The following is a 461,373-nucleotide window of genomic DNA, read 5'->3' on the forward strand; positions in this document are numbered from 1 at the left end:
ATCCGCGATCGACGACTGCTCCTCCTCGGCGCGATTACCGCCCAGGGACAAACTGACGTCGCAAAGATCCAGATCAATGCAGCGATCCTCAACGAAGAACTCACCGAGCAGCAAGTCGAGGAAGCTGCCATCTTCCTGTGCCACTACACCGGGTGGCCATTGGCAACAGGACTCAACAATGCCTTGATCTCGGTCAAGGCCGATCGCCGTAAGGCTGCCCGAGCTGCTGAGAAGGCTGCAACCGAACCGACGCCTGCGAAGGACTGACATCGCGATGACCCCTCCGAAACCTGCCGGACCGGCGCATGACACTGCCGGACCGGCGCACTCCATCCGGCCCGTCCCGGCAGACGACATCGACACATGGCACCTCGAGGCCGACGTCGTGATCGCCGGATACGGAATTGCCGGCGTCAGCGCCGCCATCGAAGCAGCCAAAACCGGTGCGGACGTCCTCGTCCTCGAACGCACCAGCGGATGGGGCGGGGCGGCGGCACTGGCCGGTGGGTTCATCTATCTCGGCGGCGGCACACCACTGCAGAAGGCCCTTGGTTTCGAGGACACCCCCGAGAACATGAAGACGTTCATGATGGCCGCACTCGGGCCGGGTGCCGACGAGGAAAAGATCACCGACTACTGCAACGGCAGTGTCGAGCACTACAACTGGCTGGTCGACAACGGAGTGCCGTTCAAAGAAAGCTTCTACGGCCAGCCCGGCTGGGAAACTCCGTTCGACGACGGCCTCATGTACTCGGGCGGCGAGAACGCCGCACCGTTCAACGTCATTGCCGATCCCGCACCGCGCGGGCATGTGCCGCAAATGAGCGACAAACGCACCGGAGAAAAGGGCGGCGGGTACATGCTGATGAAACCGCTCGTCGAGACTGCCGAAAATCTCGGTGTGCGGGCCGAACACGACATGCGAGTGCAGCGCCTCGTCGTCGACGGTGATCGCGTGGTCGGCATCATCGCCAAGCGTTACGGCAAGGAAGTGGCGGTGCGCGCTCGGACCGGCGTTGTTCTCGCAATGGGCAGCTTTGCCTACAACGAGGCGATGGTCGCGTCGTTTGCGCCGCGCCTGATCGGGCGTCCCGGTGCGGCGATCGAGGAACACGACGGTACCGGCATCCGGATGGCGCAAGCTCTGGGCGCCGACCTTGCTCACATGGACGCCACCGAGGTCGCGTTCTTCGGAGATCCCCAACTGATGGTGCGCGGGATCCTGGTCAACGGCCGCGGCCAACGCTACGTCAACGAGGACACGTACCCTGGCCGAATCGGCCAGGAAACGTTGCTCCGCAACAACAATGAGGCCTATCTGATCATCGATGAAGCCGCGTACGACGAAGGTTCCGCAGCAGACAGTTCCACACCGTTCTTCCGTTTCCGCCCCAAGTGGGTGGCCGAGACCGCCGCGGAACTCGAATCGGACATGGGATTACCCGAGGGCACGCTGCAGTCCACGGTCGAGGTGTACAACCGCCACGCCGAACGGGGCGAGGATCCGGTGCTCGGTAAGAAATCCGAATGGGTCAAGCCGATCGGTTCCCCGATTGCCGCCCTCGATCTTCGGGGTTTCACGGCAGGCTTCACGCTCGGCGGCCTGCGCACGTCGATCAATGCCGAGGTACTCCACGTTTCCGGCGAACCCATCCCCGGTTTGTTTGCCGCGGGCCGCTGCACTGCCGGAGTCTGTGCCGGCGGGTATGCGTCGGGAACATCGCTTGGTGACGGCAGTTTTTACGGGCGCCGCGCCGGGATCAGCGCAGCCAAGGGATAGCGGGCACAGTCGGGCAGTGTGGTTCTCGTGCCGACCAGTGGGACTCGCACAACGGTCCGGCAGGTTCTCGCCGTTATCGTCGGAGAAAGAAACCATACGAGATGGAGTCGACGATGAACATCACTGTGCCCGAGGGCAAAGATCCCATCGAATACGTGTGGGGTGACATGGTTCCCGACATCGGGCGAGCAGCGTCGAGGCTCTCCCGCGCAGTCACCACGAAGTCGACTCTTGGCCTACGCGAGTTCGAGGCCGCACGGTTGCGGATCGCACAGATCAACGGCTGTATTGTCTGCATGGACTGGCGTACCGAACGCGACGGAGTCAAGGTTGAGGACACTTTTGCCGACGCCGTCGAAAACTGGGACACCACCGACGCTTTCGATGACCGCACGCGACTGGCCGCTGAGTACGCGCAGCGCTACGCGTTGGATCACCACGGACTCGACGACGCATTCTGGGAACGGATGAGTTCTCAGTACAGCCAAGCGGAGATTGTCGAACTCTCGATCAGCATCGGGTCGTGGATCACGTCCGGTCGGCTCAATCACGTCCTCGGACTCGACACGGTCTGCGTACTCCCAGGTCAGTGAGGCTGTGCGTGCCACACCGGCCGGGCGCGTCTGTCACAGTTATCGCTGGGTACCGATCGCGTCGGCGATCATGGGCCAGGAATTATGCAGATCGTCCTGCCAGTAACCCCACGAGTGAGTGCCGGTCGGCCGGAAGTCGTACGTCGCCGGGATTCCCAAGGAATTGAGACGATCCGCAAGACGCTGCGTGCACTGATTTGTCCCCGCCTCGATGACCCCGCCCACGATCACCTGGTTGGCGAGGACGCCGAGGTCTCCGTTGACCATCGGCCCGGCCAGAGTCTCGTGCGGGCCGGGTAGACCGCTTCCGTTGCTGATGTACAGATCGATGCCACGCAACTTATCCGCGTTGACAACCGGATCGTTTGCCACCCAGGCCGGGCTTCCGGGCGGGCCCCACATGTTGTTGACGTCGCCGCCACGGAAGCTGACCACGAAGGTGACGTAGTCCTGGCCGGGCTGGGTGCTCGTCTCAGCACATCCACTGAACGCTCCGACCGCGCGATATACCGACGGCGCTGCTTCGGCCAGACTCAGAACCGATGTGCCGGCCATCGACAGACCCGCGACGGCATTCTCCCCGGTTGTCCCGAGGGTCGCGTCGACGATCGGGGGAAGTTCCTCGGTCAGGAATGTCGTCCATTTGTTGAGTCCGAGAGCCGGATCGGGTTGCTGCCAGTCGGTGTAGTAGCTGTAGGCGCCGCCGATGGGATTGACGACATTGACATTCTTGTCGCCGAAGAAATTGACGACGTCTGTTCTAGTCTGCCAGGTCGCCGAATCTTCGCCGCCGCCGGCGCCGTTGAGCAGATAGAGCGTCGGTCGCGGCGCGCTGGCGTCCGCTGGGAGGATCACCTCGAGCGGTATCACTTTGTCCATCGCCGCCGAGCGCACGTACATCATCAGTTGACGGTCGTTGACCACTTCGATGCGATCGAGGGCGGAACCGTCCGCCGATGTCGGTGTGCCCGCGGGAAGGGACCGAGTCTGATCGGCAGACGCCAGCGCTACTTCACCGAACAATCCCGTCGACGCAATGAGGACGCCAACCAGTAGTGCCCGACTGTGTCTGATCCTTCTCATTGCCGCTCCTCGTGCTCGATTGCGGTGCCCGAAAACGGCATGGTCGCTCTTGTGTCATTCCCCCACAGTCCAATCCGAAAACATCACGCGATCGGCACTGTGCGCGAACGGGTTCAGGAATCCGCCGAGAGAGCACGCGCAAGCGCCGGCCCGATGATGGTCATGGCCTGCGGTTCGATCATCTCGTTATGCGCGCAGTCGACGGGTATCTCGTCAACTCGCCCGGTCACGAGCGGCTTCCATTCCTGTGGTGACCGCTCCCGAGTTTCGCTGTCACCCTCGCCTGTGGCCGGAAAGATGAGCAGGTTCCCGTCGTACACCTGGGGGACGAATTGGTGACCGATCCGCTGCGAGTTCTCGTATCCCGCGGCAATCCGTTCGAGGTCTTTTCCCCGTATCCCGGTCTCGGTCCCGAGCGAGTCGTCCAACAGTGCGGCGGCCTGTTCGAAGGTCATCTCACCTCCCGATTCGATCTCCAATCCGAGGCCGCGCAGCAGATCTCGAACATCGAGTCCGCCCTGCGGTGCCACGTCACCGTTGTCCGGGTAGCTGTCCATGACAGCCAATGTGGCAACGTCACGGCCCGACAATTGAAGTTCTACTGCCATGGCGTGTGCGATGACCCCTCCGAGCGACCAGCCGAGCAAGTCGTACGGACCGTGGGGCGCGATGGCCTCGATTTCCTCGACATAGCGGTTCGCGAGTTGTTCGATCGAACGGTAGTCGCCGTCGTCACTGATCGTCGGCAGCTGCAATCCGTACACCGGCCGATCAGGTGGTAGATACTGCACCAAACCCGCGTAACCCCAAGACAATCCGATTCCCGGATGCACACAGAACAGCGGCCGACCGCTCCCCTCGGCGCGTAGTGGAATCACCACGGCAAGTGCCTCGTCCAGATCCGCGCTCGCTGTGGGGATATCAAGGCGTCGTGCGATCCCCGCGGGCGTCGGGTCGAGGAACATCCATTGAAGCGGAATCCTGCGATCCAAGCGTGAATGCAGGGCAGTGACGATTCTGGTCGCGATGAGTGAATTGCCGCCCAGGTCGAAGAAACTGTCGGCGGTGCCGACTCGATCTACTCCGAGAACCTCGACAAAGGCGTCCACGACGGCATGTTCGGTCTTGGTGGTCGGTGCGTGATACTCCGCGCCGATCGACCCGAATTCCGGCGCAGGCAGGGCTTTTCGATCAAGTTTGCCCACCGGTGTCATCGGGATGCGATCGAGTACCACCACTGCGGCCGGCACCATGTGTGACGGCAATCGTTCCGCAGTGAAGGCGCGTAGGTCTGCAGGCTCCACCTCGTGTCCGTCCACTGCTCGCACGTACGACGCGAGAACCGTGTCACCCGATGGAGCGGTATGGCCGATGGTAGCGGCAAAGTCCACCGATGGATGACGCACGAGAACGGCGTCGATTTCGCCGAGTTCGATGCGGAAACCTCGAACCTTGACCTGGAAGTCGCTACGTCCGATGTACTCGAGCGTGTGGCCGTCTCCGTTGGGTGTCTCGTCAGTCTCCGGTGTCTCGTGAGTCTCCGGCGTTCCGTGTGCCGACTCGCGCCACCGGACCACATCTCCGGTGCGGTACATCCGGCGCCCTGGCTCTCCGTACGGGCACGCGACAAATCGCTCCGAGGTGAGGACAGTTCGATTGTGGTAACCGCGCGCCATGCCGGGGCCGATGATGTACAATTCGCCGTGAACACCGACCGGGACAGGCTGCAGTCGCTCGTCGAGGACAAGGAAGCCGAACCCTAGCGCGGGTGCCCCGATGTTCACTCCTTCTCCGGGTCGCATCGGCGCACTGACGCTGGCCTGCACCGTGGTTTCCGTCGGTCCGTACCCGTTGTGCAGACTACGACCCGGCGCCCATTGCGCGACCACATCCGGCGGGCAGGCCTCCCCCACCAGATCGAGGACGTGCAGCGATTCGAATCCGTTGTCGCCCAATGCCGCCAGCGCTGTGGGCGTGATAGTGGCATGGGTGACCTGCTCATCGCGAAGGAGGTCGGCCAATTCACTACCGCCGTAGACAGCGGCCGGAACGATCACAACACGCGCCGACGCACTGAACGCCATCATCAACTCGAACACCGACGCGTCGAAGCTTGGCGAAGCCAACTGCGATACGCGCGATTCATGAGTGACTTCGAATCGTTCTCGCGTTTCTGCGGTGAGGTTCGCCAACCCACGGTGAGTAACGTTGACACCCTTCGGCTTTCCGGTCGAACCCGAGGTGTAGATGAGATACGCCGGATGTTCGAGATGCAGCGGGCACGTCCGATCCTGGTCGGTGACCTCCGCCGACGACTCCGCCGCCACACGCTCCGCAAATTCCGCGTCGTCGAGTACCAACCAGGGAACCGTATCGGGGAGTTGACCTCGACTGCCCGTTACGGTGAGTCCTACGCAAGCACGGCAGTCTGCGAGCATGTAGTCGATCCGCTCGCGCGGGTAGGCCGGATCGACCGGCACAAATGCCGCTCCCACCTTCGTGACCGACCAGATCGACACGACGGACTCGATCGAACGGGGCATCCCCAATGCGACAAAGGTTTCCGGACCTACTCCGCGCCTTCGCAGGACCCGCGCCACTCTGTTCGACCACTCGTCGAGTTCGCGATAGCTGACGTGGCGGCCCTCGTAGGTCAATGCCACCGAGTCCGGGTCGAACGCCGCAGCGGTTGTCAGCAGCTCGGGCCACAACTGCGGCCGCACTGCCGGCTCGCCGAGCGCCGGCACCATCGTGCGGCGATCCACCTCTCCCAGCAGCGGAATGTCGCCGATCGGCCCGTCCGGGTTCTCGGTGACCGATTCGAGAACGCGCACGAACATATCGGCAAACCCGGCGACGGTCTCCCTGTCGAAAAGATCGGTGGCGAAGTCGACGGCACCGCTCATGCCCGTCGGCGCACCGTCGTCGTCGAATTCCTCCGCCAGGAGGAATTCGAGATCTACCTTGACGACGTCGAGTTCGGGGTCGATTCCCCGCACGTCCAACTCCGGCAGCGTCAGCACCGGCCGATCGTTGTTCTGGAACTCTAGCGACACCGACGCTATCGGCGCATACGCCGTCGACCGGTTCGGGCCGATCGTGTCGACCACTCGCTCGAAGGGGACGTCGGCATTGGCAAACGCACCGAGATCCACCTGGCGGCAATGCTCGGCCAGCGCGCGGAACGACTGTGCCGGTTCGACTTTCGTTCGAAGAGCAAGCGTGCCGACGAACATACCGATCAGATCGTCGAGAGCGCGGTCCCCTCGGCCGGCAATCGGCGTCCCGATCACCACGTCGTCAGTGCTGCCGAGACGCGCCAGCAGGATCGCGAGCGCGGCATGCACGGTCATGAACTCGGTGGAGTGATGCCGGCGCGACAGTTCTCGGATGCGGTGATGAAGTTCCCGCCCAACACCGAAGTGCACACGAGCGCCGTGGAAGGTCTGCTGCGCCGGCCGGTCCCGATCGAGGGGCAGTTCGAGGAGATCCGGAGTACCCGCCAGCGCGCTGCGCCAATAGGCAAGTTGCTCTCCGATCACCGACGCTGGATCGTCATCATCACCCAGTACCTCGCGTTGCCACAACGCGTAATCTGCGTACTGCACCGGCAACGGCGCCCAGTCCGGCGCGACGCCGCGGGTGCGTGCCTGATAGGCCGTCATCAGATCCCGAACAAGCGGGGACATCGAGAAGCCGTCAGCCGAAATATGATGGACCACAACGGCCAGAACGTGTTCGGTGTCGGTCAGCGCAAACAGTGCCACTCGCAACGGAATGCGCGCAGTGACGTCGAAACCCGCCGACACCAGCCGGGCGAGCTCGTCGTGCAATTCATGCTCGTCCGCAACACGATGAGGCAGCAGGGGTTCCACCGCATTCTCGGCCGGGAGTATCTGTTGGACGGGCGCAGCGCCGCGGACTGGGAACATGGTCCGCAGCGACTCGTGACGGTCGACAAGGTCGGACACGGCCGAACCCAGTGCCGGCGTATCGAGTTCGCCGCTCAAGCGGACCGCGATCGGAATGTTGTATGCGGGAGAACTGGTGTCGAGTTGATTGACAAACCACATTCGCTGCTGAGCGAACGACAGTGGAACATCTCCCGGCCTGGTACGGGCTTCGAGGCGCGGACGCCCGAACACTCCGGTACGCATTTGCTCGGATGTACGCAACTGCTCGATGCGCGTGGCCAGGCCGTCAACGGTCGACGCCTCGAAGAGATCCCGCACTCCGCTGTCGACACCGAGCACTGTCCGGAGCCTCGCTGTGACCCGAGTTGCACTGAGCGAATTGCCACCGAGGTCGAAGAAATCGTCGTCGGCACCCACCCGTTCGAGGCCGAGTACATCGGCAAAGACTTCCGCGACTGCCTGTGCAATCGGCCCAGTCGGCTCTCGGAAAGGCCGGGTCCGCGACACTGCGTCTGGGACAGGCAGAGCCGAGCGGTCGAGCTTGCCCACCGCCGTCAGTGGAATGCGCTCCAGCACTGTGATCGAGGAGGGAACCATGTGCGAGGGCAATTTGTTCGACAGTGCGCGCGCGAGAATGTCGGCATCGAGAGCGCCTCCAGCAGCTGGTACGACGTAGGACTCGAGCTGGGTGTCGCCGGCAGGACCACGGTGAGCGATTGTGGCCGCAAACCCGACGCGGGGCTGCGCCAGGAGAGCACTGTCGATCTCACCGGGTTCGATGCGGAAACCACGAACCTTGACCTGGAAATCACTGCGACCGACGTACTCGATGCACTTGTCCGGCGTCCAGCGCACGATGTCGCCGGTGCGGTACATGCGAGACCCCGGATCGGCGGGATTGGCAACAAACCGTTCGGCGGTCAGCCCTGGGCGCCGATGGTATCCCCGCGCCAATCCGGCCCCGGCCAGATACAGCTCGCCTGGCACCCCGACTGGGACCGGTTGCAGCCGAGCGTCGAGTACTACTTCGCTCACACCGCGAATAGGTCCACCGATGGTGATGGGATCCCCCGGCACCATCGGCGCGCTGATGTTGGACATAATCGTCGTTTCGGTCGGCCCGTAGGCGTTGTGCAACCGCCGGCCCGGTGCCCAGCGATCGACCAGATCGGGTGGACACGCCTCACCGCCCACCACGAGGTCCGTAAGATGTTCGAGGTCGGCCGGATCCAGAGAAGCCAGAGCTGCGGTGGTGATGAATGCGTGGCTGACGTCCTGATCGGCCAATAGCCGGGCGAGTTCCTCACCGCCGTACACGTCAGGTGGCGCAATCACCATCGTCGCGCCGGCGCCGAACGCCTGCAGGTATTCGAAGAGCGACCCGTCGAAACTCGGAGTGGAGAAGTGCAAGGTTCGAGATCGGGAATTCGCGGCGAATCGGTCGATCTGGTCGCGGGCGAAATTGTCGAGCCCCTGGTGCGTGACGACCACCCCTTTGGGCAGTCCCGTAGACCCCGACGTGTACACGATGTACGCAGCGCAATCCATCCTGATCGGACGGATTCGGTCGGAATTTGTCACGGGTGCCCCGGAGTGGTCCTCGCATTCGTCCACGAAGTCCGGGTGGTCGAGAACCAGCCAACGCGCTGTTCCCAGGAGGCGATCGTGGTGCTCGGTTGTGGTGACACCGACGCTTACTCCGGAGTCTGCGAGCATATGAGCGATACGCTCGTCCGGATAGTTCGGGTCGATCGGCACAAATGCGGCGCCTGTTTTTGCCACCGCCACCATCGACAGTACCGAATCGAGCGAGCGCGGAATCCCCACGGCGACCTGATTCTCCGGGCCAACGCCATGCGAGATCAGCACTCGGGCAATTCGATTCGAGCGTCGGTCCAACTCCTCGAAACTCATGTCGCCGTCCTCCGAGACGACGGCGATCGCATCTGGATTACGTGTGGCGGCGTCGCCGAAAATCTCCGGCAAGGTGCGGGCCGAACCGCCGCTGGGGCCGCTAACCGGCATCAGATCGCGGCGCTCGCTATCGGTCAACAGCGATACGGCGGCCAACGGTTGGTCGGGGCGAAGACAATTCTCGAGCATCTGCAGCAGACGACGTGCCATGGATTCGATTGCGTCCGAACCGAAAACGTCGGGAAGATACTCGAATTTCAGGTGCAACCTGGTGTCGACCGACGCCACCAGACTCAGCGGATAGTGGGCGGCATCCTTGGCGTCGACGCCGGTAACTCGCATTCCGGCGATGTCGGTGTCCGTCGACAATCCCTCGCGGTCAACCGGATACGACTCGAACACGGTCAACGTGTCGAATCCGATCTCCGGGCCACCGACCTCTTGAATCTCGGCAAGACCGAGATAGTGGTGATCCAGCAACGCTGCCTGCTCGACCTGAACCCGATCGACCAATTCACCCAGCGTCTCGTCGTTACGAAGACTGATCCGCACAGGAAGTGTGTTGATGAACAGTCCGATCATCGTTTCGATGCCGCCCAGTTCAGGTGGTCGTCCCGATACTGTGGCACCGAACAGGACGTCGTCTCGCCCGGTCATCGCGGCGAGCACGATCCCCCACGACACCTGCACCAGCGTGTTCATTGTCAGCCCACGCGAACGCGCAGCATCTCGCAGACGAGTAGTCGTGTCTTCACCGACGTCGAACACCCATTCCTCCGCCGTAGTGGACAATCGGCGCGCGCGATCCACGGGAGCGAGCAGGGTCGGGCCGTCCACCCCGGAGAGGGCCAGGGCCCACGCGTCTCGGGAGTCGCCGTGATCGCGGCGACTCATCCACTCGAGGTAGTCACGGTACCCGCGTGTGCGCGGCAATGCCGACACGTCACCGTCGACGGCGTACAACGTCAACAGTTCCTTGACCAGCAACGGCATCGACCACCCGTCGAGCAGGATGTGATGGTTGGTGACCACGAGCGTGTACGTGCTCGGCGTGATCCTGATCAGCGTGAACCGGATCAGCGGCGGTTGTGTCATGTCGAACGGCGTCGACCTGTCCTGCGCCAGAACGTGGTCGACGGTCCTCTCGCCGCCGGCCGTGAGATCAACCTCCAGCCACGGCGGGGACACCTTCCGACTGACCACTTGCACAGCCTGCCCGTCTACGTCGTGCAGGAACGCGGCGCGAAGGTTGGCATGCCGGTCGAGCACTGTGGCAGCAGCACGGTGCAACCGATCGGGATCCACATCACCGACAAGGTCGAGCGCGACCTGCACGAGATAGGCGTCAACAGACTCGTCGTCGTGGGCGGATTCGTCCGCCAGTTCCGCATGGAAGAGAAGCCCCGATTGCAGGGGCGAGAGCGGCCAGACGTCGGCCAGGTCCGCGCAACGACTTTCGAGGTTTTCGATCGCATCCTGCCGAAGGTCGACAAGATCGAAGTCGGACGGCGTGAACCCACCCCCTGATTCCGCGTACGCACCGAGCGCAGCAAGCGCTTCCATCCACAGCTGGGTAAGTTGTTGTGCGTCTTCGCCGGTGAGAACGCCAGGTGGGTACGTCCAGGTCGAGCTCAATACCGGACCGTCATCGGTCTCGATCGTCATCGCATTGATGTCGACCACAACAGCCAGTGGCAGGTCTGCCGTTGTAGCGTCGCGCAGTCCGCCATCGTCAATCGGCGCCCAGCCGACCGAATTGTCGGCGCCGGCACTGCCTAGCCGTCCGTGGTAATTGAAGCTGATCTGCGGAGCGGGTAACGGCGAAAGTTGCCGGGCCGTATCACGGTTCAGATATCGGAGAAGTCCAAAACCGATGCCGCGCTCGGGAACCGCGCGCAACTGCTCCTTCACCGCCTTGATCGCATCGCCCATCGAAGGACCACCGGCATAGGCGTCGTCGAGATCCACACCGTTCAGATCGAGGCGAACCGGGAAGATCGTCGTGAACCATCCGACGGTGCGAGCGAGATCTGCACCGGGAACGACCTGCTCTTCACGGCCGTGACCTTCGAGGTTCAGCAAAGCGTCCGCCTGAGTGATCCCACGATCACGACGCCACCGGACCAAAGCCAGGCTCAGCGCAGTCAACAATCCGTCGGCAACACTGCTGTGAAATGCCTGCGGCACTGCCAGGAGCAGTCTCTCGGTCAATTCAGCGGGAACTCGCACCTCGATGTCCGCGGCGGTGGCTCCGGTGTCCGCAGACGTCAGGGGCCGCATTCCCAGCGCAGGATCGGGGCCGGTGAGCGTCTGTCGCCAGAATTCGAGTTCAGCACCGCGGTGCACGTCATGGGCGGCGTCGACCAATGCATGGGACCACCGGCGCATCGACGTCCCCACCGGCGCCGGGACCGACTCGACACCAGCCTGAATCTGAGCACAAGCCAGGGCAAGATCGGGGATCAGTATTCGCCAGGACACGCCGTCCATCACCAGGTGATGGACAGCAAACAGCAAGCGGCCCTGTCGATCCGGGCCGTTGTCGAGCCAGACGATCTGCACCATGACACCGGATTCCGGGTCCAGCCGACCTACCGCAGCATCAAGTTCCCTCGCCGTAGCCGTGTCGGCAGGCTCGGTGACGGTTGACCCAGCGACGGTTGACCCGGCATCCGTCGGTACTCGCCGGACCACTGCGGACGCCGTGACCGAACCTTCGCCCATCACCTCCAGTTCCCACCCGTGATCGCCTTCCCTACTCCGATCTGTTGGGTGCAGTCGCGCTCGCAAGACATCATGTCGGTCCAGCACAACCTGCACGGCCGCCGTCAGGGTGTTTTCGTCGACGTTGCTTGGAACCGTGAACAGTGCAGACTGCGAGTAGCGGCGAAAATCACCGCCGCGTTCGAACATCCACACAGCGATCGGCGTCAATGCGACATCACCGACACCAGCGCCGGGCAACTCGTCCAGAACAACGTCTTCGCCACTCGTTCGAGCCGTCTGAGCCAGCGCCGCAACGGTTTTGCGCTCGAATACATCTCGTGGCGTTATCAGAACTCCGGCCGCCTTGGCGCGGGTCACCAACTGGATCGACATGATGCTGTCGCCGCCGAGGGTGAAGAACGAATCGTCGACGCCCACTGTGCCTAGTCCCAGAACCTCGGCAAACAGGTCGACAAGAATGCGTTCGTTCTCGGAAACCGGGGCTCGGCTCGCCGTGACCTGTTGCCCGAAGTCCGGTTCCGGCAGTGCTTGTCGGTCAAGTTTCCCGTTTCCGGTGAGGGGCAGTTCGCCGAGGACGACAACAACCGACGGCGTCATGTGAGATGCCAAACTCTCCGCAACCTCGTCGAGGAGTGCATCAGGGTCGATTGCCGCGCCGGCCTCCGGCACCACGTAGCCCACCAACCGATCACCGCGTGCCACCGCCGCCGACTGCGCCACTCCCGCGCCGGCGAGCAAGGCCGACTCGACTTCACCGAGTTCGATCCGGTAGCCCTTCACCTGCACCTGCTGGTCGTTGCGGCCGAGATACTCCAACTGGCCCTGCTCATTCCATCGCGCCAGGTCGCCGGACCGGTACATACGCATCCCGGGACTGAAGGGGTCCGGAACAAACCGTGCGGAGGTGAGCGCGAACCGGCCGAGGTACCCCCGTGAGATCTGCGCACCCGAGACGTACATCTCGCCGGCCACGCCCGGGGGCACCGGATGAAGCCGATCGTCGAGCACGTACACGCGCAGGCCAGGCAACGCCGGGCCGATCACCGATGCGGATACGCCGCGCACGAGGTCCTCATCCAGCGGCAGACAGCTGACATGCACCGTTGTTTCCGTGATGCCGTACATGTTGACCAGAGTCGGGGCGCTGTCGCCGCGTCGCGAGTACCAGCGTTCCAACTGCCCGAAGTCGAGGGCTTCCCCGCCGAAGATCACATACCGCAACAGCAGATCAGGCTCGCCGGCCAGGTGGTCGGCCTGCGCCAGTTGGTAGAAGGCCGTCGGCGTTTGATTGAGCACGGTGACGCGCTCGCGCTGCAGCAGTTCGAGGAATGCCTCGGGTGAGCGCGCGGTGAAGTAGTCGACCAATACCAATCGTCCACCGTGGGCGAGGGCACCCCACATTTCCCAGACGGAGAAATCGAACGCGGCGGAATGGAACATAGTCCACACATCGTCTTCACCGAATCCGTACAGCGACTGGGCGTTTGCCAGCAACGTGACCGCGTTGCGGTGTGTAACCGCCGCGCCCTTCGGCCGTCCGGTAGAACCGGAGGTATAGATCACGTACGCCACCGAATCCAGGTGCAGCGGACGCAGGCGATCGGCATCCGTTACCGGTGACGACGGAAACCCTTTCAGCGCAGTCACAGTTTCGTCGCTGTCCACCACGATTGTGGGGACACTCGAAGCGTCCAGGATGCCGCTGTCTTCGATTGTGGTGAGCGCACAGGCCGGCGCACTGTCGCTCAGCAGGAATTCCAGTCGCTGAGCCGGCGAGGCCACGTCCACGGGCAGGTAGCCCGCACCAGCCTTCACTACAGCAAGCAGCGCCACCACCAGATCGAGGGAACGCGTCATAGCAACGGCAACCAGAGTTTCCGCACCCACTCCCCGCGACACCAGCAGCCTCGCGAGGCGGTTCGCCCGTTCGTCGAGTTCGAGGTACGTCACCGTACCGCCGTCGCAGCTCACAGCAACCGCTTGGCCGGCTGACGCTACCGACAGATCGAATAGATCTACGAGCGACTGCGGTCCAGCATCAACGCCCGGCCGGTTCGAGCTCAGCAGCACACGCTCGCGTTCGGCCGGGAGCAGTATGTCGATATCGCCGACCGGCACCGACTGATCTGCGGCAACGGTTTCGACGACACGTACAAATCGCTCCGACAGACGTCGAACCGATGCGTGATCGAAAATATCGCCCGCATAGCGGAACCCGGCGCTGATACCGGCCGGCGAACCGTGCTCGTCCACCCGCTCGACGAGACTCAGTTGCAGGTCGAATTTTGCCACGTCCAGATCGATGTCGAGTTCGCGGACAGTCAACTCCGGCAGTTCAAGTCGCAGGTGGCTGGAGTTCTGGAATTCGATGACCACCTGAAACAGCGGTGTATGCGCCGTGGACCGTTCCGGTGCAAGCGCGTCCACCAACCGCTCGAAGGGGATGTCCGCATGCCCGAACGCACCGAGATCTACCGTGCGCACCGTTCTCAGCACCTCGGCAAATGATGCTCCGGGCGACACCGGCGTTCGAAGCACAAGCGTATTGACGAACATTCCCACCACATCGTCGAGTAACGCTTCGCCCCGGCCCGCGACCGGCGTCCCCACCGCAACGTCACTCGAGGCCGACAACCGTGCCAACACCACAGCCAGGGCGGCGTGCATCACCATGAACAGCGTCGAATTACTCTGGCGCGCAATCTCGGCCAGTTCACGGTGAACGCCGGCCGGAATGTCGAACGGCACCACGGATCCTTCCGTGGACCGCTGAACCGGCCTCGGTCGATCCAACGGCAATGGCAGGACCTCGGGGATGCCGGACAACGCCGCCGTCCAATAGTCGAGTTGATCGGCGATCACCGACTCCGATTGTTGCTCTGTGCCCAGAACCTCCCGCTGCCACAGGCTGTAGTCGGCGTACTGCACGGGCAACGCCGCCCACCCGGGACTCTGATGTTGCGTGCGCGCTGTATACGCACGCATGACATCTCGTGCCAACGGTGCCATCGAGAATCCGTCAGCCGAGATGTGGTGAGCGACAATGGCAAGAACGTGCCGCTCGGAAGCCAGTCGCAGCAACTGCACGCGGATCGGAAGGTCCGTGGTGACGTCAAATCCTGTTCCGGTGAGGTTTTCGATCACAGCGTGAAGTTCCTGATCGAACACCGGAATCGGACGAAGGTCCGGCGCAACAGCCGAGGATTCGAGAATCAGCTGTCGCGGCCCGTCCACCGAGCCCGGGAACACAGTTCGCAAGGACTCATGCCGGTCCAGCACATCACCGAGGGCCGCCTGGAGAGCATCCAGATCCACAGCTCCGTCCAACTGCAGGACAACGGGGATGTTGTAGGCCGACGAGGACGTGTCGAATTGGTTGACGAACCACATGCGTGCCTGAGCGAGGGACAGCGGGATTCGATCGGGGCGCGGCCTGGCCGCGAGTGCAGGTTGGGTGAGTTCGTTTCCTACAGTTGACTCGAGCCTGGCAGCAAGTGCGGAAACCACCGGCGTGTCGAACAACCCGGCAACGTTCAGTTCGGTGTTCAACGCGCTGTTGATCCGCCCCACTGCTCGGGTAGCACTGAGCGAATCTCCGCCGAGTGCAAAGAAACTGTCGTCGGCGCCGACGCGATCAACGCCGATCACGTCGGCAAATGCCTGCGCAATCGCTTCCTGCACCGGTGTGCTCGGAGCTTGATACACCGCTGTGGCAAACTCCGGTTCCGGCAGGGCTTTTCGGTCCAGTTTTCCGTTCGCGGTCACCGGCAGCACCGCGAGCACCGTCACCACCGACGGCACCATGTACGCGGGCAGATCCTGTGCGGCCGAGTCCAGCACTTCACGCTCGACCAGCGTTACACCCGCCGCGGCAACAACATACGCCGCAAGGAATTCCCCGGCAGCCCCGCTTCGGAGAACCACCGCTGCCTGCGCGACCCCCTCCTGGCGTGTCAATACTGCCTCGATCTCCCCCAATTCGATCCGCTGGCCCCGCAACTTCACCTGGAAATCGCTACGACCGACGTACTCCAACTCACCCGAGCTACTGCCCCTCGCCCCACCCCACCGCACCAGATCCCCAGTCCGATACAACCGCTCACCCCGCGCGCCGAACGGATCCGCCACAAACCGATCCGCCGTCAAATCAACCCGCCCCTGATACCCCCGAGCCAACTGCACACCACCGAGATACAACTCCCCCACCACACCCACCGGAACCGGATGCAAACGCCCATCCAGCACATACACACGCGTGTTCCACACCGGCACACCGATAGGCACTCCGGTTGCCCCTGACCCGAAAACGTCCGACCCGAAAACCTCCGACCCGACATCTTCCGGCCGGACCTCATGGAACGTCACATCCACCGACGCCTCCGTCGGACCGTACAGATTGTGCAGTTCCGCATCGCTGCGCCGCAGCAGACGCGCAGCTGTTGACGCTGCCAGCGCTTCGCCACTGGTAAACACCCGCCGCACTGAGTCATGGCCGCCGACGTCAACGCCGGCGAGAAACACCTCGAGCATCGACGGTACAAAATGCACCGTCGTGACGGACTCGTCGCGGATCACGCGGTCGAGATACACCGGATCACGATGCTCACCCGGCTCAGCGATGACCAGCCGGGCACCAACCTGCAACGGCCAGAACAACTCCCACACCGATACGTCGAATGTCGACGGCGTTTTCTGCAACACTACGTCGTCACCGGTGAGCGGATAGCGATCCTGCATCCACAACAGACGGTTGACTACACCCTCATGGGGAACCACCACGCCCTTCGGTCGACCGGTGGAACCTGACGTGAACATGACATACGCCGGATGCTCCGGCCGTAGCGGCGCAATCCGCTCGCTGCCCAGCACTGGGTCCGGTGAATACTCCGATACATCAACATGATCCAGCTCCAGTACCGTTACACCGGCGGGCAGCACACCCCGCTCGGCAGCTGTGGACAGCACCACCACCGGACTGGCCGCTCCCACCACATACCCAACGCGCTCCGCCGGCTGATCGGGGTCGATCGGAACATACGCCCCGCCGGCCTTCACCACCGCGTAGATTGCCACCAGCATCTCCAGCGACCGGGAAACCGCAACGCCCACCCGCGATTCCGGACCCACGCCCAGACCGATCAGCAGCCGCGCCAATCGGTTCACACGCCCATCGAATTCGAGATAGGACAACACCGCACCGTCGATCACCACCGCAGCGGATTCAGGAGTGCGCGCCACCTGTGCATCGAAGAGATCCACCAGGGTCGTAGCGGACACGCGGTGGCCCGTCATATTCCACGCACCCAGCACCAACTCACGCTCACCATCGGCAAAGATGTCGACGTCACCGACCGGTGTATCGGCGTCGAGAGCAATCGTCTCGAGAATCCGCACCAACCGATCGACGTACCGGCTCACCGTCTTGGCATCGAAGGTTGACGGTTGATAGCGCAGGCTCAGCCGCAATCGGGGTTCGAGGATCGTGAGCAGGGTCAGTGGGTAGTGCGTGGCGTCGCGAGCATCCACACCCGCTACGCGCATACCGGCAATGTCCACATCGTCGTCCAGCCCGGACGTGTCCACCGGGTACGACTCGAATACCGACAGCGTGTCGAACAGGTTGCCCACGCCGACACGGGCCTGAATCTCGCCGAGCCCTATCTGGTGATGATCGAGGAGAGCGGCGTGCTCCCCCTGCATCCGAACCAGCAACTGCACGCATGTCTCGTCCGGATTCATCTGCACTCGAACGGGCAGTGTATTGATGAACAACCCCAGCATGTTTTCCACCCCGGGCAGTTCCGGCGATCGTCCCGAGACAGTGGCGCCGAAGACGACGTCGTCACGAGAGAGCAAGCGAGACAGAAGAACACCCCATGCTGCCTGAATCACCGTGTTCATCGTGACCCCGCTGCGCTGCGCGGTGGCAGTGAGGGCATCGAACACCGGCGCGGGCACATCGATGTCAACCTCGGCCGGCACTGCAAGGTGCGCGCCAGGCGCGGAAGGTGCCAGTAGCGTCGGCTCGGCAACACCAACCAAGGCGCGTTCCCAGGCCCGCGCTGAGGCTTCGGAATCCCGGTGCGCCAACCAGCTCAGATAATTGCGGTACGAGGGAGATGCCGGCAGATCCACAGGGGTTCCGTCAGCGGCGTACCGCGTCAGCAGTTCCCGCACCAACAAGGGCATCGACCAACCGTCGAGAATGATGTGATGGTTGGTCACCGCCAACACATAACGCTCGGGTGCAGTGCGCAGCAGTGTCAGACGCAGCAACGGAGGTGCGTCGAGGGCGAACCGGGCGCTGCGATCCTCGTCGAGACAGCGTCGCAATTCCGCGTCGGCGGCCGATCCGTAACCCGCCAGATCCACCTCCCGCCACGGAATCTTCACGTCGTCGACAACCACCTGAGCCGGCACCCCGTCGCTGCCGTAGACAAACGCGGTACGCAGATTCGGGTGACGGGCGACCACACCTGCCGCAGCGCAACGCATGCGCCGTCCGTCGACGGAACCTTCCAACTCGATGCACAACTGCGCGGTATAAACGTCCACAGTTTCTGCTGCCACGGCGGCGTGAAAGAGCAGACCCTCCTGCAGCGGAGACAGCGACCACACGTCGCGCACTGCGGGGAATCGCTCCTCCCACAATTCGATCTGTTGCTGGCTCGCCGACACCAGCGGAATGTCGGACGGGGTGAGCCCACCCGCACCCGGCAGTGACGCGTAAGTCGCAAGTCCTTCGAGCCCACGACGCCACAGATTGCCTATCGCCGCGACATCGTCCTCTGTGACAACACCGGTGGGGTAGGTGAAAGTTGCAGTCAGATGCGGCCCGTCCGGACCGTCCTCGACGGCAGCGTTGATGTCGATCACGGACGCGACCGGCATGGTGTGGTTCTGCGTCCCACCGAGTTCTCCGCTGCCCCTAACCGGCAGCCAGTCTTGCGTTCCGCCCGTGGTGCTCACTCGTCCCAGATAGTTGAAACTGACTTGAGGAGAACCGAAATGGCGAAGCGACGCCCCTTCGTCGTCGAGGTATCGCAGAATGCCGTAGCCGATGCCGTGATCCGGAACAGCACGCAACTGCTCCTTCACGGCTTTGACCGACTGCCCCGCAGCACGACCACCGGCCAGCGCGTCGTCGACATCGATTCCGGTCAGATCCAGCCGTACCGGATACACGGTGGTGAACCACCCGACGGTGCGGGAAAGATCTGCGCCGGGAACTACGCTCTCCTCGCGGCCGTGCCCTTCGAGAGTGATCAGGGCATCCGCTGCAGTAGTGCCCTGTCGGCTCCGCCAACTGACGAGGGCCAACGTCAACGCGGCAAGCAAACCGTCGCCCACACTTCCGTGAACAGCCGTCGGCAAGGTGGTGAGCAGACCACTGGTCACGGCGGGCGGCACCTCGACGGTGACGGTACCGACGGTCGAGTGGACGTCGATTGCGGGATCGAGTGGCCGCGAACCGATCAACGGATCCGGGCCGTCCAGAATCCTCTTCCACAGGTCGAGTTCACTACTCTGAGCCAGTTCACTACTCCGTGCGAGTTCACTGCTCCGCTCACGCAAGCCGTGCGACCAGCGTCGCATCGACGTTCCGACGGGTGCGAGAGAAGGAACCTCGCCAGTCTGGAGTTGACCCACTACGGACGCAAGATCTGCGACGAGGATGCGCCACGACACGCCGTCCACCGCGAGGTGATGAATAACCACAAGCAGGCGGCCGCTGCTGTTCGGGACGTCGAACCAGATAATGCGCATCAACGCGCCAGTGGCCGGATCCAGAAGGTCGGCAGCAGCCTCGAGTTCCGCGGCTGCCACGGCGGCAAAGTCGTCACCGTCCACTATGTCGACCGAGATCCGTCTGATCAACGTGTCCGCCGTGATCGAACCCGGCGGCAGTACGTCGATGCCCGGTTGGGTGCTGTTGCCGAGGAGCAGACGCGCCCGAAGCATGTCGTGGTGATCGAGCACTTCCTGGACTGCTCGCTCGAGAATGTCCTGGGTGAGCCCGGCGGGTGCAGCCAGTAGCAGGGCTTGAGAGAACCGGTCGAGTTGACCACCGCTGCGTTCCAGCATCCACGACACAACCGGGGTCAAGGGAACGGAACCGACACCGCCACCTGGCAACTCGTCGAGAGTATCCGCGCCGTCACCCTCGAATCGCGCCGATTCAGCAAGTGCCGCAACGGTTCTGTGATCGAAAACGTCTCGGGGACTCAGGATCACACCGGCAGCTTTCGCGCGGGCGACCAATTGGATCGACATGATGCTGTCTCCGCCGAGCGCGAAGAACGAATCGTGGACGCCCACTGATTCCAGCCCGAGTACCTCGCAGAACAGTCCGGCAAGCAACGCCTCGGTCTCGGTTCGCGGTGGTCGATCCGGTGTCACCGCGGCGGAGAAGTCAGGCGCAGGCAGCGCCGCACGATCAAGCTTTCCGTGAACCGTGAGGGGAAGAGATTCGAGGATCACCAGCGCCGCCGGAACCATGTACGACGCCAGTCGCGCACCGGCGGCCTCGAGAACGTCTCTCGAATCGATCATCGCGCCAGTTTCGGGAACCACGTACCCGATCAACCTGTCGCCGCTACCGTCACCATTCCAGACGTGTGCAACGGCCTGGGCCACGCCGTCGTGTGCTCCGAGCGCCGATTCAACCTCTCCGAGTTCGATGCGGAAACCACGGATCTTGACCTGGGAATCGCTGCGCCCGAGGTACTCCAACTGCCCGCCGCTCGACCACCGCACCCGATCGCCGGTGCGGTACATCCGCCTTCCGTCAGGTCCGAAGGGATCGGCGACAAAACGTTCGGCGCTCAGGCCGAACCGCCCGTGATAACCACGCGCAAGAGCAGGGCCGGCAAGATACAGCTCGCCCGCAACACCGACCGGTACCGGCTGTAGCCGCGAATCGAGCACAAGTTCTGTGAACCCGCGGGTGGGGGCGCCGATGGTGACCGGCTCCGAGGGCACCAGGGGCGCACTGATACTCGACACGACTGTCGTTTCCGTCGGTCCGTAGGCATTGAACATTCGCCGGCCCGGCGCCCATCGTGCCACCAGTTCGGGCGGGCAAGCCTCACCTCCTGTCACCACACATTCGAGTGCTGTGAGGCCGGTGGGGTCAACCGACGCGAGTGCCGCCGGAGTAACAAAACAATGCGTGACCTGCTCGGATTCAAGGAGTTCCGCCAACGCTGGTCCGCCGTAGACGGACGGCGGAGCTATCACCATCGTCGCGCCCGCACCGGTCGCCAACAACAATTCGAGAATCGATGCGTCAAAGCTGGGCGATGCAAAGTGCAGTGTCCGCGATCCCGATGTGGTTCCGAATGTTTCATGCTCCTGCGCGGCAAAGCTGCGCAGACCACGGTGTGTTGTCACGACTCCCTTGGGTGTGCCGGTCGACCCGGAGGTATAGATCAGATACGCCGGATTGTCGATCCGGATCGTCGATGTGCGCTCGTCATCGCTGATCCTCGACGTCGAGTAAAACGCCAACCGCTCGTCGAAGCCCGGTTCATCGAGCACCAACCACGGCACGACGGTGGGAAGTGTGGCGTGGTGCGCCGCCGTTGTCACACCCCGCACTGCGCCGGAGTCGGTGAGCATGTATTCGATTCGCGCCGAGGGATGATGCGGATCAACCGGCAGGAAAGCGGCCCCCGTCTTGGCCACGGCCCACAGTGCCAGAATAGAGTCGACGGATCGCGGGACGCACAATGCGACCACGTTCTCGGGCCCGACACCGACCTCGATCAGCAGGCGGGCCAGTTGATTCGAGCGCTCGTCGAGTTCGCGGTACTGCACCTCACGCTTGTCGGAGATCAGCGCAATGGCATTCGGATCGTGAGAGGTTGTGGTTGCCAACAGATCCGGCAACGTACGCGGGTCCAATCCTTCCCCGCCTCGCACCGGGGTCAGGTCGCCGCGTTCATCAGCGATGAGGATATCGATGTCCCCGACGCTCACCTGTGGATCAGCGGTGACAGACTCGAGTATTCGCTGCAGCCGTCCCGCAATCGTAGCGACAGAAGAATCGTCGAAAAGATCTGTGGCATAACTGAATTCTGCCTCCAGACCGGCGGGGCCGCCGTCGGCACCCACGCGTTCCGACACAGTCAATTGCAGATCGAAATTGGTGGTGTCGATCTCGACGTCGACGCTGGTGACCTGCAGATCGGGAAGTTCCAGCGTCGGCCGCTCGATGTCCTGGAACTCCAGCATGACCTGGAAGAGAGGAGAATACGCCGTAGAGCGTGACGGATTCACTACTTCTACAACACGTTCGAAGGGAACCTCCGCATGCGTGAACGCACCCAGATCGGCTTCCCGGACGGTGCCGAGCAATTCGGCGAATGTCGCGCCCGCGTCGATCGTGGTGCGCAGGACAAGCGTGTTGACGAACATGCCGACCACGTCGTCGAGTTCCCTCTCGCCACGGCCCGCGATCGGTGTGCCGACGGCAATATCGCCGGAATCACTCAACCTCGCCAACATCGCTGCCAACACCGCGTGCACCACCATGAACACGGTGACGTTGTATTCCCGCGACATGGCCACCACTCCCGCATGAACGTCTGGCCCGATCGAGAACGGGACGTGCCCCCCGCGAAGCGAACGAACAGCGGGACGCGGACGGTCGGTGGGTATCTCCAACACCTCGGGCAGTCCTGACAGCGTGCTCGCCCAATACGCCAGCTGCGTCGACACCAGCGACTGTTCGTCGGATTCCGAACCCAGCCACTCGCGTTGCCACAATGTGTAGTCGGCGTACTGGACCTCAAGTGGAGCCCAGTCCGGTGCCGAACCGTGCGCACGTGAACGATACGCGCCCATGACATCCCGGGCCAACGGCGCCATCGAGAACCCGTCGGCAGCGATGTGATGCACCACCACTGCCAGGACATGAGAAGCCGTCTTTCCCCCGATCCGGAACAGACGGGCACGCAACGGGACCTGCTCCGTCACGTCGAAGCCTTCGGAGAGCACCTGCACACACTTCTCGCGCAGTTCTACATCACCCGACACCACGATGGGATCGAGATCAGGCACTGCGCTCGCCGTAGGCACGATTACCTGATGCGGGCCGTCATCGGTGAGCGGAAAGATGGTGCGCACCGCCTCATGTCGTTCGACAACGTCACCAAATGCTGCCTGCAGAGCACTGACATCGAGCGCGCCGTCCAACCGCAACGCAAACGCGACGTTGTACGCCGACGACGACGTGTCGAACTGATTGACAAACCACATCCGCTGCTGCGCCAGCGACAGCGGAACTTCCGCAGTGCCGCCCCGCGGCTTCAAGGGCGGTCTGGATTCCACGCCGTCATTCGACTGCGCCAGTACTGCCAAATCCGCGACGGTCGGGGCGTCGAATACGTCCCGCACACCTATTCTGTCCCCGACAACAGCATTGATCCTCGCGACCAGCCTCGTGGCGATCAGCGAGTTCCCGCCGAGGGCAAAGAAATTGTCGTGCGAACCTACTTTCGCGACTCCGAGGAGATCCGCAAAAACGGCAGCAACAATCTCTTCGATCGGGTTACGTGGCGCAAGGTACCCGGCCACGCCTGATTCGAAATCCGTTTCCGGCAGCGCTTTTCTATCCAGCTTTCCATTTGCCGTGACCGGAAACTCGTCCATCACCACCAGTACCGACGGCACCATGAACCCCGGAAGTTCAGCCGCGGCCCGTTCCGATATCACTCGCTCATCCACCGTCGCTCCGGGCTGGGGAACCACAAACCCGGCGAGATAATCGCCCGCAGCACCGCGCCGCAGCACCACTACTGCCTGAGCCACCCCGTCGCACCGGGCGAGCGTTCCCTCGACCTCGCCGAGTTCCACCCGCTGGCCACGCAACTTCACCTGGAAATCGCTACGACCGACGTACTCCAACTCACCCGAGCTACTGCCCCTCGCCCCACCCCACCGCACCAGATCCCCAGTCCGATACAACCGTCCACCCCGTGCGCCGAACGGATCCGCCACAAACCGATCCGCCGTCAAATCAACCCGCCCCTGATACCCCCGAGCCAACTGCACACCACCGAGATACAACTCCCCCACCACACCCACCGGAACCGGACGCAAACGCCCATCCAGCACATACACACGCGTGTTCCACACCGGCACACCGATAGGCACTACCGTTGCGCCTGACCCGAAAACGTCCGGCCCGACCTCATGGAACGTCACATCCACCGACGCCTCCGTCGGACCGTACAAGTTGTGTACCGCGGCAGCGGGAATCACTTCACGCATCCGCAGCGCAGTCCTCGACGGCAGCGCCTCACCTGATACGAATACCCGGCGCAACTGTGAACACCGGGCTGCCGATGCTTCGGCAACAAACACCTCGAGCATCGACGGCACAAAGTGCACCACCGTCACTGACTGGTCGACAATCACGTCCGCGAGATAAGCCGGATCACGATGCCCACCCGGTTCTGCAATCACCAACCGGGCACCAACCTGCAACGGCCACAGTAATTCCCACACCGAGACGTCGAACGTCACCGGAGTCTTCTGCAACACCACATCACTGTCGTCCAATGGGTAGTGATCCTGCATCCACAGCAACCGATTGACCACACCCGCGTGTGGAACCACGACGCCCTTCGGTCGACCCGTCGATCCCGACGTGAACATGACGTACGCCGGGTGTTCCGGCCGCAGTGGAGTGATCCGGTCGCCACTCTCAATGGATGAACTCGAAAACTCGTTCACATCAACGTGATCCAAGTCGACTACCGAGACGTCGGCGGGTAGGTTTAGACCTTCACTCGACAGTGTCAGCACCACTACGGGATCGGCGGTGTCGACCACAAACGCCACCCGGTCCGGCGGCTGATCCGGATCGATCGCGACGTACGCGCCACCCGCTTCGAGCACGGCATACACCGCCACCAACAACTCCACCGAACGGGGAATCGCAACGCCAACTCGAGATTCCGGACCAACGCCCACCGAGATCAGGAACCGTGCCAACCGGTTCACCTGCTCACCGAACTCCTGATAGGACAACGTCGTTCCGCCGGCTACCGTCCCGCCGAATACAACAGCCGGCGAATCCGGTGTCCGCGACACCTGTTCGTCGAACAGATCTACCAACGTCACCGGAGGAACCGGTCGATCTGTCTCGTTCCACAACCCCACAACCACGTCACGCTCACGCGAATCGACAACGTCCACGTCACCGACGGGGACGCTTGTATCCGCAACGACCGCGCTCAGAATTCGAACGAACTGCTCCCCGAGCCCGGCTACCGTGTCCCGATCGAAGATGTCGGACGCGTACGTGAACGACGCCGCAAAGCCTGCCGCCGCCCCCACGTCGTCACGGCGTTCCGCAAGCGTCAGCTGCAGATCGAACTTGGCGACACCGGCATCGACCGGTACAACGTCCACTGCGAGGCCGGGCAATTCCAGGTGCGGCGCGACGGTGTTCTGGAACTCAAACAGGATCTGGAAGAGCGGTGAATACGACGTCGAACGTTCCGGAGCCAACGCTTCGACGACGCTCTCGAACGGCACCTCGGTGTGGCCGAACGCCGCAAGATCCACCTCGCGTACCCCGCCCAGTACTTGCTCGAAACTCGCGGCGGGATGCACGGCAGTCCGCAGCACCAGTGTGTTGACAAACATCCCGACCAGGTCGTCGAGGGCCTCCTCGCCACGACCCCCGGTCGGTGTCCCGATCGTGATGTCTGCTGATCCGCTCATCCGTGCCGACATCACCGCAAGCACCGCGTGCATCACCATGAACACTGTGGCGTTGTGCCGACGAGCAAGTTCGAGGACTTTACTGTGCAATTCCGGGAGAACCGAGAACTCGACGGTCTCACCGCGCAGCGATCGCTGCGCCGGTCTCGGCCGATCCAGCGGTAAGTCGATAACAGCGGGGACACCGGACAGCGTCGCCTTCCAGTACCCCAGCTGCGCGGCCATGACGCTGCCCGGATCTTCGTCGGTGCCGAGAACGTCGCGTTGCCACAGGCTGTAGTCCGCGTACTGCACCGGCAACGGGAGCCAATTCGGATCCTGCTTGGCCACTCGCGCCCCATATGCTGCCGCTAGGTCGCGGGCGAGCGGCGCCAATGACGCTCCGTCCGCCGAAATGTGGTGCACCACAAGAACCAGGACGTGCTCATCAGGACTGATTCGGAACAACGCGCCGCGAACCGGCACACCGGCACTGACGTCGAAACCCCGACCCGCGAGTTCGGAAATCCGTTCATCCAACGCGTCGCGCGTGGCGTCGACCTGAGGGATCAAATCTGCGATCACCTCCCCCGGCGGAACAACAACTTGAAGGGGCCCGTCCACCGACGCCGAATACACGGTGCGGAGCGACTCGTGACGGTTGATCACATCTGCCATTGCAGCCCGGAGAGCACCTACGTCCAATGTTCCGGACAGCCGCACCACCATCGGAATGTTGTATGCGGGCGACGATACGTCGAACTGGTTGACAAACCACATACGTTGCTGTGCAAGCGAAACGGGAACGCTACTCGGGCGCTGCTGCGCAGTCAGATTCGGACGACCGGAGCGAGTGGCGGACCGCGCACTGCGAATTTCCACCGCCAATCCTTCAACTGTGGGAGCCTCGAACAGACTCCGGACGCCGAGGTCGACTCCCTCTGCTGCGTTGACCCGAGCGATCACCCTGGTTGCGACAAGGGAGTTTCCGCCAAGATCAAAGAAGCGCTCACCCAAGCCAATCCGTTCAACCCCCAGGACATCGGCGAATATCTGTGCAACCACCTGCTCCAGCGGGTCGAGCGGGGCACGGAATTCGCCGGCGCCCCGCAGAAATTGTGGCGCAGGCAATGCCGCACGATCAAGCTTTCCCACCGGTGTCATCGGCAATGCGTCGCGCAACACGATCGCCGCCGGCACCATGTATGTGGGTAAATGCTCCCCCACGTAGTCCGTCAGGTCCGCGGGTAAGAGCACTTGCCCTTCGGCCGGCACAACGTACGAGACGAGCACGGTATCGCCTGACGGAGCGGTTCGGGCCACGGTTACCGCCGTCCGCACCCGCGGATGAGCATGCAGGAGAGCGTCGATTTCACCCAGTTCGATGCGGAACCCACGGACCTTTACCTGAAAGTCGCTGCGACCGACGTATTCGAGTGTGCCGCCGTGGCGGCGCACCACGTCTCCCGTCCGGTACATCCGGTCAACAGGGTGGCCAAAGGGATTGGCCACAAACCGCTCTGCCGTCAATCCCGGCTTCCCGTGATATCCGCGAGCAAGAGCGTCACCCGAAATGTAAAGCTCCCCGGCAACACCGTCCGGGACGGGGTTCAACCTCGAGTCGAGGACAACTTCGACGTACCCGCGAAGTGGGCCACCCAGAGTAATCGGCCCCGCCGGCGACATCGGCGTACTGATGTTTGCCATGACGGTGGTCTCGGTCGGCCCGTAGGCGTTGCATAACCTGCGGCCAGGGGCCCACCGCTGTACCAGTTCCGGCGGGCAAGCCTCACCGCCGAACACCACGTCCTGAAAGTCGGGAAGGCCGTCGGCGGGTGTTGATCCGAGCGCGGCGGTGGTGATGAATCCGTGGGTAATCCGTTCGGCTTTCAGGAACCTGGACAACTCCTCGCCGCCGTAGATCGTGCGCGGAGCGATCACCATTGTCGCGGCGGCCCCGAACGCCTGCAGATACTCGAAGATCGACGCGTCGAAACTCGGGGTCGAGAAATGGAGCGTTCGCGAGTTCGGCGTCGCACCAAACCGCGAGAGTTGCTCAGCTGCAAAGCCGTCCAGTCCACTGTGGGTGACCGACACACCTTTCGGCCGCCCCGTGGAACCGGAGGTATAGACCACATATGCGGGGTTCTCCCAGCGCAAGGGTCTTACCCGATCCGCATCGGTGACCGCCGAAATCGGCATCGCCGCGCAGTGAACACGAAACATGTTGTCATCGAGAATGATCCACGGAATCGAATTCGGCAGTGAGGATTGCTCGACAGATACTGTCAACCCAGTCACAGCACCGGAGTCGCTCAGCATGTGTTGGATTCGTTCAGCGGGGTACGTCGGATCCACAGGCACAAATGCCGCGCCTGACTTCGCGACTGCCAGCATGGCCAGGACCGACTCGATCGAACGTGTCATACCCAGCGCCACACGATCTTCCGGTCCGATTCCGCCGGCCGCCAACACGTGCGCCAACTGATTCGAACGCTCGTCGAGTTCGCGATACGTTACCGAGTCTCCAAGATAGGACAACGCATCACCGTCGGGATGTGCCCGAACCGCCGCATCGAACAACTCCGGCAGTGTGCGCTGCGAGTGTCGAGGCAGGGTGTCGACGGGATGGAGCGCCCCCCGTTCGTCATCGGAAAGAATGTCAACGTCGCCGACCACTGTCTCGGGATCAGCGGTGACTGTCTCCAGAATTGCTCGATATCGAGTTCCGAGACGAGCCACGGTGCCGGCGTCGAACAGATCGGTGGCAAACCCCAGCGTCACCCTGATGCCGGACGGTGCGCCGTCGTCGCCGAAGGTTTCTGCCGCCGATACCCGAAGGTCGAATCGACCGATAGCGTTGCCAGCCTCGTCCATGGCAGTACCGCACTCGAACAACACCTGGACGATGGGCGAATACGCAGGCGAATCATTGATCGCTAACTCTTCTACCAACCGATCGAACGGTATATCTACGTGCTCGAACGCTTCCCTATCGGCGTTGGCGACGTGGCGCAGCAGCCGCGTGAAGGGCTGATCCGGTTCGACCTGATTGCGCAGCACCACGATGTTCGATCCCGCGATGTTCGATCCCACGATGTTCAATCCCGCCGGCACCGGCGTCCCGACCGCTACATCGACAACACCGCACATTCGGCTGGTCAAGATCGCAAACCCAGCGTGCAGTGCCTCAAAGGTGGTGGTGTTGTGTTCCCGAGCCAGCGAGATCAGGCGCTGATGTGTATCAGCGTTGACCTGAACTTCGACGCGCTCGGAATGCAATGACTGCGCCGCGGGTCGAATTCGGTCGGACGGAAAATTCAGTAATTCGGGCGTCCCCGCGAGCTGGGTCTTCCAGTACTGGAGTTGCCCGGCTTCACGTCGCAGTTTCACACCGGCGCGGAAAGATCGGTCGTGAATGGTGGCAAGCCGTGTGTCGGGCGCCGCCGTGATCAGTTCTTCCAACAGTTCGACAAACTGACCGTGGTGCGCACGCAGCACTGAATCGTCGTACCGGTTCGGATTAGCCCGGAAATCGACAAACAGTTGATCCGCGCTCGGATACACGTTGACCAGGAGATCTTCCACCGGCCCTGACGTCACAATGTGGTATTCACCCACCATCGGGCCGAGCTCAACTTCTTGTCGGAACAGCATGACATTGACCATCGGCCCGGCCAATGAATCGTCACTGCCGACACCGCTTGTACTGACACCGATGTCCCGGCGAATGTCTTCAAGACTGCAGCGCTGATGCCGAAGCGCTCCCATCAGCTCTCGCTGAACGCGTGAGCCGAGTTCGGCAACCGTCTCGTCTTCGTCGACCGAAATGGTCAGCGGTGCAACGTTGACCATCATGCCGCCGGACTCACGCAGCACCGCCGTTGTCCGGCCAGACATCGGAACTTGCACCAGTACAGTGTTTTTCGCGGTAAGCCGAGCCAGATAGCAGGCCAGTGCGCTGATGATGGTCGCCGCCTGACCATCGGATTCCAGGAGGCCTGCAACCGATTCCCGCGACATCACGGAACTCTGAAGTTTGCTGACTGCGTGTGCGGGTTCGAGCCCGATCGCCAAAGCTGAGCCAGTGCCTCCTGAGTTCCGCTCCGCCCAGTACTCGCGATCGGCGGCGAAACGGTGAGAGGACCGGTAGCGACTGTCGATGTCGTACAGCTTGCGCAGTGGCGCAGCGCGATTCGGATCCGGTTCACTCCCGGATACCGCTGCCGAATACCGGTGCGCGATACGATTCATCAGCGTCATCGCACCAAATCCGTCGAGTGCAACATGGTGAATTCGGCTGTACCACAGGTAGTGCAGCTCACCCACCCAGAGCACCGACGTTTCGACCAGGCGATCGGTTCCGAGATCGAGACAGGTCTGATAATCGCGCTGCATCCACTCGTGCGCAGCGACCATCGGGTCGTCGTAGTCACGGAAATCGATGAGCGCGACCGGGATATCTATCGAGGTGTCCACGTATTGCATCGGCTCGCCGTCGACCTCGAGCACCCTGAGCAAGGGCGACTGAAACTCCCGCGCGACCGTCCGGGTTTCCCGGCGCAACAGATCAACATCAAGAGCTCCCCGCAACTCGACGTAGTGCGCTATCGAAATCGGCACCTTCGGCTCGAGTTGCTGCGCAAACCATGTCGCACGCTGCGCGGCGGAGAGAGGAAACAGCTCTACGTCCGAAACTCGAGCGGGCTGTTGCCTGACATCGAAGCGTTTCACAATAGTGCCACCCTGTGGGGTCTCCGCAGCCGCCCAATGCGTAGCCACGTCCTTATCTGAGCTCGCAAATACAAGAGGCGGAACCCGCCCCGTACTCAGACGTACCCAAAATCTGAAATCGCATGCACCGACCAGTTGGTCTTCATTCCGATTTGCCTGAAATAGGCGAAACATGTGAATGCGTCTCGTGTACTCGGTAATGTCGCAATCCGGTATGTCACGTCCCCGAGGGGAGCACGACGCATGGACCTCACCACCATCAGTGACGTAGTTCGGCGACCACCGGAACGCCCCGGTGCGATCTGGCGGGTCGGCGACGCGTGGCTTGCCGGTGGGACATGGTTGTTTTCAGCAGAACAACCCGACCTGAATCGCCTTCTAGATCTGCCAACGCTGGGCTGGGCGCCGCTGGAACCTCACACGAGCGGTCTCACCATCGGTGCCACCTGCACGATCCATGACCTGTATACGTTTGTAGCGCCCAGTGATTGGCGAGCGGCCGAACTCTTTCGTACCAGCTGTGAGTACTTCCTGTCTTCGTTCAAGGTCTGGAACAGCGCAACGGTGGGCGGCAACATTTGCATGTCGTTGCCTGCCGGCCCGATGATCACCCTGTCCGTCGCACTCGAGGCGACATACACACTGTGGGCTACGAACGGGACTGAACGAGTTGTCGACGCAGCCGATTTTGTCATCGGAGATCACGAGAACATCCTCGAACCCGGAGAGGTGCTTCGCAGCATCGACATTCCACTTCGTACGCTTACCAAACGTCACGCCCACCGCCGATTCAGTCTCACCCATCTCGGCCGTTCGACGATCTTCATGATCGCCACTCAGACGCCGGGCACTACCGATCTCCTGCTCACCATCACCGCGGGAACAACCCGACCGATCCAACTGTCATTTGCCACTCTCCCGGACCGGGATTCTCTACAGCACGTCATCAATGCCATTCCTGAAACTGCCTGGTTCGACGACCCGAACGGCACGCCTGACCACCGCCTTCACCTTGCCCGGCATTACGCCGAAGAGCTGCGCCTGGAACTGAGTGAGGACCGGCTATGAGCTATGTGGTGAATGGCAGAAACTTCAGCGAGCAACCCTTTCCCGGGCAATGCCTACGCACATTCCTCCGAACCCTCGGACATCACGGGGTGAAGAAGGGATGCGACGGGGGCGATTGCGGCGCCTGCACAGTCTGGCTGGACGGCGCTCCGATCCACAGCTGCATCACCCCCGCCTTTCGCGCCGAAGGTCGGGATGTCACCACAATTGAAGGCCTCGGTACTCCGGAAAATCTGCATCCGATGCAGGCACAATTCCGCGACGCCCCGGGCTTTCAGTGCGGCTTCTGCACTGCCGGCATGATCATGACGTCGGCAGCGTTGACCGACACCCAGAAAGAGGACCTGCCGCGCGCTCTCAAAGGAAACCTGTGCCGCTGCACCGGTTATCGAGCTATCGAGGACGCCGTCAACGGAGTCAGCGCGATCGAGGTTGCACTACCCGGGCAAGCGGTGGGGACAAGCGTCGGCGCGCCTGCCGCTACCGATGTGGTAACCGGCCGCGCCGAGTACACCATGGATACAACGATCGACGGAATGCTGCATCTGAAGGTGCTGCACTCACCTCATGCCCACGCGCGCATCACCTCGATCGATACTGCCGCGGCCCTCACTGTCCCCGGAGTGCACCGTGTCTATACCTGGAAAGACGTGCCGCGCAAGCGTTTCACGACGGCTATCCATACGGACCACCTCGTGGACCCCGATGACACCTACATCCTCGACAACGTGGTGCGATTCGTCGGGCAACGCGTGGTGGCCGTGCTTGCCGACACCATTGCCGCAGCCGAAGAAGGCTGCCGCAAAGTGGTGGTCGAGTACGAGGTGCTCCCGGCTGTCTTCGATCCGGAGGAGGCGATGGCCGACGGCGCGCCAGCACTGCACGGTTCGGACGACCCGTTTGTCCGCGACCCCGAACACAACATCCTGCTCGAGATTCACGGGCACGTCGGCGATGTCGATGCCGGGTTCGCAGCAGCGGACGTGATCCACGAGGGCACCTACTTCTCACCCCGAGTCCAACATGCTCACCTCGAGACGCACGGTTCCATCGCGTGGATGGAAGACGAACGCCTGCACGTGCGCACCAGTTCGCAGTCCCCGTCGATTGCCAAGGTCAAACTCTCCCATCTCTTCGATCTGCGCCCGGATCAGCTTCGCGTGTTCTGCAAACGGGTGGGCGGTGGATTCGGCGGAAAACAAGAGGTGATCACAGAAGACCTCGTTGCACTGGCAACTCTGGACACGGGCCGACCGGTCAGCTTCGAGTTCACCCGAGAGGAAGAATTCACCACCGCGTCTCCGCGACATCCGATGAAATTGACAATCAAATTGGGCGCCACGGCAGACGGGACCCTGACCGCATTTCAGTACCGCAACATCTCCAACACCGGCGCCTACGGAAACCACGGCGGTGAAACGTTGTTCGCCGGCGGGGCTGCCGTCTCCCTGTATCGATGCGCCAACAAGAAGTTCGACGCGTATTCCGTCTACACCAACAACGTTCCGAGTGGAGCCCTGCGCGGTTACGGCATGACTCAGCCAGCATTTGCCGTGGAATCGGCGATGACCGAACTCGCTATCGCATTGAACCTGGACCCGCTGGAACTGCGTCGACGCAACATCGTCCGCCCAGGCGATTCGCTCGTCGCACTCGAGGACGGACCTGACGACGTCATCTTCACCGAAGACGGACTCGGCCAGTGCATCGATCTGGTTGACGCCGCACTGGGCCGGACACCGGTTCCGTTTCTCGGCGAGGAATGGCTCATCGGTACCGGCACCGCCAGTTCATTACACGAAACCGCTCCCCCCACTGAACACATCTCGGAAGCCTGGCTCACTCTCGGGGAGGACTGTGTGTACGAACTTGCCATCGGCACAGTCGAATTCGGCGAAGGCACGTCCACCGCCCACGTCCAGATCGCTGCGAATCAGTTGGGAACCACACCGTCACGGGTGCGAATAATCCAGTCGGACACAGACCGTACCGGTTTCGATACCGGCGCTTTTGCCAGTGCCGGCCTCTTTGTTGCGGGCAACGCCGTCTTGCGCGCATCAAATGCGTTGCGAGATCGTCTACTTGCTTTTGCCGCGCACCACACTGGCGTTGCCGTCGATCAATGCTCGATGGACGACGACAAGATCGTCTGCGCAAGTACACGATTGACTCTGCAGGAAGTCCTCGACGCAGCCAAGCAACGCGGGATCCGATTTACCGTGGCCCGCAAGGCGTACGGATCGCCGCGCAGCGTGGTCTCCAATACGCACGGCTTCCGAATCGCGGTGCACCGGATGACCGGCGAAATCCGGATACTGTCCAGTGTTCATGCCACCGACGCGGGTGTGATCATCAATCCTGCGCAAGTTCGAGGCCAGATCGAAGGTGGTGTCGCGCAAGGAATCGGCTTTGCACTCACCGAGAACTTCCATGTCGACGCCGCCGGCGCAATGATGAACCCGAATTTGCGAAACTATCGCATTCCCACGTACGCAGACATTCCTCGCACCGAGGTGATCCTCGTCGATTCGGCCGATTCCGTCGGCCCCCTTCGTTCGAAAGGCATGGCGGAGTGTTGCATCAACCCGGTGGCTCCCGCCCTCGCGAATGCTCTGCAGAACGCGACCGGCACCCGATTCCGTTCACTTCCCCTCACCCCTGAACGGATTTACACGGGGCTGAACCCATGACCGCGGAGACATCCGCCGACAACATCGCCACAGTCATCATCGGTCAGCGCGTCCACGCCGACATGGCGGAGGAGTTCGAAGTCTGGCAGAAGGACCTCAACCGTGCCGCCGCCGGCTACCCCGGATTTCTGGGCACCGAAGTGTCCGCGCCTACGGCCTTCCACCCGGAGTGGGTGATCGTCTATCGCTTCGACTCTATCGCCCATGTTCAGGCCTGGATCAACAGCGCGACACGTCAGGATTTCCTCGAACGCGGACGCCGGTTCTTCGACGGCCCCGGCACCCAACAAGTAGTGAGTGGCGGCATCAAACCGCCCGATCCACTCCTCACCGTCGTCGTGTCACATCGGGTCAGCGATGACAACGTCGAGGAATTTCTCGCGTGGCAAGACCGCCTTCGAGATGTGGAAAGCACATTCGAGGGATTCCGCGGCACGGAACTTTTCCGACCCGTCGACGGCGTCCAGGACGAATGGACCACCCTCTATCGTTTCGACAGCGCCGCCCACCTCGATACCTGGTTGACGTCCCCGCAGCGTCAGGAACTCCTCGCCGAGGGTCGCCGGTTCCACGACTTCGAATTGCGCACCGTCGACAATTCATTCGGCAGTTGGTTTGCATTCGACGAGAACGGCAACGAAGCCCCGCCACCGTCGGACACCAAGACGGCGATCGCGGTGTGGGTTGGCCTGTACCCGACTGTCGTTTTGCTGACCTTGGCATTGTCACCACTGAAAATGCCACTCTGGCTTGGTTTGTTGGTGGGAAACCTACTCTCGAGCTTCATCATGAGTTTCTTCACGATGCCCTATTACGTGAACCGTCTGTTGAGCCGCTGGTTGCGTCCGCCGGCGGGGGTGCCAGTCGCAAAGACTAACGCTCAGGGATTGGCGATTGTCGCAGCGGTGACAGTGTTCTGGGTTGTGGTGTTCTATCTGGTTACCACGCAGATCTGGTCGCTGCCCTGATTCGAGATTCCTTCTGCGAGTGTCGCCACGGGCTTCCGAACCCGCGCATGGGTGTGGGCTTCGCATCGTTTGGCTGGTGATGCGAAGCTTGCACGCAGTCTGTGGTTCCGGCGCAGCCGGGTTCAGTCTCGGTGGACGGGGCCTTGCCGGGTGGTGGAGCGTCGGCGTCGCTGTTTCGGGTCGATCGCGGACGGTGGGATGAACCAGGGTTTGTGATCGTCGCCCATTTTGATCGCCCAGATTCCGCGGAACCCACTGGTGCTGTGAATCAACGTGTGGTGGCTCCGACATAACAAAGCGAGGTTGTCCATCACCGTCAAACCGCCTGTTGACCACGGTTTTATATGGTGCGCGTCGCACCACGCCGGTACGGCGTCACAGTTCGGGAACGCGCAACCCTTGTCCCGAGCAATCAACGCGATACGTTGCTCAGCCGTGACGAGACGCTTGAGCGGAGTCACATCCAGCGGTGCGCCCTTGCCGTCCATCAACACCGTCGAGAGCATGCAATCGCACGCGAGCATCCGGGTGCGGCTCACACTCAGCGGCCCCATCCAGGGCATATATCCGACATCGAGATCCTCGAAATCGCGATCTTCATCTGCTGAGTCATCGTTGCCAGCTCGTGTGGTCGCACATTCCCGATGCTCCGCAAGGTCTTTCGCAGTGATGTGCACATTCACATGCGGACGCTGACCACCATCCACCCCGGTGACAGCATTATCCAGATACCGGCGAATCAACTCCGTGAAAGCATCGGCGGTACGTTTAGCTGCCGACCGCGCATCCGGCGTCCCGTCCGCCGCCGGTTTCGGCATCGACAACCCCGACAGCGCCGACAACAACATCTCACCGGTCAACGCATCGAAATCGCCCTTGATCACGACCCGACCATTCAATGTCGGCGCGATCCGTAGCGCATTCAGATCGTTATCCTCGCCGGGCGGGGGTTCGTCGGATTCGAAAATCCGCTCCAAAACCGCGATCGCATACCGCACCTTGACAGTCGTAGCCTCTACCCCGGATGCGGCGGCGAGAAGGGTTTTCATACTTGGCGTCAACGCGATGTCCGGCATCCCCTTTGGTGGAGATTCACAGAACGCGGCGATCAACGCCGCATGATCGAGCGAAAGGTCACCGGCCTCGAACTGCGCAGCAATATCCGGGAACACCCGCAGTGCGGCACCGAGAGCAGCAATCTTGTTGCCGGCCGCGTTCTGCAGCATCGTATTGGCCGCCAACCACCGTCCCACACCTCGGTAGCAGAGCACTTGTTCGTCGGGATTGAGTGCTAGCTCGTCGACCGCGGCAACCCGAATCGCTTCCAACCGAAGAATTTCCGCCGATGCACTGACGGCCACGTCCCGAACCTCGGACGGACGCAACCGCCACAACCTGCCGCGCACACCCACAGCCGAACCTGATACAACATCCCCCACCGCAATAGAATCGCTAACTATGGTCATCAAGGCCTCCCCACCCGTGACCTAATTATACTCGAACATCCATTCGATTCAAGGGATATTTCGGACAGGTTTCCGCCCACGAATGCTCGACACCTTGTGACATACAACAGCATTCGACGGTCAGACCAGAACTGCCCGGCCACACACTAGCGACCCCCGAGCGGTAGCGCTCCGATCCCGTTCGCATAGGTCGGCAATACTCCGGTCAGGCTCGGGGTAAGCGTCGTCGCAGACGGATCAGCACGTCCCAGGGAGAACTTCCGAACTTCAGCATTGATTCCGTTGTTGCCACTGATCAACACATCCGCCCCCGTTGTGGTGCTGGTAGTCGCAACGCTCACACCCGAGGCCCCCTCGAACGGGCTGAAGGACGCGATCTCCCGAAATGCAACATCGGTGGAGTGATGGTCGGGGCTTTCGAGATACATCTCAGGCGATCCGTCCAGCCGTGATCCGCTCGAGAAAATTCGCACTGTTCCATCTCCCCCGCTCATCCCGGTAACTATGGATTTTGCACCGCCCTCCGCACCGGCCACCCACCCTGTCGACAGTGATACCCCGCCTCGATAGCTCTGATCGAACGCCAGGAACTGCGAGGTAGTCACCGGCCCATCCGAGTGACCTACATGCTCGTCGGACGCGCCTGTAGATGCCGCTGTGGGCTCATACAGGTCGTACCGGAGTGTCTTCACCAACGGCTCGTCACCAGGTCCCGGAGCTGTCACGATACTGGCCCGGCCGGAGTGCGAGTCCACCATCCCGGTCGCGATGGTCACTCCACTACTCGAGCCGGGGTACGGGGTGAACGATCCGAATTCCGCAGGCGCCGACTTCTTGTCCGTCGGCAGCACAGTGGAGTAGATCTTGACCTGCGATTCCATTCCTGGGCCGGAGGCCACGATAATGTTGTCCGCCAATGCATTTCCGTCGATATCGACTCCGGCGACGTTGACGCCACCACGGAATCCGGCATCGAAGGGCGAAAAGCGTGCCAGTTCGTCGGTGAATGGTGGTCCGTCGACCGCGTTGTACACCACCACTTCCGGTGCCGCGCCTGCGCCGGTTCCAGCGATCAGGTCGAGCACCATGTCACCGTTGACGTCTGCCATTGCCACGCTCGGAGTCCCCTCGAACGACGAAAACGGTGTCACGGTCGTGAGCAACGTATCGCCATTCGCGTCGAAGATCTGCACGGTTGCGGGCACACCGGGCGAGCCGGGCACCGCAACCGCATAGGTCGACACTTCAGGAATCACGTTGACCGTCGCCATCAACCCGTTGTCCTCGTGATTGAGCCGATGGCAATGGATGACGAAGGTACCCGTGTATTCGGTGAACTTGGTTCGCAGCGTCACCGATGCCGGTACCAGTGCGTTCTCATTCTCGTCAGTCACAGGCGCCGGCACGTTGACGTTGTCAATCCCCCACGGCTGCACCCCAGTTGTAGTCCCGGCAACAGGATCCACTACCTCCATCACTTGAAAGTCGTTGACGTGAATGTGCATTGGATGCTCGTCGTTGTTGAGGTTCGTTATTATCCATTCCTCGACCGAGTTCAGGCGCGGCTGGATCAGGGGAATGTTCGGGAAGGTGTTGTCGGCGAACTCATACGTGAAGGCTTTTGGATCACTGTTGCTGGCCTTGTTGTTGCCGAATCCACCCGAGACGGTCAGGTTACGGGTGACATCGGGATTCACCACGGCGGTATCCACAAAAGACGTGTAGGCATCAAGTTTCTGCCCGAACTCGAAAGGTGTTGTCTTGCCTGTACCTTCGTCTGGCGTTGCTCGAATCAGCTGCTGAGTCGGGAACGTGAAGAATCCGTCGGCGTAACTGATCACCGACGGGTCGACGGTGACGGTTCCGAGTTCGGCCGGCGGATTGTCGGTGCCGTTGTTGGTGTAGAGAATCCCCGGATTGGTCACCGGTTTTGCACCGTCGAGTGGCGGCATTTCCAGCACCAGATCACCGGACTCCGGCATCGTGACTGCAATCGCATACCGGGATGCAGGCGGAATCACGAGCCGCGTCCCGTCGCCATCCACCGGTGGCCTGACCTCGGAGAACGGATTTCCGTCCTGACCCACTATCGCGAACCGTGGATGATTGCCCGTAGCGGTTTCCGTCAACGTCACCGGCATGTAGGCAAAGTCGCTGATATTGGCGAGCACCCAGATTTCGGTCTGACCCGGCTTCAGTTTCAGCGAAGGCTGGAACTGACCGTTCACGGTGTACTGCACGTCGCGTTGATTGTCGGGCAACGACGGATCGGCCGGAACGTTTATCGATTCGCCCACGAAACTCTGCAGATTGGCGGGGACAAATTGATTCTGGCCACGGTGGTTCGCCGGTGACAATGGCCCGCTGTACCAGTTGGTGAAATATTGTGAGCCTTCCGTGGTTTCCGGGAAGTTCACCGGCGCGAGACTCGGGCGGTAAGTGCCGTCGGCAAGTTCCGTACCCGTCGGCGGCTCCAAGGTGCTGACAAATTGTGGCCACATCGCGTCATTGAGCTTCCGCCCCTTGCCTTTACGGTCGAACACGAAGTTGTACTGCAGTGCCATATCGCGAATAGGTATGTCGTTGGCGGTCACTATGGGCAGATTGCCGTCGGGGCGGCCGATTTCCAGCAGTCCCGCGAGTCCCATGTATGTCTGTTGAGCAGTGAGCGTGTGGCGGTGACTGTGGTACCAGTACAAACCGTTGGGCATCGACCCGGGAATCGCGTAGTCGTACACATTCCCCTGCCCCGCCGGAATATTGAGCAACACGTTGTCGGCATTGCCGTCAGGACTGACATGCACGCCATGGGTGTGCAGATTGAGCGGCGCAGACGTCAGTACCGGAGGATAGATCGGGACGTCACCACCTGCCGGGGTGAACGCGGGATCGTAGAAATCCTCGATAGCGAGACCTTGCAGGTCGTTGTCATAGTGGACGATCAAGCGCTCGCCAGGATTGACCCGCAAAGTCGGGGCCGGATACATATCGGTTCCGGAACTCGACCCGTCGGACGCCACGCCACGAATGACGTCGTATCCGAAAAGCAGGAAGTCGGACACCGTCCCCGACGCAGTATCGAGCGGCACCGATCCCTGGTGCGCAGACAATCGCACCTCGAGAACCCCGTCAACGCTGCTGAGTTTGACCGGTTCCCGAAAGTCGACCGGCGCCCCGTCCGAACCGAAATTACCCCCTGCACCCGATACCGGATCATTCGTTGCACACGCAGCCAAGGCCACCGTCATAGACACCACTACCAGGGCGACTAGCGACCTTCTGCACCAAACGATCACTGGTTTCCCCATTCCATGGCGGCGTGAGATACGTCCGATCGACGATTCGTAGCGTACCGAGGAAACCCCTAGTGAACAGAATATTTAGAACAAAGCGGTCATGTTGTTGTATGCCTGTCGAGCGATGCGTGGGCGGGGTACGCGTGTACCAACGCGGACGACAGCTTCGGAACTGCGTGCGTCAAGGTGTGTTCGGCGCTGTGCGCAATCGCGTGGGCCTCCGCAAGACTCGTAGAAGGATCGATGTCGAGTTCTGCATCCGCATGCAACCGGTGACCGATCCACCGCATCTTCAAACCCCGAACCCCTAAAACACCAGGTTCCCCGCGCAAAGCGGTTTCAGCGTCATCCACCAACTCCGGTTCGACGCCGTCCATGAGACGCCGGAACACGTCACGGGCAGCACTGCGGAGCACGGCAACTATTGCTGCGGTGATGACCAGCCCGATGATCGGGTCGGCAAGCGGAAACCCCAACGCCACTCCCCCTGCGCCGAGCAGAACTGCCAATGACGTGAATCCGTCTGTCCGAGCATGTAATCCGTCAGCCACCAGTGCAGCCGAACCGATCTGCCGACCGACCCTGATCCGATACAACGCGACTAGTTCGTTACCGATGAAGCCCACCAGACCTGCGGCAGCGACCCATCCCAGATGATCGATCTCGATCGGATTGACGAGCCTCCGAATTGCCTCGACGCCCGCAATCACCGCCGACAGCGCGATCATTGCCAGGACGAACAGACCGGCCAAGTCTTCGGCTCGGCCAAATCCGTAGGTATAGCGGCGGGTTGCCGCTCGTCGTCCAAGTGCAAAAGCAATCCACAGCGGGATCGCGGTGAGCGCATCGGAGAAGTTGTGAATGGTGTCTGCCAGTAGTGCCACCGACCCGGAGATCGCGACGATCACCACTTGCGCCGCAGCAGTGATTCCCAGCGCCACCAAGCTGATCTTGACTGCTCGGATACCGATCTCGCTCGATTCGAGAGCGTCGTCGACACTGTCGGCTGCGTCATGGCTGTGTGGGGCAAACACATCGCGCACGGCAGACCGGAATCCACCGCGAGAATGGCTGTGGCTGTGCCCGTGCCCAACGCGGGGTTCGTGCGTCATGACGCCCCCTCTTCCTCACTAGCGAGCGATGCGCGCTCCGGATGTATCTCCCGAAGTTCTCCGGCGGTGCGGTGATGCCCCGGCAAGCCTGGACCCGCATGCTCGGCATTGAAGACCGCGTCGGTAACCAATTGGCGCACATGGTCGTTCTCGAGGCGATAGAACACGGTGGTGCCTTCACGACGGGTTCGCACCAATCGAGCCATCCGCAGTTTCGCCAGGTGCTGCGACACAGACGGTGCGGGCTTTCCGACACGCTCCGCCAGTTCGTTCACCGAGCATTCTCGATCGACCAACGCCCACAAAATCTGCACCCGCGTCGCGTCAGCGAGCATCCGGAACACCTCGACGACGAGATCCACCTGATCATCGGGAAGCTTCCGCCGACAAATCTGACTATCTGCGTTCATGCGTAGATAATAGATCAACCATCTCCGAACGTAACCCCGCACACGATGAGGTGTGCCAAGATTTTGGTGCCGGAATCCCACAGACTCAACCAGGAGACGACGATGAGTACTGACGACTGGAACGCAGACATCATTACCCAATTCCGAGAAAACGAAGGTCACGTGGGCGGCCCGTTCGAAGGCGCGCCGATGGTCCTGGTCCACCATCGAGGCCGAAAGTCCGGACGCGAATTCGTCAGCCCGATGATGTATCTGGCAGATGAGCAAGACCCAGACGCCATCTATGTCTTCGCCTCCAAGGCCGGCGCCCCCTCCAATCCGGATTGGTACTACAACCTCACAGCGACGGACCACGCCGAAGTAGAAGTCGGCACGGAAAAGTATTCGGTTTCCGTGAGCGAAGTGACCGGTGACAAACGCGACAAAATCTTCGACGAGCAGGCCAAGCGGTACCCCGGTTTTGCGGAATACGCAGAAAAGACGGCTGGAATCCGCACCATTCCCGTGATTGCTCTCCGACGCGCGTAACGAGCGACTCTGCCCGGTGCCAAACTCCTGACAGACGGAGCGAAGACCGGGCAGAGTGAGTACATGGACGCCTGTGACTTCGACTGGAATCGAACACTTCGCGAGCAGTGGGAATTCCATTGGAACCATCAGATCAAATCTCGACTCGACGGTCTCACCGACGACGAGTACTTCTGGTCCCCGGTGCCCAAACCCTGGAGTGTGCGTCCTCGCGGCCAATCGACGGCACCGATGCACGTCGGGGCTGGAGAGTTCACGATCGACTATGCATTTCCCGAACCGGTCCCGCCGCCTTTCACGACGATCGCGTGGCGACTCGGCCACGTCATTGTCGGTGTACTTGCTGCGCGCAATGCATCACACTTCGGTACTCCTGCCGCCTCGTACGAGACCTGGGAGTACGCGCGCACCGGGTCCGAGGCTCTAGAGCAACTCGAGGCGCAGCTCGATGTCTGGCTGACCGGAGTGCGGAACCTCGGCGAGAGCGAACTCCGGGAACCAGTCGGAGCGAAGGAGCCATACCCCGAATTGTCGATGGCCGATCTGGTGCTGCATATCCACCGCGAGCTGATCCATCATCTTTCCGAAGTCGCCCTGTTGCGCGACCTTTACCTACACACCAGATCTGTTGCTTTCCCGGCAAACTCGTAGAGCCCGGAGCACACTCAAAACCGATCAGGAATCGAGAAGCGTCGATTGCCGCACCGAAACTACCGTTACAGACATGAATTCACCACGTGATCCCCAGTCCGCTCGCACATCAACGAGGAGCGCCAAGATGACCACTGCAGAGTCCGTGATCCTCGAGGTCCCCGATCCCGCAGCCGCCCAATCCTTTTACGAAGCCTTCGGCGTCGGAGACCGCGTGCACGTACGAGCGTCGCAGACACCGACAACCGGGTTCCGCGGCTACACCCTTTCCTTGGTTGTGTCGCAGCCGAATATCGTCGACGCCTTTGTCGGTGCGGCTCTCGCTGGCGGCGCCACTGAGCTGAAGCCGGTCAAAAAGTCTTTCTGGGGATACGGCGGTGTTGTACAGGCTCCGGACGGCGCAATCTGGAAAATTGCGACGTCCTCGAAGAAGAACACCGGACCGGCCACCCGGGAGATCGACGACCTCGTGCTGTTACTCGGTGTCGACGACGTCAAGGCGAGCAAGCAGTTCTACGTAGATCACGGCCTCGAGGTGTCGAAAAGCTACGGACGCAAATACGTCCAGTTCACAGCGCCGCCGACCAAGCTCACAGTTGCCCTGTACGGACGGAAGGCCTTGGCAAAGGATGCGGGTGTCTCTCCTGACGGGAGCGGATCGCACCGGATCGTCATCACCGGCGACGGGGAGCCGTTCACCGATCCTGACGGCTTCGTCTGGGACACCAACCCCGCCTGAAAGAATCCAGCCTGAAAGAATCCATCAGTGGCGAGGCTGTGCCCGCGCCGACTCAGACCTCACGTGCCGTCCGAGCAGCACGTATCCCACCCAGGAACCCACGACCACCGCAGCGGCAACACCCTGGACAATCGCTTCGATACTGACGGGGTAGAAAACGCCGGCGATGTAATAGGAGATGAACCCGGTAGACGGTAATTCGGAGATTCCCGCCATCCGGCGGGCCCAGTTCTCGAGATTCGTCAGCGGACAGTCGTATCCGATCAGGACCGAACCTGCACCCCACGCAACGGCGACAAGGTGAAAAGCAATAGTACGACGCCACTTCCACGCCACGAACCCACCGAATACCACGTAGAGAATGAAGCTGAAGTGAACGAATACCGTCGCACTTTCGATGAGCCGGTACACCATCGTTGTCTCCGCTCGTGGCGCGGAAGTCCCGCAACAACCAGACTATTCCGATGCTAGTCCGCGCAGACGTTCTCTACCCGGCGTACGCAGCGGTTGTTCGTGCGGCGGCAGCATGCGCCTGCGCCGGGTCCTCGCCGGAAGCGATCGCGGCGTCAGCCCACAATTCGCTACTGACCGCCATGAATGCTCTACCTTCGTCGCTTGCCGACCACTCCGGCGTCTCCAGTGGTGTGTCGGATCCCTGTTCGACGTGTTGCGACAATGCCAGCAGGCCGATGTCCCAACCGACTCCGACAGCACCTGGCCCGTATTCACTCCACCGATCCGGGTCGACGTCGGCGACATGACTGAAAACGAACAGCGTTCCGCCACTGGAGGTTTCGGCCAATTCGATCGTCACGTAGCTGACGTCACCGCCGTACTCCCAGGTGAACTTCAGTGTGTGCGGCGCGGCGCACGTCAGAATCTCACCCCCAGCACTGCCGTCGAGTTGATAATGGCCGCCCAGTCGGGCGTCGCCTGAAACAGGCATGAACCACTGCGGAATGCGGCTGACTTCGGCTATCGCCGACCACACCGTCTCGATCGGCGCCGCCGGTTCGCGCGACATACGAAGCGTTCGCGTCTTGCCCTCTTGGTCGCCGACCCTGCTCAGGTGCCGGGTTACCGATGACAACGAACCAACTGCATCATCGACCATGACGCTCCTTCATCGGGAAAAGTCAGCTCAAACGCTGATGCAGGTGGACCGACACTTCTTCGCCTGCCGCGCTCTTACCGATCGCCTTGCACAACGCAACCCTCAGCGGCAGCCAATGCGATCCGTCACCTGAGGGCATCAATGTCGCTTCGAACGGGTGCTCGCCGTCCAGCGTTCCGACCACCTTGACTGCTCGCCGAGTCCCGAGCAGTTCCGCAGACCCCGGCACGGTCAGAAACGTCGCGAATGCGCCGTCCTTCTCGATGGGAGAGGTAAACGAATAGTCGAGCGGTTGCGGAGTCTTCGTCGCGGCCATACAGCTCCCCTTCGGTGGTGAAGTTTCCTACTCTGCAGCGAGTAAGACGTCGGTATCGAAGCAGGTGTGGGTACCGGTGTGGCACGCGGCGCCTTCCTGATCGACGATCAGAAGCACTGAATCGCCGTCACAGTCGAGGCGAACTTCGTGGACGTACTGGGTGTGGCCCGACGTCTCTCCCTTGACCCAATACTGCTGACGTGAACGCGAATAGTACGTTCCCTTACGGGTTTCCAGCGTGCGAGCAAGCGCCTCGTCATCCATCCACGCGACCATCAACACGTCGCCCGTGGACTTTTCCTGCGCAACTGCGCTGAACAGTCCGGCATCATTTCGCTTCAGTTTTGCTGCAATCGCGGGGTCAAGACTCATAGGACGTTTATACCGTCCCACACCCCCACCTGCGGAATCCGCCTGAAGAAATCCAACGACGATCGCCGTAAAATAGACGTCAAAGTTCTGAACTCGTAGTTTCGATCTCCCGCGAAGGATCGCGCACGATGAAGAAACACCACGACGGACCACACCCCGAACACACGTTTCACCTCGAAAGCCCGGCAGCCGGCACCGTCCATCCGCGCCATGTTGTGGTCGGCATCGGCAGCGAACCGTCGAGCGGCCATGTGCTCGACTTTGCACTCTCGCTGGCCCGCGCGGAAGATGCATCGCTTCACGTCGTTCACTGCATCACTGCCGAGGACCAACCCGTGGAAACCGATTCGCCCCAGTTCGAGAAACGCCTCAATTCCGCCCTGTCCTCCCAGCGTGAGCGCATACTCGCCGCACTAAAATCTCACACCGGCGATTGGACATACGACTGCAACCACGGAGATCCCGCAGCCGTCATCCTGTCGACGGCGGAAAAACACGACGCGTTCACCATTGTGATCGGGACACCTCGACGAGGTCCGATTTCCGCGATGGGCCAGTTGGTACACAGTTCTGTTGCCGCACGCCTGAACCGCCAAAATCGATACCCGATTGTCCTGGTTCCCGCCGGAGTGAAATCGACGACGTGGACGCGTAAGTCAGCATAACTATCAGCGCTGACCTCGAACTTTCAGGTTCACTACCCTCCCGAGCGAATGCTGCCGCCCGACGATTACGCGGATCTCACCTACTCGAATCAGACAGGCCACAACCGAATTGCCATTGATCAATCCGTCACCAGGAACTGCAATTGATTACTGGTGAATATGCGTGTGTAAATTCCGTCCAATAATGCCAAAGGCAGTCATGAAATCAATATCTGTGCATCGCAAAACATCAAGTTGTTCAACGTAATTCAGTTGATCCGACCCACGCCCCTCAGTGAGTCGACGTTTTGCTGTTCCTGCGCCGCGGCGTTGTCGATGCACTTCTGGAAGTACGCGCGCATGCCATCGACTACCGTGATGTGACTTTCCAATGCATTGACCAATGAGTCTGGACTACCAAATGCCTTTCCCTCAAATTTACCCTGCAGTGCACGCCCAGAATCCAGTGTGCCGAATCCTCCGAGTCCTTTGAGGTGTCGAGCTCTAACGATCAATCGACGATACTCATCGATGAGCACCTCGCACGCGGTGACTATGGGTTTCGCGACATCAGTGTCGATACTCAATTCCGATCCAGAATTGGACACTCATACCTCTCTCAAAATTGGTAATTCTCAGTTGATACAAAGCTTCGGACAACTACGGGAGTAGCCGAACTACCGTTTGCGCTACCCGTTCGACAAAGACACATGGCTTCTCGTCTTGCGGCATGCCAAATTTGGTATCGATTCGAATCATTGCGGTGGACTGCTCTGTTGCAAATACCAAATTGCATGCCGACATCCGCTACATCCGAGAAGATTAGAACTTCACGTCCCGCAACACTCGCACTCCTGAAATCGCGATACTCAGGGTTCATCTTCACGTCTTCAATCGTGTATGCCGTTGATGTGAGACCCAGATAGTATTCTGCTCCGAACCACGAGCAGACGTTAAATCCCTCAATATGCGCATTGAAAAGGTCGGCCTCCTGAGTGCCAGGATCGACGCCCAGTTTCAACAGGTCATCTTGACTGAGAACCGCGCACGGATCGAACATTCCGATCGAATCGACAGGGTAGGCCTCGCCCTCAACCGTCGAGGAACATCCCCCGAGTAGGGCGATCACTGAAACCGACAGACAAGCGCCCCACGCCCTCATAGCACTCCCCTATCGACAGGCTTCACACATTTGGACGCACCGGAGAAGCAGTCGGTTCCCGCCCGGCCGCATCCATTGCAATCCGTCACGCGCTCCAGTGTTACGAGGGGTGCTCCAGCTCGCGCGCGGCGAGTTGCGAGCGTGAGGTGAAACCGAGCTTTGTCAGAATGTGCTCGATGTGCCGTTGAGTTGTCCGAACCGAGATCGCGAGCTTATCCGCGACGGCTTTGTTGTCGAGGCCGACAGCGACAAGATCGGCAATCTGTTGTTCACGCGCACTCAATCCGGCCGCCTGGCCGGTAATCGACGGATTCTCTTGCAGCGCAAAGGCTACGGACTCGTGAAAGTCCAGTGAGTGCCCTTGCATTCGCGCATTGCGAAAAGCCCGGCCACCAAGCGCACGAAGGGTTTCCTGCTCGCATCGCTGTCGGTAGTTTCCCAAGCTCGGGAACAGAACCGGCGAACTGTTCACCATGTCGACGATCACTTCCGCGGCGCCCATCAGGACAACGGCGCGCCGTTCGTCGTGTTCGGCGCCGGCAATCCATGCGAGTGCGTCCAGGCACACCGTCGCGGTGAGAGGCTCGTCGACGCGTTCGGCAATACGCAATGCTTGTTTGACAAGGTCGGCTGCGTAGGCGAGATCTCCTTTACGCCAGACCGCAACGCCCATCGACCACAGTGAGTAGGACCGGTACACCGATTCGCCGGTGCGTTGCGTGATCGCCAGGACCTGCTCGTGGCAGGAGATGGAGCGGTCCGTCTCACCGTTGGCTTCGTACGCCATTCCGAGGGTGTTCAGAATCCACACCCGCAAGGCGAGGTCATCGCCGGTGCCGACCAGGTCCAACGCCTTCCTCAGGTAGTCGCACGCGCGCTCGGAGTCACCGCGAAACAGTTCGAGGCAACCTTGTGCTTGGATCACTCGCGCTTGCGAGGTCCACTCGTCGAGATGCTCGGACAAGTCGAGATGCTCGAAAACATCCAGGTTCTCGGACAGCTCGACGGCTTCGGCAACCCGCCCGGTCGCGACGTCGAGCGCACCCTGAATTTCGGCGAGCACGCTACTGGCGCACAGGGCTTTGATTCTGTCTGCGGTCGGATACCGGAGATCGATGGCCAGAAGGTGGTCGAGCCAGTAGCGCCCCTCGCTGAACAGTCCACGCGAGAGCCAGAACGGAAACAGCGCGCCCGCGATCTGCAGACCGAGTCCGTCGTCACTGTGCGTCGACTCCGCGTAATCCATCGCCTCGCGGAGATTTGATTGTTCTCTCCCTAATCGATCGATCCAGTCTTTCTGCCGGGCACTGATCCATTCGGTTTCCGCTTCCAACACCATCTTTCGGTACCAGTCACGATGTTGCCGCCGCAACGAACCGTAGTCGCCGGATTCTTCCGCTTTCTCTCGGCCGTAGTCGTGGAGCGTGTCGAGCATCCTGAAACGCACGACGGTTTCCGACTCTTCGCGAATCAGGATCGACTTGTCGACCAGCGAGGCCATCCCGTCGAGCAACTCGTCTGGGCTGTGATCGCCGCAGCAAATGCTTTCCACTGCATCGAGTTCGAAGCCGCCGGCAAAAACGGATAGCCGTGCCCACAGCTGTTGTTCCCACCTCGTGCAGAGATCGTAACTCCAGTCGATGCACAATCTCGACGTCTGTTGGCGGGACGGTGCATTGCGGCTACCGAGTGTGAGTAACTTGAACCGGTCGGTCAACCGATCGAGGATTTGTTCGACGGACATCGAACGCAATCGGGCCGCAGCCAGTTCAATGGGTAGGGGTAAGCCGTCGAGTCGCCGACAAATCCGCGCAACCGTAGCCTTGTTTCCCTCAGTCATCTCGAATCCAGGCAGTGCCGCGGCGGCCCGATCGGTGAACAGCGTGATCGCGTCGAATCGAGACAAACTGTGAAGTGACGTTTCGAGGTCGGGGGCGGGCACGGACAACGGCGGCACCCGAAGAACAGTCTCACCACCAATTCCGAGTGGTTCTCGGCTGGTTGCCAGAATGCGAAGGTCCGGACACACGCGCAGAAGAAACGTGACCAGGTCAGCTACTGCACTGACCAGGTGTTCGCAGTTGTCCAGCAACAGCAGCACGTTCCGGTTGGCCAGAAAGTCAGCCAATACGTCTTCAAGGGGGCCGGTACGATCTCTGATCCCCAGCGAGGACGCAACAAGATCGGCGAGCAACGACGCGTCTTGGAGTTCGCCCAGTTCGGCTACGGAGACTCCGTCGTCGAATTTCTGTCGCAGATCCGCGGCGACTCGGACAGCCAGCCGGGTCTTTCCGACTCCACCGACACCCGTCAATGTGACCAGCCGGGATTCGAGAATCTTCGCCTTCGTATCAGTCAATTCCCGCCGACGCCCTATGAAGCTGGTCAATTCCAACGGCAGGTTGCCGGGAGGGGGTGTGGAGGCGACAGACACCGACGACACCGCACTTCTGCTGCTCGCACTGTCGGAATCCCGTTGAGTCGGTTCCCCCGATTCGGTTGTCAGGAGCGCCATATCGGTGACGGGAAACCCTTTGGCGGACTGGATCTGTCGAAGTTCTTCGCCGAAGTCGCGGGCAGAAGCAGTCCGCCGAAGTGGGTCGGCATTCATCGCACGCTCGATGGCGACGGACATCCCTTCCGGGATTCCGAGTTCACGGAGGTCGGGAATCGGCTCGGTCGTGATACGCAAGAACTGTGCGATCAATTCCTCCCCGCTACGACGCTGGAATGCCGCATGCCCGGACACTGCGCAGAACAGCGTTGCACCAAGACCGTAGATATCGCCCGCAACACTGGGTGGTTCGCCGCTGAGAATCTCGGGTGCCGTGAACGCCGGTGATCCGGTTACGGTACCGGTGGACGTTTCGAATCCGCCCACAATGTGCGCGATCCCGAAGTCCGTGATCGCCGGCTCACCGTAATCGGTGAACAGGATGTTAGCCGGTTTGACGTCTCGGTGGAGAATCCCGAGTCGATGAGCGCTTTCGATGGCGCCGGCTATTTTCACTCCGAGTCTGAGAGTTTCGTTCAGCGACAGCGGACCTGTTGAACGAATTCTTGTTTCCAGCGATCCTCGCGGGTGATACGGCATCACGATGTAGGGGTGACCGCTTGCCGTAGTGCCGACGTGCAGAACGTTGACGATGTTCGGATGGCCGGTCAGCCTCCCCATCACGTGTTGTTCACGGACGAAGCGAGCATCGTTGTCCTGTTCAACGCTCGCGGTGAGGACCTTCACTGCCACAATGCGGTCCAAGCGCGGCTGCGAACAGCAGTAAACGACACCGAAGCCTCCGCGCCCGATTTCGCGGGCGTCCTCCAGCCCCGACATCTCCAACTCGGAGACGACGTTCGAAGTGTCGTGCGCCGTGCTGAACGGATCAGCACGCTGCGTACCAAACGGATCGAGTTCCGACATCAACCTTGCACCAACCAGCCCTCCCCGAAGATTCGCTGGCACTGATCTCGAGAAGTCCAAAATCAGGATATCCCTTTTTGGCGCGACGCACCGCCGCCGCCAGTCACAAGAGGCTCAGGAGATCGAATAGTCCTCGAGAGGAAAGCGCTTCGCCTCGACAAATGCGTTGCGCGTCGATGTGGGCCGCAAGATCGCCGCCTCACCGTGCTGGTTGAAGTAATAGCTTCGCGCGGTCTGGCAACTGCCGCCGTAGAACACGGAGTCGGCCAGGTTTTCGGTCATTCGGTCGAGAAACTCGGAGTTGGCTGCCTCGGTGACCTCGAAGGTGTCTGCGCCTCGCCGCTTCAGCTCACCGAACAGTCGCTCCATGTGCTGCATCTGCGATTCGATGGTCGTGAAGTACGACAGTCCGCTGTACGAATACGGGCTCGCGAGGGTGAGAAAGTTGGGGAAATGCGGGACGGACACTCCCTCGTATGCCTGGAAACGGTTGTCACGCCACCACTTTCCGAGATTTCGGCCCTCACGGCCGATAACCTCGATAGCCGGGAAGTTGACATCCCACAGGTTGAACCCGGTTGCCAACACCAGGGTGTCGATCTCGGTCTTACGCCCGTCGACCGTGACGATACCGTCGGCGGCAATGTGATCGATCGACGCCGTCTCGAGGTGAACGTTACGTTTGGTGAATGTACGGAAGTAGCTGTTGGAGAACGTAGGTCGCTTGCACCCGAAGTCGTAGTCCGGAGTGAGTTGCCTACGCAGTGCCGCGTCGCGGACCTGAGACCGTAGGAAGGCACGCGATGCTGCCGCGGCGCCCTTGTTGAGCAGCTTCACCTGCTTGTAATGCAGGACAGCGCTCACCATGATCATTTCCAGGATTCCAGAACTGACCGCGCGCGCGATCCTCTGTGTCAACGGAATTCGAGAGAAGAGTTTCTGAACGGCCGACGGAATGGGCACGTCCAGCTTGGGAACCACCCAGATCGGCGTGCGCTGATACACGGTCAGATCCGCGGCCTGTCGTGCAACCTCGGGAATGAGTTGCACTGCAGTAGCACCGGTTCCGATGATTGCGGTCTTCGTTCCGGCAAGATCGTACGAGTCATCCCAGGCCGTGGTGTGAATGATCTTGCCGGCAAATTCATCGATGCCGGAGATGTCCGGTCGGTGCGGCTGGGAGAGAAAACCCGTTGCCGTCAGTAGATAGGTCGCCGTGATCGCAGGCTGCCCGTCCACGGACACCACCCAGTGCGCCTCGTCCTCGTCCCACCGCGCGCCGTTCACCACGGCGCCGAACGTCATATGCCGTCGTAGATCGTATTTGTCTGCGACATGGTCGGCATACTTCTTGAGTTCCGCCCCCGGCGCGAAGAGCCTCGACCAATGGGGATTGGGCTCGAACGAATACGAGTAGGTGACAGACGCGATGTCGACCGCCAATCCGGGATAGCGATTGACGTGCCATGTTCCGCCCAGGTCATCCTCGCGCTCGAGAATCGCCAGGTTGTTCAGGCCCAGCCGCTTGAGCTGAATGGCTGCGCCCATTCCACCGAAGCCCGCCCCCACCACTACTGCGTCGTACTGCACTGCCATCAGATCGAATCCCCTCGTGAATCGCACATCAGAAACTGACACGTCATTCCGGTATGGAAAACGGTATCATCTTCAGCGTGACCAAGGCCATAACCCGAGCGGAGCGAAAAAAGGCGGAACTGCGCCGCGAGATCATCGACGCATCGTTCGAGTGCTTTGCCCAACGCGGCTATCACGCCACGGGGATCGCGGACATTGCAACAACTCTCGGCATCGGCCACGGCACGTTCTACCGATACTTCGAGAACAAACGCGACATCATCGATCACGTCATCGACGATCTGATTGCCAAGATCATCACCGCACTCGCCACCGACAATGCGCCGGACGCGGCAAGCACCTTGGACGAGTACCGCGCCCAGGTAGCGCGCATCGCAGACGCACTCCCCCGCATTTTCTTCGACGACCCCCGGATCCCGCGGGTACTGCTCTTCGAGACAACGGGTGTCGACGCCGACCTCACCGGCCGCATGCTCGACCTACTCGACCAGGCTGCCGCGCTGACCGCCGGATATCTCCGTCACGGCGTCGAATGCGGATATCTCCGCGCCGACCTCGACATCGCGAACACGGCACAGGCCGTCAACGGAATGATGCTGGCCAGCGGCATTCAAGGACTGCGAGCGGAGTCGTCCGTGGACTGCACCGCACTCAACCAGGCGATCACCCGGATGATGTTCGACGGAATCCGAGCAGATAACGCCTAACGGACGACAATTCCCTCGGCGCGCATAGCGTCCTTGACCTGCGGGATGCTCAGATCACCGAAGTGGAAGACACTGGCCGCGAGGACTGCGTCAGCGCCGGCTTCGACTGCGGGCGCAAAATGCTCGACCAGACCGGCACCGCCGCTGGCGATGACCGGGACGTGAACAGCGGCGCGGACAGCGCGGATCATCAGCAGATCAAAACCGGCTTTGGTGCCGTCGGCGTCCATCGAGTTGAGCAGGATCTCGCCGACGCCCAACTCCGCACCGCGCTCGGCCCACTCGACCGCGTCGATGCCGGTGCCGCGCTTACCGCCGTGCGTCGTGACCTCCCAGCCGGACGGAGTGTCCGGCTGGCCTTGCGGCACGGTTCGGGCGTCGACGGAGAGGACGATGCACTGAGAACCGAAACGCTCACTCAATTCCTTGAGCAGTTCCGGGCGCGCGATAGCTGCGGTATTGACGCTCACCTTGTCGGCTCCGGCCCGCAGCAGACGATCGACGTCCTCGACCGTACGCACGCCGCCACCGACCGTCAGCGGAATGAAAACCTGCTCGGCAGTTCGACTTACGACGTCGAGCATCGTGCCACGATCAGACGTCGACGCCGTCACGTCCAGGAAGGTCAGCTCGTCTGCGCCCTGGGCGTCGTACGCTGCGGCCAGCTCGACTGGATCACCCGCGTCGCGGAGGTTCTCGAAGTTGACACCCTTGACCACTCGCCCGGCATCGACGTCGAGGCACGGGATCACACGAACTGCGAGGGTCATGACGTTGGTCCTCCTGAGGACGAAGCGCGCGGATCACCGAGCGATGTAAGGATGTCGAGAATTTCACCGTGCACACCGGGAGCGGCAGCAAGTACCGAACCCGATTCTACGGTCCACGGATTGCCGGCCAGATCGGTGACCACCCCACCTGCTGCGCGCACTAGTGCGACCCCCGCCGCGTTGTCCCACGCATTGTGCCCGTAGACGATAGCGCCGCCCAAAATGCCTGCCGCAGTGAAGGCCAGATCCACGCCGGTGCTGCCGTGGATACGGATGCGAGACGACACCTTGCTGATTTCAGCGAGCACCTCGAGGCGATAACTGCCGGGAATTCGTCCACGACTCTTCGCGTTGAGCGCACCCAGAGCGACGATCGACGACGCCAGATCGGTGGACTCCAGCGGCGGAACCGCAGTGCCGTTCACCAACAACGGACCGCCGGCCTTTGCCGCGTAGGTATGGCCGATCAACGGCAACCAGGTCAATCCCAGGACCGGAACACCGTCGTCGAGTAGTGCGAGCAGCGTTCCGGCTTGCGGGAGCCCGGCCGAGTAGTTGAACGTGCCGTCGATGGGATCGAGGACCCAGACAAGCCCTGATTCGATGTCCGGCCCGCCGAATTCCTCGCCGTGTACCTCAATCCCGGTGCGGTCGAACAACTCCGACGACAACCGCTTCTCGAGTGCAAGATCTACCTCGGTGGCAAAATCGCTCCAGCCCTTGCGGACCGCACTGGGCGAGCCCACACCGGATACGAACTGATCGTGAACTCCGTCGAGCAGCCCACCGGCAATCGCGAGGAGTTCGTCGAGGTCACGCGGCGGGGTCATCAAGCGAATCTAACCGGAAACTGCAGCAAGTGCTTCGGGAAGGGTGAAGCGGCCGGCATACAGCGCCTTGCCGACAATCGCACCTTCGACGCCCTGATCCACCAGGCTGGAGATGGCCAACAAATCGTCGATGGTCGAGACACCACCGGACGCAACGACATGAGCGTCGGTGACAGCGCACACCTGGCTCAGAAGTTCGAGATTGGGACCGGTGAGGGTGCCGTCCTTCGATACGTCGGTGACGACGTAACGCGTGCAGCCGTCACGGTCCAGGCGAGCGAGGGTTTCCCAGAGGTCGCCGCCGTCGGTGACCCAGCCGCGACCGCGGGTGCGGTACTGACCGTCGACCAGACGCACATCGAGGCCGACGGCAATCTTGTCGCCGTACTTGGCCAATGCACGCGCGCACCACTCGGGATCTTCGATAGCAGCGGTACCGAGGTTGACGCGGGCACAGCCGGTGGCCAGTGCAGCTTCGAGGGAGGCGTCGTCACGGATTCCACCGGACAACTCGACTTTGACCGTCAGGTCGCCGATGACGCCTGCCAGCAGTTCGCTGTTGGATCCGCGGCCGAAGGCAGCATCGAGGTCGACAAGATGTACCCATTCGGCGCCGTCGTTCTGCCACGCAAGGGCGGCGTCGCGCGGCGACCCGTAACCGGTCTCACTTCCCGCCTCTCCTTGCACGAGGCGAACAGCTTCACCGTTGACAACATCCACAGCAGGCAAAAGGACCAGGCTCACGTGCGATAACCCTAGTCGGTCAGGACCCGGAACCGTGTGTCGGGTCTTGATCACCTTCACCGAAGGCTTTCCGGGTCATCCGCTTGGATACGACGCCCATCGCCGCGATAGCCGCGGCAACCCCGACTAGGCCGATGACGAGCCCCACGACAGGCGTCGGATCTGCCAGAACCACGACCGCCGTCGTGACTGCGAGAACAGCCACGGCGGCGCCGAGCGAGAACAGCGCAAGACGAGCCAACGAAAAGTTGTCTCCGCTGTATTTGCCCGAAGGCGGGGTCACAAACTCTGCACCCAGTTGCTCAGCAGTTCAGCACCCGCGTCGCCCGACTTCTCGGGGTGGAACTGCGTTGCGGACAACGCACCGTTCTCGACGGCAGCGAGGAACTTTCCGCCGTGATCAGCCCAGGTGAGTTTGGGTGCGGCGATGTGCTCGGACGGCGGCAGTTCCCAATTCTGCACACCGTACGAGTGCACGAAGTAGAAGCGCGTGTCGGCGTCGATGCCCTTGAACAGGGTGCTGGACTCGGGTGCTTCGACGGTGTTCCAGCCCATGTGCGGCAGAACATCGGCCTTCAACCGCTCGACAGTGCCGGGCCATTCACCGCAGCCCTCGGCTTCGACGCCGAATTCGACGCCGCGCTCGAACAGAATCTGCATGCCGACGCAGATGCCCAGAACCGGCCTGCCGCCGGCAAGGCGCTGACCGATGATCCGCTCCCCCCGAACCTCACGCAGGCCCTCCATGCACGCCGCGAATGCGCCGACGCCGGGAACGACCAAGCCGTCTGCGGCCAACGCCACCTTGGGATCGCTGGTTACCTCCACCTGTGCGCCGGTGCGCGCCAATGCGCGGGTGGCCGAATGCAGGTTGCCGGAGCCGTAGTCGAGGACGGCAATCGTGGAAGCGCTCATGCCCCAACTCTATCGGGCAACGTCGGCGCCGATTACTTCGCCGCCTGCACCCGAATCCGGGATCGGCTCCCAGCCCAGCGCTGGACCCAGCTTGGTCGCCATGTCGGTCAGTATCTGCACGTAGTCCGAATGATCGAAACTGAACGGCAGAGCAAACGCTACTTCGTCGACGGCACGGAACGCCGCGTTTTCATAGAGCATGTCGGCAATCTCGTCCGAACTTCCGACGAGATCGGGGGCGAACATCATGCGCGCTGGTCCCTGAGGTTCGCTCGTGCGGGCGAGCCTGCTGTCCGCATAGTCACGATACTTGCGGATCTGCTCGTTCGACGCGGTGTCCGTGGGGATGACAACGAGGCCTTGCGACACCCGAGCAGCCTCACCGGCGGGATGATGTTCACGGAACCGCTGAATGTGCGAGTACTGAATCTCGTCGAAATCCGTCGATTCCTCAGCCCTCACCACACTGCTCACCAGTAGATTCAGTCCGGTCATTCCAGCCCACTCGGCAGACCGTAAACTCGCTCCGCCGTACCACATTCGACTTCGCAGACCAGGCGAATGCGGTTGTACCCGATCGGAGAACTGCTCGATTCCCTCCGTGCCGCTCCACCCGGAGACAGGTTTTCCTTCGACCGCCCGAAGGAGCCGATGCACACGTTCGTAGCTGAAATCCTCGACATCGGCCGTATCCGGATAGAGCGCAGCCTTCACCCGTTCGTACTGCATCGGCGGACCGACACTCACGCCGGGATTGACGCGACCGCCGGAGAGGATGTCGACGGTTGCGAAATCCTCGGCGAGACGCAGTGGGTTCTCCCACCCCAGGGGCGTGACCGCTGTCCCCAACGAGATTCGTCGAGTGCGCTGCGACGCCGCGGCCATGACCGCTATCGGCGACGAGATTCCGAACTGCAGGTGCCGGTGCCGCAGCCACGCACTGTCGAATCCGAGCTTCTCTCCCAGCTCGATAATTTCGAGAGTCGACTCGTGACCGAGTTCGGGCCGATGCTCGTCGAAGAGACCGATCGTCAGAAAGCCCAACTTCTGCAGCGGTACCGAACGTGTGGGCATGAAATCTCCTCAGTGAACAAAACTCTGTGATCAAAACCAATGGTGCTCCGCATCGCTCGATAACTCAGCGCACCGGGCCCAGCCGTTGTTCGGCTGGGCCCGGTGCGGTCGTCGATGTCAGCGAGCAGACGCCTTCTCTCGTTCCGCCGGAATCGCAAGACCGAGATTGTCCCGCAATGTCGTTCCTTCGTAATCGGCGCGCAGGGCACCACGATCTTGCAAGAGCGGGACTACCTCGTCCACGAACTCGTCCAAACCTGTCGGTACCAAGTGCGATCCGATGATGAAGCCGTCCGAACCGTCGTTCTGGACAAACGAATCGATCTTCTCGGCCACTTGCTGCGCTGTCCCGACGATCGGGCCGCGTTCGAACTGATCGATCACCACTTCACGCAGTGTCAGCTTCTTGCTCTCCGCGACGGCGCGCAACCGCTCCACCGTCGCGAACCTGTCCTGGTGAATAAACGCTTTGCCTTGAATGATGGGCGGTGCTTCGGGATCCGGCGCGATGTCGGGCAGCGGACCTTCGGGGTCATAGGCCGAGAGATCGCGATTCCAGATCTGTTCGAGCAGGATCAGAGCCGTCTGGCCGGTCACCTGCTGGTTGCGAATGTCGCGATACTTCTCGATCGCATCCGCCTCGGACGTCCCGAGGACAAAACTCGCAGACGGCAGAATCTTGATCTCACCCGGCTCGCGTCCAGCTGCGACGGCGCGTGCCTTGATGTCGCGGTAGAACTCCACGGCGTCTGGTAGATCGCCGTAGGGCGAGAAGATCGCATCGGCGTTACCGGCAGCAAAATCGCGCCCCTGTGGAGATACACCGGCCTGCAGGATGACCGGTCGGCCCTGGGGGCTCCGCGGCACCGTAAATTTTCCACTGACATCGAAATGTGATCCGTGGAAGGCGAATTCACCGGCATCGGGTCGAGCGAGGAATCGGCCGGAGTCCTTGTCCGCCACAATGTCGTCACTGCGCCACGAATCCCACAGTTCGCGGACGAGCGCGAGCGTCTCTTCCGCACGCTCGTATCGCTGCGAACTATCCAGGTATCCGCCGCGGCGGAAGTTCTGCCCGGTGAACGCGTCGAAGGACGTGACAACATTCCACGCCGCGCGGCCACCGGACAGCTGATCGAGTGTCGCGAATTGACGAGCCAATTCGTACGGTTCGTTGAACGTGGCATTGATGGTGCCCGCCAGTCCCAGATGCTCCGTGACCGCGGCCAACGACGCTAGCACCGTGAACGTATCTGGCCTACCGATGATGTCCTGGTCGAATACCTGCCCCGCGCGTTCACGCAGTGCGAGGCCTTCTGCGAGAAAGAAGAAGTCGAACTTGCCCCGCTCCGCCGTCCGTGCTGTGTGTTCGAACGAATCGAATTCGATCTGGCTGCCCGCCTGCGGATCCCACCACGCCGTGTGGTGGTTCACCCCGCCCAGGTAGGCACCCAGAATGACCTGCTTACGCTGCTGAGAACTCATGATCGGTTTCCTCTCGTTCAGGCAGCCGGAGTACCGGCGGCGTAGCGGTTGGGGACATCGGTGGGCAGTCCGAGCACTCCGCGCAGGTTTTCCTGCGGATACTCGGTCCGGAACACGCCGCGGTTCTGCAACTCCGGGACCAGCCGGCCCGAGATTGCGTCGAGATCGTCCACCGCGACCCCGGGGCGCAAACGGAACCCGTCGATTCCCTTCTCCTGCCACGCGATCAGGAGATCCGCCAAGGCTGAGACCGATCCGGCAAAAATGTAGGCATCTGACCGGTATTCGTTGCCGGATAATGCATCCAGCCGATCAAGGCGATCCTGCCCCGATTCGCCGTCCGCGTCGAGGAATACGACGACGTCCGCGTACACACGCAGCGCCTCGCCCCGACGCCCGACGCGTTCCTGCGCCGCGTTCACCTCACCGATGATCGGTGCGACCTGCTCGGCGCCTGGTGGCGTCACGAAAACCAGATCAGCTGCCCGAGCGGCTAATTCGTAGGCAACGCGCTGGTGCGCCAACGCGGTGACGACAGGTTGCCCCTGCGGAGGCCGCGGCGTGATCGATGGTCCCCGAACGGACAGATACTTACCTTCGAAATCGATGGTGTGCACCTTGTCTCGATCGATGAAGCGCCGCTGCGCCACGTCACGGATCTCGGCGTCGTCCTCCCAACTGTCCCAGAGGCGCCGCACGATATCCGCGGCCTCCGCCGATTCGTCGAACAGATCCCGCACGAAATCCGGAAGCACACCCGCGACGATCGACTCCCGGTCCTGCTCGCTGAGCTCCGGAATCGATCGTCGCCCGAACTGTCCGGACTCGAGTGCCGACGCCGAGACCTTCACCTGCCATCCCGCTCGACCACGTGAGGTGTAGTCCAGTGTTGCAACAGCTTTGGAGACGTGGAACGGCTCGGTATGCGTCGTAGTGACGGTCGGAACCAAACCGATGTTGCGAGTGACCGGCGCCAGCCTCGCGGCCACAAGATGCGCGTCCAGCCGGGCACGAACCTGATCGACACTGTTGTCAACCGGCCCGAAGGGATGCGCAGTCGGCACGGAGAGGCTGTCTTCGATGGTCACGAAATCGAGCAACCCACGCTCGGCGGTGGTCACCAAGTCTGTCCAATACGACGCGCTGAACAACTCACTCGGGCGCGAGTGGGGTTCTCGCCACGCAGCGGGATGCCATCCGGCGCCGTCCAGCGCGACGGCTAGGTGGAGAGGGAAGGTTGACGTCATCAGGCGATACTCCTGTTCGAGGACTACTCGGGAGCGCGCAGTGTCGGCCGCGAAACCACCAGCACCTTCGCTGCTGGTTCGTGCCACGACTGCCGCTTGCGACACACACCGCGTGTGCCGCCAGGTGTGATTCCGGGGCACCCCATCGGCATGAAGGGTTGCCGTCCAGCTAGCCGGTCCTTGTTGCTGGAGCTCTGCACCTGTCGTCGAGGTTACGAAAGCCCGGACGCGCCGGCAATCCAACCGCATCACCACGCACTTCCCGAAAGCCGCCCTACCTCAGACGATCACAGGCTGAACAGTTTCATTCTCGACGATTCGAAGTAGTCCGCGGCAACGTCTGCGGGCGGATCATGCCCGCGATGCAGATCCTTGTCGACGTTCGATCGTCAGCAGTGTCTGCACGATTCTCTCTGCAGCCGCCGCCGGAGACAGCGCTGTCGTATCCAGGCGAAGTCGAGCGCCGGGCCACGGCTCGTAGACCCGCGTTCGGACAGCCTCCCACTGCGGGAGTTCGAATCCCGGAATGTCGATCACGCGCGTTTCCACGCGCCGCTGATGCGTAGCCGCATCGGCGCAGAACAGTTCGATTTCCAGGATGTCCGCGCCGGACGACGCAGCCACGCCCCGCCACGCCCGACGCGTGATCTCGATCGGGTTGACGCACTCGACAAGTACCCGATTACCCGCCCGTAGGAGGTCCCGCGCTACGGCATAGCCGACGCGATACCCGGATTCATTCGGGTCTCCCGATCGCAACTCCCCTGACTCGCGGAGTGCCTGCTCGATAGTGTCGATCCGAACGTAGGCAAAGCGCGCCCGCTGTTGGAGTTCTGCTGCAACGGTGGATTTTCCGGTTGCCGGGAGACCTCCGAGGACGACCAGGGTGCGATGGGACACTGGTCGATCCTACGGAAAACTCCACCGACCGTGGACCCTCCGGAGTCGAAGCGTCATGGTGCTAGCGGGAAACCCGCGCCCCGATGCCTTTGCCGCCCGCAGCAAGGGCTGGGATCAACGCGACAGCAGTTGCCGAGACGACGAATACCCACGTGTATCCCGCTGCCGATGCAACAAATCCCAGCGCAATCGCGCCTATTCCAGTGCCGGCGTCGTAGGCAATGTTCCAGATCGCGCTGGCCGATCCGATTCGTTTCGGCCCTGCCGCCGAGAAAGCCATGACCAGGGATTCATTCTGCACCGCACCGAATCCGAACCCGAAAAGCACTGCAGCGCCGATCAAGACCACCATCTGGCCGTTGTCGACACTCTGGGCGAACAGGAGGAGACCGCCTGCCGCCGACACCAATGCCGGCGCGAGCATCTTGCCGCTACCGAACCGATCGGAGATCAATCCCGCCGAGTATCGACCAACCAACATGGACGCACTGGCCGTCGCCAGCACCACGCCGGCAATCGCAGCGCGATCCGACATTGCGATGGGCAACAGTGAGGACAGACCGCCGAACGAAGCTGACACGCACGCGAGCGCGACCACGGGGACAAGAACCGTGAACACACTCACTCGCGCGGACGTGCCCGTGGGTTGAGCATGAAGTTTCGGCAAGCGGCTTACGGCAATCACCGCGAGCGCCGGGACCACGGCGCCCAGGATGAAGACCGGCGTCGCCGACCATCGTGACGCTATCGCCAAACCCAGTGGCAAACCTGCCATTTGAGAGGCCGCAATCGCAATGCCCTGCGCGCCGGTAGCTCGGCCCAGGACCCGCCGGGGCGCCAATTCCGCAACCAGGGCGCCGCCTGCCACCGTGAGCAACCCGAATCCGATGCCGCGCACTGCCGACACGGACAACGCCGCAATCGAATTGGAAGAAATCAGCAGCACCAGCGACGGCGGCCCGAGCAACATGCACCCCGCAGCGAGCACGGGGCGATAGCCACGGGTCCGCAACAACCGCGGCACCAGCAGCTGTGTCAGCACAGTGGTCGCCATGAAGACGCCCGTCACGGCTCCTGCCAAAGCATCGGAACCACCGGACTGGGCCACCACCAGCGGAACAACCGGAAGCAGTAGGGACCAGCCACCAAAAGCGGCAGCCGCCATGACCAGGACACTGATCATGCCCGGGGTTCGGAGCAACCCCGGGGATGATGTGCGTTCGACCATCAGATGCGCAGCGCGCCCGCAACCGCCGCCAGAATTGCCAGTGCCAGAAGAATTCCCGACGCCAATTTGTTCACCTTGAACATCGAATACGCTCCGCCCACAGCGATTCCCGCACCGATGAACAGCAGATAGGTAAAGAGGACGCTCACAGGGTGCCCTTCGTCGACGGCACGCCACTCACGCGCGGATCCGGCTCGACTGCCTCACGCAGAGCGCGAGCAACAGCCTTGTACTCGGCCTCCGTGATGTGGTGCTGATCTCGTCCGTACAGAACCCGAACATGCAGCGCGATACGCGCATTGAGCGCGATCGACTCGAAGACGTGGCGATTGATCACAGCGTGGTACGGAACTCCGGGGTACCCACCGATGACGGAATGCACCATGTAATCCGGTTCCCCGGTGTGCACGCAGTACGGACGGCCGGACACGTCGACGGACGCGTGCGCGAGGGTTTCGTCCATCGGAATGAAGGAATCACCGAACCGGCGAATACCCTTCTTGTCTCCCAAAGCCTGACCCAACGCCTGACCGAGAACGATGGCGGTGTCCTCGACGGTGTGGTGAGCGTCGATCTCGACGTCACCCTTGGCCTGAACACTCAGGTCGAAGCTGGCGTGAGTACCCAGAGCCGTGAGCATGTGATCGAAGAACGGAACGCCGGTGGAGACGTCCACGATGCCGGTCCCGTCGAGGTTCAATTCGACGACGATGCTGGATTCCCGCGTCGTCCGTTCGATCCGCGCAATGCGATCGCTCATACCGTTTCTCCTGCGTTGATGAGTGCTGTACCGGCGATCTCGTCACTGGCTTTGATGAACGCGTCGTTCTCGGCTTCGAGTCCGACAGTCGCCCGCAGATATCCGGGGATACCGATGTCGCGAATGAGGACGCCGCGATCGAGGTAGGCCTGCCAAGCAGCGGCACTGTCGGCGAACTGGCCGAACAAGATGAAGTTCGCGTCACTGGGAATCACTCGGAAACCGGAGTCCGCGAGCGCCTTCGACACCCGATCACGCTCAGCCGACAGTGCGTGCACGCTCGCGAGGGTCTCGTCTGCGTGACGCAGCGCGGCGCGCGCGGCAGCCTGGGTGACCACCGAGAGGTGATACGGCAAGCGCACCAACAACAGTGCGTCGATGAACGCGGGAGCGGCAGCAAGGTAGCCGAGTCGGCCACCGGCAAACGCAAACGCCTTACTCATCGTGCGCGTGACCACGATCTTGGCCGGGAACTCGTCGATGAGCGTCATCGCACTCGGCGCTGCGGAGAACTCCGCGTATGCCTCGTCGACGATCACGATGCCAGGCGCAACCTCGAGGATGCGTCGCAGTTCCGCGATGCCGACACTATGTCCGGTCGGATTGTTGGGACTCGTGACGAAGACGACGTCCGGTCGACGCTCCGCGATCACGGTGACGGCAGCATCCACGTCGAGCGCGAAGTCGCCGCGGCGGAATACCTCTACCCACTCGGTGTCGGTGCCGTCGGCGATGATCGGGTGCATCGAGTACGACGGCACAAATCCCATCGCGCTGCGTCCCGGACCGGCAAAGGCCTGAAGCAGTTGCTGCAGGATTTCGTTGGATCCGTTGGCGGCCCACAGATTGTCGACGGTGACCGGCACTCCCGTCTGCTTCGACAGGTAGGCAGCCAGATCCGTCCGCAGCGCCACGGCGTCACGGTCGGGATAGCGGTGCAGTTCCTTTGCGGCCTCACGAACGGATTCAGCGACGTCGTCGATGAGTGCCTGCGTCGGCGGGTGCGGGTTCTCGTTGGTGTTGAGCTGGACGGGAACCGTCAACTGCGGAGCGCCGTAAGCGGACTTACCGCGCAGGTTCTCGCGAATCGGGAGCGCGTCGACTGAAATAGATGCTCCGGGAACAGTACTCATCGCAGAGCCTCGAACCGCAGACGCACAGCCTCGCCGTGAGCCGGCAGGTCTTCGGCATTGGCAAGCGTGATGACATGTCCGGCAACGTCTTTCAACGCCGATTCGGAGTAGTCGATCACGTGGATGCCGCGCAGGAAGGTTTGCACACTCAGACCGGACGAGTGACGAGCACAGCCGGCCGTCGGCAGGACGTGGTTGGAACCGGCGCAGTAGTCACCGAGACTGACCGGTGCCCACGGCCCGACAAAAACCGCTCCGGCGCTGGTGACCTGTGCTGCGACACCGGTTGCATCTTCGGTCTGGATCTCGAGGTGCTCCGCCGCATAGGCGTTGACGACGCGCAGACCGGCTTCGACATCCGAGACCAGAACGGTTCCGGACTGACTTCCGGTGAGTGCGGTGTTGACGCGCTCGCGGTGCTTGGTGATCTCGAGCTGCGCGGCCAGCGCCTTGTCGACGGCGTCGGCCAATTCGACGCTGGTCGTGACGAGGACACTGGCGGCCATCACGTCGTGCTCGGCCTGACTGATGAGGTCGGCGGCAACGTGGACCGGGTCAGCGGTGTGGTCGGCGAGGATCGCGATCTCGGTCGGTCCGGCTTCGGCATCGATGCCGACCAGTCCGCGGCAGAGGCGCTTGGCGGCAGTGACATAGATGTTGCCGGGGCCGGTGATGAGGTCTACCGGTACGAGCTCGGTTCCGTCGGTGTCGGTTCCGCCGTAGGTCAGAAGCGCAACGCCCTGGCCGCCGCCGACGGCCCATACCTCGTCTACTCCGAGCATGGCCGCTGCGGCAAGAATCGTGGGGTGAGGCAATCCGCCGAAATCAGCTTGAGGAGGCGAAGCCACGACAAGCGATCCGACGCCGGCAGTCTGGGCCGGGACGACGTTCATGACAACGCTCGACGGGTACACGGCGTTGCCGCCGGGCACATAGAGGCCGACGCGCTCGACCGGAACCCAACGCTCGGTGACCGTACCGCCAGGAACTACTTCGGTGACGGTGTCCTTACGGCGCTGATCGGCGTGCACCTTGCGGGTGCGCTCGATCGCAACCTCGAGGGCTTCCTTGACGGCCGGGTCGAGTTCACGAAGTGCGCGCTCGAGCTCAGCTGCCGGTACCCGAACCGAATCGGGGCGAACGCCATCGAACTTCTCACCGAACTCGAGAGCAGCTTCTGCGCCGCGATCGCGAACAGCCTCGACCATAGGGCGAACCTGATGCAGCACCGCATCCACATCCACTCCACCTCGCGGAAGCGCGGCACGAAGTTCGGCCGTGGATGGGGTACGACCACGCAGGTCGGTGCGGGCAAGCATGAGAGTTCCTCTCGTACGCAAACGGGGGACCTGGTTCTCGCGGAGAGAACACAGAACTGACGTCAATTATTCAGGATAGTCGCACTCAGTTATCCACCGGTCCACCTGCGGCGCTCAGCGGCCGCACGCCGTCGCCGGCTGTGGCAGGGGTCACGGTCGACCTGCGCCGGCGGATCGAGCGATTTGCACATCCGGACATTTCGAAGGTCGCTGTGTTTATAACAAAGGCGTCACGCACCGCTAGGGTCGAAAGTCGTGACAGACAGCGACGTGGCCGTGGCCGCACCTCTCAACCCGCCGATTCCGCAGCGCGCCGCGGGACACACACGCGCACGGACGGTGGCAATTGTTGCCTCCATTCTCGGAATCCTCGCGTGTGTATCCGTCCCCTTCCTGCCCATCTCGCAGGACACGGCAAGTATCAACTGGCCGCAGGCCGGTTCCACGACCAGCGTCGAATCCCCACTCGTCTCGTACACACCCCAGCGGTTCGAGGCGTCAATTCCGTGTGCGTCGATCGACGAGTTGGCGGCATCAGGTGGAACGCTCGTATCCACCGCACCGGTAGGAGCCCCCGACGCGCGTCGCTACGGCTTCGTGGCGACAGTGTCCCCCGCATCCGCGGACGCCCCCGCTCGCGTCGATGCGATTCTGCGCGACGAAGTCGTGTTCTCCGGTTCAGTAGACGAACTCCCCAGCGGTTGCGCGTTCACTGTGCTCGCCGAGCCCACCCGAACAACGGTCTCTGCCACCGGGTCCGAACCACGGATTCTCGACGGTGACCACCGGCCGCAAGTTGTCGGCGTGTTCAGTGACCTGGACACCGCGGCAACCGGGTTGAACGTCTCGATGGTCTCCGATTCGCGATTCACGTCGAGCCCGTCCACGATCAAAATGCTCGCCATGATTCTCGGCGCGCTGACCACGATCATCTCGCTTGTCGCGTTGCACCGCCTCGATAATCTCGACGGCCGTGGCAGCCGCAAATTCCTGCCGACGAGGTGGTGGAAGTTCACCCGCGTCGACGGTGTTGTCATCGGAACATTGGTGCTGTGGCATTTCATCGGAGCCACCACGACCGACGACGGCTACCAGTTCACAATGGCCCGGGCAGCCGAGCAATCCGGGTACATGTCGAACTACTTCCGCTGGTTTGCGGTCCCGGAAACTCCGTTCGGAACTCCGTACTACAACATCCTCGGACTGCTGGCGCACGTCAGCCCGGCCAGTCCGTGGGTCCGGCTCCCAGCACTGATTGCGGGCATTGTCGCGTGGCTTGTCATCAGCCGTGAGGTCGCCCCGCGCCTCGGCGCGGCCATCCGCGGAAACCGTCTTGCGCTCTGGACCGGCGCGCTCGTTTTCCTCGCATTCTGGCTCCCGTTCAACAACGGATTGCGGCCCGAACCGATCGTTGCACTCGGCGTTCTCCTGACGTGGTGCTCGATCGAACGCGCCATCGCGACGCGTCGACTTCTGCCGGTTGCAGTCGCAATCCTCGTCGCTGGATTCACCCTGACCGCCGGACCGTCCGGCCTCATCTGCTTTGCCGCATTGATCGCCGGTATCCGTCCCATCATCGGCATCATCGTCGAACGTGCCCGCACCACGGGGTACATCGCTGCCGTCGGCCCATTGCTTGCGGCGGGACTCTCGATTCTCATCCCGGCGTTCGGCGATCAGTCTCTGGCTGCCGTCATCGAGATGCAGCGCGTTCACTCGATCTCGCCGAACGCTCCGTGGTTCGACGAATACCTGCGCTATCAGTACCTACTCAATATCTCCGTCGACGGTTCACTTACGCGCCGCTTCGGTGTTTTTGTCATGTTCCTGTGCCTCGGTGTCTGCACCGCGATGATGCTGCGCAAGGGTGGCCGGATCCCGGGCCTTGCCGCCGGCCCGTCGCGGCGGGTTGTCGGTCTCACCATCGGCGCCTTGCCGTTGCTGATGTTCTCGCCCACCAAGTGGACTCACCACTTCGGAATCTTCGCCGGTCTGACAGCAGTTCTCGCAATGATGACGGCTGTTGCGGTCGGCACCACGCTGCTGCGTTCCCCTCGCAATCGCGCACTGTTCGCTGCGGGCGTGCTGTTCCTGCTCGCGATGGCGTTCACCGGCAGCAACGGTTACTACTACGTCTCCAGTTACAGCGTTCCCTGGTGGGACAAGCCGGTATCGATCAGTGGGCTCGGTGCGAGCACCGTCCTACTCGGTCTGACTGTGCTGATGCTCGGACTCGCCGCGTGGTTCTTCTTCCGCGAGCCGTACACCGTCGGCAAGGAACTCTCGCCACGTCGTGCTCGCCTCCTGGCGATCTCACCGCTCACGGTGGCGGCCGGCGCCATGGTCCTCTTCGAAGTTCTCTCCATGTCCAAGGGAGTGATCAGCCAGTACCCGGCTTACTCGGTGGGTCGCTCGAACGTGGACGCGGTACTCGGACAACCATGTGGCCTTGCCAACGACGTCCTGCTCGAAACGGATCCGAACGCATCGATGCTGACGCCACTGTCCGGCGACGTCGCCACCGCGCTGGCGGCCGGCGGCGCCACCGGATTTGAACCCAACGGTGTTGCCGGTGACCTCAGTGCCGACAAGGAAGCGTCAGCGACCGGCGGCGCCAACACCGTCGACAGCGCCGAGACCACAGCCGGAAACTCCGCCGGAACGGGTGGCGGCGCCGGAGTGACCGGCGTCAACGGCAGTTCGGTCGCACTACCGTTCGGCCTCGATCCCGCAACGACGCCGGTGATGGGCAGCTACGGCCAAGCCGCACCCGGCACCCTGACAAGCGGTTGGTACCAACTTCCTGATCTCAGTGCCGGCGGCACCCGCGGAGACATCATTTCCATCGCCGCAGCCGGACGCGTCCGATCCGTCGACACCGACGGCATTGTCACCTACGGCCAGAACGTCGAGGTCGAATACGGCACCGCACGTGGTGTCGATGACGTGGAAGTCGGTGGCCGTATCGCACCGCTCGATATCGGTCCGTCGCCGTCGTGGCGTAACCTTCGCGTTCCTCTCGATCAAATTCCGGTGGAAGCCAATTCCATTCGACTTGTTGTCAGCGACTTCGACAGCAAGGACGATCAGTGGGTGGCCGTCACCCCGCCGCGTGTACCGCAGACCCAGAAACTGCAAGACGTTGTCGGTTCCGACACGCCGGTGATGTTGGATTGGGCCGTGGGTCTGGCCTTCCCGTGCCAGCGGCCGTTCGATCATCGCGTCGGCATCGCCGAGGTTCCCGAGTACCGCATCCTGCCCGATCACAGCGGAGCGCTCGTGACCACGGCGTGGCAGGACCACTTCGGCGGCGGCCCGCTCGGGTGGATCGATCTGCTCGTCAGCGCGCAGACGATACCGTCGTATCTGGACAACGACTGGGATAACGACTGGGGTTCGATCGAGAAATACACTCGACGGGATCCCTCGGCAGTACCTGCGGAACTCGACGAATCCCGCGTGCAGCGATCGGGTATGTGGACCCCCGGTCCGATGACAATTGAATTCTGATCCTGCAAAAGCCACCTTTCTGGACACCTGTATGACTTAACCTCCCCTCATGGGAGTCACGTCACGATCGATTGCCGCCGCCCTGCTCGCCCTCGTGATCGGGGCGGCGGCATCACCGGCGCAGGCAGCAGGCACCCCGCCCGAGGAGTTCCTGTGGGGTGTCGCCACCTCCGGTTTTCAGTCCGAAGGTTCCTCCCCTGACAGCAACTGGTCGCGATACTCCGCATCCGGTCGCACTCACGACGCCATCGGCGACTCAGTTGACTTCCGGCACCGCTACGCCGAAGACATCGACCGGGCTGCAGATCTCGGGGCGCGAGTGTTCCGCTTCGGGGTCGAATGGGCGCGGGTACAACCCTCCCCCGGAACGTGGAACGAGACCGAATTCGCCTACTACGACGCTGTTGTCGCGCATGTCCTTGCCCGCGGGATGACGCCTATGATCACACTCGATCACTGGGTGTATCCCGGTTGGGTCGCCGACCAAGGCGGGTGGACAAACCCGAAAACCGAAGCCGACTGGCTGGCCAACGCCGAAAAGGTAGTTACCCGATATTCGGATGTCGGCGCGTTGTGGATCACGATCAACGAACCGACGGTGTACGTGCAACGTGAATTGACGTACGGCGGAATCACGCTCCCCCAGGCCCCCGCAATGTTCGATGCCCTGGTTCGAGTTCACCGCTCGATCTACGACCGCATCCACGTCCTCGACCCGGACGCTCGCGTCAGCAGCAACTTCGCGTTCATTCCCGGCGTCTCCGAGGCAATCGACTCCGTATTCACCGATCGGATCCGCGACAAACTCGACTTCCTCGGCATCGACTACTACTACGGTGTGGCACTGGACAACCCGACCGCGGCCTATGCCGCGATCGACGAGTTCTACAACGTCACACCACAACCCGAAGGTTTGTACGACGCACTGATGCGCTACTCGCGTAAGTACCCGGAACTCCCCCTCTATATCGTCGAGAACGGAATGCCCACCGACAACGCGAATCCACGCCCCGACGGATACACACGCTCGAATCATCTGAGCGACCACGTCTATTGGATGGAACGAGCCCGCGAGGACGGCGCCGACGTTATCGGATACAACTACTGGTCCATTACCGACAACTACGAATGGGGTTCGTATCGGCCACGTTTCGGCCTGTACACCGTCGACGTACTGTCCGACCCCACCCTCACCCGCACCCCTACCGACGGCGTCGAAACGTACCGGAACATCATCCGCGACAACGGAGTCGGGCCGGACTACGTGCCTGTGAAGGCTCCGGCATTCTGCTCCCTTGTCGATCCCCCACTCAGTTGCACCAACACCACCCGATAGGAACGCTCATGTCCACGTTCGGAAAGACCATCGCCACTGCAACGATCTCTGCAGCAATGATTTTTGCCGGCGCATCACTTGCCCATGCTGCACCGGACTCGCCGCGAGAGGCACAGGCCCGGGCCTACATCGACGCCTTGGTCTCTCACGACGTCACCGATGTGCACTTCGCTCCGGATGCCACGCGCGTGGAAGCGGGCATCCAAACCGGGTTTTCGGGCCCTCAGTTGAGCGCCGACCTCGATCACGGTGTGCAGTACACCGTGATCCAGTCTGTGCGTGACCTTCGGATGACCGAAGCCGGGGACGTCGTAACGGCCGTCTACCTCCTCGACGCAGGCGTTGCCGACACGCGCCTGATGACGGTCGAGATCCGCGAGACCTTCGAGATCCGGGACGGCCTCATCCATGTCATCGTCGCAGACATCATGCCCGTCTCACTGTCCTGACCTCACCCCATACCGCAGGTAGATCACGCCACTACGAAATACCCTCTGCTCCAACAACTCGAGGTCGACCTGGACGTCGGCCGATAATGCGCGCAGTCCACTACCGATGATCACGGGGCAGAGGAACAAGTGAATCTCGTCAACCAGGCCTGCGGCTATCGCGTGCGTGGCCAGCGTAGGACCACTGATCGAAATATCCTGCGTCGCGCTAGCTTTCATCGCGCGCACAATCTCGGGGTCAAATGTTCGCTCGATTCGGGTTCGCGGAGTCGACGGCTCGGCCAGCGTCGTGGAGTACACAACTTTGTCCGCGCTTCGCCAGGTCCGACCGAACTCTTCGGCAATCGGGTCGGGATCTGCCATCGTTTCCCACACCGCCATGACCTCGTACATCCGGCGCCCGTACAGGTGCATTCCCACGTCCCGTTCGAGGTTGTTGGCAAAGCCGTGTACCTCGCCGTCCGGCATTGCCCAGTCGAAGTTCCCCTCGGCGTCGGCGACGTAGCCGTCGAGCGAGCACATCGCCGAATAGCTGAGGTTCACCATCGGTCGATGTGCAGAATGTTGTCGATCGGCTCGCGTGCCGCCGGTTTGAAAGTTTCCCCGGTGAAGTACGCGGTGGGTATCAGTGCACCTTGGTGGAAGCCCTCCGGTATTCCCAGCAGTTCGGCTACTTCGGCTTCACGCGAAAGGTGCAGTGTCGTCCACGCCGTTCCCAACCCACGAGCGCGCGCTGCCAGCGCGTAACTCCACACGGCGGGAAGCAGCGACCCCCACAGTCCCGCCTGATTACCGGCAGGCAGGGTCCGCTCCGCCTTGATGCACGGAATCATCAGAACCGGAACTTCACCCATGTGCTGTCCGAGCCACTCGGCGCTACTGCCCACTCGCGCCTGGACCGCAGCCCGATCCGGATCGTCACTGAACAACTGTGCGGCAGATCCTTGTGAGGCGAGATAGCTCTCGGTGACGTCTCGGTAGATGTCACCGATCTGTCGACGCAATTCCGGGTCGGTCACCACCATCCACTGCCATCCCTGGCGATTGGATCCCGACGGAGCTTGCAATGCGATCTCGAGGCATTCCTTGATCAAATCCAAGGGAACAGGCCTTGTCAGGTCCAGGCGTTTTCGCACGGTCCGCGTTGTCGTCAGCAATTCGTCGGGCGTCAGGTCCAGAACCGGAAATTCACTCATCGCTCGATCATTGCACCGACAGGCCGAGCAGCGCGACGACAACGTGCGTCCGATCCGGACTACTGCGCCGACCGATCAGCAACGACGCGGTTGCGACCATCCGACTTCGCCGCGTACATCGCTTTGTCCGCGCGAGACAAGGCTTCCTTGATCTGTTCCTGCCCTGTCAGTCGTTCGCGGGTGACCGGAGCCAGCTCTGCAACACCGATACTGACCGTGATCGGAACGTCGTCCGAATCGACGTCCACCTCACCCCGAATCGTTTCGGCAAGCCTGGTCAGCACGGCCAGATCTCCACGTACTGCGATGGCAAATTCGTCGCCACCTGTTCGAGCTACTGCTGCCTCCGGCCCGACCACCCGCTCGAGCCGACGGGAGAGCAACCGCAACACGATGTCGCCACTATCGTGACCAGTTCCGTCGTTCACCGCTTTGAAGTTGTCGATGTCGGGCAGCAAGACGCCCGATCGACCGGGCTCGTGTTCTTCCGCAATCTGCATCCACAATTCGAATCCACGTCGATTGAGTAATCCCGTCAACGGATCGCGGTTGGCGTTCGCAAACTGAGTGCGATACGACGTCAACATGCCCGCGGAAAACGACCTCAACAGGACAAGCGTCGCGTTGACAGCGATCATCGACGTTGCCGCCCTCGCAAGAATTCCCGCGATGTCGTGGTATCCCTGACGCCACGTGAGAACGCCGAAAACGGCGATCACACAACTCGTGAATGCCATGTGCGCCACGGTCGCAGGCCACCGGACGAAATGCGCCACGTACACGCTGATCACCGCAAACAGAGCTGTGCCGTACATCGCCAACTCGTGGTTGGCAAACGTCGCCAGGACTGCGGTCACGCCCAGATCCGCGTAGAGAACGAAGTATGTGCTCGCCCGCGGAACGGAGTGATGCCCGATATCCCGGTTCCACCAGATGCTGCCGAACCGAATGCGACTGACCAAATACGCCGCTGGAAGGGTACTGAACAGGACCATCAACGCGACAAATCTCCGAAGAGGCGTGTCCTGCCCTTCATCGGAAAAGACAGAACACACCCCGACAAGGGCAAAAATGGGTACCAGCACGGCGATCCCGTAACGCATACGGGTTTCGGACACCTCGATCTGATTTCGAATCAACGAACGCGGCCCCATGTCACCGCCAAGATCCTTCACGCCGATCCCCCACCTGGCAAATATTCAGACAACAAGTGCGAATGTACCGTGTCAGACCGGTCGTTACCACTCGGAACCGATCAAGCGAAGCCGTTACACTTTTTCAGTCCTGTTGCGCTCACGGGCCTGGCACATTTTCCGAGTCTGAGGAATGACGTATGAGTTGGCACGTATGGTTGGCGTTCTTCGGCGCAAGTTGGGTGATCAGCCTGTCGCCCGGCGCTGGGGCAATCGCTTCGATGTCCTCCGGTCTGGCCGTCGGTCTGCGCCGCGGCTACTGGAACATTCTCGGATTGCAACTGGGGCTACTCCTTCAGATCGGAATCGTCGCGGCCGGCGTGGGCGCGATCCTCGCCAACTCGACGGCGGCGTTCTCGATCATCAAATGGCTGGGCGTCGCCTACCTGGTCTACCTCGGCGTGCGGCAGTGGCGGTCCGCTCCCAGCGAGGTAACCACCGACTCCGAAGCAGCGCGCCGCTCCGGCCCGATGATGATGGTTCGTGGGTTCCTGGTAAATGCCAGCAATCCCAAAGCCGTCGTGTTCATGCTCGCGGTGCTTCCGCAGTTCCTCGATCCGAACGCACCGCTGGTACCGCAATACCTGATCATCGCGGCGACCATGTGCGCCGTCGATGTCGTCGTGATGACCGGATACACCGGCCTCGCTGCTCGGGTCCTGCGGCTCATGCGGTCACCGAAACAACAACGAACCACCAACCGTGTTTTTGCCGGACTCTTCTTCGGGGCGGCGGGTTTCCTGTCGAGCATCGGCCGTGCCGCAGCCTGATCTGCCGGCACGCACGTCAGCTCACAAACCGGCGATCAAATTGACAACCGAAGCGACGATGACAGAGCCGAACAGATAGGACAACAACGCGTGGCCGAGCGCCATTGCCCGCATGTCCGAGGACTGCAGATTGGTGTCCGAGATCGCGAAGCTCATGCCGACGGTATAGGCAACGTAGGCAAAGTCGCTGTACCGCGGCGGTTCCTCCTGATTGAAGTCGATTCCCCCGTCCGGCCCCGAGTAGTAGAGCCGGGCGTATCCCAGAGCGAACAACGTGTGCACCGCCATCCACGAAATGACAACGCTGACAACCGCAACCGATGCGGCGACAACTTGGTATCGACGGCCGTCAGGTGATGCAACAAGCAAAAGCGCGATACCGACCAAACTCGCCACAGCAGCACCGAGAACGAGAAGGTGCGCGACGTTTCGTGCCGGCTCCTCCCGAGTCGCGTGACCGGCCGTCATCACAGCGTCGAACGGCCACACCAGGATCCACGTCCACACCGTGAACACCAATGCCGCGATATCCCAGCCGATCAGAAAAGAGAACCGCGGAAAGCCCGCCACCCACATGACAATTCCAGCGACAACTCCGAGTAGCAGCCCCGCAGTGACTCTCAGCGCAGGACCGGCACCCAAACCGCTCTGGTCAGCCGGAACAGGCAAGTCTTGCGATGGCTCGTTCACCCGTTCAGTCAACCATCGACGCATCGAACGTGCCCATGATCCGGTTCAGCAATACCAGTCGCGTCGCGATCGCGGCATACCACTTGATCCTCGTTCACCGGGTTTCACCGCCAGCACCTGATGAATGGTCAGTCGATGCGCCACCTCGAAGCCGAGAGCGCTGGCCGCAAGGTACAACAACCACGTGCGGACTCGCGCGTCGCCGACCTCAGCAACAGCGGCGTCCCAGTTCTCGCGCAGATTCGCCACCCACGCACGCAGTGTCAGCGCATAGTGTTCGCGCAACGCATCACTATCCCGAGTCTCGAAGCCTGAACGCTCCAGAGCGTCAACCGTTTTACTCAACGGGAGAATCTCGCCGTCCGGGAAGATGTATCTGTCGATGAAACCAGGCGCGTCCACAACTTTGTCCGGCAACGATTTCACCGAAGCAATGGCGTGATTGAGAAAGCGTCCCTCCGGCTTCAGCAACTCGTACAGATGGGCCGTATAGATCGGCAAATTCGCCAAACCCACGTGCTCCGACATACCGATACTCGAAATAGCGTCGTACGGGCCGTCATCCACATCGCGGTAATCCTGCACGCGAACATCGATACGGTCCGTCAACCCGGCGTCTGCAACCCGGGCCTTGGCGTACTCCACCTGTTCGCGGCTGAGTGAAACACCGACAACGTCGACGCCGTAGTTCTGCGCCGCATGCAGTGCCATCGATCCCCACCCGCACCCGACATCGAGAAGGCGCATTCCCGGCTTCAACTCCAGCTTCCGACAGATCAGATCAAGTTTCTCGCGCTGCGCATCCTCGAGCGACACCGTTCCGTCCGGCCAGTACCCACACGAATACACCATGCTCGGACCGAGAAACAGTTCGTAGAAACGGTTTCCGACGTCGTAGTGATGAGAGACAGTCGCCGAATCGCGAGACTTGCTGTGCCGCTTGCCACGTTTGGCCCGCATCTCGATCTCCGGCGGCGCCGGCGGAAGCCCGAGCGCTCCCAGGCCGGCAAACGTCATCACCGACCGGGCAATCGTACGTGCCGACATCCCGGCCAGGCGATGCTCGCCAATCCGCGAAATCAGGTCCGGAACATCCAGCAGGGCAAAGATATCGCCGTCGACGTCCAAGTCTCCGGAGACATACGCCCGCGCCAAACCCAATTCATTCGGCGAGTAGAGAACTCTGCGCAGCGCTCGCCGGTTCCGGAAAAAGACCCGAGCCTGCGCGTCGGCGGGTCCGGCCTCCGACCCGTCCCAACAGCGCACATGAATCGGGAGTTCAATCCCTACCAGTTCCTCGAACACCGTCAGAATCTTGGTTGCGGCACCGCTCACCCATCCGTCCCTTCTACGAAACGACAGCCTCTGCTACTCGAAATCTACGCCCGCGTCGGCGAAATTTCGCGGCATATGTGAGGTTTGGTGCATCCCCCCTTCCGAGCGAACGTACCTTTCATCGCCTTCACAGCGATGGGCGTACCTTTCGCTCAAACGGGGGGCGATGCACAGCCCAGGTCAGGGTTCCACGAGCCCAGCCAGGAATTCCACCAGCAGACGCGTAGTGACCTCGCGGGGCAAGGACTCAACAGCGGCGAGAACCGCAGCCATGTCGAGGGGCGAGTCGCCTTCGCCCTTCGGATCCAGCCCCGCCGACACGAGCGCAGCCGCAACAGCCGCACTGGGCAATGCCCGAACATCGTCGACGCTCACATCGCCACGCTCGAATGCGCCGGCCAGCTCCGCCAGTGCGGGCGGCGGCCCGGCCGCGGGTAGGCCCCGAACATCATCGGCGCCCAATTCCAATGCACTGGTCAGCTCGCTCAGGACACTGTCCGTGACGGGCGTGATCGTGAGATGCGTGGTTCGAGGCAAGGCAGTGCCGTCGGGTTGCGTCGACGCAGGTTGCCCCTGGAGCACAAACCCTCGAACGCCGACGGCGGTGGCCCAGCGATGCGGATCGACCTGCCGATCCTGCGGCACTCCCGCATCCGCTGCTACCGCGAACAGTGGGCCGACTGGAGTTCCGACGACGCGTAACCCGTCGATGCCGGCAACGGTGTCCACGAGGGAGGCAGTCGCTCGGTGGGCGCGCGCTACCAGGTCTGCGTAGCCCGATTCGCCGAGCACTTGGGTGATGGACCAGGCTCCGGCCAGGGCTGCAACGGATTTCGAACCCATCAAGGTCGGGTTGACCACGGGATATCCGGGCCACCCGGTGAGACCGAAGTACTGCTTGCGGTGCAGATCGCGCCCCCGGTACAGAAGAACCGACGCTCCCTTTGGCGAGTAGCCGTACTTATGTACGTCGGCCGAGATGCTGGTGACACCGGGAACCTGGAAGTCCCAGGCCGGAAGCTCACCCCACCACGGCAGAGCAAACCCTCCGATGCAGGCATCGACGTGAAATGGAACAGACTGTGTGCGAGCAATTTCCGCTATCTCGGCGATCGGGTCGAGTGCAGCAAACGGATAGCTCGGTGCTGACGCCACGATCAGCACCGTGTCACCTCGCAACGCTGACGCTATGTCGGCGGCGCGCACCCGACCGGATTCGGGATCGACGGCCACCAAGACCAGTTCGAGACCGAGTAGGTGCGCCGCCTTGTGGAAGGCTGCATGAGCAGTCGTCGGTAGGACGATCGACCCCTGCCCCGGCGGAAGGCCACGCAGGTCGCGAGCAGCTTTGACTGCCAGCACACAACTTTCGGTCCCGCCGCTGGTGACGTTGCCGACCACGTCACCGTCTCCGTGCAGGAATCCGCGCACAAACCCGACAAGTTCGCGTTCCATCACCGCAGTGGACGGAAACACCGTGGGATCAAGCCCGTTGACGGGTTGCACTAATTGCGCTGCGTCCGTGGCCAACTGATCAAGTGTGGCCAGTCCGCTGTCGTACACGTAGGACAGAACTCGACCACCATGCGTCGGAGCGTCCTGTTCACGCAGGCTGCGGAGTCTCTCAAGCACCTCCGCGGACCGTTTCTCGATCGCAGTATTACCAAGAATCGCAGTATTACCAAGAAAAGAGTTGGTGTCACTGACGGTCATCATGCTCCTGTTCACTGCTGTATGCGCGTAAGACGAGAAGGCTGATCGCGACCAGGGCGGCCGGGGCCAGCGAGAATCCGAGGGCGATGCCGGTGATTGCGGAGCCCGGCTGGGAGGCGGTCTCCCCTGCCTGCGAGGACACGAAGCCCGTCGACGCCAGAAACAGCAGGAACACTGCCGGTCCGAGGGCCAGTCCCGCGGTCTCGGCCGCCGTCCAGATCCCGCTCAACGACCCGCCGCGTTGGCGTCCACCGATGCGAGCATCGTCCTCGATCACATCGGGAAGCATGGCTAACGGAAATACCTGCATTCCGGCGTAGCCGACGCCCGCAAGACCGACTGCGCCGTAGATCCACGCTCCGGCGTCTACTGCGGCGAACGCCAAAAGCAGTGTCGCGACAACAAAAACCGTCGACGCGACAACATACCCTCGGAGCTTGCCGTGGCGATGGGAATAGCGGTACCACAGCGGCATGATGATCAGCGCCGGACCGACCAACGCCGCGAACAGTCCGGTGATGGCGTCTTCGTTCCCCATGACGTACGTTGCGAGATACTGGGCACCGCCCAACATCACGGCCGTCGCGAGCGCCTGCAGGACAAACACGATCACGAGCAAACGGAACGACCGAGTACTGCGAACGGCGTCGAACCCGTCTCGGTACTGCGAGAGCAATGATCCCACCGGCGCATCAGCGCGCGTCACCGTTCGACGGGCGGCGCCGAACACCGCCCACAACATTGCGGCGCACATCAAAGCCGACACACCCACGGCCATCACGAGATAGCCGCCTGCGCCACCTCCAGCGGCGTTGCGCAGCGCCGGTCCACCTCCGCCGATCACCAGAATCGCCAAGGCCAGCACCGCTATTCGTACGGATACCAACCGAGTGCGCTCGTGATAGTCGCCGGTCAGCTCTGTTGGCAGGGCAATGTACGGCACTTGGAACAGGCTGTAAGCGCTCGCTGCAAGCAGGAAGAACACCAGTACCCACACCGCGCCGACGCCCGGGCCGGCTGAGACCGGTGCGGCAAAGGTCAGCACGAAGAGCAACGGAAGAGCCAGTGACCCCATCAGCATCAGAGGTACGCGCGTGCCCATTCGGTGCGAACTTCGGTCACTGACCGTTCCGATCAGCGGATCGACAAGCACGTCCGCGATCTTCGGAACGATTACCACCAGCGATGCGATACCGGCAGCTACGCCCAAGGTGTCGGTGAGGTAGTACGCCAGTACCAATCCAGGCAGGACGCCAAATCCACCGGTGCCGATGCTTCCCGCGGCGTAGGCGGCAACAACGCCCCGCGACAACCGTCCGGCCGCGCGGCGTCCGCTGCCCTGCATGGGTTTTTCTGTGGTCACGAACCACACACTAGGGGCGACCCGCACCGTCAGGAGGTGAAAGCGTGTGAGACACGTACAAGGTGGTCTGTCCTCGTCGAAAGTTGAAAGTCAGCGATCGGTGGAAGCACCGGAGTTGCTCGAAGTTCGGCGGTACCACTGCCAACCTGCGGTAATCAGGACGGCGCCCACCAACGAGCCGATGATTCCGCTGGGGCGCAGTGAAAGTCCGTCACCCGCAATCAGACTCACGAGGAGGCCACCGACCAGAGAACCACCTATTCCGGCGGCGAATGCAAAAGGCCAGTCCAATCGTCGGGTATTGCCACCGAGAATCAGCTGGGCAACCGCTCCGATGACGGTTCCGAACAAGATAATTCCGATAATGAGCATGAAATAAAGCCCTTCCAGCTAGGCACAATCCACGAACCGAACACAACCTTTCGCGCAATCTATCCTTTATGTCAGCATTTTTGTTGCTGAAATGAGCGCAGAGCCCACTGCCAGTCGGCATCACCCGGCGAGTACTTAATTTTTTCCCATCCGCGCAAAACCGACCCGGGACTGGTGGGTCCCGGGTCGGCTGTGTTGAGTTCGACGCACACTACCGCGCGTGTGCCGTTGCTTTCCCTCGAGTGAGTGCCAGCGCCGACAGGGCGATGAGCGCACTGACGACCATCGCGATCGCCATAGGCAGGGCCGTGTCTTCGCCGCCGATACCAACGAGTGGAGAAATCGCGGCAGCAAGGAGGAACTGCAGCGCGCCGAGCACTGCCGATCCCGTGCCGGCGGCCTGCCTCGCCTCACCGAGTGCCAGGGTCGTGGCATTGGCGATAACAAGTCCGAGACTGCCCATCGTGCACCACAACGCAATCAGTGTCACCCACAGCACCGGCCCTGCCAATGCGTTGATCAGCATCACTATCGAGAACACCGAAAGCAGCGTCAAGCCGATCCGAAGTGTGACCCGGTCGCCGAGCTTGGCGACAATCGCGCCGTTGGCGACGCTGAAGATCACGAGTCCCAGAGCATTTGCCGTGAAAACGGCTGTGTACCAGGACGTCGACAGTCCGTGGACATTCTGCAGCACGAAGGGCGAAGCCGAGATGTACGCGAACATGACGCCGAAGGCAAACGCGTACGCCAGAAGGAAGCCGACGTATCGGCGGTTCCGCAGTACGTTGCCCGCTTCGCGGAGCATCGCGGAAGTTCCCCCTGTTGTGCGGCGTTCCTTCGGGTGGGTTTCGGCGACAAGAACCACCACACACACGAACATCAGCGCCGAGAGAACGGTCAGAACCCAGAACACCCCGCGCCAACCGAAGCCGGTCACTACAACGCCGCCGAGCAACGGCGCCACCACGGGCGCTATGGCATTGATGACGACCAGCAAGCCGAACAGTTTTGCAGCGGCAGCACCCTGCGCGCGGTCGGAGATGACGGCGCGGCCGAGGACGATACCGGCGCCTCCGGCAAAGCCCTGTACAAAGCGTGCGCCGGCCAGAAGTTCGATGCTCGGGGCGAGCGCAGCGCCGGCGCTGAACACGGCACACGCAGCTGTGCCGATGAGGAGAAGTGGTCGGCGACCGTACCGGTCCGAGAGCGGTCCGAACACTAGTTGCCCGAGTGCAAGACCCACGAGGAAGGTCGTGAGCGTCAACTGCACAGCGGAGGCACTGGTGCCGAACTCCACTGCCATCTCGGGGAAGGCCGGCAGATACATATCGATAGCCAGCGGAGCGACAGCCGCCAGCAGCGCAAGCGTCGCAATAATCTTGGTGGGTAGATGAGTCGCCTGCTCCGCCTTCGCCGTGGGCACCTGGTCGGACGGCGCCGCGGTGTCGACTTCCTGCACGAGATGTTTCACATCAATCCTTTATCACTTGCAACACGGCTATATCTAAAAGTAGATATAGATTTATATATATCTTAACCGCTAGACTCCAATCGTGTCCAACGAACCAGCCGAAGTAGCCGAAGTAGCCGATGACGACGTCCAACGCCTCGCACAGACGGCACGCTCCGCGGTGTGGGCACTGCGTCGATTCGGCGAGAAAGAAGCAGGCTTGTCGCGGCTTCCCCACTCCGAAATCGAAGTCCTGCGCGCCATCGAGGAACAGCCGGGATGCACGGTGTCCGACATTGCTCGCGTATTGAATCTGCAGAGCAGCAACGTCAGCACCACGGTTCGCCACCTGGTAGACCGAGGTCTGCTCGAGAAGCGATCCGACCCCAGTGACGGGCGCTCGTTCCGCCTTCATCAGACACCTGTCGCGGAACGCAACAACCAGAAAATCGACGAAATGTGGGCCGACGGCATCCGTAGCCTTCTCATGGGTATGGATCCCGAGGACGCGGCCAAACTTGTCGAGGCAGCGCCACTGCTCGCCCGCCTGGGATCCATGCCGACCAACTGAAAGCGCGTTCGAGGTCGATTTCCGGCACCGGAACTTTCAATAGACTTGAAAGTTTGAGGAAGGCTAGCCTATGCTTCCCATTGCGCCAGTAAGCCTTGTTCGCGGATCAACGACGAGCATGCAGAGCATCCTGACGCCTCGACAGTGAAAGGCCTTACATGCGATACGCATCCACGCGATCCCTCCGCCGGACTGCTCTTCTGAGTGGACTTGTCATTGCCGCCCTGACGATCAGCGGCTGCACCAGTTCCAGCAGCGACGCCGCCGATACCGGTAACAGTGACTTCGAGACCGTTTCCATCGAGTCCGCCCTCGGCACCGCGGTCATCACCGAGAAGCCGGAGCGAATCGTCACTCTTGGTATGGGCTCAGCCGAAACAGTCATCGCACTGGGCACGATTCCCGTCGGCGTCGAGAAATATGCGTGGGGCAGTGATGAATCCGGCTACCTCCCGTGGGTTCACGAAGCAGTTACCGAACAGGGCGGCGAGCTCCCCGAGCAGTTCACCGGCGGAGCCGATCTCAACATCGAAGCGATCATCGCACTCGATCCCGACCTGATCCTCGCGCCGTGGTCCGGCATCACCCAGCCACAATTCGACGCACTCAATGCCTTTGCACCCACCGTTGCGTACGAGGAAAGCCCGTGGACCATCACGTGGGAAGAGCAGATCAACGTGATCGGCAAGGCCATGGGCGAACCTGAGAAGGCCACCGCCGAGATCGACAAGATCAAGGACCAGTTCGCGAAATCGTCTGCAGCACATCCAGATTACGCAAACGTGAGCTTCTCGTTCATCTACAACACCGGCCCGGGAACACTCGGTGTGTTCTTTGCCGAAGAGCAGCGCGTAGCCATGGTTCGCGGACTGGGCTTGCAGGTTGATCCCGTCGTGTACACGCTGACCGAGTCCGAGGGCACCGATTCCGCAGTCATCGGTCTCGAGAATGCTCACCTGCTCAACAATTCGGATCTGTTGTTCACCTTCTACTCCGATCCCGCGAACCGAGCGGAGATCGAAGCACAGCCCGCCTATCAGCAGATTCCGGCCGTCGCACGAGGAACAACCATCGCGCCGACAGACCAGCCTTTTGTGACGGGATCGTCGATGATCAATCCGTTGACAGTCCCGTGGTCACTCGAGCGCTACGCGCCGATGATCGACGAAGCAGTCGCCAAACTGAACAAATAAAGCCGGCGAGACCCACAGGGCCCGTACCTTATTCAGGTGCGGGCCCTACCTCGCCCTGATCTGCCCCGTCCCGCTCTGCCCCGTCCCGCTCTTCCTTGAATCGTGCCCATTCGCTACCGAGCATGCGATTGTCGATGATCCAGCCCATGTAGTCGCGCATGTTCAGGACACGAATGTAGGCAGGGCCGTTGGGGTTTGCATACTGGAGCGCCTCGGTCGCGAGCGCACGTTGATTCTCGAGGTACCGGTGCTCGTTCTCGAGGAAGCCGCCCCACACGTCGGAATCCATGACGTAGTAATGAGTTCGATCACGCGGCTTACGAACGAGCTTCACAAAACCTCGATCGATGAGCCGCCGGATGTAGTTGGAGACAGATCCACGACTGGTGTCGAGAGCACCCGCCAACTCTTCGGCACTGACCCCCGGGGATTCGCTGATGAGCAGATAGCCGGCGATCCGACCCTCGATGCGGGCACCCCCGCCCGACTGCCAATACGTCGCGAACTGTTCGATGAACCACGCGGAAAAGTCCCCACCCCGCGCCGGGCTGACGTCGCCCATCTCTTGTGGCCTCCAGCTAGTCGAAGCGGCAAATATCCTCTGATTCTGCCAGTTCCATCACCTGGGCCCTAGCTCGGTACGATTTCGAGACCGGGCGACCGAGCAATCAACTCGAGTTGCTCGATCACCAGCGGCGACGTCGTTCGCGTCACCGTTCGCACAACAACCGTCTCGCCGGACGGGCGAGCGACGGTCACCGAACTTGTTCCGCTGCCCTCGGTACGGCTGATCAACGTGCCGTCCGGGAAGATTCTGCCACTGCCTGTCATACGGAATTCGTTCTGGGTGACCACGATCTGGAGGTTGGCAACCGCCCCCGGTCCGGTTACCACAACGTCCCCGCACAACCCGTGACCCGAACCGTCGGCCGACAGCGAACCCAACGGCCGATCAAGCCGCACGCCCGACGTTCCGAGCGACTGCCAACTGTCGTCGAGCACAGCGTTCAGTCTCGACACCACATCCCAATCCACACCGTCCTCTTCCATCACAGTCAGGATGCCGCACAACGTCATAGACCGAACATCTTCTGTCACAGCAAAACCTGGCGCGAGCGCGACGTCAACCAACTCGTCCGTGGACAGGACCTGTGTGGATGTGCCGTCAAATCGCGTTACGGAGGCGAAGACGCGACTGACACCGGGGACGTAAGCGACGACAAAGTCCTGTGCATAGGGACTGGCAGCATCTTTCGTCTCGTAGATGTCGAGAACTGTTCCGTCGGCACGCACTTCACGCCGATCGATCGAACCTTCGACACAGGGCGGGATCGCTCCAATCCATTCGCGAACATCTACCGAGATCGTTGCGCGCGTATCACCGCGGGCGATGTCTCCGTGGGCAGTGGTCGAACCACCGAGGGTCAGTTCCTCCCCGGTGTCAGTCGACCCAGCCTCACCGAAGTTGCGCACTGCCGGAAATACGAAGTCGAAGCCCGGATCTTCACGTCTGGCGTCCACCGGTAGTGCCTCGATCACCGCCTCACGCATCGCGACTGCTTTCGACTTCGAAAACCACGGATAGTCAGGATCGTTGTACCCGGGGTCCTCACCCCCGATCGTGGTGATCGAAACCATTTCGGACTCCCTGGCAGCCTGGACGGACTCGCAACCGGGAATCGCGGCCGGGCCCTCGTCCTGCGTCAGACGCGCCGCACCTGCGCCCAGTAACACGACCACCGCGATAAACGCGGTGTCTCGCCACGTCCAACGTTGACGCCGATCGTTCGGCGGGCGCTCCTCGGTGCCAGGCATTGTTCGATCATGACCGACTGTGTTCAGCAGCCGGTCACCTGCCCCGGGCTAGGCGGTGTAACCGCTCAGGTCGTAGACCGTTGCGTTCCCGACGGTCACGCCTTCGAAATTGGCTTCCACCCAGGCCCCGATCGCGCTCGACGTACTGTCCCCACCGCCGCGTCCGCCGCCCTGACCGCCTGCGATGTAGTAGTGGACATCGCCGTTCACGACATAGGAGATGAACTGGTCCAACGTGGGCGCGGGGTCCGAACTCCAACCACCGATTGCCATCACGGCCGTATTACTCGCCAACTCGTATGTCGCCGCACTCTGCGAACCGTTGGTTGCCGCGGACCACCGGGTTCCTGCACCAACCAGCATGGCTGTCAGCTCGGAACTACTGGCGCTGCCGTCCGTACCGGCCGACGGGGTCGACGCAGTTGGTGCGGCGGCCGTAGCCTCGGACGCATCCGTACCGTCGCCAGGTACCTGACCTGGAGCCATGCTCCCGTCGGGTGCCTGGCCTCGAGTCATCCCGCCACCCATCCCTGAATCGGAGACGGCGCCGGCCGGGCCGGCAGTGGGGATCGATCCACCGTGAGGTGTTGCAGCGGTAGCGATCGCGTACGACGCGGAACCTCCGATGCCGGCCAACGACCCGACGAGCAGACCCACAATCGCCAGCTTCCGAAGTTGATTCCCGCCGCCGAGGAGAATCAGTGCCGCTCCGACGACAGTCCCCGCCAGTAAGATCCATTTGAGGGCCGGAAGCCACTCGGAATTGCGATGCAGGAGAACCCAACTCCAGATCCCCGCTGCAAGCATCATTGACGCCAGGCCGAGTCGCCCGATCCACCGCGACCGTTCCAGCCACAATGCGTAGCCGCCGGTTCCGATCATTCCGGCAATCGCGGGCGCCAATGCCACGGTGTAGTAGGGATGGATCGTGCCGGACATGTAGCTGAAGATCAGCCCCGTCACCAGGAACCAACCACCCCAGACGATCATTGACGCCCGCAGCAGATCGGTTCGCGGGGCACGGCCACGCGCGATCAGTCCGAGAACCAGTGCAATCAGCGCAGCGGGGATCAGCCATGAAATCTGAATTCCCATTTCACTGCCGAACAGCCGATCCAGGCCTGTGCTGCCACCGAAGCTCGAACCTGCAGCGCCGCCGGTCATTCCGCCGCCGCCACCGGTGCTGCCGAAGATTCGGCCAAGTCCGTTGTACCCGAGGACCAGATCCATGACGCTGTTGTTGGTCGAGCCACCGATGTACGGCCGCGAATCTGCGGGCCACAGCCACACGGCCAGTACCCACCACCCCGCCGACACGATCACCGCACCGACACCGAGTGCAAGGTGGAGGACTCGGGCGCGCAACCTGACCTGTCCGGCAACCAGATACGCCAGACCGAACGCGGGCAGCACCATCAGGCCCTGCAGCATCTTGGTGAGGAAGGCAAAGCCCAGAGCAATGCCGGTGAGAGCGATCCACATCGCGGCGCGTCGACCCACCGACGTCTCTACTGCTCGAATGACACAGTAACCGGCGAGAGTCATGAGAAGCACGAGCAAGGCATCAGGATTGTCGAACTTGAACATGAGCGCAGCAGCGGGTGTTGCCGCGAGAACGCCACCGGCAATGAGGCCCGCCGTCGGCGTCGCGACACGCTTCACTGCCGCATAGACGAGGGCGACCGAACCAACTCCCATCAGTGCTTGCGGCACAAGGAGACTCAGGCTCGAGAACCCGAAAATCCGCCCGGACAAGCCCATCACCCACAGCGATGCGGGCGGCTTGTCGACGGTAATGAAGTTGGACGTATCCAGCGAACCGAAAAACCAGGCTTTCCAGTCCTGCGAACCTGCCTGCGCCGCGGCCGCATAGAAGGTGTTGGCGTAGCCACTCGCGCTCAGGTTCCACAAGTACAGAACCGCGGTGCCTACGAGAAGCGCAGTCAAAGCTACTGCGGTGCCGCGGGTACGAATCCACGACGGTGACGGGTCGCCGTGATGGACAGGCGGTGCCGGCGGCCGCGTCGGCGCCGGATTCAGAACTGCGGTCATCATGAGTCCCTTCACAGGTGGTGGTACTCACTACCATCGCGCGCGGACCCGCGACACCACTGCGAACTGGCTGCAAGATTCCTGTGAGTACCGATCGCCTAGGGTGGAGCCGTGGACACACAAGGCGACACCACCATGAAGATTCGGCCATATCAGCCCTCTGACGAGGATGCCGTCATCGAATTGTGGTCTCAGGCATCAAAACTCGCACACCCCTTCTTGGCCGGCGAGGGCGAAGGTGATCGTGAGGCGAAAATGCGCGACGTCTACCTCGTGAACGCAGACAATTGGGTTGCCGAGACCGACGATCAGGTCGTCGGCCTACTCGGCCTGCTCGGGGCAGAGATCGGCGGCCTGTTCGTCTCACCGCGGGCCCAACGACTCGGAATCGGGCGGCTACTCGTCGAACACGCGACCACTCTTCACCCCGCGGTGACCCTCGAGGTCTACGCACTCAACGGATCGGCACGACGCTTCTACGAGATCATGGGTTTCGAAGAAACGGGACGCTATACCGATGCCGAGACCGACCACGTGTTGATTCAGCTTCGCCTGACGACCTGACCACAGCTGCCCACCCCGAGGGGTGGGCAGCTGTGGGGAGTCACATATCCAGACCGAGATCCAGAACGGTCACGGAGTGCGTGAGAGCACCGACCGCGAGGAAATCGACTCCGGTACCGGCGTAGTCAGCTGCAACGTCGAGACTCAGCCCACCGGACGACTCGAGCTTGGTAGCAGGCGACGCGGTGTTGCGTCGCTGCACCGCGATCTGGGTCTGCCACAGCGGGAAGTTGTCCAGCAGAACTAGTTCGGCGTTTTCGGCGAGTACCAGATCAAGCTGCTCGAGGGTGTCTACTTCGACCTCGCACTCGATGTCGGGAGCAAGTTCGCGCACAGCCCGCAGTGCTGCGACAACGGACCCGGCGGCAGCAACGTGGTTGTCCTTGATCAGAGCCGCGTCACCGAGGCCCATGCGGTGATTCACTCCGCCACCGACATGGACGGCGTACTTCTGCAGCGAACGCAGACCGGGAAGGGTCTTCCGGCTGTCGCGGATCTTGGCATCGGTGCCGGCAACTGCATCCACCCAGGCAGCTGTGGCAGTAGCGATTCCGGACAGGTGACACACGAGATTGAGCATCGTTCGTTCCGCAGTGAGCAAGCCGCGGGTAGGCGCCGTCACCGTGAGCACCGATTGCCCCGGAACCACACGGGTACCGTCGGCAACACGATCGACTACGTCGTAATTGCCCGCGCCGATCACTTCGTCGAGGACAAGCAGTCCGACATCGATTCCCGCAACGGTTCCTTCGGCGCGCGAGACCACCGCGGCCTTGGCGGTCGCGTCGGCGGGAACCGTCGCAACGGAGGTAATGTCCGGTCCGTAGCGAAGATCCTCGTCCAAGGCGAGTCGAACCAGCGTCAGGACTTCATCAAGCTCGAGGGGGGCCGGCAAGCTCTTCTGCGCGGTCATCGGTGTGCTCCTGTCAGCAACATGTCGTGTATTTCCATCTCGCCATCGGCACCGCGCTTGATACGGATGCTGCGGCGCTGCTCGGGATCGGTTTCCGGATAATCGGTGCGAGTGTGGCATCCACGACTCTCGGTACGGGCAGCGGCGAGCGCAACCAGTGCTTTCGCTGTCACCGTCAATGCCGCGTCCTCGAGTTCCGCAGCAGTCACTGCAAGGGTGAGTTCCGCATTCGCAAGGCCGATGCGCGCTGCTTCAAGTCCGGCGCCGTCGCGCACGACCGATGCGTGCGAGGTCATGATCGCCTGGACTCTCTCGCGCGGCAGTATCGGCAACGGCGCGCTCGCGACGTTGACAACCTCCGCGTGAACTTCACGTCGCTCCGCGGCGGCGATACCGGCCCGCTCCCCTATGACCAATCCTTCGAGAAGGCTGTTGGACGCAAGACGATTGGCTCCGTGCAGACCGGTACGGGCAACTTCTCCCGCCGCATACAGTCCGGGAACTCCGGTACGTCCGTGCACGTCCGTCGCCACCCCACCGCACGAATAGTGCGCGGCCGGAGCAACCGGAATCAGTTGCGTCCGAGGATCTATACCCGCTTCGAGGCACGAGGCGGTGATGTTCGGGAATCGAGTCGAGAACCCGTCGAGTTTTCGGGCGTCGAGGTAGACGTGATCGGTGCCGAGGTCACGCAGACGAGCGGCAATTGCCCGCGAGACAACGTCGCGGGGAGCCAGATCACCCAGAGGATGTACTCCGGCAGTAACCGAATCACCGTTGGTGTCAACAAGAATCGCACCCTCACCACGTACGGCCTCACTGATCAGCGGCCGCCGACCAAGGCCTCCGGGAGTGAACAGAACCGTCGGGTGAAACTGCACGAATTCGAGGTCGGCCACGGAGGCACCGGCAGTCAACGCCAACGCGATACCGTCGGCGGTGGCACCGGGCGGATTGGTGCTGCACGAATACAACTGGCCGAGACCACCCGTCGCGAGCAGAACCGCTGGAGCGTGGATAACGCCCAGGCCGTCCGGGGAAGACACGACAAGCCCGCAGACACCACGGCGATTGGTGACAACCTGCATGGCAGCGGCACCGAACAGAACCGGCAGCCCAGCGGCATTGAGCGCCCGCTGCACTTCCGCGCCGGTGGCATCTCCACCCGCATGGATGATGCGCCTGGTGCTGTGGCCACCCTCGCGAGTCCGGGACACTTCGCCGTCACGCCCACGATCGAACACCGCACCGAGCGCGGCCAGCGCAGCGACTGCCTCGTGTCCGGCCTCCACAACGGAGTACACCGCCGCTTCGTCGCACAGTCCGACACCCGCTTCGCACGTGTCGGCGACATGCGACTCCACCGAATCGGTGCTCAAGTCGCCTACGACGGCGATGCCGCCCTGCGCGTACTGCGTCGACGTGTCGGTCGGACCGCCCTTGCTGACAGTGAGTACCTTCAACCCGCGCATCGACGCGACGCGCGCGGCCGTGAGCCCCGCAACGCCGCCGCCGATCACAACCAGATCGGCGTGCGCCTCCCAGGCGTAACGCCCGGCAGGACTCGTCACTCGCCGCCGCCCGGATTTCCGATCTCGATCATGCGCTGCACCGATTTCTGCGCTCGCTTGGCCATCTCGAGGTCGACGTGAACCTCGTCCTTGCCTTCGAGAAGGCAACGCAGCAATGCGGCCGGAGTGATCATCTTCATGTACGGGCACGACGCGCGGTCGTTCACCGCCTGGAAGTCGACATCCGGTGCGGCCTTACGCAACTGATGGAGCATGCCGATTTCCGTGGCGACCAGAACCTGCTTGCTCTTCGTGACACGGGCAGCGTCGAGCATGCCGCCGGTGGACAGGATCTTGACCTTGTCCGCCGGTACAGCACCTTCGCCCGCCAGGTACAGAGCAGAAGTGGCACAACCACATTCGGGGTGCACAAAAAGCTCGGCATCGGGGTGAGCCTTGGACTTCGCCGTCAATTCGTCGCCGTTGATGCCCGCATGAACGTGGCATTCACCGGCCCAGATCTGCATGTTGGTGCGGCCGGTGACGCGCTTGACGTGCGCTCCGAGGAACTGGTCCGGAAGGAAGAGAACTTCTCGGTCCGGATCGATGGAGTTGACCACGTCGACGGCATTGGACGACGTGCAGCAGATGTCCGTCAGGCCCTTGACCTCAGCCGTGGTGTTGACGTACGACACCACCAGGGCATTGGGGTTGTCGGCTTTCCACTCGCGAAGCTGCTCCGCGTTGATGGAATCAGCCAACGAGCAACCGGCGCGCTCGTCCGGAATCAGCACCGTCTTGGACGGCGAGAGGATCTTGGCGGTTTCGGCCATGAAGTGGACGCCGCAGAACACGATGGTGTCTTCGGGGGCCTCTGCCGCGATGCGCGAGAGGGCAAGAGAGTCGCCGACATGATCGGCGACATCCTGAATAGCAGGAAGCTGGTAGTTGTGCGCCAGAATCGTGGCACCGCGTGCGCGAGCCAGACGCTTGACCTCGGCAGCCCACTCGGGCGTCGCTTCGACACCTGCGTATCCGCCGGGGCCGTCGTGAATCTGCGAGGTCGATCCCTCCCACAACGTCGTGGTCGTCATGGCGTTCTCCTTCACCGTGAACCCAGGCTCATCACCCAGTTCAAATCCGAACGGGCTGGCCCGGATTTCCGTATTCGAGGTTTTCGACTTAGGATCGAAAACGTGCCCAATAGTAACACCACCCACGAAGTGCTCACAGCGGTGTTCCAGGTTCGCGCCTTCCCGACCGACATCACCGCAGGTGACGGCGCTCACAGGGCCGATGGTCATGAAGAACTGGCCGTCCTGCTGTGGCAGCGCGCGCTCAATCCCCAGAAGGGCACATGGTCTCTGCCCGGCGGCACCCTGCGTGATGACGAAGACCTCACCACGTCGGCGCGCAGACTCCTCGCGGAGAAGGTCGATCTGCGCAAGATCGCACACCTCGAACAACTATCCGTCTTCAGCGATCCGCATCGCGTTCCAGGTTCGCGCCGAATCGCGTCGACCTTCCTCGGGCTTGTCCCCCTCAGTGCAGATCCGCAACTTCCACCGGACACCGCCTGGCACCCGGTTTCGAATCTGCCGGAGATGTCCTTCGACCACGGCACCGTCGTTCGGCACGCCCGCAATCGACTGGCCGCCAAGCTCTCGTACACGAACATCGGCTTCGGCCTGGCACCTGACGAGTTCGCTATGTCAACCTTGCGCGAAATCTATTGCGCCGCACTCGGTTACCAGGTAGATGCAACCAACCTCCATCGAGTCCTGTGCCGTCGCGGCGTGCTCACGGCGACCGGCAACACAGCACCGTCCGGGAAGTCGGGCGGGCGCCCACCCGCTCTCTACCGCTTCACCGACTCCACACTGCGCGTGACAGACGAGTTTGCGGCGCTACGACCACCCAGTTGACTGCGAATGTTGCTGTCAGGCAACGGCATCGATGCTCTCCCGCCCGTGCCAGACCGACGCGACCACTCCCGTCGGATCGACGATCCTGTTGATCGTGCCGAAACGCGCCGTCACCCGATCGAGGATTCGATCCGCCTGCCACCGATCCGTCGGATCCGCGACAACCGCGAAGAACCGATGAGCCGGCTTGCCCGCCATGATCCGAACCAGCTCGGTGACGCTCCGAGCTGTCACAGCCACATTCCATCCCGCAGCGAGAAACTCCGCAGCAACGCGTGTCCCGTGATCGCGGCCGATATCGGTCACCAGCACCACTCCCCGATCGGGATCAATTGTGTGAGCACTCATTGCGGTATCTCCTTCGAGGAATCAATCACTGTGACTCCTATGTAAGTCCGCAATCTTGTGCTGCCGTTGTGCTCATTCTGTGAGAACTCTGGGGATTCGGCCTAGCTACGAGATCCACGGTTCACCGTCACCAACCGGGAGCAGCCTGCACCGTTCCACCGGCAATCGCCGCAACCAACTGTGCGTGATCGCGTTCGTTCTGATCGGCGTACCGGCGCGCGAACTTCGCCAACGCCAGCACGGCTTTGTCCGACTGACCGAGATAGTCGGAAATCGCGCTCGCGTCGCCGCTCCGCGCGTGCGCGCGGGCCAGCACTTCCCCACACGCACTTGCGAATTCGGCGAGGTACGGCCCGATGGTGGCGCCGTCCGGAATGACCTTCATGTCGCGGAATTGTCGGACGTAGAAATCCATGCCGTCAACAGTGGTCCAACCGACGAACATGTCAGTCGCACTCTGAAGCATGCGTTGTCCCTGGACAACTCGCTCACCGTAGTTGGAGTACCTACTCGGTTCGGCGTATGTCTCGTACACCGACGGCCCGGCCTGTTTGATCTGAAGGAAAAACGGATCGCCGGTCCGACGCTCTTCGAGAAGCGCAAGATAGACACGCATCCCGACGCTCCCGACCCCCACCACTTGCCGCACCACGTCCGATGCCCGGTAACGCGAGAGCAAGCTCCAAATATGGTCCGGCACCGATGTGCTGTAACCGGCCACGACTTCGGTGACAAGTTCGACCTGATTGTCACCGACGTGCGTGCGGAACGGTGGCTCCTCACGGATGCGTCTGCGCCCGTCGACCATCTCCGTGAGCTTGCGCGATGCGCCCCTGCTGGTTCGGCGCTGGGCTTTGGTCTCGATCATCTTCCCGGCGCGCATGGCAGTGTCCGGCGTGAAGTAGCCCAGCAGACGGTCGACGTCGATGCAGTCGTACCAGATGTCGATTTCGGGGGTTGCAGCATAGGACTCGATCTTGTCCCGGTAGGCCCGCATCGCTGCCACCGTCGCCGCAGCTGCGCGGTCCTCGGTCACTCCGTTCTCACGGGCGAGGACAAAAATACTTGCCGCAAGCCTTTTGACATCCCACTCGAACGGCCCTGGAAGAGTTTCGTCGAAATCACGAAGATCGAAGGACAAGTTGCGTTCCGGGGTCGCCCAGAGCCCGAAGTTCAGCACGTGGGCATCTCCGCACAACTGCACCCCGATGCCGGTGTTCGGCGCCGATCCGAGATCCGCTGCCATGACCGCGGCCGCGCCCCGGAAGTACGTCCACGGCGATGCCGCCATCCGGCCATGCCGAATCGGTAGCAAATCCTGAGCCCGAATCGTGTTCTGCGCCAGTATTGTTGCCAGCGAATCGTGGCCCCGCTCAGCGTGGTTCCACTCTGCTAATTGTGAACGGGTCACAACCTTGCGGGCAGACTTACCACGCAGCAGCACCTCGGGGGTGGTTACCGTGGCGCGCGGGCGGGCGATATCAGCTTCGAATACATGCACGCGCTGAGTATGAACGAAAACGGACAATTAGGCGTCCGCTAGAACAATCCTCAGGATAATTCCTGTGTCGTGGGTTCCGACAGAGCATCCGCCTCGGCCTCTGCGTCATCCGCATGATCAGCCACCCCGAGGTCGTCGTACGGACTCAGTGCCACGAGGATCAAGGTCATGATGCACGCCGCCAACGGCTGAACGATCAACACCAGCAACGTGCCGATCCCGGGCGCCCGGGCGATGATCTCCCCCACTGCCGGATTGTCGACGGCCGGAAAACGCAGCTTCGCGACGCCGGTACCCACCGCTGCCATCAGTGCAGTACCGAGCGCCGAACCTACGATCAACCCGCCGAGCGCATACGGGCCTCGACTGAGTCTCGCGAGCCACGCCGCGACGCCCGTGAGAACACCGAGAATCACGGCAAGAAGAACAAAGATCGCAACCGCATCGAACTGATGAAGACTCTCCCCGGTCAGCGCAATTCCGCGGCCCTCGGAGACAACCAACAGGTGCTCGGCCGGTGCCAGGAATGCCCACAGCACTCCGACCAGTGCGCTGACCGCCGCGCTCGAGCAACCGATGAGAAGTGCAGTGCGTAGTCGAGTCCGCCGAAGAGAAATCACACTGTGTGACGCTACCTTCCCTCATCCCGGAGCCGAGAATCTCTCCGGAACCATGGCGTTCACCGCTACGCTGACCTGACGGACCAGGGTCCGCCGTTATTTGCGTCGCGAGCGAGGAGCAATCGTGGTTGCAGCGCACCAGCCGTGGTTGCTCTCGTCTCTGCAATCGCCTGGACAGATTCTCGGCAATCTCGGGCCCAATTGGTTCGCGTCCGTCATGGGCACCGGAATTGTAGCGATCGCAGCCACAACACTCCCTGTTCAAGTTCGGGGCCAACACGTGTTTGCACTGGCGATGTGGGCGCTCGCCTCGATCTTGCTCGTGGTACTCGTGGTCGCTGTGCTGGCGCACTGGGTACGCCATCCGACGGTGGCTCGCAGCCACGCCCACAACCCGCAGATGGCACATTTCTACGGCGCTGCGCCGATGGCATTCCTTACGGTGGGAGCCGGAGCGCTGCTCATCGGACACACGCTCATCGGGGAACGCGCCGCAGTGGTGCTCGACGCATCGCTGTGGACGGTGGGAACGGTCGGTGGACTGTTCACCGCCATGACCATCCCGTACCTCATGTTCACCCAATACAAGGTCGAAGCGGATGCGGCCTTCGGCGGGTGGCTGATGCCAGTCGTACCGCCCATGGTCTCCGCGGCCACCGGCGCGCTGCTCATCCCTCACATGCCGCCAGGCATCGGACGCACAACAATGCTCTACGGCTGTTATGCCATGTTCGGCCTCTCGTTGTTCGCGTCGTTCATCATCATCACGATGGTCTGGAGTCGCCTCGCGCACTTCGGTACGTCCGGAACCGCCCGCGTGCCGACTCTGTGGATCGTCCTGGGTCCGCTGGGCCAGTCCATCACCGCAGTCGGCGTCCTCGGAACAAATGCGCATCTTGCCGTTTCACCTCAATTGGCTTCCGGCATGGGAATCTTCGCGATCTTGTTCGGAGTTCCCGTCTGGGGATTCGCGGTGTTGTGGATCGGATTGGCCACAGCGCTCACAGTCCGGACCGCACGGCAGGGAATGCCGTTTGCCCTGACGTGGTGGAGTTTGACTTTTCCTGTCGGAACTTTTGTCACCGGCACAACACAATTGGCCATTCATACTGAATTGCCGGCCTTCCGATACGCCGCTGCTATCGCGTACATCGGACTGTTGGCCACGTGGTGCCTGGTGGCAGTCCGAACTGCCCGCGGCAGCCTTCGCGGAAATCTGTTCCTGCCGCCTCCGACCACCGGGGCGATCAAAGCACACAAATTCCCGCCGGTGACAACGCCTCCGATGTGAGTGCGACGATAACCGCTACCGAAGCTTTGCGTCGATCGAGTCGACCACCCCGTGACGTGAGCATTGTGCCCACCAACCGTCAGGACTGATCTGCACGATCATTCGTCGACCGCAATGCTCGCAGAACCGGGGTGGTTCGAGTCCCAACGACGCAGCGGCCGGCGTCAGATCTTCGACACCCCCGACAAGTCGACGCCCGGTGTACGGGTTGTACCGCTCGTTCGTGGCGGACTCGGTCACAGCGTGTCGTTGAGGGCTTTGATCGGCATCTGCAGATCGATGAGCAAATCAAGATCACTTTCGGCCGGACGGCCGAGCGTCGTGAGGTAGTTGCCGACAATCACGGCATTGATGCCGCCGAGAATGCCCTGCTTGGCGCCAAGATCTCCAAGGGTGATCTCACGCCCACCGGCAAACCGCAGGATAGTGCGCGGCAACGCGAGGCGGAATGCCGCCACCGACTTCAGAGCCTCGCTCGCGGGCAGCACCTCGAGGTCGCCGAAGGGCGTACCTGGACGAGGATTGAGGAAGTTGAGCGGAACCTCGTCCGGTTCGAGTTCAGCAAGGTTCGCGGCAAATTCCGCTCGCTGCTCCAGCGTCTCGCCCATTCCCAGAATTCCGCCGCAGCACACTTCCATGCCGGCTTCGCGAACCATGCGCAGCGTGTTCCACCGCTCGTCCCACGTGTGTGTGGTGACCACGTTCGGGAAATGCGACTTCGACGTTTCCAGGTTGTGGTTGTAGCGGTGGACGCCCATCGCGGCGAGTTGATCAACCTGCTCTTGCGTCAGCATGCCGAGCGAGCAGGCGATCTGGATGTCGACCTCATTGCGGATCGCTTCGATTCCGGCCGCGACCTGGGCCAACAACTTCGCGTCTGGGCCACGGACGGCGGCAACGATGCAGAACTCCGTCGCGCCCGATTTTGCGGTCTGCTTCGCAGCTTCGACGAGGCTGGGGATATCGAGCCACGCCGCCCGTACGGGAGATTGGAAAAGCCCCGACTGCGAGCAGAAATGGCAGTCCTCGGGGCACCCGCCGGTCTTGAGGCTGATGATGCCTTCGACCTCGACTTCCGGTCCACACCATTTCATACGCACATCGTGGGCGAGAGCCAGCAGGTCCTCTAGGCGTTCGTCGCCCAGTCGAAGCACGTCGAGCACCTGGCTTTCGCTCAGGCCTTCGCCGCGTTCGAGAACCTGCTCGCGGGCGTGGTCGAGGATGTCGATCGTAGCGGGGGCCGTGCTTACCGAGGTCGGAGTCACCGGGACGTCTCCTTCAAGACTGGAAAATTGAACACCGTACAAGTTGAACGGTGTTCACGTTAGAGACGAGGTGGAATACTGTCAAAGGCAAGCTCTGATGAGGCCGACAGTTACATCCACAGAAAACTAGGGGCAAACACGTGCAGTTGAGACGCGGAGACGTTCTGGACGGCGCTATGGCGATCCTTGACGAATTCGGCTTGGCCGACCTCACGATGCGCAGACTTGCCACGTCCCTCGGCGTTCAACCTGGCGCCCTGTACTGGCATTTCCCGAACAAGCAGACTTTGCTCGGCGCAGTGGTCGACAAAATCCTCGAGGGTGTCGACGCCCCGATCGATGCCGACAGCTGGGAAGAATCCTATTCCGAACTGGCACACAGACTTCGGGCCGCGCTGCTCGCACACCGCGATGGCGCGGAGTTGGTGAGTGCCACCTTCGCATCACGGATGACGACAAGTGCGGTGCGTGAGAACTTCGTGACGGCCGGTCTCACCTCAGGACTGTCGCGCGAACACGCCGAACTCGCAGCCTACGCAGTTCTGTACTACGTCCTCGGGCATACCGTCGACGAACAGTCTCGCGCCCAAATGGAAGAATTCGGCGCCCTGACCAGGGCGCCCATCTCCCCCGATGCCCCGGAGATCATCGGCGGCGGATCCGACGACGATCTCCTCGCGGGCGATCCCACCGTCCGTTTCCAGTTCGGCCTCGACCTGTTCATCGACGGAATACGCGCACGATTGGCGAACCCGCACGCTGCGCTACGCAATTCCTGACAGTCGCAACAGTGCGGTTACGCCCGCCGCTACGAGAACCACGGCAACCAGTGGCGCTTTGAACCACGCCGCAATAGCGCCGACGCTCACGCCGATGACGCGTGCGAGCCCACCAAAATCGTTGCCGTCGAATAGCGTCGACGTGAGCGCAACGGCAACCAGGAGACATACGACGGCGCGGTCGAGAGATGCGAGCGCAACCGCAGACAGCGCAACCCGAGCCCGTAGCAGGACTCCACTGACCCGTAACGCGTAAGTGCCACAGGCAAATACAACGATCGCAACACTCACGCCCAGCGTGCTCACCTAGCCTTCTCCCGAAACGGGAGGACAGCAACCATGCCCAGTAAGGCCACCAGTGGGGCTGTCCCCGGCGGCAAGAAGGTCGAAGTGCCCACCGCCACACCGGCGCCGACGCACGCTGCAATCAACGTGATCTTCTCCTTCAACGCCGGCAGCACCAAAGCGACGATCACGACCGGAAACGCCGCGTCCAGTCCGAGCGTCGCCGGATCCTGGATCACCGAGCCGAGGATTCCGCCCGCCAAGGCGCCGAGTGGCCAGCAGATCGCGATACCGATTCCGCACAGCCAGAAAGCGGCTCGCTTTCCCACGAGAGTTGACGGAGCAGTGGCAATCGCCACGGATTCGTCATTGACCAGATGCGCACCCAGCATTCGTCGCCAGCCCTGACCAAGGATTGAGCCGACCGATAATCCGTACGCAAAATTCCGTGAATTGATCAGCAACCCGGCAAGAATCGCCGTGAGAGGACTCCCACCGGCAGCGATAATCCCGATAAAGAGAAACTCCGACGACGCCCCGAGCACCAGGATCGCCAGCGCAAGTAGCTGCCAGAGCGAGAACCCGGCGGATCCAGCGCTCACGCCATAGGACACTCCCACTACTGCCACAGACGCGCAGATCAACACGGACACCCGGACGGTGTCCCGATCAAGTGTTCGCCATATAGAACGCATGTATTCTATGTTGAACGAATTGACACCGTTCGTCAAGGCGAACGAACGATCGGAGTATCGAACGATGGTGAATGGCGACAGCACACCACAGCAACTGGTTGCGAAAGCGCTCAAGCGGGAGCGCAACCGGGCGGGACTGAGCATCTCCGAAGTCGCACGACGAGCCGACATCGCCAAATCGACACTCTCCCAACTCGAATCCGGTCTGGGAAACCCCAGCCTGGAAACGTTGTGGGCTCTCGGAAACGCGCTGGGCGTTCCGTTCTCGCAACTCGTCGACGCCCCGTCACAACCCGTCCAGCTGATTCGCGCCGGTGACGGGCCGGCAATTGCGTCGGCAACCGCGTCGTACATTGCAACACTTCTGGCTCCCAGCCCTCCGAATGCCCGCCGCGACCTCTACCGGATAGTCGCCGAGCCGGGTGAACCGCGCATCTCCACGCCGCACGCACGCGGAACGACCGAACACGTTGTCATCGGACATGGTCGAGCCGAAGTCGGACCGACTGCTGACCCTGTCGAACTGGGCTCTGGTGACTACCTCTCGTACCCCGGCGACGAAGAACATATATTCCGCGCGCTCGAACCGGGCACAACCGCAATCCTGGTGTCCGAACATATCTGAGTGTCGTGCGATGACTTTTGCGGAAGTGGGAAGTCTATAAATCTAGGCAGTCCTTCTCGACTCGCCCGTACGGCTACCAGCAGGAGGAAGCATGTCCGGATCCAGCATCGGGAGCATTTTGCTCTCCAGTACCAACCCAGATCGCCTGCGCGACTTGGTACGCGCAAGCATTCGCACCGAAAGTCGACCGCACACCCGGAGAACCCGGCTACGACGTCCTCGACTTCAACGGCTTCTACATGATGATCGACAAACGCGACGACATCGGCGACACCAACACAGAACCCGGCCGGATGTTCCTCAATATCGAAACAGACGATGCACGCGCAATTGCGGAGCGGATCGATGCACTCGGAGGAGCCTGGTTCGCCCCGCTCGAAGACCGTGACGGAAGTTGGTTTGCCACCGCGATCGACCCCGATGGCAACTACATTCAGATCATCGAGTTCAGTGAGGTGGCCCGCGCGGAGATGGAGTCGACTATGAGCGAGGACAAGAAATGAGCGCACTAGGAAGCACCAAAGCAATCAGCGGATTTTCTGTCGACGACATCGAAGCAGCGAAAAAATTCTACGGTGAAACCCTTGGACTGAAGGTCACCGACGAGGAAATGGGAATTATCCGCCTACACCTGGCAGGTGGGACCGAAATACTCGTCTACCCCAAGCCGACTCATGAGCCTGCGTCGTACACGATCCTGAATTTCCTCGTGGACGATATCGACAGTGCGGTCGACGAACTGACCGGCCGCGGTGTGGAGTTCGTCAAATACGACGGATTCCCTCAGGAGGAGAACGGCATCATGCGAGGCAACGGACCCGACATCGCCTGGTTCACCGACCCGGCCGGCAACGTGATCTCCGTCCTGAAAGAATCCTGACGCGTCTTCACATCGAACAACTACCCGCTGAACAGTTGCGACTGGCGCTGTTCAGCGGTGTCGGCATTGGAACGTTCCGCCACCGAAGCGGTGCGTTCGGACGCCAATTCCTCTGCCGTTTTTTCGATCTCGGCCGACTCCGTCGCGCTGGAGTCGGAAAACAAATTCGATTCGTACATGTGCCACCCTTGTGATTTTCACCCGCCGCGATTTTCACCCTATTGCCGTAGTAAACAACACCTATCCGGAACGGATGACTCAGCGGTTCGTACACCAGTCTTGCACGCCATCCAACTACCGGAAAAAACGGTATCCACGGGTTGTCATCGAGCCCTCTCCGGAGGAGCGTGGAAAGTGATCGCACAGCGGGAGAAACAAACACGGATCGCGGCCCCACGATTCGCGAAATCCCATGTCGATCGGACTATGTCGATCGGATCATGTCGATCGGATCGGCAAAGGAAGCCAGGGAGGAATCATGTTGGGAATTGCACTCGGTCTCGGCGGAGCCGCGATCGGGATCGGGATCGCCGTACTCGGAGCGGGGATCGGAATCCTGCTCAGCGACGCAACGATCAAGACAGACAGACGTGATCTCACCACGTGACACCACGGTCGCCGACGCTCGCGCACGAACCCGTGCTCGGGCCAGCATCCGCCACCCCGTGCGATGGGTTGGCTCACACCTCGGGCACAGACGCGGCGTCACTGCCGCGGCACCCGAACCTACAAGCACACAAGAGGTACTGGACCGACTCTGCCGGCTTCAGATCAGCACCTGGACTTACGGTTTCGATCACGAATCCGTCCGTCACCTCGGGCCGATGGCGCAAGACTTCGCAGCGGCATTCGGACTGGGCGCGAATGACCGGCACATCGACGCCGTCGACGCCAACGGAGTGTGCATGGCAAGCATCCAAGCGCTGCAGAAACGCATAGCTGCGCTGGAAGCCGAACTAGCCCGCGCCACGGCCGGCGCCGCAGCGGTCTCAGCGCCGCCAACAGAGAAGAAGGGTTCGAATAACAATCAATAACGAAATCGCCGTCTCCTCCTGAGGAAATGCTATTCTCCATTTAGAGAGTTTCATACTCTTGATAGTGACCGCAGGCCGAGAGGGCGAACATGCTGTTGGAGACAACTCCCGACCAAGACTTCTTCCGCGACACCACAGCCCGATTCCTGAGCAGCCAGGTGCCAAGTTCAACTCTGCGACTCCTGCGCGACAACCCAGCGGGATACGACGCCGAGTACTGGCGTCGCGGCGCAGAACTCGGTTGGACCAGTCTGCTCGTGGACGAAGCACACGGCGGCGGAACGATCAGCGAACGCGGACTCGTCGACCTCACCCTTGTCGCGTATGAGTTCGGCCGCACCGCTGCACCTGGCCCACTCACCCCGACCAACGTCGTCGCCGCACTTCTGAGCAACTACTCCAGCGAGGGCACAGACCAAGTACTTGCTCAGCTCCTGTCCGGAACTTCCACCGCAGCATGGTGTTTCACGGAGCCGCAAGCGAACAGCCTCGTGAGCAGCCCACCACTGGAGATTCGCGTCGAGGGCAACGACGTAGTGGTATCCGGCGTCAAACGCCCGGTCGAAGCTGCCCAGACCGCAGATATCCTCCTGGTAACCGGCCAGAGCGGCGATTCCGGCGCGCAAGTCCTGATGCCCGTCAACACAGCGGGCGTGCACGTAAAACCTTTGCGATCAATCGATCTGACACGGCGCTACGCCGAGGTGACGTTCGACAACGTGCGGCTCCCCCGGAGTTCCATGATCGGCGACGCAGCGGATGCAGCACGTGACATCGAGCGTTCACGACAACTCGCGATCGTGCTCAGTTGCGCCGAGTCCGTCGGCGCCATGCACGCCGCCTTCGACCTCACCGTCGCGTGGGCCTTCGACCGATACTCGTTCGGACGCCCACTGGCCTCGTACCAAGAACTCAAACACCGCTTCGCCGATATGAAGACCTGGCTCGAAGCCAGCCACGGTCTTGCCGACGCCGCGGCCGCCGCAGTTGCGGCCGACAGCCCGGACTCCGCTGAACTCACCAGCGCCGCACACGCATACATCGGTGATCGGGGCGGCGAGCTACTTCAGGATTGTGTACAGATCCACGGCGGAATCGGTGTGACATTCGAACACGACCTGCACCTGTTCATGCGGCGAGCCGCGGCGAACCGGTCCAGCTACGGCACTCCCGCCGAGCACCGTCAATTGATCGCCGCCATCGCCATACGTCAGGAGAGCATCCGATGAGCACCCAGACTGTCGTGGACATGGAATCGGTAGAGCACTTCCGCACTCGTGCCCGCGACTGGATCCGCGACAATCTCGGCCCCACCGACCCGAAGGCGAACATCGGCGTCATGCGTGCCGAGGGACCCGACGAAGACGAACTCGCCTACGTCGCGGAGCAACGTGCACTTCAGCGACGACTGTTCGACGCAGGCCTTGCCGGGATCTGCTTTCCCCGGGAGTACGGCGGGCAGGGCCTCACTCGCGCTCACCAGCGGGCATTGAACGAGGAACTCGCCGGTTACGCATACGCCGAACGATTGCAATCTCCGACATTTGTGCCGTGCGCCGCAGTGCTTCTCGAATTCGGCACCGAAGAACAGAAGCAGCGCCACATCCCCGCCATCTTGAAGGGCGAGGAGATCTGGATGCAAATGCTCTCCGAGCCGAGTGGCGGCTCCGACGTTGCCGGTGCGGTCACTTCCGCTGTTCGAGACGGCGACGACTGGGTTCTGAACGGATCGAAGATCTGGACTACCGGTGCATGGTGGTCCGATTGGGCTCTGTGCCTGGCCAGAACAAACTGGGACGTACCCAAGCATCGCGGCCTGACCGTGTTCATGGTGCCGCTCGATTGCGTCGGCATGGAAGTGAACCGCATCGAGTTGCTCAGTGGCTCGCGCGAATTCTGTCAAGAGTTCATGACCGACGTCAGGGTTCCGGACAGTGACCGAATCGGCGAAATCAACGACGGCTGGACCGTCGGCACACGCTGGATGTTCCACGAACGAATGCTGTCGAATTCCCCGTACGCGACCATGGCCGCGGGCAGCACACAACGAGGAACCAAGATGCCGGAACTGCTTGCCGTCGCGCGCGATGCGGGACGATTGAACGACCCCGTCAGCCGTGATCTCATCGGTGAGGCACGGATGCTGGAGCTGGCCAACAACGCGTTACAGCATCGAGTTGTCCAGGGCATCACCACCGGCGTCATGTCAGATCAGGCCGCGAGTATCGCCCGATTAATGGCCGGTCTGATGTCTACCCGGTTGGTGACGATCATCTACGAGTTCACCGGACCTGCCGGGGCCGCATGGGACGACGACGACGGTACAGTCGGCGACTGCGCCACGGACTATCTCGGTCAACAGGTATGGTGCATCGCCGGCGGGACCACCGAAATGGCTCGCAACGCCATCAGCGAGCGAGTCCTCGGTATGCCGCGTGAACGCACGCACGAGCAGAACATCGCCTTCCGGGACATCCCGAAGAGCCGATCAACTTCTGGCAGTTAGAGACACGGTGCAGTTGCGGTCGAACTTCTTTGCCAGATACAGCGCTTCGTCGGCGCAATCGATCATGCCGGCCACGTCGGCGTCACCGTTTGGCGAACACGCCACACCGATACTGACAGTCGGACCGAGTTCTCCGAGCGTTGTCATCGATTGCTCCTGCTGCGCCTCGCGAATTATTTCTGCTGTTCGCGTTGCCTCGTCGAGATCCGTGTCGATCAACAGCACGACGAACTCCTCACCGCCCAGGCGTGCAAACAGTGCAGTGTGATCAAGATGGCGCCGCACTTGATCTGCAAAGGCAACAAGGACGGTGTCCCCGGTCCGATGGCCCAAAGTGTCGTTGACCTTCTTGAAGTGGTCAAGGTCCATCATCAGGACGCTCACCGGCAGGCCAGACTGGAGGGATTCGATGGCATCGGTACTTTTGCGCATGAATTCGTCGCGGCGAAGCGCTCCAGTCAGATCGTCGAGCATCACAGCTTCGGTCAGAGCATCGAGAGCGCGTCGACGTTCATAGATCACGCAGGCAACCGCGATCGGTGCGGTTGCCAACAGCGCCAAGCCGATCCGCACGGAAGCACTGACAGCGGACAACCCTTCGACAGCGGTTCCCAGATGCCCGTCGGCGGTCAAGACCAACGTACATACGGTCGAAATGGCTGTCATCAGTGACGTGACGAAGACATTGGTCAGTAGTGCCGCCGTGACAAGTGCAGGCATAGCAAACGCAATTGCCCCGGCACCACCAATGACCCATTCGAGCAGAATGCAGACTCCTAACAACACTGCCGGAATCACGGACAGGCCAAGGATCCTGGCCGAGGCCTCAGGGTCTCGGTCCTCCTGTCGAAGTGACGGGAAGGTCAGTACCAGCGGAACAATTGTCATGTAGTTGACGAGGTTGCCCGAGAACCAGAGAATCCAACCTGCCGACCACGTGCCGCCGAACAGGACCACGTTCGCGGCGCCGCCGACGCATCCTGTAATCGCCGCAGCAACCATGGTCATGGATACGAGGTAAACCACCGACCGGATACTCGAAAGCTGCCGGTCTTCCATTCCGACCCATCGAAAGGCGTAGAACCCTCCCACAACGCCGATCATGTTGCTGGCGCCGAGCCACAGAGCTGACTCGAACGAAGCGCCGGTGACAAGATCGGCGGCAAGATAACCGCCTACCGCACACACCCACATGGGAACAGTTGCCAAACGTGGGGCACGAACAAGCAGGCCGAGTAGCAACGCATTTGTCGGCCAGAACACGGCGAGGGTCCCGGGAAGCCTACTGAGAATCCCGACCAGGCACGCCACAAAAACAATGACACCGATCAGCAGGCTGTGTCGCAGCGCCGCAGTTGACGTCGACTTTTCTACCGCAAACAACTACACACCTGGTCTCCTTGGATCAGTCGTGACAGGCGATCGAACCTCCTACACAAAATCCCCGCCTAGAGAACAGGCGAATTGCGCTAATTATCCCTTTCGTAGCGATCTAATCAATGACATTCGTCGTTACATTGATTGCGCGATCCAGTAGCGACACCGTAGTCGGTCTGGTCCCGAGAGATGAACTGGTCGATCTGCGCATCAAGACCCTTCTTTGCCAGGCGCAAGAATTCCTCGGGAGTTACCCCGCCACTGCCGGCAGGCATCGATCCAAGCAACGGAACTCCGGTCACTGATTCCAGATCCTCTTGGTTGCATCGCTCGGCCAGGCCAGGTTCATCCGGCCACGACCCGATCACCAGTCCGGAGCACCGAACACCTCGGTGCTTCAGTGCTTCCACACTGAGCGCGCAGTGGTTGAGCGTTCCCAACCCAGCAGCAGCAACCAGAACGGCAGGAACCTCGAGTTTCGCTGCGACATCGCGCACGGTGAAATTGTCGACGCCGAGGCGAACCAGCACTCCGCCGGCACCTTCGATCAGTGTCAGGTCGTGAGTGGCATCCAATTCTCGGGCACGGGCCACCACAGCGTCCATGGTCAACATCGGAAGGCCGCTACGGCGCGCGGCGGTGTCGGGCGCCAAGGGATCGGGGTAGCGCGCCAATTCGGCCAACGTGACGCCGCCGCCAGTCAGACGATCGATGTCGGCCAGGTCGCCGGGTTCACCGAGTTCGACGCCGGTCTGCGCCGGCTTGAGGACGGCAACCGAGCGACCGGACTGCAGCGCCAGCGACGCCAATGCTGCCGTCACCACGGTCTTTCCGACGTCCGTTGACGTCCCCGTCACTACAAGAATGCTCATACTCGGGCCTCCGCCAGGACATGTCCGAGAATCTGGCCGATCCGGCCCATATCGGCCTGCGACAGGGACGCGCGAGCGGTGAGCCGCAGACGCGACGTTCCCTCGGGAACCGACGGCGGCCGGAAACAACCGACAGCCAACCCCTGCCGACGACACTCCGCGGCCGCGTCGTACGCCCGCTGCGGATCACCGAGAACAACTGATACGACTGCAGATTCGGGTGTTCCGACGCCGGTGATCGCGGCCAGTTCGGACGCACGATCCAATACGTCCATCGCGCGGGACGGCTCGCGGCGAAGAACCGTCAGCGCTGCCCTTGCCGCACCCACCGCTGCAGGCGCCAGCCCGGTGTCGAAGATGAAGGTTCGTGCAGAATCGATCAAATGTGCGCGGATCTTGCTGTGCCCCAAGACAACCCCACCCTGACTGGCGAGAGACTTGGACAACGTTGCTGTCACCACGACATCCGGCTGCCCCGCAAGGCCGACTTCGTGCACGAGTCCGCGCCCACCACTCCCCCGGACACCGATACCGTGGGCCTCGTCGACCAGTAGTAATGCGCTGTTGTCGCGGCAGACGCCGTGCAGCTCGCGAAGCGGTGCGAGATCGCCGTCTGCACTGAACACCGAATCCGTGACCACCAGGGCTCGCTCCTCGGTTCGTGACGCGAGCTGCTCCGCGACGAAGTCGACGTCCGAATGCGGAGCAACCACGACTCTCGCCCGCGAGAGGCGGCACGCGTCGACCAACGACGCATGGGAACCCGCGTCGGAAATGATCAACGATTCAGGTCCGGACAAGGCCGTCACCGCGCCGAGATTGGCGGTGTAGCCGGACGAGAAGACCAAGGCGGAATCCGACCCGACAAACTCTGCGAGTTCGAGCTCGAGTAATTCGTGATCGGTGGTTGTTCCCGTCACGAGTCGCGAACCCGTGGAACCCGCGCCCCACTTCTCCAACGCGGTCATGGCGCCGGCAATCACTTCGGGATGACGAACCAATCCGAGGTAGTCATTGGACGCGAGGTCGATCAGCGGCGAGTCGGCAGTTCGCGGGCGCACGTCGCGGCGCAATCCGGCGGCGCGGCGTTCCGTTTCGACGGCAGTGAGCCAGTTCAACGAGGTAGTCACATTTCCGACCATACTTGAACGCCGTTCAAGCATGTCGCTATGGTGCATGTGTGCACACACTCGGACTGGAATCAGACACCGTCTCCGCAATCGACGCCGCGCATCTCTGGCATCCGTACGGAGCCTTTCCGGCAACAACCGAACCACTGGTCGTCGACAGCGCACAGGGCGCCACCTTGACCTTGTCCGACGGCACCCAACTCGTCGACGGTATGAGTTCGTGGTGGGCCGCGATCCACGGCTACCGCAATCCTGTTCTCGATGCCGCCGCAGTAGCCCAACTCGGCAAGATGAGTCACGTCATGTTCGGCGGACTCACTCATGAACCTGCGGCAAAGCTCGCCAAACTCCTCGTAGATATAACCCCAGTGGGGCTCGACAAGGTTTTTCTCTCGGACTCCGGTTCCGTTGCCGTCGAGGTTGCCGTCAAGATGTGCCTGCAGTACTGGCGCAGTCTCGGAAAACCGTCGAAGAACCGCCTGATGACGTGGCGCGGCGGGTACCACGGCGACACGTTCACCCCGATGAGTGTCTGTGATCCCGACGGCGGCATGCACTCCCTGTGGACCGACGTACTCCGCGCTCAGGTGTTTGCGGACGCACCGCCAACCGAGTATCAAGCCGAGTACGTTCGGCACCTCGACGGACTGCTCGCGGCACATCACCACGAACTGGCGGCGGTCATCGTCGAGCCGGTCGTGCAGGGCGCCGGCGGTATGCGATTCCACGACCCCGCCTATCTTGTCGACCTTCGAGTGCTCTGCGACAAATACAACGTCCTTCTGGTCTTCGACGAAATCGCGACCGGATTCGGCCGAACCGGCAAACTGTTCGCCGCCGATCACGCCGACGTCAGCCCGGATGTCCTGTGCGTCGGTAAAGCACTGACCGGTGGATATGTGAGCTTGGCGGCCACTCTGTGCACCACCGACATAGCCGAGGCCATCACCGCCGGCGAGGGCGGCGGCCTGATGCACGGACCGACGTTCATGGGCAATCCACTGGCCTGCGCAATCGCCGTCGCGTCCACCGAACTACTGCTGGCGATGGACTGGCGACGCGACGTGCGGAGACTGACCGAGGGACTCGATCGAGGACTCGCCGACGCACGGTCGATCCGAGGCGTGAAAGACGCCCGAGTCCTCGGCGGCATCGGAGTCCTCGAACTCGACCACCCGGTCGACATGCGCAGCGCCACCGACGCTGCAGTCCGATCCGGTGTGTGGCTGCGCCCGTTCCGCAATCTCATTTACACGATGCCGCCCTATCTCTGCTCCACCGACGAAGTGGAACAGATCACGGCCGCAATGCTCGAAGTCGCCCGCAGCCAGGCCCGACGAGGTTGACGGCAAAGCGGTTCGACAGGAGGGTGTCCGACGTGGGCGATAGGGTTCGTTCATGGAGCAGTCGCCGACAGACAAACCTGCCAGCACACCGATCGCCGTGTGGCCGGGCAGCGCATACCCTCTTGGCGCGACGTACGACGGCGCAGGCACCAACTTCTCACTGTTCTCCGAAGTGGCCGACGCCGTCGAGCTATGCCTGATCGCCAAGGACGGAACCGAAACCCGAATCCGGATGGACGAGGTGGACGGATACGTCTGGCACGCCTATCTGCCCTCGGTATCTCCCGGCCAGCGCTACGGCTACCGGGTGCACGGTCCGTACGATCCATCGGCCGGATTGCGCTGTGATCCCAGCAAGTTGTTGCTCGACCCGTACGGCAAGGCCTTTGCCGGCGACTTCGACGGTGATCGTTCGCTGTTCTCTTACGACATCGAAGCGCCTGCCATCGAAGCGGCCGACATGGCTGAACCCAACACCGAAGACACGACTCCCGACATCAGCGAAGAATCCACTCCCGACACGACAGTGGTCGAAGAAGCCGAGGCCGAAGAAACAGCGATTTCGGAAACAGCGATCCTGGAGACAGCGATCCTGAAAACCGGGGCGGAGGAAACACCCGACGACGACACCGACGACACTGCAATCGAAGTCACTGCGATCGACGACGACGAGTTGGTCGACGAACCCGCGACACTGTCTTTCCCACAGCATGATTCACTCGGCCACACGATGTCCACGGTCGTGATAAATCCGTTCTTCGACTGGGCGTCGGATCGATCACCTGGGCGTCCGTACCACGAAACCGTGATCTACGAGGCACACGTCAAGGGCATGACAGCGGCACACCCCGGAATTCCGGAGGAGCTGCGCGGAACCTATGCCGGACTGGCGCATCCGGTCATCATCGACCACCTGACCAACCTCGGAGTCACGGCCATCGAACTGATGCCGGTACACCAATTCATGCACGATCAGGTTCTCCTCGACCAGGGACTGCGAAACTACTGGGGATACAACACCTTCGGATTCCTTGCCCCGCACACCGACTACTCGTCGGCCACCAAACCCGATGCTGCGGTGGCGGAGTTCAAGGCGATGGTGCGCAGTTTCCATCAGGCCGGCATCGAGGTAATCCTCGACGTCGTCTACAACCACACCGCAGAAGGTAACCATCTGGGGCCCACCATCTGTTTCCGCGGCATCGACAACGCTGCATACTATCGCCTGGTCGACGGCGACGGCGCTCACTACATGGACTACACCGGCACCGGTAACAGCCTCAATGCGCGCCATCCGCACACGTTGCAACTCATCATGGACTCGCTGCGTTACTGGGTCACCGAAATGCACGTCGACGGATTCCGCTTCGACCTCGCGTCCACACTGGCCCGCGAACTGCACGACGTCGACCGGCTGTCCGCATTCTTCGATCTGGTGCAACAAGATCCGGTTGTCAGTCAGGTCAAACTGATTGCCGAGCCGTGGGACATCGGGGAAGGCGGCTACCAGGTCGGAAACTTCCCCGGACTGTGGACCGAATGGAACGGCAAGTACCGCGACACGGTTCGTGACTACTGGCGCGGTGAGCCGGCGACACTCGGTGAATTCGCATCCAGGCTCACCGGATCGTCCGATCTCTACGAAGCGACCGGTCGACGCCCCGGCGCCAGCATCAATTTTGTCATCGCCCACGACGGTTTCACTCTTCACGACCTCGTCTCGTACAACGAGAAGCACAACGAAGCCAATGGCGAGGACAACAACGACGGTGAATCGCACAATCGATCCTGGAACTGCGGGGTCGAAGGCCCCACCGACGATCCTGAGATCCTCGAACTCCGGGCGCGCCAAAGTCGCAACATTCTTGCCACCTTGATGCTGAGCCAGGGCACCCCGATGCTCGCCCACGGCGACGAGATGGGCCGAACTCAGCTGGGCAACAACAACGTCTACTGTCAGGACTCCGAACTGTCCTGGATGGACTGGTCACTGGCGGAGACCAACGCCGACCTTGTCGAGTTCACCAAACGGGCTATCGCATTGCGCGCCAAGAACCCCGTGTTCCGGCGTCGACGATTCTTCGAGGGACGGCCCATCCGCAGTGGTGATCAGAGCCGCGACATCGCGTGGCTCACTCCCGCCGGCGAGGAAATGACACCGGCGGACTGGGACAGCGGCTTCGGAAAATCGTTGGCTGTGTTCCTCAACGGCGAAGCTATCCCCGAGCCCAACTATCGCGGCGAGCGTGTTGTCGGCGATTCGTTCCTGCTGTGTTTCAACGCCCACTACGAAGATATGGAATTCTCGACACCTAATTCCGACTACGCGGCGGAGTGGACGGTGGTGCTCGATACCTCGGTGCCCACCGGCGAAAGTGATGTCGTCATCAAAGCCGGAACAGTGCTCGACGTCCGGGCTCGTGCATTGATGGTCCTTCGCAGAACGGCCTGAGGAGAAGAACGATGGCGCCGATCACCAGCACGTACCGCCTGCAACTGCGGCCAGACGCTTTCACGCTGCACGACGCTGCCGGCATCGTCGACTACCTTGACGCTCTGGGAGTTTCGCATCTCTATCTCTCCCCCATCCTGACCGCAACGTCCGGATCGATACACGGATACGACGTCACCGACCCCACCACCGTCGCCGAGGGTCTCGGTGGGCGAGACGCACTGGTCACGCTGTCGGGGGTGTGCCGAGAACACGGCATGGGATTGATCGTCGATCTGGTGCCCAATCACGTCGGAGTGGCCAAACCCCACGAAAATGCCTGGTGGTGGGATGTTCTCACCTACGGACAGGAATCTGCGTACGCAGACTTCTTCGACATCGATTGGGAAAGCGACAACGGCGCGGACGGAAAGTTGGCTCTCCCGGTGTTGGGGAAGGCCGCTGATCTCGACACACTGACCGTCGACAACACCACCGGGACACCACTTCTCGCTTTCTACGAACACCGGTTCCCCATCGCCCCGGGAACCGGCACCGGATCTGCTCGGGAAATCCATGCCCGTCAGGCGTACCGGCTTGTTCCGTGGAACGCGGGAATCATCACCTACCGCAGATTTTTTGCCGTCAACGAACTGGCGGCGTTGCGCCAAGAAGATCCCCGAGTTTTCGAACTCTGCCACCGTGAGCTGAAATCGTGGGTCGACGAGGGTTTGATCGACGGGGTTCGGATCGATCATCCCGATGGACTTGCCGATCCGGCGGACTACCTCGAACGCCTTCGTTCGTTGCTGGGACCGGATCAGTGGATCGTGATCGAGAAAATTCTCGGGCACAACGAGCCGCTCGATCCGCTGCTGCCCGTCGACGGCACTACCGGGTACGACGCTTTGAACCAGCTGGGCGGAGTATTTGTCGATCCCAGTGGCGAGGACGAGCTTTCCGAACTGTCCGGCGCCTTGACCGGTAACGACGGCGACAGCACTTGGCTACATCACACGGAACGTCAGTTCAAACGCGAGACGGCCCGCGGTGAACTCGCGTCCGAAATCCGACGCCTGGTGCGGGCTATTCGTGCCGAAACGACTACCCGCTGCAGCGACAAGGCGCTCAACGACGCGGTTGTGGTCGCCATCGCACGGATGCCGGTGTACCGCTCCGACTACAGCCCTCTTGCCGGGTTGACTGCTCGGATTGTCGGTGGAATCCACGAACTGGCTCCTGGCCACGAAGAAGCCTTCAACGCCGTGGCACAGGCACTGTCCGGTGGCGGCGAGGCGGCAGTGCGCTTCCAACAGGTGTGCGGCGCAGTCATGGCAAAATCCGTCGAGGACCGATTGTTCTATCGGACTGCACGATTGATCTCACGGCAAGAAGTCGGGGGCAATCCCGCCGCGTTCTCCGTCTCGGTCGCCGAGTTCCACCTTGCCAATTCCGATCGAGCTCGTCTGTGGCCCGCAGCCATGACCTCGCTGTCCACACACGACACCAAACGCGGCGAAGACGTCCGCGCTCGGATCAACGTCCTTTCTCAGACGCCGGCCCTGTGGTCGAGGCTGGTGCAGGACTGGGAAAACGTGGAGCCCAGCCCCGAACCGATGACGGGATTGTTCCTGTGGCAGAACATCGTCGGTGTCTGGCCGGTGGTTGAGCCTGCGCCCGACTTCCGCTCGCGCCTTCACGCGTACGCCGAGAAGGCAATTCGCGAGGCCGCGCTTGTGACCACGTGGAATTCTCCGGATTCGGAGTTCGAGACCGCTGTGCACACGTGGATCGACAACGTCATCGACGGCCCGGTCGCCGCGTCGATCAGACAACTGGTCTCGCGGATCGCCCACCACGCTTGGTCGGACTCGTTGGGACAGAAACTGCTTCAGATCTGCGGCCCTGGAATTCCGGACGTCTACCAAGGCACCGAACTCTGGGAAGATTCGCTCGTCGACCCGGACAACCGCCGATTGGTCGACTTCGATATCCGGCGCGCGCTGCTCGACAATGACGCTACGTCCGTCGACGCCACCGGGGCGGCAAAACTCCATCTGGTTCGCACCGCCCTGGCACTGCGACGAGAGAACCCCGACTGGTTTGTCGGCGGCACCTACCTCCCGGTTCTGGCGTCGGGTGAGAGTTCCGGGCACGTCGTCGGGTTTTCTCGCGGACCCGAAGACGGGCAACCCGCAGTTGTCGCGCTGGCCACCCGACATTCGATGGTCCTGGCTGATCACGGCTGGGGTGAGACGGTGATCGAGCTACCGGAGGGCCGCTGGACCGATATCTCGACCGGCACAGCAGTCGTGTCACAGCGGGCACGGGATATCTTCCGCGCCGGTCCTACTGCTCTGCTGATTCGCTCATTCCGGTGAGCGGGCTACGTGTCCTACAACACACTTTCCCACGCTAACTTTCTTGGTACCAGCTCAACAGGATCATCGAGAGGTTGCACACTATGTCCACAGGTCGCTACACCGGCAAGGTCGCATTCATCACGGGAGCCGCTCGCGGCCAGGGCCGCGCCGAAGCAGTTCGGCTCGCCGAGGAAGGTGCCGACATCATCGCCGTCGACGCGTGCGTCCAATTCGATTCCACGTCGTACACCGGAGCAACCGAAGACGACCTCGCCGAAACCGTCGAGCTGGTCAAGGCCCTCGACCGTCGAATTGTCGCCACCAAGACCGATGTCCGCGACTTCGACGCTCTGTCGGCGGCACTCGACGCCGGTATCGCCGAACTCGGCCGCCTCGACGTCGTAGTTGCCAATGCGGGAATCTGTTCCGCCAACATGTCCTGGGAGATCACACCCGAGCAGTGGAAGGAAACCTTGGACGTCAACCTCACCGGCGTCTTCTACACTGCGAAGGCAGCAATTCCGCATCTGATCAAGCAGGGCACCGGCGGCTCGATCATCTTCACGAGTTCCGTGGCCGGTCTGCGCGGACTTCCGTTCCTCGGCCACTACGTCGCCAGCAAGCACGGCATCACCGGCCTCGCGAAGACCATGGCATCCGAGTTGGGGCAGTACAACATTCGGGTCAACACCATCCACCCGCATGGTGTCGCCACCGGAATGCAGATGACGGATATGCAGCCCCTCATCGCGGAACACGCGCACACACTCGGACCGATCTTCATGCAGACATTGCCCGATCCGGTCAGCCAGCCCGAAGACATCGCCGCTGCGGTCGCTTTCCTCGGATCGGACGAGGCCCACCACATCACCGGTATCGCCATGCCACTCGATCTGGGCACGTTGCTCCGCTGATCGATTCCGTCCACGGATGCGACGGGTCTCGGGGAATACCGCTCCCCCGAGACTCGTTGCGCCACACATGACCAAAACAGTGGTAGCGCAGAAATACGGAAGCCCCGACGTTCTGAAGCTGATCGACGTGGAGGTTCCGTCGCCGGCGCGCGGAGAAGTACGCGTCGACGTCAAAGCAATTGGTGTCAATCCCTTCGACTACAAGCTCTACAGCGGCGCCTTCGGCACCGATTCGAGCAAGCTGCCGATACATCTCGGCGGTGAGGCCGCTGGGGTCGTGTCCGCGATCGGCCCCGACGCTACGGGTGTTGCCGTCGGCGACGAGGTGATCGTCAGTCCGGGAAGCGGCTTGTACTCCGAGCAGGTCGTGGTCCCGGTCTCGTCCGTTACGGCAAAACCGGCCTCCCTGAGCTGGGAGCAAGCAGCCGGACTTCTGCTTGTCGGCGGCACTGCCGTCGATGCCCTCGATACAATCCGCGTCAGCGCGGGTGACACCGTGTTGATTCACGGCGCATCCGGCGGTGTCGGATCACTTGCCGTGCAACTGGCCGTCGCTCGCGGTGCAACGGTGATCGGAACCGCCGGCGCATCCAATCAGGAGTATGTCCGTTCCTTGGGAGCAACGCCGGTGCTCTACGGCGACGGGCTCGAATCCCGCGTTCGGGAACTGGGTTCGGTGGACGCCGCCTTCGACACTGCGGGCACCGACGAAGCCGTCGACGTGTCCCTGGCCCTGGTTGCCGACAAGAGCCGAATCGTCACAATCGTGGCGTTCGGACGAGCAGAATCCGACGGATTCAATGCCGTCGGTGGCGGAAATCCGCAGAGTGCCCAGGCCAGGCTGAAAGCTCGTGCCGAACTCGTCGAACTCGCCGGGGCCGGACGCTTGAACGTGAACGTCGCCAAGACTTTTCCCTTGGCCGAGGCCGCCCAGGCTCACGCCGAACTTCAGAGTTCGCACCCGGCCGGTAAGTTCATTCTGATCCCGTAAGAACCGGTCAGACTCCGCCGACAGTGCCGTCACCGCGCTGCTGCTTCGCGATCCGTCGCTGCTCCTCCGCACGCGCACGGCACTGTCTCAGGAATTCTTCGTCGGCGGCCGGATCGGCGGCAACGGCCCGGCCCGGTCGTTCGTATTCGCCGTACCCGGTCGGTCCGACATACCCCGCCGAAGCGTTGTGTCCACGTCCGACGATCAGCCACAGCACCGACCCGAGCGTCGGCAGGAAGATGATCACAAGAATCCAGACCACCTTGGGTAGGTGCTGGATGTATGCATCGTCGCGGGTGATGGCGTCCACGATGCAGAAGATCCACAACAGCATCGTGATGAGTCCGAACAATGCGTAAGGCACGCTGGATTTCCCTCCCAGGTTCGAAAAACTCTCGCAATGCTAGCTAAAACAGACCAATTAGTACATTAGATTTGTGCGAATCGCGAATTCGAGCCACTCCCGATAGTCGCCGACATTCCATCCGCCGATCGACCGCAATTGCTGATGCACGTGCGGCGAAACCAGGGCCGCCAGAACGCCGGACGCCTTGTCCACCGAAATGTCGGTGCGCAGCAATCCATGCTCGGCCAGACCTTCCGCAATCGACGTGGCGTTCGCAAAGGACTGTTCCGAGGATTCCGCGGCCAGTCGCCGCATGTCAGCGTCCGCGCCCGATGACTGGATCGCCGTCATCATGAGCGGACCGGCGCGTTCGAGAAGTCCGATGCTCTGCTCGACGATCTGCGCAACCAGCCTGCGAACGTCGTCGGGATCGGAGTGATCACGGTGCACGGACGCAGTGCTGTCGACAGACTCCGCCTCGAGCGCATGGCTGAATGCGGCCTCGAAGATCTCGAGTTTGCCGCCGGGGAAAGCCGTGAAAACAGTGCGGGGTGCAACACCAGCTGCGAGGGCGATGTCCTTGGCAGTCGCGCTCACATAGCCTTTGTCGACAAAAAGCGCGGCCCCGGCATCTCGGATCAATTCACGAGTGCGACGGGCCGCGTCACCTCGAACCTTCGATTGATAGTGCCGCTTCTCGATCACAGCAGAACTCTAGCGGCACCTTCTGTCAGCTGCATTCAATGCACTACGGATGCAAAGAAAGTAGTTGCAGGTCAGAGACTACTTTTTCGGATGATCAATCCATCCGTCACTGCCAGGGAACACCAGAACTTCGTGACCGTCGTCATAGCGCACAAGATATGGCGGAGCGCCGTTCTCGCCGTGCACTTCGATCACTTCTGCCGACGTCTCGGGCTGACCCACTACTCGACCCTGCACATGTAGACGATCACCTACCTGGGCATGCATGTGAATTCCTCCCTCCGACGAATACTCACAATTCGTGTTCCCCACCTCGTCGCCGAATAACCCATCCACGCCCCTGTGACAAAATCCACAGGGGATTGCGTAGCGTCGGCGAGGAGTGATTCACTCACTGGTGAACACCTATTCACCTCGTCGAGGAAGGCCCCACCTTGGCTCTGCACTCGGCCCCTGAAGCCCGCCGTTCCAGCGGACTCATCACCGGAGTCCTCTGCCTCTCCGGAACTGTCATCGCTCTACAGCAGACGATGTTCATCCCGCTTCTGCCTGATTTTCCGAAGATTCTCGGAGTCAGTTCCGACAACGCGTCGTGGCTCGTCACGATCACGCTGCTCACGAGTGCGATATCAACACCCATCGTGTCGCGTCTGGCGGACATGTTCGGAAAACGCCGAATGATGCTGATCTCGATGACGATGATCGTCCTCGGATCTGTGATCGCGGCTGCCGGTGGCACGTTTGTGACACTGCTCATCGGACGCGGATTGCAGGGATTTGCCATCTCGATGATTCCAATCGGAATCAGCATCATGCGAGACGAGTTACCTAAGGACAAGGTCGCATCCGCTACGGCATTGATGAGCGCCACCCTCGGAATCGGCGCCGCGTTAGGGCTCCCGCTAGCAGGATTGATCTACGAGCAGTTCGGGTGGGAAGCGATATTTTGGCTCTCCGCTGCTGTCGGCGCGATGCTGATAGTCACTGTTGCGCTTGTCATTCCCGAATCCAGCGTGCGCACCCGCGGAAAATTCGATTTCCTGGGCGCGGTCATGCTGTCCGTTGCTCTGGCAGCACTCCTCCTAGCCGTCTCCAAGGGAGCGAGGTGGGGTTGGACCAGCGAGCCGACGATCCTGATGTTCGTTCTCGGCTTCGCGGTATTGGCACTGTGGTTCCCCTACGAGCTTCGCGTCACACAACCTATGGTCGACCTGCGAACCTCGGCCAAACGTCCGGTCCTGCTGACCAACCTCGCGTCGGTCATGGTCGGTTTCTCCATGTACGCCAATAACCTGTCGACGACGCAGCAACTGCAGATGCCGAAAATCTCCGGCTACGGCTTCGAACTCGGCGTGATGGCAGCCGGAATCTGCATGATCCCAGCGGGTCTCGCAATGGTGGTCTTCGCGCCGGTGTCCGCGAAAATCACCAAACGATTCGGAGCAAAGACAACGCTGATGGTCGGCGCAGTCGTACTCGCGGGAGCGTACGTAGCCCGCGTATTCCTGACTGGTTCGATTGCGCTGATCGTAATCAGTGCCGCCGTCGTCAGCATCGGCACAGCCATCGCCTACTCCGCGATGCCGATGCTGATCATGAGGTCAGTGCCCATCACGGAAACCGCGTCGGCGAACGGACTCAACTCGCTCCTGCGGTCCGTGGGTACCTCGATGTCGAGTGCCGTGGTTGCCGCGATGCTCACCGCGCTGGTGATCCCGGCCGGCCCCGGCGCAGGACTACCGTCGCTCGACGCATTCAAGAACATATTCTGGCTCGCGGCTCTTGCTGCTGTTGCCGCACTTGTCGCAGCAGCATTCATTCCGCGCTACGGCGCCAAGCCCGAATCGGCAGTACGTCCTGTCACACCCGAGGGCTTCGAGATTACGTCCACCGACACTGACATCGTCGTGGCGGGAAATGTCATCCGCGCTGACGGCCGTTCGGTGAAGCAGGCCGTCGTGACCGTCATGGACATGACGGGGGCACCCGTGGACTGGAGCCGCGCCGACAACGAAGGTGTTTTCTCGCTGGCGTTGCCCGAGCCCGGCCGCTACCTCGTGGTGACCAGTGCCGACGGATGGTCTCCGACGTCGCAGGTCGTGCGGTTCGATGGTGCGGAATCAACACATACCGTGACGCTGGGCGAACGGCTCACCATCTCCGGACAGGTCACCATTGCCGGCGTCCCAACTTCGGGAACTATTGTCACGTTGACCAAACCGACCGGCGAATTCGTGGCGTCCACCGTCACCGACCACACCGGACGCTACGGAATTGCGCTTCCCTCGTCGGGGCGATACATCCTTACGGCACTCGCCGACGACGGCGCGGGTTCGCAAGCGAGACAGATTGCCGTGATCGCGCAATCGACGTCCGTGGACTTCGATGTACCGCTGGACCCGGCCTTCGCGCTGACCCGGTCCTGAATGCACACAAGTCACCTCGCCCGGTCGCATCCCACCATCTGCGACCGGGTTGGGTGCACTCAGGCACGGCGCAGCAGCGCAAAACCAGGCATGCTGATGCCGTGCACACTTTCGAGGTCTGGGCGCCCACTCCGGAATCAGTACAGGTCGACGTCGACGGCGTAGTTCACGCGATGACGCGCGATACCGAGGGTTGGTGGCGCACGACCGTCGACTGCGCTGAAGATGCTCGGTACGGCTTTGTTGTCGACGGCGACACGCTTCCCGATCCGCGATCCCCGCGCCAGCCCGACGGGGTTCACGAACGCTCACAACTGCACACCCTCGACGACGCGGCGTGGTCCGATGCCAGCTGGACCGGACGTCAACTCGCGGGCTCGACGTTGTACGAACTCCACATCGGAACCTTCACTCCCGAGGGAACATTCGACGCCGCAATCGAACGCCTCGATCACCTGGTCAATCTAGGAATCGGGTTCGTGGAAATCATGCCGGTGAACGACTTCAACGGAACCCACAACTGGGGCTACGACGGCGTTCTCTGGTACACGGTCCACGAGGCTTATGGCGGCCCGGACGGATTGCAGCGCTTGGTGAATGCGGCACATCAGCGCGGCTTGGGAGTTCTGCTGGACGTTGTCTACAACCACCTCGGTCCGTCCGGAAACTATCTCGAACGGTTTGGCCCCTACCTCACCGACGGCGCAAACACGTGGGGACGCACCATCAACATCGGTGGTCCACAGTCCGGTGAAGTACGCGAGTACATCATCGAGAACGCTCTGCGATGGATGCGTGACTTCCACATCGACGGCCTCCGCCTCGACGCCGTTCACGCGCTGGTCGATCACACCGGCACCCACATCCTCGAGGAACTTGCCGTCGGTACCGAAACACTGTCCGCCCATCTCGGCCGGCCACTGACGCTGATCGCCGAGAGCGATCTCAACGACGCCACCCTGATCACGGCGCGCTCGGCGGGAGGTTTCGGCCTGAACGCACAGTGGGACGACGACATCCACCACGCAATCCACACTGCAGTCTCCGGTGAACGTCAGGGCTACTACGCAGACTTCGGTTCACTGGAAGCGCTCGCGGCCACGTTGCGCCTCGGCTTCTTTCACGCGGGAACCTACTCGTCGTTCCGCGGACGGGTCCACGGCCGACCCATCGACATCGCACATCAACCGGCGAGCTCACTGCTGGCCTACACGTGCACTCACGACCAAATCGGCAATCGTGCGCTCGGCGACCGTCCGAGTGCCTACCTGACACCAGGACAATTGGCGGTCAAAGCCGCACTCGTGTTGCTCTCCCCCTACACTCCGATGCTCTTCATGGGCGAAGAATGGGGTGCGTCAACACCTTTCCAGTTCTTCACCTCACATCCGGAGCCCGAACTGGGCGAGGCAACCGCCAAAGGACGCAAAGCGGAGTTCGCGGCTCACGGTTGGGACACCGACGACATCCCGGATCCGCAAGACCCCCAGACATTCCTGAGATCAAAACTGAACTGGGACGAACTCACCGCGCTGCCGCACAATCGAATCCTGGAGTGCTACCGCGATCTGATTGCATTACGCAAGAGCCGAAGCGACTTCACCGACCCGTGGCTCGGGCATCTGCATGTCGACTACGACGAGGACAAGCGGTGGATAACGCTGCGCCGCAGCACAATACAGGTGGTCTGCAATCTGGGACCGGACGCGGCCCACGTCCCGGCCGGCGGAACCCCCATACTCTGGTGGGATCAACCGACACAGGACGAGACCGCGTCCGCAACAGTGGTACCCGGCTATTCATTTGTCGTATTGGAAAACTGACTAACGCTTCGCATTCTCTGGTGTACTGCGCAACATCCTCAGAACCAGCGCCGCACAGATGAACAACACGAGCGCAGTCGCACCGGTGGCTACATGCATGCCGTCGACAAACGCCGCCTTCGCGGAATCGACAAGCACCGAACTCGCTTCGCCCGGAAGATGAGCAGCTTCCGCAATGGCGCCGCCAAGAGTTCCCTGCGCCGCATGCGCCTGATCCGCGTCGAGCATCGACGTGTCGATTCCCTTGCGGAAGATCGCCATGACCACACTGCCGAGGATCGCCACGCCGAGCGCGATACCCAGTTCGTATGCGGTCTCCGATACCGCCGAGGCGGCGCCGGCACGCTCCGGTTCCACTGAGCTGACCACCAGGTCAGAGGTGAGCGTCAGCGCAATACCCACACCGGCGCCGACCAGACCGAAGCCGATCACGAACATCACCGGACCACTGTCGACACCGAGGGCCAGCAGCATGGCCGCACCGACGCCGGCGATGATCAGGCCCGCACTGAGCACCTGCATGACCGTCCAACGCCGAACCAGCCAGGCTGCGGCGACGGCGGTGAATGCGCTGAGCAACATGCCGGGCAGCATCAGCAGACCAGCGTCGAAGGCGCCGTTACCGAGAACCAACTGCAGGTACTGCGAACCGAAGAACAGCACACCGGCAAGCGCGAAGATCGACAGCAGGTTTGTCAGAACCGCCGTGGTGAAGGCCGCATTGGCGAACAGCTTCAGATCCAGCATCGGATCCTTCAAGCTCCGCTGGCGCCGGACGAACGCGACACCCGCAGCCAAACCGAATGCAGCGACTCCGAGCATCGTGAGGTCGATACCGTGCACCACCGATTCCTTGACGGCGTAGACCAGTGGCAGCATGGTTGCCATCGACAATGCGGCACTGATCAGGTCGAATCGGCCGGGGTTGGGATCCTTGGACTCGGGAATCAGAATCGGGCCGAGCGCGACCAGTGCGATCATGACCGGAATGTTGATGAGGAACACCGAACCCCACCAGAAATGCTCGAGCATCCAGCCACCGATCAGCGGACCGGCTGCCGTACCACCGCCGGCCATCGCGCCCCAGATGCCGATGGCTTCGGTGCGCTGGCGAGGGTTGACGAAGATGGTGCGGATCAGACCCAGCGTGGCGGGCATGAGCGTTGCACCTGAAATGCCTTGCAGCACTCGGGCACCGATGAGCATTTCCGGGCTGGTCGAGACGGCCGCGATTATCGATGCCAGGCCGAAGCCGACAGCACCGATCAGCAACAACTTTCGGCGCCCGATCCGGTCGCCGAGCGTACCCATCGTGATCAGGAGACCGGCAAGGATGAACGAGTAGACGTCGATGATCCACAGCAACTGGGTGCTACTCGGTTCGAGGTCCGCGCTGATGAACGGCAGCGCAAGATCGAGCACCGTGCCGTCGACCGCGATGAGCAACACGGCAAAGGCCAGGACCACCAGTCCTGCCCAGTCACGTTTTGTTGCCCGAACATCCTCGGGATTGAGTGCAGACGTGTGATCTGCTGACACTGACATGGCTCTTCTCGCAACTTTCCGTGAGTCGACTACGAATTTCACTGAACCGTCCAGCCGGTACAGTGGTGTTGACACTAACAGTGAACCGTCTGGGCGGTAAAGTTATTTCCCGGTACAGTTTCATCACATGGCTGAAGGCACACGCGATCGCATTCTCGACGCACTGGAGAAGTTACTGCTGGTCAACGGGGTCGCACAGGTAACCCTCGAGGCAGTCGCCGCTCAGGCAGGAGTATCCAAGGGCGGACTTCTGTACCACTTCCCCAGTAAGGAAGCTCTCCTCGCGGCCATGGTTCGCAGACTCGGCGAACGCTCCGATCAGCAGCTTGCGGACGCCATTGCCGGGGGAACGTCGGTGACAGAGTTCTATCTACACATTCCGGACGCGAACGAAGACGAAGACTTAGGCCTGTTCCGTTCGATCATCGCCGCACTTCGCACCGTCGACGGGCAGCACGACGAAATCCAGAAGGCTGTCACCGAGGTGATGCGTAGCTGGGATCAAGGTCTACAGACGGAGATCTCCGACCCCGTTCAAGCCGAGATCGTCCGCCTTGTCGGCGACGGCCTCTACCTCGCGGCGATGCTCGGACTCCCCCAGCCCGATCCCGAACTCCATCGCCAGGTGGTCGAGCGTCTACTGCCGTGACCACCCGGCGCACGAGGAATTACGTCAGATAGCGATAGGCCGGGCTTCCCGGCTCCAGTCGCTCGGACTGCATCGGGGCACGCTCCATCCGCTCGAGCAACGACGCCAACCCGTCAGCAGAACCCAATTCGATACCCACGAGCGCGGCGCCGGTCTCCCGGTTGTTGCGCTTGACGTACTCGAACAACGCGATGTCGTCGTCGGGACCCAGAACCTCGGACAGGAAACGGCGCAACGCGCCCGGCTCCTGCGGGAAGTCCACCAAGAAGTAGTGCTTGAGACCCAGATGCACCAGTGATCGCTCGAGAATTTCGCCGTAGCGGGAGACGTCGTTGTTACCGCCCGAGATCAGGCACACCACGGTGGAACCGGGTTCGAGCGTCAAATTCTGAAGGGCCGCAACGGAAAGCGCTCCCGCAGGTTCGGCGATGATGCCCTCGTTCTGATAGATCTCGAGCATCGCCGTGCAGATGGCGCCTTCGTCGATCTGGTTCACGACAAACGATCCGGTACCCGGAATCGCGGCCAACTGCTTGGCAACCAACGGCAACGACGCGTGCGAAACCACGGCAGCCCCGAGCCTCGACACCACCTCGAACGGAACGTCACCGATTCGCTTGACCGCAGCGCCGTCCACAAACGGATCGACGACGGGCAGCGTCACCGGAGCGCCGGCAACCAGTGCAGCTGTCATGGACGCCGCACCCGAAGGTTCGATGCCAACGATCGACGTCTTCGGCGAACGCTCGTGCAGGTACGTGGCAATGCCGGCGATGCACCCACCGCCGCCGACCGGAACAACAATCGCGTCGAGGGGGCCGTCCAATTGATTCAGGATTTCCGCGGCAATGGTCCCCTGCCCCGCGGCGGTACGCACATCGTCGAACGGCGGAACCATCGTGGCGCCGGTCCGGGCGACATCCTCGGCCGCAGCGGCAGCCGCCGCGTCGTACGTTTCCCCCACCATGAACAGTTCGACGAAATCGCCGCCGTGAGCGCGGATACGGTCACGCTTCTGCTTCGGGGTGTTAGCCGGAACGTAGATCCGTCCGTGAATCTCCATGGTGCGGCACGCGTACGCAACACCCTGGGCATGATTTCCGGCACTGGCAGTGACGGCGCCGGCCGCACGTTCCGCCTCGGTCAGCTGGGACATGAGGTTGTAGGCACCGCGGATCTTGTACGAACGCACACCTTGCAGGTCTTCACGCTTGAGGTAGACCTTGGCGCCGGTCAGCTCAGACAGACGCTCGCTGTACTGCAACGGTGTAGCCGCAATAACGTCCTGAATTCGCTCGATGGCCGCGTCGATTTCCCGCGCATCGAGCGCGGGCAGAGTGGACTTGGTAGCTACGACATCGGGCGAGTTAGACACTCCGCCATTTTTGCACGTCCGGGCGCAAGGTTCCCACCGCGGTCACCTATCCTCTCGGATTGAACTGCGATGGACGCGGCACATTCCGTAGATTCGACTTCGCCATCTGAACGGCTTCACCGACGCCACCGTTCATCACCATCTTTGACATCGCAAGGGCAAAGCCCTTGACTTGACCACCGGTGATGGTGGGCGGCAACGACAATGCCAGTGGATCCGTCACAAGATCAACCAATGCCGGGCCGTCGTGATCGAGTGCCGCACGTAAACCGGACTCGATGTCGGCGGGATTCTCGATCCGCCGGGAGAAGATCCCCAGCGCCGCCGCGACACCCGCGTAGTCGACGGCGGGAACGTCGACTCCGAAATCAGGCAGACCGTCCACCAGCATCTCGAGCTTGACCATTCCGAGCGTGGAGTTGTTAAACACGACGATTTTGATCGGCAACTTGTACATCGCCACTGTCACCAACTCGCCCAACAGCATCGACAGACCGCCGTCACCGGATACCGAAATGACCTGGCGACCCGGACTTGCCCACTGCGCACCCATCGCGTGTGGCAAGGCATTAGCCATCGACCCATGCAGCGCCGACGACAGGAATCGCCGCGATCCGTTGGGATTGAGATAGCGCGCCGTCCAGACGTTGCACATTCCCGTATCCGCGGTGAAGATCGCATCCTCGGCGGCGAGGTCGTCGAGGATCGACGCCGCATACTCGGGGTGAATCGGAGTGCGCTGTTTCACGGGATCGGTATACGCCCCGACAACTTTGGTCATCAACGTGCTGTGCACCTCGAGCATGTCATCGAGGAACGCTCGATCCGACTTCCGGTCCACCTGGGGAATCAATGCCGCCAGTGTGGCGGCAGCATCTCCGTGGACCGCCAGATCAAGGCTGGTTCGACGCCCCAATTTCTCTGCGGCAGAATCGATCTGTGCGGTCCGGACGGTGTGCGGCAAGAACTGGTCGTACGGAAAGTCCGTACCGATCAGCAGCAACAAGTCGGCACCGTGCATACCGTCGTGGGCCGCGCCGTAACCGAGCAGACCGGTCATGCCCACGTCATAGGGATTGTCGTACTGAATCCACTCCTTACCGCGGAGCGTGTGCCCGATCGGAGCGCCGACCGCCTCTGCCAGTGCGAGCACTTCGTCGCGGGCACCTCGCACTCCCGCTCCGGCAAAGATCGCCACCTTCCGCGACGCATTGATCACATCTGCCAGTGCGCGCACGTCACCGGCATCCGGCACCAATGTCGGACGACGCGTCGCGACCAGCGTCGGCGGCTCTCCCTCGACCGGGCAGTCTGCAATGTCGCCGGGAAGGACGATCACGGACACCCCCCTCCGGGCAACCGCGTGCGTGATCGCCGACTGGACCACACGCGGCGCCTGAGCCGCCGTGCTGATCAGTTCGGTATAGCTCGAACACTCGATGAAAATCCGCTCGGGATGGGTTTCCTGGAAATAGCCCATACCAATTTGAGCACTCGGAATGTGCGACGCAATCGCCAGGACCGGCGCGCCCGAGCGATGTGCGTCGTAGAGTCCGTTGATCAAATGCAGATTCCCCGGTCCGCACGAGCCCGCACACACGGCCAACTCGCCGGTGATCTGGGCGTCGGCCGCAGCCGCGAATGCGGCCGCTTCTTCGTGACGAACATGAATCCAGTCGATACCACCCTTGGCAGAACCACCGGTGCGCCGCACGGCGTCCACCACAGGATTGAGACTGTCTCCCACGATGCCGTAGATCCGGGAAACCCCGGCATCCACGAGCTGTTGAACCAATTGATCTGCAACAGATTTCGGACTCATCAGGCCTCCGTGACGCTACGTCGGTTCTGAACTACCTACATTTCTGAACTGCCTGTATTCGAGCAACTACTTGGGTTCGAGCACGAACACCGGAATCTCTCGGTCTGTCTTCTTCTGATAGTTCGCGTAATCGGGGAACGCCTCAACCGCGCGCTCCCACCAGATCGCCTTTTCGTCTCCCGTTACCTCACGCGCAACCATGTCGAAGACCTGCGTCGCGTCACGCAATGTGACATTGGGGTTCGCCTTGACGTTGTAGTACCAGACGGGGTTCTTGGGCGCGCCACCCAAGGACGCAACGACGGCATATTTCCCGTCGTGCTCGACGCGCATCAATGGCGTCTTGCGCACCTTGCCGGACTTTGCGCCGACGGTCGTGAGGATGACAACGGCCATCCCGTTGAGTTCGTTCCCCTCGGTGCCGCCGGAGTTCTCGATCTGTGCGACCTGATCTGCTGCCCACGTAGCGGGACTGGGTTCGTATTCACCTGTAATTGGCATGGGTACCAGTGAACACCGACTGCCTGACCTTGGCCACCGCAACACGCACACTGCACGTTGATCGATACAGTGAGGCACCCATCAATAAAGTTCGCTTGCCCGAAACCAGCTATCTGGATACCCTTAAAGTCCAGCACGGACCCCAGAATTAACCACAGAGACGGCAGGTGACCTCATGACAACCGCAGGTTTCGATACTCGCGTGTCACGCCGCACCACCGACAACAGCGTCGACATTGCCGGCACCCTGTGGCCGCTGTACAAACTCGAGGCGCTGGCAATCGGTCTGATCGTCTTTGTTGCCATCCTCGCGATCACCACATCGATGCAGCCGGCCGTTCTCACCGCCGCAGCCGCCGCAGTGGTTACGTGGTGGGTTCGCAGAAACTACTACTCCCGTAGCTGAATCTCTCACTCCGCACGATCCGATCTCCAACAAAAACAAAAGCGTCTCGCTTACCTGCTTCCCAAGTAAGCGAGACGATTTTTGTCTATGGCCCTAGACCGCTAGGCAGCCGGGCCCCAGCAGAGCCTTCAGATCGCCCATCAGCGCCGACGACGGCTCTACCCGAAGGACGTCGTCGACCTTCCACATCGTGATCTCGTTACTTCCGATCAATCGGACATGCACATCCGACGTTCCGGGGTGGCGAGTCAGAATCTGCTTGAGCGCACCCAGCTTGTCCTTGGTGCATTGACGCAGTGGCAACGACACCGAGAGCGGTCGTGCCACGCCGATAGCCGAAAGATCCGGCACCGCAAGATCGTTGCCGATCAACGACATTCGGTCATCTCGGATGGATACCCGCGCCTTGACCAGCACGATCGCATCCTCCGCGATGTCCATTCCGTACACGGCGTACGCCTGCGGGAAGAACAGCACCTCGATGCCGCCGACCAGATCCTCGAGTTGCACGATGCACCACGTGAGGCCGTTCTTGTTTACTCGGCGATCGACCGACGCGATGATGCCGCCCAGCGTGACCTGCGCCCCGTCCTGAACACCACCGTCGAGGATCGAGGCGATCGAAGTGTCGGACTGCTGCTTGAGAATGTGTTCGACGCCGTTGAGTGGGTGCCCGGAAACGTACAGCCCCAACATTTCTCGTTCGAGCGCAAGACGATGCTTGGTTTCCCACTCCTCTTCGGGAATCCGAACGTCGAACACCGACGCGATGGACTCGTCCACTTCGGACCCGCCGAACAGATCGAACTGCCCGATGGCCTCGGCCTTCTTGGTGCTCATGACGGCATCGATGGCGTCCGCGTGTACCAACATCAGGCCCTTGCGCGGATGTTCGAGAGAGTCGAATCCGCCTGCCTTGATGAGAGATTCGGTGACCTTCTTGTTGCACGCCATCGCGTCGATCTTGCCGAGATAGTCGGAGAAGTCGGTGAACTTTCCCTTCTCCGTGCGCGCCTTGATGATGGATGCCACCACGTTGGCGCCGACGTTGCGCACCGACCCCATTCCGAAGCGGATGTCCTCCCCCACCGTCGCGAAGTCGACCCGCGACTCGTTGACGTCCGGCGGCAGCACGGTGATGCCCATCTTGCGGCAGTCGGCGAGATAGACGGCGGACTTGTCCTTGTCGTCGCCGACGGAGGTGAGCAGACCGGCCATGTACTCGGCCGGATAGTTCGCCTTGAGGTACGCGGTCCAGAACGAGACGAGCCCGTAGCCGGCGGAGTGCGATTTGTTGAACGCGTAGCCGGCGAACGGGAGAACGGTGTCCCACAGTGCCTTGATGGCGGCTTCGCTGAAGTTGTTGTCCAACATGCCCTGACGGAAACCGGCGTACGCCTTCTCCAGTTCGGACAGCTTCTTCTTACCCATGGCGCGGCGCAGCAGGTCGGCCTGGCCCAGGGTGTACCCGGCGACCTTCTGTGCCAGTTGCATGATCTGCTCCTGGTAGATGATCAGGCCGTACGTCTCCGACAGGATCTCCGCGAGCGGCTCTTCCAGTTCGGGGTGAATCGGGCTGACTTCTTCGAGTGCATTCTTGCGTTTGGCGTACGAGATGTGGGCGTCCACACCCATCGGACCCGGCCGGTACAGCGCCAATGCGGCCACGATGTCGCCGAAACCGGTGGGCTGCATCAGTTTCAGAAGCTCACGCATGCCGCCGCCGTCGAGCTGGAACACGCCAAGGGTGTCGCCGCGGGCCAGCAGTTCGTACGTGGCTGGGTCGTCCATCGGCAACGTGTCGAGATCGATGTCGATGCCGCGGTTGGCCTTGATGTTCTCGAGGGTGTCGCCGATGACGGTGAGGTTTCGCAGACCCAGGAAGTCCATCTTGAGCAGGCCGATGGCCTCACACGACGGGTAATCCCAGCCCGTGATGATGGCGCCGTCCTGCGCGCGCTTCCACACCGGAATCGCGTCCATCAACGGTTCGGACGACATGATCACGGCACAGGCGTGCACACCCGCGTTGCGGATCAGACCTTCCAGACCCACCGCGGTCTTGTAGATTTTCGCGACATCCGGGCTGGAGTCGATGAGTGAGCGAACCTCGGCTGCTTCCTTGTACCGCTCGTGCTTGGGATCGGTGATACCGGACACCGAGATGTCCTTGGCCATGATCGGCGGCGGCAATGCCTTGGTGATCTGGTCGGCAATGGCAAAACCGGGCTTGCCGAACTGCACGCGAGCGGAGTCCTTGATGGCTGCCTTGGTCTTGATGGTGCCGAAGGTGATGACCTGAGCGACGCGGTCCTCTCCCCACTTCTCCGTGGCGTAACGCACCATCTCGCCGCGACGGCGATCGTCGAAGTCGATATCGATATCAGGCATCGACACACGCTCGGGATTGAGGAATCGCTCGAACAGCAGGCCGTACGGAAGCGGGTCGATGTTGGTGATACCCATCGCGTACGCCACCAATGAACCGGCCGCGGATCCACGGCCGGGTCCGACGTGGATGCCCACTGCCTTGGCGTGGTTGATGAGGTCACCGACCACGAGGAAGTAGGCCGGGAAGCCCATCTCGTTGATGACGCCGATCTCGTAGTCGGCACGCGCGAGGTACTCCTCGGGCGGGCCGCTGGGGAAACGCCGATCCAATCCGCGCATGACCTCGGCGCGCAGGAACGTCTGCTGTGTGTGGCCCTCGGGAACGGGGAAGATCGGCATCCGGTCGTGGAACTTCCACACGTCCTCGTAGGACTGGACGCGCTCGCCGATCGTTACGGTGTTGTCGCAGGCTCCCGGAACTTCGCTGTCCCAGATCGCGCGCATCTCGGCGGCTGACTTGAGGTAGTAGCCGTCGCCGTCGAACTTGAAACGCGTGGGATCCGAGAGCGTTTTACCGGTTTGGATGCAGAGCAGCGCCTCGTGGTTCTCGGCCGCATCCTTGGTCACGTAATGGCAGTCGTTGGTCGCGAGCGGCGGAATGCCGAGCTGCTGACCGATATTGAGCAAACCCTCGCGCACCCGACGCTCGATCGACAGACCGTGGTCCATCACCTCGAGGAAGAAATTGTCCGGGCCCCAGATCTCCTGCCACTTCGCGGCAGCTTCGAGAGCCTCGCGCTCGTGACCGAGCCGCAGGCGCGTCTGGATCTCACCGGACGGGCAACCCGTGGTGGCGATGATGCCCTCGGCATGCGAGGCGATGAGCTCCTCGTCCATACGCGGCCATTTACCCAACTGCCCCTCGATGGACGCGAGCGAAGACAGTTTGAAGAGATTGCGCAGACCCGTCGCGTTCTCCGCGACCATCGTCATGTGCGTGTACGCGCCACTACCGGAGACGTCGTCGGATTTCTGGCTACGATCGCCCCACAACACACGCTTGGTGTTGAACCGGGATTCCGGCGCGATGTACGCCTCGATCCCGATAATCGGCTTGATTCCGGCCTTGACCGCCTCGTTGTAGAACTGGCTGGCGCCGTACATGTTTCCGTGGTCGGTCATGCCGACAGCGGTCATGCCGAGCCGGTTAGCCTCCTCGAACATGGCGCCGACCTTGGCCGCGCCGTCGAGCATCGAGTACTCGGTGTGATTGTGAAGATGAACGAACGAGTCAGCCACGTGCGCCTCTCTGAAAGTCTGGGAGCTTGGACGAGTCTATGCCCCGCTACCGACAGAGTCGGCGACCGATCGATTGACCGGAGCACGGCGCGAGGTGAATTACGGGAGCGGCTCCTGCTTGGACGCCATCGACCCCTGTGAACGCCGATTCGCGCGGATGATGTCTGTCGTGAAGATCACCAGCGCCAGCCAGATCAACGCAAACCCGATCCAACGCGACGCCGGCATGTCCTCGTGCATCACCGCGACGCCCCACATCATCTGCAGTGCCGGTGTCAGGTACTGCAACATGCCCATCGTGGAGAGTTTCACTCGCTGCGCGGCAACACCGAACAGCAACAGCGGCAAAGCCGTCACAGGACCAGCTGCCAAGAGGAGCAGGCTTTGCCCCGTGCCACCGGATACAAACGAGCCGGCGCCGGTGAGACCGAGGAAGAGGAGGTACCCCACCGCGAACGGAGCAGCTACGACGCCCTCTGCCGTCAGGCTGGTTCGTGGGTCGAGCGGAACCACCTTCTTGATCAGTCCGTAGGTCGCAAACGACCCGGCCAGAACAAGCGCAACAATCGGCGGTTTGCCGTAGTCGACGGTGATCACCACTACCGCCGTCGCTGCGAGCACCAGAGCCGCGATCTGTGCACGCCGCAGTCGCTCCCGGAAGATCACGACACCGAGCAATACGGTCACCAACGGATTGATGAAGTATCCGAGCGCGGCTTCCACCACTCGCCCCGACACCACCGCGTAGATGTACATGCCCCAGTTGACTGCGATCGCCGCCGACGCTGCCGCGACCAGCAACCACGTTCGCCCACTGATTCCCCGAAGAGACGCGAGTCGGCCGAGAACCGCCAACACGATCAGCATCAGAACAAGGGTCCACACCACCCGGTGGGCGAGAACCTCGAGCGGGTCGGCAAAATCGAGCAATCCGAAGAACGCCGGAAACGTTCCCCACACCAAGAAGGCCCCGACGCCGAACGCGATACCCGAACTCGAGCCGGATTTCGTCGAAACAGCGGACTCCACTACTTCATCGGCACTCATGGCACCGGTCCGTCATCCGGTCCAACCCGAACAACATCCACGTACTCCGGCAACAGCGGCCGAAGGGCTGCGCGCCACGGAGTGCCGTCTGCGGGGAGTGCTTCGAGCGCTCGGATCGGCGGCGTGCCCGCCAGCGCTGCGAGATCCTTCGCGCTGCCGTGCACGACGGCGCCGATCGCGCACGCACACCCCTGAGACAACTGAAGACTCGAGACTTCCGCGACCCGTTTCTGCCGTTCGTCGACCCCCGACATGGCAGCAAGTCGAGTCGCCGCGGCTCCGGGAGATCGCCGAATCGCTTCGTTGTTGTCCGGTACCGCGATCACGACCAGTGGAGTCTGAACTCGGTCGAGCGAGACTCGGAACAGCACCTCGGACACGCGTACTCCGGGAGTGGCCGCTATCACATCGTCCGCAGTCATCGGCGCGGCAAACGATGCGAGGGCCCACGCGGACTCCTCGACCGTGTCCAGTGTTTCACGCGCCCGTTCGAGGTAATCGGATACCAGTTCGCCACCGTCGGGGCCCAGTGAATCGGTTCCCACCGGTGGGGTGCGAACCGGATTCAGCAGGCCGACCCCGACTACGAGCGCAACAATTGCCATTCCCGCCAGCGCGGAACCGACTGCTCGCGCGCTCATGCGGATCGAAGTACCTCTAGCGCATGTTCGAGGTCCTTCGGGTACTTGCTCTTGATCTCGACCCAGCGCCCGTCCGCCGGGTGCGCAAACCCGAGAGACACAGCATGAAGCCACTGCCGCTCGAGTCCCAACCGCTCGGCAAGGCGGGGGTCCGCTCCGTACGTCAGGTCGCCACAGCACGGGTGCCGCAGCGCGGAGAAGTGCACGCGAATCTGGTGTGTCCGGCCCGTTTCGAGATGCACGTCCAGCAGACTTGCCGCCTGAAATGCCTCGATGGTGTCGTAATGCGTCACGCTCGCCTTGCCGTCGGCGGTGACGGCAAAACGCCAGTCGTTCCCGTGGTGCCGCCCGATCGGAGCGTCGATTGTTCCGCTACTCGGATCGGGGTGCCCCTGGACCAATGCGTGGTAACGCTTGTCGATGGTGCGCTGCTTGAAAGCCCGCTTGAGCACCGTGTATGCCCGCTCGGACGTGGCAACAACCATGACACCGGACGTGCCGACATCCAGCCTGTGAACAATGCCCTGACGCTCGTGTGCGCCCGACGTCGAAATCCGAAAACCTGCGGCGGCAAGCCCGCCGATGACCGTCGGACCGGTCCACCCCACACTCGCATGCGCGGCGACGCCGACCGGCTTGTCCACGGCAACAACATCATCGTCCGCGTAGAGAATTTCCATGCCCTCGACCGGTGTTGCTTCCACGGTCAGCGGACGCGGCGGCTCGGGCAGGACAACTTCGAGCCACGAACCTGCGGTCAACCGATCGGACTTACCGACGGCAACACCGTCGAGCAGTACCGAACCTTCTTCCGCAAGGTTGGCCGAGACCGTTCGAGAGAGACCGAGCAAGCGCGCCAAACCGGCGTCGACGCGCATCGCGTCGAGTCCGTCGGGCACCGGCATCGAACGCGATTCCCTCATTTGCTCTCCCCCTGGTCCTCGCTGGAAGCGTTGGACTTGTCACTGCGGAGGCGCTCGCCGTTGGGTTCGAACCCGAACAGAGTCAAGGCGACCAACAGAATGGCTCCGCAGACGATCGCGGAATCTGCGATGTTGAACACTGGCCACCAGCCGATGGACATGAAGTCGACGACGTGTCCGCGCATGAAGCCCGGGGCGCGGAACAATCTGTCGATGAGGTTGCCGAGTGCGCCACCGAGCACCAAACCCAGACCCAGCGCCCACCACGGTGACCGCAGGGTGCGACCGATCTTGATCACTCCGATGACAACGCCGATCGCAACCAACGTGAGGATCCACGTCATGGACGTTGCCATGGAGAACGCCGCACCGGGGTTACGGACCAGCGTGAAAGTGACGACGTCGCCGATGATTTCGATTGGTTTGCCCGGCGTGATCGCAGCCACAGCCCAGACCTTCGTCAGAACGTCCGCGATCAGGATGACTGCCGCGATGGCGATCAGCATCGCCAACCGTCGTGGTCTTGTCGGTGATGCGGACTTCGACAAATCGGTAATCGGCTGATCCTCCGCGCTGAGATCTCGGTCTGGGTGGTCTGTACTCACGCCCACCATCATCCCCTATGTCCGCTGCTCTGCACGCACGCGCTCCCCGACCCGACCGGGCACTCCGGCGAAGCGGTTAGCCTGGAGCGCGTGCCACAGTTGTCTATCTCCGGCCGGCGCGTTCCGTATGTGTTCGCCGCCGCCCTTGCTCTCGTCACCGTTCTCACCTCATGCGGCGACCCCGAGCAGTCGCCCGATACGCCTTCGGCGACTCCGACCGAGTTCACCGTCCCCGTGACTGTGGCTACCGTCGAGGTACTCGACGCGGGCAGTGAGCCCAGGCAGAGCCTGCGGATGAACCTGCTCGCCGGAACCACTCAGGCAACAACTCTGGTTACGTCAACGGATGTGCGCCAGCAGATCGATCAGCAGCCGGTTCAGGACATCTCCTCGCCTGAAGTCACCATTCCGCTCAATGCCGTCGTGACGACGGCCGCCTCTCCCGAGAATTCGACAGCCGTGGTTGATCTCACCCTCTCCGGCATGACGACGCCGGACGAGACGCTCCAGGCAGCGCTCGGAGGCGCCGAAGGTTCCGGGGCCGGTTTGACCGTCACCGAATCCGGGGCCATCACAGCACTTCGGTTACGCCCGTCAGCCGGGTCGGCCAATTCTGCCCGGGCGGCAATCGAACAGGCCTTCGGCCAAGCGGTGTATCGCGCAGTTGCACTGCCGACGGAGCCCGTCGGCGTCGGCGCACGGTGGGTGGTGAAACAAGACGTCAGTAGTGAGATACAGCTTGATCAGACAACAACCGTCACCGTGACTGCGCGTGACGGCGACCGCCTCACCCTGGCTGTGGAACTGTCACAGTCCCCGCAGAGCAACGTCTGGAATCTCGCCGGCAACGCCGGAACACTCGACATCGATCAGTACGTGATGGCCGGGTCCGGAACCATGACCATCGATTTGAACCTGCCACTTCCCGTCAGCGGCGAACTGTCCGTCGGCGGCGACCAGGCTTACAGCGACCCGGACGGCACCTCTGTCATCCGGCAGAGCATTACCAACAACATTCGGTGGACATCGTGATGTCGCGTCGCGTCGTCGCTGGACTCGGCGCGGTGGCTGTTCTCTTCGTGGGTGGGTGCGGATCCGAAACATCCTCTCCGACAGCCCCGGATTCGACGCCTGTTTCGACGCCGGTACCCGGCGTTGCCCTCGCCCCGTTCAGCGCGGCACCTGTCCCGACCGCGCTCACCGGCACTCCCCTGGACAAGGTCGCGTTGGCGCAGACCGTGCTCACGCTGAGCGAACTTCCGGCGGATTTCGACATCGTGCCGGATCCGGTCGAGGATCTGGGTCTCGCGCCGGCGCCCGCCACGTCGGAATCCGACAAGTCCAGTACCGATCCCGCCGCGTGTGCCGCTGTGCTCGCACCGATCGCCACGCAAGTTCCCGGGTCCGTGTCCTCGATCTCGAAGATGTTCACGGGCCCCGATTTCACGAGCATCGATCAGGACAGCGCATCGTTCGCCGACGGCGCCGCGGCCGCCGCAGCATTCGAAACCATGCAGCAGACTGTGACGTCGTGCAGCCAATTCACCGGTACGGATGCCGACGGCATCAACATCACATATCAGGTGGGGGCGGGGTATCAGCCGACCGTCGGTGACGCGTCGTTCTCCTACCGAATCATGACGGCGAGTGAAGGATTCACACTTGTCGCCGACGTAGTCGTCGCCGCCGCGGGATCCAACCTGACCCAAATTTCGGCGACAGCGCCGACGCCCATCGCACCCGAGGTTCTGGGATCGATGGCCGGCACCGCCGTGGAGCGCCTGCGAACTCCGGCCGCGTAATCAGTACGGCCGGAGACACTCTCGCGAACCTTTCGGATTCTGTCCTACTGAACGGGAGTGCCAGGCTGAAGTAACTGTGATCCTCGTTACCTTCCGGACGACAACGTAGTCGGACAGAAGGAGCAGAATGCCCGGACGGCTAGCAGGGAAAGTCGCCTTCATCACCGGCGCAGCACGTGGCCAGGGCCGCAGTCACGCACTCCGACTTGCCGAAGAGGGCGCCGACATCATCGCCCTCGATCTCGCCGACGGCATCGATACAGTCACTCGGTTCTATCCTCCCGCCACGGCGGACGACCTCGCCGAGACCGTTCGGCTCGTCGAGAAAACCGGGCGTCGCATCCACGCCGGAATTGCCGATGTCCGCGACTTCGACTCGGTGCGCACGCTGCTCGACCGCGGAGTCGCGGAACTCGGCCGCGTCGACATCGTGGTGGCAAACGCCGGAGTCTTCATCAGTGGCGAACCGGCACACCGGATTACCGAAGACGAGTGGGACGACGTACTCGACGTCAATCTCAAGGGCGTGTGGCACACCTGCAAAGCTGCCGCTCCGCACTTGATCGAGCAGGGCGACGGCGGATCGATAGTTATCACCAGTTCGACTGCCGGAATCAAGGGCACGCGCAACGCCGGTGCTTACGCCGCCAGCAAGCATGCTGTGGTCGGATTGATGCGGACACTCGTCAGCGAACTCGGCGAATACGGAATTCGGGCGAACACCGTGCACCCGGGCGCAACCGATACCGACATGATCATGAATGAACGCTGCTTCAACCTCTTCTTGCCCGGCGTCCGGAATCCGACCAAGGAACAGGTGGCGCCGCTGTTCACCGGTACCAATGCGTTGCCCGTCCCCTGGGCTGAGTCGATCGACGTCTCCAATGCGGTCCTCTTTCTGGCTTCGGACGAGGCCCGCTACGTCACCGGCACCGAACTCAAGGTCGACGCCGGATTCACTACCCGCTGATTTCAAGGAAAGTGCGGTTATGACAACACAATTGGATTCTCCCGAGCTAGACACGGTCGCAGTCGAAGCGACGGCACGACAATGGCTCTCCCATTTTGCCGATCTCCTCCGCACCGGCGCCGGCGCCGCGACGGTTCTGCACTCCGACGTGTGGTGGCGCGACCTGCTTGCCTTATCCGGCGACTTGCGAAGCCTGAACGGCAGCACGAGGATCGAGTCGCTGGTCGCATCGGCCGTAGAACAGCACGTGCGCGGCGAGCACCTCGATCCGGCTGCCGCACCAGCGCTGGTTCCCACACTGTCCGGATCTACGGTCCAACTACTGTTCCGTTTCGACACCGATCTCGGTCATGTTCGTGGTGTTGCCCGTCTGATCTTCGACGACGGCGCCTGGCGGGCCCGGAACCTGCTCACCGCTCTGGACACCCTGACGGGGCACGAACCGACTACCGGCGAGCATCGACCGGACGGCGCAGGCGATCATCCGGAGTACTGGTCGGCACGGCGCACCCGTGAACTCGAGTGCCACGACGGCGATCCGGATGTCCTCGTCATCGGCGCCGGTCACTCGGGCCTGGCACTCGCCGCTCAACTCGGTGTACTCGGAGTCAGAACACTGCTGGTCGACCGCGCCGATCGAGTCGGCGACAACTGGCGCGGGCGCTACGACTCGCTGGTGTTGCACGACGCTGTCTGGTCGAATCATCTTCCGCTGATGCCGTTCCCATCGTCCTGGCCGGTTTTCACGCCAAAGGACAAGATGGGCGACTGGCTCGAAATATACTCCCGCGCGCTGGATTTGAATGTGTGGACGCGGTCGGAGATCGTAGAGTCAACCTTCGACCCCGTCGAGCGACGCTGGAGCGTTGTCGTCGATCGCGACGGCACGCGGCGCACGCTGAATCCGCAGCACGTGGTTCTCGCCACCGGTCTCAGCGGTACCGAACCTGTCCTTCCAGAATTTGCAGGCGCCGAGAACTTTGCCGGCGAACTGCTGCATTCGAGCCGATATCGCACCGAACCCGCACGCCGCGGAACCCACACCGTGGTGATCGGAACGGGCAACAGCGGCCACGACATCGCGCAGGATCTCTACGAGTCGGGTGCACACGTGACGCTGATCCAGCGCGGACCCACACACGTGGTCAGTGGGCACACCCTGTCCGATCGTGGCCGGATGCGCTACGGCGAACACACGTCCACGGACGTGGCCGATCTGCTCGATGCGTCGGCCGCGAGGCTCGATCCCCAATTTCTCGCAGCTTTGCGGTATGGCTCCGCCGCAATGGCCGAGGACGACCGCGAACTGCTCGATGCCCTCGCAGCCAAGGGTTTCGCGCTCTCCGACGGCGTGGACGGCACCGGAGTCATGATGCTGTTCCTGACCCGCAACGGCGGTTACTACATCGACGTCGGCGCCTCCCCGCTCATCGCCGACGGCAGCATCGGGTTGGTATCGGGGGCGACGGTCGAGCGGTTGGTCTCGGACGGGCTGATCCTGTCCGACGGCACCCACGTCCGCGCCGACACCATCGTGTGCGCGACCGGATACCGCGGCATTCTCGACACCGCACGACGTGTCCTCGGCGACGCCGTAGCCGACGCCTGCGGACCGGTCTGGGATCTGGACGACGAGGGTGAACTGCAATCAGTCTGGCGCGCGTCCGGGCACGACCGATTCTGGATCCACGGCGGCAACTTCATGCTCGTGCGCAACTACAGCAAGTACCTCGCGCTGCAGATCACAGCGGACCTGGCAGGTATAGCCCTGCCCACGCTCGACTGACAACCAGCGTCGCCGGCCGCAGTTCGACGACGAGCACGCAGACCGGCCGAGAAACTCATCAGTTCGTTTTGCTTCGAACCCCCTGGAACGTGTTCTAGATTCAGGTTCATTCGCCTCGACATCGTGGCGCTGCCCTTGAAAGGCTTGAAAGGAATGACGATGCAGTTCAACCTCGCAGACGTTTTCGAGACGGTCGCCAGCGCAGTACCTGACCGTATTGCATTGAGCTATGAGGGCGAGAACCTCTCCTACGCCCAGCTGGACGCAGAGGCCAACCGGACCGCACACCTACTCGCGCGGGCAGGTATCTCCCCCGGCGAGCATGTGGCCCTGTTCCTGAAGAACAGCGTCGACCATGTCACGTCGATCCTCGGACTGATCAAGATCCGCGCGGTCCCGATCAACGTGAACTACCGATACACACCCGCCGAACTCGAATACATTTTCACCAACTCCGACTCGGTTGCGGTGGTCGTCGAACTTCCCGAGCATCAGCGTGTGCTTGCTTCACTCTTCGATGCGTGCCCGATGGTGCGGACAGTGATCGTGATCGGCGACATCGCCGCCGAACTGACCGCCGCCGCGAAAGCACACGAAATTTCCGTGCTTTCCTTCGCCGAGAGTCGCGACATGTCACCCGAAGGAGAGTTCGATTCCCGTTCGGGCGACGACCTGTACCTGCTGTACACAGGAGGGACGACCGGATACCCGAAAGGTGTCATGTGGCGGCACGACGACTTCTTCCGTAAACCCCTCTCCGGCGGAAACCCGTACGGCGAGGGTACCCGTCAGGATCTTGCCGAGATTGCCAGTGCTGCAAAGGAATTTCCCGAACTTTCGTTCCTCATCGCCGCCCCTCTCATGCATGGCGCCGCGTTGTACTCGCTTTTCACTTTCTTCACCCTCGGTGCTCGCGTGGTTCTTCGGCGCGACTTCGATCCGAAGAAGGTCGTCGAAGCCATCGAAAAAGACGCAGTACAGGTGATCCTGATCGTCGGCGACGGTATGGGGTTACCGTTGGTAGACGAGATGGAACGACGCCAGGGCGAGGTCGATCTCAGCTCCCTGTTCTCGATCACGTCGGGTGGCGCAATCTGGTCCGTCAGTGTTCGGGAGCGCATGCTGGCAGTGAAGCCGGACCTGCTCTTGCGAGATAACTTCGGCGCTTCGGAAACCGGTAACGACGGCGCCTTCTCCGTCGACGAGGCCGGCAATCTGCGAATGCCGCCGTCCCCGAACATGATCCTGGTCGACGAACGCCTCGACGAGATTCCTGCCGGATCCGAGGACGTGGGCTACATCGCGCGAATCGGCAACGTCCCGCTCGGTTACTACAAGGATGCGGAGAAGACTGCACGGACGTTCCCGACCCGTCCCGACGGCACCCGCCTGTCGGTGCTCGGCGACATGGGCAAGGTGGAAGCAGACGGCACCATCGTCTTCCTCGGCCGTGGCTCGCAGTGCATCAACACCGGCGGTGAGAAGGTCTTTGCCGAAGAAGTCGAGGCAACCCTTCACGCACACCCGTCGATTGTCGATGCGCTTGTCGTCCCCGCACCGGACGAGCGTATGGGGCAGCAAGTTGCAGCGGTGATCGCGACCTATCCCGACTCGCCAGAACTAACCCTCGAGGCCGTTCAGGAACACTGCCGTAAGACGTTGGCCGGATACAAGATCCCGCGCACAATTGTGCTGGTCGAGGAAGTCAAGCGCACTCCGGCCGGCAAAGCGGACTACCGCTGGGCGACGACACTGGCATCCACTTAACATCTAGTCGCACCTAGAGCGATCCAGTGCCGAAAGGTAAGGACGCGTCCTCGGTTCCACCGCATCAACCCGCTCCACCGCATCAACCCTGTGAAACCGAGTTCGCGTCATTACCCACACCCGCGCAGAGGCCGGCTCAACTCCATGACCCCAACCTCTGCTGCCGCACCCGCGGCGATGAAAGTCAGGCTGGGTTGTACGCGGCAGCGACGTCGAGCACCCACACAACACCGAAAGCGTCCCTGAGCATTCCGTACGCCGGGGAGAAGAACGACGGCGCCAGGTCCTCGACGATCGTGGAGCCTTCCATCAGCCTGCCCCACAGCTCCTCGATCTGCTCGACCGAGTCGCCGCGAACGGAAACGAAAAGTGACTTCTCGCCCTGGTCGTAGGCGAGACTCGCCGGGACATCGTAGGCCATGATCTGAAAACCGTTCTCGCCCAATACCTGGCCGAACTTGACGTGCTGCGCCTCCGCAGGCGCCTCCACGCTGTGAGCGTCTTCATTGGTGAGGACGACGAGCTGACCTCCGAACACAGAGTGATAAAACTCCAATGCTGCACGGGCGTCGCCGCGGAAGTTGAGATGCGGGGTGGTGGTGACAGTCATGCTTGCTCCTGGATACTCGCGTGATTGCCGAGGCTGATCCCCCGGTGACAGACAGCTTCTCAGCAGTAGAGGTCAGATCCTGTCCTCTACTGAAACTAGAGTTGCAATATGAGCTCACCGACATCGCGTCTGCTGCTGTTGCTGTCACTTCTGCAAACGCGACGCGATTGGCCGGGCCAGATCCTCGCCGACCGACTGGACATCAGCCATCGCACGGTGAGACGAGATATAGACCGGTTGCGCGAGATGGGTTACCGAATCCAGGCAGCGAAGGGACCCGATGGCGGTTACCGCCTCGATGCCGGTACCGAACTTCCTCCGCTTCTTTTCGACGACGATCAAGCCATTGCTCTCACGCTCGCACTTCAGGCAGCCACCGTCTCGGGCGCAGGAATCGAAGAAAGCGCGGTACGCGCCCTCACCACGGTAAGGCAGGTGATGCCACCCCGACTTCGACACCGCCTCGACGCCATCGAATTCACCGCCATCCCCAGGACTTCCGGATCCGCCTCAGAATCGGTCTCCCCCGATGTGCTCGTTGCACTGTCCACGGCAATTCGCGCACACACAATGTTGCGCTTCGACTATGCGAGCCGTCGAGCGCACGAACACTCCAGCGCACCGCAGCCACCGCGACAGGTTGAACCGCACCATCTGGTCGCCTCGAACAGCCGATGGTATCTGGTCGCTTGGGATCTCGATCGAGGCGACTGGCGCATCTTCCGGGCTGATCGCATTACCCCGCGCATACCTGCCGGCCCGCGTTTCACGCCCCGGCAGATCCCGGGCGGCACCGTCCACGACTACGTAGCGGCCAGGTTCAAAGGATCAGAACAAGCCAATACATGGCAGTGCATCGGCCGAGTCATCCTCAACCTGCCGGCCCGCGGCGTCCTCCGTTCGCCGGCGACGGAACTGTCGAAGAACTCGACTCCGGCCGGTGCAGCCTCGAGATGGGGTCGTGGTCCTGGATTGCACTCGCGTCTTCCATCGGGCAGTTCGACACCGACATCGAAGTGGTGAGCCCACCCGAACTCGCAGAAGCGTTCACGGCACTCGCATCACGCTACGCCGCAGCCGGTAAGAGCAGTGAGAGCTGACCTCGACGCGCCAATCGCCTCGATACAGCTTGCCCTGGATCCCGAAAATCGTTGCGCCCCTGCGCCGGAACGATCAATATCGCGCTTCGAAGCGTGTGCGTAGGCGGCAACAGAGAAGACCTAGAGCGTGTTCATCGACCCGAGGGGCTCCGTCCCAGGAATCTACGTCGTTCCACACCACCGAATCCGGAGTCCCGAACGGGCGGACGAAAACGTGCTGATGAAAATGGGAGACACTGCGGCCTGCGATGGCGGAAAATACGTACTCCGGAACCAACTCCGCTTCGAGCACCCCCGAAATGCACCAGACTGCACGGGAAACAGCTAACGCTTCACGTTCGGTCATCGAAGACAGTCCGCGCACATGACGTTTGGTCTCGACAAAGACGTACCCTGGAACCGCTATACCCTGCGATAGTGGGCGGTGGGAGACCGCGACGAGATCGTCCTCGAAAATCAACGGACTTACCAACGGTCCGCTTCCTCGGTGTTTCGCACAAATTGTGCAGTCGCCAGCGATGAGAATCTTCAGACCCAGTCAGCTCAGTGAACGCCCTCGCCAGTTACTCAGGATGCTTCTGCAGCAAGCACTTTTCGGTACCTGCGCGGGCCCGTGCCGTAGTCGTCGATGGCGTAGTGCCAAGTGGCCAGATTGTTCCACAGCACGAAATCTCCTGCACTCCAACCGAACCTGATTGTGTATTGCGGGGATGACGCGTGCGACAAGAGGAAGGCAAGTACCGATCGTCCTTCGGACTCCGGCAATCCCGTCAACCCCAAAGCGCTACTGCTGATGAACAGACCTTTGCGACCATTACGGTCGAGACGCACGAGCGGGTGTTCGATCGTTGTCTCGATCTTTCCCTTCTCTGCGCCCTGCGCATAGTGCCGAGAATCGGAATCGTAGACCGCCGATACTCCCTCGAGAAGCTCCTTGTACGGCTCCGACAAATCGTCGTACGCTGCTTGCAGATCTGCCCACAATGTATTGCCGCCGAGTTCCGAAACCTCCTCGAATACCAAGGATTCAATCGAGAAGGGCGGATTTCGCCACAGTCCCCCGATATGCCAGGTACTGGCTTTGCCCGTGGTCTTCACATCGTAGGGATAGACCAGCGGGTTCTCACTGTGACGCACAGCTGTGGGGTGATCGAACGGTTCGTCGAAGATCCTTACCGCATCGACTTGCTGATCAGGACTCAGATGCTGCCCGCGAAAGACAAGCACTTTGTGTTCACGAAAGTCTCGAACCAACGACTCTCGAATACCCTCGGATACAGGGACTCTCAGATCAATTCCGTTGATCTCCGCTCCGAACCGAGTTCCCGTACGGCGCAGCTGATACTCATTCAAAGTGGTTGTCATACTCCACGACTCTAAGTGCTCGAGGTTCGTCGAACGAGAGTTTGAATCAGCGCTTTTCGAAGTCGACGCAATCTGCGTGGTTACCAGTACCTTGACAATCGTTGAACGACAGTCAGATACGAAACAGAATGGGATACTCATGAAACGAGGATTGTCGATCCTCGCGGTCGTAGTCACCACTGCCGCCATCGCAAGTTGCAGCGCCACCTCCGACGCAACGGGAACCGTCGCGGCGGAACCTCGTTCCGGCGGCCATCTCACAGTCGGGATCATCGCACCGTGCGGATTGGACAAGGCACAGACATCCGGCTGCAATTTCACCAACGTCGAAGTAGTCGACAATCTCACCGAGCAACTTCCGGGCACCGGCGAGGTCGTGCCCTGGCTTGCAGAATCTTGGGACGTCTCCGCGGACGGCACCTCGTACATTTTCCACCTCAAGGACGGAGTGACCTTCAGCAACGGCGAAAAGTTCGATGCCGAAGCCGTCAAGTTGAACTTCGACAACGTCATCGAACTCGGTAAACAAGGCAGAGCGTTCCAGTCCTCGGCCTATCTACTGGGATATCAGGGATCGACCGTCGTCGACCCGCGCACGATCGAGGTAAAGTTCAACCAACCCAAGGCCGGTTTCCTGCAGGCACTTTCAGAGAAGCCTCTGGGAATCATCGCCCCGGAGACCATCACCACAAAGACACCGGAAGAGAGGCTTGCCGGCGGAGTCATCGGCAGTGGCCCCTTCGTGATCAGCGATGTTGTCCAGGACCAGAAGATCGAGGTGAAACGACGCGACGACTACCAGTGGTCCTCGCCGAAGAACGCCCATACCGGCCCGGCCTACCTCGACGGAATCACCTTCCAGATCTTGCCTGAGAACGCAGTCCGCACCGGAGCTCTTCTCAGCGATCAAATTCAAGTCGCGACCACTGTGCCGGCGAACGACTCCGCGAACATCTCGGCCCAGGGATTCGACATCGCCTCACGCTCATCCGCCGGTATCGTCTACAGCTATTTCGCAAACGTGAAAGATCCGGTTCTCTCTGACGAATCGGCGCGCAGGGCGATCCAACTGGGTCTTGATCGAAACGAAATCCACGACACCATCTTCGACGAGTATCAGAAAGTACCCACCAGCATCCTTTCCTCAACTCACCCCAATTACACCGACTTGGGTGCAGATCTCGACTACAACCCCGAAAAAGCGAAGGAAATTCTCGACGCAGCCGGATGGAAACCGAGCGCGGACGGAACACGAGAGAAGGACGGCCGGAAACTTTCCGTCAGTATCCAATTCAGCGCCTCGAGCGACAAGCCACTTCACGAGCTCGCCCAGCAAGAACTGAAAAAGATCGGTGTCGAGCTTCGCATCGACCAGGTAACCGCCGCCGAACTGATCGCCAACCGAACATCCGGAAACTGGCAACTGCAGTACGGCAACCTGACAAGACCTGACCCTGACGTCCTGGTGTCATCCTTCAGCCCCGGATTCAGCCTGTATTTCACCAAGGACTACGACCCCGAACTACAAGGCCTGTTGACGGCGCAGAGCACCGAACTCGACCCAGCCAAGCGAAACGCGCAAACCGCCGAAATTCAGCAGATCATCGTCGAAAAAGGATACGCGTTCCCTGCCACCGAAGGCAGCCAGACACAGGCGGCAGGCCCGAAGATACACGGCCTTTCCTTCCAGGCACCGTGGTGGCCGTCGTATGTCGACGCGTGGATCGAAAACTAGACACCAACGATGACCGAAAACCCATCTACAGTCGACGCACCCGCACCCACTCGTGCACCGAAGGTACGTCCGCAACGGACCGGGAAATACGCGACGCGGTCGCACTTCGCAGGTCGGTCGTCCGCTTGTCCACTGGGGGGGCATAGGACCGAGTGCTCACAGTGCTCTGGTTCAGATCGAAAGATACGACAACCACTTTCACCGATACGGGTCTTCGAGACGCTGTGTCACATCGAGAACGGGTCAGGAAATTCTCATGGTCACAACTGACAACCGGAAATCCGACGCCCTCGCGCTCGGTGTGTACGAATCGGTCGCAGATGCAATCGGAAACACCCCGCTCGTCAGGCTCAACAGCGTGACCGAGGGAGTAGCCGCGACGGTCTACGTGAAGCTCGAATACCTCAATCCCGGTGGGAGCGTGAAGGATCGTGCCGCGTTGTCGATGATCCGTGCCGCCGAGGCCTCGGGTGATCTTCGTCCCGGCGGAACCGTGGTCGAAGGGACATCAGGAAACACCGGCGTCGGCTTGGCCATGATCGCAGCTTCACGTGGATATCGAACCGTTGTCGTGGTGCCAGACAAGACAAGCGTGGAGAAGATTGCTCTGTTGCGTGCACATGGCGCAGAAGTGCGGGTGACGCCGGGTGGGCGCCCTTCGCATCATCCCGAATTCGTCCGAAATGTCGCGGCCCGCCTTGCTCAGGAAATTCCGGGTGGCTGGCTGGCCGGGCAGTACGACAATCCCGCCAACCCGGCAGCTCATCGCACCACCACTGGGCCGGAGATCTGGAACCAGACCTCGGGCCGGATAAGTCATCTCGTCGCCGGAATAGGAACAGGTGGAACACTTTCCGGGGCCGGCGGGTACCTGAAGGAAGTGTCCGGTGGGACGGTATCCGTCATCGGAGCCGACCCGAAACACTCCGTCTACGGCGGCGGCGACGGGCGCGCCTGGTATGTGGAAGCGGTTGGTCACTTCCTGCATCCACAGACAGAGGAGGACGACTGGCCGGACTCCTATCACCCCGAGATCGTGGACCAGATCGAACAGATCACCGATGTCGAAGCAATTTCCACCCTGCATCGACTGGCCCGCGAGGAAGGACTGCTGCTGGGAGGCTCGAGCGGCGTAGCGGTGGCAGCGGCCTTGAGAGCGGCGCGCAACCTCGGCAAGGACGACATAGTCGTCGTGATTGCACCGGATTCCGGGAGGGCGTACCTCTCCAAGTACTTCGATGACGACTGGCTCGGTCCACTCGGATTTCCCTTGTACCACAAAACTTCCGGCGCAACCGTCCGCGACACATTGCAGAACCGCTACCGCCCTTTCGACTACGTCCCGTCATCCGCCTCGCTCGCCGCGGCACGAGAACTGATCGGCAATCGCGATTCACTACCTGTCGCCTTGGAGCGATCTGCCAGCGGCTCCGTTCCGATCGCCGAAATCCTGGGGATCGTGAGTGCCGCAGGGTTGAGCGGGTCGCGCGATACCGAACCGGTGACCGCACATGTGGAACCCCCTCTGCCCACGATCGGGCTGACGGAACCGACATCAGCAGCTGCACGTCGGCTCTCCGGGCACACCGGCTACGTCGTCGTTGCCGACGCAGGCACAGCCGTCGGACTCGCAGATGTCAGCGACTTCACCGGGCCGGTCACACTCACGACCCCTGGCCGTCTTTTCATTAATCCCTGAGTCGATCGAGGATCCATACGCTCAGGGCCGCAGTAGCGTACGCACCACCCAGAATGCTCGCAGCACTCCAACCAGCAGCCTGAAAAACAATAGTGGTCGAGGTCGCTCCGATTGCGCTGCCCAACGAATAGAACACCATGTAACTGCCGATGATCCGGCCGGCCAATTCCGGTGCTTCGGCGACAATCAGGTTCTGACTTGTCACATGCACAGCTTGGACAGCAAAATCCAGTGCGATCACTCCGACCGCGAGCAGAACAAGGGAGTGCATCGCCTGCCCGCTCAATACCCATGAGAGTACGAGAACGACCAGGGAGAGACCTGTGACTTGTTGCCCTTTCCCCTGATCGGACCACCGGCCGGCGCCGACCGCACCCAGTGCACCTACCAGTCCGGCGACACCGAACAGCCCGATTTGTGTTGTCGACAACCGCCACGATTCCTCGCTCAGCGGCAACGCCATGCCGCTCCAGAGTGCGCCGAAGGATGCGAACAGGAACAGAGCGATGAGTGCACGGGTGCGAAATACTCGGTTCGTGGCCGTCAGTGTCACGACAGACCCTATTGCGCGCACATACGTGCCTTGTTTCGGCTGCTGGCGTACATCTTTCGGCAACATCGCCAAGGCAACTGCGGCGATCACGATGGAAATCACAGCAGACCCCAAGTAGACCACGCGCCAACCGGCCAGATCGGCAACCACCCCGGCCACAGTGCGGGCGAGGATGATGCCCACCACGACGCTGCTTGTGATGACACCGATATTTGCGCCTCGCTCGTCGGGGTCGCTGATCGCCGCGGCATAAGCGACGATAACTTGAACGACTACCGAGAACACTCCTACGACAGTGATGCCGATCAGGAGTTGCACGTTCGTGGCAGAGAACGCGACAAGCAGTGTTCCTGTTGCAGCAGCGGCAATCTGGAGTCCGATCAATTTCCTGCGGTCCACCAGGTCTCCCAGCGGTACCAGCGCAATCAACCCCACCAGGTAGCCGAGTTGTGCAAGTGCGACGATCAGTCCGAGACTTGCCGTAGGAAGAGAAAGGTCCGATCCGATCTGTTCGAGAAGCGGCTGGGCGTAATACATGTTCGCCACAGCGACACCGCAAAGCACGGCCAGCACGATGCGCAATCTGCGAGACATACTCGGCCCGGCCGGCGCGACTTGGCGTGCGGCACAATCGACCATTTCCACCTCATTTGGTTGCATTTTGATACCATTTGGACACTACGTCAATACGGTTTCAGAACGCAACCAATCGAGGATATTTGACTGATCGCGCGCAGTGGACGGACCCGCATTGCCCCGTCGCCAGGACTACCGACATCGTCGGCGACCGATGGTCACTGCTGATCGTGCGAGATGCCTTCGACGGCACACGCAGATTCAGTCAGTTTCAGCGCAATCTGGGTATCGCGAAGAACATCCTGACCGACAGGCTGCGAGGACTTGTCGAACAGGGAATTCTGGAAGCTCGATCAAACGAACAGGGAACCAGGAATGAGTACGTGCTGACCGACCGTGGCATGGATCTGTTCACGGTGATCGTGAGCTTGCGACAGTGGGGCGAGCGGCACGCGTTCAGTGACGGCGAACCGCACTCGACGCTCGTCGACGACAGCACAGGAGATCCCGTGCCCATGCTTCGGTTGGTCAACGCGCAGAACATCGAACTGGATACAGCGAACACACACGTACACAAAATCGGACAGGATTGACACCAACCGCGAATGGCGGACGTTCCAGCGCCGGAAAGTCGGGTGGCCCATCGCCGCCCCTGGCGGGACCTCACCGCACACAGCCTCGGCCCGATCGGCGATGCACTGACGACCCTCCTCGCCGCCGGCAAAACTGACGGAACAATCCGATCCGACGTCGACGCCCGCGACGCCATCCTCCTCATCGGCTACCTCACCAGACTCGACGAAAAGGAATGGGACACGCTGGCCCGTCACCTACTCACCATCGTCCTCGACGGACTACGCCAACCCGACGCGGCAGCAAAACCGATGACCGGAATGCACTAAGATCTTTCTCCCAAGTAGAGCCTCCTCTTGAAAGTCACGAATGCGGATCAAGGCCAACGATCCACGTGGTTCGAGCGAGCGGAGTCGGTCGACCACGGGGTCACCAGGCGACCCACGAGTAGGGTCCACGTATGAATCGCACCGACCGGCTATACGCACTGGTCGAGGAGCTTCGCGCCGTTGCCCCGCGGCCGCGCAGCGCCCGACGACTCGCCGAACAGTTCGAGGTGAGCACCCGCACGATCGAACGGGACCTGTCGGCGTTGCAACAAGCCGGCGTGCCCATCTGGGCGGAGCCCGGCCGGACCGGGGGCTACTGCATCGACACCTCGCACACACTCGCCCCACTCGCGCTCACCGTCGACGAAGCCCTCACCGTCACCATCGCACTGGGCATGCTCTCCACCAGCCCCTTCCACACCGCAGCAACCTCCGCACGACGCAAAGTCGTCGCGGTGATGGACCAGAGCACACTCCACGAGACAGCCGAACTCGCATCACGCATCCACCTGCTCGACGACGGCCCCGTCCCGGACGCCCCGCCCGAACTCGCGGGCGCTCTCCGCTCGGGGAACGTGCTACGAATCGCGTACCGGGATCGAGGCGGCGCCGACACACGTCGCGACGTCGAGCCCCTCGGCTACGTCGGGAAAGGACGCGACTGGTACCTGATCGGCTGGTGCCGACTCCGCGACGGCATTCGCGCGTTCCGAGGTGACCGCGTGATATCGGCGGACGCCACCGGCGAGCGGGCGCCTCGCCGATCACTGCGAGCAGAAGACCTCGACATCGCCTACGGCACCCTCCGCTCCGTCAGCACCGGTTAGAAAGTCTTCAAAACACCGACATGACGTTGTCGCTGAGGCGGTGCACCATAAAGGCATCGGGTCGAACGACCCGCCCGAAAGGATCACCGTGGACTTCGCATCTATCCGCATCATCACCGACGACATCGAACGCCTCGTCCAATTCTACGAGCTCGTGACAGCAACGCCCGCGACCCGTCCCGCTCCCGTGTTCGCCGAGTTCCGCACCGCCGCAGGGACGCTCGCGATTGGCAGCACGGCAACCGTCGCAATGCTCGGCGAACACGCCCCACAGCCCGGCCGCAAAGACTCCGTCATTATCGAGTTCCTCGTCGCAGACGTCGACGCGGAGTTCGCTCGCCTGCAAGCAGCGTTGGACGTCATCGTCCTCGCGCCGACCACAATGCCCTGGGGCAACCGGTCCGCGATGTTCCGCGACCCTGACGGGAACCTGGTCAACCTGTTCACCCGACCCACGCCCGAACCCCGCTAGCGAGAATCGCGCTGGCCCTGCCGAACAAGAAACAATAGCGAAAGACCAGATCAATGCGGCGGGGCGGCGGGAAATCAGGCCTGCCCGACGCGCGCTTGACCCGCTTTCCGAGAATTGGCCACGAGCGGGAAGGCATAGTCCGCCATGCGGACTTGATAGCCGGAGATTGCTTCTACCAGAGGCATATCGGTGGCAACTGCATCCGTGAGCGCTCGGGTCAGCTCGGAAGCATCCCGAATGGCGGTATTGGCTCCCATCGCCAATACCGGGCTCATCGCGTGGATGGCATCGCCGATCAGTGTTACCCGACTGGGCTCCCAGGATGACACCGGTGCCGCGGTGGAGATTCGAAGAGGCAGAAGCGATTCGGTTTCCCAGAACGCCAGAAGCCGGTGTATTTCCGGGTGCCAGTTCTCGTCGATAAGTTGTTCGGCCACCTCACGTAGGGATTGGGGGTCAAGTTGACGTAGCGTAGCGACCGGCGGCATGGCCGGGTGATCGGCCGGAGTGCCGATCATGAATGCGAGGTAGTCGTCGACGGCAGTCACGATGACCGGCGGGTTGGTGGCCAACCCCGCCAGATCAGGTCGCTGTTCGAATTGCACCGGCCCCATCCCGATGTGGGGTTGACCTGGCCCTGCGGTAACGACGCTGAAGATGCTCTCGAATACCCAGGCGGGCAACAACTCCAACGTCTCGGCATTGAGCGGTATCTTGCCGTAGATCAGGCGCAGTCCGGTGTCTTCGACCTCGGCTTCCGGGAGAAGAAACTTGCGCACGGTCGATCCGACACCGTCGGCACCTACCAGCAGGTCGGCAGTCTCGACCCGTCCGTCGGCAAACTGTGCAGTGACGGTGTCGTCCGCTTCCTGGGTGTAGCCCCGCAACTGGGCCCCGTAATGCACGTACTCCCCGAGGCCTGACAACAGTATTTCTCTCAGAGTGGACCGATTGAACGAACGAGCAACAGTTGCGCCTGCGGAGTGGCTTTGCTCTGCCGCGGCGGGATCGGACAGCATCTCGAGGTGACGGTTTCGGACGGTTACTCGCGGAGGAGGCGATCCTGCAGTCGCCACCGACAAGTCGAACAGGTGCGGTGGCAGGCAGTGCCGCAAGCCGCTGAGTCCAGGTTCGTCGAGTTGGATCCGGTATCCCTGCGGACGCGCAGTTGGGTGCGAATCCCGTTCGTACACTGCAACATCAAAGCCGTTGTTACCGAGGCCGTGAGCAAGCACGAGGCCACCCAGTCCAGCACCGATGATCATGACACGATTTTTTTGCATAGCTCAGCCTTCGTTTCAAATACGAAGGAAGCACTGGATTCCACTGAGGGAATGACGCCGCAAGGGCGCAGCTCTGAAAGACCATTCGGGAGCTATTTTTTGTACGTTCCATTTGACGTGGACAGACTAGCACCCGCCGTGCCTGGCACGTCAACACAATCAGCGTCCATGTGCGCTCCGAGCAGGACTGCATGACAACCACCATTGACGATCTCGAAGAGGCACGCCGACGGCTCAATCGCTTGATCGAACTCACTGAATACCCGGACGCGGCGCACTGCGAGTACATATTCGTGCGTCGCCGTTGTCGACTTCGGCGAGGCGTCCCACGCGAAATGCGTCGACTCACCCCGACTGTCCGGAATAGAGATTCCGGTTAGAGTGCTAGTGTCATCGAAGCGGAATTACGGCTCCGCTTCACTGAGGAGTTACTTCATGACCGAGACGGCACCCCCCACGAGTGTGACTGCTGCCTACCGACTCACCTATCTGATACTCGCACTCGCAATCACGGCCTATTCGTTGCTGCAGTCACTGGTCGCGCCGGTACTGCCACTGCTGCAGCACGATCTGAACACCGATCGAAATACCGTCACCTGGATCCTCACGGCTTACCTACTCGCAGCGGCAGTCGCTACCCCGATAGTCGGTCGCATCGGCGACATGATCGGTAAGAAAAAAGTACTGACGGCGGTATTGATCATCGGTTGCGCCGGTTCGGTTCTCGGGGCCCTGGCATCGTCGATCACCGTCATGATCGCAGCCCGGGCGATTCAAGGAATCGCCAGCGGCATCATCCCCTTGACTTTCGGAATTGTTCGCGACGAATTCCCCCGCAACAAGGTCACCGGAGCGGTGGGCCTCATATCTGCCTTGCTCGGCGTTGGCGGCGGTCTGGGTCTCGTGCTGGGAGGACCGATCGTCGATGCACTCAACCCGCACTGGCTGTTCTGGATTCCTGCTATCACCTTCGGCATCACTGCCATCGCAGCACACCTGATCGTTCCCGAGTCCCCGACCCGAACTCCCGGTAACGTGAGTTGGATTGCAGCCCTACTACTTTCGTCCTGGCTGATTGCGTTGCTCGTCGCAATCAGTGAGGCCCCGAAGTGGGGGTGGGCGTCGAGTTCGGTCCTCGGCCTGCTCGTGGTGGCGCTCGTTCTGGCAGTGCTCTGGATGAAATGCGAACTACGAAGTAAGAGTCCATTGATAGACATGGCGATGATGCGTATTCCCGCGATATGGACCACCAACCTGGCAGCATTGTTGATCGGAATCGCAATGTACTCGATTTTCGCATTTGTACCGGCCTTCCTCCAAGGAACACCGGAAGCCGGCTACGGATTCAATTCGACTATCACCGAATCCGGCTTGATCGTGTTGCCACTGTCGGCAGCGTTCCTTCTTGCAGGAATCGGTTCCGGCCCCCTGTCGCATCGTTTCGGAGCGAAGTCAGTGTTGGTGGGCGGTTCCGTAGTCGCCACTGCGTCCCTCCTGATCCTGGCGTTCGCACATTCAGCGATCTGGCAGATCATGGCATCGATGCTGCTGATGGGAATCGGCTTCGGCCTCGCCTTCTCCTCGATGTCGGGCATCATCGTGCACGCAGCTCCTTCGCACCAGACAGGTTCCGCCAGTGGCACCAATGCAAACATCCGCACAATCGGTGGCGCGCTGGGCTCGGCAATGATGGCCAGCGTAGTAACGGCGCACGTACTACCCGGCGGGCTTCCCGCCGAATCCGGTTACACCACAGGGTTTGCCATACTGGCCGTCGCCAGCGCACTCGGCGGCACCGCAGCACTACTCATCCCGAACAAGCACACACCCATCGCCGTTCCGGACGATGTGTCACTCAAGGATGAGTCAAGCACAGCTACTATGTCGAACTGACATGGCAACACACAAGACAACGAGTGACAAACCGCTCCGCAAGGACGCGGCGGAGAACCGTCGACGGATCCTCGACGCCGCAGCTCAGGTGTTTTTCGCCTCCGGCCTCGAAGCCGGCGTCGAAGAAATAGCCCGCGTCGCCGGCGTCGGCATCGGCACCTTGTATCGACGATTTCCCAGCAAACAAGCACTGATCGACGAAATGGTCGGCGAGATGAGGCTGGGGCTGGCCGCGGCAGCTCGCGAGGCGACAGGCCGAGAAGACGGGTCGGGCCTCGAAGCGCTGGTGCTCGAAACTGGCAAACTCCAAGTAGTGCAGTGGGCGTGCCTACCCCAGTTGTGGGATCACTCGAACGCAGAACCTGAGGCCCTCGCAGAATTTCGCACTCGCACCGCCGAACTTCTCGAGACCGCTCAGCAGTGTGGTCGCATTCGTAGCGACATCACTCCCACCGACATCACCATGCTGTTCTGGGCATTGCGAGGCATAAGCGAGACATCACATTCCGCTGCGCCCGATGCGTGGCAGCGTCACCTGGAAATCGTGTTCGCCGGAATGCGGCCGGTAACCGACGGACCCTTCGCTGGGCCACTGCACACGAAGGCACTCTCGGCCACGCAGGTGCGCAAGATCAACAGGTAACGCTACCGCCGACACCAATGCCGACTGATACTCGAGCCCAACAGTGTTGGTAACCTACGAAAGTGACACTCTCAGCTCCGTCGAGCACGCGGCTGACACCGCGACGCGCTACAGAATCTGATAAAGAGGTTTGCGCCGCCGAATCGGTGTGGCACCGTCACAAGCCCGGATCGCCTTCCCGCGGCATCGTCAGCTGCCTGCGTTCACGAGAATCGCGCTCGAAACAACATCGAAGAGGCGATCCGCGCGTGGCGCGAGCGAGGCTTGATCTCCTAGCCAGGCGAGCGCCACCACCGGCGCAAAGAGATCTGTGCCGTCAAGGTCGGATCGCGCCATGCCCGCGTCTTGGGCACGAATGAGGAGCCGCGCACCTGCAGCCCGCATGGTCACGCACGAACCATGGAGTGCCATCAGGGTCGTCACACCTCGAAACCACCGTCCGGTACCACTCGACGCCAACGTGACGGTACTGATCAATGGCGCGGCAGGCGGGGTGGGGCACTTCGCGTTGCAGTTGGCGAAGTGGAAAGGAGCAAGGGTCATCGCAGTGGCATCGGGCGGGTATGAAGCCGGTCACCCCCGCCAGCAGATAGCCGCGAAACCGCTCCGCATAATCTTCTTAGTACGTCGCCATTTGACTCCGCCGTTTCTCGGTTGGTCAGCGCAGCAATCGGGGCGTAGTCCGCAAGATTCCGCGGCGTATCAGCACTCCCCGCAGACTGAATCCGGACATCGTGACAATCATATTTACGTCCGATTTCGTTGGCCCGGAACGAATCCGTGCACACGCGCTGCGACCACCACAATAATAACCACGACGATCATCACCAGCGCGGCGAACGGGAAGAAGCCCGGACCGGACGCACCCAGTGCGATTCCGCCAAGCGCCCCACCTCCGAAGATCGCCAAATTGGCCACGGTGGTGAGCATCGAGTTCGCTACGTCGGCATCCGGCCCCGACGCATCCGCTAGCGCAGTTTGCAGTAGGGGTGCAGCTCCACCGAAAGACATGCCCCACAACACAACTGATACGACAAATATGATGGGGTTGCTGCCAAGGGTCGCCAAAATGGCGGTACTGACCGCGAAAATAGTCAAGCTCGACAAAACAAGTGGTCGCAACATGCGATCAACCAGAACACCAGTCACACCAAGCCCTGCAAGAGAAGCAACTCCGAAGATCGCCAACGCGACGTCCACCCTGATTCCCACGTCCAGATGTTCGATGATTGGGGAAATGTATGTATAGAGCACGTTGTGCGCGAGGAACCAGCCAAGGACCACCGCGAGGATCGACCCCACGCCCGGAATGAGTACAACCCGGCGCAGCGGGGTTTGGGCCGTTCGGTTCTGCCCCGAGGCGTCCGGGACCGCCGAGATGATCCACACAATGAGCGCGACTGCGGCAACCGACATGACCACAAATGTTGCGCGCCAACCGGTCACTGTGCCGAGGAACGTTGCCAGCGGGGTCCCGAGGGCAAAGGCAACGGGAGTCCCTGCCATCGCAACGGTGAGTGCGGTTCCGGCAACAGCCGGGGGCGATATCTTTCGGGCGTACCCCGCGAGCATCCCCCAGACCATTCCCGAAAATGCACCGGCCACAAATCTCGCTCCGAGTGCGATAGCAAAGTCAGGTGCCACGGCAGTCAACGTGTTAGCCACGACGAATCCACTGACCGCGACGATCAAGATCGGCTTACGTCGATATCCACGAGTGAGAGCGATCGCCGGTATCGCGCACAAGACCGCTCCAAGTGCGTACGCGCTGATCAACTGACCGGCCGCGGCCTCACTGATCACAAGCCCGTCCGAGATTTCGAGAAGTAAACCGGCGGGCAGCGTCTCGGTCATGATGACGATGAATGCTGTTGCAGCCATTGCCAACAGCGCCGACCACGGTAGCTGGTGACCGGACGAATGCCGGCCGAGCGAAGTATCATTTTCAGCGATACGAGGAGTTGTTGTCGTCTCAGATACCAATTTCGGATCATTCACTCCATAACTCAAACATTCGCAATCACTCTGCCGCAAGCCATTATGGATCAAACAGTCTGTAATTCGCGACACACCAAACCCTTAGGGAGCGTTGCCAATGCGCGAAACAAAACCTGCGCAGGAGGGGCGTGGCCGCAACGTAGATCTGGATATGCCACTGACACTGCTGCTCTTTCACATTCGATCGCCAATAGATCGGCTACCGCCACCGGGGTGGCGGTTTGAGCCATAGACGAGAACACGAGCAAACAACGCGGTTCGTCGAGCGTCACATCTGCTCGATCTCGGCAAAGACGGTCGCAGCCTCCACATTCGGAGACTTTGCATGGGGCAGTTGGGAATCCGGTCAGGCCACCTTGGCTGACGTAGGCCAAATTGCGAGCACGGCGTCCGCCGCGGCGTGGAGGTCTCGGGCGGGCACGTCGTCGCACACTTGCGTGGAAACCCCGAGCAGGAAGCTATGGATCATCGATGTGAAACCATCCACATCGGTGTCTTCCGGCAGCTCCCCCACCTCGATGCCACGAACGACGCATCGCCTGATCCCTGCCCGGTCCGCGGCGCGGCGTGCCGACATCATCTGGCGCACCGCGGCTTCGCCGTCGCCCGGCGCGCGGACGGTGCCTGACAGGGCGACGAGGCAGCCTCGGGGGTGGGAGGTGTCGGTCTGCATGTCGATCGATGCATGTAGCAGCCCGGCGACCGCCTCACGCGGACTCAGGGTCTCGTCGGCGAGGACTTCGCTCACGCTGCCCGGCCCGGCAATGTAGTACTCGGCCACTCGTTCGAATAATCCGTGCTTGGAACCGAAAGCCCCGTACAGGCTTGCCGAGGACAGGCCGGTAGCCTCACGCAGCTGCGTCACCGAGGTCGCGTCGTAGCCTTGTTCCCAGAACAGCCGCATCGCAGCTTGGAGAACCTTCGGCATGTCGAAGGCCCGGGGACGGCCGAGGGTGGACACAGCGACCTCCTTATTGGAACGAGTAATCCATTATAGCAGCGCGGCCCGCCGGGGCGTGTAACCTGCCCCCGGCGGACCGTCCCGAAAATTGCGATACCCGGTTACACAGCCTCGGAAAGAGCCGCGAACTCGTTGTCGGACAGTTCAATTCCGGCAGCGTTGATGTTGTCCTCGAGATGTGCCACGGATGATGTTCCCGGAATAGGCAGGATCGCCGGGGAACGTTTGAGGAGCCATGCCAGGGCGAGTTGCGACGGCGTCGCACCACGTTGTTCGGCCAGCGCCGCCAGCGGGGTGCCTTCCTGCGCGAGCTTTCCAGTGGCTAGCGGGAACCACGGAATGAAACCGATGCCGTGTTCCGTGGCGTAGTCCAGCAGTGGCTCGGCCGTACGATCAGCCAGATTGAACAAGTTCTGGACCGAGACGATCTCGACTATCGCCGACGCGGCCTCGACATCGTCGACGGACACCTCCGAGAGACCGATGTGGCGAATCTTCCCTTCCTCTTGTAGCTCTTTCAACACCCCGACCTGCTCCTCGAGGGGGACTTTGGGGTCGATGCGGTGCAACTGGAACAAGTCGATGCGGTCCAGACAGAGGTGCCGCAGGCTCATTTCGGCCTGTTGGCGAAGATACTCAGGTCTGCCCACCGGACGCCACTGGTCGGGGCCCTGACGGGTGAGCCCGGCCTTGGTGGCGATGACCAGACCCTTCGGGTAGGGATACAACGCCTTCTTGATGAGCGGTTCGGCGACGGCCGGACCGTACGAGTCGGCCGTATCGATGAAGTCGACGCCGAGCTCCACCGCCCGGCGTAGTACCCGTACAGCTTCGTCCGGATTCTTCGGATCTCCCCAGACTCCCGGGCCGGTCAGCTGCATCGATCCGAAGCCGAGGCGGGTGACCGTCAGGTCGTTTCCGAGGGTGTGGCTCCCCGCTGCCGAGGCGGGCCGCTGGTCTGTGCTCATAACAAATCTCCTTGGTGTGTTGCCAGTTGGACGCGCCTGTCACTTTGCGCGCGTACATGTCTGTGATTGCGGTGGCGGAGTGGGCGTCAGCGAGCGTCTATCGCGTCGGTCCAGGGGCGCCAACGCCCGGATTCCACGGTCCCCATTTGCTGATCCGCGAAGTGAACACCGAAGCCGTATACCCCTTCTCTCGTGAGGTAGTCGATGAGCCGGAGCCGTGAGCGTTCGGCCTCGTTTCTGTCGGCGTCGAGGAGCACCTCCCAATCGGGGTGCATCACCTGGACTGGTGAGTGCAGGGCGTCACCGAATGCCACGACCTCCCGGCCGTCACCGGTGTCGAGGATCCAGGCGGTGTGTCCCGGGGTATGTCCGGGGAGGGACCACGCTCGGATACCGTCCGCGATTTCGGTCCCGTCAGTCACGACGACTGTTCGTTCGTTCTGACCGGCTAGTACCGGCGCCGCTCCGTCCGCGACGCTCTCCAATTCTCCCTCGCCGACCATCCACCGCGCCGTGCTGAACAGGCTCCGGGAGTCCCCGGTGGCGTCGGGTCGGGCCCACCCGGTGTGGTCGCCGTGGAAGTGGGTGAAGGCAACCATCTCCAACCCGGCCGGGTCCACGCCCAGCGCCGCGAGTGATGCAGGAAGGTCCCGGACATGACCGAAGGCGTGCTGGAAATGCTCCACTTCGTCACCGGAGATGTGGCCGTGGCCGGCGTCGATGAGCAACCGGGTGTCGCCCCTCTCTACTAGTAGGGCTCCACATCCCATGGACAGGTGGCCGGCGCCGGTCATATGCGGGCCGTGCTCGCCCCATTCCTCTTCCGTGGAGGACGGGTACAGCCGGTCCGGGATCATCGTCACTCCTGCATCCGGGAGGTAGCTCAGGGTCAGTTCACCCAGCGTGCGTGTCCAGAGTCCGGGCACCCGGAATCCTGAGTCGTCGCAACTCGGGCCGTCATGCCGCACACGATCGTCCCTCTCGGCACTGTCCGTCGCGTTCAGTCGATCGTGCGTTTCTTGCGTGGTCACGGAATCGTGCCTTTCGTCATCGTGTGCATGAGAATTCGAGAGGTGCGGTCTACTCACTGGTCGACCACGCGGATCGGCGTACCGGCGCCGTAGGCGAGGATGTTCTTGAGCGCGTCGGCGTAGAAGATCTTGTAGGCCCCCTCGGTGACGTATCCGAGATGCGGGGTGAGCACCGTGCGCGGGGAGGTTCGCCACGGCGAGTCTGCTGGGAGCGGCTCGATGGAGTGGACGTCAAGGCCGGCCCCGCCGATCACCCCGGCGTGGAGGGCCGCGAGTAGCGCCTCCTCGTCGACGACAGCACTACGAGAGGTGTTGACCAGGAACGCATCCGGTCGCATGAGTGCCAGCTCTTCTCGACCCAGAAGCCCGGCAGTGCGGGCGGAAAGTTTGAGGTGAACCGTCACCACATCGGAGGTCGTCAGCAATTCCTCCTTGCCGACCGGAGTGACACCTAAAGCTCGAGCGTGCACGTCGTCGAGGTTGCTGCTCCACGCAACGACGTCCATCCCGAAAGCGAGCCCTACCCGCGCCACGCGGGTGCCGACGCCGCCGAGCCCGATAACACCGAGACGGGCGCCGTGCAGGTCGCGCCCGACGGTCCGCTGCCAAGCTCCCTCACGTACACTGCGGTCCTCGGCGGGGACGGAGCGGGCAAGTGCGTGGATCAGCCCCCAGGTCAGCTCGGCTGTCGAGGTCAGTCCTGCCCCGCGCGTGCCCGACACCACGATCCCTCGCTGCCTGGCCGCCGCCACGTCGATAGCCGCATTGGCAGGACCGGTCGTCACCAGCAGTTGCAGATCCGGCAGCCGGCTGATGATCGCGGCAGGAAACGCGGTGCGCTCACGCATGGCAACAATGACGTCGAACGGCCGCAGTGCAGCTATCACGTCGTCGGGATCGCCCAGGGGTTCAGTGAACACAGCGACGTGAGCACCGTCCGGCAAAGCGTTCCAGTCGGCGTACTGGCGTGCGACTCCCTGGTAGTCGTCGAGGATCGCCACTCGGCGGATTTCAGACACGGTCGACCCCTTGACGGTTGACGGAGATCGGGCTCTGTCGAGTTCCGGTGGTGCCTGCTGTGGCCGACGGCACGGCAAGCGGTCCGGAAGGGCTGGGGTGGAGAATCTCCAATACCCACGTCCCGACACCGATTAGCGCAATCACCATGCCGAGCACGCACATCCCCAGCCACCCTACGACCGGGTACAGCGCCGCCGTCAACGCTGAGGCGACGGTGCTGCCGGCGAATGCGGAAACCATAAGGGCTGTCGTCACCCTGCTCCGAGCATGCGGGGCTCGGTGGTAAATCGCGCTCTGGTGGCTGATCAACAAGGACTGCTGAGCTAAGTTGAGCACCACGATTCCAGCAACCAGCGCGATCAAGCCACCCAGTCCGCCCATGTCGGCGATGGCGAGCACAGGCCAGCTGACGGTCAGCAGGATCAATCCGCCCGTAGTCACCTGACGGCCGCGCCCGCGGTCGGCGAGCCTACCGGCACCCATCGCGGCGAAAGCTCCGACGACCCCGGCCAGTCCGAACAATCCGATGGCCGCGGGCCCATACGCATACGGCTCGTCGGCCAGCAGGAACGACGACGCGGTCCAGAGAACGGTGAAGCAGCCCATACCGGCCGCTGCCAAGACCATGCGCCTGCGAAGCAGAGATTCGGAACGCACCAACGTCAGCACGGAGCGCAGAAGTTGAGGATAAGTAGTGTGCTCCGAGGGTGGTACGGGGTCCAGGACCAGCCGCAACACAACTGCCAGGACTGCCATCAGGACCGCGGCGAAGACGTACACCAGATGCCAATCGCCGATTTCGGCAAGCAGCCCGGCGATTGTCCGCGCAATCATGATTCCGATGAGCAGACCGCTCGTCACTGTGCCTACCACTGCCCCACGCTGGTGGCTCGGCGCCAGCGACGCGGCCAGCGGCACAACGATTTGCGCCACCGCAGAAGTAACCCCGACCACCGCGATCGCGGCGAGCAGCGATGCGAGTGCCGGGGACGCGGCCGCACCGAGGAGAGCGGCGGCACTCGCGCCGAGCAGCACAGTCACCAGGCGACGCCGTTCGAGCACATCACCCAGAGGCACCAAGAGCGCCAATGACAGCGCATAGCCGACCTGCGAGACAGTAACCACCAGTCCACTGGCCCCCTGGGACACCCCGAGCGACTGCGCAATCACCGGGAGCAACGGCTGGGCGTAGTAGATGTTCGCCACTGCCGCGCCACAGACCACCGCCAGCAACAATACGGTCGCCTGACTCAAAGCCTTTGGGCCACTGGATAATTCCTCCATATCCAAGGTCGCTGAGCGAGTTCGGACCGTTTCACTCTCACCTATATCTGGATCAGTCATTCCGTAATAGTTGCCGTCACAAGTCCGACGGTCAAGCCTTTTGCGGATCAATCAATCCATAAGTGAGTAGAGTCACTGTCCAGACCGCTTCGAACGAGACGCGGCCACATCGACTACTTCTCGACTCGTTCGATCCGGCAACTGCCCAGTACGGCTCGGATCAGACGACGCCTGGCCGGGGTTCGGATACCAGCCACACCGTTCCACGAAGGCGTCATGTTCATGGAAGTTCAGATCAGCGACGCGAACGCTTACCCCGAGATTTGCGAACCGCCGGCCTCGGATCCTTGTTCGCAACTTCCGACAACAAGAACTCGTCACTCAACGCACACCACAATATTCGCGTACACGTCATCATCCGCTGCGGGTTGGCAGGCCGTCCGCGACGAACATCGCGTGGGCATCCCCCGAGGACGCGCAGCGACCTGGAAAACTCAAACTCCTGCTATGCGGGATTCTGCACACCCCAAGAGTTTTGAGCCGTGACCGCAACCCAAAACAACGTCCACAACGCGGCCTAGGGCTGGTCTTCGCCTCCTGGGCTATAGGCCGAGGCCACGCTCATTTGCCTCCGCCTTGAGCAGGCGGACAGTGAGTGCGAGCCAGCGTGCCCGCTCCGGCCCGGTCAAGGCCGCGAAGGTATTTTCCACGTCGCTCTCGAACCGGGAGCTCGCAGCGTCGATCAAGGCTCGACCGGCAGGCTCCAGACGCACACGAACCGCCCGCCCGTCCTGCTCATGCTGCGTGCGGGTTACGAAACCGCTGCGCTCGGCGCGGATCACCAGACCGCTCACGCTGGATTTATCTACACCCAGATGCACTGTGAGTTCGTTGATGGTCGGTTCGCGGTCACGCAGGATGCCCAGTAGACGCATCTGCTGAATCGACAGCCCCGCCTCCGAAGCGCGCGCTTCCATACGCGCGTTCGTCACGAACGAGAGCCGCCCCAGAACCTCGGCCTCGGACAGTTCGCTCTCTTCACTCACGTCACCAGTCTAGCAATAGTACGTCGCACGCACTATATTAGTGCGTGTCACGTACTAACTAGGAGATTTCATGGAACACATCAATGCCGCCCTCATCGAGTCACTCGGAGAACCGCCGCGCTATCGGTCCGTCCCTGCGCCACAGGCTGATCCACACCATGAGGTGGCGGAGGTGCTCGCCGTCGGGATCCACCCGGTCACTCGGGCAATCGCCTCGGGTAGTCACTACGCCAGTTCGGGGACGCTCCCCTTCATCCCCGGCATCGACGGCGTCGTTCGCAGGGCAGATGGGTCACTCGCCTACGTCGGCGGCCCAGGCAGCGGCACGATGGCCGAGAGAATACTCATCAACCCTCGCTCCGCCGTCCCCCTGCCCGCGGACGCAGACCCCGCGACCGTGGCAGCCTCGATGAATCCGGCGATGTCGTCCTGGATTGCGCTTCACGCCCGTGTTCCGTTCAGGCCTGGCCAGTCAGTACTGGTGATCGGTGCCACCGGCGCCGCCGGATCAATCGCGATCAAGGTCGCGCGCCATCTCGGAGCCGGACAAGTGATCGCGGCCGGCCGCAACCAAGAGCGCCTCCACCAACTCCTTTCCGAAGGGGCAGACAAGGTTGTTTCGCTTTCCCCGGACGATGACGTGACCACCGCGGCACTCGCCGGCGCCGCGGCCGACGTCGACATCGTCCTCGACTACGTATGGGGAGCGCCGACGGAACTCGCCATGCGCGCCATCCTCGACGCGCGTACGGATCACACCCAACTGCTCGACTGGGTGCACATCGGTGGCACCGGAGGACCTACGATCACGCTTGACGGTTCCGATCTCCGGTCAAATGCCCTTCGGCTCAGCGGAAGCGGATTCGGCTCCATCGACATGCAGCACGCCGGTCTGCCCGAGCTCGCCTCGGCCGTCGCTTCGGGCGCATTGACGATCCGCCCGCGCCCCGCCGCCCTCGTAGACATCGAAGAAGCATGGACGTATCAGAACTCGCCAGGCGAGAGGACCGTCATCATTCCCTGACCTGCATTGTCTGCCGCTTCAGATGTCTACGATGACAATTGGTCGCGATGACGTTCAACGGCGCCTTGACGCCTCTGCTGACGCGCAGGCCGACCCGGCACACATGTGAAATCGAAACTGGGCGTAGGCTCCGAAATCGCAACCTCGCATGGAAGATGTTACTGCGGAGCATCTTTCATCGAGCGGTCCACCGGGTGGTCGTCAGAGTGTTACAACGATCTTGCCAACCTGCTGCCCCTGATCGAGGTAGTGGTGCGCGTCAACAATGTCGTCGAGACGGAATACTTTGTCAACGGTCGGTTTGAGCGCACCAGTTCGGATACCGGCAGACAGGAATGTCGCGATACGATGCACCACCTCGCTGTCGAGGACATGCTCGAAGCTCATGTAGCCGAAGATGGTCAGGGGCCAGTTCATGGGAAACTCCGCGGGACGGGGGTCCAACCAGCCCACCGCTACCAGGGTGCCACCGAACTTCGCAACCTTGGCCAGATCGACCAGCCCGGGTCCCATGACCGAGTCCAGAATGATGTCCGCTCCAGCCCCGTGGGTGTATTCGCGAACCACGTCAACCACGTCGTCGCGGTCGGTAGCGACGGCCACAGCGGCACCGGCCGCCAACAGGATGTCTTTCTTCGCAGCGTGCCGGGTGATCGCGATGGGGATCGCGCCGATCAGGTTGGCGATCTGAATGGCAGCCAAGCCGACCGCGCTGGAGGCGGCTGTGATCACGACATGGTCGCCGGGTTGCATCTTGGCTTTCTCGACGAGCGCACCGTAAGCGGTGGAATACGCCACCCACAGCGCGGCAGCGCTGGTGGCGTCCAACCCCTCGGGCCGCGCGATGACCGCGTTGGCCGGCATCAACACATACTCGGCGTACGTCCCGTTGACGTCCATATCGGGTACTGCTGTGACGATGACCGCATCGCCAACGCTGAACCCCTCCACTGCCGAACCCACAGCATCGACTAGTCCTGTGCCTTCACAGCCAAGTCGGCTCCGCGGTAAATGAACAGGACCGGGATAGGAACCTGAACGCATCATCTGGTCCAAACGGTTGATACCGATAGCCTCGATCTTTATCCTCAGCTCGCCCGCAGCGGGGACTGCGACCGGCTCTTCGACGATCTGCAGGACTTCTGGACCACCGAACTCGTTGAACACGACAACTCGGGACATGGGAAGGACTCCAATTCTCTTTGCGCGGTGTGTCAGTGGCGAAGGATCAGCTTCCGTTCGGCTGACCCGACTGCACGCCGACAACGCTACTGAGCCGACGGTTACCTCCTGGTACCTTCATGGACATGGATCCGATGACTGGAGATGTTCTATTCGTCGACTGCCCCGCCCGTCTGGCAATCGAGATCATCGCCGACAAATGGTCCGTCGTCGTGGTGTTCGCACTCAGTCAACAACCGTGCCGCCACAGTGAACTCGTCGATCGCATCGGTGGCATCTCGCGAAAGGTGCTCACCCAGACGCTGCGCAAACTCCAGGGATATGGGCTCGTCGAACACCAGTCCAGCACCACTACGCCGACACTCAGTAAGTACCAGCTCACCGAACTAGGCCGGACGTTGATCGAGCCCATCGAGGTCCTCACGGAATGGGCCCGAATGCACGGCGAAGCCGTCGCCGACTTCCAAGAGTCCGAACAGGCTCGACCCCTTGGTGAACAGCGTTGAATTCCGTTACCCGAAAACGATATTGAACAATCTCATTTCTGCTCGAACGCCCTCGACTCCCCTACCCCGGCGCCGGTTCTCTGCAGATAGCTTGTCCCGCTACTGTTTCCGGACGGCAGCAGGCGCCCCGGGTGGCGCAGGGCACAGTCGAACTCTAGTGGAAGGCCACCGCCTGCGATCATTCGCTGCCTCACGCTGTCACGATCCGTTCTCCAAGCGTTCCCGGTAAACGAGGAGCTGGTGCCCGGGCGCACTCGACACACCAAAAGCGTGGAAATCGATTGTCAGAAGACCTCGTTCGTGATGAAACAGTTCCTTTGTTTCGTACGTCTTCGGCTGAACGTCGTGCATGGCCCAGAACGCCGGAAATTCCGGACTGTTCCGACGCAATTTCTCGATGAGTTCACGAAACCTCGCCGGAGTAGCTCCGAAATCAGCGCTAGCCCGTAAATTCGCCACAGTAGAACGCGCCGACGCTTCCCAATCAACGAAGAACGAGCGCCCAAATGGGTCGAGAAGCACCATCTCCAGAAGATTCCTTCTTGCATCGAATCCACTGAACAAGTCCTCAGCGTGCGCGTTGAGCGCGATGACATCGAGGACGGGATCAAGGACAATTGCTCCTGCCTCCTGCCATGTCTGAAGCAGCATGAGAAGTTCCTGGGGCACAGGAGGGTTCACAGCCTCGCCATCGAGTTTCCATGCGACACCGGCGAGGGTGTAGAGATGTCGTTGCTCATCGAGCGTGAGCCTCAGCGTGCGCGCCAAGGACGCGAGGATCTGTTCGGAAGGGTGACGTTCCCGCCCCTGCTCCATACGCCGGTAGTAGTCCACGCTGATGTCGGCATCCATCGCTACCTCGTCGCGCCGAAGGCCCGGAACGCGTCGATGCCCGACAAGTGGAATGCCGAGCAATTCGGGCTGAACCCTTGCGCGTCGGGTCTGGAGGAATTGTCCCAAGTCTGCATGCGGCATGGTCGAAGCTTACGGCCGGACGACAATCCGACCTCCCTTGTGAGGGTGGCCCTGTCGCGGCCTCCCTCACTGACCGTCGGACACGCAGGCTGGTGATGTGAACACAACACAGCAGACCACCAGCACCGCCCAGATCATCGCCGGGACACCCCTCGCCGGCCGAGTCGCCGTCGTCACCGGAGCCTCCAGCGGCATCGGTGCCGCCACCGCGCAGCGCTTCGCCGAACTCGGCGCCACAGTCGCTCTCATCGCCCGCCGCGGCGACCGCATCGATGCACTGGAAGATCACATTCGCGCCAATGGCGGCACAGCTCTTGCACTTCCGACCGACATCACCGACCGCGACGCCGTCCTTGCGACCGCGAATCGGATCGCCAACGAACTCGGCACAGTTGACCTTCTCTTCGCCAACGCAGGTGTGCAGCTCATCTCCGGAATCAGCGACCTCGCCGTCGCGGACTGGGAGGCTCAAATCGATCTCAACATCAAAGGCACAATGAACACCATCGCGGCGTTCGTCGGCCCATTGCAAGCGGCCGCCGCATCAGGAGGACCGGCAGACCTCATCGTCACATCCTCAACCGCCGCCGTCCGATATCTCGAAGGATTCCAGGTGTACTCGGCCACCAAGGCGTACCTCACGCAGCTCACCCGACTGCTCCGAATGGAACTCGGCAGAAAGAAGATCCGCGTTTCCGCCATCGAACCAGGCATGGTCGACACCGAACTCCCCGACCATGTAACCGACACCTCTGCAAGCAAGCTCATGGCTGACCTCATCGAACAGATCGACGTGCTGCAGTCCGAGGACATCGCCGAAGCTGTTGCATTCATCGCTTCCGTGCCCAAGCACGTGAACCTCACCGAAATCCACATCCTCCCTACGGAACAGGCCATCTGACCCGGAATTGAGCATGTCGGGTGGGGCGACACCTCACGCGTCTCCTCACCCGACACGTCCCGAAACTTCGGTTGTCCCGAGTACTGATCAGACTGCCTGCACTTTCGCCGCATCAACGCCTGCGGCGGCTCGCGAACCCTCAACGAGCGGTGAGCTATCAACCGTTAAACAGCGTCGAGAACACTCACGTAGTTTGCAACCGCCGGCCCACCCATGTTGTGCACCACACTGCGGCGAGCAGAGCCCAGCTGCATGGCCCCGACGGTGCAGCTGAGTTGCATTGCCGCCAGAACATGTTGGGAAACTCCCGTTGCGCCCACCGGATGCCCCTTGGATTTGAGACCACCGGATAGGCTGACGGATAGCCGACCACCCGGCAGCACTGTGCCGTCGTGCTGGTGGCGCCGGAATTCCCGCTTTCTACAGGCCACCGGGGTCGCAACCGAAGTCGTCGATGGGAAACCCCACGCCGATTTCGACGGCCGAACCTACGCGCACTCGAACGCGGAATCGTCGCGGACGTCGCACTTGTGCGTACACACATCTCGGACGCTGACGGCAACCCCACGAACTTCGGAGTGCGCCGTTCAGCGTCGGCGGTCATTCCCCGACGTCCCAGAACCGCCCGAAAGTCGTTCGACGATTCAAGGTTTGCGTCTCATGTCCATACATTTCGTTCACTGATAGTAGACATTTGGGTTAGAATCATCCGATGACTGCTTCGGACTCGATCGACACGCACCGCAACACCGGCGATCCCGCGACAGGGTCGCGAGCGATACGCCCACTGGTCTGGATCTCGAATGAGTCATCGCCAAACAAGTTCGCGCACTGTGGCGTTCGACAGGTCTGTCAGCAGGCAACATGGCGGCGAAGGTCGGTGTTCCGAAGGCAATGTCGACAAAAATCTGTTCCGCAGAGCTGACCCGACGCGTGAAGCCGTCTATGTCGAGGCCGGCCGCGACGCAGGGATCGCGGGGCGTGGAACCCGGGTGGGCCACCGTGATCGACACCAGCAAAGTGCCTCCTCCATTCCGGCATCCGGGTACCGAAATCCTCTATATGTTCGAAGGCGTCACGGTGTGTGGCCACGGAGAATCCGAATACACACTGCGCCGCAATGATTCACTGCTTCTCGACGGTGAGGGCCTGCACGGTCCACCCGATTTGGTCCGACTGCCGATCAAATTCCTGGCAGTAACCGCCTACCCGATCATCACGAGGACTGAACCGGCTTCAACATCGAAGCGCCCTCGGCTGCAAGGAGCCTTACAGTGCCACTCCCCACCGAACTGATCCGGCGCGGAGACCGCCGACGAGTACCGTGGAAAAACGGCGCGGGCGTGACCGACGAGATCGCAGTCGACGCCACGGTGGCACCTCGGTGGCGCGTGAGCGTCGCTGATCTCGGCGACGCCGCAACAGAGTTCTCCGCATTCGAGGGCCGCAGCCGCGTGTTCACCGTCATCGGCGCATACGGTGTCACGTTCGAATGGAGGGGCGGAACAACCGCGATCGAACCGCTGCAGCCGTTCGGCTTCGACGGCGAGAGAACCCCCAGGTGCATCCCGGATGGCACGACAAGTGCATTCAACGTCATGGTGGACCGACGTACGACGACAGCATCCGTGTCCGTGCACGACCTCGTCGACTCTACTGTGGACACGGATATACACGCTGTCACCGTCTTCTACGTGCACAGCGGCCGTGTCGAAGCCGGATCTCGGTCGGCCGACGCAGGAGACTGCATCGTCATTCGCCTCGACTCGGTCGAAATCCGCGGGACCGGAAAGGTTCTCATCGCCGAAATTCGCGATCGGCCAATCCCAGGGTGACACCTACAGCGATACGCCTCCGTTCGTGCACTACCATCGCATGCCCGAATTCCCCCCAGTTACCCGCAAGAGTGGCCCTCGACACGCAGGGCATCATCGACGACGTCGGTTTTGGCATTTCCTCGAATCCGCGCGATACCCCTGGCATTCCGGCGGATGCCAATCGAAGCAGTCGCGTGAATCGGCCGGATGACGGTCGAAAACCTCACGCAGGCATTGCTATCCAAAAATCTCTGTCACGTCGAGCTGACAAAGACGTAACACGAATGACATAACCGATGTGTTTCATAGTGGATAACAACGATTCATCCGCTGAAACAGTTTCGAACTACTTGGTCCGGCTTACCGGCCCACACCACAGAACTCTCCGCACCGAAAAGGATCGACACGTGAGCGACACGACCAAGTTCTTGATCATCGGCGGCGGCCTGGAAGGACTGGCCATCGCGTATTCCCTTGCAGAACGAGGGGAAACCGACGTTCTGGTTCTCGAGCGGGATACTCTGTGCTCGGGCATGACCGGCAAGTCCAGCGGCGTCGTTCGCTGCCACTACGGCACACCGTCATTGGCCGCAATGTCCTGGTACGGCATCGATACCTTTACTCGCGCCACCGAAATCTTCGACGACGACATGGCATTTCGACAGTGTGGATACGTCGTCGGAGTTGCCGAGAACAATGTCAAACCGCTCGAAGCCAACATCGCCATGATGCAGCGCCTGGGCATTGCCACCGAATTCATCGCTCACGACAAGATGGCCGAGCTGTGGCCGGGTCTGCACCTCGACGACTTCGCGCTGTTCGCCTACGAACCACTCGGCGGTCGCGGCGAGGCATACATGGCGGGCATGGCATTTGCCGCAACCGCCCGTAAGATGGGCGTCAAGATCCGACAAAGCACCCCCGTCGTGTCACTGTTGCAGAACTCGGCAGGTACGGTCTACGGCGCTACCTTGACCGACGGTTCCGAGGTACATGCCGAGCACGTCATCCTCGCCACCGGCCCATGGGCACCCACCCTCGCCGCGGGCGTCGGTGTCGACATCGACGTCAAAGCTCAACGTGCACAACTGGTTCTGGTCGATCAAGGTGCTCCCACACCGGAAGTTCCGGTACTCTCGGATCTGGCTGGGCTACAGTACATCTGCCGAGAGCCCAACGGCGAACTCCTTGTCGGAAACTCCGATCATCAGGCGCCGGAGTACATCGACCCGGACAAGTACGTCAATCGCGCCGACGACGCTGCGATCGAGAAGAACATCATGAAGCTCGGACACCGGTTGCCCGACATGCCGGACCCACGGATCACCAGCTCGTACGTCGGCGCCTATGACGTGACGCCGGACTACAACCCGATCATCGGGCCCTCTCCTGCCGACGGGCTGTTCCTCGCGACCGGATTCTCCGGCCATGGATTCAAGATCTCTCCCGCAGTCGGCAAGCTTGTCGCCGATCTGCTGATCGACGGCCACACCACACTCCCCAACGTCAACGCGGCGGACTTCCGCTACTCGCGGTTCGCCGAGGACGACTTCCTCTTCAGCCTTCATCCCTATGAAGGTGCAGGCGAAATGCGTTGACACCGAACTGCATCGGTTCCCACACCCTACTTCCCAGAAGGACCTTCCATCATGGCTGTAGACACTTCTGAAGCCGCACCCTCCACCGCGACGGCACTGGATCCCTTACCGACGCTGTCGGAGGTCGCCCACGCGAGCAACACCACCTTCATCCTCGCCCTGTTCGTGACGATGTCCGGCAAACCCTGCGCCAAACTCGTCCCCATCCAAGCCGTCAGGCAACTCGAAGAGGACGGCGTCGGATTCGCCGGTTACGCAGCGGGTCACATGGGTCAGGAACCCAAGGACTCCGATCTTGTCGCGATCCCGGACGTCAGTTCCTTCACCCCGATTCCTTTCGTCAAACCCGGACTCGCCCTGGTCCACTGCGATCCATACGTCGAAGGCAAGCCGTGGCCGTACGCACCACGCATCATCCTCAAGGAACAACTCCGAAAAGCCGCCGAACTCGGTATGACCGTCAATGTGGGCGCCGAGATCGAGTACTTTCTCGTCAACCGCGTGGACGGGGAACTCGTTACCGCCGACCGCTCGGACACGAGCAACAATCCGTGCTACGACGCCCGCGACGTGACCCGGATGTACGACCACCTCACCGAGGTGTCCGAAGCGATGAACACCCTCGGCTGGGGCAACTACGCAAACGACCACGAAGACGGAAACGGTCAATTCGAGCAGAATTTCGACTATGCCGACGCTATGACCACAGCCGACCGTGTGATCACCCTGCGCTACCTTCTCTCCGTCATCGCCGAGAAGCGCGGAATGCAAGCGACATTCATGCCGAAGCCGTTTACCACCCGCACCGGAAGCGGGCTGCACATGCACCTGTCGCTGTGGAACGACGCCGGCGCGGTCTTCCCAGACCCCCGCGACGAACTGGGACTCGGACTCTCCCCCACCGCGTACTCCTTTGTCGCCGGCATTCTCGAGCACGCCTGCGCGCTCCAGGGCCTCATCGCTCCAACCGTGAACTCGTACAAGCGAACCGGCGCTACTGCGACCACCAGTGGCGCAACGTGGTCACCTCGCTACGCCACCTACGGCGGCAATGATCGAACTCACTACCTCCGGGTGCCGGACAAGAACCGCGTCGAACTGCGCGGCGGGGACGGATCGGCAAATCCGTACCTCGCGGCTGCGGGTGCGATCGCCGCCGGCCTCGACGGTGTACGGCGAAATCTCCACCCCGGGAAGCCCGGCAGCGGGGATTCCCCGAGCGAGATGCTCCCCATGACACTGCTCCACGCGATGGACGCCTTGGAAACCGACTCGGTCCTGACCGACGCGCTCGACGTCGCGGGCACCGGCGTCGCCGAGTATTTCGCGAAGACCAAGCGTGAGGAGTTCTTCGCCTGGCACAACACCGTGTCTTCGTGGGAAGTCGACCACTACCTGACAGCGTTCTAGCTCATTTTCCGATACTTTCGAGGAGGCATTCCATGTGTGGAATCGTCGGGCTTCACCTACGTGACGCCACGCTCTACCCCCAACTCGGTGCATTGCTGACCGACATGCTCGACGCGATGTGTGATCGCGGACCCGACTCGGCCGGAATGGCGATCTACGGCAACCCAACCTGGTCACCGGCCGGCGAGGCAACCGTCTCAGTTCTCGATTCTCCGGTCAGCGCAATTGAACTCGCAGAACAGCTGACTCATCGGCTCGCTGTCGCGGTGACCGGGCACGACCTCGACCCCACCGTAGTGGTGCATGCCCCGGTAGCCGCAGACACCCTGGCAGATGCGGTCCGTGCTATCGCCCCCACAGCCCGGATCATCGGATTCGGCGACGAGCTGACTGTGCTCAAGGGCATGGGCAACCCCACCGACCTTGCACACCGGTTCGGTCTCCCCCAGGCCGGCGGATGGCAAGGCGTCGCACATACCCGGATGGCCACCGAATCCGCTGTCACGGCGGAAGGTTCTCATCCTTTTGCCGTCGGACCGGATCAGTGCCTGGTACACAACGGTTCGTTCTCGAATCACATGAGCATCAAGCACGACCTCGAACGCGCCGGCGTGCACTTCGACAGCGAAAACGACACCGAGGTGGGCGCCCGCTTCGTCGCCAAACAGCTCGCCGAGGGGGTCGACCTCGAGAAGGCACTGCTGATGCTCAACGAGACATTCGACGGCTTCTACACACTGTTGGTGTCGAACAGCGATTCGTTTGCCGTCGTTCGCGACCCGATCGCCTGCAAGCCGGCGATCATTGCCGAGACCGATCGTTGGGTGGCCATGGCATCCGAATACCGCGCCCTGGCACATCTGCCAGGCATCGAGAACGCCCGAATCTTCGAACCAGAACCGGAAGAGGTGTACGTATGGCACCGTCAGTGACGACCACACACGAAATCGCAACCAGCGTCATCGATCTGCAGACGTCGAGCACCCGCGCAGTCAACGAACTGCTGAGTTCTCCGGACGCCCCGACAAGTCTGACCATTACCCAACCGCAAGGCGCACACGCCCTTGCATGCGGGCTGGACAAGGATATCGACGTCACCATCGACGGTCATGTCGGCTACTACTGCGCCGGAATGAACCAACATGCCAGCGTCACGGTTACCGGAAATGCCGGTGTCGGAGTGGCCGAGAACATGATGTCGGGCACCGTCCATGTCAAAGGGGACGCGTCGCAATCCGCCGGCGCCACCGCACACGGCGGACTACTGATCATCGACGGCAACGCTGCCGCACGATGCGGAATCTCGATGAAGGGTGTCGACATCGTCGTCGGCGGCGACATCGGTCACATGAGCGCTTTCATGGGACAAGCGGGTAGGCTCGTTGTTTGCGGCAATGCCGGTGAAGCACTAGGTGATTCACTGTACGAGGCCAGAATCTACGTGCGTGGCACGGTGGCGTCGCTGGGTGCTGACTGCATCAAGAAGGACATGCGTCCCGAGCACCTGAAGGAACTCGGCGAACTACTCACCGCCGCAGGTCTGCACCACGATCCCACCGAATTCAGCCGTTACGGCTCTGCCCGTCAGCTGTACAACTTCCACGTCGACAACGCCAGCGCGTATTAGGAGAGGTTCGCCATGACAACAGAAGTACCCGGCACCGTATTGCGCGAATCCGCAACCTACGACCGCAGCGTCATCGCCGAGATCCAGCGCGCCGCCGAGACCGGAATCTACGATATTCGTGGTTGGGGTGCCAAGCGTAAGCTCCCCCACTTCGACGACCTACTGTTCCTCGGCGCCTCGATGTCGCGCTACCCGCTCGAGGGTTACCGCGAGAAATGCGATACCGACGTCGTTCTCGGCGACACACACGCGAAGTTCCCGCTACACCTGGACATCCCGATCACCATCGCCGGTATGAGCTTCGGCGCGCTGTCCGGTCAAGCCAAGGAGGCACTCGGACGCGGAGCCAGTGCGGTCGGAACCTCGACCACCACCGGCGACGGCGGAATGACACCGGAGGAACGCGGTCAATCCAAGAACCTCGTCTACCAGTACCTCCCGTCGCGCTACGGCATGAACCCCGACGACCTGCGCAAAGCCGACGCCATCGAGATCGTTCTCGGACAGGGCGCCAAGCCCGGTGGCGGCGGGATGCTCCTGGGCCAGAAGATCACCGAGCGAGTCGCCGGCATGCGAACCCTGCCGATGGGCGTCGACCAGCGCAGCGCCTGCCGCCACCCCGACTGGACCGGGCCAGACGACCTCGCGATCAAGATCATCGAACTCCGCGAGATCACCAACTGGGAGAAGCCGATCTACGTCAAGGTCGGCGCAACACGCACCTACTACGACGTCAAGCTTGCCGTGAAAGCCGGCGCCGACGTAGTCGTCGTCGACGGCATGCAGGGTGGAACCGCCGCAACCCAGGACGTGTTCATCGAACATGTCGGCATCCCGACTCTGGCCGCGATTCCCCAAGCGGTGCAGGCTTTGCAGGAAATGGGCGTGCATCGCAAGGTCCAGCTCATCATCTCCGGCGGAATCCGCAGCGGAGCCGATGTCGCCAAAGCGATGGCACTCGGTGCCGACGCCGTAGCCATCGGTACCGCAGCCCTGATAGCTCTGGGAGACAACAGCCCTCGCTACGCAAAAGAGTACGAAGCACTCGGTAGCGCGGCAGGTTTCTACGACGACTTCCAGGCCGGGCGCGACCCAGCGGGTATCACCACTCAAGACCCGGAACTGTCGAAGAACCTCGACCCCGTCGAAGGTGGCCGACGCCTCGCCAACTACCTCCGAGTCCTCACCATGGAAGCCCAGACCTTGGCACGGGCCTGCGGAAAATCGCACCTGCGCAATCTCGAGCCCGAGGACCTTGTCGCACTCACCGTCGAAGCATCCGCGATGGCGCGCGTTCCCCTCGCCGGTACCACCTGGATTCCCGGTCGGTACTGAAAACCCACGTTCCACGCCAGGAAAGAGGGGTACGCCATGACGTCAACCGAGACACCGGGAATCGTGCACGACACCGAACCACGCGAGGTCACACCAGACTCCGCGTCCGACGGCTCGCTCGAAGCCGTGATCGGGGCCCAGGTTCGCAATCTTCGGATCAGCGCCGGACTCTCGCTCAGTGACATGGCTACCCGGGTCGGTATCTCCAAAGCCATGCTCTCCAAAATCGAGAATGCGCAGGCATCGTGCAGCCTCGCGACGCTGTCAAGACTCTCGACCGGCCTTGACGTTCCGGTGACCACGCTGTTTCGCGGGGCCGGAACGCAGCGTGAATCGGTGTACACGCGGGCCGGAAGCGGCGCGCACATTGTCGGCAGAGGGACGCGCTCAGGCCATCACTACGAGATGCTCGGTGCGCTACGTGGACAACACCGTCGACTCGAAGCAGTGGTAGTGACACTCGAACAGGAGTCGACGATCTCGCCGCGTTTCCAGCATCCCGGTACCGAACTGTTGTTCATGCTGCAAGGAGACATGGTCTACACCCACGACGGATCCGACTATCGGCTTCGCGCCGGCGATTCACTACTCCTCGACGGAGAAGGGTTGCACGGTCCGAAAGATCTGTTCGAACTCCCCATCACGTTTCTCGCAGTCACTGCGTACCCCGACAACCACGTCGCGTGAGAATTCCGAACACGCTTCTCCCGAGAGGACCCCTACTTCCGTGACTTCCTTCGACACTCTGTGGTCGACAATCCTCGATGTCGGCCAGCACCGAAATACCCGAGGATATCGCCGATTCGCCTGGGGTGACGCTGATCTGACTCTGCGCGAGTGGTTTCGCGACAACGCATCGAAGCGTGGAATGGACGTCGAAGAGGACCGCAACGGCAATCTGTGGGCATGGTGGATGCCGACGGGGTGGGTTGGCGAGCCCACCGGAGCGTTCGTCACCGGCTCGCACCTCGATTCCGTTCCCGACGGTGGTGCGTACGACGGTCCACTCGGGGTCGTGTCCGCCTTCGCCGCCATCGACATCGTCCGCGAACGCGGTATCGAACCGACGATCCCCATCGCGATCACCGCGTTCTCCGACGAAGAAGGCGCTCGGTTCGGAGTTGCCTGCGTCGGAAGCCAATTGACGACGGGCGCACTCAAACCCGAACGCGCATTGGCCCTCCGGGACGTTGACGGCATCACGCTGGCAGAAGCCATGTCCAAAGCAGGCCGGTCAACCACGCACATCGGGACCGACGACACCCTCGAGAGCAAGGTCGGTGTCTACGTAGAACTACACGTGGAGCAGGGGCGCGCACTCGACTTGGTCGACAAGCCCATTGCCGTCGCCTCGTCCATCTGGCCTCACGGCCGGTGGGAATTCACGTTCAGCGGCGAGGCAAACCACGCCGGAGCAACCCGACTCGTGGACCGGCGTGATCCGATGCTCGCCTTCGCGTCCTCCGTGCACAGCGCACGTACAGCAGCAACCGCACACGGCGCCGTCGCGACATTCGGCAAAGTACACGTGCTTCCCAACGGCGCAAACGCAATACCGTCGGAGATCAAAGCGTGGCTCGATGCCCGCGCCGCCGATGAAGAGACTCTGACCAAACTCGTCGAACAGATCGAAGCCGACGCACGAACTCACTCGACATCCGACCGCATCGCACTCGAGGTGTTCGCCGAATCCATCACACCCATCGTCGAATTCCCTTCGGAACCACGCGAGAAGCTCAAACGCGCACTTGCTCACCTCGGAGACGTACCGGTACTTCCCACTGCAGCGGGCCACGACGCCGGAATCCTCTCCGCGAAGGTTCCAACCGCAATGTTGTTCGTGCGCAACCCGACCGGAGTCTCCCATTCCCCGGACGAGTTCGCCGAAGCTACCGATTGCAACATCGGTGCCGAAGCACTGGCAGACGTCATGGCAGATTGGGTCACCGACTGAATGACGCACCGGTACATTCGGCGACCACCCGACGTTATCGGATATCTACTATTGGCGATAGACCTGCACGTGAGCATCGGTGATCACGCCGACATTCAACGAGGGAGCACCCCAATTCGTGCTGCATCCCCCCCATACCGTTACCTGTCGGCACAAATGAGGGACTGGACTGGCGATACGGACCGATCGCATAGAGCGGAAAGGCATTGGGGATGCCGTGAATGCCCCAGCAGTCGACGATCAGCGCATACTCTCTGCCGGCGGCGCGTCGGTGTCATGGCAGGTTGCCATCGCACTGAAGACATTTCGCTCGATGACGCAATCCTGGGTATCCGCCTGGGCGGTGCCGGAACCGATTGTCGCAGCGAAGGCCAGCCCCGATACAACCGTCGCCGTAACGCGTGCTGCACCGACAATTCCGCTCCTCATTGAGTTCCTTCCCGTAGCGAATATCAATACTGTCGGCCCCGAGCAACAAGGTGGTACCACTGTCTGACTTCCTTGCCGGCCTCACACTCTCATGCCCATGGAATGGCGACTGCGCGCATCAGGACGTACCGAAAGTCCAGTACATCGAAGCGTGGAACGAGCCCGACGCCCCCGGATCGACAATCCAGCCCGCGCAGGTCTACCAGTCCTATATCCCGCTCTACCAAGCGGTCAACAGCATCAACCACTCGCTGAGCACCGATCGCGGCTACACCCCGCTCGAAGTCGGCGGGCCAGCCTTGTACTACTTCAACACTCCATTACTCACCACGTTCCTCGACGCCTACGTAGCCGACTCAGATCCCGACAAACGCCTGGACTTCGTGTCCTACCATGCCTACGTCAACGTCCTCCCCGACGGGAGCAGGCAGTTCTACAAGTCCGATCCCAGTTTGGTGAAGGGATACCGTGATCAGTTGGACAGCGTGCTCGCCGAACGCGGCCTGCCAGAGAACCTTCCGGTCTATATCACTGAGACCGGTATCCCGGCCCGATGTGTGACAACTGCGACAGCACCGACTACGCACGTCAAGCTGCCGGCATGCCATCACTTGCCTACTGGTTCTCGCAACAGCACGACACCTACCCGCTGAACTGGGTCGCGCGACGAACCGGACTCAAGGACCAATTCGTCACCCAAAACGCAGTCGGCCCGTACATGGACCTGCGAACGCAACAGATCCTGTGGAAGCCATACAACCCCCTACCGGTGAACGCGCTCACCCCCTACGGGAACGTAATGCTCATGCAGTCAAAGATGAAAGACGCCAAAGTTTCTGCGACGTCAGACCAACTCGACAACGGACTCGGCATCTACGCACTCGCAGCCAAGGATGCCCACAAACCCGAAGCGTCCGTCATGGTGTGGAACTACCAAGGCTGCTCCGGAATTCCGCCAAAAACCAATTGCCCCACCACCGCCCACGACGTCACCATCGACATGACTGCACTACCGAAGAACCTCGCTCACGGAAACCTCACTGTGACGGCCTACCGAGTCGATCAGAACACGAGCAACTTCTACTCCGACCCGACGAACACCGACGTGAGCAAGGCGAACCTTCATAAGGTCGACGAACGCACGGTCCAACCCGACAACGCAACGTTCACCTACAACGCGAACCTCGAACCCAACGCCGTCTACCTCATCCTGTTAGGAAAAGGCCCAGCCGAATACACCGGATCTCTGCAACACACAGGATCTCTGCAACATCGGTAACCAAGTGACCCGCAAGTAGTTTCACGCAGACGCTCGGCCGGAATACCACCAGCCGGGCGTCTTACGGACAACGACAACCGCAACACACGCCTATGTTGCAGCCATGTCGAATACCGGCACCTTGACTGACAGTCCCCCCGAGGGCGGCCAAAGCGTATGTAGTGCCAGACCCGAGCCGGCGCTACAAACACCTACATGCGATTCAGTTCGCTACGAGCCGGAAGAGTTGGGGAGGCTGTTTTTGCGCTGGAGCACCCAGGTTGCGATCCTGGTGCGCGAGCCGTATCCGAGTTTGTTCCGTATGTGATCGACGTGGCCGTCGACGGTTCGCTGGGAAATGACCAGTTTCTCTGCAATTGCCTTGTTGGTCAGTCCTTGCGCTACGAGTTCGGCCACCTGAAGTTCCCGCGGAGTCAGTATGGAGTCATCGGTCGTCGTTTTCGGTGATCGACTGAGCGGCTGTTCCCTCAGTGCGTGGGCTATCGCGTCGTCAAGGGTGAGAACTTTTCCGTGATCGAAGGCTTGTTGGAAATCCTTGTCTCCGATCTTGTTACGGGCGTCGAGCGCGCCTGCTTCGTGGTAGGCGACCATGCTCCCGAAGGTGGCCATGGGACTGCCCGTGGCGGCGAACAGTGTGTCGGCCGCGCCCATCAGTGTGGCTGCTAGCTTCGCGTCCCCGTCGACAAGCGTCCACGCGAGTTCCTCGAGGCACCATGCGCATCCGAACTGGTTTCCTAACCCCTGCATCAATCGTAGGGAGTCTTCCAGTAGCTCGATACCGCGAGTGTGGTCGCCGTGACGCCACAGCGCGGACCCGTAGTCCGACATCGTCATCGACCGCCACACGATTTCGCCCTGCGATTCGGAGATCGTCAGTTCCTGCTCGTAGATGCCTGCTGCCCGATCCGTTTCGCCGAGTGCGTCGACGACGAATGCGAACCAGTAGAGCGCGGGTACCAGACGGGTGATGTTGTCGTTTGCCTGGAATGCCTCGATAGCCTGGTCGAGGTACTCGGCGCCGCGCGCGAGATCGCCGTCGGCGACCGCGACGAATCCGAGCGCGTACGTCGCTAGTACGCGTCCGTCGTCGTTGCGCTGGATCTCGGCCTGGAGCCGAGCTTTTTCGGTGAGGTTTGTCGCTGAGGCGATATCGCGTTGGAGGGCTGCCAGCAGGGCGCCGGTCACGGTGGCTTCGACTACCGCGTCACCGAGGGTGCCCTCGATTCGAGCGGGTACCGCGGTCAGAGCACGGTCCAACCAGTAGCGACCTTCGTTGAATCGACCACGCGTGAGCCAGTAATCGTGCAGAGCACTTGCGGCATGCAGTGTGTCTTCGATCGAGTCAAGATCGGTCAGGCTGAACTCCAATGCGCTGCGCACGTTGGGCAGATCGCAGTCGATCCGCGCCATCCAATCGATTTGGTGCGGTCCGATCCAATCCTTCTCGGCGCAGAAGATGAGCTGCCTGAACCAGTTACAGTGTCGGTGCTGCAGTGAGTCCCACTCGTCGTCCGGCACCAGGCCGCGTCCGTACTCGCGAAGAGTCTCGAGTATGCGGTATCGGACGTACGGGCCGTCTTGTTCGCGAATGAGGATTGATTTGTCGACCAGGGACATCACCAGATCGTCCAGATCTTCGTTCTCGAATTCCTCGGAGAAAATTCCCTCGACCGATTCTAGATCGAAGCTGCCCGCAAAAACGCTCAAGTGTGCCCACAAAAACTGCTCCGGCGGAGTACACAGATCGAAGCTCCAGTCGATGCTCTGTGCAAGGGTCTGTTGCCGTTCCGGTGCGTTCCGGCTGCCCTGCGTCAGTAGCTGGAAACGGTCGTTGAGTCGTTGCAGGATCTGATCGACCGACATTGCCTTCAGGCGAGCAGCTGCCAGCTCGATTGGCAGAGGCAGCCCCTCCAACTGGCGAACGATCTTTTCGACGACCGCACTGTTCTCGTTGGTGATCCGGAAGTCTGTGACCGTGGACTGTGCCCGCTGCTCGAAGAGCGCCATCGCGTCACCATTACTGTCATCGGTGGGCAATGAGGCGTTGGTGGGTAGCTTCATCGGCGGTACTCGCAATACCGCCTCGCCTTGGATGTCCAGCGGTTCTCGACTGGTTGCCAGCAGTGCCAGTCGGGCACAGTGGCGAAGTAGTTCGGCGACGGTATCGGCCACCCACTCGATGAGGTGTTCGCAGTTGTCCAGAACTAGCAGGATCCGGTCGTTGACGAGTCGGTCGATCAGTACCGATCGTGGTGACCGTGTGGATCGGTCTTGTACTCCGAGCGCAGTCAGAATTGTCTGGTCGAGGAGCGCCGGCTCCTGCAGTTCGCTGAAGTCGACGAACCATACGCCCCCGGGGAACGCTCGGGTGGACTCACTGGCGACACGGAGAGCCAACCGGGTCTTGCCGACCCCGCCGAGGCCTGTCAGAGTCACGAGGCGTTGCTCCGACAGTAGACGGTGGACTTCTTTGGTTTCGGATCGTCGACCGACGAAACTGCTTAGTTCGATCGGTAGTTTTCCTCGCGTAGCCGCCATGTGGACCGTGCCGAATTATAATGTGTCGGGGAAGATTTACCCCCCACAGTGTACGCGGAATGATATATGCGCAATGTGCGGTCTCACCTCCCACAATTGCTGAGTCGGCTGGACGTGATCCGCCGAGTTAGTGCCCCGAGTTTGAAGTTGTTTTACAGTCAGCTTTCGCCAGGATCCGCTCGGCGGTTTTCGTCCACACGAACGGCTGCGCCCGCGGATTCCACCCGTTGATGAAGTCCCGAATCTTGCTCGTCAGTTCTCGGACACTGCGGAAAGTGCCGCGGTGGATCGCTTGGCGTTCGATGATCCCGAACCACACCTCGACCAGGTTCATCCACGACGCCGATGTCGGGGTGAAATGGACGTGAATCCGCGGGTTCGCCGCCAACCACTGACGGACCTCGGCCTTCTTGTGGGTGGCATAGTTGTCCATCACCAGATGCAGTTCCTGCTTCGGATACGCCCGCGCCACATGCTTGAGGAACACCAGAAACTCCTGGTGACGGTGCCGGGGCCGGCAGATCCCGGTCACCTCTCCGGTTACGATCTCCAACGCAGCGAACAAGGTGGTGGTGCCATGGCGAACGTAGTCGTGTGTCTGCTTCTCGGGGATTCCGATCTGCGTCGGCAACGTCGGCGCAGTCCGATCCAACGCTTGAATTTGCGATTTCTCGTCCACGCACAGGACGATCGCGTTCTCCGGCGGATCGAGATACAACCCGACGATGTCGGTGACTTTCGCGACGAGTTCCGGATCGGTGGAGAACTTGAATGTCTCACTGCGCCACGGCTGCACCCCGTACTCACGCCAAATCCGTGCGACCGTCCCGTACCCGATCCCCAAATGTTTCGCAAGCAGACGCGAACTCCATTGTGTGACACCGTATTTCTTCGGTGGCGGCATCAAGGTCGCCGAGACGATCTCCCGATGATCGAGACTACGCGGTCGGCCCGAACGCGCATCATCCTCGAGGCCGGCCAACCCGTCCGCGTCGTAGCGAGCGCGCCAGGAAATCACCGTCGGCCTCGACACCCCGACCAACTCCGCAATCGACGAATTCGACTCACCTTGAGACGCGAGCAATACAATCCGTGCCCGCGCCGCACCCGAAGGAATCGACCTCGACCGTACCCGTCTGGCCAACTCGAGATCGTCGCCGTCTCGCAAGATCAGGGGCTTAATCCGCATGCCTGAAGTATCTCAAACCGCACTGTCAAAGAACTTTAGGCGCGCGACATTAGCTGTCCCGATTCCGATTGTTGTACTGATCTGTCGGATGCGTTCGAGGGCATCGGGCGGTGATACGACCAGCACGACACCGCCTGCCACGCACGATCACGCGCGTGAGGGTCGGCTTCAGTCATGATCCTGTGCCGCCCCATCCCCGCGTGACCGACAAGTTTCGGGTACGACCTGCGGGGCCGCAGCCCCAGCCGTACCGAGTGGGCCGGGGTTGTCGAGGCCTAGCAGTCGCAATCGCCGGGAGATCATCTCCGAGTCGCCAATGTCGGCACCGAAGGAATACGTTGTCACACGATGGAGTTCGTGGATATTCGCGACCCGCCGGTGTATCTGGTGCCGCACCTCGTTGCCTACAGCACGGTCAAGCCGGGCGGACGCTTTCACATCCATCGGGCTTAACTCGCGACACCAACTGAATCAGCAGGCGAGATTGATCCATGGGAGTTGTGTGGCTCCGGTACGAGCCGGATCTTCCATCGAAGGATCCCACCGAATGCCCTCCCTGCCGAATTCTTCAATGACACCCTCAAGATACTTGCTGAAACAGATTTGGCTCGACGTCAGTTTGGACTGCTGGAGCGACCACAATGCGGCGTTTCCGATTGCGTGTTCGTACTGTGGACCAAGGTTGAGTGCGTCCATCCCCGCGGCCTTGAGCATCCCGAGCCCGACTGCATTAAAGCCATTTTGAATGTCTCCGCTGAAAACCTTTTCCCAGCCGTCCGCGAATATGTCTACACCTTCCGCTGTGGACAAAGCGCCGTGTTCGACCACATTCGTTGCGAAATTCCATGCCGTTTCGGCGGCACCGGACACCGCGTCGTACGCCGTCTCTGCAGCGCCGGCCACTGCATGATATGCCGACTTGAATGCATCGGATATTGAACTCCAAATGGACATGATTACTTAGTGCAATCGATCCACGGGAAAGTCAAAGCGGCAGTCGCTGCCTCCGTCTTGAGTTCAGCAGTCCAGGGGAGTCCATTTGACACCCAATTCTTTTCTGTTTCCTTTAGATAATCCGTCAGCGAACCTCTAACGTTGTCCGTTTTCGCCTTGGTTGCGATTGCTTTATTCAGTCCATACATGATGCCGAACGCGATTCCGGCGCCGACGACGCCCTTGGTTACAAACCATGAAGCCTCCTTGACAGCCTTCCAAAACGGACTGGTGCCACTTTCGGCGAGACGCCTTATAGCGGCGCCGGCGTCGGGCGCATCGTTATTGGCGAGGGCGTTGTCCAGCGGTCCGTCCCCGGCGGCCATTTCCTCGACTACCGGTAGCGCTTCGACTTGGAGGGCCTCCCCAGCTGCAACTTCCGCGGCACCAGCCACCCCGTCCTCTATACCTGCCATGATGTCCTCGATATCAAATTCCATTTTTCGTGTCCGATCTTGAAACTTCTGCGGCTCCGACTACCAACTCGGCAAGGGAAGTTTGCCAAAAAAATCGACCAATTGCACCAATTCAGACAAGCTGGCCAGATATGGCCAATTTAAGCGTCACTGGGTCACAAAAGGACGGATCTGTCCAATTTGACTTGCGACGGCAGTTTGGCGATCAGACCAGAGCAACTGCCGAACCCCCGCCCCTCTGCAAGGGGTCGGAGCTGGAGGCACTCAATCCCGCTCTTACTTGCTGGCGCGCTAATTGGCGATACCTGCCTTGCGGGCGCACTTGGCACACAGCATGCCAATGCCCGCAGGCATTTGCATGGACGGTCGAGCCAACAAACAGGAGTTGGAGGCCACGTGGCGGCAGAGGTCGCACAGGTTGTCGAAGGCGGGCCTCATCCTTAGTGCAGGCACCGCGATTTGCCATTGCGGTTCCAGTCGTCGGCGGCGAGGGCGCCGATAGTTGCGCTGTTGATGTTCGGGTTCCCGGTCGCGGCCAGGCGTTCGAAGATAAGGGTTCCGTCGCCGGATTCGAGGACCGGGCCCGCCGCCTCAGGGTGGGATTGCTCCCAGCCTACGATCTCCCCGCCCGTCAGCTCCATCTCCGCGACCGAGTGCGATCGACCGCCGCGAGCGAAATATCGCCGGGGATAACCTAACCGGTTAGATACCAAAGCAATACGTATCGTGGCGCTCATCCCAGTTCGGGGTGAGCCGCCAGTCTGTCATAACTGATCCTCCGAGTCTTCACTGTCAGCATCACCCTATGCGAGCACTTCATCAAGAACGACGTCCGCAACATTCTCTTCAGGGTCGACCTGATCCGCACTCGCTGGACTGCTACCAACCGGGCTCGACCTCCCCTCTGCCGCAACAACAATGCTCACCGACACAGCAACCAGAACCGATGTCTCTCTCTTGGGTACGGAAGCCACAGCATCGGCCTCGAAGATCACCAACCAAACCCAGAAGGTGGACCTGAGCGGGCTGACCGGCCCCTGACTGCGATAGCCACATCCTCCCAGTTTGCCGACTGCAACAACGTGACAGTGCCCAATGACCGACCTACCCCTTGACAGATACATGTATATACAGGACTATACATTCATAAATAGTGAGATGGAGCACACTGCGAGGGACCTGCGTGCACGTTCCCAACAGGCGTTCCACGCCGATCGACGGAGTTCTGATGACTGAACCACTTCTGGTGGATGATCCGGAAGTAGCGCTGGATGGCTCGACACTGACCGTGGGACGGGTAGCGGGACTCGCAGGGGCGCCCATCGTCGTGTTGCCTACCGTTCGGGCGCTCGAACTGACGCTACAGTCCTGGGAGACAGCTGTCGGAATAGCGGCCCGTCAGCCCGTGTATGGGAGAACCACCGGAGTTGGTGGGAATCGCGATACCTCGGTGGCAGACGGTGCCGAGCAGGACCTTCGTTTGTTGCGAAGCCATGCGACAGGGTCAGGACCGGCGCTACCCGATCACATTGTGCGCGCGGCCATGATTATCAGGATCAACCAGATTCTCAATGGCGGATCCGGAATGCACCCCGATATCGTCGGTGCGCTGGTGGATTCCGTCGCGTCCAGTCAACTACCGATCGTCCATGCGCGTGGAGCGATCGGGACAGGCGACCTCAGCGCATTTTCCGAGATTGCGCTCGGATTGATGGGAGAAAGTGTGCGAAGTGACGGGTCAGTTCACACCGCGTGGGCCCCACATCAAGGTGATGCCTTGCCACTTATCTCGACAAATGCCATGACAGTCGCGATCGCCAGTAACACGGCCGTCGACGTCGCGGACTGGCTGCGGCACTGTCTTGTTGTTAGCGTCCTGTCGACCATCGCTACCCGAAGCTCATCGGAACCCTTTGCTGCACAGGTGCAATCGGCAAGAAAGCACCCTGGACAAGAAGAAGTTGCTGCTCGGATTCGTGAACTTCTTGCGCCGCACATTGTCGTAGCCGCGAGAGTGCAGGACTCGTTCGGGTTTCGCGCATTGCCACAAATTCTGGGAGCGACGTGGCAGGCACTCCAACGATTGAATGTGACGTTAAGCGTCGAGATGAACTCGTCGTCGGAGAATCCCCTGGTATCGGTCGAGGACGACAAAGTCTTTCACAACGGTAACTTTCACGGAATGCCCATCGCATTGGCTATCGACGAAGCGAAGTTGGCGTTGGCCAGTGCCGCACTGCTGTCGCAGTGCCGACTCGCGAACCTCTCGGATCCGAGCGTCACCGGCCTGCGTGCGTTTCTGGCCGACGGGCCCGCGGGTAGTAGCGGGACGATGCTGCTCGAGTACACGACCTCGGCAGCCATCGCGGAAATTCGGTCGTCCGCTGCACCGGGTTCGCTGGGGCATACGGTTATTTCTCGAGGGACCGAGGACCATGCCAGCTTCGCCTCTCAGGCCGCAACACAACTCACTGACATCCTTGTTCAATCAAGGCTCGTGCTTGCGTGCGAATTGATTTCGGCAATCCGAGCGCTGAGGCAGCAGAACCGTGTGCTCGATCCGGTCACCGAGTTGGGTGCCTACGTGCTGCGTGCCCAAAGCGTTCTCGACGCGCGCACCGAGGATCGGCCGCTCAGTGCAGACCTCGCTGCCGCGGTGACATTTCTTGCGCGAACTCCATGACTTCAGCGAATCACCAGAGCTTCACTCCCCTCCCGAGTGGGTCAGCACTCGGTTCGACACGAAAGTAGTACGCCGATGATCAAATTCGACAAGGTAAGCAAAGCGTATCCAGACGGTACGGTCGCCGTCGACAAGCTCGATCTCGAATGTCCGACAGGAAGGATCACTGCTCTTGTCGGCCCCTCCGGCTGTGGTAAGACCACCTCGCTGCGAATGATCAACAGACTGATCGAGCCGACTTCGGGAACTATCTCTCTGGACGGGGAATCGACGTCGGGTATGGATCCTGCATTACTGCGTCGCCGCATCGGCTACGTGATCCAGCATGCAGGTCTGTTTCCCCATCGGACCATCGTGGACAACATCGCCACTATGCCGCGACTTCTTGGCAAATCGAAGAAGGAATCACGCTCGCGTGCAATGGAGTTGCTGGAGACGGTTGGACTCGCGGTCAATTTCGCAGACCGGTATCCTTGGCAGCTGTCCGGTGGGCAACAGCAGCGAGTCGGGGTGGCTCGAGCTTTGGCGGCCGACCCGTCCTTCATGTTGATGGACGAACCCTTCAGTGCGGTGGATCCGGTGGTTCGTGGTCAGTTGCAGGACGAATTCCTACGTTTGCAGAAGGAGCTAGGAAAGACGATTATCATCGTCACCCACGACATCGACGAGGCTCTCAAGCTGGGCGACCAGGTGGTTGTTCTCCGGACCGGAGGCATCCTGGCTCAAGCGGCGACCCCACTCGAATTGTTGACGCAACCCGCAGACGAATTCGTGGCTGATTTCGTGGGGCGAGACCGTGGCTATCGATCATTGGGATTTGCAACATTGGATGGAAGTTTGCCCACCTCCCCCGAACCCATTGCGCACCTGGGAGATACGGCGGAGTCTGCGCGCGGTGCAACATCGGATAACTGGCTACTAATCGTCGACTCCGGAGGGAAGCCGCTCGGCTGGGTGGAGCCTGCTCGGCTCACCGGCATCATCCGGCCTGATGATCTGAATCTCAGTGGCACGGTTGCGAACTCCAGCGGAACGATGCGCGCTCTGCTGGACGCAGCGCTGTCGGCACCAAGCAAGCGAGGCGTAGTAGTGGACGACCACGGCGAACTCATCGGCGCGGTTACCGCTCATGCGGCAATTGACGCCATCGAGGCGGCAGACTTGGTCTCTGCAGGGGTCGGTGCCCAATGAACTTCGAATGGCTCGGACGACAATCCGACCGCATCGTCGATCTTGTGGGGTGGCACATCCTGTTGTCGCTGATTCCGTTGGTGATCGGACTGGTCGTGGCACTGCCGATCGGTTGGGTGGCGCATCGCAGTCGACGCCTGCACCCCTATGTAGTGGGGACCGCCGGATTGCTCTATACGATTCCGTCGTTGGCGCTGTTCGTATTGTTGCCACCGCTACTGGGAACCAAGATATTGGATCCGATGAACATCATCGTGGCGCTCACCGTTTACACGGTGGCACTCTTGGTGCGGGTTGTTGCGGACGCGCTGGACGCGGTTCCGCCGGAAACGGTCTTGGCGGCAACCGCGATGGGTTATCGCCCGTATCAAACCTTGCTGAAAGTACAGTTGCCGGTTGGTGTTCCGGTGATCTGTGCCGGACTTCGAGTGGCTGTCGTCTCCAATGTCAGCCTGGTCTCGCTCGGGGCGCTCTTGGGAATCCCGCAGATAGGCTCACTGTTCACGCAGGGGTTCCAACTCCGGTTCTACACCCCCATCATCGCGGGTATCGCGCTGTGTCTGGTGCTGGCCCTCATTCTCGACCTCCTCATCATGTTGGCGAATCGGCTGTTGACGCCGTGGACCCCGAAAGTGACGACATCATGATCGACTTCCTGCTCGATTCCGCTCATTGGAGTGGCTCTGACGGTATCCCGACTCTGGTTCTGCAGCACCTCATGTACACCTTCTTGGCGCTCGTCGTCGCCGCAGCCATCGCGATTCCTCTCGGCCTGTACATCGGCCATACCGGCAGGGGTTCGGTAGTGGTTGCGGGGCTGGCGAATTCACTGCGCGCGTTGCCCACGATCGGCCTGCTGATCCTGTTGGTCCTGATCATTGCCCCCTCGTTCTCGAATCGACTCGCCTATTTGATTCCCAGCTTGATCGTTCTGGTATTGCTGGCGATCCCACCGATTCTTACGAACACGTACGCCGGCGTACGTGCCGTCGATCAAGCGGCTGTCGACGCGGCGCGTGGAATGGGTTTTCGATCCATGCGCATTCTTACCGAGGTGGAAATTCCTTGTGCATTGCCATTGATGCTCTCCGGTGTCCGCAGCGCAGTGCTCCAGATCGTTTCCACTGCAACGGTTGCCGCATACATCTCGCTGGGAGGTCTCGGACGGTTGCTCATCGACGGCAAGGCCCAGAGCGACTACGGGCAAATGGCCGCCGGCGCTGTTCTGGTTTCACTCATTGCACTCGTATTCGATGTGGGAATCGGCGCGTTGACGACTCGAATCGTCTCGCCTGGACTGACCAGGCGAGACCGCTCGAAGGTCAAGCAGTCGATCATAGCGCCGACGCCCACCGCCGTACCGGCACCTACACCCATCTAAGGACATTCGACATGAAGAAGTTGTTGACGGCCGCTCTGGTCGGCGCCACTGTAGTAGCGCTCTCCGCGTGCGGAATCGGCAAGGATCCCCTGGCTGCGGGCGGTGGTGGTAGCAGTGAGGGCGCGATCGTCATCGGTTCCGCGGACTTTCCCGAGAGTCAATTGATTGCGACCATATACGCAGAAGCATTGAAGGCCAATGGCATAGATGTGTCCGAGAAGTTCAATATCGGTAGCCGGGAGCTGTACATTCCGGCGCTGCGCGACGGTTCCATTGATCTGATCCCCGAATATTCGGGGGCTCTGTTGCAGTATCTCGACAGCAAGACCACGGCCACTGCGTCGGACGAGGTGGCCACCGAACTAGAAGCCAAGCTTCCCGCCGGCTTGGTGGCTTTGGAATCTTCACCCGCGGAAGACAAGGACGTCCTCGCCGTCAAACAGGAAACCGCCGACAAGTATTCGCTCGAGACCGTCGAAGACCTCGTGGAGCATGCCGACAAATTGACTCTCGGTGGGCCACCTGAGTGGAAGACGAGGGAAAACGGTGTGGCCGGTTTGAAGAGTCGATACGGTTTGACGTTTCGGGAGTTCCTGGCGCTCGATGCGGGTGGGCCGTTAACGCTCAATGCACTGCTGAGCGGTCAGATCCAGGTTGCGGATATCTTCAGCACCGACCCGTCGATGCGGTCCGAGAATCTGGTGGCGCTCGAGGATACGAAGCACCTGTTTCTTGCTGAGAACATCACGCCCGTTATCAACGAGTTGAAGGCGCGTGAGGATGTCCGTCAGGTGCTTGCCGGCGTCTCGGCAGCGTTGACCACGGAAGATCTGATCGAGATGAATCAGCGTGTTGCAGACCTGGACGACATGACGGATATCGCTCAGGAATGGTTGCAGGAGAACAGTTTGATGCCTTGACCGGGCTTGGTCCGGATGCACAAACGGCCGCCGCGCCAGGAAGTCTTCCTGGTGCGGCGGCCGTTGCGATCGAGGAGATGGTCAGAGCGGACGTGCTACGGGGACGTGCTTGGTGACTACCCTGTGGATCAGTCTCGCCGCAGCGCGTGCAGTTCGATTGTCGATATCCAGGGACGGATTCAGTTCGGCCACGTCGAGAACGGCGAGTTTTCCACTTTTCGTTACCCGGTCGCACACGTACTGAATTGTTTCCATCGGAACGCCGTACGACGCCGGGGCGCTGACACCGGGGGCGACTGAGGCCGGAAGAACGTCGAGATCGATGGTGAGATAGACGATGTCAACGCTGCCGAGGAAGCCGTCCAGAAAGTGCTCCACGTGGTGGCGGTCGCCGACACCGCACTGATCGTCCAGGAGGTACGTCACTCCGAGATCGTGTGCTGTGTCGAACAGAGCCGTGGTGTTGCTCGGTTGGCTGATGCCGACGACGGCATACCGATGCGAGGTGTCCGCAGCGGCTTCGTCCTCGGCGATCTGACAAAAGGGTGTGCCGGAACTCGGGATCAGATCTGCGCGGAGGTCGAAATGCGCATCGAGGTTCAAGATGCCGAGAACCGTGTCAGGTGTGCGAAGCGCCGCATCGGCCACCCCGAGGTATGTCCCGTATGCAATCTCATGCCCGCCCCCGAGCACTACGGGGAAGTGTCCGTCATCGAGCGCCGTACATACAGCAGTGCCAAGGGTTGTTTGACCCGCTTCGAGATTTTCACCGGACACCACGACGGTGCCTGCGTCCTGCAGAATCAATGGTTCTGCCAGAGCCATCGACGACAACGCCGACCGCAGTGCCGCCGGGCCGTGGGCGGCACCGCGACGGCCTTTGTTTCGGCGCACGCCTTCGTCGCTCGAGAAGCCGATCAGCAGACAATCTCCGGGAGGGAGGTTCGCACTGTGGGGTTGCATCGCTTGGTGCCACCGCAGGTGTTCTGGACTGAGCCCGTCTGACCGGCCAGTCCACGGTTTGGGCGCGATGTCGACGGTGATGGCATGTGCCACAGGGACCTCCCGATAATTGATGTCAATAAGTGGTGGTGAGTTGCCCGTTCTTCCACACGTCCCGCACCAGCGGAACTCCCGGCCGGTAGGCCAGATGGAGATAGGACGGGGCGTCTAGGGATATCGCGTCGGCGCGGGTTCCGATGCTCAGAGTCCCGATGTCGGTGCGTTGCAGGGCCTGAGCGCCGCCGGCGGTGGCCGACCAGACGGCTTCGGCCGGGGTCATGTGCATGTCGCGCACCGCTACGGCGATGCAGAACGGAAGACTGGTGGTGTAGCAGGTGCCGGGATTGCAGTCGGCGCCTAAGGCAACTGTGACGCCGGCATCGAGCAGTGCGCGAGCATCAGGGTATTTGTTGCGGGTCGAAAAGTCCGCGCCAGGCAGCAGAGTTGCGACAGTGGAACTCTGAGCCAGGGCGTCGATGTCGTCTGCGGTGACGTAGGTGACGTGATCGACCGATGCAGCACCCATCTCGACAGCAAGTTGCACTCCGGGGCCTTCGCCGAGTTGGTTTCCGTGCACACGCGGGATCAGCCCAGCGGCGACGCCGGCACTCAGAACAGCGTGTGCCTGTTCACGATTGAATGCTCCGCGCTCACAGAAGACATCGATCCACTTCGCGTGCGGTGCGCAGGTTGGGATCATCTCGTCGCACGCCATCGCGACGTAATCATCAGCGCGGCCGGCGAATTCGGGTGGAGGAACGTGAGCAGCCAACAGCGTTACCTCGTCGGTGAACTGCCCGGCAATCAGCGTGCTGCGCAGTTCGCTCTCCGTGTTCTGTCCGTATCCGGTCTTGCATTCGACGGTGGTACTGCCCGAGCGCAAGGACTCATCTAGTAGGCGTCGGACGTTGGCCCTCAACTCGTCTTCGGTGGAGCGGCGGGTGGCCTCGATGGTGTTGCGAATGCCGCCAGCCGCATACTTCTCGCCGGCCATGCGGGCGGCGAACTCCTCAGCTCGTTCACCGCCGAACACCAAGTGCGAGTGGCTCTCCACAAAGCCGGGAATGACTGCCCGGCCGCCGATATCCTGACCGATATCGGCAGCCGGGGCGTCAGTGGAATTGCCGACCCATACAACGACGCCTGCGTCGAAAACGACTGCGGCATCGCGGAGTACGCCCAATTTTCCCTCACCGAGAGACGGGTCGTTGGTGACGAGCGTTCCGATGTTGGTCAGAACTGTGGTTCGAAAACCGTTCGTGGTCACTTTATTCCTTGTCTCGGGAGTGGGCGTCGGAGATGGTTCAGTTTTCGTTCATCGGGATACGTACGCCCCGTGTGGCAGCTGTGTCGAGAGCGTGGTCGTAGCCCGCGTCCGCATGGCGGATGACGCCCATTCCCGGATCGTTGGTGAGAACGGCTTCGAGCTTGCGCGCCGCCAGATCGGTACCGTCTGCGATGCACACCTGACCTGCGTGCATCGACCGCCCCATGCCCACGCCGCCACCCTGGTGCAGTGATACCCAGGATGCGCCGGAAGCTGTGTTGACCAGCGCGTTGAGGAGTGGCCAGTCCGCGATTGCGTCGGACCCGTCGATCATGGACTCCGTCTCGCGATAAGGGGAGGCAACGGAACCCGAGTCCAGGTGGTCTCGGCCGATGGCGATCGGTGCCGATAGTTCTCCGGACGCGACCATCTCGTTGAACTTGAGTCCGGCAAGATGCCGTTCGCCGTATCCGAGCCAGCAGATGCGGGCCGGGAGGCCTTCGTAGGCAACCTTTTCACCTGCCATGGTGATCCAGCGACGCAGGTGCTCGTTGTCCGGGAAGAGTTCGAGAATGGCCTTGTCGGTTGCCTCGATATCCTTCGGGTCGCCCGACAGGGCCGCCCAGCGGAAGGGGCCGAGGCCTTCCTCGAAGAGCGGACGGATGTACGCCGGAACAAATCCGGGAAAGTCGAAGGCACGGTCGTACCCGGCTTTGCGGGCTTCGTCGCGGATGGAGTTTCCGTAGTCGAAGACCTCGGCGCCGGCGTCCATGAAACCGACCATGGCTCGGACGTGTGCGGCCATCGCGTCACGCGAGTCCTCGGTGAACTTCTGCGGATCCTTCTTCGACATGGTCTTCATGTCGCCGAAGTCGATGCCGATCGGCAGGTAGGCGAGGGGATCGTGCGCCGAGGTCTGGTCGGTCACGATGTCGATGGGGGCCTTCATCTCCAGCAGCGCCGGGAAGATCTCTGCCGCATTGCCTTCGAGGCCGATGGAGAGCGGCTTCTTCGCATCGCGTGCCGCGGTCGCCAGTTCGAGCGCGTGCTCGATACTCTCGGCCTTGGTGTCGAGATACCGGTGAGCGATGCGACGGTCGATGCGCGTGACGTCACAGTCGACGCAGATCGCTACACCGTCGTTCATCGTGACGGCGAGCGGCTGAGCACCACCCATACCGCCGAGTCCGGCTGTGAGCGTGATGGTTCCGGCGAGCGAACCGTTGTAGCGTTTCTTGGCGATGGCGCCGAAGGTCTCGTAGGTACCCTGCAAGATTCCCTGAGTTCCGATGTAGATCCACGAGCCTGCCGTCATCTGGCCGTACATAGTCAAGCCGAGGTCTTCAAGCCGTCGGAACTCCTCCCAGTTCGCCCAGTCGCCCACCAGATTCGAGTTGGCGATCAGTACACGGGGCGCCCACTCGTTGGTGCGAAAGACACCGACCGGCTTACCCGACTGGACCAGCATGGTCTCGTCGTTCTTCAGCGTCTTCAGCGTGGCGACCATGGCATCGAAGGCTGCCCAACTACGTGCTGCGCGACCGGTTCCGCCGTACACGACAAGGCTGTCGGGATGCTCGGCAACATCGGGGTCGAGGTTGTTCATGAGCATCCGGAGGGCGCCCTCCTGCTGCCATCCGAGTGTGGTGAGTTCAGGGCCGCGGGGAGCGCGCACGAGGCGGGCCTCGTGGCCGGGGGTACTGATTTCCATGTTGATCTCCTTGCTGTGCCGAAGTGTGGTGCGGTCGGTGCGTCGGTCCAAGTGCTCGTTTCGACGCAGGGAGTCAGTTCGACACGAGTCGCTCCAACGGAGGTGCTGATGCGGACCGTTTGTGTGCTGAGTCACTGCCACCGAAATTTAAATGTATAGGCCTGTATATACAATGTCAATGAACATGCTTGAATGCGTCCCGTGTGACGGTTGTGCCTAGGCTCACATTCTGAAATGATCATCTTGTCTAGTCCTGTATAGACAACACCACATCAAGATTCCAACAAGTCGAGAGCAGCGTGGCTCCCGACGGAAGGTGCTGACATGAAGCCGGTTTCAGCCGACGCGAAGCCCATGGCCGCTCGAGTGCGCACGTTGTGCGGCCCGTATTTCGAGGGGTTGTCGGCGAAACAATACGCTGCGCTGAGCGATCAGCGGAAGCAAGCAGTGGTCGCCTCGCACGCCGAAGTCGCGAGAAGTCGCGGATCAGCCTCGTCCGTGGTTCGCGACTTCCCGGCTGGTGTATTGGGTACCGGCCCGGCACTTCAGGTCGTCAGTGCGGATATGCCGCACCTCGTCGACGCCGTCCTCGAAACGCTCTCTCGTTCGCGAGTAGAAGCGGAATTGACCCTGCACCCCGTCCTTGGCGTTGTATACGACGCTGACGGCGTTCCGGCTCTTGCCTCTGAGAACGTAGACAGGGAGGCCGTACGGGTCGAGTCCTGGATCCACCTCGGGCTCCACGAGAGTTGCACGGATGATCAAGCGACCCGAGTGGTATCGGACATCCGCGCCGTGCTTGACCGAATCGCTCGAGTTCATGAAGATAGTGAAGCTCTGGGCCGCGCAGCGGACCAGGCCAGGGAGCAGTTGCTGTCGGCGGGCTGCGGTGAAGAATCGGAATTCTTAAGGTGGTGCATCGCCGGCAACTTCGCCTTCGCCGGTTGTGTTCAGCAGACGGCGACCGAGTCGATGTCGCTCGGTGTGCTTCCCTCTCAGAGTTTCACGACGATCCCACGAAGCGACGATTCGCCGATGACGGTCGGCATCGTTCACCTCGGTCGGCAGTACGGGAGATCCGAGTACGTCACCGCAATCGACATCCGTCTCCAGGAGAGCCGTCACCGATTCGTCGGATCCTTCACGGCTACCGGTGAGGGTGTCGACGTGCGTGACGTGCCGTTGGTTCGAGACCGAGTCGGACAGGTGCTGAGTTCGGTTGGGTATGACGGCGACTCATATACCGGGCAGGCAATGTTGGCAGTGGTGCAATCCATTCCGCTGGCCGAGATACTGATCACCAGCCCTTCCGACCTCGCAGACGTGCTGGACGAGTTGACGTCAGTCGAGGGGCGACGTTCGATGCACGCCTTCATACGTTCGGTGGGTGACGGTCGTGAGATCGCAGTGCTGCTGTTCGTGCCACGAGAGAAGTTCAGCACCACGATCAGGATCACAGCGGAATCCGTGCTCGCGAGCGCTTTGAGAGCCGAGAACATCGAATTTTCCAGCCGCGTATCGGAATCCCCTTTGGCGGTAGTGCATTTCACGGCAACTGTGGATCACGACGCGGAGTTCGTTTCGGTGCGTCGCGCGCGTGAGCTCCGTGATCGAATAGTCGAAGCCTGCTTGACGTGGGACGACCGTTTTCTTGTCGGCGTCACGCAGTTCGAAGAGCGGAACCGCCGCAGATGTTTTGCCGACCGACTCCCACCGGCCTACAAGCAGGATTTCGACGCCGCGCGAGCACTTACGGACATGTCGGTCATCGAGGATCTTGAAGCCGGCTCCGTAGATCTGAGGTTGTCGGCTGTCACAAATGAGCGTGGTAGTCATCGGCTTTCGTTGTTCGTCGCGGGGGCGCCTCTCTCGCTGGGCGAGGTATTGCCCGCGCTGCAGAGCTTTGGTATCGAGGTGCTCGACGAGCGCCCGTACCTTCTCTCTGGGGACGCTGACGACGCGTACTGGATCTACGATTTCACTCTGAAATTTGCCAATGCCCCGACCGACGGATTCGACGAATTCGCACAGCGGCTCGCCGCCGCCTTTGTCGCCGTCCAGACAGGACGCGCCGAGGCGGATCCGTTCAACGAGTTGATTGCTCTGTCCGGTCTGAACTGGCGTCAGGTTGTTGTCCTGAGGGCGTACTCGGAGTTTCTCCAGCAAGCACGATTCCCCTACAGCGCATCCCGCATCGCGGAAGTGCTGTGCGCGCATTCCGGCATTGCCGCGCAATTGATCGAGTTCTTCGTACAGCGGTTCGACCCCTTAGCGGAGAACGGCGACGGTGGCGTGGCAAGTGCCGTCGCTGCAGAAACGGCTGTGGCGCACGTGAGTGGACTCGACGCGGACCGAATACTGCGGGGTCTTCTCGGTCTGATCCGACATACATTGCGAACCAACTACTTTGTCCGTGACGAGCTCGAGTTCGACCACTTGTCTCTCAAGTTCGACTCGGAGAGGATTAGTGAATTACCCGCTCCGCGACCCAAGTTCGAGATTCTTGTCTATTCGCCGTCGGTGGCGGGTGTACACCTACGTTTCGGTTCGGTGGCCAGGGGTGGACTTCGATGGTCCGATCGCAAAGAGGATTATCGAACCGAAGTACTCGGGCTGGTCAAGGCGCAAGCTGTCAAGAATGCTGTGATCGTGCCGGTCGGAGCCAAGGGCGGGTTCGTGGTGAAGCGTCCTCCGCTCCCCACGGGCGTGGCTGCCATCGATCGAGAAGCGTTACTGGCGTCGGGGATCAGCAACTATCGAACGTTCATCGGTGGACTCTTGGATGTGACCGACAACGTCGATTCGCAGTCGGGAACGGTATTACCTGCGCCGAAGGTGGTTCGGCATGACGCCGACGACACGTATCTTGTCGTAGCTGCGGACAAAGGGACGGCAAAGTTCTCCGATATCGCGAACGATGTTGCAGCGCAATACGACTTCTGGCTCGGTGATGCCTTCGCGTCTGGTGGATCGGTGGGATACGACCACAAGGCAATGGGAATCACCGCGCGGGGAGCATGGGAAAGCGTGCGACGTCACTTTCGGGAACTTGGCGTCGATACCCAGACCGAGGATTTCACCGTGGTCGGTATCGGCGACATGAGTGGCGACGTGTTCGGCAACGGAATGCTGTGCAGCAGGAAGATTCGACTGATTGCCGCGTTCGATCACCGTCACATCTTTGTCGATCCTGATCCGTCCGCGGGTGATTCCTTCGAGGAACGATCGCGTCTGTTCGCTTTACCTCGGTCCTCCTGGGCGGACTACGACTCGACGATGATCAGCTCCGGCGGCGGAGTGTGGGATCGCTCCGCGAAATCCGTGCCGATCAGCGCAGAAATGAGGGCTGCGCTTGGCCTCGATTCGGATGTCACCGCGATGACTCCGCCGGAACTGGTTCGTGTGATCCTGAGGGCGCCGGTAGATCTGCTGTGGAACGGCGGAATCGGAACGTATGTCAAATGCGTGGCGGAGTCCGACCTCGACGTCGGTGACAAGAGCAACGATTCCGTTCGGGTGAACGGGAACGAATTGCGCGTTCGAGTGGTCGGTGAAGGCGGCAACCTCGGTCTGACTCAGGCGGGGCGCATCGAGTTCGCACGTACCGGTGGCCGCATCAACACCGATGCGCTGGACAACTCGGCGGGAGTCGACTGCTCGGACCACGAAGTCAACATCAAGGTGCTAGTCGATGGATTGATTGCGTTAGGTTCGCGAACGCGAGAGGAGCGTTCGGAACTTCTTGCCTCCATGACGGGCGAAGTATCCGCTCTTGTCCTGGCGGACAACCATTCTCAGAACGAACTGATGGGAACAACCCGCGCTGACTGCGCCCAGATGCTCGGAGTGCACAGTCGCCTGATCAGCAGCCTGGAGGCTAAGGGATCGCTGGACCGCCGTCTCGAAGTACTGCCGACAAAAAAGGAGGTGGCGGCACTGCGAAAATCCGGGCTCGGCTTGTCCTCTCCGGAACTCGCGACGTTGACGGCTCACATCAAACTCGACCTGAAAGCGGAACTTCTGCAGGGCGACTTGATCGACAATCCCGTATTTCTTCCGGTTCTCGTGCAGTACTTCCCGGAGCAATTGCGTGATCACTGCGAAGGCATCGTCCGGCATCCACTTCGCCGCGAGATCATTGCCACCGTACTCACCAACGAGGTTGTCGACCGTGGCGGAATCACCTACGTTTTCCGGCTCGGAGAGGAAATCGGGGCGAGGCCCGAAGACGCTGTGCGTGCTTTCACGATCGTCACCGCGGTTTTCGGATTACGTGAACTGTGGGCCGAGATTCGAGATGCTCGGACCACAACAGATGTGTCCGACGAGCTGATTCTCCTCACCAGGAGACTGCTCGATCGTGCGTCACGGTGGATGCTGACGCGACGGCCACAACCCTTGGCCGTCGGTGCTGAAATCCTGTCGTTCCGTAAACCGTTCGTTTCAGCTTCGGAGTTGTTGCGTGAATGGATGGTGGGTTCCGACCTGCAGAACCTTGCCGCGCGATCGAGCGCGATCACGGAGAAAGGCGCTCCCGAGACAGTTGTGCACCGAGTTGAGTTGCTTCTCGATCAATTCGGCCTTCTCGATGTTGTCGAAATCTCCGATCGTGCAGGCCGCGATCTTGACGAGACCGGATCACTATACTTCCGCTTGAGTGAATACGTCGGTCTTGTTCCGATGCTCAACCGTGTGTCCCGTCTGAGCAAGGACGGACGGTGGAATGCGTTGGCGAGACTGTCGCTGCGGGACGAGTTGTACGCCACGATACGGGCCCTCACACTCGACGTCCTGAACACGGGGGCAGCGGGTGAGTCCACCGAGTCGAAGCTTGCAGGCTGGGAGGTGAGAAATGCTCCCAGGATCGAACGGTCCCGACTGACGTTGGCAGAGATCGAAGATTCAGGTGAACGTGACCTGGCCGCGCTTTCCGTCGCGACCAGCCAATTGCGGCGGATGGTCAACCAGTGATGCGGAGGCCAGCGGTGCAGACTGGCAGAATGCCCGAAACGGATAGACTTCGATCACCGGGTGGGAGAACCGACTTGGTGGTTTCCTACGAACAGGTGCAGACGATGGCGATTGCCGAGGTAGACGCAGAACTCGCGCTGCTGTTCAACGAGGCAGGCGGCGAATCCGCTCCGGCGTACGAGCGTGTCAAGAACTTGGTGATCTCCCAAATCAATTCCGGACGATGGACCGAGGGTGATCAACTACCGTCGGAGAACCAGTTGGTCAGTGCGCTGGGACTTTCGCGTATGACGATCAACCGTGCGCTTCGTGAACTAACCAATGACGGCCTCATCGTGCGGATGATCGGCGTCGGAACATTTGTAGCGGCGACCAAGGCTGCGTCGCCGTTGTTCGAGGTCAAGAACATCGCCGACGAAATTCAACGACGGGGTCACCGACATCGCACGGAGGTTGCCTTCGTCCGAGAAGAGGAAACCGACCACACACAGACGTTCCTTCGGGAATCTGTCGGGAAGACGATCTTCCATTCGCTGATGGTGCATTTCGAGGACGAGACGCCAATCCAGGTCGAGGACCGATACGTGAATCCGCGTGAGGCCCCGGAGTACTTGTCTCAGGATTTTGCGACCGTGACTCCCAATAATTATCTCAGCGAGGTGGCACCCCTGGTACGTGGTGAGCACATCGTGGAAGCAGTATTGGGCAGCGCCGACGAATGCAAACTCCTGCACATCGATCGCGCCGAACCCTGCTTGTTGATCCGCCGGCGCACATGGTCAGCCCACGGGTTGGTCAGCGCAGCCCGGTTGATTCATCCCGGCTCACGCAACCGACTGGAAGGCACATTCGAGCGGTGACCCCACGGCTGCACTGGCACTCGTTGTGTGGCCGGGCGGGATAACCTGCCGCGCGGCTTGGCTCCGGGGGGGTCAGCTAAGACCCTCACTACAACGACCCATTTCTCTTGCACGAGAACCTGCAAGTTGGTAGATCCTGGAGCTGCGGTGTACGTCAACGCCTCACAATTTGGAACCTGAGACATTGACTCTCAGGTGGGGCAACCGAGATCGCATTGTTATCGATGATGTTTCTCTCCGAAAACCATACGAACTCCGCTGAGACCTGCACACACGTAGGTCTCTGTGACTCGGTCCGATTGAGTCAGGTGTTTGCTCCGAAGCACGGCCTTGAGCGTTTCTGCCTTCTCGATCGCGTTCCATCGACGCGCACGGCGCAGCGCATTGCGGATCTCCGGTGATCGACAATCTCGCAGCCGTCGATGGTGTCGGTGCCTGGGGCGGCCTGCACCGTCGACCGTTTGAAGCGCGACGAAGGACCGAAGGGGTGGCCAGGGCAGACAGCACCGAACCACAATTCCAGGAGACAAGGACAGTCGGGGGACACCGGACGTGCTCGATCGCGATTTCACCGCCCAAGCTCCGAACCGCGCATGGGTTATACCGATTTCACCTATTGCCGAACGTGGGCAGGGTTCGTCTACGTCACATTCGTGATCGACTGCTTCTCCCAGGCAATCGTCGGCTGGCACGCCTCCACAGTGAAGGACACGGCCATAGTCACCACGGTGTTGAAGATGGCGTTGTGACGACGCGATCACTGCGGACATCGGGTCGGCAATGGGTTGATCCATCACAGCGATGCCGATAGCCAACATACATCTATTTCCTTCGCGGAAACGCTTGTGTTGGAAGGGATTGCAGCTGCAATTGGAAGTGTCGGCGACGCCTACGACAATGCCCTCACGGAGTCGACGATCGGACTGCTGAAAGACAGAAGCGATTTCCAAGAGCAGTCCGTTTCGGCAAGGGCCCGATCAAGACAATCGACGACCTCGAATTCTTGGGCAATGGAGTGGGTGGATTGGTCCAATGCCCGTTGCCTGCACAGCACCTTGGACTACGTCCCTCCGGACTAGTTCGAAGCCGTCTGAATACTCTCAACTACCGATTCTCCAGCCGGAGATATCGCCCGTATAGAGCGGCAAGAAACCCGGCACGGTTCAAAGTAGATCAGAACCAAAACTCAGATGCCGCTGACACCATTCACGGTGCAAGTCGGACTACTCTGAACTTAAGCAGTTGATGTGGGCGTGCTGCTCACTGGATTGATTGGCCTCAATTGCGGGGCGTATGAGGGTGACGTGGATGAGTGATTTCGATCCACACTCAACACAGCGGGACACCGCCCGCGTTATCGCCGAGGAACTCATCGCGACAGGGTTCGCTGATGTCCGTGCGATCGGTCGTGGCGGGTTCGGTGTTGTGTTCCGCTGCCGGCAACCGGCCTTGGACCGCGTGGTCGCGGTGAAGGTACTCACCGCTGATGTCGACTCGGAGAGTAAGGCGCGTTTCTTGCGCGAACAACGTGCGATGGGCCGGGTCTCTGGTCATCCTCATATCGTGACCGTGCACGATGTCGGCACAACCGGTAGCGGTCGCCCGTTCATCGTTATGCAATATCATCCACGTGGTTCGCTAGAGGCCGAGATCCGCCAGAACGGTACGCTTCCGTGGACCGAAGTCCTTCGGGTTGGTGCCAAGCTTGCGGGTGCGCTCGAGACCCTGCATCGGATGGGCGTACTTCACCGGGATGTCAAGCCCGGAAACATCCTCATCACTGATTACGGGCAACCCCAATTGACCGACTTCGGTATCGCGCGCATCGCCGGGGAGTTCGAGACTGTCGCGGGAACAGTTATGGGTTCGCCTGCCTTCACCGCGCCGGAAGTACTTCGAGGAGAAGCTCCTTCGGTGGCCTCCGATATCTACGGTTTGGGAGCAACACTGTTCTGTGCTCTCACAGGGCATGCCGCCTTCGAGCGGCACAGCGGTGAACATGTAGTGGCGCAATTCCTGCGCATCACATCTGAACCGACTCCCGAACTGACTGGTGCAGATATCCCTGAGGATCTCCGCGTGATAATCGAACGGTCGATGGCTCGCACAGTCGGCGACCGGCCGGTGTCTGCGGAAGAAGTGGGAAACCTCCTTGTCGATGCTGCACGCCACAACAACCGGAACGTGGACGAGATGGAACTTCAGGCCGGGTCGCGCGATTACCGAGCAGATGAGGTGGGCGCAGATCGCGGCGCTGTGTCGACGGGACGTGAGCAATGCTCTGTAGGAGAGATCTCGTCATCACCGGGCCTGCCACGACGTACCAAAGACGGAAGCCTGCCGTGCGAGTTGACCAGCTTCATCGGTCGTCGCCACGAGTTGACCGAGGCCAAACGTCTTCTGTCGGGCTCTCGGTTGGTGACGTTTACAGGGACAGGTGGCGTCGGTAAGACGCGGTTGGCGTTGAAAGTCGGCTCGGATGTGCGTCGCACTTTTGCCGATGGGGTGTGGTTGGTGGAACTGGGACAGCTTCGCGATCCGGCACTGCTGGCACATACTTTCGCCGACACGGTCGGCTTGCAGCAACGTTCCGCGCAGCCACCATTGACAATGCTGGTCGAATACCTCACGGAAAAGCAGTTACTGCTGATCGTCGACAACTGTGAGCACATGATCCTCCCGGTCGCAGAACTAGTCGAAGCGCTGCTCCATGTGTGTCCTGACCTGAAGGTCCTCGCTACCAGCCGTGAACCTCTGGGCATTGGCGGTGAGACAGTAATGAGGGTGCCTCCACTTACGGTTCCGGGGACCACCCTCCCTCGCCAACCCCGGCATGGAGCAGCGATTTCCGACGCGGTCGCACTTTTCGTCGAGCGGGCGAAAGCGGCGGTACCGAACTTCGACCTCACCGATGCCGATCAAGCAGCGATCATGCAGATCTGCCGACAGCTCGACGGGTTGCCATTGTCGATCGAGCTGGCGGCGGTGCGGTTGCGATCGATGTCAGCGACACAGATCCTCGACAGAATGACCGACAGGTACGCCCTGCTGACCCGGGGCCACCGCGGCGCACCGAGTCGACAGCAGTCGCTACGCTTGTCGATCGACTGGAGCTACTGGCTGTGCTCCCCGGACGAGCAGCGACTGTGGGCGCAGGTCTCCATATTTGCAGGTTCCTTCGACCTCGACGATGTCGGAGGGGTAAGCGGTCGACTGTTCGGCGCGGTGCCACTAGTGGACGTTGTCGACTCACTGGTAGGTAAGTCGGTTCTCACTCGTGAAGAAACTGCCGCCAGGGTGCGATTTAGCCTGTTGGAGACTCTCCGCGCGTACGGTCGTGGAAGACTTCGGGAAGCCGGTGAGTATGCAACTCTGCAGCGCAGGCATCGGGATTACTACCTCCAGATGGTGAAACAATCGGAGTCCGAGTGGATTTCGCCAAAACAGGCAGAATGGATCACCCGGTTGCGGCAAGAACAACCGAACATCCGCGATGCTCTCGAGTACTCTGCCTCGGAGATCGGTGAGGCCGTTACCGGCCTGGAAATGGCAAGCGGCTTGTACCCATTCTGGTACACCCGCGGTTTGTTCAGTGAGGGCCGGCGTTGGATGGGCAGACTTCTCGCCGTCGACAAGGAATCCGCGACGGCGCAACGAATAAAAACCATGTGCTGGAGCGCCGAGATGGCAGGCATGCAAGGGGATTTCGTCGCGGCGACACCCCTTTTGGTGAAGGCCCGAGAACTGGCCCAACATCTGGGCGAGGACGAAATCAGCGCGGTGGTGTCCTATGTGGAAGGGAACTTGGCGTTGTACAGCGGTGACACGAGCCGAGCGGTCACTCTATTCGAGCGCGCTCTCGACGGTTTGCACCCTGAGACGAATCTCGTTCGACGGATCGAAGCCCTGGTATCTCTCGGAGTCGCCGGATGGGTGCTCGGAGATGCCCCGCTCGCCGTCGCATCACATCACGAAGTGTTGACAGTCACCCGAGAACATGGTGAATCCGTGTACCGCGCATATTCACTGTGGTCACTCGGCCTCGTGTCGTGGACTCAGGGACAATTACGCGAGGGAAGTGAGTTCTTGTCGGAAGGAATACGATCCGCTCATCACGTCGACGATCCAGTTACCGGTGCACTGTGTGTCGAAGCGTTGAGTTGGATTGCTGCAGAAGAAGGTCGAGACGAAAGAGCGGCGGTGCTCATGGGTGCTGCCCGAGCGCTCCGAAAGATCGTGAGCGGTCCGACAGTGCACATTCCGGGGATCGTCGACAACCATACTCAGTGCGTACGCCGAACACGAAAGGCGCTCGGTGTCGACGCGTATGCGGCGGCTTATCGGAGCGGGAAGGCCCTCAGTTTCGACGAAATCACTGCGATAGCTCTCAACGAGACACCTCCCGTTCCCTCAACCCGGCCAAGCGAGGCAGGTAGTAGTTTGACCAAACGCGAGCGCCAAGTAGCAGAATTGGTCAGTGAGGGTCTGACCAACAAAGAGATTGCGACGAGGCTGTTCATTTCACCCCGTACCGCTCAGGGGCACGTAGAGAACATTCTGATCAAGCTAGGGTTTACGTCACGAACCCAGATCGCGGCGTGGCATATCGAACGTGCCCACTAGGCCATAGCGCAGATTCATCGTCGCTGGGCAGCGTCGTGTTTACCGAAACACCATATCGAGTCGGCTGGGCCGGCGCTCCGACGAACTGAACGACGCGATTGGTTTGTACGCGTGTGCCGAGTTCGACGACCCACGCGTACAAACCGTCTCAGTCAGATTCGCGGCGCGGTCACGGTCTCGAGACCCGCTAATTGACCAGTGGGGCGTGTGGCTCCCACACCGGCGACCGAAGACACTTCTTCCAACGATCGACCCTTTGTTTCCGGAGACATGAGGAGACAGATCACAAAGGCGACCGCCGTCAGAATCGCTCCGAAGAACATCGTCGTTCCCGTTCCCAACGTGGAAATGCTCATCGGCAGCAGGTAGGTGCCGGTGGCCGCACCGAAACGGCTGACCGCCGTGGCGATACCGACCGCCGTCGCTCGAAATTCTGTCGGAAAGAGTTCGTTGGGGTAGATCCACACCAGGATGCTCGGCCCGCCGGAGATGAACGCGTATGCACAAAAAGCTGCGACAACGAACCAGAGCGGCCCGTCCGCCCATAGCCATAACCCGGTCAACGGTAGAACCATCAGCGCCAATGGGATGACGGCGATGGGGCGTCTACCCCACTTTTCCACGAGAAACAGTGCAGGAATCGATCCGGCCACGATAAGTCCGATAATGACGGTCTCTACGATGAGACCCACGGATCCGTCGCCGGAAATGGCGAACCCGGACAAGATGGTGGGCAGGAAGGTCAGCAATGCGTACAGCGGTGTAACCACTGCCAAATAGAGAGCGCTGCACATGATCAGCCGGGCAAGATACTGACCGCGGAAGTAGATCCGGAGGTCCACCTTCGGTTTGTCGGCCACGGCGTCGATCGCGACTGTGCTCAAGTCCAATCTGGTCCCGTATATCTTTTCGACCACGGCCTCGGCATCCGCCACGCGGCCGTTCTTGAGGAGCCACCGCGGCGACTCTGGAATCCCACGTCGCACGAGGATCACAATCACACCCAGAATCGCGCTGGAGGCGAGAAGTAACCGCCAATGGTCGTTACCGCCGGAGATACCTACCACGAGCGCCCCGACTATGTATGCGGCGACTGCACCCGCTGACCACGCGACGGCGGACATCCCGACCATTGCTCCACGCTTCTTGGTTGGGGTGAATTCAGTGAGAAGCGAGGTGGCTATCGGATAGTCCGCACCGATCGCAGCGCCGATGACAAAGCGCAAGATGATGAGCTGCCAGGGCATTTGGACGAACACCGACAAGGCGCAGGCGAGGACCAATACGACAAGATCGAGCGCATACATCTTCTCGCGGCCTATCCGATCGGTGAGAAATCCGAATATGCTGGCGCCGAAGAAGATCCCGATGAGTGAGGCGGCGCCGATGAGACCTGATTCGGCGGTTGTCGGGTGAAGCTGTTCGGATACCCCGAGCAGTGCCACGCCGATGATACTCATAACGTAGCCGTCCAGGAAAGGACCACCACAGCATGCGACCAAAAGTTTGGTGTGAAACCCGCGTTTTGCGGGCCTGTCCATCACGTCGAAAGAACTCATTTCGTCTCCACGTAGATTTGTGCCCGCACCGACGAGGCGGCGGGCGGGTCAGCCGGGCTCAGCGGGGTGCCATCGGGCGATGTCTTGTTGAGCGTCGAGTAGGCGAGCTGCTCGAGCAGTAGTGCGGCATGGTGCGGTGTGTCGGCGCTGACGTCCAGAACTTGCTTGGTCACGCTCAACGCCAGGGATGAATGTGCCGCGAACTCATGAGCGATTCGCAGCGCATGCGCAAAATGATCTGCAGGATAGGCGATCTCACTGACGATCCCCCACCTCTCGGCTTCGGTTGTGTCAAATCGACGTCCGCGTAGGACGAGGTCGCGAGCACGCCCTGCCCCCGCGATTCGCGAGATGCGAGCCACCCCACCCGAGGACGGCAGGATTCCGATTCCGATCTCGGGGAATCCGAACACTGCTGCCGGATCTGCAACTCGGATGTCGGTAGCGAGTGCGAGCTCGAGTCCACCACCGAGGCAATAGCCCGTGATTGCGGACACGGTCGGTTGTGGCAGCCCGGCAAGCACCTCGTACACCGAACCGGAAGTCCGGTAATACTCTGCGATCGCCTCAGGTGTCATGGATCGGAGTTCAGTGACGTCTGCGCCGGCCGAGAACACCGAGTCACCACCGGTGAGAACTACTGCCCGACTGGACTTCACCTCCGGCGATCGCAATGCTTCGAGCATCTCGGCCTCCAGATGGGTGGACAGGGCGTTGCGTTTGCGTACTCGCCGCAGCGTGATGGTCGCGACGCCGTTGTCGCGAGCCACCTCGACGGTGCCGGCGCTTTCATTGGACACGGACTACTCCCCGTTCGTGGCATAGCGGAACGACAGCAGATCGTCCAGGCCCCGCTTGTTGGCCTCGTTCGCGATGACCAGACGCTGGATTTCCGACGTTCCTTCCCAGATGCGATCGACGCGCAGTTCTCGCCACAACCGCTCGACGGGGTAGTCGCGAATGTAACCGCGGCCGCCGAAAATCTGGACGGCCCGGTCAACCACTCGATTCGACGCCTCGGAGGCTGCTAACTTCACCGTGGCAGCTTTGGCATGCAGTGTCTTTCGGAGTTCCGCGTCGTCCGGATCGGCCTGATCGAATTCCCATGCGATCTGGTGGGTGAGAGCGCGGTTGGTCGTGATGTCGACAACGGAATCGGCGATCATCCCTTGGATCAGTTGACGATTGATCAGCGGCTCGCCGCCTTGAATACGCTCGCGCGCCCAGTCGACGGCCAGGGTCAGTGCACGCTCGGCGGCACCTATCGTGCGCGCTCCGATCATCAGCCGTTCTTCGGTGAACCAGTCACGGGTCAGGTCGTGGCCCTGTCCGATTCTCCCGAGGACGGCGTCCGCTCCCACGCGTACGTTCTCGAAGCGGAATTCGGGATGCTCGTACACGAACGTGTGTGTGTATCGCGGGGTGTGCGTGATCTTCACACCCGGGGTGTCGACGTCGACAAGAAATATAGTTGCCGCGTTCTCTGGCTCGACGTTAGCCAGCACGATGAGAAAGTCGGCGACGTCACCTACTGTGACAAACCATTTCTCACCGTTGATGAGGTACCCGCCGCTGCCGTCGGGAGTGGCGGTGGTGCTCGCAGCGGAGAAGTCCGAACCTGCGTTGGCTTCCGAGATCGCTACTGCGTCCCGGCGGTCTCCGCGGGCGCCGGGGATCAGATAGCGTTCCCGCTGTTCCGGTGTGGCATGGGTGAGCGGGTTGGCCGGACGCCATACGGTGTCCCACAACGCATTTGTGAGCTTGCCGAGTTCGTCCTGCACTACAGCCTGCTCGAGTACTGTCAGTCCGGCACCGCCGTATTCGACAGGGGTGTTGATTGCTTGCAGTCCCGAGGCGAGAACCGCCGCCTTGATGGTGGCGTGCGCATCGTCGGAGAGTCCGTTGTTCTTCTCGCACTCGTTCTCGAACTGCATAATCGTGTCGGTGAGGGCGCGTGCTCTCTTCTTGAGGTCGGCAAGGCGCGGGCTGTATGCAAATTCCATAATGTCGGTGCTCCTGTGTCAGTGGGTAGTAGGTGAGGCGAGTACGATTCGTGCGTCGAGCCCGAGAGCATGCTTCGGAGTGACGAACAGAGGGTTGATCTCGAGTTCCGCGATTTCCGGGTGTGCCGTGGCCACAGCCGTGACAACCGCGATTGCATCTGCGGCGGCGTTGATAGCGACGGGGAGATGCCCCCGGACGCCTCGGAGCAGCGCAGAGGCCCGCAAGCTTTCGAGCAACCGGCGCGCAGTCTCCGCGTCCACCGGAGCGAGCGCAAAGGCAACATCTGCAAGGACTTCGGTGTAGATGCCACCGAAACCCACCATGGCAACGGGCCCGAACCTGGCGTCGGTCTGCACTCCTACGATGAGTTCGACACCGTCGTTCAGGTCGGCCATCGCTTCGACGCAGTATCCAGATGCACTGAGTGCGTCATCCATCAACCGGAAGGCGTCGGAAAGTCGCTGCTCCGTTTCCAATCCGAGTGCCACGCCGCCGGAGTCGGATTTGTGGAGCAATCCCATTGCTTTAAGGACCACCGGATATCCGATACTGTTCGCCGCCGCGATTGCCTCGTCACAGGTGGAAACCATTCTGGCTGAGGGAAACTCGACGCCCGCGCTCCGAAACAGTTCACGGGCATCCCAGTAACCGTCGCCGGTTACCGGGTCGCCGCCGCCACATGGTAGTTGCGAACAGACCGTCGGCGCGCATCTGGCGGCAAGAGCACCGAGAGTGCCCGCTGCGTCCTCAACAGCGCCGAAGACCGGCACGCCGCTCGCGGCCAAGACCTTGGCTGCCACGCTCTCAGGATGCATCGTATGCACGACAACAGGTTTGCCGTGTAGTCGAGTCGCCATGACCATCGCCCGTGCGGTCTCGATCTCGGCATGTGCGAGACTCTCACCATAGCTGCCGTAACCACCGAAATAGCCGGTGAGCAGAACCGAATCGACTGTCGGATCGGCAAGAACGATGCCGAGGACCGATGCGAACGATGTGATGTCCTGCTCCCCTGCACCGGCAAGGTCGATCGGGTTGCTCACTCCCGCAGACGGCGGCAAGAGCGCACGCAGTGCGGCAGTAACGTCGGACGGAAACTCCGGCACCGAGAGACCAACCGCCTCCAGCACGTCCGCAGCGACGCCGGCATGGCCACCACCGTCGGCGATGACGCCGACTCGGTGGACATCCGCAGGCCCGTAACTGAGTAGCGTCGCGGCGACATCGGCAAGCTGCCGCGGGCTTGCGACCCTGTAAACACCGGCCGCGCGGCAGGCTGCATCAATCACGGCACTGTCCGAGGTCAGCGACCCTGTGTGTGACTGCGCCCCGCGGATCGACGCTTCGCTGCCACCGACGGTGAGGAGAAGGACGGGCTTGCCCGCCTCAGCGGCATAGGCAGCGGCGGCCACGAAGGCGCGCCCGTCTCCGAAATCCTCGCAGTACACCGCAATGAGATCGGTGTCCTTGTGGTCCACACAAGATCGGATGAGATCAGCTATACCGAGATCCGCCTGGTTACCCAATGATACGAACCTGGAGAAGCCGTGCCCACGAGCGGCGAAGAACTGGCTGAGCTCGAGTGCCATGTTGCCGCTCTGCGAGAGCAGCGCAACACGACCTGCAGGTAGCGAATTCGAAGCCAGTGTCAACGACGTGCTCGAATCGAGCACCCCCAAGCAGTTCGGCCCGAGCAAGACAGCCCCTGCGTCTCGTACCCGTGCGACGACCCTCTCCTGCAGAGCCCGGCCGGCAGCACCGAGTTCGGCAAAGCCGGCGGTGACCCCGACAATCGCAGAGGCTCCAGCAGCGAGGGCATCATCCACGGCCTCCTCGAAACCCTCCGCTGGAACGGTGATTACAACGAGATCGACCCGTTCGTCCAGTTCCGAGAGACTTCGAATTGAAGGATGATCCAGGATCCGCTCGCCGCGCCGGTTGACAAGGTGAACGGACCGGCGCCCCTTCATACGCAGAGCCTGAACGCTAAGCCAATTGCCGTACTTGGACTCATCGTTGCTCGCCCCGAGAATGGCCACTGAGTCTGGGTTGAACAGTGCTGTCAGGTCGCGGCCGACAATGGCGTTCATCGAGTTTTCCCGACCATCGGCGCAGGGTGGCCTGCACCCCAGGCATCCGCCCCGCCGTCAATGACGACAGTGGTACCGGTGACGTAACTTCCTGCGGGCGAGGCGAGAAAGGTGACGACTCCCGACACGTCCTCGGCACTACCCAGACGTCCGAGCGGCACCGCAGAAGCCCACCGCGCACGTGCCTCGTCGCTGTAGTTTTCTTTCATCCCGTCGGTGGCGATGGTTCCTGGAGCGATACAAATCGACCTGATTCCGTACCGACTCCACTCCAATGAGAGTCCCGACGCGAGGTTTTCCAGAGCAGCCCGTGCGGAAGTGGCATGAACCATCGATGATATCCCCCGCCGAGGGGAGAACGCCATGAAGAAGATGGAACCGGACCCCTGCGGAATCATTGCGCGAACGGCCACCTCCCGGGTCACTGCCCATGTGGCGTCGACGGCAAGGCGGTGTACAGCGCGCCAGCCTCTATTCGTGATGTCTTCCGCAGCCGCGGCGAATTGTCCGCCCGCATTGTTGACCAATGTGTCGATGCGACCGAACCGTTCGAGGGCTTGACCCACCAGGGCGGTCACTTCGGTTTCTTCTCGAACGTCTGCTGACACGGCGAGAGCCCGAACTCCGAGCGCCTCGATCTCGGATGCGGTGTTCTCGAGGGGCTCTGGCCTACGGCCGCTGATAACGACATCCGCTCCACATCTGGCCATGTCGAGGGCAATCGCGCGCCCTATTCCGGTGCCTCCACCGGTAACCAGTGCCACCCGGCCGCGATGGACGTCAGGTTGCAACAGCTGCCCGACTCCACCGCCTGAGTTGTCCCATTCCATCGAGCGTCTGCCTCTCATAATGATTTCATCCGTCGACTGACTGATGAATCAGTTATACAGTGACGCAGTGCACACCTGTCAAGGGTTTTCCGAAAAACTTCTCACCGGCCCCGTGGAGGCAAGCTCAAAAACACCGGCGCTGAACTGGTAATTTCTGAAATAGCCCAGCGATGTGAGACTCATTAGACTTTCCGAAATTTGACTGACTAGTGCGTCAGTTTCCGACGTATGATTTGATGGATCAGTCAGTGACAAAGAAGGGCGAACAAGGAGACACTGTGACCACTCAACTCACCGAGGATGCGCGACGATCTGCGATTCTCGACGCAGCCGCCACACTGATCGCCGAACGTGGCTACCACTCAGTCCGGATCTCCGACATCGCCAAAGTCGTCGGCACCAGTACAGGCGCGGTGCATTACTACTTCCCCGGTAAGAGCGACGTGTTGACAGCGGCCCTCCGACACGCGATCGACAACGCGTTCGACCGGCAAAGCCGAGAACTCCAGGCCATCGACGATGCCCACCAGCGCCTGCTGCGCCTGATCGACATGCAACTGCCCCGCCTCGGACCAGTGCGGGACGAGTGGTCTATCTGGCTCCAATTCTGGACGGAAGCGACACTGCGGCCTGAACTCCGCCCGTTCCACAACACCTACTACGCCCGGTGGCACGACACCGTGGTCCGGATCGTCCTCCGCGGACAACGCCAGGGAGTTTTCCGCTCCGACGTCGACCCGGAAACCATCGCCCAACGACTCACCGCGCTCACCGACGGCGTCGCGATCCAGGTGTTGACTGGCGCACCAAATATGACGGTCGCTGCTATGAAGGAACTTCTCGTGCAGTTCGTCCACGACTCACTCGTCAAACCGCGGACGTGGTGACACACGCTCGACGACAACCGCCCTGGTCCTGATTCCAAAGTCGACGAAAGGTGAACTCTCACAGAATATTCGAGAAGCGACCCTCACATCGCGAGCACAAGCCCTCACCCGAAAGCTGCGCCACCCCAGCTCACGAGATAGCGACGATTGGGCGAAGGCTACGTCAATGGCAAGGAGCGGTGCCCCATTCGATTGGCAGATCAACAGTCATCCCCATGATGTGATCCTGGTAAGTCGAGATTTTTTCATAGCCGAGGAATTTTCTCGCCTTAACTGATTCAGAGTTACTTCGTCTCACCGCGACAGCCTTCTACGGGCGATCCGGAACCAGAGCGGCACTTGGGCGGTTTCTACACGACCTCGCGACAGGCCGAATCACCTCCCGCGGTATCGGACCCCACCATGCCACCGTTGACGAAGTCTGCGACTTTGCGCGCAATCTTGCGACCTACTCTCCGCTCATCCCCGCAACAGACAAACCACTTCCGGGCCGCTGCCACGGTAGGAGGTAGCGAGTCGATGAATCGGTTCGAGAAAAAAGTGGCATTAGTGACAGGTGCTGCGAGTGGTATCGGCCGTGCAGTCGCGGAACAGATCGCTACAGAGGGAGGGGCAGTTATCGTCGCGGACATCCAAGATGACCTCGGTTCCGCTGTGGTGCAGTCGATCGTGTCCGCCGGCGGTCGAGCTGTTTACCGTCATCTAGATGTCTCGTCCGAAGCCGATTGGGATAGGGCGGTGACCGAAGCTGTGGACACCTTCGGCGCCTTGGGAATTCTGGTCAACAACGCTGGTATCGCTCATCCGCAGCTCATCGAGGACACCAGCAAAGATCTCTACGATCGAGTCATCGCGGTAACTCAGACCAGTGTCTTCCTCGGACAGCGGTCGGCGAGTTCCGCATTGAAGGCCTCAGGGTACGGTTCTGTCGTCAATGTAAGTTCGATGTTCGGCGTTGTCGGGGGATTTGGATCGGCGCCGGCATACGCGGCTGCGAAGGGCGCAGTGCGGACGTTGTCCAAGAACACCGCGATCGCGTGGGCCAAGGAAGGCGTCCGCGTGAACTCCGTGCATCCAGGATTCATCGACACTCCCACCCTCGGAGACGAGGGTCGAGCACAGATGATCGCCGTGACCCCAATGGGAAGACTCGGTACCGCAAGCGAAGTGGCCGGACTCGTTGCCTTTCTGGCGAGCGACGAGGCATCGTTCATTACGGGTGGAGAGTTCCTCGTGGATGGCGGATACACAGCGCAGTAGCATTGCGCGTGTGGCTGGCACTAGTTTCATGCCAGCCACACGTCCTAGTGTGGCGGGGAATCCCGCAGTGTGGGTGACTCTCCGGCACCGGGGATGCTCTGGTACCACTGCGATCTCAGCTGACCCCGTCGCGCACGACCAGACTCGGCAGTGATGGATCGCACCAACTACAGCAAATACGATCCGTCAGCGCCGCAACATTTCATTCCTACTCGCCGACATTCCCGGATCGTCGATCGCAGTGGGGGTCAGAAATTCCTTGTCCGGCTCGGTCCCGTCGGACGGCCAGCCCACAACATCGGGATATCCGTAGCGGCAGGCCAACATTCCGATGACGTCCTCCCCCACCTGGTCGTACTTCAACCACGACGGCGGCAGCACCGGAGGCGTCGAGCACCCAACACGGAAGTGCCACTTACAGCTGGTGAGTGGCACTTCCGGCCGTCGATTTACCTGCGTTTCAAACCCTCTACGACGAACAAATCGCCACACTCCCCGCAGTGCAGCGCGTCAGCTCCACCCTCGTCATGAAAAGCGTTGCACACGACAGACCACTACCCCTATGACGACGCCGGGAAGCCTTGGGCTGGAATCGATATCGAATGATCAGTCACTGGGCGAGGAAACAGAATCAGCTAGTACATTCCTATAAATGCTTCTCTTCACGACCGGGGCCGGTGATAACCTGCGGTTCAGTGAACCCGTAATACCCCCAGATGCCGTTCTCGACGCCTATCCCAATCCACTTCCTGCCGCTGAACGGTAGGTCCATTCTCAAACCGCCGCTATGTGTATGCACCGAAACCTGACCGCAATCGAGACGAGCTGCGAGTCTGTATGCACTCTCCTGATCAGCACTCCACACCGACGCAGTGAGACCATATGGTGAATTGTTCGCGCGCAGTATCGCCTCGTCCTCGTCGCGGAATGTCAGTACCGGAATGACCGGCCCAAACTGTTCTTCCGCTACGACTGGCATGTCGTCTGTCACGCAATCGACAATAGTCGGCGGATAGAAGTATCCGGCGCGGTCGAGCGGAGTTCCACCCGCCACGACGGACTGCGTCGTCCACGAGCCCCTTCACGCGATCGAACTGGGCCAGGTTGTTTGTGCTTCGGCGGAGTTGATCGCGTCGAAGCTCTCATCGGGTCCGGATCCTCAACTCAACGTGCGGCGCAGCCAGTGGGTACTGCGCAAGATGCTCTTCGGCCGGGCCGCCGACCAGGTCGCACTGCCAGGATGGATGCCATGGTGGGTTACCGGAGCCAGATTGCGGCTCGGCGCCGTAGCCTCAGGCAGCCTCACCCGCTACGGCCTGCCCCGGCCATCGCACAAGCCGAGCCAGTCGCACCCGGTGCAATCCGAGCAACTGCGCGCACGACTCAATGCCGGCGCGATCATCCCACGCCCGGGCATCGATCGATTCGACAGCGACACAGTGGTTTTCACCGACGGGCGCAGCACGCGAGCCGACCTGATCGTCTGGGCCATCGGCTACCGGGTCAGTTTTCCGTTCCTGGACACGGATCTGATTCGCGCCCGCGACAACGATCTTCCGCTGTGGAAGCGGACCGTGCACCCGGACCTTCCACTGGGCCGAACAACTCCACGTTCAGAGATATAAACACAAACCTAGCGCTCTTTGAACCGGTCGGACTGACAGATAATCACAACACGCAGGTAGACCGGAACGCGCCGAGACCGCATACCGGAGCGTTCTGTGGGTATACGTCAGGCATGACGGTTCCTGTGAATGCACAATCACAATTACAGGTGCTCGTGGTGAGCACTCTTGTTCTCAGTGCTGTATTTCTCGCCGTCGCCGGAATTCTCGAAGGTGATTTCGGTACGGCCGTCTGGGTCGCGGTGGTTCTGCCACTCCTCTTCGATTGGCGGATCACCGTGCGAGGCAAGCCTTCTGCGATCCGCCCCGACTCACCGCGGTGGCAGGCAGCAAAACTCACGTACGTCCTCGCTCTCGGGGTGGCGGGCACGGCGCTTCTGGTTTTCGACGACCGCGCCTTCGCCCGCATCTCGGGCCTACTCCTGATTGTCACCACCGTGTGCTATCTCGCGGCTTTCTACGATGCACGCAGGCTCAGACCTCAGACGGCGTAATCGACTGATCGCGGTCCCCTTTGACAACTTCCCTTGCACAATGGACGGTAAGGGTAGCTGGATGCGAACAAACAGGACACCGACCACCGTGAAATACCGTTGTGAGGAGCAGAAGTTCATGCCAGAGCCGAGAAGAGCCGAACACACCGACTTCGTCGCCGCAAATCCCATCTTCTCCAGACCCGGGGAAGATTCGGTCGCCTCGAAATACACCCTCGAACCTGACGGCATGCTTCCCGAGACCGCGTATCAAATCGTCCACGACGAAACGATGTTGGACGGAAATGCGCGGCTGAATCTCGCGACCTTTGTCGGCACGTGGATGGATGACCATGCCACACGCCTGTATTCGGAGTCGTTCGACAAGAACATGATCGACAAGGATGAATACCCACAGACGGCCGCGATCGAAACATACTGCTGGCGAATGCTCGCCGACCTGTGGAACGCACCGTCCCCGAAGGACGCGATCGGCACGTCGACCATCGGCTCGTCGGAAGCCTGCATGCTTGGCGGGCTCGCTCTCAAGCGCCGCTGGCAGCATGCGAGGCGAGCGGCAGGCAAGCCGGCTGATCGGCCGAACATGATCATGAGTTCGGCCGTACAAGTCTGTTGGGAAAAGTTCTGCAACTACTGGGACGTCGAAGCACGATACGTCCCCATCAGCGAGGAACATCGCACGCTCGACGGACACGATCTGGAGAAGTACGTCGACGAGAACACCATCGGTGTTGTCGCGATCATGGGTGTCACCTACACCGGGATGTACGAACCCGTCCTCGAGATTTCCAACGCACTCGACGCGATCCAGAAGAAGACCGGACTCGACATCCCGATCCACGTCGACGGGGCGTCAGGCGCAATGATCGCACCGTTCCTCCAACCGGAAATCGAATGGGACTTCCGGCTCCCCCGAGTTCATTCCATCAACACGTCGGCGCACAAATACGGCCTCGTGTATCCGGGCCTCGGTTGGGTGGTGTGGCGCTCGGAGGATCTGCTCCCCGAGGATCTGGTGTTCAAAGTCAGCTATCTCGGCGGCAGTATGCCGACCTTTGCACTCAACTTCTCGCGCCCCGGCGCCCAGGTGATCTTGCAGTTCTACATGTTCCTGCGGCTCGGCCACGACGGTTATCGTTCGATCCAGCAGTCGTCGCAGGACGTCGCAAAATTCCTCGCCGAAGGAATCGGCAAGCTCGACGCCTTCGAACTCTGGAACGACGGCAGCGACATTCCGGTGTTCGCGTGGCGACTGAAGGCCGGGCACACCGAGAATTGGACGCTCTACGACCTGTCGGATCGGTTGCGCGCCAAAGGCTGGCTCGTACCGGCGTATCCCATGCCAGACAACCTCACCGACCTCACCGTGCAGCGCATTGTCGTGCGCAACGGCCTGAGCATGGACTTGGCTGCCAACTTGCTGGGTGTCATCGAGGAAGAAACCGCATTCCTCGACGAACTGTCCAGCCCGATGCCCAAGCCCCGCGTCACCGAGGGATTCCACCACTGAACGCGCCTTACAGAACAAATGCGGCCGTCAGACCCGTGAGGGTCTGACGGCCGCATTTGTTCAGCCAGGTAAAGATCAAGCAGCGCAAGCCGGGGTGGTCAGCTGAGCAAAGCTGACGATCTGGCACGCGGTGGTCTTGGACAGAGCCCAGTCACCATCGAGGTTCACGAAAACAGCGTTCATGCCACCGGCGAGGGGCTGGCCATTGAGAATGATGCTCAACGGTGCGGTAGCCGTGCCGCTGCCCGAATCGGTGACGGGGTCGACAACCTCGACCTGTGCGCCGGCAGCCTTGGCGGCAGCGGCGACCTGGTTGATCAGCTCGGGATCGGCGTCTGCGCCCTCCACGAACTTGACCTTCTCAGAAGACGGAACGCTCTCGTCGAGTGCCGTCACGATCTTGGCATTGAGCTCGGCTGCGGTGGGCAGCGCGATATCGACCTCGACCGTGGTGGTCGTGGCCTTTGCCGAGGTGGTGGTCTTGGGGGCGGGCTCGGCCTCTTCGGAACTGCAGGCAGTCATCGTCAGGGCCGCTGCAATCGCGACGGCTGCGACGGTCATGTTACGAAGCTTCAACTTCTCAGTCCTATCCATTCCGGTTTTCACATACGAACGTTCTCAGCACTGACGTGCATCGCTCGCGGTCCGCTACAACATTACCCAACGGTAAGCCGAAAAAGTCTAAGGGTGTCCTTAGAGAAGGCTGTCGAGCGCATCCGCCACCTGAAGCGACGCGTCGTCCTCGGTAAAGGTTTTGGCGATTCCTGTTCCGGTGGAACGGGTTTCGAATCGAATAGTCACCACTCCATGACCGGCGCCCTGCACCCATCCGTGCCCGAATTCGGGATGGCTCACATCCAGACCGGGGTGCCAGTACCGCTCCGGAACTCGCGCCGGAACGGGACTCTCGTCGAGATCCTCGGCGAGAGTATCGATCGGATACCCGGGAACATCCTGATCCAACTCCGGGAACAGGGAGCCCTGACGAACAGTCGACAGCCCGGCAAATCCCACCCCCACCAGTCGGATCGGCCCCAATTCCACCGGATCGATCACTTGCTTCTGCGCCGTGGCAATCAGGATGGCTCGATCGAGTGTGGCGTATGGCAAGGTCACCGACCTGGTCAGCACACTCATGTCGGATTTTTTCAGCTTGAGCACTACCGTCCGCGCCGCCCGGCCGTCCTTTTCGAGACGGGAGAATGCCGACGCGCCGCTGCTCTCCACCGCCACGCGCAACTGCCCCAACGTCACGATGTCACTTGCGAATGTCGATTCCGCACTGATCTGCTTGGAGTCGGCACGCTCGGCCACGGGGCGATCGTCGATGCCCTGTGCCAGGCGATGTAGGCCAGGGCCCACCGTCGTACCCAGGATGGACGCGACCTCCGATATCGGGGTGCGCGCAAAACCACCAATCGTCACGATCCCCAACTTTTTGAGCTTCTCCTCCGCCACCGGGCCGATTCCCCACAGTTTCCGAACCGGCAGCGAATCGAGGAGTTCATGCTGCTGCCCCGGCGGCACGACGGCCACCCCGTTCGGCTTGGCGAGCCCAGACGCGATCTTCGCGACCTGCTTGCCCGCACCCGCCCCGATGGAGGCAACCATCCCGGTCTCCGCCAGCACCAAGGCCCGCAGTTCCTCACAAAACGCCCGTACCTCATCGGCACCGGCTCCGGCCAACTCGACCGGTTCGCCAAAGGCCTCGTCCACCGACAACTGCTCGAGCACCGGCATGCGCAGCCGCAACGCGTCGAACGCCCCTTTACTGAGCACCGAATACAGCGACATACGCGGCGGGAGAACCACTGCACCGCCGCCCACCAGACGCCGCGCCTGATGCATCGGCATGGCCGACCGAGCCCCGAATGCACGGGCTTCGTAGCTGGCACCGGCAACCACACCCCGGCCACCCAGCCCACCCACCATGACGGGCCGTCCGCGCAATGTCGGACGGGTCAATTGCTCAGCAGAGGCAAAAAACGCATCCATGTCGAGATGAAGCACCCACCGGCGGCTTCGTGTGGGATCACCCTGGTTCATCGGCGGTCACAGTTCTCGATCTCGGCGCGTGGAGGATTACTTCTGGACCTTCGGCTTGGCCTTCTTGGGAGATTTCTTCTTGGGCAGCGCAAGCGCGTCAGCTGTTCGCTGGATGAACGCGTGTAGCCGATCCACATCGTGAAACCGCTCCTCCGGAACCCGGTAATACGGCTTTGCACCTGGGTACGGCGGAGCAAGGTCGGCGTCCGATCCGAACTCCGCACCGACCTCGGTTGGCTTGACGAACAGAACGTCACCGCAGATCAAACCCACAACCTTTTCGTCGCAGTACAGGCCGTACTCACCGAACATGGCCCGCGCCCGGACGTCGAGCGGCTCCAGCTGCTCGAGAATGCGTGCGACGGTTTCCTGGCTCGTGCCCATGACAGCAAACTACTCCGGTGCTCCGACATATTTCGGGGCACCGGAGTAGGCATGCCTGCTAGACCTTCGTGATCGCCGCGCGGATACCGTCGCCGAGATCGACGGCGCTGTCCCCCGCCTCGCCGATCGTGAACGACGTGGCCAGAACCTCACCGGCGATCAAGTCGCGATGGCGGTCAGCCCAGTCCTTGCGATCCTCGGGCACCTCGAGAACGACGTTGATGCGATCCGAGACATCGAGTCCCGCAGCGCGACGCGCATCCTGGAGTTGACGGATCCTGTCCTTGGCCCAACCTTCGGCCTCGAGCTCTTCCGTCACGACGGAGTCGAGCACGACAAGTCCCGCACCATTGGGCAGTGCTGCCGTCGAATCAGGCTCGGCTGCAACCAGTTTCTGCGTGTACTCCTCGGGCAGGAGCTCGATGCCGGCGGCAACGACCACTCCGTCGGCGTTTTCGGTCCAGTCGCCGGCCTTGACGGCCTTGATGACGGTCTGCACGGACTTGCCCAGACGCGGACCCGCAGCACGTGCGTTGACCGCAATCTCGAACCGACCGTGAACGTCCACATCGTCGGTCAGGTCGACCTTCTTGACGTTGACCTCGTCAGCGATCAGTCCGAGGAACGGACGCAAGCGCTCGGCATCCGGTGCCGCAACCGTGACCTCGGGCAGCGGCAGACGAACACGCAGATTCTGCGCCTTACGCAGGCTCAAAACCGTCGAGCACACCGTGCGCACGTCGTCCATAGCCGAAACGAGTTCCGGATCGGCGGGCAACTCGGACTCCGTCGGCCAATCGGCAAGATGCACCGAGCGTTCCCCGGTCAATCCACGCCAGATCACCTCGGACACCAACGGCAGCAAGGGCGCAGCCAGACGCGTCACAACCTCGAGCACAGTGTGCAGCGTGTCGATGGCTTCACGATCCTCGTCCCAGAAACGTGAACGTGACCGTCGCACATACCAATTGGTGAGCGCATCACAGAACAACCGAAGCTCGTCACAGGCTCCCGCGATGTCGTTGGCCTCGAGAGCGTCGGTGATGACGTCACGTGTGCCCGCAAGCTTCGCGAGGATGTACTTGTCGAGGATGTTCTCCGAATCCGTGCGCCACACACCACATTCCGGTGCGTACAGCTGCAGGAAGCTCCAGGCATTCCACAACGGAAGCAAGGCCTGACGCACACCTTCACGGATGCCCTGCTCCGTCACGACCAGGTTGCCACCACGCAAGATGGGCGAGGACATGAGGAACCAGCGCATGGCATCACTGCCGTCGCGGTCGAACACCTCTTTGACATCCGGGTAGTTACCCTTGGACTTGCTCATCTTGAGTCCGTCGTCACCGAGGACGATGCCGTGGGCTGCAACAGTTTTGAACGCCGGCCGATCGAACAGAGCCGTCGCCAGAACATGCAGGGTGTAGAACCAGCCACGAGTCTGACCGTTGTACTCGACGATGAAGTCACCCGGGTAGTGGCTCTCGAACCAGTCACGGTTCTCGAAGGGGTAGTGAACCTGGGCATACGGCATCGAGCCGGATTCGAACCAGCAGTCCAGAACCTCGGGAACTCGACGCATCATCGACTTGCCGGTCGGGTCGTCCGGGTTCGGGCGCACGAGATCGTCGATCATCGGACGGTGCAGGTCGGTCGGACGCACACCGAAGTCTGCCTCCAACTGATCCAACGAACCGTAGACGTCGGTACGTGGGTACTGCGGGTCGTCCGAGACCCACACCGGGATGGGGCTGCCCCAGTAGCGGTTTCGGCTGATGTTCCAGTCGCGGGCACCTTCGAGCCACTTGCCGAACTGACCGTCGCGGATGTGCTCGGGAACCCAGGTGATGTCCTGGTTGAGTTCGACCATCCGGTCACGGAACTTGGTGACAGCCACGAACCATGACGGAACCGCCATGTAGATGAGCGGCTGACCACTACGCCAACTGTGCGGGTACGAGTGCTCGATCGTCTCGTGCCGCAACAGCTTTCCGGCCGCCTTGAGATCCTTGATGATGACGGGGTTGGCGTCGAACACCATCAGGCCCTCGTACGGCGGCACCATCGACGTGAACTTTCCACCGGGGTCGAGAGGCTGAACGACCTCGATGCCGTTGGCAGTGGCAACATCCATGTCCTCTTCACCGAAAGCCGGTGCAAGGTGGACGATTCCGGTACCCGAATCGGTGGTGACGTAGTCAGCCGACAGTACGACGTGAGAGTTCGGGTGCCCGACAAAGAAGTCGAACGGCGGCGTGTACGACAGGCCGACCAGTTCGCTGCCCTTGTGCCGGGACACGACCTCGGGCTCGTCCCCCAGTTCACGGGCGTAGTGGGCAACCCGAGCTTCGGCGAGCACGTAACGCTTGCCGTCCTGGCCGAGAACCTGGACATAGTCGATGTCGGGGTGAACAGCCAAAGCAAGGTTGGACGGCAGTGTCCACGGCGTCGTGGTCCAGATGATCGCATTCGCGCCGTCGAGCGGGGAGCCGGCCGCGACCAACGGCATCTCGACCGTGACCGCCGGATCCTGACGCATCTTGTACGCGTCGTCGAGACGGGTCTCCTGGTTGGACAGCGGCGTCTGCTCGTACCAGCTGTACGGGAGAACCCGGAAACCCTGGTAGATCAGGCCCTTGTCGAAGAGTTCCTTGAACGCCCACATGACCGACTCCATGAAGTCGAGGTCCAGGGTCTTGTAGTCGTTGTCGAAGTCGACCCAACGAGCCTGCCGGGTGACGTACTCACGCCACTCGTCGGTGTACTTGAGAACCGACGCCTTGCAGTACTCGTTGAATTTGGCGAGGCCCATCACATCGATCTCGGACTTGTCCTTGATGCCGAGCTGCTTTTCCGCCTCGAGCTCCGCGGGCAGACCGTGGCAATCCCAGCCGAATCGGCGCTCCACCTTGCGTCCACGCATGGTCTGGAAGCGCGGCACCAAATCCTTGACGTACCCCGTCAGAAGGTGGCCGTAGTGGGGCAAGCCATTGGCAAACGGAGGTCCGTCGTAGAAGACGAACTCCTCGTTGCCGTCACGATTGCTGACCGATGCCCGGAACGTATCGTCATCGGCCCACTCTTTCAGGACCTTCTGCTCCAGAGCCGGAAATTTGACTCCGGTGTCGGCGGGGACGTCGTAATCGACTTTGGGATACCGGTTATTCGCCACTGCGATCTCCTCGTGCCAGTTCTACTCGGCACGGGGACGATATGTGCGCCTCTGCGCACGTACCGCGGTACCACCCCGCTTGCAACCCGTGAATCCGGCGATGAGTACCGGGCTTTCCGAGTTGCCTCTCTTCGCGAGCTGTGACGGGCTCACCCGTTCGGTTCTACTGAGCGTCTGACAGGCCATTACCTGTCTGAACACCGTTCTTCCGAAGGCTCCCCGGTGATTGCCGGTTCATCGCCTGTAGTTGCTGACGAACAGTCTAATGCTCGCCGTTTTCGTTTGCCGACCCGCCGTGGTTTTTCGGCAAATCCGTATTGCCCGGCGTATCGGCGTCGGCGGCTGTATCTGGCTCGTCCAACGGCAGAACCGCCCTCTTACCGGTCAATGCACTGACCAGCAGGAGGACGGCACCCGCCAAACAAATTGCAATACATGCCCACGCCCAGATAATCGACCCGGTGGTCAGGGCGATGATCAGGAAGGCAAACCCTGCCGCCGCGAGTCCTATCGTCACGACCAGCACGTGTCAACCTCTACCCGATGTCGGCACTGACCTGTCGAGTATCCCTCGGTCAGCTGTTTCCCTTTGCGAACGACGGACTGCTGAAGGACTCCTGGCCACCGTCGACCGGCACCGCGGAACCACGCTGTTCGAGTTCCTCGAGCTGCGACTCCAGGTAGGACTTGAGACGTACCCGGTATTCACGCTCGAACGTCTTGAGCTGCTCGATTCGGCCTTCGAGGACCGATCGCTGCTGGTTGATGGTCGCCATGATCTCGGTGTGCTTCTTCTCGGCGTCTGCCTTGAGAGCATCGGCCTTCTCCTGAGCCTGGCGAAGCTGGGTCTCGGAGCGAGTCTGCGCGTCGGTGAGCATTGCTTCCGACTTGTTGCGAGCGTCCGCGATCATGCCGTCAGCCTTGCTGCGAGCCTCGCTCATCAGCTGCTCGGAGTTGGTGCGGGCACTGCCGAGCAGCTGCTCGGACTCTGCCTTGGCATCGCCGGTGAGGCGATCTGCCATCTCCTGAGCCAGGCCGAGAACCTTGGCCGCCTGCATGTGGGTGTCGCCGCTCTGCGGAGCAGGGGCAGCAGCAGCCACGGGAACCGGCGCCACAACGGGAGCGGGCTTGGGAGCCTCGACCACGCGAGCCGGTTCGGGCTTGGGCTGCGCTACCGGGGCACCTGCATTGGCAGCCGGGGCCGGCGCCTTCTTTGCAGCAGCAAGTTCCTGATCCAGCTCGCTAACTCGCTGTTGCAGATCTGCATTTTCCTCGATGAGCTGCGAGAGCGCCTGCTCGACGAGATCAAGAAATGCGTCGACCTCGTCTTCGTTGTAGCCACGCTTGCCGATAGGCGGCTTGCTGAACGCAACGTTGTGCACGTCAGCTGGAGTCAGTTGCGGCATGGAAGGATCCCTTCACGCGTCATTTGGCGGTCAAGCAAGCATTCAGTTACAGCACGGTGTGCGTAGCAGCTAACCACTACGCGAGTTATGGGTTCCATTCTGGCACACCCCACTCAATTACCGGGCCGAGCCGACAACCGACATCAGGATGATGACGATGAAAAGCAAGACCATGATGGATAGATCCAAGCGAACCCCACCCAGGTTGATCGGGGGGATCAACCTACGGAGAAGTTTCACCGGCGGATCGGTGATCGTAAAAACGGTTTCGAGAATGATGGCGACCACTCCCGACGGACGCCAGTCTCTGGCGAACGAACGAACGAACTCGACAATCACTCTGCCGATCAGCAAAAGCCAAAACACAACCAGCACGAGGTAGATCACATCGAAAAGCGCGTTCACACCCTCACTCTGCCTGACTTCTGCGTCGCGTCCAAAACAGACACTCGCTATCCGAGGCCGGATAACGAGGCTGAGAACTCACCAAGCCGCGACCGTGAACACCCCTGGCATGCGACCCCTGCACAGGTCCCAGCGCAACAAAATGTCCGGCATTTCGGCTGTTCAACGAACTATCTACGATCGAGAGCATCATTTCTGACTGTAGAAGCCCGTCTCCGCGATACGACGACGCTCCTCGGCCGAAACGTCGATGTCAGCCGGTGAGAGAAGAAACACTTTGGTGGCTACCTTGTCGAACGAGCCGCGCAGAGCAAATGCGAGACCCGCAGCGAAGTCGACCAGGCGCTTCGCGTCGGCGTTGCTCATGTCGACCAAATCCATGATGACCGGTGTGCCGTCGCGGAAGCGCTCACCGATCGTGCGGGCTTCGGCGTAGCTCTGCGGACGCAAAGTCGTGATCTTGGCCAGCGGGCCGCCGTCGTCGACTGCGGGCGCACGGCGAGCCTCGGGGCGCTCTGCGCGGGCGTCAACTGCAAGATTGCCCCGACTGGTGGGACGAGGCGCCATCGACGGACGGGGTGCGCGGGAGGCGACCGTGTCCATTCTCGGACGCGACTCGTAGCGATCGAACTCGGCTTCTTCCTCATCCCGACGGCTGGGCGCATACCCTGCCTTCGAGAAAGCCGGCTCGGCAAACTCGCGGTCATCGCGTTCGGCATAGCCGTCGTGGCTACGACGAGGAGCGCGACGAGCCTGATCGGGTTCTTCTACGTACTCGTCCTCGTAGTCGTCGAGGGGAACCATGCCGAAATAAGCCTTGAACTTGTGCAGGTTGCTCATTGATCGACCTTCCTTGGCGCGGCGGATTGTCTCCGACTGCGACCGGTCGCGGTGTGGACGGGTTGGGCGATCACCAGAGCGATCATTTCGAGATTACTGGTCGTGAGCCGAGCAGTGCGGTTCCGACACGCACGCAAGTCGATCCGTGGCGAACCGCAGCCTCGAGATCGCCGGTCATTCCTGCCGACAACTCGACTGCCCGCGGATGTGACTCGAGGACTCTCTGATGGACCTCGTGTAGGCGAGCAAACTGCTCGTCGGCGTCCGAACCCAGCGGCGGAACGGCCATCAATCCGGCCAATTCCAGACCGTCGGCGGTTTCGATCCGTTCTGCGAGAGCGGGCAACTCGTCGAGCGCGATACCACCACGCGTCGGATCGGCGTCGAGGCTCACCTGAATGAGAACTCGCAACGGTGCAGTGCGATCACCACTGGACAGGGCGCCCTGCGCGGCGCGATCAAGAGCGTCGGCGAGCCGGGCACTGTCGACCGAGTGGATGGCATATGCCCATTTCGCAACCGAACGTGCCTTGTTTCGCTGCAACTGACCGATCATGTGCCACCGAACCGGATCGGCTCCGTCGATGCCGCCACCGACAGCCGCGGCTGTGAACTCCGCAACCTTGCCTATCGCTTCCTGCTCGCGCGACTCACCGAACTCACGGCAACCCAGGTCGTACAGAATCCGCGCATCCGACGCGGGGAAGAACTTGGTTACCGGGAGAAGTGTCACCTCGGACACCGGCCGCCCGGCCGCAACACACGCCGCGGCCAGGCGGGACCGAACCGAATCCAGCGCCGCCGAGATCTCGGCCACGCGTGCAGAATTGTCGCCGTTCATGCGAGTGGCCTAGTTGTCTTCCGCATTGTCTTCCGCAGCGACGATCGGATCCATCCAGATCACTGCCGCCTGACGCCCGGTGAGGGAATCCCGGCGGTGACTGAACAGCGCACGGTCCTCGATCGTGCAACGAGGATCCTCGGCGACACCCGAAACACCGGCATCGAGAAGTTGCTTGCGGATTCCGGCTCGCAGATCCAGACCGGGCGTGCCCTTGGCAGTGCGAGTTGCACTGCCAGGCAGATGCCTCTCGACATCGGCGCGCATGTCGGCAGGAACCTCGTACTGCCGGCCACTCGCTGCCGGACCGAGGAAAGCTCCGATCCGAGACACGTCGGCGCCCTGGCGAACCATCTCGGCCAGCACCCGCGGCACGATACCGATACGCGCACCGATCCGGCCGGCATGCACGGCCGCAATGACGCCGGCCTGCTCGTCGGACAGGAGAACCGGCACACAGTCTGCGCTGAGCGTCGCGAGCGCCAAACCGGGGACGGTGGTGACCAATGCGTCGGTCACCTCGATGACCTCGTCGGTCGGCTCGGTGACCACGGTGACGTTTCTGGAGTGGATTTGTTCCATCCAGACAAGGTGATTCGGCTCGACGCCGATCTCACGGGCGAGGCGTCGACGGTTTGCGTCGACGGCTTCGGCGTTGTCGCCGACGTGATCACCGAGATTGAACGAGTCGTACGGCGCTTCCGAAACACCGCCGGCGCGACTGGTCACGACACGGCGGACTCGGAAATTGGCGGTCGAGTTCTCGGTACTCAAAATTTTGTGCTCACAAACGTCGAATGTTCACTGCTGCACGGGACATGATCCCGCGGCAGCTTCCGGACAGAGATAAGGGATCAATCAAGAACAGGGTACCCAGAAAAACTGGATACCCTGCTCTCGAAAGCCTGCGCGACGCTCTACTCAGCGGCGCATGAAGACGGGAACGTCGACGTCGTCATCGCCGTCGTCTTCCTGTGGTGCAACGTGACGCGGCGGAGCAATCGGCGGCAGCGATGCCGACCCGATGGGCTCGCGCGCAACCGGAACCTGCTGCTCCACAGGCGGTTCCGCAGCTACCGGTGAACGTCCGACCTCGCCGGCGCGCCCTGCTCCGATAGCTCCACGGCCGGGTGCCGTGGACTCGACGGGGCGACGCGCGGGCGCTCCCCCGTCGAAACCGGCAGCGATGACCGTCACACGAACTTCGTCGCCGAGTGAATCGTCGATCACCGTTCCGAAGATGATGTTGGCGTCGATGTGCGCGGCTTCCTGCACGAGCGATGCCGCTTCGTTGATCTCGAAGAGACCAAGATCGCTGCCACCGGCGATCGACAGCAGAACGCCGCGGGCGCCTTCCATCGATGCTTCGAGAAGCGGTGAGTTGATAGCGGACTCAGCGGCTTTGATCGCGCGACCTTCGCCTCGCGAGGAACCGATGCCCATCAGTGCGCTACCGGCACCGGACATGACACCCTTCACGTCCGCGAAGTCGACGTTGATCAGTCCGGGAGTGGTGATCAGGTCGGTGATGCCCTGAACACCGTTGAGGAGAACCTCGTCAGCGCTGCGGAATGCGTCCATCAAACTGACAGCCGCGTCCCCGAGTTGAAGGAGTCGATCATTGGGGATGACGATGAGCGTGTCACACGACTCGCGCAGCGCCTGGATGCCCGTATCGGCCTGGCCGCCACGACGCTTGCCTTCGAAGGAGAACGGTCGGGTCACGACGCCGACGGTGAGGGCACCCAACTTCCGGGCGATGCTTGCGACGACCGGGGCGCCACCGGTTCCGGTGCCACCACCTTCGCCTGCGGTCACGAACACCATGTCGGCGCCCTTGATGACCTCTTCGATTTCGTCCTTGTGATCCTCGGCAGCCTTGCGGCCGACCTCGGGATCTGCACCGGCGCCGAGGCCTCGGGTCAGTTCACGACCGACGTCAAGCTTGACGTCGGCGTCGCTCATCAGGAGGGCTTGCGCGTCCGTGTTGACCGCGATGAACTCGACTCCCTTGAGTCCTTGTTCGATCATGCGGTTGACTGCGTTCACGCCGCCGCCGCCGATGCCGACGACCTTGATTACGGCGAGGTAGTTGTGCGGGGGCGTCATCGGCTCTCGCCTTCCGTGTCGTATTACGCGCTGTTGTCTATTGCTGGGTAAAGCGGGTGAATCTCAACTCTCAACCTCAACCACAGGGTTAGAGTTATGTCAAGTATTCGATCTGAAACCAAACGCTATGCATCGTCGTCACGATCCGCCATTAGGCGCGCCGAAACTTCGGGAAGTATTTGACGTGAGTTCGCACATTCTGCTTCTGAACTAACGCACCGCCTGAACTAACGCACCGTCGGAAGGTCGGGACTCGACACGTCGTACGTCTGGCCCGGCTGCGTCAACAACGGCAATGTCACGACCGCTTTGCGATCCGACTTCTCGACACCGCCCCAGTTGACGACGCGTCCGTCTACCAACGTCATCGAGACATCCGAAATGGACCGGGCAGCAACCTCTCCCACCTGCATCCGCAACTCCGGCGGCAACGTCCCCAATACCTCGAGTGCGGCCAATGTCGGCGGGTCGTTCCATCCGGGTGTCGCCGTCACCAGTCGGGGTACGCCGGGCGGCGGAACGCCGATCTCGAAATCGACGCCCTTCTCGTCCAGCAGATGGGTACCTTCCGGCGAATCCACGAACACCATGGGAACACGCTCGGTCACCGTCACCCGAATTGTCGACGGATACATCCGCTGCACCCGCGCAGACGCGACCTTCGGAATTGCGGCGACACGTGCCGCCGCCGAACCGGCGTCGACGCGCATCAACGGGGTGCCGGCAGGGATCGCCAACAATTCCAGGATCTGCTCCTCGGAGACCGTGGTCGCACCCCTGACTTCGGTGCCGCGGACCGAGAGAACAGGTGACAACCACGCCGTCAGAAAGAGCCCCACCACAACGACCGCCGTCAACGGCACCATCACTACCGGCCGTTTGTACCACGGCGATTTTGGTGTCGGCGGCGGCTTCGGCGTCGTGGTGCGGGTCGAGTAGCGCGATTCCGTGCGGGTACCCCGCCGCCGAGTGCTGCCAGCACGCCGGGCCGCCGGATCACGACGACCGCGGCGGCTCCGTGCATCCGAACTCATCGCGACTGCGTGCGCGAAGCCTGATGAGGAACTGCGCGCAACGCGTCGAGGATCTGCTTGCCCAGCATGGTCACATCGCCGGCGCCCATCGTGATGACGATGTCACCGGGACCTGCGAGACCAGCTACCTGACGCGGTGCGAGCGACAGATCAGGCTGGTAGTGAACGGGTTTGGTGACAGCCTGCGCAACCAATGCCCCACTGACACCAGGCAACGGTTCTTCGCGCGCACCGTAGACGTCGAGAACAACAACCTCGTCTGCAAGGTCCAACGCGGCCGCGAACTCGTCGGCGAACGTCGCCGTGCGCGAGTACAGGTGCGGCTGGAAAACCACGATCACGCGGCCGGCAGCGGAGTTCGCCACCGATGAATCATCTTGTGGTCGAACAAGATCCGCGGCTGCGCCGAGAACCGCTCGCACCTCGGTGGGATGGTGGGCATAGTCGTCGAACACACGCACACCACGCTCACGACCGGTGAACTGGAACCGCCGATGGACTCCCCCGAATCCGGCGAGCCCTTCGACGATCTCGTCGATCTCCGCACCGGCATCACGCGCAGCGAGCAGCGCGGCCAGCGCGTTCAACGCCATGTGGCGGCCGGGAACAGCCATCCGAACCGTTCGCGCGGCCTTTTCGCCGGCCAGTTGGAACTGCAGGACGCCGCCGACGTCGTGTGCCCGGAAATCGAGTAGTCGCACACCCACCTCGACCCCGTCCACCGGTTCGAACGCCGTATCCGCGGCATCGGCACTGCCGTAGCCGATGACCCGAATATCGTCGCGGCCGGCGGCAACGATCCGCTTGGCCAGATCTGCCGAGCCCGCATCGTCGAGGCACGCGATCAGCAGGCCACCGGGAGCCAGTTTGTCGACAAAATCGTCGAATACCTGCACGTACTTCTCGACGCTTCCGAAGTAGTCCAGGTGATCGGCTTCGATGTTGGTGACAACAATGACGTCGGGGTCGTATTGCAGCAGCGATCCGTCACTCTCGTCGGCTTCCGCCACGAAGACGTCGCCGCTGCCGTGATGCGCATTGGTTCCCGCCTCGTTGAGTTCGCCTCCCACCGCAAACGACGGATCGAATCCACAATGCTGCAGGGCAACGACCAACATCGACGTGGTCGACGTCTTACCGTGGGTACCCGACACCAGGAACGTGCGGTTTCCCTCCATCAACGACGCGAGAACCGCCGGCCGGAGAATCACAGGGATCCCACGACGCGCTGCTTCGACCAGTTCCGGGTTGTCCTTGGGGATGGCGGCATGCGTGGTGACGACAACTGTGGGACCGCCGGGAAGGAGATCAAGAGCGTCGGCGTCGTGGCCGATCCTGACCTGCGCTCCGCGCGCCCGCAAAGCCAACACACCGCGACTTTCCTTGGCGTCGGAACCTGATACGAGTCCGCCGCGGGACAACAGAATTCGTGCGATGCCGGACATGCCGGCACCACCTATACCCACCATGTGTACTCGCTCGAGGTGGGCGGGCAGCGCGGTCATCGGTTTCCCCTATTTGTGTTGCGTACTGCGGTGTTGTTGCGTGCTTCCGTGTTGCTGATCCGGGCTGTGTCCAGAACGATCCGCGCGATCTCGGTCGCCGCGGTCCGGTGTCCGACACCGGCGGCCGCCTCGCTCATCGCCTGCAACCGCGGCGCATCGGTGAGCAGGGGCACTACGGTGTCGGCGACAAATGCCGGAGTCAGGTCGGCGTCACTGACGATCACCGCGCCGCCCGCTGCGACGACGGGCTTGGCGTTCAACTCCTGCTCACCGTTTCCGTGTGGCAACGGAACGTAGACGGCCGGCAGTCCGACGGAGGACACCTCCGCCACCGTCATCGCGCCGGAGCGGCAGATCGCGGCATCGGCTGCGGCATACGCAAGATCCATGCGCGAGAGATACGGCACGGCAACGTACGGCGCAGCCTCCGAGAACTGCGGGGCGTCGAGCGTGTTCTTGGGTCCGTGCGCGTGCAGCACCGAAATCCCCGCGTCTGCCAATTCTCGGGCAGCGCCGGACACCGCGTCGTTGAGCGACTTCGCCCCCTGCGAACCGCCGAAAACGAGAAGGACCGGACCATCGAGCGGAAGGCCGAAATACTCACGTGCCTGCGCCCGCAAACCGGCGCGGTCGAAATTCGCGATCGATGCCCGCACCGGAATACCGACGATGTCCGCATCACTCGCGCCGCGATTCTTCACTCCGGACCCGGGAACTGCAGCCAGGACACGTGTCGCCAGGCGCGCACCGATCTTGTTCGCGATACCGGCACTGGCGTTGGCCTCGTGGATGACGATGGGAATGGTGCGACGGCGGCGCAACACCCCACCGCGAGCGGCGAGATACGCGGGAAGTGCCACATACCCACCAAAACCTACGATGACGTCGGCGTCGACCGCGTCGAGCACCTCGCGTGTCTTACGCACCGATGCTCGAATGCGCAGGGGAAGTTTCACCAGGTCCATCGTCGGCTTACGCGGCAACGGGACCGGTGGAATCAGTTCGAGCGTGTATCCCCGGGCGGGAACCAGCGTTGTCTCGAGCCCACGGGCGGTTCCCAACGCGGTGATCGTGGTGTCGGGTGCAAGCGCCTTCACGGCGTCCGCAACTGCCAGAGCAGGCTCGATATGACCAGCGGTTCCTCCACCTGCCACCACTACCGACAGAGCTGAATTATTGCCGCTCACCTACGAATTCCTCGCTCTCGAACTTCATGTGCATTGTGTGTCTTGCGCGTCGGCGCCTGCCGACGTCGTCCATTCTGCCCTGCTGGGGCCCTGCGCTTCGATTCCGCACTGCCGCGAGAGCGGTTCGATTCCGCACTGCCGCGAGGGCGGTTCGATTCCGCACTGCCGCGAGGCCGGCTCGGCCTGACCGAATGAAACGGCACCGGCATCGGTAGCCGCAGCAGCTTCGAAATCCTACCGTCCTGACCGGAGTGCAGGGCAGCGATCGCTTCCGGTTCGTGACGTGCAGCATTGGCGACGACGCCGAACATGAACAACGTGGTCGCCGTCGACGTTCCGCCGGCAGACACCAACGGCAATTGCAGACCCGTGACGGGCAGAAGCCCCACGACGTAACCGATATTGATGAACGCCTGCCCGGTGATCCATGTCGTCACCGTCGCGGTCAGGATTCGCAGGAACGGATCCGAGGACCGCGCCGCAATCCGCAGACCGGTGTAGACGAACAGAGCAAACAGGCCGATGACGGCAGCGCCACCGACAAATCCGAGTTCCTCACCGATGATCGCGAAGATGAAATCGTTGTGCGAGTTGGGCAGGTAATTCCACTTGGCCACACTCTGGCCGAGTCCACGTCCGAATATCCCGCCGTCGGCCAGCGAGTACATCGCCTGACGGGCTTGGTACCCGGAGCCTTGCGGATCTGCATCCGAATCGAAGAACGCGCGTACTCGGTCGGAGCGGTAACCCGCGGTCAGCGCCAGAATTGCCACCGACACCACGCCGGTTCCGAGAATCGCGAGGAACAGTTTGACGGGCAATCCGCCGTACCAGAGCAGCGCAAAAAGAATGATGATGAGCGACACGGTTGTACCGAGGTCGGGCTGCAGGATGATCAACACGAAAACCACCAGCGCTGCCGGAACCAGCGGTACGAGGAGTTCCTTGATGGTGGTGATCTCACCGCGACGCGACGCCAACACATGTGCGCCCCAGATCGCGAACGCGATTTTTGCCAACTCCGACGGCTGCACCGACAGTGGACCGACGACAAACCACCCGCGGGTGCCCTGCGACTCGGTCCCGATTCCCGGAACGAGAACAAGGACAAGGAGCACGACGGTGGTCACGAACACCGGGAACGACATCGCCCGCATGGAACGAATCGGCAATCGCAACGCGACGTAGAACAACACAAAACCCAAGGCGGCGAACATCGCCTGCTTCAAGAACATCGAGTACGCCGACTTGTTCGCGGCATAAGCCTCGACGCTCGACGCCGAGAGAACCATGACCAGTCCCAAGACCGTCAGCATCACTGCGACGGTTACCACCAGGTGAAATGACGCCAACGGCCGCGCCAGCCAGGCACCGATTCGGGTCTTGGGACCCTTGGTCATTCCGCGATCCCAGCCTTGTTCGCGCTTCCCGGCGGATCCGACAACGCACCGACCGCGGCGGCAAAACTGTCCCCGCGATGCCCGTAACTGTCGAACATGTCCAACGACGCCGCCGCGGGAGCAAGAACCACCGCACTACCCGGCGATGCCATGATGGCGGCTTCTCTCACCACCGCGGTCATCACGGCATCGGCATCCGTTCCGGACGGCAGCCGAATCACCTGCGTCGACGAGCTGTGATTTTCACTCACCTCTGCATCGTCCCCCGTCACCACACGGACGACGGGGACCTCGGGCGCGTGTCGCGTCAGTGCCTGCTCGATGTCGCCGGCATCTCGTCCGAGGAGCACCACACCGGCAAGTCGGCTGCGGACCTCGGTCACCAACCCGTCGACACTGGCCCCTTTGAGCAGACCACCCGCAACCCACACGACTCGATCGTGGGCCAGGATCGACGGGCGGGCAGCATGCGGATTGGTTGCCTTCGAATCGTCGACGTAGCGCACCGACCCGACATCGCCGACGACTGCGCCGCGGTGCGGTCCAACCTTGTGGGCCGTCAATCCGGCCCGCACAGCGTCGGCGTCGATTCCCACAGCCCGTGCGAGTGCCGCTGCGGCAAGCGCATCCATGACGCCGGCAGGACCAGGCGGATCGATGTCTGCGGCCTCGGCCAACTGCACGCCGTCGCCAAAGGCGTTGTCGACCAGATGTCCTGCCGCCACCCCCAGCTCACCGCGGGCCGGAGCGCCTAACCGAAATCCCACCACGATGTCGGCCACGGCACCATTACCGAGTTTCGCGGCAATCGCGTCGTCGAGTCCGACGACAGCGACCTTGCCACTCAGAGCCCGGGCCTTGGCTTCTGCGTACGCAGCCATCCCGCCGTGCCAGTCGAGGTGATCTTCGGCCACATTGAGGACAACCCCGGCGTCCGGGCGAACCGACGGCGCCCAGTGCAACTGGAAGGACGACAACTCGACAGCCAGGTACTCGACCCGCGGGGAGGTGTCCGCCAGAGCCGCCAGCACTGGAAGCCCGATATTGCCGCACGCCCGCCCGGCGAGACCCGCAGCCTCCAGGATGGACGCAAGCATCGATGTGGTGGTCGTCTTGCCGTTGGTACCGGTGACCACCAGCCACTTTCGCGGCGGGCCGAAAAGACCACTGTGATCGACACGCCACGAGAGTTCGACGTCACCCCAGATAGGAATGCCATGTCCGGCGGCAGCAGCCAGAATCGGGGCGTCCGGCCGGAACCCGGGGCTCGTGACTACCAGCGCGAACCGGGTGATCGATTCACGATCTTCCTCGATCGAACTGGTCGTGACCGTGGTGTCTGCACCGAGCTCGGCGCAACGATCGGCAAAATCCAGGGTGGAGTCTGCGACCGTCACCGAAGCACCCAGCGCAACCAGCGGTTCGATGGTGGCCTGGCCGGATACTCGGCCACCAGCGACCAGAACACGTTGTCCGCGTAGCCAACTCAGGTCGTTTGCTCCAGCTGCGGTCACGGTCAGCCTCCGATAGCTGCGAGGAATTCGCTGTAGAAGAGTGCAAGACCGATCGCCGACGCAATCGCGGCGAGCAGCCAGAACCTGATGATGACCGTGGTTTCCGCCCACCCGGCAAGTTCGAAGTGATGGTGGAACGGTGCCATCCGGAATACCCGTCGACGGCTGGACTTGAACACTGCTACCTGGATCACCACCGACGCAGCCTCAGCGACGAACAGAGCGCCGATGACAACCATCAGAAGTTCGGTGTTGGTGGTGATCGAGAGTCCGGCAAGCATGCCGCCGAGGGCAAGCGAACCGGTATCACCCATGAAGATCTTTGCCGGAGCGGCGTTCCACCACAGGAATCCGATACACGCACCGGCACCGGCCGCGCAGATCAAAGCCAGATCGAGCGGGTCACGGACGTCGTAGCAGCCCTTGACCGGACTGGTCTCGCACGAGTTCCGGAACTGCCAGAACGTGATGATGACGTAGGCCCCGAGAACGAAGCTCATGGCGCCGGCGGCAAGTCCGTCGAGGCCGTCGGTGAGGTTGACGGCGTTCGACCACGCACTGACCAGCAAGTAGCAGAACGCGATGAAGACAACCGAGCCGAGCGAGACCGTGGCGATGTCACGCACGTAGGACAGGTGGACGCTGCCCGGAGTGAGTCCGTCGGCGCCGCGGAACTGCAGCGCGAGGATTCCGAAGATCACGGCCGCGACAAACTGTCCGACCAGCTTGGCCGTCTTGTTCAGCCCGAGGTTGCGCTGCTTGCGGATCTTGATGAAGTCGTCGAGGAAGCCGACGCCGCCGAGTGCTGTCGTCAGCCCGAGAACCAGCAACCCGGATGCAGTCGGACCCTCCGCCCCGTCGATACCCATTCCGATGAGGTGAGTTCCGAAGTAACCCGCCCAGATTCCCGCAAGAATAGCGACGCCACCCATCGTGGGTGTGCCGCGCTTCGCCTGATGACTGGCCGGGCCCTCGGTCCGAATCTCCTGGCCGAATCCTTGTTTTGCAAACGCCTTGATCAAGATCGGGGTGAGCATGATCGAGACCGCAAGCGCGATGCCGGCGGCCAGCAGAATCTGGATCACTCCGACACCTGCTTCTGCGCCAGGACCGCCTCGGCGACCGTCCAGAGGCCGATCGACTGCGAAGCCTTGACCAGCACCAGATCACCTGGCTCGAGTTCAGCCTCGAGAACCTCCAGAGCCGCGGCGGCATCCGGGACAACCATCGACTCGTCTCCCCACGAGCCCTCCATCACTGCGCCTTGGTGCATCGCGCGGGCCGGGCGACCGGTGCCGACGACAATGAGCTTCGTGACGTCGAGTCGCACGGCCAGTCGGCCGATCGCGTCGTGCTCGACTACCGATTCGGGGCCGAGTTCCGCCATCTCACCGAGCACAGCCCAACTGCGCCGGCCGAAATGACGGTCCGATCTGGCCATCGACACCAATGCCTTGAGCGCTGCGCGCATCGAATCCGGATTGGCGTTGTAACTGTCGTTGATCACGGTGACGCCGTCGCTTCGTTCGCTCACGTCCATACGCCGAGCCGACGCGGCCCTCGTGTCTTCGAGGATGCGGGCGATCTCGGCGACGCTCACCCCGTTCTCGAGCGCAACTGCCGCAGCGGCAAGCGCGTTGCCGACCTGATGTTCACCGTGAACCGCGAGACGGATTCGCGCAGAACCCTTCTCCGAGTTCAGTGTGAAACTCGCCCGGGCCTGATCGTCGACAGTCACATCCGTGGCGCGCACGTGTGCACCTTCGGACTGTCCGACCAGAACCACCCGCGCTGCCGTCCGCGACGCCATGGCCGCGACCATGCGATCATCGGCGTTGAGGATGGCGACGCCGCCCTCTGCCGCCGACGGAAGTGCTTCGACCAGTTCACCTTTGGTGGCCGCAATCGCCTCACGGGAACCGAACTCACCGAGGTGCGCCGTGCCCACATTCAAGACGACACCGATCTTGGGCGGAGCGATCTTCGCCAACTCCGCAATGTGACCGAGGCCGCGGGCCGACATTTCCAGCACCAGGAATTTGGTGTGCTCGTCAGCGCGAAGCGCGGTCCACGGGTGACCAAGTTCGTTGTTGAACGAACCGGGCGGAGCGACAACCTCGCCGGAACCACGCAGAACAGCAGCAACAAGATCCTTGGTGGACGTCTTGCCAGCCGATCCGGTGATCCCCACAACGGTGAGACCGTTCTTCGCCGACAACGTGTCGACCACCGCACGGGCCAACAAGCCCAACGCGTTCAATACCGCCGCACCGGAACCGTCCGAGTCGTGCTCGAGTGCCATGACCGAACTCGGGCCGGACGTCTGCGTCGGCGTCACCACGATGGCGGGTACTCCCACCGGCCGCGCGGCGAGCACAGCTACCGCGCCGGCTGCCACCGCAGCTTCAGCGTGCTCGTGACCGTCGACGCGGGCGCCTGGCAGTGCCAGGAAAAGTCCACCCGGACCTATTCTGCGAGAATCGAATTCGACGGTCCCTGTCACTGTTACCGACGGATCGTCGACGTCGTGCAGAGTTCCTCCGACGATCTCGGCAATCCGAGAGAGCGTCATCGGGATCATTTCGTGCCTCCATGCGCTGTGTCGATCGCGATCCGGTCGATCGCGTCTCCCAGCACCTCGCGGTCGTCGAACGGGTGCTTGACCCCGTCGATTTCCTGACCTGTTTCGTGACCCTTGCCGGCCACCAGTACTACGTCGCCGGGCTGTGCCCAACGAACGGCTTGTTCGATAGCTTCCGCTCGGTCCCCCACCTCGAGCACAACCCCACGCTCCGATTCCGGCACCGCCAGAGCCCCGGCCATCACCGCGGCGCGAATCGTGGCAGGCACTTCGGTCCGGGGGTTGTCGTCGGTGACGATCAGAAGATCACTGCCTCGTGCGCCGGCCTCACCCATCAGGGCACGTTTACCCGCATCACGGTCGCCGCCTGCACCGACAACGACCCCGACGCGTCCGGAAACCTGATTGCGCAGCGTCGCGATGACAGCCTCGAGCGCGGCGGGCTTGTGCGCGTAGTCGACCACGGCGAGGAATCCTTGACCACGGTCGATGCGCTGCACGCGACCTGGAACGTCGACCGTTCCCACCGCCACCACCGCCGACGCCACATCGATACCAGCCTGCGCACTCACCGTCAGGGCCAGCGCCGCGTTTGCCACGTTGTACCGCCCCGGCAGACGCAAGGACACCGGCCACGACTGCCCATTCGGTGCCGAAAGATCGAACAACTGGGAACCGTCGGCCGCGACATCGACCGAACCGACCTTCCAGTCGCACTCGGCTTCTGTCGTCGCCACCGTTGTCACGTCTGCGGCCGACGCCAGTTCTGCCATCCGGCGTCCCCACACGTCGTCGACGCAGATGACGGAGCTTTCGGCGTGAACCGTCGACTCCGGATCGAACAGACGGGCCTTCGCCGCGAAGTACTCTTCGAAATTCCGGTGAAAGTCCAGGTGATCCTGCGAAAGATTGGTAAACGCTCCAATATCGAATCGGATGCCGTCGACGCGGCCGAGAGAGAGCGCGTGACTCGACACTTCCATCACAACGGTATCGATACCCTGCTCTGCCATCACGGCAAACAAGGCATGGAGCTGTGGAGCCTCCGGCGTGGTGAGGGCGCTCGGAACCCGCCGTCCATGGATCCTGGTCTCGATGGTGCCAACGAGACCGGGGTTGCGTCCCGCACCCGTCAGTGCCGCTTCCAGCAGATAGGACGTGGTGGTCTTACCCGACGTACCGGTGATGCCGATGACCTGCATCTTCTCCGAGGGTCGGCCGTAAATCTCAGCCGAGATCTCACCGAGGACGTCCCGAGGCTTCGGGTGAACGAGAACCATGACCGGGCGGTCGACGCTCGGGTGCGACTCACGCAACAGCGCCAATCCGTCGTCGTCGGTCAAGATCGCGGCAGCTCCGCTGGCCAGGGCGTCGCCGGCGAACTGCGCGCCGTGCGCACGGGCACCCGGTAGTGCGGCGAACAAATCGCCGGAGACAATGTCTTGCGCACGCAGGTCGACTCCGGATACGACGGTGGCGGCCTTCCCGGCCCCCGACCACTCGACAGCCAGCCAGTCGAGTCGCGCTCCTGACAACTCCGCCAAGGCCGTGATCGCCGTCTCAATCGGGTTCGCCGGTCGTGCGTTCACCACTACACCCGGCTCTGACGATTGCGAACGATTCGGCACTGTCACTCGACTCCTGGCGATTGTCGTTGGTCATGGCAGTCGCAGATTCGAACAACCGAAAACTGCGACGTATGAGATTACCGCGTACAGGAACACCCCGAAGACCGCGTGGATCGTGATCCGTGACAAAACTGTGAATCGTGATCCGCTCGATCAGTCCGCCTGCAGCACCAACTTACGACCCGGATCCGGCGACATCGGCACGCTGTCACGCTGCAGCATCCACGACGCAATGTTGTGGAACAACGGAGCAGCCGATTGTCCGCCGCCACCGTCGACACCGCGGACGGGTGCATCCAGCATGATTCCGATCACGAACCGAGGATTGTCGGCCGGTGCGATGCCCGCAAACGTGATCCAGTAATTGGAGTTGGAATAGCACTTGCACGCCGGATCGATCTGCTGCGCCGTGCCGGTCTTGCCGCTGACCTGATAGCCCTCGACCCCCGCAGCCACACCGGTGCCGCGCTGATTTCCGGTGTCGTCCTGCGTGACCGATCGGAACATGTCCCGCACCGTCGCCGCGGTTTCCGGGCTCACCACCTCGATGCCCTCAGGCTGCGGGGCTTCCGTCTGCTCCCCCGACGAGTTCACGGTGGATTTGACGATTCGCGGCGGAATGCGCACACCGTCGTTCGCAATCGCCTGGTACATACCCGTCATCTGCAGCAATGTCATGGACAAGCCCTGACCGATCGGCAAGTTGGCGAACGTGCCGCCAGACCACTGGTCACGGCTGGGCACGATGCCCGCACTCTCGTCGGGAAGCCCGACCTCGGTGCGCTGGCCCAAACCGAACTTGTCGAGCATCTCCGCATAGCGATCCTCGCCGACCCGCTCCGCGAGCATCAGCGTTCCGACATTGGACGACTTACCGAACACGCCGGTAGACGTGTACGGAACGACGCCGTGATCCCACGCGTCCTTGACCGTCGCCCCCGACATCGTGATGCTTCCCGGGACCTGCAGAACCTCGTCCGCTGTGGTCAGCCCGTCCTCGATGGCGGCCGCCGCAGTGATGATCTTGTTCACGGAGCCGGGCTCGAACGGGCTCGTGACCGACAGGTTGCCGGTCTCGACCGATCGCAGATTGTTCTCGAGGCCGATACCGGGGTTGAACGTGTTGTCGTTGGCCATGGCCAGAATCTGACCGGTCGCAACGTCCTGGACGACAACCGATGCGTTCTTCGCACCCGACTTGTCCTTGGCGATCTGAACCTGCTGCTGCACGAAGAACTGGAGATCGGAATCAATGGTGAGCTGAACTCCCGAGCCGTTGACGGCAGGCTGCTTGTCGCGCCAACTACCCGGAATCACCGCGCCGTCGCTGCCGCGGTCGTAGGTCTGGGAACCGTCGATACCGGCAAGGGTCGAGTCCATCGAATCCTCGAGGCCGAGGAGTCCGTGCCCGTCCCACCCGGTTGCACCGACCATATTGGCCGCGAGAGACCCACCCGGATACTCGCGAATATCCTGCCGTTCGAGGCCGACCTCACGGAAGCTGTCCGAAATCTCAGCTGCCACGGCCGGATCGACGCTCCGCGCCAGGTAGACAAACGTCTCCTCGCTGTTCAACTTCGCAAGAATGTCTTTTTCCGGGGCTGCATCACCCAGCTTGGCGTGGACGCCGGCCGCGATCTCGGCGAGGCGCGTCGACACCTCGGGTGGCTGCTGATCTGGTTCCACCCCCGCTTCGATGCTCTTGGTCCGGGCTTCTTCCAGTTCTTTGCGAACGGCTTTCGGCTGGAATGTCAGCGCCTTCGCTTCCATCGTGAATGCGAGCGTGGTGCCGTTCCGGTCCGTGATCGATCCTCGAACCGCCGGATCGATCTGAGTAGTCGTGCGCTGATTAGCCGACTCCGCAGCCAGGCTCGGAGCATCAACGCCTTGAATCCACAACAACTGCAGCGCCGCGACAGCAAGCGCCCCACACATCGTCCACCGACCTACACGCTGTCGAAACGGGAAGGTCGCGGACTTCGATCCGCGAGGACTCTTCTTTCCTGTCGGCGCGGCAGGTTTACGACGCGGATCTCGCCGAGGCGCGTCGTACTGGGGATCTCGGCGCCGCGCGTCGTAGTGCGGATCGCGATTCACCGACGGTCCTCAGTCGGGGACGGCACCACCGTCGTGGTCGGGGACGGCGGAGCGGACGTGACGGGGATCAATTGCTCACTCCGAGCGAGGTTTTGCGGGTTGAGCGGGGCCGGCGTTGTAGTCCCGGCAACCGGGGGCGCCGTAGGCGTGGTAGTTGCCACCCTGGGCGGCGACACCACGACCGGTGCGTCGAGCGGCGGCAGCGGTTCGGCACTCGCAGGCGCGGGTGTACCGACGACCTCGACACTGCCGTCCGGGTGCACTACAAGGCGAGCCGGATCCTTCGCCGGCACCATGCCGAGCGCACTCGCCTGATTGGCAAGCTCGGGTGCGGAATTACGCGACTGGAAATCTCGCTCCAGGGCAGCCTTCTGCTCCACCAGGGACTGATTGAAAGCGCGGGCATCGCTGAGTTGATAGGAGTCCTCGGCAGACCGGGTCGTAAGGAGCAACGTCACGGCCAAACCGATCGAGAACAACCCGATGATGGAGACTACAAACGGAATTCGTGCCTTGAACTCGCCGCTACGGGAGAGAGCTGTGGCACCGGAAACCGTCGAACCGTGCCCGAGCGCCCTGGCAGTGCGCTTTTCGTAGGCACGCTGCGCTGCACCGGAACGGCGCTTGGCCGAGGATTCGTCCACCGTGGTGCTCTGCTTCGTCATGCCCGCCTCCTGGCAATGCGTTCAGCGGCACGCAAGCGCACCGGAGCTGCTCGTGGGTTCTCCTCGATTTCCTGCTCCGAAGCTCGCTCCGCGCCACGGGTGAGGATCTTGAACTCCGGCCCCATGCCGGGTAGCTCGACCGGAAGCCCCTCGGGACTGGTCGACTTGGAGCGAGGGACCAACTCCGCCTTGACAACTCGATCCTCGAGCGATTGGTACGACATGAAGACGACGCGGCCGCCAACTGCGAGGGCGTCCAATCCAGCGGGCACCGCGGCACGCAAGGAATCCAATTCGGCGTTGACCTCGATCCGCAGAGCCTGGAACGTGCGCTTGGCCGGATGCCCACCAGTGCGACGGGTGGCCGCGGGAATGGTCCGATACAACAGTTCGACCAGAGCGGCGCTGGTGGTGAACGGCTCCTTCTCACGCTGCCGAAGTATCTCGGACGCAATCTTTCCCGCAAAACGCTCTTCGCCGTACGTGCTCAGGATTCGAGCGAGATCGCCGTGACTGTAGGTATTGAGAACCTCGGCGGCGGTAAGCCCGACGGTCTGATCCATCCGCATGTCCAACGGCGCATCGATCGAATACGCAAAACCACGATCGGCTTCGTCCAACTGCATGGACGAAACCCCGAGGTCGAAGAGAATGGCGTGAACCGACTCCGTCGTCGGCAGGCCCGCCTGCTCGAGGGCATCTTCGATGCCGTCATAGGTGGTGTGCACGAACGTGGTTCGATCAGCGAACGGAGCAAGACGCTCCGACGCGATCTCGAGCGCATTGGTGTCGCGGTCGAGACCGATGAGGTGCAGTCCCGGGTACTTCCCGAGGAAGAACTCGGAATGCCCACCAAGCCCGAGTGTCGCGTCGATCATGACAGCGCCGGCGCCGCCGTCGCCGACCGCGGTGATAGCGGGACCGAGGAGATCATCTGCGCGATGCAGAAGAACAGGAACGTGCGCGAAGCCGTCGGTGTCCGAGGGTTCGTTCACCTCGCGATCAACCATGTGTGCTCCGGCTCCTACTTTCATGATTCCGATGAAGAATGACTGTTCGAACGGGCGAATGCTCCGAGGTCCCTGCCCGAAGGAGAACCTGGCGCTGGGGAAGTGCGTCAGGGTCTTTCCGGGCAGAGGCCTCGTGGCATTCGCCACAAACTATCCGCCTAGACGATCTCGCTGAGAGATTCGCCAATTGCTTGGGAATAGTCCTCTTCGTTGTCTCCGAGATACCTCTCCCAGGCTTCGAGATCCCAGATTTCGAGGTAGTCGACAGACCCGGTCACTACGCATTCCTTGGAAAGGTTTGCGTAACGCCGATGATCAGCCGAGAGGGTGATACGCCCCTGGGCATCGGCGTGCTGTTCATCCGTGCCGGCTGCCAGAGCGCGAACATACGCTCGTGCGGCCGGATCATTACGTGGAGCTGCCGCTGCTTTACGAGCCAGCTTGACGAACTCGTCCCGTGGGTAGACAGCAAGGCTGTGATCCTGACTCTTGGTGATCATCAACCCTCCTGACAACTCTTCTCGGAACTTGGCCGGCAAGGTGAGCCGGCCTTTATCGTCGAGCTTCGGCGTGAAGGTTCCGAGAAACACTCGACACCTCCTGCGAGCTTTTGCCGAAACCCTCCCAATTGGGCGAAATACGGCTTCAAGCTCTCCGCCCGCACCCACAGTACCCCACTTTCCCCCACACACAAGGAGCTATCGGGCACTAACCGGGCTGATTTGCTGAGTATTAGCAGCTCAAAGCAGGTGGGGAAAGATGGGGAATTTTCATCAGGGGTGTCCCCACACACATGGCCGACAAGGTCCGTTCCGCGCCACACACACCCACATTCGACCTATAAGTCCAGTTCAACGAAAGGATTCAACTGCCTCGGCCCTACCGCGCCCATCGCGATGCCAGAACGGCCTATAGCAGGGGAGGAAAGTGGGGAGGACCATCGTCCCCCTCTTACGCGACAGACGGCCGGCAACCTGTGGTTGCCGACCGTCATGTTTTTCTAAATTGTGTGGCTTGCGAGGGCGCACGACCTATCCCCCGCAGGCGGAATCACATCAGGTGAAATTGACCACCATGACTCACTCGCCGGCCTAGGCAGACGAGGTCATCGACTTGCGACAGAGCTAGTCCTGCTCGAACCGGCGACGGAAACGATCTTCCATACGGGAAGAGAATCCTCCACCTGACCGCCGACCGCGTGAATGCCCTCGGCCGCTCGACCCACCCGCGCCCGGAGGCCCGGACTGGTGTTCACCGCCCTGGGCACCATCCGCAGTTGGTGTCCCTGTCCGTCGACCGCCGCCCCACAAGAGCATGACGCCGGCGCCGAACATACACAGGAACCCGACCAAGCTGAGAATCGGAAACGAGCCCAGTTTCAGGACTTGAAGGCCTGCAATCAACAGGATCAAGCCCACAACAAAGAGCGCCGCAGCTTGAAAACGCCGTCTACTCGACGGCGCCCTCATACGGCCGCCCCTCACATTGGAGGCGAACTTGGGGTCTTCGGCATAGAGAGCGCTCTCGATCTGATCGAGCATGCGCTGCTCGTGCTCGGAGAGTGGCACGGTACCTCCCCCGGCACTGGAAGTTAGGCAACCACCCCACGGTGTGAGGCGGCGGGTAGTCAACCTGAACGACTACCTGCTTTTTATACTACGAGGAGTTTAGGTCGCGGACCACCACTCTGGGTACGAGTTCTGCCACAAGCGTACGTATTTGCCCGGTCGAACCGTAAATCAGCTCCCATCAGGCTGTAAGGACCTGCAATTTCAGTGAAATCGGTCATCCGCGACACCAAAAAATTCAGGAAGCTCTCAGATCGATTCGACGAGCCTGGCCGACAAAATCTTCGACCGCGGTCAGAAATCTGCCCACCTCGACGGAAAATCCATCGGCATCAGCATCGCTGATATCCACCTGCATGCCGGTTTCGACCGCTGCCCGGGTATTCGACCAGCCGGCAAAGTAACTCGACCAGGCTCCGAATGTGGGTGCGTCCGCATCCAAACGGATCCAAGCGTTCCCGCTCTTCTTACGGCGGCTACTTCCCGTCGCTCCCACTGCCAGAACTGCGCCGGCCCCGCGCAACGCTGCCAGATAAGCGCACCGAAAGCGTTCCGACGCATCGCCGGCTCCGACCGACTCCGCCAACAAGGAATCGGCTTTCCCCAACAGATTCCAGGCGAGTCCGCCCGCTGACCCAGATCCGGCACACGCAGCGGTAGACGATCGCACTACTCGCTCCGGCATTTTCGCTGATTCCGGGAGCCGCGACAGCGCCGACCGCGAGGGGCACGCCAGTTCCGCCGGCAGCATCCTGTCGGACTTCGGTGTTCTTTCGGACTTCGCTCGATCGGACATCCGGGGCACCTCCCGCGCCAAAGGGGATTGCATTCACAAGGATCGAAATCTGGTGCGGTGGGGATGCCCGCTTCCCTTCGGGCATCCCCACCTCGGGTGTCATTTCCAGATCACCCTTATCGAACATCCGTTCGACCTATTCAATATAACTGCACCCACCGACAAGTAGTCAAGAGAAGAGGTGAGACCGGTCGACCCGCAGATCGCCTGGACTCCGCACACGGTCGACCTCGACCGCGAGGAATTCGCGAAACGACTACACGAGGCGCTGTCCGTGTATGTCACCGCGATGGACTATCCACGTGGCACCGAGTTCCACCGCGCGCCCATGTGGACGGAGCATTCGACCAGGCCGGGATGGAAAGCCGTCGGCGCATACGCCGGACAGGCGGACGCCGCTTCGCCCCTGATCGGAATCGCCTACGGCTATCGCGGAAGTTCGGATCAGTGGTGGCACCAGCAGGTACTGCACGGGCTACGCCGCAGCGGCAGACCGCACTCCGAGATCTCCGCCATTCTCGACGACTACTTCGAACTGACCGAGTTGCACGTCCATCCCAACGGCCAGGGGCATCGACTGGGCGAATCCCTGCTTCGACACCTCTTGCGTGACCGGACGGAGCGCTCCGTCCTCCTGTCCACACCCGAGGTGTACGACGAGGACAACCGCGCGTGGCGGCTGTACCGACGACTGGGGTTCCAGGACGTACTCAGGCGATTCCGCTTCGCGGGAGACAACAGACCATTTGCGGTACTCGGCCGGGGATTGCCGTTATGACACCCGTTCTCGACGCAGTGGTAGTCGGCGCAGGACACAACGCATTGGTTTCAGCGGCCTACCTCGCCCGCGAAGGCTGGTCGGTGCAGGTCCTCGAGAAGGACACCGTCCCCGGCGGTGCCGTCTCGACCGTCGAGCGATTCCCTGGACACAAAGTCGACCGTGGTTCGTCGGCGCACATCATGATTCGACATACCGGAATCATCGAAGAGCTCGGGCTCGCGGCCCACGGACTTCGGTACATCGATTGCGATCCCTGGGCGTACGCGCCACCGCCGGCCGGTTCCGATCGCCCGGGAATCGTTTTTCACCGCGACCTCGACGCCACCTGCCGATCGATCGAACACGCCTGTGGCGCACGTGATGCCGACGCCTACCGCAGGTTCGTGAACATCTGGTCGGAACGCAGCGCTCGGGTGATGCGCGCGTTCTCCGCCCCGCCCACCGGACCCAATCTGCTGTCGTCGTTCTGGGGCCTCGACACCGGGAGCGGCGGTAACGATCTCGCGCGACAGTTCCTCGCAACCGGCGACGCGCTCCTGGACGAATACTTCGACAGCGAACCGCTCAAAGCCGCGCTGGCATGGTTCGGAGCGCAATCGGGACCGCCGATGTCGGAGCCGGGTACCGCGCCGATGGTCGGATTTGCCGCGCTCATGCACATTCTTCCGCCGGGACGCGCCGTCGGTGGCAGTGGCGCACTCAGCGCCGCGCTCATCTCGAGGCTGACAACGGACGGAGCGAGGGTCAGCCTCGGCGACGCGGTGACGTCGCTGACTCGCGACGGCGATCACTGGACGGTGAGAACGGCCGGTGGACAACGGGTTCAGGCTCGCACCGTCATCGCCGGCTGTCACATCCTGACAACGCTGGATTTACTCGGCAACGGAGGCTTCGACGCAGCCGTCCTGGATCGGTGGCGCCGGAGAATCCGCGTCGGTCCGGGTATCGGCATGGTCCTGCGATTGGCTACGTCGTCGCTTCCGCGATACCCGTCGGCGTCGATGGCCGAGAGCACATCAGGCCTGCAACTACTGGTGTCCGATCGCGCGCACCTACGAACAGCTCACGGCGCAGCGCTCGGCGGCGAACTTCCCCCGCGCCCCGCGGTTCTCGGTATGAGTTTCAGTGGGATCGATCCGAGCATCGCTCCCCCGAACGAGCATCAAGTGACGTTGTGGTCGCAGTGGCAGCCGTATCGGTTGAGTGCAGATCGAGACTGGGCGTCGCTCGCGGAGTCCGAAGCCGATCGCGTTGTCGCCGAAATGGAGGCGTCGGCCCCCGGATTCACGGACAGCATCCGTCACCGGCACATCCAGACTCCGCGCGACATCGAGTCCGAGATGGGATTGATCGGCGGCAACGTCATGCACGTCGAGATGTCCCTGGATCAGATGATGATGTGGCGCCCTCTGCCCGAGTTGTCGGTGCACCGCGTGCCCGGCGCGGAGAGCCTGTACCTCACTGGCGCGTCGACGCACCCCGGCGGTGGCGTGTCCGGAGCGAGCGGTCGGAGCGCGGCGCGTATCGCGCTCTCCGACCGCCGCGGAAATTCGATCATCAGTCGGATACGTCGAAAGAAGTGAGACCTCAACGTGTTCCGCTGATTCTTGCGTTGGCGGCGCTCGGCGCTCAGATTGTGTATCCGTTGGTGGACGGCAGCGCTCGCGATGCCGTCACCGTCGCTGTGGTGGGGTTACTTGCCGCCGCGTCGATCAGCCACGCGGCGATCAACCGTGGCGCGGCCTGGACCGTCACCCTGATCGCGGTCACCGCGGGAGTCGGGCTGGCGTCGGAGATTGTGGGCACGGCCACCGGAATGCCGTACGGCTGTTACGAGTACAGCGTCGATCGGCTCGGGCCGGCATTGTCCGGTGTCCCGCTGATCGTGCCGTTCGCGTGGACTGCCGGCTTCTATCCGATCTGGTGTGTGGCCACTCGCCTGGTTCGACGATTCACACCGGCCTCGCGACGAGTCGGCCGCGTCGTGCTCACGGTCACGGGGTTGCTCGGCTGGGATCTGTATCTCGATCCGCAGATGGTGGCCGATCATCAGTGGACGTGGTGCGTCGACGACGCCGGACTTGCCGGCATCGCTCACATTCCCCTGACCAACTACGCGGGGTGGATCGTGGTCGGTCTGATCATGGCAACGATCATGGAAGTGATCGCGAGTCGATACGAAGAGCCGACGCACTCCGACGCCGTTCCCTACGGGCTGTTTCTGTGGACGTGGCTCGGTTCTGCCCTCGCACATGCGGTGTTCCTCAGTGCACCCGAGCTGCGCTACTCGGCAATGTACGGGTTTGTCGTGATGGGAATTCTCGGGGTCTGGCTACTGGCCACCTTCGCCGTCACTTTCGCCCGGTATCGGACTTCCTACGCCGACACACCCCCTCGTAGCTGACTACCGATGCAGCGGCTGGCACGATGACGACTGTGCAACAGTCCACGGATGACAACACGCGGCCGCGTCGTCGGAAGCAACTCCTTGCCACGGCAGCGCTCGCGCTGATGCTGGTGCCGCTACTCGCGGGCTGCCTACGGGTCCAGGTCTCGATGGGTGTCTCGGCCGATGATCGTGTGTCAGGACAGATCGTCGCGGCCGTGATTCCGGAGAACGAGGCCGATCCCGGGCCACAACTGGTAGCGCCCACATCGCTCGCGGAGAACATCCGAGTTCAGGAATACAAGAAAGACGGCTACGTCGGTTCACAGGTTTTCTTCTGGGATCTCAGCTTCGGCGACGTCTCGCAACTGGCTGCGATGACGGACGAAGGCGCCGGCTCCTTCCAACTCACCCTTCAGCGGAGCGGTGACACCGTCGCGCTGGACGGAAAGGCCGACCTCAAATCCCTGCCTGCCCAGGGATCCGACATCCAATTCAGTATTGCCTTCCCGGCACGCATCTCCACGACAAACGGCAACCGCGACGGCGACTCACGGGTCTCGTGGACGCTGCCGGCCGGCGAAGTATCCACCGTTCGCGCAGAAGTGAACTACGCCGATCCGAGCACCCGCAGTTTCGCGGGCTGGGCAGGCATCATGGCCGGCCTCACGCTCGGGGTCGCGATTATCGTCGGCGCGATGGCCTGGATGGTGCGCAATCGCGCACCCGTCTCGCCGGCACCGAAGAGTCCACAACCGACAAAGGCCGATACCCACTCACCGTAAGTTCCGCACTTGCGGTCGGGCGCTAGACGCTTGCCTGCGTATCGGTCGACACATCCGATGTCAGTCCCAGACGTTCCAGAACCTCGCTGGTGGCTCGGGCGAAGTTCAGCGTGATGAAGTGCAGGCACGGAGCGCCTTCGGCGATCAGGCGCTCGCCCATTTCGGTAGCGAGGTCGATCCCCAGCTCACGCACTGCTGCTCGGTTCTCCTGCGAGCCCGAACCGGCAGCGGCGTCGAACCGGCGCTCGAGGGCTGGCGGCAACGAAGACCCGGACAGTTCGAGCATGCGCCGCACCGATCGCAGTGAGGTGACCGGCATGATCTCCGGGATGATCGGCTTGGCGCCCTGCTCGGGGTCGAACGCGCTCACGCGATCACGCAGACGCAGGTAGTCGTCGACGTCGAAGAACATCTGCGTAATGGAGTATTCGGCTCCGGCGCGCAGCTTCGAGACGAGGTACTTCGTGTCGTGGGCCAGGTCAGGCGCTCGGTAGTGCCCTTCCGGGAACGATGCGACGCCGACATGGAAATCACCGAGGTCGCGGACCATCCGCACAAGCTCTTCGGCGTACTCGACGCCGTCCGGATGTTTCTTCCATTCGCCGAGAGGGTCACCCGGAGGATCGCCGCGCAGAACGAGGATGTTGCTGATCCCACGATCGGCATAGGCGCCGACCATGGATCGGAGCTCGTCGATGCTGTGCGACACCGCGGTGAGGTGTGCAACGGGTAGCAACGTGGTCTCTTCGGCCAGTTCTCCGGTTACCCGCACCGTGCGGTCGCGGGTAGAGCCGCCGGCGCCGTAGGTCATCGACACAAATGCCGGACCGAGCCTCTCGAATGTGCGCACGGCGCGCCACAGACGCGCCTCGGCTTCAGCGTCGCGCGGCGGTGAGAACTCGACCGAGAACGGAATCCGACTTCCTGTGGAAGATGTGATCCGATCGACGATCGATGGTGTTCGGCTGGCCCAGCCATCGCTGGAGCGTCCCCTGACTGCATCGAATGTCACGAGGTAAGCATATGTTTTGTCGCAGCAGAACGGGGCATCGCGTCCGTGAACACGTCCCGGATACCAGGATCGTGCAGTTCACGGCCCACACCGGACATCGGCAGGCACCCCACTAAGCTGGACTCTACGCTCACTGCCTGGCCCTGTTCGCCGGTATGAGAAGTTACCGACCTTGGAGGCCATCCTGTCCACTCGAACCGACGCCGCCTATCCGTCCTCGCTCGAGTTGCCGGCCTTGTTCGAACAGAACTTGCGTGACTTCTTTGCCTCGAGGCGCGAAGCAGTCGAGACCATCGGCGGCGGATACGAAAGCGCCGTCGACACTCTCGAGAGCTTTGTTCTGCGCGGCGGCAAGCGGGTGCGACCGGCGTTTGCGTGGACGGGATGGCTGGGCGCCGGCGGCGACCCCCACGGCGACGACGCCGCCGGTATCATGCGCGCCTGCACGGCGCTGGAACTGGTCCAGGCGTGCGCGCTGGTTCATGACGACATCATCGACGCTTCCACGACGCGCCGCGGATTCCCCACCGTGCACGTCGAGTTCGAGAACCTGCACCGCACTGGCAAGTGGAACGGCGACGGCGCCCACTTCGGGGAGGCGGTCGCAATTCTGCTCGGCGATCTGGCGCTCGCGTGGGCCGACGACATGATTCGCGAATCCGGCATCGACCCCGACGCCGCTCTCCGGATCAGCCCCGTGTGGTCGGCGATGCGCACCGAAGTGCTCGGTGGTCAGTTCCTCGACATCAGCAACGAAGCTCGCGGCGACGAGAGCGTCGAGGCAGCCATGCGCGTGAACCGCTTCAAGACTGCGGCATACACGATCGAGCGCCCCCTGCACCTGGGTGCGGCCCTCTTCGGAGCCGACGCGACGCTGATCGACGCGTACCGGAAATTCGGCACCGACATCGGCGTCGCATTCCAACTCCGCGACGACCTGCTCGGAGTGTTCGGCGATCCGTCGGTGACCGGCAAGCCGTCCGGCGACGACCTCCGCACCGGTAAGCGGACAACACTGTTCGCCGCCGCCCTGGCTCGCGCCGACGAGACCGATCCTGCTGCGGCGCAACAACTCCGAGCCGGAATCGGCGCGGAATTGACCGACACCGACGTCGATACACTGCGCACCCTGATCACCGATCTCGGCGCGGTGGACGATGCCGAAGCGCGCATCGCCGCGCTGGTCGAATCTGCGGCGGCCGCACTGGAATCGAGCAGCGCCACCCCGGAGGCCAAGACCCGGCTCAGCGAGATGGCCCTCGCAGCCACGTCGCGAACCTACTGACAGCAACGACGATTGATGAGTGATCCGTCACTGTTGGACGCCGAACGGGTCGTCGCCAACCCCGAATGTCGGAGTTCCGACCGCCTTTCCATCGAGACGACCAACCTCCGGATGCGTCACCGGCGCGCGCAAACGAGTCGACGGCAGGGTTCGGCCTCCGGAGCAACTAAACTATCCCCTCGTAACCGACTATTCGCCAGCAATTCACCACGTACGCGCTACCGCATCCGAACACCTCGGGGGAGGAAACTGCACTCATGACGCCCTCTGCCGCAGCCACCACACCAACGTGGCATCGCAGGGCCGCTGATTTCCTTCGCACACCCGAAGGACACAGCGCTCTACTCGGATTCCTCGGTGCCGCCATGATCATGTTCGGCGGCTTCGGCGCAGGTAGCGTCCGGCGTGAAGACCCGTTGCTCGAGTCGATGCATCTGTCCTGGCTCCGGTTCGGGCACGGTTCGATACTGTCGGCGGCGATCGTCTGGATCGGCGTGTTGTGCATGATCGGCGCCTGGGCACGACTGGGTCGCTCGACACTACGAGGCGACGTCGGACTGCGCGGGTTGCGATTCATCGTTCCACTGTGGACGTTCCCCCTGCTCTTCGCCGTTCCGATGTTCAGTCGTGACGCGTTCTCGTACCTCGCCCAGGGCGCCCTGCTGCGTGACGGATTCGACCCGTACGAAGTGGGTCCGGTAGTCAATCCCGGCATCCTGCTCGACAACGTCTCCAATGTCTGGACCACCACCACAACGCCGTACGGTCCGGTTCATCTGCTGCTGACCGATGCCATTGTCAGTCTGACCGGTGACAACGTCATCGCCGGCACGATGTTGCTGCGGATCACCATGCTGCCCGGCCTCGCATTGATGATGTGGGGTGTCCCCCATCTCGCGCGCAAACTCGGCGGAAACCCGGCGATTGCCCTGTGGCTCGCAGTCCTCAATCCCCTCGTCCTGATCCATCTGATCGGTGGCGTGCACAACGAGATGCTGATGGTCGGCCTGATGGTCGCCGGCATCGCGCTTGCCCTCGAACGCAAACACATGTTCGGCATCGGCCTGATCGCCTTTGCCGTAGCCATCAAGGCAACGGCCGGGTTGGCTCTGCCGTTCATCGTCTGGATCTGGATGATTCACGAGCGCGAGGACGCCGCAGCGCAGGGAACGGAAGCACCGAATCCGATCCGATCCTTCATCCGGACAGCCGGTAGCGGATTTGCGATGTTTGTTGTCGTGCTCGGTTCCACGTCGTTGATCGCCGGCGTCGGACTCGGCTGGACGACGGCACTCTCCGGCTCCAACAAGATCATCAACTGGCTGTCGTTGCCGACCCTCGTCGCCCACCTGTCCACCGTCGCGACATCATGGTTCGCCGGCAATCACTTCAACGACATACTCCAAGTCACCCGAGCCGTCAGCGCTGTCGTTCTCATCGGCATCATCGCCTTTGTCTGGTGGCGATTCCGTACCACCGAACGCGACGCCGTGATGGGCATCGTGATCGTCATGGTTGCCATCGTGATTCTCTCCCCGGCGGCACTCCCCTGGTACTACTCGTGGCCGTTGGCCATCGCTGCCGGCTTTGCGCTCTCCCCGACAACCCTGGCAATTCTGGTGGGCCTGTCCAGTTGGCTCATGCTGATCTTCCAGCCGGACGGATCGATCGGCATGTACTCGTTTCCGCACGTCGCATTGGCAACCTTCGCCTCCGTCATTGCGGCGATGTCGCTCCGAACGGAAGACCCACTACGCCTGCGCGGACACAGCCCGGAGAAAGTGCCGGCAGAAGCGACCTCGACGGCGCCATGAGTTCGGTTGCCGGCACGAGCCTGCGGGTCGCCGTACCGGCACCGGTCCGGTCGGCGACCTACGCCAGGGCCTGAATCAGACTCAGAAAGCCATTGCCTGCGCTCGGCGAATAACCTCACGGGCGAGGTGGCCGTGCAGAGCGTCGACGGGGCGTCCGGGGAGGGAATCGTCGGCCTGGAAAAGCCAGCGCAGCGACGCTACGTCGGAATATCCACCGTCGTGCAGAACTGCCAGCAAACCGGGAAGCCACTTCACGATCTGGCCGTCTTCGTCGAAGAATTCCTCGGGAACCCCGAGAACGCCGTTGCGCTTGACTGCAATGATCTTGCGATCGCGGAGCAACTGGTGCACTTTCGCGACCGGCAATCTGACGCTCTTCGCTACATCGGCCAACTGAAAAAGGGATACCGAGGAATCCAGGACATCATCACAATAAGGAATCGCGCTCACCACGGAAGTTTATCGGGTCGGCTTGTCGCCCAGCACGTGGGTGGAACTTTCCGTCGGCAGCGCTGGCTACGATGGACGAGGCGGATGCGACCACAGATTTTTACTGCACCACAGATTTTCACAACGGAGGTCAAGGGTTGATCGGCGAAATGCTCGAACGCCGCTATCGCGTGGATGCGCCCATCGCACGCGGCGGAATGTCGACTGTGTATCGAGGTCTCGATACCCGGTTGGATCGGCCTGTCGCTATCAAGGTCATGGATCCGCAGTTTGCCGCCGATCCCGCTTTTCTCACACGTTTCGAGTTCGAGGCGCGCGCCGTCGCACGCCTCAAGCACCCGGCCCTGGTTGCCGTGTACGACCAGGGCAGCGATCGCGGCCATGCCTTCCTCGTCATGGAGTTGGTCGACGGCGGCACCTTGCGTGAGTTGCTGCGTGAGCGTGGTCCGATGCCGCCGCACGCGGTTGCCGCCGTCGTCGGGCCGGTCCTCGACGCGTTGGCAGTTGCACACCGGGCCGGATTGGTGCACCGCGACGTCAAACCGGAGAACATCCTGATCTCCGATTCAGGCGAAGTGAAGATCGCCGATTTCGGCTTGGTGCGCGCTGCCGCTGCCGCGACGACAACGTCCAACAGCGTCATTCTCGGCACCGCCGCCTACCTCTCCCCCGAGCAAGTCACCTCCGGGGTGGCCGATCCTCGCAGCGACGTGTATTCCACCGGCGTCCTCATGTTCGAACTCCTCACCGGTACAACACCTTTCACCGGAGACACTTCACTCTCGATCGCGTACCAGAGAATTCACGACGACGTTCCGCCACCGGGTTCGCGAATCGCCGGCGTACCGGCGCAGTTCGACCGCCTTGTCACGCAGGCCACCAATCGTGAACCTGCACATCGGTTTACCGATGCAGGCGAAATGGCAGCCGCCCTGCGCATCGTGTGCGAACAACTCGAACTGCCTGCGTATCGCGTGCCTGCGCCGCGGCGATCCGCACAGCATCACAGTGCCGCCGCAGCACCGGCACCCCAGTCCCGCCCCGCAACACCCCGTCCCGCGGCCCCTGGTTCGCCGGCTACCACCGTTATCGGCGGCGCCGGTGCACCAATCGGCGGCGCCACCACAGCTTTTGCGGCCGGTGCACAAGCTCCGCCGACCACGGCTCTGGCTCCCCCGACAACAGCGCTGGCGCCGCATGCACCGCCGGACGGAATTCAGCACACCCGCGCAGTCACCGCGCAAACCGTCCGTCCGCCCGTCGCTGACACGGACGACGACTCGGCCGAGGTCGACGACGATGACCCACACGACCACTTTTCGCAGGCACGACGACGCTCTCGCCGAACCACCCTCATCTGGCTTCTTGTCATCGCATTGCTTGCGCTTACCCTGGGGTTCGGCGGTTGGTGGATGGGCTCGGGCAGATTCACCGCGGTCCCGCAGATCGGTGGCCTGAACAAGGATGCGGCAGTCACGGCGCTCGAGAATGCCGGACTGTCGTCGGAAGTGCGGGGAACATACTCGGACACCGAAGTTCTCGACACCGTGACCGGCACCGATCCCGAAGCCGGCTCGCGGATCTCGCGCGGTTCGAGTGTTGTGCTCTTCACTTCTCTCGGGCGTCCGACTGTGCCGCCGATACCAGCGGGCGGCGCCGTCGACGCCACCCGAGATCAGCTCACCGCGCGCACCCTCGTTGCCGTCGACGGCGGTGAGACGTTCAGTTCCAAGATCCCCATCGGTGGTGTCGCGGCTCTCGACCCGGCCCCGGGAACTACAGTGCCGGTTGGTTCTTCGGTCAAAGTTGTCACCTCCAAGGGATCACCGCCCGTTGACGTTCCCGACGTGAAAGGCATGTCGGAGAACGCCGCCCGCGCTGCCCTCGACAAGCTGGGCATCACCGTCAGCGAAACCCGATCTTCCTTCGACGACGGCGTCGACGGCGGAAAGGTCATCGGCACCGACCCTGCTGCGGGTTCGTCGGTCAACGCCGGAACGTCCGTTGCCCTTCTCGTGTCCAACTCCGTGAAGGTTCCCAACCTGCTGGGGCGTAGCGTCGCGTCGGCCCGCGAGGAACTGACCCGCCTCGGTCTCACGCTCACCGTTCGCCAGCTGACTCAGAACGACAGCTCGCTGATTGTCAGTCAGAGCGACAAGAACGATCGTGTGGAGAAGGGCTCCAACGTCACCGTTGTCGCGATTCCGTAAAACGCCCCCACCCGCGCGCGGCGAGTGAGGGCGTTCGATACAACTGGTAAGCGTCAGCCACGGAGCATTTCGGCGACGAGGAACGCAAGCTCCAGCGACTGCTGGGTATTCAGGCGGGGATCGCAGGCCGTCTCGTAACGACCCGACAGGTCGCCATCCGAAATATCCTGCGCACCACCGAGGCACTCGGTGACGTTCTCGCCGGTCAACTCGACGTGTATTCCACCCGGGTGGGTGCCCAGACCGTTGTGGACCTCGAAGAAGCCCTGTACCTCGTCGACGATGCGATCGAAGTGACGCGTCTTGTAACCGGTGGAGGCCTCGTGGGTGTTGCCGTGCATGGGATCGCACTGCCAGATGACCTGATGGCCGGTGGCCTGGACCTTCTCGATGATCGCGGGAAGGAGGTCACGGACCTTGCCGTTGCCCATCCGCGAGATCAACGTCAGGCGGCCGGGCTTGTTGGTCGGGTCGAGACGCTCGACGTATTCGACGGCCATCTCGGGAGTGGTCGTGGGCCCGATCTTGAGACCGATCGGGTTGGACACCAACTCTGCAAAGGCGATGTGGGCGCCGTCGAGCTGACGAGTGCGGTCGCCGATCCACAGGAAGTGAGCGGAGAGGTCGTAGAGCTTGGGGTGATCGCTGTCGTTGTCGAGACGCAGCATCGCACGCTCGTAGTCGAGGACCAATGCTTCGTGGCTCGCGAAGATCTGCGCCTGGTGCAGGCTCGGATCGGTGACACCGCAGGCGTTCATGAACTGCAGACCACGATCGATTTCCGACGCGAGCTGCTCGTAGCGGGCTCCTGCGGGAGAAGCTGCGACGAACTCGCGGTTCCAGTCGTGGACCTTGTGGAGATCGGCCATGCCTGCGCCGGTGAGCGCACGAACCAGGTTCATCGCGGCACTGGCATTTGCGTACGCCCGTACCAAACGTGACGGATCGTGTGCACGAACGGCCTCGTCCGCGACAATCGAGTTGACCATGTCGCCGCGGTAGGACTTGAGGCCCAGCGAGTCGATGTCGGCAGACCGAGGCTTGGCGTACTGACCTGCAATACGTGCGACCTTGACCACCGGCATGGACGACCCGTACGTCAAGACGACAGCCATCTGCAGCAGAGTGCGGATGTTGCCCTTGATGTGCGGCTCGGTGTTATCGGCAAACGTCTCGGCGCAGTCACCGCCCTGCAGCAGGAAGGCTTCGCCGCGTGCTACCTGAGCAAGGCGATCCGACAGTGCCTCGACTTCGCTTGCCACGGTGATCGGCGGCACGCTTTCGAGGACAGTGCGCATCGCGGCCGCCTGATCAGCGGGCCACGAAGGCTGCTGCGCGGCAGGTTTCGCAAGGGCCTCGTCGAGCTGCTGACGCAGTCCGGCGGGCAGCGGCGGAAGTTCGGGCAAGCGGTCGATCGGCACGTCGACAGTCCAGTTCACTAGTACAGGATATTCGCTTACCTACCCGCGCGTCACACAGGCTCTCGTTAGCGCCCGGCCTCGTCTCACCGAGTTCAGCGTCACAGCAGGTCAACGAAGTGATCGGACACGGGCAATCGCGTCGAACTTCACGAGGTTGTGCCGAGCATCGGCAAGTGCGTCGTGCGCGTCAGCAGGTGCCGGCGGCAACGCCGGACTGCCGTTGTCCTCCCAGAACTGGCGCAGCTCCCGTGTGTATCGCGGCAACGACTGCGGCAGCTCGGTCATGTCTCCCCACAGCTGACACAGCGCGACGTGGTCGTACGCCGCGACCCACGCCCACAGCTCGGGAACCACCATCGGCCGCGGAACGAAAAACTTCAGAAGGTCGTCACGAATCTTCTCGCGTGACTTCCAGAGCGGAGACGACGGCGCGGGAAGTTTCGGCAGAACGTTCTTGCGCACCCAACTTCCGGCCCGCGCCGGATCGAATTCCGTCGAGACGGCGTAGTACTCACGGCCGTCCTCGCAGACGACGCCGATGGACACGAGGTCGATGGTTCGGCCGTCCTCGATGAATTCACAGTCGTAGAAGTAGCGCACGGATCAAAACTATGCCGCACAGCCCGTCCCGAGAGCTAATGAGAGTACGGCGGTTGTGGGAAATCTCTAACTGGCGCGCGTGTCCGGGACGTGCGGCCCATCTGTCTGCTCGGTATCGGGGTCGGCAACAGCAGCAAGTGGGGCGGCAGGCTCGTCGGACTCGCCGGTCTGGGGCTCCTCGGCCTTGGCCGGCGTCGGGTTCTTGAGGCTGGCCGCATAGATGTCGACGTATTCCTGGCCTGACAGCTTCATCAGCTTGTACATGACCTCGTCGGTGACAGCCCGCTCCACGAAGCGGTTGCCGCCCATACCCTCGAAACGCGAGAAGTCGATCGGTTCCCCGACGATGACGGTGACCTTGGCCGGACGCCACATCCTCGAACCGATGGGGTTCATCTTGTCGGTGCCGACCATCGCCACGGGAATCACCTTGACACCGGATTCGAGTGCAAGACGAGCCATTCCGGTCTTGCCCTTGTACAGACGACCATCCGGCGAGCGGGTGCCCTCGGGATAGATACCGAGCAACTTGCCGGCGTCGAGGACTCGCAGACCGGCATTGAGTGCGTCCTGGGCTGCGTCCGCACCGGTGCGATCGATCGGAACCTGACCGACAGCGGTGAAGAACCACCGTTGGAACGCACCCTTGAGTCCGGTCCCGGTGAAGTACTCACTCTTCGCGAGGAACGTGATTCGACGGTTCGAGCGCAGCGGAAGATAGAACGAGTCCAGAACCGCTTGATGGTTGCTGGCGAGAATCGCCGCACCGTCAGTGGGAATGTTCTCGTGCCCCTTGATCGTCGGACGCCCGAGCAGCAGGAGAATCGGCCCCAACAACACATACTTGAAGAGCCAATACCACACGGCGTCCCTCCCATTCACAACCCGAATTGCCTTGTGCACGACCTTACTGCGCGCCGGTTAGCCTCGCTACACATGCCCCGACCGGGCCACGGTGATCACACGTGTGGCTCAGCGCCTGGCAGGCGAAATGATGCCTGGGACCACCGAACGTGCCAACGCTGCCGCCCCCACCATCCCCGCGGCCTCCCCCAACTGAGCTGTGCGAATTCGAGCGAGGGGTCGATACTTCGCACCCGTCAACAACGTTGCGTACTGCTCGCGGGCGTCATCGAGAAACAGCGGCGCCGAACTCGCGACGCCGCCGGCGATCACCACGACATCGGGGTCATACGCGTCCGCGACCATCGCCAGACCGACCGCCAGCCAATGCGTGAACTCCGCCATCGTCGCCAGCGCGAGCGGGTCACCGTCGTACGCGGCGTTGGCGATTCGACGCCCGGTCAACCCGCCTGGGTCAACGGCAACTTCTCTCGCCAGGACGGTGGACGCGGCCGGGTCTTCGGCCAGCAGTTCAATTGCTGTGTCTACCAACGCAGTTCCGCTGCAATATCGCTCCCAGCAACCGCGTTTGCCACACGCACACGGTCGGCCGTCCGGCACGACCTGGACGTGACCGAATTCCGGTGCAACCCCGTAACTCCCCCGGTACAGTTCACCGCCGATCAGCAACGCCCCACCGATACCTGTTCCGATCGCCACCGTGACGACGTTCCGGCCACCGGCCGCGGCACCGAATCGATACTCCGCGTATGCCGCCGCATTGGCATCGTGTTCCAGGACCACCGGTAACCCCAGCCGTGCGCTCAGGTCCTTGCCGACCGGCGCATTCACCCACGGCAGGTGCGGAGCAAAAAGCACGACCCCGTGATCCGAGGTGACAAATCCGGCGACAGCTAAACCCACCGCGGCGACGTCGTGCCTGCTGACCAGTTCACGCACCACTCGATCCAGCGCATCCTCGAGCGACCGCGCGGACTGGGGCGTCGGAGCCTGCGTCGTATCAAGTACCTGGCCGTCGACGTCGACCACCGAAGCCCGGATACTGGTGCCGCCCACATCTATTCCGACGGTCAGGACGTCGGCATGTACGTTGCGCTTGGTGATCATCCGGTCCACACTCCAGAGTCGGTACGCGTTCTTGACGATTGTGCCCACGAACGGCACCGAAGTACCAGCTTTACCGCTTGACGGTCACGGTGATCGGAACGAAGGACGACGGGCGAGACTTCGCCGGTGCGGTACCGTCCGGCGTCGGCACGCCACCGTCAGGACCACTGCCCGGTTTACCCTGTCCGCCGAAAAACTCGTCCAACAGCTCACGCAGCAACGCCAGGATAACGGCCACATGCCCGGCGAGCACTGCAAGTAACTCGTGATGCTCGCCCCGCATCAAGGCAGCAAGAGCGCACACCGGGCACCAACTGCAGCCGCTGAATGCCGGCAATTCTTCCGAGGATTCGACATCAGCCGATACGTTCGTGCGTCCCTCCGCCATCTGTGCCACGATCGGCTCGATTCGGGACAGGACGGTTTCGGCCAACACCCGAAACTCGGCGAGGAGCTTGGTGTGATCGTCGTTCATGCAGGCCACACCGCAGGATCCGGTGCAAAACGAACGATCAGATAGGCGCCGTCGAGTTCGGCACCGGTCACGACGCATCGCCGCAACACCGACGCAAGTCTCACTCTCCGTCGCACCCCGTCCGCTCCCACCAGCACATCGTCCTCCACCCGGCCCAACGTCAACGACGATGGATCGACGAGCGGCAAATACATCCGCATCGCGTAGACCGACTCCAACCCCGTCCCCGATTCCAGCGACACCGCTATCGGGTCGAGATGGCGGTGCGACTGCGCGGCGGCCCCGTCGCCCCGTGCAACGGCAGGATCGCCCAGTGCAACGGCAGGATCGCCCAGCGCAACTGCAATGTCGCCCAGGGCCGCCAACCCTACCGGTTCGGTGCCGACATGTTCGACAACCGTGACGGCAATCCCATCCGCTGCGTCGCGAACCGCTTCCAGCACCGACAGTTGCGCCACGCGCAGATTCGACAGCCAGCGCGAGCCCTCATCGGAGGTTTCCTGCGAAACAAACTGCGGAACAACACTATTGACGATTATCCGCACAACCGGAAGGGCCGAGAGTGCAAGACCGGACAATGTGCGCCGCATCGCCAGCGCCGCGGATTCCTGCGCCGACGTCACGAGATGTACCTCGGTGTGCGCAGAGTCGGCGAGAAACGCCGAGATCTCGTCGACCGATGAGACGATGCGCTCGATCACGGACACCAGCAGCATCAACCGCACGTCGGTCGCCGCCACCGCGGCAAGCCGTCGGTGGCGCGGCCACAGCCGCTCGAGGTACTCGGACACCATCGCGGGAGCGCCGAGAATCCGCAACGCCTCCGGCGACGACGGGCAATCCACGACCACGACGTCGTAGTCGCCGCTCGATGCCATCCGAACCACCTCGGCAAGCGCCAGAATGTCCGCGATGCCGAGCGAACCCGTCAGTTCCTCAGGCTCCAAAGTCTGGAGCGACGCACCGTGCTCGTGGGAGCCTGCGGCATCGAGTAGCGCTGACACACCACGGAACTTGTCTTCGACAAGCGTCAGCGTGTCGAGCTGCCAGACATCCACCTGTTCGAACAGTGGAGTCACTACGAGCGGAACCGGAATCGCCAGCACATCCGCGAGCGAATGAAGCCGATCGATCGACATCAGCAGAACCTTGGAACCGGCGCTCGCCGCCGACAGCGCCGCGGCGGACGCCAGCGTCGTCGTTCCACTGCCGCCCTTGCCGATGAAGAGTTGAAGACGGGCCCGCGCGGCGTTCAGCCCTCGACTCGTTTCTTCAGTTCCTTCAATGCCGTGTCCGTGATGATCTTCTCGGCCTTGCGTTTGAACAACCCGATCATCGGGATGGTCAGGTCGACCGTCAGCTCGTAGGTAACCGACGTGCTACCGCCCGGCTCGGAACGCAAAGTGTACGAACCGGATTGGGACTTCTGAATTTCCCCGCTCACCAGTTTCCAGCTCACCGACATGCCGTCGGGCGCCCACGTGTACGCCAGCTCGTACTTGTCTTTCACAACCCCGGCATCGAGGACGAACCGCACTCGATTCGCGCGACCGTTGCTGCCCACGTCCAGAACCTCGACGGACTTGGCCGCCGCAACCCACGCGGGGTACTCCTCGAAATCGGCGATCACGGCCATGACAGCGTCAGGCTGAGCGTCGATGCTGATCAACCCCTTGGTTTTCTCGGCCATCCGACTACTCTTCCTTCCCTCGAGACTTCGTGGTCCCCGCAATTCTCCCCGAACGCGGGCGTAAAACTGTTACCGCGTCACACAGATCCCGGAGCCACACCCGCCGGGCGACCCGCTTCCAGCTCACGCTTGAGTTCGAAAGACATGACCTTGCCGTCGACGCGCCGTGCACGGTTCATCGCGGCCAGGTCGAGATCGGCCAGGCCGGACGGCGACACACCCACTGGTTCCGCGTGCAGGAAATAGTGAACGATGGCGCCGTCCATGACTGGTTCCAGCCACACCTCCATGGTGCCGACAAGGCTGCCGGACACACCCCACCGAAAGCCTGCGGGACCGCGGTCCTCACGCACCTCGAGCTGGAGATCTCGCCACCATCGGCGCCACTGCGCGCGCGAAGACAACAGTTCGGCGACACGCTCGGGCGGTGCCGCGATGAAAGTCTGGTCTGCGACCTGAATGCTGCTCACGACAGTTAGCTTCACATATCGCGTCGACGAGTGAGCGCACGGTGTCACACCACTGCAAAACGGACAGACTGTAAGCCGGGCCACAACTATGCCGGACGTGCGACTACAGTGAATAGAGTCAAACCCTACTCGTCAGTATTTCGCAGTGTCGGAGGTATTTCGTGCCTGAATACAGCGCACCCCAGACGTTCACGATTCCCGAGGATGCCTCTGCGGTCGACTCGGTGTTCGCATTTGCGAAGACGAAGCCTGCGGCCGTCGTCTACAAGCGCAAAGTCGGCTCTGCGTGGGTCGACGTCACTGCCGGCGAGTTCGCCGCCCAGGTAACCGCAGTTGCCAAAGGCTTGATCGCGATCGGCGTCAAGCAGGGCGATCGCGTCGCGCTGATGTCCGCGACCCGCTACGAGTGGCCGCTGATCGACTACGCGATCTGGGCTGCAGGCGGCGTGACGGTTCCGATCTACGAAACATCCGCCGCCGAGCAGGTGCGCTGGATCCTCGAAGATTCCGACGCCATCGACCTCGTTGTCGAGAACGACATCCACGCAGCCACGGTCAAGGACGTCGCAGAAGCCTCGCCGGCGCTGCGCACCGTGTACCGGATCGAGGCTCCCGCCGGCGGACGCGGCGCAGTCGAAGAGCTGTCTGCCCTGGGCGCCGACATCTCCGACGACGAGGTTCAGACGCGCATCAACGCTCTGAAGGCCTCCGATCCCGCAACTCTGATCTACACCTCCGGCACCACCGGCCGCCCCAAGGGTTGCCAACTGACGCACTCCAACCTCATTGCTGAGTCGAAGGGAATCCTGGACTCCAACCTCGGTGATCTGCTCAAGACGCCGGGGGTGCGCACGCTGATGTTCCTGCCCCTGGCCCATGTCTTGGCGCGCGCGGTCAGCATCGCCTCGTTCGACGCCGGCGCCACACTCGGACACACCAGCGACATCCCGAACCTCGTCCCCACCTTCGGCGAGTTCAAGCCCGACTTCATCCTGTCGGTACCGCGCGTGTTCGAGAAGGTCTACAACAGCGCCCGCGCAAAGGCCCACGGCGAGGGCAAGGGCAAGATCTTCGACGCGGCCGCGGAAACGGCGATCGCATGGAGCGAGGCCCAGGACAAGGGCGGCGCCGGCATCGTCCTCAAGGCCAAGCACGCGTTGTTCGACAAACTCGTCTACTCCAAGCTGCGGGCAGCCCTCGGCGGACAGTGCCAACTCGCCATTTCCGGCGGCGCCCCGCTCGGTGCCCGCCTCGGTCACTTCTTCCGCGGCATCGGTGTCACGATCTACGAGGGCTACGGTCTCACGGAAACCACCGCTGCATTTGCCGTCAACACCATCGGCTCCCAGAAGGTCGGAACCGTCGGAAAACCGTTGGCCGGCAACTCTGTTCGCATCGCCGACGACGGTGAGATCCTCCTCTCCGGACCCGTGGTCTTCACCGGATACTGGCGAAACGAGAAGGCAACCGCAGAGTCGATCGAGAACGGCTGGTTCCACACCGGCGACCTGGGAACCGTCGACGCGGACGGGTTCATCACGATCACCGGACGCAAGAAGGAAATCATCGTCACGGCAGGCGGAAAGAACGTCTCCCCCGCCCAACTCGAAGACTCACTGCGCGCGCATCCGCTCATCAGCCAGGCAATCGTGGTGGGCGATCAGAAGCCGTTCATCGGCGCACTGATCACCATCGACGCCGAAGCTCTACCGGCCTGGAACGAGCGCAACAACAAGGCAGCCGGCACCACAGCAGCCGATCTGGTCAGCGACGGCGAACTGGTCGGCGAGATCCAGGACGCGATCGACGAGGCCAACAAGCTGGTTTCGCATGCCGAGGCAATCAAGAAATTCAAGATCCTGCCGGTCGACTTCTCCGAGGACACAGGCGAACTCACCCCGACGATGAAGCTCAAGCGCAATGTCGTGCACACCAGCTTCGCCGCGGAGATCGAGATGATCTACGCGAAGTAGCACCCTCGCACTAGTCGCTGTGGCCGCCACACTTTTCCAAGGTGTGGCGGCCACAGCGGTTCGAGAGTCTCAGCCGAGCAGTGCCTGCAACTTCGACGCGAGCGTGTCCCACTTCCAGTCGCTTGCCACCCAGTCCCGACCGGCAGCGCCCATTGCGGCAGCCCGATCACGGTCTGACAGGATCTCGATCACCGACGCAGCAACGTCGGCAACCGACGTACCGTCGACGACCAGCCCGGTCTTGTTCTGCTGCACCGTTTCCGGGGCGCCGCCACTGCGACCGGCGATGACGGGAACACCCGTCGCCGACGCTTCCAGATACACGATCCCGAGACCTTCGACGTCGAGTCCCGCTCCGCGGGTGCGACAGGGCATCGCAAAAACATCCGCGATGGTGTGGTGGGCAGCCAATTCCGCTGCAGGCACTGTGCCGGTGAATACGACGTGATCGTCCATCCCAGTCTTGTGGGCGAGTTCACGTAGCTTCTCGTCGTACGGCCCACCCCCGACTATGACAAGTACAGCGCCGTCGATGCTCGCGCGAATAGTCGGCATCGCTTTGATCAACATGTCCTGGCCCTTGCGCGGCACCAGCCGCGAGAGGCAGAGAATTGTCGGGCGCTCCCCCAGACCGTACCGCGTCCGCAGTTCTGCGCGAGCGGCCGAATCAGGGTGGAAGACAGACGTATCCACTCCTGACGGCAGATGCTCCAGCGCGGCCTGCGGCCCGAAGGCCGCCGCGAAACGTCCTCGCGTGTACTTGCTGACAAAAGTAACCGTGTCGGTGTTTTCACCGATTGTCCGCAACGACTGCCGTGCACCCGGAATCATCGACCAACCCACTTCGTGACCGTGAGTGCTCGCGATCACCCGCGACGCGCCAGCCCGGCGGACCACAGGCGCCAACAGCGCAAGGGGCGCCGCCGCCCCGAACCACACGGACTCGCAATCATGTTTCTTGACCAGTTTCGCGGCACGTCTGGCGACAAACGGAGTCGGAAGCATCAATGTCGTGGGATGCCTGACTACCTCGAAAGGTTGAGCGGCATCGAACTTCTTGTGCGAATCACCGCGCCACCGCGGCGCGTAGACAACCAACTTGTCAGCCGGAAGGTGCTTCGCGAACGTGTGTAGATACGACTGGATCCCGCCCGGTCGGGGCGGAAAATCATTGGTCACCAAAAGGGTCCGGCGCATTGGTCCACCGTAAGGCACGGGCGAGTGAGCTCACGCTGCGGTGCAGCCTTTCGGTGCAGCCTTTCAACCCAGTGTGCGGTGCAGCCAATCGACCCAGCCGTCGCGCAGGTCGTCGATGCTCACGCCGAGTACGTCGACGATGTGCTGGTTGATCTCCTCCGGTGTCGACGGACCTACGGACAGCGAGCGGAACAGTTCCGTCAGTTTGGTTTCGCCGAATCGATCAGCCACATAGGCGTTGATCGACCACGCCGATTCGTACGCAAGGGAACTCACGACCGGCACACCCCCGAACTGTGAATCCTCGGGAAACCCGGAGGGCACGTCACCGGAACGGACCGCGGCTGCAAGGGTCGGCGCAATTTCCCGCGCAGCCCGACCGGAATTACGGTTGCCGGCATACTCCGCATACCCTTCGAGCACCCACATGGGTGATCCGTCCCGGGTCTGGGATCGCGCCGCGATATGCATCATCTCGTGGCGAAGCACCGCCTGCCGCGTCGTCGGAGTCAGGCGCGACGCAGCGGCGGGTGAGAATATGATGCGCTGCCCACTTACGTCACGGGAACCGTCGCGCACCGTATCCGCCACCGACACAGCTGCAATGGACGATCCGTCGTGCTGCGAACCGACCATCGCCGTGAATTCCTCGGGTGAACCGGCGACCATCACGACGGCACGCTCGGACCAGCCATCGCCCCACAATTGCGTCGTATTCTTCACAGCCCCGTCGAGATCCGCGGCCAACGCATCGACAAATGCCTGCTGGCCGGGATGTCCGACGACTATCGAATCTTCCGCCGCGTTGGTCGCGACCGCGAGTGGGCCGAAATCCCATGGACCGTGCCACGAGTCGACGCTCAATTCCGAACCGGTCGAGGCAGAACCCAGCACGTCGACAATCGAACCATCCGCGAACACGAACCACGCGCCGTCACGCTCTGCAAACGTCATCAACACGGACTTGCGCGTCGGCGCGGTGTCCACGCCGTCGAGTGCATAGCGCAAAATCACCTGAGCGCCCCACAACGTGACGCCGTCGGGCGATCCGGTGCGGGAAGCCTCGACAAGAGTTCCCGGCGAAACCTCGTACGCCCAGTCCGAAAAACTCAGTGCACCAGCGGCTGTGGAGCGCCGTATCTCTGCGTCGAGCAATCCCGGAGTGGCAGCAGCGTCCACGAACTGTGCCAACGACGTCGGATCGTCGGACATCTGGGCGCGTGCCCACGAATCGAGAAGAGCCTGGACCTCGCTGACGCGCGCGACATCGGCTTCTGCAGCAGAGCGCTCGGACGAGCCTTGGGAGTCGGTCAGAACAACGGTCAATCCGAGAATCACCACGACGGCACACCCCAGCGCGATGAGAGCTGGATACTCCCAACGGCGTTTGCGGTTCGTCCCGGCTTCGGGGGACGTCATGGGGTCACTCGACACGATGCCGAGTGTAGGAGACGGCGTGGACCCCCAGTCGCAGCGGCCGAGCCACTTGCGAGGATGCGCTGGTCAGTAACGGCGAGCAGTCGAGAACGGCATGCCTGCCATCGACTCCACCTTCACCGGCACGCCGAACGTCGACGCGTGAAGGATGTTGCCGTCGCCGGCGTAGATACCGACGTGCGAATTGTCGCTGTAGAAAGTGACGATGTCGCCGGGCTGCAATTGGTCACGCGATATCGGTGTGCCCCCGGCTGCCTGCGCTTGGCTGGACCGCGGCAGAGTCTTACCGATCTGCTTGTACGACCACACGACAAGACCGGAACAATCGAACTCGTTCGGTCCGGTAGCTCCCCAGACGTACGGATCACCGATGCGGGTCAAACCGGCCTGCAATGCCGCGGTGCCCGACCCGGGAGTCAAGTTAGCCAGGATTTTGCTGGCGTCGACGCCATCGGGAAAGGTCGACCCACTCAACTGCACACGTTCGGCATCGGTCAGATCGTCGAACGCCTTGGTCACCTCGGCAACCTGAGCCTGAAGTTCACTCTGCTTGCGCTGCAGATCATCACTGAGCGCCTTCGCCTGATCGGCCGCAACTCGAGCCGCGTCCGCGGACTGCTGCGACGAGTCCGCCGCCTGGCGAGCGTCGAGCGTCGCTTCGTTGAACTGGCGGACCTGCACCGCCGCGTCGTTGGAGATGACATCGAGTGCCGACATCTGATCGAGCAACTGCTGCGGTGAATCGCTGACCATCAAGGCAAAGAGCCGATTGGTCCGCGCGCCCTGATAATTTGCCGTCGCAATACGGTTCACAGCGGGCGCTACCTCGGCAACCTTCGCCTTTGCGGCGTCGTACCGTCCCCGATCCTCGGCAAGTCGAGCTTCGGCGTCGAGCTGCACGGACGTCTTGGCGTCTAGGTCGATCTGCGCGTTGTGCAAAGCCTCGTTGGTCTGCTCGGACACTCGGGCGAGTTCACCGAGCTTCTCGAGCGCCTCGGTGGGATTCGTGATCGCCGGGTCTGCAGTGGCGGGCATCGAGGGCAATGCAACAAGCCCGATGGCCAGCGCACCGACCGTCAGTGCGATGCGAACTCGGCTGTACTTACTCGATGAAACCACGGAACGCGACTCTCCGTCTCATGTCTTGTGATGCCTGCTGGTGATACCTGCCGGAGCGGGTCGGAATCTGTTAGCCAGATGTCAACTACACACACTACCTGTCCGCGGCGCCTAATGTCTCGATCAGGTTACGGAATGGCATACGTTTGTGTCTACTCGCCAGTAGCGATAACAGTGCGAAGCCTCCGGAAAAACAAAAGTGGGCCTCGAATCAGCTGATTCGAGGCCCACATCTGCTCAGAATGGAACTGCCACTTTTCCAGTGGATCAGGTCGACCTTCACAGGGACCCGATCGGTGACACCGGATCAGAAGCGGCGAGCACCGTCGTACGGCATGGACGACACGGGTGCCAGCTTCACGGGCTGACCGGCGGTCGAAGCGTGGATGACATTTCCGTTGCCCGCGTAGATGCCCGAGTGCGATCCACCGTAGAAGGAGATGACGTCACCGACACGGAGATCGGACTGCGCGACTGCGACACCGGCAGCGGCCTGGTCGTAGCTCGTGCGGGGGATGTTGAGGCCGGCCTGCTTGTAGGCCCACTGGATCAGACCGGAGCAGTCGAACGCGTCCGGGCCTGCCGCGCCGTACACGTACGGGGCGCCCAGCTTGCTCTCTGCGGCGCGAACAGCCTGCTCACCAAGGGTGGAGATGGGAGCGACGGGGGCGGCCTGCGCAATCGGCGCAAACGCGGGGTTGTCCGTGACACCGGGGATCACGGGAAGTTCGGGGATCGAGACGCCCGGGATGTCGAACGTACCGACACCGGGGATGGTGATGGGGTCTGCCGAGGCAGGTGCAGCGGTGGTAGCAAAGGCTCCGGCTGCAAGTGCGCCGGCGACAACCAGTGTTGCCGAACGCTTCAAACTTTGTGACGCCACTTAAATGGTGCTCCATTTCTTCCATCGTCCGCCGACCGAGTTAGCTGACGGGTTCGGGCTGGGAAGATCAGCCCTACCCGCGTGGTCCGTAGCGATGACGCTTTGCTACACCCCAGGCGGGATTCACCCCAGTGAAACTTGGGTTCCCGGTTCGGGTTCCTCGCGGAGATCCCGATTAGGCGGTTCCTGACGAAGCCGGTCCTGTGTGGCCCGGCAAGACTTCGTTAGGTCTCAGGAAGATTACGAAATGATCGCGGCGATGTCGACCGCATCGCCGAATTCCCGCGCGATTCATCCGAATTTGCGCGCAGTCGCGCTCGATACGTCAAAACGGTCACAACGGGATAACGATACGTCCGGTTTCCGTGGCGCCATGGTCCGCTTCTCACAAATCAAACCAATTCGACCCGGGTCGGCAATCCAGGACTTATCCCAGATCAGCACTACTTACGTACCGGTAGGCCCCTTTTCGGCCGAGGCGGATTACAAGTCGGCACACGCCAGGCAACACGCGCGGATCCACCCCGTCCGAAAGCAACGCCGAGGGTGCCGACGCACGTCGAAAATCCCCCAACTGTGACGCTCGTCTCTTTTGTGTCAGGGGCGGCCAAATACCGGAGTGCACCCAATGCCCGTTAGTCCCGAATTCAACTTTCGAAGGTCCTCGAGCCCAAGATGGCCGATTCGTGTCGGACCATCCCTCTACTGTCTTGCGCTGTGAGTCATGCCGACGCTGTCACCGCCGCCGTTGACGCCGATCCGGATATCGGCCGTCAACTGTCGTTCGACGAGCTGGACACTCCGCTCAGCGAGACGACGTTTGTGGTCGTCGACCTCGAGACCACCGGTGGAAGCGCGGACACCGATTCGATCACCGAAATCGGTGCCGTCAAGATTCGCGGCGGCCAGGTACTCGGCGAGATGGCAACCCTGGTCGATCCCGGGCGGTCGATCCCGCCGTACATCGTCGAACTGACCGGCATCACCGACGCAATGCTGATCAACGCTCCGCGCATCGATCGCGTCCTTCCGGCCTTCCTCGAGTTCGCGAAGGGTTCTGTTCTTGTTGCCCACAACGCTCCCTTCGATATCGGGTTCCTCAAGGCGGCGGCCTCTCGCACAGCCCGGCCGTGGCCGCCGTTCCAAGTCCTCTGCACCGTCAAACTCGCCAGACGTGTCCTGACCCGCGACGAAGCACCCTCCGTGAAGCTCTCGGCGCTCGCGCATCTGTTCCGCGTATCCACCCAGCCCACGCACCGAGCCCTCGACGACGCCAGAGCCACTGTCGACGTGCTCCACGGCTTGATAGATCGAGTCGGCAATCAAGGCGTACACAGTTACAGCGAGCTGATCGACTATCTCCCCAACATCTCGGCTCACCAACGCGCCAAACGCTCCTTCGCCGCAGACCTCCCACGAAGGCCCGGCGTCTACCTCTTTCGTGGCCCGTCCGACGAAGCGCTGTATATAGGGACGGCAGTGGACCTGCGCCGCCGCGTCCGGGGCTATTTCACCGGTTCGGAGACGCGTGGCCGGATGAAGGAGATGGTGGCCTTGGCCACCCGGGTCGACCATGTGGAGTGTGCTCACGCTCTCGAAGCCGGGGTACGGGAACTCCGGCTCCTCGTTGCACACACCCCGCCGTACAACCGACGCTCGAAGTTCCCCAAACGCGGATGGTGGATCGTCCTCACGGACGAGGCCTTTCCCCGACTGTCCGTGGTGCGTACCCCCGCCCCACACTCGATCGGACCGTTCACCTCGCGCGCGAGCGCACAGGAGATAGCCGAGACCGTGTGCGAGTTCAGCGGCCTGCGCACCTGCACCAAGCGAATCCCCCAAGGCGCGGTTCACGGGCCTGCCTGCCCCGCACGCGAACTCAGCTCGTGCCCGGCAGCCCACGATGACACCGCGGAACGATACGCGGTCACAGTCGCCGAAGTTCGAGAGTTCTTCAGCGGCGTCCACGACACACCACTTCAGCGTATGAGGGAACGCATCGAGCAACTCTCTGCCACCGCACTGTTCGAGAACGCGGCCAGACTGCGCGACCGGACGGCCGCAGTTGCCGTAGCAGTCCGACGCACTCAAAAGCTTGCCGCCGTCGCCGCAATCGATCAGTTGGTAGTGGCGCGACCCGCGGCGGAAGGCGGCTGGGAATTGGCCGTCATCCGTGCAGGCAGGCTCGCCTCCGCCGGCCTCGCCCGGGCCGGCACCCATCCCATGCCAGTTGTCGACGCGCTCGTCGCCTCGGCCGAAACCGCACTGCCCGACAACTCACCACTTCGCGGAGCGCCCCCGGAGGAACTAGCGCTGGTGGTGCGCTGGCTCGGATCGGACGGCGTCAGAATCGTCTCCGCCTCGTCCGGCTACACCGAGCCCGCATTCGGCGCGGGGAGTTGGGAGGACTGGTGCCGACTCGCCAAGGCCGGAACCGAATCCGAGCCGGCAGCGAACCATCGTGATGCCTGGCACGGACGCACCGACACAAGGACATAAGCTCGACCGCAGCACTGCCCAGCGCGACTAGAGGAGCGACATGATCAACGCGATCGTCATGATCCACGCCGAATCGGCCCGGATCCCGGAGACGGCTCAGGCCGTCGCCGACATCCCCGGCGTCAGCGAGGTGTACTCCTGCGCAGGCGACGTCGACCTCATCGCAGTGGTCAGGGTCCGCGACCACGCCCAGATCGCAGAGGTCATCACCGGCCGCATCAACAAGGTTCCCGGAGTGACGCGAACCGCAACCCACATTGCGTTCCAGTCCTTCTCCAGCGCCGACGTCGAGGCTGGGTTCTCGCTCGGCGAGTGACGGCTCAGGCGCCTTCTGTCAGCGCCGTGGTGAGCGATGCCCACCTACGCAACAGTTCCGCGGCCGCGCCGCTGTCGATAGCGAGCGCGGCCGAGGCCATGCCAGCGGCAATCGCAGCTTCCAGATCGTCACCGACGCCGTTGAAGGCCGCAATGGCCGCACCCGCGTTGAGTAGTACCGCATCCCGGACCGGGCCGGGCTGACCGGACAGGAGCGTGCGCGCGACCTGAGCATTGACTTCGGCGTCGCCGCCTCGCAATTCGTCCAACGGCACCCGCGCGATGCCGAGGTCTCGCGGATCCAACGTGACGGTGCGAACGGCTCCGTCGGCAACGACGTACACCGTCGACGTCGTGGACGTCGTCAGTTCGTCGAGACCGTCGTCGCCGCGAACCACCAATGCCGAGTTACCGCGCTGCGCAAGAACTCCAGCGACAACGGAGATCAACTTCGGGAAAGCGCAACCGATCAATCCGGCACGCGGCCGGGCGGGATTCGTCAGGGGTCCGAGCACGTTGAAGGCCGTCGGGATACCGATTTCCTTGCGTGGCACGGCCGCAAATCGAAGTGCCGGGTGGAAAACCGGCGCAAAACAGAAACCGATCCCGACCTCGTCGACACATCGCGCCACGTCTTCCGGACCCAGGTTGATCCGAACGCCGAGAGCTTCGAGCACGTCGGCGCCGCCACTCTTCGAGGACGCTGCTCGGTTGCCGTGTTTGACCACTCGAATTCCGGAGGCGGCCACCACGATCGAGGCCATAGTCGAGATGTTCACGGTGTTGGAGCGGTCGCCGCCGGTTCCGACGATGTCGACCACATCGGAATCGACGGGCACCGCTTTGGCATGTTCGAGCATCGCGTCGGCGAGACCCTGCAACTCGGCCGGTGTCTCGCCCTTCATCTTCAACCCGACACCAAATGCGGCTATCTGCGCCGAACTTGCGTTGTCGGACATGATCTCGCCCATCGCCCAACGGGAATCGTCGCTCGACAGATCGCGCCCATCGGTGAGCTGACCGAGAATCATCGGCCAGGACCGCACTACACCGCTCGAATCGGAGTTCACAGCGTTGGTTGCGTCGGTGCCGGCCATCTACTTCGGTCCCCTAGGTTCAGTCGAATCGTGTCGTCGTGTATCTGACCTGTGCAGCCTAGTCAGTCACCGTGCAGCGGTCGCGAATTGGTCCACTCACACTGTGCGTCGGCCCTTCCCGGAACCTGACTGCGCCGCAGCACTCGGCTGCAGCGCATCCCAACCCGCGACGGACCCACCCAGCCGCTGAGCCAGACCGGCCATCCGCGATCGCTCCTGCGAGCAGTGCAATGCGTCCAGAACCTGGACACGTTCGAAGACCACGCGAACCACACCCTCGTCATCGCTCGACGCGCCGTCCGAGGCTGTCACCGCGCGCCGATATCCGTCTTGAGCAACGATCGACTCGGCATCGTCGAGCGCGACCTCCGGAAGATCGAGATGGTGACGCAGCACCGCTTCCGAATCCGGTTGCCAACGCGGCTCGACGGAAGCACCTCGCTCCAACGCCGCCGAGCACGATTCGACGTCGTCGAAACCTTCGACGACGATCTCGAGATCATCCCTCGACGGATCGAGCGGGGGCGAAACTTTTCTGTTGAAAATTCTCAGGTACCAACGTCTACTCTGGTGTGTAGCTGCCATCGCGTCAGCATATTCACAGTGCCGCCACCTGCGCGTACGCCGACCGAAATCGCGATCTCGAGCCTCACGACGCGCCGATGGCAGACCCGAGTGGCCGTCTCTTACGACGAAGCGTCATACTTCTGTCTGTGACGAGCGCAGTAGGGACTTCAGGATCGGCAATCACCCAACGCGTGCACTCGCTGAACCGGCCGAATATGGTCAGCGTTGGCACCATCGTGTGGTTGTCCAGTGAGCTCATGTTTTTCGCAGGGCTCTTCGCCATGTACTTCGTGGCACGGGCGCAGGCACCGGAAGGCCAGTGGCCGCCGGAGCCGACCGAATTGAACCTGTATTTGGCTGTACCGGTGACGTTGGTGCTGATCGCATCGTCGTTCACCTGCCAGATGGGTGTATTCGCGGCCGAGCGTGGCGACGTCTTCGGACTTCGTCGTTGGTACACGATCACCTTGGCTATGGGAGCGTTCTTCGTCGCCGGACAGGCGTACGAGTACATCCACCTCGTCGATCACGGCACCACCATCTCCAGCAGTGTGTACGGCTCGGTGTTCTACATGACCACCGGTTTCCACGGCATGCACGTCATCGGCGGTCTTATCGCCTTCGTTTTCTTGATCGCACGCACCCGAGTCAGCAAGTTCACGCCGGCTCAGGCAACCGCAGCGATCGTCGTTTCGTATTACTGGCACTTCGTTGACATCGTGTGGATCGCGCTGTTCGCAACGATTTATTTCATCCGTTAATCAGCTGAACGCCACAGGCAGCCCCTGACGTCCAGTCCGTCCCGACATACCAAAGGGATACAGATGAGTTCATCCCCCCCTCCCACATCCGATACAACAGCGACCGCCGCGAAGACGCGTCGCCAGCGGAAGATCCGCCGGCGTGTCACCGGAGCGCTCGTACTGATGATGGGATTGATCAGCGCAGGTTTCCTCGCCTCGGCACTGACACCCGCTCCGCAGGTCGCTACTGCTAGCGACGATTCAGCCGCGCTTATCCGCGAAGGCAAGCAGTTGTACGACACGTCGTGCATCACGTGCCACGGCGCCAACCTTCAGGGCGTCGCGGACCGCGGTCCCAGCCTTATCGGTGTCGGCGAGGCAGCGGTGTACTTCCAGGTTTCGACCGGTCGTATGCCTGCAGCACGCAACGAGGCCCAGGCTCAACGCAAGGACCCCAAGTTCGACGCTGCACAGACCGATGCCCTGGGTGCATTCATCCAGGCCAACGGCGGCGGCCCGACGCTCATTCGTGACGAGAACGGCGAAATCGCTCAGTCCTCGCTTCGCGGTGGCGACATCGGCCGAGGCAGCGAACTGTTCCGCCTCAACTGCGCGTCCTGCCACAACTTCACCGGTCGCGGTGGCGCACTGTCCTCGGGCAAGTACGCACCGGTCCTGGATCCGGCGAACGAGCAGCAGATCTACGCCGCTATGGTCACCGGCCCCCAGAACATGCCGAAGTTCTCCGATCGTCAGCTGACGCTCGAGGAAAAGAAAGACATCATCGCCTACGTGAAGTCGTCCGGAGAGGCCAAGAACCCCGGTGGTTACGGTCTCGGCGGCATCGGTCCGGCCTCTGAAGGTCTCTTCATGTGGGCCGCCGGAATCGTCGCTGTCGTTGGTGCAGCATTGTGGATCGGAGCAAGGTCATGAGCGACGCTGGCCAGCAGGGCGGCGATACGCCAAAGAAGTACACGGATGAAGAACTCGAGGCGATGACTCGCGACGAGTTGGTCACCCTTGGCACCAATCTCGACGGCGTCGACGTTGTCTACCGTCGTGACCGTTGGGCCGTCGAAGGCACCAAGGCCGAGAAGCGTGCCGAGCGGAATGTTGCATTCTGGTTCGGCCTCGCCGGTGTCTCCGCGATCGCATTCATCGCGATCTACTTGTTCTGGCCCTGGCAGTACGCCGGCGCCGGCGACGAGAACTACGGCAAGTACAGCCTGTACACACCGTTGATCGGTCTGACCATGGGTCTCGCGATCCTCGGTGTCGGAATCGGCGCGGTGCAGTTCACCAAGAAGTTCATCCCCGAAGAGGTGTCCATTCAGGACCGCCACGACGGTGGATCTGCTGAGGTGGATCGCCGCACGATCGTCGCCGAACTCAGTGACACGTTGGAGACGTCCACCTTCCCCCGCCGCAAGGCCATCAAGCGCAGCTTGATGTTCGGTGGTGGCGCACTCGGCGTCATGATGATCATGCCTCTCGGCGGCCTCATCAAGAACCCGTGGGCCAAGGGCGACGATTCCCCGCTCTGGGTGTCCGGCTGGACCCCGAACTACCCCGGCGAGACCATCTACCTCCGTCGTGACACCGGACGCCCCGAGGACATCGTTCTCGTGCGCCCGGAGGACCTCGACGCCGGTTCCATGGAAACGGTCTTCCCCTTCCGTGAATCCGATCGTGGCGACGAGCACGCATTGCTCGCAGCTCTGCGCGGTATCCGTAACTCGGTCATGCTCATCCGTCTCCGCACGGAAGACACCCAGCGGGTCACGAAGCGCAAGGGCCAGGAGAGCTTCAACTACGGCGATTACTTCGCGTACTCGAAGATCTGCACGCACCTGGGTTGCCCCACCTCGCTCTACGAACAGCAGAGCAACCGTATTCTCTGCCCCTGCCACCAGTCGCAGTTCGATGCACTGCAGTACGGCAAGCCGATTTTCGGTCCCGCTGCTCGCGCACTTCCGCAGTTGCCTATTACAGTGAACGAAGAGGGCTTCCTGGTCGCCGATGGTGACTTCATCGAAGCACTCGGCCCGGCATTTTGGGAGCGTCGACCGTGACCACAACCACTACAAAACCGACAAAGATCGCCGCTGCTGCAGCAGGTCAAGCGGAGGCAATGGACTCGCGCTACCACCTCGCTGCAGGTATGCGCCGTCAGATCAACAAGGTCTTCCCGACCCACTGGTCTTTCATGCTCGGCGAGATCGCGCTGTACAGCTTCCTGATCCTGCTCATCTCGGGTGTGTTCCTGACGCTGTTCTTCGATCCGTCGATGGCACACGTCACCTACCAGGGCGCATACCAGCCGCTCCGTGGTGTGACCATGTCACGCGCGTACGAGACCACCCTGAACATCTCGTTCGAGGTTCGCGGCGGTCTGTTCGTTCGCCAGATTCACCACTGGGCTGCACTGATGTTCGCCGCGTCGATCATCGTGCACCTCGCACGCATCTTCTTCACCGGTGCGTTCCGACGCCCGCGTGAGGCCAACTGGGTCATCGGCTGCTTGCTGCTGGTCCTGGCGATGTTCGAAGGCTTCTTCGGCTACACCATCCCTGACGACCTGCTTTCCGGCACCGGCCTCCGCGCCGCGTTCGGTGGTATCACGATGAGTATCCCGATCGTGGGCACCTGGCTGCACTGGATGATCTTCGACGGCGACTTCCCCGGCGACCTCATCATCCCGCGTCTCTACGTTGCTCACGTGCTGCTCTTCCCCGGCATCATCCTCGCGCTGATCGCCGGCCACCTCGCACTGGTCTGGTACCAGAAGCACACGCAGTTCCCCGGCCCCGGTCGTACCGAAGAGAACGTCGTCGGCGTTCGCATTCTTCCGGTCTTCGCCATGAAGGGTGGCGCATTCTTCGCCATCACGTTCGGCGTGCTTGCACTGCTCGGTGGTCTGTTCCAGATCAACCCGGTGTGGAATATCGGTCCGTACAACCCATCTCAGGTCTCCGCTGGTTCCCAGCCTGACATTTACATGATGTGGACAGACGGACTCGCGCGACTGTGGCCCGCCTGGGAGATCTACCTGTTCGACCGGTACACGATCCCCGCAGTGTTCGCCGTCGCCTTGATCATGGGCCTCGTCTTCGGCCTGCTGTTCGCGTACCCGTGGATCGAGAAGCGTCTCACCGGAGACGACGCTCACCACAACATCCTGCAGCGTCCCCGCGACGTTCCGGTTCGTACCGCAATCGGCGCAATGGCTATCGCGTTCTACGCAGTGCTGACGATCTCCTGCATCAACGACATCATCGCGTACCACTTGCATATCTCGTTGAACGCGATGACGTGGATCGGCCGCATCGGCATGATCGTGCTTCCGCCGCTCGCGTACTTCATTACGTACCGCTTCTGCATCGGTCTGCAGCGCAGTGACCGTGCAGTGCTCGAGCACGGCATCGAAACCGGCATCATCAAGCGGATGCCGAACGGCCAGTACATCGAAATCCACCAGCCGCTCGGACCCGTCGACGATCACGGTCACCCGATCCCCCTCGAGTACCAGGGTGCAGCTGTTCCGAAGAAGATGAACAAGCTCGGCCTCGCCGGCAAGCCCGGCTCGGGCAGCCTCACCAAGGCAGACCCGGTGGAGGAGAGCGCAGCTCTCGAAGCCGCGCAGCATGCCGGTGAGCATGAGCAGCTTCAGATTCTGCTCGACTACCAGAACCGTATTCACGGCAACGGCAAGTCGGACGATTCCACTGGAGAACTCCACTAGATCGTCGCAAGAAATCGAATAACGACAAGGTCGCCGCAACACTCTCACTGAGAGGTTGCGGCGACCTTGTCGTTTCCCCAGATACCTTATCCCCAGATACCTAGTGGTCGCGTGCGGCGTTCCAGGCGGCACCGAGCGAGAATTGGCTGGACACACCGTAATGGCGCATTGCGTCGGCGACCCGACGCCTCCCCGTCCTCGGAGTCAATCCCAGGGAGATCGAGGCGGATTCCATGGTCAAACCGGCGTTCATCAGTTTCAGTATCGGATCCCACGGGTTTTCCCACGAGTGGCCGTGCCCGAGGACGGGAACTGATTCCTCCCACACACGATGGTAGATCCAGGTCATGATGGATGCGAATGTCGGGGACTGAACGGCCATCACACTGCTGGGCCACGCCTCTCCCCAGGTAAAAGGGATTCCCACAGTCTTGTGATCGAGAATCCAGAAGAAGCTCGGTGGATTCGGGTGCATCCGAACCTGGGAGCCGGCCTCGATCTCATCCGTGAGTTGATTACGGCACAGATCGGTGTTCGCGTCGGCAGTGCTGACGATGAGGCGGATGTCGTGGTTGGGCCCGCCGTTCTCCTTCCAGTACGACACCGGCTTCTTCTCGGCCAGCACCGTATACAGAGGCACCGTGTCAGGCATACACGCGTACGAGGCGACGGGCTTCGAGCGTGAGGCCTGTATTTTGTACATGTCCGGAGCGGCAAACGGTCCGTGCATCACGTCGACGGGCAACCCGTGGACATCGGCGTCACCGTGCTCCCAGGCCTGTATCAGTTTGGGAAGCAATTCGAGTACCCCTTGGGTCCTCGCAATACCGGACTCGAGGTCGTGCGTCACGCCGGCCAGAATGCGCTGTGTGACATCGGCGATGGTGGCGTCGGGGCGCCGGTAGGTGATGACTCCGTCTGCTAGAGAGAGGAATCCGAACTCTTCGAGTCGCGCTACTTTCTTTTCCGTAGAATCCATCGAGCCGCCCGTCACTTCGGCAAGATCGGGGACGCTCTCGATCCGACCGCGTAGCGCGATATCGAGGAATTCTGCGAGTTCGGTAGTCCGGTTCATGTCCAGGACCCTTCCTCGAACACCGTCTCGTAGTGCTCGACGGTCGGGAAGGGGTCGTAGAAGCGATGGAGAAGCTCGCGCCACCGCTGGTAGCCCTCGGACTGCCGGAAGTCCACCGTGTGCGCCTCGAGGCTCTCCCACTCCACGAGCAGTAGGTACTGCTGTGGCGTCTCCATACAGTGCGACAGGCGCAGACGGATGAAGCCAGGCACCGCAGAGATGATGGTTTTTGCTGTAGCGAACGCGGTCTCGAATTCTTCGGAGAGAGCCGGATCAACTTGGAGCAGTGCATGTTCGAGGATCATGTGTCGAGTGTCGCAGAGATCAGCGGTACCTCTTGTACTCCCCCGCCGAAACACAAGAGGCGCCGAACCCCGCGAGGGATTCGGCGCCTCTAGTAGAGAGCGTTTGTACTAGTGCTTCTCAGGTCCGACGTGGTACTCGAACACGAGACCGGCTGCGGTCGCGATGATGAGGACAACTCCAACCACGATCATCCAGGGCTGGAAGTATGCCAGTGACACCGCGGCGATGGCAGCAGAAGCAGCCAGCAGCATGGGCCAGAAGCTACCGGGGCTGAAGAAGCCCAACTCGCCTGAACCATCCGAGATTTCAGCGTCGTCGTAGTCCTCGGGACGAGTGTCCAGACGACGGGCGACGAAACGGAAGTAGGTTCCGACGATGAGGGTCAGGCCCGCAGACAGAACGATGGCCGTGAGTCCGGCCCACTCGATTCCCGTACGGGACAGAGCAGTGAACACACCGTAGATGATCGCGACGAGGATGAAAAACAGCGTCAGGATCTCGAAGAGCTTGGCTTCGATCTTCATATCAGCACTTGTCCTTGTTCAGTGAGGAGGCTGGCCGGCTCAGTTGCCTGCGGTGGCGACTGTTGCCTGACGGTACTCGCGGTCGGTGTTGAACGGCGTGGTCGACGTAGCCACCGGCGACTGACCGATTGCCGACAATGCCTCAGCGGTGCTCAGACCGCCGTTGCCCTGAGCGTCACCCTTGCGCAGTTCGATGTACTTGGCGAAGTCCTCGGGCGAAACCGCACGAACCTCGAAGTTCATCATCGCGTGGAACGTGCCACACATTTCTGCACAGCGCCCGACAAATGCGCCTTCCTTCTCGATCTCACTGATCTGGAAGATGTTGTCGGAGTGGTTTTCCTTGGGGTTCGGCATGACGTCGCGCTTGAACAGGAACTCGGGAACCCAGAACGCGTGAATCACGTCGGAGGAAGCCAGTTCGAACTGGATGCGCTTGCCGGTCGGGAGAACGAGAATCGGGATTTCGGAGCTGGTTCCGACGGTCTCGATCTTGTCGTAGTGCAGGTAGCTCAGGTCCTGGACGCTGTTGCCGTGAATCGGTCCGGGGACCTCTTCGCCGTGCGCGTCGACCGTCGTGCTCTCGGCCTTGGCGGCCTCTTCGGCTTCGAGATCGATGCCGTTGTACTTGGCGGTTCCGTCACCGAACTCGATGGAGCGGTAACCGAACTTCCAGTTCCACTGGAATGCGGTGACGTCGACGACGACGTCGGGGTTCTCCGTGCGCTCGAGAACATGGTTCTGGACGACAACGGTGAAGTAGAACAGAACCGCGATGATCACGAACGGAACTGCCGTGTAACCGAGCTCGAGCGGCACGTTGTATGCCGTCTGACGCGGGAACTCCGGCGAGTCCTTCTTCTTACGGTGGAAGATAACTGCCCAGAAGACAAGTCCCCACACCAGCACACCCATGAAGAGGGCGGCGACAACCGACCACGTCCACAGTTCTCGCATGCGCGTCGCTTCAGGAGTGATGCCCGAGGGCCACCCGAAACGAAGCACTTCATTGTCGATGGAGCAACCCGACAGCAGCAAGGCAGCAATGCCCAAAGATACTGCCAGCCCAGCTCGCCGAAGGATCCGACCTTGCGCCACGTTCACGCCTTCCTGATCGCCGCAAAATTCAACTAGGGCACCTCGAATGGAAGGCCCAATTACTACGCAGCGTAGACCAAAGGTGGCCGGTATCCATCTCCGGGTCCTACACCGTGTCGCGTCGGACGTCACACAAATCTCTCAGGCGCAGCTCAGGAACAGGTCAGGCATCGTCAGCGACCTACATCACTGCGATTCGCTCGCCGCTGATCGGCGCAGAGACGGATCTGCGGCATACTTTCCAGGAAGAGTTCGTTGACCTCTCCCCGATGCTTACGTCCGGGAGCCTTCTGCAATAAAAAATTCTGAATCGAGGAACCGGACGCTGTGTGTGGACTGCTCGGGCTACTGACATCTGGCGGAACCAGCGACGACGCCGTCGCGCAGGTCGACCAGGCACTGCACTGCCTGCGTCACCGCGGACCCGACGAACAGGGGACGTGGCATGACGACCACCTTGTGTTCGGATTCAATCGATTGTCGATCATCGACATCGCGCACTCGCATCAGCCGTTGCGCTGGGGACCGCCGGAGAATCCGGAGCGTTATGCGCTGACGTTCAACGGTGAGATCTACAACTACCTCGAGATTCGCGCGGAACTCGCGAAGGATCACGACGCGAAGTTCTTCACCGAAGGCGACTCCGAAGCCATCGTCGCCGCGTTTCACTACTGGGGCGAGGACGCGGTACGACGCCTCCGCGGAATGTTTGCGTTCGCGATCTGGGACACCGATACGCGCGAGCTGTTCATCGCGCGCGACCCCTTCGGCATCAAGCCACTCTTCATCGCGACGGGCACCGGCGGCACCGCATTCGGCAGTGAGAAGAAGAGCCTGCTCGAGTTGACGGATCTGATCGGCATCGGCACCGAGTTGGATCCGCGGGCGATCGAGCACTACACGGTCCTGCAGTACGTTCCGGAGCCGGAAACTCTGCACAAGGAGATTCGCCGGCTCGAATCGGGCAGTTTCGCGCGGGTGCGTCCGGGTGAGCAGCCGCAGATCACGCGATACTTCACGCCCAAGTTCCCGGCCAAGCCGTTCGCGCCTGGCACGGAGAAGGCGCGGTACCAGGAAATCGCGGAAGCGCTCGAGGATTCCGTCGCAAAGCACATGCGTGCCGATGTGACGGTCGGTTCGTTCCTGTCCGGCGGTATCGACTCGACCGCGATCGCCGCGCTGGCCATGCGTCACAACCCGAACCTCATCACCTTCACGACCGGTTTCGAGCGCGAGGGTTACTCCGAGGTCGACGTGGCTGCCGAGTCGGCTGCCGCGATCGGCGCAAAGCACATCGTCAAGGTGGTCTCCCCCGCCGAGTTCGCTGCCGCGATCCCCGAGATCGTCTGGTACCTCGACGACCCCGTCGCGGACCCCGCGTTGATCCCCCTGTGGTTCATCGCAAAGGAAGCGCGCAAGCACGTCAAGGTTGTTCTGTCCGGCGAAGGTGCGGACGAGCTGTTCGGCGGCTACACGATCTACCGTGAACCGCTGTCCCTGAAGCCGTTCGAGTATCTCCCCAAGGGACTGCGCCGAGCGGCCGGCAAGTTGTCGGAGCGAATCCCAGACGGTACACGCGGCAAGAGCCTGCTCAATCGCGGTTCACTGACGCTAGAAGAGCGGTACTACGGCAACGCGCGCAGCTTCAACGACGCCCAGTTGCGGGCCGTTCTGCGCGACTTCCGTCCGGAGTGGACGCATCAGGACGTCACGGCGCCGATCTACGCGCAGTCTCGCGATTGGGATCCGGTCGCGCGCATGCAGCACCTGGACCTGTTCACCTGGCTTCGCGGCGACATCCTCGTCAAGGCAGACAAGGTCACGATGGCGAACTCACTCGAACTACGAGTGCCTTTCCTCGACAACGAGGTGTTCGACGTCGCGTCTCGCGTGCCGCTGGATCAGAAGATCACCAAGGACACTACGAAGTATGCCTTGCGTCAGGCCCTCGAAGGCATTGTGCCGCACCATGTTCTGCATCGTGCCAAGCTCGGATTCCCCGTGCCGCTGCGTCACTGGCTGCGCGGAACAGAACTCTTCGATTGGGCACATCTGCAGATCGAGGAGTCGGGAACCGACCACATCTTCGACAAGCAGGCCGTTGTGAAGATGCTCAACGATCACCGCGAGGGAGTGTCCGACCACAGCCGACGCCTGTGGACTGTGCTGACCTTCATGGTGTGGCACGGAATCTTCGTGGAGAAGCGCATCGTGCCGCAGATCCAGGAACCGGTGTACCCGGTCAATCTCTAGGTCGTTCGGCAACAGGGGTGCCTTTTCCGGTAGTTCGCACCACCGGAAAAGGCACCCCTGTTGCTTGCCCCTAGGGCAGGATCGTCGCGATCTCGTCGGCCGCGGCGCTTCCGTAGGCGTCGGTGAGACGCTTGAGCGCCTCGTCGCGATTGAAGACCCACTCCTGCGTTCCGACGGTCTCGAGGACCAGCACGGCCACGAGTGAGCCCAACTGTGCGGCGCGCTCGAAGCTCAGTCCGGCGCCGTGGGCAAGCAGGAAACCGGCACGGAAAGCGTCGCCGACACCCGTCGGATCAACCTTGCCGGTTTCGGGCACAACGTCGACGCGCACCCAATTACCCTCGCCGTCAACGATTTCGACGCCCTTCGAGCCGAGCGTCGTGACGCGGATGCCGACCTGTGCGCGAATCTCTTCCTCGCTCAGGCCCGTCTTCTGCTGGAGCAGTCCCCACTCGTATTCGTTGGTGAAGAGGTACTTGGCGCCGTGGATCAGTGCCTTGGCTTCCTCTCCCGACAGGCGTGCGAGTTGCTGGGACGGATCGGCGGCAAACGGAATTCCGAGTTCGCGGCATTCGTCGGTGTGGCGGACCATGGCCTCGGGATCGTTGGCACCGATCAGAACCAGATCGAGTGCACCGGCCGTCTTGGCTACGGACGCGAGTTCGATGTCGCGCGCCTCGCTCATCGCTCCGGGGTAGAACGACGCGATCTGCGCCATGTCCTCGTCCGTGGTGCACACAAAACGCGCCGTATGCGCTGTGTCGGAGATCCGGACTGCACTGCAATCAACGCCGTTGTCCTCGAGCCACGTGCGGTATTCCGCGAAGTCGGCGCCGACCGCACCGACCAGCAGCGGCGATCCACCGAGAACGCCCATCGCGTACGCGATGTTTCCACCGACTCCGCCGCGACGAATGACGAGGTCGTCCACCAGGAAGCTCAGCGAGATGTGCGCAAGCTGGTCGGCAAGCAGCTGATCTGCGAAGCGGCCGGGGAATCGCATCAGATGGTCGGTGGCAATGGAACCGGTTACCGCAATAGTCACGGATCGAGGCCTTTCAGCGAAAGTGAGTGGAATGTGTTTTCGAAGAATTCATACAACTGACGCGGAACCGATTTCCGGTTCCGCGTCAGTTGTTGTGTCTGAAATTGTGATCGACTCGACTCAGTTGAACGAGTCGCCGCAGGCGCAAGAGCCCGTGGCGTTGGGGTTGTCGATCGAGAAGCCCTGCTGCTCGATGGTGTCGAGGAAATCGATGGATGCACCTTCGACGTACGGTGCACTCATCCGGTCGACAACCAGGTTGACGCCGTTGAAGTTGACGGTGAGGTCGCCGTCGAGGGCTCGGTCGTCGAAGAACAGCTGGTACTTCAGTCCGGCACAGCCGCCCGGCTGCACTGCAATACGCAGTGCGAGGTCGTCGCGACCTTCCTGATCGAAGAGTGCCTTCGCCTTGGCGGACGCGGACTCGGTCATCGTGACGCCGTGGGTGGCGGTCTCGTTCTGCACAGTCATGGGCTCTCCCTAATGTTCATACCAACCCGTGAACGCTTCAACGGTACGCCTCTGCCGACTTATTCCCGCCAGTTCCTACCGTGTGCGATTCGTCTTCATCCTAACCTTTCCACGCTCGTCGGCAACGACGCCTTCGCGACCTTCACCGGTCTCGCCAGATGCTCCACTCGCGAGCGGTGACTTCGGCCAGTCCGCGCAGGTGGGCCGACGCATCGCGCATGGCGTCCTCGATCGATCCGGCGAAGTCGGTGACGGACCCCGCGCCGACTATCCCGAAGCCCTCGTAGTCGGACGCCGAGAGTTCGACCTGACCGGCCAGAACAAGCGTCGGCACCCCGTACGACGCACTTGCGGCTGCGAGGGCCGTGACCAGTTTTCCGCGCAGCGATTGGCTGTCGAATTTCCCTTCGCCGGTGATGACCAGGTCGGCCGTCTGCAGAAGTTCCACCTGGTCGGTCCGCTCCGCCACCACTTCCGCACCGGAACGGCGGTCGGCGCCCATGGCAAAGAGCGCGGCGCCGATTCCCCCCGCCGCACCCGCACCCGGCAACTCGGCGACGGAGCGGCCGACTCCGTTTTCGAGAGTCGATGCCCAGTCCCGGTTTCGTTGTTCCAAGATCTCGACAGCGCTGCCGTCCGCTCCCTTTTGCGGCCCGAACACCGCGGCCGCGCCGATCTCGCCCAATAGTGGGTTCTCGACGTCGGTGGCGGCGACCAGGTCGATGCCTCGCAGTGCATCGCGGGCAGACTGCACCCCACCCAATGCGTCGACAAGCCCGCGCCCACCGTCGGTGCAACAACTTCCACCGAGTCCGATGACGATCTTCGTTGCGCCGGCACCCAGAGCGGCGACGATCAAGTCCCCGACACCGCGACTGTGCGCCGCGAGTGCACTTTCGCGGGTTGGCGGGCCGCCGAGTAGCGCAAGTCCACAGGCCTGGGCGGATTCGATGTATGCAGTCTCCGAATCGAGAAGCCACCGAGCGTCGACCGAGGTCGTCAGCGGGCCTGAGACGTGCGCTGTCTGCATCTCTCCGCCCGAAACGGCCAGTGCATCGACAAATCCGGGGCCGCCGTCCGACTGTGGTGCGCAGATGATCTCGTCGCCGGATCGCGCCTGTCCCCAACCGTCGGAAATGGCCTGTGCCGCGGCGCCCGCTGTCAAGGTGTCACCGAAGGAGTCAGGAGCAACTATTACCCGCATGGGCGAAGTGTATGGGCGGTCGATGTCGCAGATGTTTCACAATCAGCAGAAATACCGAGGTCGGTTTCCCAGAGGACGCACTTATCCAATAGCCTGGAGGGGTGAAATTGCTACGCCGCGGTGACTCAGACAACTCCGACAAAAATGACGTCGAGGTCACTGAGGCGTCCTCAGCCTCTGACGAGGCGTCCACCGAGCAGGTGGGCAAGGGTCGCCCCACACCCAAGCGTCGCGACGCCGAAGCCAAGAAGCGTGGACCGGTCGCGCCCGCTCCGCTGACGTCCAAGGAAGCCCGCGCGCGCCGAAAAGCGACACGCGGCTCCAAGGAAGAGCGCAAGGTCGAAGCTGCCGAGCGCCGCGCCTCGTCGGCAGACCGTCGCGCGCGCATGCTCGCCGGTGAGGACAAGTACCTCCTCCCCCGCGACAAGGGACCCGTCCGCGCATACGTTCGCGACTTCATCGACGCCCGCCGCAACCTCGTCGGCCTGTTCATGCCACTTGCACTCATCCTGATCATGACGATGTTCGTGACGCCGCAGCTGCAGGCAATCGTCACACTCGCCATGCTCGTGATGATGGTCTTCATGGTCATCGAAGGAATCTGGCTCGGACGCACGATCAACAACCGCGTCGCGGAGCGCTTCCCCGAGAGCACCGACGGTGGATTCAAGCTCGGTTGGTACGCGTTCGTTCGCGCATCGCAGATCCGCAAGCTTCGCGCGCCGAAGCCTCGCGTGGGACCCGGCGACGCAATCTGAGCGTGTCGAACCCTGTCAGAACTCTGGTCCTCGGCGGCGCGCGGTCAGGTAAGTCCGCGCACGCCGAGGCTTTGTTTTCTCCCGGATCACCGGTTCGCTACGTCGCCACGGCTCGGCGCGACCGTACCGACACCGACTGGGAAAGCCGTATCGACCAGCACCGCGTCCGGCGGCCGGCGCACTGGTCGACCGTCGAGACGGCGGCTGACGGTGATCTCGACCGCACGCTCCGTGAGGAAGATTCGACGGACACCCTGGTCGATGATCTTGGTACCTGGCTGACCGGCGAGTTCGATCGACGCGATGCCTGGGATGCACCGCGCGGCACCATCACACCCGCGGTAGACGCACTGATCGAGAGCGTCCGCGATTACCGCGGATCACTGGTCCTGGTCAGCCCGGAAGTCGGCTTGGCCGTCATTCCGGAAACCCGATCGGGTCGGTTGTTCCGCGACGAGATCGGCTCGTTGAATGCCCGCGTCGCAGCGGTATGCGATCGTGTTGTGCTGGTTGTCGCAGGACTGCCACTCGTCTTGAAAGAGCCCTCAGCGTGAAAATTACTGTTGCACAACCGGAAGGCACGAAGTGAGCACCGAAGCGAACTCCACCAGTAGCGCGGCTGTCAGTAGCGCGCCTGTCAGTAGTGCGGAGTTCGAGCCGGTTACTCCGCCGGATCGCGACGTTCGGGCCCTCGCGGATGCCCGCCAACTCGACCTCACCAAGCCCGCCGGATCGCTGGGCCGGTTGGAGGCACTCGCGGGCTGGGCGTCCGCATGCCAAGGCGTATGTCCCCCACATGCTTTCGTCCGACCCCGCGTGGTTGTGTTCGCGGGCGACCACGGCATTGCCCGCAACGGCGTCTCCGCATACCCGCCTGAGGTGACTGCGCAGATGGTCGCCAACTTCCTCGGTGGCGGCGCAGCGGTGAACGTACTCGCCGAGGTTGCCGGCGCGAGTGTCCGCGTTGTCGACATCGCGGTGGAAGTGGATACCGATCCCGCGGTCTCGAACTACAAGGTGCGCCGCTCCTCCGGTTCCATCGATCGCGAAGACGCCATGACCCACGAGGAAACTCTGCAGGCCATCGCAGCGGGCCGGGCTATCGCGGACGAGGAAATCGACGGCGGCGCAGACCTTCTCATTGCCGGCGACATGGGCATCGGCAACACCACGCCGGCCACGGTACTGATCGCAGCTCTGACAGACACCGAGCCTGTCGCAGCAGTGGGCCGCGGCACGGGCATCGACGATGCAGGCTGGATCCGCAAGACCGCAGCCATCCGTGACGCACTCCGCCGCGCCCGTCCGCACGTCCGCGATACCGTCGCCCTGCTGCGCACGGTTTCCGGTGCAGATCTTGCAGCGATGGCCGGCTTCCTCGCCCAGGCTGCGTCGCGTCGCACCCCCGTCATCCTCGACGGCGTTGTGGTGACCGCTGCCGCTATGGCTGCCGACGAGTTGGCGTTCGGCGCCCGGGAATGGTGGGTGGCCGGACACCGCTCCACCGAACCCGCCCACACCATTGCGTTGACCCGCATGGGACTGACACCGATCGTCGAATTCGACATGCGACTCGGCGAAGGCTCAGGCGCAGTGACAGCCCTGCCGATCCTGCAGGGTGCGGTGGCTATTCTCGCGAAGATGGCCACGTTCAGCGAAGCCGGCGTCAGCACCGAGGGCAGCAAGCCGGCCGCTGAAGCCGAGTCGATCGATCTCACCAAGACAGACACGGTGGACTGACCATGGCCGGCGCGCTTTCCGGTGTGCCACTGGCGTTTTCCTGGCTGACCGTACTGCCGGTTCGCGGTCCGTCCGACATCGACCGCACAGCTGGTCGGCGCGCCATCGCAGCGGCACCTCTGACCGGGATTGCACTTGGGGCCTTTGCCCTCGCAATCTTGTGGGGCGCGACCAGCATCGGCCTCAACCCCTACCTTGCGGGCTTACTGACCGTGGGCGGGCTCGCGCTGGGAACCCGCGGTATGCATGTCGACGGTCTCGCGGATACCGTCGACGGTTTGGGATGCTACGGCCCACCGGAGCGAGCACGCGAAGTCATGCACAGCGGCGGCGCCGGGCCGTTCGGAGTTGCCGCGCTGTTCATAATCCTTGGGCTGCAAGCAGTATCGTTCGGGGTTTTGGCCGGCGCAGACTCCCCGCCGAACTGGGGCGGCGTAATTGTCGCCGTTGCTGCGGGACGCGTAGCCGTCGTCTTCGCCTGTCGCCGAGGGATTCCCGCGTCGAGCACCACCGGATTCGGTGCGCTGGTTGCAGATTCGCAGCCGTGGTGGGCCGCTGCCGTCTGGACCGCTCCCCTGCTCGCCGCGTCGATCCTGGTGACGGACCGATGGTGGCTCGGACCGCTCGTGACTGCCGTGGCGCTGCTGATCAGTATTGCGTGCGTGCGTCACTGCGTCCGCAGGTTCGGTGGCCTCAACGGCGATGTCCTCGGATTTGCACTGGAGTTGACCGTCACGATCACTGCCGTCGGCCTCACTCTCGGACTGTGATCCAGCGTCGTGCGAATCGGATTCCTTGCATACGAGGGTTGCCTGGCGGCCGAGATCTTCGTTTTCACCGACATACTCCTGATCGCAAATCGCGTCGCTGATGAAGCGTCCACCGACCCCTTCGAGGTATCGGTCATCGCAGCGTCCGGCACACCCGTCGTTGCGGCAGGTGGATTTTCGATCGACGCACAAGAGTCGCATCACGACATCGATCACCTGGTGGTGCCGGGGTTCGAACTCGTACCGTCCGAAGACCCGGCATCACGCTTGTCGCTGTGTGCCAGAGAAATCGAGTTCATCCGTGCCTGCGAGGCGCGCGGCGTTCGCGTGTCGTCAGTCTGCGTCGGCGCGTACCTGCTGGGCGAAGCCGGACTTCTCGACGGACGCCGCGCTACGACGTCGTGACTGTACGGTGCGGACCTCGCGAGTCGCTACCCCGGTGCGACGGTTCGAGCCGACTCACTGATCGTCCATGACGACGGCGTTACCACCACTGCGGCATTCACGGCAGCGCTCGACCTCGCAACAGCACTCGTGCGCGAGCATCTCGGCGACAAGGTTGCGCGAACGACGGCAAGAATTGCTCTGGCGCCGGAGAATCGCACCAGTCAATCTCCCTACGTTGTCGACTCGATGCTGCCGGTGAAACACACCCAGTTTGCCGAGGACGTCGGCAGTTGGTTGGTCGAACGGATAGCGGAGCCCTACGACTTAGATCTGCTGTCCGATGCTTTTCGTGTCAGCACACGAACAATGCTTCGGAAGTTCAAAGACGAGGCCGGGAATCGCCGCGCGCCTACCTGCAGCGTGCACGGGTGCGAAAGGCAAAACGCCTGCTGGAATCAACCGACTGGCCGCTCGGAAAGATCCTGGGGCACATCGGTTATCAGGATCCTGGAACTTTCCGTCGACTGTTCGTCGACCGTGTCGGAATCAGCCCGGCTGACTATCGAAAGCAATTCCGCAACGGCGGATAAGTCGCACGCGTGGCGAGCCCGCCCGGAAACGTGGCGAACCACCCTCTTCTGTAGTTGATCCCGCACCGAAAGACTGTGCAGAGGAATTACTTCGACTACTTGGGAGGGCCCACCGTGCCGAACCGCAGCATGACAAAAGACGATCCGCTCGAAGACTTCGACCGTCGAACGATCACGATCGGCGGAGTCTCGAAGTGCGTGTACGTGGCGGGCAGCGGTCCCGCAGTAATCGTCATGCCGGAAATGCCGGGTATCAGCCCGCATGTTGCGCGATTCGCCCGCTGGGTACGCGACGCCGGTTTCACGGTCTATGTTCCGTCGCTGTTCGGCCGCGACGGCGCGGTCCCCACCGTGGACGAGGGACTCGTCGTTTTCAAGCGAGCCTGTGTCAGCGCAGAGTTCCGCGCGCTCGCTGCCGACGAACCGAGTCCGACGGTCCGTTGGCTGCGTTCGCTCGCCGCTTCGGCACACGAGGAGTGCGGTGGCCCAGGAGTTGGTGTGATCGGGATGTGCTTCACCGGCAACTTCGCGCTGTCGATGATGCTCGAACCGTCGGTGATTGCGCCGGTTCTCGCGCAGCCGTCGTTACCTCTCGATCGACTAGGCAAAACCGACAGTGGGCCCGAAGAACTCGAAACCGTGCGCACGAGGCTCGAGGCCGAAAACCTCACGGTGCTTGCCTACCGCTTTCACGGCGACCCGTTCTGCCGCGCACAGCGATTCGCGGCCTACTCGAAGGCCTTGGGCGAGCGCTTCGTCGGAAAGGTACTCCCCGACGAAGCGGCCAACGCGGCAACGTCACCGTTCTTCGAACACGTCATTGCTCATCCGCACAGTGTGGTGACAGCTCATCTCGTGGACGAGGCCGGATCACCCACCACCGTCGCACGAGACGAGATTCTGCAGTTCTTCCGCGAGCGATTGCTCGCCGAGGAAACCAGCGATCAGTGAAGCTTGGTCATCCAGCCGTGGGTGTCGGCGAAGGTGCCACGCTGAATGCCGGTGAGGGTGTCACGCAGCGCCATGGTGACCTCGCCAGGTTCGCCGTCGGCGATGGTGAATTCGCCCTCAGCGGACTTGACGCGCCCGACCGGGGTGATGACTGCCGCTGTGCCGCAAGCAAATACCTCGGTGATTTCACCGCTCTTGCACTTGGTACGCCACTCGTCGGTGCTGATCTTGCGCTCTTCGACGGCAAAGCCCGAGTCGGCAGCCAGTGTCAGCAGCGAATTGCGGGTGATACCGGGCAACAACGAACCCGAGAGCGACGGCGTGACAAGGCGAGCGTCGGGGCCGGAACCGAAGACGAAGAACAAGTTCATGCCTCCCATTTCCTCGACGTAGGTGCGCTCGATCGCGTCGAGCCACACCACCTGGTCGCAGCCTTCGTCAGCAGCCTGAGCCTGGGCAAGCAGTGATGCCGCGTAGTTACCCGCGAACTTGGCTGCGCCCGTTCCACCCGGAGCGGCGCGCACGTACTCGGTGGACAGCCACACACTGACCGGCTTCACGCCACGTGGGAAGTACGCGCCGGCCGGTGATGCGATCAGCAGGTAGCGGTATTCCTTGGCGGGACGCACGCCGAGACCGGCCTCGGTCGAGAACATGAACGGACGCAGGTAGAGAGCATCTTCGCCGCCCGCCGCCGGAACCCACTCGATGTCGACGTCGACCAACTCGGTGATGGAGTCCACGAACATCTCCGTCGGCAACTCGGGCATCGCGAGGCGACGAGCCGAAGCCGCGAACCGCTCGGCGTTGGCCTCGACGCGGAACGAGCTGATGTCGCCGCTCGGCTGGCGGTAAGCCTTGAGTCCTTCGAAGATGGCCTGACCGTAGTGAAGGACCATAGCCGCTGGGTCGAGCTCGATGTTTCCGTACGGCAACACCTGAGCGTTATGCCAGCCCTTGCCCTCGGCGTAATCGATGGAGACCATGTGATCGGTGAAATACTTCCCGAAACCGGGCGCCGCCAAGATGTCACGGCGCTCGGCGTCGGACTTCGGGGTCGAGCTCTGGACACGAACGAAATTGGCGGCACCAGTCATGGCCGCAATCCTATCGAACGCGCACAATCCCCTTACTTGGTGCTGGTCTCCACAAACGGCGGCGACACGACAACACACCGAAGCGCACGCCCACGGACGTCGACCTCGATCTCGTCACCGGCCGCGATTCCCACACCGGAATCAAGAAGCGCCAACGCAATTCCGACCTTGAGCGTCGGCGAGAACGTTCCGGACGTGGTCTCCCCGACCGGTTCGCCGTCACGCAGAACACTCAGTCCCGCACGCAGCACACCACGGTCGAGTGCCTTGATTCCCCACAACTTGCGTGCCGGGCCGGCAGCCTTTTCGTCGACCAGGGTTTCCTTGCCCCAGAATGTGGGCTTCTTCCAGCCGACAGCCCAACCGCAGCGAGCTTCGAGGGGTGAAATCTCGAGCGAAAGCTCGTGTCCGTGCAGCGGATAGCCCATCTCGGTACGCAGCGTGTCGCGCGCACCGAGCCCGGCCGCCTGTCCGCCCTGAGCCTCGACAACCTCGAGGAGCGCCCGGAAGAGCGGCTCACTGTCTGCCCATCGCGGCAGAAGTTCGTAGCCGATCTCTCCCGTGTAGCCACTGCGACACACGCGGACCGGTACGCCGTTCCACTCGGCATCCTCGAATGCCATGTACTCGATGTCGGTAGGCAAACCCAGCGCTGTCAGAACGTCAACCGACTTCGGTCCCTGCACGGCCAACACGCCGTACTCACGATGCTGATCTTCGATGGTGATTCCGTCCGGCGCGACCGCCACCATCGCTGCGACAACATCTGCCGTGTTTGCCGCATTCGGCACGAGGAAGATTTCCTCGTCGTTGACGTAGTAGACGATCAGATCGTCGATGACGCCACCGGACTCGTTGCAGCACAACGTGTATTGCGCCTTACCTGGACCGATCTTGCCCAAATCGTTGGTCAGCGCCGCGTTCACGAACTCCGCAGCACCGGTGCCGCGCACCACAGCCTTGCCGAGGTGACTGACGTCGAACAAGCCGACATTCTCACGGACAGAGGTGTGTTCGGCCACGACGCCGGCGTACGACACCGGCATCTGCCAGCCACCGAACGGGGCAAACGTCGCACCCAATTCGACGTGCACAGCGTGGATCGGACCCTGCAAGAGTTGTTCGTCGGTCATGGCCCACAACCTATCGGACTTCCGTCGACGAAACATGTTCGCCGCAGACACGCACCGAGGACGTCGGGGCCTACCATCAACTCAGGCGTCCGCCCGAACCGGACGCATCGCACACTCACCACGCAGGAGACATCTTGAGCACTCGTACAGCCCGATCATTGGGACCCGACCTGGTTCTCGCCGGAAAGCTCGGCAAGCGCGCCGACGTATTGGTGGTCGGTCTCACATCGGGTCCCGACGGCCCCGAACTCGCCCTCAGCGAAGGCATCGTCGACGAGAACATTTTGGCCGAGGTACTCGACAGCCTCATCGCCGTCGGCGCCACGGGCAAGCCGGAGCAGCTCACCCGAATCCCCGCGCCGAGCGATCTCCCGGTGGTCAGTGTTCTCGCCGTCGGCCTCGGTTCGGCCGAGAAGCTGGGCAGCGAGCAGATCCGTAAGTCGGCCGGCGCCGCTGCACGCTCACTGTCGGGCATCGACACCGCAGCGACGACACTGTCCGTCCTCGACCTCGCCGCCGCAGTCGAAGGATTTGCGCTCGGCGCGTACACCTTCACCGAATTCAAGTCGTCGAAGTCCGCTCCGGGCCCCGACGCTCAGCCCCTCGCTCGCGTCGAACTTCTTGTGCCGTCGCCGCGCGCCAAGGAAACCAAAGCGACGTTGACGCGTTCGGCCGCTATTGCCGAGGCAGTCGCAACCGCACGCGAATTCGTCAACACTCCCCCCAGCCACCTCTACCCGGCAGAGTTCGCGGACCGCGCCAAGGCTCTGGGCATCGAAGCGGGCCTGACCGTTCAGATTCTGGACGAGAAGGCACTCGCGAAGGGCGGGTATGGCGGAATCCTCGGCGTCGGCAAGGGATCGTCACGCCAGCCTCGACTCGTCCGGATGGAATACGCGTCGAAGAAGCGCGGCGCATCCAAGGTCGCACTCGTCGGCAAGGGCATCACGTTCGACACCGGCGGAATCTCCATCAAGCCGGCCGCCGGCATGGAGAACATGACCTCCGACATGGGCGGCGCAGCAGCCGTCATCGCCACCGTGGTGCTTGCTGCGAAGCTCGGCCTGCCGGTCAACGTCGTCGCCTACATCCCGATGGCGGAGAACATGCCGTCGGCCACCGCGCAGCGTCCCGGCGACGTACTGACGCAGTACGGCGGAATCACCGTCGAGGTCATCAACACCGACGCCGAGGGCCGCTTGGTCCTCGCCGACGCCATGGTCCGCGCCGGCGAAGACAACCCCGATTACATGATCGACACCGCAACCTTGACCGGTGCGCAGATGGTCGCCCTCGGCAACCGCACTCCCGGAGTCATGGGAACCGACGAATTCCGCGACCGCGTTGCATCCATCTCCCAGAGCATCGGCGAGAACGCCTGGGCGATGCCACTGCCGGAAGAACTGCGCGGCGACCTCGATTCCAAGGTTGCCGACATGGCAAACGTCACTCCCCACCGTTGGGGCGGCATGCTTGCGGCAGCTCACTACCTGAAGGAATTTGTTCCCGAGGGCGTGCAGTGGGCGCACATCGACGTTGCCGGCCCGGCCTACAACACCGCCGGTCCGTGGGGTTACACGGGCAAGGGCGGCACTGGCGTTCCGGTTCGCACGATGATTTCGGTCCTCGAGGACATTTCGGTCAACGGTTAACCCTTTTGCTGTGCGCCTTTGTTAACCGCCCCGGTTAACAAAGGCGCACAGCACATCAGCTCCCGTCCCGCAGTTCTTCCGTGCGAGCGCGCTTGCGTTCGATGCGCTGACGCTCGTCGTGATCGCGCATACGCTGCGGATATCCCGTCTTGCGTACGTCGTACACGGGAATCTTCAGGTCCTGACCTAGTTTGCGGGCACCGCGCTCACCACCGACCCGGCGACGCGTCCATTCCCCGTACTTGTCGACGAGCACGACTGTGACCTCGGTGACGGTTGTTTCCGGCTCCACGAAAGCCTCGACGCCTTCGTGCGCCTGAGCCCAGTTGGCCAGGTGCTCTGCGTCGCCCTGAGCTGCCAGATGCGCTGCACTGGGTCGGCGTTTGAATCGATCGAACAATCCCACGCGTGGATCCCTCCTCGGTGCCGGGACCGCGGTAGAACCCCGGCCGTATGTCAAGTTTGCCAGCGTTCAACCGCAGCGACCGGCAAGAGACATACCGTTTGGTCCCATTCGCGCGTTACACCTGCTACCTACTGACGGGTAGCGACACACCGAACACCGGTGGCATCCCCCTCAGCGGACGCGCCCGGCGTATCAATGGAAAGATGAACGACGGTGACGCCGCGCCTGCGCGTCGACATCGGCAAAATAGCTACAAGTAGCCGCACGTCGCGCGCAACTCGAGCACAACGCATTAACGACCACAAGTCGACAAATTAAACAACCCGAACACAACTGTCGAGGAGTCAAAAGACATGGCCTTCTCCGTCCAGATGCCAGCCCTAGGTGAGAGCGTCACCGAGGGAACTGTCACACGGTGGCTCAAGCAGGAAGGAGACACGGTCGAAGTCGACGAACCCTTGCTCGAAGTCTCCACGGACAAGGTCGACACCGAGATCCCGTCTCCAGTCGCCGGCGTCCTGACAAAGATTGTCGCGCAGGAAGACGACACCGTGGATATCGGTGGCGAACTCGCTGTCATCGGCGAAGCCGGTGAAGCGCCCGCCGCAGCGGCACCCGCGCCCGCCGCCGAAGCACCGGCAGCAGAAGCACCCGCAGCAGAAGCTCCGGTAGAAGCAGCAGCTCCCGCACCGGCAGCAGAAGCGCCGGCAGCCGCTCCCAGCAGCGGAGCCGAAGGCACCCCGGTGACGATGCCCGCCCTCGGCGAGTCCGTCACCGAAGGAACCGTCACCCGTTGGCTCAAGGCCGTGGGCGATGAAGTTGCCGTCGACGAACCGCTTCTCGAGGTTTCCACCGACAAGGTCGACACGGAGATCCCGTCGCCTGTTGCCGGAATTCTGCTCGAGATCAGTGCGCAGGAAGACGACACCGTAGACATCGGCGGCCAGTTGGCTGTCATCGGCTCCGGCACCCCCGCGGCTGCAGCACCGGCGGCACCCGCACCGGCAGCACCGGCAGCGGCTCCCGCACCCAAGGCGCAAGCCCCCGCACCTACACCGGCTCCCGCAGCCCCGGCTCCGGCAACCCCGGCTCCCGCGCCTGCTGCTCCGGCAGCGCCGGCAGCACCGGCAGCCCCCGCGGCATCGGGTGACAGCAGCCCGTACGTCACCCCGTTGGTGCGCAAGCTCGCCAACGACAATGGCGTCGACCTCGCCACTGTCACCGGCACCGGCGTCGGTGGACGCATCCGTAAGCAGGATGTCCTTGCCGCCGCGGAAGCCAAGAAGGCTCCGGCCGCCGCTGCCCCGGCAGCACCCGCCGCTGCTGCAGCCGCTCCGGCAGCGAAGGCAGCCGCAGGCGTCCGCCCCGAGCTGGCTCATCTGCGCGGAACAACGCAGAAGGCCAACCGGATCCGCCAGATCACGGCCACCAAGACCCGTGAATCGCTGCAGACCACGGCGCAGCTCACGCAGACCTTCGAGGTGGATGTCACCAAGATCGTCGCGCTGCGTGCCCGTGCCAAGGCCGGCTTCATCGAGCGAGAAGGCGTCAACCTGACGTTCCTCCCGTTCTTCGCCAAGGCAGTTGTCGAGGCGTTGAAGTCACACCCCAACATCAATGCCAGCTACGACGAGACGGCAAAGCAGATCACGTACTACGACTCCGAGCACCTCGGAATCGCAGTCGACACCGATCAGGGCCTGCTCTCTCCCGTCATCCACAATGCCGGTGACCTCGGCTTGGCCGGCATCGCTCGCGCTATCGCGGACATCGCGAAGCGTGCGCGTTCAGGTGGACTGAAGCCGGACGAGTTGTCCGGTGGAACGTTCACGATCACCAACATCGGCAGCCAGGGCGCGCTGTTCGACACCCCGATCCTGGTCCCGCCGCAGGCAGCCATGCTCGGAACCGGCGCGATCGTGAAGCGTCCGATGGTGGTCACCGACGAAAACGGCAACGAGTCCATCGGTGTTCGTTCGATGATCTACTTGCCGCTGACCTACGATCACCGTCTGGTGGACGGCGCCGACGCCGGCCGATTCCTCACCACTGTCAAGCAGCGGTTGGAAGAAGCCTCGTTCGAAGCTGATCTGGGCCTGTAAGCACGCTGTGTTTCGGCCGGGGCGCCATCTCCATCAGGAGGTGGCGCCCCGGCTTTTTCAGTACGGTCGTAGAGAGAAGCCCACTGGATCGAAGGAGGCATTTTCCGAATGCGAGTAGTCGTAGCCGGTTCGTCCGGTCTGATCGGAACGGCCTTGGTGTCGTCGTTGCGCTCGGACAACCACGATGTGGTGCGCTTGGTGCGTCGCCCGACCACCGGTCCCGACGAGTCCCGGTGGGACCCCAATCGTGACCGCCTGGACACATCGGTGCTGCACGGAGTTGATGCCGTGGTCAATCTTTGTGGCGTCGGCATCGGCGACAAACGGTGGTCCGGTTCCTACAAGCAAGAGATTCGTGACAGTCGCATCAGTGCGACGGACGTGCTCGCGGACGCCGTCGTCAGCGCAAAAATTCCGGTTCTCGCCAATGCCAGCGCGGTTGGCTACTACGGCGATACCGGCGACCGCATCGTCGACGAGGACTCGCCCGCCGGCACCGATTTCCTGGCGACGACATGTCGTGACTGGGAACTGGCCACCGAACCGGCCCGCAAAGGCGGCGCTCGGGTGGTCAATCTGCGCTCGGGCGTTGTGCTCTCGCCGCATGGCGGAATGCTCGGACGTCTGCGTCGCATCTATTCACTCGGCCTCGGCGGTCGGTTGGGCAACGGTCGTCAGTACTTTCCGTGGATATCACTCGAAGACGAGTGCAACGCAATCAAATTCGCCATCACCAATCCCGCACTCTCAGGTCCGGTAAATCTGACCGGACCCGCACCGGTCACCAATGCACAGTTCAACGACGCGATGTCGCGGATCATGCATCGCCCGGCGCCGTGGATCGTTCCAGGTTTCGCCCTCGAAGCACTGATCGGCGAGTTCGCGAAAAGTGGCATCCTCGGTGGCCAACGGGCTATACCGTCGGCGCTCGAAAATGCTGGATTCACGTTCCGCCACAACACCATCGGTGAAGCGCTGGCGGCCGCACTGAATTGACTTCGCATTCGGGCGTAATCTCTAGTGCCATGAGTAGCGCTGCCGGATCCGCACGATTGTCGCAACTGCCGATCACCGTCGACAACCTCGGGTTGATCGACTACACAGCGGCGTGGGATCGCCAGCGTGAACTGGCCGCGGAGCGCGCGGACAACGTCGGACAAGACAGGCTGCTCTTGCTCGAGCATCCTCCGGTGTACACGGCGGGACGACGAACGGAACCCGCGGATCGCCCCGTCGACGGCACTCCCGTCATCGATGTCGATCGCGGCGGAAAAATCACGTGGCACGGGCCGGGTCAGTTGGTCGGGTACCCGATCGTGAAGCTCGCCGAACCGGTCGACGTTGTGCGCTATGTCCGACTCATCGAAGAAGCACTGATCACGGTCTGCACCGACATGGGTTTGACGTGCGGCAGAATCGACGGCCGCTCCGGTGTCTGGCTGCCCGCTGAACTGTCCGGCGGCCAGTGGAAGCCCGAACGCAAGGTTTCCGCCATCGGCGTTCGCGTCCAACGTGGCGTCGCGCTGCACGGTTTTGCACTGAACTGCAACTCGGTCCTGACCGGATTCGACAACATCATTCCCTGTGGCATCCGCGACGCCGGAGTGACGACGCTGTCGCAGGAACTCGGTCGAGACGTCACCGTTTCCGAGGTCACCCCGGCGGTCACCGAAGCGATCATCGCTGCGCTGGACGGCAACCTGCCCGTCACGGTGCGGGACATCGAACGCGTCACCTTCGAGAAAGCCTCACCTACGCCGACTTTTACTACCGTTCAGTACAGCTGACGCGCTCGCCCGAACCCCGTTGCAGTAATCACCGGGCGTAGGATCACCCTCGTGACTATCGCCCCAGAAGGACGTAAGCTGCTCCGTCTCGAGATCCGAAACGCGGAGACGCCCATCGAACGCAAACCCAACTGGATCAAGACCCGCGCAAAGATGGGCCCCGAGTACTCGGAGCTCAAGGGCCTGGTCAAGCGCGAAGGGTTGCACACCGTCTGCGAGGAAGCAGGCTGCCCCAACATCTACGAATGCTGGGAAGACCGCGAAGCTACCTTCCTCATCGGCGGCGAACAGTGCACACGGCGCTGCGACTTCTGCCAGATCGACACCGGCAAACCCGAGGCCCTCGACCGCGACGAACCGCGTCGCGTCGCCGAAAGCGTTCAGGCCATGGGACTTCGGTACTCCACCATCACGGGTGTCGCCCGCGACGACCTCCCCGACGGCGGCGCCTGGCTCTACGCCGAAACCGTCCGCAAGATCCACGAACTCAACCCGGGCACCGGCGTAGAGAACCTGGTACCGGACTTCAACGGCAAGCCCGAACTGCTCGACGAGGTCTTCGCCTCCCGTCCCGAGGTACTCGCACACAACCTCGAGACCGTCCCCCGCATCTTCAAGCGAATCCGTCCCGCGTTCCGGTACCAGCGCAGCCTCGACGTCATCACCGCTGCCCGCGAGTACGGACTGGTCACCAAGTCCAACCTCATCCTCGGCATGGGCGAAACCCCCGAAGAGGTCACCGAGGCGATGGCCGACCTGCATGCCGCCGGTTGCGACATCCTCACCATCACCCAGTACCTGCGTCCCTCGCCGCGGCACCACCCGGTCGAGCGGTGGGTCAAGCCCGAAGAGTTCGTCGAGCACTCCAAGGCAGCCGAAGAAATGGGATTCGCCGGCGTCATGGCCGGGCCGCTCGTGCGCTCGTCGTACCGCGCCGGACGCCTGTATGCGCAGGCCATGGCCCATCACGGCCGCGAACTCCCCGAAGCACAGCGCCATCTCACCGAGGGCGGAGACGCTTCCCAGGAAGCCAGCTCACTCATGGCGCGCCTCGCTCGCTGATCCACTTTTTGCTGTGCGCCTTTATTAACCGCGGGCGGTTAGTAAAGGCGCACAGCAATGGACGTATCCTGGTCACATGGCGAACGGCAGCAAATCCGGTAAGGGCAAACCCACCAAAGAGGCAAAGGCTGCAGCGAAGGCTGCCCGCAAGCAGGCTTCCAAGGAACGCAGAACTCAGCTCTGGCAGGCATTCCAGATGCAGCGCAAGGACGACAAGCTCCTTCTGCCGCTGATGATCGGCACCCTGGTGGGCGCCGCTCTGGTCTTCTTCCTGGTGGGCCTCATCTGGGGCATCGAGTGGTTCCTGCTGCCGATCGGCCTCGTTCTCGGCATTCTCGGTGCCTTCATCATCTTCGGTCGCCGTGTGCAGAAATCGGTGTACAAGAAGGCTGAAGGCCAGGCCGGGGCCGCTGCCTGGGCACTCGACAACATGCAGGGCGCGTGGCGCGTCACGAATGCCGTCGCCGGCACCACCCAGCTCGATGCCGTTCACCGCGTCGTTGGACGGCCGGGCGTCATTCTCGTCGCCGAGGGTTCGCCGCAACGCGTCAAGGGCCTCCTCGCGCAGGAGAAGAAGAAGACTGCTCGCCTCATCGGCGACACCCCGATCTACGACATCATCATCGGCAACGACGAGGGCCAGGTTCCTCTCTCGCAGCTCCAGCGTTACCTGAACAAGCTGCCGCGCAACATCGACACCAAGCGCATGGACAACATCGAGGGTCGCCTCGCTGCATTGAGCGCGCGCGGCGGCGGAGCAGCTTTGCCGAAGGGCCCGATGCCCGGCGGCGCAAAGATGAAGGGTATGCAGCGCACGATTCGTCGCCGCTGATTCCGCTCACACAAGAATGACCCGAGTCCGTCGAGGACTCGGGTCATTTTTTGTTCTATCGAGTGTTCAGCGTGAGCGAACGAGGAGCGTGCCCGTCGCTCGGTCCTGCATTCCGCGACCGTCGATGTCGGTGATTGTTGCCGGGATGACAAACACGAGCAGCGCCTGGCGAGCGAGAGCGCGAACGAACCCGACCCGGATGGGTCCTTCGATTCGCGCCACCTGCAGACCCATCACGAATTGCCCGGGTGTGAAGTTGAAGAGGGTGAGCGTGAGCACTCCCACGATGAACCACACGATCAAGGTGATGGTCGACGTCTGGCCGTCGAAAAAGTCACCAGTGATCAGTGAGGCAACGCCGACCGCCATGACCCAGTCGATCATGAGCGCGCCCAGGCGTCGGCCGGAGCCGACAAGCGATCCCGGTCCGTCCTGCGGGAAGCCAAGATTCTCACCGCGGTACGCCTGCTCACGTCCATCGGCGTTCTTCGGCAAAGCTGCTTGCGGCCCCGAGAGCCAAGTTCCGGTGATACGTGCCATGCTGTCCAGGATAGGCGTCGTAGCACCGTAGTCCAGATTGCCGTGTTTTAACTGTGGAGCTGATCACACAGATTTCGGAAATCCCCAGGACAATTCGACGTGTAACACTGGCGAAACAAAGGGTTGACGAGCGGGCAACACCAGATACCTACCGTCTGGCTCGACGGATTCAACCTTTCATACAGTTGGCTGAAGCGACTTAAGGAGCACCAGCGTGGCATTCACCACGGCCGAAGAGGTCATAAAGTACATCGCGGACGAGAACATCGAGTACGTCGACATTCGCTTCAGCGACTTGCCTGGCGTACAGCAGCACTTCTCGATCCCCGCGTCTGCTTTCAACCAGGACGTGTTCGAAGACGGCCTTGCGTTCGACGGTTCGTCCGTCCGCGGGTTCCAGTCGATTCACGAATCCGACATGATGTTGCTTCCTGACGTCACCACGGCCCAGATCGACCCTTTCCGCAAGGCGAAGACCCTCAACATCAACTTCTTCGTCCACGATCCGTTCACTCGTGAGTCCTACAGCCGCGACCCGCGCAACGTTGCCCGCAAGGCCGAGGAGTACTTGGTCAGCACCGGCATCGCGGACACCGCATTCTTCGGCGCCGAGGCCGAGTTCTACATCTTCGACTCGGTTCGTTACGACTCCGGCATGAACTCCGCTTTCTACGAGCTGGATTCCATCTCCGGATCCTGGAACACCGGCGCTGAGACCAACGCCGACGGCTCCCCCAACCTCGGCTACAAGGTTCGCGCCAAGGGTGGCTACTTCCCCGTCGCTCCGTACGACCACTACGTGGACCTGCGCGATGAAATCTCCACCAACCTGACCAATGCGGGCTTCGAGCTCGAGCGCGGCCACCACGAGGTCGGCACCGGCGGACAGCAGGAGATCAACTACAAGTTCAACACGCTGCTCGCAGCTGCTGACGACCTGCAGCTCTTCAAGTACATCGTCAAGAACACCTGCTGGCAGCACGGCAAGTCCGCCACCTTCATGCCGAAGCCGCTCTTCGGTGACAACGGCTCGGGCATGCACGTCCACCAGTCCCTGTGGAAGGACGGCAAGCCCCTCTTCCACGACGAGTCCGGCTACGCAGGCCTCTCGGACATGGCTCGCCACTACATCGGCGGCATCCTGCACCACGCTCCGTCGCTGTTGGCCTTCACCAACCCGACCATCAACTCGTACCACCGTCTGGTGCCGGGCTACGAAGCTCCCATCAACCTCGTGTACAGCCAGCGCAACCGCTCGGCAGCCGTCCGTATCCCGATCACGGGCAACAACCCGAAGGCAAAGCGTCTCGAGTTCCGCGCACCCGACTCCTCGGGTAACCCGTACCTCAACTTCGCTGCACAGATGATGGCCGGCCTGGACGGCATCAAGAACAAGATCGAGCCGATGGCTCCGGTCGACAAGGACCTCTACGAGCTTCCCCCGGAGGAGGCTCGCAACATCCCGCAGGCTCCGACCAGCCTCGAAACGGTTATCAACCGCCTCGAAGCCGATCACGAGTACCTGACAGAGGGTGGCGTCTTCACCACCGACCTGATCGAGACCTGGATCTCGCTCAAGCGTGAGCAGGAAATCGCTCCCGTCAACCTGCGTCCGCACCCGTACGAGTTCGAGCTCTACTACGACGTGTGATCTGTATCGGTCGCTGACCTGCGCTGGAACCGGCTGACTTAGCCTTCCGTCCGCAGAGCGTCCGCAGCAGTTTTAGCCGAGTCCATCCGCTTAGTGATCACAGCATCGATCGCAGAGCGGGTGGACTCGTCTGCGTCCGGCCACAGATGGCCGTAGACGTCGAGAGTTGTCTTAGCACTCGCGTGCCGCATCCGTGCTTGAACCGTCTTGATATCTGCACCCGACGCGATGAGCAGCGATGCCAAGTAGTGACGCAAATCGTGGTAGCTGAACTCCTCAGGCAGATCGATCTCCCCCGCGTCCTTCACATCCCGCAATGCTCGCTCGACCAACCATGGCGCCGCGGCTTTGCCCGCGCCATTCGTGACCATCTGCTCGTGCGGCCACTGCTTCACGGATGCCGACAGCATGAGAGCCAGCGTCTGAGGCACCGGAATCGACGCGTCACTCCCTCGGGTCTTCAGCGGTCTGTCCGGCCATTGCCGTTTCGGGTGGACAGCTCCTCTGATGAAATCCACATCATTCACTCGAAGTGCCGACGCTTCGGCGATACGAAGGCCGGCGAATGCACCAAGCAGAATCGCAACCCGATAGTGCTCGGGCATTGCATCGTGCAGCGCCCACAACTGTTCTGTAGTGATGACGTAGACCTTCGCGTGCCCCATAGGCGGCGATGTCCGACGGGAGCATGGGTTGCGACCGAGCAGTCCATCATGAACCGCGTCGCCGAGTATTTGTGACAGCCGCGAATGTAACGCGTACACGTACGAATCCGCGAACCCGTCTGCCTTCAGCTTCGACGTCCAGGTCTTCACTGCCGACGGGCGCACCGCCGCGAGTCGCATCTTCCCGAACTCTGTCGCGATCTGGGCAATGTGAGTACGTGCTTGTCTCACGGTCGAGTCTCGATGGACTTCGTATCCAAGAATCCACTGATCGCACCATTGCTGCACCGTTATCTGGGCGTCACGTGGGGCGACGTGAGTGCCTTGACCGAGTGCGGTCGTGGCCGCATTTAGCCAGATTTGAGCATCGACCTTCTTGTCGAAGCCTTTGGCATGCTCTGTGCCGAGGTCATCGACGTACCGCGCCCGCCAGCGCTTGCCCTTGCCATCATTCGCTGATGGAACCTTCTTTTCGACCTCACCCTCGCGGACGGTTTTAGTCCATCGATCCTCAACGCCAGCGCGCCGATTACGCACCATGTCCGGAACCTTCGGACTGATGGTTCTTTCTAGTCTCTTCGTCGCCACTCTCGAGAATGTTGGTGCGCGCAGCCTCGACTTGATTTCGGTATCGACTGAATCGCGAAGGCGGCAGCGTCATTACGAATCCGTCGTTCGATGGCAAGCCAGACTCTGCACGTGCAACAACGTCTTGAATGACCGATTCCACCGAGTCAGCGACGGTGGCCAGCATGCCTTCGAAAGCATCAATCGAGAGCTGATCTCGAAGGTTTCGTCGTTCATCATCGTCGATTCCGACGGTCAGGGCATTCAACTCTGAACTTAGTTGCCTACCCTTGGCTATCAGTAATTCCATCTCATTGATGTAGGCACCGGTCTGGTTTCCGAGCGTACGAATGCGATTCCCGGCCGACTGATACATCGAGTCAACCGAGAGCCCGAAGGCCTTCGCTATCGCTTCCGCTTCATCCAAACGGATCGCACGAGGGCGTGCCACGTTGCGCAACTCGATTTTCGCAATTGCTGACGGGTGCAGATTTAGCCCAACCCTTTGCAGTTCCCGAGCAAGGTCCGCCTGAGTCCACCCACGAGCCTCACGCTCCTGGCGCACTCGCTTTCCGAACCGATCTTCCGGACCTGCATCCTCAGCACTGCCAACCCAGTCGTTTCCCATACGAGCAAACTATCACCACGAGGAGGTTGCAAGCTACCTTGAACTGGTGTACTTCTTATTTGGCAAGAACAAACCTAATGGAGGAAGCAATGCACCTTTCGAGCCCCGCCCGAACGGAACAAATCGAACCCATGATCGAGAAGCATCTGACCACCACAGAAGTAAGCAAATTGACAGGAATTGCCCCTGGCACCTTGAGATTCTGGCGAAGCGTCGATCGCGGCCCGGCAAGCTTTGCGTTGACCCCAAAGCGGGTCGTGTATCGCCTCAGCGAACTGGAGAAATGGATTGCCGCGAGAGAGGCCGCAACGACTCGCGGCGGCATTCTCTAGATGCCCGCCAACACAAGAAACGACACCAGCCACGCGGCGGCAACCGCATATGTGACTAGCGCCGTTCCGAACTTCAATCTCCTTCAAAGAAAGAGTTCAAAGTGAACAATACAACCGTCCCGAGTGCGAGTGAGGTCGTGGACCTGACTATTCCGGCAGCGCGCACCCAGCGTGACACCCTCGCTGCACGCACCGAAGTGCTCGACAAGGTGAAGGTATTGTCCTTGCTCCCCGACGACATGCATGCAACCACCGAGCAGGTAGCAACCTTCTTTGAGGTTGATGTCGAAGCGATTCGCTGGCACGTGAAGATGAACCGCGAAGAGCTCGAATCAGATGGCTACCGAATCGTCACTCGGTCGATTTTTGAGACGGAGTTCGGCTCCCTCTCAAATTTGAGCCCTCAAGCTCGTCAGATCGCGCTTTTTAATCGGCGCGCAATGACTCGGCTGGCGATGCTGTTCCGCGATTCCCCCGTGGCCCGGCAGGTGCGATCCCACCTTCTCGATATCGAGGAACGTGCCGCCACGCCAAAGCCCAAGAGTGAGTTCGACATCCTGCGCGGAATGATCGACCAGCTCGAAGAATCTCGGCGCGAAGCGTCCGAGGCCAAGGCTCTCGCAATTAAGAGTGAAGCCCAGTCAGCCAAGACAGAGGCACGTCTCGACGCGATCGAGGGGCGTCACGATTGGTTTGCCGGACTTGGCTACGCCCGACTTCATGACCTGAACACCAGTGCCGCCCACCTTCGGAAGGTCGGCCTGAAGGCGACCACGATTGCCAAGCAAAGCGGCATTGAAGCAGTGAAGGTATCGCACCAGATCTACGGAAAGGTGAATTCGTATCCCGCATGGGTCTGGGAACTTGCCTTCGCAGAAGTATCCTGACCCGACGAATTCAACCACGCCAAGCGGCGATTGGGGCTATTCAGTCGCCGCTTCCATCACGCTTCTTCAGCATCTGATCAAGTTCGCTGTCGAGCCGCCTTGCAAGCTCCAATGCCAGTTGAGCATCTGTCGCCGTTGACAGGGTCGTGCCGTCACTGTCCATGAAAGTGAAAACCTCGTCGTGAGTGAGGATTCCAAGTTCCACAAGAGCATCAGCAGGGTTCAAGTTGAGGGCCCGACTAAGGGCAATTAAATCGCCAGCCTCCAGCCCTTCAGTAATCCTGGTCTGAGCAGTCTTCCGTGATACGCCGAGATGGTCGGCTATCTCGGTCACGGTGATTCGCCTTTTGGCCATTTCACTAAACCACTGTCTTGGATCAGGCATGTCCACACTGTAGTGGGTAACTTTTTACCCGTCAAATGTAACCCAACCTGCACGTATGAGTAGTTAACTTCCCGAAAAGTGAGTTACATGGTTGCCATTCACTCGCAACAGGGTTAGTTTTTACCCATATCGAACAGATTGGAGGTGAAAAAGAGAATGTTTTTACTCAGTCTGGACGAGATCGAGAGAGTGAAGCGAGTTAACGGCATCTGCACCTTGCTCGAACTCGAGCGCCGAACGGGGATGACTCGAAAGTCCTGGTCGACCGCAATCCGGACCCGCCGACCGACCCCTCAAATACTCGACGCCCTAGCCGTTCTGGGCGCCAAGCCGTCCAAAGTCCTTATCTCCGAGGAACTTACTTCAGTCCCTTGAGCTGGGCCGAATGGCCGTACATCTGAAGCGTTTACACCAACCACCACGAAAGAAGCACCTACATGTCATCATTCACCAGCCTCGACGCCCTCAAGTATCTCACTGCATTCGTTCAGACACAGACTGATTGGGCCGTGGATGCGATTGGCTGCAACGCGTACTCCGATCTATCCCGCGAAGATGCAGACCGGATCGAGAACGCGATCAGCGATCCGATCGACACCATCGAGCACCTCGCGAAGCACATGCTCGAAGTGGTCCAGGTACTTGAGCCCGGTTTCGATCCTTCAACTGGCAAGTATTCGGACGGCCGCCGGGTCCGCTCACATGTCGAGATCGAATACGGTCGTAGCTTCTCGAATCTGTGGCACTGCGACCCGAATCAGGATTCCGCTCAAACGCTCACGGGGACACTGTCGGCCGACCCCGGCCAGTATCGGGGAACCTACGAGATCTCGATCATTCCGCCGCAGTCAATCGAGGTAACGCTCAAGCCCGCGACATTCGCGTTCTATGCCGAGCCTGTCGAGCCGATCGAGAACGGGGTCGCGTTCGTGGGCTTGGGCGACTTCGACGGCGAGAACGAAAGCATCGCCCTGGATATTGGCGACAGTGTTGAACGTCGGACGGTGTACCTCACCGCCGCGGAGGCCGGCCAGTTGGGCCGGACGTTGGTTGAGTTCGAAGAGCAGCATCCAACCGACACAGACAGCGACCACTAACGCAAGTGTCCCCGGATCTGTTCGAGCAGATCCGGGGACGTGACAAGCAATCCCAACCACCAGAAGGAATTGAATCACCATGATGCTACCAAGTATTCCCACTAGCGCCGAAGTTCTCGCAGAATCCGAGCCGGGCTGGGGCAAAACCACCGTGGCTCTCGCTCAGGCGGTCGGGCAGCTTAATCACAACGCCACGCGGGTTGAGCTAGGCAGGTTCGACGTGCATGACGAAGACGGCACGATCCCGGAACCGGCATGGAGTATCGAGTTTCGCAAGTGTGGGGGTTGCGATGCGTCGATCCACCCCTCCGAAGTACCCCAGTTGATCGATGTACTGACCAAGTTTCATCGAGCATGGCTGGAGTTCGACCCGGAGGCCCCTCGTGACCATCACTGAGTGCATTCTCAGCACCCTCCTCATCATGCAATCTGCGCTGTGGATTTCAGTCGACTTCCGGCGCTTCTGCAGGAAATTCGACGAGTGGGCTGACCGATGACCGAGGTTGATGACTCACTGCCGTGGCCGCCGCCTGACAAGCGGGCGAACGTAATTCGAGAGCTGCGGCGCGAGAACGGGAAACTGCTAGAGATTGTCGTCGGCACCCTGGGGGTCGGTTCTGATACCGACCCCCGCAAGGGGCAAGCCGGCACCAACCGGAAGCGCCACGCGATCGAGATCCTGCAGGCAATCGGCCAGGCCCGCAACGATCGCCACACCGCGCACTACATCCGGCTTGGCCGGCAATACGGACTGACATTCCCGACGATTGCAAACCTCCTCGACATCACCGAGGGCGACGTGCACGAGATTCTGGACAGAACAGGGGTGAAGTAGTGGCTTGGGGACTGACCGACGACAAGCTCCACAGTCATCGGAAAACGCTGCGCATTCCGCGATCAAAGCGGTGTGAATCGATGGGCCTGTGGACGCTCGTAAACAGTTGGTGCAACGACCATGGGACTGACGGTGCTGTCCCGCGGGACATTTGGGACGAGTTCGGGACAACTGTCGAATCGGCCGAACTATTGGTCGCCGCGGGCTTCTGGGAGGACACCGCCGAGGGCTATCAGGTCGTGAATTGGGCCGAGTACAACAAGACTTCGGCCGAGTTGGACGAGAAGCGAACAGCCGAAGCGGAGCGAAAACGCAAGTGGCGTGAAGAGAAGGCCCGCAAGGCCGCCGAGGAAAAGGCCAGATCAGAGGGCAGTCCCCCGAATGTCCCAGCGGGACAAGCGGGACCGTCCGACGATGTCCCATCTGAGTCCGCTCTTACCCATACCCATACCCATACCCAATTAAAAGATATGTCCGAACCTCCGGCATCGAACACGCCGACGAACTCCTACCCTGCCGAGTTCGAGAAGTTCTGGGCTGCGTATCCACGGAAGGAACAAAAGCGGGACGCGTCCAAGGCATGGCAGGCAGCGCTCAAGCGGGCATCGAACGAGGAACTCATCGAAGGCGCGACCAGGTACGGCGCCGATCCCAATCGTGAAAGCCAGTACACCAAGCTTCCGGCTGGCTGGCTCAGAGCTGACATGTGGCTCGACGGCCCGATTCAAGGCAAGAACGGCAACCAGGTTCGGGACGGGAAGTCCGGACTGCTGGTGGAGCGATGAACGGCCATTCCGGGCGCCTGCTCGTCGACTGCCCCGAATGCGCCAAGGCTCAAGGCTGGCAGAACGTAACCGGGATGCGCTTCGCAGCGCAGAACATCCGTCACGAAGCCGAAACCGAGCAAGATCTCGACCTCGCCGAACTGTGCCAGTGGATGGTCGATACGCACTATCCCGATCCGCAGAACGGCAACCACTGCGTTGCCTGCGGCGAGCGCTGGTTCCAGGACGTCAACGCCGGGCCGCTTCAATGCCAGGCGTTCCTTGAGGTCCGAATTCAAAACAACCTGTGGGTAATGCGGAAGGTCTGGAAGATCCGCGAGAAATGGAAGGCGACACGATGAGCGAGCTCAACGATCTGGGCGCCGAGGCCACCGTCCTCGCTGCCGGCCTCGCACAGCGGGGGTTGATCAAAACGATGGTCGAACTCGACCCTGGTGTGTTCACGACACCGATCCACCAGATCATCCACACGGCTCTCGTTGACTGCTTCCGAGCCAACGACCCTCGGGACCACTCAACAGTGTCCAGGCGAGCGATGCAGATGGCAGCAAGCGTGCACCAGTCCAAGGCGGTGGCCGAGTCGATCATGAACATGCTCGGCAAAGGCGAGGACTACGCGATCGGTTTCTACCTCGACCGCCTCAACCACCTGCACACCTTGCGGTCAGTCCGTGACACGGCGCTACGCCTCGTGCACGCCACGGAGGAAGTCGCCGAGACGGAAGATGCGGAAATGCTCGAACTGGGCATCGATCGGGCGCAGGAAGAGCTCGCTGCCGTCAACCGCACCGCAAGCCCCACCGAGGCGGATCTACCGATGAGTCTCGACGAGCTGCTCGGGAAGAAGTTCACGCACGACTGGTTGATCCCAGACTTACTCGAGCGCACTGACCGTCTGATCCTGACCGGCTTCGAGGGCACCGGGAAGAGTTACCTTGTCGCGCAGATGGTCATGACGATCGCCGCGGGCATGCACCCATTCCTGGGCACCCGGGTATCCGATCACAATCAGGTATTGGTGATCGACGCGGAGAACTCGGAACGTCAGACCGGGCGCCGGTATCGGATGCTGCGAGAGAGGATTACAAGGCTCGCCGACAAGTATTCGGTCCCGGTGCCGGACTGGTCGAAGATGGTTCGCTTCGTGATCCGGCCGGAAGGTATCGCGCTCAACGATCCGGCACAGATGAAACGGATCGAACGTGCCATCGCGGCAACGCAACCGAAGTTCGTCGCACTCGGCCCGCTCTACCGTCTGCACAAGCTCGACACCCGCGACGAGCAGGCCGCGAAGGAACTCACCGACGCCATCGACAGGCTTCGCGTGAAGTACAAATTCGCGGTCGTATGCGAGGCGCACGTCGCACACGGTCAGGCCGGATCACAGCGACTCCTCCGGCCGACCGGATCCTCACTGTTCCTGCGGTGGCCCGAGTTTGGTTTCGGGCTTCGACCGGCGCAGGGCACCGAGTCTGAACAGCACCCGTCACGCGTTGACCTCGCAACCTGGCGCGGTGGCCGCGAGGAACGAATGTGGCCGAGCACCCTGCAGCACGGCAAGGAGGACTACCAACTCCCCTGGCAGAACGGCGATCCCGACTACTACGACAAAATGCGAGCGAAGGGGTACCTGTGAGGTTACTGTCGCTCTGGCGTGCCGCCAAATTTCATCTGAGCCAACGGACGCTAGAAAGGCAATCGTGGTGCCATCTCCAGGAACTCGCCATCGTGAAGAGACCGAAAATTCATTGCGATCTTCCAGTCCTGCTCCGGGCAGTTTTCGGTTTTGAAATAGTCCCAGAACCTAGTAATGCTGGTTGTGCCATCCGCGTTCCTGCCGAGCTTATCAATCGCAGTGAATACCACGCTTATTCGCGTCGATGACCGCGTTGCCGAGTGGAGATACTCGTTGTAGTGCTCCTCGAGTAAAGGGCCAACCCACGGCATCGGTATGCGCATGAACACGAAACCTGTTTGCCCTTTCGGGAGTTGGCTACCCGCCCTCTTGATCGTTTGCTTGATGGTTTGCTCGCTAAACTCGGTGTTGTCTTCCTTCGTTTTGGCTTCGATCGCGATCGGCGTCTCGCGAACCCAAAACAGAAGGTCGAAGTCCTCCCCCTTAATGCCGGTCTCACTGACACGATCGACACGCAGCGGAAGTGCCATGAGATAGGTAGCGACGTCCAACTCGAAGGCGGCGCCAGATAACTGGGTCGTGCGCACATGTTCGATCGTTGATGGAAACCAGTCGAAGGTCTGGAGTTGATGAAGTCGACGCGCTAACTCGTGCTTGCGGTGGGAAGTGTACGTACGCAGATATTGGTCAACGTTGGGGAGTTCGTGAGTTGGGTATAAGTAGCCCCGGGTCTGGTCATTGACTTTGCCCATTGTGAAATTCTGTTCGTACCAATGCTGCCCCAAATGGGATGACACGATCGTCGCTGTGAGGATGTCAGCGACCATAGATCGAATCTCTGCTGATGTCCTGTCGGGGTATTGGCGTTTGCAAACCTCAGCCAATGCGTAAACCTCAGAATCAACATGGTTGGTGTAGCGCGCGAGGCACGCTTCGAAAGGCTCCAACTGCTGGGCAGCTGGCAGCTTCGCTACGAAATCTGCATACGTCGGGATCAGAGGCTTCATCGAAAGAAGGTAGCGCATGCCAAAGAACACCCGGCCACAAAGCCCTCAGTGCACCCAATTCCAGAGCTCTCAGTGTATTCAATCCCGTTGTGGCGCAATGTAACTGGGTATGGTATGTGGTAGAATCGGTAGCATGAGCGACTACTTCATCTCACGCGCTGCCCAGCATTTGCTCGTGAAGTTGCTCCGCGAGATCCCCGGCCTGGTCGAGGATCTCGCGGTCACGATTTGCCGCCTTGATCGGACAGGTAAGGGTGGGATCAAGGTCAGCTCGGGATCGGACGAGCAGCCGTTGCCCATTAACCTCGCCGCATCGGACGCCAAAGATGAGTTGCACAACGAGCTGGCATCGTGGGCACGGCATGTGTGCGAGTCGCGTGGGTTGAAGTACAGGCCAATCGGATTCACGCACGATGGCGACTTCATCGGACCGTTGCGAGTGGATGACAAGCGGGTGCCGTACGGATACCAAGAGTCACTGCTCGGCTTGGCGCACTGGCTGGACACGTACATCATTGCGTTGGCGATGACCGAGGGCAGCGAAGAGGCTTACAGCAGCATCGAGAAGGCGATGGGCAAGTGCCGGCGGGCGATGGATATTGCGCCTGAGGATGACGTGCCTGTGCGCGAGAAGGATGATGTGCTCGATCAGGTTGGCAGTCGGATGCTTCACCGTGCTGGCATCGTTCAGGTGGCTGCACTGTTGGCGCGGCACTATCCCGAGTATCGAGGGCTGACGGAGAATCGGGTGGACTCGCTTCGAAAGGGTGGGCACATCGTGGCTGACAGATGTGGCGTGGTGACGCAGGCTGAAATCTTCTGCATGGGGCAGGTATTGGAGAAGCACTTGACGGTGCCGACGAGAGCGAAGAAGGTTGCGGCATGACGATTGTGGAGTTTCTCGAGGCGCGGCTGGCCGAGGACGAAGCCGTTGCGCTGGCCTGCATTGATGGCCCGCCAGATGGAGGTTCGTGGCCCGACTCGAGATATGAGGCGCGAACGGCCGAGTTGATTCATTCGCGCCGTCATGATCCTGCCCGCGCCCTTCGTGAGGTGGCAGCAAAGCGAGCGATCCTCACTGAGTACGTCAATGAGAATTGGGTCCAGGAGCAGGGGCATCGCACAGCCTGGACCGAGGGCGGGCAAGCTGCACGGGAGACCGCCCTACGCCTGTTTGCGTCCATCTATTCGGATCACCCTGACTATCAATCGGAGTGGTCGATTCCTTAGCCGCACCCTTGGTGGTACGCTAGCCGCGAAGCGCGAGTTCCTTGTCAATGAGGTCTCGCGCTTTTGCTATGTCTGGGCATCTCGCCCCACCTACTTGCCGCACGCGCCCACTTCCCAGCGGCGCACCCTTATGAGGGAACATGCGGCAACCACCCCAGTGCAGCAGCTTGCCAGCGCGCCTGGGGTTCAACTTGCAGGAGGTCATGATGTTTGAAACCTGTCGAATCATCTGGGCCATCATCCGCATGTGGATTCTCTGAATCCTTTCGCCGACCAATAGATCCCAACAAATAGAAACCCCGGTAAGCGCTCTAACGCTTCCGGGGTCATAGCCAGCTGTAAAGGAGCTGACATGCACAACGGTATCGCAGAACAGTGGAAGTCCATTCAGGGGTACGAGGGCGTCTACGAGGTGAGTGATCGCGGTCGGGTGCGAAGCCTGGCCCGCACAGTCACCTTCAAGGATGGACGATCTCGGATGTGGCCCAGTCAGACTCTGGCGCAGACCTCCGACAACAGTGGGCATTTGAGAGTTAGCCTCAACAAGGCTGGCATCGGGGCAATGACCCTGGTGCATCAAGTCGTTGCTGCCGCGTTCATTGGACCCGCAGTGGACGGCATGGAGATTCGTCATCTCAATGACCAGAAGGGTGACAACCGGCTAGCGAACCTCGCTTACGGAACCAGGTCGGAGAACATTCTGGACCGCGTTCGGAACGGTATTCATCATCATTCGATCAAGACGCATTGCCGGCGCGGACACCGACTGGCCGAGCCGAACCTGGTGGAGAGTTCGCTCCGCCGTGGCAAGCGGGATTGCAAGGCGTGTCGATACGCACACAATGACCTGCACCGAAAAGGGCAGCCGACCGAGAGTCAGCTAAAGACGCTGGCAGACATTAAGTACCTCAACTGTGGACTGGGTAGCCCAGTGACCACATAGGAGGCAACAGTGGCTCTGACGGTAGTCATCGGCCCGCCATGCGCTGGCAAGTCAACTTGGTGCCGTGAGCATGCGGGGCCCGAGGATGTTGTGATTGATTACGATCTCCTCGCCAACGCCCTGTCTGCACCGCGTGAGGGTGACTCGAAGCATGAGCACGCCAAGGGCGTGAAGGCTGTGACCAAGGCTGCGAGACAAGCGGCCATCGACAAGGCCATCACGCTCCGAGACATTGACGTCTACCTCATCCACTCCACACCCTCGACTCAGCTCCTCGCCAAGTACCGCAGCTACGGCGCCCGCATCGTCACCGTGGACCCCGGCATGGACGTCGTCATGGAGCGAGCCAAGAGACTCCGGCCGTACTGGATGCAACCCGTCATCAAGAAGTGGTACGCCGAACGAGGCGCCAAGACGATCGGTGCGCCGGCCAAGCCACTGACTCGGACACAGCGCGGACTCGGCACAGCACACGACCATCAGCGCACACGGTTGCTCGTGGCTCACGTCGACGGGACGCTGTGCTGGTGGTGCAACGAGCCCATGTACCGGGACGATGCTCGCAACTTCGATCAGGCCGGCCTTGAGGCTGACCACAGCATCGCTCGATCTCAGGGCGGCACTGTGGCCGACCGACTGTTGCATCGACGCTGTAACCGCTCGCGACAGGGTGGCAACAGGGACCACTTGCGCCCTGCCCTTGAAGGTGCTAGTGCTCCGCTGACGACCCGCCAATGGCTCTGAGGGGCAATGGATCTGGGCTCGTACTGGCTCGCTGACGTGAGGGGCTGAGCGGCCCTGTGACGGCCTGGATCGCCTGGGTGTGACCCGGTATGCCTGCCCTGGGGAGGGGCCCTCAGATCGCTGTACATCGCCATCTTCGGACTCCTCCGGTCGCCGACAGTCCCGCATATCCCCCCGACGTGCAGAGCTACGTGCAGAGGAGGCCTCAGGTGCCCTCAGGTGACCCAGCAGCCACGCTGCGACCACGCGACATGGGCGAGGCGGGAGAGACGGTCTGGGAGGCGCTGACAGCAGGTCATCGGACGGTGGCCGAGCTGGCCCTCATCGCCGAGGCTGCACGCGTCACTGACCGCCTCCGCAAGCTCGACGACGCCATTGCCGGCAACGACGACCGGTGGGCAACGCTCGTCGCCGCACGAGACAACGGCGATGAATTGATCATCCGCATCGACGGAGCCCTTCAGGAGGCACGTCAACAGGCGGTGGTCCTCAAGCAGATCCTCGCTCAGATCGAGATCGAGCCGGCCAAGAAGGAGGCGTCGCCAGATGACATCGACTTTGGAAGCCTCACCGTTGTTCGGGGCACAGGTACCGAGAGTTGAGCATGGCCCGCAAGGTGTCGGCTCACAGGGTGCTGGCGCTGTTGAGCTTGCTCGGCGGGCTGGCATTGACCTGTTCCCTTGGCAGGAGCGCGTTCTGGACCGCTCGATGCGGGTCGATGACGACGGTAAGTGGGCAGCCCCCGAGGTTGCGCTGATCGTCTCCCGTCAGAACGGCAAGGGTGAGGTGCTGACGGCGCGCTGCCTGTACGGGCTGTTCGTGCTGGGTGAGAACATCTTCCACTCGGCGCACGAGTTCAAGACTGCAGCGGACGCGTACCGGCGAATCAAGGCTGTGATCGTGGCGACGCCGGCGCTTCATCGCCGGGTGGTTCGGTACAATAACTCTCACGGCCAGGAGGGTATTGAGCTGGACACGGGCAATCGCCTGATGTTCATTGCTCGCACTGCCGGTTCCGGTCGAGGCTTCTCGTCGATCGACCTGTTGATCTTGGATGAGGCGTACAACCTGCCGGATCACGCGATGTCGGCGCTGTTGCCGACGCAGATGGTGTCGAAGAACTCGCAGACGCTGTACACGTCGTCGGCGGTCGATATTGACGAGCATCCGCAGGGGTATGTCCTGTCGGCGATCCGTGAACGTGGCCTCGCTGATGAGCCTGGCGTTTATCTTGCGGAGTTCTCTGCGGCGCCCGAGTTGGAGCGTGACGATCCTGCTGCGGCTGCGCAGGCGAATCCTTCGATGGGCCGGTTGTTTCCGGTCGAGAAGATCATGTCGAAGATGCGGTCGATGGCGACGCCGGCGATGCAGCGGGCGTATGACGTCGAGTTCCTCTCTCGCGGCAAGTGGCCGACCGCTGGTGAGCAGGAGATCGTCTATGTCATCGACCCGGGCACCTGGTCTGACCTGACCGATACGGCGCCGGCGCTGACTGATGATTTCGCGATTGCTGTTGACATGCCGCCCGATCGGTCGGTGTGCACGATCGGCGCGGCGACTCGTCGTGTCGACGATGGTGTGCACTTCGAGATCATCTTTCACGGCTCGCCCCGTGATGCGGCACAGTTGGTGCGGACGATCGTGGCGAATCAGCCTCCGCGCGCGGTGGTGATTGCGCGTACGTCTCCGGCTGCGGCACTGGTGCCCGAGCTTGTGGGCATCGACGTGATGCTGACGAATGACACTCAGATGGCGCAGGCGTGCGGCTCGATCGTGGATGAGATCCCCGAGGGCCTGATCTCCACTACTGGCGATCCACTGTTGGCGGAGGCGAATGCTTCGGCTTCCAAGCGTGATGTCGGCTCGGGTGGCGCGTGGGCGTGGGATCGCCGCGGCGAGTTCGTGATCACTCCGATGGTTGCGATCACCCTGGCCCGCTTCGGACTGTGGGCGGAAGTGGAAGAACCTCAACCCGATTCGGTCTACGAGACCGAAGACCTCTTTGTCGTCTAGGAGCCCCATGCAATACAAGCACCTGCAGGCGAAACCTCGGGTGGTCGTCAACCTTCTGTCCGGAACTTCGGTCAGCGGTGTTGTCGTATCCACCCGCGGGCCACTGCTCACTCTCAAGTCGGCGTACGTCCACGAGGACGGCGCAGAAGCCATGCCCGCTGACGGTGAGATTGCGATCGACAAATCGAATATCGACTTCATTCAAGCCTTGTAGGAGGTGCCGCATGGCGTTCGTGACCTCCGAAGGCAAGCTGAAAAGTCTGTCTCGACTGGAACTTCCGTCGAGCTCGATGCTCAGGCTGACCGATTCCGTGTCGATGGATTACTACGAGCTATGGAAGAAGCAGTCGGCGGTGCGGACTGCTGTTACTTTCCTCGCCCGCAACATCGCCCACCTCGGATTGCATGTCTTCGAGCGCAAGGGTGACGACGATCGCCAGCGCTTGACTGATCATCCGTTGGCGGCGCTGTTCAGTCGACCGAACCCGGCGACGACACGCTATCGGCTAATGGACGCCCTGGTCCACGATCTTGCGATCTACGACATGGCGTACTGGCAGAAGGTGAAGACATCGGCCGGCACCCCTGGCCTAGTCCGCCTCCCTCCTGCGTTCGTGACACCGAAGGGTGAGAATTGGTTCTCGCCTGAATATTTCGAGGTCAAGGGCTCAAGAGGCAAGATCGAGGTCAAGGCCGACGAGATCGTGTTCTTTCACGGCTACTCGAACACCGGCATTGCTGGCGAGTCGCCGATCGAGTCCCTGCGCAGCACACTGTCCGAAGAGTACGAGGCTTCGGCGATGCGCGAGCAGATGCTCAAGAACGGCGCCCGTGCGAGCGGCTATCTCGAGCGCCCGGTCGGCGCGGTGTCCTGGTCGCCTGAGGCGAAAGCGAAGTTCGCGAAGGGCTGGCGCTCGCAGTACTCGGGCGGCGGCACAAACGTGGGCGGTACGCCAATCCTCGAAGACGGCATGAAGTTCGTGCCGGCGTCTCAGTCGGCGAAGGATCTGCAGTACATCGAGGCGCGCAAGCTGACTCGCGAGGAAGTGGCTTCGGCGTACTTCATTCCGCCGACGATGCTCGGACTGATGGGTGGGGCTACCTACTCGAATATCACTGAGCAGCACAAGATGCTGTATCAGGACACGCTCGGGCCGTGGCTGCAGATGATCAAGGAAGAGATCGAACTGCAGCTCGTTCCCGATCTTGCTGACGGCGATGTCTACGTCGAGTTCAATCTTCGCGAGAAGTTGACCGGCTCGTTCGAGGAGCGACAGGCAGCGATCACCGGCGCCGTGGGCGGTCCGACGATGACCATCAACGAAGCTCGGGCGCTCGATAATCGCACCCCGCTTGATGGCGGCGACGTTCTCATTCGTCCACTCAACGTCACGCAAGACGGCGATCCCAAACCTATTCCTGCCGAGCCTGCCGGCACCAATCCCGAGGAGGTCGTGCAGTGAAGACCAAAAGCACTGCGGCATATTTCAAGGCGGAACCCGAGGGCGCTGACGGCAGCTTCACGGCTTACGCGAGCGTGTTCGGGAACATCGACAGCTATGGCGAGATTGTGATGCCCGGCGCGTTCAAAGCGGATCTCGAGCGCTGGGAAGCAAAGGGCGATCCGATCCCGCTCCTCTTCGGCCACAACATGAGTGATCCCGACTTCAACATCGGACACATCGTCAAGGCCGAAGAGGACGATGTCGGGCTGAAGGTTCACGCGCAGATTGACATGGAGTCGCCGAAGGGTCCGCAGGTGTACCGGCTCTTGAAGTCGCGGCGCGTCTCTCAGATGTCGTTCGCGTTCGATGTCCTCTCTGGCGCCCCATCGAAGCGTGCCAAGTCGGACGGCGACGGCGAGGACAACGTATACGAGCTGCACAAGCTCAAGTTGCATGAAGTCTCCGTGGTGCCGCTCGGCGCCAATCAGGAGACGGACGTGCTGTCTGTGAAGTCGGTGACCGACCTGCTCGCAGAAGTCAAGGCGGGCCGTGCGCTGTCCTCAAAGAACGAGGAGTCGCTGCGCGGTGCGTACGAGTCCATCGGTCAAGTCCTCGAATCTCTCACTCCTGGCGAGGTTGTCGAAAAATCGGCACCCACTCCGCGCAGGAACTCCGCGATGGCAGACGTCATCGACGCGGAACTTTCATTCCTCTAGCCCTCGAAAGGGGTACGCCATCATGGCATCTACCGCACGCATTGCCCGGCTCAAGGGCCAGTCCGATCTCGTTCTCAAGGCCATGCGAGACATTGCATCCAAGGCTGACGAAGAGGCTCGCGACCTCACTGACGCAGAGCAGGGAGAGTTCGACGCATTCAAGGCACAGGCCACTGAACTCGTCGCGAACCTGCAGGCTGCTCGCGAGGATGTGGAGATCATGTCCGCAGCGGAGACCCTGTCCAAGCAAGTTGGCGTTGAGCCTGTAGAGAGCGACGAGGAGCCGAAGGGTTACCGCGCTCGCGCCAAGTCGCTCGGCTTGCAGGTCGTGGACTCGCTGCAGTTCAAGAACGCGATGGCGCCATACAAAGAAGGCACCGTCCCGGAACGTGCTCGTTTCCAGACTGATCCCGTATCGGTCAAGGGCCTGTTCACCGGTTCGGCCGACACTTCGGGTGGCGCGTTCGTTGTTGCCGAGCAGACCGGCATCGTGGAGATGCTGGGCCGCAAGGAACTGACGATCCGCGATCTGGTCTCGGTGCGTCGCACCGGCTCCGACACGGTTGAGTACGTGGCGCAGACCTCGCACACCAACGCTGCTGCGACGGTCCCGGAAGCGACGTCGTCCGCCTCTCCGACCGCCCCCGGCACTGCCGGCGCATTGGTTCCCGCGGCCGGTGGCGGTTACAAGCCCGAAGGCTCATGGGCCTTCGAGCGCAAGACGGCGGTCGTCAAGACCATCGCAGAATGGGTGCCTGCCACCAAGCGCGCACTCGCCGACGTCGCATCCCTCGAAGGGCTGATCAACGACGAGTTGGCAGCCGATATCAAGGAAGCCGAAGAGGGTCAGATCCTCAATGGTGACGGCACAGGCGAGAACCTGACCGGCATCAACTCCTGGTCGGGAGTGCAGACGCAGACCTACGCCACCGACTTGCTGACCACGGTCCGCAAGGCAGTAACCAAGGCTCGAATCGTGGGCCGTGTCGCCCCGAATGCCATCGTGGTCAACCCGGCTGTGGCCGAGGCAATCGACCTTCTGCAGGATCTCAACGGCATCTACCGCTTCGGTGGACCGCAGGCGATCGGGCAGCGCACCATCTGGGGCCTGCCTGTCATCGAGTCCGAATCGCAGCCGGTCGCAACCGCACTCCTGGGCGACTTCCAGAAGGCGGTCCTGTGGGATCGCGAGCAGACCACGGTCACCGTGACCGACTCGCATGCGGACTTCTTCATTCGCAACATGGTTGCGATCTTGGCTGAAGAGCGCATCGGGTTCGCGGTCACGCGCCCGACCGCATTCGTCAAGGTCGGCACCGGCGTCAGCTAATCGACGATCACACGGAAGGAGGTTCCGATGGGACTCTCTGAATACAACGTGGTGATCGACGGATTTGCAACGACGCTGCAGCTCTCCGACGAGGATGCCAAGGCTCGCGGGTTGGTGGCGGCGAAAGCTGTCACTGCTCCGCCGAACAAGGCGCGCACTCGCACTCGTACGAAGAAGGTGTGACGTGGAGCCGCTGATCAGTGTCCAGGAAATTGAGGCTCGACTCGGCGGCAGTGGCGTCACTCAGGCGTACGTGGACGGGGTGTCTGCAGCGATCCGTAGTTATTGCGGTTGGCATGTGGCCCCCGTCCTCGAGCAAACGTTCGTCGTCGACGGCACCGGTGGTTCGGTGTTGAATCTGCCGACGCTGCGTCTGGTCTCGGTGGTCGAGGTCAAGGTGCAGGGTGCTGCGATTGCGGAGCCTGAGTGGTCGCATGACGGGACGATGCGCGGGTCATGGCCGGATGTTTATCGCGCTGTCGAGGCGAAGGTGACACATGGTTTCGATGATGCTCACGATGTCATGTCGGTGGCGATGGATGCTCTTGCTCGGGCGGTGAATTCGGAGTTGGGCGGCGGCGAGGAAACTATCGGGCCGTTCAGCTTCGGGGCATCGCAGGGTGGTGTGAGTTTCTACGCTCATGAGCTGGATGTGTTGAACCGCTACAGATTGCCGAACATGCCATGAGCGAAGAAGTGATTCGCATCCGCCGCAATCCTGGCGGACTGGATGACAACAACGATCCGATCCCGTCGTCCGTTTCGCGTGACCCGCTCAAAGCTAAGGCTGTCGCTCCTGGTGCGTCGAAGCGCAATGCGTCGCTGGCGCGCCAGGGCGAGACCATCGAGCACACCGTGTACTTCATGCCAGCCCCGGATCTGACTAACGATGACGAACTCGAGATAAGAGGCCTCGTCTGCAAGGTCCGGATTTTGGATTGGCGGTCCGCGTTCGGCACTGGCCGGCGCGGGCTCGAAGTCCTGGCCGTCACAGGGAGGGGGTAGTCGTGGCGAGCAAGTTCAAACTCGACAAGGCTGGCGTAGGTCAGATCCTCAATTCCCCTGAGGCGCAGGCGGCGTGCATGGAGTTGGCCGAGCAGATTGCGGGCAACGTTTCCGTCAAGGATGGCGTCGACGTGATCGTGCGGCCGTACAACTCGGACCGAGCTGGCGCGTCGGTGTTCATCGCCCACCCTGGCGGGTTGGGGATGCAAGCGAAGCATGGCGCTCTCTCTCGGGCTGCGGCGTCGGTGGGTCTCACGGTGAAGCCGCGGTGAAGGCGCTTCGTCAGCCGGGTGAGGCCGCTGTCCCGGTAAAAGATTTTCTTGTCTCCCGGCTGGCAGTAGCGCAGCCGGGCGTGAAGGCGGCACTCAATCTGGACTCGAAGTGGACGCCTGCGAATGGTTCTGGCGTTGCGTCGAATCCGGCTGTCGTCGTCTTTGATGACTCGGGCTCGCTGGATTGGCCGGTGTCGACGACGCATCAGATTCGCGTGACGGTCTGGTCGGACTCGCGCACCAAGTCCCGGAAGATCGCGGGCATGTGTCTCGGTTGGCTGCTGTGCTCGAAAGTCCCTGGCATCACTCACATAGGGCCTGGCTCCCATCTCATCGAAACCCTGGACCCCGACAACGGTGGTCGCATGGTGTCTTTCACGGTCAACGCGAAGGTGCGGACCGTCTCACTCTGATTGCCACCTCGGTGGCCCAATCCCCTGGAAGGGGTGCTTTTCTATGTCCGGACTTATCAATCCCGACCTGTCTCGGATTTGGGACGAGGCCGAGGTGTACGTCATCTTGAATGCGGACGTCCCGAGTGGCGGCATTTCGACGCTGATCCCGGCAACGGTTGACGCTGCGATTGCTGCCGACTGGGAGTTCGTCGGCCTGCTCGATGCAGCCAAGGGAATCCCTGTGACGCCCGCGATCGAGATCACGCACTACGACGGCTACGGTCACCCGCGGTACCGGTCGAAGGCGAAGAAGGGCACGCTCACGACGGGCTTCACTGCGCTGGAAGACAATGCGGTCACTCGCAAGCTGGTGCTGCCCGGTTCGGCGGCGAACAAGATCGGTGCGCCGAAGAACATTCGCGGCTACACGCTGTACGTCCTGCGCGATGAGGACATTGCGACCGATATTCGCGTGTCGACTCGGCCGGCGCTCTTCGAATTGGCCAGCCACACCGGCGCCATCGAGGGCGGGGCGGAAGCATACGAGATCACGTGCCATCACGCGAATGACGCTAACGGTGACGTGTTCACTCGTATCGAGACTGACACAACCCCTTAGGGGCCGCGTCGGTACCTGATCCCGAACCCGACGCGGCGTTCGCCCCCGAGGACGACGAACCTCCCGAGGACGTCATCTGATACCCCGGCCGCCAGCGGTGTGCAGCCCGCTGGCGGCCGGTTCTCAATGCTGCACAGGGAGAGTCATGCGACAGAGAATCCCGAGCATCGCGGAACGTACGGAAGTCGCCATCGAGCTCGGCATCATCAAGCCGGGCGAGGAACTGACGCCGCGCCTGCAGAAGAAGCTCGCGCAGACAATCCAGATCGCCGAAGGAGAAGAGGCCGAAGCTGTGGAAGCGGCTGCCTCTGATCCTGTCGTGCTGATCGCCAAAGTCCATGCCGACCTACTTAAGGCCGGCCTCACATCTTTCGCCGCCGACCGTATTGCGGCGGCCATCGCGCCACAAATTTGGCGCGACAACTAAGGAGCTGCACATGCCCTCAAATACTGATTTTGACGCCTTTGACGACGGCAATAAGAGCGTCGAGGAATTGGCTGTCGAGGTCGCTGAAGCGCGACTGGCAGCCGCACGAGCCCGCGCCGACGAGTCCGAAGACTACGACGATGTCGAGGAAGTGGAGGCTGCAGTTCCTGCGCCCGCCCCTAGCCCGAATCGTGCGACTCGACGAGCTGCGGCACGAGCGCCGAAGCCGAAAGCCGAACCGAAGCAGGAGCAGTCGACGGGCCGCGAGGATGAGGCAGTCGAGGACACCCTCGAATTCAACTTCAACGGAGTCGCGTACACCGCGCCGGTCGCAGGCCGCACTCGAGGTCTCGTCGCCGCCATGGAGGATCAGAGCGTTCGGCGCATCCTCATCTCAATTCTCGGACATGAGCAGTATGAGGATTTCCTCGAGACGGACCCGTACGACTCCGAATACATGGAACTGTTCCGCACCTGGGCAAAGGCGGCAGGTTTCCGGATGCCGGGAAACTAGTCAGCCTCCTGGTCGCGATCCGCGACCGGGGGGACGCTATCGAGGCGGACCTGATGCGCTACTACCGAGTTGAATTGCGGGATCTTTTTCGGCCTAGTGGTGGCGCATCCAAACTCACCCTGCGGTTGCTGTGGGTGTACATCCGGCACTTGCCGGCAGATTCAGCGCTCGCGATATCTGAGAACGGCGGCACTCAGCCGTGGACGCTTGCCGATCATCTCGCAGCCGATACATGGCTGGCGATCGTGCAGTCGAACTCACCCAAGGGCAAGGCCCCGAAGGATCACCCGGCACGTGAACGTGTCAAGAAGAAGTTGACCTCCAGCAAGGCGACCAAGAGTCGCAGTGCTCACGATCGAGCAAAAGCGCGCAACGCCGAAAGGCTCAGGCTCGCAGGACGATAGGAGGCGACAGCCGTGGCATCAATCGGGTGGGCAGGCCTGCAGATCATCCCGACCATCAATGGTGTGGCGGGGCAGATCAGCAGTCAACTCGTTACGCCGCTTCAGCAGGGTGGACAGCAGGCCGGCCAGGCTGCGGGACAGGGTGTGGCGAGTGGCCTCACCTCGCAGCGTACGACTGTCGAGAAGGCTTCGGCGCAGCTCGCGGCGGCTCGCGGTAAGGAAGCTGACGCCGCGGGCAAGGTCCGTGTCGCAGAGCTGAAGCTGCAAGAACTCCGGGACAAGGGCACCGCGTCGGCGTCACAGATCGCCGCCGCCGAGGAGCGTCTCGCCACCGCCAACCGTGGACATGACAACGCGATGGCGGGCCGAGTCCGGGCGGTCAACAACCTGACCGAGGCTCGTGCTCGTGCCGCGAACGGCGCCGACGAAGAAGCCGATGCCGTCGATGACGCCACCGACGCACAGGAACGCAACGGTGACAGTGCTGTCGATCTGGCAAAGAAGCTCGGCGGCCTTGCCATCGCAGCCGCAGGTATCGGGTCGGCAATGGACCTCGCCACACAGAGTATGGAGAAGTCTCAGCTCGGCTCGAAGCTCGCCGCATCGCTGGGCGAGTCACCGGAAGAGGCAAAGCGGTACGGCGAGGTTGCAGGCAATCTGTACGCCTCCGGCATTGGCGAGTCCATGGAAGACGTTGCCGCATCCGTTGCCGCAGTAAGCGGAACCTTCGGATCACTCGACAGCATGGGCGCCGGTCGCCTGGAGGAACTCTCGGGCAAGGCGTCGAATTTCGCGGCGGTATTCGATCAGGATGTCGCAGGGTCGATCGAGACTGCCGGCCTGATGATGCAGAACGGTCTCGCGGACAATGCCGATCAGGCATTCGACCTGATGACTCGCGGCATGCAAGAGGTTTCGGTTGGGATGCGGGAAGAGATTCCGGCGATCCTGAACGAGTACGGCACAAACTTCCGCGCTCTTGGCTTCAATGGCCAGGACGCTTTCAACATGCTGATCTCAGCATCGCAGGGCGGTGCGATCGCCCTCGATAAAACGGGTGACGCGCTTAAGGAATTCACGATCCGTGGCGCTGACATGTCCACATCATCGGTCGATACGTTCAAGCTGATTGGACTGTCGGGCGAGGAGATGGCGAATGCTATCGCGACTGGTGGCGCGGGCGCGCAGGAGGCCTTGCAGAAGACTGCTGCCGGACTGCTCAAGATCGAGAATCCTGCAGAACGAGCAAATGCTGCGATCGCACTCTTCGGTGCACCGCTCGAGGATATGTCCGTCGACAAGATCCCAGGATTCCTCGAGTCTCTCGCCGGGACTGAAGATGTCATGGGCGACGTCACGGGCGCCACCGATGAGATGACGGCGACTCTAAACGACAATGCGGGGTCGGCATTCGAGAACATGAAGCGGGCCATCACCGGCGAGCTTCTGGGTGGTCTCGAGTCGATGGCGGACTGGGTTGGTCGAAATACCGAGCTACTGAAAACTATTGGCACAGTCATTGCGCCACTCGTTATCGGGCTCGTGGCGTACAAGGCCATCACACTCGGCATGGCCGCCGCGACTGCGACATGGAATGCGATCCAGATGGTTCTCAACGGGACCATGATGCTCAACCCGGTCGGGTTGATCGTCGCGGCAATTGCTGGACTCGTGGCGATCGTCATCCTGATTGCCACGAAAACGACATGGTTTCAAACGATTTGGGAAGTCGTTTGGAATGCCGTGTCGGCGGCGTGGGACTGGGTATGGGGAAAACTCAAGGAAGGCTTCGAACTTCTCAAGGGTGCGTTCCAGGCTATCGGCGACAAGGCCGGTGAGGTCAAGGATTGGGTCGTCCGCAAGTGGGACGAGATGGTCGGATTCGTCACTGGGCTCCCGGGCCGGATCTCATCTGCAGTTTCTGGTATGTGGGACGGCGTCAAGGATGCTTTCAAGGGCGCCTTGAATTGGATCATCGACAAGTGGAATAACTTCCGCATCCCGGCGATACGTGTGGCTGGCGTTCAGGTCAGTCCGGAGATCAACTTTCCGGACATCGCACGTTTCGCTGCGGGTGGTGATGTGACCGGTGGCGTTCGAGGCAAGGACTCGGTCCTGGCGATGCTCATGCCAGACGAGCACGTGTGGACGACTAAGGAAGTCGCTGCAGTCGGCGGTCACGGTGCCATGTTCCGGATGCGTGAGGCTGCCCTGATGGGTGACCTTCCAGCCTTCGCAACGGGCGGCGCGGTCCAGGGTCCAGGCATCAACCGGGACAAGCCGAAGTCCGCTTTCGCGGGCGTGCAAACTACCGCAACGGCATCGGTTCCAACGTCAGCTTTCGCGGGCGTGACAACCGGGGCAACGGCTACCGCATCCGGGCCGCCATCAACGTTCTACAAGGATATGTACGGCAACGGAACATCAGCTCCGGCTCCGACGATTGCCGTCACGGGCAATGGTGGTGGTGGTGGTGGCGCGTCTGGAAACTCTGGAACCTCGGGCGCATCGGGCGCATCGGGCGGTGGCGGCGGCACATCCAGTGGTGGAGCAAGTACGGCCACCGCGGCGATCTCGGGAACGGCGACTGTCGACGGCCTGGTGGAGTTCGCCAAGGGTGTTGAGGGTGCGCCGTACGTGTGGGGTGGCGTCAACTGGGGCGACTGCTCTGGCGCAATCTCAGCCATCGCCAACTATGTCACCGGCAGAGCACCTTTCGGTTCTCGTTTCGCGACGATGACCGAAGGTGCGGAGCTGGCGGCACGCGGTTTCCAGTCCGGCCTCGGCCCTGCCGGGTCGCTGAACATCGGCTGGTATAACGGCGGCGAATGGGGCGGTCACACGGCCGCGACACTTCCCAATGGCGTCAACTTCGAGATGGGTGGAGCGGGCGGCGACGGCCAGTATGGCGGATCTGCTGCAGGCGCTCGTGATTCGATGTTCACCGACCACAAATTCCTGCCTGCAAGTTTCTTTGCATCCACGGCGGGCGGCGCCAGTGGAAGTGATTCGGCATCGAACGGCGGAACGTCAGATAGCTCGTCGGGTTCGGATAGCTCGGGCAGTGGAACATCAGCGTCGAGCGAGCCGAAGCAAGTGTTCTCGGGTCGCGACCGTGTCAAGACGATGTTCACGGATATCGCGGGCATCTGGTCCGACTCCCTGATTGAGATGACGGGCGTCGGCGAGTATCTCGATCTCGCTGACCGGTACACGATCGAGGACAGCAATGCCAGCACGGCGGAGATCAGCACCCCGTCGACCGGGCAGGAAGGCAAGGTCGGCAACGAGAACATCGCACCGTGGATCGAGCAGGCGCAAAACTTCCTCAGTGGCGTTGGACTCTTTGACACGGGCGGTGTTTGGGAACCGGGAACTTTCGGGTTCAACGGACTCAATGAGCGCGAGTACGTCCTGAAAGACGCTCACTGGAACACAGCCCAGGCCAACATCGCCAAGGTCGACGAACTTGTCGGCGCCGGCGTGGGTGGCGGCCCTCGGGTGCAGATCACCAACAACAACAACCAGATCATCGCCGACCAGGCCTCCTGGCAGCGCGATCAGGCGAGCCGTGACCGGTTCGCGCTCATGAGATACGGGGGGAACTAGTGCTCGATATCGCCATCATCGGCGCGAACGGCCACCGTCTCGACATTGCCGGACGTAACGCCGGTACCCAGGGTGTCGTCGCTGCAGCCGGTCAGCTCCAGGGCATCCTTGGCGCCCCAATCAGCAGCGAGTGGAAGCGTGCAGCACGGGAAAGGGGCGGGCGATTCAAGTCCCGCACCTTCCCGTGGCGCGATATGGCCATCGGGCTGCATCTTTTCGGAGATGACGGCCCGATGGACATCGAGCAACTCGACGGTCTGCTGGATCAGATGATCACCGACGCCCCGGACGAGTGGGATGACGACGAGGAACTCGCTCGGGTCGTCGTCAAGTCCAAGCGTGACATTCGGCGTCTGTTCATTCAGCGGTACGACAACACGGATCTTGATCCTGAGTACGATCCGACGCTCGAAGATGAGCAGTACCTGAATCCGATCTACAAAGTTCGTTCGGCTCAACCGTTCTGGGAGGGCCGACCGGACGTCACGCACTTCGAGGCGGGTGCGACGTCGGCTTCTGGATTCATTGAGGTCTGGAATCCGACGCCGATCACCATGATTCAGACATGGGTGCTCACTCGGGCGCAGTGGAATGTCCCGGACACGTCGTGGGTCGGCAAGAAGGGGCGGCGCGTTCCGGGCGGCAGGTTCGTCAACCGCATTGTGCCGCTCCTGCCGATCGACTCCGTTCATGCCGGGGCTCGTATCAACTATGACCCGATGCGTCTGATGCTCGAATCCTGGTCCGGTACGAACCTTCTCGGCGCGAGCGGTGGCCAGAACTTCTTCATGCACAAGATTCCGCCGTACACCCCGCGGACTCTGCTGCCAATCAGTTACACGGGCGCCCCCGCGGGGGGTGCTCGGGCGGAACTACATCAGCCGCGGCTATGGCCGAAGCCATTTGGAGGTGAGCTGATGTGACAGCAGTCGATTTCGACCTGACCCTCGCCGAACAATGCGCCGCGATCATGGAGGAAACCGATCGGATTCATCGTGAACTCGAGCGGATGCGCAATACTCCACCGCTGCTCCGCCTCTGGACGGGCGCGAACTGCGACCTAGTCCACATTGTCGAGTGCGAAGACGATGCGAGATGGGAAGATCCGGAGCTTGATACCGGTGTCGGCACCCTGAAAATCGATTTTTCGATGCCGCAAGCACAGTGGCTCAACGACATGCACGGCCGTATGGAGCGCGGCGAGAAGATCAACGTCATTGTTTCGGTCGATTACATGGGCATTCGCTGGTCGGGGCTCATGAAAGAGGTCGGTGTCGAGACGGATGACCTCGGATATTCGGTACTGACGGCCACGTTCCTGTCCGATTTTCAGCAGCTCAAGACGAAGCTGCTGTGGTCGACGCCGGTTATGCCTGCGATTTTCCAGCCGATCAAGGTGTTCGGGCTTGCGGGCCCGATCCCGTGGGTGGTTCTCGGCGCACTGCATATCAATTTGCGGCGCGAGAACTCGCCGATCCTCACCCTTCCCGATGATCCGCTGAAGTTTTCGTCGTGGTGGGAGGGCTACGACATGTCCACATGGACTGTCGTCACCAAGCCTGGCAGCTTCATGGACGGGGTTGCCTCGGGTGTTCCGTGGGGCAAGCTGACGTCCCGCTTCAAGTACTGGCATGAGGCTGCAACGGCGATGCTCGCGGACGGCGAGCAGTCGCTGCAGTGGCGGCGCTGGTTCACCGGTGACCCGCTTCCGTGGCCCAACGCGAAATTGCGTCACGGCGCGCTCGTTGTGTGGGTCGAGGACAAGTCCGGAATCTTCGCAGGAACGTCCAATGGCGGCACCTGGTTCGACGGACTCAAGCGAAACATTCGCTCGTACACCGATGACTTCTACGAGGACATTGACGAGGCGATTACGGGGATGCCGACTGTCGCGGACTACCGCGTTCCGGGCAAACGCCTGACGGACGCCCGAGTTCCGTACGTCTACTACCCGCCTGACAGCCCTGGTGTCATTCGCTCGAGCTTCCGGCAGAAGTTGCCGGGCCCGGTGCAGCTCGTCACCGGTGGTTCGTCGATGCCGGGCGTCAATGAAACTATGGGTGCCCTCGTGCAGGGCGTCTTCGATGTCGTCGGCAACGCTCTGCAGTTCGGATCGGTCGGCGGGTCCATTGACCGAATCCTGGCCCCGTTCTACGAGGACACTGTGGCCGCGTGGATTGCGGTCAAACTGCTACGGCGGGCGCAACAGGTGGGTGACTTCCGGGAGTTCGAGTACTTCATTGCCTCCGGCGGCAAGGCGTACACGCTGGACTCACTGGCGGCGATCCGTGCCGGCGCTTACGAGACGCGCACGATCTTCTCAGGCTCGATGGAAATCGCCAATGCCGCACCGTATGTCATCGGCGCACCGGGTATCGGTCACTTCGACCGCGGTGATCGTGTCGCAACCCGTATCCCTGGTGATCTGACGCAGCGGATTCATGTCGAGCGTGTCTCGAATCGAATCATCGCGTGGGGTGTGGACCGGGTTGTGGATGTCGAGATCGTTCTCGGCGGCGAGAAGCTGCAGCAAGACCCGATCCTGCGACTGATGTCCGAGATCGCCACCACGAAATCCGAACTGAAGGACATGGGGGTCATGGGGTGAAGAAAGAAGAGATCCCGCAGCGGGCATCGTGCGACCTCGATGATCCGGAGGAGATGTTCTGGTGGATGTTCGTCTCGATGCCTGGACTCAAGGGCGCGTTGGCGATGGTCCCGCTCATCTATTACCGGCTGATGTCGAAGCGTCTGCATGATCTGGGCGCCCGGCTCAAGTGCGATGCGTGCGGTCACATGGCCGAGCCGACACTGAAGCTGAGATTGCCGCAGACGGAAGAGCATTGGATGACCGGACTCGGCAAATGGGTGCCGGTTGACGAGCCTGATCCGCCGCAACCACAGGCAATCGACATTGTTCGGAAGATGCCGCAAGCGGCCCGAGATGACTTAGACCAAGCCCTCGCCATTTTGAAGGCTGAGGGCACCATGCAACCCCTGAACGAGGAGGAATCGTGACCTGGACAGGAGATCCCGTCTGGCTTGCAGATGTATTGCGGGCCGAGGGAGTGAAGGTTGTCGAGTATCCCGGCTGGAAAGACCGCGGGCACGGCGACATGGGCACGATCTGGGGCGTCATTGCGCACCACACCGGCAACAATCCACCCGGCAACAACCCCGGCTACATCGCGAATCACCCCTCACTAGGACTGTGTTCGCAGATTCACCTCTCCCGAGATGGTGTCGCAACCGTCGTGGGTGTCGGTGTCGCATGGCATGCAGGAAGTGGCGCATACCCGGGCCTGCCGACGAACGGTGCGAACGAACGCACCATCGGCATCGAAGCCGAAAACAATGGCACCGAAGGCTGGACGCCCGCGCAATATGACGCCTACGTGCGTTGCTGCGCTGCGATCCTCCGCAAGGTGGGCCAACCCGCATCCCATGCCATCGGCCACAAAGAGTGGGCCGGTGCCGCACAGGGCAAGTGGGACCCGGGCGGAATGGATATGAGCAAGTTCCGCGCAGACATTCAGGCTCGCATCGACAACAGCCCCAAGGAGGGTGAGATGGATTTCGCAACATTCAAGAAGTACATGGACGCAGTGGTGTCCGACGTGAAGGACATTCGCGAACAGTTGTGCGGTTCGGGGCAGCGTGACGCCGGCCAGTTCAAGGGTTGGTCTCAGCTTGGTGGCAAGACGGTGGTCGATGCGCTCGCCGACATTCAGGCACGGCTCACGAAGCTGGAGGGCAAGTGATGTCTGAGAATTCAACCGTTGCAACACAGACCGCGTACCCGTGGCGTGCAGTCGCTCGTACTGTCGTCGCGTTCCTGATTGCGATCCTGCCGTATGTCGCAGCGGCGCTGGCAGATGCTTCGACGGCAACACAGTCCACCGCCCTGATTGCGGGCGCCGGCGTCGCGGGCGCGGTCACGAAGGCGCTGGCGAACCCGGCGGTCGACGCGATCCTGAAGAAGTACATTCCCGCGCTCGCAACTGCACCCAAGCAAGGGTGATCCCCATGTCAGGGGTACGCATCGTCTCCCTGATCATGGGATTGATGTCAGTTCTCGTCGGCGTCACCTACTGGGGACCTACCCATTGGGTGCGCCGACCCCTACCGCCCGGCCAGGAAACGCTCGTCGTGATCATCGAGTCCATTGGCCCGGTGTGGCCGGTCATCTTCACGGTGACCGGCGTCCTACTGGTGATGTCGGCGCTGTTCAACCGCTATCCGGTCGCAGCACATGTCGTCGGAATCTTCGCGTGGATGTTTTACGGCAGCGCGATCCTGGCAGGCTCCATCCTCGCTGAACCTCCCGCGCCGATCGTGACGGGTCTGATCTCTATCAGCATTGCTGGCATCCATTTTGGGATGACCAGGGCACATCAGGAGGTCGGTGAGTGAGCGCAGAATCCTTGGGCGTCCTACTTGCGCTGATCGTTGCGTTCAGTACCGCTTTGGCCGGTGCCGTGACGGCGTGGAAGCGCGCACCCCAAGACAACATCACGACCCTTGCTGCACGGCTGGATAATTCGGAGGCTCGCGCAGACAAGGCAGACCGACGAACGGACGAACTCGAAGCGAAGGTTTCAGCTCGAGACAAAGTGATTGACCACATGGACCGCTGGCAGCTCGCGGCGCGCATTCACATCGCTCGACTTCAGAACACTTTGGCGGATAACGGAATTGTTGTGCCCGCCCCGCCCGCTGATCTGGAAATTACACCAAAGGGGGTTGTCCGTGACCTCCCCTGACCCCACTACCGGCGACGGCTTTTTCGACGGCCTCGGTGGTCTCGCGGCGTTCTCGCAGAAGACGCAAGCCCAGTGGGAGGCCGAGCGCGAGGCCGAGATGTTCAGCCTGGTCAATCCGATCGAGGGTTTCGGCACCTGGGTTCAGTCGCTGATCTCATGGGCTGGCGGCATCATCCACGACGGCATTGTGGTCCTGCAGGATCTCGCAACCCGGGTGCTGGTGTGGATCAAGAATGCGATCGCGAATGTGCTCGAGCTGTTCTCGGGCGTGCCGTTCATCGGTGACGCGATCGGCGGTCTCGCGGACCTGTTGCGTGGCACTGACGACAAGGCGACTGAGGCTGTCGAGGTCGCGATGACGTCGGCGGAAGATGCTGCAGAGGCAGCAACGAAGGCGTCGGCGAACGAGGCCGGCAACATCGCGAACTCCTTCGCCATCGCCGAAGCGAACCTTGCGCTCGGCACGAAGGCTGACATCTCCGCGATTCCGACGAACGTGCCCGGTTACGTCACGCTCAATCCCGTTGAAGATGCAGTGTTCCCGCGTACAGGACTTGCCCCGATCCCCATTGGCGTCACCGGAAAGACATCCCTCGAATTCGGTGGAGAGAATTACCAGCACGACCACACCTTGAGTTCAGTCTCCATTGCATGGGCGCAGCCGATCTACACGACCGCACTGAACCGCTACGACATCGGCTACATCAATGCGACCAGAGACCGGATCTACAACACCGTGGGCTTTGTGATCGCAGCGCAAACCGTCACAACCAAGGCGTACATGTTCGTGACGATCTACAAGATGGACCGCGACCCGACGAGTCACTTCCCGAACGGAAACCTCACCCGAGTCTGGACCAGCGGAGTCGGCAACGTGAACACGATTCCCTCGACATTCGGCAACGCTGCCCAAGACGTACGCATTGACCTCGGCATGGACATTGTCGCAGACCAAGGGGACTGGTACGCGGTTCTGATCAGCCAGTACGGGGCGGGTCGAACTCCACGCAACCTCCTCGGCATGAGAACCGCGACGATCAGCGCCATGTCTGGGGTTCACCCGACGCGACTCGCCATGAATAAGTCCACGACCACCGTGGAACCACCGGCCACCCTGACCGCTGCTGAACTCGACAACACATCTGAGTGGATTCCGTGGGTGTGCATGGGCCAGACATTGGGCCTGATCAAGGTGAGTCTGGCTGACCTGTTTGATCGTGCCAATGCTGCGACTCTTGGCCCGAACTGGGCTGTGTACGGCGTCGGCATGGACATCGTTTCCGGTATCGCCCGGTGTAAGCGTATCGACCATGGCCGCTTCACGTCCCGCAAAGTGGATTACGCGCAGGCCGTGTACGTCTCCCAGTTGGCGACGGACGCACAAGCGGCGTCGGTGAAGATCGACGCCTTCGACCGAACGAACGCGGACCTCGAGGACAATCCGGCCGCGATGGTTGCAGTGCGAGCGAACTCCGACATGAGTCATTGCGTCCGCATCGGCATCCGGTGGGGCCTGATCGAGATCCGTCTCTACAACGCGGCGAATCCGAATGGTGTCACCAAGAATTCGACGACGCGTACATGGGCGGCGGGTGACGTTGTGGAGCTTCGGGCGACTGACGATGTGGTTACCGGCAAGACGGACTTCACGGCGTACGTCAATGGCGATTCAGTCCTGACGTGGCCCGACCTCGCCAGTGAAGCATCCAAGGGCGCCGCGTTCCGACGCGCAGCCTTCGAGACAGCGTCCACACACCGCGGCGCAATCTTCGGTTACCTGTCGATCCCTTCTGTGGGAGCAAATGAATGGAAGGCGAGAGACCTTTGAGCGCAACATTTTCGGTCCCCGGACTTGGCGGGATCACGTTCACGGCAGAGTTCGATCCAGACCTGAACTGGCTGACGATCGCTGGCCGCAATGCCGACGACAAACTGGTCTCGAAGACCGGCATCTCGGTAACGCCCGACGTTGTCGAGGATGTCCCGATCTTGCCCGAGCCGATCATCCCCGAGGGCGGCACGGAAGCCACTGCCGCGCACATCGAAAGCTTCGCCCCACCTGAGGAGGTGTCCGAATGACCATTGTCAGAGCCTCTTTCGTGGATGGTGTCCGTGTCCCGTTGGGTAGCGGCACGATCACGTACACGCCGACGCGCCCTCTTCCGTCGACGGAGGATGCGAGCAAGACGGTTATGCCGGTTCATGCTCAGGCTTCGGTGACGGCTGGCGTGGTGCAGGAGAAGGATCTCAACCCTGGACCGTACGACGCGAAGATCGACATCAACGGCAACGCGTGGTTCACGGAGACGTACAAGATCATCGTCCCCGAGACCGGTCCTGTGAATCTGATGGATCTGGTCGAGGAGACGACGGAGTATCAGCCACCGGTGGTTGGTGCTGTCACGGCACTGCGGAATGAGGTCGTTGCCGCTGTTGCTGCGGTCGAGGGTTTGTCGACGGCGCAGGATGCTGCGGTGGCTGATCTGGTCGCTCCGGGTACCGCGACGAAGGCGGCACTGGACGGCACCTACGCCCCGAGTTCACTGTCCACAACAAAGGCGGATGCGTCGTCACTGACTGCGATCGCGCCCGCTGGCGGCGTGCGTGCAGTCGGCAAAGGCGAGTTGATCTTCAACGTCAGGGATTACGGTGCAGTCGGTAACGGCATCACCGACGACGGTCCTGCAATCGAAGCGGCAATCGCCGCGATCAATGCCGTACCAAACGCCTACAGTGCCGCAGGAGTTCTACTCTTCCCGCCTGGCAAATTTATGGACTCCAAGAATCATGTGATCCCGTCCAACAAGCGGATCCATATTCGAGGATCGCAGATTTACACGAGCATCGTTACCCGGACAGGCGCAGCGTCTGGGGACTGGTGGACTCTAAACAGCAACTCGGGAGGGATGGAGACCATCACCCTGGAAGGTGGTCGCTACCAAGGGGCGACGGGTGACGCTGTAGTTCTGAACGGCGCTTACGGGTATCTGACCGACGTTCAGATAGTGAAGTCTGGTGGCAGTGGCCTAGTTGTCGGCAAAGCTGCGCCCGCTATCGCTCCCAGGATCACGCACGTATCGATCAGTGAGTGCGCTCAATACGGTGCTCAGATAGTTGCAGGGTCCGGGTCCACTGATGGCATGTGGGTAAATGTCGTCATCTCTGCCACTGGGTGGACGGGGTTCAAGATCGAGGAATCCGCGCAGAACATTCTCAACCTTCACGTGTGGGGTTGTGGTGTCGAATCCACCACCGACTATCACGGAGTGTGGATCACCGCTACCGGTTGCCTGTTCGCCACGTGGCAGTCGGAGAAGAACCTCGGTTCAGGGATATACATCCAAGGCAACAACAACCAATTTGTCGGCGGGCGCGCATGGGGCAACGGGCTGTCAGGAATTAGATCCTTGGCATCCAACCGAAACAACTACGTCGGTAATGAGATTTATTGGAACGGCGTCAAGAACACAACCCTGACCTCGACCATCAGTTTCTCGGGTATCCACATGGACAACTCGCAAGAGAACGTCCTCACGGGAAATAATGTGTGGGATTCCGCCGTCGAAATCCCAGCGGGTAACTACGTCACCGTTCCGACACACCCTTATCCGGGACGAACTGCGACACAAACGCAGCCGTACAACTACGCGGAGGCCGGGACTTCCGACTTCAACGTACTGGTAGGAAATTCGATGCGGAAAGAACGTGCACGCTCGGGTGCGTACAACACAACAGATGGCGCAACGTTCGGCAATAGCAACATATGGTCCGGGAACGACCTTGGGTCTGCGCCCGTGCCGACCAAGTCGGTTGCCGGCGGTGCGGTACGTATCGCGGCGGAATCGGACACTGCCATAGTGTCGGCGTCGCAAGAGATTACAAGTATCCTTGGTCATCGAGCAGGCAGGGTGGTGCGCCTGATCTTCACAAACGCCAGCCCACAGCCTGTCCGCGACAACGGCACCACTTTGAATCTCAATGGCGACTTCGCCCCTACACAGAACGATGTTCTGTCACTTGTCAGTGACGGAACCAACTGGTATGAGGTCAGCCGCTCCGCTAACTGACAGGCGGCATTCAGGGCGGTTTCGAGCGTGCGCATGTAGGACTGTGCGATGTCCGACTTATCCCGATGCGCATCATATTGCCAACAACGGCCGCAACTCCTATCGCTGCCTGATCGGCCTAGCCTTGCGCGAGAGAAGCCCTTCAGTGATTCGAAAGTTACTGATGAGATGGATGGCGCAATCGCCGACATTCACGCCTGGTGGACTGGACGCTAATCGCGGCAACGATTCGGCTGCTTCTCACGCTTTTCCGCACGTCGCAGTTCGGCGGCTGATTCTTCGAGGTCAGTGTGGCTGATTGCACGACCGATCCAGAAGGCAGCTAACGTGCCCACGACGATCCAGACGGCGACAATTCCGACAATCCACCACATAGCTGGAAGTGTGCCACAGGTTGTCTCGTATTACTGGACCTTGGTCCAGTTTGAGTGGAAGGTTCACCCCCGAATTCACCCGCCCAGGATCCTCTTCGCGCGAAACTTCGGACCTGGAGTTAGCGACGATGGCATCATCGGCAGATGATCAATCCAGAACTGACCGTGCAGGAGATCGCGGACGACATCGCTCGACAGATCCCCATGATTACGAGCGCGTATGAAAACACCCCGTCAGAGTTGGAGAAGTATCGACTGCGTGGCCGCGTGGGGGTTCTTCTTGAGATGATGCTTGCGATCGATCCCGAGTTGGGTGAGATGCTAAAGGCTGAATGGGACACGCGCACTACGAGCGCAAGTTGGACTGATGAGTTGAATCCGTAACCCGCCCAGAATTGCTCATTATGCCCCGCCCCGAGATCCGGGTGCGGGGCGTTTTGTGCGTTCGGGGTGGACCCGCCGGCGCCAAACCTGTGAGTGAGCGCCAGCGGGTGCACATCGCCTTCCGATGCGATGCACTTTCCCCTTCGTCCATCTTCTGGCTGTGACCGCATGAGAAGGTGGACCTCCTGCGGCGTACCACTTTCCCGTGATCTCAGCGCCGCACCACCGGCATACCCAAACGGCGAACCTCAAACACGGATTCTGTCCCGCCCCGGCACGTCAGGTGGCTTACCGGGTTGGGGGTTTGTGTATCCAACCCGGTAAGCCGATGGCCCGCCGGAAAGGTCGGGGGGACATTCCGGTGAGCCAACCCGTATATCGCCCGAACCTGTTGAACCGTAAACTGTTCGTGGCACAGTTCACAGACCCGCGCCTGAGATACTCGACGGCATGGCATTCGAACCTGCTCCCGACGAGGGTCAACCCGGCACCGTCCTACTCCCGGACGGCTCCTGGGCGTACCGATGGAAAGACGCACCCGACGCCGAACTGATCATCATGAAGAAACCCGAGTCGATCTACACGCCGCCGCCGGCGAAAAGCTGACAGCAAAATACCCCGCACCTGACGGATCAGGTGCGGGGTATTTTTGTGCGTTCAGGAATTAGCTAGGCCCTGTGGCTTGCCTGGATATCCGCAAGGGTATTGATTCGGCGCTGCAGGTATCGAGTTTGCGACCCGAACCATGCTGGCGCCCATAGCCATGCCATGACCGGCGAAACCGTTACGGGCGAATTCGCGATCCCGTGGGCTTGGTTCAACCGCTTCGCAGTGCGCGACAATCCTACGAGGCCGTAAAACGGGATGATCTGCGACCACCATCGCGTCCAGCCCTCACGCTCGCTGCCCGTGAATGCTGCCAACTCGCCGTTGATACGGTCGTACCAGACGAGGTAGTAGATCCCGAAGGTGATCACGGTCAGCCACCACAGCCCCCACGGCCCCTGCTTCCGGATTGCCGATTGCTGAACCGGCGACTGAATCCCCTGTTGCGTCATTGCGCTGCCCTTCGAGTCTTTGCCCACGCGTTACTCGGTGGGCGCTAGATACTCATACCAGACGGAACGGTCGTAACGGGGCCTATTGCTTCTGTGAATGCCAGGAGGTGAGACGTGATGCGGGGCCGGCTGGTCTTCCCTTACCCTCCGGACCCCGCGCGACAGACGATAGCAGAATTTCGAACGTGTGTGCGAAACTATGAATATGTCCATTGAAGCAGCGCCCCCGTTCTGTCCCAATGGGCACACGCTCGCGGCGAACACCTGCCTCGTCGGCTGGGAAGTCTGCGGCTGCGAGTTGGCCGAGAACGGCGGGCATCGGACGCACTACTGCAAGACCTGCGGCGAAACCGTTCGCACTCCCCCATGTGCCGGCGCCATGCCGCAGGCGGATCGGTGGGCGAGTCGAACGTGAAAATGCCCCAACCTCTTGAGGTTGGGGCATTCGGCGTGGCGCACTCTAACTGGCCAGCGAGATTCTGAATCCGTTTCTTGCCCTGTTGCCGAAAACCGGCGCGTCAACCTCAGTATCGCCGGTTGTGGCTTCCGCGAGAAGCCGCTGATTGAGTACCTCATAAACACCAGATGCGGCCATCAGGTCGCGGATCGTTGACCCCAGCGTTAGGCCAGCATCCGACAAGGTTTCCATTGACCTGTCGGGCTCGACTGCTTTATGACCGGACAGGCCACTGACGGCTGAGATCGTCCAATTATTGTCTGGGTCATGCAATGCAGTCGTTACCACAACACTGTCATTCTCGGTCATCTGCTCAAGGACCGAGTCGATGGTGTCAGTCTCCAGGCAGGCAATAACAAGTGCTGTGCCATCCTCGGCTGTCCCCCAGCGACGAATCTTCTCAGCACCGACTTTTTCATGCCGAGTCGTTGCAAGGAATTTGAGCGCGACATGCTTTCTCCACTCCTCGTCCGGACCAAGCGCGTATCGAAGCCAGAAACCATCTGGGGTGCGCGTCTGCAGATGAGAAATGACGGTCGAGAGATCGTTGGGTACGTCAATCGGCACAGGAGGTGAAGCCTTGAAGAGTCGCTTCCATACCTCAGCCATCACCTCGGGAGCGCCGTACTTTTCTCGGGGGATCGTCTCCCAACTCTGAGGATTGTCGCCGTCAACCTTCACGATGAGATGAGTCGCGGCGTTCGCGCCTTCGTCGAGGGCGAGGTATATCTCACCGGTCTCGGCATTTTCTTCAGCGACGATTGCCGAGAATCGTAGGTCTTCCATGTCATCGAGTGCTGTCACTCGGTCGCCAACGCTGACTGGACCGTCTGCCCAACTCCTGAGAGCGACGACCTTGCCACCGCGTGCGAGGTCGTTGAAATCGACCAAAACTGTCGTTGTCACTTCATCCCCTTCGCAGGATTCGGTTCGGGCTCTCCGAAGCATCCAATCAGTCGCTCAACTGCTTCATCCGACACGTCAGACCCAAATTCCACATGGTGGTGGTTCGGATTCGCGCCGTCAGACAGTTCCAGAGTAAGCGAAAAACCAGCTGTATACAGCGAATTTACCATGGCAACCATCACTTGACCGTTCTTCAGCCCAACAGAAGCTCGCAACACAACGTCATCACGAGAATCGCCCGGAAGCCACAGTTCAGCTTGCACCGAAATGACGTTGCCCTTATTTCGCTCGTTTGCGTTCGAGAGCTTTCTTCGGATTGCTTCTGGAGTGCAACGCATCCCACCTAGAACTGCAACTCCACGTGCGTCTTTCGCAAAGGCAGTCATGCACTCTGGCTCGGCCGTCTAAAGCGGACACTAGGACCTGCCCATGCCAACTCAGGCACAAGCCTATAATTCGTCATGTCGACACTTCACCTGTCGGCCGGGCCTCGGAGATGTTTGCCGCATCTGCCGAGGCTGATCTTCACAATCCGAAAATCATCGCATGCCACAAACTGCAAGCATCATCCGAACCGACTTTTCGGTCGGAGACCAGACGCCTTGCCCTCTGCTTGAATCAGCAATCCGACGCCTTCGGCGAACTCGACCGAGTCAACCGATAGAGATTGCTCGACTCAGTTCTGTCTAATTCCGTATTTGCTGGTCGGGCGCCGTTGAAACCTGTCGGCATCGTCGCGATGGATTCGCCATGTGCCGTTCGGGGTGGTGACTTGATATCCGACGAGTCCGGTTCCTGCGGTGATCTGCTCACTGGCGAGGAGTCGTAGGACTGTCTTCTGATGAATGCGCAGATAATCTGCGGCTTCTTTGACTGTCATCCAGGCATGCGAGTCTTCAGGTCTCGCCGCGAGTCCCTGTGCAGTCGATGCCATCGCCGAACTGCCACGTTCTGCCAACAGTTCGGCGACCAGCTCGGCTACCAGAGGACGCATCACATTGCGAATGACGTCGACGAGCTCGGTAGGAATCTCAAGTGGGATCTGATTCTGTTTCATTCGCGGACGGTACCCGCGGTCGGAGTAATAAGGTCCCGTCAACGCCGACGTCTCTTGTTTGGCTTCTCGCCTCGGATGTACAGCTCGACATCATCCCTATTGATTCGCCAGCTCGCCTTGGGTCCCGACTGATATCCGATCATCTGCTTGGTTCTCAACAATCTGAGGACCGTGAGCACGGAGCAGCCCATGTACTCCGCGACCTCGCTGGTGCTCATCCACTGCTTAGCCTTGGGCGTACGCGTCGGCAATGGAGTTGGTGTTGCCGCAGTGAGTTGCGCACTAATCCCGCTGTCGCGAAGCTGCCTAGCCAGTTCAGGGATCAGTGGTCGGAGGACATCGCGGATCGCCTCAGCGTCCCCACCCTGAAGGTCGATGGTGATCTCAAGTTTCATACATCCATCGAATCCGGAAGCTCGACTATTTGCGACCCCAATTTACGTGGCCGCAGCCAGATGCCTATCCCCTACGTCGAGACGCAATGAACGCGTCAAGATCCTCTGGTGCGATTCGTCGCTTGCGCGGCGAAAGCATGATGCACGGCAGCTCGCGACGCCGGCACATCCGGGCATCTACCGCTGCGGACACGTTCAGTATTTCGCCGGCCTCGGCGGAGGTGAGAAGTGGTCGAGTCATTCAGCACTCACGCTCGCGAATCCCTGCAGCTTCCTGCTCGGCAATCCAGGCGAGAATGACGCTCTTACGCCAGACTCTGCGTCGGCCAAGCTTGAAGCTCACCGGCCCTTTGCCGATGTGCGCCCAGTAGAGCCAGGTTCCCTTGGGGGCACCGGTGGCGATTTGGCACTGAGGCGCTTGCCAGAACTCATCTCCGTCCGGCGCGATGGTCAGGATGGGCCTCTTTGCAGGTACCCCGTTTTCATCTGGTCTCATCGCTCAATGATCTGGCTCAACCCGTCGGCGGGTGTACGGTTCCGCGAAAATCGTGCATCGCCGATGGGGCAAACAGCCATTCCGTCCGCAGAGCGTCCGCAGCACTACCGGTACACGACAACGCAAGCAGTCACTACCAACGATAAACATGCAGGTCAAAGGGACTCAACCAACATTGCCAACGCACACAAACGCCCAGGTGGTAATCCGAGCTCTACTACGACGTGTAACCCCGGTGGAGTAGCTGACCTGCACAGTAGTTCGTAGGTCCAGCCCTCCGTCCGCAGTACCTATAGCCGAGTCCACCCGCTTCGTGATCACAGCATCGATCGCCAAGCGGGTGGACTCGTCTGCGTCCGGCCACAGATGGCCGTAGACATCGAGCGTCGTCTTCGCACTCGCGTGCCGCATCCGAGCCTGGACCGTCTTGATGTCCGCGCCGGACGCAATGAGCAGCGACGCCAAGTAGTGATGCAAGTAGTGATGCAAGTCGTGTCGAAATCGCTGAACTCATCCGGTAGACCACGCGCCGCCCCGGGTGAGGCTAACTGCCACTGCCACGAATTGAACGGCTCTTGTGGAGAGGGCCTATTCGTCACCATTCCAGCGCTGGCAGATCCGGAAGGCGATGACATTGGCGAGAACGCCAGAGTCGGCGGTCAGAAGGAATTCGAAAGATGCAATCGCCACGGTAGGGACTCCTCGATGATCGAGAGTGAGTGCCCGGCCCACAACCGGCAGCGATTTGGCTTTCGCCGCATGTGGGGTTGGGCGGTGGGGTGTCCCGGAACGATGAACAGGATGCCCGCCCCCGCGTTCAGACGGCCGATCATTTAACGGCTTGCAGAGGATGGCATCCCGTTCGTCATCCACACTAAACGTGGAGCCGTGGTCAAAATGACCACAGTTGGCGCGCGATGGACATTGCGCCGGAGGATGGGGTGCTCAGCCGGGTCGATGATCGGATGCTGCACCGCGCCGGGATCATCCAGTTAGCAAAGCTTTTGGCTCGGCAGCATCCGGAGTATCGAGGGCTGACCGGAAAACGAGTAGACACCCCTCGTCGATCAGGGCATATTCAGGCTCGATATCGCGAAGTCCTTTCACGCGCACAAGCGTTCCGGCTTGGCGACGTAAATGATGCGCACCTAGCGCACGCATCGAGAGAGCGAAAGGCAGCTTGAGATGGGAGCAGACGCTTACCTTTATGCGGTCGGCCCGGTTACCGACGACGAACTTGCCGCAGCCAACAAGTACATGCTCGGGCGCGATCACGGATTCGGTGACAACTGCGAGGGCGAGTACCTGATGAGGAGCGAGTACCCACCTGAATATGATCGGATTGAATTTCACAACGCGCGACGACTCTACGATCGGGAGTACACCAAAGGGAATTGGCCAATCATCTACGGGGCCATACGACTGATGCAGACGGCTTTTCCTCAATGCCTCATCCACTACGGAAGTGATGGCCTTGACGACTGTCCTGTGGTGACCGATGAACTAATGGACGAGATCTGGGAGCTCTACTTGGGGCCGGATGGGAAGCGACCGGGATATTAGGTTTCACCAGCAGGCTTAACGGCACCGCCCGTGGTAAGCCAAGCAGAGCGCGGGTAGTGAATGAAATCATCTTGTCGGTGGTCGACGATACATTTTTCCCGTGCGTAATCTAGTGGAGTTCGCCGAAGAGCTGGCAGCTGTCGTCGATCCGATCACCGATGATGAGGGTCGTCGCTCCCACAGAATCTCGTTTGACTGTGGAGAGCCGATGTCTGTCATTCAGATGGCGGTGGGCAGTGCTGCCATCAATCACTTTCCGATTCCTGATCGACTCCTTGATGAGGCGTGGTATTGGGGCATTGAGCTGAATGGGGTTCGTCCTCGCGCGCAGGCCAAGTTTCGGCAGTGGATAGCCGAACTCCGAACACTCGCCAGTCCGTGAGTGACGTTGCCGCACCTGCACATCTGTGCCGGCGCATGAAGGCAAGCTGAAGTATGAAGGCCGGGAAAGGATCCCGGTTCCGTATGACACGCACCTCGCTCATCCGGGCGAGGTGTTTTGCTGTGGCTTCTGTCGTCGATATTGCGATGCTCGTCGACAACTTCACGCCGACACCTAGGGACCAACCCTGACCCGGCGGGAGTCGGCCAAATCGTCAGCAAAGCAAAAAGATACGCACCGCTGTCGAACTCGATTCGCTACAGCGCCTCGCGTGCACCGACTTGCCTATATAAGCGTCCGCACACGTGTTGCACTCCTTCGCGAAGTGGCCACTACCGTTCACCGCGCTATTTCTTCCGCTTGTCGACCTGACACGCAAGTGGGACTTAAGTCCCTTAGCTATACATACCAGACGGAATATTCTTGCTTGTGTACGGACTTCGTGGACCGATGTGCTTCAGCCCGGGGGACGTGCAGGCCTTGCCGGATCGACCGCAAAGTCGCCCCGGCAAGGCCCCAGCATCTGTTCCTCCCACTCCGACGGTTGGACAGAACAGCATTGATTGCGAGAGTAGCCATGCCCAAAGAACATCGAACCAGTAGCGACATCGCAATCATTGCAGTCGCTGCCGGCACCACAGGCGGGTTCATGTGCGGCGCAGGCTACGGTCCGGTTGCGGCGATCACGGTAGGCGGTTTTCTCGCGGGCGGATTTGCACTTGCGAGGTACGTGATCAAAGGCCGTTGACCGCTGCCGGACATCCGCGGTGCATGTCGGCGCAGCTAGCCGCGACACCCCCTGATCGAGCCTCCGCTCGATCACTCTGAACGCGCAGCCTCGTATGCAGGCGGGCGACGCACTCACTCTTGGGTGCAGCCACCCAGGAGTTGTTACAACCAGGCGCGCTGCGCCCTTTCCTGCTCAGCGTGATTGATGGCGCGGCCCAACCAGACTGCGAGGAAGGCCGCGGTTGCCGTCCAGCCCGTCAAAATTTCAACAATCATCATGCCGTGATTGTGACATATGTCTGGTATCTGTAACTACAGATCGGGTCGATATGTAACGCGGCTCACCGACGAGGTCGGCAACCGAACAAACGAAAAAATAGGTATCGCCCTAGGTAATTCAGCCCGCGCACACAGAGCCTTGCGCTGACAGGGTCAAAACGTACCGACAACGTGATCGAAGGTGGCGGCAACGATGAACCTCAGAGATCAACTGGACACTTGTCAGTTTCTACTGAACCGTGCCCAACTCGCGGGGGACGTCGACGCCGTTCGGCGGCTCTCAGAACGTCGACTCATGCTGGTTAAGCAGCTAGCCAGCATGAGAGCTCACCTCCGCTTGGTGTAGGTACCGCAGTCGGGCCGCCGTCATTGCGGCCCGGCTGCGATAGTCGCAATGTTCCCCCTCGGTCGAATTGTCCACGTAGAGACCGGTCCAGCAAGATTCACGCGTCCAGTGCAGTCGGCAAGCCGCCGTCCAGGAGGTCGAGCACGTTGGTCGCACCACGAAGTGTGTCGACAACGCACGCCACTGGTGACGCGAACACCTGCGGGTAGTCGATCTCCCCCACAGTCGGATCGACCGGCCACGCAAGCCGTTCCGTGCCGAGCGAGAATTCTGCGTCGACTCCAACCTTGTTCCCTCGCGGATCTTGGCGATGCCAGGATCCTTCGAGATAGATCGCGACCAAGCCGTGAAGCACGAACCCGTCACGATCCGCGAGTCGCTGGTAGCAGAGGCCCGTGGGGATGCCCTCGGATCGCAAAAGCGCAGTGAGCAAGTGCGCCTTGGCATAACAGAGCCCCACTCGCGCATCGAGAACCTCGGTCGCGGTCAACGTCACTCTCGGATCCTGAACATCGTTGGAGTGCCCGACATTATCTCGCGCCCATTCGAATGCAGCCTTGGCGAACGCTGTTTTGTTGTCCGACGCCTGGCGTAACTGTTGCGCCAAAGATCGAACAGCCGGGTCGTCAACGTCGATAATCTCGTCGTGCCCCAGGTAGTTCTGCGGAACTCCCACGTCAAGCATCAGTTTTCGAATCGACATCTCCAGAACCCTAGTTACAGCCGCTGATATCCAGCAGCTCGGCCGGCAGATCGTTCTGCATGACAACCTCGTTTCCGTCCCAGACGAATGTTGCGGTCGCCAAGCCACTCGGATTTGCATTCGAGTCCCTACCGCGCGGCCACCTGTACTGCACTGTTGCACTCTCACTGGTGGAATCGACAACGGTAGTGAATCCGAACGCACAGGACGTCGCAGTTCCGAGGTACTCGCCTCGATGAAAGAACATCACATGTTCCGGTGAACTGCCCGTACCTCCCTTGGTTTCGGCTAGGGCGTAGCTCAGATCCGCACACGGATCAAAGTTTGTGTCCCCCAGAAAGATCCATTCGATGTCAGGAATCCTGGGGTCGGCAGGAACTCGCGCGACGCCATTCGTGATCGCAATGTTCGGAGACTCGGTACCGCACTTGACGGTTGACGCGGTTGCGGGATCGACAGCATTGGCGCCACAGAGCCACGGCCACCCTGCCAGCTGTCCGAGATTCTGCGGCTCCGCACTGTAGGTTTCCTCTTGCCCGAACATCGAGCCGTCCCCGAACTGGCCGCCGTTGGCAGCTCCATAGGTATACGAGGTGACCTTCATCGATGGCTGCGCGGTGGATCCGCCGTATGGCGAGGTGAGATTCCAGACCTCGATCGGTCGATCGGTGTCGCCCGTGCAGCGGACCGCAGTCTCGTATCCCTCGCCCCTGTGCAACGTCCACTCAACTGGGTTGCCTTCGTACAGCGAGACCGGCGGCGACATCACCGCAAGCGTCGAGTCCCCCCACGACCAGACCTTGTACGCGGCGCTGCCACCGAGATCGGATGTCGCGATGATTACTTCGGCCCCCGGACGCCCGTCGATGTCCCACGCTCCGACAAATCCACCTGTTCGTTGAACCGCCGGATCCGAGAGCTTGGCGGACTCGGTCCCCGCCACCTCGGCTTCGATGCCGGCCATCGTCAGAACAACAATCCGATCGTCGACTCGACCGATCGAGTCGTCGTTGCCGTCTCCATCGACGTCGACGGTCGCCACATCGATGCAGCGCAGTCGTCCCGCACAGACGTCGGGTGCGGTTGCCTCCGGCGTCGCCGCGCTGGAGGTTTCCGGGCTCTCCCCCGCCATCGCAGCCCCGTCTACCGATTCCGATCCACAGGCAGCGAGGACCACTACCGCCGACGCACACACCAAAACAGCCAACGTAGTTCTCACATTGCCCCCTGATCCGATCACCGTGGATATCGAGAATCATAAAAGTCACCCTGAGATAAGTAGGGCTAGGCTCGCGAAGGCACCTTCGACATAACCAAGGACGGACTCTATGAACACTTTCCAGAAGTCTGCGGCCGCGATCAACAAGGTTGTCCTCGCGGCGATGCGAGTGCCGCTCATCGAGAAGCTCATCGGCGGCTCGACGGCCCAGATCACCTACACCGGACGCAAATCCGGAAAGACCTTCACCTTGCCTGTGTCGTACCGCCAGAGGAACGACGAAGTGCTCATCAGAGTTGCACTTCCCCAGAAGAAGAACTGGTGGCGCAATTTTCTGAATGAGGGCGGTCGGATGCGCGTCAATATTCGGGGAATCGATCGCACAGGCCATGCGGTGAGTACCCGGGACGAGAAAGGAAACGTGTCTGTGAAGGTAACCCTGGACCCGGTCAGCTGAGCAACTACGGCTCCAGGGTGACGACGACGCCAACGTCACCGTAGGGGAATGAGCCCTTGCCGATATGGCCGAGGACGTTGAAGAATTTCGAAATCGGCACCATCACACCATATTTCGCTTTCACTTTACTCTGAATCTCGTCGAAGTCGGAACCTGAGCGCACTAAGGTCGCGACCCCGCGGACCGGCACAGCTCCGGGTGTCACTTTGCCCCGGCTGTTACACGGCACCACCGTGACCTGCGGATTGTTCCGCAACCGTTTTGCCTTACCGGATTTCGAGGACGTCCAGAACCCGATGCGACCGTCGGACAGCGGGACGACCCAGGTGGGCGTCACGACGCCGTCGCCGCTCTTTCGGAAGGTTGTTACCGAGATCGTTTTCTCTTCGCCGAGGGACATCGACCGAGCGTATTCCTGTTCCACTGAGGTGGCCACAGAAACAGCCACAGAAACACTCGACTCGCGCCGTGAAACTCGTGCGGCCGGGTCCGTTTCACCCGCCCTTCCTGCGGGAACATCAGTACACGTGAATGCGGAACTGATCGTTCTCCTCGTTGTTGTTGTCACCGCGCTCGCATTCGACTTCACCAATGGTTTTCACGACACCGGAAACGCGATGGCTACCTCGATCGCTACGGGTGCGCTCCGCCCCAAGGTTGCTGTCGCCCTCTCCGCATCACTCAACCTGGTCGGGGCCTTCCTCTCCGTCGAGGTGGCCGCGACTGTGGCCAAGGGCGTGGTGAATCTCGGAAATGTCGGCGGCCCAGCACTGCTGACGATCGTCTTCGCAGGCCTTGTGGGCGGCATCATCTGGAACCTCGCCACGTGGCTGCTGGGCATCCCGTCGAGCTCCTCACATGCATTGTTCGGTGGCTTGATCGGCGCAGCAGTTGCCTCGTTGGGCATGAATGGCGTCGCCTGGAACGGCGTCCTGAGCAAGGTCGTCATCCCGGCTGCGTTGGCACCCCTGGTCGCTGGCCTGGTGGCGGCAGCCGGCACGTGGCTCGTCTACCGAATCACGTCGAAGGTCCGCGAGGATACCCAGGAGCGAGGTTTCCGTTTGGGCCAAATCGGTTCGGCCTCACTGGTTTCCCTCGCTCACGGGACCAACGACGCTCAGAAGACCATGGGCGTCATCTTCCTGGCGCTGGTCGCGCACGGCACCATCTCCGCTGACGCTCCGATGCCGTTCTGGGTCAAGTTGACGTGTGCGCTCGCGATCGCGGCCGGCACTTATCTCGGCGGGTGGCGGGTCATCCGTACACTCGGCAAAGGTCTGGTCGAAATTGCGGCGCCGCAAGGCATGGCTGCCGAAGCATCCTCTGCTGCAATAATTCTCACCTCCAGCCACCTCGGCCTCCCGCTATCCACCACCCACGTGGCGACGGGTTCGATCCTCGGAACCGGGCTCGGACGCAAAGGAGCTACGGTTCGCTGGAGCGTCGCAGGCCGCATGGGTATTGCTTGGTTGATCACGCTCCCCTCCGCCGCAATCGTGGGAGCTGCGTGTTGGGGCCTGGTAAATATCGTCGGTGGATTACCTGGTGTGCTCGTGGTTTTTGCGATCCTCATCGCGATGGCCGCCTGGATGTACATCCGCTCCCGCAGGGCGCCGATCGATTCCAGCAACGTCAACGCCGAATGGGACGACGCGCTCGTTCCCACCGAAGTTCCCGCCGAAGTTCCCGGACCGGACTCCGAAATCCCCACCGTCACCACGGCCCTGCACCTACCGAACCGAAAGTGACCACATTGCCCCCACCGATCCCGTCACTGGCTCAGTCGATCCTTGCGTGGCTACGCGCCGGTTATCCGGAAGGTATCCCACCGAAGGATCGAATCCCGCTGATCGCCCTGCTGCGACGCCGACTCACCGATGTAGAAGTGCGTGAAATCGCGATCGGCGCCGCGCTCGCGGAATTGATCGACGAAAACAGCGACCAGGTAATCCGAGGTGACGAGATCAGCGCTCAAATCACGGATGTGACCAGCCAGAACGCCTCCGACGAGGACATCGCACGCGTTGCGGCAGTCTTGTCCGCAGCGGGATGGCCGCTCGCCGATCTCGACACAGACGCAGATTCAGGGACCTGAACTGTGTACGGCATTCGCCCTATTTCTGTATCGAAGCAGTAACGGATACGCGATACCGCCGTACCGACCGCTCCATGTTCGCCAGAGTTGAACGACTCGGGGGCACAATCTGAAATCTCGGGGCACACCACTAAGGGGCGGGAGTGGCTGGAATGCGAATTTTCCGAAGAGGCGTATCAAAACAGTTCAGGCGGGCGCGGTCAGGGTCGGCGGTACTGGCACTGACAATTCCATTGGCGATGGGCCTGATCGGATCTTCGACCGCGACTGCGGCACCGGTTCGAACCGCACAATCGGGCGGCTACGAAGAAGTCTTCGTCGACTCCTCGATGGGGCCAATCAAGGTTCAGATCCAGTGGGCATCCCGTGGTGGCAACGCTGCCCTGTACCTGCTCGACGGCCTCCGCGCTCGCAATGATCGCAACGCGTGGAGCTTCGAGACAAACGCATTCGATCAGTTCCGCGAGAACAACATCACGTTGGTGATGCCGGTCGGTGGCCAGTCCAGTTTCTACTCCGACTGGTATTCCACCAGCAACCTCAACCGCCAACCCGTCACATACAAATGGGAAACATTTCTCACTCAGGAACTTCCCGCATACCTCGACACCCGAGGCGTTTCGCGCACCAATAACGGTGTCCTCGGCCTCTCGATGGGCGGCAGCGCAGCACTGACCCTGGCCGCCTACCACCGTGATCAGTTCAAGTTCGCGGGATCGTTCTCCGGGTACCTCAACATCTCCGCACCCGGTATGCGTGAAGCCATCCGGGTCGCGATGATCAGCGCCGGATCCTTCAACGTCGACGCGATGTGGGGCCCACCGTGGAATCCGGCCTGGCTGCGCAACGATCCCCTCGTTTTTGCACCGGAACTCAGAGGTCTGTCGATGTACATCTCGGCGGCAAGTGGATTGCCCGGCGAACTCGACAAACCCCGACGCCCGGTCGACTTCGTCAACACCGGCAGCGCAATGGGACTCGAAGCACTCGCCTTGCTGAACACCCGAGCGTTCCAGGTGCGTCTCAACACACTCGGCATTCCTGCCACTTTCAGCTTCCCGTCCAACGGAACCCATTCGTGGCCGTACTGGGGTTCGGAACTGTGGAAGGCGCGCGGTCAGATCCTCGACACACTCAACGCTTGGTGAGTTCACCAGTGACACATACCCGACTCACTGAACCCGATAGGTGTCTCCCCGAGCAGGATCCACCAGAATCCGCATGATGTCGTACGCCCGATCGGGATCGACGTACGGCGGAATCATCATCAACACGAGTTGCCGACCGTAGATGTCGTCGAGATACATCAAATCTGCGGGTTGACCTGGATACGGACCTCGAACTTCGAGTCCGTCGACCTCGTCGATACGACGCTGCACAGTACTCACCGTGTTCCAGTCGAATGCAACGCGTGTAATCGGCCCTAGGCGCAGTGAGAGTGCTGAAATCAGATCGTGGAGCTCCGCTGTGACGTTGGTGGTCCATGGGAACCAAGCACCGTCGACATGCGACTTCACCGCGCCCTGACCCCGTAGTAGGAACCGCGGTGTTCGGGTAGGCGAGGGAAATGGTTGACCTGGGTGTCGCGGTTGCGTTTCCAACCCGAAGTCGACTGTGTTCGTGTGCGCCATGACGGACGCCCCTTAGAAAAAATGGTCATGGGACCGTCAGGCAAACGCCGGATCATGAGACCCATGTAGTCCACGGTACTCCGTCCAGGCTGTCCGAAATCTCCTGCGCGCCGTTCAACCGCCCAATTCGGCGATCATCTGGCTCAATGACGCAGCAGCCAAAGTCAATTCACCTTCGACAGGTGATTTTCCGCCGGACGGAAGTCGCTCGCTGAGTTGCTCCCGGGTCACCACTGAGATGCCGTCGGATTGGAACCCTTCCTCATGGGGCTCGAAGACTGTGATGCCGCCATCGACGGCCACCAGTTCCGCGTGCGGACTACTCCTGAGAAGTGCGCGAAGGTGTTCGGCAGTCACAGTCAGATCGTTCATGAGCGTCTCTTTCGCGTCGACAACTCCACATCCGGGCATCCAGTAGGTACCCACTGGCGGTGACTCGAAATCAGAGCCGGCAATTCCGGTTTCGCAACGCCGGTGACCGGGCACAGCGATCGAGTACAGCGCGAAGACGAATGGACGTGACGGCTATGAGCACGGAGAAGAAGGTATTCCTCGCGACACGTTTGGACGAGTTGATCAGAGACCTCGAAGCGGACGTACCTGCGCCTTCGCCGGGTCCCCCCGGTCATCCCGACGGGTTACTGGTCACAGCACAACGGCATCGGGCCGAGGTGGACACAGCTGACGCCAAGCACATCGACGAAATCATGGGCTTTCACCCGGAGATAGCCGCTGCGTGGTCGAGCCGATCGACGTGATCATGAAGGCGTTGCCGGCGATTCTGGCGAGCGTCGTGATTGTGGGCGTCGTCGCAGTCGGTGCTTATCTCGTGATCCATAAATCGCCGCAAGCCGAGACTTCTCGCACCCTCGCCGATACGCCGGCCGTCATCGACGGGCAACCGACAACGTGCGCCGAGCTGTTCGGCGAGGCGTGCAGCTTCGACTTGCAAACCGAGTACAACCAGTGGGGCCACGCAATCGACAGTTTCGTCCACTCCGGAGTGCTCGGTCCCTACGCACGCAGCGTCGGCTTCGCCCCCGCCGCGAAGCTGAGTCTGCAGGCATGCGGAGTCAGCAGTACCGCAGGCCGAACGGTTTTCGATTTCAACGATCTGGCTCTGACGGATCACCCCGATGCGAGCACGACCGACCTCTTTCCGTTCTGGAACGCATCCCGCCAATTCCTTTGTCCTGCTGTGCCCTAGCTTTCTCCTGATATGTCCGAGTATCGGGACATTTGGTCACGCCCTGCCACATACTGATTTCCATGACAACTGGCGTACCCGAACGCGATCAACGTCAACGCTTGGTGGGATCACTGGCCCAGGTCGTCGTCGGACTGCCGCTAGGCCTGATCGCCGCGGGAGCGCTCTGGCGAACGCTGCCCTTTCAATCCGGGATCGCCGTATTCGTGACCGCCGTCGTGACCACTCTCGCGCTCGCTGCATTCGTGGCCGTGCGCTTTCGAACTTTCCTACCCGGCGCTGTCACCTTCGCGGTATCGGCGACTCTGCTCAACCTGCTCGTAGCAGTCGTCGTTCTCGGACCCTGAAATATGCCGGAAGCGATCGGTCAGAGCGCGGCAAACAGATCGACCGTGTTTCCGTCCGGGTCGAGGAGCACCGCGTAACGCTGGCCCCACACGGCGTCGAAGGGTTCCTTGTGCCCGGCAAAGTCTGCGGTGATTCGTGCGTACGCTTCGTCGACGGCCCCGGGGGTACCGAAATCGAAGGCCAACGCCACGGGATGTCGGCCGGCCGCTGTCGCATAGTCAGGGTCGAAACTCTTGATCGTCGACTCGGCATCCCACGCCAGCCTCAGTCCGCCCTCGAAGGTGAACTCGACGTGCGGGGCATCGGACGGCGTCTCGGGGATCTCGAGGCCCAGGCTGCGGTAGAACGCAAGGGAACGATCGAGATCGCCGGTGACAATTCCGACAAGATCAAGACGAGGTGACACCGACACTGTGTTCTCCTGTTTTCGGTTCGAAAAGTAGTCGACGAGTGTGTGACGATCAAGAGATGACTGCCACGGACGCTCGCACCACACACGGTAGTCGCAGCGCGGACACCGGTCTTGAACAAAACGGCCACATGTACGCGGAAAAACGCATCGATGGCACAGACCTCTTCGGTTGCCTGTGGACAAGCACGTCCAGCGCCGAGAACACCGATGCCGTTCATCGGATCATTCCGGATCTCTGCGCAGACTTCATAGCCGACAGCACGGGCAAAGCCTGGCTGGTCGGGCCGGCGACCGCCGCGGATCTGGTCACGACGACGCCGGGAGTAACCCGGTGGGGAGTTCGAATCAGTCCACCTGCCCTACGTTCGATACTCGGGACCGATGCGGAAGCTGTGCAGGACACCAAAGTCGACTTCGACGGCATTCTCCCCTCCCGAACGGCCCGAATCCTGGCGGACGCGTTGCGTTGCGAACGCGTCGATGCGGCCCTCCTCGAAAAACTGTGGCCGAGTATCTATCCCGAAGAGATGGCCCAGATCGGATATGCAGCATTGACCGCGTCGCCGCAAGCCAAGGTCCGCGACATAGCGGCAGATCTCGGAGTCTCCGAACGACATTTCCGGCGCACAATCGTTGCGTCGACGGGGCTCGCACCGAAGATGATCCAGAAAGTCCAGCGTATGCAGAACATACTGACGTCATCGCGCAGCACGAACGTTCCCTTGGCCGTTCATGCGGCGCACGCCGGATACGCCGATCAGGCTCACCTGTCCCGTGATGTTCAGGCGCTGACCGGCGTAACTCCGACCCAGCTACTGCGCGAGTACCGCTAGAGCAGCACTCAGTCCAGTTCGTCGAATCGCGGAATCAGGTACTCCGACACCCATTTTGCTTCTTCGATCAGCGGCCATCCCGCGAGAATGAGTGCGGTCAGGCCGGTGCGCTGCCGAAGGGTGCGCACCGAATCGGTGATCGAATCGGGGTCGCCAACATAGTAGACCGCCGACGAACCAGTTCCGAAGATATCGAGTGGAGACCACGCGGTAATGCCGGCATAGAGTCCGTCACCGACATACAAGTCTTCAGGTTCGGGGAGCCGACCGGCCGCGATTGCATCGACCCACCCTTGGCGCTGCGAGTCGCGGGCGGTGAAGGTCTTGAGATCCTGCGCGCCGTGTGTGCGTCGACGCACCGCGTTGTCGAGAATATCGGCAATCTGCTCGATGCCCGTCTTCTCGAACAGCGATCGGAATCGTTCGAGCGCTTCGCCTTTCGTGGGCCGTACGATCACTCCGGTCAGGGCACCGAAGTCTGTGAATTCGCGTCCAGCGGCAGTTGCCGCGTCCCGCGCGGCCGAGAACTTCTCCTCGATGAAGGACGTTTCGCGGAGCATCGCCAGGTACGTGTCGAGGACCTTGCCTGAATTTGCCAGGCCTGCAGGCGAATCCCCGGTTCCCCACAGCGGAACCTGGTGGCCCACCGGTGCATCGATCCGCAACGGTGTGTTCGGGAAGTTGGACTCGGTGCCCTCGGCGTAGATGCGTCGGAAATCAGCCCAGTACTGCTCGCCCAGTTCGTACCGCTGGTCGTGGTCGACGTTCATGTCGTACTTGGTCAGGATGTTCTCGCGGCCGTTGACCGAGTTGATCATCAACCTGCCGCCGCTGAAAGCGTCGAAGGTCAGTGCCTTCTCGGCCAGCAAACGTGCCGGTGTCATGTTCGCGTAGATCGCGACCAGGAACTTCATGCGACTGGTATGAGCTGCTGCCCAGGTCGCGGAAATGAACGGATCATTCGGCCAGGTGGCTACCAGTGCACCTTCGAATCCGCCGTCGTCGATCGTCTTGGCAAGTTCGATCTGCCGCGCGCCGTCCACCGGGTACAACCCGCCGGGGCTCCACGGGTAGTCACCGTCAGCCTGGGTGAGGTACCAGAAAGTCTTGACGCTCATCAGTTCTGCACTCCGGCCGGCAGTTCGAAGGATTCGACGCGAGCTCGCGCGCGAATGGTGTCGGCGTCTACGGCGTAGAGCGCGTCCAGGTAGGCAACCGCAAACGATCCTGGGCCGGTGGAGTTCGCCTCAGCGATCTCGGACGCAACGGCAACGTGAGTGTGGGCCGCAACAAGTCCTTCCAACGGAGTCGGTGCCACAGCAAGATACGCAGCAACAAGGCCACCCAACGAGCATCCCGTGCTGGTGACACGGGGAAGAAGTGCGCTGCCGCCCGAAATCTTGACACCGACGACGCCGCCGTCACGGTCGCGCCCGACAACGTAATCGACCGGACCCGAAGCAGATACGGCGTCCGCGTACTTCAACAGAGCGAGCGCTGCCGGAACAGCGTCGACCGAATCGGACGCGCTGTCGACGCCACGGGTATCTCCGCCCAGACCGGCGAGCGCGATGATCTCCGACGCATTACCGCGGATTGCGGTCGGACGGAACTGAAGGAGGTCCACGGCAATCTCGCTGCGCCAGGGCAATCCACCGACACCGACCGGGTCGAGAACCCAGGGTGTGCCTGCGGTCTGAGCTGCTTCGGCAGCAACACGGAAAGCTGCGGCAGTCGCGTCGTCAGGAGTGCCGAGATTGACCAGAACTCCCCCGGCGATCGCTGCAAAACCGGCCGCTTCGTGCACATTGTCGATATGCGCATTGCTTGCCCCTGCCGCCAGAAGAACATTGGTCAGGAAGTTGGCCGAGACGATGTTGGTCAGTGATTGAACGAGCGGCACCTGCGCACGAAGCGCCTCGAGCGCCGAGACAACAGTTTCTGCAGAAATATCGGCCGTATTGATGTCAGACATGAATTTTCCTTCGAGAATGTGAGGTCGGTACGGGGCCGGGCGATCAGGACTCGCGACATCGATCGCTGTCGGTGGGCCCGGTTCCCGCAACCATCGGCAAGGTGGGATCAGCTGTCCATTCCTCGAGGGAACCGTCGTATACCTTGATGGCGTCGTAGCCGCTCATCACCAGGCTGAGCGCGGTCAGGCACGCGGAAACGCCTCCGCCGCAATAGATGATGATCGGAGCGACACTCGCCGACAGCACGTGCGCCCGCGACGCGAGATCGGTGGCCGGCAGCATCAATCCGTTGTCGTCCAGCAGGCTTTTTGCCGACAGATTCCGGCTTCCCGGGATGTGCCCACGCCGCGAATATCTCGTTTTCTCGGTTCCGGCAAATTGTTCGGGGGCCAGCGCGCAGACCAGGGTGCCAGGCTGCTCGCCGGTCGAGACCGCTGCAACATCGTCGCGATCAGCCCACAGGTCCAGATCGGCAACGTCCCAGGCCGCAACAGACTGCGCCGGTGTTCGTTCTTCCCCGGATTCGACCGCAAATCCGTGCCACGTCCAGGCGGCGAGTCCGCCGTCGAGTACCCGCGCACCGATTCCCGCGTTGCGCAGCACCCACCACAGCCGCGACGCCCAGGTCATCGAGCCTTGGTCGTAGATCACGATCGTTGCGTCCGCCCCGATCCCGGCCGCTGCCAGGTCGAGTGCCAGTTGTTCGGCCGTGGGCTTGGTGAAATGCAATGATGCGCCGCGGTCGGAGAACGTTGTCATGAGATCGACGTGGCGGGATCCCGGAATATGAGCCTCGGTCCAGCCTGCGTAGCCCGACTCGGGGCGGTAGTCACCGTCGAAGCGCGCTGGCGGGAAATGCACCGTGACGTCGAGAACCACGACGTTGCCGCCGGGCAACAGCTGCGACAGTGTCTCACTGTCGATCAACGGTGTGACCGAAGTTTGTGTCACCGACGCACCTCTTCCGTAACTGCAACCACGTGAGCTGAAACCCACCGAACCGAAACCAACGTCCACGAACTTATGTGAGTACTAGCGTATACGCAAGTACTCACGCGTTGTCAGTGGCATAATCAAACGCGCTTCACTCACGAAGAAGGAACGGGGAAACATGGGCGTCGAGGAAACCACGACCAGCGCAGACATACTGGTGCCGGAGGCAGCACTGGGACGTTCCGACCAGACTTCCCGCCAGTACCTACGCTTGCGCGCCGACATCCTCGACGGAAAGTTCGCCCAGGGCGCCCCATTACATGAAACCCAATTGTGCGAAACCTACGGCGCTTCCCGCACTCCTATCCGGGAAGCCCTCAATTGGCTTGCGCACGACGGCCTTCTCGAGCGCGCCGCCCGCGGATTCCGCGTACGCTCCGGGACCCCCGAAGACGTGATCGAAATCTATGCTGCGCGAGTGGCTTTGGAGTCCGAAGCCGCCGGGGCGGCCGCACTGCGCCACACCGAACTGGATCTTGCACGCCTCGAAGGGCTTCACGAACAGTGCTGCACGGCCACCGACGGCGCCGCGGTTCGGGCCGGCAATTTCAAGTTCCACGAAGCACTCTGGCAGTCTGCGCACAACGCCACGATCACATCACTTCTGATCAGATTGACTACCCAACTACGGATCTACGACAGCGGCCCGCCGTCCAACTACGGTGAACCCGACCTGCTGAACTCCGAACATCAGGACATCCTGGCCGCAATCCGCGGTCGCGACGAGAAGTCCGCCCGCGAACATATGCGGGCTCACCTCGAACGCAGTCGTGAGCAACGCATCAAAATGTTTGCAGGTCGCTGACCCGCCAGCACTGACTCACCAGCACTACTGACAACACGACCGCTCGATCCGTCAGACGGATGGAGCGGTCTTTGTCATGTCTATCGCGCCACAAAATTAGGCAAGTCAACCCTTAGCAAGGCTATGCTAGCTTTACTTCCGCTAGAAATTGATTTCAGTTTTCGATAACCATCACCACGCCAAGTCTTTTCGGAGAAACCATGCCCCCGAAGCACACCCCATCCCCTCTTGCCGGCGCCCTGACGCGGCGCCAACTCATCCGCTCGATGGGCGTCGCAGCGGCAGCACTCGGAGCTTTCGGCGTTACAGCGTGCTCGTCTCGGACGCCGGTGTCCGAGACTGCGTCGACCGGCCCCAGCACCGGTCCGTTTACCGTAGTGGATCAGTACCAGAACACGATTACCTTCGACACCCCGGTCGGCCGGATCGCGTCCGCAATCATCCCCGTTCCGTCGATGATTGCCGGTTCCGATCAGTCGATCTCGCGCAACGTCGGCGTCAACTCGAGCGCGATCTCGCTTGCCAAGAACGGCATGCTCGGAGTGATGTTCCCCGAATTCCTCAATACCCCAGTCGTTTCGGGACCCGACTTCGTCCCGAACGTCGAACAGATTCTCTCCCTCAACCCGGATGTCGTCATACAGTGGGGCGACAAGGGCGACGACATTGTTGCGCCACTGCGCAACGCAGGCCTCAAGGTCATCCTCCTCAAGTACGGCACGCAGGAAGATCTCGAAGCCTGGATCAACATCTTCGGCGACCTTCTCGACAAGAAGGAAGAAGCGCAGGAAATCCTCGCGCGCATGGCAACTGACCGCAAGACCGTCGAATCCATTGCCGCTGCCAATACGGCCAAGGCGCCTCGAGCGATGTACTTCTACAGCACTCCCGAGACCAAGGTGTCCGCCGACAACACGTACATGGACTTCTGGATCACCCTCGCCGGCGGCAAGAACGTCGCCCGCGGCGCCGGAAAAGGCACGAGCGTAGCCGTCACCAAGGAGCAGATCCTCACGTGGGATCCCGAAGTCCTGGTTCTCGGAAACTTCGACGCGGCCACCCCGCAGGACATCTACGACGACCCCAACTGGGCATCGTTGAGCGCGGTGAAGAACAAGCGCGTCTACAAGGCGCCGATCGGCGGATTCTCGTGGGATCCCCCGTGCAACGAGTCGAACCTGATGTGGCTCTGGGTCGCTGAGATCTTCTATCCCGAAGCGAAACTCGATCTCGATCTGCGCAATCGTATTCGTGAGACGTACACGTCGCTGTACGCCTACGACGTCACCGACGCCGAAATCGATCGCATCCTGCATCTCGAGTCCAATCAGGTGAGCACCGGATATGACTCGTTCCGCGCTTGAGCCCAACCCGGCAGCCTCCGATAGCGAGAAATCCGCCGGAAGGTCCTCCCGGTACAAAGCTTTCGCCGTTCCACTGATCTTGACGTTCGGAATCCTCGCGATCGGCCTGGCAGCCCTTGCCATCGGCCGGTACACGATCCCGGTCAACGAGGTCGCCCGGATCCTCATCGATCGGGTGATCCCACTCGAGCAGACCTGGACCGATGTCGAGTCGCAAGTTGTTCTCGGCGTGCGGTTCCCGCGACTTCTGCTCGGAATGCTGGTCGGCGGCGGCCTCGCCCTGGGTGGTTCCGCCCTGCAAGCAGTATTCCGGAACCCTTTGGTAAGCCCTCAGGTTCTGGGCGTCTCGTCCGGAGCTTCCTTCGGCGGAGTCCTTGTCCTGATGCTCGGACTCGGTTCGGCATTCCTGGTCGGTGGAGCATTCATTTTCGGTATCGCCGCCCTGATCATGGTGATGGCGATCGGAAAAACCCGTTCCGGCAGTTCGATTCTCATGATCGTGCTCGGCGGCGTGGTAACCAGTGCGTTTTTCTCGGCACTGGTCTCGTTGATCACCTACCTCGCCGATCCGTACAGCACACTTCCGTCAATTGTCTTCTGGCTCATGGGCTCTTTGGCCACTGCCGACATGGGCAAGGTGGCAATTGCCGCCGTTCCCATCCTTCTCGGCAGCGCGGTCATCCTCGGGTTGCGCTGGCGAGTGAACATCCTCTCGCTCGGCGACGACGACGCCGCGTCGCTCGGTGTGAAACCGCACCGGCTGCGCATGCTGCTTCTGGTCATGGTGGCGTTCATGACGGCAGGTGCAGTCGCTGTGTCCGGTGTCATCGGCTGGGTCGGCCTGGTTGTCCCGCATCTGGCCCGGTTGTGGGTCGGCCCGGACCACCGCATCTCGATGCCGACGACGTTTGTTCTCGGAGCTGCGTACCTCACGGTGATCGACACGCTGTCGCGCACGATCAGTCCGGGCGAGATCCCACTGGGAATCCTGACGGCAATCATCGGTGCGCCGGTATTTGTCGTTCTCCTTCGCAACTCGAGCAGAAGGGCGTTCATCGATGCTTGAACTGGTTGACCTCGGATTCCGGTATCCCGGGCAGGACTGGGTATTTCGCCACACGAACCTCACCATCACGTCGGGCTCGATCACGTCGATCCTCGGTCCCAACGGCAAGGGCAAGACCACGCTGCTGCGGTGCATTGCCGGGCTGTCCACCCCGGAGGAAGGTCGGGTGCTCGAGCACCCGAACATCGGCTACGTCCCGCAGGCCACGGGTTCCAGCTTTGCCTACACAGTCTTCGACATGGTGCTGATGGGCCGAGCGAAAAAGGTTTCGACCTTCGGGGTTCCCAGCAAAGCTGATGTGGCACTGACTCGTACGGTACTCGAACGAGTCGGCATCGATCATCTCGCGACATCGAATTTCACCGAACTGTCCGGTGGGCAACGACAACTGGTCCTGATCGCCCGTGCACTCAACACCGACTGCACCTTCATGATCCTCGACGAACCCGTCTCGGCGCTCGACCTCCGAAACCAGGCGCACGTACTCGGGCTTCTGCGTGAACTCGCAGCGGAAGGAATGGGCATCCTGCTGACCACACATCACCCCGATCACGCGCTCCATCTCGGCGGCGACGCGGTAATCATGTTCAGCCCCGAGGAGATCGTCGTCGGCCGAGTGGAAACTCTCGTGACGGGCGAAACCCTGTCGCGGCTCTACGGCATCGACGTCGTCACCGACACGGTCGACGACCGCGGGAAGCCCCGCACCGTGGTCTACACCCGCTACGACAATTTTGCGGCGGCCGGAAACGACCTTCGCCTCACAGAAAGTTCGCTCACATGACCGCCGCAACACACGCAACAACTCCGGTTCTGCACTTCGTGATGGGCTCCAACGCCGGTATGGCCGGCGGCACGTCGGACACGGCTGTCGTCCGCAACGTCGACCTCTACGAACTCGACGCACTGGACTTGACCAGTGTCACCGGACTCATCGTCAACGGCAACTGCGATCAGATCTACTTGGAACGACGCAAAGACGTCCTCACGGACTTCGTCGTAGGCGGCGGCCGGATCGCGATCATGGGGCATCCCCTGACGGATTTTCTTCCCGGACTGGGACAGTGGCGCAAACTGCAGTACTCCGGCCCCAAGGATCTGGCAATCTCGGCCGGTAGCCCCCACCCCGTCTGGGAAGGAGTCGATCCCGCCGATCTCAGTTTCCGCAAGGAAGTCTCCGGCTTCTACGGGCGCGGCTACAGTCAGAAACTTCCGGACAACGCCATCGTCACCAACTACATCGGCCGTCACGGCCTGCCTGTCGACTACGTCTACCCACTCGGCAATGGCGAAGTGCTGGTACACGCAGGAATCGATCTGGCTGTGTTCCAGTCCGATCCGAATACGTCCGCACGTGTCTACCCCCAGCTGCTTTCCTGGCTTGCTCAGCTCGACCGAACGGAAATCTGATGACCACCACCGAAACGACAACCCTCGAAGCATTCAACCGCACCGACCGCGCTCCCCTGTCCACTCGCAACCTCGCACTGGTGCACGGCGGCTCACACTTTCATCTCCAGACGCTCAAGGATCCGGCCGTTGTCGCGCACCAGCCGGACTTCCATTACCTCGCCGACCTGCAGCCTGGCGACCTTGACGACGTCACGACGCTGATTCTCGCCGATCGCTTGCATCCGGAGCTACTCCGCAAGCACGCCGCCGAGTTCCTGGCAGTCGCCGAACGCGGTGGCACACTTGTCGTGCTGGGTGAAAATGCCGCGCACACCTGGCTTCCCGGCGTGACCTGGAGCCCGCGTCCGACCAACTTCTGGTGGTGGCGAACCGGCGAGGATCCGTTGATCCGTACACGCAGCCACGACCACGAATCGTGGAAGTATCTCACCACGAAGTCTGTGATCTGGCACCACCACGGCCTCCTTCATACCGACGCAGACGTTGTCCCGCTCCTGATTTCGGAGGAGCCTGACGCAAACGGCAATCCACATGATGCCGGCATGATGCTCTTCGAGGACACCACCTCGACGCCTGGTCGTATCATCGCCACGACACTGGATCCGACGTATCACCACGGCAACAACTTCATGCCGGGCTCGACGCGCTTCCTCTACGCACTGCTGCGCTGGGTCGACCACACCTGATCGTTCGCCAATCGAAGAACGGTGCCCGCATCAATGTATTTCATTTGATACGGGCACCGTCAGGTCGTTACCCGAATGGACCAGCACGTAGCCATCACCCAATGGGTATACATAGTCGAGAGGCAGCTGCTCTCGGCCGATGCGAGTAGTGACGACGGCTCCAGCCGGAAGTTTCTGCGGGTATCCGCGAGCGTAAAAACCCGAAACACCCTTGCGGGTGGTCAATTCCGCGGCGTCCACCCCCTGCCACACCGGGTGCGGTTCACTCAGGCGATGCGACCACCGGAAGACGCAATGGCCGTCAAGCGCTCTCGTCGCCGTTCGAGGAAGATCTGATCGCAATCCGAGCTGACGACAAGTGCATCGATCGTGGACAGATCGAGATCGTCGAAGGTGTAGAGGTCGACGTATCGAACTCGCGAATCGCCGGGATAGGTGGATCCCGCGCGCATCACGAGATTCACGATGGACGAGGTCACTGCGAAACCGTGCTCGGGACCACGTCGTAGATCTGGTCAGCCGGACTTGCCATGACACGATCGGTCATCTCGAGCTTCAGCACGACCAACCGTGCGTCCTCCTCGGTTGTTCTGTCGGCCTTTCCGACAAGCTCGATGAATTCGTCGACCACAATTCCTTCACGAATGATCAGCGTCACGCTCTGGTCGCGGTAGTCGATCTGGAAAACGTACTGCGCCAACGTGTTACCACGCTCCGGACGAGCAAGCGCCTTGTCGACGGTGTATCGCCCCTCCGTGACCGCGCGGGTGACCAGTTCGAAGGTGTCGCGCACGCCGGGTCCGCCGTGTGACGTTGTGATGACCAGTTCGCGGCGCTCGACCGGTCCGTCCACGGCCAACTCCCCGAGCGCGCGCTCGATCACCTTGTAGGCGTGTGCAACGCCTCCCGGAGCGAGGGGACCGTGGTATCGCAATGCGTCGTCGAAGGTGAAGTCGAGGATTGTTCCCTGATCGATCACGGAGAGAGTGTTGGTCATGATGTTGTCCTTACAGATTTTTGGCTGAAGTTCGAAATCCACGGCATGAAGCCGGCGAGGAATTATTCGGTTGTGGGCATGAAATATGCACCGTAATGCGACATCGGGTCCAATGTGGCAACTACCAACGTACCTCCGGACGTACCCCCACAGACAAAAGGGCTCTCCGGCACGAATGCCGGAGAGCCCTGGTCAAGCACGAGCAAGGTCAGTAATCGGCCTCGGTGTACAGGATCATGCCGCGCAGATTCTTTCCGGCGAGCATGTCTGCGTAGCCCTCGTTGATCTCCTCGAGCTTGTAGGTGTTGGTCACCAACTCGTCGAGTTTGAGTGCGCCACTGCGGTAGTGATCGAGCAGCTTGGGAATCTGGGAACGCGGGCCGACACCGCCGAAGATGGCTCCCTGCAAGCGCTTCTGGAGCAATGTCAGCTCGAACAGGCTGAGTGTCACCTGCGAATCGGCATAATGGCCCATGCCGACCACCACAACCTGACCGCCCTTACCTGTGGCACTGAGGGCAGGTTGAATCATGTCGCCGTGGATCTCACCGACTGTGATCACGGTGACGTCGGCCATCTTGCCCCACGTGAGTTCGCCGATCGCCGGGATAGCTTCTTCGAGGGAAGCGTAGGTATGTGTTGCGCCGAATTCCATGGCCTTCTGCCGCTTGAATTCAACCGGGTCGATCGCGATGACAAAGCGAGCACCGGCAGACGCAGCACCCTGCACGGAGTTGATGCCGACGCCGCCAACTCCGATCACCACTACCGTGTCACCGACCTTGGCGCCACCGATCGCCGTCGCCGATCCCCATCCCGTTGCGACGCCACACCCGAGCAGTGCCGCCTTGTCGAGTGGGATGTCCTTCTCGATCTTGATCACCGAGGACTCGTTGACCGTCACGTACGGAGAGAACGTGCCGAGCAGGCACATCTGAATGACGGGCTCACCATCGAGGGTGACTCGATACGAATTGTCCGAGATGGACTGCCCCGTAAGAAGTCCGGCACCCTGGTCGCAGATATTCTGCAATCCCTTCGCGCACGACGGACAGCGTCCACACGCCGGAATGAACGCAAGGACAACATGATCGCCTTCGACGACGCTCGTCACACCGGGCCCCACCTTCGTCACCACTCCGGCGCCTTCGTGCCCACCCACGGCGGGATAGAAGGGAAGCGGACTTGCACCCGTCCGCAGGTGCTCGTCCGAATGGCACAGCCCCGATGCGGCAAGCCGAACCTGCACTTCTCCGGAAATCGGATCACCCAAATCAACCTGTTCGATTTCCCACGGCTGACCTGGCGCCTTGACTACTGCTGCCTTGACCTTCACCAGCACTCCTCGAAATTCTTCGTGATGCACGGACGACGACGGATCGAACCGAGGCACTGTGTCCCCGATCACACTCCACTGACGAGTGTGCCCGATGATGACAAAAAATGTTGCCGCTCAGACAATCACTTTCCGACGCGACAATGCCGCCACACGACAATGCCGCCACCGAGAAAATTCGGTGACGGCATTGTCGGGAGAAAGTGCTCTGCGGTCAGACAGCGGTACCGATCGGGCCACGCGCCGCTTCGTACGCCGCACCGACGCGGTACAGACGCTCGTCCGCCATGGCCGGAGCCATGATCTGCAGACCGACGGGCAGATTGTCGTCCGCCGAGAGACCCGACGGCACCGACATGGCGCAATGGCCGGCCAGGTTGGTGGGCAGGGTGCAGAGGTCGGAGAGGTACATCGCGAGCGGATCGCCCACCTTCTCCCCCAACTTCCACGGCGTGAACGGACTGGTCGGCGAGACCAGAACGTCGACCTGCTCGTACGCCTTGTCGAAATCGCGAGCGATCAGAGTGCGAACCTTCAGCGCCGAGCCGTAGTAGGCCTCGTAGTAACCCGAGGACAAGGCGTAGGTACCGATCATGATGCGGCGCTTGACCTCCGGACCGAAGCCGGCAGCGCGGGTGGCTGCCATGACCTGGTCGGCGCTCATGTTGCCGTCGTCGACACGCATGCCGTAACGCATCGCGTCGAAGCGGGCCAGGTTGGACGAGACCTCACTGGGCAGCACGAGGTAGTACGACGCGAGCGCGTACTCGAAGCTCGGGCACGACACCTCGACAACCTCGGCGCCGAGAGCCTCGAGCTGCTCGACTGCTGCGTCGAAGGACGCGATGACGCCGGGCTGGTAACTGTCGGAGTGCAGTTCCTTGACGACGCCGACCTTGACGCCGCGCAGGTCGCCGTTGGCACCCTCGCGAGCGGCGGCAACCACCGGACGCACCGGGGCGTCGATGGACGTGGAGTCCCGCGGATCATGTCCGGCGATGACCTCGTGCAGCAGCGCGGTATCGAGCACGGTACGACCGCACGGGCCACCCTGATCGAGCGAAGACGCGCACGCGACAAGACCGAAACGCGAGACGGTTCCGTACGTCGGCTTGGTCCCGACGGTTGCCGTGACAGCAGCCGGCTGACGAATGGATCCACCGGTGTCGGTGCCGATGGCCAACGGCGCCTGACGGGACGCGAGCGCCGCTGCGCTACCACCGCCAGAGCCGCCGGGGATACGCGTGGTGTCCCACGGGTTACGCGTCGGGCCGTACGCCGAGTTCTCGGTGGAGGATCCCATCGCGAATTCGTCGAGGTTGGTCTTGCCGAGGATCGGAATGCCTGCGGCGCGAAGCTTGCTCGTCAGGGTCGCGTCGTACGGCGCTACCCATCCTTCGAGCATCTTCGACGCACAGGTCGTCGGCATGTCGGTGGTGGTGAAGATGTCCTTGAGCGCAATCGGGACACCGGCGAGCGCAGACGCGGGCTCGTTTCCGGCGGCCAGGGAGCTGTCGACGGCAGCGGCGGCTTCGAGGGCCTGCTCACCGGCGACGTGCAGGAAGGCGTGGTACTCGGAGTCGACAGCAGCGATGCGATCGAGGTGCGCCTGAGTGACCTCTACCGAGGACACCTCACGCGAATGGATCTTGTCTGCCAGAACCGATGCGTCCAGCGTGGTCAGGTCGGCGGTCATTCGCCCTCTCCAAGGATCTGCGGAACGGCAAAGCGATCCTGTTCGACTGCGGGTGCACCGGACAACGCCTGATCCGGGGTCAATCCCGGCACGATGACGTCCGGTCGGGTGACGTTGGTGACGGCATTGGGGTTCGCCATGGGCGGAACGTCGTCGGCCGCAACCTCGGTGACCACCTTGACGTGGTTGAGAATCGAATCCAACTGACCGGCGAACTCGTCGAGTTCTGCGTCGGACAGTGCGAGTCTGGACAGCCGCGCGAGGTGCGCGACCTCGTCACGGGAGATGGCAGGCACCGCGGGGCCCCTTTCGGAAGAGGACGTATTCATTGCCGGTCCAGCCTAGTTGCTCGGCTCCCGAGACCTGTAGTCGCGCCTCGCGTGTCCACCGCCACGTCCGGTTCGACCGAAGTGTTTCGGTCATGTCACAACCTCGTATTGCGGGCGTGACAGGGCCGCGGCGCCGACCATCGACAAGGCGACAAGTGCAAAGATGACTTACAGCGCGAGTCATCACGGCCCGGGCGAAAACCGAAAGTGAAAGGACGAACGTGTCATACCTGCTCCGCGTCAGTCTGCCCGATCGACCCGGTAGCCTCGGCGCACTCGCCGTCGCACTGGGTTCCGTCGGAGCCGACATTCTCTCCCTCGACGTCGTGGAGCGAGGCGACGGTTTTGCCATCGACGATCTTGTCGTCGACGTCGAACCGGGAGCGCTACCGGACACGCTCATCACGGCAGCTGAGCATCTCCCCGGTGTATCGGTGGATTCCATTCGTCCGTACGCGGGAATCCTCGACACCCATCGTGAACTCGAACTCATCGACTCCGTCGCCACCGCGAAGGACGATCGCCTGCAGGTACTCGTCGACGGCGCCCCGCGAGTGCTGCGCGTGGGCTGGTCCGTGATCATCGACATCGGCCCGCAAGGTGCATATCGGGTGGTCGGCAGCTCGGGCGCGCCCGAAACTCACGCCACCGAGGTCCCATGGATGCCCCTCGAGAAGCCGGCCGTCCTCGACGGTGAGGCCGACTGGGTGCCCGAGGTGTGGCGCGACATGGACACCAGCCTCGCCGCTGCGCCGCTGGGCTCCGGTGGTCGTGTCCTGATGCTCGGACGCCCCGGCGGGCCGGAATTCCGGCCGTCGGAAATTGCCCGTCTGGGCTATCTCGCCGGGATCATCGCGACAGTCCTGGGCTGACTGCTCAGGGCTTACCTACTCGGGGCTTACTACTCAAGCCAGGTCCCGCACCATCACGGTCAACTCCATACCCCGGATCGGCTCCCACGCCCGGTCCGGGTCCGGAACAAATCCGTTGCGATCGTAGATACGACGCGCATCGACCATCTCGGGTTGAGTCGACATGACTACCGAGTGATCACCCCGGTCGTAGGCCTCGGCTATTACTGCGCGCACCAAAGCCGTACCCGCTCCCGACCCGCGAGCATCGGGTGAAACTGCAAGCATGCGGAATTCGAGTTCGCCGGTCTTCGCGACGTCCGCGAGCTGGGTTCCGGGTTCCGCCACGGTGAGCGATCCCACAACGCGGTCCCCGAGAACTGCAACCAGCACTCGGCCGTCCTGCACCCGAGTTGCCGTGTCGCGCAGACGCTCCGCATACGGGGTTCCCTCGGCAACAAACCCGCCACCCACGTACGCCTGCACCGTCAGCTCCCCCACGGTGTCGAACTCGTTGGGGAGGATTTCGCGAATCTCGATCATGGCGCCACTATTGCACCCTGCCTACCGAACTCGGAAATCGCAGAGCGCGGTGGCTATTCGTCCAATTCGGTGGGCATGACCGCGTCAGGGCCACCTTCGAGCAACCGGCGGAACCCGTCCTCGTCGAGCACGGGCACGCCCAATTCGACGGCCTTGTCGTGCTTGGAACCCGGCGCTTCACCGACAACCACAAACGCCGTTTTCTTCGAGACGGAACCAGCCGCCTTGCCGCCGCGCACGAGGATCGCCTCCTTCGCCTGATCGCGGGAGAACGTCTCGAGTGACCCGGTGACGACGATGGAGAGGCCCTCGAGATTGCGCGGAATGGAATCGTCTCGCTCGTCCTCCATCCGTACGCCGGCGGCTGCCCACTTGTCCACGATCTGCTGATGCCAGTCCACGGTGAACCACTCGACCACCGCGGCAGCGATCGTGGATCCGACGCCGTCCACCGCTGCCAACTGCTCCATCGACGCTTCCCGAATGCGTTGCAGCGAACCGAATTCCCCCGCCAACGCTCGCGCCGCCGTTGGCCCGACATGCCGAATGGACAGTGCCACAAGCACTCTCCACAGCGGCTTGTCCTTGGCCGAATCCAGGTTGGCCAGCAAGCGTTTTCCGTTTGCCGACAACGCTCCGGCATTGGTCCGGAAAATCGGCACACCGATCAGAGTGTCGGCGTCGAGCGAGAAGAGATCACCCTCGTCGTCGATGGCCTTCGCTTCGAGAAGACCGGTCGCAGCCTCGTATCCGAGCACTTCGATGTCGAAGGCGCCGCGGCCGGCCACGTGGAACACCCGCTCACGCAACTGGGCCGGGCAGTGCTGCTGATTGGGGCAGCGCACGTCGACGTCGCCCTCTTTGGCCGGCGCCAATTCGGTGCCGCATTCCGGGCAATGCGTCGGCATGACAAACTCACGCTCGGTGCCGTCGCGGACGTCGGCCACCGGGCCGAGAACCTCGGGGATGACGTCACCTGCCTTACGCAGCACCACGGTGTCACCGATCAACACGCCCTTGCGCTTGACCTCGCTGCCGTTGTGCAGCGTGGCCAACGACACAGTGGAACCGGCTACCGTCACCGGTTCCATGTACGCAAACGGCGTCACTCGTCCGGTGCGCCCGACGCTGACACGAATGTCGAGGAGCTTGGTCGTGACCTCCTCGGGCGGGTACTTGTAGGCAATCGCCCAACGCGGCGCTCGTGACGTGGTGCCGAGACGGCGATGCAACGACATCTCGTCGACCTTGACGACCAGGCCGTCGATCTCATGTTCGACGTCGTGGCGGTGCTCGCCCCAGTACTTCATCTTCTCGACCACGGCGTCCGCTCCGACCACCCGGCTGGTGTGCGTCGAGACCGGCAGACCCCACGCGGCGAGCGCCACGTACGCGTCGTACTGCGATGCGGGCTCGAAACCCTCCATCCGGCCGAAACCGTGACAGATCATGCCCAGGCGTCGGCGCGCCGTGACCGCGGGATTCTTCTGACGCAACGATCCGGCGGCGGAGTTGCGCGGGTTCGCGAAGGGCGCCTTGCCTTCTGCGACCAACGACGCGTTGAGCGCGGCAAAATCCTCGAGCCGGAAGAACACCTCGCCGCGCACTTCGAGCACGCTGGGGATCGGGTACTCCGGGGTAGCAGTGAGGTACTCCGGAATGTCGTTGATGGTGAGCGCGTTGAGCGTGACCAATTCACCGGTGCGGCCGTCACCACGCGTGGCCGCCCGCACGAGCTTGCCGTTCTCGTAGACGAGGTTGAGTGCAACGCCGTCGATCTTGACCTCGCAGAGGTAGTGCAGATCCGGCCCGGTTTCCTGCTCCACCTTGGCAATCCAGCCGCGGAGTTCGGACTCGTCGAAAACATTGTCGAGGCTGAGCATGCGCTCGAGGTGATCAACCGAGGTGAAATCCGTTGCGAACCCGCCGCCCACCAACTGTGTCGGTGAGTCAGGAGTCCGCAGATCCGGATACTGCTCTTCGAGAGCATTGAGCTGACCGAGCAGCGTGTCGAATGCGCCGTCCGAAATAGTCGGTGCATCACGAACGTAGTAGCGGAACTGATGCTGACGGACCTCCTCAGCCAGCTCCATCCACTGCTCACGCGCCTCGTTCGGCGCAGGCTGCACGGTTCCCTCGGTGGTTTCACTCACAAGGCAGAAGAATATCGGGTGGCACTGACATGTACGTGCGGCCATGTCAGTGCGGCGCGTCAGAACGCGGACGGATCGTCCACCAAAGCCTTGCTGACGTCGGTGCACAACTTCAGCGCCGTGCGGGCGTAGTCGAGGCCGGCGCCGGCCAGACCGCATCGCGGCGTCACTGCCACCTGCGTCTGCAGAAGCTCCCGCGAGAACCCCAGACGGTCGATCAGCGTCACCGCAGGCATCGCGCATTCTTTCCACGTCAGCGGCTTCTCGGGCGCCGTGGACGGAACCACACCCAACACCAACTGCTTGTCGGCATCGAACAACTGCCCGATACCGTCCAGGTCGCGCGAGGAAATCAGGGATAGATCGAAGCTCACGGCAAACGCCTTGCTGCGCCGCAGAAGGTCCCACGGGAGGTCCGCGCTGCAACTGTGCACGATGGTCGGCAATCCGCAGCCTTCGATGGCGGAGTCCAGAATTGCCAGAGCCTCCGGCTCGGGGAGCGCCGGGACAGTTTCCATTCTAGTGCGGCCCGGCAAAGATCCCGCGAGCACAGCAGGCATCTGCGGCTCGTCGAGTTGAATGATCACGCGGGCCCCCGTTCGGCGGGTCACCTCGGCGGCATGTCGGGCCAATCCTTCGCCCAACGATTCGGCGATATCGCGCAATGCCCCGTGATCCACGAGCACACGTGAACCGTTTGCGACCTCGATCTCGGCGCCAAGCGTCAGCGGTCCGGCGGCCTGCAGTTTGATCACGTGATCTCCGCCGACCAAGCGGGCAGATTCCCAGGCTTCCTCGAGCGCGTCGAGATCCTGGTTCAGGAAGTCCTCGCCGCGCTTCGCGATGGCGCCGCGCCGGGGCACAACCCGGTAAGAGCGCGTCGACGCGTCGAGGTTGATGTCGACGAGGATGGCACCGGTTCGGCCGACGGTGTCTGAGCCGAGACCCCGCGCCGGTAGCTCCACCAGGTGCGGAAATCCGCCAAGCTCACCGAGGATCGTGGCTGCGCTCTCCCGGGCATCCGTGCCCGGCCAGGATCCGATTCCGGTGACCAGGCCACCGATGGAAACCTGCTGTGTCACAGTGTGTTCGGCTCGGATTCGGTTCCGGCGATGGTGCCACTGCCGAGCACCTGATCGCCCAGTTCGCTGTCGGGACGGTACAGAACCACTGCCTGCCCCTTCGCGACACCGGTCAGCGGTTCACGCAGGGAAATCGTGATGCCACCGTTTACAGCTTCGGCGACTGCCTGAGCCAGCCCGCCGTGCGCCCGTACCTGCACCATGCACTCGACCGGGCCGTCGGGAGCCTCACCGGACGTCCAGATCGCACGCTGCGCCGTGATCGCCCACACGTCGAGATTCTTGGCCGAACCGACTCGGACAGTGCCGGTTTCGGGTTCGATCGACGTCACGTACCGCGGACGTCCGTCCACCGCGGGACCTTCGACGCCCAGTCCCTTACGCTGACCGATCGTGAAGCCGTGAACACCGTCGTGCGCTGCCAGGACTTCACCCGAATCGGCGTCGACGACGCTTCCCGGGCGAACACCGATCCGGGCGCCGAGGAAAGCCCGGGTGTCGCCGGTCGGGATGAAGCAGATGTCGTGGCTGTCCGGCTTGTTCGCGACGGCCAGTCCGCGCTCGGCCGCCTCTTCGCGGATCTGCTCCTTCGGTGTGTCACCGATCGGGAACATCGCGCGCGAGAGCTGCGCTGCGGTCAGGACACCCAGAACGTACGACTGATCCTTGTCGGGATCGACGGCGCGGCGCAGGACGCCGTCTTCGAGGCGCGCGTAATGGCCGGTGGCGACCGCGTCGAATCCGAGTGCAACCGCGCGATCGGCGAGAGCGGTGAACTTGATCTTCTCGTTGCAGCGCAGGCACGGGTTGGGCGTCTCACCCGCTGCGTACGACGCCACAAAATCGTCGATCACGTCTTCTTTGAAGCGATCCGCAAAGTCCCAGACGTAGAAGGGAATTCCCAGAACGTCGGCGGCGCGCCTGGCATCGCCCGCGTCTTCCTTGGAACAGCATCCACGCGAACCCGTGCGCAAAGCGCCAGGTGCCGTCGACAACGCCAGATGAACTCCCACGACGTCATGTCCGGCGGCAACTGCGCGGGCGGCGGCAACGGCGGAGTCGACGCCTCCGCTCATGGCTGCGAGTACTCGCATCAGCGATCCCCTCCACGCGAACCGGCACCGGCAAGACCGGCGGCCCGAGCGCGCTCTACTACTTGTGGCAGCGCTGCGATGAGCGCATCCACATCGGTGACACTCGACGTATGTCCGAGTGAGAATCTCAAGGAGCCCCGCGCAGTCGACGGTTCGACGCCCATCGCGATCAGCACGTGGCTGGCCCGGGCAACACCTGCGGTGCATGCCGAACCGGTGGAGCATTCGATTCCGGCAGCGTCGAGGAGCATCAGTAGTGAGTCCCCTTCGCAACCGGGAAACGTGAAGTGCACGTTGCCGGGCAGGCGATCCGAACCGGTCGGGCCGTTGAGCACCGACTCGGGGAGAATCCGGAAAACACCCTCGATCAAACGATCGCGCAGCTCGGCCAATTCCCGTGCGCTGGAATCGATGTGCGCGGTGTTCTCCCGCAGGGCCGCAGCCATGCCCACCACACCTGCGGTATCCGGGGTTCCCGAACGAAGATCACGCTCGTGTCCCCCACCGTGCAGAAGCGGCACACACGGAACCTGACGTCCCAGCAGCAGCGCACCGACGCCGTGCGGCCCACCGAACTTGTGCGCCGCAATACTCAGCGCCGATAGCTTGCTCGCGGCAAAATCGACCGGCAACTGGGCGACGGCCTGAACCGCGTCACTGTGCATCGGGATCTCGAATTCCGCTGATATCTGGGCTAATTCGAGGATCGGCATGATGGTGCCGACCTCATTGTTGGCCCACATGATCGTGACCAGTGCAACCTCGTCGGCGTGCACCGACAGCTCGTCTCGCAGAGTCTGCGGGTCGACTACACCGTTGGCGTCCACCGGCAACCAGGTGACCCGGGCACCCTCGTGCTTTTCGAGCCACTCCACGGTGTCGAGAACGGCGTGGTGTTCTACCGAGCTCGCCAGGATTCGGGTGCGCTTCGGGTCTGCGTCGCGGCGCGCCCAGAAGATGCCCTTGACCGCGAGGTTGTCACTCTCGGTGCCGCCGGACGTGAAGATGACCTCCGACGGGCGAGCACCCAGGCTCGCCGCGATCGACTCGCGCGATTCCTCGACGCGGCGCCGCGCCGCGCGGCCGGAACCGTGCAGCGAGGACGCATTGCCCACAGTGGCGAAGGTATCGGTCATCGCCTCGATAGCAGCTGCCGTCATCGGTGTGGTGGCGGCATGATCGAGGTACACCGGAAATGCGGTGTCAACACGGTGTGCAGGCAGAGTCATGGCCTGACCAGGATAGCCCAGCACGGCGGCTCTCTTCGCGCCGCTTACCCGACCAGGCGAACATCTTCCGGCCGTACTGTGACCCGCATCTCCAGATCCGGCACCAGAGCAGTGGCACCTCGCACTGCCCTCTCGCATCGCTGCGCAAGATCGCGTCTGCACTCTCCGGCCTCTTCCAGCGGCGCCAACCGGACCTCCACCTCGACATCCTTCTGGCGCAAGATTCGCCCGATGGATTGACCGATCGTCTCGCTGCCGACAAAACACGGTCCGGTACACAGGGTGCCGTCGCCGTTTGCATACCGGATCGCCATGGGCTGGACCGGGCACTGCGAATCGACCGCGGCCTGGAACATGGCCGGGCGGAATCCGCCGTACGCGCGCCCGCACCACGTGGTTCCCTCCGGAAAAGCCATGACCCGCACGCCGCGTTCCAGACGCTCACGCACAGTGCCCACGACGTCGGGCAGCTCACGCAGTCGAGCGCGATCGATCGGTACCACCCGCATCCGACGCGCCAGCGATCCGAGGACCGCCCACTCCAGCAGATCGGCACGGGCGACGAAGTTCGCGGGCGCAACAGCACTGGCAACCAGCACGTCCGTCCAGGACACGTGGCCGGCCACCACCAAAACCCCATCCGGTTCCGGCCTGCCCAATCGCTGATCGTCGACGCTCAGTTTCATACCGAGGCAGCGGAGCAGCAGGCGTGAATACCCGCGCTGCAGCTGGGCCCGCCAGATTCGCGGCAGTAACCAGCCCGCCGACAATATCGGCGCAGTCAGTAGGGCGCAGCCGACCAGCACCGCTCGAACCACCACCGTGATTTTCGACACACGTGCTGGATCGGGCGGTAGACACCCGTCGCCGCAGGGGCTCGACGGCACCCAGTACGGGGCCATCCCACGAGGCGGGGTCATCCCACGAGCCCGTGCTGGGTCGACGCCGCCGATCGCAGCCGATCGAGGTACCGCTTGTTTGCGGAGTGCAGACCCTGCAGCGCAACAAAGTCCGCGACGCCGAAGGCGGGATCGTAGGCTGGTTCACCACAGATCACGGCGCCCATGCGCAGGTACCCGCGCAGCAGGGGCGGCATGGTCACGCGCGTGGGCGGTGCGATCTGGTCCAACGTGCGCCCGCCAAGCACCACTGGATTGCGCGGAACGGCCCGACGCCCCAGCGCACTCCCGTGCTTGTTCAGCACAAAATCTCGGACGCCGCGCACCTCAGCCCCTGGTACGGCGCCGGGGTGCGGTGTGATCGGAACGGAAACGCACCCCATCACCCATTCGTGGCCCGTCAGTTCGAGGTACTGCAGAATCCCGGACCACATGAGCCCGAGAACCGAACCGTTGCGATGCGCCGGATCGACACACGCGCGGCCCATCTCGACAATTCGGAGCGCTACCGGATCCAGAGCCGATATGTCGAATTCCGTTGCGGTGTAATACCCGCCCGCTTTTGCCGCGGCGTCCGGGGTGAGCATGCGATAGCACCCGACGTAGTCGCCGGTGATGTCGTCGCGGACCAGAATATGGTCACAGAATTCGTCGAACGCATCTGCGTCCAGCTCGAAAGGTGAAGCGGGAATCGAGAATCCGGGTTCGGAGACGAATACCCGGTATCGAAGGCGCTGCGCGGCCACTCGATGTTCACGGTCGGAGGAGACGATCAGGGAATATCTCGGCGCGGCGACCTCACGGCCGAGATTGTCACTCGCGGGGCGAAGGACTGACGTAATTGTCATGCGCCAGGTTTATCCACCAGACGCAACGCTGCGGCATCAGCAAAGTGACGGGCCGATGCAGGCCGGGTGAATAACGCACTGTGCGCCTTTATCAACCGCGGGGGGTTGATAAAGGCGCACAGCAGATCGTGCTTTTTAGCCCTTGTGAGCCTTCACAGCTTCGGTGAGCTGCGGTGCGACGTTGAACAGGTCGCCCACGATGCCGAAGTCGGCGATCTCGAAGATGGGTGCCTCTTCGTCCTTGTTGACCGCGACGATGGTCTTGGACGTCTGCATGCCGGCGCGGTGCTGGATGGCACCGGAAATGCCGAGTGCGATGTACAGCTGCGGGGAGACCGTCTTACCGGTCTGACCGACCTGGAACTGTCCGGGGTAGTAACCCGAGTCCACAGCGGCACGCGAAGCGCCGACTGCAGCACCGAGGGAATCGGCGAGCTCTTCGACGACGGAGAACTTGTCCGCGCTGCCGACGCCGCGTCCACCGGAAACCACAACGCTGGCTTCGGTGAGCTCGGGGCGGTCGCCACCGACGATGGGCTCACGCGAGGTGACCTTGACGGCACTCTCGTCCTGAGCCGGAACCTCGACAGCGATCTGCTCGCCGGCACCGGCCTGCGGAGCTGCCTCGACTGCACCCGGGCGAACCGAGTAGACGGGGACCTCTCCGTTGGCCTTGGCCTCGACGGTGAACGCGCCACCGAAGATGGAGTGGACGCCGGTTCCGTCAGCCTTGATCTCGATGACGTCGGTCAGCAGACCGGAGCCCAGACGTGCGGCCAGACGACCGGCAACCTCCTTGCCCTCGGTGCCGGCAGCGGTGATGACCGCTGCGGGGCTGGTGGACTCGACGAGTGCGGCGAGAACGTCGACCTTGGGGGTGACGAGGTAGCCCTCGATGTCGTCGGACTCGGCGACGTAGATCTTCTCGGCGCCGGCTGCTGCCAACGCGTCGGCGAGCTTGGCTGCGGTGCCTGCGGGGCCGGCGACAACTGCCGACGGCTCACCGAGTACGCGTGCAGCGGTGATGAGTTCGGTGCTGACCTTCTTCAGCGCACCTTCTGCGTGCTCTACGAGCACAAGTACTTCTGCCATGACTTAACTCTCCCTGAGTTTTTCTGCTGGTTGCCTAGAAGGGCGCGATCAGATGACCTTGTTGCTGACGAGGTACGCGGCAATCTTGGTGCCACCGTCTCCCTCGTCGGCGATGCGCTCACCAGCGGTGCGGGGGGGCTTCGGAGTGGAGGAGGTCACGGTCGTGCCGGCGTTGGCAACACCCACGGTCTCCGGGTCGACACCGAGGTCGGCCAGTGTGTAGACGAGAACTTCCTTCTTCTTCGCGGCCATGATGCCCTTGAAGGAGGGGAAGCGCGGCTCGTTGATCTTCTCGGTGACCGAGACGATTGCGGGCAGCGAAGCCTCGAGGCCGAAAACGCCCTCGTCGGTCTCGCGCTCGCCGGTGACGGTGCCGTCGGCGACGACGAGCTTGCGCAGCTGCGTGAGCTGGGGAATGCCCAGGTACTCGGCAATGATGGCCGGAACAGCGCCGACGCGGCCGTCAGTGGCCTCGTTTCCGGCGATGATCAGGTCTGCGGGCTCTTCGTTCTCGAACGTGATCTGTCCGAGTGCGGCAGCAAGGGTCCACGCGGTCTGGATGGCGTCGGAGCCGTGCAGCGCGGGGTCGTTGATGTGGACGGCCTTGTCGGCGCCCATCGACAGTGCCTTGCGGATAGCGTCGGTGGCGCGGTCGGGACCTGCGGACAGCACCGTCACCTCACCGCCCTGAGCTTCCTTGATGAGGAGTGCTTCTTCGACGGAGCGCTCGTTGATCTCGTCGAGCACTGCGTCTGCGGCTTCACGGTCAAGCGTGTAGTCGCCGTCGGTCAGCTTGCGCTCGGACCATGTGTCGGGGACCTGCTTGATCAAAACAACGATATTCGTCATGGGTCTTCGTCGACCTCCTGTGTGTATTTCACCTGATAAATCGTCTGTGTTGCTACGCGCAGGCCGAGGGATTCCGGAAAAGGATTTCTCGTCTCACGTCGGCTGTGCGTTAGATTACCTCACGTTAAGTTACCCGTCGGTAACTTAGCGTGGAACCACCCTCACCATAACGGCACGCGGTGCAAATTATCGCTGTGATCTGAACCACGTGAACATGTTCTAGCCGATTGGCACTAATCTCCCTGGGGTGAGTGAAACAAGTGTCAGCAACCACGAGGACGCACCCCTTCCCCTGACGGGCGAACGAACGGTGCCGGGAATCCCCGAAGAGAACTACTGGTTCCGGCGCCACGAAGTTGTCTACCGCGCGTTGCTGGGGCGCTGCACCGACCGCCGCGTGCTCGAAGCCGGATCCGGAGAAGGCTACGGCGCCAACATGATTGCCGATGTCGCCACCAAGGTCACCGGCCTCGATTACGACATCTCCGCCGTCGAGCACGTCCGCGCCCGATACCCCCGCGTCGAGATGATCCACGGCAATCTCGCCGAACTGCCACTCGAAGACAACTCGGTGGACGTCGTAGTGAACTTCCAGGTAATCGAGCACCTGTGGGACCAGGGACAGTTCCTGCGCGAATGCTTCCGGGTTTTGTCTCCCGGCGGCGAACTTCTGATCAGCACCCCCAACCGGATCACCTTCTCCCCCGGCCGGGACACACCGCTCAACCCGTTTCACACCCGCGAACTCAATGCGGACGAGATGACGGAACTACTGGTCGACGCCGGATTCCGCGTCCAACTCATGACCGGTGTCCATCACGGCCGCAGGCTGAAGGATCTCGACGCGAAACATGGCGGATCGTTCATCGATGCGCAGATCGACCGCGCCCTCGCCGGTGAGCCGTGGCCGGCAGACCTGACCCGCGACGTCGAAGGCATCACCGTCGACGACTTCACACTGTCCGTCCCCGACATCGACGCGAGCCTCGACCTCGTTGCCATCGCTGTGAAAGATGCCGCAGTGAAAGATCCTGCCGAGTGAGAAACGCAACACCTGTCCAAGAACCGGGGATGTTCGCCCTGGTCCTGCACTCGCACCTGCCGTGGCTCGCCAACCACGGACGGTGGCCCGTCGGCGAAGAATGGCTCTACCAGTCGTGGGCCGGGTCGTACCTCCCCCTCACCGCGGCGCTACGACGCCTCGCCGACGAAGGTCGATCCAACCTCCTGACGCTGGGAATCACGCCGGTACTCGCGGCGCAGCTCGACGATCCGCACTGCCTGGCCGGTATGCACCACTGGCTCGGCAATTGGCAAATCCGAGCGCACGAAGCTGCCGGGATGCCAGACGCGGCGCACCGTGAACTCGGCGCGCGTGAGCACCGTGCGTCGGCTGCAGCGTTGGAGGACTTCGAAACCCGTTGGCAGCACGGCGCTTCCCCGGTTTTCCGCGATCTCATCGACCGTGGCGCTTTCGAATTGCTCGGGGGCCCGTTGGCTCATCCGTTCCAGCCGCTCCTCGACCCACGACTGCGTGCGTTCTCCCTCCGCGAGGGCCTCGCCGACGCTCAGGCGCGGTGGAACCACACCCCGACCGGCATCTGGGGACCCGAATGCGGATACACACCCGGCATGGAACGTGGCTACGCCGAAGCCGGCGTCACTCACTTCATGGTCGACGGTCCCGCGCTGCGCGGTGACACGACCCTCGGTCGACCGGTCCGCGACTCCGACGTTGTGGCCTTCGGCCGCGACCTGCAGGTCAGCTACCGCGTCTGGTCGCCGAAATCCGGATATCCGGGCCACGGCGCGTACCGCGATTTCCATACCTACGACCACGAGACCGGCCTGAAGCCGTCCCGGGTCACGGGCCGAACCGTCGACTCCGCCGACAAGGCTCCTTACGATCCCGAGTTGGCGGCACGTGCAGTCGACAAGCACGTCGCCGACTTCGTCGAGGCTGTCCGGGCGCGCCTGCGCAGTGAATCCGCGCGTATCGGGCGCGACGCTCTGGTTGTCGCGGCGTTCGACACCGAACTGTTCGGACACTGGTGGCACGAGGGTCCGCAGTGGCTCGAAAAAGTGCTGCGCGCCCTACCCGAGGCGGGCATCCGCGTCGGAACCCTCAACGATGCTCAGGCCGCCGGATACGTGGGTGAGCCTGTGCAACTGGAGGATTCGTCGTGGGGATCAGGTAAGGACTGGCGCGTGTGGGCCGGTGACCAAGTCAGCGATCTCGTGCAACTCAACGCCGAAGTCGTCGACACCGCACTGGGCGCGGTGGACAAATCCCGTGGACACGACAATGCCCCAGGACGTCCGGAACTGCGAAACCGGGTAAACGATCAGGTGCTTCGGGAGACACTGATGACAGTGTCGAGCGATTGGGCGTTCATGGTGAGCAAGGATTCCGCGGCGGGGTACGCCCGCGAGCGCGCACACAAGCATGCCCACGCAACCAGAGAGATCGCCGAAGCGGTGGTCTCCGGCAAGGACGCGGTCGCCACTCGCCTCGCCGACGGCTGGAACCGCGCGGACGGCCTGTTCCCCGGTCTGGACGCGCGCCGTCTGCCTGACACAGAACTGAGCCCGTCGTGAAAATTCTCATCGTCTCGTGGGAGTACCCCCCGGTTGTGGTCGGCGGACTCGGTCGGCACGTCCACCATCTCGCCACCGAGTTGGCTGCGGCCGGGCACGAGGTGGTGGTTCTGTCGCGTCGTCCGTCCGGTACCGACGCGTCGACGCACCCGACACTCACGCACATTTCCGAAGGCGTGCTTGTGGTCGCGGTTGCCGAGGATCCCGCGCACTTCGTGTTCGGTGAAGACATGCTCGCCTGGACGCTCGCGATGGGTCACGCGATGGTCCGAGCCGGAATGGCACTGCACAAGCCCGGCGTCGGCGAGGGCTGGCAGCCCGATGTGGTCCACGCCCACGATTGGCTGGTTGCCCACCCCGCAATCGCCTTGGCCGAATTCTACGACGTGCCATTGGTTTCCACGCTCCACGCCACGGAAGCTGGACGGCACAGCGGCTGGATCTCCGGCCGCATCAACCGTCAGGTCCACTCCGTCGAATGGTGGCTGGCCAATGAATCCGACGCTCTCATAACGTGTTCCGCGTCGATGCAGGACGAGGTCACCGAACTCTACGGCCCCACGCTTCCGCCGGTCAGTGTCATCCGTAACGGAATCGACTTGACCACGTGGAACTTTCGCGAACGCGCGCCACGATCCGGGCCGCCGAAACTGCTCTTTGTCGGACGGCTCGAATACGAGAAGGGTGTCCAGGACGCCATTGCGGCGCTCCCGCGAATCCGTCGTAGCCACCCCGGCACCACGCTCGCGATCGCGGGCGAGGGCACTCAGTTCGGCTGGCTCGCCGAACAGGCGCGCGCCCATCGCGTCGTCCGGTCCGTGAATTTCCTCGGCAACCTCGATCACACCGAACTGCTGAGTTGGCTGCACGGCGCGGACGCCATAGTCCTGCCGTCACGGTACGAACCGTTCGGCATCATCGCTCTCGAAGCTGCGGCGGCAGGCACACCGCTGATTACGTCTACTGCAGGCGGACTGGGTGAGGCCGTCGTCGACGGTGTCACCGGCATGTCCTTCCAACCGGGCGATGTTGCGGGGCTGACGTCGGCCGTGCGCGAAGTGCTCGACGATCCGGCCGGCGCTCAGGAACGGGCGCTCGCAGCGCGGGCACGTCTCACCTCGGACTTCGACTGGCACCAAGTCGCCGAGGAAACCGCACATGTCTACGCGGGAGCCAAGCGCCGAGTGCGCCATCCCCTGGCCCGGCCGGTGATTCCGGAGCGACCGCTACCCGGCCGCTGACGTGAACCGCATCCGCGCGTCGCCGAGCAAGTAGCCCGGCGGCAGGATGCGGCCACACAGCACCATCAGCAAGTCCTGTGCGGCGCCGTGTACTTCGGCACCGGCGCCGAATTCCCAGTCCCGGTCGTCGGCGCGCAGACGCACGCCTTCGAGGTCTGCTCCGAAGTACTTCACGTTCTTCGGTGACAGGCCGTCCAGAACACGACTGAGGCGATCTTCGGGCACGACATAGTCGTCGCCGAGTGCAACGCGGATGTCCTGGCCGTGAATGACGTCGTGGGACAGCGCCCCGTCGAAGCCACCTCCCGGCGGTTTCCAGGGGTACGCGACGTTGTCGCGCAGGGAGCTGAGCAACTGCTGCTCGGTCAACTCCTGTGCATCGGCGAGTGCACGACGGTTGGACATGCGGTTGAAGTTGCCTCGGGATTTCACCATCTCGAGAACGAATCTCGATGCGGGATAGCGGTACGGCATGGTGATGTGCGCGACCACCTCACGCACGCGCCACCCCTCGCACAGCGACTGTGTGTCCCATTGCGCAGCGGTGAGGCCGTCCAGGAAGGCCACCAGTTCGCGTCGGTGCTCGACAACCCACTCGGGTGTCTGTTCACTCATGCCGCACTCCCCTCCCGCTTATCGCTTGGCCGACTCGTCCGCCTCGGCTGCTGCCTTCTTACGCGCGATGTCTTCGAGGGCCGCGATGTACTCGGCGCGATCCGCTGCGCCCGCTTCCCAGTCGGACTTGCGGTTCTTGACGACCTTGGCCGGCGAACCGACGGCGATGCTGTAGTCCGGGATGTCGCCCTTGACCACGGCGTGGGCCCCGAGAACACAACCCCGGCCGACGCGGGTGTTGCGCAGGACGGTGACCTTGGCGGCGACCCAGGTGTCCGGGCCGATACGGACCGGTCCCTTGACGATGCCCTGGTCCTTGATGGGTGTGTTGACATCGTCCATGCGGTGGTCGAAGTCGCAGATGTAGCACCAGTCGGCCACCAGTGTGGAGGCGCCGATTTCGATGTCGAGGTACGTGTTGACGACGTTGTCCTTGCCGAAGACAACCTTGTCCCCGATACGCAGGGAGCCTTCGTGGCAGCGGATCGCGTTACCGTCGCCGATGTGGACCCAGCGCCCGATTTCGAGGCGGGACAGATCGGGAGTCGAGTGAATTTCGACGTTCTTGCCGAGAAACACCATGCCGCGCAGAATCACGTGCGGGTTGGCCATCTTGAACTTGGCAAGACGGTAGTACCGCACCAGGTACCAGGGGGTATATGCCTTGTTCGCCAGAACCCATTTGAGGGAATCGACGGTCAGGAACTTGGCCTGATCGCTGTCGTTTCGGCGTGATCCCCGCCACCGAGTGCGCAACGGTGCGCCCCACATGCTCGTCATGAGTATTCAGACTACGGGCAGTCGACGCACCGACCCTCGGGGTGTGCCCCGTCACGTTGCCTACGGCGGGATAGTCTCTGCTCCGAACTACTTTCGCAAGCGGCAGGGAGATGTGAGATGCGGCGGGTCCTACGGTCGTCCGTGATGGTGATGGCGGCGATCGCTACGGTGATGGCTGCCGGGTGCGGAAGCGAGTCTTCCGTAGTCGACCGTTACGCAACTGCCGGGTGGCCGGCGATGCACGCCGACGCCCGCAACAGCGACACCAGCCCGGTCACGGGATCCCGCGATCTCGAGTTCTCGTGGTCTCGTCCGCTCGGCGGCCCGGTTGCCGCCTATGCGTCCGTAGGAGCGAACGGCCAGAGTTTCGTGACGGCGCGCGCCGAGAACGGTTGCAACCTCTTCTCGTTCCAGCTCGATACCGGCCGCAAGGTGTGGTGTACCCGGATGAACGACGGTGTTGCCGCGTCGACGCCCATCGTGGACACCGCGACCAACGTCTACGTGGGTGAGAGCGGCGCGATGGCGTCGTACACCCGCAATGGCCAGTTGCGTTGGCGCACACTTGTTGTCGGCACTCCCCTCTCGGCGCAGTTCACCGGCGACGGCAATCTGCTGTTCATCACGCAGCTCGGCCAGATCAATGTGCTGAATCCGCAGACCGGCGCGAAGGTCGTCTCGTCGTACAACCTGATTCCGCCGCCGACGTTCGACCAGCAGCCCAATGCCGAACTCATTCCCGACAATCAGGGACTCGACGAGTGCTTCCTCGGCACGGCCGGCTGCCCGGTGGCAAACACTCCCGCAATCGATCTGGCAAGCGGCACGTTCTACTTCACGTTCTTCGGGCCCAATTCGCTTGCCGCCGATCTGGTCGCCATGAAGTACACGGGCGGCGAGAACCCGTCGATCACTCCCGAGTGGTCCACCGACGCACTGCCCGGCGGAACCGCGTCGAGCCCTGACCTGTCGAAGGACGGAAAGACCGTCTACACCACCGACAACAACGGCACCCTGTGGGCGATCGACGCGGCAACCGGCGACACCGTGTGGAGTTACGGCATAGGCTTCAACTCCGCAGGGAGCCCGTCCACCTCCGACGACGGATTGATCATCCCCGCCGGCGCCGGCGACGGTCACCTGCTTGCCGTCCAGGACAAGGGCGATCACGCCGAACTCGTCTGGGAGCGTAAAGATCTGCTGCAGTTGGGTGTTCCGGCTCAAACCGCGGGCAACACCGGGTACACCGTCGTCCGCGAAGGCGACAACGGGCTGAGCCTGGTCACATTCGACACCCGATCCGGTGAAACCGTGGCTCAGAACACCTTGCCGGGAGCGGTCGGCTTCACTGTCGGCACCTCTGTGGGCCCGAACGGTGAAGTGGTGACACCCAGCGCAATCGGCGAATTGTTCGTCTTCAAGTGAGCTAGCGGGACGCCTCACAGATGAAGGCAGACGCCGAGCGTCCGATCCGCACGATCACGACGCTGAGCGAGCGCGAACCCTTGAGTTTGAGTCGCGGGCGCAGCACAGCCGGATCGACGTCGACGCCGCGCACGAGGATCTCCACGATGCCGCAGTCGCGCTTGGAGAGAGTCTGCTTCAACAGCTTTTCGGAGTACTTGATCTGTTCGAGAATCCGGAATCCACGAACACCATCGGGGACGCTGCTTCCCGTGAGATAGGCAATGCGTGGGTCCAGTTGCCACAGACCATGTCTGGCCGCATAGTGGCGCACCAGACCCGCCCGAACCACGGCGCCGTCCGGGTCGATGATCCACTCCCCCGGTTCCTGCTCGGGGATGGTGTCGTCCTCGGCGTCGGTCACCGACCACCCGGTACCGTCCGATCGCAAAACCGACGCCCGACGCGTCACGCCGGACCCGGCCAGTCCCGCCGACCACAGGCAAGCCTCTTTGACACCACCGTCGAGTGAGACGACCTCGACCTCGCCGTCCCAGCCGAGGTTGTCGAAATCGAGTCCGGGAGCGCATTTCACGGCGATGTCGCGGCCGTCGTATGCATCGAGCAGGTCCGGCAGCGGCGGCATCAACGCCGCCGGGTCGTGGGTTCGCCGTCCGCCAGAACGACGTGCCGGGTCGGCAAGGATCACGGTGCCGCGCGTTGTGGGACGCAGAGCGTCAGCACGCAGCAAGGCCGCCGACGGCACATTGTGACGGGCCATCGCCAGTCGGACGCCGTCGATGTCGCTGCCGACTACCCGATCCGCCACGCCGGTGAGGGCGTGCAGTTCCGCACCGATCGAACACGTCACGTCGTGCACGTTGCGTCCGGTCAGTCGCTGCGCACGGTGATCTGCGACGGCCGCCGGGGTGGCCTGCTGCATCGCGTCGTCGGTGAACAACCACCCCCCGCTGCCGGGCAGTTTTGCGGCTGCCTTTCGGCGCAGCAGAACCGTGTCGACAAGCGCGGGCATGTGGTCGCCGAAACGCGTACGCGCCCGGCCGATGTCGGCCAGACGCGTACGCGTGGACAGCTCGAACTGTTCTATCTCGGCCAATGCCGCTATGCCGGAATCACTTTCCAGATAGGCGACGTCGTCGAGGGTGAAGTCATAGCCCACTGTCTCGAGGTGCCGGGTCTCAGCTGCCGGGCTTTACGCCGGTGATCATGACGTTGTAGAAGAATCCGCGCGGAACGACGTGGCGCAGAATCTTCTCGTCCACCCAGCTGAGGGTCTTCCACCCGCCGAATGCGAAGCGTCCCCAGCCCCAACCGAGCTTTTCTTGCGGGACTGCGGCTTCGAAGGTGCGAACCGGCCAACCGAGAAGTGCTGCGGCAAATTCCTCGGTGGCGGCGTGAACCTGATCGGCGCCTGCGGACTTCGCCATGTTCTCGAGATCCGTCGGGTCGAACGTGTGAATGTCGACAACCGCTTCGAGTGCGGCTGCGCGCGAGGACTCGTCGAGCTCCTCCTGCGGACGACGCCAGTCGGCGAGGAACGGCAACTTGGTGACGGTGGTGGTGGCTTCCCACGTCGCGCGGCCGAGCCAGCGAGCGTAGAAGTTACCGACGGTGGTCGGTTCACCCGCAAACACAAAGCGCCCGCCGGGCTTGAGGACTCGAAGGACCTCGCGCAGCGACTTCTCCACGTCGGGAATGTGGTGCAGCACAGCGTGTCCGACCACGAGGTCGAACGTGTTGTCCTCGTAGGGAATGGTCTCCGCGTCGGCGACCCGGCCGTCGACGGGCAGACCGAGGTTCTCGGCGTTACGCATCGCAACCTTGACCATGCCGGGCGAGAGGTCCGTGACCGAACCTGTCTTGGCAACGCCACCCTGCATCAGGTTGAGGAGGAAGAAGCCGGTGCCGCAACCCAGTTCCAGTGCCCGCTCGTACGGCAGAGGCTGATCACCGGCGACGGCGTCGAACCGACCCCTGGCGTAGTCGATGCAGCGCTCGTCGTACGAGATCGACCACTTGTCGTCGTACGTCTCGGCTTCCCAGTCGTGGTAGAGCACCTGGGCAAGCTTGGTGTCCTTGCGAGCGGCCTCGACCTCTTCGGCCGTGGCGTGCGGCCGCGGTGCGGGGTCCACTACTGATGTCTCGGCAGCAGCAGGCGGCGTGACAATGTCGTCGTCAGTGGGGCTGGCAGTCATTCGGCTATCCTACTCGCTGGTAAGAGATGAACAAGTTCTAATTTAGGGAAGCCTACCGGCCTGTGAACTCGGCCTTGCCGGGGCCGTTCGCGATGAACGACGCCATGCCGATCGACTGATCCTGCGTCGCGAACAGTCCCGCGAACAGATGCTGCTCGATCTTGAGGCCTGTCTCCAGATCCGTGTTCAGGCCCTCGTCGATGGCCGCCTTCGCAGCGGCCAGCGCTCGGGAAGCACCGCCCACGAACTGCGACGCCCACTTCCGGGCAGCGGTGTACACGTCGTCCGGCGCGACGACCTCGTCGACCAAGCCGATCGCCAACGCCTCGTCAGCACCGACAAAGCGGCCGGTGAACACCAGATCCTTGGCCTTGGCCGGTCCGATGAGACGGGCCAACCGCTGAGTGCCACCGCCGCCGGGAATGATGCCGAGCAAGATCTCCGGGACACCGACCTTGACGTTGTCTCCGGCGATACGACGGTCTGCGGACAGTGCAACTTCGAGTCCGCCGCCCAGCGCATAGCCGGTGATCGCCGCAACGGTCGGCTTCGGGATCGCGGCGATGGCACCGATTCCGGCCTGGATCCCGGCGACTGCGTCACTGATCTGACCGAAGTCCATCTCGGCCATTTCCTTGACGTCCGCACCCGCGGCAAAGACCTTCTCGCCGCCGTACACGATGACGGCCTTGACTGCCGGATCGAGCGCCGTAGCGCGCGCGGCGACCGCTAGTTCGTCCTGGACCTGACGGTTCAGGGCGTTCATCGGGGGGCGCGCGAGGCGGATCGTGCCGATGCCGTCGGAAACCTCGAGAGTTACAAATTCAGCCATGCTCGAGAGGCTACTTGGCGGGCCCGGCAGCCCACGGATGCGGCCCGGGGATGTAGTAGTCGTCTTGATTCGGGAAGTCGATCCGGAAGGTCGTCTCGTCGCGGTACAGCGTCGGGAGAATGATCGGGATCTCGGGTTCGGCGGCCAGGACATCGGCAACGGAGTTGTACTTCGCCAACTCCGTCAGCTGAGTCCAGGTGGGCGGCAACAGGATACTGCCGCCGGCGCGCCAATGATCCAGTGCGTCCTGCGGACTCTGCCAGCGAACCTCGGCGGCCTCGGAGGTAACTCCGTCGGCCACCTGCCCCTTGGGCGACGCGGCCACGAAGAAGCGGGTGTCATATCGACGGCCCTCCCCGATCGGGGTAATCCAGTTCGCCCACGGACGCAGCAGATCCGTACGCAGAACCAGATTCTCCCGCTTCAGGAAATCGCTGAACGTGAGTTCGTGATTCTCGAGAGCCGCTCGCGCCGCCGAGTAGCCGAATGTGTCGGCGACGACGGTATCCGCGCTCGGCCCGGCGAGCAGAACACCGCATTCCTCGAACGTCTCGCGGACCGCAGCCAACACGAGCGCCTTCGCGCGCGCGACATCGGTACTGAAACGCTCCGCCCACCACTCGGCCGACGGACCCGCCCACTCGACCTCTGCCGTGCCGTCCGATTTGTCGACGCCACCGCCGGGGAACACGGTCATCCCGCCGGCAAACGCCATCCCCTTCACCCGCTGGAGCAGGAAGATCTCAATTCCCGATGCCGCGCCTTCCGCGTCACGGACCAGAATTACCGTCGACGCATCTTTGGGTGTGGGGACCGCGTCCGCAAACTCGTTAGCCATGTTTCCGGAACCTACACGGTGACGGGTGCGCGGTGCGCTCCGGACGCTCGGGTACGACGCGCGAAGTACCGGCCGTCGACCTGATCGAGGGTGATCGCCTGGCTGAACGCGTTGCTGAGGTTCTCCTCGGTGATGACGTCCTCGAGCAGCCCCTGGGCCACGACGCCACCTTCTTTGAGCAGGAGTGCGTGGGTGAATCCCGGCGGAATCTCTTCGACGTGATGGGTGATCAGGACTGTCGCGGGTGCATCTGGGTCAGCCGCGAGGACAGCGAGGCGAGCCACGAGTTCTTCGCGGCCGCCGAGGTCGAGTCCGGCCGCGGGTTCGTCGAGGAGCAGCAGTTCCGGATCGGTCATCAGGGCACGCGCGATGAGGACTCGCTTGCGTTCGCCTTCGGACAGAGTCCCGTACGTGCGGTCGGCGAGGTGTTCGGCGCCGAGGCTCTCGAGCATCTCGACGGCACGGGATGTGTCCATCGACTCGTACTCCTCGCGCCAGCGACCGAGGACCGCATAACCGGCCGACACGACGAGGTCGCTGACCTTTTCGTCGGCGGGAACCCGGTTGGCCAGCGAGGACGACGACAGGCCGATGCGCGGCTTGAGTTCGTTGACGTCGACGCGGCCGAGCACCTCGCCCAGCAGATGCGCGGTACCGCTGGTGGGAAACACCTCACCGGCCGCGATACGCAGCAGCGACGTCTTGCCCGCACCGTTGGGTCCGAGCACCACCCATCGCTCGTCGAGCTCCACCTTCCACGTCACCGGACCCACAAGGGTGGACCCGCCGCGGCGGATGAGAACGTTGTCGAAATCGATGAGGAGGTCAGGATCAGGTGTTGGCACCCGACCATCTTCCCGCACATTCTCCGCCCATCCACGGCAGGATCTACTTGCGTGTCGCCTCTAGATGAATCTCACACCCCGCTTCCGGGTTCTCCGTTCCCGCTCGGAGCAACCGTCGTCGAGGGTGGAACCCAGTTCGCTGTCCATTCACCGGACGCCACCGCGGTGCAGATCTGCCTGATCAACAGTGCCGGCGGGGAAGAACGTGTGGACCTCCGCCAGCACACGTACGGGATCTGGCACGGAGTGCTCAGCGGCGTCGGGGCCGGGCAGCGATACGGCGTGCGCGCCGACGGGCCATGGAGTCCGCGCGAAGGTCTGCGGTTCAATCCTCACAAACTTCTGCTCGACCCGTGGGCCCGCCGCATCGAAGGCGACCTCGGCGACGCGGCTGCGCTACGCGACTACAGCCATGACCCGTTCGGTGATCGGTCGACGGTCGACTCCCTCGGCCACGTTCCCGTCTCCGTCGTGACGGCCGACCTGACACCGCCGCGCCATCGGCTCGAGACGCCGTGGGAGGAAACGGTGATCTACGAACTTCACGTCGGCGCCTTCACCGCCGCCCACCCGGACGTACCGTTCGCACACCGCGGAACCTATCTCGGGCTCGCGGCCCCCGCTGTCGTCGACTACCTGGTCAACCTCGGCGTCACGGCGGTGGAACTGCTTCCCGTCCAAGCATTTCTGACCGAAGACAGCGTGCGGGCGCGCGGAATGCGCAATCACTGGGGCTATTCGACGGCGTCGTACTTCGCGCCGCACCCCGGCTACGCGGCTACCCCGGGGAACGAGGTCCTCGAGTTCCGGTTCATGGTCGACGCGTTGCACAACGCCGGAATCGAGGTGATCCTCGACGTCGTCTACAACCACACCTGCGAGCAGGGCGTCGACGGAATCAGCGTCAGCTGGCGCGGATTGGACGCGCGCGGTTACTACCTCCTGAGCGAGAACGGCAGCGATATCGATCTCACCGGATGCGGCAATACCGTCGATGCCTCCTCCCCCGTCGCCGTTCGGATGATCACCGACAGCCTGCGTTACTGGGCCGACGTGATGGGCGTCGACGGCTTCCGCTTCGACCTTGCCAGCGCACTGGGACGACCACGCGGTGGAGCCTTCGATCCTCGCGCCGCGGTGCTCTCCGCCATCTCGTCCGACCCCGTTCTGACGCGCCGCAAGTTGATCGCCGAACCGTGGGACGCGACTGGCGACGGCTACCAGGTGGGTAACTTCGGCTTGCAGTGGTCCGAGTGGAACGACAAGTACCGCAGCAGTATTCGACGCTTTTGGAACGGCGATTCCAGCGTCAGGGAGGTTGCGTCACGACTCGCGGGCTCGGAGGACGTTTTTGCCGGCAACGGCAGGCGGCCGTGGGCGTCCATCAATTTCGTGACCGCCCACGACGGCTTCACCGCGGCCGACCTCGTGTCGTACAACACGAAACACAACGAGGCCAACGGTGAGGACAACCGCGACGGCGCCGACAACAACGATTCGTTCAACCACGGAATCGAGGGCCCCAGTTACGATTCCGAGGTCATCGAAGCCCGCCGCCGACATGTCCGAGCCCTCCTCGCCACACTCGTCCTCTCCACCGGCACACCGATGCTGACGGCCGGCGACGAGTTCGGCCGCAGCCTCGGCGGCAACAACAACGCTTACTGCGTACCCACGCTCGCCACTGCGGCTCAATCGTGGGCACTCGATTGGGCGAGTGCTGATCCCACCCTGATCAGTTTTGTCTCCCGAGCACTGGCGTTGCGCAGATCGGCGCCTGCTTTGCGGCAGCCCGAGTTCTTCGAAGGGCGCCGACGCATCGACCATCCCGACCTCGTGTGGTTCGACGCCACCGGAACCGAATTCGACGACCGCGCCTGGTACGACGAGCGCAACCGGACGGTCCAGGCGTGGATTGACGGCGCGGACGTCCGCTCGCATACGCGTACCGGGCGGCCTCTCGGCGACAGCAGCTGGCTATTGATCCTGCATTCCGGCGGGCCAAGTCAGATCACTGTCGGAACGCCGGAATGGTTCGACGGTTCGCTGGTTCCGGTGTTCGACTCGGCGACCGCCACGGGAGAGCCTGGATCGGCCGGCCCCGTGGCCGTGGGGGCCACACTCGCGGTTACGGGTCCGACCGTCCTGGCCTTGCGGGTACCCGTTACCGCTGCCGTCATGGAATCAGGCAGCACCCTGATCAAGAGCTGAATCGTGGGCCCGATACCCAAGGCGTACAGCACGGTTCCCACACCGACTGTGCCGCCGAGGGTCCACCCCACGGCAAGCACAACAACCTCGATGCTGGTGCGAACCAGGCGAACGGACAAGCCGGTGCGCGCGACAAATCCCGTCATCAGGCCGTCGCGTGGGCCGGGGCCCATTCCCGCCCCGATGTACAGGACACTGGCCAACCCGTTGAGAAGGACACCGGATACCAGGACGAGGATTCGAATTGGCATGGAATCGAAGTCCGGCAAAAAGGCCAGTGATGTATCCACTGAGATCGCAATGACAATTACGTTGGCGACGGTTCCGAATCCCGGTCGTTGACGGAGTGGGATCCACAGCAGCAGCACGAGCACACCCGTGATTGCGGTGACAACACCGAAACTCAACGAGAACCGCTGCGCCACACCCTGGTGAAAAACGTCCCACGGGTCCAGGCCGAGTCCGGCGGCGATCATCATCGCCATCGAGAAGCCGTACAGCCACAGTCCAAGGAACAGCGAGGCGAATCTACGTATGAGCACTCGGCCATCCTGGCGCACCACTGGATACTTAACCCATAGCCAAGATGGCGATACTGGACTGGTGGCTCAGGATGCCAGATATTCAGGATGCCAGATGCAGCGGAACCGCAGCCGTCCTGAGCGCACGGATGGCGGCGGCCACCGCCGGCCGCTCCAGCGAAGCACGACGGTACGTGACTCCGATCTCACGGGCGCCGTTCGCGATCGGGCACGCGATGAGGTGCTTGGCCGATTCCGGTACCGCCATCTCGGGCAGCACGGTCACTCCGAAACCGTGATCCACCATCTCCGCCATCGCGCTGAAACTTCCCGATCGATGTTCGATCCGCGGTGCGAACCCGGACTGCCTGCAGGAGAATGCAATCGACGCAACGGACGGTGCGCCGTCGGGAGCGGCGATCCAGTCGGCGTCGGCTACTGCTATGAAGCCGTGCCGGCGAACTCGCTCTTGCAGCGGGGCAGGTGCCAGTAACACGAGCGGATCGGTGAACAAGAACTCCGACTCCAACCCGACCGGCAGCACACTCGTCTGGAAGGAGTACGTGTAGGTGATCGCCAGATCGACTTCCAGTTGCCGGACAGCAGAAACCGAGTCGACGGGCACAGCGTCCACCAATCGCACGCGCAGACCTTGATGGTCTCCGCGGAGCCAAGTTGCTGCCGGAATGGCGAGGCGGGTGAGAGCCGAGGTGAACGTCGCGATGGTCAGGACACCCGTAGCCGCCTCGCCTGTCGCGGCAACGGCGCTCTCCGCCTCCTCGAGTGCGGCGACGATGCGCGCCGTGTGGTCGACCAGAACGCGGCCCGCGTGGGTGAGGCGCAGGACTCGGCCCACTCTCCGAGTGAGAACCTTGCCCACTTCCTCCTCGAGGAGTCGCATCTGCTGGGAGACTGCGGAAGTGGTTATTCCGTGACGTTCGGAGACCGCCGTCATCGTCGTCAGTTCCGCGAGGTCGTGAAGCAGAATCAATCGTCGTATGTCGTACATTTCATGTCCTCGCGGCCGGGCAGTCGAGCGGATAGCCCGTGTGGACATCATTGCGGAAATCTCCGCGGCGCGGCAGGGTTAGGATCACCGAGATCGAAGGAGCGCCTTCGTTTCGTCACAAACTGTTCATCGCACTCCAGGCCCGGTGCAGCGCAGCATAACGTCCACCGGCAGAGATCAATTCGGCATGTGAGCCCCGCTCCACGAGTTGACCGTCATGGAAGAGCAGCACGGTGTCCGCAGTTTCCGCGGTGATCATCCGGTGGGCGATCGTGACGGTCGTGCGGCCCTTCGTCAAGTGCCCCAAAGCTCGCTGCACCGTGACGTCGGTGGCGGGATCCACGCCGCTCGTCGCCTCGTCCAGTACCAGCAAGTCCGGGTCGACCAGCGCGGTGCGGGCGAGCGCCACCAATTGCCGCTCGCCCGCGGACAACGCATCGCCCCGCGTGCCGACGACGGTGTCGAGTCCGTTGCCGAGTCCCTGCACCCACGCGGACAAACCCAGATCGCCCAGCACGTCCATGACGTCGGCGCGGGTGGCACCGGGGCTACCCATCGCGATGTTCTCGAACACGGTGCGGTCGAACAAGAACCCTTCCTGCGGCACGATAGCGACGCGTCTGGCAAACGAACCGTCGGTGATGGTGCGAATGTCGGTTGCACCGAGTTCGATCGTTCCCTGCGTCGGGAGAAGTTGACGGGTCAGCAGTTTGGCGAACGTCGTTTTTCCCGAACCTGTTTCGCCCACCACTGCCACATGTTCGTGCGGCTCGATGTCGAGGTCGAGGTGACGAATCGCGCGCTTGGTGGGGCTGTACGAAAAATCGACCCCTCGCATCCGGACTCCGATACCACCGACCGGTAGTGGCACACCGGTGTGGGTATCCACTGCGACCGAGGGCTCGGACAGCAGGTGAAACACCCGGCGCAACCCCGCCACGGCGCTCTGCGACTCCCCCAGAATCGACACGGAGAACTGAAGTGGCCGCACGAAGAACGTGATGAGGAACAGGAATGCGACCAGCTGACCTGCGGTCAGATCCATCCACCCGATGTGGCCTGTGCCCACCGCAGCACCGAACAGCACGACGGCCGTGGTGATGGCTCCGCTGGCGGCTTCGCCCAGAGACATGTTGACGCCCAAAGGCAATTGGGTGTGCAGCAGCGATCGCCTCGTGGTGTCGATCAAGCCGTCCACCCGCGCCGCGATGCGCGCATCGGCTCCGTAGGAACGAGTCACCTCCGCGCCGTTCACCATGTCGGATACACCGTCGTACAAATTCGCCACTGCCACCCGGACTTCACCGAACCGGCGGGCTATCACGCGTTGAATCAACCGCATGCTCACTACCGCCACGACGGATACCCCGATCACAAGCAGCGCCAACTGCCAGCTGTACACCAGCATGATCGACGACGCGACCAGCATCTGTGCGCAGTTCGCCACGAGAGTGACGCCGCCGGTCTGAACGAACTGGGACACAGTGTCGACATCGCTCGTGACGCGGGCCACCAGCGATCCACGCGCCGTGTCGTCGAATCGTGCGGGCGGCAACCTGAAGATGTGCGTGAACGCCGCTATCCGCACCGCAGCCAATGCATTTTCGCTGGTGCGGATCAGACGACGGTTGAGCAACCACGATGCCGCCCCCGCTGCCGCGACACCCAGCGCTCCCACACTCACAGCGGTGAGCAGCACCGTCGAATTGTCTTTACCCGCATTGCCTTGCAGCAGTGCGTGATCGAGGGCGTACTGCACCGTCAGTGGCACGACGATACGTCCGCTGGCAGCAACGAACGCCAGCACAACCGTCAACCACATTCCGCGCAGCAACCCGGGGTAGAGCGCGCGGGTCACGCGAATCTTCGACACTACCGACTCGTTCACGAGCGCAAACCGTCGGCGTAGGCGTCCACGATCGCGCGGTAGGCGGCATTCGCTGCCAGCAGTTGTGCATGAGTGCCGGATGCTTCAACTAACCCGTTGTCGAGCAACAAGACTCGATCCGCCAACGTCACCGTGCTCTTTCGCGCCGCGGTCATCACGACCGTACATCGGCGCCCGCCGTCCGACGCGCTCACGAACTCACGGCGAATGTTGTCGAGTACATCGCGCTCGACAGCAGGGTCGAGCGCACTGGTCGCGTCGTCGAGAATCAGCAATGACGGCGAGCCGGCCAATCCCCGGGCCAGCGCAATCCGTTGGCGTTGGCCACCACTCAGAGAGGCTCCTCGTTTTCCGACGCCGGCGTCGAGGCCTCCGGAAAGGCCGCGGACGAATTCTGCCGCTTCGGCCACTTCGAGTGCCTTCCACACCTGATGATCGTCGATGTCTCGCCCCAACGTCACGTTGTCTCGAACAGTGTCGTCGAACAGGAACGCCGTCTGGCTCACCACCGCTACCCGAGACTCGATCTCCCCTGCCGCAAGAGATCTCACGTCGATCCCGTCGTAGTGCACAGTTCCCGAATCAGGATCCGCGAGTCGCGCGAGGACGCGAACCAGCGTCGTTTTTCCGGACCCGGTGGCACCGACGACAGCAACAACATCACCGGCAACAAACTGTAGGTCCACCGGACCGAGTGCGTCCCGGGTCGCGCCGTCGTACGCGAAGCGTGCCGCCGTCACCCGTACGCCCAACGCCCGCTCGCCGTGCGATGTTTCGGAGCCGTTCAGTGTTTCGGTGCCGAACTGCGTGTAGTCGACAGAATCGAGCACCGCACCGGTTCGCATGTTGCCCACCACGGCCAGCGGAAGCACACTGAGGAATCGCCCGATCATGCCCAACGGCAATGCCATCGTGAGAAACAGGTAAATGGTCTCGACCAGGGTGCCGACGGTCAGTTCGCCCGCGGACACCCGTCCCGATCCGATGAGCAGTACCACCAATACCGTTGCAGTCGGCGCAAGTTCGATGACAGGGTCAAAAGCGGCGCTGACGAAGGACATTCGAGTATTCGCGACTCGCGTATTCTCCGCCGCGCGCACGAATCGGTCGGACTCGTCCTCGACAATTCCGAGGGTGCGGATAACCTGCTCCCCCTCCACCGCTTCGTGCGCAACGGAGCTGACTGCGGCCCTGGCCCGTTGGGCGTCGCGCGCCCGCGGCGACATCACGCGCTGGTAGACGAAATTGGCAAGCAACACGACAAGAACCAGCATGACCGCAACCACTGCGAGGTACCAGTCCGAGCGCGCGATGTTCGCGAGCGCCACCATGAGCATGAACACACTGCCCATCGCAAAAGCGAAGAACTGCATGGGCGCCCACTGAACTTCGACGTCCGACACCACATTGGACAGAAGCTGCCCGGTCGAGTGCCGCCGATGCCAGGGGACTCCGAGCTTCGCGTACTGCCGTATCAGTGCGCGGCGCGTCGACGCCTGATTGCCGTACTGCACATGGGCCGCCGCCACCGCACGGGTGACGATGGTGATCACACGCAGCACGGAGACGCCGGCGATTGCGCCCAGTGCGATCCACCAGGACCTGGTCGGAACGGCGTGGTCGGTGAACGCCGGGATTATCAGGTGATCAGTAGCCCAGCCGATGGCAACTGCGCTGAAGACCATGGTCGATCCGTTGACCAATCCCGCGATGATCGACAGCGGAGTTGCCAGGCGATATCCGAGGCTGCCTTTGGCCATCACCCGCACACCGGTTCTCAGGACCGCGCCGGTGTCCATCGAATCGAGATCGTTGCCGGACAACGAGAATGCCGTACCTCCACGTATGGACAAAAGAACTACGACTGCGGCGATACGGATTCGACAACGGCCATTGCTGCTGGGGCAATGACCGGCGTAACCAGAGCTGGTTCGTTCTCGAGCGGCATGAAGGTCCTTCGGAGTTCGCGGTACTGAAAATAGATGCACGATTTAGATGCACGTGCACTCAATCGAGTCTGCACAGCCGACGGCGCGAGAACAAGGAAGCTGATCTACGAAGTTCGTTTAGATTTCCTTCACCGCGATCACGGTCATCGACCCTGGCGCCACTTCGGTGTATCCCGCATCCCGCACTGCGACAGCTTCCGAACTGTTCACACGGGCGAGTGCGTCGGCCCACTGAGCCTTGTCGGCATCACGAACCGAGCACCGAAATCCTGTTTGGGCCCAGCGCCACGCTTCCTCGTCGGACATGGCCGCCGCCAACAGCATTGACGCATGCCCGACCTGTGCCGATGCTTTTCCCACCGTCATCTCGAGCGCGGGATCAATCCACAGCACGGGCAATCCGGGTACGGGCGGGCCCGGGTTGTCGTGGTCGAGATCGGTGCCGCCGATCTGCATCTTCTTGATCCGCGGATCAAGGTCCCCGACAGGTCCGGGCACCAGAGCACGGGCTTGGGCGCCGCCGACCTCGACGGTGATTCCCGCTACATCCTGCGCGGCCAACCACTGCGCTCCCCGAGCACGGCGTGACACCTTGCGGATACGTCCGCTCACCCACGCAACGAAGTCTTCCTGCCACGGTCCGGGTTCACCGTCCTCGGCCACACCGACTCGCTCGTCGAGACACAGAGCCACCGCAGCTGACGCGGCCGCTTCGAGGAGCGAACTGCGCAGGGGCGGATCAGCTTTCGGGATATGCAGGACGATCGGCATCGCCAAGACCTGCGCCGGGTCGGCCGGATCCGGCCGGCCACCGTAGCCCGCCGCCAGCACGGCGTGCCGGGCGCGCCAGAGCGCGTCCGGTCCCGACATCACCGCGGCACTGGGGTCGTCGATCATGGGATCGGCACGCGCCGAACGCCGCCGTCGATCGCGTCTGCTGCTTCGACCTCGTCGCGGGTGACGCCAAGGATGAACAGAACGGCATCGAGGAACGGATGCGACAGAGCCGCATCGGCAACCTCGCGTAGTGCCGGCTTGGCGTTGAACGCCACACCCAAGCCCGCAGCGTTGAGCATGTCGATATCGTTGGCGCCGTCACCGACAGCCACGGTCTGCTCCATGGGGACGCCGACCTGATCGGCGAACTTCCGGAGAGCAACGGCCTTGGCGGCACGGTCGACGATCTCGCCGATAACGCGGCCGGTCAACTTGCCGTCGACAATCTCCAAGGTGTTGGCGTGAACGAAGTCCAGTTCGAGTTCGTGCGCCAAGCCTTCGATGACCTGACGGAATCCGCCCGAGACAACGCCGCAATGGAAGCCGAGACGACGCAGGGTGCGGATGGTGGTGCGTGCACCCGGTGTCAGTTCGATGCTCGCGGCCACCTCGTCGATCACCGAAGCGTCCAGCCCCGCGAGGGTTGCCACCCGCTGATGGAGCGATTCGGTGAAGTCGATCTCACCGCGCATCGCGGCTTCCGTGACAGCGCGAACCTCGTCTTCGACGCCGGCCTTGGCAGCGAGCATCTCGATGACTTCACCCTGAACGAGCGTCGAGTCGACGTCGAACACGATGAGCCGCTTGGCGCGCCTCGCCAAACCGGCCCGCTCGACCGCGATGTCGACGTTCTCGAGTGCCGCGACTTCGGCAAGTCCGGTGCGCAGCTTCGCATCGGCGTCCGCACTGTCCGCCGAGCTGACACTGAGTTCCAATCCCGTCACCGGGTAGTCGGCAACACCGCGAATGGAATCGATGTTGGCGCCCTGCTTGGCCAACTCGCGTGCCACTCCGCGCATCGCACGAGCGTTGACCGGACTGCCGAGGACAACAACCGCGTGGGTGGATACTGCTGGCCGACCGGGGTCCGCACCGATTTCGATGTCGACGTTCATACCGACCGTCGCCATTGCCTGCTCGAGTTCTTCCTGCAATGCCTCCGGATCGTTCGGGCAGGCAACGAGGACGCCAAGCGTGAGCCGACCTCGGATGACCACCTGCTCGACATCGAGCAGGTTCACATTGTGCCGCGACAATGCGGCGAACAGTACCGAGGTGACGCCGGGCCGGTCAGGCCCGGTCACGGTCACCAGAACAGTGGTGTCTGAGGCACCCACCGAGAACTCCGATCATTTCTTGGAAATCGTGTCGTGATCGACATGCGTCGACACCTATTGTGCCAATCGGCAATCGAACAAGCGAAAGGCCCCACCCGTTGTTCGGGCGGGGCCTTTGGCGTTGACCTACGTGTAGGTCGGGTTGCTCATCTAGTGAGAACTGCCTTCGAGGGCGTCGTTCTTACTGTTGTGGCCGGGGCCGACGTGCGCTTCTGCGCGCATCCGCTCAACCATGTGCGGGTAGTGCAGTTCGAATGCCGGACGCTCGCTGCGGATGCGCGGCAACTCGGTGAAGTTGTGACGCGGCGGCGGGCAACTGGTTGCCCATTCGAGCGAGTTTCCGTAACCCCACGGATCGTCGACCGTGACAACTTCTCCGTATCGGTAGCTCTTGAAGACGTTCCAGATGAACGGCAGCGTCGAGGCACCGAGCACGAAGGCAAAGATTGTCGAGACCGTGTTCAGCGACGTGAAGCCGTCGGACGGCAGGTAGTCGGCGTAACGACGCGGCATACCTTCGGCTCCGAGCCAGTGCTGCACGAGGAACGTGCCGTGGAAGCCGACGAACGTGGTCCAGAAGTGCCACTTGCCGAGGCGCTCGTCCATCATGCGACCGGTCATCTTCGGGAACCAGAAGTAGATACCGGCGTAGGTGGCGAACACGACGGTGCCGAAGACCACGTAGTGGAAGTGAGCGACAACGAAGTAGCTGTCCGTGACGTGGAAGTCGAGCGGCGGGCTCGCGAGGATGACACCCGACAGACCACCGAACAGGAAGGTGATCAGGAAGCCGATCGAGAAGAGCATCGGCGACTCGAAGGTCAATTGCCCCTTCCACATCGTTCCGATCCAGTTGAATATCTTCACGCCTGTCGGCACTGCGATCAAGAACGTCATGAACGAGAAGTACGGGAGCAGAACAGCGCCGGTTGCGTACATGTGGTGCGCCCACACGGCGATCGACAGAGCTGCAATTGCGAGCGTTGCGTACACCAGACCGCTGTAACCGAAGATCGGCTTACGGCTGAAGACCGGGAAGATCTCCGAGACGATGCCGAAGAACGGCAGCGCGATGATGTACACCTCGGGGTGACCGAAGAACCAGAACAGGTGTTGCCAGAGCAACACACCGCCCGTTGCCGGGTCGAAGATGTGACCACCTAGATGACGGTCGACAAACAGGCCGAGCAGTGCAGCGGTCAGCAGCGGGAACGCCAGCAGGATGAGGATGCTGGTGATGAAGATGTTCCAGGTGAAGATCGGCATGCGGAACATGGTCATACCGGGTGCACGCAGGCAGATCACGGTGGTGATCATGTTGACGCCACCGAGGATGGTTCCGAGACCACCGACAGCGAGACCCATGATCCAGAGGTCAGCGCCAACGCCCGGCGAATGCAGTGCATTCGTCAACGGGGTGTATGCCGTCCAACCGAAGTCGGCTGCGCCACCGGGGGTGACGAATCCGGCCGTCGCGATGATCGCGCCGAACAGGTACAGCCAGTAGCTGAAGGCGTTCAGACGCGGGAATGCAACGTCGGGCGCGCCGATCTGCAGCGGAAGAATGTAGTTGGCGAAGCCGAAGACGATCGGCGTCGCGTACAGCAGCAGCATGATGGTGCCGTGCATGGTGAACAGCTGGTTGAACTGTTCGTTCGAGAGAAACTGCATGCCGGGCACAGCTAGCTCGGCACGCATCATCAGGGCCATCAGGCCACCGATGAGGAAGAAGGCGATGGAAGTCGCCAAGTACATGATTCCGAGCACCTTGGGGTCGGTGGTCGTGATCATCTTGTAAATGAATGAGCCCTTGGGTCCCTGCCGCGGCGGGTAAGGCCTGGCTGCAGCTATCGCGGGGACTGGCTGGGGCGCTACGGCAGTCACTGATCCTCCTGAATGTGCCTTTGGTCGCTCCGCAGGCTCCTTCGACAGAGCCATTGGTCGCGCCGCAGGGTCCATTTCCCGGCGTGCGGGAAACGGCTTCTGGCTTGCGCTCATCGAATCGTAGACCGTGACCCTGACGCCTCGCGACCCGGTCCTACTCAGCGTCGTACTCGAGAGACCGTTTTGGCGCCCACTAAACGATCGACCTGCAGTTTATGTTCCCGAAGTGACGAGTGTGATCTCGTATTGCGGCGTGTCGCACCCGGGACTCGCGCCGCCGGGACGCCGACTCCCGATTTCTCCTTTTGTTAGGGTCTGGCTTGCCTAACCTAATACAGGAGTACCCGTGAAACACTTTGCTCGTCGAACCGCGGCGGTAACCGTCGTTGCTGCCCTTGCATTGATCGTCCCTGCGTGTTCGAGTGACGAGACGGACACCACCGCGACATCGACCGAACAAGGGGCATTCCCCCGCACGATCGAACACTTCCGCGGTAGTACCGAGATTCCGTCGCAGCCGCAGAGAATCGTTGCACTCGACAACAGCTTCACCGACGCAACACTGCTCCTGGAATCACCGCTCGTGGGATACGTCGACTACCGCGAACCGGGATTGCCCGATTACCTCGGATCCACGCGCGACGAGTTTGCCGCCGACGCGATATCCGTCGGAACAGTCGGGGCGGTCAGCCTCGAGAAGATCGCAGCACTCCAACCCGATCTGATCATCTCCGCCGAGGTCCGCGACGGAAAGAACTACGAACAACTCTCCGCCATCGCCCCCACCGTGTTCACCCAGACGACGGGGCCGACGTGGAAGGACAACATCCGACTCGTCGGTGAGGCCCTCGGCAAGGAAGATCTTGCCGCGCAGAAGATCGGCGAATACGAAGCGCGCGCCGCCGCCGTCGGAAGTGCCATAAACAAGACCGCGAACAACCCGGTCATCTCCGTCGTCCGCTTCGCCGGCGAGCCGACGGCACGCCTGTACCGCACCACATCGTTCAGCGGCATCGTCCTCGAGGACGCCGGACTCGCCCGCCCCGAGAACCAGGGCCCCGATCCCGCCGATCCGGGCAACATCATGATGAAGATCAGCCCGGAACTGATCAACGAGGCCGACGCCGACGTGATCTTCGTCAGCACGTGGCAGGATGCCGAGGCAAGAGCGCCGAAGCCGCGAAGCCGTTCCTCACGAGTCCGCTGTGGCAAACACTGCGTGGCCGAACCGTCGACGTCGACGATTCCGAATGGATGTCTCCGGTCAGCATTCAGGGCGCACACCTGATTCTGGACGACCTCGCGGACACGTTCGGAGTGGACAAGTCGAGCAGCTAACCTAAAGCGGCGCCCGCCCACACAGGAAGCCGTCGACTTGACCGTTCTCTCCCGCATCACTCTCCGCCGCGTCACTGTCCGCCGCATCTCGATACTCGGCGTCGCGGCCTCACTCCTTGTATTGAGTGGCTGTTCGTCGGATACCTCCGACGACATCGCCAGCAGTATCGTGCGCACCACGACGTCCATCGCCGGAGCCGGTGTCATGGGGCTCGCACGCGACACGGCATCTGCGTGCCCCGCCCCGACAGCAGCCGACGCGGGCAGCGGCCCCACGGTGACGCGACGCGTCGTGCACACAGCCGGCGAGACCGAGGTTCCCTCGGACCCCGCGCGCATTGTTGTGCTCGACAGCGCGTCGATGGACGCGGTCTGCGCGTTGGGATTGTGGGAACGTGTGGTGGGCGCCGCGACGGGCGTCGATTCCCCTCAGCCGTCGTACCTCGGTTTCGGCATTTCGGAAATTCCGAGCGTCGGCCCGGTCAGCGCTCCCGATGTCAATGCGATCAGGGCAGCCGCGCCGGATCTGATTCTCGGATCGAGCCCGGCGTCGGCAGACCTGTACGGGCAGCTGACCGGCATCGCTCCGACGGTGTTCGCCGGTTCCGACCCGGTCTATTGGAAGGCGCAGTTCGCGCTGGCCGGCCAGGCCCTCGGACGATCCGCGGCCGCCGCCGCGGCTCTGGACAGTTACCAACAGGACGCTCGGGAACTGGGCGAGTCGCTCAATTCAGCGCAGACGCAGGCATCTGTGGTCCGGTTCGATTCGGACTCCCTGAACATCGAGGGGCCCGCCTCGTTCTCCGGTCAGATTCTCAGCGACGTCGGGGTGCGCCGGCCGTCGGCACAACGACTCGCAGACACGGTGACCGCCGAGATCCCCGCCGACGATCTCAGCGCCGCCGAAGGTGATCTGATCTACGTGCTGTTCGACGGCCCGAACGGGCTGAAGTACGGAACCGACGTGATGAAGAGCGACCAGTGGCACGACCTGGGAGCGCCCGCCGGAAACCGTGTCTTTGTTGCCGAAGACGAAATCTGGAACGGTAACGGCCTGACTGCCGCTCGCGCCGTCCTCTCCGATCTTCAGCACACCCTCAACGGATACGCGAGCTGACGCGATGCCGATACCTGAGTTCATCATCGCGCTGCGCGAAAAAATCGGTCACGCGCCACTCTGGCTGTCCGGAGTCAGCGTCGTCATTCGCGACGACGCCGGCCGAGTGCTCCTGACCCGGCGCGCCGACAACGGTCTGTGGGCCGTGGTGTCCGGCGTCCTCGAGCCCGGTGAAGAGCCGGCGTCGGCCGCCGTTCGCGAGGCCAAGGAAGAGACGGGCGTCGACGCGGAGTTGGTTCGCATCACGAGTGTTGATGTGACAGAGCCCATTACGTACCCCAATGGGGACATCACGCAGTATCTCGACGTATGTTTCCTGGCCCGTTGGACGGGCGGCGACGCACATGTCGCGGACGACGAGAATCTCGAGGTTGCGTGGTTCGCGCCCGACAACTTGCCGGCGGATCTGACCGACACGTCGCGTCTGCGTCTGGATAAGGCGTTGCAGGACAAGGCAGAAGCCTGGTTTTGCGCGAACTGAGCCCGATTCCCGCGAGTGCAGGAATCGGGCTCAGTTGTCAGAGAGCGTCAGCGACTAGAAGTCCCAGTCGTCGTCTTCGGTGTTGATGGCCTTGCCGATGACGTAGGAGCTTCCCGAGCCGGAGAAGAAATCGTGATTCTCGTCGGCGTTGGGTGAAAGTGCCGACAGGATAGCCGGATTGACGTCCGTCTCGTCCTTCGGGAACAGTCCTTCGTATCCGAGGTTGTTGAGTGCCTTGTTCGCGTTGTAGCGCAGGAACTTCTTGACGTCCTCGGTCAGTCCGACCTCGTCGTACAGATCCTGGGTGTACTCGACCTCGTTCTCGTACAGCTCGAAGAGAAGCTCGAACGTGTAGTTCTTGAGTTCTTCGCGCTCCGCCTCGGACAGCTGCTCGAGGCCCTTCTGGTACTTGTAGCCGATGTAGTAACCGTGCACGGCCTCGTCGCGGATGATGAGGCGGATGAGGTCGGCGGTGTTGGTGAGCTTGGCCCGCGAGGACCAGTACATCGGCAGGTAGAAGCCCGAGTAGAAGAGGAAGCTCTCGAGCAGGGTCGACGCGACCTTGCGCTTGAGCGGCGACTCACCGTTGTAGTAGTCGAGAACGATCTGAGCCTTGCGCTGCAGGTTCGGGTTTTCCTCCGACCAGCGGAAGGCGTCGTCGATGTCGGGCGTGGAGCACAGCGTCGAGAAGATGGAGCTGTAGCTCTTGGCGTGCACCGATTCCATGAAGGCGATGTTGGTGTACACCGCTTCTTCGTGCGGAGTGATGGCGTCGGGGATGAGGCTGACGGCACCGACGGTTCCCTGGATGGTGTCGAGCAGCGTCAGACCCGTGAATACGCGCATCGTGAGTTGCTGCTCGGGAGCGGTCAGAGTCCCCCAGGACGGGATGTCGTTGGAGACCGGCACCTTTTCGGGCAGCCAGAAGTTGCTGACGAGGCGGTCCCACACCTCGGCGTCCTTCTCGTCCTGGACGCGATTCCAGTTGATTGCGGAAACGCGACTGACCAGCTTGACCATGATTCCTACCTAGCGCGAGAGATACTGCCGAATGTTGGCTTGCCTGAACACTACCCGTTGTGTCCGACTCCAGACGCCAACACAACAACATGTGTCGCACACGCCCGCCCAACGAGACCATAAATGTGATATCAATTAAATATCACTTACCGATGAGGAAGCGAGTCTCACATGAACAGCACGCCCACCGTGGCCGAGAAACCAACCGGAGTTCCCACCACCACAATCGCCGAACGCCCAGGTTGGGACCTGTCGGGCAGTTGGATGCTCCTCGGCGGACTGATTTTGTTCCTCGGCGGAATTGCTCTGGCCATTGTCGGAGGAATCCTCGGACTCATAGCGCTGATCCCCATCGGAGTGGTGCTGTTCCTCGCGTCACTCCCCGCACTGATCGGCCTGACCCTGGTGCAGCCGAACCAGGCTCGCGTTCTGCAATTCCTGGGAAGCTCGTACAGCGGCACATTGCGCACGCCCGGACTGCGCTGGACCAACCCGCTGACCGTGCGTCGTTCCATCTCCACCCGCATCAGAAACCACGAGACCGGCCAGTCCAAAGTCAACGACGCCGACGGTAATCCCATCGAGATCTCGGCCGTCGTCGTCTGGCAGGTTGCCGATACCGCGCTCGCGTCCTTCCAGGTGGACGACTACGAGGAGTTCGTCTCAGTGCAGACCGAGGCAGCTGTCCGTCATATCGCCGGCAGTTACCCGTACGACGCTGAAGGCCGAGTCTCGTTGCGGGAGAACGCCGACATCATCACGACGACCTTGTCGGAGGAAGTTCACGCCCGCGTGCGGTCGGCGGGAGTCGAAGTGATCGAGACCCGCATCAACCGGCTTTCCTATGCACCGGAAATCGCGAGTGCGATGCTTCGACGCCAACAGGCGGGCGCTGTCATCGCGGCCCGGAAGCAAATCGTCGAGGGAGCAGTGTCGATGGTCGACATGGCACTCAAACAGCTCGAGGAAAAGCACGTCGTCGAACTCGACGAGGAACGCAAGGCCACGATGATCAGTAACCTTCTGGTCGTGCTGTGCGGTGACCGCGACGCACAGCCGGTGATCAACACCGGTTCGCTCTACCAGTAAAGGGAAGGCCACATGGCCACGGATCCAGCTCCGAGATCGGAGCGTAAGAAGCTCCTTCTTCGGTTGGACCCGGCGGTGCACGATGCTCTTGCCCGCTGGGCCGCCGACGATCTCCGAAGTACAAACGCTCAGATCGAATTTCTACTCCGACGGGCGCTCACCGAGCACGGCCGAATGCCGAAGAACGCCGGCAAGATGCACGGTCCCGGCCGTCCGCCCTCGTAGCAAAGAACGCCGTAGCAAAGAAAACGCCCCCGTGCGCCTTCCGGTAGTGGTCACTACCGGAAAGGCGAACGGGGGCGAAGCCCTTACAACATGCAGGAAACGCAGCCCTCGACCTCGGTGCCTTCGAGCGCCAGCTGACGCAGACGGATGTAGTAGAGCGTCTTGATGCCCTTACGCCATGCGTAGATCTGCGCCTTGTTGATGTCGCGGGTGGTGGCGGTGTCCTTGAAGAACAAGGTCAGGGACAGGCCCTGATCGACGTGCTGCGTCGCGGCAGCGTAGGTGTCGACGATCTTCTCGTACCCGATTTCGTAGGCATCCTGGTAGTACTCCAGGTTGTCGTTGGTCAGGTAGGGCGCCGGGTAGTAGACGCGACCGATCTTGCCTTCCTTGCGGATCTCGATCTTCGACGCCACCGGGTGGATGGAGCTGGTGGAGTAGTTGATGTACGAGATCGAACCGGTGGGCGGGACGGCCTGCAGGTTCTGGTTGTAGATGCCGTGCTTCTGCACTGACGCCTTGAGCTCACGCCAGTCGTCCTGCGTGGGGATGTGAAGGTCAGCTCCGGCGAACAGTCCACGAACCTTGTCCGTAGCCGGCTCCCACACCTGGTCGGTGTACTTGTCGAAGAATTCACCCGACGCGTACTTCGACTGCGGGAAGCCCTTGAAGTAGGAACCGCGCTCGATGGAGATCCGGTTCGATGCCCGCAGAGCGTGGAACAGCACGGTGTAGAAGTAGATGTTCGTGAAGTCGATGCCTTCTTCGCTGCCGTAGAAGATCCGCTCACGAGCGAGGTAGCCGTGCAGGTTCATCTGGCCCAGGCCGATGGCGTGAGAGTCGTTGTTGCCCTGCTCGATCGACGGCACGGAGTAGATGTGCGTCTGATCCGACACTGCGGTCAACCCGCGGATCGCGACCTCGATGGTCTTGGCGAAGTCGGGCGAATCCATGGTCTTCGCGATGTTCAGCGAACCGAGGTTGCAGGAAATGTCCTTGCCGACGTGGCTGTAGGTCAGGTCCTCGTTGAACTCGGACGGCGTGGAGACCTGCAGGATCTCCGAGCACAGGTTCGAGTGCGTGATCTTGCCTTCGATGGGGTTGGCCTTGTTCACCGTGTCCTCGAACATGATGTACGGGTAACCCGATTCGAACTGCAGCTCTGCGACGGTCTGGAAGAATTCGCGAGCCTTGATCTTGGACTTGCGAATTCGCTTGTCGTCGACCATCTCGTAGTACTTCTCGGAGACGTTGATGTCGGAGAACGGAACGCCGTAGATGCGCTCGACGTCGTACGGCGAGAACAGGTACATGTCCTCGTTCTTTTTCGCCAGCTCGAACGTGATGTCCGGGATCACGATGCCGAGGGACAGCGTCTTGATGCGGATCTTCTCGTCGGCGTTTTCACGCTTGGTGTCGAGGAAGCGGTAGATGTCGGGGTGGTGTGCGTGCAGGTAGACGGCACCGGCACCCTGACGCGCTCCGAGCTGGTTGGCGTACGAGAACGAGTCTTCGAGGAGCTTCATGATCGGGATGACACCCGAGCTCTGGTTCTCGATCTTCTTGATCGGTGCGCCGTGCTCACGAATGTTGGTGAGCAGCAAGGCAACTCCACCGCCGCGCTTGGAGAGCTGCAGGGCCGAGTTGATGGAGCGCCCGATGGACTCCATGTTGTCTTCGATACGAAGCAGGAAGCAGGACACGGGCTCGCCGCGCTGCTTCTTGCCGGAGTTGAGGAACGTGGGGGTGGCGGGCTGGAAGCGTCCGGCGATGATTTCGTCGACAAGTTCGACGGCCAGATCTTCATTGCCGGCAGCCAACGTCAGGGCCACCATGCACACACGATCTTCGAAACGCTCGAGGTAGCGCTTACCGTCGAACGTCTTGAGCGTGTAGGACGTGTAGTACTTGAACGCACCCAGGAACGTCGGGAAGCGGAACTTCTTGGAGTACGCGTGATCGATCAGGAACTTCACGAACGTGCGTGAGTACTGATCGAGAACCTCAGGCTCGTAATAGTTTTCCTCGACGAGGTAGTCGAGCTTCTCGTCGAGATTGTGGAAGAACACCGTGTTCTGGTTGACGTGCTGCAGGAAGTACTGACGGGCCGCCGCGACATCCATCTCGAACTGGATCTCGCCGTTTGCGCCGTACAGGTTGAGCATGGCATTGAGTGCGTGGTAGTCGAGACCGTTGGTGGAATCACCGCCGCGTGCGTCACGCTCTACGCTTCCAGCCGCGATCGTGTCAGTGATGGTTGGCGCCACTGCCCGTTCTCCTTCTCTGCTTCGAGATGATTCCAGAACTCCCCCAAGCCTTCTCGTACGCGTTCGACGTCCTCGGCAGTGCCCATGAGTTCGAAGCGGTACAGAAAAGGAACGTGGCATTTCTGGGAAATGATGTTTCCTGCGTAACAAAAGGATTCACCGAAATTGGTGTTTCCTGCCGCGATCACTGCTCGGATCAACGACCTGTTGTGTGGATTGTTCAAAAAACGAATGACCGGCTTGGGCACATAGCTGGTGTCGCGGCCTGTCACTGTGGTCCCGCCGCCGTAAGTCGGCAGGATCAGTACATAGGGCTCGTCGACGTGAAATGAGCCGTCACGGTCATGGATGGGTATACGTGTCGCAGGCAACCCGAGACGTTGAACGAATCGGTGGGTGTTCTCCGACACGCTGGAAAAATAAACCAGCGAAGTCATCGGTTGTCACCATTTTCCTCATGCGGTGCCCGGAACTTTCGACTATTCAGAACTTTCAACTACTGCACACGGGGCCAACAGCGTCGTCGGCCCCCGGCGCGGTCGCGCTTCAAGCAGCGACGGCCAGCGTCTTGATGCGATCGGGACGGAAGCCCGACCAGTGATCTTCACCGGCAACCACGACGGGTGCCTGGAGGTATCCGAGCGCCATGACGTAGTCACGTGCCTCGGCATCCTCGGTGATGTCGATGATGTCGTATTCGAGACCGGCCTTGTCGAGGGCGCGGTAGGTGGCATTGCACTGAACGCAAGCGGGCTTGGTGTAGACGGTGATGCTCATGAGAGTCCCTCTTTCGCTTAGCCAACAAAGGCCGATGTAGTGATGTTCAGCACCGATTCGACCGATTGCCGGAGCTTCGCTCAAGGCGTTCCGCGTTGTGGTCTCTCAGTGCTCAAGACACTACACCTAGTGGCCGACAGAATCACATAACCGAAGATGTTGTGAGTCACACAGATGAAATTCCCAGGTCGACCCAGCTCAGCGGCCATAACTCGGCGGCGTGTCGGCGTGTCGGCGCTCACATGTGCGTCGGCCACTCGACCGGGTCTCAGGATCCCTCTCGGCCCTACCATGAGCGACGTGGAATCACCCCGGATCGACCTCCCCAGCGACGAAGCCCCACGCCACCTGGCAACTGTTCTCAGGGCCACGCAGATCACACCCGGAATGCGCAGAATCACCTTCGGCGGCGCCGGGCTGACCGACTTCGCATCGAGCGGACTACCCGACGAACGGGTGCTTGTCCGGTTCCCACTCGAGCCCCCACACGCGCGTAGTTACACAGTGCGTCGCTGGAGCCCCGACACCGGCGAGCTCGATATCGACTTCGTTCTACACGGACACGGCGGGGCGGGCCTCTGGGCCGAGACCGCGAGCCCCGGCGACACCGTGCAACTGTCGACCGCCAGCGGGTGGTTCCGCCCACCCGAGAACCTCGAGTGGCTGACGCTACTCGCCGACCACGCCGCACTTCCCGCAGTCAGCCGGATTCTCGAGGGCCTGCCCGCCGGAATTTCCGTCCAGGTGATCGCGCAGATTCCCGATCCGGGCGAGCAGCAGACCTTCACTACCGCAGCCGACGCCGATATCCGATGGATCGGCGGCGCCGATTCCCTTCTCACCGAGTTGGCCGCCCATCCCCTACCGCCGGGCACCGGCTACGTCTGGTGCGCAGTCGAGGCCGCCGCCGCGCGCAGGGTCCGCACCTACCTGCGGCACACACTGAAGATCCCCGCGGCCGCCGTGCACACCATGGGTTACTGGCGTGCAGACAAGGACAACTGGGAACGTCGCTACGCACTTGCCGCCGAGCGCATCGACGCGGCGATGGGCGCAGCAATGATGGCGGGCAAGGACTTCGAGTCCGTCCGTGATGCCGTCGACGAGGCCATGGAGCAAGAGGGGCTGTAGCAAGAAGGGCTGTAGCTCACACAAAACAGCTCACACAAAACGAGGGCCACGCCGGAAGGCGTGACCCTCGTTTACGAACTGGTGCAGATTATGCGTCGACGAGCGTCTTCGTGGCGTCTACCAGGTCTGCGACAACCTTGGACACCTGTGCGACAACCTCAGCGTTTTCACGTGCGTGCGCGGTGCCGAACTTGTCGAACGTGCTGGCGACAGCCAGAGCGGAATCGCTGAGCACGTTGCCGCCGGCGATGCCGACAGCCTTGACGGTGTCGTCGTTGGCCCACTTCGCACCGTTGCCGCTGGGCGATGCGCTGATGACTGCAACCGGCTTGCCGGAGACAGCACCTGCGCCGTACGGACGCGAGATCCAGTCGATGGCGTTCTTGAGTACGGCGGGAATGGTGCCGTTGTACTCGGGGGTGACGAGCAGGAAGGCATCGGCGTTGCCGGCTGCGGCGCGCAGGGCGTCGACAGCGGGGATCGATGCACCTTCGACGTCGAGGTCTTCGTTGTAGAAGGGCACGTCAGCGAGACCTTCGAAGATCGTCAGGGCAGCACCCTCCGGCGCAGCGGACACTGCAGTCTCCGCGAGCTGACGGTTGACGGATCCGGCGCGCAGGCTTCCGACGAGAACGAGAACATTGCTCTGTGACATTGGGTGATTCCTTCGAGATTGGTGCGGTGGGTGGCTCTGGTTGAAAGTTATACCCTCTAAACGGACCACGGTCCACTTATATTCCGCAGCCATGTAATCTCAGTCAGGTGAGCGCAATCCCTCTCCCCCAGATCGGCGCGCAACCGGCCGAGCGCGGCGACGCCGCACGTAACCGGGCACTTCTGCTCGACGCCGCAGCACTGCTCGTGGCCGAACGCGGAGTCGACGCCGTCACCATGGACGCCGTTGCGTGCCGCGCAGGTGTGGGCAAGGGCACAGTCTTTCGCCGATTCGGCAGCCGCGCGGGATTGATGCAGGCACTCCTCGACCACACCGAGCGAGAGTTGCAGCACGCCTTCATGTTCGGTCCGCCGCCCTTGGGGCCTGGTGCGCCGCCGATAGACCGGCTGGTCGCCTTCGGCCGGGCGCGCATTGCCATGGTCGAGGTGCAGGGCGATGTTCTGCGCGCCGCCGAGAACGCGCCGGAGTTTCGCTTCGGTGGCCCAGCCCGCTCGCTGAGCATCGCGCACGTGATCAATTTGCTCCGCACGGCCGGCGTCGAGGGCGATCTGGAACTTCTCGCCTCGGCACTACTCGCACCACTCGAAGCGTCGTTGGTTCTCTACCAGGTTCGCGATCTCGGAATGACGCCGGAAAGGCTCGCTGACGGTTGGGAAAATCTTGCCCGGCGCGTTACCCGATGTTGAAGACCTCGAGCACATTCCAGCGCCTAGTCTGAGCCAATGCGCATCGCAGCCGCCGTCCTCGGCCTCCTCACCATCGCAGCCGTCAGCGGCTGTTCCAGCAACTCCGATACATCCGATACACCGGACTCGGTCGCCGATCCCGCGGGGCGGGTCTTCATCTCCACTCAGGTGGACGGAACCCCGATTCCCGGCGGCGGCCCGCTATCCCTCGACTTCACGACGCCCGGCCTGGTAGCGGCAACCGCGGGCTGCAATACCGCCAGCGGCGCAGTCGAATTCACCGACGGCAAGATAAGCACCGACACGCTGGCCTCTACCATGATGGCGTGCGAACCCACCGTCATGGAATCCGATACCTGGGTGACGACGCTCCTCACCGCGCAACCCTCCTGGACGCTGTCCGGCGACACACTCACGCTCACCACCGACACGACCACCGTCACGCTGGCCGACAAGAAGGTCGTCGACCCGGACCGTCCGGTCCAGGGCACAGCGTGGACAGTGACGTCGCTCATCAGTCCGGACGCCATCAGCACCAGCGCTGCACTCGAAACCTCGGCCCCGGAATTCACGATCGCCGCCGACGGATCGCTCACCGGCAGCACCGGCTGCAACCGCATGATGGGCTCCGCGACGGTTACCGACACCACCATCACCTTCGCCCCGGCGGGTACCACGAGGATGGCCTGCGAGGCAGAAGTCGCCGACATCGAAGGACATGTCCTGGCTATACTCGACGGTGAGGTCACCTACACCCTCGACGCTGGAACCATGACGCTCCGTAAGCCAGACGGCAACGGCTTGATCCTGACCGCTCAGGCTTGATCCACCGAGTCAAACTCAGACGTTCTCGGTCAGCCAGCGCCCCAATTCGCGGGCGCTGGCGTCGATTTGGGCCGGCCAGTCCAAAGCGGAATCGTCAGCCTGATCGCTCACGTGCTTGACCAACCGGCACCGAGCACCGGCGGCGTGCGCCGCGTAGGCAACGGCAAAACCTTCCATGTCCACCAAATCCGCCCGTTGCGCGAGCGCATCCCGAACGGCCGCGTCGGAGACAAACGCGTCGCCGGTCGCCAGCACCGAATCGTCACCCTCATCGAGGACCAGACGATCGACAACGTCATGGCCGAACGACCTGATGGCTGCACTGCTGATGTCGTGGTTGATCACGACCCCCGGCACGAACAGTCCGCCGTGATGCACGTGCAGCGCGCCTGCGGTACCGATATTGACGACCATCGGCAACTCGCCAGGGAGAAATCGTGCCAGCGCCGACGCTACAGCCGTTGCCGCACTGACCTTTCCGATTCCCGTGATCACCAACTCGAACTCCTGCGGAACGTATACCGCTTCCGCCTTCGTTGCGCTGACCACCAGAACTTGCTTCGCACTCATGCGCGAGACGATACCTGTCGCTAAAGTTCCCTCATGGCCACATTGCGCGAGAGCATCATCGACGAACTGGGCGCAAAGCCGTCCATCGAGCCGGCAGCCGAAGTCCGCACCCGGGTTCAGTTCCTGAAGGACTACTTGCTGTCCACTCCTGCCAAGGGATATGTCCTGGGCATCAGCGGTGGGCAGGACAGCACGCTCACCGGTGCGCTCGCTCAGCGCGCGGTGGCAGAACTACGCGAGGAGGGTCACAGCGCCGAGTTCGTGGCCGTTCGGTTGCCGTACGGAGAGCAGGCCGACGAATCCGACGCGCAGATCGCGCTCGGTTTCATCAAGCCGGACCGCAGCCTGACCGTCAACGTCAAGCCCGGCGCCGACGCCACAGCCCGTGAAGCATCCGAGGCCCTGGGCGACGGTGAACTGCGAGACTTCGTGCGCGGCAACATCAAAGCCCGTGAGCGTATGATGATCCAGTACGCCATCGCGGGTCAGTTGGGGTACATCGTGATCGGTACCGATCACGCTGCCGAGGCCATCACGGGATTCTTCACCAAATTCGGTGACGGCGGAGTCGACATCACGCCGCTCACCGGCCTGAGCAAGCGGCAGGGCGCGGCGCTGTTGCAGGAACTGGGTGCACCCGAGAGCACGTGGCGCAAAGTGCCCACCGCAGACCTCGAGGACGACCGTCCTGCCCTTCCCGACGAGGTGGCGCTCGGACTCACCTACGCCCAGATCGACGACTACCTCGAAGGCAAGGACGTCTCCACCGACGTATCCGACAAACTCGAGAAGATGTACCTGAACACTCGCCACAAGCGGACCGTTCCGGTTACCCCGCTCGACACCTGGTGGCGTTAGCCTCCACGTCCCACAGACGCACGGCGCCCACCTTCCGAGAGGAAGGTGGGCGCCGTGCGTCGTTCTGGTGTTGTCAGCTGGCCGAGAGGCTGCCGAAGATGTTGCCCAGGCTTCCGAGGGAGCCGGTGCTCGTCTCGGGATCGTTCTTGGCGAAGTTGGTGGTGCAGCCGTTGAACTTCACGGCGTCGACGTGAGTGGAGGTGCCGATTTCGCCGCGTCCGACGCTCACGCCGTAGTGCTCAATCGTGGCACCCGGGTTGCCTGCGATGATGTCGTCCAGATCGGACGGAACGTTCTTGGGAGCACCCTCGATGTCGCGGGTACTGATCCACTTGCCGTTCTGGATGTTGGCGTGCGTACCGCCGGTGGTGGTGTCAACGGAGTCGTTTCCGTTTGCGACCCAGTACAGCGTCGCGAAGCCGTTCTCGCCCGCAGCCGGGTTGGTGGTGCCGGTCAGACGCAACTGGAACGAAGTCTGCGACGTGGCGGCCTTCTCCGCGAAACCGATCTCGTTCTTGACGGCGTCAGCGAGCGGGATCGAACCGGCGGAGTGGTACCACGCCGAACGGTTGTCGGGAGAGGCCTTGACGATATCCAGCTTCAGCGAGCCATCCTCATCGAGAACCTTGGTGTCCGAATAGAAAGCAAGCTGATTCTTTTCATCGTCGAACGGAATACCCCAACCATCGGGGGTTGCCTCGGTCGAGAGTGCCGAGCAGGTGAAGCCGGCAGCATCGGAAGAACCGAGTGAGCCCGTGGTCGCTCCGGCAAGTGCCGGAGCGGTAAGTGCTGCTGCGCCTACGAGGGCAAAAGCGAGGCCGAGACGACGCGTGGAATTGCGGGACATGTAAGTACCTTTCACCAATTACGGGGGGGAATTACGACAAAAGGTAACACATGAATTTGGATGAAGATATTGGCTCAGAATGTCCTTTGTCATTCATTTGAATGACTTCTACTTGAATGCCAAGAACGTTACATCCCCCAAAAGTACGAATTCATTCAGACAATTCCAACTAATCGGAGCTGCAATCAAATTTCAGTCGAACACCGCGACAAACTGCGCTGACCAGCACAAAGAAACGAAAACGGGGATCAGGCAGACTCGTCATTTTCAGACTATTAGGACATCCGATCTCATCATTTAGGTCGGTATCTGTAATCGAAAGTACACGACAAAAGATTTCAGTGATTTTTTGGGCCGACCGAGCTAGCCACCGGCAAAAGGTGGCAAGACGTCCACCTCGGGTCCCGCGACGCGGTCGATGTCACGCGTCAATTCCTCACCGACAAGGAAGGCGGAAACAGACAACACACGCTTCATATCGGATCCGTATTTGTCGGACAGAACAGCAACAAGTTCGGCGAGCGTGCTCGAATGCGGCAGCACTACAGTTTCGCTGCGGCACCCGGAAGCGTCTGCTGCTGCAGCGAAGTACCTCACCGAGATCGATTCCGAATCAGCCACCGATTGCACCCATACTTCGCTCTGGCGGCACAAATCCTTCTGCCGCAATCCCATGACCTGCCCACTTGTTCCACATTGCGCCCCGCCACAGGTCAGCGATCTCATCGTCACCAGCACCCGACCGCAGTGCTGCCCGCAGGTCCACTTCACGATCACTGAACAAGCAGGAACGAATAGTTCCCTCGGCCGTCATACGTGTGCGGTCGCAGTCGGCGCAGAAAGATCGAGTCACCGAGGCGATAATTCCCACTGTCGCCGGGCCGCCGTCGATACTCCATTCCTCGGCGGGCGCACTGGGGTCTTCACGGCCGATCGCGGTCAACGTGAACCGTGTACCCAATACCGTGAGCAGTTCCTCGGCAGTCACCATGTTCTCTCGTGCCCACGTGTGATCGGCGTCGAGCGGCATCTGTTCGATGAATCGCAATTCCACGCCGGCGTCCACACACCATTGGAGTAGCTCCGCCGCCCCACTCAATGTTTCGCGCATAAGAACCGCGTTCACTTTCAATGGAGCCAGACCAACTTGCGCAGCGGCATGAATTCCTGCTAACACCGACGGTAGTCTGTCCCGACGCGTCAATTCGGCAAAATGCGCGCGATCCACGGAATCGAGTGACACATTGACACGGGTCAAGCCGGCCGTCGCTAATTGCGCGGCACGGTGTTCCAATCCGACGGCATTTGTTGTCATCGCCAAAGGAATCCCGGGAACTCGCTCGGCGCAACCGGAGATAATCTTCTCGAGATCTTTGCGCATCAACGGTTCCCCGCCGGTAAAACGAACTTCTCGAATGCCTAAACGGTCGACTCCGATACCAACTACGCGAACAATTTCTTCGGTGGATAACAGGTCTTCGGCGGGAATGACCGGCAGGCCTTCCTCCGGCATGCAATATGTGCAACGCAGCGAACACTTTTCGGTTATCGAGATCCGGAGGTCACGAGCAACCCGCCCGAACTTGTCGATCAACACATCGGTTTCGGGACGTCCGGCCATTGACGCAGAATCGCCACGGACAGTGGGGATCCCCACTACAACCGGAGTCATCGCTGCACCAGGTTCCACATCACTCCAGTATGGCCCAACGGACGATGCGACGTGTCACGCGGATCACTCCGCCTGGAATCAGACCATCTAGAATCGGACCATGTCGAGGCAATCGCTGTGAGCGCACATTCCGTCGAAGACCATCAGGCGCACGTGTCAGGACTATTGGCCGCGTTGCACACTTTGGCGCCCACGTCCCTGCCCCTCACCGAGGCACTCGGGTCGATAGTCTCGGCAGACGTCACGTCCCCTGTCGATCTTCCGCTGTTCCGCAATTCGCAGATGGACGGTTACGCGGTCGACGCGCAGTCTGTGCGCCAGGTTCCCGTCACGCTCGCCGTGCGAGGAGTTCTCGCGGCCGGCAGTGGCACTCCCCCGAAACACCTCGCAGGCTCGGCGTTTCGGATCATGACCGGCGCGCCGATTCCCGAGGGCGCAGACACCATCATTCCGGTCGAGGACACCACCGGCACGTCGGAGCACGCAGTCACGATCAACCGTGGACGCACCGCCGGAGAGTTCGTCCGTGAACGCGGAAGCGACATCACTGCGGGCATGCTCCTCGCTCGAGAAGGCACTCGACTGGAACCGCGGCACATCGCGGCACTCGCGGCCGTCGGCGCAGCAACAGTCACCACCTACACTCCGCCGAGGGTTGCCGTCATCACCACGGGCGCCGAATTGAAAAGCGCGGGAACACAACTCAACCCTGGCGAGATCTACGACTCCAACGGGCCCGCCCTGGCAAGCTTGGCTCGTGCCAACGGAGCCGACGTCGTATCCGTTGCACGCAGCACAGACGATCCGGCCATATTCCGCGAATTACTCTCGTATGCAACATCTGTCGCTGATCTCGTCTTCACCTCCGGCGGCGTGTCCATGGGCGATTTCGAGGTCGTGAAGGAGACGCTGCAGCCCTTGGGCGCTCGGTTCGGTCACGTCGCGATGCAGCCTGGCGGCCCGCAGGGCACCGCCGTTGTCAACGAAGTGCCGATATTGAGCTTCCCGGGAAATCCGGTCAGCACGATGGTGTCATTCGAAGTATTTGCGCGCGAGAACATCAGACGCGCCGCAGGTCTGCCTCCCGTCGCATCCGAACGTCGTGCATTGACCACCGCGCTGCGATCGATCCCCGGTAAGCGCCAGTTCCTCCGCGGACGACGCTCCGGCGAAGGCGTCGAGCCGGTGTCCGGCGCCGGGTCGCATCTTGTTGCCATGATGGCCTGGGCAGACGTACTTCTCGACATTCCGGCCGACGTCACCGAACTTGATGCCGGAGCGCCAGTGGACGTCATTCCACTCTCTGCGTGGAACTAAATATGGCTGGAACTGAATAAGGACGGTAAGGACTTTTAATGACCGAATTGACACACGTGGACGGTGAAGGCCGCGCCCGCATGGTCGACGTCAGCGCAAAAGCCGAGACGACGCGCATTGCGGTGGCCGCAGGTGAACTTGTCACCACCCCAGAGGTCATCCGCCTTGTCCGGGCCGACGGCATGCCCAAAGCCGATGTCCTCTCGACAGCAAGAATCGCCGGAATTGCGGGCGCAAAGAAGACATCCGAACTCATACCCCTGTGTCACCAACTCGCGTTGTCGTCCGTCAAAGTGGAGTTCGGATTCACCGAGACCTCGATCACCGTCGAAGCGACGGCAAAGACTCGCGGACAGACGGGCGTCGAAATGGAAGCCCTGACAGCGGTTGCCGTGGCCGGGCTCACGTTGCACGACATGGTCAAGGCCATCGACCCGGCCGCCACCATGAACGGCGTCCGACTGCTCACCAAAGACGGTGGCAAACGCGGACATTGGACCCGCGAGAATCAGAACCCCGCCCAATCCAGCACTGCACCTGAATCCAGCACTGCCCCGCACACATTCGACACCACACGCTCAGCGGCAGTCCTTGTCGCGTCTACCGGTGGCGCCGCTGGGACCCGCCCGGACACAACGGGTCCGGCCATCGAACAATGGCTCCGGGATCGCGATTTCGAGGTGCGCGGCCCACTGGTCTACGCCGACGCCGACATCGCCGCGGGCATCGACGACGCCAAAACCGGTTCGCCGGCCTTGATCATCAGTACCGGCGGAACCGGCGCTTCCCCGACTGATGCCACGCCGGAAGCGACGCTCGCCGTTCTCACCCGCGAACTGCCGGGAATTGCAGAAGCGATCCGCGCAAAGGGGCTCGAAAAGACCCCGCACGCGTCGCTGAGCCGCGGAGTGGCAGGACTCACAGAGCGCACTGTCATCGTCAACCTTCCCGGATCTCCGGGCGGCGTGAAGGACGGTCTTGCCGTCCTCGACCCCATCATCAATCACTTGCTCGCGCAGGTTGCAGGCGGAGGAATGCACGATGAGTGAACTGCTCGCAAAAATTTCCGAACATCCGATTCAGGCCGCCACGGTGGATGCGGCCGTCGCCGGACCGAAGAACGGCGCTGTTGTCGTCTTTACCGGCACGGTGCGCAATCATGATGGCGGCCAAGCTGTTTCAGCCCTCGAGTATCAGGCACACCCCGACGCCGAACGGTTTCTGCGTACCTGCTGCGAGGAAGTGTCAGCGTCCACCGGCCTACCCGTCGCCGCGATTCACCGCGTCGGGCATCTCGAGATCGGCGATCATGCTTTGGTTGCCGCAGTTGCTGCCCCACATCGCGCGGAAGCATTTGCAGCGTGCGCCGAACTGGTGGAACGAATCAAGGCGGAAGTGCCGATCTGGAAGCGTCAGCGCTTCGCCAACGGCGTTTCCGAGTGGGTCGGGTTGTAGAGAGGCCGCGGCGTCCGGGTAGACTCGACATCACTAGGTGCCCGAAAGTGGGCACCCAGCGTCGAAAGAACGCAACTTCAGTTCGCGAAGAGTGCTTAACGCACCCGAACTTCTTACGGCGAAGAAGCCTGCCGACCGGCAGCGCCGCCACCACTGTGCTTGATTGTCAGACCGGCTATTTGCCGTGTCGGCATCCGGGCACGCAAAGTGCCCCGAAAGGCTCTGAACACACTTGTCTGACACCTCGACTGTCACCACGACTACCGCTACCTTCGCTTCCCTCGGTGTACGTCCGCCGCTGGTCAAGGCTCTCGAAGACGGCGGAATCACCTCCCCCTTCCCGATCCAGATCGACACCCTCCCCGACACTCTGTCGGGTCGCGACGTCCTGGGCCGCGGAAAGACCGGCAGCGGCAAAACGCTTGCCTTCTCCATCCCGATGGTCTCGCGCCTCGCGGGCGAACTGGCCGGCGGCAAGCGTCGTCCGGGCCGCCCACTCGGACTGGTTCTCGCACCGACCCGCGAGCTCGCCACCCAGATCACCGCAACCCTCGAGCCGCTTGCCACGGCCTACGACTTGCGCGTCACCACCATCTTCGGCGGCGTCTCGCAGCACCGTCAGGTCCAGGCACTCAAGGCCGGAGTCGACATCGTCGTCGCGTGCCCCGGTCGCCTCGAAGACCTCATGAAGCAGAAGTTCGTGAGCCTCGACGCCGTCGAGATCACCGTCCTCGACGAGGCCGACCACATGGCCGACCTCGGCTTCCTTCCCGTCGTCACCCGCATTCTCTCGTCCACTCCGGCCGACGGCCAGCGCCTGCTGTTCTCCGCCACCTTGGACAACGGCGTCGACAAGCTCGTCAAGCGTTTCCTCAAGAACGAGGTCATGCACTCCGTCGACGAGGCCAACTCCCCCGTCGCCGCGATGACGCACCACGTGTTCGACGTCGACGGCGCCGAAGCGAAGAAGGCACTCGTCGAGAAGCTTGCGTCCGGCACCGGCCGACGCATCCTCTTCATGCGCACCAAGCATCAGGCTCGTAAGTTGGCTCGCCAGCTCACCGAGTCGGGAATCCCGTCCGTCGATCTGCACGGCAACTTGTCGCAGGCTGCCCGCGACCGCAACCTTGCGGCATTCTCTGCCGGCGAGGCTCGCGTTCTCGTTGCCACCGACGTCGCCGCTCGCGGCGTTCACGTCGATGACGTCGAGTTGGTTGTGCACGTCGATCCCCCGGCCGAGCACAAGGCGTACCTGCACCGCAGTGGCCGTACCGCTCGCGCCGGTAGCGCCGGTGACGTGGTCACCGTTGTCCTGCCCGAGCAGCGCAAAGATCTCGCGATCCTCATGCGTAAGGCAGCTATCAAGGTGACGCCGGTTCGATCGACTGCAAATTCCGAGCACGTCGTGAAGCTCGTCGGCGACATCGCACCGCATGTCACCCCCGCGCCCAAGACTCCGGTGGCACCGCAGGGCGGCGGCCGCGGAGCTCGCCCGGCACGTTCGGGCCAGGGCGGTCAGGCTCGTAGCGGCCAGGCACGTTCCGGTCAGGGCGGTCAGGGCGGTCAGGCTCGCAGCGGTCAGGGCGGTCAGTCACGTGGCGCTCGTTCCGGCGGCGCAGGCCGGGCCCGCACCGGTGGACGCCCCGCAGCCCGCTAACTGCGAGCCGACAACTCAATAGGTTTCGAAGTGGACAGCGTCGGCCAATGGCCGGCGCTGTTTCCATCCGAAGCGCTCGAGATCCGGAACCTGTTGGAACTGAGTCACTTTCCCGATGCACAGCCACGCGATCGGCCGCACCGGAGCCGGAATGTTCATCAGTTCGGTGAGGTATTCCTCGTCGTAGAACGACACCCATCCGATGCCGATGTCCTCGGCGACCGCGGCCAGCCACAGGTTCTGGATCGCGAGAACGGCGGAGAACAGGCCGGTGTCGTCGACCGTGTGACGGCCGAGAATGTTAGGGCCGCCGCGCGAGGGGTCGTAGGTGACCACGATCCCGGTTCCACTCTCCGTGATCCCCTCGATCTTGATGGGGTCGAACGTCTCGCGCCGATCCTCGGGCAGGGACTGCGCAAAATTCACTCTCGCCTCCGCGACGTGCGCGGCAAACGTCGAGAGCGTGTCCGGATTTCGGACCACCACAAAATCCCACGGCTGTGTGTTGCCGACGCTCGGCGCTCGATGGGCCGCGCCGAGGATGCGCATCAGCACATCGTCAGGAATAACCTCACCGGAAAACTCTGCCCGCACGTCGCGTCGGCGCCGGATCGCTTCGTACACAGATACAGCTGATTCACTCACGCTCCGACGGTATAGCGGTGCAATCCCAGCATCGCATCGGGGTGCAACTCGACTCCCTCGACGCGAATGCAATCATTCAACGTGTCCCTGACGACGGCACTGTCCATGCCGCTACCGATCACCACCAACTGCGTGGTCCGTCGCTCGCCGGCCTTCCACCGCAGTGGTGTGATCCGCACGTGATCGCCGACGGTTTGCACTTCGAATTTGCCTGTGTACCCGCGGATGTCAAAGTTCACGAAACCCTTGATGCGGTACACACCCGCTGGTTGGTTCTCGAGAAATCGTGTGACAGCGCGCGCGTCGAGGGCTGTGTCCGACACAAAATCGACGGCCTCGTAGTGGGTGTGGATGTGGTCGTGATGATCGTCGCGCAGCAGTTCGTCGAGGCTCATTTGTTGACCGGGTAGCGGCTGCGGCGCAGCCGCGAAATCGAACAGCAGTGCCGGGTCAACCCGCGAGTGAATGGTATCCACAATCGGCGCTCGGGGGTTGAGCCCACGAATCACCTCCGTGAAGGCCTCGCGCTCCGCCGAGTCGACGCAGTCGATCTTGTTCACCACCAGCAGGTCCGCCAACCCGACGTGCTGGTCGAGTTCGGGATGGGTACTGCGGGTCGAACGGAAGTTGGCCCCGTCGACAACAACAACAAGACCGCCGTACACAACCCGCGGATTCTCGCTGCCCAGGACCAACCTGATCATGTTGCGCGGCTCCGCCAGTCCGCTGGCCTCGATGACGATGACGTCGATCTCGGACTGACTGTGCGCCAACTTGTCGAGCATCTCGTCCATGTCGGAGACATCAACCGCGCAGCACAGGCACCCGTTGCTGAGTGAGAGTGTCGAGTCGACTTGGCCGGCCACCATCATCGAATCGATGTTGACCGAACCGAAGTCGTTGACGATCACCCCGATGCGTACGCCGTTGTTGTTGTGCAGAAGGTGATTGAGCAGCGTCGTCTTTCCCGAACCCAGAAATCCTGCGACGACGATCACGGGAATCTGTTTTTTCACCAAGAAGTCCTAGCCACCTGGCAATCCTAGCGGGCCGTCAGATCGTGCAGAGCGGCTGAATCTCCTTCTTGCCTTCGGTTGTCGGTGACGTCACGATCGTGCACGCGTTGTACCCGCGACTCTCGGCCACTCGGCGTATCTCACTCCACCCCGCGCCGTCGACTGCGGGTGAACGCGAAAGTACAAACCCTGACGTTCGAAGCGGGTCACCCACAAGTGCCCACGAATAGTCGTCGGCGATGTAGGTGACGACGTAGTTCGGCGGCCCGTCCAATCCGTCCTGAAAAGGCACGCCCGGGAAACTGACATGCAGTTGCGCAGAGGACTGAGTATCGGTAACTCGCGCATTACCGGCAATGCCGCTCTGGTCCCCAGCCCAGGTTGTACAGGTGTTCCGGACACTCACATTCGACGCATCGAGCACCTCGTACCGCGCCTGAGTGTCCTTGGCGCACATCAGGTTGAAGGGCTGCGGCACAGCTGCCAACTGGTACCAGTCACCGACGTAGCGTTCGACATCCAGCTTCTCGACAGGCTGCAACGGTTCCCACAATTCCGCTGACGTCCCCCCTTGCAGCGGTGCGCTGTGCGCCGGCATAGCCATCATGGCCACACCGACACTCGCCCCGGCTACCGCAATGGCACATCTCCCCGACCAGTTCATAGTGCTACCTCCCGCTAGTTTCGACAAAGTCCGACAACCCGCCCGCGGATTGCTCTACCTGACATTCGGAGCGGTTGGTCGCGCGGATTGGCCGGGTGGAAAACTACTTTTAGTTTGTTATAGACCTTAGTACCCAACCTTCTGTACTCTTTGCCAGTAGGTAACTGGAAGTTGGAACGGAGCGTCAGACATGAACGTTGTCGACCTAGGGCTGGAACGGACGAGGTACGCCGTCATCGACGAGACAATCGAATCCCGGTGGCGCCGCGTCACCTCGATGCAGCACGACACCGTTGCCATCGTCACCCCACGCGATGAAATCACCTTCGCCGACCTCGAAGTCCGCGCAGACGCCCTCGCTCGTGAACTCGATATTCGCGGACCACACGGCCGCTGCCCGATTGCTGTCGAGCTCGACCCCACTGCCGAGGCCGTTGTCCAACTCCTTGCGACGCTGATTTCCGGTCGCCCACTGGTCATGATCGACCCACAACTTCCGCCCGCGAGGCGCGAGCACATCCTGTCCACGTCCGGTGCGGTTCCCATCAGCACAGTCCTCGATCACGCCGCGGCCACACCGTTCCGGTTCGGCAACGCACTCGAGTCGCTCAGCTCGGATCCCGCCATGATCGCTTTCACCTCCGGCACCAGCGGCGCGCCGAAAGGAGTAGTGCTCAGTCACTCGATGTGCCTGAACAAGGCGGACGAGCTTGCTGCGGCCATCGATCTGCGACCCGACGATCACATCGGCAATCTCCTGCCCGTCAGCTTCGGCGCAGGCATCACCGCACTGATCATGGGTTTGATGAACGGCGTCACCGTGTACTGCTGGGATCCCCGCGTCGACGGCACATCCAACCTGGAGCACTGGATGCGCAGAAATACGATCACCACCGCGCATTGCGCACCGTCGTTCCTGCGGGCGTGGACGGAACAAGATACTGCCCAACCCGGCGTTGATCCCGAAAGCTCGCTACGCGTTGTCGTCACCTACGGCGAAGCAGTTCACGGCGACGACTACCAACGCCATCGTGATCGCGGATTCGCAGACGCGACCTACGTCAACTGGATGGCAACCACCGAGACGGGTGTCGTCGCCTACAACGCTTTTCCTCCCAACGCCACCTTCCCGCAGGGCATCATCCCGGCTGGTCGGGCGCGCGACGGGAAGGACGTCCGGATCGTCGATTCCGAGGGCAACCAACTGCCCGACGGCGAGATCGGCGAAATCCATGTCATCTCCAGCGACCTGGCCGACGGCTACCACGGCGACCCGGAGCGGACAGCACAACGATTCACGCAACTCGACGACGGTATCTGCCTGTACCGCACCGGCGACCGCGGATGCATCGACAGCGATGGCGAATTGCAGCTCAAGGGCAGGCTAGACGACGCTGTGAAAATCCGCGGATACCTTGTCGAACCCACCGAAGTCGACGTCGCCCTCCGCGCTGTCGGCGGCGTCGTCGACGCGGCCGTCGTCGTCCGCACCGAGAACGACCATCCGGAACTCTGCGCATATGTGGTGAGCGATTCACAGCGAATTGCTCTGTCGCCGGCAGAAATTCGACGCGAACTGTCTCAGCGCCTGCCCGGCTGGATGGTTCCACGCCACATCATCATGCTGGCCTCGATCCCCCGTAACGAACGCGGCAAAGTCGACCGCAACGCACTGCCCGCACCGGCGCCCGTCGCCGCCTCAACCGCCACGCCGACTCTCGAAACCATCACCGAATTTCGGGTCGCCATCATCTGGTCCAAGATCATCGGGATCGAATCACTCGATCGCGACGACGACTTCTTTGCACTCGGCGCAGATTCGCTCGCTGCGGCAGAAATGCTCACCGCGCTACGGGCCGCTGTACTGGTCACTGTCAGCGGCGCCCAGTTTGCCGGCGCCACCACCATCCGGGAACTCGCCGCACTCGTCGACGCGATGCTCTGCAACAAGAAGCGTGACGAGGGTCGAGCGTCTGTGCTGGTTCCACTTTCGACAAGCGGTTCCCAGACTCCGCTCTTCCTGATCACCGGTGCCGGTGCGCCGGCGCTGAGCTTTCTCGCGACGGTACAGGCCATGTCCGGCGATCGACCGGTGTACGCGCTGCAAGCACACGGAATGGAATCTCGCGGCCTCCCCGATCGCACCGTCACCAAGATGGCCGACCGATACATCCGCGAGATCAGGAAGGTCCGGCCGCACGGGCCGTACGCGCTCGGCGGCTACTCCCACGGCGGGTTTGTCACCCTCGAGATTGCGAATCGCCTCCACGCGGAAGGCGAAGTTGTCGAACAGGTTGTCATTCTGGACACTCGGTTGCGGGAGAACATGCTCGGGCCGCGGCCTGACACCGCCGAGCCGCAGGCCACATCGGACGCTGCCGAGCCGGTGCTGAATGCCCGAGCCCAGACATCGAAAAAGTCGGTTCTGGGTATCTGGCTCCGGTACCAAGTTGCCGGCATCATGCAATTCGACCCGTCGATGCAGTGGTATCTCTTCTACCATCGCGGTCTGGCGTCCCTACGTAAGTACACCCCCAGCCCGTATCGCGGTTCGGTTGTGGTCATCCGGGGCGACGGCAACCGACAGGACGCGCACGACTGGTCGGCCATTGCTACCGGCCAGATCACCTTCGAGGATGTTGCCGGCTCGCACGAAGACATTCTGCGGGCCCCGTACGCCGTAGCTACCGGCGAGGCACTCGAGCGCGCGTTGGTTCCGCAGCAGTCCCGTCCCTGGCGAATCCGGGCATAGAAAATAAGAAAAGCTCCTCACTCGCGAATGTTCGCAAGTGAGGAGCTTTTCTTGTGGGTGGAGCTAAGGGGACTCGAACCCCTGACCCCCACACTGCCAGTGTGGTGCGCTACCAGCTGCGCCATAGCCCCGTATTCAGTTCATTCTCGCATCAATCTTGCAGGCGGTTGTTCTGCTTGCCGCTTGCTTGAAGAAAGTTACACCACTTGCGCGGCGAGCAACAAATCGCCTGGTCAAGCCGGTGCGGCCGCTCCGGGTTTCAGAGCGGCCGCACACTGCTCAGGAAGCGAACTGCGAAACCCAATCGCTGTTCTTGGTGCTGACGATCTTGCCCTCGGCGACAACCGTCGGGGTGCCCGTTCCGCCGGCTGCGGAGAGCGCTTCGCTCGCTGCAGCAGCGTTGGCCGCGGCGGCCTCCACGTTGGCTCCAGAGGAGATGCAGGCGGTGGCTGCATCCGATGCACCGGCTTCGCCGGCTATCCGAGCCAAATCGTCGTTGGTGTGATCGCTCTTGCCACCTTCAGCCGGCTGGTTGTCCGGCGCGAAGAGTGCGGTGTGCAGATTCGAGTAGGCAATCGCGTTGCCATCCTGCGCGACGCACAGCAATGCCGCGCCGGCGCGAGTGGAGTAATCACCGCTGCTCGAAGCCCTGTTGAGGAAGTTGAGCATGTGATAGCGAACAGCCACGTCACCGGTGTCGATCGCTTCCGACACCGATTGTCCACTCAGGTGCTCGAGTGCGGCGCACGCCGGGCACAGTGGATCTTCGAAAATATCGAGAGTGGTACGTGCGTCCGGCTTCCCGATCAGAACGACACCGTTGTCCTCCACGGTGACAACCACCTCGGAGTTCTGAACCGAACCGTAGCCGTCGTTTTGCACCTCGTTCTTGCTCGACTGCCACAGGATGCCGCCGATGACGAGGGCTGCGATCACCAGGACGGCGAGACCACCGATGATGTAGGTGGACCGACTCGACACCGGTTCCGGTTTGTACTTGTTGTTCTTGGCGCTCACGCTGATGCAGTCCTTCGTGCGTCGAAACGATTTTACCGAGGGGTTACCTTGCCCGGGTACTCACCTTGCCATTGAAGACTGTGCTTCAACTGAGAATGCGGTACGTGATCCCTGTCCCAATGCGATCGGTGACCGCGGGAAGAAACACAACCACAGAGCCAACGCAAGGAACCCGACGTCTCTCAGGATCTCGGTCAGGTAGTCCCACGCGTCGACGTCGGCAGCGCCACCACCCCCGAAACAGCCGCAGTCTATGGACAATCCGCGGGCCCAGACCGAGATGATCACGCTGATGAGCACAACAAGCATGAGCACCGACACCGCGGCCGACGCTCGTACGGCAAGGCCTACGAGCAGCAGCAATCCGAGAACGATCTCGACCAACGGCATTGCCATCGCCACCGGGCCGACGAGACTCTCCGGCAACAATTGATACGCCCGGACAGCAATCTTCGTCTGAACCGGATCGAGGAATTTGATGCCACCCGAAATCAGCCACACGGCTGCCAAACCCAAGCGGGCCACAAGACTCACGATGCGAATAGCCACGGGTCGAGCCTACAGAGGGACTTCCGAGGTGACGGTTTTTGCGGCCACAGCCTTCGCCGGCACTAGCAGCCAACCCACGCTCGCGACGATCACCACAGCGCCCATTGCGGCAAAAGCCACGGAGTACGAGAAGTGCTCAACCAACAGGCCGGCACAGATCGGCGCGACCACACCGCCGACGTCGGACATCATCTGGAACACCGCCAGCACAGGGCCGCCACGCGCCTTGGATCCGACAACATCGGCAACCGCGGCCTGCTGCGACGGACTCATCAAACCGGAACCCGCACCCGTCACGGCGGCAATCACGAAAAACGCCACCAGGTTGTGCGTGAATCCGATCGCCATCGTTCCCGCGCCGCAGACGAGCAGTCCCGCGAGCACAAAGGGTTTGCGCCCGTATTTGTCCGAGAGCCGACCTGAAAAGGTCAGAACCAGAGCATTTCCGACCGCAAAAACTGCCAGCGCGTACGCGGCTACCGCGTCGCCGCGCCCGAGAGACTCAACGACAAAAAGCGGAACCATCGCAACGCGGACGCCGAAGATGACACCACCGAATGCCAGGTTCGAGCCCAGAGCAGCGCGGTAGACCGGGGAGCGTAGACCTTCCGCCAATGTCATCGGTGTGATCGACGCGCCCTTGTCCGGCGACGCGAGATGTGAACCGCGCAGACTGAAGAAAACCACAGCGGCAGCAATGACCAGCGTCGCCGCATAAATGAGGAACGGCATCCGCAAGCCGAACTGCAGCAAGGCGCCGCCGAATATCGGGCCGGTAATCGAGCCCATCAAGAAGCTCGTTGCATATAGACCGGATACGCGTCCCCGGTGGTCAGGCGGCGACATCCGAATAAGCAGGCCAAGCGCCGACACCGTGAACATGGTGGAACCGATACCGCCGAGTGACCGGAACAGCAGCAGTTGCCAATACTCCTGCGCAAACGCGCACGCTCCGGTGGACAAGGCGACGATCAACAGTCCCAAGATGTATACCGGGCGCTCGCCGAGTTTCTGCACCAAGGTGCCGCTCATCGGCGCAAATACCAAGCGCATGAACGCAAACGACGAAATGACGACTGTGGCGGCCGTAACCGATACATCGAAGCTGCGAGCGAACTGCGGTAGCGCCGGGGCGACGATGCCGAATCCGAGAGCGATGACGAAGCTGGCGGAAACCAGCACCCAGATTTCCTGTGGCAGCCTGGCTGCGCGAGTTTTCATGTCGCCCGGGATTCTAGCCGGGCGACACGAGCGGGCCGCGAGCTAGTTCGCGTTCAAGACACCGGACACCAAGTCCTTCGCCGCCGACTGAACCTGAGCCAGATGCTCGGCGCCCTTCATCGACTCGGCGTAAATCTTGTACACGTCCTCGGTTCCCGACGGCCTGGCCGCAAACCATGCGTTCTCGGTGGTCACTTTCAAACCGCCGATTGCGGCGCCGTTCCCCGGCGCTGCCGTCAGCGCCGCGGTGATCGGCTCCCCCGCCAGTTCCGTCGCGGTGACCTGCTCCGGTGACAGTTTTGCCAGGACCGCCTTCTGCGCGCGACTGGCGGGCGCGTCAATGCGGGCGTAGGCCGGGCTACCGAACTTCTCGGTCAGCGCGCTGTAGTGCGCCGACGGCGTCTTGCCGGTCACCGCTGTGATTTCGGACGCGAGCAGCGCAAGAATGATGCCGTCCTTGTCTGTCGTCCACACCGAGCCGTCGTGACGCAAGAAGGACGCTCCCGCGCTTTCCTCGCCGCCGAACCCGACCGAACCGTCGAGCAACCCCGGCACGAACCACTTGAAGCCGACGGGTACCTCCAGGAGCTCCCGCCCGAGTCCGTTCACCACGCGGTCGATCATCGACGAACTGACCAGGGTCTTCCCCACCTTCGTGCCGGCTGCCCACTTCGGACGGTTCGCAAAGAGATATTCGATGGCAACGGCCAGATAGTGATTGGGGTTCATCAAACCGCCGTCGGGGGTGACAATTCCGTGGCGATCGGAATCGGCATCGTTTCCGGTGGCGATGTCGTAGCGATCCCGAATACCGATCAACGACGCCATCGCGTCAGGCGAGGAGCAATCCATTCGAATCTTGCCGTCGGTGTCGAGCGTCATGAATCGCCAGGTCGGATCGACCAGAGGATTGACGACCTCGAGGTCGAGGTGATGAGTCTCGGCGATGGCTCCCCAGTAGTCGACACTGGCGCCGCCGAGCGGATCTGCGCCGATGCGGATACCCGCGTCGCGAATCGCGTCGAGGTTGAGCACAGAGGGCAGGTCGTCGACGTAGTACCGCAGGAAGTCGTATCGCTCGACCCTGGCCAGCGCCTGTTCCGTCGTGACGCGCCGGACGCCGGCAAGACCGTCGCGAAGCAGTTGGTTGGCACGGTCTGCGATGACCGACGTGGCATCGGTATCTGCGGGGCCACCGTGGGGCGGGTTGTACTTGAACCCGCCGTCGCGCGGCGGATTATGCGAAGGCGTCACGACGATGCCGTCGGCCTTGGCTTCGGGCGCGGTGGAGTTGTATCGCAGAATCGCGTGACTCACGGCGGGCGTGGGGGTGTAGGCGTCGCGCGAATCCACCAGCACCACTACGTCATTGGCAACAAGGACTTCGAGCGCGGACAGCCACGCCGGCTCGGACAACGCATGCGTATCGCGGCCGATGAACAACGGCCCGTCAATGCCCTGCGATGCGCGATACTCCACGATCGCCTGCGTCGTCGCCAGAATATGCGCCTCGTTGAAGGCACTGTCAAGGCTGGAACCGCGATGCCCCGACGTCCCGAACAGCACCTGCTGCATCGGATCCTCAGGATCGGGTGTTCGTGTGTAATACGCAGAAACCAAGTGCGGTACGTCGACCAAATCCTGTGGTTGCGCCACCTGTCCTGCTCGTTCGTGCGCCACGAATCCCCCTAAGCCCGGTGGTCGACCACACGGCCGACACGACTGCCGCTCATTCTCTACCCTGTGATCTGAATTCCCAACCAGGCGACGCTCAGTCCCACGACAAGACTGGCGATGATGTACACCAGCGACAGCGCCGTCTGACGCTTGTCCAACATGCCGACATTTTCGGTCGCAAACGTCGAGTACGTGGACAAACCGCCGCAGAACCCGGTCGCGAGCAGTGCCGCCATAGCTGTGGAGAGTGTTGCGCCGGTGAACAATCCGAGGAGAAAGCAACCCAGGACGTTAGCCATGAATGTTGCTGCCGGAAATCCTCTGTATGCCGGGACGTATTTCGCGAGCAAGTACCTGCCGGTCGCACCGGCGCCGCCGCCGATCGCCACGAGGAGAACCGTCATACCGCCACCCCTTCACGACGACGCATCCAGCGCTCGCCGATGGCCTTGCCCCACGCTGCGGCCAGGATCGCCGGAACCAAGGTGCCGAGAACGTACAGAATGGATCGCATCGGACTCTCGGTAACCGCGTGAACCGCGAACGACGAGAACGTCGTGAAGCCACCACAGAAACCCGTACCCAGGAAGATGTACCAGACCTTGTCGTGAATCAGCAGCGCCGCAAGCACTCCGAGGATCAACGAACCGACGACGTTGATCACGAGAGTGGTCCAGATATGTGGAAACCACTCGCCCAACCCGTATCTCGTCAGCGCTCCGAGTGCACCACCCGCAGCCACCGCCCCGATGGCCGCAGGCAAGCCAAGCTCACTCATTCGCGCTCCTCACTCGATCGAGCCAGATCTGTCTCGGCTCTATCTGGGCTCTATCTCGGCGGCCGAGGAATGAAGTAGCTCGTCCGCTCCTGGTACTCACGATAACCGGGACGGTGCGCCATGTGCCTCTCGAGAAGTCGCGCGCCGGTCGCAAATACAAGAAAGTACGTCATCGCGACCGGCGAAAGAAACGTCAACACACCTGGCCACACCGAGGCCGCGACGAGGAATATCCCCCACCACACACAGGCGTCACCGAAGTAGTTGGGATGACGCGTCCACGCCCACAGTCCCTGATCCATGATGTGCCCGTAACTGCCGGGATCGGATTTGAACTCGGCCATCTGACGATCGGCGACTGCCTCGAACGTCACTCCGACCAGCCACAACACAACGCCCAAGAGCACCAACAAGTTGAACCCGCCTGTCGACACCGCGGACACCTGAATCGGCAGCGACACAAACCACAGGGAGATACCTTGCGTCACATATATTTTCCGTATCGCATACAGAGTTCGACTGCCAGACGCCTTTCCCAGCATCTGCTCGTACCGAGGATCTTCACCTTTACCCCGTGAACGCACCGCCATATGCCACGCCAGCCGCAGGCCCCAGATACCTACCAACACGAGCATCAGTAGTCGGCGCCACAGATCACCTGCACCGCCAACTGCGGACACTGCGGCGATGACCACAAAACCCACACCCCAGGACACGTCGACAACATTGTGCCGGCCGATCCGTATCCCGATCGCCGCAGTCACCGCTATCACGACAACAACGGCCACGAAGCTCGCAAGCATCATCGAACCAAGCGTCATCGTAGACATAACGGCCTCACTGAGAGAATCTGATCCACACCCATCCGCCCGTCACGAAACGCCATGCCACCGCCGACGAAGTACAGGCGCCACACCCGCGCGACCTCCACACCGACCAGCTCGACCACACGATCGAAATTGGATTCGAACGTCTCGATCCACGCGTCGACTGTCCGCACGTAGTGCTCCCGAAGTGCCTGAACGTCACGCACTTCCAGCCCACCCTCCTCGATCATCGCCACGGTGCGCCCGACCGGACGCATATACATGTCGGGTGCGATGAAGGATTCGATGAACGGTCCGCCACCAGGATGAGCCCCGGTACGCGACATCTGCTGGATCAGCACGCGCCCGCCCTCGACCACATTGTCGTGCAGCGCTTTCACATACGTCGGATAGTTGTCCTCGCCGACATGCTCGCCCATTTCGATCGACGCGACGGCGTCGTACGGTCCGTCCGGAATCTCGCGGTAGTCCTGTAATCGGACCTCAACCCGATCCTCGAGGCCAAGCGACTGGATCCTCGCGTCGACAAACGCCTTCTGCTCCGCCGAAATCGTCACTCCGACAACGTGGGCGCCGTACTCATGAGCAGCATGCACACTCAGCGAACCCCACCCGCAACCAACATCGAGCAAGCGTTGCCCGCGCGCCCGATCGAGCCCGATCTTGCGGCATACCAAGTCAAGCTTGTCTTTCTGAGAGTCGTCGAGAGTGTAATCCGGTGCGTCGGATGTCCAGTATCCCGAGGAATACGCCATATTCTCGTCCAGGATCAGCGAGTAGAAGTCATTCGACAAGTCGTAGTGATGACCGATTGCCGCCCGATCCCTCGACACACTGTGCAAGCGGCCCTTGACGCGCGCCTGCGACACCGGCGGTGGCAACGGGCGTCCGAACACCCCCAAGGATCTCGCGGCCCTCACCGCCGCGAGGATGACCGACGGCGTCGGAGTGACAGGCCCCAGACCACGCTCGGCGGACACTTTCCACACATGCGTGAGTGCTTCGCCAAGATCGCCGTCGACGTCGAGTTCGCCCAGAACATAGGCCTGCGCCGCACCCAACTCTCCGGGATTCCACAACAGCCGCCGAAGCACGTTTGCGCTGTGGAGCGTCACCTTCGGCGCATCGACCGGCCCTGCCACACTGCCGTCCCACGCAGTCAACCGCACCGGAAGTTCACCGCCGACAGCCGGACTGAGGAGCTCAGCCAACCGCTCGGCGATCGCAGTACCTGTCATCGCTGGTTCCTCCGATCGAGAATTACTTGCTGAACGTCGAGATATCCGGAACGGAAACCCGCTTCGGAGTAGCAGAGATAGAAGTGCCACATGCGGGCAAATACATCGTCGAATCCAAGCGCTGCAACTTCATCCGCACGGGCGCTGAACCTCTCATCCCATAAGCGGAGCGTCTGCGCATAGTGATCACCCATCGACATTCGTTCACGCACACGAAGAGTGGTCATGCGTTCGGTGACGTCCTCGATCGCCCGCACAGACGGCAGGAAGCCTCCGGGGAAGATGTATTTGTGAACCCAGGTATAGGTGTTGCGGGTAGCCAACATTCGATCGTGCGGCATGGTGATTGCTTGGATCGCGGCGCGCCCGCCCGGCGCCAATAGAGAGTCGATCTTCTGGAAGTAGCTTCCCCAGTATTGGTGGCCGACAGCCTCGATCATCTCGACCGACACCACGGCGTCGTACTCCCCCCGCACTTGCCGATAGTCGAGAAGGTCGATCTGGACGCGATCCGCCAGTCCCGCAGCGCTTATCCGCTTGGCTGCCAATTCCTGCTGTTCCACCGACAACGTCACTGAACGAACCGTTGCACCGCGCTGGGCAGCTCGGATCGCCAATTCTCCCCAGCCCGTACCGATTTCAAGCAATCGCGAACCAGGGCCGACGCCCGCCCCGTCCAGTAGGCGATCGATCTTGCGGTGCTGCGCCGCAGCGAACACGTCCCACGACGGGGAATCCCCCACCGACAGATCGTCGAACAGGGCACTGGAATAGGTCATTGTGCCGTCGAGGAACAATTCGAACAACTCGTTCGAGAGGTCGTAGTGGCGCGCGATATTGGAACGGGTGTTCTGCGTCGAATTTCGCTCACTACGAGGCTGCTTGGGAATGTAGAGGCCGCGTAGCCGCTGCAAGAAGTCAGGAATCAATGTCGCTACCCGAGAGGCAAAAACTTCCAGGACTGCGGTGAGATCGGAGGCTTCCCAATCGCCAGCCATGTATGACTCCCCGAATCCGATCAGACCGCTGTCGCCCACCCGAGCAGCAAAGTCATCCGGACGATGAATCACCATCAACGGCGAATCGGGGCTACCGCCGCCCGAAAACTCACCACTAGGCATCTGCACACGCAGCGGCAATCGCGCAACAGCTTTGTGAAACAGCGCTCTCGCGACCGGCGACGCCACCCGCACTTTGAGGCCACTGGGGACAGTGGTGACTCCCGGCCAGCGCTCTGCCTCGGCACTACGAAGGATCGTAGTCATCGCACTGCCTCCTGCGGTTGATGATGCGGCGGTTGATGATGCGGCCGGGGAACTACCGGTAACCGTCTGGACCACAACCGAATCCCTTGATATCGAATCTGCGCGGACACTCTTAGTGGCGCGAGCGGAATCGCGAGGACACTTCGAATTATCGCGCCCGCGGTAGCCGGAACACATCTCCCTCGTACTGTCGCTGTAAAGGGGGCCTGATCCGGCCTGGTGAGAACTATCGACAACTGCACCGAATCATTGGGCAGCGGCAATCTCATCCGGTACTCGCCGGACACGTCGTTGAACGGCGAGACGTAGAACTCCTTCGCCGTGCGGGCCGAACCGGCGTCGTCGGTCTCGAGCAGGTAGCAGTGCCGTTCACCGTAGGTGTTGTGGACCTCAGCCACCACGCAGCGCACGGCGCCATCGTCATTGAGGCACCAGAACACGCTCAACGGGTTGAAGACATAACCGAGGACCCGAGCGTTCGCGAGCATCAGAATTCGCCCACCGACAAAGGAGACTCCGCGTGAGTCAAGAAAGGATTCGACATTGGCCCGCAAGGATGCGGTTGAATCTCCGACGTGATCGGCCGCATCGAATCGAGCCAAAGGACGCAACGGTTTCGGAAGTACCGGTAGCGCGTCCACGTCGACCAGCCAACTGTAGCTCCGGTATTCGAACTCGTTGCGCATCGGCGCGGATCGCACATGCCGTATCCGGGTGTGAACGATCGACGGAGTAATCGGCGGGGCGGGGGTGCTCATGACCATCGCCCACCCACACGCTCAGCCGCGCGCAAACCCGACAATGCACCGTCCTCGTGGAAACCCCACCCGTGATACGCCCCGGCAAAAGCAAGCACATTCGTATCGAGCTCGGGCAGGCGACTCTGTGCCGCAACCGAAATCGGCGTGTATTGCGGGTGCTCGTAGGTCATCTGATCGATGACGGAATCCGGAGCGATCATGTCCTTGCCCCCGAGAGTCACGATGTACCGTCGACCGGTCTCCGGTAGGCGTTGCAACCGGGTCATGTCGTAGCTGACGAGCACGTGATCGGGCGTCGCATCACACTGCGGCAGGTAGTAGTTCCACGATGCCCGCGCATTCGAATTATCAGGCAGCACACTCTCATCCGTGTGCAATTGGGTGTGATTGATCGAATAGGGCATCGCGCCGAGGACCTCGTGCTCCGTGGCCGTCGGATCGGCAAGAATCTTCAGCGCTTGCTGGGGATGCGTCGCGATCACTACGGCGTCATAGGTCTCGAGTTGATCATCTCCGCCACGAATCTCGACTGAATCAGCGTGCCGATACACGGCGTGAACCGGCGTGCTCAGCCGAACGGCACTGATGCTCTGTGCCACTGCTTTCACGTACTCGACCGAACCACCGGTTACCGTCCGCCACGTCGGCGAACCGGAGATAGTGAGCATGCCGTGGTGATCGAGGAACGCGAAGAGGTACCGCGCCGGATACTCGAGAGCCGCCGACGGGTCACACGACCACACCGCGGACACCAGCGGGGTCATGAAGTGAGCGGTGAAATAGTCGGAGAATCTGCCGCTTCGCAGGAAAACACCTAACGTCTCATCGGGTGTCGATGCATCGGACCGCGCGAGCACCGCACGGGCTCGTCGATGAAACCTCTTGACCTCCATCAACATCGAAAGAAAGCTGCCGTTCACCAGCAGTCCAGGTGTTGGCAGGACCCCGCGCAACCCCTGTCCGCCGGAATACTCGAGACCACAACCCTCACAGCGGACAGACATACTCATGTCCGATTCCTGTGTCACGACGCCCAGTTCGGCGAACAATCTCAACAGCGTCGGATAGGTGCGGTCGTTGTGCACGATGAAGCCGGTATCAACAGCGAAGTTGCGACCTTCGGGATCCGTCACCGCGTGCGTGTCTGCGTGGCCACCGAGCCGCGAATCTGCCTCGTACAGAGTCACATCTGAGTCCTTGCCGAGAACCCAGGCCGCAGTCAATCCCGCGACTCCACTGCCCACGACAGCAACCTTGCGCTTGTCAGAACTTGCCGAACTCCGTCTGCCCGAATTCATCGTCGTTCTCCTGCCTTCGCTTCGGTTGTTTCCACTGCCGTATCCGAAATTGCTGCCGTATCCGAAACTGCTGCCATTTCCGAGACCGCATCTGCCGCCAGTCGATGCCACAGCGATGCCCGTCGCAGCATGAAGTGCCCAGCACCCTCGACGCCGATCCATTCGGCATCGAGACCGGATCTTCGTGCTCGTTCAACGACTGCTTTCGAGATATCCGGGTCAGTCCAGCGATCCGCCGTGCCGTGCGCTACCCGCAGTGGGCAACGCTGCCGCGGTCGAACTTCCGTCCCCGCCGGCCACCATGGAGCCAATGCAACGATGCCTACGACGGCCGCATCACCCGACAGGGCAGCGGCTACCCGTCCACCCATCGAATGTCCGAGCAGAATGACCTTCGCGTCAGAGTTTCCCGCCTTGATCGAATCGAGCACGTGTCGCGCATCTGCAACCGGGCTCTGCTCAGCGTCATTCCACCCGCGTGTGCGATATCTGACCGGCGTGACATCGAATCCACGTTGCTGAAGTGCCACCGAGAAGGGACGCATCCGGAGGTTCGACAGATGCCAGGCTCGCGAACGACGGTGACTCGCGACCTTCCCACCGGGCAGAACCATTACCGTGAGGTGTTGATCTTCCCGGTGCTGCTCTTCCCGGTGCTGCGGCCGATGCTGAAGCGTCATATAGGGCATTCGGCGCCGGAAACCCCGCGGATGGGATTTGTAGGATTTCTTTTCATGGCGAGGCGTCCCCGCGGGGACGCTTTTCGCAATCTGTCGGTACCCCCAGCTACTGTCGAATGAACATTCGAACCGGGGGGTCGGCATGGACACAAACAAGCTCGTCAACGATCACGACAGTGACACCGAACAAGTCATGAGCGTCGTGGACAAGCGAGAAGCCGTCGATACCATCGGCGTGGAAATCTGTGCACTAGCTGGGCAGATCGCAGCGGCTACCGCGCGCTTCCTCACCCTATTGGCCGACTTCGACGAACAACGAGGCTGGGCCGGTCCCGGACTACATTCGTGCGCCCATTGGCTGTCATGGAAATGTGGCATGAGCCTGCACACCGGACGTGAGTACGTTCGTGTCGCCAAGGCCCTCCGTCCACTGCCCGAGATGCGGAAGGCGTTCGAACAAGGCAATTTGTCCTACTCAAAGGTTCGAACACTGACCCGAGTCGCAACCCCTACAAACGAGAAGCAGATGGTCCGGCTCGGCCGCGAAGCACCTGCGTCCCAGATCGACCGCCTCACTGCCGGACTACGTAAAGTTGCCGACAACGAATCCGGCAAAAGTAAGGCGCCGGAACGCTTTCAGGTGCGCTGGCACTGGGACGCAGACACCGGAGATTTTGTCATCAAAGGTCGCCTCGCCGCACAGGACGGCGCTCGCATCCTCACCATCCTCTCCTCTGCAGAACGGGAGCGTACCCGGACGGAAGGCACTTCACAGGAGGACGAGCCAACCACCGAACAGAATGCGGCGAAAAAGCCGCCCGGGGATATCGGACCCGCGATCCTCGCTATGGCCGAAATCGCAGCCACAGTCGACGCGAACACCACGACCCGCACCGGCACCTCCGCAGAGGTGGTGTTCTTCCACGAACACGACAACCTCCGAATTCCCGGCGGACCTGCACTGACCAACAGCGACTCCGAGGAAGTCCTCTGCAACGCCCACCTCCGCTTGGCGAAGACCAAGAAGCAGTGCGTGCTCAATCTGGGCCGGAAGACCCGCGTCACCAGCCACAAGCAAATGCTGGCGCTGAATTACCGTGACGGAAGCTGTCGCACGCCAGGGTGCGGGCGAACCAGATTTCTACATGCTCACCATGTCCGATTCTGGGGTCGCGGCGGAGAAACCAACCTCGACAACCTGATCATGCTGTGCGGGACTTGCCACCGAGCACTACACCGTGGCCAATTCACAATCACTGCCCTCGGTGATCAGCAGTTCGAATTTCACTACACCGATGGAGGGGTCATCGACCCGGCACCGCCGACGGAGGGGTTCGCCGATCAACTACTGCGCGGAGACATACCCGATGATGCGATCATCCCGAGATGGGGCGGCGATCCACTACACCTGGACCATGCCGTCAGCGTCATCCTTGACGGACTGGGCCGCGAAAGCATATTGGTCTAGTCCAATCTGAACGGTTGATGAACAATCGAACAATCATCGCGTTTGAGTGATGCAATTGGTCTAGTCCTATTGCAAGATCCTTGGCGTGACCAAGAAAATCGCTCGCACCTCAGCCGCCATCACCCTCCTCCTCGCCGGCGCAGTAGCCGCCGGAACTTCCACCGCTGCAGCAATTCCCGGTTCGTCCGACCTCAATTCGATCGCTGCCCAGAAGACCGTCGTCATCGGACTTGACGGCACCATGCTCAGCCACATCAAGACCGCCGACGCCCCGAATCTGAACAAACTGATTGCCGAAGGAACCAGTGCAGAATCGTCCATCCTCGGCCTCACCACCATCTCCGGGCCCTCCTGGTCAACGATTCTCACAGGGGTCTGGGACACCAAGCACGGCGTGAAGGACAACACATTTGTCGGTGCTCGCTACGACTTGTATCCCACCGTCTTCACCCAGATCGAGAAGGCAAAGCCTGCCCTTGTCACCGAATCGATCTCAACGTGGGGAGGCATCGACAACATTGCATCCAGCGGTGAGCCCAAGGCCGACGTAGTTGTCACTACACCCGACGCCGGCTCGGTGGCAGCGACGGACAGTGCAACCGCGGACGCTGTAGCCGCCTCCATCATCGACAAGGGACCGGACCTCATCTTCACCCAGCTCGATCAGGTCGACGGCGCCGGACACAGCGGTGGAACAAATGCCCCTGCCTACGCCGAGTCCATTGCGTCGGTAGATGTAGAGGTCGGAAAGATCATCAACGCCGTCGACGAGCGCGCAGCAAAGACCGGCGAAAAGTGGACCGTGCTGGTCACAGCCGACCACGGTCACACGCCGACCGGCGGACACGGCGGCCAGAGCGCAGCCGAGGCAACGACGTTCGTTATCGCTCGTGGCGCCGGCTACACCGCGGGAAAGAATACCGCCGACTACACGATCGCCGATATCACCCCGACCGTCCTGCAGAGTCTCGACGTTGCGCTGCCTGCCGACCTGGACGGTAAGCCGCTGGCCAAGGAAGCTCCCGGCTTCGTCGGCTCAATCGACCTGGGATTCTTCGGGTCCTGATCGCGGTACACGTAGGGATGGGCGGTCAAAGTGTTGTAGATGTGAAGCCTTAGAGCTTTAACCGCACCCACTCGCACGCCTGTTCAATTCCTGCTCCCGCCGTCCGCGTTGGGCAGGAGACGGAAGGGAAACCGTCACAGATTGCCATCGCCCACACACAACTGAATCGACCGATGACCACCACGCTCCATTCCGGCACGCGTAGGTGGTCATCGGCGTCCCGCAGATGAAACTAGCCGTGCGCTAGCTGAGATTACGTCGAAGTGGCGGGTTTAGACCTTGCTAATATCGAACCGAACGTTCTCTACATTTTCTGCCACTTGGAGTTGTTAGCCCATGCGTAAGCAAAGCCTGGCAGTCGTCGTGCCTGCATATAACGAGGCCGACCACATCAGAGACTGCATCAACGCCATACTGCACCAAGGCGATCTGGTTGACGAGATCTTGATTGTTGACAACAACTCCACCGACGAGACAGCAGCGATCGTTCACGCATTTAAGTCACCGAAGATCCGCTATCTGGTTGAGCGCAGGCAGGGCGTTGTCCATGCCCGGAACGCAGGATTCGATGCGGTTTCAACGGACCTCATCGGCCGCATCGATGCCGACACCCGAGTCCATGACGGATGGGCGCAAGCAATACACGCACATTTCGATGACACTGATTCCTTCGCCGCGGCCGGCGTCACCCACATCTACGATTCCCCGTTCGCGTTCCTGCATCGACTGATCATTAAACGACAAGTCAAACGATTGAGGAACGCAACTAATCCCCATGTCTCCGCTGCGGTCGGAGCAAACATGGCCATCCGAACTTCTGCGTGGATGTCCGTACGGCCACATTTGAGCGACCGCACGGACATCCATGAGGATTTGGACCTATCATTTTGCCTCCGCAAAATCGGTCACACCATCAGCCATCTACCCACCATGCAGGCATCCGCATCCGCAAGACGCGGTGTCACACCGCCCAGGAAGTATCTGCGGTACAATGACGCCTCCCGCGCCGTGATCGAGCACCACGGACTTATGAACCGCAGATTGAGTTTGATGATCACCGTGGACTCGATTCTTCATGCTTTGTTGTGGCCCGCATACAAGGTATTCGCGCCCGTGAAGGCACGCGATTTGCCAATTAGGTGATGTGGGATGAAGGTCACGGCTTCAATCACCGAGTTGATCACCGCTGGACACTGCAATATCGGTTGGCGTGAATATCGGTTGGCGTGATCGAAACTGTGTAAGTGCCGGTGCTTGAAGACGCGGTTACAGTTTGAGTTGCCAGAACAGTGGATCCGCGGCGTACCTCAACTCTGTAGGTCTGGTTGAAGTATTGGCGCGTGAATACGACAGTGACTTCGAGCGTGGCGGTCTTTGTGCCCGATGCGACCAGAGACGTGTACTTCGGTCTCAAAGTGTTGAGCAGCTGTTGACCGGGCTGATTTTGAGCATAAGAAAAGGCAGGCCATCCAGTGCGGATACACTGTCTGACCTGCCTCTTTGTGGAGCTGCCGGGAATTGAACCCGGGTCCTACGTTGAATCGCTAGGGCTTCTCCGTGTGCAGTTCGCTAAGTCTCTACTTGGATCTCCCAGTCTCGCGAACAAGCCAGGATGACGATCCCAGTCACTGTTTGATGTCCCATTCGACTCCGTGACCGAGCCAAACAGTAAAGCCCTCTAGCTGATGCCAGGAACCGGGTCGAGGGCAACCCCGGGCTGACAGACACGCTTCGCTACTTAGGCAGCGAGAGCGTAGTCGCGCTGATTGGAATCGGCGCTTATAGGTTTGCAGCGACGCTTACGGTGGTCTCTTGCCTGCACCGACACGCTTCCCCTAACTCAACACACGCAGTCGAAACCGTTCAGCCCCGTGTGTGCCCCGCGTCTTTCGTGGGGCTACCTACTATAACGCGCCAATGCGCGGAAGTCATACCAATTAAACCGTGCGTTCTGCTGTGCTGGTGATGTTGGCGATCATGCCTTCGAATACGACACCGTGAAAGGGCAGGATCGAGTACCAGTACAGCCGACCGGCCAAGCCTCGCGGGAAAAATACTGCGCGCTGATCGAGGTGCGAACCCACTGCCTGACCATCCGGACCCGCGGGCCCCTCCGAGACTCTGAGCTCCAACCACGCTCCCCCGGGAACTTTCATTTCGGCCCGCAATCGCAGCAGCTTTCCCCTGTCGATCTCTTCGACCCGCCAGAAGTCCAGGGCTTCACCGGTATTGAGGTGACGCGGATCACGCCGCCCCCGGCGCAACCCGACGCCGCCCACCGCCCGGTCCATCCACCCCCGAATTGCCCAGGCCAAAGGGAATGAGTACCAACCGTTCTCACCGCCGATGGATTCGACCACCTTCCATAGTGTCTCCGGATCCGCAGCACAATCACGTTCACGATGGTCGACATACACCGCTTCACCGGCCCAATCCGGATCGGACGGTAGCGGATCCGACGGTGCGCCGGCGATGGTGGCACCGGACCAAGAGGTTTCGACCTCTCCGTTCTCGATCTTGCGCAGCGCCAGTCGCACGGCTTCGCGATACGTGGTGAGTCCGCCTTCGGGCGGCGGGATGAAGCCGTCGATGTCGTGATCGTGCATGACGGCATCGTTTTGCAGTGACTCGATCAGCGGCATTGCGAGCCCGTGCGGAATCGGCGTGACCAACCCCACCCAGAGACCGGCCAGCCTCGGGGTCAGCACTGGCAGAACGACAATGCGTCGACGCACCAATCCCGCGACATCGGCATAGGTGTTCATCATCTCGCCGTACTGCATGACGTCCGGACCGCCGATATCGAACGCACGGTTGATCTCCGGGACTGTGGCCGCCGCAGCCACCAGATAGTGAAGTACGTCGCGCACGGCAATCGGCTGAATGTTGTTGTGCACCCATTTCGGCGTGGTCATCACCGGTAGGCGGTTGGTCAGGTGTCGAACCATCTCGAAGGACGCCGAACCCGAACCGATCACCACTCCAGCCTGGAACACGACTGTCGGAACGGCAGAGTCGAGAAGTATCTGGCCAACTTCCAGCCGAGACTTCAGATGCGTCGACAACTCACGCTGCGTTGATAGTTCATGCTGCGTCGGATGGAGCCCGCCGAGGTAGACGATTCTGCGAACTCCCGCGGCCGCTGCCGCTTCGGCCACGTTTGCCGCGCTGCGCTTGTCGACATCGGAAAACGAGCCACCACCACCCATTGCGTGGACAAGATAGTAGACAACGTCAATCTCGTCGAAAGCGCCTGTGAGGGAATCCTTGTCACTCAGATCAGCACGAACTACCTCGACGGAATCACGCCACGGAACATCGCGCAGTTTCTCGGGACTGCGCACCAGCACGCGGACCTGATGCCCCGCCGTAACCAACCTGGGGGCAAGACGCCCGCCGATGTAGCCCGTTGCTCCTGTGATCAACACTCGCACCGTTTCCATCACACCACGCTACGCAGAAAACCAACTGCTAGGCAGAAATGAGACTAGGCAGAAATCGAGCCGCGCAAAGCCAACGCTGCCGCCAGATCGTCGGCGGTGAGCGCCATGTTGATTCCCGCGCCGGCCTTCGCACCTGCGGCCGCGGCCATGATGACCTGCGCACTCGGATCGACAACGTTGCCTGCCGCAAAGACACCAGCCACGCTGGTTGCACCCATCATGTCCACGGTGACGAACTCCCCCATCATCGTCTCCGCCGTTGCGGCACCGAACGACCGCAGGATCGAATCATTCGGGTCCATCGTGACCGCGCCGCCGACAAAGATCGCCGACCGCGCAACCGTCGAGCCGTCAGCCAACTGCACACCGACAAATCGATCGTCCTCGATCACCGGCGCAGACACCTCGCCTTCGACGATCGAAATATCGAGCGCTGCAAGCTTTTCCCGGTCCTCGGCGCTGAGATTCTCGATTCGATGAAGGAACAGAACAACGTCGTCGGACCACTGACGAATCATCGGCGCCTGGTGCATTGCGAACTCGACGCTCTTTGCAATGACACCCAACGGCTGATCGCGAACGTCGTATCCGTGGCAGTACGGGCAGTGCAAGACGTCGCGGCCCCATCGCTCACCGAAAGCACTGAGTTCGTCGGGCAGCCTGTCGGTCAAGCCCGTCGCGACAAGCACCTTGCGCACCAAGATTCGCGCGCCATCAGCCAGAGTGATCGCGAATCCGCCACGAGAGTCTTCATCGCCGTCACGCTGCACAGCAACAACAGTTCCGTCGTGGAACTCTCCACCGTATTTTCGGACTTCGTCGCGTCCGATGGAGAGAAGTTCGGCTGGATTCATCCTGTCGCGTGAGAGGAATCCGTTCATGTGATCTGCTGCCGCGTTTCGCGGTACACCGTTGTCGAAAACAACAACGGATCTGCGGGCTTGACCGAGAATGAGCGCCGCATTGAGCCCGGCCGCGCCGCCACCGATCACTGCTACGTCGTACGTGTCTGCTGCATCGTAAGAGGTCTGTGTCATGAACTCAGGATTGCAGCACGACGCCAACTTGACAAACATCATTGCCAATTTGGCAAAATAGAAGAATGACCGAAACATCGTTCGACGCCGTCCTCGCGGGTATCGGTCCGCGTCTGCGCACACTGCGCCAGCAATCCGGTATGACGTTGACCGACCTCTCCGAGGCCACCGGCATCAACGTCAGCACGTTGTCGCGACTCGAATCCGGCACTCGCCGAGCCAACTTGGAACTACTGCTGCCGATTGCGAAGGCGCACGGAGTCCCACTGGACGACCTCGTCAACAGCAAGATCGCAGACCCCCGGGTGCGAGAAGAACCGCAAAAGGTCGGATCCATGACGATCATTCCGTTGACCAGTCAGCCAGGAAACCTCCAGGCCTACAAGATGATCCTCGCGCCCACCGAGGACATCCGTGAGCCGGGCACCCACGAAGGGTATGAGTGGCTCTACGTGCTGTCGGGTCGGGTCCGGCTACAGCTCGGTGATCGCGATTTTGTCATGGGCGCAGGCGAAGCTGCCGAGTTCGATACGCATATCCCCCACCGATTCAGCGCTGCAGACGGTCGACCAGCCGAGGTGATCAGTTTGTTCGGCAAGCAAGGCGAACGAGTGCACCTTCGCGCCGCGCCGGCTGACCGCCGCGGCTGAGGTCGTGCGAGCTGCTACCCGCGCATGCCCTTGATCCGACGGCCCAACTCGCGGGTCACCTCGCGTTCGGCGGTGCGCTTGGCCATATCCTGACGCTTGTCGTAGTCCTGCTTACCCTTGGCGAGGGCAAGCTCGACCTTGACCTTGCCGTCAGAGAAGTACATCGACAACGGAACCAGCGTCTGGTTACCCTCGCGGGTCTTCCCTACAAGGTGTTCGATCTCGCGCTTGTGCAGCAACAACTTCCGGGTCCGACGCGGCGAGTGGTTGGTCCACGAACCCTGTGTGTACTCCGGAATGTGCAGCGATCGAAGCCACACCTCACCGTTGTCGACGGTTGCGAATGCGTCCACGAGCGACGCCTTACCTTCGCGCAAACTCTTGACCTCGGTCCCGACGAGCGCGATTCCCGCTTCGTAAGTGTCGATGATCGTGTAGTTGTGACGCGCTTTGCGATTGGTCGCAATGACCTTGCGGCCCTTTTCCTTCACTGTCCGGGCCTCTCAGTCCGCTGTCTTACCCAATAATGCAAACAACTCTTGCTCTCAGCATAGAAGGCCGTGCAAACCAATTACTCGCGCACGTACAAACGAAGCGTGACGTACGAGGTTATCGCTGCCATTCCCACGCCTGCGAGTACCAGGAACGGTGAGACGAACAGGATGTCGCTGTTGGAAATGCGGGCGACGATGTTGGCTTCGTAGACATCGGAGAGCACTCCGTCGATGAACAGATTTTTTGCTGTGAAGAGCCCGGCGATCGCCAGCACCGCACCGATCAAGGCGGCCACAATTGCCTCGAGGAGGAACGGAAGCTGTGTGTACCAGCGTGTTGCGCCCACCAGTCGCATGATGCTGACCTCGGTACGACGCGTGAATGCGGCGATCTGAACCATGTTGGCGATCAAAAGGATTGCGGCGATGGCCTGCACGACGGCAATGGCAAAGGCAGCGTTTCGGACACCACCGAGGACGCTGAAGAGGCGGTCGACGAGCTCACGCTGGTTGAGAACGCTCTCGACACCCGGCCGGGAACCGAACGTGTCGTTGATGACGCCAAACCGTTCCGGGTCACTGAGCTTGACCTTGAACGACGCCGGGAAGCTGTCCGGGCTGACCAGTGCGGCCAGCTCGGGCTGGTCCTTGAACACTCGCTCGGTCGCATCCTTCACCGCGTCGTCACGATTGAGGAACTGAACCGCAACGACGGACGGCGTCTGCTCGAGTTCCTGCCGCAGGGTGCTGCAGATTTCTTGCTCACAACCGGGGTCTGCGGCGGAAATATCGTCCGTCAGGAAGATCTGAACCTCGACGCGCTCGAGGAAGATTTGTTGCGTCTTACCGGCCATCTGAACCACCAGGAGGCCACCACCGAAGAGACCCAGCGAAATTGCGGTCGTCAAGATCATGGCAATGGTCATCGTGATGTTGCGGCGCAGGCCGGTCAGGACCTCGCTGAAAATAAAACTGGCACGCATCGGGGAATCCGATTCCTTCTCGAATGATCGGCGGCTTCGCAGCTACCGGTGGGCGTTCGGACGAGTGGTGAGCAGTCGGCGTTTACCTGCCGACGCCGTACACACCCCGCGCTTCGTCTCTGCTGACCTTGCCGAGATCGAGTTCGATGACTCGTCGACGCATCGAGTCGACGATGTGGTGGTCGTGCGTGGCCATGACAACGGTGGTGCCGGTGCGGTTGATTCGCTCGAGCAGCAGCATGATGTCCTGGCTGGTCTCAGGGTCGAGGTTGCCGGTGGGCTCGTCGGCGAGCAGGACCAGCGGCCGGTTCACGAAAGCGCGCGCAATAGCTACGCGCTGCTGCTCGCCGCCGGACAGTTCGGTCGGAAGTCGGTCAGCTTTGCCGGCGAGGCCGACCATGTCGAGGACTTCGGGAACGGTACGTGCAATCACATCGCGTGGCTTGCCGATTACTTCCAACGCAAACGCGACATTCTCGGACACTGTCTTCTGCTGCAGCAGCCGGAAATCCTGGAACACGCAACCCATTGCCTGCCGCAGCTTCGGAACCCGACGGGCCGACAACTTGTTGACGTGAAAATCTGCGACCTCGATGTCACCGGACGTCGGCGACTCCATCTTGAGCAGTAATCGCATGAAGGTCGACTTGCCAGAGCCGGAGGGGCCGATGAGGAAGACGAACTCCCCCTTCTCCACCTCCACACTGACATTGTCGAGCGCCGGCCTGGTGGAGGCTTTGTAGGACTTCGACACGTTCTTCATGCTGATCACAACAAGCCAGTCTAGCCGTTATCGAACAGTGACCTTGGAGCAACGCGCGGCGAGTGCGCCCGCTTTACCCGGTTCCACTGGTTGTCGCGGCTGTTGTGCTCGGAATTGTCGTGGCTGTGCTGTTGGAATTGCCGACCGGAGGGCCAGGGGCCGGTGCTGTTGTCGTCGCCGTCGACGAAACACCACTCTGCGCTGAACCCGGAGTCGCTGAACCCGGAGTTACTGAACCGGAAGACTCGGTCGTCGACGGCGCCGATTCCGAGGACGGAGGCGTCGAAGATTCCGGGACAGTTGTGGTCGAAGTCCCCACCGGCGGCGGCGTGTACGGCTCCGTCACCGACGATCCTGCGGCCGGCGCAGGCGTGGCTGCCGCGGGCACCTCCGGGTTGAGACTCGTGTTGGCGACGTAGGCGAGGATCCAGGCCACGATCAGAAGGAATGTCGATGTCCGCATCCGGCCACCGAATAACCGGGACGGCATCCAATCGAAGTGGATGATCCGGTCGAGACCGCGCCGGGGTTCTTGCTCGGTCATTCGCTCGCCTCCTCGATGTTGCCCGTGTGCAGTCCCGGCGTGACGGTGATTCCTTGACGGCGTAGTGCCGCGGCAACGCGCACACGCAGCGCCCGTCCGACCTGGAACTGCTTGCCCGGTAGCGTGCGCGCCACCATCCGAATGCTGACCTGATCCACCTCGAGGCTTTCGATACCCATGACCGTCGGCTCGTCCAGGAGGAGCTTCTTGAGTCCACGGTCAGACATCGCGTCGACGCCGACCTGGCGAAGTACCTCGTTGACCCGGGTGAGGTCGGCTGTCGCCGGAACCGGAACGTCGATGACGGCGCGCGCCCAGTCCTTGGACAGGTTGGTCGCTTTCACGATCTGGCCGTTGGGAACGGTAATCACTTCACCGTCTGCGTTCCGCATTCGAGTGACTCGCAACGTCACGTCTTCGATGACACCTTCGGCATCATCGGACGAACCTGTGATCGCAAGCCGCACGGTGTCGCCGAATCCGTATTGGCGTTCGGTGATGATGAAGAATCCCGCCAGGATGTCCTGCACGACGCGCTGCGCACCAAAACCCAGTGCCGCGCCGAGCACTGTCGCCGGTGCGACCAAACTACCGATCGGCAGGCTCAACAGATCGAGAACCTTCAGTGTCGCGATCACATAGATGAACGTGATGATCACCCAGGTGATGACCTGAGCCACGGAATGACGGTGCTTGGTGGCCTCGGATCGGACCAGAGCGTCACCCAGCTGATAGTTGGCATCGATCTGGTCGGTGACCTTGTTGCCGCCCCAACTGACCAGACGGGCAAGGATCAAGGCTCCGAGCACGGTCATGAGGACCGACAACCCAGGGTTCTGGAGCCAATTGAGCAGGTTCTGCCCAGGTCTGAGAAAAGTCATCGTGCCTTTCGGTTGCCGCTATGCGGACTGGTTCTCGCTCATGCGCCAGCGAATGCCGGCCTCGAGGAAACCGTCGATGTCACCGTCGAGCACTGCGGACGGGTTGTTGACCTCGTATTCGGTGCGCAGGTCCTTGACCATCTGGTACGGGTGCAGGACGTACGAACGCATCTGGTTGCCCCACGAGCTTCCGCTGTCGCCCTTGAGCGCATCCATCTCGGCGCGCTCTTCCAGACGCTTGACCGCCAGCAGCTTTGCCTGCAGGACGCGCATCGCGGACACCTTGTTCTGGAGCTGCGACTTCTCGTTCTGACACGTCACGACGATGCCCGTCGGGATGTGCGTCAGGCGCACCGCCGAGTCGGTGGTGTTGACGGACTGACCACCGGGACCGGACGAGCGGTAGACATCGACGCGGATGTCGTTCTCGTTGATCTCGATGTGGTCGGTGGTCTCGACGACCGGCAGGACCTCGACCTCGGCAAACGACGTCTGGCGACGGCCCTGGTTGTCGAACGGGCTGATCCGGACGAGGCGGTGGGTGCCCATCTCCACAGACAGGGTGCCATAGGTGTACGGCCCCTTGATCGCGAATGTGGCGCTCTTGAGTCCGGCTTCTTCGGCATACGACGTGTCGTAGACCTCGACGCCGTAATCGTGCTTTTCCGCCCAACGGATGTACATGCGCATGAGCATCTCGGCCCAGTCTGCGGCGTCGACTCCGCCGGCGCCGGAGCGGATGTTGATCAGCGCGTCGCGCTCGTCGTACTCACCCGAGAGCATGGTCTTGACTTCCATCGCGGCGATGTCCTCGCGCAGGCTGGCGCGTTCGGCGTCGGCATCAGCGATCGCGTCAGGGCCTTCGTCCTCTGCCAATTCGTACAGAATCGGCATCTCGTCGAGCCTCTCGCGCAACGCCACGATTCGGCGAAGCTCCGATTGGGCATGCGACAGCTGGCTGGTTACTTGCTGAGCGTGGTCCTGGTCGTTCCACAAGCCCGGATCGGCAGCCTGATGCTCGAGCTCGTCGATGCGTCGACGCAGCTCTTCGACGTCCACGACCGACTCGCAGGTGCGAAGGGTGGTGTCGAGCGCGTTCAGGTCTGCAATTACGTCAGGATGCACGGTTCTCAAGGCTACCGGGTGTCCTCCCCTGCAATAACCGCGACTCGAACCAGGAACCGGACAAGAACCGAACAAGCACCGAACAAGCACCCAACAAGAAGGGCTTATCGATGACCGTCACCGACGAATACCTGCAGAACAACGCCGCATATGCCGAGCAGTTCTCCGGACCGCTCCCCCTCCCACCGAGTAAGCACGTTGCCGTTCTCGCCTGCATGGATGCGCGTCTGGACGTCTACCGGATGCTCGGCATCAAAGAGGGCGAATCACACGTCATTCGCAACGCCGGCGGTGTGGTCACCGACGACGAGATTCGGTCGCTTGCCATCAGCCAGCGCCTGCTCGGCACCACCGAGATCATCCTCATCCATCACACGGATTGCGGGATGCTGACGTTCACGGATGACAATTTCAAGCGCTCGATCCAGGACGAGATCGGCGTCAAACCGGCCTGGTCACCCGAATCGTTCCCCGACGTGGACGAAGACGTACGGCAATCGCTACGCCGAATCGAGAGCAGTCCGTTCATCACCGCGACAACCTCCCTGCGTGGATTTGTCTTCGATGTGGCGACCGGAAAGCTGAACGAAGTTCTGCCCGCGTAGGTAGGGCGCGCAGGTAGGGACTGTGCGGGCAAGACGGTAGGTTGTGTTCCCGTGACCGACCTCGCATCCGACCGCGTTTCCGATCTAGCGTCCGACCTAGCCTTGGCCCTGCGTCTCGCCGACGAGGCCGACGCGATCACTCGCGCCCGCTTCGGCGCTCTCGATCTGCGAGTGGACGACAAACCCGACCTCACACCGGTCTCCGACGCCGACCTCGCCGTCGAACGCGCCGTGCGAGCGACACTGTCCGAGGCTCGACCGGGCGACTCGGTGCTGGGTGAAGAGTTCGGCGGCGACGCGGTGTTCGACGGACGGCAGTGGGTGGTCGATCCGATCGACGGCACCAAGAACTTCGTACGTAACGTGCCGGTCTGGGCAACCCTGATCAGTTTGCTCGCGGACGGCGTTCCCGTCGTCGGCGTCGTCAGTGCACCCGCCCTGAACCGACGATGGTGGGCAGCAACAGGTTTGGGCGCCTTCACCTCCTACGACGGCGGCGACGCCCGAGCGATTCGAGTATCCGCCGTCGACCGCGGCGAATCGGCGAGCCTGAGCTTCTCGAGCCTGTCCGGGTGGAAGGACCGCGGAATCCGCGATCAGTTCATCGATCTCACCGATCATGTGTGGCGAGTACGCGGGTACGGAGACTTCTTCTCGTACTGCCTGGTCGCTGAAGGCGCAGTGGATATCGCTGCCGAACCCGAGGTTTCCCTATGGGACCTCGCTGCCTTGGACGTGTTGATCCGCGAAGCCGGTGGAACCTTTACCGACCTTGACGGCGGAACCGGCCCGCACGGCGGCAGCGCCGTTGCCACGAACGGCTTGCTGCACGAGGATGTGCTCGCGCGTCTGCGGTAGCTAGCCGGGTACCAGAACTCCCCACTCGCCGCAAGGGCCGTAGGGAGGAGCCCCGGCGGGTCCGTCGGCAGGATTCGTCACGGCATCTCGAACCGTTGACTTGAAGTAGTCGATCACGCACTACTTCAGGAGAATGATGAACCGGATTTCCCGGCGCACGATACTGTTCGGCCTTGCTGCCGCGCCCCTCGGACTTGCGGTGGGCTGCGGCGCCGACTCCGCAGGCGCATTACGGCCTACGGCAGCAGCAGGGTCTTCGCGTCCGTTACCGATTCCGCCGCTGGCTCCATCAACTGTCGACGACTCCGGCGTCCGCCACTTCACACTCCGCGCCGCTGCCGGAACCACCGAGATTGTCGCGGGAAAGCTCACCGACACTTGGGGGTTCAACGGATCCATCCTGGGACCGACTGTTCGAGCCGCACGCGGAGAATCTGTGGCATTCACGATCGACAACACACTGACAGAGCCCACGACCGTCCATTGGCACGGCATGCACCTGCCCGCTCGGTTCGACGGTGGCCCGCACCAGACCATCGAAGCCGGCGGTCGCTGGGAACCGGCGTGGACGATCGACCAAGCGGCCTCGACGCTCTGGTATCACCCGCACCCGCACGGATCCACCGAACGGCACGTACAGCGCGGACTAGCCGGACTGTTCCTGATCGACGACGCCGACACCGATAGGCTGGACATCCCCAAAACCTATGGGATTGATGATGTTCCGCTGATAATCCAGGATCGCCGATTCCGCGCCGACGGCAGTTTCGACGAATCCGATCCGACCGACGTCGGCTTGCTGGGCGACACGATCGTCACCAATGGCATCTCCGACGCCTACTTCGACGTCACCACCGGGGTTGTGCGACTGCGCATCCTGAACGGCTCCTCCGGTCGTCTCTACAACCTGGGGTTCCCCGACGACCGGTCTTTCGATCTGATCGCCACCGACGGCGGACTGCTCGAATCACCGATTCCGATCAAGCGGATTCAGCTCAGCCCCGGCGAACGAGTCGAGGTCGTAGTTCGCGTCGATCCCGGTGCGACGACCACATTGGTGTCGTTTCCGATCGAGAACAGTGGTGGGGTGAATTTCTCCGACGCAGAGAACTTCGGCATGAACGACCGCTTCGACATCGTCGAACTTCGAGGCGTCGGCACCCGCGTGTCACGGTCGACCCTCCCGCCGCAGTTGGCCACCTTGTCGCGCCTCGAGCCGTCGACTGCAAGTGTTTCCCGGTCCTTCGATCTGCAGTGGTACATGATCAACGGACAACGAATGGACATGAACCGCATCGACTTCGAAGCCGTGGTCGGGGCCACCGAAGTGTGGACGATCACCAACAAGGACAACTGGCCGCACAACTTCCACGTCCACGACGTGCAATTCCAGGTCCTCGACGTCGACGGCCGAACTCCCCCACCGCACCTGCGTGGCCTCAAGGACACCGTCTACACGCCTCCGGGCAGCAGTATTCGCGTCGCACTGCAGTGGTCCGAATACACCGATCCCACTGTGCCGTACATGTTCCACTGCCACCTGCTGATGCACGAGGATCAAGGCATGATGGGCCAATTCCTCGTCCTCGAACCGGGACAGAAAGCTGCGCCGATGCAGATGGACATGGAGATGGACATGCACACCGGTCATTGACGGTTCTGTAAGTGGTACACGGCAAGGCGGACCCGATTGTCGCAGCCCGTCTTCGACATCAGGTTTGCCACATGAGTCTTGACCGTCGTCACACCCAAATGCAGCACGTCCCCGATTTCCTGATTGCTCTTCCCTTCCGCAACCAGGGCGAGAACCTGCGATTCGCGTTCGGTCAGCGAAACCGCCTCTGTCACAGCAGTGCCCGCGGCGGCGCCAATCACCGCTCGATCCACGACGCGGCGAAGCAGTTCCGGGGAGAACACCATCTCGCCCTCGGCTACCCGGCGAATGGCACCGAGCAACTCGGCAGGTTCGGTGTCCTTGACGAGAAACCCCGAAGCACCGGCAGCAAGCGCGGGATACAGATGATCGTCGTCGTCGAAAGTGGTGAGCACGAGAATGCGTGAGCGCCGCCCGGACTTGACTATCTGCCGGGTGGCATCGATCCCGTCGAGGCCGGGCATCCTCAAGTCCATCAGGATCACGTCGGGATCCAGTTCAGCAGCAAGCGCTATCGCCTCGACGCCGTTCGACGCCTCACCGGATATGGTCATATCCTCGGCCGCAGTGCACAGCATCCGCAAACCGGCGCGCACAAGTCGCTGGTCGTCGACGACCAACACAGTGATCACGAGTCGCCACCCTCGGCTACCAGCGGAATACTCACGTATAACTCCCATCTGCCGTCACCGAGCGTGCCGGCGGTCATCTCACCGCCGACCAACTTTGCACGCTCCCTCATTCCGACGAGGCCGTGTCCGGCGCCCTTCGCCGATCCATCGAAATTGTTGCTCACCCTGACCTCGACCCGACCGTCCTTGCGCCGCACAGATACCGAGACGGGTTCCTTCTTGCGTCCGTGCTTCATGACGTTGGTCAGCGATTCCTGAATTACCCGCAACAACGTCAGCCGGCCGATGGCGTCGAGGTCAGCGGCGCCCGACTCGACGTGCGCCTGAACCTGGAAGTCGGCTGCACGGACACGATCGACCGCGGCCTCGATTTCCGCACCGACGGCGTCCGGTTCGACCAGAGCAACCTCGCCGAGCGAGGGATCGCGCAATGCGACGAGAAGGCGGCGAATATCGGTCAGCGCATCCGATGCCGTCGCATGCACGTCGGTGAGGACTTCCTGCACGGCTTCGTCCTGCGGTGCCAATACGTGTTGAGCGACTCCGATTCTCAGGACGATCGACGCCATGTGGTGCGCAACGAGGTCATGCAATTCGCGGGCGAGCGCACTGCGCTCCGCTGCGCGGGTCTGCGCGAGATTATTCGCGGCCAATTCACGCTGCGAGCGCAGATACAATCCGAGCAGCAGCGGCAAACCCACGTATGCAAGCACTTTCACAGCAGTGGTGACCGACCAGAATGCGTCGTGAGATTCGAACCAGATCCCTGCCAGTACGGAACCGCACCACCCGGTTGCCGATACGGCGACCAGTTCCCGGCGCTCGGCCCGCATCGTGACGTCGACAACGGCTACCGCGCCGAGATACGGGACAAGTTCGGACAGCCCCCACGCGTCGGCGACGAACATCGGAACGGCGAGCGCCGAGATGGCCAGGGACGCGAGGACCGGCCATCGACGGCCGGTGACGAAGACGAGCACCGACAGCATCGAGAAGATCCAGTAGGTGACGGGGACCCGATACTCCCCGGGATACGTGCTGGCGATCAGCAGGCAAGGAACCACCACCAACGGCACGTAGCGCACATACCGCTGAATCCGATCTGGCACCTCTGTCCGGTTCACCTGTCGAGCCTATGACGTGCGTCATTTTGCCGTTTCTCGACAACTGACCTTACTCCCGAGTAAGATAAGGGAGTCCAACGCCCCGACACCGAGAAACCCCTGGTGATCATGACCAAGCAAGACAGTGTGGCCCCGAGCAAGAGCCATGCCACGGCGCACCCTCGCGACACGTCCGCAGTCGGCCTCAACCCCGTCAAACGCGATGCGATGGGTGCTGCCATGCGCGTGCTGACCAAGATCACCGGTTCTGAGTTCGCAGACAAGTTCAACCTGCGCCAGACTATCGACCGGGTTACCTACGAGGGCACCAAGACCGGCTTCAAGACTCTCGGCGCCGCTACGCGTGGCTTCAAGAAGGTCGCCGGCAACGACGCTCCCAAGCGGTTGCCGGACAACCCCGCCAAGAACGCCGACTACTTCGATCTGACGCCCGACGACGACCAGAAGATGATCGTCGAGACCGTGCGCGAGTTCGCGTCGGAAATCCTGCGCACCGCAGCACACGACGCCGATGAGGCCGCTGCCGCTCCCGCCGATCTGACGAAGCGCGCAGCCGAACTCGGGATCACCTTGATCAACGTCCCCGAGGAACTCGACGGCGCCGCATCCGATCGTGGCGCGGTCACCAACTCGCTTGTTGCCGAAGCACTCTCACACGGAGACATGGGGCTGGCGCTGCCGATCCTCGCTCCCAGCGGCGTAGCCGTAGCCCTCACTCAGTGGGGCACCGACGCGCAGCAGAAGACGTACCTCCCCGCATTCACCGGTGAACAGGTTCCCGGCGCCGCAGTGGTAGTCAACGAGCCTCGCGCACTGTTCGATCCCTTTGCTCTGCAGACCAAAGCTGTTCGCTCCCCCAGCGGATACCGACTCAACGGTGTCAAGAGCCTGGTACCGGCCGCCGCGACATCGGAACTTTTTGTCATCGCCGCGGAACTCGACGGCAAGCCGTCCTTCTTCATCGTGGAGTCGGACACCAAAGGCCTTGTCGTCGAAGCTGATCCCAGTATGGGACTGCGGGCCGCATCGCTGGGCCGCTTGATCCTCACCGATGTCTCGGTTCCGGAATCCGCACTTCTCGGCGACGGCAACGCTGATCAGCGTAAGGCCGAATACGCCGACGCGATCCGCCTCGCCCGCCTCGGTTGGGCGTCGATGGCGGTAGGCACCAGCCAGGCTGTCCTGGACTACGTGATTCCGTACGTGAACGAGCGCGAAGCCTTCGGTGAGCCGATCAGCCATCGTCAGGCAGTTGCCTTCATGGTGGCCAACATCGCCATCGAACTGGACGGGATGCGTCTGGTCACGCTACGCGGCGCTTCGCGCGCCGAGCAGGGGTTGTCCTTTGCTCGTGAATCCGCCCTGGCCCGGAAGCTGGCTTCCGAGAAGGGCATGCAGATCGGCCTCGACGGTGTGCAACTCCTCGGTGGACACGGATTCACCAAGGAACATCCGGTCGAGCGCTGGTACCGCGATCTTCGAGCCATCGGCGTTGCCGAGGGCATTGTCCTCATCTGACGCCGCTGACTTTCCAGGAGAACCACGATGATCAATCTCGAACTTCCCAAGAAGCTCAAAGCATCCGCGAACCAGGCGCATCAGGTCGCAGCTCAGATCTTCCGACCCATCTCGCGTAAATACGATCTAGCCGAACACGAATACCCGGTCGAACTCGACACGATGGCCGCCATGGTCGAGGGTCTGTCCGACTCCGGTGGCGACATCGGCGGCGCTGCCGGCGGCCGAGCGGATTCCGGTAAGACCGGCAACGCCAACGGTGGCAATATGTCGGCACTGCTCAACTCCCTCGAAACCTCTTGGGGCGACGTTGGTCTCATGCTCTCGATCCCTTACCAGGGACTCGGCAACGCGGCCATCGCGGCCGTCTCCACCGACGAGCAACTCGAACGGTTCGGCAAGGTATGGGCTTCGATGGCCATCACCGAGCCCAGCTTCGGATCCGACTCGGCAGCGGTCACCACCACAGCTGTTCTGGACGGTGACGAGTGGGTTCTCAACGGCGAGAAGATCTTTGTCACCGCCGGTGAGCGTTCCACGCACATCGTCGTCTGGGCGTCAGTCGACAAGTCCAAGGGCCGGGCGGCAATCAAGTCATTTGTCGTGCCGCGTGACGCGCCGGGCCTGAGCGTCGCTCGTCTCGAGCACAAACTGGGTATCAAAGCGTCCGACACCGCCGTACTGCTGCTCCAGGACTGCCGAATCCCCGCGGACAACATCCTCGGCAGCGCAGAGGTCAACGTCGAGAAGGGCTTTGCCGGCGTCATGCAGACGTTCGACAACACCCGTCCGATGGTCGCCGCGATGGCTATCGGCGTCGGCCGCGCCGCCCTCGAAGAATTGCGCACCATCTTTACGGAAGCGGGCGTCGAGGTCTCGTACGACACACCGGCCTACAACCAGCACGCGGCAGCCGCCGAGTTCCTTCGGATGGAAGCTGATTGGGAAGCTGCCTACCTGCTCGCACTGCGCGCGGCCTGGATGGCGGACAACAAGAAGCCGAACTCCCTCGAGGCATCGATGTCCAAGGCCAAGGCCGGCCGCACGGGCACCGACATCACCCTCAAGGCAGTGGAACTCGCCGGAACGTACGGCTACTCACAGCGTCCGTTGCTCGAGAAGTGGGGTCGAGACTCCAAGATCCTCGACATCTTCGAGGGTACTCAGCAGATTCAGCAGCTGATCATCGCTCGTCGTCTGCTGGGTAAGACCTCTGCCGAACTGAAGTAAAACAAGGCACCGAGATCGTCGGTGAAAGTCTCTGATTTCGATTAGTCTGAGATCCGGTCCTTTCACCGACGCTCGGAAGAGGTTTACCCATGCCCGGATTGGCCACCAAGATCGCAGACACCATCGGCGCCGTGGGAGTAATGGCTCGAGCGGGCCTGATTCCATTTCCCCGCCTCGACAAGGGCCTGAAATCCATTGCAGCCGTGGACAAATACGGCCCCTTTGCCGGACCCGTCCATGCGCATGCAGAAGGTGGTCTCGACGCGGTAGCCATCATCGACGAACGTGGATCCATCACGTATACCGAACTGGAACGACAGAGCAACGCACTCGTTCGGGCCTGGCAGGCCGACGGCATCACATCCGAATCCGTAATGGGCGCTATGTGCCGGAACCATCGAGGCCTGGTTCTGACCATGCTCGCGGCAGCCAAGAACGGCACCAAACTTGTCCTCATGAACACGGGCTTTGCGCGCCCTCAACTGGTCGACGTCGCGGCCCGTGAAAATGTCGCGGCATTCGTCTACGACGACGAGTTCACCGAAGTCGCCGACGCCCTCCCCGCGGCCAGCAGACGATACCGATCCTGGACAGAGCGGGAAAACACCACCATCCGCACCCTCGATGACGTCATTGCGGGTCGAAGCACCTCCGCGGTGCCCGCGCCGGAGCGCAATGGTGGGTTTGTACTTCTGACCAGCGGAACCACCGGAACCCCGAAAGGCGCGCCGCGCAGCCACACGTCACCGTTGGCGTCGGCGCAGTTCCTCGACCGGGTACCACTGCGCCGCGGGCAGACGATGATGATGGCAGCACCCGCGTTCCACGGCACCGGCGTCTCCCAGTTCGCGCTCGCGCTCGGATTGGGACAGACCGTCGTGATGCATCGGAAATTCGACCCCGAGAACACGATCAGGCTTGTGGCGCAACACAAGTGCGACAGCCTTGTCGTGGTTCCGACTATGCTGACCCGCATCATCGACCTCGGCCCCGAAGTACTGTCGAAGTACGACACTTCACATCTGAAGATCATTTTCTCCGCCGGGTCGTCGCTCTCACCCGATCTGTGCAAACGAGTAACGGAGGCATTCGGCTACGTTCTCTATAACCTGTACGGATCCACCGAAGTAGCGGTCGCCACTGTCGCCACACCCGAAGATCTCACCATCGCACCGGGCACCGCCGGCCGGGCGCCCGTCACGTGCCACGTCGAACTGTTCGACGACAAAAACCAGAAAATCAACTCCCCCCACACAATCGGGCGAATCTTCGTCTCGAGCGGCCTCAGCTTCGAGGGGTACACAGACGGCCGCGACAAGGAGCGCATCAACGGACTCCTCTCCACCGGCGACGTCGGGCACTTCGACGCCAACGGTCTACTGTTTGTCGACGGCCGCGACGACGACATGATCGTCTCCGGCGGCGAAAATGTGTATCCCCTCGAAGTCGAGAACCTACTTGCTGATCACGCGGATGTACTGGAAGCTGCGGTAATCGGTGTGGAGGACGCAGACTTCGGGCACCGACTGCGCGCGTTTGTCGTCATCGCCCCCGGCGCAGACAAGAACGCCGAGGATCTGAAAACGCATGTTCGTTCCAACTTGGCGCGCTACAAGGTGCCCCGTGAAATCCTGTTCATCGACGAACTCCCCCGCAATGCAACGGGAAAGCTGTTGCGCCGCGTACTGATCGAGATGGACGTCGACGAACACTAGCCTTCACCGGTGCGATCGTCACAGCGCCGTGAGTGCACTGATCAACTCCACCTCGTCCACCCGCGTCGAGTGCCCGTCGCGAATGACAACCTCACCGGCAACCAGAACGGTGTCGACGATCTGCCGGGTGCCGGTCGTGAGAATGGATGCACCCGGGTCGCGCACCGGCAGGCATCCGAAGTCTCTCTCGAACCGAATCATGGTGAGATCAGCAGCATCTCCCACCGACACACCGCCGGATCGCGGCGGCAAGCCGAGCGCACTGTTGGCGCCGCCGGTAGCGATATCGAGCATGACACCAAAACCGAGCAGGTCCGCACGTGATCGGGTGGCCCGCTGCACGTAGGCACCGGTACGCAGGGTTTCGAGCATGTCCTGCGTGTCGTTACTGGCTGCGCCGTCCACCCCCAGACCCACAGCGAGACCAGCTTCGAGGAAACTCGGAACCGGCGCAACCCCGCTACCGAGTCGCATGTTGCTCACCGGGTTGTACGAGACACCAACTCCCCTCTCTGCCAGCACTTTTTGACCACGATCATCGAGTTCGACACAATGAACCGCGAGAACTCGATCCCACAGGAAATCATTCGAGTCCAGAAACTCGACCGCACCCATCCCCGCATGTTCGGTGCACATCATATTGTCGGTCTGAGTCTCGAGAAGATGTATCGATACGGTCAGTCCTCGCGCCTGCGCGAATTCCCGCACCTGCGCCATCCCCTCCGGAGTGAGCGATCGCGGATTCGGCACTGCCACAGCAGCATCGATGCGCGAACCGGCGACATCTCGCATTATCTGATCGGTGTGGGCGAGGACGTCGCCGAGTGGCTGCAAAAGCCTGGGATCGAACCCCCACTTACGCGTCGGGTCCGAGCGATCCCCCACCCCGCGACCCAGAAGGGCACGAATCCCCGTGTCCCGCAATCCCCGGATGACGGCGTCGTGGACCTCGCTCGACGGGTGCGGCCACATGTGTTCCACCAAGGTTGTGGTGCCGCTCCGCAGGGCCTCCAGGCTGGCCGCAACTGTTGCGGTATATGCCTTCTCCGGAGTGATCAGCACCGATTCCTCGGCAACGGCCAGCAGCCATTCGAGTAGTGGGGTTCCCTCCGCGATACCTCGCATCAGCGACTGCTGGATGTGCGTGTGGGTGTTGACGAATCCGGGAATCAGGTACGCCCCGGACCCGTCCACCCTCCCGGAGTTCGGGCCGCTCGGAGCCGCGGTACCGCGCGACGCCTCGATCGCGGTGACAATTCCGTCCGTCACAACGACGTCGCGACCTTCGAGCCAATGCCTGCCGCTGTAGACAGTGACATCGGTGATGGTGGTGCTGGCGGGTGCGGTACTCATCGTTTTCTCCGTATCTTCGGTCGCCTCAGCGGGCGAAGTTGGCGTTCACGCGCTGGTAGATGTAGTCCTCGGCGGTGATCGGCGGATACTTCCCGGCCGGACCTTCGATCACGATGTCGCGGTTGGCCTGCGCGAAGAATGCCAGGCTGTATCGAGGGCCGCGGTAGTCGTCCGGGCCAGGGCTCTTGACGCGATGGAAGTTCGACGGCAGTACATCGTCGCTCCATCGCATCAGCATGTCACCGATGTTGCAGGTGATGGCTTCCTCGGCGGGTTCCACCGACGTCCATTCCTGGGTCTCCATCTCCTTTCCTGGGCACAACTGCAGTCCGCCCTGACCGTCGCGTTGGAAAAGCAACGTCAGGCAGTCGAAATCGGTGTGGGCGCCGGCCCGCCACATTCCCTCGACATCGGCATCCGGAGCAAGCGGGAAGTAGTGCAGCAACCGGAGAGTGCTCTGGTAGCTGGCGAGAGACGGATCGTGAGCCTTCGTGAAGAAGTCGCGCTCGAATCCGAGTTTGTCAGCGAAGCACGACAGCAGTGCCATCGCGACGCCCCAGCATCGTGACTCGAAGTCGAGAATAGTTTCGCGGAAACCCGCAAGTTCCTCGTCCGTGGGCCACAGGTCACCCATGTGGGGCCGAGTTACCTGGTAGGACTCCTTCTGGTCGGGCGTCCCGATCGACGGCCGCACTTGCGACATGCTCTCCCAGCCGGAATTGAATCCCCTCTTCAGCGGATACTGGGCCTTGACCTCGCTTTGCAGCGCAAAGAAGTTCTCGGTCGCGGCAAACGCCTTGCGCACTTCACCGATGTCGATTCCGTGGTTGATTACCTGAAAGAATCCGATATCCGTTGCAGCCGACCATAACTCGTCGGCTATTTCACTTCGACGGTTCTCGAAATCGGAGAGATCGATCCGACGCACTTCGCGGTCGGTTGTTTCGGTACCAAGGCCGCCCATACGGCTCTCGCGGTTGAGTTCTGTCATCTCGTACGTCATGATTTTCCAGGCTCCTGATCAGCGGATTCCGATGGACGGATTGGTGAACTGGTTGGTATAGATCTGCTGCGCGGTCAGTGAATCCGGAATCGCGGCACCGCCTGCCACCAGGACGGGCGTCAGGTCAGCGACGTTTCGGGCGACTCGGGCCATGTCATAGGTTCCCACAGAACCGTCGGCCTCGTTTGCAATCAATCCTTCGTCCTTCAACATCTGAGCACTGAAGGCAGCTTCGCCCTCGGTGTAGGGGCTGAACGAAATATCCTGCGAGACAACGTCGACGATCGTGTCATTCGCCGCGCCCGGATCACTGATGTAGTCGGCGCTCGCCTGCTGGATGATCGGTACCAACTTGGTCAGGCACGACGAGAGCGATTCTACTTTGTCGGCGCGGACCGACACGTTGGACGCATAGATATCGAAGCCCGAATCCTTCAGCAGGTCAAAGGAAACCGGCTTGTCCCATGCCGGGGTCTCGTTCTCGTACGTATACGGTTCGGAATTCGCGAACCCCTGCTGCGCAATGGTCGGATCGCCGACGAAACGCGACGGTGCGCCGTCGTAACTCGTGTCGAGTTGCGACTGCTTCAACAACCCCTTCGCAACCAGCCACTGCGGAAACAACTGTTCCTTCGAGACCACGACGCTTGCATCGGTTTTCCCGATATCGGCAACACTCTTCCACTCGGGGTGCGACGCGGGGTCCCACATCACGATTGCCGGACTGTACTTGAGCAGTGGGGTCACCGCCATGACGGGCTGGCTCGCCGACGCGGCAATCACCTGGTCGCCATGGATCAGCCCCAGCGTGATCGAATCGTCGACGTACATCTGAGAACTGACGGACTGAAATCCGATAGCGGGGCCGCCGGCCCGAAGTGTGAGATCGACGCCGGTATCCTTGCCGCCCGCGACCAGAGTGCCGCTGACCGACTTGTCGTCGGTATCGACCGTATATCCCGGCCCGAGCATCTCGAACAGCGCGCCCATATCCGACTGGGGCTGCCATTGCAGCTGCACTACAACGTTTTCCGGGCACGCTCCGGCAAGCATCTGTGCTTCCGCCGCCGGTTCGAGCGCCTCTGACGCAACTGCCGTGTCGGCGTCACTCGAACTGCATGCACTCAATCCGAATGCAGCAAGCAGTGCGAGGGCGATACTGGCGGTTCCCACAGTTGTGCGATTGGGACTCACGGGGTTCTCCTCGAATGACTCTTGAATGAACTAGCTCTGACATGCAGATTGTGGATGAGCAGAGTCTGTATCACTTCGATTACATGCAGATTCCGCATTGTTTCTCGCAGGTTAAACATTCGAGATAACCAATTTACCTGCGATGTCACAGCCAATTAACACTGAGAAATCCGCACGACATACATGCAATCCAAACTCGAACGCAGCAGAATACAGATATTTTGCATGCATCACACGATCCGGAGGCACGGATGAAACTCGCAAACACGATGCAGGACACCGACGCACGCAGACTGACCACGTCCATGCAGATGGCCTTCACCGATGTCGTGAAGAAGTTCGACACCGGCACGGTGGCACTGGACGGCATCAACCTCGATGTGCGTCGTGGCGACTTCGTGGCCGTGGTCGGCCCGTCCGGCTGCGGAAAGTCGACACTGTTGCGCATGGCAGCCGGTCTCGAGCGCCCTACCAGTGGATCCGTTGCACTCGACACCGAGTCAGTTGGCTTCATCTTCCAGGAACCGACGCTGTTGCCGTGGCGAACAGTGCAATCCAATGTCGAGTTGTCGGCCGAGTTGGGCGGTGTACCCAAAGCTCTCCGTCGTGAACGCGGCACCGACGCCATCAATGCAGTCGGCCTGCGCGACTTCTCGGGGCAACTGCCCAATGCACTGTCCGGCGGCATGAAGATGCGAGTGTCTCTCGCCCGGGCTCTGACCCTGGCTCCGGAGGTCATGCTCCTGGACGAGCCGTTCGGCGCTCTCGACGAAATGACTCGCCTCGACATGCAGGTCGAACTTCAACGGCTGTACGCGGACAAGGGATTCACCGCGATGTTCATCACGCATTCGGTGTCCGAGGCGGTGTACCTCGCCAACAAGGTTGTCATCATGACCGCGCGACCTGGTCGCATCCATTCTGTCGTCGACATCGACTTTCCTTACCCACGCAGCCCGGAACTGCGGTACGACGCCCGCTTCACCGAATACGTCGCCGAAATTTCGGCCAGTCTGCACGGGAGCATCCGATGACCGAAGCACTCACACTTCGTCGCGAAGCAGTAAGCACCGCAGCAACTTCCCTACCCACGCAGTCCTGGAAGCCACGCCTGAAG

Annotated in this window: 430 protein-coding genes, 1 tRNA gene, 1 other RNA gene, 4 pseudogenes and 2 riboswitches (2 of these 438 only partly in view); of the genes and pseudogenes, 199 read left to right on the forward strand and 237 right to left on the reverse strand. The window is 61.8% G+C overall.

What is annotated here, in order from left to right; all coding sequences use genetic code 11:
• The 3 genes from FFI94_RS17445 to FFI94_RS17455 form a co-directional block, all read left to right on the forward strand.
• Nucleotides 1-267 carry the 3' portion of a carboxymuconolactone decarboxylase family protein gene (locus FFI94_RS17445; RefSeq protein WP_138868945.1) on the forward strand. 165 nt of this gene lie to the left of the window's left edge, so only the last 267 of its 432 coding nucleotides appear in the window; its start codon lies off the left edge, out of view; its stop codon occupies nucleotides 265-267.
• Nucleotides 268-274: 7 nt separating this feature from the next.
• Complete coding sequence (locus FFI94_RS17450; protein WP_138868946.1) at nucleotides 275-1,780, forward strand: FAD-dependent oxidoreductase; 1,506 nt, start codon at nucleotides 275-277, stop codon at nucleotides 1,778-1,780.
• A gap of 113 nt (nucleotides 1,781-1,893) precedes the next feature.
• The gene (locus tag FFI94_RS17455) at nucleotides 1,894-2,373 is read left to right on the forward strand and encodes a carboxymuconolactone decarboxylase family protein (protein WP_138868947.1); all 480 of its coding nucleotides are present in this window, start codon (nucleotides 1,894-1,896) and stop codon (nucleotides 2,371-2,373) included.
• Between the two features lie 39 nt (nucleotides 2,374-2,412).
• On the opposite strand, the gene FFI94_RS17460 is transcribed toward FFI94_RS17455, so the two are convergent.
• Together FFI94_RS17460 and FFI94_RS17465 are read right to left on the reverse strand one after the other, a co-directional pair.
• Nucleotides 2,413-3,456 (reverse strand): alpha/beta hydrolase family protein, encoded by a 1,044-nt coding sequence (locus FFI94_RS17460; protein ID WP_138868948.1) that lies wholly within the window; start codon nucleotides 3,454-3,456, stop codon nucleotides 2,413-2,415.
• A 113-nt stretch (nucleotides 3,457-3,569) separates the two neighbouring features.
• Nucleotides 3,570-30,461: a non-ribosomal peptide synthase/polyketide synthase gene (locus FFI94_RS17465; RefSeq protein ID WP_260684497.1), complete on the reverse strand. Its 26,892-nt coding sequence runs from the start codon at nucleotides 30,459-30,461 to the stop codon at nucleotides 3,570-3,572.
• Between the two features lie 243 nt (nucleotides 30,462-30,704).
• Here FFI94_RS17465 and FFI94_RS17470 point away from each other — a divergent pair, with 243 nt between their 5' ends.
• Genes FFI94_RS17470 through FFI94_RS17480 form a run of 3 tightly spaced genes read left to right on the forward strand, consistent with a single transcriptional unit; the run spans nucleotide 30,705 to nucleotide 35,187 of the window.
• Nucleotides 30,705-31,529, forward strand: a complete 825-nt coding sequence (locus FFI94_RS17470) for an FAD binding domain-containing protein (protein WP_138868950.1) — start codon at nucleotides 30,705-30,707, stop codon at nucleotides 31,527-31,529.
• A complete protein-coding gene (locus tag FFI94_RS17475; protein WP_138868951.1) occupies nucleotides 31,526-34,219 on the forward strand; it encodes a molybdopterin-dependent oxidoreductase in 2,694 nt (897 codons plus the stop codon). Before FFI94_RS17470 ends, FFI94_RS17475 begins: the two co-directional genes overlap by 4 nt.
• On the forward strand, nucleotides 34,216-35,187 hold the full coding sequence (locus FFI94_RS17480) for an antibiotic biosynthesis monooxygenase (RefSeq protein WP_138868952.1): 972 nt from the start codon (nucleotides 34,216-34,218) through the stop codon (nucleotides 35,185-35,187). Before FFI94_RS17475 ends, FFI94_RS17480 begins: the two co-directional genes overlap by 4 nt.
• Nucleotides 35,188-35,309: 122 nt before the next feature.
• Here the strand turns inward: FFI94_RS17480 and FFI94_RS17485 are convergent, their stop codons facing one another.
• The 4 genes from FFI94_RS17485 to FFI94_RS17500 all read right to left on the reverse strand — a co-directional run bounded on the left by FFI94_RS17485 (nucleotide 35,310) and on the right by FFI94_RS17500 (nucleotide 41,471).
• Nucleotides 35,310-36,653: an HNH endonuclease signature motif containing protein gene (locus tag FFI94_RS17485; RefSeq protein ID WP_138868953.1), complete on the reverse strand. Its 1,344-nt coding sequence runs from the start codon at nucleotides 36,651-36,653 to the stop codon at nucleotides 35,310-35,312.
• A 146-nt stretch (nucleotides 36,654-36,799) separates the two neighbouring features.
• The gene (locus FFI94_RS17490; protein ID WP_260684176.1) at nucleotides 36,800-39,961 is read right to left on the reverse strand and encodes a multicopper oxidase family protein; all 3,162 of its coding nucleotides are present in this window, start codon (nucleotides 39,959-39,961) and stop codon (nucleotides 36,800-36,802) included.
• Nucleotides 39,962-40,047: 86 nt separating this feature from the next.
• On the reverse strand, nucleotides 40,048-41,061 hold the full coding sequence (locus FFI94_RS17495; protein WP_138868955.1) for a cation diffusion facilitator family transporter: 1,014 nt from the start codon (nucleotides 41,059-41,061) through the stop codon (nucleotides 40,048-40,050).
• Nucleotides 41,058-41,471, reverse strand: coding sequence for a metalloregulator ArsR/SmtB family transcription factor (locus FFI94_RS17500; RefSeq protein WP_138868956.1), 414 nt, complete (start codon nucleotides 41,469-41,471; stop codon nucleotides 41,058-41,060). Before FFI94_RS17500 ends, FFI94_RS17495 begins: the two co-directional genes overlap by 4 nt.
• A 102-nt stretch (nucleotides 41,472-41,573) precedes the next feature.
• Between FFI94_RS17500 and FFI94_RS17505 the strand changes: the two genes are divergently transcribed.
• From FFI94_RS17505 to FFI94_RS17515, 3 genes are all read left to right on the forward strand, one after another.
• On the forward strand, nucleotides 41,574-41,999 hold the full coding sequence (locus FFI94_RS17505; protein ID WP_138868957.1) for a nitroreductase/quinone reductase family protein: 426 nt from the start codon (nucleotides 41,574-41,576) through the stop codon (nucleotides 41,997-41,999).
• Between the two features lie 63 nt (nucleotides 42,000-42,062).
• The gene (locus FFI94_RS17510; RefSeq protein ID WP_138868958.1) at nucleotides 42,063-42,650 is read left to right on the forward strand and encodes a DinB family protein; all 588 of its coding nucleotides are present in this window, start codon (nucleotides 42,063-42,065) and stop codon (nucleotides 42,648-42,650) included.
• A gap of 127 nt (nucleotides 42,651-42,777) precedes the next feature.
• Nucleotides 42,778-43,389: a glyoxalase gene (locus FFI94_RS17515; protein WP_138868959.1), complete on the forward strand. Its 612-nt coding sequence runs from the start codon at nucleotides 42,778-42,780 to the stop codon at nucleotides 43,387-43,389.
• A gap of 24 nt (nucleotides 43,390-43,413) precedes the next feature.
• Here the strand turns inward: FFI94_RS17515 and FFI94_RS17520 are convergent, their stop codons facing one another.
• The 4 genes from FFI94_RS17520 to hisI all read right to left on the reverse strand — a co-directional run bounded on the left by FFI94_RS17520 (nucleotide 43,414) and on the right by hisI (nucleotide 45,191).
• Entirely contained in the window at nucleotides 43,414-43,803 is a 390-nt protein-coding gene (locus FFI94_RS17520; protein ID WP_138868960.1) for a DUF2784 domain-containing protein, read from the reverse strand.
• A 73-nt stretch (nucleotides 43,804-43,876) separates the two neighbouring features.
• Nucleotides 43,877-44,503 (reverse strand): SRPBCC family protein, encoded by a 627-nt coding sequence (locus FFI94_RS17525; RefSeq protein ID WP_138868961.1) that lies wholly within the window; start codon nucleotides 44,501-44,503, stop codon nucleotides 43,877-43,879.
• A 22-nt stretch (nucleotides 44,504-44,525) separates the two neighbouring features.
• Entirely contained in the window at nucleotides 44,526-44,819 is a 294-nt protein-coding gene (locus FFI94_RS17530; protein ID WP_138868962.1) for a DUF1905 domain-containing protein, read from the reverse strand.
• Nucleotides 44,820-44,846: 27 nt separating this feature from the next.
• The gene (gene hisI, locus FFI94_RS17535) at nucleotides 44,847-45,191 is read right to left on the reverse strand and encodes a phosphoribosyl-AMP cyclohydrolase (RefSeq protein WP_033230902.1); all 345 of its coding nucleotides are present in this window, start codon (nucleotides 45,189-45,191) and stop codon (nucleotides 44,847-44,849) included.
• 128 nt (nucleotides 45,192-45,319) lie between these two features.
• Here hisI and FFI94_RS17540 point away from each other — a divergent pair, with 128 nt between their 5' ends.
• On the forward strand, nucleotides 45,320-45,856 hold the full coding sequence (locus tag FFI94_RS17540) for a universal stress protein (RefSeq protein WP_138868963.1): 537 nt from the start codon (nucleotides 45,320-45,322) through the stop codon (nucleotides 45,854-45,856).
• Between the two features lie 248 nt (nucleotides 45,857-46,104).
• Here FFI94_RS17540 and FFI94_RS17545 read toward each other — a convergent pair whose 3' ends face one another.
• From FFI94_RS17545 to FFI94_RS17560, 4 genes are all read right to left on the reverse strand, one after another.
• Nucleotides 46,105-46,422: a hypothetical protein gene (locus FFI94_RS17545; protein WP_260684177.1), complete on the reverse strand. Its 318-nt coding sequence runs from the start codon at nucleotides 46,420-46,422 to the stop codon at nucleotides 46,105-46,107.
• Nucleotides 46,423-46,454: 32 nt separating this feature from the next.
• Nucleotides 46,455-46,997: a DUF3558 family protein gene (locus FFI94_RS34760; RefSeq protein ID WP_138868965.1), complete on the reverse strand. Its 543-nt coding sequence runs from the start codon at nucleotides 46,995-46,997 to the stop codon at nucleotides 46,455-46,457.
• A gap of 100 nt (nucleotides 46,998-47,097) precedes the next feature.
• Nucleotides 47,098-50,418, reverse strand: coding sequence for a protein kinase domain-containing protein (locus FFI94_RS17555; RefSeq protein WP_138868966.1), 3,321 nt, complete (start codon nucleotides 50,416-50,418; stop codon nucleotides 47,098-47,100).
• Between the two features lie 114 nt (nucleotides 50,419-50,532).
• Nucleotides 50,533-52,014, reverse strand: a complete 1,482-nt coding sequence (locus tag FFI94_RS17560; RefSeq protein WP_138873248.1) for an NAD(P)/FAD-dependent oxidoreductase — start codon at nucleotides 52,012-52,014, stop codon at nucleotides 50,533-50,535.
• A 77-nt stretch (nucleotides 52,015-52,091) separates the two neighbouring features.
• On the opposite strand from FFI94_RS17560, the gene FFI94_RS17565 reads away from it, so the two are divergent.
• Complete coding sequence (locus FFI94_RS17565) at nucleotides 52,092-52,721, forward strand: TetR/AcrR family transcriptional regulator (protein ID WP_138868967.1); 630 nt, start codon at nucleotides 52,092-52,094, stop codon at nucleotides 52,719-52,721.
• Here the strand turns inward: FFI94_RS17565 and hisF are convergent.
• The 14 genes from hisF to hisD form a co-directional block, all read right to left on the reverse strand.
• Nucleotides 52,718-53,491 carry an imidazole glycerol phosphate synthase subunit HisF gene (gene hisF, locus FFI94_RS17570; RefSeq protein WP_033230908.1) on the reverse strand — a complete coding sequence of 258 codons (774 nt, stop codon included), beginning with the start codon at nucleotides 53,489-53,491 and terminating at the stop codon, nucleotides 52,718-52,720. The genes FFI94_RS17565 and hisF overlap by 4 nt on opposite strands.
• Entirely contained in the window at nucleotides 53,488-54,321 is an 834-nt protein-coding gene (locus FFI94_RS17575; protein WP_138868968.1) for an inositol monophosphatase family protein, read from the reverse strand. The genes hisF and FFI94_RS17575 overlap by 4 nt, the downstream gene beginning before the upstream one ends.
• Before the next feature lie 9 nt (nucleotides 54,322-54,330).
• The gene (gene priA / locus FFI94_RS17580; protein ID WP_045070169.1) at nucleotides 54,331-55,065 is read right to left on the reverse strand and encodes a bifunctional 1-(5-phosphoribosyl)-5-((5-phosphoribosylamino)methylideneamino)imidazole-4-carboxamide isomerase/phosphoribosylanthranilate isomerase PriA; all 735 of its coding nucleotides are present in this window, start codon (nucleotides 55,063-55,065) and stop codon (nucleotides 54,331-54,333) included.
• 19 nt (nucleotides 55,066-55,084) lie between these two features.
• A complete protein-coding gene (locus tag FFI94_RS17585) occupies nucleotides 55,085-55,348 on the reverse strand; it encodes a hypothetical protein (RefSeq protein ID WP_138868969.1) in 264 nt (87 codons plus the stop codon).
• The gene (hisH, locus tag FFI94_RS17590) at nucleotides 55,345-55,980 is read right to left on the reverse strand and encodes an imidazole glycerol phosphate synthase subunit HisH (RefSeq protein ID WP_033230912.1); all 636 of its coding nucleotides are present in this window, start codon (nucleotides 55,978-55,980) and stop codon (nucleotides 55,345-55,347) included. The genes FFI94_RS17585 and hisH overlap by 4 nt, the downstream gene beginning before the upstream one ends.
• 9 nt (nucleotides 55,981-55,989) lie before the next feature.
• Nucleotides 55,990-57,054, reverse strand: coding sequence for an LLM class flavin-dependent oxidoreductase (locus FFI94_RS17595; protein ID WP_138868970.1), 1,065 nt, complete (start codon nucleotides 57,052-57,054; stop codon nucleotides 55,990-55,992).
• A 117-nt stretch (nucleotides 57,055-57,171) separates the two neighbouring features.
• Nucleotides 57,172-58,539 carry an NtaA/DmoA family FMN-dependent monooxygenase gene (locus FFI94_RS17600; protein WP_138868971.1) on the reverse strand — a complete coding sequence of 456 codons (1,368 nt, stop codon included), beginning with the start codon at nucleotides 58,537-58,539 and terminating at the stop codon, nucleotides 57,172-57,174.
• A gap of 17 nt (nucleotides 58,540-58,556) precedes the next feature.
• On the reverse strand, nucleotides 58,557-59,891 hold the full coding sequence (locus tag FFI94_RS17605) for an LLM class flavin-dependent oxidoreductase (RefSeq protein ID WP_397495455.1): 1,335 nt from the start codon (nucleotides 59,889-59,891) through the stop codon (nucleotides 58,557-58,559).
• A riboswitch (SAM riboswitch) is annotated at nucleotides 59,874-59,987 on the reverse strand. Its footprint overlaps the gene before it by 18 nt.
• A gap of 150 nt (nucleotides 59,988-60,137) precedes the next feature.
• Complete coding sequence (locus FFI94_RS17610; RefSeq protein ID WP_138868972.1) at nucleotides 60,138-60,686, reverse strand: AAA family ATPase; 549 nt, start codon at nucleotides 60,684-60,686, stop codon at nucleotides 60,138-60,140.
• A 61-nt stretch (nucleotides 60,687-60,747) separates the two neighbouring features.
• On the reverse strand, nucleotides 60,748-61,914 hold the full coding sequence (locus FFI94_RS17615; RefSeq protein WP_260684178.1) for an MFS transporter: 1,167 nt from the start codon (nucleotides 61,912-61,914) through the stop codon (nucleotides 60,748-60,750).
• Nucleotides 61,914-62,063: a hypothetical protein gene (locus tag FFI94_RS33735; RefSeq protein ID WP_033230914.1), complete on the reverse strand. Its 150-nt coding sequence runs from the start codon at nucleotides 62,061-62,063 to the stop codon at nucleotides 61,914-61,916. Before FFI94_RS33735 ends, FFI94_RS17615 begins: the two co-directional genes overlap by 1 nt.
• The gene (hisB, locus tag FFI94_RS17620; RefSeq protein ID WP_138868973.1) at nucleotides 62,060-62,674 is read right to left on the reverse strand and encodes an imidazoleglycerol-phosphate dehydratase HisB; all 615 of its coding nucleotides are present in this window, start codon (nucleotides 62,672-62,674) and stop codon (nucleotides 62,060-62,062) included. Before hisB ends, FFI94_RS33735 begins: the two co-directional genes overlap by 4 nt.
• Nucleotides 62,671-63,807: a histidinol-phosphate transaminase gene (locus FFI94_RS17625; RefSeq protein WP_138868974.1), complete on the reverse strand. Its 1,137-nt coding sequence runs from the start codon at nucleotides 63,805-63,807 to the stop codon at nucleotides 62,671-62,673. The genes hisB and FFI94_RS17625 overlap by 4 nt, the downstream gene beginning before the upstream one ends.
• Complete coding sequence (gene hisD, locus FFI94_RS17630) at nucleotides 63,804-65,126, reverse strand: histidinol dehydrogenase (protein WP_138868975.1); 1,323 nt, start codon at nucleotides 65,124-65,126, stop codon at nucleotides 63,804-63,806. Before hisD ends, FFI94_RS17625 begins: the two co-directional genes overlap by 4 nt.
• Nucleotides 65,127-65,381: 255 nt before the next feature.
• On the opposite strand from hisD, the gene FFI94_RS17635 reads away from it, so the two are divergent.
• The 3 genes from FFI94_RS17635 to FFI94_RS17645 are packed head-to-tail and all read left to right on the forward strand — an operon-like array spanning nucleotide 65,382 to nucleotide 70,421.
• Entirely contained in the window at nucleotides 65,382-68,636 is a 3,255-nt protein-coding gene (locus tag FFI94_RS17635) for an arabinosyltransferase domain-containing protein (RefSeq protein WP_138868976.1), read from the forward strand.
• Between the two features lie 49 nt (nucleotides 68,637-68,685).
• Nucleotides 68,686-69,972, forward strand: a complete 1,287-nt coding sequence (locus FFI94_RS17640) for a glycoside hydrolase family 1 protein (RefSeq protein ID WP_138868977.1) — start codon at nucleotides 68,686-68,688, stop codon at nucleotides 69,970-69,972.
• Between the two features lie 8 nt (nucleotides 69,973-69,980).
• The gene (locus tag FFI94_RS17645; protein ID WP_138868978.1) at nucleotides 69,981-70,421 is read left to right on the forward strand and encodes a hypothetical protein; all 441 of its coding nucleotides are present in this window, start codon (nucleotides 69,981-69,983) and stop codon (nucleotides 70,419-70,421) included.
• Here FFI94_RS17645 and FFI94_RS17650 read toward each other — a convergent pair.
• From FFI94_RS17650 to FFI94_RS17660, 3 genes are read right to left on the reverse strand one after another with little or no spacing between them, the layout of a single operon-like run.
• Entirely contained in the window at nucleotides 70,410-70,967 is a 558-nt protein-coding gene (locus FFI94_RS17650; protein WP_138868979.1) for a dihydrofolate reductase family protein, read from the reverse strand. The genes FFI94_RS17645 and FFI94_RS17650 overlap by 12 nt on opposite strands.
• Nucleotides 70,961-71,617 (reverse strand): nitroreductase family protein, encoded by a 657-nt coding sequence (locus tag FFI94_RS17655; protein ID WP_138868980.1) that lies wholly within the window; start codon nucleotides 71,615-71,617, stop codon nucleotides 70,961-70,963. The genes FFI94_RS17650 and FFI94_RS17655 overlap by 7 nt, the downstream gene beginning before the upstream one ends.
• Nucleotides 71,618-71,676: 59 nt before the next feature.
• Nucleotides 71,677-72,792 (reverse strand): diguanylate cyclase, encoded by a 1,116-nt coding sequence (locus FFI94_RS17660; protein ID WP_138868981.1) that lies wholly within the window; start codon nucleotides 72,790-72,792, stop codon nucleotides 71,677-71,679.
• A 158-nt stretch (nucleotides 72,793-72,950) separates the two neighbouring features.
• On the opposite strand from FFI94_RS17660, the gene FFI94_RS17665 reads away from it, so the two are divergent.
• The gene (locus tag FFI94_RS17665) at nucleotides 72,951-73,580 is read left to right on the forward strand and encodes a LysE family transporter (protein ID WP_138868982.1); all 630 of its coding nucleotides are present in this window, start codon (nucleotides 72,951-72,953) and stop codon (nucleotides 73,578-73,580) included.
• 21 nt (nucleotides 73,581-73,601) lie between these two features.
• Here the strand turns inward: FFI94_RS17665 and FFI94_RS17670 are convergent, their stop codons facing one another.
• From FFI94_RS17670 to FFI94_RS17695, 6 genes are all read right to left on the reverse strand, one after another.
• Nucleotides 73,602-74,294, reverse strand: coding sequence for a DUF1345 domain-containing protein (locus FFI94_RS17670; protein ID WP_397495456.1), 693 nt, complete (start codon nucleotides 74,292-74,294; stop codon nucleotides 73,602-73,604).
• Between the two features lie 21 nt (nucleotides 74,295-74,315).
• A complete protein-coding gene (locus FFI94_RS17675) occupies nucleotides 74,316-75,605 on the reverse strand; it encodes a cyclopropane-fatty-acyl-phospholipid synthase family protein (protein ID WP_138868984.1) in 1,290 nt (429 codons plus the stop codon).
• Nucleotides 75,606-75,785: 180 nt separating this feature from the next.
• On the reverse strand, nucleotides 75,786-77,318 hold the full coding sequence (locus FFI94_RS17680) for an aminotransferase class V-fold PLP-dependent enzyme (RefSeq protein ID WP_138868985.1): 1,533 nt from the start codon (nucleotides 77,316-77,318) through the stop codon (nucleotides 75,786-75,788).
• Nucleotides 77,305-78,690 (reverse strand): MFS transporter, encoded by a 1,386-nt coding sequence (locus FFI94_RS17685; RefSeq protein ID WP_260684499.1) that lies wholly within the window; start codon nucleotides 78,688-78,690, stop codon nucleotides 77,305-77,307. The genes FFI94_RS17680 and FFI94_RS17685 overlap by 14 nt, the downstream gene beginning before the upstream one ends.
• Nucleotides 78,691-78,771: 81 nt before the next feature.
• Nucleotides 78,772-79,053, reverse strand: coding sequence for a hypothetical protein (locus FFI94_RS17690; protein WP_138868986.1), 282 nt, complete (start codon nucleotides 79,051-79,053; stop codon nucleotides 78,772-78,774).
• Between the two features lie 211 nt (nucleotides 79,054-79,264).
• A complete protein-coding gene (locus FFI94_RS17695) occupies nucleotides 79,265-80,527 on the reverse strand; it encodes a multidrug effflux MFS transporter (RefSeq protein ID WP_260684179.1) in 1,263 nt (420 codons plus the stop codon).
• An 82-nt stretch (nucleotides 80,528-80,609) separates the two neighbouring features.
• Here FFI94_RS17695 and FFI94_RS17700 point away from each other — a divergent pair, with 82 nt between their 5' ends.
• Nucleotides 80,610-81,077 (forward strand): MarR family winged helix-turn-helix transcriptional regulator, encoded by a 468-nt coding sequence (locus tag FFI94_RS17700; RefSeq protein ID WP_138868987.1) that lies wholly within the window; start codon nucleotides 80,610-80,612, stop codon nucleotides 81,075-81,077.
• 158 nt (nucleotides 81,078-81,235) lie between these two features.
• A complete protein-coding gene (locus tag FFI94_RS17705; RefSeq protein ID WP_138868988.1) occupies nucleotides 81,236-82,270 on the forward strand; it encodes an iron-siderophore ABC transporter substrate-binding protein in 1,035 nt (344 codons plus the stop codon).
• Nucleotides 82,271-82,298: 28 nt separating this feature from the next.
• Here FFI94_RS17705 and FFI94_RS17710 read toward each other — a convergent pair whose 3' ends face one another.
• From FFI94_RS17710 to FFI94_RS17720, 3 genes are all read right to left on the reverse strand, one after another.
• A complete protein-coding gene (locus FFI94_RS17710; RefSeq protein WP_138868989.1) occupies nucleotides 82,299-82,832 on the reverse strand; it encodes a GbsR/MarR family transcriptional regulator in 534 nt (177 codons plus the stop codon).
• 68 nt (nucleotides 82,833-82,900) lie between these two features.
• Nucleotides 82,901-84,085, reverse strand: a complete 1,185-nt coding sequence (locus FFI94_RS17715; RefSeq protein WP_138868990.1) for a hypothetical protein — start codon at nucleotides 84,083-84,085, stop codon at nucleotides 82,901-82,903.
• Nucleotides 84,086-84,133: 48 nt separating this feature from the next.
• A complete protein-coding gene (locus tag FFI94_RS17720; RefSeq protein WP_138868991.1) occupies nucleotides 84,134-86,137 on the reverse strand; it encodes a glycosyltransferase family 39 protein in 2,004 nt (667 codons plus the stop codon).
• Nucleotides 86,138-86,248: 111 nt separating this feature from the next.
• Here FFI94_RS17720 and FFI94_RS17725 point away from each other — a divergent pair, with 111 nt between their 5' ends.
• Nucleotides 86,249-86,701, forward strand: coding sequence for a GNAT family N-acetyltransferase (locus FFI94_RS17725; protein WP_260684180.1), 453 nt, complete (start codon nucleotides 86,249-86,251; stop codon nucleotides 86,699-86,701).
• 40 nt (nucleotides 86,702-86,741) lie between these two features.
• Here FFI94_RS17725 and nadC read toward each other — a convergent pair whose 3' ends face one another.
• From nadC to nadA, 3 genes are read right to left on the reverse strand one after another with little or no spacing between them, the layout of a single operon-like run.
• Nucleotides 86,742-87,614: a carboxylating nicotinate-nucleotide diphosphorylase gene (nadC, locus tag FFI94_RS17730; RefSeq protein ID WP_138868992.1), complete on the reverse strand. Its 873-nt coding sequence runs from the start codon at nucleotides 87,612-87,614 to the stop codon at nucleotides 86,742-86,744.
• Nucleotides 87,611-89,185 carry an L-aspartate oxidase gene (locus tag FFI94_RS17735; RefSeq protein ID WP_138868993.1) on the reverse strand — a complete coding sequence of 525 codons (1,575 nt, stop codon included), beginning with the start codon at nucleotides 89,183-89,185 and terminating at the stop codon, nucleotides 87,611-87,613. The genes nadC and FFI94_RS17735 overlap by 4 nt, the downstream gene beginning before the upstream one ends.
• Entirely contained in the window at nucleotides 89,182-90,219 is a 1,038-nt protein-coding gene (gene nadA, locus FFI94_RS17740) for a quinolinate synthase NadA (RefSeq protein WP_138868994.1), read from the reverse strand. The genes FFI94_RS17735 and nadA overlap by 4 nt, the downstream gene beginning before the upstream one ends.
• Nucleotides 90,220-90,321: 102 nt before the next feature.
• Here nadA and FFI94_RS17745 point away from each other — a divergent pair, with 102 nt between their 5' ends.
• On the forward strand, nucleotides 90,322-91,050 hold the full coding sequence (locus FFI94_RS17745; RefSeq protein WP_138868995.1) for an NUDIX domain-containing protein: 729 nt from the start codon (nucleotides 90,322-90,324) through the stop codon (nucleotides 91,048-91,050).
• A 15-nt stretch (nucleotides 91,051-91,065) separates the two neighbouring features.
• On the opposite strand, the gene FFI94_RS17750 is transcribed toward FFI94_RS17745, so the two are convergent.
• From FFI94_RS17750 to FFI94_RS17760, 3 genes are all read right to left on the reverse strand, one after another.
• Nucleotides 91,066-91,398, reverse strand: coding sequence for an SDR family NAD(P)-dependent oxidoreductase (locus tag FFI94_RS17750; protein WP_138868996.1), 333 nt, complete (start codon nucleotides 91,396-91,398; stop codon nucleotides 91,066-91,068).
• A gap of 127 nt (nucleotides 91,399-91,525) precedes the next feature.
• Nucleotides 91,526-92,899, reverse strand: coding sequence for a DUF2252 domain-containing protein (locus FFI94_RS17755; RefSeq protein WP_397495457.1), 1,374 nt, complete (start codon nucleotides 92,897-92,899; stop codon nucleotides 91,526-91,528).
• Nucleotides 92,900-92,949: 50 nt separating this feature from the next.
• Nucleotides 92,950-93,519: a DUF2567 domain-containing protein gene (locus FFI94_RS17760; protein ID WP_138868997.1), complete on the reverse strand. Its 570-nt coding sequence runs from the start codon at nucleotides 93,517-93,519 to the stop codon at nucleotides 92,950-92,952.
• 124 nt (nucleotides 93,520-93,643) lie between these two features.
• On the opposite strand from FFI94_RS17760, the gene FFI94_RS17765 reads away from it, so the two are divergent.
• Nucleotides 93,644-94,810, forward strand: a complete 1,167-nt coding sequence (locus FFI94_RS17765) for a TDT family transporter (protein WP_260684181.1) — start codon at nucleotides 93,644-93,646, stop codon at nucleotides 94,808-94,810.
• A 15-nt stretch (nucleotides 94,811-94,825) separates the two neighbouring features.
• Here FFI94_RS17765 and FFI94_RS17770 read toward each other — a convergent pair whose 3' ends face one another.
• Both FFI94_RS17770 and bioB read right to left on the reverse strand, forming a co-directional pair.
• Nucleotides 94,826-95,050: a hypothetical protein gene (locus FFI94_RS17770; protein WP_138868998.1), complete on the reverse strand. Its 225-nt coding sequence runs from the start codon at nucleotides 95,048-95,050 to the stop codon at nucleotides 94,826-94,828.
• The gene (gene bioB / locus FFI94_RS17775) at nucleotides 95,047-96,075 is read right to left on the reverse strand and encodes a biotin synthase BioB (protein ID WP_138868999.1); all 1,029 of its coding nucleotides are present in this window, start codon (nucleotides 96,073-96,075) and stop codon (nucleotides 95,047-95,049) included. The genes FFI94_RS17770 and bioB overlap by 4 nt, the downstream gene beginning before the upstream one ends.
• Nucleotides 96,076-96,215: 140 nt before the next feature.
• On the opposite strand from bioB, the gene FFI94_RS17780 reads away from it, so the two are divergent.
• The gene (locus FFI94_RS17780) at nucleotides 96,216-96,854 is read left to right on the forward strand and encodes a TetR/AcrR family transcriptional regulator C-terminal domain-containing protein (protein WP_138869000.1); all 639 of its coding nucleotides are present in this window, start codon (nucleotides 96,216-96,218) and stop codon (nucleotides 96,852-96,854) included.
• On the opposite strand, the gene FFI94_RS17785 is transcribed toward FFI94_RS17780, so the two are convergent.
• Together FFI94_RS17785 and FFI94_RS17790 are read right to left on the reverse strand one after the other, a co-directional pair.
• Complete coding sequence (locus FFI94_RS17785; RefSeq protein ID WP_138869001.1) at nucleotides 96,840-97,160, reverse strand: AzlD domain-containing protein; 321 nt, start codon at nucleotides 97,158-97,160, stop codon at nucleotides 96,840-96,842. The two genes, FFI94_RS17780 and FFI94_RS17785, sit on opposite strands and share 15 nt — an antisense overlap.
• On the reverse strand, nucleotides 97,157-97,834 hold the full coding sequence (locus FFI94_RS17790) for an AzlC family ABC transporter permease (RefSeq protein WP_221937756.1): 678 nt from the start codon (nucleotides 97,832-97,834) through the stop codon (nucleotides 97,157-97,159). The genes FFI94_RS17785 and FFI94_RS17790 overlap by 4 nt, the downstream gene beginning before the upstream one ends.
• A gap of 64 nt (nucleotides 97,835-97,898) precedes the next feature.
• Here FFI94_RS17790 and FFI94_RS17795 point away from each other — a divergent pair, with 64 nt between their 5' ends.
• The 3 genes and pseudogenes from FFI94_RS17795 (at nucleotide 97,899) to FFI94_RS17805 (ending at nucleotide 99,339) form a co-directional block, all read left to right on the forward strand.
• Complete coding sequence (locus FFI94_RS17795) at nucleotides 97,899-98,459, forward strand: helix-turn-helix domain-containing protein (RefSeq protein WP_138869002.1); 561 nt, start codon at nucleotides 97,899-97,901, stop codon at nucleotides 98,457-98,459.
• A gap of 91 nt (nucleotides 98,460-98,550) precedes the next feature.
• Nucleotides 98,551-98,962 (forward strand): annotated as a pseudogene (locus FFI94_RS17800) (VOC family protein).
• Complete coding sequence (locus FFI94_RS17805; protein ID WP_138869003.1) at nucleotides 98,959-99,339, forward strand: VOC family protein; 381 nt, start codon at nucleotides 98,959-98,961, stop codon at nucleotides 99,337-99,339. The pseudogene FFI94_RS17800 and the gene FFI94_RS17805 overlap by 4 nt, the downstream one beginning before the upstream one ends.
• A 20-nt stretch (nucleotides 99,340-99,359) precedes the next feature.
• Here FFI94_RS17805 and FFI94_RS33740 read toward each other — a convergent pair whose 3' ends face one another.
• The gene (locus FFI94_RS33740) at nucleotides 99,360-99,518 is read right to left on the reverse strand and encodes a hypothetical protein (RefSeq protein WP_165826276.1); all 159 of its coding nucleotides are present in this window, start codon (nucleotides 99,516-99,518) and stop codon (nucleotides 99,360-99,362) included.
• A 299-nt stretch (nucleotides 99,519-99,817) separates the two neighbouring features.
• On the opposite strand from FFI94_RS33740, the gene FFI94_RS34290 reads away from it, so the two are divergent.
• The 4 genes from FFI94_RS34290 (at nucleotide 99,818) to FFI94_RS17820 (ending at nucleotide 102,879) form a co-directional block, all read left to right on the forward strand.
• Entirely contained in the window at nucleotides 99,818-99,946 is a 129-nt protein-coding gene (locus tag FFI94_RS34290; protein ID WP_260684183.1) for a hypothetical protein, read from the forward strand.
• Nucleotides 99,930-100,373 carry a tail fiber domain-containing protein gene (locus FFI94_RS17810; RefSeq protein WP_260684184.1) on the forward strand — a complete coding sequence of 148 codons (444 nt, stop codon included), beginning with the start codon at nucleotides 99,930-99,932 and terminating at the stop codon, nucleotides 100,371-100,373. Before FFI94_RS34290 ends, FFI94_RS17810 begins: the two co-directional genes overlap by 17 nt.
• 89 nt (nucleotides 100,374-100,462) lie before the next feature.
• Nucleotides 100,463-101,602: an acyl-CoA dehydrogenase family protein gene (locus tag FFI94_RS17815; protein WP_138869004.1), complete on the forward strand. Its 1,140-nt coding sequence runs from the start codon at nucleotides 100,463-100,465 to the stop codon at nucleotides 101,600-101,602.
• The gene (locus tag FFI94_RS17820) at nucleotides 101,599-102,879 is read left to right on the forward strand and encodes an acyl-CoA dehydrogenase family protein (RefSeq protein ID WP_138869005.1); all 1,281 of its coding nucleotides are present in this window, start codon (nucleotides 101,599-101,601) and stop codon (nucleotides 102,877-102,879) included. Before FFI94_RS17815 ends, FFI94_RS17820 begins: the two co-directional genes overlap by 4 nt.
• Here the strand turns inward: FFI94_RS17820 and FFI94_RS17825 are convergent.
• From FFI94_RS17825 to FFI94_RS17835, 3 genes are all read right to left on the reverse strand, one after another.
• On the reverse strand, nucleotides 102,862-104,262 hold the full coding sequence (locus FFI94_RS17825; RefSeq protein ID WP_138869006.1) for a diguanylate cyclase: 1,401 nt from the start codon (nucleotides 104,260-104,262) through the stop codon (nucleotides 102,862-102,864). The two genes, FFI94_RS17820 and FFI94_RS17825, sit on opposite strands and share 18 nt — an antisense overlap.
• Nucleotides 104,263-104,375: 113 nt before the next feature.
• Nucleotides 104,376-105,128 carry a dethiobiotin synthase gene (gene bioD, locus FFI94_RS17830; RefSeq protein ID WP_138869007.1) on the reverse strand — a complete coding sequence of 251 codons (753 nt, stop codon included), beginning with the start codon at nucleotides 105,126-105,128 and terminating at the stop codon, nucleotides 104,376-104,378.
• The gene (locus tag FFI94_RS17835; RefSeq protein ID WP_138873258.1) at nucleotides 105,125-106,270 is read right to left on the reverse strand and encodes an 8-amino-7-oxononanoate synthase; all 1,146 of its coding nucleotides are present in this window, start codon (nucleotides 106,268-106,270) and stop codon (nucleotides 105,125-105,127) included. The genes bioD and FFI94_RS17835 overlap by 4 nt, the downstream gene beginning before the upstream one ends.
• A 38-nt stretch (nucleotides 106,271-106,308) precedes the next feature.
• Between FFI94_RS17835 and FFI94_RS17840 the strand changes: the two genes are divergently transcribed.
• The 5 genes from FFI94_RS17840 to FFI94_RS17860 all read left to right on the forward strand — a co-directional run bounded on the left by FFI94_RS17840 (nucleotide 106,309) and on the right by FFI94_RS17860 (nucleotide 114,303).
• Nucleotides 106,309-107,604 carry an adenosylmethionine--8-amino-7-oxononanoate transaminase gene (locus FFI94_RS17840; RefSeq protein WP_138869008.1) on the forward strand — a complete coding sequence of 432 codons (1,296 nt, stop codon included), beginning with the start codon at nucleotides 106,309-106,311 and terminating at the stop codon, nucleotides 107,602-107,604.
• Between the two features lie 52 nt (nucleotides 107,605-107,656).
• Nucleotides 107,657-110,056 carry a glycogen debranching protein GlgX gene (gene glgX, locus FFI94_RS17845; protein ID WP_138869009.1) on the forward strand — a complete coding sequence of 800 codons (2,400 nt, stop codon included), beginning with the start codon at nucleotides 107,657-107,659 and terminating at the stop codon, nucleotides 110,054-110,056.
• A gap of 11 nt (nucleotides 110,057-110,067) precedes the next feature.
• A complete protein-coding gene (gene treY / locus FFI94_RS17850) occupies nucleotides 110,068-112,416 on the forward strand; it encodes a malto-oligosyltrehalose synthase (RefSeq protein WP_138869010.1) in 2,349 nt (782 codons plus the stop codon).
• Between the two features lie 83 nt (nucleotides 112,417-112,499).
• Complete coding sequence (locus FFI94_RS17855) at nucleotides 112,500-113,312, forward strand: mycofactocin-coupled SDR family oxidoreductase (RefSeq protein WP_138869011.1); 813 nt, start codon at nucleotides 112,500-112,502, stop codon at nucleotides 113,310-113,312.
• A 67-nt stretch (nucleotides 113,313-113,379) separates the two neighbouring features.
• On the forward strand, nucleotides 113,380-114,303 hold the full coding sequence (locus FFI94_RS17860) for an NADP-dependent oxidoreductase (RefSeq protein ID WP_138869012.1): 924 nt from the start codon (nucleotides 113,380-113,382) through the stop codon (nucleotides 114,301-114,303).
• Nucleotides 114,304-114,310: 7 nt separating this feature from the next.
• On the opposite strand, the gene FFI94_RS17865 is transcribed toward FFI94_RS17860, so the two are convergent.
• The 3 genes from FFI94_RS17865 to FFI94_RS17875 all read right to left on the reverse strand — a co-directional run bounded on the left by FFI94_RS17865 (nucleotide 114,311) and on the right by FFI94_RS17875 (nucleotide 115,621).
• On the reverse strand, nucleotides 114,311-114,667 hold the full coding sequence (locus tag FFI94_RS17865; protein ID WP_138869013.1) for a PLD nuclease N-terminal domain-containing protein: 357 nt from the start codon (nucleotides 114,665-114,667) through the stop codon (nucleotides 114,311-114,313).
• Nucleotides 114,668-114,724: 57 nt separating this feature from the next.
• Nucleotides 114,725-115,354 carry a TetR/AcrR family transcriptional regulator gene (locus FFI94_RS17870; protein ID WP_138869014.1) on the reverse strand — a complete coding sequence of 210 codons (630 nt, stop codon included), beginning with the start codon at nucleotides 115,352-115,354 and terminating at the stop codon, nucleotides 114,725-114,727.
• A 78-nt stretch (nucleotides 115,355-115,432) separates the two neighbouring features.
• Nucleotides 115,433-115,621 carry a DUF1918 domain-containing protein gene (locus FFI94_RS17875; protein ID WP_033230977.1) on the reverse strand — a complete coding sequence of 63 codons (189 nt, stop codon included), beginning with the start codon at nucleotides 115,619-115,621 and terminating at the stop codon, nucleotides 115,433-115,435.
• Between the two features lie 167 nt (nucleotides 115,622-115,788).
• Here FFI94_RS17875 and FFI94_RS17880 point away from each other — a divergent pair, with 167 nt between their 5' ends.
• Together FFI94_RS17880 and treZ are read left to right on the forward strand one after the other, a co-directional pair.
• A complete protein-coding gene (locus tag FFI94_RS17880) occupies nucleotides 115,789-117,780 on the forward strand; it encodes an MFS transporter (RefSeq protein ID WP_138869015.1) in 1,992 nt (663 codons plus the stop codon).
• A 101-nt stretch (nucleotides 117,781-117,881) separates the two neighbouring features.
• Entirely contained in the window at nucleotides 117,882-119,603 is a 1,722-nt protein-coding gene (gene treZ, locus FFI94_RS17885; RefSeq protein ID WP_138869016.1) for a malto-oligosyltrehalose trehalohydrolase, read from the forward strand.
• On the opposite strand, the gene FFI94_RS17890 is transcribed toward treZ, so the two are convergent.
• Nucleotides 119,604-121,148, reverse strand: a complete 1,545-nt coding sequence (locus tag FFI94_RS17890) for an MFS transporter (protein WP_138869017.1) — start codon at nucleotides 121,146-121,148, stop codon at nucleotides 119,604-119,606. It abuts the gene before it with no gap.
• Nucleotides 121,149-121,275: 127 nt separating this feature from the next.
• Here FFI94_RS17890 and FFI94_RS17895 point away from each other — a divergent pair, with 127 nt between their 5' ends.
• Entirely contained in the window at nucleotides 121,276-121,797 is a 522-nt protein-coding gene (locus FFI94_RS17895) for a TetR/AcrR family transcriptional regulator (protein WP_138869018.1), read from the forward strand.
• A gap of 19 nt (nucleotides 121,798-121,816) precedes the next feature.
• Here FFI94_RS17895 and ilvA read toward each other — a convergent pair whose 3' ends face one another.
• The 3 genes from ilvA to FFI94_RS17910 form a co-directional block, all read right to left on the reverse strand.
• Complete coding sequence (gene ilvA, locus FFI94_RS17900; protein ID WP_138869019.1) at nucleotides 121,817-123,172, reverse strand: threonine ammonia-lyase IlvA; 1,356 nt, start codon at nucleotides 123,170-123,172, stop codon at nucleotides 121,817-121,819.
• A 46-nt stretch (nucleotides 123,173-123,218) separates the two neighbouring features.
• Nucleotides 123,219-124,994 carry a pyruvate dehydrogenase gene (locus tag FFI94_RS17905; RefSeq protein ID WP_138869020.1) on the reverse strand — a complete coding sequence of 592 codons (1,776 nt, stop codon included), beginning with the start codon at nucleotides 124,992-124,994 and terminating at the stop codon, nucleotides 123,219-123,221.
• Nucleotides 124,995-125,060: 66 nt separating this feature from the next.
• Nucleotides 125,061-125,495: a nitroreductase family deazaflavin-dependent oxidoreductase gene (locus FFI94_RS17910; protein WP_138869021.1), complete on the reverse strand. Its 435-nt coding sequence runs from the start codon at nucleotides 125,493-125,495 to the stop codon at nucleotides 125,061-125,063.
• 175 nt (nucleotides 125,496-125,670) lie between these two features.
• On the opposite strand from FFI94_RS17910, the gene FFI94_RS17915 reads away from it, so the two are divergent.
• The gene (locus FFI94_RS17915) at nucleotides 125,671-125,901 is read left to right on the forward strand and encodes a hypothetical protein (RefSeq protein ID WP_138869022.1); all 231 of its coding nucleotides are present in this window, start codon (nucleotides 125,671-125,673) and stop codon (nucleotides 125,899-125,901) included.
• A 93-nt stretch (nucleotides 125,902-125,994) separates the two neighbouring features.
• Here the strand turns inward: FFI94_RS17915 and dnaE are convergent, their stop codons facing one another.
• The 5 genes from dnaE to lspA form a co-directional block, all read right to left on the reverse strand.
• On the reverse strand, nucleotides 125,995-129,531 hold the full coding sequence (gene dnaE, locus FFI94_RS17920; protein WP_138869023.1) for a DNA polymerase III subunit alpha: 3,537 nt from the start codon (nucleotides 129,529-129,531) through the stop codon (nucleotides 125,995-125,997).
• A 99-nt stretch (nucleotides 129,532-129,630) separates the two neighbouring features.
• Nucleotides 129,631-130,578: an EamA family transporter RarD gene (rarD, locus tag FFI94_RS17925; RefSeq protein WP_138869024.1), complete on the reverse strand. Its 948-nt coding sequence runs from the start codon at nucleotides 130,576-130,578 to the stop codon at nucleotides 129,631-129,633.
• On the reverse strand, nucleotides 130,575-131,219 hold the full coding sequence (locus tag FFI94_RS17930; protein ID WP_138869025.1) for a hypothetical protein: 645 nt from the start codon (nucleotides 131,217-131,219) through the stop codon (nucleotides 130,575-130,577). Before FFI94_RS17930 ends, rarD begins: the two co-directional genes overlap by 4 nt.
• A complete protein-coding gene (locus FFI94_RS17935; RefSeq protein ID WP_138869026.1) occupies nucleotides 131,216-132,142 on the reverse strand; it encodes an RluA family pseudouridine synthase in 927 nt (308 codons plus the stop codon). Before FFI94_RS17935 ends, FFI94_RS17930 begins: the two co-directional genes overlap by 4 nt.
• Complete coding sequence (lspA, locus tag FFI94_RS17940; RefSeq protein WP_397495569.1) at nucleotides 132,139-132,756, reverse strand: signal peptidase II; 618 nt, start codon at nucleotides 132,754-132,756, stop codon at nucleotides 132,139-132,141. Before lspA ends, FFI94_RS17935 begins: the two co-directional genes overlap by 4 nt.
• Before the next feature lie 81 nt (nucleotides 132,757-132,837).
• Here lspA and FFI94_RS17945 point away from each other — a divergent pair, with 81 nt between their 5' ends.
• The 5 genes from FFI94_RS17945 (at nucleotide 132,838) to FFI94_RS17965 (ending at nucleotide 139,072) form a co-directional block, all read left to right on the forward strand.
• On the forward strand, nucleotides 132,838-133,779 hold the full coding sequence (locus FFI94_RS17945) for a hypothetical protein (protein ID WP_138869028.1): 942 nt from the start codon (nucleotides 132,838-132,840) through the stop codon (nucleotides 133,777-133,779).
• Nucleotides 133,767-134,549: a sensor domain-containing protein gene (locus FFI94_RS17950; RefSeq protein WP_260684185.1), complete on the forward strand. Its 783-nt coding sequence runs from the start codon at nucleotides 133,767-133,769 to the stop codon at nucleotides 134,547-134,549. Before FFI94_RS17945 ends, FFI94_RS17950 begins: the two co-directional genes overlap by 13 nt.
• Nucleotides 134,550-134,676: 127 nt before the next feature.
• Nucleotides 134,677-135,519 (forward strand): mycofactocin-coupled SDR family oxidoreductase, encoded by an 843-nt coding sequence (locus FFI94_RS17955; protein WP_138869029.1) that lies wholly within the window; start codon nucleotides 134,677-134,679, stop codon nucleotides 135,517-135,519.
• A 19-nt stretch (nucleotides 135,520-135,538) separates the two neighbouring features.
• Nucleotides 135,539-137,305 (forward strand): NAD(P)/FAD-dependent oxidoreductase, encoded by a 1,767-nt coding sequence (locus tag FFI94_RS17960; RefSeq protein WP_138869030.1) that lies wholly within the window; start codon nucleotides 135,539-135,541, stop codon nucleotides 137,303-137,305.
• 159 nt (nucleotides 137,306-137,464) lie between these two features.
• Nucleotides 137,465-139,072, forward strand: a complete 1,608-nt coding sequence (locus FFI94_RS17965; protein ID WP_138869031.1) for an AMP-binding protein — start codon at nucleotides 137,465-137,467, stop codon at nucleotides 139,070-139,072.
• Nucleotides 139,073-139,256: 184 nt separating this feature from the next.
• Here FFI94_RS17965 and FFI94_RS17970 read toward each other — a convergent pair whose 3' ends face one another.
• Nucleotides 139,257-139,682 carry a VOC family protein gene (locus FFI94_RS17970; RefSeq protein ID WP_138869032.1) on the reverse strand — a complete coding sequence of 142 codons (426 nt, stop codon included), beginning with the start codon at nucleotides 139,680-139,682 and terminating at the stop codon, nucleotides 139,257-139,259.
• 108 nt (nucleotides 139,683-139,790) lie between these two features.
• On the opposite strand from FFI94_RS17970, the pseudogene FFI94_RS17975 reads away from it, so the two are divergent.
• Nucleotides 139,791-140,782: pseudogene (locus FFI94_RS17975) on the forward strand (helix-turn-helix transcriptional regulator).
• Between the two features lie 73 nt (nucleotides 140,783-140,855).
• Here the strand turns inward: FFI94_RS17975 and FFI94_RS17980 are convergent.
• Both FFI94_RS17980 and FFI94_RS17985 read right to left on the reverse strand, forming a co-directional pair.
• Nucleotides 140,856-141,128 (reverse strand): hypothetical protein, encoded by a 273-nt coding sequence (locus FFI94_RS17980; RefSeq protein ID WP_221937757.1) that lies wholly within the window; start codon nucleotides 141,126-141,128, stop codon nucleotides 140,856-140,858.
• A 221-nt stretch (nucleotides 141,129-141,349) separates the two neighbouring features.
• Nucleotides 141,350-142,147, reverse strand: coding sequence for a TauD/TfdA family dioxygenase (locus FFI94_RS17985; RefSeq protein WP_138869034.1), 798 nt, complete (start codon nucleotides 142,145-142,147; stop codon nucleotides 141,350-141,352).
• 139 nt (nucleotides 142,148-142,286) lie between these two features.
• On the opposite strand from FFI94_RS17985, the gene FFI94_RS17990 reads away from it, so the two are divergent.
• Together FFI94_RS17990 and FFI94_RS17995 are read left to right on the forward strand one after the other, a co-directional pair.
• Nucleotides 142,287-143,882 carry an ABC transporter substrate-binding protein gene (locus tag FFI94_RS17990; protein WP_138869035.1) on the forward strand — a complete coding sequence of 532 codons (1,596 nt, stop codon included), beginning with the start codon at nucleotides 142,287-142,289 and terminating at the stop codon, nucleotides 143,880-143,882.
• 256 nt (nucleotides 143,883-144,138) lie between these two features.
• Nucleotides 144,139-145,581: a PLP-dependent cysteine synthase family protein gene (locus tag FFI94_RS17995; RefSeq protein WP_138869036.1), complete on the forward strand. Its 1,443-nt coding sequence runs from the start codon at nucleotides 144,139-144,141 to the stop codon at nucleotides 145,579-145,581.
• Here the strand turns inward: FFI94_RS17995 and FFI94_RS18000 are convergent.
• Nucleotides 145,571-146,794 carry an MFS transporter gene (locus FFI94_RS18000; RefSeq protein WP_260684187.1) on the reverse strand — a complete coding sequence of 408 codons (1,224 nt, stop codon included), beginning with the start codon at nucleotides 146,792-146,794 and terminating at the stop codon, nucleotides 145,571-145,573. The two genes, FFI94_RS17995 and FFI94_RS18000, sit on opposite strands and share 11 nt — an antisense overlap.
• 59 nt (nucleotides 146,795-146,853) lie before the next feature.
• Here FFI94_RS18000 and FFI94_RS18005 point away from each other — a divergent pair, with 59 nt between their 5' ends.
• The 4 genes from FFI94_RS18005 (at nucleotide 146,854) to FFI94_RS18020 (ending at nucleotide 148,911) form a co-directional block, all read left to right on the forward strand.
• Nucleotides 146,854-147,303, forward strand: a complete 450-nt coding sequence (locus tag FFI94_RS18005) for a helix-turn-helix domain-containing protein (protein ID WP_138869037.1) — start codon at nucleotides 146,854-146,856, stop codon at nucleotides 147,301-147,303.
• Nucleotides 147,304-147,315: 12 nt separating this feature from the next.
• Nucleotides 147,316-147,612, forward strand: a complete 297-nt coding sequence (locus tag FFI94_RS18010) for a hypothetical protein (protein ID WP_185993233.1) — start codon at nucleotides 147,316-147,318, stop codon at nucleotides 147,610-147,612.
• A 131-nt stretch (nucleotides 147,613-147,743) separates the two neighbouring features.
• The gene (locus tag FFI94_RS18015) at nucleotides 147,744-148,439 is read left to right on the forward strand and encodes a YafY family protein (protein ID WP_138869038.1); all 696 of its coding nucleotides are present in this window, start codon (nucleotides 147,744-147,746) and stop codon (nucleotides 148,437-148,439) included.
• Between the two features lie 88 nt (nucleotides 148,440-148,527).
• A complete protein-coding gene (locus tag FFI94_RS18020) occupies nucleotides 148,528-148,911 on the forward strand; it encodes a VOC family protein (RefSeq protein WP_138869039.1) in 384 nt (127 codons plus the stop codon).
• A gap of 74 nt (nucleotides 148,912-148,985) precedes the next feature.
• Here FFI94_RS18020 and FFI94_RS18025 read toward each other — a convergent pair whose 3' ends face one another.
• Complete coding sequence (locus FFI94_RS18025; RefSeq protein ID WP_185993234.1) at nucleotides 148,986-150,176, reverse strand: NAD(P)/FAD-dependent oxidoreductase; 1,191 nt, start codon at nucleotides 150,174-150,176, stop codon at nucleotides 148,986-148,988.
• Between the two features lie 209 nt (nucleotides 150,177-150,385).
• Here FFI94_RS18025 and FFI94_RS18030 point away from each other — a divergent pair, with 209 nt between their 5' ends.
• Genes FFI94_RS18030 through FFI94_RS18040 form a run of 3 tightly spaced genes read left to right on the forward strand, consistent with a single transcriptional unit; the run spans nucleotide 150,386 to nucleotide 152,730 of the window.
• Nucleotides 150,386-150,574: a hypothetical protein gene (locus tag FFI94_RS18030; protein ID WP_138869041.1), complete on the forward strand. Its 189-nt coding sequence runs from the start codon at nucleotides 150,386-150,388 to the stop codon at nucleotides 150,572-150,574.
• A 55-nt stretch (nucleotides 150,575-150,629) separates the two neighbouring features.
• The gene (locus tag FFI94_RS18035) at nucleotides 150,630-152,087 is read left to right on the forward strand and encodes an MFS transporter (protein ID WP_138869042.1); all 1,458 of its coding nucleotides are present in this window, start codon (nucleotides 150,630-150,632) and stop codon (nucleotides 152,085-152,087) included.
• A 1-nt stretch (nucleotide 152,088) separates the two neighbouring features.
• A complete protein-coding gene (locus tag FFI94_RS18040; protein WP_185993235.1) occupies nucleotides 152,089-152,730 on the forward strand; it encodes a TetR/AcrR family transcriptional regulator in 642 nt (213 codons plus the stop codon).
• 189 nt (nucleotides 152,731-152,919) lie between these two features.
• On the opposite strand, the gene FFI94_RS34040 is transcribed toward FFI94_RS18040, so the two are convergent.
• The 8 genes from FFI94_RS34040 to FFI94_RS18085 all read right to left on the reverse strand — a co-directional run bounded on the left by FFI94_RS34040 (nucleotide 152,920) and on the right by FFI94_RS18085 (nucleotide 161,038).
• Nucleotides 152,920-153,273 (reverse strand): hypothetical protein, encoded by a 354-nt coding sequence (locus FFI94_RS34040; protein ID WP_221937758.1) that lies wholly within the window; start codon nucleotides 153,271-153,273, stop codon nucleotides 152,920-152,922.
• Nucleotides 153,274-153,477: 204 nt separating this feature from the next.
• Nucleotides 153,478-154,728 carry an MFS transporter gene (locus FFI94_RS18055; RefSeq protein ID WP_260684188.1) on the reverse strand — a complete coding sequence of 417 codons (1,251 nt, stop codon included), beginning with the start codon at nucleotides 154,726-154,728 and terminating at the stop codon, nucleotides 153,478-153,480.
• Nucleotides 154,729-155,074: 346 nt separating this feature from the next.
• Nucleotides 155,075-155,689: a TetR/AcrR family transcriptional regulator gene (locus FFI94_RS18060; protein WP_138869044.1), complete on the reverse strand. Its 615-nt coding sequence runs from the start codon at nucleotides 155,687-155,689 to the stop codon at nucleotides 155,075-155,077.
• 101 nt (nucleotides 155,690-155,790) lie between these two features.
• Nucleotides 155,791-156,657, reverse strand: coding sequence for an aldo/keto reductase (locus FFI94_RS18065; protein WP_138869045.1), 867 nt, complete (start codon nucleotides 156,655-156,657; stop codon nucleotides 155,791-155,793).
• An 86-nt stretch (nucleotides 156,658-156,743) separates the two neighbouring features.
• Nucleotides 156,744-157,688 carry an MBL fold metallo-hydrolase gene (locus FFI94_RS18070; RefSeq protein WP_138869046.1) on the reverse strand — a complete coding sequence of 315 codons (945 nt, stop codon included), beginning with the start codon at nucleotides 157,686-157,688 and terminating at the stop codon, nucleotides 156,744-156,746.
• Nucleotides 157,689-157,741: 53 nt separating this feature from the next.
• Nucleotides 157,742-158,707 carry a D-2-hydroxyacid dehydrogenase family protein gene (locus FFI94_RS18075; RefSeq protein ID WP_313905534.1) on the reverse strand — a complete coding sequence of 322 codons (966 nt, stop codon included), beginning with the start codon at nucleotides 158,705-158,707 and terminating at the stop codon, nucleotides 157,742-157,744.
• Complete coding sequence (locus tag FFI94_RS18080; protein WP_221937759.1) at nucleotides 158,700-160,052, reverse strand: MFS transporter; 1,353 nt, start codon at nucleotides 160,050-160,052, stop codon at nucleotides 158,700-158,702. Before FFI94_RS18080 ends, FFI94_RS18075 begins: the two co-directional genes overlap by 8 nt.
• A gap of 542 nt (nucleotides 160,053-160,594) precedes the next feature.
• Nucleotides 160,595-161,038: a MarR family winged helix-turn-helix transcriptional regulator gene (locus FFI94_RS18085; RefSeq protein WP_138869047.1), complete on the reverse strand. Its 444-nt coding sequence runs from the start codon at nucleotides 161,036-161,038 to the stop codon at nucleotides 160,595-160,597.
• A 70-nt stretch (nucleotides 161,039-161,108) separates the two neighbouring features.
• On the opposite strand from FFI94_RS18085, the gene FFI94_RS18090 reads away from it, so the two are divergent.
• Entirely contained in the window at nucleotides 161,109-162,062 is a 954-nt protein-coding gene (locus FFI94_RS18090; protein WP_138869048.1) for a zinc-binding alcohol dehydrogenase family protein, read from the forward strand.
• A gap of 201 nt (nucleotides 162,063-162,263) precedes the next feature.
• On the opposite strand, the gene FFI94_RS18095 is transcribed toward FFI94_RS18090, so the two are convergent.
• Nucleotides 162,264-163,244: a zinc-dependent alcohol dehydrogenase family protein gene (locus tag FFI94_RS18095; protein ID WP_138869049.1), complete on the reverse strand. Its 981-nt coding sequence runs from the start codon at nucleotides 163,242-163,244 to the stop codon at nucleotides 162,264-162,266.
• A gap of 125 nt (nucleotides 163,245-163,369) precedes the next feature.
• On the opposite strand from FFI94_RS18095, the gene FFI94_RS18100 reads away from it, so the two are divergent.
• Entirely contained in the window at nucleotides 163,370-163,750 is a 381-nt protein-coding gene (locus FFI94_RS18100; protein ID WP_138869050.1) for a helix-turn-helix domain-containing protein, read from the forward strand.
• A 198-nt stretch (nucleotides 163,751-163,948) separates the two neighbouring features.
• On the opposite strand, the gene FFI94_RS18105 is transcribed toward FFI94_RS18100, so the two are convergent.
• Nucleotides 163,949-164,725: a helix-turn-helix transcriptional regulator gene (locus FFI94_RS18105; protein WP_221937760.1), complete on the reverse strand. Its 777-nt coding sequence runs from the start codon at nucleotides 164,723-164,725 to the stop codon at nucleotides 163,949-163,951.
• A gap of 97 nt (nucleotides 164,726-164,822) precedes the next feature.
• Between FFI94_RS18105 and FFI94_RS18110 the strand changes: the two genes are divergently transcribed.
• A complete protein-coding gene (locus FFI94_RS18110; RefSeq protein ID WP_138869051.1) occupies nucleotides 164,823-165,626 on the forward strand; it encodes an SDR family oxidoreductase in 804 nt (267 codons plus the stop codon).
• 164 nt (nucleotides 165,627-165,790) lie between these two features.
• Here the strand turns inward: FFI94_RS18110 and FFI94_RS34765 are convergent, their stop codons facing one another.
• The gene (locus FFI94_RS34765; RefSeq protein WP_397495458.1) at nucleotides 165,791-166,057 is read right to left on the reverse strand and encodes a thiolase C-terminal domain-containing protein; all 267 of its coding nucleotides are present in this window, start codon (nucleotides 166,055-166,057) and stop codon (nucleotides 165,791-165,793) included.
• An 843-nt stretch (nucleotides 166,058-166,900) separates the two neighbouring features.
• Here FFI94_RS34765 and FFI94_RS18130 point away from each other — a divergent pair.
• From FFI94_RS18130 to FFI94_RS18180, 11 genes are all read left to right on the forward strand, one after another.
• Nucleotides 166,901-167,461, forward strand: coding sequence for a HutD family protein (locus FFI94_RS18130; protein WP_185993236.1), 561 nt, complete (start codon nucleotides 166,901-166,903; stop codon nucleotides 167,459-167,461).
• A 389-nt stretch (nucleotides 167,462-167,850) separates the two neighbouring features.
• Nucleotides 167,851-169,041: an FAD-binding oxidoreductase gene (locus FFI94_RS18135; protein ID WP_138869053.1), complete on the forward strand. Its 1,191-nt coding sequence runs from the start codon at nucleotides 167,851-167,853 to the stop codon at nucleotides 169,039-169,041.
• A 51-nt stretch (nucleotides 169,042-169,092) separates the two neighbouring features.
• A complete protein-coding gene (glnT, locus tag FFI94_RS18140; protein WP_138869054.1) occupies nucleotides 169,093-170,451 on the forward strand; it encodes a type III glutamate--ammonia ligase in 1,359 nt (452 codons plus the stop codon).
• Nucleotides 170,452-170,483: 32 nt separating this feature from the next.
• Nucleotides 170,484-171,383 carry a glutamine amidotransferase family protein gene (locus tag FFI94_RS18145; protein WP_138869055.1) on the forward strand — a complete coding sequence of 300 codons (900 nt, stop codon included), beginning with the start codon at nucleotides 170,484-170,486 and terminating at the stop codon, nucleotides 171,381-171,383.
• Nucleotides 171,368-172,078, forward strand: a complete 711-nt coding sequence (locus FFI94_RS18150; protein WP_138869056.1) for a protein glxC — start codon at nucleotides 171,368-171,370, stop codon at nucleotides 172,076-172,078. Before FFI94_RS18145 ends, FFI94_RS18150 begins: the two co-directional genes overlap by 16 nt.
• Before the next feature lie 12 nt (nucleotides 172,079-172,090).
• Complete coding sequence (locus FFI94_RS18155) at nucleotides 172,091-173,413, forward strand: FMN-binding glutamate synthase family protein (protein WP_138869057.1); 1,323 nt, start codon at nucleotides 172,091-172,093, stop codon at nucleotides 173,411-173,413.
• A 36-nt stretch (nucleotides 173,414-173,449) separates the two neighbouring features.
• On the forward strand, nucleotides 173,450-174,100 hold the full coding sequence (locus FFI94_RS18160; RefSeq protein ID WP_138869058.1) for an XRE family transcriptional regulator: 651 nt from the start codon (nucleotides 173,450-173,452) through the stop codon (nucleotides 174,098-174,100).
• Between the two features lie 40 nt (nucleotides 174,101-174,140).
• A complete protein-coding gene (locus FFI94_RS18165; RefSeq protein WP_138869059.1) occupies nucleotides 174,141-175,367 on the forward strand; it encodes an allantoate amidohydrolase in 1,227 nt (408 codons plus the stop codon).
• A 217-nt stretch (nucleotides 175,368-175,584) separates the two neighbouring features.
• Complete coding sequence (locus FFI94_RS33745) at nucleotides 175,585-175,863, forward strand: hypothetical protein (protein ID WP_185993237.1); 279 nt, start codon at nucleotides 175,585-175,587, stop codon at nucleotides 175,861-175,863.
• Nucleotides 175,847-176,449: a glycosyl hydrolase gene (locus FFI94_RS18175; RefSeq protein WP_185993238.1), complete on the forward strand. Its 603-nt coding sequence runs from the start codon at nucleotides 175,847-175,849 to the stop codon at nucleotides 176,447-176,449. Before FFI94_RS33745 ends, FFI94_RS18175 begins: the two co-directional genes overlap by 17 nt.
• The gene (locus tag FFI94_RS18180; RefSeq protein WP_138869061.1) at nucleotides 176,398-177,075 is read left to right on the forward strand and encodes a hypothetical protein; all 678 of its coding nucleotides are present in this window, start codon (nucleotides 176,398-176,400) and stop codon (nucleotides 177,073-177,075) included. The genes FFI94_RS18175 and FFI94_RS18180 overlap by 52 nt, the downstream gene beginning before the upstream one ends.
• Nucleotides 177,076-177,285: 210 nt before the next feature.
• Here FFI94_RS18180 and FFI94_RS18185 read toward each other — a convergent pair whose 3' ends face one another.
• The 5 genes from FFI94_RS18185 to FFI94_RS18205 form a co-directional block, all read right to left on the reverse strand.
• Nucleotides 177,286-179,511 carry a LuxR C-terminal-related transcriptional regulator gene (locus tag FFI94_RS18185; RefSeq protein WP_260684189.1) on the reverse strand — a complete coding sequence of 742 codons (2,226 nt, stop codon included), beginning with the start codon at nucleotides 179,509-179,511 and terminating at the stop codon, nucleotides 177,286-177,288.
• A gap of 229 nt (nucleotides 179,512-179,740) precedes the next feature.
• Entirely contained in the window at nucleotides 179,741-180,802 is a 1,062-nt protein-coding gene (locus tag FFI94_RS18190) for an IS630 family transposase (protein ID WP_138869063.1), read from the reverse strand.
• 471 nt (nucleotides 180,803-181,273) lie between these two features.
• Nucleotides 181,274-181,756, reverse strand: a complete 483-nt coding sequence (locus tag FFI94_RS18195; protein ID WP_138869064.1) for a hypothetical protein — start codon at nucleotides 181,754-181,756, stop codon at nucleotides 181,274-181,276.
• 2 nt (nucleotides 181,757-181,758) lie between these two features.
• Nucleotides 181,759-182,235, reverse strand: coding sequence for a hypothetical protein (locus FFI94_RS18200; RefSeq protein ID WP_138869065.1), 477 nt, complete (start codon nucleotides 182,233-182,235; stop codon nucleotides 181,759-181,761).
• A 416-nt stretch (nucleotides 182,236-182,651) separates the two neighbouring features.
• On the reverse strand, nucleotides 182,652-182,948 hold the full coding sequence (locus FFI94_RS18205; protein WP_138869066.1) for a hypothetical protein: 297 nt from the start codon (nucleotides 182,946-182,948) through the stop codon (nucleotides 182,652-182,654).
• Nucleotides 182,949-183,439: 491 nt separating this feature from the next.
• Here FFI94_RS18205 and FFI94_RS18210 point away from each other — a divergent pair, with 491 nt between their 5' ends.
• From FFI94_RS18210 to FFI94_RS18230, 5 genes are all read left to right on the forward strand, one after another.
• Nucleotides 183,440-184,894 carry an aromatic amino acid ammonia-lyase gene (locus tag FFI94_RS18210; RefSeq protein WP_138869068.1) on the forward strand — a complete coding sequence of 485 codons (1,455 nt, stop codon included), beginning with the start codon at nucleotides 183,440-183,442 and terminating at the stop codon, nucleotides 184,892-184,894.
• Between the two features lie 75 nt (nucleotides 184,895-184,969).
• Nucleotides 184,970-186,085 carry an ABC transporter ATP-binding protein gene (locus FFI94_RS18215; protein WP_138869069.1) on the forward strand — a complete coding sequence of 372 codons (1,116 nt, stop codon included), beginning with the start codon at nucleotides 184,970-184,972 and terminating at the stop codon, nucleotides 186,083-186,085.
• The gene (locus tag FFI94_RS18220; protein ID WP_138869070.1) at nucleotides 186,082-186,732 is read left to right on the forward strand and encodes an ABC transporter permease; all 651 of its coding nucleotides are present in this window, start codon (nucleotides 186,082-186,084) and stop codon (nucleotides 186,730-186,732) included. The genes FFI94_RS18215 and FFI94_RS18220 overlap by 4 nt, the downstream gene beginning before the upstream one ends.
• Nucleotides 186,729-187,466, forward strand: a complete 738-nt coding sequence (locus FFI94_RS18225) for an ABC transporter permease (protein ID WP_138873265.1) — start codon at nucleotides 186,729-186,731, stop codon at nucleotides 187,464-187,466. Before FFI94_RS18220 ends, FFI94_RS18225 begins: the two co-directional genes overlap by 4 nt.
• A gap of 11 nt (nucleotides 187,467-187,477) precedes the next feature.
• Nucleotides 187,478-188,386, forward strand: coding sequence for an ABC transporter substrate-binding protein (locus tag FFI94_RS18230; protein WP_138869071.1), 909 nt, complete (start codon nucleotides 187,478-187,480; stop codon nucleotides 188,384-188,386).
• An 81-nt stretch (nucleotides 188,387-188,467) separates the two neighbouring features.
• On the opposite strand, the gene hutG is transcribed toward FFI94_RS18230, so the two are convergent.
• From hutG to hutU, 3 genes are read right to left on the reverse strand one after another with little or no spacing between them, the layout of a single operon-like run.
• Complete coding sequence (gene hutG / locus FFI94_RS18235) at nucleotides 188,468-189,442, reverse strand: formimidoylglutamase (RefSeq protein WP_138869072.1); 975 nt, start codon at nucleotides 189,440-189,442, stop codon at nucleotides 188,468-188,470.
• Between the two features lie 22 nt (nucleotides 189,443-189,464).
• Complete coding sequence (hutI, locus tag FFI94_RS18240) at nucleotides 189,465-190,655, reverse strand: imidazolonepropionase (protein WP_138869073.1); 1,191 nt, start codon at nucleotides 190,653-190,655, stop codon at nucleotides 189,465-189,467.
• Nucleotides 190,656-190,692: 37 nt separating this feature from the next.
• A complete protein-coding gene (gene hutU, locus FFI94_RS18245; protein ID WP_138869074.1) occupies nucleotides 190,693-192,366 on the reverse strand; it encodes a urocanate hydratase in 1,674 nt (557 codons plus the stop codon).
• Nucleotides 192,367-192,690: 324 nt separating this feature from the next.
• Here hutU and FFI94_RS18250 point away from each other — a divergent pair, with 324 nt between their 5' ends.
• The 5 genes from FFI94_RS18250 to FFI94_RS18270 all read left to right on the forward strand — a co-directional run bounded on the left by FFI94_RS18250 (nucleotide 192,691) and on the right by FFI94_RS18270 (nucleotide 202,820).
• Entirely contained in the window at nucleotides 192,691-197,337 is a 4,647-nt protein-coding gene (locus tag FFI94_RS18250) for an NAD-glutamate dehydrogenase (RefSeq protein WP_260684191.1), read from the forward strand.
• A 104-nt stretch (nucleotides 197,338-197,441) separates the two neighbouring features.
• Complete coding sequence (gene hutC, locus FFI94_RS18255) at nucleotides 197,442-198,197, forward strand: histidine utilization repressor (protein ID WP_260684501.1); 756 nt, start codon at nucleotides 197,442-197,444, stop codon at nucleotides 198,195-198,197.
• Between the two features lie 593 nt (nucleotides 198,198-198,790).
• Complete coding sequence (locus FFI94_RS18260) at nucleotides 198,791-198,946, forward strand: DDE-type integrase/transposase/recombinase (RefSeq protein ID WP_138869076.1); 156 nt, start codon at nucleotides 198,791-198,793, stop codon at nucleotides 198,944-198,946.
• Nucleotides 198,947-199,042: 96 nt separating this feature from the next.
• The gene (locus FFI94_RS34770) at nucleotides 199,043-199,276 is read left to right on the forward strand and encodes an integrase core domain-containing protein (RefSeq protein ID WP_185993239.1); all 234 of its coding nucleotides are present in this window, start codon (nucleotides 199,043-199,045) and stop codon (nucleotides 199,274-199,276) included.
• A gap of 229 nt (nucleotides 199,277-199,505) precedes the next feature.
• A complete protein-coding gene (locus FFI94_RS18270) occupies nucleotides 199,506-202,820 on the forward strand; it encodes a protein kinase domain-containing protein (protein WP_138869078.1) in 3,315 nt (1,104 codons plus the stop codon).
• Nucleotides 202,821-202,972: 152 nt separating this feature from the next.
• Here FFI94_RS18270 and FFI94_RS18275 read toward each other — a convergent pair whose 3' ends face one another.
• From FFI94_RS18275 to FFI94_RS18295, 5 genes are read right to left on the reverse strand one after another with little or no spacing between them, the layout of a single operon-like run.
• A complete protein-coding gene (locus FFI94_RS18275; protein WP_138869079.1) occupies nucleotides 202,973-204,379 on the reverse strand; it encodes an MFS transporter in 1,407 nt (468 codons plus the stop codon).
• Nucleotides 204,376-205,179, reverse strand: coding sequence for an enoyl-CoA hydratase/isomerase family protein (locus tag FFI94_RS18280; protein WP_138869080.1), 804 nt, complete (start codon nucleotides 205,177-205,179; stop codon nucleotides 204,376-204,378). Before FFI94_RS18280 ends, FFI94_RS18275 begins: the two co-directional genes overlap by 4 nt.
• Before the next feature lie 3 nt (nucleotides 205,180-205,182).
• Nucleotides 205,183-206,382 (reverse strand): acyl-CoA dehydrogenase family protein, encoded by a 1,200-nt coding sequence (locus FFI94_RS18285; protein WP_138869081.1) that lies wholly within the window; start codon nucleotides 206,380-206,382, stop codon nucleotides 205,183-205,185.
• An 18-nt stretch (nucleotides 206,383-206,400) separates the two neighbouring features.
• Complete coding sequence (locus FFI94_RS18290) at nucleotides 206,401-208,473, reverse strand: acetate--CoA ligase family protein (RefSeq protein WP_138869082.1); 2,073 nt, start codon at nucleotides 208,471-208,473, stop codon at nucleotides 206,401-206,403.
• Nucleotides 208,470-209,303 (reverse strand): SDR family oxidoreductase, encoded by an 834-nt coding sequence (locus FFI94_RS18295; RefSeq protein ID WP_138873267.1) that lies wholly within the window; start codon nucleotides 209,301-209,303, stop codon nucleotides 208,470-208,472. The genes FFI94_RS18290 and FFI94_RS18295 overlap by 4 nt, the downstream gene beginning before the upstream one ends.
• Before the next feature lie 278 nt (nucleotides 209,304-209,581).
• Between FFI94_RS18295 and FFI94_RS18300 the strand changes: the two genes are divergently transcribed.
• Nucleotides 209,582-210,190: a TetR/AcrR family transcriptional regulator gene (locus FFI94_RS18300; protein ID WP_138869083.1), complete on the forward strand. Its 609-nt coding sequence runs from the start codon at nucleotides 209,582-209,584 to the stop codon at nucleotides 210,188-210,190.
• Nucleotides 210,191-210,709: 519 nt separating this feature from the next.
• The gene (locus FFI94_RS18305) at nucleotides 210,710-211,450 is read left to right on the forward strand and encodes an SDR family NAD(P)-dependent oxidoreductase (protein ID WP_138869084.1); all 741 of its coding nucleotides are present in this window, start codon (nucleotides 210,710-210,712) and stop codon (nucleotides 211,448-211,450) included.
• A gap of 186 nt (nucleotides 211,451-211,636) precedes the next feature.
• Here FFI94_RS18305 and FFI94_RS18310 read toward each other — a convergent pair whose 3' ends face one another.
• Complete coding sequence (locus tag FFI94_RS18310; protein WP_144298292.1) at nucleotides 211,637-211,831, reverse strand: hypothetical protein; 195 nt, start codon at nucleotides 211,829-211,831, stop codon at nucleotides 211,637-211,639.
• Between the two features lie 265 nt (nucleotides 211,832-212,096).
• A complete protein-coding gene (locus FFI94_RS18320) occupies nucleotides 212,097-212,504 on the reverse strand; it encodes an aldehyde dehydrogenase family protein (RefSeq protein WP_138869086.1) in 408 nt (135 codons plus the stop codon).
• A 115-nt stretch (nucleotides 212,505-212,619) separates the two neighbouring features.
• Here FFI94_RS18320 and FFI94_RS18325 point away from each other — a divergent pair, with 115 nt between their 5' ends.
• The 3 genes from FFI94_RS18325 to FFI94_RS18335 all read left to right on the forward strand — a co-directional run bounded on the left by FFI94_RS18325 (nucleotide 212,620) and on the right by FFI94_RS18335 (nucleotide 215,079).
• The gene (locus tag FFI94_RS18325; RefSeq protein WP_221937762.1) at nucleotides 212,620-213,075 is read left to right on the forward strand and encodes a hypothetical protein; all 456 of its coding nucleotides are present in this window, start codon (nucleotides 212,620-212,622) and stop codon (nucleotides 213,073-213,075) included.
• 113 nt (nucleotides 213,076-213,188) lie between these two features.
• A complete protein-coding gene (locus FFI94_RS18330; RefSeq protein ID WP_144298293.1) occupies nucleotides 213,189-213,569 on the forward strand; it encodes a hypothetical protein in 381 nt (126 codons plus the stop codon).
• Between the two features lie 118 nt (nucleotides 213,570-213,687).
• Nucleotides 213,688-215,079 carry a glutamate decarboxylase gene (locus tag FFI94_RS18335; RefSeq protein ID WP_138869088.1) on the forward strand — a complete coding sequence of 464 codons (1,392 nt, stop codon included), beginning with the start codon at nucleotides 213,688-213,690 and terminating at the stop codon, nucleotides 215,077-215,079.
• 75 nt (nucleotides 215,080-215,154) lie between these two features.
• On the opposite strand, the gene FFI94_RS18340 is transcribed toward FFI94_RS18335, so the two are convergent.
• The 25 genes from FFI94_RS18340 to FFI94_RS18460 all read right to left on the reverse strand — a co-directional run bounded on the left by FFI94_RS18340 (nucleotide 215,155) and on the right by FFI94_RS18460 (nucleotide 243,267).
• Nucleotides 215,155-215,640, reverse strand: coding sequence for a hypothetical protein (locus tag FFI94_RS18340; protein WP_260684193.1), 486 nt, complete (start codon nucleotides 215,638-215,640; stop codon nucleotides 215,155-215,157).
• A 132-nt stretch (nucleotides 215,641-215,772) separates the two neighbouring features.
• Complete coding sequence (locus tag FFI94_RS18345) at nucleotides 215,773-217,125, reverse strand: DNA polymerase IV (protein WP_138869090.1); 1,353 nt, start codon at nucleotides 217,123-217,125, stop codon at nucleotides 215,773-215,775.
• Between the two features lie 36 nt (nucleotides 217,126-217,161).
• A complete protein-coding gene (locus FFI94_RS18350; RefSeq protein ID WP_138869091.1) occupies nucleotides 217,162-217,509 on the reverse strand; it encodes a TfoX/Sxy family protein in 348 nt (115 codons plus the stop codon).
• 58 nt (nucleotides 217,510-217,567) lie between these two features.
• Nucleotides 217,568-220,681, reverse strand: coding sequence for an isoleucine--tRNA ligase (gene ileS / locus FFI94_RS18355; protein WP_260684194.1), 3,114 nt, complete (start codon nucleotides 220,679-220,681; stop codon nucleotides 217,568-217,570).
• Between the two features lie 262 nt (nucleotides 220,682-220,943).
• Entirely contained in the window at nucleotides 220,944-221,198 is a 255-nt protein-coding gene (locus FFI94_RS18360) for a hypothetical protein (RefSeq protein WP_397495459.1), read from the reverse strand.
• A gap of 58 nt (nucleotides 221,199-221,256) precedes the next feature.
• Nucleotides 221,257-222,087 carry a DivIVA domain-containing protein gene (locus tag FFI94_RS18365; RefSeq protein ID WP_138869094.1) on the reverse strand — a complete coding sequence of 277 codons (831 nt, stop codon included), beginning with the start codon at nucleotides 222,085-222,087 and terminating at the stop codon, nucleotides 221,257-221,259.
• Between the two features lie 117 nt (nucleotides 222,088-222,204).
• A complete protein-coding gene (locus FFI94_RS18370) occupies nucleotides 222,205-222,492 on the reverse strand; it encodes a YggT family protein (RefSeq protein WP_033231443.1) in 288 nt (95 codons plus the stop codon).
• Between the two features lie 189 nt (nucleotides 222,493-222,681).
• Entirely contained in the window at nucleotides 222,682-223,332 is a 651-nt protein-coding gene (locus FFI94_RS18375; RefSeq protein ID WP_138869095.1) for a cell division protein SepF, read from the reverse strand.
• 82 nt (nucleotides 223,333-223,414) lie between these two features.
• Nucleotides 223,415-224,173: a YggS family pyridoxal phosphate-dependent enzyme gene (locus FFI94_RS18380; protein WP_138869096.1), complete on the reverse strand. Its 759-nt coding sequence runs from the start codon at nucleotides 224,171-224,173 to the stop codon at nucleotides 223,415-223,417.
• A 9-nt stretch (nucleotides 224,174-224,182) separates the two neighbouring features.
• Nucleotides 224,183-224,950 carry a peptidoglycan editing factor PgeF gene (pgeF, locus tag FFI94_RS18385; protein WP_138869097.1) on the reverse strand — a complete coding sequence of 256 codons (768 nt, stop codon included), beginning with the start codon at nucleotides 224,948-224,950 and terminating at the stop codon, nucleotides 224,183-224,185.
• Nucleotides 224,951-225,094: 144 nt separating this feature from the next.
• The gene (ftsZ, locus tag FFI94_RS18390) at nucleotides 225,095-226,282 is read right to left on the reverse strand and encodes a cell division protein FtsZ (protein WP_138869098.1); all 1,188 of its coding nucleotides are present in this window, start codon (nucleotides 226,280-226,282) and stop codon (nucleotides 225,095-225,097) included.
• A gap of 227 nt (nucleotides 226,283-226,509) precedes the next feature.
• Entirely contained in the window at nucleotides 226,510-227,316 is an 807-nt protein-coding gene (locus FFI94_RS18395) for a cell division protein FtsQ/DivIB (protein ID WP_138869099.1), read from the reverse strand.
• Complete coding sequence (gene murC / locus FFI94_RS18400; RefSeq protein WP_138869100.1) at nucleotides 227,313-228,821, reverse strand: UDP-N-acetylmuramate--L-alanine ligase; 1,509 nt, start codon at nucleotides 228,819-228,821, stop codon at nucleotides 227,313-227,315. The genes FFI94_RS18395 and murC overlap by 4 nt, the downstream gene beginning before the upstream one ends.
• On the reverse strand, nucleotides 228,818-230,008 hold the full coding sequence (gene murG, locus FFI94_RS18405; RefSeq protein WP_138869101.1) for an undecaprenyldiphospho-muramoylpentapeptide beta-N-acetylglucosaminyltransferase: 1,191 nt from the start codon (nucleotides 230,006-230,008) through the stop codon (nucleotides 228,818-228,820). The genes murC and murG overlap by 4 nt, the downstream gene beginning before the upstream one ends.
• Complete coding sequence (gene ftsW, locus FFI94_RS18410) at nucleotides 230,005-231,408, reverse strand: putative lipid II flippase FtsW (protein ID WP_138869102.1); 1,404 nt, start codon at nucleotides 231,406-231,408, stop codon at nucleotides 230,005-230,007. The genes murG and ftsW overlap by 4 nt, the downstream gene beginning before the upstream one ends.
• Nucleotides 231,405-232,928, reverse strand: coding sequence for a UDP-N-acetylmuramoyl-L-alanine--D-glutamate ligase (murD, locus tag FFI94_RS18415; RefSeq protein ID WP_138873269.1), 1,524 nt, complete (start codon nucleotides 232,926-232,928; stop codon nucleotides 231,405-231,407). Before murD ends, ftsW begins: the two co-directional genes overlap by 4 nt.
• A complete protein-coding gene (mraY, locus tag FFI94_RS18420; protein ID WP_033231003.1) occupies nucleotides 232,925-234,007 on the reverse strand; it encodes a phospho-N-acetylmuramoyl-pentapeptide-transferase in 1,083 nt (360 codons plus the stop codon). The genes murD and mraY overlap by 4 nt, the downstream gene beginning before the upstream one ends.
• Nucleotides 234,004-235,503, reverse strand: coding sequence for a UDP-N-acetylmuramoyl-tripeptide--D-alanyl-D-alanine ligase (gene murF, locus FFI94_RS18425; RefSeq protein ID WP_138869103.1), 1,500 nt, complete (start codon nucleotides 235,501-235,503; stop codon nucleotides 234,004-234,006). The genes mraY and murF overlap by 4 nt, the downstream gene beginning before the upstream one ends.
• Nucleotides 235,500-237,131, reverse strand: a complete 1,632-nt coding sequence (locus tag FFI94_RS18430; protein WP_397495570.1) for a UDP-N-acetylmuramoyl-L-alanyl-D-glutamate--2,6-diaminopimelate ligase — start codon at nucleotides 237,129-237,131, stop codon at nucleotides 235,500-235,502. The genes murF and FFI94_RS18430 overlap by 4 nt, the downstream gene beginning before the upstream one ends.
• 153 nt (nucleotides 237,132-237,284) lie before the next feature.
• Nucleotides 237,285-239,228, reverse strand: a complete 1,944-nt coding sequence (locus FFI94_RS18435; RefSeq protein ID WP_260684195.1) for a penicillin-binding protein 2 — start codon at nucleotides 239,226-239,228, stop codon at nucleotides 237,285-237,287.
• Nucleotides 239,225-239,893, reverse strand: a complete 669-nt coding sequence (locus FFI94_RS18440; RefSeq protein ID WP_138869105.1) for a hypothetical protein — start codon at nucleotides 239,891-239,893, stop codon at nucleotides 239,225-239,227. Before FFI94_RS18440 ends, FFI94_RS18435 begins: the two co-directional genes overlap by 4 nt.
• Nucleotides 239,890-240,903, reverse strand: coding sequence for a 16S rRNA (cytosine(1402)-N(4))-methyltransferase RsmH (gene rsmH / locus FFI94_RS18445; protein ID WP_138873271.1), 1,014 nt, complete (start codon nucleotides 240,901-240,903; stop codon nucleotides 239,890-239,892). The genes FFI94_RS18440 and rsmH overlap by 4 nt, the downstream gene beginning before the upstream one ends.
• Nucleotides 240,904-241,061: 158 nt before the next feature.
• A complete protein-coding gene (mraZ, locus tag FFI94_RS18450) occupies nucleotides 241,062-241,493 on the reverse strand; it encodes a division/cell wall cluster transcriptional repressor MraZ (RefSeq protein WP_033231007.1) in 432 nt (143 codons plus the stop codon).
• Between the two features lie 534 nt (nucleotides 241,494-242,027).
• A complete protein-coding gene (locus tag FFI94_RS18455; RefSeq protein ID WP_138869106.1) occupies nucleotides 242,028-242,471 on the reverse strand; it encodes a DUF3040 domain-containing protein in 444 nt (147 codons plus the stop codon).
• 238 nt (nucleotides 242,472-242,709) lie between these two features.
• The gene (locus FFI94_RS18460) at nucleotides 242,710-243,267 is read right to left on the reverse strand and encodes an SAV_6107 family HEPN domain-containing protein (RefSeq protein ID WP_260684196.1); all 558 of its coding nucleotides are present in this window, start codon (nucleotides 243,265-243,267) and stop codon (nucleotides 242,710-242,712) included.
• Nucleotides 243,268-243,448: 181 nt separating this feature from the next.
• Here FFI94_RS18460 and FFI94_RS18465 point away from each other — a divergent pair, with 181 nt between their 5' ends.
• From FFI94_RS18465 to FFI94_RS18480, 4 genes are read left to right on the forward strand one after another with little or no spacing between them, the layout of a single operon-like run.
• A complete protein-coding gene (locus FFI94_RS18465) occupies nucleotides 243,449-244,045 on the forward strand; it encodes an N-acetyltransferase (RefSeq protein WP_138869107.1) in 597 nt (198 codons plus the stop codon).
• Nucleotides 244,042-245,631, forward strand: coding sequence for an NAD(P)/FAD-dependent oxidoreductase (locus FFI94_RS18470; RefSeq protein WP_138869108.1), 1,590 nt, complete (start codon nucleotides 244,042-244,044; stop codon nucleotides 245,629-245,631). The genes FFI94_RS18465 and FFI94_RS18470 overlap by 4 nt, the downstream gene beginning before the upstream one ends.
• A complete protein-coding gene (locus tag FFI94_RS18475) occupies nucleotides 245,628-246,452 on the forward strand; it encodes a carotenoid biosynthesis protein (RefSeq protein ID WP_138869109.1) in 825 nt (274 codons plus the stop codon). Before FFI94_RS18470 ends, FFI94_RS18475 begins: the two co-directional genes overlap by 4 nt.
• Before the next feature lie 23 nt (nucleotides 246,453-246,475).
• Nucleotides 246,476-247,219 (forward strand): LppM family (lipo)protein, encoded by a 744-nt coding sequence (locus FFI94_RS18480; protein WP_138869110.1) that lies wholly within the window; start codon nucleotides 246,476-246,478, stop codon nucleotides 247,217-247,219.
• A gap of 22 nt (nucleotides 247,220-247,241) precedes the next feature.
• On the opposite strand, the gene FFI94_RS18485 is transcribed toward FFI94_RS18480, so the two are convergent.
• Nucleotides 247,242-248,231 (reverse strand): methylenetetrahydrofolate reductase, encoded by a 990-nt coding sequence (locus tag FFI94_RS18485; protein WP_138869111.1) that lies wholly within the window; start codon nucleotides 248,229-248,231, stop codon nucleotides 247,242-247,244.
• A gap of 181 nt (nucleotides 248,232-248,412) precedes the next feature.
• Here FFI94_RS18485 and FFI94_RS18490 point away from each other — a divergent pair, with 181 nt between their 5' ends.
• Together FFI94_RS18490 and FFI94_RS18495 are read left to right on the forward strand one after the other, a co-directional pair.
• Nucleotides 248,413-249,516, forward strand: coding sequence for a polyprenyl synthetase family protein (locus tag FFI94_RS18490; RefSeq protein WP_397495571.1), 1,104 nt, complete (start codon nucleotides 248,413-248,415; stop codon nucleotides 249,514-249,516).
• A gap of 257 nt (nucleotides 249,517-249,773) precedes the next feature.
• Nucleotides 249,774-251,330, forward strand: a complete 1,557-nt coding sequence (locus FFI94_RS18495; RefSeq protein ID WP_138869112.1) for an alpha-(1->6)-mannopyranosyltransferase A — start codon at nucleotides 249,774-249,776, stop codon at nucleotides 251,328-251,330.
• An 81-nt stretch (nucleotides 251,331-251,411) separates the two neighbouring features.
• On the opposite strand, the gene FFI94_RS18500 is transcribed toward FFI94_RS18495, so the two are convergent.
• Nucleotides 251,412-251,780, reverse strand: coding sequence for an Rv2175c family DNA-binding protein (locus FFI94_RS18500; protein WP_138869113.1), 369 nt, complete (start codon nucleotides 251,778-251,780; stop codon nucleotides 251,412-251,414).
• Between the two features lie 149 nt (nucleotides 251,781-251,929).
• Between FFI94_RS18500 and FFI94_RS18505 the strand changes: the two genes are divergently transcribed.
• Nucleotides 251,930-253,990, forward strand: coding sequence for a Stk1 family PASTA domain-containing Ser/Thr kinase (locus FFI94_RS18505; protein WP_185993427.1), 2,061 nt, complete (start codon nucleotides 251,930-251,932; stop codon nucleotides 253,988-253,990).
• 53 nt (nucleotides 253,991-254,043) lie between these two features.
• On the opposite strand, the gene FFI94_RS18510 is transcribed toward FFI94_RS18505, so the two are convergent.
• From FFI94_RS18510 to FFI94_RS18545, 8 genes are all read right to left on the reverse strand, one after another.
• Nucleotides 254,044-255,429 carry a class II 3-deoxy-7-phosphoheptulonate synthase gene (locus FFI94_RS18510; protein WP_033231014.1) on the reverse strand — a complete coding sequence of 462 codons (1,386 nt, stop codon included), beginning with the start codon at nucleotides 255,427-255,429 and terminating at the stop codon, nucleotides 254,044-254,046.
• Between the two features lie 90 nt (nucleotides 255,430-255,519).
• A complete protein-coding gene (locus FFI94_RS18515; RefSeq protein WP_138869115.1) occupies nucleotides 255,520-256,011 on the reverse strand; it encodes a polyadenylate-specific 3'-exoribonuclease AS in 492 nt (163 codons plus the stop codon).
• A gap of 66 nt (nucleotides 256,012-256,077) precedes the next feature.
• Nucleotides 256,078-256,875 (reverse strand): 1-acyl-sn-glycerol-3-phosphate acyltransferase, encoded by a 798-nt coding sequence (locus FFI94_RS18520; RefSeq protein ID WP_138869116.1) that lies wholly within the window; start codon nucleotides 256,873-256,875, stop codon nucleotides 256,078-256,080.
• A gap of 108 nt (nucleotides 256,876-256,983) precedes the next feature.
• Nucleotides 256,984-257,982: an ROK family glucokinase gene (locus FFI94_RS18525; RefSeq protein ID WP_138873273.1), complete on the reverse strand. Its 999-nt coding sequence runs from the start codon at nucleotides 257,980-257,982 to the stop codon at nucleotides 256,984-256,986.
• A 70-nt stretch (nucleotides 257,983-258,052) separates the two neighbouring features.
• Nucleotides 258,053-258,457, reverse strand: coding sequence for a hypothetical protein (locus FFI94_RS18530; protein WP_138869117.1), 405 nt, complete (start codon nucleotides 258,455-258,457; stop codon nucleotides 258,053-258,055).
• Nucleotides 258,454-259,743 carry an ArsA-related P-loop ATPase gene (locus FFI94_RS18535; protein WP_313905576.1) on the reverse strand — a complete coding sequence of 430 codons (1,290 nt, stop codon included), beginning with the start codon at nucleotides 259,741-259,743 and terminating at the stop codon, nucleotides 258,454-258,456. The genes FFI94_RS18530 and FFI94_RS18535 overlap by 4 nt, the downstream gene beginning before the upstream one ends.
• Nucleotides 259,710-260,147, reverse strand: a complete 438-nt coding sequence (locus FFI94_RS18540; protein ID WP_138869119.1) for an SRPBCC family protein — start codon at nucleotides 260,145-260,147, stop codon at nucleotides 259,710-259,712. Before FFI94_RS18540 ends, FFI94_RS18535 begins: the two co-directional genes overlap by 34 nt.
• Before the next feature lie 77 nt (nucleotides 260,148-260,224).
• Nucleotides 260,225-260,617, reverse strand: a complete 393-nt coding sequence (locus FFI94_RS18545; protein ID WP_138869120.1) for a polyketide cyclase / dehydrase and lipid transport — start codon at nucleotides 260,615-260,617, stop codon at nucleotides 260,225-260,227.
• A 161-nt stretch (nucleotides 260,618-260,778) separates the two neighbouring features.
• Here FFI94_RS18545 and FFI94_RS18550 point away from each other — a divergent pair, with 161 nt between their 5' ends.
• The gene (locus tag FFI94_RS18550; protein ID WP_138869121.1) at nucleotides 260,779-262,590 is read left to right on the forward strand and encodes a long-chain fatty acid--CoA ligase; all 1,812 of its coding nucleotides are present in this window, start codon (nucleotides 260,779-260,781) and stop codon (nucleotides 262,588-262,590) included.
• Between the two features lie 69 nt (nucleotides 262,591-262,659).
• Here FFI94_RS18550 and FFI94_RS18555 read toward each other — a convergent pair whose 3' ends face one another.
• The 4 genes from FFI94_RS18555 to FFI94_RS18570 all read right to left on the reverse strand — a co-directional run bounded on the left by FFI94_RS18555 (nucleotide 262,660) and on the right by FFI94_RS18570 (nucleotide 267,226).
• A complete protein-coding gene (locus tag FFI94_RS18555) occupies nucleotides 262,660-263,787 on the reverse strand; it encodes a glycosyltransferase family 4 protein (RefSeq protein WP_138869122.1) in 1,128 nt (375 codons plus the stop codon).
• Nucleotides 263,788-263,850: 63 nt separating this feature from the next.
• Nucleotides 263,851-265,221, reverse strand: coding sequence for a hypothetical protein (locus FFI94_RS18560; protein WP_260684197.1), 1,371 nt, complete (start codon nucleotides 265,219-265,221; stop codon nucleotides 263,851-263,853).
• 69 nt (nucleotides 265,222-265,290) lie between these two features.
• A complete protein-coding gene (locus FFI94_RS18565) occupies nucleotides 265,291-266,343 on the reverse strand; it encodes a C40 family peptidase (protein ID WP_138869123.1) in 1,053 nt (350 codons plus the stop codon).
• Nucleotides 266,344-266,650: 307 nt separating this feature from the next.
• Nucleotides 266,651-267,226 (reverse strand): C40 family peptidase, encoded by a 576-nt coding sequence (locus FFI94_RS18570; RefSeq protein ID WP_138869124.1) that lies wholly within the window; start codon nucleotides 267,224-267,226, stop codon nucleotides 266,651-266,653.
• 14 nt (nucleotides 267,227-267,240) lie between these two features.
• Nucleotides 267,241-267,418: riboswitch (cyclic di-AMP (ydaO/yuaA leader) on the reverse strand.
• A gap of 525 nt (nucleotides 267,419-267,943) precedes the next feature.
• Between FFI94_RS18570 and FFI94_RS18575 the strand changes: the two genes are divergently transcribed.
• Together FFI94_RS18575 and FFI94_RS18580 are read left to right on the forward strand one after the other, a co-directional pair.
• A complete protein-coding gene (locus tag FFI94_RS18575; protein WP_397495461.1) occupies nucleotides 267,944-269,725 on the forward strand; it encodes a DEDD exonuclease domain-containing protein in 1,782 nt (593 codons plus the stop codon).
• Nucleotides 269,726-269,765: 40 nt separating this feature from the next.
• Nucleotides 269,766-270,041, forward strand: coding sequence for an Lrp/AsnC family transcriptional regulator (locus FFI94_RS18580; protein WP_033231456.1), 276 nt, complete (start codon nucleotides 269,766-269,768; stop codon nucleotides 270,039-270,041).
• A 4-nt stretch (nucleotides 270,042-270,045) separates the two neighbouring features.
• On the opposite strand, the gene trpD is transcribed toward FFI94_RS18580, so the two are convergent.
• Together trpD and FFI94_RS18590 are read right to left on the reverse strand one after the other, a co-directional pair.
• The gene (gene trpD, locus FFI94_RS18585; RefSeq protein ID WP_138869126.1) at nucleotides 270,046-271,137 is read right to left on the reverse strand and encodes an anthranilate phosphoribosyltransferase; all 1,092 of its coding nucleotides are present in this window, start codon (nucleotides 271,135-271,137) and stop codon (nucleotides 270,046-270,048) included.
• A 96-nt stretch (nucleotides 271,138-271,233) separates the two neighbouring features.
• Nucleotides 271,234-271,722: a hypothetical protein gene (locus tag FFI94_RS18590; RefSeq protein WP_185993243.1), complete on the reverse strand. Its 489-nt coding sequence runs from the start codon at nucleotides 271,720-271,722 to the stop codon at nucleotides 271,234-271,236.
• Between the two features lie 128 nt (nucleotides 271,723-271,850).
• Between FFI94_RS18590 and FFI94_RS18595 the strand changes: the two genes are divergently transcribed.
• From FFI94_RS18595 to FFI94_RS18610, 4 genes are all read left to right on the forward strand, one after another.
• Nucleotides 271,851-272,465: a heme-copper oxidase subunit III gene (locus tag FFI94_RS18595; protein WP_138869127.1), complete on the forward strand. Its 615-nt coding sequence runs from the start codon at nucleotides 271,851-271,853 to the stop codon at nucleotides 272,463-272,465.
• A 63-nt stretch (nucleotides 272,466-272,528) separates the two neighbouring features.
• The gene (locus tag FFI94_RS18600; protein WP_138869128.1) at nucleotides 272,529-273,380 is read left to right on the forward strand and encodes a cytochrome c; all 852 of its coding nucleotides are present in this window, start codon (nucleotides 272,529-272,531) and stop codon (nucleotides 273,378-273,380) included.
• On the forward strand, nucleotides 273,377-274,519 hold the full coding sequence (locus FFI94_RS18605; RefSeq protein WP_138869129.1) for a ubiquinol-cytochrome c reductase iron-sulfur subunit: 1,143 nt from the start codon (nucleotides 273,377-273,379) through the stop codon (nucleotides 274,517-274,519). Before FFI94_RS18600 ends, FFI94_RS18605 begins: the two co-directional genes overlap by 4 nt.
• A gap of 59 nt (nucleotides 274,520-274,578) precedes the next feature.
• Nucleotides 274,579-276,189 carry a cytochrome bc complex cytochrome b subunit gene (locus tag FFI94_RS18610; RefSeq protein ID WP_221937799.1) on the forward strand — a complete coding sequence of 537 codons (1,611 nt, stop codon included), beginning with the start codon at nucleotides 274,579-274,581 and terminating at the stop codon, nucleotides 276,187-276,189.
• Between the two features lie 100 nt (nucleotides 276,190-276,289).
• Here the strand turns inward: FFI94_RS18610 and FFI94_RS18615 are convergent, their stop codons facing one another.
• The 4 genes from FFI94_RS18615 to FFI94_RS18630 form a co-directional block, all read right to left on the reverse strand.
• Nucleotides 276,290-277,264, reverse strand: a complete 975-nt coding sequence (locus tag FFI94_RS18615; RefSeq protein WP_138869131.1) for a hypothetical protein — start codon at nucleotides 277,262-277,264, stop codon at nucleotides 276,290-276,292.
• Nucleotides 277,261-277,569, reverse strand: a complete 309-nt coding sequence (locus FFI94_RS18620) for an antibiotic biosynthesis monooxygenase (RefSeq protein ID WP_138869132.1) — start codon at nucleotides 277,567-277,569, stop codon at nucleotides 277,261-277,263. Before FFI94_RS18620 ends, FFI94_RS18615 begins: the two co-directional genes overlap by 4 nt.
• A gap of 108 nt (nucleotides 277,570-277,677) precedes the next feature.
• Complete coding sequence (locus tag FFI94_RS18625; protein WP_033231032.1) at nucleotides 277,678-278,094, reverse strand: cytochrome c oxidase subunit 4; 417 nt, start codon at nucleotides 278,092-278,094, stop codon at nucleotides 277,678-277,680.
• Nucleotides 278,095-278,133: 39 nt separating this feature from the next.
• Nucleotides 278,134-279,198: a cytochrome c oxidase subunit II gene (locus FFI94_RS18630; protein WP_138869133.1), complete on the reverse strand. Its 1,065-nt coding sequence runs from the start codon at nucleotides 279,196-279,198 to the stop codon at nucleotides 278,134-278,136.
• A 321-nt stretch (nucleotides 279,199-279,519) separates the two neighbouring features.
• On the opposite strand from FFI94_RS18630, the gene asnB reads away from it, so the two are divergent.
• A complete protein-coding gene (gene asnB / locus FFI94_RS18635) occupies nucleotides 279,520-281,445 on the forward strand; it encodes an asparagine synthase (glutamine-hydrolyzing) (protein WP_138869134.1) in 1,926 nt (641 codons plus the stop codon).
• 70 nt (nucleotides 281,446-281,515) lie between these two features.
• Here asnB and FFI94_RS18640 read toward each other — a convergent pair whose 3' ends face one another.
• From FFI94_RS18640 to FFI94_RS18650, 3 genes are all read right to left on the reverse strand, one after another.
• Nucleotides 281,516-282,490, reverse strand: coding sequence for a carbohydrate kinase family protein (locus tag FFI94_RS18640; RefSeq protein ID WP_138869135.1), 975 nt, complete (start codon nucleotides 282,488-282,490; stop codon nucleotides 281,516-281,518).
• Between the two features lie 120 nt (nucleotides 282,491-282,610).
• Nucleotides 282,611-282,961 carry an iron-sulfur cluster assembly accessory protein gene (locus FFI94_RS18645; protein ID WP_138869136.1) on the reverse strand — a complete coding sequence of 117 codons (351 nt, stop codon included), beginning with the start codon at nucleotides 282,959-282,961 and terminating at the stop codon, nucleotides 282,611-282,613.
• A 142-nt stretch (nucleotides 282,962-283,103) separates the two neighbouring features.
• The gene (locus FFI94_RS18650; protein ID WP_138869137.1) at nucleotides 283,104-284,165 is read right to left on the reverse strand and encodes a glycerate kinase; all 1,062 of its coding nucleotides are present in this window, start codon (nucleotides 284,163-284,165) and stop codon (nucleotides 283,104-283,106) included.
• Between the two features lie 101 nt (nucleotides 284,166-284,266).
• Here FFI94_RS18650 and FFI94_RS18655 point away from each other — a divergent pair, with 101 nt between their 5' ends.
• The 7 genes from FFI94_RS18655 (at nucleotide 284,267) to FFI94_RS18680 (ending at nucleotide 289,361) form a co-directional block, all read left to right on the forward strand.
• A complete protein-coding gene (locus tag FFI94_RS18655) occupies nucleotides 284,267-284,923 on the forward strand; it encodes a DUF3043 domain-containing protein (protein WP_138869138.1) in 657 nt (218 codons plus the stop codon).
• Nucleotides 284,924-284,925: 2 nt separating this feature from the next.
• Complete coding sequence (gene cobU / locus FFI94_RS18660) at nucleotides 284,926-285,477, forward strand: bifunctional adenosylcobinamide kinase/adenosylcobinamide-phosphate guanylyltransferase (protein WP_260684198.1); 552 nt, start codon at nucleotides 284,926-284,928, stop codon at nucleotides 285,475-285,477.
• Nucleotides 285,478-285,508: 31 nt separating this feature from the next.
• Nucleotides 285,509-286,663 (forward strand): nicotinate-nucleotide--dimethylbenzimidazole phosphoribosyltransferase, encoded by a 1,155-nt coding sequence (cobT, locus tag FFI94_RS18665; protein ID WP_138869139.1) that lies wholly within the window; start codon nucleotides 285,509-285,511, stop codon nucleotides 286,661-286,663.
• 2 nt (nucleotides 286,664-286,665) lie between these two features.
• A complete protein-coding gene (locus tag FFI94_RS18670; protein WP_138869140.1) occupies nucleotides 286,666-287,433 on the forward strand; it encodes an adenosylcobinamide-GDP ribazoletransferase in 768 nt (255 codons plus the stop codon).
• 9 nt (nucleotides 287,434-287,442) lie between these two features.
• Complete coding sequence (locus FFI94_RS34305) at nucleotides 287,443-287,838, forward strand: DJ-1/PfpI family protein (RefSeq protein WP_260684199.1); 396 nt, start codon at nucleotides 287,443-287,445, stop codon at nucleotides 287,836-287,838.
• 410 nt (nucleotides 287,839-288,248) lie between these two features.
• Entirely contained in the window at nucleotides 288,249-288,410 is a 162-nt protein-coding gene (locus FFI94_RS34310) for a helix-turn-helix domain-containing protein (RefSeq protein WP_260684200.1), read from the forward strand.
• Between the two features lie 114 nt (nucleotides 288,411-288,524).
• Complete coding sequence (locus tag FFI94_RS18680) at nucleotides 288,525-289,361, forward strand: dienelactone hydrolase family protein (RefSeq protein ID WP_260684201.1); 837 nt, start codon at nucleotides 288,525-288,527, stop codon at nucleotides 289,359-289,361.
• On the opposite strand, the gene FFI94_RS18685 is transcribed toward FFI94_RS18680, so the two are convergent.
• Both FFI94_RS18685 and gcvT read right to left on the reverse strand, forming a co-directional pair.
• On the reverse strand, nucleotides 289,355-290,458 hold the full coding sequence (locus FFI94_RS18685) for a branched-chain amino acid aminotransferase (protein WP_138869141.1): 1,104 nt from the start codon (nucleotides 290,456-290,458) through the stop codon (nucleotides 289,355-289,357). The two genes, FFI94_RS18680 and FFI94_RS18685, sit on opposite strands and share 7 nt — an antisense overlap.
• A gap of 32 nt (nucleotides 290,459-290,490) precedes the next feature.
• Entirely contained in the window at nucleotides 290,491-291,591 is a 1,101-nt protein-coding gene (gcvT, locus tag FFI94_RS18690; RefSeq protein ID WP_138869142.1) for a glycine cleavage system aminomethyltransferase GcvT, read from the reverse strand.
• Between the two features lie 134 nt (nucleotides 291,592-291,725).
• Here gcvT and FFI94_RS18695 point away from each other — a divergent pair, with 134 nt between their 5' ends.
• Nucleotides 291,726-293,243, forward strand: a complete 1,518-nt coding sequence (locus tag FFI94_RS18695; RefSeq protein ID WP_138869143.1) for a leucyl aminopeptidase — start codon at nucleotides 291,726-291,728, stop codon at nucleotides 293,241-293,243.
• A 55-nt stretch (nucleotides 293,244-293,298) separates the two neighbouring features.
• Here the strand turns inward: FFI94_RS18695 and FFI94_RS18700 are convergent, their stop codons facing one another.
• Nucleotides 293,299-293,649, reverse strand: coding sequence for an oxidoreductase (locus tag FFI94_RS18700; RefSeq protein WP_138869144.1), 351 nt, complete (start codon nucleotides 293,647-293,649; stop codon nucleotides 293,299-293,301).
• Nucleotides 293,650-294,002: 353 nt separating this feature from the next.
• Between FFI94_RS18700 and sucB the strand changes: the two genes are divergently transcribed.
• The 5 genes from sucB to FFI94_RS18725 all read left to right on the forward strand — a co-directional run bounded on the left by sucB (nucleotide 294,003) and on the right by FFI94_RS18725 (nucleotide 299,432).
• Nucleotides 294,003-295,751 (forward strand): 2-oxoglutarate dehydrogenase, E2 component, dihydrolipoamide succinyltransferase, encoded by a 1,749-nt coding sequence (gene sucB, locus FFI94_RS18705; protein ID WP_138869145.1) that lies wholly within the window; start codon nucleotides 294,003-294,005, stop codon nucleotides 295,749-295,751.
• A gap of 108 nt (nucleotides 295,752-295,859) precedes the next feature.
• Nucleotides 295,860-296,747 (forward strand): TIGR01777 family oxidoreductase, encoded by an 888-nt coding sequence (locus tag FFI94_RS18710; protein ID WP_138869146.1) that lies wholly within the window; start codon nucleotides 295,860-295,862, stop codon nucleotides 296,745-296,747.
• A 29-nt stretch (nucleotides 296,748-296,776) separates the two neighbouring features.
• Entirely contained in the window at nucleotides 296,777-297,538 is a 762-nt protein-coding gene (lipB, locus tag FFI94_RS18715) for a lipoyl(octanoyl) transferase LipB (RefSeq protein WP_138869147.1), read from the forward strand.
• A 51-nt stretch (nucleotides 297,539-297,589) separates the two neighbouring features.
• Nucleotides 297,590-298,600 carry a lipoyl synthase gene (gene lipA, locus FFI94_RS18720; protein ID WP_138869148.1) on the forward strand — a complete coding sequence of 337 codons (1,011 nt, stop codon included), beginning with the start codon at nucleotides 297,590-297,592 and terminating at the stop codon, nucleotides 298,598-298,600.
• A gap of 76 nt (nucleotides 298,601-298,676) precedes the next feature.
• Nucleotides 298,677-299,432: a DUF4191 domain-containing protein gene (locus FFI94_RS18725; protein WP_138869149.1), complete on the forward strand. Its 756-nt coding sequence runs from the start codon at nucleotides 298,677-298,679 to the stop codon at nucleotides 299,430-299,432.
• Nucleotides 299,433-299,498: 66 nt separating this feature from the next.
• Here the strand turns inward: FFI94_RS18725 and FFI94_RS18730 are convergent, their stop codons facing one another.
• Complete coding sequence (locus tag FFI94_RS18730; protein WP_138869150.1) at nucleotides 299,499-299,972, reverse strand: RDD family protein; 474 nt, start codon at nucleotides 299,970-299,972, stop codon at nucleotides 299,499-299,501.
• Nucleotides 299,973-300,186: 214 nt separating this feature from the next.
• Here FFI94_RS18730 and glnA point away from each other — a divergent pair, with 214 nt between their 5' ends.
• Complete coding sequence (glnA, locus tag FFI94_RS18735) at nucleotides 300,187-301,623, forward strand: type I glutamate--ammonia ligase (protein WP_003941609.1); 1,437 nt, start codon at nucleotides 300,187-300,189, stop codon at nucleotides 301,621-301,623.
• Nucleotides 301,624-301,661: 38 nt separating this feature from the next.
• On the opposite strand, the gene FFI94_RS18740 is transcribed toward glnA, so the two are convergent.
• Together FFI94_RS18740 and FFI94_RS18745 are read right to left on the reverse strand one after the other, a co-directional pair.
• Nucleotides 301,662-302,828: a site-specific integrase gene (locus FFI94_RS18740; protein ID WP_138869151.1), complete on the reverse strand. Its 1,167-nt coding sequence runs from the start codon at nucleotides 302,826-302,828 to the stop codon at nucleotides 301,662-301,664.
• On the reverse strand, nucleotides 302,818-303,483 hold the full coding sequence (locus tag FFI94_RS18745; RefSeq protein ID WP_138869152.1) for a helix-turn-helix transcriptional regulator: 666 nt from the start codon (nucleotides 303,481-303,483) through the stop codon (nucleotides 302,818-302,820). Before FFI94_RS18745 ends, FFI94_RS18740 begins: the two co-directional genes overlap by 11 nt.
• A gap of 89 nt (nucleotides 303,484-303,572) precedes the next feature.
• On the opposite strand from FFI94_RS18745, the gene FFI94_RS18750 reads away from it, so the two are divergent.
• Nucleotides 303,573-303,815 (forward strand): helix-turn-helix transcriptional regulator, encoded by a 243-nt coding sequence (locus FFI94_RS18750; protein WP_397495464.1) that lies wholly within the window; start codon nucleotides 303,573-303,575, stop codon nucleotides 303,813-303,815.
• Nucleotides 303,816-303,952: 137 nt separating this feature from the next.
• Entirely contained in the window at nucleotides 303,953-304,702 is a 750-nt protein-coding gene (locus tag FFI94_RS18755) for a phage antirepressor (protein WP_138869153.1), read from the forward strand.
• A 40-nt stretch (nucleotides 304,703-304,742) separates the two neighbouring features.
• Here FFI94_RS18755 and FFI94_RS18760 read toward each other — a convergent pair whose 3' ends face one another.
• Nucleotides 304,743-305,087: an HTH domain-containing protein gene (locus FFI94_RS18760; protein ID WP_138869154.1), complete on the reverse strand. Its 345-nt coding sequence runs from the start codon at nucleotides 305,085-305,087 to the stop codon at nucleotides 304,743-304,745.
• Between the two features lie 437 nt (nucleotides 305,088-305,524).
• Between FFI94_RS18760 and FFI94_RS18770 the strand changes: the two genes are divergently transcribed.
• From FFI94_RS18770 to FFI94_RS18790, 5 genes are all read left to right on the forward strand, one after another.
• A complete protein-coding gene (locus FFI94_RS18770) occupies nucleotides 305,525-306,184 on the forward strand; it encodes a hypothetical protein (RefSeq protein ID WP_138869156.1) in 660 nt (219 codons plus the stop codon).
• A gap of 493 nt (nucleotides 306,185-306,677) precedes the next feature.
• Nucleotides 306,678-307,019, forward strand: coding sequence for a hypothetical protein (locus FFI94_RS18775; protein WP_138869158.1), 342 nt, complete (start codon nucleotides 306,678-306,680; stop codon nucleotides 307,017-307,019).
• Nucleotides 307,019-307,804, forward strand: coding sequence for a hypothetical protein (locus FFI94_RS18780; protein WP_138869159.1), 786 nt, complete (start codon nucleotides 307,019-307,021; stop codon nucleotides 307,802-307,804). The genes FFI94_RS18775 and FFI94_RS18780 overlap by 1 nt, the downstream gene beginning before the upstream one ends.
• Nucleotides 307,801-308,145, forward strand: a complete 345-nt coding sequence (locus FFI94_RS18785) for a hypothetical protein (RefSeq protein WP_138869160.1) — start codon at nucleotides 307,801-307,803, stop codon at nucleotides 308,143-308,145. Before FFI94_RS18780 ends, FFI94_RS18785 begins: the two co-directional genes overlap by 4 nt.
• On the forward strand, nucleotides 308,142-309,440 hold the full coding sequence (locus FFI94_RS18790) for an AAA family ATPase (RefSeq protein ID WP_185993245.1): 1,299 nt from the start codon (nucleotides 308,142-308,144) through the stop codon (nucleotides 309,438-309,440). Before FFI94_RS18785 ends, FFI94_RS18790 begins: the two co-directional genes overlap by 4 nt.
• A 50-nt stretch (nucleotides 309,441-309,490) precedes the next feature.
• On the opposite strand, the gene FFI94_RS18795 is transcribed toward FFI94_RS18790, so the two are convergent.
• Complete coding sequence (locus FFI94_RS18795) at nucleotides 309,491-310,447, reverse strand: hypothetical protein (RefSeq protein WP_138869162.1); 957 nt, start codon at nucleotides 310,445-310,447, stop codon at nucleotides 309,491-309,493.
• Nucleotides 310,448-310,580: 133 nt separating this feature from the next.
• Between FFI94_RS18795 and FFI94_RS18800 the strand changes: the two genes are divergently transcribed.
• The 30 genes from FFI94_RS18800 (at nucleotide 310,581) to FFI94_RS18940 (ending at nucleotide 334,943) form a co-directional block, all read left to right on the forward strand.
• Nucleotides 310,581-311,333, forward strand: coding sequence for a hypothetical protein (locus FFI94_RS18800; protein ID WP_138869163.1), 753 nt, complete (start codon nucleotides 310,581-310,583; stop codon nucleotides 311,331-311,333).
• On the forward strand, nucleotides 311,330-311,677 hold the full coding sequence (locus FFI94_RS18805) for a DUF6221 family protein (protein WP_138869164.1): 348 nt from the start codon (nucleotides 311,330-311,332) through the stop codon (nucleotides 311,675-311,677). Before FFI94_RS18800 ends, FFI94_RS18805 begins: the two co-directional genes overlap by 4 nt.
• A gap of 352 nt (nucleotides 311,678-312,029) precedes the next feature.
• Complete coding sequence (locus tag FFI94_RS18810; protein WP_138869165.1) at nucleotides 312,030-312,620, forward strand: NUMOD4 motif-containing HNH endonuclease; 591 nt, start codon at nucleotides 312,030-312,032, stop codon at nucleotides 312,618-312,620.
• Nucleotides 312,621-312,710: 90 nt separating this feature from the next.
• Nucleotides 312,711-313,364 (forward strand): HNH endonuclease, encoded by a 654-nt coding sequence (locus FFI94_RS18815; RefSeq protein ID WP_260684202.1) that lies wholly within the window; start codon nucleotides 312,711-312,713, stop codon nucleotides 313,362-313,364.
• A 209-nt stretch (nucleotides 313,365-313,573) separates the two neighbouring features.
• Nucleotides 313,574-313,966: a hypothetical protein gene (locus FFI94_RS18820; protein ID WP_138869167.1), complete on the forward strand. Its 393-nt coding sequence runs from the start codon at nucleotides 313,574-313,576 to the stop codon at nucleotides 313,964-313,966.
• On the forward strand, nucleotides 313,911-315,377 hold the full coding sequence (locus FFI94_RS18825; RefSeq protein ID WP_138869168.1) for a hypothetical protein: 1,467 nt from the start codon (nucleotides 313,911-313,913) through the stop codon (nucleotides 315,375-315,377). The genes FFI94_RS18820 and FFI94_RS18825 overlap by 56 nt, the downstream gene beginning before the upstream one ends.
• A gap of 7 nt (nucleotides 315,378-315,384) precedes the next feature.
• Entirely contained in the window at nucleotides 315,385-315,591 is a 207-nt protein-coding gene (locus FFI94_RS18830; protein ID WP_138869169.1) for a hypothetical protein, read from the forward strand.
• 10 nt (nucleotides 315,592-315,601) lie between these two features.
• On the forward strand, nucleotides 315,602-316,840 hold the full coding sequence (locus FFI94_RS18835) for a phage portal protein (protein WP_138869170.1): 1,239 nt from the start codon (nucleotides 315,602-315,604) through the stop codon (nucleotides 316,838-316,840).
• Nucleotides 316,837-317,538, forward strand: a complete 702-nt coding sequence (locus tag FFI94_RS18840; protein ID WP_138869171.1) for an HK97 family phage prohead protease — start codon at nucleotides 316,837-316,839, stop codon at nucleotides 317,536-317,538. The genes FFI94_RS18835 and FFI94_RS18840 overlap by 4 nt, the downstream gene beginning before the upstream one ends.
• 22 nt (nucleotides 317,539-317,560) lie before the next feature.
• Nucleotides 317,561-318,868 carry a phage major capsid protein gene (locus FFI94_RS18845; RefSeq protein ID WP_138869172.1) on the forward strand — a complete coding sequence of 436 codons (1,308 nt, stop codon included), beginning with the start codon at nucleotides 317,561-317,563 and terminating at the stop codon, nucleotides 318,866-318,868.
• A gap of 27 nt (nucleotides 318,869-318,895) precedes the next feature.
• On the forward strand, nucleotides 318,896-319,051 hold the full coding sequence (locus tag FFI94_RS33750; protein ID WP_185993246.1) for a hypothetical protein: 156 nt from the start codon (nucleotides 318,896-318,898) through the stop codon (nucleotides 319,049-319,051).
• Between the two features lies 1 nt (nucleotide 319,052).
• Nucleotides 319,053-319,556: a hypothetical protein gene (locus FFI94_RS18850; RefSeq protein WP_138869173.1), complete on the forward strand. Its 504-nt coding sequence runs from the start codon at nucleotides 319,053-319,055 to the stop codon at nucleotides 319,554-319,556.
• Nucleotides 319,553-319,873 carry a hypothetical protein gene (locus tag FFI94_RS18855; protein WP_138869174.1) on the forward strand — a complete coding sequence of 107 codons (321 nt, stop codon included), beginning with the start codon at nucleotides 319,553-319,555 and terminating at the stop codon, nucleotides 319,871-319,873. The genes FFI94_RS18850 and FFI94_RS18855 overlap by 4 nt, the downstream gene beginning before the upstream one ends.
• A gap of 2 nt (nucleotides 319,874-319,875) precedes the next feature.
• Nucleotides 319,876-320,145 (forward strand): hypothetical protein, encoded by a 270-nt coding sequence (locus FFI94_RS18860; protein ID WP_138869175.1) that lies wholly within the window; start codon nucleotides 319,876-319,878, stop codon nucleotides 320,143-320,145.
• A complete protein-coding gene (locus FFI94_RS18865) occupies nucleotides 320,142-320,558 on the forward strand; it encodes a hypothetical protein (RefSeq protein WP_138869176.1) in 417 nt (138 codons plus the stop codon). The genes FFI94_RS18860 and FFI94_RS18865 overlap by 4 nt, the downstream gene beginning before the upstream one ends.
• A gap of 43 nt (nucleotides 320,559-320,601) precedes the next feature.
• Nucleotides 320,602-321,159, forward strand: coding sequence for a hypothetical protein (locus tag FFI94_RS18870; RefSeq protein ID WP_138869177.1), 558 nt, complete (start codon nucleotides 320,602-320,604; stop codon nucleotides 321,157-321,159).
• 145 nt (nucleotides 321,160-321,304) lie between these two features.
• Nucleotides 321,305-321,586, forward strand: coding sequence for a hypothetical protein (locus tag FFI94_RS18875; RefSeq protein WP_138869178.1), 282 nt, complete (start codon nucleotides 321,305-321,307; stop codon nucleotides 321,584-321,586).
• Nucleotides 321,587-321,596: 10 nt separating this feature from the next.
• Nucleotides 321,597-322,100 (forward strand): hypothetical protein, encoded by a 504-nt coding sequence (locus FFI94_RS18880; RefSeq protein ID WP_138869179.1) that lies wholly within the window; start codon nucleotides 321,597-321,599, stop codon nucleotides 322,098-322,100.
• 53 nt (nucleotides 322,101-322,153) lie between these two features.
• Nucleotides 322,154-322,504 carry a hypothetical protein gene (locus FFI94_RS18885; protein ID WP_138869180.1) on the forward strand — a complete coding sequence of 117 codons (351 nt, stop codon included), beginning with the start codon at nucleotides 322,154-322,156 and terminating at the stop codon, nucleotides 322,502-322,504.
• A gap of 12 nt (nucleotides 322,505-322,516) precedes the next feature.
• Nucleotides 322,517-326,113, forward strand: coding sequence for a hypothetical protein (locus FFI94_RS18890; RefSeq protein ID WP_138869181.1), 3,597 nt, complete (start codon nucleotides 322,517-322,519; stop codon nucleotides 326,111-326,113).
• Nucleotides 326,113-327,036 (forward strand): hypothetical protein, encoded by a 924-nt coding sequence (locus tag FFI94_RS18895; protein WP_138869182.1) that lies wholly within the window; start codon nucleotides 326,113-326,115, stop codon nucleotides 327,034-327,036. Before FFI94_RS18890 ends, FFI94_RS18895 begins: the two co-directional genes overlap by 1 nt.
• On the forward strand, nucleotides 327,033-328,721 hold the full coding sequence (locus FFI94_RS18900) for a hypothetical protein (protein WP_138869183.1): 1,689 nt from the start codon (nucleotides 327,033-327,035) through the stop codon (nucleotides 328,719-328,721). Before FFI94_RS18895 ends, FFI94_RS18900 begins: the two co-directional genes overlap by 4 nt.
• Nucleotides 328,718-329,131 (forward strand): DUF2744 domain-containing protein, encoded by a 414-nt coding sequence (locus FFI94_RS18905; protein ID WP_138869184.1) that lies wholly within the window; start codon nucleotides 328,718-328,720, stop codon nucleotides 329,129-329,131. The genes FFI94_RS18900 and FFI94_RS18905 overlap by 4 nt, the downstream gene beginning before the upstream one ends.
• Nucleotides 329,128-329,874 carry an N-acetylmuramoyl-L-alanine amidase gene (locus FFI94_RS34315; protein ID WP_260684203.1) on the forward strand — a complete coding sequence of 249 codons (747 nt, stop codon included), beginning with the start codon at nucleotides 329,128-329,130 and terminating at the stop codon, nucleotides 329,872-329,874. Before FFI94_RS18905 ends, FFI94_RS34315 begins: the two co-directional genes overlap by 4 nt.
• On the forward strand, nucleotides 329,874-330,134 hold the full coding sequence (locus tag FFI94_RS18915) for a hypothetical protein (RefSeq protein ID WP_138869185.1): 261 nt from the start codon (nucleotides 329,874-329,876) through the stop codon (nucleotides 330,132-330,134). Before FFI94_RS34315 ends, FFI94_RS18915 begins: the two co-directional genes overlap by 1 nt.
• 5 nt (nucleotides 330,135-330,139) lie before the next feature.
• A complete protein-coding gene (locus tag FFI94_RS18920; RefSeq protein WP_138869186.1) occupies nucleotides 330,140-330,526 on the forward strand; it encodes a hypothetical protein in 387 nt (128 codons plus the stop codon).
• Nucleotides 330,523-330,876, forward strand: coding sequence for a hypothetical protein (locus FFI94_RS18925; protein WP_138869187.1), 354 nt, complete (start codon nucleotides 330,523-330,525; stop codon nucleotides 330,874-330,876). The genes FFI94_RS18920 and FFI94_RS18925 overlap by 4 nt, the downstream gene beginning before the upstream one ends.
• Nucleotides 330,863-332,704 carry a hypothetical protein gene (locus FFI94_RS18930; RefSeq protein WP_138869188.1) on the forward strand — a complete coding sequence of 614 codons (1,842 nt, stop codon included), beginning with the start codon at nucleotides 330,863-330,865 and terminating at the stop codon, nucleotides 332,702-332,704. The genes FFI94_RS18925 and FFI94_RS18930 overlap by 14 nt, the downstream gene beginning before the upstream one ends.
• Nucleotides 332,701-332,955 (forward strand): hypothetical protein, encoded by a 255-nt coding sequence (locus FFI94_RS18935; protein WP_185993247.1) that lies wholly within the window; start codon nucleotides 332,701-332,703, stop codon nucleotides 332,953-332,955. Before FFI94_RS18930 ends, FFI94_RS18935 begins: the two co-directional genes overlap by 4 nt.
• Nucleotides 332,952-334,943 carry a glycosyl hydrolase family 28-related protein gene (locus tag FFI94_RS18940; RefSeq protein ID WP_138869190.1) on the forward strand — a complete coding sequence of 664 codons (1,992 nt, stop codon included), beginning with the start codon at nucleotides 332,952-332,954 and terminating at the stop codon, nucleotides 334,941-334,943. The genes FFI94_RS18935 and FFI94_RS18940 overlap by 4 nt, the downstream gene beginning before the upstream one ends.
• Before the next feature lie 212 nt (nucleotides 334,944-335,155).
• Here FFI94_RS18940 and FFI94_RS33755 read toward each other — a convergent pair whose 3' ends face one another.
• A complete protein-coding gene (locus tag FFI94_RS33755) occupies nucleotides 335,156-335,317 on the reverse strand; it encodes a hypothetical protein (RefSeq protein ID WP_185993248.1) in 162 nt (53 codons plus the stop codon).
• Nucleotides 335,318-335,461: 144 nt separating this feature from the next.
• Here FFI94_RS33755 and FFI94_RS18945 point away from each other — a divergent pair, with 144 nt between their 5' ends.
• The gene (locus FFI94_RS18945) at nucleotides 335,462-335,701 is read left to right on the forward strand and encodes a hypothetical protein (protein ID WP_138869191.1); all 240 of its coding nucleotides are present in this window, start codon (nucleotides 335,462-335,464) and stop codon (nucleotides 335,699-335,701) included.
• 450 nt (nucleotides 335,702-336,151) lie between these two features.
• On the forward strand, nucleotides 336,152-336,307 hold the full coding sequence (locus tag FFI94_RS33760) for a hypothetical protein (protein WP_185993249.1): 156 nt from the start codon (nucleotides 336,152-336,154) through the stop codon (nucleotides 336,305-336,307).
• Nucleotides 336,308-336,369: 62 nt separating this feature from the next.
• Here the strand turns inward: FFI94_RS33760 and FFI94_RS18950 are convergent, their stop codons facing one another.
• The 8 genes from FFI94_RS18950 to FFI94_RS18985 all read right to left on the reverse strand — a co-directional run bounded on the left by FFI94_RS18950 (nucleotide 336,370) and on the right by FFI94_RS18985 (nucleotide 340,547).
• Nucleotides 336,370-336,786 (reverse strand): DUF4234 domain-containing protein, encoded by a 417-nt coding sequence (locus tag FFI94_RS18950; protein ID WP_138869192.1) that lies wholly within the window; start codon nucleotides 336,784-336,786, stop codon nucleotides 336,370-336,372.
• 433 nt (nucleotides 336,787-337,219) lie between these two features.
• A complete protein-coding gene (locus FFI94_RS18955; protein ID WP_138869194.1) occupies nucleotides 337,220-338,122 on the reverse strand; it encodes a hypothetical protein in 903 nt (300 codons plus the stop codon).
• On the reverse strand, nucleotides 338,119-338,508 hold the full coding sequence (locus FFI94_RS18960) for a hypothetical protein (RefSeq protein ID WP_138869195.1): 390 nt from the start codon (nucleotides 338,506-338,508) through the stop codon (nucleotides 338,119-338,121). The genes FFI94_RS18955 and FFI94_RS18960 overlap by 4 nt, the downstream gene beginning before the upstream one ends.
• 290 nt (nucleotides 338,509-338,798) lie before the next feature.
• A complete protein-coding gene (locus FFI94_RS18965; RefSeq protein WP_260684204.1) occupies nucleotides 338,799-339,179 on the reverse strand; it encodes a helix-turn-helix domain-containing protein in 381 nt (126 codons plus the stop codon).
• Nucleotides 339,180-339,217: 38 nt separating this feature from the next.
• Nucleotides 339,218-339,574, reverse strand: coding sequence for an excisionase family DNA-binding protein (locus tag FFI94_RS18970; RefSeq protein ID WP_138869196.1), 357 nt, complete (start codon nucleotides 339,572-339,574; stop codon nucleotides 339,218-339,220).
• A gap of 64 nt (nucleotides 339,575-339,638) precedes the next feature.
• Nucleotides 339,639-339,815: a helix-turn-helix domain-containing protein gene (locus tag FFI94_RS34775; RefSeq protein WP_138869197.1), complete on the reverse strand. Its 177-nt coding sequence runs from the start codon at nucleotides 339,813-339,815 to the stop codon at nucleotides 339,639-339,641.
• Nucleotides 339,816-340,070: a DNA-binding protein gene (locus FFI94_RS34630; RefSeq protein ID WP_313905539.1), complete on the reverse strand. Its 255-nt coding sequence runs from the start codon at nucleotides 340,068-340,070 to the stop codon at nucleotides 339,816-339,818.
• A gap of 165 nt (nucleotides 340,071-340,235) precedes the next feature.
• Nucleotides 340,236-340,547, reverse strand: a complete 312-nt coding sequence (locus FFI94_RS18985; protein ID WP_397495468.1) for a hypothetical protein — start codon at nucleotides 340,545-340,547, stop codon at nucleotides 340,236-340,238.
• A gap of 708 nt (nucleotides 340,548-341,255) precedes the next feature.
• Here FFI94_RS18985 and FFI94_RS18990 point away from each other — a divergent pair.
• The 3 genes from FFI94_RS18990 (at nucleotide 341,256) to FFI94_RS33770 (ending at nucleotide 342,763) form a co-directional block, all read left to right on the forward strand.
• Nucleotides 341,256-341,633 (forward strand): hypothetical protein, encoded by a 378-nt coding sequence (locus FFI94_RS18990; protein ID WP_138869199.1) that lies wholly within the window; start codon nucleotides 341,256-341,258, stop codon nucleotides 341,631-341,633.
• 208 nt (nucleotides 341,634-341,841) lie between these two features.
• Nucleotides 341,842-342,015, forward strand: a complete 174-nt coding sequence (locus tag FFI94_RS33765) for a hypothetical protein (protein WP_185993250.1) — start codon at nucleotides 341,842-341,844, stop codon at nucleotides 342,013-342,015.
• Nucleotides 342,016-342,592: 577 nt separating this feature from the next.
• Nucleotides 342,593-342,763 carry a hypothetical protein gene (locus FFI94_RS33770; RefSeq protein ID WP_185993251.1) on the forward strand — a complete coding sequence of 57 codons (171 nt, stop codon included), beginning with the start codon at nucleotides 342,593-342,595 and terminating at the stop codon, nucleotides 342,761-342,763.
• 703 nt (nucleotides 342,764-343,466) lie between these two features.
• Here the strand turns inward: FFI94_RS33770 and FFI94_RS18995 are convergent.
• The gene (locus FFI94_RS18995) at nucleotides 343,467-344,072 is read right to left on the reverse strand and encodes a transglutaminase family protein (protein WP_221937763.1); all 606 of its coding nucleotides are present in this window, start codon (nucleotides 344,070-344,072) and stop codon (nucleotides 343,467-343,469) included.
• Between the two features lie 10 nt (nucleotides 344,073-344,082).
• Nucleotides 344,083-345,291, reverse strand: coding sequence for an LppP/LprE family lipoprotein (locus FFI94_RS19000; RefSeq protein WP_138869201.1), 1,209 nt, complete (start codon nucleotides 345,289-345,291; stop codon nucleotides 344,083-344,085).
• Between the two features lie 109 nt (nucleotides 345,292-345,400).
• On the opposite strand from FFI94_RS19000, the gene FFI94_RS19005 reads away from it, so the two are divergent.
• Nucleotides 345,401-345,748, forward strand: coding sequence for a nitroreductase/quinone reductase family protein (locus FFI94_RS19005; protein WP_138869202.1), 348 nt, complete (start codon nucleotides 345,401-345,403; stop codon nucleotides 345,746-345,748).
• 4 nt (nucleotides 345,749-345,752) lie between these two features.
• On the opposite strand, the gene FFI94_RS19010 is transcribed toward FFI94_RS19005, so the two are convergent.
• Nucleotides 345,753-346,148 (reverse strand): PPOX class F420-dependent oxidoreductase, encoded by a 396-nt coding sequence (locus tag FFI94_RS19010; protein WP_138869203.1) that lies wholly within the window; start codon nucleotides 346,146-346,148, stop codon nucleotides 345,753-345,755.
• A gap of 127 nt (nucleotides 346,149-346,275) precedes the next feature.
• On the opposite strand from FFI94_RS19010, the gene FFI94_RS19015 reads away from it, so the two are divergent.
• The 3 genes from FFI94_RS19015 to FFI94_RS19025 all read left to right on the forward strand — a co-directional run bounded on the left by FFI94_RS19015 (nucleotide 346,276) and on the right by FFI94_RS19025 (nucleotide 348,991).
• Nucleotides 346,276-347,496 (forward strand): inorganic phosphate transporter, encoded by a 1,221-nt coding sequence (locus FFI94_RS19015; RefSeq protein WP_138869204.1) that lies wholly within the window; start codon nucleotides 346,276-346,278, stop codon nucleotides 347,494-347,496.
• A 5-nt stretch (nucleotides 347,497-347,501) separates the two neighbouring features.
• Nucleotides 347,502-347,843, forward strand: a complete 342-nt coding sequence (locus FFI94_RS19020; protein ID WP_260684504.1) for a DUF3349 domain-containing protein — start codon at nucleotides 347,502-347,504, stop codon at nucleotides 347,841-347,843.
• A gap of 239 nt (nucleotides 347,844-348,082) precedes the next feature.
• Nucleotides 348,083-348,991, forward strand: coding sequence for an alpha/beta hydrolase (locus FFI94_RS19025; protein WP_378659611.1), 909 nt, complete (start codon nucleotides 348,083-348,085; stop codon nucleotides 348,989-348,991).
• 24 nt (nucleotides 348,992-349,015) lie between these two features.
• On the opposite strand, the gene FFI94_RS19030 is transcribed toward FFI94_RS19025, so the two are convergent.
• Both FFI94_RS19030 and FFI94_RS19035 read right to left on the reverse strand, forming a co-directional pair.
• Nucleotides 349,016-349,474, reverse strand: coding sequence for a DUF5994 family protein (locus tag FFI94_RS19030; protein ID WP_138869207.1), 459 nt, complete (start codon nucleotides 349,472-349,474; stop codon nucleotides 349,016-349,018).
• 114 nt (nucleotides 349,475-349,588) lie between these two features.
• Complete coding sequence (locus FFI94_RS19035) at nucleotides 349,589-349,846, reverse strand: hypothetical protein (RefSeq protein WP_260684205.1); 258 nt, start codon at nucleotides 349,844-349,846, stop codon at nucleotides 349,589-349,591.
• A 155-nt stretch (nucleotides 349,847-350,001) separates the two neighbouring features.
• Here FFI94_RS19035 and FFI94_RS19040 point away from each other — a divergent pair, with 155 nt between their 5' ends.
• From FFI94_RS19040 to FFI94_RS19050, 3 genes are all read left to right on the forward strand, one after another.
• Nucleotides 350,002-350,232, forward strand: coding sequence for a hypothetical protein (locus FFI94_RS19040; RefSeq protein WP_138869208.1), 231 nt, complete (start codon nucleotides 350,002-350,004; stop codon nucleotides 350,230-350,232).
• Nucleotides 350,211-350,681: a hypothetical protein gene (locus FFI94_RS19045; protein ID WP_260684206.1), complete on the forward strand. Its 471-nt coding sequence runs from the start codon at nucleotides 350,211-350,213 to the stop codon at nucleotides 350,679-350,681. The genes FFI94_RS19040 and FFI94_RS19045 overlap by 22 nt, the downstream gene beginning before the upstream one ends.
• A 62-nt stretch (nucleotides 350,682-350,743) precedes the next feature.
• Nucleotides 350,744-351,028, forward strand: coding sequence for a hypothetical protein (locus FFI94_RS19050; RefSeq protein WP_138869209.1), 285 nt, complete (start codon nucleotides 350,744-350,746; stop codon nucleotides 351,026-351,028).
• A gap of 20 nt (nucleotides 351,029-351,048) precedes the next feature.
• Here the strand turns inward: FFI94_RS19050 and FFI94_RS19055 are convergent, their stop codons facing one another.
• A complete protein-coding gene (locus FFI94_RS19055) occupies nucleotides 351,049-351,441 on the reverse strand; it encodes a VOC family protein (RefSeq protein ID WP_138869210.1) in 393 nt (130 codons plus the stop codon).
• A 56-nt stretch (nucleotides 351,442-351,497) separates the two neighbouring features.
• Here FFI94_RS19055 and FFI94_RS19060 point away from each other — a divergent pair, with 56 nt between their 5' ends.
• Entirely contained in the window at nucleotides 351,498-352,274 is a 777-nt protein-coding gene (locus tag FFI94_RS19060) for an AraC family transcriptional regulator (RefSeq protein ID WP_260684207.1), read from the forward strand.
• 8 nt (nucleotides 352,275-352,282) lie between these two features.
• On the opposite strand, the gene FFI94_RS19065 is transcribed toward FFI94_RS19060, so the two are convergent.
• The 3 genes from FFI94_RS19065 to FFI94_RS19075 are packed head-to-tail and all read right to left on the reverse strand — an operon-like array spanning nucleotide 352,283 to nucleotide 355,201.
• A complete protein-coding gene (locus tag FFI94_RS19065) occupies nucleotides 352,283-353,392 on the reverse strand; it encodes an LLM class flavin-dependent oxidoreductase (RefSeq protein ID WP_138869212.1) in 1,110 nt (369 codons plus the stop codon).
• Nucleotides 353,392-354,249: a hydroxyethylthiazole kinase gene (thiM, locus tag FFI94_RS19070; RefSeq protein ID WP_138869213.1), complete on the reverse strand. Its 858-nt coding sequence runs from the start codon at nucleotides 354,247-354,249 to the stop codon at nucleotides 353,392-353,394. Before thiM ends, FFI94_RS19065 begins: the two co-directional genes overlap by 1 nt.
• Before the next feature lie 43 nt (nucleotides 354,250-354,292).
• Nucleotides 354,293-355,201: a sulfurtransferase gene (locus FFI94_RS19075; RefSeq protein WP_138869214.1), complete on the reverse strand. Its 909-nt coding sequence runs from the start codon at nucleotides 355,199-355,201 to the stop codon at nucleotides 354,293-354,295.
• 160 nt (nucleotides 355,202-355,361) lie between these two features.
• Here FFI94_RS19075 and FFI94_RS19080 point away from each other — a divergent pair, with 160 nt between their 5' ends.
• From FFI94_RS19080 to FFI94_RS19105, 6 genes are all read left to right on the forward strand, one after another.
• Nucleotides 355,362-356,048 carry a GntR family transcriptional regulator gene (locus FFI94_RS19080; RefSeq protein ID WP_138869215.1) on the forward strand — a complete coding sequence of 229 codons (687 nt, stop codon included), beginning with the start codon at nucleotides 355,362-355,364 and terminating at the stop codon, nucleotides 356,046-356,048.
• A 200-nt stretch (nucleotides 356,049-356,248) separates the two neighbouring features.
• Entirely contained in the window at nucleotides 356,249-357,412 is a 1,164-nt protein-coding gene (locus FFI94_RS19085; RefSeq protein ID WP_138869216.1) for an ABC transporter substrate-binding protein, read from the forward strand.
• On the forward strand, nucleotides 357,393-358,478 hold the full coding sequence (locus tag FFI94_RS19090) for an iron ABC transporter permease (RefSeq protein WP_138869217.1): 1,086 nt from the start codon (nucleotides 357,393-357,395) through the stop codon (nucleotides 358,476-358,478). Before FFI94_RS19085 ends, FFI94_RS19090 begins: the two co-directional genes overlap by 20 nt.
• The gene (locus FFI94_RS19095) at nucleotides 358,471-359,262 is read left to right on the forward strand and encodes an ABC transporter ATP-binding protein (protein WP_138869218.1); all 792 of its coding nucleotides are present in this window, start codon (nucleotides 358,471-358,473) and stop codon (nucleotides 359,260-359,262) included. Before FFI94_RS19090 ends, FFI94_RS19095 begins: the two co-directional genes overlap by 8 nt.
• The gene (locus tag FFI94_RS19100; RefSeq protein ID WP_138869219.1) at nucleotides 359,259-359,888 is read left to right on the forward strand and encodes a hypothetical protein; all 630 of its coding nucleotides are present in this window, start codon (nucleotides 359,259-359,261) and stop codon (nucleotides 359,886-359,888) included. Before FFI94_RS19095 ends, FFI94_RS19100 begins: the two co-directional genes overlap by 4 nt.
• Nucleotides 359,888-360,577, forward strand: a complete 690-nt coding sequence (locus FFI94_RS19105) for a hypothetical protein (RefSeq protein WP_138869220.1) — start codon at nucleotides 359,888-359,890, stop codon at nucleotides 360,575-360,577. Before FFI94_RS19100 ends, FFI94_RS19105 begins: the two co-directional genes overlap by 1 nt.
• A gap of 266 nt (nucleotides 360,578-360,843) precedes the next feature.
• Here FFI94_RS19105 and FFI94_RS19110 read toward each other — a convergent pair whose 3' ends face one another.
• The 5 genes from FFI94_RS19110 to gatC form a co-directional block, all read right to left on the reverse strand.
• Complete coding sequence (locus tag FFI94_RS19110) at nucleotides 360,844-361,056, reverse strand: hypothetical protein (protein ID WP_138869221.1); 213 nt, start codon at nucleotides 361,054-361,056, stop codon at nucleotides 360,844-360,846.
• Entirely contained in the window at nucleotides 361,053-361,574 is a 522-nt protein-coding gene (locus FFI94_RS19115) for a hypothetical protein (protein ID WP_138869222.1), read from the reverse strand. Before FFI94_RS19115 ends, FFI94_RS19110 begins: the two co-directional genes overlap by 4 nt.
• A 208-nt stretch (nucleotides 361,575-361,782) precedes the next feature.
• Nucleotides 361,783-362,910, reverse strand: coding sequence for an NDMA-dependent alcohol dehydrogenase (locus FFI94_RS19120; protein ID WP_138869223.1), 1,128 nt, complete (start codon nucleotides 362,908-362,910; stop codon nucleotides 361,783-361,785).
• 214 nt (nucleotides 362,911-363,124) lie between these two features.
• Complete coding sequence (gene gatA, locus FFI94_RS19125) at nucleotides 363,125-364,606, reverse strand: Asp-tRNA(Asn)/Glu-tRNA(Gln) amidotransferase subunit GatA (RefSeq protein WP_138869224.1); 1,482 nt, start codon at nucleotides 364,604-364,606, stop codon at nucleotides 363,125-363,127.
• A complete protein-coding gene (gene gatC / locus FFI94_RS19130; protein ID WP_033231072.1) occupies nucleotides 364,603-364,902 on the reverse strand; it encodes an Asp-tRNA(Asn)/Glu-tRNA(Gln) amidotransferase subunit GatC in 300 nt (99 codons plus the stop codon). Before gatC ends, gatA begins: the two co-directional genes overlap by 4 nt.
• Before the next feature lie 254 nt (nucleotides 364,903-365,156).
• Here gatC and FFI94_RS19135 point away from each other — a divergent pair, with 254 nt between their 5' ends.
• Complete coding sequence (locus FFI94_RS19135; protein ID WP_138869225.1) at nucleotides 365,157-365,807, forward strand: ACT domain-containing protein; 651 nt, start codon at nucleotides 365,157-365,159, stop codon at nucleotides 365,805-365,807.
• A 33-nt stretch (nucleotides 365,808-365,840) separates the two neighbouring features.
• Here the strand turns inward: FFI94_RS19135 and FFI94_RS19140 are convergent, their stop codons facing one another.
• The 9 genes from FFI94_RS19140 to FFI94_RS19180 all read right to left on the reverse strand — a co-directional run bounded on the left by FFI94_RS19140 (nucleotide 365,841) and on the right by FFI94_RS19180 (nucleotide 375,575).
• Nucleotides 365,841-366,329 (reverse strand): GNAT family N-acetyltransferase, encoded by a 489-nt coding sequence (locus FFI94_RS19140; RefSeq protein WP_138869226.1) that lies wholly within the window; start codon nucleotides 366,327-366,329, stop codon nucleotides 365,841-365,843.
• Between the two features lie 53 nt (nucleotides 366,330-366,382).
• Nucleotides 366,383-368,422 carry an NAD-dependent DNA ligase LigA gene (gene ligA, locus FFI94_RS19145; protein ID WP_397495572.1) on the reverse strand — a complete coding sequence of 680 codons (2,040 nt, stop codon included), beginning with the start codon at nucleotides 368,420-368,422 and terminating at the stop codon, nucleotides 366,383-366,385.
• A gap of 119 nt (nucleotides 368,423-368,541) precedes the next feature.
• Nucleotides 368,542-369,564: a methionine synthase gene (locus FFI94_RS19150; RefSeq protein WP_138869228.1), complete on the reverse strand. Its 1,023-nt coding sequence runs from the start codon at nucleotides 369,562-369,564 to the stop codon at nucleotides 368,542-368,544.
• Complete coding sequence (gene mnmA, locus FFI94_RS19155; protein WP_138869229.1) at nucleotides 369,561-370,658, reverse strand: tRNA 2-thiouridine(34) synthase MnmA; 1,098 nt, start codon at nucleotides 370,656-370,658, stop codon at nucleotides 369,561-369,563. Before mnmA ends, FFI94_RS19150 begins: the two co-directional genes overlap by 4 nt.
• On the reverse strand, nucleotides 370,658-371,887 hold the full coding sequence (locus tag FFI94_RS19160) for a cysteine desulfurase family protein (RefSeq protein WP_138869230.1): 1,230 nt from the start codon (nucleotides 371,885-371,887) through the stop codon (nucleotides 370,658-370,660). The genes mnmA and FFI94_RS19160 overlap by 1 nt, the downstream gene beginning before the upstream one ends.
• Before the next feature lie 44 nt (nucleotides 371,888-371,931).
• Nucleotides 371,932-372,807, reverse strand: a complete 876-nt coding sequence (locus FFI94_RS19165) for a 1-acyl-sn-glycerol-3-phosphate acyltransferase (RefSeq protein WP_185993252.1) — start codon at nucleotides 372,805-372,807, stop codon at nucleotides 371,932-371,934.
• Complete coding sequence (locus tag FFI94_RS19170) at nucleotides 372,804-373,634, reverse strand: GNAT family N-acetyltransferase (RefSeq protein WP_138869231.1); 831 nt, start codon at nucleotides 373,632-373,634, stop codon at nucleotides 372,804-372,806. The genes FFI94_RS19165 and FFI94_RS19170 overlap by 4 nt, the downstream gene beginning before the upstream one ends.
• Before the next feature lie 135 nt (nucleotides 373,635-373,769).
• The gene (locus tag FFI94_RS19175; RefSeq protein WP_138869232.1) at nucleotides 373,770-374,726 is read right to left on the reverse strand and encodes an electron transfer flavoprotein subunit alpha/FixB family protein; all 957 of its coding nucleotides are present in this window, start codon (nucleotides 374,724-374,726) and stop codon (nucleotides 373,770-373,772) included.
• A gap of 48 nt (nucleotides 374,727-374,774) precedes the next feature.
• Nucleotides 374,775-375,575 (reverse strand): electron transfer flavoprotein subunit beta/FixA family protein, encoded by an 801-nt coding sequence (locus FFI94_RS19180; RefSeq protein WP_033231080.1) that lies wholly within the window; start codon nucleotides 375,573-375,575, stop codon nucleotides 374,775-374,777.
• A gap of 247 nt (nucleotides 375,576-375,822) precedes the next feature.
• Between FFI94_RS19180 and FFI94_RS19185 the strand changes: the two genes are divergently transcribed.
• The 3 genes from FFI94_RS19185 to FFI94_RS19195 are packed head-to-tail and all read left to right on the forward strand — an operon-like array spanning nucleotide 375,823 to nucleotide 379,414.
• Nucleotides 375,823-376,617: a bifunctional 2-polyprenyl-6-hydroxyphenol methylase/3-demethylubiquinol 3-O-methyltransferase UbiG gene (locus tag FFI94_RS19185; protein ID WP_138869233.1), complete on the forward strand. Its 795-nt coding sequence runs from the start codon at nucleotides 375,823-375,825 to the stop codon at nucleotides 376,615-376,617.
• A 29-nt stretch (nucleotides 376,618-376,646) separates the two neighbouring features.
• Entirely contained in the window at nucleotides 376,647-378,173 is a 1,527-nt protein-coding gene (locus FFI94_RS19190) for a glycoside hydrolase family 57 protein (RefSeq protein ID WP_138873286.1), read from the forward strand.
• A complete protein-coding gene (locus FFI94_RS19195; protein ID WP_138869234.1) occupies nucleotides 378,170-379,414 on the forward strand; it encodes a glycosyltransferase family 4 protein in 1,245 nt (414 codons plus the stop codon). Before FFI94_RS19190 ends, FFI94_RS19195 begins: the two co-directional genes overlap by 4 nt.
• Here FFI94_RS19195 and FFI94_RS19200 read toward each other — a convergent pair.
• Nucleotides 379,400-380,029, reverse strand: coding sequence for a maleylpyruvate isomerase family mycothiol-dependent enzyme (locus FFI94_RS19200; protein ID WP_138869235.1), 630 nt, complete (start codon nucleotides 380,027-380,029; stop codon nucleotides 379,400-379,402). The two genes, FFI94_RS19195 and FFI94_RS19200, sit on opposite strands and share 15 nt — an antisense overlap.
• An 18-nt stretch (nucleotides 380,030-380,047) precedes the next feature.
• Nucleotides 380,048-380,809, reverse strand: a complete 762-nt coding sequence (locus FFI94_RS19205) for an acyltransferase (RefSeq protein WP_138869236.1) — start codon at nucleotides 380,807-380,809, stop codon at nucleotides 380,048-380,050.
• Nucleotides 380,810-380,926: 117 nt separating this feature from the next.
• Between FFI94_RS19205 and FFI94_RS19210 the strand changes: the two genes are divergently transcribed.
• Nucleotides 380,927-382,234 (forward strand): PQQ-binding-like beta-propeller repeat protein, encoded by a 1,308-nt coding sequence (locus FFI94_RS19210; protein WP_138869237.1) that lies wholly within the window; start codon nucleotides 380,927-380,929, stop codon nucleotides 382,232-382,234.
• A gap of 1 nt (nucleotide 382,235) precedes the next feature.
• Here FFI94_RS19210 and FFI94_RS19215 read toward each other — a convergent pair whose 3' ends face one another.
• The 5 genes from FFI94_RS19215 to FFI94_RS19235 are packed head-to-tail and all read right to left on the reverse strand — an operon-like array spanning nucleotide 382,236 to nucleotide 386,944.
• The gene (locus FFI94_RS19215) at nucleotides 382,236-383,393 is read right to left on the reverse strand and encodes a THUMP-like domain-containing protein (RefSeq protein ID WP_138869238.1); all 1,158 of its coding nucleotides are present in this window, start codon (nucleotides 383,391-383,393) and stop codon (nucleotides 382,236-382,238) included.
• Between the two features lie 19 nt (nucleotides 383,394-383,412).
• Entirely contained in the window at nucleotides 383,413-384,429 is a 1,017-nt protein-coding gene (locus FFI94_RS19220; protein WP_138869239.1) for a class I SAM-dependent methyltransferase, read from the reverse strand.
• Between the two features lie 52 nt (nucleotides 384,430-384,481).
• Nucleotides 384,482-385,261 (reverse strand): enoyl-CoA hydratase/isomerase family protein, encoded by a 780-nt coding sequence (locus FFI94_RS19225; RefSeq protein WP_138869240.1) that lies wholly within the window; start codon nucleotides 385,259-385,261, stop codon nucleotides 384,482-384,484.
• 10 nt (nucleotides 385,262-385,271) lie between these two features.
• Nucleotides 385,272-386,099: an NUDIX domain-containing protein gene (locus FFI94_RS19230; protein WP_138869241.1), complete on the reverse strand. Its 828-nt coding sequence runs from the start codon at nucleotides 386,097-386,099 to the stop codon at nucleotides 385,272-385,274.
• A gap of 11 nt (nucleotides 386,100-386,110) precedes the next feature.
• Nucleotides 386,111-386,944: an ABC transporter ATP-binding protein gene (locus FFI94_RS19235; RefSeq protein WP_138869242.1), complete on the reverse strand. Its 834-nt coding sequence runs from the start codon at nucleotides 386,942-386,944 to the stop codon at nucleotides 386,111-386,113.
• Between the two features lie 51 nt (nucleotides 386,945-386,995).
• Between FFI94_RS19235 and glgX (FFI94_RS19240) the strand changes: the two are divergent.
• Nucleotides 386,996-388,921 (forward strand): annotated as a pseudogene (glgX, locus tag FFI94_RS19240) (glycogen debranching protein GlgX); the annotation flags it as partial.
• Between the two features lie 29 nt (nucleotides 388,922-388,950).
• On the opposite strand, the gene FFI94_RS34635 reads toward glgX (FFI94_RS19240), so the two are convergent.
• From FFI94_RS34635 to ctaD, 7 genes are all read right to left on the reverse strand, one after another.
• A complete protein-coding gene (locus FFI94_RS34635) occupies nucleotides 388,951-389,640 on the reverse strand; it encodes a membrane protein (protein WP_313905577.1) in 690 nt (229 codons plus the stop codon).
• A gap of 139 nt (nucleotides 389,641-389,779) precedes the next feature.
• Nucleotides 389,780-390,685 (reverse strand): LysR family transcriptional regulator, encoded by a 906-nt coding sequence (locus FFI94_RS19250; protein ID WP_138869244.1) that lies wholly within the window; start codon nucleotides 390,683-390,685, stop codon nucleotides 389,780-389,782.
• 115 nt (nucleotides 390,686-390,800) lie between these two features.
• Nucleotides 390,801-392,573, reverse strand: coding sequence for an ABC transporter ATP-binding protein (locus FFI94_RS19255; RefSeq protein WP_138869245.1), 1,773 nt, complete (start codon nucleotides 392,571-392,573; stop codon nucleotides 390,801-390,803).
• Complete coding sequence (locus FFI94_RS19260) at nucleotides 392,570-394,396, reverse strand: ABC transporter ATP-binding protein (RefSeq protein ID WP_138869246.1); 1,827 nt, start codon at nucleotides 394,394-394,396, stop codon at nucleotides 392,570-392,572. Before FFI94_RS19260 ends, FFI94_RS19255 begins: the two co-directional genes overlap by 4 nt.
• A 243-nt stretch (nucleotides 394,397-394,639) precedes the next feature.
• Nucleotides 394,640-395,419 (reverse strand): peptidyl-tRNA hydrolase, encoded by a 780-nt coding sequence (locus FFI94_RS19265; protein WP_138869247.1) that lies wholly within the window; start codon nucleotides 395,417-395,419, stop codon nucleotides 394,640-394,642.
• Complete coding sequence (serB, locus tag FFI94_RS19270) at nucleotides 395,416-396,636, reverse strand: phosphoserine phosphatase SerB (RefSeq protein ID WP_138869248.1); 1,221 nt, start codon at nucleotides 396,634-396,636, stop codon at nucleotides 395,416-395,418. Before serB ends, FFI94_RS19265 begins: the two co-directional genes overlap by 4 nt.
• 150 nt (nucleotides 396,637-396,786) lie before the next feature.
• Nucleotides 396,787-398,520 (reverse strand): cytochrome c oxidase subunit I, encoded by a 1,734-nt coding sequence (gene ctaD, locus FFI94_RS19275; protein ID WP_185993254.1) that lies wholly within the window; start codon nucleotides 398,518-398,520, stop codon nucleotides 396,787-396,789.
• Between the two features lie 346 nt (nucleotides 398,521-398,866).
• On the opposite strand from ctaD, the pseudogene FFI94_RS19280 reads away from it, so the two are divergent.
• The 3 genes and pseudogenes from FFI94_RS19280 to FFI94_RS19290 all read left to right on the forward strand — a co-directional run bounded on the left by FFI94_RS19280 (nucleotide 398,867) and on the right by FFI94_RS19290 (nucleotide 401,456).
• Nucleotides 398,867-399,858: pseudogene (locus FFI94_RS19280) on the forward strand (ABC transporter substrate-binding protein).
• Nucleotides 399,859-399,913: 55 nt separating this feature from the next.
• On the forward strand, nucleotides 399,914-400,975 hold the full coding sequence (locus FFI94_RS19285) for an ABC transporter substrate-binding protein (protein WP_138873287.1): 1,062 nt from the start codon (nucleotides 399,914-399,916) through the stop codon (nucleotides 400,973-400,975).
• Nucleotides 400,976-400,979: 4 nt separating this feature from the next.
• Nucleotides 400,980-401,456: an NUDIX domain-containing protein gene (locus FFI94_RS19290; protein WP_138869249.1), complete on the forward strand. Its 477-nt coding sequence runs from the start codon at nucleotides 400,980-400,982 to the stop codon at nucleotides 401,454-401,456.
• A 54-nt stretch (nucleotides 401,457-401,510) separates the two neighbouring features.
• On the opposite strand, the gene nrdF is transcribed toward FFI94_RS19290, so the two are convergent.
• A complete protein-coding gene (nrdF, locus tag FFI94_RS19295) occupies nucleotides 401,511-402,476 on the reverse strand; it encodes a class 1b ribonucleoside-diphosphate reductase subunit beta (RefSeq protein ID WP_033231096.1) in 966 nt (321 codons plus the stop codon).
• Nucleotides 402,477-402,647: 171 nt separating this feature from the next.
• Between nrdF and FFI94_RS19300 the strand changes: the two genes are divergently transcribed.
• Nucleotides 402,648-403,565 carry an SPFH domain-containing protein gene (locus tag FFI94_RS19300; protein WP_185993255.1) on the forward strand — a complete coding sequence of 306 codons (918 nt, stop codon included), beginning with the start codon at nucleotides 402,648-402,650 and terminating at the stop codon, nucleotides 403,563-403,565.
• Between the two features lie 12 nt (nucleotides 403,566-403,577).
• A complete protein-coding gene (locus FFI94_RS19305; protein ID WP_138869250.1) occupies nucleotides 403,578-403,790 on the forward strand; it encodes a hypothetical protein in 213 nt (70 codons plus the stop codon).
• A gap of 83 nt (nucleotides 403,791-403,873) precedes the next feature.
• On the opposite strand, the gene nrdE is transcribed toward FFI94_RS19305, so the two are convergent.
• The 3 genes from nrdE to FFI94_RS19320 form a co-directional block, all read right to left on the reverse strand.
• Entirely contained in the window at nucleotides 403,874-406,057 is a 2,184-nt protein-coding gene (gene nrdE / locus FFI94_RS19310; RefSeq protein WP_397495471.1) for a class 1b ribonucleoside-diphosphate reductase subunit alpha, read from the reverse strand.
• Nucleotides 406,015-406,494 (reverse strand): class Ib ribonucleoside-diphosphate reductase assembly flavoprotein NrdI, encoded by a 480-nt coding sequence (gene nrdI, locus FFI94_RS19315; protein WP_138869251.1) that lies wholly within the window; start codon nucleotides 406,492-406,494, stop codon nucleotides 406,015-406,017. The genes nrdE and nrdI overlap by 43 nt, the downstream gene beginning before the upstream one ends.
• Before the next feature lie 109 nt (nucleotides 406,495-406,603).
• The gene (locus FFI94_RS19320; protein WP_033231100.1) at nucleotides 406,604-406,834 is read right to left on the reverse strand and encodes a redoxin NrdH; all 231 of its coding nucleotides are present in this window, start codon (nucleotides 406,832-406,834) and stop codon (nucleotides 406,604-406,606) included.
• 291 nt (nucleotides 406,835-407,125) lie between these two features.
• Between FFI94_RS19320 and FFI94_RS19325 the strand changes: the two genes are divergently transcribed.
• Complete coding sequence (locus tag FFI94_RS19325; protein WP_138869252.1) at nucleotides 407,126-407,965, forward strand: siderophore-interacting protein; 840 nt, start codon at nucleotides 407,126-407,128, stop codon at nucleotides 407,963-407,965.
• Nucleotides 407,966-408,053: 88 nt separating this feature from the next.
• On the opposite strand, the gene FFI94_RS19330 is transcribed toward FFI94_RS19325, so the two are convergent.
• Nucleotides 408,054-408,620 carry an NAD(P)H-dependent oxidoreductase gene (locus FFI94_RS19330; protein WP_138869253.1) on the reverse strand — a complete coding sequence of 189 codons (567 nt, stop codon included), beginning with the start codon at nucleotides 408,618-408,620 and terminating at the stop codon, nucleotides 408,054-408,056.
• 107 nt (nucleotides 408,621-408,727) lie between these two features.
• On the opposite strand from FFI94_RS19330, the gene FFI94_RS19335 reads away from it, so the two are divergent.
• Nucleotides 408,728-409,327, forward strand: coding sequence for a TetR/AcrR family transcriptional regulator (locus FFI94_RS19335; RefSeq protein ID WP_138869254.1), 600 nt, complete (start codon nucleotides 408,728-408,730; stop codon nucleotides 409,325-409,327).
• Nucleotides 409,328-409,363: 36 nt separating this feature from the next.
• The gene (locus tag FFI94_RS19340; RefSeq protein ID WP_138869255.1) at nucleotides 409,364-410,152 is read left to right on the forward strand and encodes an META domain-containing protein; all 789 of its coding nucleotides are present in this window, start codon (nucleotides 409,364-409,366) and stop codon (nucleotides 410,150-410,152) included.
• 15 nt (nucleotides 410,153-410,167) lie between these two features.
• Here FFI94_RS19340 and FFI94_RS19345 read toward each other — a convergent pair whose 3' ends face one another.
• On the reverse strand, nucleotides 410,168-410,722 hold the full coding sequence (locus tag FFI94_RS19345) for a nucleosidase (protein WP_138869256.1): 555 nt from the start codon (nucleotides 410,720-410,722) through the stop codon (nucleotides 410,168-410,170).
• Nucleotides 410,723-410,755: 33 nt separating this feature from the next.
• Here FFI94_RS19345 and nadE point away from each other — a divergent pair, with 33 nt between their 5' ends.
• Nucleotides 410,756-411,580 (forward strand): ammonia-dependent NAD(+) synthetase, encoded by an 825-nt coding sequence (gene nadE / locus FFI94_RS19350; protein ID WP_138869257.1) that lies wholly within the window; start codon nucleotides 410,756-410,758, stop codon nucleotides 411,578-411,580.
• 73 nt (nucleotides 411,581-411,653) lie between these two features.
• On the opposite strand, the gene FFI94_RS19355 is transcribed toward nadE, so the two are convergent.
• The 3 genes from FFI94_RS19355 to moaA form a co-directional block, all read right to left on the reverse strand.
• Nucleotides 411,654-412,427, reverse strand: coding sequence for a hypothetical protein (locus FFI94_RS19355; protein WP_138869258.1), 774 nt, complete (start codon nucleotides 412,425-412,427; stop codon nucleotides 411,654-411,656).
• Nucleotides 412,428-412,790: 363 nt separating this feature from the next.
• Nucleotides 412,791-413,048, reverse strand: a complete 258-nt coding sequence (locus FFI94_RS19360) for a MoaD/ThiS family protein (RefSeq protein WP_260684208.1) — start codon at nucleotides 413,046-413,048, stop codon at nucleotides 412,791-412,793.
• Nucleotides 413,041-414,099 carry a GTP 3',8-cyclase MoaA gene (gene moaA / locus FFI94_RS19365; protein ID WP_138869260.1) on the reverse strand — a complete coding sequence of 353 codons (1,059 nt, stop codon included), beginning with the start codon at nucleotides 414,097-414,099 and terminating at the stop codon, nucleotides 413,041-413,043. The genes FFI94_RS19360 and moaA overlap by 8 nt, the downstream gene beginning before the upstream one ends.
• 117 nt (nucleotides 414,100-414,216) lie before the next feature.
• Between moaA and glp the strand changes: the two genes are divergently transcribed.
• The 4 genes from glp (at nucleotide 414,217) to FFI94_RS19385 (ending at nucleotide 418,528) form a co-directional block, all read left to right on the forward strand.
• Nucleotides 414,217-415,416 carry a gephyrin-like molybdotransferase Glp gene (gene glp / locus FFI94_RS19370; protein ID WP_138869261.1) on the forward strand — a complete coding sequence of 400 codons (1,200 nt, stop codon included), beginning with the start codon at nucleotides 414,217-414,219 and terminating at the stop codon, nucleotides 415,414-415,416.
• Between the two features lie 38 nt (nucleotides 415,417-415,454).
• Nucleotides 415,455-416,465, forward strand: a complete 1,011-nt coding sequence (moaCB, locus tag FFI94_RS19375; protein WP_138869262.1) for a bifunctional molybdenum cofactor biosynthesis protein MoaC/MoaB — start codon at nucleotides 415,455-415,457, stop codon at nucleotides 416,463-416,465.
• On the forward strand, nucleotides 416,458-416,871 hold the full coding sequence (locus tag FFI94_RS19380; RefSeq protein ID WP_138869263.1) for a molybdenum cofactor biosynthesis protein MoaE: 414 nt from the start codon (nucleotides 416,458-416,460) through the stop codon (nucleotides 416,869-416,871). The genes moaCB and FFI94_RS19380 overlap by 8 nt, the downstream gene beginning before the upstream one ends.
• A gap of 232 nt (nucleotides 416,872-417,103) precedes the next feature.
• Complete coding sequence (locus tag FFI94_RS19385; protein WP_185993256.1) at nucleotides 417,104-418,528, forward strand: DEAD/DEAH box helicase; 1,425 nt, start codon at nucleotides 417,104-417,106, stop codon at nucleotides 418,526-418,528.
• A 15-nt stretch (nucleotides 418,529-418,543) separates the two neighbouring features.
• Here the strand turns inward: FFI94_RS19385 and bluB are convergent, their stop codons facing one another.
• From bluB to FFI94_RS19400, 3 genes are read right to left on the reverse strand one after another with little or no spacing between them, the layout of a single operon-like run.
• Entirely contained in the window at nucleotides 418,544-419,173 is a 630-nt protein-coding gene (bluB, locus tag FFI94_RS19390; RefSeq protein ID WP_138869264.1) for a 5,6-dimethylbenzimidazole synthase, read from the reverse strand.
• A complete protein-coding gene (locus FFI94_RS19395; protein ID WP_138869265.1) occupies nucleotides 419,170-420,192 on the reverse strand; it encodes a GTP-binding protein in 1,023 nt (340 codons plus the stop codon). The genes bluB and FFI94_RS19395 overlap by 4 nt, the downstream gene beginning before the upstream one ends.
• A 34-nt stretch (nucleotides 420,193-420,226) precedes the next feature.
• Nucleotides 420,227-420,787: a lipocalin family protein gene (locus tag FFI94_RS19400; RefSeq protein WP_397495573.1), complete on the reverse strand. Its 561-nt coding sequence runs from the start codon at nucleotides 420,785-420,787 to the stop codon at nucleotides 420,227-420,229.
• Nucleotides 420,788-421,043: 256 nt separating this feature from the next.
• Between FFI94_RS19400 and FFI94_RS19405 the strand changes: the two genes are divergently transcribed.
• Nucleotides 421,044-423,605, forward strand: coding sequence for an alpha/beta fold hydrolase (locus FFI94_RS19405; RefSeq protein ID WP_138869267.1), 2,562 nt, complete (start codon nucleotides 421,044-421,046; stop codon nucleotides 423,603-423,605).
• Between the two features lie 58 nt (nucleotides 423,606-423,663).
• On the opposite strand, the gene FFI94_RS19410 is transcribed toward FFI94_RS19405, so the two are convergent.
• The 13 genes from FFI94_RS19410 to FFI94_RS19470 all read right to left on the reverse strand — a co-directional run bounded on the left by FFI94_RS19410 (nucleotide 423,664) and on the right by FFI94_RS19470 (nucleotide 434,916).
• Nucleotides 423,664-423,736: transfer RNA gene (locus tag FFI94_RS19410), tRNA-Ala, on the reverse strand.
• Nucleotides 423,737-423,884: 148 nt separating this feature from the next.
• Complete coding sequence (locus FFI94_RS19415; RefSeq protein WP_138869268.1) at nucleotides 423,885-424,622, reverse strand: DsbA family protein; 738 nt, start codon at nucleotides 424,620-424,622, stop codon at nucleotides 423,885-423,887.
• Nucleotides 424,623-424,682: 60 nt separating this feature from the next.
• Nucleotides 424,683-425,171, reverse strand: a complete 489-nt coding sequence (locus tag FFI94_RS19420) for a MauE/DoxX family redox-associated membrane protein (RefSeq protein WP_138869269.1) — start codon at nucleotides 425,169-425,171, stop codon at nucleotides 424,683-424,685.
• A gap of 9 nt (nucleotides 425,172-425,180) precedes the next feature.
• Entirely contained in the window at nucleotides 425,181-426,392 is a 1,212-nt protein-coding gene (locus FFI94_RS19425) for an MFS transporter (protein ID WP_138869270.1), read from the reverse strand.
• A 42-nt stretch (nucleotides 426,393-426,434) separates the two neighbouring features.
• The gene (gene pgm, locus FFI94_RS19430; protein ID WP_138869271.1) at nucleotides 426,435-428,072 is read right to left on the reverse strand and encodes a phosphoglucomutase (alpha-D-glucose-1,6-bisphosphate-dependent); all 1,638 of its coding nucleotides are present in this window, start codon (nucleotides 428,070-428,072) and stop codon (nucleotides 426,435-426,437) included.
• A 56-nt stretch (nucleotides 428,073-428,128) separates the two neighbouring features.
• Nucleotides 428,129-428,473: a fluoride efflux transporter CrcB gene (crcB, locus tag FFI94_RS19435; RefSeq protein ID WP_138869272.1), complete on the reverse strand. Its 345-nt coding sequence runs from the start codon at nucleotides 428,471-428,473 to the stop codon at nucleotides 428,129-428,131.
• The gene (locus tag FFI94_RS19440; RefSeq protein WP_138869273.1) at nucleotides 428,470-428,847 is read right to left on the reverse strand and encodes a CrcB family protein; all 378 of its coding nucleotides are present in this window, start codon (nucleotides 428,845-428,847) and stop codon (nucleotides 428,470-428,472) included. Before FFI94_RS19440 ends, crcB begins: the two co-directional genes overlap by 4 nt.
• A gap of 50 nt (nucleotides 428,848-428,897) precedes the next feature.
• Nucleotides 428,898-429,677 (reverse strand): DUF1295 domain-containing protein, encoded by a 780-nt coding sequence (locus FFI94_RS19445; RefSeq protein WP_138869274.1) that lies wholly within the window; start codon nucleotides 429,675-429,677, stop codon nucleotides 428,898-428,900.
• A complete protein-coding gene (locus FFI94_RS19450; RefSeq protein ID WP_138869275.1) occupies nucleotides 429,665-430,912 on the reverse strand; it encodes a cyclopropane-fatty-acyl-phospholipid synthase family protein in 1,248 nt (415 codons plus the stop codon). The genes FFI94_RS19445 and FFI94_RS19450 overlap by 13 nt, the downstream gene beginning before the upstream one ends.
• Nucleotides 430,909-432,177: a cyclopropane-fatty-acyl-phospholipid synthase family protein gene (locus FFI94_RS19455; RefSeq protein ID WP_138869276.1), complete on the reverse strand. Its 1,269-nt coding sequence runs from the start codon at nucleotides 432,175-432,177 to the stop codon at nucleotides 430,909-430,911. The genes FFI94_RS19450 and FFI94_RS19455 overlap by 4 nt, the downstream gene beginning before the upstream one ends.
• Nucleotides 432,174-432,935, reverse strand: a complete 762-nt coding sequence (locus FFI94_RS19460) for a DUF1365 domain-containing protein (RefSeq protein WP_138869277.1) — start codon at nucleotides 432,933-432,935, stop codon at nucleotides 432,174-432,176. The genes FFI94_RS19455 and FFI94_RS19460 overlap by 4 nt, the downstream gene beginning before the upstream one ends.
• The gene (locus FFI94_RS19465; RefSeq protein ID WP_138869278.1) at nucleotides 432,932-434,236 is read right to left on the reverse strand and encodes an NAD(P)/FAD-dependent oxidoreductase; all 1,305 of its coding nucleotides are present in this window, start codon (nucleotides 434,234-434,236) and stop codon (nucleotides 432,932-432,934) included. Before FFI94_RS19465 ends, FFI94_RS19460 begins: the two co-directional genes overlap by 4 nt.
• A complete protein-coding gene (locus tag FFI94_RS19470) occupies nucleotides 434,233-434,916 on the reverse strand; it encodes an alpha/beta hydrolase (RefSeq protein ID WP_138869279.1) in 684 nt (227 codons plus the stop codon). The genes FFI94_RS19465 and FFI94_RS19470 overlap by 4 nt, the downstream gene beginning before the upstream one ends.
• Nucleotides 434,917-435,058: 142 nt before the next feature.
• Between FFI94_RS19470 and FFI94_RS19475 the strand changes: the two genes are divergently transcribed.
• The 3 genes from FFI94_RS19475 (at nucleotide 435,059) to FFI94_RS19485 (ending at nucleotide 438,593) form a co-directional block, all read left to right on the forward strand.
• Nucleotides 435,059-436,384, forward strand: coding sequence for an HNH endonuclease signature motif containing protein (locus FFI94_RS19475; protein ID WP_260684209.1), 1,326 nt, complete (start codon nucleotides 435,059-435,061; stop codon nucleotides 436,382-436,384).
• Nucleotides 436,385-436,469: 85 nt separating this feature from the next.
• Entirely contained in the window at nucleotides 436,470-437,450 is a 981-nt protein-coding gene (locus tag FFI94_RS19480) for an alkaline phosphatase family protein (protein WP_138869280.1), read from the forward strand.
• A 336-nt stretch (nucleotides 437,451-437,786) separates the two neighbouring features.
• On the forward strand, nucleotides 437,787-438,593 hold the full coding sequence (locus tag FFI94_RS19485; RefSeq protein WP_138869281.1) for a glycosyltransferase family 2 protein: 807 nt from the start codon (nucleotides 437,787-437,789) through the stop codon (nucleotides 438,591-438,593).
• Nucleotides 438,594-438,950: 357 nt separating this feature from the next.
• Here the strand turns inward: FFI94_RS19485 and ssrA are convergent.
• The 3 genes from ssrA to FFI94_RS19500 all read right to left on the reverse strand — a co-directional run bounded on the left by ssrA (nucleotide 438,951) and on the right by FFI94_RS19500 (nucleotide 441,930).
• Nucleotides 438,951-439,321: a transfer-messenger RNA gene (ssrA, locus tag FFI94_RS19490) on the reverse strand.
• A gap of 66 nt (nucleotides 439,322-439,387) precedes the next feature.
• Nucleotides 439,388-440,893 carry an SDR family oxidoreductase gene (locus FFI94_RS19495; protein ID WP_138869282.1) on the reverse strand — a complete coding sequence of 502 codons (1,506 nt, stop codon included), beginning with the start codon at nucleotides 440,891-440,893 and terminating at the stop codon, nucleotides 439,388-439,390.
• A gap of 44 nt (nucleotides 440,894-440,937) precedes the next feature.
• The gene (locus tag FFI94_RS19500; RefSeq protein ID WP_260684210.1) at nucleotides 440,938-441,930 is read right to left on the reverse strand and encodes an NAD(P)/FAD-dependent oxidoreductase; all 993 of its coding nucleotides are present in this window, start codon (nucleotides 441,928-441,930) and stop codon (nucleotides 440,938-440,940) included.
• A 65-nt stretch (nucleotides 441,931-441,995) separates the two neighbouring features.
• Here FFI94_RS19500 and FFI94_RS19505 point away from each other — a divergent pair, with 65 nt between their 5' ends.
• On the forward strand, nucleotides 441,996-442,580 hold the full coding sequence (locus tag FFI94_RS19505; RefSeq protein WP_138869283.1) for a helix-turn-helix domain-containing protein: 585 nt from the start codon (nucleotides 441,996-441,998) through the stop codon (nucleotides 442,578-442,580).
• Between the two features lie 14 nt (nucleotides 442,581-442,594).
• On the opposite strand, the gene smpB is transcribed toward FFI94_RS19505, so the two are convergent.
• The 3 genes from smpB to ftsE all read right to left on the reverse strand — a co-directional run bounded on the left by smpB (nucleotide 442,595) and on the right by ftsE (nucleotide 444,820).
• Nucleotides 442,595-443,071: an SsrA-binding protein SmpB gene (gene smpB / locus FFI94_RS19510; RefSeq protein ID WP_033231128.1), complete on the reverse strand. Its 477-nt coding sequence runs from the start codon at nucleotides 443,069-443,071 to the stop codon at nucleotides 442,595-442,597.
• 80 nt (nucleotides 443,072-443,151) lie between these two features.
• Nucleotides 443,152-444,057, reverse strand: a complete 906-nt coding sequence (gene ftsX, locus FFI94_RS19515; RefSeq protein WP_138869284.1) for a permease-like cell division protein FtsX — start codon at nucleotides 444,055-444,057, stop codon at nucleotides 443,152-443,154.
• Nucleotides 444,058-444,139: 82 nt separating this feature from the next.
• Complete coding sequence (gene ftsE / locus FFI94_RS19520; RefSeq protein ID WP_202025995.1) at nucleotides 444,140-444,820, reverse strand: cell division ATP-binding protein FtsE; 681 nt, start codon at nucleotides 444,818-444,820, stop codon at nucleotides 444,140-444,142.
• A gap of 62 nt (nucleotides 444,821-444,882) precedes the next feature.
• Between ftsE and FFI94_RS33780 the strand changes: the two genes are divergently transcribed.
• Nucleotides 444,883-445,239 carry a hypothetical protein gene (locus FFI94_RS33780; RefSeq protein ID WP_185993257.1) on the forward strand — a complete coding sequence of 119 codons (357 nt, stop codon included), beginning with the start codon at nucleotides 444,883-444,885 and terminating at the stop codon, nucleotides 445,237-445,239.
• 121 nt (nucleotides 445,240-445,360) lie between these two features.
• Here the strand turns inward: FFI94_RS33780 and FFI94_RS19530 are convergent, their stop codons facing one another.
• Together FFI94_RS19530 and prfB are read right to left on the reverse strand one after the other, a co-directional pair.
• Entirely contained in the window at nucleotides 445,361-446,245 is an 885-nt protein-coding gene (locus tag FFI94_RS19530) for a mechanosensitive ion channel family protein (protein WP_138869286.1), read from the reverse strand.
• 18 nt (nucleotides 446,246-446,263) lie between these two features.
• Nucleotides 446,264-447,370 carry a peptide chain release factor 2 gene (gene prfB, locus FFI94_RS19535; protein ID WP_033231132.1) on the reverse strand — a complete coding sequence of 369 codons (1,107 nt, stop codon included), beginning with the start codon at nucleotides 447,368-447,370 and terminating at the stop codon, nucleotides 446,264-446,266.
• A 110-nt stretch (nucleotides 447,371-447,480) separates the two neighbouring features.
• Here prfB and FFI94_RS19540 point away from each other — a divergent pair, with 110 nt between their 5' ends.
• The 3 genes from FFI94_RS19540 (at nucleotide 447,481) to FFI94_RS19550 (ending at nucleotide 450,487) form a co-directional block, all read left to right on the forward strand.
• A complete protein-coding gene (locus tag FFI94_RS19540) occupies nucleotides 447,481-447,975 on the forward strand; it encodes a carbonic anhydrase (protein WP_138869287.1) in 495 nt (164 codons plus the stop codon).
• Between the two features lie 51 nt (nucleotides 447,976-448,026).
• Nucleotides 448,027-448,833, forward strand: coding sequence for a histidinol-phosphatase (hisN, locus tag FFI94_RS19545; protein ID WP_138869288.1), 807 nt, complete (start codon nucleotides 448,027-448,029; stop codon nucleotides 448,831-448,833).
• A gap of 136 nt (nucleotides 448,834-448,969) precedes the next feature.
• Nucleotides 448,970-450,487 carry a multicopper oxidase family protein gene (locus tag FFI94_RS19550; protein WP_138869289.1) on the forward strand — a complete coding sequence of 506 codons (1,518 nt, stop codon included), beginning with the start codon at nucleotides 448,970-448,972 and terminating at the stop codon, nucleotides 450,485-450,487.
• Here FFI94_RS19550 and FFI94_RS19555 read toward each other — a convergent pair.
• Complete coding sequence (locus tag FFI94_RS19555; RefSeq protein ID WP_138869290.1) at nucleotides 450,481-451,119, reverse strand: response regulator transcription factor; 639 nt, start codon at nucleotides 451,117-451,119, stop codon at nucleotides 450,481-450,483. The genes FFI94_RS19550 and FFI94_RS19555 overlap by 7 nt on opposite strands.
• The gene (locus FFI94_RS19560) at nucleotides 451,116-452,243 is read right to left on the reverse strand and encodes a sensor histidine kinase (protein WP_260684211.1); all 1,128 of its coding nucleotides are present in this window, start codon (nucleotides 452,241-452,243) and stop codon (nucleotides 451,116-451,118) included. The genes FFI94_RS19555 and FFI94_RS19560 overlap by 4 nt, the downstream gene beginning before the upstream one ends.
• Nucleotides 452,244-452,345: 102 nt before the next feature.
• Between FFI94_RS19560 and FFI94_RS19565 the strand changes: the two genes are divergently transcribed.
• The 3 genes from FFI94_RS19565 (at nucleotide 452,346) to FFI94_RS19575 (ending at nucleotide 456,706) form a co-directional block, all read left to right on the forward strand.
• Nucleotides 452,346-453,761, forward strand: a complete 1,416-nt coding sequence (locus FFI94_RS19565) for an acyl-CoA dehydrogenase family protein (protein WP_138869291.1) — start codon at nucleotides 452,346-452,348, stop codon at nucleotides 453,759-453,761.
• 27 nt (nucleotides 453,762-453,788) lie between these two features.
• Nucleotides 453,789-454,991 (forward strand): acyl-CoA dehydrogenase family protein, encoded by a 1,203-nt coding sequence (locus FFI94_RS19570; RefSeq protein WP_138869292.1) that lies wholly within the window; start codon nucleotides 453,789-453,791, stop codon nucleotides 454,989-454,991.
• Between the two features lie 89 nt (nucleotides 454,992-455,080).
• A complete protein-coding gene (locus tag FFI94_RS19575) occupies nucleotides 455,081-456,706 on the forward strand; it encodes an acyl-CoA synthetase (RefSeq protein ID WP_138869293.1) in 1,626 nt (541 codons plus the stop codon).
• An 18-nt stretch (nucleotides 456,707-456,724) separates the two neighbouring features.
• Here FFI94_RS19575 and FFI94_RS19580 read toward each other — a convergent pair whose 3' ends face one another.
• From FFI94_RS19580 to FFI94_RS19590, 3 genes are read right to left on the reverse strand one after another with little or no spacing between them, the layout of a single operon-like run.
• Nucleotides 456,725-458,059: an amidohydrolase family protein gene (locus FFI94_RS19580; RefSeq protein ID WP_138869294.1), complete on the reverse strand. Its 1,335-nt coding sequence runs from the start codon at nucleotides 458,057-458,059 to the stop codon at nucleotides 456,725-456,727.
• 25 nt (nucleotides 458,060-458,084) lie between these two features.
• Nucleotides 458,085-459,062 (reverse strand): isopenicillin N synthase family oxygenase, encoded by a 978-nt coding sequence (locus FFI94_RS19585; protein ID WP_138869295.1) that lies wholly within the window; start codon nucleotides 459,060-459,062, stop codon nucleotides 458,085-458,087.
• Nucleotides 459,063-459,080: 18 nt separating this feature from the next.
• Nucleotides 459,081-460,256 (reverse strand): nitrate ABC transporter substrate-binding protein, encoded by a 1,176-nt coding sequence (locus tag FFI94_RS19590; protein WP_138869296.1) that lies wholly within the window; start codon nucleotides 460,254-460,256, stop codon nucleotides 459,081-459,083.
• A gap of 251 nt (nucleotides 460,257-460,507) precedes the next feature.
• Here FFI94_RS19590 and FFI94_RS19595 point away from each other — a divergent pair, with 251 nt between their 5' ends.
• Nucleotides 460,508-461,290, forward strand: a complete 783-nt coding sequence (locus FFI94_RS19595; RefSeq protein ID WP_138869297.1) for an ABC transporter ATP-binding protein — start codon at nucleotides 460,508-460,510, stop codon at nucleotides 461,288-461,290.
• Nucleotides 461,287-461,373 carry the beginning of an ABC transporter permease gene (locus FFI94_RS19600; protein WP_138869298.1) on the forward strand. 777 nt of this gene lie beyond the right edge of the window, so the window shows 87 of its 864 coding nt (coding positions 1-87); it begins with the start codon at nucleotides 461,287-461,289; its stop codon lies beyond the right edge, outside the window. The genes FFI94_RS19595 and FFI94_RS19600 overlap by 4 nt, the downstream gene beginning before the upstream one ends.

This window comes from Rhodococcus sp. KBS0724, assembly GCF_005938745.2.
Taxonomy (GTDB): Bacteria; Actinomycetota; Actinomycetes; order Mycobacteriales; family Mycobacteriaceae; genus Rhodococcus_F.

Bases quoted from the DNA above. Each gene is read 5' to 3' on its own strand.
- FFI94_RS18555 (WP_138869122.1), bottom strand. From the start codon at position 263,787: ATGCGCCGGACCCTTTTGGTGACCAATGATTTTCCGCCCCGACCGGGC.
- FFI94_RS18025 (WP_185993234.1), bottom strand. From the start codon at position 150,176: ATGATCATCGGTGCTGGACTGGGTGGCCTCGTGCTTGCTCACGGCCTC.
- FFI94_RS33760 (WP_185993249.1), top strand. From the start codon at position 336,152: ATGGCATTCGAACCTGCTCCCGACGAGGGTCAACCCGGCACCGTCCTA.
- FFI94_RS19465 (WP_138869278.1), bottom strand. From the start codon at position 434,236: ATGAATTCGGGCAGACGGAGTTCGGCAAGTTCTGACAAGCGCAAGGTT.
- FFI94_RS18800 (WP_138869163.1), top strand. From the start codon at position 310,581: ATGAGCGACTACTTCATCTCACGCGCTGCCCAGCATTTGCTCGTGAAG.
- glgX (WP_138869009.1), top strand. From the start codon at position 107,657: ATGGAGCAGTCGCCGACAGACAAACCTGCCAGCACACCGATCGCCGTG.
- FFI94_RS18710 (WP_138869146.1), top strand. From the start codon at position 295,860: ATGCGAGTAGTCGTAGCCGGTTCGTCCGGTCTGATCGGAACGGCCTTG.
- bioD (WP_138869007.1), bottom strand. From the start codon at position 105,128: ATGAGCATTCTTGTAGTGACGGGGACGTCAACGGACGTCGGAAAGACC.
- FFI94_RS17470 (WP_138868950.1), top strand. From the start codon at position 30,705: ATGGACCTCACCACCATCAGTGACGTAGTTCGGCGACCACCGGAACGC.
- FFI94_RS18825 (WP_138869168.1), top strand. From the start codon at position 313,911: ATGACATCGACTTTGGAAGCCTCACCGTTGTTCGGGGCACAGGTACCG.
- FFI94_RS17995 (WP_138869036.1), top strand. From the start codon at position 144,139: ATGGTCACAACTGACAACCGGAAATCCGACGCCCTCGCGCTCGGTGTG.
- FFI94_RS19330 (WP_138869253.1), bottom strand. From the start codon at position 408,620: ATGTCACAGAGCAATGTTCTCGTTCTCGTCGGAAGCCTGCGCGCCGGA.
- FFI94_RS18505 (WP_185993427.1), top strand. From the start codon at position 251,930: ATGCTCGAACGCCGCTATCGCGTGGATGCGCCCATCGCACGCGGCGGA.
- moaCB (WP_138869262.1), top strand. From the start codon at position 415,455: ATGACCGAATTGACACACGTGGACGGTGAAGGCCGCGCCCGCATGGTC.
- nadC (WP_138868992.1), bottom strand. From the start codon at position 87,614: ATGACCGCGCAGAAGAGCTTGCCGGCCCCCCTCGAGCTTGATGAAGTC.
- FFI94_RS17930 (WP_138869025.1), bottom strand. From the start codon at position 131,219: ATGAGCGCGCGAGCAGTCGGTTCCGCGCTGGCGGGAATGGCAATTGTT.
- FFI94_RS18160 (WP_138869058.1), top strand. From the start codon at position 173,450: ATGACGTCAACCGAGACACCGGGAATCGTGCACGACACCGAACCACGC.
- FFI94_RS17455 (WP_138868947.1), top strand. From the start codon at position 1,894: ATGAACATCACTGTGCCCGAGGGCAAAGATCCCATCGAATACGTGTGG.
- FFI94_RS18965 (WP_260684204.1), bottom strand. From the start codon at position 339,179: ATGAAACAGAATCAGATCCCACTTGAGATTCCTACCGAGCTCGTCGAC.
- FFI94_RS18295 (WP_138873267.1), bottom strand. From the start codon at position 209,303: ATGGAATGGGACAACTCAGGCGGTGGAGTCGGGCAGCTGTTGCAACCT.
- FFI94_RS19470 (WP_138869279.1), bottom strand. From the start codon at position 434,916: ATGACGCTTCAGCATCGGCCGCAGCACCGGGAAGAGCAGCACCGGGAA.
- FFI94_RS19200 (WP_138869235.1), bottom strand. From the start codon at position 380,029: ATGAGTGAACAGACACCCGAGTGGGTTGTCGAGCACCGACGCGAACTG.
- FFI94_RS19505 (WP_138869283.1), top strand. From the start codon at position 441,996: ATGACCGAAACATCGTTCGACGCCGTCCTCGCGGGTATCGGTCCGCGT.
- nrdI (WP_138869251.1), bottom strand. From the start codon at position 406,494: ATGACTTCGCTGGTTTATTTTTCCAGCGTGTCGGAGAACACCCACCGA.
- FFI94_RS17530 (WP_138868962.1), bottom strand. From the start codon at position 44,819: ATGGCCGCGACGAAGACTCCGCAACCGCTCGACTATTCGTTTACCTCT.
- murF (WP_138869103.1), bottom strand. From the start codon at position 235,503: ATGATCCCGATGACGCTCTCTCGGATTGCCGAGATCGTCGGAGGAACT.
- FFI94_RS19440 (WP_138869273.1), bottom strand. From the start codon at position 428,847: ATGAGTGAGCTTGGCTTGCCTGCGGCCATCGGGGCGGTGGCTGCGGGT.
- FFI94_RS18260 (WP_138869076.1), top strand. From the start codon at position 198,791: ATGGGTTATACCGATTTCACCTATTGCCGAACGTGGGCAGGGTTCGTC.
- FFI94_RS19290 (WP_138869249.1), top strand. From the start codon at position 400,980: ATGCCGATACCTGAGTTCATCATCGCGCTGCGCGAAAAAATCGGTCAC.
- FFI94_RS17820 (WP_138869005.1), top strand. From the start codon at position 101,599: ATGAGCACCCAGACTGTCGTGGACATGGAATCGGTAGAGCACTTCCGC.
- FFI94_RS19355 (WP_138869258.1), bottom strand. From the start codon at position 412,427: ATGTCCCGCAATTCCACGCGTCGTCTCGGCCTCGCTTTTGCCCTCGTA.
- FFI94_RS19080 (WP_138869215.1), top strand. From the start codon at position 355,362: ATGGGCGTCGAGGAAACCACGACCAGCGCAGACATACTGGTGCCGGAG.
- FFI94_RS18230 (WP_138869071.1), top strand. From the start codon at position 187,478: ATGAAGAAGTTGTTGACGGCCGCTCTGGTCGGCGCCACTGTAGTAGCG.
- FFI94_RS33755 (WP_185993248.1), bottom strand. From the start codon at position 335,317: ATGTGGTGGATTGTCGGAATTGTCGCCGTCTGGATCGTCGTGGGCACG.
- FFI94_RS19455 (WP_138869276.1), bottom strand. From the start codon at position 432,177: ATGACTACGATCCTTCGTAGTGCCGAGGCAGAGCGCTGGCCGGGAGTC.
- FFI94_RS18195 (WP_138869064.1), bottom strand. From the start codon at position 181,756: ATGTCCATTTGGAGTTCAATATCCGATGCATTCAAGTCGGCATATCAT.
- FFI94_RS34760 (WP_138868965.1), bottom strand. From the start codon at position 46,997: ATGAGGGCGTGGGGCGCTTGTCTGTCGGTTTCAGTGATCGCCCTACTC.
- FFI94_RS18000 (WP_260684187.1), bottom strand. From the start codon at position 146,794: ATGCAACCAAATGAGGTGGAAATGGTCGATTGTGCCGCACGCCAAGTC.
- FFI94_RS19090 (WP_138869217.1), top strand. From the start codon at position 357,393: ATGACTCGTTCCGCGCTTGAGCCCAACCCGGCAGCCTCCGATAGCGAG.
- FFI94_RS19300 (WP_185993255.1), top strand. From the start codon at position 402,648: ATGAACAGCACGCCCACCGTGGCCGAGAAACCAACCGGAGTTCCCACC.
- FFI94_RS34040 (WP_221937758.1), bottom strand. From the start codon at position 153,273: ATGACCCTTGCTCCTTTCCACTTCGCCAACTGCAACGCGAAGTGCCCC.
- FFI94_RS18775 (WP_138869158.1), top strand. From the start codon at position 306,678: ATGACCGAGGTTGATGACTCACTGCCGTGGCCGCCGCCTGACAAGCGG.
- FFI94_RS19040 (WP_138869208.1), top strand. From the start codon at position 350,002: ATGAGCACGGAGAAGAAGGTATTCCTCGCGACACGTTTGGACGAGTTG.
- FFI94_RS17910 (WP_138869021.1), bottom strand. From the start codon at position 125,495: ATGCCAATTACAGGTGAATACGAACCCAGTCCCGCTACGTGGGCAGCA.
- FFI94_RS18035 (WP_138869042.1), top strand. From the start codon at position 150,630: ATGACCGAGACGGCACCCCCCACGAGTGTGACTGCTGCCTACCGACTC.
- ligA (WP_397495572.1), bottom strand. From the start codon at position 368,422: ATGGAGCTGGCTGAGGAGGTCCGTCAGCATCAGTTCCGCTACTACGTT.
- FFI94_RS17645 (WP_138868978.1), top strand. From the start codon at position 69,981: ATGTCCACGTTCGGAAAGACCATCGCCACTGCAACGATCTCTGCAGCA.
- FFI94_RS18290 (WP_138869082.1), bottom strand. From the start codon at position 208,473: ATGAACGCCATTGTCGGCCGCGACCTGACAGCACTGTTCAACCCAGAC.
- FFI94_RS18090 (WP_138869048.1), top strand. From the start codon at position 161,109: ATGGAACACATCAATGCCGCCCTCATCGAGTCACTCGGAGAACCGCCG.
- FFI94_RS19475 (WP_260684209.1), top strand. From the start codon at position 435,059: ATGGACACAAACAAGCTCGTCAACGATCACGACAGTGACACCGAACAA.
- FFI94_RS18180 (WP_138869061.1), top strand. From the start codon at position 176,398: ATGCCATCACTTGCCTACTGGTTCTCGCAACAGCACGACACCTACCCG.
- FFI94_RS19540 (WP_138869287.1), top strand. From the start codon at position 447,481: ATGACCGTCACCGACGAATACCTGCAGAACAACGCCGCATATGCCGAG.
- FFI94_RS17805 (WP_138869003.1), top strand. From the start codon at position 98,959: ATGAGCGCACTAGGAAGCACCAAAGCAATCAGCGGATTTTCTGTCGAC.
- FFI94_RS17655 (WP_138868980.1), bottom strand. From the start codon at position 71,617: ATGAGTGAATTTCCGGTTCTGGACCTGACGCCCGACGAATTGCTGACG.
- hisD (WP_138868975.1), bottom strand. From the start codon at position 65,126: ATGCTTGCCCGCACCGACCTGCGTGGTCGTACCCCATCCACGGCCGAA.
- FFI94_RS19100 (WP_138869219.1), top strand. From the start codon at position 359,259: ATGACCGCCGCAACACACGCAACAACTCCGGTTCTGCACTTCGTGATG.
- FFI94_RS19495 (WP_138869282.1), bottom strand. From the start codon at position 440,893: ATGGAAACGGTGCGAGTGTTGATCACAGGAGCAACGGGCTACATCGGC.
- FFI94_RS19095 (WP_138869218.1), top strand. From the start codon at position 358,471: ATGCTTGAACTGGTTGACCTCGGATTCCGGTATCCCGGGCAGGACTGG.
- FFI94_RS18305 (WP_138869084.1), top strand. From the start codon at position 210,710: ATGAATCGGTTCGAGAAAAAAGTGGCATTAGTGACAGGTGCTGCGAGT.
- FFI94_RS17895 (WP_138869018.1), top strand. From the start codon at position 121,276: ATGGCTGAAGGCACACGCGATCGCATTCTCGACGCACTGGAGAAGTTA.
- FFI94_RS19205 (WP_138869236.1), bottom strand. From the start codon at position 380,809: ATGACGAGCATGTGGGGCGCACCGTTGCGCACTCGGTGGCGGGGATCA.
- FFI94_RS18395 (WP_138869099.1), bottom strand. From the start codon at position 227,316: ATGAGTTCGGATGCACGGAGCCGCCGCGGTCGTCGTGATCCGGCGGCC.
- FFI94_RS18855 (WP_138869174.1), top strand. From the start codon at position 319,553: ATGAGCGAAGAAGTGATTCGCATCCGCCGCAATCCTGGCGGACTGGAT.
- FFI94_RS19230 (WP_138869241.1), bottom strand. From the start codon at position 386,099: ATGGCTAACGAGTTTGCGGACGCGGTCCCCACACCCAAAGATGCGTCG.
- FFI94_RS18835 (WP_138869170.1), top strand. From the start codon at position 315,602: ATGGCGTTCGTGACCTCCGAAGGCAAGCTGAAAAGTCTGTCTCGACTG.
- FFI94_RS18495 (WP_138869112.1), top strand. From the start codon at position 249,774: ATGACGCCCTCTGCCGCAGCCACCACACCAACGTGGCATCGCAGGGCC.
- FFI94_RS17815 (WP_138869004.1), top strand. From the start codon at position 100,463: ATGCTGTTGGAGACAACTCCCGACCAAGACTTCTTCCGCGACACCACA.
- FFI94_RS18750 (WP_397495464.1), top strand. From the start codon at position 303,573: ATGCACCTTTCGAGCCCCGCCCGAACGGAACAAATCGAACCCATGATC.
- FFI94_RS18155 (WP_138869057.1), top strand. From the start codon at position 172,091: ATGACAACAGAAGTACCCGGCACCGTATTGCGCGAATCCGCAACCTAC.
- ftsZ (WP_138869098.1), bottom strand. From the start codon at position 226,282: ATGACGCCCCCGCACAACTACCTCGCCGTAATCAAGGTCGTCGGCATC.
- FFI94_RS19005 (WP_138869202.1), top strand. From the start codon at position 345,401: ATGAACACTTTCCAGAAGTCTGCGGCCGCGATCAACAAGGTTGTCCTC.
- FFI94_RS17720 (WP_138868991.1), bottom strand. From the start codon at position 86,137: ATGACCGCAGTTCTGAATCCGGCGCCGACGCGGCCGCCGGCACCGCCT.
- FFI94_RS19460 (WP_138869277.1), bottom strand. From the start codon at position 432,935: ATGAGCACCCCCGCCCCGCCGATTACTCCGTCGATCGTTCACACCCGG.
- FFI94_RS18210 (WP_138869068.1), top strand. From the start codon at position 183,440: ATGACTGAACCACTTCTGGTGGATGATCCGGAAGTAGCGCTGGATGGC.
- FFI94_RS19105 (WP_138869220.1), top strand. From the start codon at position 359,888: ATGACCACCACCGAAACGACAACCCTCGAAGCATTCAACCGCACCGAC.
- FFI94_RS19530 (WP_138869286.1), bottom strand. From the start codon at position 446,245: ATGACTTTTCTCAGACCTGGGCAGAACCTGCTCAATTGGCTCCAGAAC.
- FFI94_RS19180 (WP_033231080.1), bottom strand. From the start codon at position 375,575: ATGACGAATATCGTTGTTTTGATCAAGCAGGTCCCCGACACATGGTCC.
- FFI94_RS17485 (WP_138868953.1), bottom strand. From the start codon at position 36,653: ATGACCATAGTTAGCGATTCTATTGCGGTGGGGGATGTTGTATCAGGT.
- FFI94_RS18645 (WP_138869136.1), bottom strand. From the start codon at position 282,961: ATGACTGTGCAGAACGAGACCGCCACCCACGGCGTCACGATGACCGAG.
- FFI94_RS17515 (WP_138868959.1), top strand. From the start codon at position 42,778: ATGACCACTGCAGAGTCCGTGATCCTCGAGGTCCCCGATCCCGCAGCC.
- FFI94_RS18470 (WP_138869108.1), top strand. From the start codon at position 244,042: ATGACACCCGTTCTCGACGCAGTGGTAGTCGGCGCAGGACACAACGCA.
- nadA (WP_138868994.1), bottom strand. From the start codon at position 90,219: ATGACGACCACGACGTTGTGGGAGGGATCGACCTCGCAGATTCACGAC.
- FFI94_RS18145 (WP_138869055.1), top strand. From the start codon at position 170,484: ATGTGTGGAATCGTCGGGCTTCACCTACGTGACGCCACGCTCTACCCC.
- FFI94_RS19450 (WP_138869275.1), bottom strand. From the start codon at position 430,912: ATGACAGGTACTGCGATCGCCGAGCGGTTGGCTGAGCTCCTCAGTCCG.
- FFI94_RS19010 (WP_138869203.1), bottom strand. From the start codon at position 346,148: ATGTCCCTCGGCGAAGAGAAAACGATCTCGGTAACAACCTTCCGAAAG.
- FFI94_RS18795 (WP_138869162.1), bottom strand. From the start codon at position 310,447: ATGAAGCCTCTGATCCCGACGTATGCAGATTTCGTAGCGAAGCTGCCA.
- FFI94_RS18790 (WP_185993245.1), top strand. From the start codon at position 308,142: ATGAGCGAGCTCAACGATCTGGGCGCCGAGGCCACCGTCCTCGCTGCC.
- FFI94_RS18270 (WP_138869078.1), top strand. From the start codon at position 199,506: ATGAGTGATTTCGATCCACACTCAACACAGCGGGACACCGCCCGCGTT.
- FFI94_RS19175 (WP_138869232.1), bottom strand. From the start codon at position 374,726: ATGGCAGAAGTACTTGTGCTCGTAGAGCACGCAGAAGGTGCGCTGAAG.
- FFI94_RS17525 (WP_138868961.1), bottom strand. From the start codon at position 44,503: ATGGTCGATGATGCAGTTGGTTCGTTGTCATCGGTAACCCGGCACCTG.
- FFI94_RS17600 (WP_138868971.1), bottom strand. From the start codon at position 58,539: ATGAGTTCTCAGCAGCGTAAGCAGGTCATTCTGGGTGCCTACCTGGGC.
- FFI94_RS18150 (WP_138869056.1), top strand. From the start codon at position 171,368: ATGGCACCGTCAGTGACGACCACACACGAAATCGCAACCAGCGTCATC.
- FFI94_RS19405 (WP_138869267.1), top strand. From the start codon at position 421,044: ATGAACGTTGTCGACCTAGGGCTGGAACGGACGAGGTACGCCGTCATC.
- FFI94_RS17790 (WP_221937756.1), bottom strand. From the start codon at position 97,834: ATGCGTTCTATATGGCGAACACTTGATCGGGACACCGTCCGGGTGTCC.
- FFI94_RS18285 (WP_138869081.1), bottom strand. From the start codon at position 206,382: ATGGAATTTGCATACAGCCCGCGCCTTGCCGACCTCAAGAAGAGAGCA.
- hisF (WP_033230908.1), bottom strand. From the start codon at position 53,491: ATGACCCTCGCAGTTCGTGTGATCCCGTGCCTCGACGTCGATGCCGGG.
- FFI94_RS17905 (WP_138869020.1), bottom strand. From the start codon at position 124,994: ATGAGTCCGAAATCTGTTGCAGATCAATTGGTTCAACAGCTCGTGGAT.
- FFI94_RS19025 (WP_378659611.1), top strand. From the start codon at position 348,083: ATGGGCCTGATCGGATCTTCGACCGCGACTGCGGCACCGGTTCGAACC.
- FFI94_RS17835 (WP_138873258.1), bottom strand. From the start codon at position 106,270: ATGGTCGGAAATGTGACTACCTCGTTGAACTGGCTCACTGCCGTCGAA.
- FFI94_RS17985 (WP_138869034.1), bottom strand. From the start codon at position 142,147: ATGACAACCACTTTGAATGAGTATCAGCTGCGCCGTACGGGAACTCGG.
- FFI94_RS17475 (WP_138868951.1), top strand. From the start codon at position 31,526: ATGAGCTATGTGGTGAATGGCAGAAACTTCAGCGAGCAACCCTTTCCC.
- FFI94_RS19325 (WP_138869252.1), top strand. From the start codon at position 407,126: ATGAGCGACGTGGAATCACCCCGGATCGACCTCCCCAGCGACGAAGCC.
- FFI94_RS17595 (WP_138868970.1), bottom strand. From the start codon at position 57,054: ATGCCCACACGTTCGGTACCGCTGCAGAAGTTGGGCTTTCTGACGATC.
- FFI94_RS19500 (WP_260684210.1), bottom strand. From the start codon at position 441,930: ATGACACAGACCTCTTACGATGCAGCAGACACGTACGACGTAGCAGTG.
- FFI94_RS18580 (WP_033231456.1), top strand. From the start codon at position 269,766: ATGATCAACGCGATCGTCATGATCCACGCCGAATCGGCCCGGATCCCG.
- FFI94_RS18065 (WP_138869045.1), bottom strand. From the start codon at position 156,657: ATGAGCACAGACCAGCGGCCCGCCTCGGCAGCGGGGAGCCACACCCTC.
- FFI94_RS17490 (WP_260684176.1), bottom strand. From the start codon at position 39,961: ATGGGGAAACCAGTGATCGTTTGGTGCAGAAGGTCGCTAGTCGCCCTG.
- FFI94_RS18770 (WP_138869156.1), top strand. From the start codon at position 305,525: ATGTCATCATTCACCAGCCTCGACGCCCTCAAGTATCTCACTGCATTC.
- FFI94_RS17715 (WP_138868990.1), bottom strand. From the start codon at position 84,085: ATGCCTGGCACCGAGGAGCGCCCGCCGAACGATCGGCGTCAACGTTGG.
- FFI94_RS17480 (WP_138868952.1), top strand. From the start codon at position 34,216: ATGACCGCGGAGACATCCGCCGACAACATCGCCACAGTCATCATCGGT.
- FFI94_RS18030 (WP_138869041.1), top strand. From the start codon at position 150,386: ATGACAACCACCATTGACGATCTCGAAGAGGCACGCCGACGGCTCAAT.
- FFI94_RS18845 (WP_138869172.1), top strand. From the start codon at position 317,561: ATGGCATCTACCGCACGCATTGCCCGGCTCAAGGGCCAGTCCGATCTC.
- FFI94_RS19115 (WP_138869222.1), bottom strand. From the start codon at position 361,574: ATGACCAACACTCTCTCCGTGATCGATCAGGGAACAATCCTCGACTTC.
- FFI94_RS18250 (WP_260684191.1), top strand. From the start codon at position 192,691: ATGAAGCCGGTTTCAGCCGACGCGAAGCCCATGGCCGCTCGAGTGCGC.
- FFI94_RS19425 (WP_138869270.1), bottom strand. From the start codon at position 426,392: ATGAAAACTCGCGCAGCCAGGCTGCCACAGGAAATCTGGGTGCTGGTT.
- FFI94_RS33765 (WP_185993250.1), top strand. From the start codon at position 341,842: ATGTCTGTCATTCAGATGGCGGTGGGCAGTGCTGCCATCAATCACTTT.
- FFI94_RS19305 (WP_138869250.1), top strand. From the start codon at position 403,578: ATGGCCACGGATCCAGCTCCGAGATCGGAGCGTAAGAAGCTCCTTCTT.
- FFI94_RS33770 (WP_185993251.1), top strand. From the start codon at position 342,593: ATGCCCAAAGAACATCGAACCAGTAGCGACATCGCAATCATTGCAGTC.
- FFI94_RS19570 (WP_138869292.1), top strand. From the start codon at position 453,789: ATGATCAATCTCGAACTTCCCAAGAAGCTCAAAGCATCCGCGAACCAG.
- FFI94_RS19050 (WP_138869209.1), top strand. From the start codon at position 350,744: ATGACAACTGGCGTACCCGAACGCGATCAACGTCAACGCTTGGTGGGA.
- FFI94_RS17935 (WP_138869026.1), bottom strand. From the start codon at position 132,142: ATGAGGGAATCGCGTTCGATGCCGGTGCCCGACGGACTCGACGCGATG.
- FFI94_RS18605 (WP_138869129.1), top strand. From the start codon at position 273,377: ATGAGCGACGCTGGCCAGCAGGGCGGCGATACGCCAAAGAAGTACACG.
- FFI94_RS19445 (WP_138869274.1), bottom strand. From the start codon at position 429,677: ATGTCTACGATGACGCTTGGTTCGATGATGCTTGCGAGCTTCGTGGCC.
- gatA (WP_138869224.1), bottom strand. From the start codon at position 364,606: ATGACCGCCGACCTGACCACGCTGGACGCATCGGTTCTGGCAGACAAG.
- FFI94_RS18885 (WP_138869180.1), top strand. From the start codon at position 322,154: ATGCGCTACTACCGAGTTGAATTGCGGGATCTTTTTCGGCCTAGTGGT.
- FFI94_RS17510 (WP_138868958.1), top strand. From the start codon at position 42,063: ATGGACGCCTGTGACTTCGACTGGAATCGAACACTTCGCGAGCAGTGG.
- FFI94_RS17890 (WP_138869017.1), bottom strand. From the start codon at position 121,148: ATGTCAGTGTCAGCAGATCACACGTCTGCACTCAATCCCGAGGATGTT.
- FFI94_RS19210 (WP_138869237.1), top strand. From the start codon at position 380,927: ATGCGGCGGGTCCTACGGTCGTCCGTGATGGTGATGGCGGCGATCGCT.
- FFI94_RS18080 (WP_221937759.1), bottom strand. From the start codon at position 160,052: ATGACTGATCCAGATATAGGTGAGAGTGAAACGGTCCGAACTCGCTCA.
- FFI94_RS18100 (WP_138869050.1), top strand. From the start codon at position 163,370: ATGGATCCGATGACTGGAGATGTTCTATTCGTCGACTGCCCCGCCCGT.
- FFI94_RS17505 (WP_138868957.1), top strand. From the start codon at position 41,574: ATGAGTACTGACGACTGGAACGCAGACATCATTACCCAATTCCGAGAA.
- FFI94_RS18590 (WP_185993243.1), bottom strand. From the start codon at position 271,722: ATGGCAGCTACACACCAGAGTAGACGTTGGTACCTGAGAATTTTCAAC.
- FFI94_RS18375 (WP_138869095.1), bottom strand. From the start codon at position 223,332: ATGAGCAACCTGCACAAGTTCAAGGCTTATTTCGGCATGGTTCCCCTC.
- FFI94_RS17575 (WP_138868968.1), bottom strand. From the start codon at position 54,321: ATGACCCCGCCGCGTGACCTCGACGAACTCCTCGCGATTGCCGGTGGG.
- FFI94_RS17970 (WP_138869032.1), bottom strand. From the start codon at position 139,682: ATGACTGTCACCACCACCCCGCATCTCAACTTCCGCGGCGACGCCCGT.
- FFI94_RS18650 (WP_138869137.1), bottom strand. From the start codon at position 284,165: ATGCGGGTAATAGTTGCTCCTGACTCCTTCGGTGACACCTTGACAGCG.
- trpD (WP_138869126.1), bottom strand. From the start codon at position 271,137: ATGGCCGGCACCGACGCAACCAACGCTGTGAACTCCGATTCGAGCGGT.
- FFI94_RS18915 (WP_138869185.1), top strand. From the start codon at position 329,874: ATGTCTGAGAATTCAACCGTTGCAACACAGACCGCGTACCCGTGGCGT.
- hisI (WP_033230902.1), bottom strand. From the start codon at position 45,191: ATGAGTCTTGACCCCGCGATTGCAGCAAAACTGAAGCGAAATGATGCC.
- FFI94_RS18940 (WP_138869190.1), top strand. From the start codon at position 332,952: ATGACCATTGTCAGAGCCTCTTTCGTGGATGGTGTCCGTGTCCCGTTG.
- FFI94_RS17495 (WP_138868955.1), bottom strand. From the start codon at position 41,061: ATGACGCACGAACCCCGCGTTGGGCACGGGCACAGCCACAGCCATTCT.
- FFI94_RS19165 (WP_185993252.1), bottom strand. From the start codon at position 372,807: ATGACCCCGCCTCGTGGGATGGCCCCGTACTGGGTGCCGTCGAGCCCC.
- FFI94_RS18875 (WP_138869178.1), top strand. From the start codon at position 321,305: ATGCGACAGAGAATCCCGAGCATCGCGGAACGTACGGAAGTCGCCATC.
- FFI94_RS18525 (WP_138873273.1), bottom strand. From the start codon at position 257,982: ATGATCACCAAGCGCAACGTACATGCCGACGTCCTGACCGTCGGAATA.
- FFI94_RS19160 (WP_138869230.1), bottom strand. From the start codon at position 371,887: ATGACTCTGCCTGCACACCGTGTTGACACCGCATTTCCGGTGTACCTC.
- FFI94_RS18920 (WP_138869186.1), top strand. From the start codon at position 330,140: ATGTCAGGGGTACGCATCGTCTCCCTGATCATGGGATTGATGTCAGTT.
- FFI94_RS19580 (WP_138869294.1), bottom strand. From the start codon at position 458,059: ATGAGTACCGCACCCGCCAGCACCACCATCACCGATGTCACTGTCTAC.
- FFI94_RS18760 (WP_138869154.1), bottom strand. From the start codon at position 305,087: ATGCCTGATCCAAGACAGTGGTTTAGTGAAATGGCCAAAAGGCGAATC.
- FFI94_RS17690 (WP_138868986.1), bottom strand. From the start codon at position 79,053: ATGCTCATTATCGGAATTATCTTGTTCGGAACCGTCATCGGAGCGGTT.
- FFI94_RS18095 (WP_138869049.1), bottom strand. From the start codon at position 163,244: ATGTCCCGAGTTGTCGTGTTCAACGAGTTCGGTGGTCCAGAAGTCCTG.
- ftsX (WP_138869284.1), bottom strand. From the start codon at position 444,057: ATGCGTGCCAGTTTTATTTTCAGCGAGGTCCTGACCGGCCTGCGCCGC.
- FFI94_RS18970 (WP_138869196.1), bottom strand. From the start codon at position 339,574: ATGAAACTTGAGATCACCATCGACCTTCAGGGTGGGGACGCTGAGGCG.
- FFI94_RS19485 (WP_138869281.1), top strand. From the start codon at position 437,787: ATGCGTAAGCAAAGCCTGGCAGTCGTCGTGCCTGCATATAACGAGGCC.
- FFI94_RS19060 (WP_260684207.1), top strand. From the start codon at position 351,498: ATGACTGCCACGGACGCTCGCACCACACACGGTAGTCGCAGCGCGGAC.
- FFI94_RS19220 (WP_138869239.1), bottom strand. From the start codon at position 384,429: ATGACTGCCAGCCCCACTGACGACGACATTGTCACGCCGCCTGCTGCT.
- FFI94_RS19320 (WP_033231100.1), bottom strand. From the start codon at position 406,834: ATGAGCATCACCGTCTACACCAAGCCCGCTTGCGTTCAGTGCAATGCC.
- FFI94_RS18725 (WP_138869149.1), top strand. From the start codon at position 298,677: ATGGCGAACGGCAGCAAATCCGGTAAGGGCAAACCCACCAAAGAGGCA.
- FFI94_RS17705 (WP_138868988.1), top strand. From the start codon at position 81,236: ATGCGATACGCATCCACGCGATCCCTCCGCCGGACTGCTCTTCTGAGT.
- rsmH (WP_138873271.1), bottom strand. From the start codon at position 240,903: ATGGTTGATCGCGAGGTGAACGAACCCTCGGACACCGACGGCTTCGCG.
- FFI94_RS19585 (WP_138869295.1), bottom strand. From the start codon at position 459,062: ATGACGTACGAGATGACAGAACTCAACCGCGAGAGCCGTATGGGCGGC.
- FFI94_RS17450 (WP_138868946.1), top strand. From the start codon at position 275: ATGACCCCTCCGAAACCTGCCGGACCGGCGCATGACACTGCCGGACCG.
- FFI94_RS18105 (WP_221937760.1), bottom strand. From the start codon at position 164,725: ATGCCGCATGCAGACTTGGGACAATTCCTCCAGACCCGACGCGCAAGG.
- crcB (WP_138869272.1), bottom strand. From the start codon at position 428,473: ATGACGGTTCTCCTCGTGGCGATCGGCGGCGGCGCCGGTGCGACCGGC.
- glnT (WP_138869054.1), top strand. From the start codon at position 169,093: ATGGCTGTAGACACTTCTGAAGCCGCACCCTCCACCGCGACGGCACTG.
- FFI94_RS18880 (WP_138869179.1), top strand. From the start codon at position 321,597: ATGCCCTCAAATACTGATTTTGACGCCTTTGACGACGGCAATAAGAGC.
- nrdF (WP_033231096.1), bottom strand. From the start codon at position 402,476: ATGGTCAAGCTGGTCAGTCGCGTTTCCGCAATCAACTGGAATCGCGTC.
- FFI94_RS18625 (WP_033231032.1), bottom strand. From the start codon at position 278,094: ATGAAGATCGAAGCCAAGCTCTTCGAGATCCTGACGCTGTTTTTCATC.
- FFI94_RS19380 (WP_138869263.1), top strand. From the start codon at position 416,458: ATGAGTGAACTGCTCGCAAAAATTTCCGAACATCCGATTCAGGCCGCC.
- FFI94_RS19340 (WP_138869255.1), top strand. From the start codon at position 409,364: ATGCGCATCGCAGCCGCCGTCCTCGGCCTCCTCACCATCGCAGCCGTC.
- FFI94_RS18330 (WP_144298293.1), top strand. From the start codon at position 213,189: ATGACGGTTCCTGTGAATGCACAATCACAATTACAGGTGCTCGTGGTG.
- sucB (WP_138869145.1), top strand. From the start codon at position 294,003: ATGGCCTTCTCCGTCCAGATGCCAGCCCTAGGTGAGAGCGTCACCGAG.
- FFI94_RS18480 (WP_138869110.1), top strand. From the start codon at position 246,476: ATGACGACTGTGCAACAGTCCACGGATGACAACACGCGGCCGCGTCGT.
- moaA (WP_138869260.1), bottom strand. From the start codon at position 414,099: ATGACTCCGGTTGTAGTGGGGATCCCCACTGTCCGTGGCGATTCTGCG.
- FFI94_RS19265 (WP_138869247.1), bottom strand. From the start codon at position 395,419: ATGATCGACGACCCCAGTGCCGCGGTGATGTCGGGACCGGACGCGCTC.
- lspA (WP_397495569.1), bottom strand. From the start codon at position 132,756: ATGGTGGGCGTGAGTACAGACCACCCAGACCGAGATCTCAGCGCGGAG.
- FFI94_RS17540 (WP_138868963.1), top strand. From the start codon at position 45,320: ATGAAGAAACACCACGACGGACCACACCCCGAACACACGTTTCACCTC.
- FFI94_RS19140 (WP_138869226.1), bottom strand. From the start codon at position 366,329: ATGATCGAGATTCGCGAAATCCTCCCCAACGAGTTCGACACCGTGGGG.
- FFI94_RS18805 (WP_138869164.1), top strand. From the start codon at position 311,330: ATGACGATTGTGGAGTTTCTCGAGGCGCGGCTGGCCGAGGACGAAGCC.
- FFI94_RS17855 (WP_138869011.1), top strand. From the start codon at position 112,500: ATGTCCACAGGTCGCTACACCGGCAAGGTCGCATTCATCACGGGAGCC.
- FFI94_RS18460 (WP_260684196.1), bottom strand. From the start codon at position 243,267: ATGTCCGATCGAGCGAAGTCCGAAAGAACACCGAAGTCCGACAGGATG.
- FFI94_RS19250 (WP_138869244.1), bottom strand. From the start codon at position 390,685: ATGTACGACATACGACGATTGATTCTGCTTCACGACCTCGCGGAACTG.
- FFI94_RS17670 (WP_397495456.1), bottom strand. From the start codon at position 74,294: ATGCGTCGATGGTTGACTGAACGGGTGAACGAGCCATCGCAAGACTTG.
- FFI94_RS18380 (WP_138869096.1), bottom strand. From the start codon at position 224,173: ATGAACGGCGACAATTCTGCACGCGTGGCCGAGATCTCGGCGGCGCTG.
- FFI94_RS17460 (WP_138868948.1), bottom strand. From the start codon at position 3,456: ATGAGAAGGATCAGACACAGTCGGGCACTACTGGTTGGCGTCCTCATT.
- FFI94_RS34630 (WP_313905539.1), bottom strand. From the start codon at position 340,070: ATGAGACCAGATGAAAACGGGGTACCTGCAAAGAGGCCCATCCTGACC.
- FFI94_RS18225 (WP_138873265.1), top strand. From the start codon at position 186,729: ATGATCGACTTCCTGCTCGATTCCGCTCATTGGAGTGGCTCTGACGGT.
- FFI94_RS17640 (WP_138868977.1), top strand. From the start codon at position 68,686: ATGGGAGTCACGTCACGATCGATTGCCGCCGCCCTGCTCGCCCTCGTG.
- ftsW (WP_138869102.1), bottom strand. From the start codon at position 231,408: ATGACCAAGGGTCCCAAGACCCGAATCGGTGCCTGGCTGGCGCGGCCG.
- FFI94_RS17500 (WP_138868956.1), bottom strand. From the start codon at position 41,471: ATGAACGCAGATAGTCAGATTTGTCGGCGGAAGCTTCCCGATGATCAG.
- FFI94_RS18010 (WP_185993233.1), top strand. From the start codon at position 147,316: ATGGCGGACGTTCCAGCGCCGGAAAGTCGGGTGGCCCATCGCCGCCCC.
- FFI94_RS18730 (WP_138869150.1), bottom strand. From the start codon at position 299,972: ATGGCACGTATCACCGGAACTTGGCTCTCGGGGCCGCAAGCAGCTTTG.
- rarD (WP_138869024.1), bottom strand. From the start codon at position 130,578: ATGAGTGCCGATGAAGTAGTGGAGTCCGCTGTTTCGACGAAATCCGGC.
- FFI94_RS18685 (WP_138869141.1), bottom strand. From the start codon at position 290,458: ATGACTGGTGCCGCCAATTTCGTTCGTGTCCAGAGCTCGACCCCGAAG.
- hutU (WP_138869074.1), bottom strand. From the start codon at position 192,366: ATGGAAATCAGTACCCCCGGCCACGAGGCCCGCCTCGTGCGCGCTCCC.
- FFI94_RS18600 (WP_138869128.1), top strand. From the start codon at position 272,529: ATGAGTTCATCCCCCCCTCCCACATCCGATACAACAGCGACCGCCGCG.
- FFI94_RS17560 (WP_138873248.1), bottom strand. From the start codon at position 52,014: ATGGCAGTGCAGTACGACGCAGTAGTGGTGGGGGCGGGCTTCGGTGGA.
- FFI94_RS19030 (WP_138869207.1), bottom strand. From the start codon at position 349,474: ATGGCGCACACGAACACAGTCGACTTCGGGTTGGAAACGCAACCGCGA.
- FFI94_RS18205 (WP_138869066.1), bottom strand. From the start codon at position 182,948: ATGAGCGCCACGATACGTATTGCTTTGGTATCTAACCGGTTAGGTTAT.
- FFI94_RS18040 (WP_185993235.1), top strand. From the start codon at position 152,089: ATGGCAACACACAAGACAACGAGTGACAAACCGCTCCGCAAGGACGCG.
- FFI94_RS33750 (WP_185993246.1), top strand. From the start codon at position 318,896: ATGGGACTCTCTGAATACAACGTGGTGATCGACGGATTTGCAACGACG.
- FFI94_RS17665 (WP_138868982.1), top strand. From the start codon at position 72,951: ATGAGTTGGCACGTATGGTTGGCGTTCTTCGGCGCAAGTTGGGTGATC.
- FFI94_RS18995 (WP_221937763.1), bottom strand. From the start codon at position 344,072: ATGTCGATTCGAAAACTGATGCTTGACGTGGGAGTTCCGCAGAACTAC.
- FFI94_RS18440 (WP_138869105.1), bottom strand. From the start codon at position 239,893: ATGACGAAGCAGAGCACCACGGTGGACGAATCCTCGGCCAAGCGCCGT.
- murC (WP_138869100.1), bottom strand. From the start codon at position 228,821: ATGACCGCGCTGCCCGCCCACCTCGAGCGAGTACACATGGTGGGTATA.
- FFI94_RS18530 (WP_138869117.1), bottom strand. From the start codon at position 258,457: ATGAACGACGATCACACCAAGCTCCTCGCCGAGTTTCGGGTGTTGGCC.
- FFI94_RS17915 (WP_138869022.1), top strand. From the start codon at position 125,671: ATGACAACCGCAGGTTTCGATACTCGCGTGTCACGCCGCACCACCGAC.
- FFI94_RS18810 (WP_138869165.1), top strand. From the start codon at position 312,030: ATGCACAACGGTATCGCAGAACAGTGGAAGTCCATTCAGGGGTACGAG.
- FFI94_RS17875 (WP_033230977.1), bottom strand. From the start codon at position 115,621: ATGCATGCCCAGGTAGGTGATCGTCTACATGTGCAGGGTCGAGTAGTG.
- treY (WP_138869010.1), top strand. From the start codon at position 110,068: ATGGCGCCGATCACCAGCACGTACCGCCTGCAACTGCGGCCAGACGCT.
- FFI94_RS33740 (WP_165826276.1), bottom strand. From the start codon at position 99,518: ATGTACGAATCGAATTTGTTTTCCGACTCCAGCGCGACGGAGTCGGCC.
- FFI94_RS18615 (WP_138869131.1), bottom strand. From the start codon at position 277,264: ATGAACCGGACTACCGAACTCGCAGAATTCCTCGATATCGCGCTACGC.
- FFI94_RS17860 (WP_138869012.1), top strand. From the start codon at position 113,380: ATGACCAAAACAGTGGTAGCGCAGAAATACGGAAGCCCCGACGTTCTG.
- FFI94_RS18610 (WP_221937799.1), top strand. From the start codon at position 274,579: ATGGACTCGCGCTACCACCTCGCTGCAGGTATGCGCCGTCAGATCAAC.
- FFI94_RS34635 (WP_313905577.1), bottom strand. From the start codon at position 389,640: ATGGCGATGATGATCGCCGCCGGACTCGGCCTGGACCCGTGGGACGTT.
- FFI94_RS18215 (WP_138869069.1), top strand. From the start codon at position 184,970: ATGATCAAATTCGACAAGGTAAGCAAAGCGTATCCAGACGGTACGGTC.
- FFI94_RS17555 (WP_138868966.1), bottom strand. From the start codon at position 50,418: ATGTCGGAACTCGATCCGTTTGGTACGCAGCGTGCTGATCCGTTCAGC.
- FFI94_RS19225 (WP_138869240.1), bottom strand. From the start codon at position 385,261: ATGGCTGAATTTGTAACTCTCGAGGTTTCCGACGGCATCGGCACGATC.
- FFI94_RS17965 (WP_138869031.1), top strand. From the start codon at position 137,465: ATGCAGTTCAACCTCGCAGACGTTTTCGAGACGGTCGCCAGCGCAGTA.
- thiM (WP_138869213.1), bottom strand. From the start codon at position 354,249: ATGTCTGACATCAATACGGCCGATATTTCTGCAGAAACTGTTGTCTCG.
- FFI94_RS18340 (WP_260684193.1), bottom strand. From the start codon at position 215,640: ATGACCGTCGCAGCCGTCGCGATTGCAGCGGCCCTGACGATGACTGCC.
- lipB (WP_138869147.1), top strand. From the start codon at position 296,777: ATGAGTAGCGCTGCCGGATCCGCACGATTGTCGCAACTGCCGATCACC.
- FFI94_RS17750 (WP_138868996.1), bottom strand. From the start codon at position 91,398: ATGAGTGCTCACACAATTGATCCCGATCGGGGAGTGGTGCTGGTGACC.
- FFI94_RS18335 (WP_138869088.1), top strand. From the start codon at position 213,688: ATGCCAGAGCCGAGAAGAGCCGAACACACCGACTTCGTCGCCGCAAAT.
- FFI94_RS17795 (WP_138869002.1), top strand. From the start codon at position 97,899: ATGGTGAATGGCGACAGCACACCACAGCAACTGGTTGCGAAAGCGCTC.
- hisB (WP_138868973.1), bottom strand. From the start codon at position 62,674: ATGAGCGATCGCATTGCGCGGATCGAACGGACGACGCGGGAATCCAGC.
- FFI94_RS19400 (WP_397495573.1), bottom strand. From the start codon at position 420,787: ATGCCGGCGCACAGCGCACCGCTGCAAGGGGGGACGTCAGCGGAATTG.
- FFI94_RS19170 (WP_138869231.1), bottom strand. From the start codon at position 373,634: ATGACAATTACGTCAGTCCTTCGCCCCGCGAGTGACAATCTCGGCCGT.
- FFI94_RS17980 (WP_221937757.1), bottom strand. From the start codon at position 141,128: ATGACCGAACGTGAAGCGTTAGCTGTTTCCCGTGCAGTCTGGTGCATT.
- FFI94_RS18990 (WP_138869199.1), top strand. From the start codon at position 341,256: ATGGGAGCAGACGCTTACCTTTATGCGGTCGGCCCGGTTACCGACGAC.
- FFI94_RS19035 (WP_260684205.1), bottom strand. From the start codon at position 349,846: ATGAACGATCTGACTGTGACTGCCGAACACCTTCGCGCACTTCTCAGG.
- FFI94_RS18365 (WP_138869094.1), bottom strand. From the start codon at position 222,087: ATGCCGCAACTGACTCCAGCTGACGTGCACAACGTTGCGTTCAGCAAG.
- FFI94_RS17990 (WP_138869035.1), top strand. From the start codon at position 142,287: ATGAAACGAGGATTGTCGATCCTCGCGGTCGTAGTCACCACTGCCGCC.
- FFI94_RS17680 (WP_138868985.1), bottom strand. From the start codon at position 77,318: ATGACCGTCAGTGACACCAACTCTTTTCTTGGTAATACTGCGATTCTT.
- FFI94_RS18670 (WP_138869140.1), top strand. From the start codon at position 286,666: ATGGCCGGCGCGCTTTCCGGTGTGCCACTGGCGTTTTCCTGGCTGACC.
- FFI94_RS18540 (WP_138869119.1), bottom strand. From the start codon at position 260,147: ATGGCCGAGAAAACCAAGGGGTTGATCAGCATCGACGCTCAGCCTGAC.
- FFI94_RS18960 (WP_138869195.1), bottom strand. From the start codon at position 338,508: ATGACTGCCTTTGCGAAAGACGCACGTGGAGTTGCAGTTCTAGGTGGG.
- FFI94_RS19345 (WP_138869256.1), bottom strand. From the start codon at position 410,722: ATGAGTGCGAAGCAAGTTCTGGTGGTCAGCGCAACGAAGGCGGAAGCG.
- FFI94_RS34775 (WP_138869197.1), bottom strand. From the start codon at position 339,815: ATGACTCGACCACTTCTCACCTCCGCCGAGGCCGGCGAAATACTGAAC.
- FFI94_RS18200 (WP_138869065.1), bottom strand. From the start codon at position 182,235: ATGGAATTTGATATCGAGGACATCATGGCAGGTATAGAGGACGGGGTG.
- FFI94_RS18190 (WP_138869063.1), bottom strand. From the start codon at position 180,802: ATGCGGATTAAGCCCCTGATCTTGCGAGACGGCGACGATCTCGAGTTG.
- FFI94_RS19550 (WP_138869289.1), top strand. From the start codon at position 448,970: ATGAACCGGATTTCCCGGCGCACGATACTGTTCGGCCTTGCTGCCGCG.
- FFI94_RS18830 (WP_138869169.1), top strand. From the start codon at position 315,385: ATGCAATACAAGCACCTGCAGGCGAAACCTCGGGTGGTCGTCAACCTT.
- gcvT (WP_138869142.1), bottom strand. From the start codon at position 291,591: ATGACCGACGAACAACTCTTGCAGGGTCCGATCCACGCTGTGCACGTC.
- FFI94_RS18220 (WP_138869070.1), top strand. From the start codon at position 186,082: ATGAACTTCGAATGGCTCGGACGACAATCCGACCGCATCGTCGATCTT.
- FFI94_RS18785 (WP_138869160.1), top strand. From the start codon at position 307,801: ATGAACGGCCATTCCGGGCGCCTGCTCGTCGACTGCCCCGAATGCGCC.
- FFI94_RS18740 (WP_138869151.1), bottom strand. From the start codon at position 302,828: ATGGTGCGTAATCGGCGCGCTGGCGTTGAGGATCGATGGACTAAAACC.
- FFI94_RS18870 (WP_138869177.1), top strand. From the start codon at position 320,602: ATGTCCGGACTTATCAATCCCGACCTGTCTCGGATTTGGGACGAGGCC.
- FFI94_RS17960 (WP_138869030.1), top strand. From the start codon at position 135,539: ATGACAACACAATTGGATTCTCCCGAGCTAGACACGGTCGCAGTCGAA.
- FFI94_RS18275 (WP_138869079.1), bottom strand. From the start codon at position 204,379: ATGAGTTCTTTCGACGTGATGGACAGGCCCGCAAAACGCGGGTTTCAC.
- mnmA (WP_138869229.1), bottom strand. From the start codon at position 370,658: ATGCGAGTACTCGCAGCCATGAGCGGAGGCGTCGACTCCGCCGTTGCC.
- FFI94_RS19575 (WP_138869293.1), top strand. From the start codon at position 455,081: ATGCCCGGATTGGCCACCAAGATCGCAGACACCATCGGCGCCGTGGGA.
- hutC (WP_260684501.1), top strand. From the start codon at position 197,442: ATGGCGATTGCCGAGGTAGACGCAGAACTCGCGCTGCTGTTCAACGAG.
- FFI94_RS34290 (WP_260684183.1), top strand. From the start codon at position 99,818: ATGTTGGGAATTGCACTCGGTCTCGGCGGAGCCGCGATCGGGATCGGG.
- FFI94_RS17520 (WP_138868960.1), bottom strand. From the start codon at position 43,803: ATGGTGTACCGGCTCATCGAAAGTGCGACGGTATTCGTTCACTTCAGC.
- FFI94_RS18015 (WP_138869038.1), top strand. From the start codon at position 147,744: ATGAATCGCACCGACCGGCTATACGCACTGGTCGAGGAGCTTCGCGCC.
- FFI94_RS19595 (WP_138869297.1), top strand. From the start codon at position 460,508: ATGAAACTCGCAAACACGATGCAGGACACCGACGCACGCAGACTGACC.
- FFI94_RS19065 (WP_138869212.1), bottom strand. From the start codon at position 353,392: ATGAGCGTCAAGACTTTCTGGTACCTCACCCAGGCTGACGGTGACTAC.
- FFI94_RS18620 (WP_138869132.1), bottom strand. From the start codon at position 277,569: ATGATCCTCGAACATGCACTGCTCCAAGTTGATCCGGCTCTCTCCGAA.
- FFI94_RS19190 (WP_138873286.1), top strand. From the start codon at position 376,647: ATGTTCGCCCTGGTCCTGCACTCGCACCTGCCGTGGCTCGCCAACCAC.
- FFI94_RS18345 (WP_138869090.1), bottom strand. From the start codon at position 217,125: ATGAACCAGGGTGATCCCACACGAAGCCGCCGGTGGGTGCTTCATCTC.
- FFI94_RS17710 (WP_138868989.1), bottom strand. From the start codon at position 82,832: ATGGGCGACGTCAGCCCGGCGCGGGGTGGGGACTTTTCCGCGTGGTTC.
- FFI94_RS18945 (WP_138869191.1), top strand. From the start codon at position 335,462: ATGATCAATCCAGAACTGACCGTGCAGGAGATCGCGGACGACATCGCT.
- FFI94_RS19085 (WP_138869216.1), top strand. From the start codon at position 356,249: ATGCCCCCGAAGCACACCCCATCCCCTCTTGCCGGCGCCCTGACGCGG.
- FFI94_RS17615 (WP_260684178.1), bottom strand. From the start codon at position 61,914: ATGGTCGAACGCACATCATCCCCGGGGTTGCTCCGAACCCCGGGCATG.
- FFI94_RS17955 (WP_138869029.1), top strand. From the start codon at position 134,677: ATGCCCGGACGGCTAGCAGGGAAAGTCGCCTTCATCACCGGCGCAGCA.
- ftsE (WP_202025995.1), bottom strand. From the start codon at position 444,820: ATGAAGAACGTGTCGAAGTCCTACAAAGCCTCCACCAGGCCGGCGCTC.
- FFI94_RS17650 (WP_138868979.1), bottom strand. From the start codon at position 70,967: ATGGTGAACCTCAGCTATTCGGCGATGTGCTCGCTCGACGGCTACGTC.
- FFI94_RS17625 (WP_138868974.1), bottom strand. From the start codon at position 63,807: ATGAGTACTGTTCCCGGAGCATCTATTTCAGTCGACGCGCTCCCGATT.
- FFI94_RS18745 (WP_138869152.1), bottom strand. From the start codon at position 303,483: ATGGGAAACGACTGGGTTGGCAGTGCTGAGGATGCAGGTCCGGAAGAT.
- hisH (WP_033230912.1), bottom strand. From the start codon at position 55,980: ATGAGCGCTTCCACGATTGCCGTCCTCGACTACGGCTCCGGCAACCTG.
- nadE (WP_138869257.1), top strand. From the start codon at position 410,756: ATGGCCACATTGCGCGAGAGCATCATCGACGAACTGGGCGCAAAGCCG.
- FFI94_RS18350 (WP_138869091.1), bottom strand. From the start codon at position 217,509: ATGGGCACGAGCCAGGAAACCGTCGCACGCATTCTCGAGCAGCTGGAG.